Source organism: Paenarthrobacter aurescens (assembly GCF_025421775.1).
GTDB lineage: Bacteria > Actinomycetota > Actinomycetes > Actinomycetales > Micrococcaceae > Arthrobacter > Arthrobacter aurescens_B.
Genome location: NZ_JAOEFX010000003.1, coordinates 57328 through 518700, shown reverse-complemented (window position 1 = coordinate 518700; position 461373 = coordinate 57328). Strand labels below are relative to the sequence as shown.

General features: G+C 62.3%; 410 protein-coding genes, 4 tRNA genes and 1 pseudogene (2 of these 415 cut by a window edge). 153 read left to right on the top strand and 262 right to left on the bottom strand.

Annotation, left to right across the window (positions count from 1 at the left end; genetic code table 11):
- On the bottom strand, nt 1-63 hold the 5' end (the start) of the coding sequence (rplM, locus tag N7568_RS08560) for a 50S ribosomal protein L13 (RefSeq protein ID WP_011775554.1). 381 nt of this gene lie to the left of the window's left edge; the window shows 63 of its 444 coding nt (coding positions 1-63); its start codon is at nt 61-63; its stop codon lies off the left edge, out of view.
- Between the two features lie 287 nt (nt 64-350).
- Here rplM and N7568_RS08555 point away from each other — a divergent pair, with 287 nt between their 5' ends.
- From N7568_RS08555 to N7568_RS08515, 9 genes are all read left to right on the top strand, one after another.
- On the top strand, nt 351-995 hold the full coding sequence (locus N7568_RS08555; RefSeq protein WP_261609420.1) for a prepilin peptidase: 645 nt from the start codon (nt 351-353) through the stop codon (nt 993-995).
- A 320-nt stretch (nt 996-1315) separates the two neighbouring features.
- On the top strand, nt 1316-1510 hold the full coding sequence (locus N7568_RS08550) for a Flp family type IVb pilin (protein ID WP_231339512.1): 195 nt from the start codon (nt 1316-1318) through the stop codon (nt 1508-1510).
- A gap of 111 nt (nt 1511-1621) precedes the next feature.
- Nucleotides 1622-2023, top strand: a complete 402-nt coding sequence (locus N7568_RS08545; protein WP_231339511.1) for a TadE/TadG family type IV pilus assembly protein — start codon at nt 1622-1624, stop codon at nt 2021-2023.
- Nucleotides 2011-3051 carry a Tad domain-containing protein gene (locus N7568_RS08540; protein WP_261609419.1) on the top strand — a complete coding sequence of 347 codons (1041 nt, stop codon included), beginning with the start codon at nt 2011-2013 and terminating at the stop codon, nt 3049-3051. The genes N7568_RS08545 and N7568_RS08540 overlap by 13 nt, the downstream gene beginning before the upstream one ends.
- 51 nt (nt 3052-3102) lie before the next feature.
- On the top strand, nt 3103-3870 hold the full coding sequence (cpaB, locus tag N7568_RS08535) for a Flp pilus assembly protein CpaB (protein WP_231339509.1): 768 nt from the start codon (nt 3103-3105) through the stop codon (nt 3868-3870).
- A complete protein-coding gene (locus N7568_RS08530; RefSeq protein WP_261609418.1) occupies nt 3867-5066 on the top strand; it encodes an AAA family ATPase in 1200 nt (399 codons plus the stop codon). Before cpaB ends, N7568_RS08530 begins: the two co-directional genes overlap by 4 nt.
- A 134-nt stretch (nt 5067-5200) precedes the next feature.
- Nucleotides 5201-6520: a CpaF family protein gene (locus N7568_RS08525; protein ID WP_261609515.1), complete on the top strand. Its 1320-nt coding sequence runs from the start codon at nt 5201-5203 to the stop codon at nt 6518-6520.
- A gap of 2 nt (nt 6521-6522) precedes the next feature.
- A complete protein-coding gene (locus tag N7568_RS08520) occupies nt 6523-7464 on the top strand; it encodes a type II secretion system F family protein (RefSeq protein ID WP_261609417.1) in 942 nt (313 codons plus the stop codon).
- Nucleotides 7465-7477: 13 nt separating this feature from the next.
- On the top strand, nt 7478-8356 hold the full coding sequence (locus N7568_RS08515) for a type II secretion system F family protein (protein ID WP_261609416.1): 879 nt from the start codon (nt 7478-7480) through the stop codon (nt 8354-8356).
- Between the two features lie 132 nt (nt 8357-8488).
- Here the strand turns inward: N7568_RS08515 and N7568_RS08510 are convergent, their stop codons facing one another.
- The 8 genes from N7568_RS08510 to N7568_RS08475 form a co-directional block, all read right to left on the bottom strand.
- On the bottom strand, nt 8489-9379 hold the full coding sequence (locus tag N7568_RS08510; RefSeq protein ID WP_261609415.1) for a tRNA pseudouridine synthase A: 891 nt from the start codon (nt 9377-9379) through the stop codon (nt 8489-8491).
- Between the two features lie 32 nt (nt 9380-9411).
- Nucleotides 9412-9972, bottom strand: coding sequence for a 50S ribosomal protein L17 (gene rplQ, locus N7568_RS08505; RefSeq protein ID WP_261609414.1), 561 nt, complete (start codon nt 9970-9972; stop codon nt 9412-9414).
- A gap of 66 nt (nt 9973-10038) precedes the next feature.
- On the bottom strand, nt 10039-11049 hold the full coding sequence (locus N7568_RS08500; RefSeq protein WP_011775567.1) for a DNA-directed RNA polymerase subunit alpha: 1011 nt from the start codon (nt 11047-11049) through the stop codon (nt 10039-10041).
- A 149-nt stretch (nt 11050-11198) separates the two neighbouring features.
- On the bottom strand, nt 11199-11600 hold the full coding sequence (gene rpsK, locus N7568_RS08495) for a 30S ribosomal protein S11 (protein WP_014922380.1): 402 nt from the start codon (nt 11598-11600) through the stop codon (nt 11199-11201).
- Nucleotides 11601-11651: 51 nt separating this feature from the next.
- Nucleotides 11652-12029, bottom strand: a complete 378-nt coding sequence (gene rpsM, locus N7568_RS08490; protein WP_011775569.1) for a 30S ribosomal protein S13 — start codon at nt 12027-12029, stop codon at nt 11652-11654.
- A gap of 195 nt (nt 12030-12224) precedes the next feature.
- Entirely contained in the window at nt 12225-12338 is a 114-nt protein-coding gene (gene rpmJ / locus N7568_RS08485; protein ID WP_011775570.1) for a 50S ribosomal protein L36, read from the bottom strand.
- A 71-nt stretch (nt 12339-12409) separates the two neighbouring features.
- On the bottom strand, nt 12410-12631 hold the full coding sequence (infA, locus tag N7568_RS08480; protein ID WP_011775571.1) for a translation initiation factor IF-1: 222 nt from the start codon (nt 12629-12631) through the stop codon (nt 12410-12412).
- 195 nt (nt 12632-12826) lie between these two features.
- Complete coding sequence (locus N7568_RS08475) at nt 12827-13777, bottom strand: P1 family peptidase (RefSeq protein ID WP_261609413.1); 951 nt, start codon at nt 13775-13777, stop codon at nt 12827-12829.
- Between the two features lie 322 nt (nt 13778-14099).
- Here N7568_RS08475 and N7568_RS08470 point away from each other — a divergent pair, with 322 nt between their 5' ends.
- The 3 genes from N7568_RS08470 to N7568_RS08460 are packed head-to-tail and all read left to right on the top strand — an operon-like array spanning nt 14100 to nt 17389.
- The gene (locus N7568_RS08470) at nt 14100-15089 is read left to right on the top strand and encodes a carbohydrate ABC transporter permease (protein ID WP_261609412.1); all 990 of its coding nucleotides are present in this window, start codon (nt 14100-14102) and stop codon (nt 15087-15089) included.
- The gene (locus N7568_RS08465; RefSeq protein ID WP_261609411.1) at nt 15086-15991 is read left to right on the top strand and encodes a carbohydrate ABC transporter permease; all 906 of its coding nucleotides are present in this window, start codon (nt 15086-15088) and stop codon (nt 15989-15991) included. Before N7568_RS08470 ends, N7568_RS08465 begins: the two co-directional genes overlap by 4 nt.
- A 51-nt stretch (nt 15992-16042) precedes the next feature.
- A complete protein-coding gene (locus tag N7568_RS08460; protein WP_261609410.1) occupies nt 16043-17389 on the top strand; it encodes an ABC transporter substrate-binding protein in 1347 nt (448 codons plus the stop codon).
- 63 nt (nt 17390-17452) lie between these two features.
- Here the strand turns inward: N7568_RS08460 and map are convergent, their stop codons facing one another.
- The 23 genes from map to rpsJ form a co-directional block, all read right to left on the bottom strand.
- The gene (gene map / locus N7568_RS08455) at nt 17453-18280 is read right to left on the bottom strand and encodes a type I methionyl aminopeptidase (RefSeq protein ID WP_261609409.1); all 828 of its coding nucleotides are present in this window, start codon (nt 18278-18280) and stop codon (nt 17453-17455) included.
- A 180-nt stretch (nt 18281-18460) separates the two neighbouring features.
- Entirely contained in the window at nt 18461-19030 is a 570-nt protein-coding gene (locus N7568_RS08450; RefSeq protein ID WP_261609514.1) for an adenylate kinase, read from the bottom strand.
- Nucleotides 19031-19035: 5 nt separating this feature from the next.
- Nucleotides 19036-20346: a preprotein translocase subunit SecY gene (gene secY, locus N7568_RS08445; RefSeq protein WP_261609408.1), complete on the bottom strand. Its 1311-nt coding sequence runs from the start codon at nt 20344-20346 to the stop codon at nt 19036-19038.
- 185 nt (nt 20347-20531) lie between these two features.
- Nucleotides 20532-21014: a 50S ribosomal protein L15 gene (gene rplO / locus N7568_RS08440; protein WP_261609407.1), complete on the bottom strand. Its 483-nt coding sequence runs from the start codon at nt 21012-21014 to the stop codon at nt 20532-20534.
- Nucleotides 21014-21220 carry a 50S ribosomal protein L30 gene (gene rpmD / locus N7568_RS08435; RefSeq protein ID WP_090817772.1) on the bottom strand — a complete coding sequence of 69 codons (207 nt, stop codon included), beginning with the start codon at nt 21218-21220 and terminating at the stop codon, nt 21014-21016. Before rpmD ends, rplO begins: the two co-directional genes overlap by 1 nt.
- A gap of 2 nt (nt 21221-21222) precedes the next feature.
- Nucleotides 21223-21894, bottom strand: a complete 672-nt coding sequence (gene rpsE, locus N7568_RS08430) for a 30S ribosomal protein S5 (RefSeq protein WP_011775581.1) — start codon at nt 21892-21894, stop codon at nt 21223-21225.
- Between the two features lie 29 nt (nt 21895-21923).
- Nucleotides 21924-22307 (bottom strand): 50S ribosomal protein L18, encoded by a 384-nt coding sequence (gene rplR / locus N7568_RS08425; protein WP_024817584.1) that lies wholly within the window; start codon nt 22305-22307, stop codon nt 21924-21926.
- Nucleotides 22308-22310: 3 nt separating this feature from the next.
- Nucleotides 22311-22847, bottom strand: a complete 537-nt coding sequence (gene rplF / locus N7568_RS08420; protein ID WP_011775583.1) for a 50S ribosomal protein L6 — start codon at nt 22845-22847, stop codon at nt 22311-22313.
- A gap of 18 nt (nt 22848-22865) precedes the next feature.
- Nucleotides 22866-23264 (bottom strand): 30S ribosomal protein S8, encoded by a 399-nt coding sequence (gene rpsH / locus N7568_RS08415; protein ID WP_024817585.1) that lies wholly within the window; start codon nt 23262-23264, stop codon nt 22866-22868.
- A 78-nt stretch (nt 23265-23342) separates the two neighbouring features.
- Nucleotides 23343-23930 carry a 50S ribosomal protein L5 gene (gene rplE / locus N7568_RS08410; protein WP_223933975.1) on the bottom strand — a complete coding sequence of 196 codons (588 nt, stop codon included), beginning with the start codon at nt 23928-23930 and terminating at the stop codon, nt 23343-23345.
- Nucleotides 23930-24289 (bottom strand): 50S ribosomal protein L24, encoded by a 360-nt coding sequence (rplX, locus tag N7568_RS08405; protein ID WP_062073171.1) that lies wholly within the window; start codon nt 24287-24289, stop codon nt 23930-23932. The genes rplE and rplX overlap by 1 nt, the downstream gene beginning before the upstream one ends.
- 3 nt (nt 24290-24292) lie before the next feature.
- Nucleotides 24293-24661: a 50S ribosomal protein L14 gene (gene rplN / locus N7568_RS08400; protein WP_003803789.1), complete on the bottom strand. Its 369-nt coding sequence runs from the start codon at nt 24659-24661 to the stop codon at nt 24293-24295.
- Nucleotides 24662-25013: 352 nt separating this feature from the next.
- Entirely contained in the window at nt 25014-25310 is a 297-nt protein-coding gene (gene rpsQ, locus N7568_RS08395; RefSeq protein ID WP_011775587.1) for a 30S ribosomal protein S17, read from the bottom strand.
- Entirely contained in the window at nt 25307-25627 is a 321-nt protein-coding gene (rpmC, locus tag N7568_RS08390; RefSeq protein WP_014922387.1) for a 50S ribosomal protein L29, read from the bottom strand. Before rpmC ends, rpsQ begins: the two co-directional genes overlap by 4 nt.
- Before the next feature lie 2 nt (nt 25628-25629).
- Nucleotides 25630-26046, bottom strand: a complete 417-nt coding sequence (gene rplP / locus N7568_RS08385; protein WP_003803795.1) for a 50S ribosomal protein L16 — start codon at nt 26044-26046, stop codon at nt 25630-25632.
- On the bottom strand, nt 26047-26868 hold the full coding sequence (gene rpsC, locus N7568_RS08380; protein WP_011775589.1) for a 30S ribosomal protein S3: 822 nt from the start codon (nt 26866-26868) through the stop codon (nt 26047-26049). It lies immediately after the preceding gene.
- On the bottom strand, nt 26869-27234 hold the full coding sequence (gene rplV, locus N7568_RS08375; protein WP_011775590.1) for a 50S ribosomal protein L22: 366 nt from the start codon (nt 27232-27234) through the stop codon (nt 26869-26871).
- Between the two features lie 38 nt (nt 27235-27272).
- Nucleotides 27273-27554 carry a 30S ribosomal protein S19 gene (gene rpsS / locus N7568_RS08370; RefSeq protein WP_011775591.1) on the bottom strand — a complete coding sequence of 94 codons (282 nt, stop codon included), beginning with the start codon at nt 27552-27554 and terminating at the stop codon, nt 27273-27275.
- 12 nt (nt 27555-27566) lie between these two features.
- Nucleotides 27567-28406: a 50S ribosomal protein L2 gene (gene rplB / locus N7568_RS08365; protein ID WP_011775592.1), complete on the bottom strand. Its 840-nt coding sequence runs from the start codon at nt 28404-28406 to the stop codon at nt 27567-27569.
- Nucleotides 28407-28435: 29 nt separating this feature from the next.
- Nucleotides 28436-28741 carry a 50S ribosomal protein L23 gene (rplW, locus tag N7568_RS08360; RefSeq protein WP_011775593.1) on the bottom strand — a complete coding sequence of 102 codons (306 nt, stop codon included), beginning with the start codon at nt 28739-28741 and terminating at the stop codon, nt 28436-28438.
- Entirely contained in the window at nt 28738-29355 is a 618-nt protein-coding gene (gene rplD / locus N7568_RS08355) for a 50S ribosomal protein L4 (RefSeq protein WP_018776684.1), read from the bottom strand. Before rplD ends, rplW begins: the two co-directional genes overlap by 4 nt.
- 4 nt (nt 29356-29359) lie before the next feature.
- Nucleotides 29360-30010 (bottom strand): 50S ribosomal protein L3, encoded by a 651-nt coding sequence (gene rplC / locus N7568_RS08350; RefSeq protein WP_018776685.1) that lies wholly within the window; start codon nt 30008-30010, stop codon nt 29360-29362.
- Between the two features lie 17 nt (nt 30011-30027).
- The gene (gene rpsJ, locus N7568_RS08345) at nt 30028-30336 is read right to left on the bottom strand and encodes a 30S ribosomal protein S10 (protein ID WP_003803825.1); all 309 of its coding nucleotides are present in this window, start codon (nt 30334-30336) and stop codon (nt 30028-30030) included.
- A 393-nt stretch (nt 30337-30729) separates the two neighbouring features.
- Here rpsJ and N7568_RS08340 point away from each other — a divergent pair, with 393 nt between their 5' ends.
- Complete coding sequence (locus tag N7568_RS08340; RefSeq protein ID WP_261609406.1) at nt 30730-32163, top strand: GH1 family beta-glucosidase; 1434 nt, start codon at nt 30730-30732, stop codon at nt 32161-32163.
- Nucleotides 32164-32201: 38 nt separating this feature from the next.
- Here the strand turns inward: N7568_RS08340 and N7568_RS08335 are convergent, their stop codons facing one another.
- From N7568_RS08335 to rpoB, 8 genes are all read right to left on the bottom strand, one after another.
- On the bottom strand, nt 32202-32327 hold the full coding sequence (locus tag N7568_RS08335) for a hypothetical protein (RefSeq protein ID WP_261609405.1): 126 nt from the start codon (nt 32325-32327) through the stop codon (nt 32202-32204).
- A 28-nt stretch (nt 32328-32355) separates the two neighbouring features.
- Nucleotides 32356-36573: a hypothetical protein gene (locus N7568_RS08330; RefSeq protein WP_261609404.1), complete on the bottom strand. Its 4218-nt coding sequence runs from the start codon at nt 36571-36573 to the stop codon at nt 32356-32358.
- A 154-nt stretch (nt 36574-36727) separates the two neighbouring features.
- The gene (tuf, locus tag N7568_RS08325; RefSeq protein ID WP_011775598.1) at nt 36728-37918 is read right to left on the bottom strand and encodes an elongation factor Tu; all 1191 of its coding nucleotides are present in this window, start codon (nt 37916-37918) and stop codon (nt 36728-36730) included.
- A 231-nt stretch (nt 37919-38149) separates the two neighbouring features.
- The gene (gene fusA, locus N7568_RS08320; RefSeq protein ID WP_261609403.1) at nt 38150-40264 is read right to left on the bottom strand and encodes an elongation factor G; all 2115 of its coding nucleotides are present in this window, start codon (nt 40262-40264) and stop codon (nt 38150-38152) included.
- A gap of 69 nt (nt 40265-40333) precedes the next feature.
- Complete coding sequence (rpsG, locus tag N7568_RS08315; RefSeq protein ID WP_003803829.1) at nt 40334-40804, bottom strand: 30S ribosomal protein S7; 471 nt, start codon at nt 40802-40804, stop codon at nt 40334-40336.
- A 1-nt stretch (nt 40805) separates the two neighbouring features.
- Complete coding sequence (rpsL, locus tag N7568_RS08310) at nt 40806-41180, bottom strand: 30S ribosomal protein S12 (RefSeq protein WP_009358312.1); 375 nt, start codon at nt 41178-41180, stop codon at nt 40806-40808.
- Between the two features lie 412 nt (nt 41181-41592).
- Nucleotides 41593-45492, bottom strand: a complete 3900-nt coding sequence (locus tag N7568_RS08305) for a DNA-directed RNA polymerase subunit beta' (RefSeq protein ID WP_261609402.1) — start codon at nt 45490-45492, stop codon at nt 41593-41595.
- A 104-nt stretch (nt 45493-45596) separates the two neighbouring features.
- Nucleotides 45597-49103, bottom strand: a complete 3507-nt coding sequence (gene rpoB / locus N7568_RS08300) for a DNA-directed RNA polymerase subunit beta (RefSeq protein ID WP_261609401.1) — start codon at nt 49101-49103, stop codon at nt 45597-45599.
- Between the two features lie 439 nt (nt 49104-49542).
- On the opposite strand from rpoB, the gene N7568_RS08295 reads away from it, so the two are divergent.
- Both N7568_RS08295 and N7568_RS08290 read left to right on the top strand, forming a co-directional pair.
- Nucleotides 49543-50742, top strand: a complete 1200-nt coding sequence (locus tag N7568_RS08295) for an acetyl-CoA C-acetyltransferase (RefSeq protein WP_261609400.1) — start codon at nt 49543-49545, stop codon at nt 50740-50742.
- Nucleotides 50742-51236, top strand: coding sequence for an aminoacyl-tRNA deacylase (locus N7568_RS08290; protein WP_261609399.1), 495 nt, complete (start codon nt 50742-50744; stop codon nt 51234-51236). Before N7568_RS08295 ends, N7568_RS08290 begins: the two co-directional genes overlap by 1 nt.
- 131 nt (nt 51237-51367) lie before the next feature.
- Here the strand turns inward: N7568_RS08290 and rplL are convergent, their stop codons facing one another.
- The 9 genes from rplL to N7568_RS08245 form a co-directional block, all read right to left on the bottom strand.
- Nucleotides 51368-51745: a 50S ribosomal protein L7/L12 gene (gene rplL / locus N7568_RS08285; protein WP_090817745.1), complete on the bottom strand. Its 378-nt coding sequence runs from the start codon at nt 51743-51745 to the stop codon at nt 51368-51370.
- Between the two features lie 76 nt (nt 51746-51821).
- Nucleotides 51822-52424: a 50S ribosomal protein L10 gene (rplJ, locus tag N7568_RS08280; protein WP_089595808.1), complete on the bottom strand. Its 603-nt coding sequence runs from the start codon at nt 52422-52424 to the stop codon at nt 51822-51824.
- A gap of 300 nt (nt 52425-52724) precedes the next feature.
- Nucleotides 52725-53894, bottom strand: a complete 1170-nt coding sequence (locus N7568_RS08275; protein ID WP_439898969.1) for a GNAT family N-acetyltransferase — start codon at nt 53892-53894, stop codon at nt 52725-52727.
- Nucleotides 53873-54982, bottom strand: a complete 1110-nt coding sequence (locus tag N7568_RS08270) for a GNAT family N-acetyltransferase (protein ID WP_261609397.1) — start codon at nt 54980-54982, stop codon at nt 53873-53875. Before N7568_RS08270 ends, N7568_RS08275 begins: the two co-directional genes overlap by 22 nt.
- A 109-nt stretch (nt 54983-55091) precedes the next feature.
- Nucleotides 55092-55799 (bottom strand): 50S ribosomal protein L1, encoded by a 708-nt coding sequence (rplA, locus tag N7568_RS08265; protein WP_090817733.1) that lies wholly within the window; start codon nt 55797-55799, stop codon nt 55092-55094.
- A 130-nt stretch (nt 55800-55929) separates the two neighbouring features.
- The gene (gene rplK / locus N7568_RS08260) at nt 55930-56361 is read right to left on the bottom strand and encodes a 50S ribosomal protein L11 (RefSeq protein ID WP_011775609.1); all 432 of its coding nucleotides are present in this window, start codon (nt 56359-56361) and stop codon (nt 55930-55932) included.
- 130 nt (nt 56362-56491) lie between these two features.
- Complete coding sequence (nusG, locus tag N7568_RS08255; RefSeq protein ID WP_261609396.1) at nt 56492-57364, bottom strand: transcription termination/antitermination protein NusG; 873 nt, start codon at nt 57362-57364, stop codon at nt 56492-56494.
- 114 nt (nt 57365-57478) lie between these two features.
- The gene (gene secE, locus N7568_RS08250) at nt 57479-57760 is read right to left on the bottom strand and encodes a preprotein translocase subunit SecE (protein WP_261609395.1); all 282 of its coding nucleotides are present in this window, start codon (nt 57758-57760) and stop codon (nt 57479-57481) included.
- Nucleotides 57761-57840: 80 nt separating this feature from the next.
- Nucleotides 57841-57913: transfer RNA gene (locus tag N7568_RS08245), tRNA-Trp, on the bottom strand.
- A gap of 252 nt (nt 57914-58165) precedes the next feature.
- On the opposite strand from N7568_RS08245, the gene N7568_RS08240 reads away from it, so the two are divergent.
- Nucleotides 58166-59395, top strand: a complete 1230-nt coding sequence (locus N7568_RS08240; protein WP_261609394.1) for a pyridoxal phosphate-dependent aminotransferase — start codon at nt 58166-58168, stop codon at nt 59393-59395.
- Between the two features lie 78 nt (nt 59396-59473).
- Here the strand turns inward: N7568_RS08240 and N7568_RS08235 are convergent, their stop codons facing one another.
- Both N7568_RS08235 and N7568_RS08230 read right to left on the bottom strand, forming a co-directional pair.
- Nucleotides 59474-60148: a LuxR C-terminal-related transcriptional regulator gene (locus tag N7568_RS08235; RefSeq protein ID WP_261609393.1), complete on the bottom strand. Its 675-nt coding sequence runs from the start codon at nt 60146-60148 to the stop codon at nt 59474-59476.
- Nucleotides 60145-61638, bottom strand: coding sequence for an ATP-binding protein (locus N7568_RS08230; RefSeq protein WP_261609392.1), 1494 nt, complete (start codon nt 61636-61638; stop codon nt 60145-60147). The genes N7568_RS08235 and N7568_RS08230 overlap by 4 nt, the downstream gene beginning before the upstream one ends.
- 124 nt (nt 61639-61762) lie before the next feature.
- Between N7568_RS08230 and N7568_RS08225 the strand changes: the two genes are divergently transcribed.
- From N7568_RS08225 to N7568_RS08205, 5 genes are all read left to right on the top strand, one after another.
- Nucleotides 61763-63319, top strand: coding sequence for a PspC domain-containing protein (locus tag N7568_RS08225; RefSeq protein WP_261609391.1), 1557 nt, complete (start codon nt 61763-61765; stop codon nt 63317-63319).
- A 1-nt stretch (nt 63320) separates the two neighbouring features.
- Nucleotides 63321-63692, top strand: a complete 372-nt coding sequence (locus N7568_RS08220) for a hypothetical protein (RefSeq protein WP_261609390.1) — start codon at nt 63321-63323, stop codon at nt 63690-63692.
- Between the two features lie 31 nt (nt 63693-63723).
- Nucleotides 63724-63972, top strand: a complete 249-nt coding sequence (locus N7568_RS08215) for a PspC domain-containing protein (protein WP_142938347.1) — start codon at nt 63724-63726, stop codon at nt 63970-63972.
- Nucleotides 63973-64176: 204 nt separating this feature from the next.
- Entirely contained in the window at nt 64177-65202 is a 1026-nt protein-coding gene (locus tag N7568_RS08210; RefSeq protein WP_261609389.1) for an ATP-dependent 6-phosphofructokinase, read from the top strand.
- 17 nt (nt 65203-65219) lie between these two features.
- A complete protein-coding gene (locus N7568_RS08205; protein WP_261609388.1) occupies nt 65220-65969 on the top strand; it encodes a GNAT family N-acetyltransferase in 750 nt (249 codons plus the stop codon).
- A 70-nt stretch (nt 65970-66039) separates the two neighbouring features.
- Here the strand turns inward: N7568_RS08205 and N7568_RS08200 are convergent, their stop codons facing one another.
- The 7 genes from N7568_RS08200 to N7568_RS08170 form a co-directional block, all read right to left on the bottom strand.
- A complete protein-coding gene (locus N7568_RS08200; RefSeq protein WP_261609387.1) occupies nt 66040-67560 on the bottom strand; it encodes a DHA2 family efflux MFS transporter permease subunit in 1521 nt (506 codons plus the stop codon).
- Complete coding sequence (locus tag N7568_RS08195; protein WP_261609386.1) at nt 67544-68173, bottom strand: PadR family transcriptional regulator; 630 nt, start codon at nt 68171-68173, stop codon at nt 67544-67546. Before N7568_RS08195 ends, N7568_RS08200 begins: the two co-directional genes overlap by 17 nt.
- A 109-nt stretch (nt 68174-68282) precedes the next feature.
- Entirely contained in the window at nt 68283-68711 is a 429-nt protein-coding gene (locus N7568_RS08190; protein WP_261609385.1) for an ankyrin repeat domain-containing protein, read from the bottom strand.
- Entirely contained in the window at nt 68708-69793 is a 1086-nt protein-coding gene (gene ygfZ, locus N7568_RS08185) for a CAF17-like 4Fe-4S cluster assembly/insertion protein YgfZ (protein ID WP_261609384.1), read from the bottom strand. Before ygfZ ends, N7568_RS08190 begins: the two co-directional genes overlap by 4 nt.
- A 22-nt stretch (nt 69794-69815) precedes the next feature.
- Nucleotides 69816-70538 (bottom strand): flavodoxin family protein, encoded by a 723-nt coding sequence (locus N7568_RS08180; protein ID WP_261609383.1) that lies wholly within the window; start codon nt 70536-70538, stop codon nt 69816-69818.
- A gap of 50 nt (nt 70539-70588) precedes the next feature.
- Nucleotides 70589-71188, bottom strand: coding sequence for an FABP family protein (locus tag N7568_RS08175; RefSeq protein WP_261609382.1), 600 nt, complete (start codon nt 71186-71188; stop codon nt 70589-70591).
- 166 nt (nt 71189-71354) lie between these two features.
- Entirely contained in the window at nt 71355-72089 is a 735-nt protein-coding gene (locus N7568_RS08170; RefSeq protein ID WP_261609381.1) for a permease, read from the bottom strand.
- Nucleotides 72090-72351: 262 nt separating this feature from the next.
- Here N7568_RS08170 and N7568_RS08165 point away from each other — a divergent pair, with 262 nt between their 5' ends.
- The 10 genes from N7568_RS08165 (at nt 72352) to asd (ending at nt 82585) form a co-directional block, all read left to right on the top strand.
- Nucleotides 72352-73050 (top strand): winged helix-turn-helix transcriptional regulator, encoded by a 699-nt coding sequence (locus tag N7568_RS08165; RefSeq protein WP_090817688.1) that lies wholly within the window; start codon nt 72352-72354, stop codon nt 73048-73050.
- Nucleotides 73051-73300: 250 nt separating this feature from the next.
- A complete protein-coding gene (gene mshD / locus N7568_RS08160) occupies nt 73301-74272 on the top strand; it encodes a mycothiol synthase (RefSeq protein WP_261609380.1) in 972 nt (323 codons plus the stop codon).
- Between the two features lie 103 nt (nt 74273-74375).
- A complete protein-coding gene (locus N7568_RS08155; protein ID WP_261609379.1) occupies nt 74376-76625 on the top strand; it encodes an RNA degradosome polyphosphate kinase in 2250 nt (749 codons plus the stop codon).
- Between the two features lie 9 nt (nt 76626-76634).
- Nucleotides 76635-77603: an NUDIX hydrolase gene (locus tag N7568_RS08150; RefSeq protein WP_261609378.1), complete on the top strand. Its 969-nt coding sequence runs from the start codon at nt 76635-76637 to the stop codon at nt 77601-77603.
- Between the two features lie 69 nt (nt 77604-77672).
- A complete protein-coding gene (locus tag N7568_RS08145) occupies nt 77673-79319 on the top strand; it encodes a hypothetical protein (RefSeq protein ID WP_261609377.1) in 1647 nt (548 codons plus the stop codon).
- Nucleotides 79316-79708 (top strand): GntR family transcriptional regulator, encoded by a 393-nt coding sequence (locus tag N7568_RS08140; protein ID WP_261609376.1) that lies wholly within the window; start codon nt 79316-79318, stop codon nt 79706-79708. Before N7568_RS08145 ends, N7568_RS08140 begins: the two co-directional genes overlap by 4 nt.
- Entirely contained in the window at nt 79705-80508 is an 804-nt protein-coding gene (locus N7568_RS08135) for a thymidylate synthase (RefSeq protein ID WP_261609375.1), read from the top strand. Before N7568_RS08140 ends, N7568_RS08135 begins: the two co-directional genes overlap by 4 nt.
- The gene (locus N7568_RS08130; RefSeq protein ID WP_261609374.1) at nt 80505-81104 is read left to right on the top strand and encodes a dihydrofolate reductase; all 600 of its coding nucleotides are present in this window, start codon (nt 80505-80507) and stop codon (nt 81102-81104) included. The genes N7568_RS08135 and N7568_RS08130 overlap by 4 nt, the downstream gene beginning before the upstream one ends.
- A 10-nt stretch (nt 81105-81114) precedes the next feature.
- Complete coding sequence (locus tag N7568_RS08125; RefSeq protein ID WP_261609373.1) at nt 81115-81336, top strand: NF038396 family protein; 222 nt, start codon at nt 81115-81117, stop codon at nt 81334-81336.
- A gap of 106 nt (nt 81337-81442) precedes the next feature.
- Nucleotides 81443-82585: an aspartate-semialdehyde dehydrogenase gene (asd, locus tag N7568_RS08120; RefSeq protein WP_261609372.1), complete on the top strand. Its 1143-nt coding sequence runs from the start codon at nt 81443-81445 to the stop codon at nt 82583-82585.
- 82 nt (nt 82586-82667) lie between these two features.
- On the opposite strand, the gene N7568_RS08115 is transcribed toward asd, so the two are convergent.
- Nucleotides 82668-83801 (bottom strand): winged helix DNA-binding domain-containing protein, encoded by a 1134-nt coding sequence (locus N7568_RS08115; protein WP_261609371.1) that lies wholly within the window; start codon nt 83799-83801, stop codon nt 82668-82670.
- An 85-nt stretch (nt 83802-83886) separates the two neighbouring features.
- Between N7568_RS08115 and N7568_RS08110 the strand changes: the two genes are divergently transcribed.
- A complete protein-coding gene (locus N7568_RS08110; RefSeq protein ID WP_261609370.1) occupies nt 83887-84366 on the top strand; it encodes a hypothetical protein in 480 nt (159 codons plus the stop codon).
- Here the strand turns inward: N7568_RS08110 and N7568_RS08105 are convergent.
- The 7 genes from N7568_RS08105 to N7568_RS08075 all read right to left on the bottom strand — a co-directional run bounded on the left by N7568_RS08105 (nt 84363) and on the right by N7568_RS08075 (nt 89792).
- Nucleotides 84363-85430: a UDP-N-acetylmuramate dehydrogenase gene (locus N7568_RS08105; RefSeq protein ID WP_261609369.1), complete on the bottom strand. Its 1068-nt coding sequence runs from the start codon at nt 85428-85430 to the stop codon at nt 84363-84365. The genes N7568_RS08110 and N7568_RS08105 overlap by 4 nt on opposite strands.
- Before the next feature lie 9 nt (nt 85431-85439).
- The gene (locus tag N7568_RS08100) at nt 85440-86777 is read right to left on the bottom strand and encodes an MFS transporter (protein ID WP_261609368.1); all 1338 of its coding nucleotides are present in this window, start codon (nt 86775-86777) and stop codon (nt 85440-85442) included.
- A complete protein-coding gene (locus N7568_RS08095) occupies nt 86774-87211 on the bottom strand; it encodes a MaoC family dehydratase (protein WP_261609367.1) in 438 nt (145 codons plus the stop codon). Before N7568_RS08095 ends, N7568_RS08100 begins: the two co-directional genes overlap by 4 nt.
- Before the next feature lie 2 nt (nt 87212-87213).
- Nucleotides 87214-87663 (bottom strand): MaoC family dehydratase N-terminal domain-containing protein, encoded by a 450-nt coding sequence (locus N7568_RS08090; protein WP_261609366.1) that lies wholly within the window; start codon nt 87661-87663, stop codon nt 87214-87216.
- A gap of 56 nt (nt 87664-87719) precedes the next feature.
- The gene (locus N7568_RS08085; protein WP_261609365.1) at nt 87720-87944 is read right to left on the bottom strand and encodes a DUF3188 domain-containing protein; all 225 of its coding nucleotides are present in this window, start codon (nt 87942-87944) and stop codon (nt 87720-87722) included.
- A gap of 64 nt (nt 87945-88008) precedes the next feature.
- Entirely contained in the window at nt 88009-88926 is a 918-nt protein-coding gene (locus tag N7568_RS08080; RefSeq protein WP_261609364.1) for a DUF2797 domain-containing protein, read from the bottom strand.
- Nucleotides 88927-88928: 2 nt separating this feature from the next.
- Nucleotides 88929-89792, bottom strand: coding sequence for an HpcH/HpaI aldolase/citrate lyase family protein (locus N7568_RS08075; RefSeq protein ID WP_261609363.1), 864 nt, complete (start codon nt 89790-89792; stop codon nt 88929-88931).
- A gap of 378 nt (nt 89793-90170) precedes the next feature.
- Here N7568_RS08075 and N7568_RS08070 point away from each other — a divergent pair, with 378 nt between their 5' ends.
- From N7568_RS08070 to N7568_RS08055, 4 genes are read left to right on the top strand one after another with little or no spacing between them, the layout of a single operon-like run.
- Nucleotides 90171-91196, top strand: a complete 1026-nt coding sequence (locus N7568_RS08070) for an ABC transporter substrate-binding protein (protein ID WP_261609362.1) — start codon at nt 90171-90173, stop codon at nt 91194-91196.
- 2 nt (nt 91197-91198) lie between these two features.
- A complete protein-coding gene (locus N7568_RS08065) occupies nt 91199-92089 on the top strand; it encodes an ABC transporter ATP-binding protein (RefSeq protein ID WP_261609361.1) in 891 nt (296 codons plus the stop codon).
- A complete protein-coding gene (locus N7568_RS08060; protein ID WP_261609360.1) occupies nt 92089-93003 on the top strand; it encodes an ABC transporter permease in 915 nt (304 codons plus the stop codon). The genes N7568_RS08065 and N7568_RS08060 overlap by 1 nt, the downstream gene beginning before the upstream one ends.
- 51 nt (nt 93004-93054) lie before the next feature.
- On the top strand, nt 93055-93987 hold the full coding sequence (locus tag N7568_RS08055) for a TauD/TfdA dioxygenase family protein (protein ID WP_261609359.1): 933 nt from the start codon (nt 93055-93057) through the stop codon (nt 93985-93987).
- Between the two features lie 103 nt (nt 93988-94090).
- On the opposite strand, the gene N7568_RS08050 is transcribed toward N7568_RS08055, so the two are convergent.
- From N7568_RS08050 to N7568_RS08030, 5 genes are all read right to left on the bottom strand, one after another.
- On the bottom strand, nt 94091-95050 hold the full coding sequence (locus N7568_RS08050) for an aldo/keto reductase (RefSeq protein WP_261609358.1): 960 nt from the start codon (nt 95048-95050) through the stop codon (nt 94091-94093).
- A 23-nt stretch (nt 95051-95073) separates the two neighbouring features.
- Nucleotides 95074-96825, bottom strand: a complete 1752-nt coding sequence (locus N7568_RS08045) for a glycoside hydrolase family 13 protein (protein ID WP_261609357.1) — start codon at nt 96823-96825, stop codon at nt 95074-95076.
- Between the two features lie 78 nt (nt 96826-96903).
- Nucleotides 96904-97764: a carbohydrate ABC transporter permease gene (locus N7568_RS08040; protein ID WP_261609356.1), complete on the bottom strand. Its 861-nt coding sequence runs from the start codon at nt 97762-97764 to the stop codon at nt 96904-96906.
- Nucleotides 97764-98693 carry a carbohydrate ABC transporter permease gene (locus tag N7568_RS08035; RefSeq protein WP_261609355.1) on the bottom strand — a complete coding sequence of 310 codons (930 nt, stop codon included), beginning with the start codon at nt 98691-98693 and terminating at the stop codon, nt 97764-97766. The genes N7568_RS08040 and N7568_RS08035 overlap by 1 nt, the downstream gene beginning before the upstream one ends.
- 23 nt (nt 98694-98716) lie before the next feature.
- Nucleotides 98717-99976: an ABC transporter substrate-binding protein gene (locus N7568_RS08030; protein ID WP_261609354.1), complete on the bottom strand. Its 1260-nt coding sequence runs from the start codon at nt 99974-99976 to the stop codon at nt 98717-98719.
- Between the two features lie 250 nt (nt 99977-100226).
- Between N7568_RS08030 and N7568_RS08025 the strand changes: the two genes are divergently transcribed.
- Nucleotides 100227-101450 carry an ROK family protein gene (locus N7568_RS08025; RefSeq protein WP_261609353.1) on the top strand — a complete coding sequence of 408 codons (1224 nt, stop codon included), beginning with the start codon at nt 100227-100229 and terminating at the stop codon, nt 101448-101450.
- A 58-nt stretch (nt 101451-101508) separates the two neighbouring features.
- On the opposite strand, the gene N7568_RS08020 is transcribed toward N7568_RS08025, so the two are convergent.
- From N7568_RS08020 to N7568_RS07980, 9 genes are all read right to left on the bottom strand, one after another.
- Entirely contained in the window at nt 101509-103080 is a 1572-nt protein-coding gene (locus N7568_RS08020; protein ID WP_261609352.1) for a Na+/H+ antiporter, read from the bottom strand.
- A 114-nt stretch (nt 103081-103194) separates the two neighbouring features.
- Nucleotides 103195-103851, bottom strand: a complete 657-nt coding sequence (locus N7568_RS08015) for an NAD(P)-binding oxidoreductase (RefSeq protein ID WP_261609351.1) — start codon at nt 103849-103851, stop codon at nt 103195-103197.
- A gap of 62 nt (nt 103852-103913) precedes the next feature.
- Nucleotides 103914-103987, bottom strand: a tRNA-Met gene (locus tag N7568_RS08010).
- 61 nt (nt 103988-104048) lie between these two features.
- Nucleotides 104049-104120, bottom strand: a tRNA-Thr gene (locus N7568_RS08005).
- 130 nt (nt 104121-104250) lie between these two features.
- Nucleotides 104251-104784: a LysM peptidoglycan-binding domain-containing protein gene (locus tag N7568_RS08000; RefSeq protein ID WP_261609350.1), complete on the bottom strand. Its 534-nt coding sequence runs from the start codon at nt 104782-104784 to the stop codon at nt 104251-104253.
- Nucleotides 104785-105016: 232 nt separating this feature from the next.
- On the bottom strand, nt 105017-107197 hold the full coding sequence (locus N7568_RS07995) for a DEAD/DEAH box helicase (protein ID WP_261609349.1): 2181 nt from the start codon (nt 107195-107197) through the stop codon (nt 105017-105019).
- Between the two features lie 389 nt (nt 107198-107586).
- The gene (locus N7568_RS07990) at nt 107587-108243 is read right to left on the bottom strand and encodes an MOSC domain-containing protein (protein ID WP_261609348.1); all 657 of its coding nucleotides are present in this window, start codon (nt 108241-108243) and stop codon (nt 107587-107589) included.
- Nucleotides 108244-108275: 32 nt separating this feature from the next.
- Nucleotides 108276-108950, bottom strand: a complete 675-nt coding sequence (locus N7568_RS07985; RefSeq protein ID WP_261609347.1) for a response regulator — start codon at nt 108948-108950, stop codon at nt 108276-108278.
- Nucleotides 108947-110473, bottom strand: a complete 1527-nt coding sequence (locus N7568_RS07980) for a sensor histidine kinase (protein WP_261609346.1) — start codon at nt 110471-110473, stop codon at nt 108947-108949. Before N7568_RS07980 ends, N7568_RS07985 begins: the two co-directional genes overlap by 4 nt.
- Nucleotides 110474-110625: 152 nt before the next feature.
- Between N7568_RS07980 and N7568_RS07975 the strand changes: the two genes are divergently transcribed.
- Genes N7568_RS07975 through N7568_RS07965 form a run of 3 tightly spaced genes read left to right on the top strand, consistent with a single transcriptional unit; the run spans nt 110626 to nt 114058 of the window.
- A complete protein-coding gene (locus N7568_RS07975) occupies nt 110626-111327 on the top strand; it encodes a Tat pathway signal protein (RefSeq protein ID WP_261609345.1) in 702 nt (233 codons plus the stop codon).
- Nucleotides 111328-111329: 2 nt separating this feature from the next.
- Nucleotides 111330-112535, top strand: a complete 1206-nt coding sequence (locus N7568_RS07970; RefSeq protein WP_261609344.1) for a glutathionylspermidine synthase family protein — start codon at nt 111330-111332, stop codon at nt 112533-112535.
- Nucleotides 112532-114058 carry an APC family permease gene (locus N7568_RS07965; protein WP_261609343.1) on the top strand — a complete coding sequence of 509 codons (1527 nt, stop codon included), beginning with the start codon at nt 112532-112534 and terminating at the stop codon, nt 114056-114058. The genes N7568_RS07970 and N7568_RS07965 overlap by 4 nt, the downstream gene beginning before the upstream one ends.
- A 40-nt stretch (nt 114059-114098) precedes the next feature.
- Here the strand turns inward: N7568_RS07965 and N7568_RS07960 are convergent, their stop codons facing one another.
- Nucleotides 114099-115448 (bottom strand): glycosyltransferase 87 family protein, encoded by a 1350-nt coding sequence (locus N7568_RS07960; protein ID WP_261609342.1) that lies wholly within the window; start codon nt 115446-115448, stop codon nt 114099-114101.
- 133 nt (nt 115449-115581) lie between these two features.
- On the opposite strand from N7568_RS07960, the gene N7568_RS07955 reads away from it, so the two are divergent.
- Entirely contained in the window at nt 115582-116757 is a 1176-nt protein-coding gene (locus N7568_RS07955) for an acyl-CoA dehydrogenase family protein (RefSeq protein WP_261609341.1), read from the top strand.
- 61 nt (nt 116758-116818) lie between these two features.
- On the opposite strand, the gene N7568_RS07950 is transcribed toward N7568_RS07955, so the two are convergent.
- A complete protein-coding gene (locus N7568_RS07950; RefSeq protein ID WP_261609340.1) occupies nt 116819-117439 on the bottom strand; it encodes a TetR/AcrR family transcriptional regulator in 621 nt (206 codons plus the stop codon).
- A 150-nt stretch (nt 117440-117589) separates the two neighbouring features.
- Between N7568_RS07950 and N7568_RS07945 the strand changes: the two genes are divergently transcribed.
- The 4 genes from N7568_RS07945 to N7568_RS07930 are packed head-to-tail and all read left to right on the top strand — an operon-like array spanning nt 117590 to nt 123877.
- Nucleotides 117590-118924 (top strand): ABC transporter substrate-binding protein, encoded by a 1335-nt coding sequence (locus N7568_RS07945; protein WP_261609339.1) that lies wholly within the window; start codon nt 117590-117592, stop codon nt 118922-118924.
- Nucleotides 118921-119868, top strand: a complete 948-nt coding sequence (locus tag N7568_RS07940) for a carbohydrate ABC transporter permease (protein ID WP_261609338.1) — start codon at nt 118921-118923, stop codon at nt 119866-119868. The genes N7568_RS07945 and N7568_RS07940 overlap by 4 nt, the downstream gene beginning before the upstream one ends.
- Complete coding sequence (locus N7568_RS07935; RefSeq protein ID WP_261609337.1) at nt 119865-120779, top strand: carbohydrate ABC transporter permease; 915 nt, start codon at nt 119865-119867, stop codon at nt 120777-120779. The genes N7568_RS07940 and N7568_RS07935 overlap by 4 nt, the downstream gene beginning before the upstream one ends.
- Nucleotides 120779-123877 carry a glycoside hydrolase family 2 TIM barrel-domain containing protein gene (locus N7568_RS07930; protein WP_261609336.1) on the top strand — a complete coding sequence of 1033 codons (3099 nt, stop codon included), beginning with the start codon at nt 120779-120781 and terminating at the stop codon, nt 123875-123877. The genes N7568_RS07935 and N7568_RS07930 overlap by 1 nt, the downstream gene beginning before the upstream one ends.
- Nucleotides 123878-123962: 85 nt before the next feature.
- Here the strand turns inward: N7568_RS07930 and N7568_RS07925 are convergent, their stop codons facing one another.
- Together N7568_RS07925 and N7568_RS07920 are read right to left on the bottom strand one after the other, a co-directional pair.
- Nucleotides 123963-125339, bottom strand: a complete 1377-nt coding sequence (locus N7568_RS07925; RefSeq protein ID WP_261609335.1) for an MFS transporter — start codon at nt 125337-125339, stop codon at nt 123963-123965.
- On the bottom strand, nt 125336-125875 hold the full coding sequence (locus tag N7568_RS07920; protein WP_261609334.1) for a winged helix-turn-helix transcriptional regulator: 540 nt from the start codon (nt 125873-125875) through the stop codon (nt 125336-125338). The genes N7568_RS07925 and N7568_RS07920 overlap by 4 nt, the downstream gene beginning before the upstream one ends.
- 213 nt (nt 125876-126088) lie before the next feature.
- On the opposite strand from N7568_RS07920, the gene N7568_RS07915 reads away from it, so the two are divergent.
- Both N7568_RS07915 and N7568_RS07910 read left to right on the top strand, forming a co-directional pair.
- On the top strand, nt 126089-126850 hold the full coding sequence (locus N7568_RS07915) for a peptidoglycan-binding protein (RefSeq protein WP_261609333.1): 762 nt from the start codon (nt 126089-126091) through the stop codon (nt 126848-126850).
- A gap of 141 nt (nt 126851-126991) precedes the next feature.
- Nucleotides 126992-129109 (top strand): phosphocholine-specific phospholipase C, encoded by a 2118-nt coding sequence (locus N7568_RS07910; RefSeq protein ID WP_261609332.1) that lies wholly within the window; start codon nt 126992-126994, stop codon nt 129107-129109.
- Nucleotides 129110-129209: 100 nt separating this feature from the next.
- Here the strand turns inward: N7568_RS07910 and N7568_RS07905 are convergent, their stop codons facing one another.
- The 4 genes from N7568_RS07905 to N7568_RS07890 all read right to left on the bottom strand — a co-directional run bounded on the left by N7568_RS07905 (nt 129210) and on the right by N7568_RS07890 (nt 133558).
- The gene (locus tag N7568_RS07905; protein WP_261609331.1) at nt 129210-130463 is read right to left on the bottom strand and encodes a glycosyltransferase 87 family protein; all 1254 of its coding nucleotides are present in this window, start codon (nt 130461-130463) and stop codon (nt 129210-129212) included.
- Between the two features lie 4 nt (nt 130464-130467).
- Nucleotides 130468-131637 carry a cystathionine gamma-synthase gene (locus N7568_RS07900; RefSeq protein WP_261609330.1) on the bottom strand — a complete coding sequence of 390 codons (1170 nt, stop codon included), beginning with the start codon at nt 131635-131637 and terminating at the stop codon, nt 130468-130470.
- 95 nt (nt 131638-131732) lie between these two features.
- Nucleotides 131733-133118: a cystathionine beta-synthase gene (locus N7568_RS07895; protein WP_261609329.1), complete on the bottom strand. Its 1386-nt coding sequence runs from the start codon at nt 133116-133118 to the stop codon at nt 131733-131735.
- Between the two features lie 47 nt (nt 133119-133165).
- Complete coding sequence (locus tag N7568_RS07890; RefSeq protein WP_261609328.1) at nt 133166-133558, bottom strand: VOC family protein; 393 nt, start codon at nt 133556-133558, stop codon at nt 133166-133168.
- Between the two features lie 142 nt (nt 133559-133700).
- Here N7568_RS07890 and N7568_RS07885 point away from each other — a divergent pair, with 142 nt between their 5' ends.
- The 3 genes from N7568_RS07885 (at nt 133701) to N7568_RS07875 (ending at nt 136556) form a co-directional block, all read left to right on the top strand.
- The gene (locus N7568_RS07885; RefSeq protein WP_261609327.1) at nt 133701-134672 is read left to right on the top strand and encodes a DNA-3-methyladenine glycosylase family protein; all 972 of its coding nucleotides are present in this window, start codon (nt 133701-133703) and stop codon (nt 134670-134672) included.
- A 103-nt stretch (nt 134673-134775) separates the two neighbouring features.
- Entirely contained in the window at nt 134776-135744 is a 969-nt protein-coding gene (locus tag N7568_RS07880; protein WP_261609326.1) for an ATP-binding cassette domain-containing protein, read from the top strand.
- A complete protein-coding gene (locus N7568_RS07875; protein WP_261609325.1) occupies nt 135744-136556 on the top strand; it encodes an ABC transporter permease in 813 nt (270 codons plus the stop codon). The genes N7568_RS07880 and N7568_RS07875 overlap by 1 nt, the downstream gene beginning before the upstream one ends.
- Before the next feature lie 12 nt (nt 136557-136568).
- Here N7568_RS07875 and N7568_RS07870 read toward each other — a convergent pair whose 3' ends face one another.
- Entirely contained in the window at nt 136569-138248 is a 1680-nt protein-coding gene (locus N7568_RS07870) for an AMP-binding protein (protein WP_261609324.1), read from the bottom strand.
- 83 nt (nt 138249-138331) lie between these two features.
- On the opposite strand from N7568_RS07870, the gene N7568_RS07865 reads away from it, so the two are divergent.
- Nucleotides 138332-138610: a putative quinol monooxygenase gene (locus tag N7568_RS07865; protein ID WP_024817673.1), complete on the top strand. Its 279-nt coding sequence runs from the start codon at nt 138332-138334 to the stop codon at nt 138608-138610.
- A gap of 132 nt (nt 138611-138742) precedes the next feature.
- Here the strand turns inward: N7568_RS07865 and N7568_RS07860 are convergent, their stop codons facing one another.
- Together N7568_RS07860 and N7568_RS07855 are read right to left on the bottom strand one after the other, a co-directional pair.
- Nucleotides 138743-139120 carry a thioredoxin family protein gene (locus N7568_RS07860; RefSeq protein ID WP_011775683.1) on the bottom strand — a complete coding sequence of 126 codons (378 nt, stop codon included), beginning with the start codon at nt 139118-139120 and terminating at the stop codon, nt 138743-138745.
- An 81-nt stretch (nt 139121-139201) separates the two neighbouring features.
- A complete protein-coding gene (locus N7568_RS07855) occupies nt 139202-141058 on the bottom strand; it encodes a GDSL-type esterase/lipase family protein (protein ID WP_261609323.1) in 1857 nt (618 codons plus the stop codon).
- 139 nt (nt 141059-141197) lie between these two features.
- Here N7568_RS07855 and N7568_RS07850 point away from each other — a divergent pair, with 139 nt between their 5' ends.
- The 3 genes from N7568_RS07850 to N7568_RS07840 are packed head-to-tail and all read left to right on the top strand — an operon-like array spanning nt 141198 to nt 143702.
- Nucleotides 141198-141875 carry a TetR/AcrR family transcriptional regulator gene (locus tag N7568_RS07850; RefSeq protein WP_261609322.1) on the top strand — a complete coding sequence of 226 codons (678 nt, stop codon included), beginning with the start codon at nt 141198-141200 and terminating at the stop codon, nt 141873-141875.
- Nucleotides 141872-142909: an ABC transporter ATP-binding protein gene (locus tag N7568_RS07845; RefSeq protein ID WP_261609321.1), complete on the top strand. Its 1038-nt coding sequence runs from the start codon at nt 141872-141874 to the stop codon at nt 142907-142909. Before N7568_RS07850 ends, N7568_RS07845 begins: the two co-directional genes overlap by 4 nt.
- Nucleotides 142902-143702, top strand: coding sequence for an ABC transporter permease (locus tag N7568_RS07840; RefSeq protein ID WP_261609320.1), 801 nt, complete (start codon nt 142902-142904; stop codon nt 143700-143702). The genes N7568_RS07845 and N7568_RS07840 overlap by 8 nt, the downstream gene beginning before the upstream one ends.
- On the opposite strand, the gene N7568_RS07835 is transcribed toward N7568_RS07840, so the two are convergent.
- On the bottom strand, nt 143699-144244 hold the full coding sequence (locus N7568_RS07835) for an acyl-CoA thioesterase (RefSeq protein ID WP_261609319.1): 546 nt from the start codon (nt 144242-144244) through the stop codon (nt 143699-143701). The two genes, N7568_RS07840 and N7568_RS07835, sit on opposite strands and share 4 nt — an antisense overlap.
- Before the next feature lie 177 nt (nt 144245-144421).
- Between N7568_RS07835 and N7568_RS07830 the strand changes: the two genes are divergently transcribed.
- On the top strand, nt 144422-144643 hold the full coding sequence (locus N7568_RS07830) for a hypothetical protein (RefSeq protein WP_253468770.1): 222 nt from the start codon (nt 144422-144424) through the stop codon (nt 144641-144643).
- A gap of 47 nt (nt 144644-144690) precedes the next feature.
- Nucleotides 144691-145482, top strand: a complete 792-nt coding sequence (locus tag N7568_RS07825) for a potassium channel family protein (protein ID WP_231340720.1) — start codon at nt 144691-144693, stop codon at nt 145480-145482.
- Nucleotides 145483-145742: 260 nt separating this feature from the next.
- On the opposite strand, the gene N7568_RS07820 is transcribed toward N7568_RS07825, so the two are convergent.
- Both N7568_RS07820 and N7568_RS07815 read right to left on the bottom strand, forming a co-directional pair.
- Nucleotides 145743-145824, bottom strand: a tRNA-Tyr gene (locus tag N7568_RS07820).
- A gap of 127 nt (nt 145825-145951) precedes the next feature.
- Nucleotides 145952-146218 carry a hypothetical protein gene (locus N7568_RS07815; protein ID WP_211712039.1) on the bottom strand — a complete coding sequence of 89 codons (267 nt, stop codon included), beginning with the start codon at nt 146216-146218 and terminating at the stop codon, nt 145952-145954.
- A gap of 182 nt (nt 146219-146400) precedes the next feature.
- Here N7568_RS07815 and N7568_RS07810 point away from each other — a divergent pair, with 182 nt between their 5' ends.
- The 4 genes from N7568_RS07810 to efeB all read left to right on the top strand — a co-directional run bounded on the left by N7568_RS07810 (nt 146401) and on the right by efeB (nt 150606).
- A complete protein-coding gene (locus tag N7568_RS07810; protein ID WP_017200185.1) occupies nt 146401-146892 on the top strand; it encodes a YajQ family cyclic di-GMP-binding protein in 492 nt (163 codons plus the stop codon).
- 195 nt (nt 146893-147087) lie between these two features.
- A complete protein-coding gene (efeU, locus tag N7568_RS07805) occupies nt 147088-147939 on the top strand; it encodes an iron uptake transporter permease EfeU (RefSeq protein WP_261609318.1) in 852 nt (283 codons plus the stop codon).
- A 64-nt stretch (nt 147940-148003) separates the two neighbouring features.
- Entirely contained in the window at nt 148004-149176 is a 1173-nt protein-coding gene (gene efeO / locus N7568_RS07800; RefSeq protein WP_261609317.1) for an iron uptake system protein EfeO, read from the top strand.
- Complete coding sequence (efeB, locus tag N7568_RS07795; protein ID WP_261609316.1) at nt 149173-150606, top strand: iron uptake transporter deferrochelatase/peroxidase subunit; 1434 nt, start codon at nt 149173-149175, stop codon at nt 150604-150606. Before efeO ends, efeB begins: the two co-directional genes overlap by 4 nt.
- A gap of 18 nt (nt 150607-150624) precedes the next feature.
- On the opposite strand, the gene htpX is transcribed toward efeB, so the two are convergent.
- Both htpX and N7568_RS07785 read right to left on the bottom strand, forming a co-directional pair.
- Entirely contained in the window at nt 150625-151494 is an 870-nt protein-coding gene (gene htpX / locus N7568_RS07790; protein WP_090819055.1) for a zinc metalloprotease HtpX, read from the bottom strand.
- A 109-nt stretch (nt 151495-151603) separates the two neighbouring features.
- On the bottom strand, nt 151604-152875 hold the full coding sequence (locus N7568_RS07785; RefSeq protein WP_261609315.1) for an MFS transporter: 1272 nt from the start codon (nt 152873-152875) through the stop codon (nt 151604-151606).
- Between the two features lie 92 nt (nt 152876-152967).
- On the opposite strand from N7568_RS07785, the gene N7568_RS07780 reads away from it, so the two are divergent.
- The 4 genes from N7568_RS07780 (at nt 152968) to N7568_RS07765 (ending at nt 156511) form a co-directional block, all read left to right on the top strand.
- Nucleotides 152968-153744 carry a hypothetical protein gene (locus N7568_RS07780; protein WP_261609314.1) on the top strand — a complete coding sequence of 259 codons (777 nt, stop codon included), beginning with the start codon at nt 152968-152970 and terminating at the stop codon, nt 153742-153744.
- A 30-nt stretch (nt 153745-153774) separates the two neighbouring features.
- Nucleotides 153775-154251: a Fur family transcriptional regulator gene (locus tag N7568_RS07775; RefSeq protein ID WP_017199873.1), complete on the top strand. Its 477-nt coding sequence runs from the start codon at nt 153775-153777 to the stop codon at nt 154249-154251.
- Nucleotides 154252-154265: 14 nt separating this feature from the next.
- On the top strand, nt 154266-155747 hold the full coding sequence (locus tag N7568_RS07770) for a catalase (RefSeq protein ID WP_261609313.1): 1482 nt from the start codon (nt 154266-154268) through the stop codon (nt 155745-155747).
- A 128-nt stretch (nt 155748-155875) separates the two neighbouring features.
- Nucleotides 155876-156511, top strand: coding sequence for a DUF2461 domain-containing protein (locus N7568_RS07765; RefSeq protein WP_261609312.1), 636 nt, complete (start codon nt 155876-155878; stop codon nt 156509-156511).
- A gap of 83 nt (nt 156512-156594) precedes the next feature.
- On the opposite strand, the gene N7568_RS07760 is transcribed toward N7568_RS07765, so the two are convergent.
- From N7568_RS07760 to N7568_RS07735, 6 genes are all read right to left on the bottom strand, one after another.
- Nucleotides 156595-158142 carry an amino acid permease gene (locus N7568_RS07760; RefSeq protein ID WP_261609311.1) on the bottom strand — a complete coding sequence of 516 codons (1548 nt, stop codon included), beginning with the start codon at nt 158140-158142 and terminating at the stop codon, nt 156595-156597.
- Between the two features lie 166 nt (nt 158143-158308).
- Entirely contained in the window at nt 158309-158725 is a 417-nt protein-coding gene (locus N7568_RS07755) for a DUF779 domain-containing protein (protein WP_261609310.1), read from the bottom strand.
- Entirely contained in the window at nt 158725-159735 is a 1011-nt protein-coding gene (gene adhP / locus N7568_RS07750; RefSeq protein WP_261609513.1) for an alcohol dehydrogenase AdhP, read from the bottom strand. The genes N7568_RS07755 and adhP overlap by 1 nt, the downstream gene beginning before the upstream one ends.
- 104 nt (nt 159736-159839) lie before the next feature.
- The gene (exaC, locus tag N7568_RS07745; protein ID WP_261609309.1) at nt 159840-161363 is read right to left on the bottom strand and encodes an acetaldehyde dehydrogenase ExaC; all 1524 of its coding nucleotides are present in this window, start codon (nt 161361-161363) and stop codon (nt 159840-159842) included.
- A 96-nt stretch (nt 161364-161459) separates the two neighbouring features.
- Nucleotides 161460-162803, bottom strand: a complete 1344-nt coding sequence (locus N7568_RS07740; RefSeq protein ID WP_261609308.1) for a GAF domain-containing protein — start codon at nt 162801-162803, stop codon at nt 161460-161462.
- 87 nt (nt 162804-162890) lie between these two features.
- Nucleotides 162891-164330: an FAD-dependent oxidoreductase gene (locus tag N7568_RS07735; protein ID WP_261609307.1), complete on the bottom strand. Its 1440-nt coding sequence runs from the start codon at nt 164328-164330 to the stop codon at nt 162891-162893.
- 117 nt (nt 164331-164447) lie between these two features.
- Between N7568_RS07735 and rarD the strand changes: the two genes are divergently transcribed.
- Nucleotides 164448-165548: an EamA family transporter RarD gene (gene rarD / locus N7568_RS07730; protein ID WP_261609306.1), complete on the top strand. Its 1101-nt coding sequence runs from the start codon at nt 164448-164450 to the stop codon at nt 165546-165548.
- A 117-nt stretch (nt 165549-165665) separates the two neighbouring features.
- Here rarD and N7568_RS07725 read toward each other — a convergent pair whose 3' ends face one another.
- From N7568_RS07725 to N7568_RS07705, 5 genes are read right to left on the bottom strand one after another with little or no spacing between them, the layout of a single operon-like run.
- Nucleotides 165666-167024 (bottom strand): alpha-L-fucosidase, encoded by a 1359-nt coding sequence (locus N7568_RS07725; RefSeq protein WP_261609512.1) that lies wholly within the window; start codon nt 167022-167024, stop codon nt 165666-165668.
- Nucleotides 167024-168970: a DUF2264 domain-containing protein gene (locus N7568_RS07720; RefSeq protein WP_261609305.1), complete on the bottom strand. Its 1947-nt coding sequence runs from the start codon at nt 168968-168970 to the stop codon at nt 167024-167026. The genes N7568_RS07725 and N7568_RS07720 overlap by 1 nt, the downstream gene beginning before the upstream one ends.
- Nucleotides 168971-169016: 46 nt before the next feature.
- The gene (locus N7568_RS07715; RefSeq protein WP_261609304.1) at nt 169017-170666 is read right to left on the bottom strand and encodes an extracellular solute-binding protein; all 1650 of its coding nucleotides are present in this window, start codon (nt 170664-170666) and stop codon (nt 169017-169019) included.
- Between the two features lie 37 nt (nt 170667-170703).
- On the bottom strand, nt 170704-171672 hold the full coding sequence (locus N7568_RS07710; RefSeq protein ID WP_261609303.1) for a carbohydrate ABC transporter permease: 969 nt from the start codon (nt 171670-171672) through the stop codon (nt 170704-170706).
- On the bottom strand, nt 171656-172699 hold the full coding sequence (locus tag N7568_RS07705) for an ABC transporter permease (protein ID WP_261609302.1): 1044 nt from the start codon (nt 172697-172699) through the stop codon (nt 171656-171658). The genes N7568_RS07710 and N7568_RS07705 overlap by 17 nt, the downstream gene beginning before the upstream one ends.
- Before the next feature lie 256 nt (nt 172700-172955).
- Between N7568_RS07705 and N7568_RS07700 the strand changes: the two genes are divergently transcribed.
- The 3 genes from N7568_RS07700 to N7568_RS07690 all read left to right on the top strand — a co-directional run bounded on the left by N7568_RS07700 (nt 172956) and on the right by N7568_RS07690 (nt 177628).
- Nucleotides 172956-173981 (top strand): hydroxyacid dehydrogenase, encoded by a 1026-nt coding sequence (locus N7568_RS07700; protein WP_261609301.1) that lies wholly within the window; start codon nt 172956-172958, stop codon nt 173979-173981.
- Nucleotides 173981-175075: a LacI family DNA-binding transcriptional regulator gene (locus N7568_RS07695; protein WP_261609300.1), complete on the top strand. Its 1095-nt coding sequence runs from the start codon at nt 173981-173983 to the stop codon at nt 175073-175075. Before N7568_RS07700 ends, N7568_RS07695 begins: the two co-directional genes overlap by 1 nt.
- A gap of 132 nt (nt 175076-175207) precedes the next feature.
- The gene (locus N7568_RS07690; protein WP_261609299.1) at nt 175208-177628 is read left to right on the top strand and encodes a polysaccharide lyase 8 family protein; all 2421 of its coding nucleotides are present in this window, start codon (nt 175208-175210) and stop codon (nt 177626-177628) included.
- Nucleotides 177629-177717: 89 nt separating this feature from the next.
- Here the strand turns inward: N7568_RS07690 and gabT are convergent, their stop codons facing one another.
- Together gabT and N7568_RS07680 are read right to left on the bottom strand one after the other, a co-directional pair.
- The gene (gabT, locus tag N7568_RS07685) at nt 177718-179073 is read right to left on the bottom strand and encodes a 4-aminobutyrate--2-oxoglutarate transaminase (RefSeq protein ID WP_261609298.1); all 1356 of its coding nucleotides are present in this window, start codon (nt 179071-179073) and stop codon (nt 177718-177720) included.
- Nucleotides 179074-179103: 30 nt separating this feature from the next.
- Nucleotides 179104-180534 carry a gamma-aminobutyraldehyde dehydrogenase gene (locus tag N7568_RS07680; RefSeq protein WP_261609297.1) on the bottom strand — a complete coding sequence of 477 codons (1431 nt, stop codon included), beginning with the start codon at nt 180532-180534 and terminating at the stop codon, nt 179104-179106.
- A 144-nt stretch (nt 180535-180678) separates the two neighbouring features.
- Between N7568_RS07680 and N7568_RS07675 the strand changes: the two genes are divergently transcribed.
- From N7568_RS07675 to N7568_RS07665, 3 genes are all read left to right on the top strand, one after another.
- Entirely contained in the window at nt 180679-182121 is a 1443-nt protein-coding gene (locus N7568_RS07675) for a PucR family transcriptional regulator (protein ID WP_261609296.1), read from the top strand.
- A 78-nt stretch (nt 182122-182199) separates the two neighbouring features.
- Nucleotides 182200-183486: an MFS transporter gene (locus N7568_RS07670; protein WP_261609295.1), complete on the top strand. Its 1287-nt coding sequence runs from the start codon at nt 182200-182202 to the stop codon at nt 183484-183486.
- Entirely contained in the window at nt 183483-184163 is a 681-nt protein-coding gene (locus tag N7568_RS07665) for a FadR/GntR family transcriptional regulator (RefSeq protein ID WP_261609294.1), read from the top strand. The genes N7568_RS07670 and N7568_RS07665 overlap by 4 nt, the downstream gene beginning before the upstream one ends.
- A 10-nt stretch (nt 184164-184173) precedes the next feature.
- Here the strand turns inward: N7568_RS07665 and N7568_RS07660 are convergent, their stop codons facing one another.
- The 6 genes from N7568_RS07660 to N7568_RS07635 form a co-directional block, all read right to left on the bottom strand.
- Nucleotides 184174-185538, bottom strand: a complete 1365-nt coding sequence (locus N7568_RS07660; RefSeq protein WP_261609293.1) for an MBL fold metallo-hydrolase — start codon at nt 185536-185538, stop codon at nt 184174-184176.
- A 105-nt stretch (nt 185539-185643) separates the two neighbouring features.
- Nucleotides 185644-187110, bottom strand: a complete 1467-nt coding sequence (locus N7568_RS07655) for an FAD-dependent oxidoreductase (protein ID WP_261609292.1) — start codon at nt 187108-187110, stop codon at nt 185644-185646.
- A 20-nt stretch (nt 187111-187130) separates the two neighbouring features.
- On the bottom strand, nt 187131-188408 hold the full coding sequence (gene cobA, locus N7568_RS07650; protein ID WP_261609291.1) for a uroporphyrinogen-III C-methyltransferase: 1278 nt from the start codon (nt 188406-188408) through the stop codon (nt 187131-187133).
- A 90-nt stretch (nt 188409-188498) separates the two neighbouring features.
- Nucleotides 188499-189308, bottom strand: coding sequence for a DNA alkylation repair protein (locus N7568_RS07645; protein WP_261609290.1), 810 nt, complete (start codon nt 189306-189308; stop codon nt 188499-188501).
- A 15-nt stretch (nt 189309-189323) separates the two neighbouring features.
- The gene (locus N7568_RS07640; protein WP_261609289.1) at nt 189324-190235 is read right to left on the bottom strand and encodes a glutaminase; all 912 of its coding nucleotides are present in this window, start codon (nt 190233-190235) and stop codon (nt 189324-189326) included.
- A gap of 5 nt (nt 190236-190240) precedes the next feature.
- Nucleotides 190241-191857 (bottom strand): PucR family transcriptional regulator, encoded by a 1617-nt coding sequence (locus tag N7568_RS07635; RefSeq protein WP_261609288.1) that lies wholly within the window; start codon nt 191855-191857, stop codon nt 190241-190243.
- 339 nt (nt 191858-192196) lie between these two features.
- Between N7568_RS07635 and N7568_RS07630 the strand changes: the two genes are divergently transcribed.
- Nucleotides 192197-193675, top strand: a complete 1479-nt coding sequence (locus tag N7568_RS07630) for an amino acid permease (protein ID WP_439898968.1) — start codon at nt 192197-192199, stop codon at nt 193673-193675.
- A 28-nt stretch (nt 193676-193703) separates the two neighbouring features.
- On the top strand, nt 193704-196421 hold the full coding sequence (locus N7568_RS07625; RefSeq protein ID WP_261609287.1) for an aminotransferase class I/II-fold pyridoxal phosphate-dependent enzyme: 2718 nt from the start codon (nt 193704-193706) through the stop codon (nt 196419-196421).
- Here the strand turns inward: N7568_RS07625 and N7568_RS07620 are convergent.
- Nucleotides 196418-197455, bottom strand: coding sequence for an LLM class flavin-dependent oxidoreductase (locus N7568_RS07620; protein ID WP_261609286.1), 1038 nt, complete (start codon nt 197453-197455; stop codon nt 196418-196420). The two genes, N7568_RS07625 and N7568_RS07620, sit on opposite strands and share 4 nt — an antisense overlap.
- Before the next feature lie 143 nt (nt 197456-197598).
- Between N7568_RS07620 and N7568_RS07615 the strand changes: the two genes are divergently transcribed.
- From N7568_RS07615 to N7568_RS07595, 5 genes are all read left to right on the top strand, one after another.
- Nucleotides 197599-199518, top strand: a complete 1920-nt coding sequence (locus tag N7568_RS07615) for a hypothetical protein (RefSeq protein ID WP_261609285.1) — start codon at nt 197599-197601, stop codon at nt 199516-199518.
- 17 nt (nt 199519-199535) lie between these two features.
- Nucleotides 199536-200066, top strand: a complete 531-nt coding sequence (locus N7568_RS07610; RefSeq protein WP_155854051.1) for a hypothetical protein — start codon at nt 199536-199538, stop codon at nt 200064-200066.
- A 107-nt stretch (nt 200067-200173) separates the two neighbouring features.
- Complete coding sequence (locus N7568_RS07605) at nt 200174-200710, top strand: hypothetical protein (RefSeq protein ID WP_261609284.1); 537 nt, start codon at nt 200174-200176, stop codon at nt 200708-200710.
- Nucleotides 200711-200716: 6 nt separating this feature from the next.
- A complete protein-coding gene (locus N7568_RS07600; protein ID WP_231340061.1) occupies nt 200717-201346 on the top strand; it encodes a hypothetical protein in 630 nt (209 codons plus the stop codon).
- An 86-nt stretch (nt 201347-201432) separates the two neighbouring features.
- On the top strand, nt 201433-201987 hold the full coding sequence (locus N7568_RS07595) for a hypothetical protein (RefSeq protein WP_261609283.1): 555 nt from the start codon (nt 201433-201435) through the stop codon (nt 201985-201987).
- Nucleotides 201988-202044: 57 nt separating this feature from the next.
- Here N7568_RS07595 and N7568_RS07590 read toward each other — a convergent pair whose 3' ends face one another.
- The gene (locus N7568_RS07590; protein WP_261609282.1) at nt 202045-202602 is read right to left on the bottom strand and encodes a dihydrofolate reductase family protein; all 558 of its coding nucleotides are present in this window, start codon (nt 202600-202602) and stop codon (nt 202045-202047) included.
- Nucleotides 202603-203294: 692 nt separating this feature from the next.
- On the opposite strand from N7568_RS07590, the gene N7568_RS07585 reads away from it, so the two are divergent.
- Complete coding sequence (locus N7568_RS07585) at nt 203295-203912, top strand: DUF305 domain-containing protein (RefSeq protein ID WP_026546381.1); 618 nt, start codon at nt 203295-203297, stop codon at nt 203910-203912.
- 110 nt (nt 203913-204022) lie between these two features.
- Here the strand turns inward: N7568_RS07585 and N7568_RS07580 are convergent, their stop codons facing one another.
- The 10 genes from N7568_RS07580 to N7568_RS07535 all read right to left on the bottom strand — a co-directional run bounded on the left by N7568_RS07580 (nt 204023) and on the right by N7568_RS07535 (nt 214698).
- On the bottom strand, nt 204023-204562 hold the full coding sequence (locus tag N7568_RS07580; protein ID WP_261609281.1) for a hypothetical protein: 540 nt from the start codon (nt 204560-204562) through the stop codon (nt 204023-204025).
- Nucleotides 204563-204739: 177 nt separating this feature from the next.
- On the bottom strand, nt 204740-205684 hold the full coding sequence (locus tag N7568_RS07575; RefSeq protein ID WP_261609280.1) for an ABC transporter permease: 945 nt from the start codon (nt 205682-205684) through the stop codon (nt 204740-204742).
- Nucleotides 205674-206405, bottom strand: a complete 732-nt coding sequence (locus N7568_RS07570; RefSeq protein ID WP_261609279.1) for an ABC transporter ATP-binding protein — start codon at nt 206403-206405, stop codon at nt 205674-205676. The genes N7568_RS07575 and N7568_RS07570 overlap by 11 nt, the downstream gene beginning before the upstream one ends.
- A gap of 95 nt (nt 206406-206500) precedes the next feature.
- Entirely contained in the window at nt 206501-207652 is a 1152-nt protein-coding gene (locus N7568_RS07565) for an ABC transporter substrate-binding protein (RefSeq protein WP_261609278.1), read from the bottom strand.
- Between the two features lie 155 nt (nt 207653-207807).
- Complete coding sequence (mmuM, locus tag N7568_RS07560; RefSeq protein ID WP_261609277.1) at nt 207808-208761, bottom strand: homocysteine S-methyltransferase; 954 nt, start codon at nt 208759-208761, stop codon at nt 207808-207810.
- A gap of 107 nt (nt 208762-208868) precedes the next feature.
- On the bottom strand, nt 208869-210281 hold the full coding sequence (locus N7568_RS07555; RefSeq protein WP_261609276.1) for a sulfate adenylyltransferase subunit 1: 1413 nt from the start codon (nt 210279-210281) through the stop codon (nt 208869-208871).
- Nucleotides 210282-211289 carry a sulfate adenylyltransferase subunit CysD gene (cysD, locus tag N7568_RS07550; RefSeq protein WP_261609275.1) on the bottom strand — a complete coding sequence of 336 codons (1008 nt, stop codon included), beginning with the start codon at nt 211287-211289 and terminating at the stop codon, nt 210282-210284.
- Entirely contained in the window at nt 211286-212038 is a 753-nt protein-coding gene (locus N7568_RS07545) for a phosphoadenylyl-sulfate reductase (RefSeq protein ID WP_231340071.1), read from the bottom strand. Before N7568_RS07545 ends, cysD begins: the two co-directional genes overlap by 4 nt.
- Nucleotides 212035-213777 (bottom strand): nitrite/sulfite reductase, encoded by a 1743-nt coding sequence (locus N7568_RS07540; RefSeq protein ID WP_261609274.1) that lies wholly within the window; start codon nt 213775-213777, stop codon nt 212035-212037. Before N7568_RS07540 ends, N7568_RS07545 begins: the two co-directional genes overlap by 4 nt.
- A 153-nt stretch (nt 213778-213930) precedes the next feature.
- The gene (locus N7568_RS07535; protein WP_261609273.1) at nt 213931-214698 is read right to left on the bottom strand and encodes a sirohydrochlorin chelatase; all 768 of its coding nucleotides are present in this window, start codon (nt 214696-214698) and stop codon (nt 213931-213933) included.
- Here N7568_RS07535 and N7568_RS07530 point away from each other — a divergent pair, their 5' ends adjacent.
- Together N7568_RS07530 and N7568_RS07525 are read left to right on the top strand one after the other, a co-directional pair.
- Nucleotides 214699-215370: a trimeric intracellular cation channel family protein gene (locus N7568_RS07530; RefSeq protein ID WP_261609272.1), complete on the top strand. Its 672-nt coding sequence runs from the start codon at nt 214699-214701 to the stop codon at nt 215368-215370.
- A 13-nt stretch (nt 215371-215383) separates the two neighbouring features.
- Complete coding sequence (locus N7568_RS07525; RefSeq protein ID WP_261609271.1) at nt 215384-215806, top strand: hypothetical protein; 423 nt, start codon at nt 215384-215386, stop codon at nt 215804-215806.
- 180 nt (nt 215807-215986) lie between these two features.
- On the opposite strand, the gene N7568_RS07520 is transcribed toward N7568_RS07525, so the two are convergent.
- The 4 genes from N7568_RS07520 to N7568_RS07505 all read right to left on the bottom strand — a co-directional run bounded on the left by N7568_RS07520 (nt 215987) and on the right by N7568_RS07505 (nt 220692).
- Nucleotides 215987-216859 carry a type IV toxin-antitoxin system AbiEi family antitoxin domain-containing protein gene (locus tag N7568_RS07520; protein ID WP_261609270.1) on the bottom strand — a complete coding sequence of 291 codons (873 nt, stop codon included), beginning with the start codon at nt 216857-216859 and terminating at the stop codon, nt 215987-215989.
- A gap of 585 nt (nt 216860-217444) precedes the next feature.
- The gene (locus N7568_RS07515) at nt 217445-218548 is read right to left on the bottom strand and encodes a polyprenyl synthetase family protein (RefSeq protein ID WP_261609269.1); all 1104 of its coding nucleotides are present in this window, start codon (nt 218546-218548) and stop codon (nt 217445-217447) included.
- 9 nt (nt 218549-218557) lie between these two features.
- Nucleotides 218558-219901 carry a geranylgeranyl reductase family protein gene (locus tag N7568_RS07510; RefSeq protein WP_261609268.1) on the bottom strand — a complete coding sequence of 448 codons (1344 nt, stop codon included), beginning with the start codon at nt 219899-219901 and terminating at the stop codon, nt 218558-218560.
- Between the two features lie 29 nt (nt 219902-219930).
- Nucleotides 219931-220692, bottom strand: coding sequence for a demethylmenaquinone methyltransferase (locus N7568_RS07505; RefSeq protein WP_090817170.1), 762 nt, complete (start codon nt 220690-220692; stop codon nt 219931-219933).
- A gap of 91 nt (nt 220693-220783) precedes the next feature.
- Between N7568_RS07505 and N7568_RS07500 the strand changes: the two genes are divergently transcribed.
- The 4 genes from N7568_RS07500 to N7568_RS07485 all read left to right on the top strand — a co-directional run bounded on the left by N7568_RS07500 (nt 220784) and on the right by N7568_RS07485 (nt 224787).
- Nucleotides 220784-222139: an isochorismate synthase gene (locus N7568_RS07500; protein WP_261609267.1), complete on the top strand. Its 1356-nt coding sequence runs from the start codon at nt 220784-220786 to the stop codon at nt 222137-222139.
- Between the two features lie 158 nt (nt 222140-222297).
- Complete coding sequence (locus N7568_RS07495) at nt 222298-223095, top strand: ABC transporter substrate-binding protein (protein ID WP_089595936.1); 798 nt, start codon at nt 222298-222300, stop codon at nt 223093-223095.
- A gap of 94 nt (nt 223096-223189) precedes the next feature.
- Entirely contained in the window at nt 223190-223981 is a 792-nt protein-coding gene (locus N7568_RS07490) for an amino acid ABC transporter permease (protein ID WP_261609266.1), read from the top strand.
- Between the two features lie 11 nt (nt 223982-223992).
- Complete coding sequence (locus N7568_RS07485; RefSeq protein ID WP_261609265.1) at nt 223993-224787, top strand: amino acid ABC transporter ATP-binding protein; 795 nt, start codon at nt 223993-223995, stop codon at nt 224785-224787.
- 76 nt (nt 224788-224863) lie between these two features.
- On the opposite strand, the gene menD is transcribed toward N7568_RS07485, so the two are convergent.
- Nucleotides 224864-226591, bottom strand: coding sequence for a 2-succinyl-5-enolpyruvyl-6-hydroxy-3-cyclohexene-1-carboxylic-acid synthase (gene menD / locus N7568_RS07480; protein ID WP_261609264.1), 1728 nt, complete (start codon nt 226589-226591; stop codon nt 224864-224866).
- Between the two features lie 51 nt (nt 226592-226642).
- A complete protein-coding gene (locus tag N7568_RS07475) occupies nt 226643-226900 on the bottom strand; it encodes a metal-sensitive transcriptional regulator (RefSeq protein ID WP_231340082.1) in 258 nt (85 codons plus the stop codon).
- A 122-nt stretch (nt 226901-227022) separates the two neighbouring features.
- Between N7568_RS07475 and N7568_RS07470 the strand changes: the two genes are divergently transcribed.
- The 5 genes from N7568_RS07470 to N7568_RS07450 all read left to right on the top strand — a co-directional run bounded on the left by N7568_RS07470 (nt 227023) and on the right by N7568_RS07450 (nt 230634).
- Nucleotides 227023-227634, top strand: coding sequence for a rhodanese-like domain-containing protein (locus tag N7568_RS07470; RefSeq protein ID WP_261609263.1), 612 nt, complete (start codon nt 227023-227025; stop codon nt 227632-227634).
- On the top strand, nt 227631-228389 hold the full coding sequence (locus N7568_RS07465; RefSeq protein WP_261609262.1) for a sulfite exporter TauE/SafE family protein: 759 nt from the start codon (nt 227631-227633) through the stop codon (nt 228387-228389). Before N7568_RS07470 ends, N7568_RS07465 begins: the two co-directional genes overlap by 4 nt.
- Nucleotides 228390-228410: 21 nt before the next feature.
- The gene (locus tag N7568_RS07460) at nt 228411-228752 is read left to right on the top strand and encodes a rhodanese-like domain-containing protein (protein ID WP_261609261.1); all 342 of its coding nucleotides are present in this window, start codon (nt 228411-228413) and stop codon (nt 228750-228752) included.
- Nucleotides 228753-228783: 31 nt separating this feature from the next.
- Entirely contained in the window at nt 228784-229080 is a 297-nt protein-coding gene (locus N7568_RS07455; RefSeq protein ID WP_261609260.1) for a rhodanese-like domain-containing protein, read from the top strand.
- A 153-nt stretch (nt 229081-229233) separates the two neighbouring features.
- Nucleotides 229234-230634 (top strand): MBL fold metallo-hydrolase, encoded by a 1401-nt coding sequence (locus N7568_RS07450; protein WP_261609259.1) that lies wholly within the window; start codon nt 229234-229236, stop codon nt 230632-230634.
- A gap of 72 nt (nt 230635-230706) precedes the next feature.
- Here the strand turns inward: N7568_RS07450 and N7568_RS07445 are convergent, their stop codons facing one another.
- The 3 genes from N7568_RS07445 to N7568_RS07435 all read right to left on the bottom strand — a co-directional run bounded on the left by N7568_RS07445 (nt 230707) and on the right by N7568_RS07435 (nt 234543).
- A complete protein-coding gene (locus tag N7568_RS07445) occupies nt 230707-232794 on the bottom strand; it encodes a PhoX family protein (RefSeq protein ID WP_261609258.1) in 2088 nt (695 codons plus the stop codon).
- 78 nt (nt 232795-232872) lie between these two features.
- Nucleotides 232873-233889, bottom strand: a complete 1017-nt coding sequence (locus N7568_RS07440; RefSeq protein WP_261609257.1) for an o-succinylbenzoate synthase — start codon at nt 233887-233889, stop codon at nt 232873-232875.
- Between the two features lie 60 nt (nt 233890-233949).
- Nucleotides 233950-234543 (bottom strand): hypothetical protein, encoded by a 594-nt coding sequence (locus N7568_RS07435; protein ID WP_261609256.1) that lies wholly within the window; start codon nt 234541-234543, stop codon nt 233950-233952.
- A gap of 103 nt (nt 234544-234646) precedes the next feature.
- Here N7568_RS07435 and N7568_RS07430 point away from each other — a divergent pair, with 103 nt between their 5' ends.
- The 3 genes from N7568_RS07430 to N7568_RS07420 are packed head-to-tail and all read left to right on the top strand — an operon-like array spanning nt 234647 to nt 236907.
- Complete coding sequence (locus tag N7568_RS07430) at nt 234647-235288, top strand: DUF2510 domain-containing protein (RefSeq protein ID WP_261609255.1); 642 nt, start codon at nt 234647-234649, stop codon at nt 235286-235288.
- Nucleotides 235285-235794, top strand: coding sequence for a DUF2510 domain-containing protein (locus N7568_RS07425; RefSeq protein WP_261609254.1), 510 nt, complete (start codon nt 235285-235287; stop codon nt 235792-235794). The genes N7568_RS07430 and N7568_RS07425 overlap by 4 nt, the downstream gene beginning before the upstream one ends.
- A 60-nt stretch (nt 235795-235854) precedes the next feature.
- Nucleotides 235855-236907 (top strand): LacI family DNA-binding transcriptional regulator, encoded by a 1053-nt coding sequence (locus tag N7568_RS07420; protein ID WP_261609253.1) that lies wholly within the window; start codon nt 235855-235857, stop codon nt 236905-236907.
- Nucleotides 236908-236973: 66 nt separating this feature from the next.
- On the opposite strand, the gene N7568_RS07415 is transcribed toward N7568_RS07420, so the two are convergent.
- The 4 genes from N7568_RS07415 to N7568_RS07400 are packed head-to-tail and all read right to left on the bottom strand — an operon-like array spanning nt 236974 to nt 241664.
- Nucleotides 236974-238374, bottom strand: a complete 1401-nt coding sequence (locus N7568_RS07415) for a glycoside hydrolase family 32 protein (RefSeq protein WP_261609252.1) — start codon at nt 238372-238374, stop codon at nt 236974-236976.
- A 28-nt stretch (nt 238375-238402) separates the two neighbouring features.
- Nucleotides 238403-239275 (bottom strand): carbohydrate ABC transporter permease, encoded by an 873-nt coding sequence (locus N7568_RS07410; protein WP_261609251.1) that lies wholly within the window; start codon nt 239273-239275, stop codon nt 238403-238405.
- 8 nt (nt 239276-239283) lie between these two features.
- Nucleotides 239284-240249 carry a carbohydrate ABC transporter permease gene (locus N7568_RS07405; RefSeq protein WP_261609250.1) on the bottom strand — a complete coding sequence of 322 codons (966 nt, stop codon included), beginning with the start codon at nt 240247-240249 and terminating at the stop codon, nt 239284-239286.
- Nucleotides 240246-241664: an ABC transporter substrate-binding protein gene (locus tag N7568_RS07400; RefSeq protein ID WP_261609249.1), complete on the bottom strand. Its 1419-nt coding sequence runs from the start codon at nt 241662-241664 to the stop codon at nt 240246-240248. The genes N7568_RS07405 and N7568_RS07400 overlap by 4 nt, the downstream gene beginning before the upstream one ends.
- Before the next feature lie 155 nt (nt 241665-241819).
- Between N7568_RS07400 and N7568_RS07395 the strand changes: the two genes are divergently transcribed.
- The 4 genes from N7568_RS07395 to N7568_RS07380 all read left to right on the top strand — a co-directional run bounded on the left by N7568_RS07395 (nt 241820) and on the right by N7568_RS07380 (nt 246254).
- A complete protein-coding gene (locus N7568_RS07395) occupies nt 241820-242731 on the top strand; it encodes a phosphatase PAP2 family protein (protein WP_261609248.1) in 912 nt (303 codons plus the stop codon).
- Between the two features lie 111 nt (nt 242732-242842).
- On the top strand, nt 242843-243205 hold the full coding sequence (locus N7568_RS07390) for a hypothetical protein (protein WP_261609247.1): 363 nt from the start codon (nt 242843-242845) through the stop codon (nt 243203-243205).
- A gap of 55 nt (nt 243206-243260) precedes the next feature.
- Nucleotides 243261-244601, top strand: a complete 1341-nt coding sequence (locus N7568_RS07385; RefSeq protein WP_261609246.1) for an acyltransferase family protein — start codon at nt 243261-243263, stop codon at nt 244599-244601.
- A gap of 111 nt (nt 244602-244712) precedes the next feature.
- Nucleotides 244713-246254, top strand: coding sequence for a M28 family peptidase (locus tag N7568_RS07380; protein ID WP_261609245.1), 1542 nt, complete (start codon nt 244713-244715; stop codon nt 246252-246254).
- Nucleotides 246255-246359: 105 nt separating this feature from the next.
- On the opposite strand, the gene N7568_RS07375 is transcribed toward N7568_RS07380, so the two are convergent.
- From N7568_RS07375 to pdhA, 11 genes are all read right to left on the bottom strand, one after another.
- The gene (locus N7568_RS07375; RefSeq protein WP_261609244.1) at nt 246360-249119 is read right to left on the bottom strand and encodes a S8 family peptidase; all 2760 of its coding nucleotides are present in this window, start codon (nt 249117-249119) and stop codon (nt 246360-246362) included.
- Between the two features lie 257 nt (nt 249120-249376).
- On the bottom strand, nt 249377-252196 hold the full coding sequence (locus N7568_RS07370; protein WP_261609243.1) for a S8 family serine peptidase: 2820 nt from the start codon (nt 252194-252196) through the stop codon (nt 249377-249379).
- Between the two features lie 171 nt (nt 252197-252367).
- The gene (locus N7568_RS07365) at nt 252368-253291 is read right to left on the bottom strand and encodes a hypothetical protein (protein WP_261609242.1); all 924 of its coding nucleotides are present in this window, start codon (nt 253289-253291) and stop codon (nt 252368-252370) included.
- A gap of 58 nt (nt 253292-253349) precedes the next feature.
- Entirely contained in the window at nt 253350-254567 is a 1218-nt protein-coding gene (locus N7568_RS07360) for an MFS transporter (RefSeq protein WP_261609241.1), read from the bottom strand.
- A gap of 150 nt (nt 254568-254717) precedes the next feature.
- Nucleotides 254718-256310, bottom strand: a complete 1593-nt coding sequence (locus tag N7568_RS07355; RefSeq protein ID WP_261609240.1) for a cell wall anchor protein — start codon at nt 256308-256310, stop codon at nt 254718-254720.
- Between the two features lie 98 nt (nt 256311-256408).
- Nucleotides 256409-257515: a hypothetical protein gene (locus N7568_RS07350; protein WP_261609239.1), complete on the bottom strand. Its 1107-nt coding sequence runs from the start codon at nt 257513-257515 to the stop codon at nt 256409-256411.
- Nucleotides 257516-257628: 113 nt separating this feature from the next.
- Nucleotides 257629-258501, bottom strand: coding sequence for an MBL fold metallo-hydrolase (locus tag N7568_RS07345; RefSeq protein ID WP_261609238.1), 873 nt, complete (start codon nt 258499-258501; stop codon nt 257629-257631).
- Nucleotides 258502-258588: 87 nt separating this feature from the next.
- Complete coding sequence (locus tag N7568_RS07340; RefSeq protein ID WP_261609237.1) at nt 258589-260142, bottom strand: polysaccharide pyruvyl transferase family protein; 1554 nt, start codon at nt 260140-260142, stop codon at nt 258589-258591.
- Nucleotides 260143-260337: 195 nt separating this feature from the next.
- Nucleotides 260338-261795: a dihydrolipoamide acetyltransferase family protein gene (locus tag N7568_RS07335; protein ID WP_261609236.1), complete on the bottom strand. Its 1458-nt coding sequence runs from the start codon at nt 261793-261795 to the stop codon at nt 260338-260340.
- A gap of 2 nt (nt 261796-261797) precedes the next feature.
- Nucleotides 261798-262898 carry an alpha-ketoacid dehydrogenase subunit beta gene (locus N7568_RS07330; protein WP_261609235.1) on the bottom strand — a complete coding sequence of 367 codons (1101 nt, stop codon included), beginning with the start codon at nt 262896-262898 and terminating at the stop codon, nt 261798-261800.
- Nucleotides 262895-264088: a pyruvate dehydrogenase (acetyl-transferring) E1 component subunit alpha gene (gene pdhA / locus N7568_RS07325; RefSeq protein WP_261609234.1), complete on the bottom strand. Its 1194-nt coding sequence runs from the start codon at nt 264086-264088 to the stop codon at nt 262895-262897. The genes N7568_RS07330 and pdhA overlap by 4 nt, the downstream gene beginning before the upstream one ends.
- Before the next feature lie 170 nt (nt 264089-264258).
- Between pdhA and N7568_RS07320 the strand changes: the two genes are divergently transcribed.
- The 3 genes from N7568_RS07320 to N7568_RS07310 all read left to right on the top strand — a co-directional run bounded on the left by N7568_RS07320 (nt 264259) and on the right by N7568_RS07310 (nt 267207).
- Nucleotides 264259-264723 carry an Lrp/AsnC family transcriptional regulator gene (locus N7568_RS07320; RefSeq protein ID WP_261609233.1) on the top strand — a complete coding sequence of 155 codons (465 nt, stop codon included), beginning with the start codon at nt 264259-264261 and terminating at the stop codon, nt 264721-264723.
- A 59-nt stretch (nt 264724-264782) separates the two neighbouring features.
- Nucleotides 264783-265355 carry a YdcF family protein gene (locus N7568_RS07315; RefSeq protein WP_261609232.1) on the top strand — a complete coding sequence of 191 codons (573 nt, stop codon included), beginning with the start codon at nt 264783-264785 and terminating at the stop codon, nt 265353-265355.
- 274 nt (nt 265356-265629) lie between these two features.
- Nucleotides 265630-267207 carry a hypothetical protein gene (locus N7568_RS07310; RefSeq protein ID WP_261609231.1) on the top strand — a complete coding sequence of 526 codons (1578 nt, stop codon included), beginning with the start codon at nt 265630-265632 and terminating at the stop codon, nt 267205-267207.
- Between the two features lie 287 nt (nt 267208-267494).
- Here the strand turns inward: N7568_RS07310 and N7568_RS07305 are convergent, their stop codons facing one another.
- Nucleotides 267495-267659 carry a hypothetical protein gene (locus N7568_RS07305; RefSeq protein WP_261609230.1) on the bottom strand — a complete coding sequence of 55 codons (165 nt, stop codon included), beginning with the start codon at nt 267657-267659 and terminating at the stop codon, nt 267495-267497.
- 151 nt (nt 267660-267810) lie between these two features.
- Here N7568_RS07305 and wecB point away from each other — a divergent pair, with 151 nt between their 5' ends.
- The 4 genes from wecB (at nt 267811) to N7568_RS07285 (ending at nt 275967) form a co-directional block, all read left to right on the top strand.
- On the top strand, nt 267811-268953 hold the full coding sequence (gene wecB, locus N7568_RS07300; protein ID WP_261609229.1) for a non-hydrolyzing UDP-N-acetylglucosamine 2-epimerase: 1143 nt from the start codon (nt 267811-267813) through the stop codon (nt 268951-268953).
- Nucleotides 268954-269149: 196 nt separating this feature from the next.
- Entirely contained in the window at nt 269150-272095 is a 2946-nt protein-coding gene (locus N7568_RS07295) for a heparinase II/III family protein (RefSeq protein WP_261609228.1), read from the top strand.
- A gap of 196 nt (nt 272096-272291) precedes the next feature.
- A complete protein-coding gene (locus tag N7568_RS07290) occupies nt 272292-274214 on the top strand; it encodes a glycosyltransferase (protein WP_261609227.1) in 1923 nt (640 codons plus the stop codon).
- Nucleotides 274198-275967, top strand: a complete 1770-nt coding sequence (locus N7568_RS07285; protein WP_261609226.1) for a heparinase II/III family protein — start codon at nt 274198-274200, stop codon at nt 275965-275967. Before N7568_RS07290 ends, N7568_RS07285 begins: the two co-directional genes overlap by 17 nt.
- Here the strand turns inward: N7568_RS07285 and N7568_RS07280 are convergent.
- The 9 genes from N7568_RS07280 to N7568_RS07240 all read right to left on the bottom strand — a co-directional run bounded on the left by N7568_RS07280 (nt 275964) and on the right by N7568_RS07240 (nt 287822).
- Entirely contained in the window at nt 275964-278615 is a 2652-nt protein-coding gene (locus N7568_RS07280) for a glycosyltransferase (RefSeq protein WP_261609225.1), read from the bottom strand. The two genes, N7568_RS07285 and N7568_RS07280, sit on opposite strands and share 4 nt — an antisense overlap.
- Nucleotides 278615-278995 (bottom strand): hypothetical protein, encoded by a 381-nt coding sequence (locus tag N7568_RS07275; RefSeq protein ID WP_261609224.1) that lies wholly within the window; start codon nt 278993-278995, stop codon nt 278615-278617. Before N7568_RS07275 ends, N7568_RS07280 begins: the two co-directional genes overlap by 1 nt.
- 38 nt (nt 278996-279033) lie before the next feature.
- A complete protein-coding gene (gene wecC, locus N7568_RS07270; protein ID WP_261609223.1) occupies nt 279034-280332 on the bottom strand; it encodes a UDP-N-acetyl-D-mannosamine dehydrogenase in 1299 nt (432 codons plus the stop codon).
- 17 nt (nt 280333-280349) lie between these two features.
- Entirely contained in the window at nt 280350-282254 is a 1905-nt protein-coding gene (locus tag N7568_RS07265) for a glycosyltransferase family protein (RefSeq protein ID WP_261609222.1), read from the bottom strand.
- Between the two features lies 1 nt (nt 282255).
- Nucleotides 282256-283149, bottom strand: a complete 894-nt coding sequence (locus N7568_RS07260; protein WP_261609221.1) for an ABC transporter ATP-binding protein — start codon at nt 283147-283149, stop codon at nt 282256-282258.
- Nucleotides 283136-284023, bottom strand: coding sequence for an ABC transporter permease (locus N7568_RS07255; protein WP_261609220.1), 888 nt, complete (start codon nt 284021-284023; stop codon nt 283136-283138). The genes N7568_RS07260 and N7568_RS07255 overlap by 14 nt, the downstream gene beginning before the upstream one ends.
- A 118-nt stretch (nt 284024-284141) precedes the next feature.
- A complete protein-coding gene (locus N7568_RS07250; RefSeq protein WP_261609219.1) occupies nt 284142-285341 on the bottom strand; it encodes a glycosyltransferase family 4 protein in 1200 nt (399 codons plus the stop codon).
- 530 nt (nt 285342-285871) lie between these two features.
- Nucleotides 285872-287089 (bottom strand): glycosyltransferase family 4 protein, encoded by a 1218-nt coding sequence (locus tag N7568_RS07245; protein WP_261609510.1) that lies wholly within the window; start codon nt 287087-287089, stop codon nt 285872-285874.
- 64 nt (nt 287090-287153) lie between these two features.
- Nucleotides 287154-287822, bottom strand: coding sequence for a hypothetical protein (locus tag N7568_RS07240; RefSeq protein WP_261609218.1), 669 nt, complete (start codon nt 287820-287822; stop codon nt 287154-287156).
- A 301-nt stretch (nt 287823-288123) separates the two neighbouring features.
- On the opposite strand from N7568_RS07240, the gene N7568_RS07235 reads away from it, so the two are divergent.
- Nucleotides 288124-289740 carry a hypothetical protein gene (locus tag N7568_RS07235; RefSeq protein ID WP_261609217.1) on the top strand — a complete coding sequence of 539 codons (1617 nt, stop codon included), beginning with the start codon at nt 288124-288126 and terminating at the stop codon, nt 289738-289740.
- A 37-nt stretch (nt 289741-289777) separates the two neighbouring features.
- Nucleotides 289778-290851 carry an LCP family protein gene (locus tag N7568_RS07230; protein ID WP_261609216.1) on the top strand — a complete coding sequence of 358 codons (1074 nt, stop codon included), beginning with the start codon at nt 289778-289780 and terminating at the stop codon, nt 290849-290851.
- Between the two features lie 285 nt (nt 290852-291136).
- Here N7568_RS07230 and N7568_RS07225 read toward each other — a convergent pair whose 3' ends face one another.
- Complete coding sequence (locus N7568_RS07225; protein WP_261609215.1) at nt 291137-291505, bottom strand: lipoprotein; 369 nt, start codon at nt 291503-291505, stop codon at nt 291137-291139.
- Nucleotides 291506-291759: 254 nt separating this feature from the next.
- Nucleotides 291760-293031: a choice-of-anchor P family protein gene (locus N7568_RS07220; protein WP_261609214.1), complete on the bottom strand. Its 1272-nt coding sequence runs from the start codon at nt 293029-293031 to the stop codon at nt 291760-291762.
- Nucleotides 293032-293338: 307 nt separating this feature from the next.
- On the opposite strand from N7568_RS07220, the gene N7568_RS07215 reads away from it, so the two are divergent.
- Both N7568_RS07215 and N7568_RS07210 read left to right on the top strand, forming a co-directional pair.
- Complete coding sequence (locus tag N7568_RS07215) at nt 293339-295219, top strand: FG-GAP-like repeat-containing protein (protein WP_261609213.1); 1881 nt, start codon at nt 293339-293341, stop codon at nt 295217-295219.
- Nucleotides 295220-295685: 466 nt separating this feature from the next.
- On the top strand, nt 295686-297221 hold the full coding sequence (locus tag N7568_RS07210) for an FG-GAP-like repeat-containing protein (protein ID WP_261609212.1): 1536 nt from the start codon (nt 295686-295688) through the stop codon (nt 297219-297221).
- Between the two features lie 51 nt (nt 297222-297272).
- On the opposite strand, the gene N7568_RS07205 is transcribed toward N7568_RS07210, so the two are convergent.
- A complete protein-coding gene (locus tag N7568_RS07205; RefSeq protein ID WP_261609211.1) occupies nt 297273-298091 on the bottom strand; it encodes an alpha/beta fold hydrolase in 819 nt (272 codons plus the stop codon).
- Between the two features lie 128 nt (nt 298092-298219).
- On the opposite strand from N7568_RS07205, the gene N7568_RS07200 reads away from it, so the two are divergent.
- On the top strand, nt 298220-299722 hold the full coding sequence (locus N7568_RS07200) for an S-layer homology domain-containing protein (RefSeq protein WP_306422694.1): 1503 nt from the start codon (nt 298220-298222) through the stop codon (nt 299720-299722).
- 159 nt (nt 299723-299881) lie between these two features.
- Here the strand turns inward: N7568_RS07200 and N7568_RS07195 are convergent, their stop codons facing one another.
- Nucleotides 299882-300094, bottom strand: a complete 213-nt coding sequence (locus N7568_RS07195) for a hypothetical protein (protein ID WP_261609209.1) — start codon at nt 300092-300094, stop codon at nt 299882-299884.
- Between the two features lie 911 nt (nt 300095-301005).
- Nucleotides 301006-301938, bottom strand: coding sequence for an alpha/beta hydrolase (locus N7568_RS07190; RefSeq protein WP_261609208.1), 933 nt, complete (start codon nt 301936-301938; stop codon nt 301006-301008).
- 235 nt (nt 301939-302173) lie between these two features.
- Between N7568_RS07190 and N7568_RS07185 the strand changes: the two genes are divergently transcribed.
- Together N7568_RS07185 and N7568_RS07180 are read left to right on the top strand one after the other, a co-directional pair.
- Nucleotides 302174-302755, top strand: a complete 582-nt coding sequence (locus N7568_RS07185) for a DUF1349 domain-containing protein (RefSeq protein WP_261609207.1) — start codon at nt 302174-302176, stop codon at nt 302753-302755.
- Nucleotides 302756-302928: 173 nt separating this feature from the next.
- A complete protein-coding gene (locus N7568_RS07180) occupies nt 302929-303390 on the top strand; it encodes a hypothetical protein (RefSeq protein ID WP_261609206.1) in 462 nt (153 codons plus the stop codon).
- 90 nt (nt 303391-303480) lie between these two features.
- On the opposite strand, the gene N7568_RS07175 is transcribed toward N7568_RS07180, so the two are convergent.
- Nucleotides 303481-304806 carry a D-glucuronyl C5-epimerase family protein gene (locus tag N7568_RS07175; protein WP_261609205.1) on the bottom strand — a complete coding sequence of 442 codons (1326 nt, stop codon included), beginning with the start codon at nt 304804-304806 and terminating at the stop codon, nt 303481-303483.
- 300 nt (nt 304807-305106) lie between these two features.
- Between N7568_RS07175 and N7568_RS07170 the strand changes: the two genes are divergently transcribed.
- Entirely contained in the window at nt 305107-305514 is a 408-nt protein-coding gene (locus N7568_RS07170) for a MarR family transcriptional regulator (RefSeq protein WP_261609204.1), read from the top strand.
- On the opposite strand, the gene N7568_RS07165 is transcribed toward N7568_RS07170, so the two are convergent.
- Complete coding sequence (locus N7568_RS07165) at nt 305511-306974, bottom strand: protein adenylyltransferase SelO (RefSeq protein WP_261609203.1); 1464 nt, start codon at nt 306972-306974, stop codon at nt 305511-305513. The two genes, N7568_RS07170 and N7568_RS07165, sit on opposite strands and share 4 nt — an antisense overlap.
- A 126-nt stretch (nt 306975-307100) precedes the next feature.
- Between N7568_RS07165 and N7568_RS07160 the strand changes: the two genes are divergently transcribed.
- On the top strand, nt 307101-308273 hold the full coding sequence (locus N7568_RS07160) for a hypothetical protein (RefSeq protein WP_261609202.1): 1173 nt from the start codon (nt 307101-307103) through the stop codon (nt 308271-308273).
- 16 nt (nt 308274-308289) lie between these two features.
- Here N7568_RS07160 and N7568_RS07155 read toward each other — a convergent pair whose 3' ends face one another.
- From N7568_RS07155 to paaA, 7 genes are read right to left on the bottom strand one after another with little or no spacing between them, the layout of a single operon-like run.
- Entirely contained in the window at nt 308290-309234 is a 945-nt protein-coding gene (locus N7568_RS07155; RefSeq protein ID WP_261609201.1) for a lipid kinase, read from the bottom strand.
- A 41-nt stretch (nt 309235-309275) separates the two neighbouring features.
- Complete coding sequence (locus tag N7568_RS07150; protein WP_261609200.1) at nt 309276-310055, bottom strand: enoyl-CoA hydratase/isomerase family protein; 780 nt, start codon at nt 310053-310055, stop codon at nt 309276-309278.
- Nucleotides 310056-310063: 8 nt separating this feature from the next.
- Complete coding sequence (gene paaE / locus N7568_RS07145; RefSeq protein WP_261609199.1) at nt 310064-311269, bottom strand: 1,2-phenylacetyl-CoA epoxidase subunit PaaE; 1206 nt, start codon at nt 311267-311269, stop codon at nt 310064-310066.
- Between the two features lie 8 nt (nt 311270-311277).
- Nucleotides 311278-311835, bottom strand: a complete 558-nt coding sequence (paaD, locus tag N7568_RS07140; RefSeq protein ID WP_261609198.1) for a 1,2-phenylacetyl-CoA epoxidase subunit PaaD — start codon at nt 311833-311835, stop codon at nt 311278-311280.
- Nucleotides 311836-311840: 5 nt separating this feature from the next.
- Nucleotides 311841-312758, bottom strand: a complete 918-nt coding sequence (gene paaC / locus N7568_RS07135) for a 1,2-phenylacetyl-CoA epoxidase subunit PaaC (RefSeq protein WP_261609197.1) — start codon at nt 312756-312758, stop codon at nt 311841-311843.
- Entirely contained in the window at nt 312755-313132 is a 378-nt protein-coding gene (gene paaB / locus N7568_RS07130; RefSeq protein WP_144650647.1) for a 1,2-phenylacetyl-CoA epoxidase subunit PaaB, read from the bottom strand. The genes paaC and paaB overlap by 4 nt, the downstream gene beginning before the upstream one ends.
- Nucleotides 313132-314127: a 1,2-phenylacetyl-CoA epoxidase subunit PaaA gene (gene paaA, locus N7568_RS07125; RefSeq protein ID WP_261609196.1), complete on the bottom strand. Its 996-nt coding sequence runs from the start codon at nt 314125-314127 to the stop codon at nt 313132-313134. Before paaA ends, paaB begins: the two co-directional genes overlap by 1 nt.
- Nucleotides 314128-314351: 224 nt before the next feature.
- Between paaA and N7568_RS07120 the strand changes: the two genes are divergently transcribed.
- From N7568_RS07120 to N7568_RS07110, 3 genes are all read left to right on the top strand, one after another.
- Nucleotides 314352-316010 (top strand): alkaline phosphatase D family protein, encoded by a 1659-nt coding sequence (locus tag N7568_RS07120; protein WP_261609195.1) that lies wholly within the window; start codon nt 314352-314354, stop codon nt 316008-316010.
- Nucleotides 316011-316157: 147 nt separating this feature from the next.
- On the top strand, nt 316158-319586 hold the full coding sequence (locus N7568_RS07115) for a response regulator (RefSeq protein WP_439898967.1): 3429 nt from the start codon (nt 316158-316160) through the stop codon (nt 319584-319586).
- Nucleotides 319583-320497: a GGDEF domain-containing response regulator gene (locus N7568_RS07110; RefSeq protein ID WP_261609193.1), complete on the top strand. Its 915-nt coding sequence runs from the start codon at nt 319583-319585 to the stop codon at nt 320495-320497. Before N7568_RS07115 ends, N7568_RS07110 begins: the two co-directional genes overlap by 4 nt.
- Nucleotides 320498-320604: 107 nt before the next feature.
- Here N7568_RS07110 and N7568_RS07105 read toward each other — a convergent pair whose 3' ends face one another.
- From N7568_RS07105 to N7568_RS07080, 6 genes are all read right to left on the bottom strand, one after another.
- Nucleotides 320605-321795, bottom strand: coding sequence for a glycoside hydrolase family 55 protein (locus tag N7568_RS07105; protein ID WP_261609192.1), 1191 nt, complete (start codon nt 321793-321795; stop codon nt 320605-320607).
- A 194-nt stretch (nt 321796-321989) separates the two neighbouring features.
- A complete protein-coding gene (locus tag N7568_RS07100; RefSeq protein ID WP_261609191.1) occupies nt 321990-322769 on the bottom strand; it encodes a PIG-L deacetylase family protein in 780 nt (259 codons plus the stop codon).
- A 30-nt stretch (nt 322770-322799) separates the two neighbouring features.
- Nucleotides 322800-323885 carry a glycosyltransferase family 4 protein gene (locus N7568_RS07095; RefSeq protein WP_368736510.1) on the bottom strand — a complete coding sequence of 362 codons (1086 nt, stop codon included), beginning with the start codon at nt 323883-323885 and terminating at the stop codon, nt 322800-322802.
- Between the two features lie 62 nt (nt 323886-323947).
- Nucleotides 323948-326950, bottom strand: coding sequence for an oligosaccharide flippase family protein (locus tag N7568_RS07090; protein WP_261609190.1), 3003 nt, complete (start codon nt 326948-326950; stop codon nt 323948-323950).
- A 73-nt stretch (nt 326951-327023) separates the two neighbouring features.
- Nucleotides 327024-328466, bottom strand: coding sequence for a glycosyltransferase family 4 protein (locus tag N7568_RS07085; RefSeq protein WP_261609189.1), 1443 nt, complete (start codon nt 328464-328466; stop codon nt 327024-327026).
- The gene (locus tag N7568_RS07080; RefSeq protein WP_261609188.1) at nt 328463-329251 is read right to left on the bottom strand and encodes a glycosyltransferase; all 789 of its coding nucleotides are present in this window, start codon (nt 329249-329251) and stop codon (nt 328463-328465) included. Before N7568_RS07080 ends, N7568_RS07085 begins: the two co-directional genes overlap by 4 nt.
- A gap of 222 nt (nt 329252-329473) precedes the next feature.
- Here N7568_RS07080 and N7568_RS07075 point away from each other — a divergent pair, with 222 nt between their 5' ends.
- On the top strand, nt 329474-331693 hold the full coding sequence (locus N7568_RS07075; protein ID WP_261609187.1) for a S9 family peptidase: 2220 nt from the start codon (nt 329474-329476) through the stop codon (nt 331691-331693).
- A 63-nt stretch (nt 331694-331756) separates the two neighbouring features.
- Here N7568_RS07075 and N7568_RS07070 read toward each other — a convergent pair whose 3' ends face one another.
- A complete protein-coding gene (locus tag N7568_RS07070) occupies nt 331757-332566 on the bottom strand; it encodes a class I SAM-dependent methyltransferase (RefSeq protein WP_261609186.1) in 810 nt (269 codons plus the stop codon).
- Between the two features lie 19 nt (nt 332567-332585).
- Nucleotides 332586-332969, bottom strand: coding sequence for a DUF7793 family protein (locus N7568_RS07065; protein WP_261609185.1), 384 nt, complete (start codon nt 332967-332969; stop codon nt 332586-332588).
- A 216-nt stretch (nt 332970-333185) separates the two neighbouring features.
- Here N7568_RS07065 and N7568_RS07060 point away from each other — a divergent pair, with 216 nt between their 5' ends.
- A complete protein-coding gene (locus N7568_RS07060; RefSeq protein WP_261609184.1) occupies nt 333186-334823 on the top strand; it encodes a GAF domain-containing sensor histidine kinase in 1638 nt (545 codons plus the stop codon).
- 156 nt (nt 334824-334979) lie between these two features.
- On the opposite strand, the gene N7568_RS07055 is transcribed toward N7568_RS07060, so the two are convergent.
- Entirely contained in the window at nt 334980-335150 is a 171-nt protein-coding gene (locus N7568_RS07055; protein WP_261609183.1) for a hypothetical protein, read from the bottom strand.
- Nucleotides 335151-335258: 108 nt separating this feature from the next.
- Between N7568_RS07055 and N7568_RS07050 the strand changes: the two genes are divergently transcribed.
- Nucleotides 335259-336311 carry a hypothetical protein gene (locus N7568_RS07050; RefSeq protein WP_261609182.1) on the top strand — a complete coding sequence of 351 codons (1053 nt, stop codon included), beginning with the start codon at nt 335259-335261 and terminating at the stop codon, nt 336309-336311.
- Nucleotides 336312-336313: 2 nt separating this feature from the next.
- Complete coding sequence (locus tag N7568_RS07045; protein WP_261609181.1) at nt 336314-337867, top strand: putative bifunctional diguanylate cyclase/phosphodiesterase; 1554 nt, start codon at nt 336314-336316, stop codon at nt 337865-337867.
- Here the strand turns inward: N7568_RS07045 and N7568_RS07040 are convergent.
- A complete protein-coding gene (locus N7568_RS07040) occupies nt 337860-338438 on the bottom strand; it encodes a GNAT family N-acetyltransferase (protein WP_261609180.1) in 579 nt (192 codons plus the stop codon). The two genes, N7568_RS07045 and N7568_RS07040, sit on opposite strands and share 8 nt — an antisense overlap.
- 108 nt (nt 338439-338546) lie before the next feature.
- Between N7568_RS07040 and N7568_RS07035 the strand changes: the two genes are divergently transcribed.
- Genes N7568_RS07035 through N7568_RS07025 form a run of 3 tightly spaced genes read left to right on the top strand, consistent with a single transcriptional unit; the run spans nt 338547 to nt 341008 of the window.
- Nucleotides 338547-339011 carry a hotdog fold thioesterase gene (locus N7568_RS07035; protein ID WP_261609179.1) on the top strand — a complete coding sequence of 155 codons (465 nt, stop codon included), beginning with the start codon at nt 338547-338549 and terminating at the stop codon, nt 339009-339011.
- Nucleotides 339012-339018: 7 nt separating this feature from the next.
- Nucleotides 339019-340368: a phenylacetate--CoA ligase PaaK gene (gene paaK, locus N7568_RS07030; protein ID WP_261609178.1), complete on the top strand. Its 1350-nt coding sequence runs from the start codon at nt 339019-339021 to the stop codon at nt 340366-340368.
- A gap of 37 nt (nt 340369-340405) precedes the next feature.
- Nucleotides 340406-341008: a TetR/AcrR family transcriptional regulator gene (locus N7568_RS07025; RefSeq protein WP_261609177.1), complete on the top strand. Its 603-nt coding sequence runs from the start codon at nt 340406-340408 to the stop codon at nt 341006-341008.
- Between the two features lie 325 nt (nt 341009-341333).
- Here N7568_RS07025 and paaZ read toward each other — a convergent pair whose 3' ends face one another.
- The 14 genes from paaZ to N7568_RS06955 all read right to left on the bottom strand — a co-directional run bounded on the left by paaZ (nt 341334) and on the right by N7568_RS06955 (nt 357687).
- Nucleotides 341334-343433, bottom strand: a complete 2100-nt coding sequence (paaZ, locus tag N7568_RS07020; protein ID WP_261609176.1) for a phenylacetic acid degradation bifunctional protein PaaZ — start codon at nt 343431-343433, stop codon at nt 341334-341336.
- Nucleotides 343434-343631: 198 nt separating this feature from the next.
- Nucleotides 343632-345809: a carboxypeptidase regulatory-like domain-containing protein gene (locus N7568_RS07015; protein ID WP_439898966.1), complete on the bottom strand. Its 2178-nt coding sequence runs from the start codon at nt 345807-345809 to the stop codon at nt 343632-343634.
- A 161-nt stretch (nt 345810-345970) separates the two neighbouring features.
- Nucleotides 345971-348157, bottom strand: a complete 2187-nt coding sequence (locus N7568_RS07010) for an MSCRAMM family protein (protein WP_261609174.1) — start codon at nt 348155-348157, stop codon at nt 345971-345973.
- Nucleotides 348158-348282: 125 nt separating this feature from the next.
- Nucleotides 348283-349299: a glycosyltransferase family 2 protein gene (locus tag N7568_RS07005; RefSeq protein WP_261609173.1), complete on the bottom strand. Its 1017-nt coding sequence runs from the start codon at nt 349297-349299 to the stop codon at nt 348283-348285.
- On the bottom strand, nt 349296-350036 hold the full coding sequence (locus N7568_RS07000; protein WP_261609172.1) for a tyrosine-protein phosphatase: 741 nt from the start codon (nt 350034-350036) through the stop codon (nt 349296-349298). Before N7568_RS07000 ends, N7568_RS07005 begins: the two co-directional genes overlap by 4 nt.
- Before the next feature lie 115 nt (nt 350037-350151).
- Nucleotides 350152-350748, bottom strand: coding sequence for a GNAT family N-acetyltransferase (locus N7568_RS06995; RefSeq protein ID WP_261609171.1), 597 nt, complete (start codon nt 350746-350748; stop codon nt 350152-350154).
- 26 nt (nt 350749-350774) lie between these two features.
- On the bottom strand, nt 350775-351638 hold the full coding sequence (locus N7568_RS06990; protein WP_261609170.1) for a 3-hydroxyacyl-CoA dehydrogenase family protein: 864 nt from the start codon (nt 351636-351638) through the stop codon (nt 350775-350777).
- On the bottom strand, nt 351635-352444 hold the full coding sequence (locus tag N7568_RS06985) for an enoyl-CoA hydratase/isomerase family protein (RefSeq protein ID WP_261609169.1): 810 nt from the start codon (nt 352442-352444) through the stop codon (nt 351635-351637). Before N7568_RS06985 ends, N7568_RS06990 begins: the two co-directional genes overlap by 4 nt.
- Nucleotides 352444-353670, bottom strand: a complete 1227-nt coding sequence (locus tag N7568_RS06980) for a thiolase family protein (RefSeq protein WP_261609168.1) — start codon at nt 353668-353670, stop codon at nt 352444-352446. Before N7568_RS06980 ends, N7568_RS06985 begins: the two co-directional genes overlap by 1 nt.
- Nucleotides 353671-353802: 132 nt before the next feature.
- Nucleotides 353803-354459, bottom strand: coding sequence for a pentapeptide repeat-containing protein (locus tag N7568_RS06975; protein WP_261609167.1), 657 nt, complete (start codon nt 354457-354459; stop codon nt 353803-353805).
- Nucleotides 354459-354917, bottom strand: a complete 459-nt coding sequence (locus tag N7568_RS06970) for an SRPBCC family protein (RefSeq protein ID WP_261609166.1) — start codon at nt 354915-354917, stop codon at nt 354459-354461. Before N7568_RS06970 ends, N7568_RS06975 begins: the two co-directional genes overlap by 1 nt.
- Before the next feature lie 9 nt (nt 354918-354926).
- Nucleotides 354927-355346 (bottom strand): DUF2177 family protein, encoded by a 420-nt coding sequence (locus N7568_RS06965; RefSeq protein WP_261609165.1) that lies wholly within the window; start codon nt 355344-355346, stop codon nt 354927-354929.
- Entirely contained in the window at nt 355343-357211 is a 1869-nt protein-coding gene (locus N7568_RS06960; RefSeq protein ID WP_261609164.1) for an AMP-dependent synthetase/ligase, read from the bottom strand. The genes N7568_RS06965 and N7568_RS06960 overlap by 4 nt, the downstream gene beginning before the upstream one ends.
- Nucleotides 357208-357687 carry a MarR family winged helix-turn-helix transcriptional regulator gene (locus N7568_RS06955; protein ID WP_261609163.1) on the bottom strand — a complete coding sequence of 160 codons (480 nt, stop codon included), beginning with the start codon at nt 357685-357687 and terminating at the stop codon, nt 357208-357210. The genes N7568_RS06960 and N7568_RS06955 overlap by 4 nt, the downstream gene beginning before the upstream one ends.
- A 97-nt stretch (nt 357688-357784) precedes the next feature.
- Between N7568_RS06955 and N7568_RS06950 the strand changes: the two genes are divergently transcribed.
- Nucleotides 357785-358654 (top strand): DUF1295 domain-containing protein, encoded by an 870-nt coding sequence (locus N7568_RS06950; RefSeq protein ID WP_261609162.1) that lies wholly within the window; start codon nt 357785-357787, stop codon nt 358652-358654.
- A gap of 118 nt (nt 358655-358772) precedes the next feature.
- On the opposite strand, the gene N7568_RS06945 is transcribed toward N7568_RS06950, so the two are convergent.
- The 4 genes from N7568_RS06945 to N7568_RS06930 all read right to left on the bottom strand — a co-directional run bounded on the left by N7568_RS06945 (nt 358773) and on the right by N7568_RS06930 (nt 363510).
- Nucleotides 358773-360236 (bottom strand): amino acid permease, encoded by a 1464-nt coding sequence (locus N7568_RS06945; protein WP_261609161.1) that lies wholly within the window; start codon nt 360234-360236, stop codon nt 358773-358775.
- 219 nt (nt 360237-360455) lie between these two features.
- Nucleotides 360456-361349 carry an NAD(P)/FAD-dependent oxidoreductase gene (locus tag N7568_RS06940; protein ID WP_261609160.1) on the bottom strand — a complete coding sequence of 298 codons (894 nt, stop codon included), beginning with the start codon at nt 361347-361349 and terminating at the stop codon, nt 360456-360458.
- Nucleotides 361350-361365: 16 nt separating this feature from the next.
- Nucleotides 361366-361713 (bottom strand): molybdopterin oxidoreductase, encoded by a 348-nt coding sequence (locus N7568_RS06935; protein WP_261609159.1) that lies wholly within the window; start codon nt 361711-361713, stop codon nt 361366-361368.
- A gap of 138 nt (nt 361714-361851) precedes the next feature.
- Nucleotides 361852-363510, bottom strand: a complete 1659-nt coding sequence (locus N7568_RS06930; RefSeq protein ID WP_261609158.1) for an ABC-F family ATP-binding cassette domain-containing protein — start codon at nt 363508-363510, stop codon at nt 361852-361854.
- Nucleotides 363511-363712: 202 nt separating this feature from the next.
- On the opposite strand from N7568_RS06930, the gene N7568_RS06925 reads away from it, so the two are divergent.
- A complete protein-coding gene (locus N7568_RS06925) occupies nt 363713-364219 on the top strand; it encodes a histidine kinase (RefSeq protein WP_261609157.1) in 507 nt (168 codons plus the stop codon).
- On the top strand, nt 364219-365067 hold the full coding sequence (locus N7568_RS06920) for a DUF4097 family beta strand repeat-containing protein (protein WP_261609156.1): 849 nt from the start codon (nt 364219-364221) through the stop codon (nt 365065-365067). Before N7568_RS06925 ends, N7568_RS06920 begins: the two co-directional genes overlap by 1 nt.
- On the opposite strand, the gene N7568_RS06915 is transcribed toward N7568_RS06920, so the two are convergent.
- From N7568_RS06915 to N7568_RS06905, 3 genes are read right to left on the bottom strand one after another with little or no spacing between them, the layout of a single operon-like run.
- Nucleotides 365064-365927, bottom strand: a complete 864-nt coding sequence (locus N7568_RS06915; RefSeq protein WP_261609155.1) for a metal ABC transporter permease — start codon at nt 365925-365927, stop codon at nt 365064-365066. The two genes, N7568_RS06920 and N7568_RS06915, sit on opposite strands and share 4 nt — an antisense overlap.
- A 3-nt stretch (nt 365928-365930) precedes the next feature.
- On the bottom strand, nt 365931-366665 hold the full coding sequence (locus N7568_RS06910) for a metal ABC transporter ATP-binding protein (RefSeq protein WP_261609154.1): 735 nt from the start codon (nt 366663-366665) through the stop codon (nt 365931-365933).
- A complete protein-coding gene (locus N7568_RS06905; RefSeq protein ID WP_261609153.1) occupies nt 366662-367606 on the bottom strand; it encodes a metal ABC transporter substrate-binding protein in 945 nt (314 codons plus the stop codon). Before N7568_RS06905 ends, N7568_RS06910 begins: the two co-directional genes overlap by 4 nt.
- Nucleotides 367607-367657: 51 nt before the next feature.
- Here N7568_RS06905 and N7568_RS06900 point away from each other — a divergent pair, with 51 nt between their 5' ends.
- The 5 genes from N7568_RS06900 to N7568_RS06880 all read left to right on the top strand — a co-directional run bounded on the left by N7568_RS06900 (nt 367658) and on the right by N7568_RS06880 (nt 372001).
- Entirely contained in the window at nt 367658-368386 is a 729-nt protein-coding gene (locus tag N7568_RS06900; protein ID WP_261609152.1) for a CPBP family intramembrane glutamic endopeptidase, read from the top strand.
- A 123-nt stretch (nt 368387-368509) separates the two neighbouring features.
- Complete coding sequence (locus N7568_RS06895; protein ID WP_261609151.1) at nt 368510-368947, top strand: VOC family protein; 438 nt, start codon at nt 368510-368512, stop codon at nt 368945-368947.
- Nucleotides 368948-368968: 21 nt separating this feature from the next.
- Nucleotides 368969-369919: a 1,4-dihydroxy-2-naphthoyl-CoA synthase gene (locus tag N7568_RS06890; protein ID WP_261609150.1), complete on the top strand. Its 951-nt coding sequence runs from the start codon at nt 368969-368971 to the stop codon at nt 369917-369919.
- Nucleotides 369920-369928: 9 nt separating this feature from the next.
- Nucleotides 369929-371068 carry an AMP-binding protein gene (locus tag N7568_RS06885; protein ID WP_261609149.1) on the top strand — a complete coding sequence of 380 codons (1140 nt, stop codon included), beginning with the start codon at nt 369929-369931 and terminating at the stop codon, nt 371066-371068.
- A gap of 51 nt (nt 371069-371119) precedes the next feature.
- The gene (locus tag N7568_RS06880) at nt 371120-372001 is read left to right on the top strand and encodes a 1,4-dihydroxy-2-naphthoate polyprenyltransferase (protein WP_261609148.1); all 882 of its coding nucleotides are present in this window, start codon (nt 371120-371122) and stop codon (nt 371999-372001) included.
- A 61-nt stretch (nt 372002-372062) separates the two neighbouring features.
- Here N7568_RS06880 and N7568_RS06875 read toward each other — a convergent pair whose 3' ends face one another.
- Nucleotides 372063-372374, bottom strand: coding sequence for a DUF4229 domain-containing protein (locus tag N7568_RS06875; protein ID WP_261609147.1), 312 nt, complete (start codon nt 372372-372374; stop codon nt 372063-372065).
- Nucleotides 372375-372461: 87 nt separating this feature from the next.
- Between N7568_RS06875 and N7568_RS06870 the strand changes: the two genes are divergently transcribed.
- Nucleotides 372462-372896 carry a PLD nuclease N-terminal domain-containing protein gene (locus N7568_RS06870; protein ID WP_261609146.1) on the top strand — a complete coding sequence of 145 codons (435 nt, stop codon included), beginning with the start codon at nt 372462-372464 and terminating at the stop codon, nt 372894-372896.
- 6 nt (nt 372897-372902) lie between these two features.
- Nucleotides 372903-373505: a hypothetical protein gene (locus tag N7568_RS06865; protein ID WP_261609145.1), complete on the top strand. Its 603-nt coding sequence runs from the start codon at nt 372903-372905 to the stop codon at nt 373503-373505.
- Here N7568_RS06865 and N7568_RS06860 read toward each other — a convergent pair.
- The 10 genes from N7568_RS06860 to N7568_RS06815 form a co-directional block, all read right to left on the bottom strand.
- The gene (locus N7568_RS06860; RefSeq protein WP_261609144.1) at nt 373486-374961 is read right to left on the bottom strand and encodes a dynamin family protein; all 1476 of its coding nucleotides are present in this window, start codon (nt 374959-374961) and stop codon (nt 373486-373488) included. The two genes, N7568_RS06865 and N7568_RS06860, sit on opposite strands and share 20 nt — an antisense overlap.
- Nucleotides 374958-376847: a dynamin family protein gene (locus tag N7568_RS06855; protein ID WP_261609143.1), complete on the bottom strand. Its 1890-nt coding sequence runs from the start codon at nt 376845-376847 to the stop codon at nt 374958-374960. The genes N7568_RS06860 and N7568_RS06855 overlap by 4 nt, the downstream gene beginning before the upstream one ends.
- Before the next feature lie 128 nt (nt 376848-376975).
- Complete coding sequence (locus N7568_RS06850; protein ID WP_261609142.1) at nt 376976-378283, bottom strand: IniB N-terminal domain-containing protein; 1308 nt, start codon at nt 378281-378283, stop codon at nt 376976-376978.
- A 175-nt stretch (nt 378284-378458) separates the two neighbouring features.
- The gene (locus N7568_RS06845) at nt 378459-380528 is read right to left on the bottom strand and encodes a helix-turn-helix transcriptional regulator (RefSeq protein WP_261609141.1); all 2070 of its coding nucleotides are present in this window, start codon (nt 380526-380528) and stop codon (nt 378459-378461) included.
- Nucleotides 380529-380531: 3 nt separating this feature from the next.
- The gene (locus N7568_RS06840) at nt 380532-382538 is read right to left on the bottom strand and encodes an Hsp70 family protein (RefSeq protein WP_261609140.1); all 2007 of its coding nucleotides are present in this window, start codon (nt 382536-382538) and stop codon (nt 380532-380534) included.
- A 198-nt stretch (nt 382539-382736) separates the two neighbouring features.
- Nucleotides 382737-383804, bottom strand: coding sequence for a c-type cytochrome biogenesis protein CcsB (gene ccsB / locus N7568_RS06835; RefSeq protein WP_261609139.1), 1068 nt, complete (start codon nt 383802-383804; stop codon nt 382737-382739).
- Nucleotides 383804-385504, bottom strand: coding sequence for a cytochrome c biogenesis protein ResB (resB, locus tag N7568_RS06830; RefSeq protein ID WP_261609138.1), 1701 nt, complete (start codon nt 385502-385504; stop codon nt 383804-383806). Before resB ends, ccsB begins: the two co-directional genes overlap by 1 nt.
- Nucleotides 385504-386259 carry a cytochrome c biogenesis CcdA family protein gene (locus N7568_RS06825; RefSeq protein WP_261609137.1) on the bottom strand — a complete coding sequence of 252 codons (756 nt, stop codon included), beginning with the start codon at nt 386257-386259 and terminating at the stop codon, nt 385504-385506. Before N7568_RS06825 ends, resB begins: the two co-directional genes overlap by 1 nt.
- A gap of 4 nt (nt 386260-386263) precedes the next feature.
- Nucleotides 386264-386869, bottom strand: coding sequence for a TlpA family protein disulfide reductase (locus N7568_RS06820; RefSeq protein ID WP_261609136.1), 606 nt, complete (start codon nt 386867-386869; stop codon nt 386264-386266).
- A 4-nt stretch (nt 386870-386873) separates the two neighbouring features.
- The gene (locus tag N7568_RS06815; protein WP_261609135.1) at nt 386874-387539 is read right to left on the bottom strand and encodes a histidine phosphatase family protein; all 666 of its coding nucleotides are present in this window, start codon (nt 387537-387539) and stop codon (nt 386874-386876) included.
- A 207-nt stretch (nt 387540-387746) separates the two neighbouring features.
- Between N7568_RS06815 and N7568_RS06810 the strand changes: the two genes are divergently transcribed.
- The 3 genes from N7568_RS06810 (at nt 387747) to N7568_RS06800 (ending at nt 390207) form a co-directional block, all read left to right on the top strand.
- On the top strand, nt 387747-388298 hold the full coding sequence (locus N7568_RS06810; protein ID WP_261609508.1) for a YceI family protein: 552 nt from the start codon (nt 387747-387749) through the stop codon (nt 388296-388298).
- Nucleotides 388299-388472: 174 nt separating this feature from the next.
- Nucleotides 388473-389192 (top strand): hypothetical protein, encoded by a 720-nt coding sequence (locus N7568_RS06805; protein WP_261609134.1) that lies wholly within the window; start codon nt 388473-388475, stop codon nt 389190-389192.
- A gap of 256 nt (nt 389193-389448) precedes the next feature.
- Nucleotides 389449-390207 (top strand): hypothetical protein, encoded by a 759-nt coding sequence (locus N7568_RS06800; RefSeq protein ID WP_261609133.1) that lies wholly within the window; start codon nt 389449-389451, stop codon nt 390205-390207.
- Nucleotides 390208-390254: 47 nt separating this feature from the next.
- Here N7568_RS06800 and N7568_RS06795 read toward each other — a convergent pair whose 3' ends face one another.
- Both N7568_RS06795 and N7568_RS06790 read right to left on the bottom strand, forming a co-directional pair.
- Entirely contained in the window at nt 390255-390962 is a 708-nt protein-coding gene (locus N7568_RS06795; protein ID WP_306422690.1) for a redox-sensing transcriptional repressor Rex, read from the bottom strand.
- A 77-nt stretch (nt 390963-391039) separates the two neighbouring features.
- A complete protein-coding gene (locus N7568_RS06790; protein ID WP_261609131.1) occupies nt 391040-391294 on the bottom strand; it encodes a glutaredoxin family protein in 255 nt (84 codons plus the stop codon).
- A gap of 132 nt (nt 391295-391426) precedes the next feature.
- On the opposite strand from N7568_RS06790, the gene N7568_RS06785 reads away from it, so the two are divergent.
- Nucleotides 391427-392242, top strand: coding sequence for an HAD family hydrolase (locus N7568_RS06785; protein WP_261609130.1), 816 nt, complete (start codon nt 391427-391429; stop codon nt 392240-392242).
- Nucleotides 392243-392391: 149 nt separating this feature from the next.
- Nucleotides 392392-393354 carry an endonuclease domain-containing protein gene (locus tag N7568_RS06780; RefSeq protein WP_261609129.1) on the top strand — a complete coding sequence of 321 codons (963 nt, stop codon included), beginning with the start codon at nt 392392-392394 and terminating at the stop codon, nt 393352-393354.
- A gap of 154 nt (nt 393355-393508) precedes the next feature.
- Here the strand turns inward: N7568_RS06780 and N7568_RS06775 are convergent, their stop codons facing one another.
- The 10 genes from N7568_RS06775 to N7568_RS06730 form a co-directional block, all read right to left on the bottom strand.
- Entirely contained in the window at nt 393509-393607 is a 99-nt protein-coding gene (locus N7568_RS06775; RefSeq protein WP_003792170.1) for a 30S ribosomal protein bS22, read from the bottom strand.
- Nucleotides 393608-393770: 163 nt separating this feature from the next.
- Complete coding sequence (locus tag N7568_RS06770) at nt 393771-393983, bottom strand: helix-turn-helix domain-containing protein (RefSeq protein WP_017199160.1); 213 nt, start codon at nt 393981-393983, stop codon at nt 393771-393773.
- 139 nt (nt 393984-394122) lie between these two features.
- Nucleotides 394123-395271: a 3-deoxy-7-phosphoheptulonate synthase gene (locus N7568_RS06765; protein WP_261609128.1), complete on the bottom strand. Its 1149-nt coding sequence runs from the start codon at nt 395269-395271 to the stop codon at nt 394123-394125.
- Nucleotides 395272-395490: 219 nt separating this feature from the next.
- Complete coding sequence (locus tag N7568_RS06760) at nt 395491-396510, bottom strand: acetylxylan esterase (RefSeq protein WP_261609127.1); 1020 nt, start codon at nt 396508-396510, stop codon at nt 395491-395493.
- Between the two features lie 51 nt (nt 396511-396561).
- Nucleotides 396562-397236, bottom strand: coding sequence for a YesU family protein (locus N7568_RS06755; RefSeq protein ID WP_261609126.1), 675 nt, complete (start codon nt 397234-397236; stop codon nt 396562-396564).
- A complete protein-coding gene (locus tag N7568_RS06750; protein WP_261609125.1) occupies nt 397233-397904 on the bottom strand; it encodes a rhamnogalacturonan acetylesterase in 672 nt (223 codons plus the stop codon). Before N7568_RS06750 ends, N7568_RS06755 begins: the two co-directional genes overlap by 4 nt.
- A gap of 27 nt (nt 397905-397931) precedes the next feature.
- On the bottom strand, nt 397932-398804 hold the full coding sequence (locus N7568_RS06745; protein ID WP_261609124.1) for a carbohydrate ABC transporter permease: 873 nt from the start codon (nt 398802-398804) through the stop codon (nt 397932-397934).
- Nucleotides 398805-399779 (bottom strand): ABC transporter permease, encoded by a 975-nt coding sequence (locus tag N7568_RS06740; protein ID WP_261609123.1) that lies wholly within the window; start codon nt 399777-399779, stop codon nt 398805-398807.
- Nucleotides 399776-401305, bottom strand: coding sequence for an extracellular solute-binding protein (locus N7568_RS06735; RefSeq protein ID WP_261609122.1), 1530 nt, complete (start codon nt 401303-401305; stop codon nt 399776-399778). The genes N7568_RS06740 and N7568_RS06735 overlap by 4 nt, the downstream gene beginning before the upstream one ends.
- Nucleotides 401306-401529: 224 nt before the next feature.
- On the bottom strand, nt 401530-402219 hold the full coding sequence (locus tag N7568_RS06730; protein WP_261609121.1) for a YesL family protein: 690 nt from the start codon (nt 402217-402219) through the stop codon (nt 401530-401532).
- A 337-nt stretch (nt 402220-402556) separates the two neighbouring features.
- Here N7568_RS06730 and N7568_RS06725 point away from each other — a divergent pair, with 337 nt between their 5' ends.
- Nucleotides 402557-404632: a DUF6807 family protein gene (locus N7568_RS06725; RefSeq protein WP_261609120.1), complete on the top strand. Its 2076-nt coding sequence runs from the start codon at nt 402557-402559 to the stop codon at nt 404630-404632.
- The gene (locus tag N7568_RS06720) at nt 404629-407808 is read left to right on the top strand and encodes a glycoside hydrolase family 78 protein (protein WP_261609119.1); all 3180 of its coding nucleotides are present in this window, start codon (nt 404629-404631) and stop codon (nt 407806-407808) included. The genes N7568_RS06725 and N7568_RS06720 overlap by 4 nt, the downstream gene beginning before the upstream one ends.
- Nucleotides 407809-407857: 49 nt before the next feature.
- On the opposite strand, the gene N7568_RS06715 is transcribed toward N7568_RS06720, so the two are convergent.
- The 6 genes from N7568_RS06715 to N7568_RS06690 form a co-directional block, all read right to left on the bottom strand.
- A complete protein-coding gene (locus tag N7568_RS06715; RefSeq protein ID WP_261609118.1) occupies nt 407858-409150 on the bottom strand; it encodes an ABC transporter substrate-binding protein in 1293 nt (430 codons plus the stop codon).
- A 121-nt stretch (nt 409151-409271) separates the two neighbouring features.
- Nucleotides 409272-410555 carry an MFS transporter gene (locus tag N7568_RS06710; protein WP_261609117.1) on the bottom strand — a complete coding sequence of 428 codons (1284 nt, stop codon included), beginning with the start codon at nt 410553-410555 and terminating at the stop codon, nt 409272-409274.
- 105 nt (nt 410556-410660) lie between these two features.
- Nucleotides 410661-411311, bottom strand: a complete 651-nt coding sequence (locus N7568_RS06705; RefSeq protein WP_439898965.1) for a Poxvirus protein I5 — start codon at nt 411309-411311, stop codon at nt 410661-410663.
- 25 nt (nt 411312-411336) lie between these two features.
- Nucleotides 411337-412263: a carbohydrate ABC transporter permease gene (locus N7568_RS06700; protein ID WP_261609116.1), complete on the bottom strand. Its 927-nt coding sequence runs from the start codon at nt 412261-412263 to the stop codon at nt 411337-411339.
- Nucleotides 412260-413210 carry a carbohydrate ABC transporter permease gene (locus tag N7568_RS06695; RefSeq protein WP_261609115.1) on the bottom strand — a complete coding sequence of 317 codons (951 nt, stop codon included), beginning with the start codon at nt 413208-413210 and terminating at the stop codon, nt 412260-412262. The genes N7568_RS06700 and N7568_RS06695 overlap by 4 nt, the downstream gene beginning before the upstream one ends.
- Before the next feature lie 49 nt (nt 413211-413259).
- A complete protein-coding gene (locus N7568_RS06690) occupies nt 413260-414546 on the bottom strand; it encodes an ABC transporter substrate-binding protein (RefSeq protein ID WP_261609114.1) in 1287 nt (428 codons plus the stop codon).
- A gap of 207 nt (nt 414547-414753) precedes the next feature.
- Between N7568_RS06690 and N7568_RS06685 the strand changes: the two genes are divergently transcribed.
- On the top strand, nt 414754-416772 hold the full coding sequence (locus tag N7568_RS06685; RefSeq protein WP_261609113.1) for a beta-galactosidase: 2019 nt from the start codon (nt 414754-414756) through the stop codon (nt 416770-416772).
- A 98-nt stretch (nt 416773-416870) separates the two neighbouring features.
- Here the strand turns inward: N7568_RS06685 and N7568_RS06680 are convergent, their stop codons facing one another.
- From N7568_RS06680 to N7568_RS06670, 3 genes are all read right to left on the bottom strand, one after another.
- The gene (locus N7568_RS06680) at nt 416871-418247 is read right to left on the bottom strand and encodes an ABC transporter substrate-binding protein (protein ID WP_261609112.1); all 1377 of its coding nucleotides are present in this window, start codon (nt 418245-418247) and stop codon (nt 416871-416873) included.
- A 202-nt stretch (nt 418248-418449) separates the two neighbouring features.
- The gene (locus N7568_RS06675; RefSeq protein WP_261609111.1) at nt 418450-419379 is read right to left on the bottom strand and encodes a carbohydrate ABC transporter permease; all 930 of its coding nucleotides are present in this window, start codon (nt 419377-419379) and stop codon (nt 418450-418452) included.
- On the bottom strand, nt 419372-420316 hold the full coding sequence (locus N7568_RS06670; RefSeq protein WP_261609110.1) for a carbohydrate ABC transporter permease: 945 nt from the start codon (nt 420314-420316) through the stop codon (nt 419372-419374). Before N7568_RS06670 ends, N7568_RS06675 begins: the two co-directional genes overlap by 8 nt.
- Before the next feature lie 374 nt (nt 420317-420690).
- On the opposite strand from N7568_RS06670, the gene N7568_RS06665 reads away from it, so the two are divergent.
- From N7568_RS06665 to N7568_RS06655, 3 genes are read left to right on the top strand one after another with little or no spacing between them, the layout of a single operon-like run.
- Complete coding sequence (locus N7568_RS06665; protein ID WP_261609109.1) at nt 420691-421905, top strand: acetylesterase; 1215 nt, start codon at nt 420691-420693, stop codon at nt 421903-421905.
- Complete coding sequence (locus N7568_RS06660; protein WP_261609108.1) at nt 421902-423950, top strand: DUF6807 family protein; 2049 nt, start codon at nt 421902-421904, stop codon at nt 423948-423950. The genes N7568_RS06665 and N7568_RS06660 overlap by 4 nt, the downstream gene beginning before the upstream one ends.
- Nucleotides 423947-425077 carry a M24 family metallopeptidase gene (locus N7568_RS06655; protein ID WP_261609107.1) on the top strand — a complete coding sequence of 377 codons (1131 nt, stop codon included), beginning with the start codon at nt 423947-423949 and terminating at the stop codon, nt 425075-425077. Before N7568_RS06660 ends, N7568_RS06655 begins: the two co-directional genes overlap by 4 nt.
- Nucleotides 425078-425179: 102 nt before the next feature.
- On the opposite strand, the gene N7568_RS06650 is transcribed toward N7568_RS06655, so the two are convergent.
- Genes N7568_RS06650 through N7568_RS06630 form a run of 5 tightly spaced genes read right to left on the bottom strand, consistent with a single transcriptional unit; the run spans nt 425180 to nt 431126 of the window.
- Nucleotides 425180-426631, bottom strand: coding sequence for an aldehyde dehydrogenase (NADP(+)) (locus N7568_RS06650; RefSeq protein WP_261609106.1), 1452 nt, complete (start codon nt 426629-426631; stop codon nt 425180-425182).
- On the bottom strand, nt 426612-427760 hold the full coding sequence (locus N7568_RS06645; RefSeq protein ID WP_261609105.1) for a mandelate racemase/muconate lactonizing enzyme family protein: 1149 nt from the start codon (nt 427758-427760) through the stop codon (nt 426612-426614). The genes N7568_RS06650 and N7568_RS06645 overlap by 20 nt, the downstream gene beginning before the upstream one ends.
- Nucleotides 427760-428665, bottom strand: a complete 906-nt coding sequence (locus tag N7568_RS06640; RefSeq protein WP_261609104.1) for a 5-dehydro-4-deoxyglucarate dehydratase — start codon at nt 428663-428665, stop codon at nt 427760-427762. The genes N7568_RS06645 and N7568_RS06640 overlap by 1 nt, the downstream gene beginning before the upstream one ends.
- The gene (locus N7568_RS06635; protein ID WP_261609103.1) at nt 428662-429684 is read right to left on the bottom strand and encodes an NAD-dependent epimerase/dehydratase family protein; all 1023 of its coding nucleotides are present in this window, start codon (nt 429682-429684) and stop codon (nt 428662-428664) included. Before N7568_RS06635 ends, N7568_RS06640 begins: the two co-directional genes overlap by 4 nt.
- 29 nt (nt 429685-429713) lie before the next feature.
- Entirely contained in the window at nt 429714-431126 is a 1413-nt protein-coding gene (locus N7568_RS06630) for a Gfo/Idh/MocA family protein (protein WP_261609506.1), read from the bottom strand.
- 189 nt (nt 431127-431315) lie between these two features.
- On the opposite strand from N7568_RS06630, the gene N7568_RS06625 reads away from it, so the two are divergent.
- Nucleotides 431316-432347, top strand: coding sequence for a LacI family DNA-binding transcriptional regulator (locus tag N7568_RS06625; protein ID WP_261609102.1), 1032 nt, complete (start codon nt 431316-431318; stop codon nt 432345-432347).
- Between the two features lie 41 nt (nt 432348-432388).
- Here N7568_RS06625 and N7568_RS06620 read toward each other — a convergent pair whose 3' ends face one another.
- Nucleotides 432389-433087, bottom strand: coding sequence for a FadR/GntR family transcriptional regulator (locus N7568_RS06620; RefSeq protein WP_261609101.1), 699 nt, complete (start codon nt 433085-433087; stop codon nt 432389-432391).
- 90 nt (nt 433088-433177) lie between these two features.
- Here N7568_RS06620 and N7568_RS06615 point away from each other — a divergent pair, with 90 nt between their 5' ends.
- Nucleotides 433178-434509 carry an alpha-hydroxy acid oxidase gene (locus N7568_RS06615; protein WP_306422688.1) on the top strand — a complete coding sequence of 444 codons (1332 nt, stop codon included), beginning with the start codon at nt 433178-433180 and terminating at the stop codon, nt 434507-434509.
- Nucleotides 434510-434596: 87 nt separating this feature from the next.
- On the opposite strand, the pseudogene gdhA reads toward N7568_RS06615, so the two are convergent.
- From gdhA to N7568_RS06600, 3 genes and pseudogenes are all read right to left on the bottom strand, one after another.
- A pseudogene (gdhA, locus tag N7568_RS06610) lies at nt 434597-435928 on the bottom strand (NADP-specific glutamate dehydrogenase); the annotation flags it as partial.
- A 207-nt stretch (nt 435929-436135) separates the two neighbouring features.
- On the bottom strand, nt 436136-436705 hold the full coding sequence (locus tag N7568_RS06605) for an ArsR/SmtB family transcription factor (RefSeq protein WP_261609100.1): 570 nt from the start codon (nt 436703-436705) through the stop codon (nt 436136-436138).
- A 105-nt stretch (nt 436706-436810) separates the two neighbouring features.
- Complete coding sequence (locus tag N7568_RS06600) at nt 436811-438037, bottom strand: acetoin utilization protein AcuC (protein ID WP_261609099.1); 1227 nt, start codon at nt 438035-438037, stop codon at nt 436811-436813.
- Nucleotides 438038-438140: 103 nt separating this feature from the next.
- Here N7568_RS06600 and N7568_RS06595 point away from each other — a divergent pair, with 103 nt between their 5' ends.
- Together N7568_RS06595 and N7568_RS06590 are read left to right on the top strand one after the other, a co-directional pair.
- Entirely contained in the window at nt 438141-439574 is a 1434-nt protein-coding gene (locus tag N7568_RS06595; RefSeq protein ID WP_261609098.1) for a TrkH family potassium uptake protein, read from the top strand.
- A gap of 40 nt (nt 439575-439614) precedes the next feature.
- Nucleotides 439615-440253: a potassium channel family protein gene (locus N7568_RS06590; protein WP_011775951.1), complete on the top strand. Its 639-nt coding sequence runs from the start codon at nt 439615-439617 to the stop codon at nt 440251-440253.
- Nucleotides 440254-440329: 76 nt separating this feature from the next.
- Here N7568_RS06590 and proC read toward each other — a convergent pair whose 3' ends face one another.
- The 7 genes from proC to N7568_RS06555 form a co-directional block, all read right to left on the bottom strand.
- A complete protein-coding gene (proC, locus tag N7568_RS06585; RefSeq protein ID WP_261609097.1) occupies nt 440330-441160 on the bottom strand; it encodes a pyrroline-5-carboxylate reductase in 831 nt (276 codons plus the stop codon).
- 328 nt (nt 441161-441488) lie between these two features.
- Nucleotides 441489-442322 carry a sugar phosphate isomerase/epimerase family protein gene (locus N7568_RS06580; protein WP_261609096.1) on the bottom strand — a complete coding sequence of 278 codons (834 nt, stop codon included), beginning with the start codon at nt 442320-442322 and terminating at the stop codon, nt 441489-441491.
- 1 nt (nt 442323) lies between these two features.
- The gene (locus tag N7568_RS06575) at nt 442324-443445 is read right to left on the bottom strand and encodes a Ppx/GppA phosphatase family protein (RefSeq protein WP_261609095.1); all 1122 of its coding nucleotides are present in this window, start codon (nt 443443-443445) and stop codon (nt 442324-442326) included.
- 89 nt (nt 443446-443534) lie between these two features.
- Complete coding sequence (locus N7568_RS06570) at nt 443535-443969, bottom strand: SseB family protein (RefSeq protein WP_141281152.1); 435 nt, start codon at nt 443967-443969, stop codon at nt 443535-443537.
- Nucleotides 443970-444035: 66 nt separating this feature from the next.
- Nucleotides 444036-446759 carry a type I DNA topoisomerase gene (topA, locus tag N7568_RS06565; protein WP_261609094.1) on the bottom strand — a complete coding sequence of 908 codons (2724 nt, stop codon included), beginning with the start codon at nt 446757-446759 and terminating at the stop codon, nt 444036-444038.
- 124 nt (nt 446760-446883) lie between these two features.
- On the bottom strand, nt 446884-447594 hold the full coding sequence (locus N7568_RS06560) for an ArsR/SmtB family transcription factor (RefSeq protein ID WP_261609093.1): 711 nt from the start codon (nt 447592-447594) through the stop codon (nt 446884-446886).
- Entirely contained in the window at nt 447591-449264 is a 1674-nt protein-coding gene (locus N7568_RS06555; RefSeq protein ID WP_261609092.1) for a DUF7059 domain-containing protein, read from the bottom strand. Before N7568_RS06555 ends, N7568_RS06560 begins: the two co-directional genes overlap by 4 nt.
- A gap of 68 nt (nt 449265-449332) precedes the next feature.
- Here N7568_RS06555 and N7568_RS06550 point away from each other — a divergent pair, with 68 nt between their 5' ends.
- Both N7568_RS06550 and N7568_RS06545 read left to right on the top strand, forming a co-directional pair.
- The gene (locus N7568_RS06550) at nt 449333-449776 is read left to right on the top strand and encodes a hypothetical protein (RefSeq protein WP_261609091.1); all 444 of its coding nucleotides are present in this window, start codon (nt 449333-449335) and stop codon (nt 449774-449776) included.
- A gap of 65 nt (nt 449777-449841) precedes the next feature.
- A complete protein-coding gene (locus N7568_RS06545) occupies nt 449842-450372 on the top strand; it encodes a hypothetical protein (RefSeq protein ID WP_261609090.1) in 531 nt (176 codons plus the stop codon).
- 8 nt (nt 450373-450380) lie between these two features.
- Here N7568_RS06545 and trhO read toward each other — a convergent pair whose 3' ends face one another.
- Entirely contained in the window at nt 450381-451277 is an 897-nt protein-coding gene (gene trhO, locus N7568_RS06540; protein WP_261609089.1) for an oxygen-dependent tRNA uridine(34) hydroxylase TrhO, read from the bottom strand.
- 148 nt (nt 451278-451425) lie between these two features.
- Between trhO and N7568_RS06535 the strand changes: the two genes are divergently transcribed.
- Together N7568_RS06535 and N7568_RS06530 are read left to right on the top strand one after the other, a co-directional pair.
- Entirely contained in the window at nt 451426-452121 is a 696-nt protein-coding gene (locus N7568_RS06535; RefSeq protein WP_261609088.1) for a GNAT family N-acetyltransferase, read from the top strand.
- Between the two features lie 83 nt (nt 452122-452204).
- Entirely contained in the window at nt 452205-454547 is a 2343-nt protein-coding gene (locus N7568_RS06530; protein ID WP_261609087.1) for a DEAD/DEAH box helicase, read from the top strand.
- Nucleotides 454548-454642: 95 nt separating this feature from the next.
- Here the strand turns inward: N7568_RS06530 and N7568_RS06525 are convergent, their stop codons facing one another.
- The 7 genes from N7568_RS06525 to ssd form a co-directional block, all read right to left on the bottom strand.
- Nucleotides 454643-455002 (bottom strand): Rv3654c family TadE-like protein, encoded by a 360-nt coding sequence (locus N7568_RS06525; RefSeq protein ID WP_261609086.1) that lies wholly within the window; start codon nt 455000-455002, stop codon nt 454643-454645.
- A complete protein-coding gene (locus tag N7568_RS06520; RefSeq protein WP_261609085.1) occupies nt 455002-455430 on the bottom strand; it encodes a TadE family type IV pilus minor pilin in 429 nt (142 codons plus the stop codon). The genes N7568_RS06525 and N7568_RS06520 overlap by 1 nt, the downstream gene beginning before the upstream one ends.
- Nucleotides 455427-455846: a DUF4244 domain-containing protein gene (locus N7568_RS06515; RefSeq protein ID WP_261609084.1), complete on the bottom strand. Its 420-nt coding sequence runs from the start codon at nt 455844-455846 to the stop codon at nt 455427-455429. Before N7568_RS06515 ends, N7568_RS06520 begins: the two co-directional genes overlap by 4 nt.
- Before the next feature lie 150 nt (nt 455847-455996).
- Nucleotides 455997-456629: a type II secretion system F family protein gene (locus N7568_RS06510; protein ID WP_261609083.1), complete on the bottom strand. Its 633-nt coding sequence runs from the start codon at nt 456627-456629 to the stop codon at nt 455997-455999.
- Nucleotides 456629-457426, bottom strand: coding sequence for a type II secretion system F family protein (locus tag N7568_RS06505; RefSeq protein WP_261609082.1), 798 nt, complete (start codon nt 457424-457426; stop codon nt 456629-456631). Before N7568_RS06505 ends, N7568_RS06510 begins: the two co-directional genes overlap by 1 nt.
- Complete coding sequence (locus N7568_RS06500) at nt 457423-458760, bottom strand: TadA family conjugal transfer-associated ATPase (protein WP_261609081.1); 1338 nt, start codon at nt 458758-458760, stop codon at nt 457423-457425. The genes N7568_RS06505 and N7568_RS06500 overlap by 4 nt, the downstream gene beginning before the upstream one ends.
- Nucleotides 458757-459875, bottom strand: coding sequence for a septum site-determining protein Ssd (gene ssd, locus N7568_RS06495; protein ID WP_306422686.1), 1119 nt, complete (start codon nt 459873-459875; stop codon nt 458757-458759). Before ssd ends, N7568_RS06500 begins: the two co-directional genes overlap by 4 nt.
- Before the next feature lie 181 nt (nt 459876-460056).
- Between ssd and N7568_RS06490 the strand changes: the two genes are divergently transcribed.
- Nucleotides 460057-461373, top strand: the 5' portion of a protein-coding gene (locus N7568_RS06490) for a bifunctional 3'-5' exonuclease/DNA polymerase (protein ID WP_261609080.1). It continues 375 nt past the right edge of the window; 1317 of the gene's 1692 nt are visible here — the first part of the coding sequence; its start codon is at nt 460057-460059; its stop codon lies off the right edge, out of view.

Here is a 461373-nt window from a genome sequence, read left to right as displayed (position 1 = left end):
GGTGGCGTCAATGACGTGCCACTGGCGGTTGATATCGCCGGGCTTCGGGGTGTACGTACGCACGGTTTTGCCTCGTTCTTGTTCTGGCGTTCATGTTTTAGGCGACACGCAATAAGGCGTGTACCTACTATGTATGCGCTACCGGAGCAGAGGTGAGGGCTCTATGTACCAGTCATCCCAGGATCTCGAAATACCTCAGGAGTTAGCGATCCTGCAACTGGATCCCCCGGGAGGCATGTGTCATCGAGATAGGACACGCACAACGACTCTAAACAATACCTTCAACGGGGCGCCCGGGTCAAAATGGGGTGACCGGCCCTGGGGGTCTGGCACTGACTGAGGGAGAGCATATGACCGACGGGCCCGCCTTTCCACTCATTATCGCCCTCGCCGGCTTCCTGCTGTGCCCGGCCGCCGAGTGGCTCATCTCCTTGCGCCTGCCGCGCCTGGATGGACTCCCTTCCCTGAAGGTCCGGATCACGACGGCGGCTGTCACCTCGCTGCTGTTTGGCTTGCTCGCGTGGCGGTTCGGCGCCTCATGGGAATTGCCGGCATTTCTTTTGTTGGCTTTACTTGGCGTGCAGCTTTCACGGATCGATTTCGCCCTTCATCTGTTGCCCAATGCCCTCATTGTGATCCTCCTTGGGGGCGGCTTGTTGCTCCTGGCGGCATCCGCGGCGCTTGCTCCGGGGTGGCCGGAGCTGTTCCGAGCCCTCGCCGGCGGTGCCATTTTGTTCGCCGGCTACCTCATTCTCGGACTTATTTCGCCGGGAAGCATCGGAATGGGCGACGTGAAGCTCGCAGCACCCCTGGGGTTGTACTTGGGGTACTTGGGTTGGCAGCAAGTACTGTTCGGGGGACTGCTGGGATTTGTGGTGGGCGGGGTGCTCACGGTGCTGATGTTGCGCCTGCGACGCGCGGAAAAACCCACAGAAACGGCTCATGGCCCGGCAATGGTCATCGCCGCCCTTGGCGTGGCCTTGGTCATGAGCTAGCCCTGCCTGGTACGCATTTACCTCCCCGCGAAGGGTCGCTCAATTAATAAGGCAGCTTTCGAAACCAAGTAGTTTTGACCCCTTTTTCTTCCAAAACTGAGTACTTCCTAACCTCAGTGCGTGCCGGCGAGTAGCGCCCCTCCCCCAAGTCAAGTACGGCTACGCATTGTCGCAGCTGCTTCCCAGGGTGAATTCTTATCTCATCGAATTCCGGACCGCTAAAGGCACCATGGGGGTAGTTCGGGAGTCGAAGCAAATTCCGATAATTTGCTGGACCTATAACCCAATTCGCAAATGCTTTTTCTGGGAAGGATTTTTCAATGTCTGCTTTTATTTTCACCATTACCTCGTACATTGCCGGCGTCAAGGACCGCTTCACCAAGGACGAGAAGGGAGCGACGATGGTTGAATACGGCATCATGGTCGCCTTCATCGCCCTCCTGGTGCTTGCGGCCGTTACCCTTCTTGGGCCGCAGATCGCAAACCTCTTCACTCGTGTGGACGCCGCCATCTAGGCATCACCACCCCAAACGCAGTTTGGCTCTGGTGGCGTCGTTCCACCGGAGCCAAACTGCTTTCCGAATAGTTCCACTTTCAGCCCTATCTGGGAAAGTCGGGGAATCGACATGGATCGGAAAGAACGAGGCGCGGTTGCAATCGAAATGGCGATCCTTTTGCCACTGTTGCTTCTCGTCCTCATTGGAATCATCGAGTTTGGTCGAGTCCTCAACGTCCAAGTATCACTGACGCAAGCGGCTCGGGAGGGCGCACGCTACGCCGCAGTTCACTATCAAGATGGTGGTTTGGACGTGGCCGGCACAGCGTTGTCCGCAGCGCCTTCATTGGAGGGCCTGGGTGTAAGTGTTAGCGACAACGCTTCCAGTTGCGCTCCTGGCTCCAATGTCGAAGTCACCACCAGCGTTTCGCTGCCGTCCATGTCAGGCTTCCTGGATGCCGGCTTCTTCGGAGCACCGGGCATCTTCCCACTCAGCATGACCGGGGTTGGGGTGATGAGATGCGGCGGCTGAAGCAACTCTGGGTCAGGCGCCAAGTCAATCGCGTCGAGTCCCACGAACGAGGGGCGGCAACCATAGTCGTCGCAGGGCTGATGGTCGTGCTTTTGGGCTTTGCGGCCCTTGCCGTCGATGTCGGAGCCCTGTATGCCGAGAAGGCCCAGCTGCAGAACGGCGCCGACGCCGCAGCCCTGGCGATCGCCACCGATTGCGCCAATGGTAACTGCGGAGACAGCACCGCAACGGCAAACAACTTCGCCAATAGCAACGCGAATGATGGTTCCAGCGGATCTGCAGTGTCTTTTCCAGCTTCCACTACCGTCCGTGTTGTTACGAATGCACGCGATGGGGGTTCAGGGGCGAACAGCTTTTCCCTGTACTTCGCGAGGGTTCTGGGTATGGATACCGCGACCGTGGAAGCGGCCGCAGAAGCACAATGGGGTGCCCCGGCGGCGGCGACAACCTTGCCTTGGACGGTGAGTGAGTGCGTTTTCAGAAAGTACCTTTCACCTACGCAGCTGGCATCGCTTAACTCCACCGGCAACTTCTCAGGCGACCCGACTCCGACCCACATCCTGCTGCGCTACGACGAGAATGCTCCCACCGTTCCGGGTTGCGCTGCACAAAACGGCTACCAGCCTGGTGGTTTTGGATGGCTCGTCACCAACACAGGTTGCTCCACGAACATCTCGCTCGATGCGACTGTCAAAGGGCAACCCGGCAACCATTTTCCCAACGCAGCGGCTTGTGACGCTGTTCTTGCCACCATCATGGATGAGCCCGCTCTCATACCACTTTTCAAGACCGCTGCCGGCAACGGAAGCAATGCAAAGTACACGCTGATTGGCTTCGCAGCCTTTCAGGTCACCGGCTATAAGTTCAGCGGGTCAGGAGCGGTCCTCGACCCTCTTGCCCCTAGCTGCAATGGAAACTGCCGGGGACTTCAGGGGTACTTCTCCCGCTTCGTATCACTCGAAGAGGGTTCGCAGATAAGCGGCACAGTTCCCAACTACGGAGCGTCCGTGGTCACACTGACCGATTAACTGCGCACAGCATCACACAAAGAATCACCAAAAACTCGAAAGGAGTTAAAAGTGAAGACACGCCTACTGGGAGGCATTGCAGCACTGCTTTTGGCAGTCATTGGCACCGTTCTACTGGTCACCTACGTTCAGGGAGCAGATAAGCGGGCGCAGCAAGGGCTTGATCCCATAAACGTTCTGGTCATCAAAGAACGTGTTCCAGCCGGTACCAAGGTAGAGGAGCTTGAATCAAAGGTTCGGGTGGAAACCCTTCCGCAGACAGCAGTAGCGCCTGGCACCATCAAGGCGCTCAATGACCAGAAGGGGAAGGTCACTTCGGCCGACCTTCAGCCCGGCGAGCAGTTGCTGGGCGTCAAGCTCGTGGATCCGAAGGAGTTGGCGCCTGGGACCGTGCCCGTGCCTGAAGGTCTGCAGGAAGCTACCTTTGTCCTTGCCCCCGAGAGAATCCTCGGCGGAAGAATTGAAGCCGGCGACACTGTCACAGTTTTCGCATCGTTCAAGTTGGATGAGGCCGTGCCGGCAGGAGCCAACCTCCCGGCCGGTATGACAGGGTGGAAAGACTTCACGGAGCTCCTTTATCACGATGTCTTGGTGACAGCAGTCCAACAGGCCGCACCTGATGCCGAGAAGTCGGCGGGATCAGACAAAGGCGTAGCGCTGCCGAATGGTTCCGCCTATGTCACCGTCGCCCTCAGCGATGCGAACGCCGCAAAGATGGTCTTTGGCGCTGAGTTCGGCACGCTCTGGCTCTCCAAGCAGACCGACAAGACCGTGAAGACTGATCCTCCCACTACCAATTTTGGAGGGCTGGTCCAATGAGCCGCTTCGTAGCCATCACGGCAGTCCGGGACTTTGAGGGCCGTGTGCGTCAAGCCGTAACCGGGGCCCTCCACGGCGACCTGCAAACCCTGTCCCCCGACGTACTGAAGGGCGGAACAGATGACGTTTTCAAACAGCTGACCGGGGCACCGCCGGAAGTCATGATTTTAGGGCCGGGCGTGAATCCGGACGACGCCCTGAAACTGGCTACCGTCTTCGACCTCCAATACCCGGAAATCAGCCTCCTGCTGGTGTCGGAACCCAGCCCGGACATCATCCTCCGCGCCATGCATGCTGGCATTCGAGATGTCCTGACGCCTGAGATCGACGTCAACGAGCTGCGGGTTCTCCTGGAAAGGGCCTGCTTGGCAGCGGCCAGTAGGCGCCGTGGAATGCAGTCGGTTTCCGAATCCGGACAGGAAAGGGGCCGAGTCATAGCTGTCATGTCGCCGAAAGGTGGCGTTGGCAAGACGACCGTCGCGACGAACCTTGCCGTCGGACTAGGTGCCGTCGCCCCTATGAGCGTCGTGATTGTGGATCTGGATCTCCAATTTGGAGATGTAGCATCCGGGCTATTGCTTGAGCCGGAACATTCCATCACTGAAGCTGTACACGGCTCAGCTTCACAGGACTCCATGGTCCTCAAGGCATTCCTCACAGTGCACCCGTCAGGCATTTACGCTCTCTGCGCGCCAAAGAAGCCGTCCGAGTCGGATTACATCACCGCAGAACACGTCACTAGGCTGATCAACCAGCTGGCCACAGAGTTCCGGTACGTTGTGGTGGATACTGCCCCCGGACTGGGTGAGCATTGCCTCGCAACCTTGGAGCTTGCAACGGATGGCGTCTGGGTATGTGGAATGGATGTCCCCAGCATCCGCGGCCTGCGGAAGTGCTTCAGTGTTCTGCGGGAACTCCAACTGCTGCCACAGGGCCGGCATACTGTGCTGAACTTCGCGGACAGGAAGAGCGGCATCTCCGTCCAGGACGTGGAAGCCACCATTGGAGTGCCAATCGACGCAGTGATTCCACGATCGCGGAACCTCCCCTATTCGACCAACCGTGGGGTGCCTGTACTCCAAGGGACCACTCGGGATTCGGCCGCAAAGGGCCTGAAGAAACTCGTCGAACGCTTCGATCCACGACTGGAAGCAGCCCCTCAGGGCAAACTTCACCGAAGGGTTGTGGTGTCATGAAACTCTCCGAACGGCTCTCGAAAAAGAACCCAGATGTTGTAGCCGAAGCCCAAGCCCGCGACAACGAAGGCCAGGACGCCCGACACGAGATTGACTTGATGGGCGCTCAAACCCTGCTGCCGGCTAACGGCCCGATGTTGGGCGGATCGCCTTCCGCGCCAGCAGTGGACGCCCTTGCCGGTCTGAAGCAACGGGCCGCATCGGCGCTTTTTGAGCGCATGGGCAGCAGAATCGGGGACGCATCATCTTCCGAGGAGGAATTGCGTTCCTTCGCCGTTGAAGAACTGTCTGCTGTCATTGACGAAGAACAAGTGCCACTTACTCCCGAAGAGCGGCGTCGGCTGATTCGTGAGATCTCAGACGAAGTGATGGGGTTTGGTCCCCTGCAGCGTCTATTGGAGGACCCTTCCGTCACGGAAGTGATGGTGAATCGCTTCGACCAGATCTACGTCGAGCGGCAGGGACACTTGGCATTCACGGATCTGCAGTTCAGTTCAGATGCCCACCTTAGAAAGGTCATTGAGCGAATTGTTTCCAAGGTCGGGCGCCGCATTGATGAGTCTTCACCGCTCGTGGATGCCCGGCTGGAAGACGGTTCCCGTGTCAATGCCATCATTCCTCCGCTGGCCGTGAACGGTCCGTCGCTCACCATCAGGAAATTCAGTCATGTTCCCTTGACGGTTCGAAATCTCATCGAATGGGGATCAATGAGCCATGAAATGGCTGAACTGCTCAGTGCCTGTGTGCGCGCCCGGTTGAACGTCATCGTCTCTGGTGGAACAGGAACCGGCAAGACGACACTCTTGAACGTACTGTCCTCTTTCATCCCGGAATCCGACCGCATCGTCACCATCGAGGACGCTGTGGAACTCCAACTGCAGCAACGCCATGTGGTCAGGTTGGAGAGTCGCCCGCCGAACATCGAGGGTAAGGGTGCCGTCACCATTAGGGACTTGGTGCGCAACTCACTCCGTATGCGGCCCGATCGGATCATTGTCGGAGAAGTACGTGGTGGCGAGTCACTCGACATGCTCCAGGCGATGAATACAGGGCACGACGGGTCTTTGTCGACGGTGCACGCGAACTCTCCCCGCGATGCCATCGCACGGCTGGAGACGCTTGTCCTGATGGCAGGCATGGACCTACCGCTCCGTGCAGTCCGCGAGCAAGTATCGTCCGCAGTGGACTTGATCGTCCAAGTGACGCGTTTACGCGATGGGAGCCGGCGGATTACCCATGTCACCGAGGTACAGGGGATGGAAGGCGAGGTTGTGACCCTCCAGGATGCATTCCTCTTCGACTATGCAGCAGGACTCGATTCCGGGGGCCGTTTCTTGGGCAGAGCGCTCCCGACGGGTATCCGCCCACGTTTCTTGGACCGCTTCACGGAACTTGGGATCTCCGTTTCACCTTCCGTTTTCGGAGCCGCACCAATCACGACCGGGAGGCGTTAACAGTGGACAATCCGGTTCTGTTCTTTTTCGCCATTGGCACCTGTGCAGCCGCCCTCCTGATTCTGATCGTTGTGGTCTGCAGGCCCCGCAATGGAAGCATCCCCATGGAGCGACGCCGTCTGGGATTCACCCCGGACGAGTCCACTTTAGGGCGCGTATCCCAGTCTGCAGTCCGAGTGGTTGACACTGCCCTTGGCCGTTCCGGCGGACCATACAATCGAGAGGTTCTTTACAACGCAGGTGTTAAGCAAGCTCCTGCCGATTTCACTGTTCTGGTAGCCATTGCCACCGTAATACTGGGGATCCTCACCATGCTGTTGACCAATCCCCTTATTGGTATATTGGCCGCGTTGATAACCCCCTTCGCGGCGAAGTTGCTTCTGGTCTACAGAACCGAAAAACGTCGATCCACCTTTGAAACGCAGCTGACAGACACTATTCAGATACTCATTGGCGGGCTTCGCGTTGGACACAGCATCATGCGGTCGATTGAGGCCGCAGCACAGGAATCCCAAGCTCCGACATCTGAAGAGCTCGCCCGAATTGTCAACGAAGTGAGAATCGGCAAGGACGCCCGACAATCAATAGAAGATTGCGCGTCCCGCATGGACAGCGAAGATTTCCGTTGGATCGGCCAAGCCATACAGATCAACCGTGAAGTCGGTGGCGACTTGGCAGAAGTCCTGGAACAAGTGGCGGGCACCATTCGCGAACGCAGCGAGATCAAGGGCCACGTACGGTCCCTGAGTGCTGAAGGCAGAATGTCCGCCGTCATCCTGATGGCGTTACCCGTTGGTGTGGGAGCAGTTCTTGGCGTCATCAACCCGGGTTACCTGCGGGTTTTCGTCCACCATCCCGTGGGAATTGCCTTGACGGTCCTTAGCTGTGTGCTCTTCATTGTCGGCGGCTTCTGGATGAACCGCACCGTCAAGATCAGGTTCTAGGAGGTTAAGTGTCATGACTGCCCATGCGTGGTTGATCATCGCCGCAATTATTCTGCCGCTCGCCTACTTTGTCTGGTCTTTGGCCACCGCTGACCGCAAGGGGATAGTGGCCATCCATTCCAACCTCGGTTCAGGTTTCGCCCAGGGCGCTGGGGTCAACATCCAACGCCCACCGCTGCTGCTTGGCGTTGCACGAAAGCTAACGCCAGGAAGTTACGAAGCCAAACTCGACCATTGGCTGGCACTTGCTGGGCGCCCCAAGTCCCTGCCCCTCACTAAGCTCATTGCCATCAAGCCAATGTTGGCGGCGGTAGGCGCCCTGTTCAGCATCCTGCTGTTTGCCGCAAACCCAGGGCCCACCGTTATTGGCTTCGGTCTTTTCCTCATGCTGTTTCTCTACTTCATCCCCGACCTTCTGGTTTACAACCAAGGCGCCAAACGGCAGGAAGCCATAAAGATAGAGTTCCCCAATACCCTCGATCAGATGTTGATCTCGGTTGAGGCAGGTCTCGGATTCGAGTCGGCCATGGAACGGGCATCCGCGCAAGGGACGGGTCCCTTGGCACAAGAACTCATCCGGACCCTCCAGGACATCCAGGTAGGAAGGCCCAGGCAGGAGGCCTACGAGGCGTTGGCTGAGCGTTCTACAGTGACGGACGTACGGAGTTTCGTTCTCGCCGTGATCCAAGCCGATAAGTACGGGATCGGCATCGCCAACGTCCTGCGCGCGCAGGCAAAACAAGCTCGCGTCAAACGTCGTCAGCATGCAGAAGAGAAAGCCATGAAGTTGCCTGTGAAGGTTCTCTTCCCCCTGCTGTTCTGTATCTTCCCGGTGCTCTTCATCATCCTTCTGGGTCCCGCAGGTATCAGAATCATGGAGGCGTTCAGCTGATCTTGCCCCACGGGAAATAGACCGGCACTTCACGGATCCCAGACCGCGGAGTGCCACAACGGCCCCCTTCCGGTACCCAGAGCCGGGAGGGGGTCCTCCAACGTTCCGGGAAAGCGCAAAGCAAGAAAGAAGCTACGCCCGCCGCGCCCGTGTCAGCTCAGCCCGGGCCAGCATCTCGGCGTCCGACGGATAAGCAACTTCCTCCAGCACCAAGGGATGCGGCGCGGCGAGCACTGACTTGGCATCCCGCTTCCGCTCCAGGAGGCGCGAGTGCAACCACTCTGGAGACTCAAGCCCCTCCCCCACACGCAGCGCAGATCCCACCAAGGAGCGCACCATGTTGTGGCAGAAAGCATCAGCCTGAACGGTGGCAACAATGACACCGTCGCTGCCGCGTACAAACGAGAACTTCTGCAGCTCACGAATGGTGGTGGCACCTTCCCGCGGCTTGCAGTAGGAACGGAAATCCTGGAGTCCAAGCAAAGCCAGGACACCGTGGTTCATGAGCGACACATCCAGAGGCGCTTTGTGCCATAAAGTGATCCCCCGCAGAACCGGATCCCAGCGCTCCGGACCGTCGGCAATCCGGTAACTGTACCTGCGCCACAACGCTGAAAAGCGGGCGTCGAATCCTTCCGGCGCAAGACCGGCGTCGTGCACCTCCACGGCACCGGTAAGGTCACCGAGGATGCGGCTCAAAGCGCCGCGGAGCCGCCGCAATAGCGCGACGGCGGGATCGAGCTCGTGCCCGCGCGGCAGTGACAGCCACTCGGCTTCGGTCAGGTCCAGGTGAACCACTTGGCCGCGGGCGTGGACGCCGGCGTCAGTCCTGCCAGCCACCGTGACACGGATCGGCCGTTGCAGCAGGAGGGCCAGTGCTTCCTCCAGAGAGCCCTGGACAGTACGCAGCCCGGGCTGCAGGGCCCACCCGTTGAAGGGTCCGCCGTCGTAGGAGAGATCAAGCCTGACACGCAAAAACCCGCCGCCCCCCAAAACGGGGGCAGCGGGTTTTCGTTCGTTCATAGACTTAAGTCTACTGCGAAGAATTCAGTGAATTACTTCTTGTCCTCAGCGGCCGGAGCCTCTTCGGTTTCAGCAGCTTCAGCTTCAGTAGCTTCTGCCTCAGCGGCCGGAGCCTCTTCGGTCTCAGCAGCTTCTGCTTCTACAGCTTCGGTCTCAACGACCTCTTCCTCGGCAGCCGGAGCAGCCTTGGCAGCGGCAGCAGTTGCTTCAGCAACAACGGCCTGCTTCGGGGAAACCGGCTCGAGAACGAGCTCGATGACAGCCATGGGAGCGTTGTCGCCCTTACGGTTGCCGATCTTGGTGATGCGGGTGTAGCCACCATCGCGGTTGGCAACGGCGCCGGCGATGTCGGTGAACAGCTCGTGGACAACGCCCTTGTCGCTGATCAGGCCGAGAACGCGGCGGCGGGAAGCGAGGTCGCCACGCTTGGCGAAGGTGACCAGACGCTCTGCGTACGGCTTAAGGCGCTTGGCCTTGGTAACCGTGGTGGTGATGCGCTTGTGCTCAAACAGAGCAGCTGCCAGGTTCGCGAGCATCAGGCGCTCGTGAGCCGGGCCGCCTCCGAGGCGCGGACCCTTAGTGGGGGTAGGCATAGTTATTTCTCCTGTTATGTAAGCCGGTCAGGTCCATTGCTGGACCTGGCGGCCAAGATCTGCTGTTTAGAGCTCGTCGTCGCTGAAAGCGGCGTCGTCCTCTTCGATGGCTGCGGCGCGGGCTGCGAGATCGAAACCGGGAGGGGAGTCCTTGAGGGACAGGCCCAGTTCCACGAGCTTTGCCTTGACCTCGTCAATGGACTTCGCACCGAAGTTACGAATGTCCATCAGGTCAGCCTCGGAGCGGGCAACGAGTTCACCCACGGTGTGGATGCCCTCACGCTTGAGGCAGTTGTAGGAACGGACGGTGAGGTCCAGATCCTCGATCGGCAGAGCCATGTCGGCTGCCAGGGCAGCGTCCGTCGGCGACGGGCCAATCTCGATACCTTCAGCTGCGGTGTTCAGCTCACGAGCCAGACCGAACAGTTCCACCAAGGTGGTGCCTGCGGAAGCAACAGCATCACGCGGGGCGATAGCCTGCTTGGTCTCGACGTCGACAATGAGCTTGTCGAAGTCGGTGCGCTGCTCAACACGGGTAGCTTCCACGCGGAAAGTTACCTTCATGACCGGCGAGTAGATCGAGTCAACCGGAATACGGCCGATCTCGGAGTCGCCGGACTTGTTCTGAGCTGCCGAAACGTAGCCACGGCCGCGCTCGATGGTCAGTTCGAGTTCGAACTTGCCCTTCGAGTTCAGCGTGGCAATGTGCAGATCCGGGTTGTGGAATTCGACGCCGGCCGGCGGAGCGATGTCCGCGGCGGTGACGACTCCGGGGCCCTGCTTGCGCAGGTAAGCAACAACCGGCTCATCGTGCTCGGAGGAAACCGAAAGGTTCTTGATGTTCAGGATGATCTCGGTGACATCTTCCTTGACACCCGGAACCGTGGTGAACTCGTGCAGCACGCCATCGATCCGGATGCTGGTTACAGCGGCACCGGGGATGGAGGAGAGCAGGGTACGGCGGAGGGAGTTTCCGAGGGTGTAGCCGAAGCCCGGCTCCAGCGGTTCAATGATGAAACGGGAGCGGTTCTCGGATACAACTTCTTCAGACAGGGTGGGGCGCTGTGCAATGAGCACTTAGGTTTCCTTTCGGCGAGCATCCGCTATATGACGCAACACAGGTGGTGGAAATCGGCTTCGGTTTCCAGCCTGACCAGCCGGGCCATGCTTATGGAGGGTCGAAACTCTCCACAGCAGGCCCGGCCGGTCAGGCAGGGAAGACCTAATTAGACGCGGCGGCGCTTCGGCGGGCGGCAACCGTTGTGGGCGCTGGGGGTGACGTCCTGGATGGAGCCAACCTCGAGGCCAGCGGCCTGAAGCGAACGGATTGCGGTTTCGCGTCCGGATCCCGGGCCCTTGACGAATACGTCAACCTTGCGCAGACCGTGCTCCTGAGCGCGCTTTGCAGCAGCTTCAGCAGCCATCTGGGCGGCGAACGGAGTGGACTTACGGGAGCCCTTGAAGCCAACCTCACCGGCGGAAGCCCATGAGATTACAGCACCGTTCGGGTCCGTGATGGACACGATGGTGTTGTTAAAGGTGCTCTTGATGTGCGCCTGGCCAAGCGCAATATTCTTCTTATCCTTGCGACGCGGCTTACGAACCGCTCCACGAGTCTTCGGGGGCATTGTTTCTCCTACAGAAAGTTATCGGGGGAAAACCGGATCAATCCCGAGGGATTAACGTCCGGCCTTCTTCTTGCCGGCGACGGTGCGCTTCGGGCCCTTGCGGGTACGAGCGTTGGTCTTCGTACGCTGTCCGCGTACGGGCAGGCCCTTGCGGTGGCGCAGGCCTTCGTAGCTGCCGATCTCTACCTTGCGGCGGATGTCAGCGGCTACCTCGCGGCGAAGGTCACCCTCAACCTTGTAGTTGCCTTCAATGTAGTCACGCAGCTGGACCAACTCGGCGTCAGTCAGGTCCTTGACGCGAACGTCGGCGCTGATGCCGGTGGCAGCCAGGGTTTCGTGTGCACGGGTCTTGCCCACGCCGTAGATGTAAGTAAGCGCAATTTCCAACCGCTTTTCGCGGGGAATGTCTACGCCAGCGAGACGAGCCATAGTGGCAGTACTCCTTGAATAAACCGGAGGTCGTAGGCAGTACACCCACACGTTCAGTGTGGCCCCAGCCTCCGACCGGGGGTTCGCTGACCAGGCTCTGTAATGCAGTCCTGGCACAGCTTGTGCTGCCTTTATTTACTTGCGTGGGCTAGCAGCCCAGGTTTGCCCTTGCGGGCGCTGATTCCCGAGAGGGAATTAGCCCTGGCGCTGCTTGTGGCGCGGGTTCTCGCAGATCACCATGACCCGGCCGTTACGGCGGATCACTTTGCACTTGTCGCAGATCTGCTTGACGCTCGGCTTGACCTTCATGGCGTTCCTTTGCGTGTTTTGCAGTTGATCTGCTGGAGCGGCTTAGGCACTATTGCCTGCCGCCCAGCAATTTACTTGTAGCGGTAGACGATACGACCACGTGTGAGGTCGTATGGGCTCAGCTCCACCACTACCCGGTCCTCGGGGAGGATTCGAATGTAGTGCTGTCGCATCTTCCCAGAGATGTGTGCGAGAACGACGTGCTTATTGGTGAGCTCAACACGAAACATCGCATTGGGCAGCGCCTCAGTCACAACGCCCTCGATCTCAATGACCCCGTCCTTCTTGGCCATATCCTCCGCTAACTGTTGTTTGCCACCGTCCTTCAGTTAGGCACCGAAGATCCAGCGGACGTTTTTTGTTTGCTTGGCCCTCTTGGAACCACGACACCAAAAAGGGCGTGGCTGCACAGACAACCAACAAATAACTCTACGCCAATCAGGCCGGAAAGTTAAATCCGTCCATGGTAGCGCAAGCTTCGGCCGCCGTCACTCTCCCGCCGGACGAAATGCAAGGAAATCGCCTGCCGTTGTGCTCACGCCGTCGGCCGAGGCCACGCCATCCAGAATCGCCAGCCGGACCGCTTCCGCCGCGGCACTTTGGAGCGTTATCAGCGACACTTGCCGCGCCTGTTCAGTAGTGCGATCAAGCACGACGGCGCCAGTCGCCAAGGTGAACACGGTATCGCCGTCCGCAAGGGTGTGGGACGGATCCAACGCCCGGGCCAACCCGGCATGCCCGGCACTGGCGGTCCGCTTGCATTCGGCCACATCAAGGGCAGCATTCGTAGCGACCACCACCAGCGTCGTGTTGAGTCCCTGCGGCGGAACCGCCGAGCCTGCCGGGGGTTGCGGCCCCGCCGCGCCGAACACTGGCGCACCAAGGGCATTTACTACGGCAATGGCCCCCACAATCACCCCGCCGTCGAGAGTGATGGACGACGTCCCGATCCCGCCCTTGTACTGCCCCCGCGCTATGAGCGCACCGGTCCCCGCACCCACGTTTCCACGTTCGACGGCGGCATGGTCACCTGAGGCGAAGGCCGCCGCGGCCGCCTGGTAGCCCATGTCGATGCCGGGCCGAGCCTTCACGTCACCACCCCGACCGAGATCAAAGATTGCGGCCGCAGGCACAATCGGAACCACGGTCCCTGGAACAGCGAATCCCCTGCCCTGCTCCTCACACCACTGTTGGGCACCACCTGCCGATGCCAACCCAAAGGCGCTGCCGCCGGTCAACACCACCGCATCCACAGTGGACACCAACGTGGTGGGATCCAGTGCGTCGGTCTCATGAGTCCCGGGACCCCCACCGCGAACATCCACGGACCCCACGGTTCCGGCAGGGGGAAGCACCACAGTGACCCCGGACAGCCACCCCTCCCCCACCCTCTGCACATGCCCAACCCGTATCCCGGCAACATCGGTGATCGAATTCATGGCTCCATTCTCCACCTGCCGGGGGCCGGACGAACTGGCGGTGCGCCGGGATCCGGCAGCGCGCGTCTAAGGGAGGCACGACCGAGCGCGCCGAGGGTCGCGGCGTTCCGACAGGCGCAGAACCCCCGAAAGTGGGAGCCCGGCCTCGAATACGAACAAGCGAGTAACGCCGAGTAAACGGGCTGGGAAGTGTCAGACAACTATCGCTACGGACCGCGAATTCCGCCGATTCAGCCGCTGTGCATGTGGTGAGCTAGGCCTGTCTCCGCCGCCCCGATCCGGGAGCTGGCGCCCCACTTTCTCCCGAAACCGATAGTGACCCATGACTACCCGACAAATTCACAGCAGCAGCACCGCGCCTGCAGTCAGGCCGGGATCCACGCCGCCTGCCCCGCCGGCGCCTGCCGCCCAGCCCGGCCTGGAAAGACGGCGCTGGTCCGGACGCAGCCGTAAGGACTTCCTGGTCTTTCTGGCCATGGCCCTGCCGAATCTGGTGCTGATCGGCACCTTCACGTACTGGCCACTGATCAACAACATCTACTACTCCACGTTGGACTGGACCTTGGGCTCGGCGTCGGCCACGGTGGTGGGGTTGCAAAACTACATCACGTTCTTCACCAGCGAGGACGCGGCCAAGGTCCTGGGGACCACGGCAGTCTTCACGCTGGTGACCGTCGGCGGTTCGATGGTTCTGGGCCTGCTCGTTGCCCTCGCCTTGAACTCGAAGGTCCCGGGGACCACGTTTGCCAGGTCCGCGGTATTCGCACCCTATGTGCTGTCCGGCGTGGGTGTCGGCTTGGTGTGGCTGTTCATCTTCGATCCCGGCTACGGCGTTCTTGCATGGATCCTGAGAGGGCTCGGGCAGCAGAGCCCGCAATGGATCAACGATCCACAGCTCTCTTTGGTCATGGTCATCATTGTGTACGTCTGGAAGAACCTGGGGTATTGCGCAGTGGTGTACCTTGCGGGTTTGCAGTCCCTTCCCCGGGACGTGATGGAAGCGGCTGCCCTGGATGGGGCGAACAGCGTGCGGAGGTTCTTCAACGTCTCCCTGCCGCTGCTCTCCCCCACCACGTTCTTCCTGCTCATCACCACCATGCTCAGCTCGTTGCAGGCTTTCGACCTGATCCGCATCATGACTCCCCTCGGCAATGGCACCAGCACCCTGATCTATGAGGCGTACCTCCAAGCCTTCGGGGCCTATAACAGGGCAGGTTACTCGGCGGCAATTTCGGTGATTCTTTTCGCCATCCTGCTGATCATCACGGTCCTGCAGCTGCGGTTCGTTGAGCGAAAGGTCCACTACTCATGAGCGCACCGCTACCAGTCGCCGTCGTTTCCCCAGACGTGGACGCACCGCAGGGGCGGCCCCGCCCGCTCTCACGGGCGAACCTGCTCCAGACAGTTGCAACCGGTTATGTTCCTTTGATCCTCGCCACGCTGGCAGTGTTCCTGCCGCTGCTGTGGATGCTGCTGAGCTCCTTCAAGCAGCCGGGCGAGATCGTCACCATGGACCTCCGGATCCTGCCGGAATCCCTGAATCTGCAGAACTACGTCACGGCGATGACCACAGTGCCCTTCGCACAGTTCTTTGCCAACAGCCTGATCGTCACCGTGGTTGGCTCGTCCATCAAGGTCATCCTGGCCATTCTGACCGCCTACGCGCTGGTCTTCGTCCGATTCCCGTTCAAGAACGTGATCTTCGTGTTGATCCTGGTCGCGCTCATGGTCCCGGCGCAGGTGTCCATCCTCCCCAACTACATCCTGATCGCGGGCATGGGTGGCAAGAACACCCTGTGGGGCATCATCCTCCCGGGCCTCGGCACAGCGTTTGGGACGTTCCTGCTGCGGCAACACTTCCTGACCCTGCCGCCGTCGATCCTTGAAGCAGCCGAAATCGACGGAGCGGGACACTGGCGACGGCTGTGGCAGATCATCGTGCCGGTGTCGGTCCCATCCATCGCCACGGTGGCTTTGGTGACCGTGGTCAGTGAATGGAACGACTACATCTGGCCACTCATCATCACCGACCGCCCCGAGACCATGACGCTCCCCGTGGGGCTGACGTTGTTGCAGAACTCCGAAGGAAATGGCGCCGGGTGGGGAATTCTCATGGCCGGGGCCGTCCTGGTAATCGTTCCCATCCTGCTGGTGTTCGCCGCACTCCAGCGCTACATCGTTGCCGGGCTCACCCAAGGCAGTGTCACCGGCTGATTTTCTCCACCGCACCATTCGCATCGAAATAAGTTATTGAGAGGAAGCACCATGCGCACCAATCTTGACCGCCGGCATTTCCTGGGCCTGGCAGGCCTCGGAGCCGGAGCTGCGGCCCTCGCCGCATGCGGCGGACCGTCGACGGCGGGCACGGCAGACGCCGTCGACACCGCCACGATCGACTTCACGGGCGTAAAGCCCGCCGCCTCCATCGACTTGTGGACCAACCACCCGGGTAAGTCCCAGGATGTTGAGAAGGCGATCATTGAGAAGTTTCATGCCAAGTTCCCCGATATCAAGGTCAACCTTGTAACGGCAGGCGCCAACTACGAAGAGATCGCTCAGAAATTCCAGACGTCGCAGGCAGCCAAGACCGGGCTCCCGGGCTTGGTGGTGCTCTCTGATGTGTGGTGGTTCCGCTACTTCTCCAACGGCAGCATCATCCCTATCGATGGCCTGGTGAAGCAGTTGGACATCAAGATCGACGACTTCCAGAAGTCCTTGGTTGATGACTACAAGTACGACGACAAGCAGTGGGCGCTCCCATATGGGCGCTCAACGCCGCTGTTCTACTACAACAAGGACCATTTCAAGGCAGCTGGCCTCCCGGACCGTGCTCCCGCAACCTGGCAGGAATTCGCCGAGTGGGCTCCCAAGCTCAAGGCCACGTCCGGTGCACAGTACGCGTACATCTACCCTGCCCTTGCGGGCTACGCCGGCTGGACCCTGCAGAACAACCTGTGGGGTTGGGGCGGCAGCTGGTCCAAGGACTGGGACATCACCTGTGATTCGAAGGAATCCGTTGCCGCCCTTCAGTGGGCACAGGATTCCATCTACAAGGACGGCTGGGCTGGCGTTTCGTCGAAGGAAGCCGCTGACGACTTCGCCGCCGGCATCACCTCGTCCACCATTTCCTCCACTGGCTCCCTGCTGGGCGTCCTGAAGGCCGCCACGTTCAACGTAGGCGTGGGGTTCCTTCCGGGCGGACCTGAGGTCCCCAGCGGCGTGTGCCCCACCGGCGGTGCGGGGCTGGGCATTCCGAGCGGCATCAGCAAAGAAGAACAACTGGCTGCCGCTACCTTCCTCAAATTCATGACCGAGCCGGAGAACACTGCAGCGTTCTCCGCCGCCACGGGGTACATGCCTACTCGGCTCTCAGCTGACATGTCCGCCGTCCTCGCGGCAACTCCACAAATCAAGACCGCCATGGATCAGCTTGCTGCTACCAAAGTCCAGGACAACGCACGGGTGTTCCTGCCAGGCGCAGATCAGGAAATGGCGAAGGCTGCGGCCAAGATCCTCACGCAGCAGGGCGATGTCCAGGCAACCATGACCGAGCTGAAGAAGACGCTTGAGGGCATCTACACCAAGGATGTAAAGCCCAAACTGAAGGCCTGATCGCCTTCGCGGATACGGGAAGAGCCGGGCTACTTCAGTAGCCCGGCTCTTCTTTTGCAGGTGTTACGGGATGGGAACAGGCACGACGCCGAGCGGCGCCAATTGCCCGGCACCTCCATCTACGGCGGACAGGACCCAGATGCCCTTTTCGTGCACGGCCACCGAATGCTCCCACTGGCAGGAACGCTTGCCGTCGGTGGTGACGACTGTCCAGTCGTCGTCGAGGGTGGCGGTCTCGATGCCGCCACGGACCAGCATGGGTTCAATCGCCAGGCACAGGCCGGGGCGTATCTTGGGACCGCGGTGGCCGGTCCTGTAGTTCAGGACATCCGGCGCCATATGCATTTCGGAACCAATGCCGTGGCCTACATAGTCTTCCAGGATGCCTAACGGCTTGCCTTGGACGGACGACACGTAGTCATCGATCGCGTTTCCGATGTCTCCGACGAACTTACCTTGGGCAAGGGCGGCGATGCCCCGCCACATGGCCGCCTCCGTGACGTCGGAGAGGCGCTGGTCTTCCGGATCAGCGGTACCGACGATGACCGTCCGTGCCGAGTCTGAATGCCAGCCGTCAACGATGCAGCCGCCGTCAATGGAGATAATGTCGCCGTCATTGAGGACCTTGCCTCCCGGGATGCCGTGGACCACTTCCTCGTTGACTGATGTGCAAATCGTGGCAGGGAAGCCGTGATAGCCGAGGAAGTTCGACTTGGCTCCCGCATCGTTGAGGACTGCGGCGAAGACGTCGTCAAGATCCTTGGTGGTGACGCCCGGCTTTGCCGCCGCAACGGCAGCGTCCAGTGCACGGCTCAGGACAACCCCGGCCTCCTGCATCTTGCGCATCTGCTCGTTGGTCTTGTATTCAATGCGGGGCTGACCGAACGCCATGTTCTCCTCTGGAAGGTTTGTTGGGGCCGATCGGGCCCCGTACTTCAACCATTTTCCCGGAATCGGGACTGCGGTTGAAATCAGTGCGATTACGTCAATGAAGAAGGGTGTGCCCCGCACCTACGGTACGGGGCACACCCTTCGCTCCACCACCGGATTACCGGCTATGTGGAGAACGCGCTAGACGGCCTTGGCCGACTCGATTGCCGTGAGGACACGGTCGGTAACTTCATCGATACCGCCGATGCCATCAACCTGCGTGAGGATGCCACGCTCGGCATACTTGGCCACCACTGCTTCGGTCTGCTCGTGGTAGAGATCCAGACGGTGGCGGATGACAGTCTCGTTGTCATCCGACCGGCCTGTTTCCTTGGCACGGCCCAAGAGGCGGGCAACCAGCTCTTCGTCGTCAGCGGTCAGCTGGAGCACGACGTCGAGCTCCTGCTCACCTTCGGCGAGGATCTGGTCCAGGTAGTCAACCTGCGCGGTGGTGCGCGGGTAACCGTCCAGGAGGAAGCCGTTCTCGACGTCGTCCTGGCTCAGGCGATCGCGAACCATGTTGTTTGTGACACTGTCCGGAACGAAATCGCCCGCGTCCATGTACTTCTTGGCTTCGATGCCCAAGGGGGTTTCGCCCTTGACGTTGGCACGGAAGATGTCGCCGGTGGAGATGGCGACTACGCCGAGGCGCTCGGAAATCCGCTCAGCCTGCGTACCCTTGCCCGAACCGGGAGGTCCAATGATCAGCATTCTCGTCATCGCAAAAGCCCTTCGTAGTGACGTTGTTGTAGCTGCGCATCAATCTGCTTGACGGTTTCCAGGCCGACACCCACCATGATCAGGATTGACGTGCCACCGAACGGGAAGTTCTGGTTGGCGTTGATCAGGACGAGTGCAACCAGCGGAATCAACGCCACGAAGCCCAGGTAGAGGGCTCCAGGCAGGGTGATCCTGGAAAGCACGTACTGCAGGTAGTCCGCGGTCGGTTTACCCGCCCGGATGCCCGGAATGAACCCGCCGTACTTCTTCATGTTGTCCGACACTTCTTCAGGGTTGAAGGTGATGGCTACATAGAAGTACGTAAAGAACACGATCATGGCGAAGTAAAGCGCCATGTAGATGGGGTGGTCGCCACGGGTGAGGTTGTTGTTGATCCACTCAACCCACGGTGCCATTTGCTCACCGGGTGCCGGCTGGTTGAACTGCGCAATCAGGCCGGGGAGGTAGAGCATGGAGGACGCGAAGATGACAGGCACGACGCCGGCCATGTTCACCTTGATGGGGATATAGGTGCTGGTTCCACCCACGGTGCGTCGCCCGATCATACGTTTGGCGTACTGAACCGGAACGCGGCGCTGCGATTGCTCCACGAAGACCACCAATGCCACCGTCAGCAGGCCTACGGCAAGGACGGTGAAGAAGGTTCCGGGGCCCTTGGACTCCCAGATGGAACCCAGGGAACCCGGGAAGCTTGCAGCGATGGAGGTGAAGATCAGCAACGACATGCCGTTGCCCACACCCTTTTCCGTGACCAGTTCGCCCATCCACATGATGAGGCCGGTACCGGCGGTCAACGTGATGATGATGAGGATGGTGGTGATGATGCTCTCGTCAGGAATGATGGGCAGGTTGCAGCCCGGCAGCAATTGCCCGGAGCGTGCCAGCGACACCAGCGTGGTGGCGTTGAGCAAGCCGAGGGCGATAGTCAGGTACCGGGTGTATTGCGTCAACTTTGACTGACCCGAGGAACCTTCCTCGTAGAGCTGCTGGAATCGGGGAATGACCACCCGGAGCAGCTGCACGATGATGCTCGCCGTGATGTAGGGCATGATGCCCAGGGCAAAGACTGAAACCTGCAGCAACGCGCCGCCGCTGAACAAGTTCACCAGCTGGTAGATGCCCTGCGAGGTGTCACCGGTGTTCAAGCATTGCTGGACATTCTGGTAGTTCACACCAGGCGAGGGGATGAAAGCTCCCAAGCGGAAGATTGTGATGATTCCCAGCGTGAACAACAACTTGCGTCGCAAATCAGGCGTCCGAAACGCCCGGCCGAATGCGCTTAGCAAGCGTCCTCCTGAGTAGAAAGTACAAGGATGTGGATGGGATCAATGAAACCCAACAACCGAGTCTAACTGCTTGTGACGCCGTCGTAATAATCGAGAGTCCACAACCACGCAAAAAATCCCGGTATGCGGGGCCGAAGCCCCGCATACCGGGATTCTTTTACAACGGGCATCTGCCCCACGGACTCTTAGAGAGCGGTGGTGCTTCCGCCTGCTGCGGCAATCTTTTCCGAAGCGCTGGAAGAGAATGCGTGGACCGTGACGTCAACCTTGACGGTGATGTCACCGGTGCCCAGCACCTTGACGGGCTGGTTCTTGCGAACGGCACCCTTCTCAACCAGAGACTCGACGGTGACAACGCCACCTTCCGGGAACAGCTCGTTGAGCTTTTCCAGGTTTACAACCTGGAACTCAACCCGGAACGGGTTCTTGAAGCCGCGCAGCTTCGGCAGGCGCATGTGCAGCGGCAGCTGGCCGCCGGCAAAGCCAGCCTTTACCTGGTAGCGGGCCTTCGTACCCTTGGTACCGCGACCAGCGGTCTTACCCTTGGAGCCTTCACCACGACCAACACGGGTCTTGGCGGTCTTGGCACCCGGGGCGGGACGCAGGTGGTGGACCTTCAGAGTGTTCTGCTTCTCAGCAGTCTCTGCGGCGGTCTTGTTCTCTGCCATTACTTCGCCTCCTCTACATTCACGAGGTGCGGAACCGTGTTCAGCATGCCCACGGTCACGGCGTCAGCGTTACGGACAACAGTGTGTCCGATGCGCTTCAGGCCGAGGGACCGAAGGGTGGCGATCTGGTTCTGCTTGGCGCCAATGACGCCCTTGATCTGGGTGATCTCCAACTTGGCGTCGGAGGGAGTCAGGTTCTTAGCCATGACTAAACACCTGCCTTCTGGTTCTGGAGCGCGCGCACCAGAGCAGCAGGAGCAACCTCGTCCAGCGGCAGGCCACGGCGGGCAGCCACGGAAGCGGGCTCTTCGAGCTGCTTCAGAGCGGCAACGGTCGCGTGAACGATGTTGATCGCGTTGGAAGAACCGAGCGACTTGGAGAGGATGTCGTGGATACCCACGCACTCCAATACAGCGCGGACCGGACCACCGGCGATAACACCGGTACCGGCGGAAGCCGGACGCAGCAGGACAACGCCTGCAGCAGCCTCACCCTGCACACGGTGCGGGATGGTGCTGCCGACGCGGGGAACGCGGAAGAAGGACTTCTTAGCCTCTTCAACGCCCTTTGCGATAGCAGCGGGAACTTCCTTGGCCTTGCCGTAGCCGACGCCGACCATACCGTTACCGTCACCGACGACGACGAGAGCGGTGAAGCTGAAGCGACGACCACCCTTGACGACCTTGGCAACGCGGTTGATGGTGACAACGCGCTCTACGAACTGGCTCTTCTCGGCTTCACGACCGCCGTCGCGGCCACCACGGCCACCACGGTCGCCGCGGCCCTGGCCACGATCGCCGCGCTCGCCACGACGTCCGCCGCGGCGGTCATCGGTAGCGGGTGCGGTCTCAGTTGCTTCAGCAGCTACAGCTTCAGTCACCTGAACGTCCTTTTCGTTATTTTCAGCGGTCACAGAGCCAGCCCACCTTCGCGAGCACCGTCAGCGACGGCGGCGATGCGGCCGTGGTACTTGTTACCGCCACGGTCGAAGACAACAGCCTCGACGCCTGCAGCCTTGGCACGCTCGGCAACGAGCTCGCCAACGCGCTTGGCCTTGGCAGTCTTGTCACCGTCGAATGCACGCAGGTCCGCTTCCAAAGTGGAAGCGAAAGCCACGGTTACACCCTTGCTGTCATCGACAACCTGGACGAACATGTGACGTGCAGAGCGGTTGACGACCATACGGGGACGTACGGCCGTGCCGGTGATGCGCTTGCGGATACGAAGCTGGCGACGGCTGCGTGCAGCAGACTTGCTCTTGTTCGTACGCTTCTTGTTAATTGCGATGGCCATGGTTTACTTACCAGCCTTTCCGACCTTGCGGCGGATGACTTCGCCGGCGTAACGGACACCCTTGCCCTTGTAGGGGTCAGGCTTGCGCAGCTTGCGAATGTTGGCAGCAACCTCGCCGACCTGCTGCTTGTTGATACCCGCAACAGAGAGCTTGGTCGGACCCTCTACTACGAAGGTGATGCCTTCGGGTGCAGAGACGTTGACCGGGTGGCTGTAGCCCAGAGCGAACTCCAGGTCAGAACCCTTGGCCTGAACGCGGTAACCAGTACCAACGATTTCAAGCTTCTTCTCGTAGCCCTCGGTAACGCCCTGGATCATGTTGGCGATCAGGGTGCGGGTCAGGCCGTGCAGCGAACGCGAGTTGCGCTCGTCGTTCGGGCGGGTGACCGTGAGAGTGTTTTCTTCCTGGGTAACCTCGATCGGGCTGGCCACAGTGTGGCTCAGCTCGCCCTTGGCACCTTTGACGCTGATGACGGAGCCATCGAGCTTGACCTCAACTCCGGCAGGAACGGTGATGGGGAGACGTCCAATACGTGACATTATTCTCTTCCTTTCCCGTTACCAGACGTACGCGAGGACTTCGCCGCCCACGCCCTTCTTGCCGGCCTGCTTGTCAGTCAGGAGGCCGGAAGAGGTGGACAGGATTGCGATACCCAGGCCACCCAGCACGTGCGGCAGGTTGGTGGACTTCGCGTAAACGCGGAGACCCGGCTTGGAGATGCGGCGGACGCCAGCGATGGAACGCTCGCGGTTCGGACCGAACTTCAGGTCGAGGGTCAGCTTCTTGCCAACCTCGGCGTCTTCTTCCTTCCAGCCGGCAATGTAGCCTTCTGCCTTCAGGATGTCAGCAACGCGTGCCTTCAGTTTGCTGTACGGCATGGACACGGTGTCGTGGTATGCCGAGTTTGCATTGCGCAGACGCGTGAGCATGTCTGCGACAGGATCTGTCATAGTCATTTGGGCTATAGCCCTTCCTCGTACCGGTTTCCGCTGCGCCTGCTCCTAGGAGCCTGCGCGGACGGACCTGTCACGTAGTTAGTTTTCGGTCTTGAACGGGAAACCAAGCGCCTTGAGCAGCGCGCGGCCTTCGTCATCGGTCTTGGCGGTGGTGACGACCGTGATGTCCATACCGCGAACGCGGTCGATGGAGTCCTGGTCGATTTCGTGGAACATAACCTGCTCGGTCAGACCGAAGGTGTAGTTGCCGTTGCCATCGAACTGCTTGCCGTTGAGGCCGCGGAAGTCACGGATACGCGGCAGTGCCAGCGAAACCAGACGATCCACGAATTCCCACATGCGGTCTCCACGCAGAGTTGCGTGTGCACCGATCGGCATGCCTTCGCGCAGCTTGAACTGTGCGATTGACTTGCGGGCCTTGGTTACCTGCGGCTTCTGGCCGGTGATCAGGGTGAGGTCGCGGACAGCGCCGTCGATCAGCTTGGAGTCCTTGGCGGCATCTCCAACACCCATGTTCACTACAACCTTCACCAGGCGGGGAACCTGGTTGACGTTCGCGTAGCTGAATTCGTCCTGCAGTGACTTCTTGATGGTCTCTGCGTACTTCGTCTTCAGACGCGGAACGATCTTGGTTTCAACGGTGGTCTCAGACAGTGTTTCACTCATCAGATGTCCTTCCCGGTGGCCTTGGACACGCGGATACGGACGGTCTTGGTAGCGCCATCCTTCTCAACGGTGTCGAGACGGAAACCAACACGGGTCGGCTTCTTGGTGGACGGGTCAACCAAAGCAACGTTGGAAACGTGGATCGGGGCCTCAACGACCTCGATGCCACCGGTCTTGGTGCCGCGCTGCGACTGACCGACCTTGGTGTGCTTGGTGACGCGGTTGATTCCCTCTACCAGCACGCGGTTGGTGTCCGGGAATACGCGCAGGACCTTGCCCTGCTTGCCGCGGTCGCCGCCGCGTTCCTGCTTGGCGCCGGTGATGACCTGAACGAGGTCACCCTTCTTGATCTTAGCCATGGACTAAAGCACCTCCGGGGCCAGCGAAACGATCTTCATGAACTTCTTGTCGCGAAGTTCACGACCAACCGGGCCGAAGATACGGGTACCGCGGGGGTCACCGTCGTTCTTCAGGATCACAGCTGCGTTTTCGTCAAACTTGATGTAGGAACCATCCGCACGGCGGCGTTCCTTCTTGGTACGAACGATGACAGCCTTGACGACGTCACCCTTCTTTACGTTGCCGCCAGGGATAGCGTCCTTGACGGTAGCGACGATGACGTCGCCAATGCCTGCGTAGCGACGACCGGATCCACCGAGAACGCGAATGGTAAGGATTTCCTTAGCACCCGTGTTGTCGGCGACCTTGAGTCGCGACTCCTGCTGAATCAATTTTTACTCCTTGCGTCGCGCCGGTTCTCAGACCGAAATCATGCATACGGAATGAGCCTTGCGGAACGGTTGATCGGGGTGTCTCTTGACCTGCCTGGATTTTGCCAGTACAGGCCTAAACGCCCGTGCCACAAGCATCAGCTTCCCTTGCAGAAAACTCTGCGCGGGGCAGTATGCAGCGGCACGATTGTTTACGAGGTAGTTGATGACGCACAAGTGGCGCCATACAAACTCAATATCCTAGCACGTTTACGGACTTTATCCGAACCGCCCAGGTACGCGGAAAGGCCCGCATTCCCAAAGGAACGCGGGCCTCTCCAGTGAACCCTGCCAGGCAAGCCTGGCGTCGGATTTACTTGGCCTTTTCGAGGATCTCCACCAGACGCCACCGCTTGGTAGCGGAGAGCGGGCGGGTCTCAGAGATGAGAACGAGGTCGCCGATGCCGGCGGTGTTCTCTTCGTCGTGAGCCTTGATCTTCGAGGTGCGGCGAATAACCTTGCCGTAAAGAGCGTGCTTCACGCGGTCTTCAACCTGAACAACGATGGTCTTTTCCATCTTGTCAGAGACAACGTAGCCGCGACGCGTCTTACGGTAACCGCGCTGTTCAGCGCTGGCTGCTGCTTCCGTCACAGTTTCCTTCTCGCTCACTTGGCGTCCTCTCCAGCTTCAACTTCGGCCTTTTCAGCCTTGGCAGCCTTCTTGGACTTCTTTTCTTCCTTGGCTTCCACAACCGGTGCGGCAACCTCGGCACGAATGCCCAGCTCGCGCTCACGGAGAACGGTGTAGATGCGTGCGATGTCCTTCTTTACCGCGCGCAGGCGACCGTGGTTCTCCAGCTGTCCGGTGGCGGACTGGAAACGCAGGTTGAACAGCTCTTCCTTGGACTTGCGGAGTTCTTCAACGAGACGCTCGTTGTCGAAACCGTCCAGCTGTGCGGGTGCGAGATCCTTCGACCCTACTGCCATTTCTATTCACCACCTTCGCGACGCACAATGCGTGCCTTCAACGGGAGCTTGTGGATTGCCAGGCGCAGGGCCTCGCGAGCTACCTCTTCATTGACACCGGAGAGTTCGAAGAGAACCCGGCCCGGCTTGACGTTTGCGACCCACCATTCCGGAGAACCCTTACCGGAACCCATACGGGTTTCAGCAGGCTTCTTCGTCAGCGGACGGTCCGGATAGATGTTGATCCAGACCTTGCCGCCACGCTTGATGTGGCGGGTCATCGCGATACGAGCGGACTCGATCTGACGGTTCGTAACGTATGCCGGGCTCAGGGCCTGGATACCGTACTCACCGAAGCTGACCTTGGTGCCGCCCGTAGCAGCGCCGGAACGACCCGGGTGGTGCTGCTTACGGTGCTTGACTCGACGTGGGATAAGCATTTAAGCCTGTCCTCCTTCTGCTGCAGGAGCAGCAGCTTCAGCGGCCGGTGCTTCAACGGCAGCGGGTGCTGCCTCAGCTGCCGGACGGTCGTTACGACGACGGCGGTCGCCACCCGGGCGGCCCGGACGGTCTCCTGCACGGCCACGGGACGGAGCAGCAGCTGCCTGCTGAGCCAGTTCCTTGGCAGTTACGTCACCCTTGTAGATCCAAACCTTCACGCCGATACGGCCGAAGGTGGTCTTGGCTTCGTAGAAGCCGTAATCGATGTTCGCGCGGAGGGTGTGCAGGGGCACACGGCCTTCACGGTAGAACTCCGAGCGGGACATTTCTGCGCCACCCAGACGACCCGAGCAAGCAACACGGATGCCCTTGGCACCCGCACGCTGTGCGGACTGCATTGCCTTCTTCATCGCACGGCGGAAAGCCACGCGGGAAGTCAGCTGCTCAGCGATGCCCTGGGCAACAAGCTGTGCTTCCATCTCGGGGTTCTTGACCTCGAGGATGTTCAGCTGAACCTGCTTGCCCGTGAGCTTTTCGAGCTCGCCGCGGATGCGGTCTGCTTCAGCGCCGCGGCGGCCGATAACGATACCCGGGCGTGCCGTGTGGATATCCACGCGGACACGGTCACGGGTGCGCTCGATCTCGACCTTGGCGATGCCGGCGCGCTCCATGCCGGTGGACATGAGCTGACGGATCTTGATGTCCTCGCGGACGAAGTCCTTGTAGCGCTGTCCGGGCTTGGTGCTGTCAGCGAACCAGTGCGAAACGTGGTCGGTGGTGATGCCGAGTCGGAACCCGTGCGGGTTTACTTTCTGTCCCACTTAGCGAGCCTCCTCTTTCTCCGGGGTTGCGACAACCAGCGTGATGTGGCTGGTCCGCTTCCTAATGCGGTAGGCGCGGCCCTGGGCACGCGGCTGGAACCGCTTCATGGTCGGGCCTTCATCAACAAATGCTTCGGTGATGAAGAGGTCGCTGTCGTCGAATGCAACGCCGTCACGGTCCGCGAGGACACGTGCGTTGGCCATTGCCGACTGAAGTACCTTGAATACCGGCTCCGAAGCTGCCTGGGGGGCAAACTTCAGAATTGCCAGAGCCTCATTCGCTTGCTTACCACGAACAAGGTTGACGACGCGCCGGGCCTTCATAGGCGTTACGCGGATGTGACGCGCAATAGCCTTGGCTTCCATTGCTTTCCTTCTCTCGTCTAAGACGTAAAGTCAGGCGCCTAGCGGCGCTTGCCCTTACGGTCGTCCTTAACATGGCCGCGGAATGTCCGCGTGGGAGCGAATTCGCCGAGCTTGTGCCCGACCATCGACTCTGTGACAAACACCGGGATGTGCTTGCGTCCGTCGTGTACGGCGATCGTGTGCCCGAGCATGTCGGGGATGATCATCGAACGGCGGGACCAGGTCTTGATGACGTTCTTGGTGCCCTTATCGTTTTCCCGTGCGACCTTCACAAAGAGGTGCTGGTCAACGAAAGGACCTTTTTTCAGGCTGCGTGGCATGTGTCCAGGCTCCTATCGCTTGTTCTTGCCAGTACGGCGGCGACGAACAATAAGCTTGTCGCTCTCTTTGTTCGGACGGCGGGTACGGCCCTCGGGCTTGCCGTTCGGGTTAACCGGGTGACGTCCACCGGAAGTCTTACCTTCACCACCACCGTGCGGGTGGTCAACCGGGTTCATGGCTACACCACGGACGGTCGGGCGAACGCCCTTCCAGCGCATACGGCCGGCCTTGCCCCAGTTGATGTTCGACTGCTCGGCGTTGCCGACCTCGCCGACGGTTGCGCGGCAGCGCACGTCAACGTTGCGGATTTCGCCGGAGGGCAGACGCAACTGTGCGAAACGGCCTTCCTTGGCAACGAGCTGTACCGAAGCACCTGCGGAACGTGCCATCTTGGCGCCGCCACCCGGACGCAGTTCAACTGCGTGGATTACGGTACCAACCGGGATGTTGCGCAGCGGCAGGTTGTTGCCCGGCTTGATGTCAGCGTCAGGACCAGCCTCGACGAAGTCACCTTGGGACAGCTTGTTAGGAGCGATGATGTAACGCTTGGTGCCATCAACGTAGTGCAGGAGTGCGATGCGAGCCGTACGGTTCGGGTCGTACTCGATTTCGGCAACGCGGGCGTTGATGCCGTCCTTGTCGTGACGACGGAAGTCGATCAGACGGTACTGGCGCTTGTGCCCACCACCCTTGTGACGGGTGGTGATCTTACCGGAGTTGTTACGACCGCCAGTTTTGTGCAGCGGACGCAGCAACGACTTTTCCGGAGTCGATCGCGTGATTTCAGCAAAGTCGGCTACGCTCGAGCCACGACGGCCCGGGGTAGTCGGCTTGTATTTACGGATTCCCATAATTTATTTCCTCGTTAAAGTGGTCTCCGCTACGCGAGCGGACCGCCGAAGATGTCGATTGTGCCTTCTTTGAGGGTGACAATTGCACGCTTGGTGCTCTTGCGCTGTCCCCAGCCGAATTTGGTGCGCTTGCGCTTACCGGCACGGTTGATGGTGTTGATCGAGTCAACCTTGACCGAGAAGATCTTCTCTACGGCCAATTTGATCTCGGTCTTGTTCGAGCGAGGGTCCACCAGGAAGGTGTACTTGCCTTCGTCGATCAGACCGTAGCTCTTTTCCGAAACGACGGGTGCAAGCACAACGTCGCGCGGGTCCTTGATGGTGGTTACGCTCACTTGGAGGCCTCCTCGTTCTTTGCCTTGTCAGCGACGAACGCCTCGAAAGCAGCCTTGGTGAAGACCACGTCGTCGGAGATGAGCACGTCGTAGGTGTTCAGCTGATCTGCGTACAGAACGTGAACATCCTGGAGGTTGCGCACGGAAAGTGCAGCAACATCGTTGGCGCGCTCGATAACGACGAGCAGGTTCTTGCGCTCAGTAACGGAGCGCAGCGAAGCCAGTGCGTCCTTGGCGGACGGCTTGGTGCCGGCTACCAGTTCAGCGATGACGTGGATGCGGCCATTGCGGGCGCGGTCAGACAGGGCGCCGCGGAGTGCAGCAGCCTTCATCTTCTTGGGGGTGCGCTGGCTGTAGTCACGAGGGGTCGGACCGTGGACAACGCCACCGCCGGTCATGTGAGGAGCACGGATGGAACCCTGACGGGCGCGGCCGGTACCCTTCTGCTTGAACGGCTTGCGACCTGCACCGGAAACCTCGGCGCGGGTCTTCGTCTTGTGGGTACCCTGGCGTGCAGCAGCGAGCTGTGCGACGACGACCTGGTGCAGCAGCGGCACGTTGGTCTGGACGTCGAAGATCTCTGCAGGCAGGTCTACCTTGACAGTGCTAGTCATTGAACTAGGCTCCCTTCACGGCGGTGCGTACGAGTACGACCTGGCCGCGGGCACCGGGAACGGCACCCTTGATAAGGAGCAGCGACTTCTCAACGTCAACAGCGTGAACCGTGAGGTTCAGCGTGGTGTGACGCTCGGCGCCCATGCGGCCGGCCATTTTCAGGCCCTTGAAGACGCGGCTCGGGGTGGATGCGCCACCGATGGAGCCAGGCTTACGGTGGTTCTTGTGGGCACCGTGGGAAGCGCCAACGCCGTGGAAGCCGTGACGCTTCATAACACCGGCGAAGCCCTTACCCTTTGAGGTGCCGACGACGTCGATCTTCTGGCCGGCTTCGAAGATCTCAACAGAGAGCTCCTGGCCCAGCTCGTAGGATGCGGCGTCTGCGGTACGCAGTTCGACGACGTGGCGGCGAGGGGTGACGCCAGCCTTTTCAAAGTGACCAGCCAGCGGCTTGGTGACCTTGCGGGGGTCGATCTGGCCGTAGCCGATCTGGACGGCGACGTAGCCATCTACGTCTGCGTTGCGCAGCTGCGTGATGACGTTGGAGTCAGCCTGGACGACAGTTACCGGGATGAGCTTGTTGTTCTCGTCCCAGACCTGGGTCATGCCGAGCTTCGTGCCCAGCAGGCCCTTTACATTACGGGTTGCGGTCATAGTCTCTCAGCACCTCCCTAGAGCTTGATTTCGATGTTCACGTCTGCAGGCAGGTCGAGACGCATAAGCGAGTCAACAGCCTTCGGCGTGGGGTCGATGATGTCGATCAGACGCTTGTGAGTACGCATTTCGAAGTGCTCACGGCTGTCCTTGTACTTGTGAGGAGAGCGAATAACGCAGTAAACGTTCTTCTCCGTGGGCAGCGGCACCGGGCCGACTACCGTTGCGCCTGCGCGCGTGACCGTCTCAACGATCTTCCGCGCTGAAACATCAATGACCTCGTGGTCATATGACTTCAGCCGGATGCGGATTTTTTGTCCCGCCATGTCGCCTGACTCTCTTTCAGCTAGTGCTGCTCTAGTTAGGGCTGCTCTGTTTACTTACCTGTTGATGTGGCCGCCGAAGCGTTTGAGGTTGTACCACCACACGCCGCACAAGCTGAATCCGGATATTCCGGGTTCCTCAACCTGCCGGCGCACCGACCCCCGCGGTCGGGCGTGTCGCGATTTCCACGCAGACTCGACCGCATTCCATGGGGTTCAGGGTTATGTTTGGGCTTCAACCTGGACCCTGACACCCGGCATTATCCGGATCGGGACACGAAGAAGCGCTTGAACAACTCATCCAGTATGGCGGAAATATGGGGCAAAGGCCAATCGGCGGTATAAGGGCCCCGCAGGACCATTGCCCGGGCGCCTGCGCCTGAGGAAGATGGGTGCATGACCGTCCAGGATTCAGGCTCCGTGGAAGATCTTGCCGCGCGCCTGCGTCCAGGTTTCACTTTGGGGGTGGCGTCGGCAGCTTTCCAGATTGAAGGATCCCTGACGGCTGATGGCCGCGGTCCTTCGGGCTGGGATGCCTTCGCGGAAAAGCCAGGAGCAATAGTCGACGGCGACTCCCCCACCGTAGCGTGCGACCACTACAACCGCTCCGATGAAGACATCGCCTTGATGCAGGAGCTTGGCGTGGACTCCTACCGCTTCTCGTTGTCCTGGCCGCGGATTCAACCCGGCGGCAAGGGCTCCATCAACCAACGCGGACTGGACTTCTACGACCGGCTGATCGACAAACTCCTGGCCGCCGGCATCTCGCCCATGGCCACCTTGTTCCACTGGGACACCCCGCTGGAGTTGGAGCACGCGGGGGGCTGGATGAACCGGGACACCGCGGAACGTTTCGCAGTCTACTGTGAAGCCGCAGCGGAGCGCTTCGGTGACCGCGTTGAACACTGGGTCACCATGAACGAGCCCGTGTCCGTTACCGTGCAGGGATACGCGCTGGGAGTGCACGCTCCCGGCAGGCAACTGCTGTTCGACTCCCTGCCTGCCGCACATCATCAATTGCTGGGGCATGGGATGGCCGTCCGGGCTCTCAGGAGCGCGGGCGTTAAGGGGAAGATCGGGGTGTCCAATATGCACAGCCCCGTCGAGCCGGCCAGCAACAGTCTTGGGGATCGGCTGATGACGCAGGCGCTGGACCTGATCCTCAACCGCATCTACGCCGACGCGATACTGCTTGGCCAATACCCCAAACCGCCCTTGCCCATGAAGCCGTGGTTCCGCTCACTGGGTACCGTTCACGACGGTGATCTTGAACTGATCAGCCAACCCTTGGACTTCTACGGGCTCAACTACTACTACCCCATAAAAGTCGCTGCAGGTCCTGGCCCGGCTGAGATCCCCACCGGCGCCTCAACTGAGATGACCAAGGTACCGTTCCACCTTGCCGCCTACCAGGAATACGAGACAACTGGATTCGGCTGGCCCGTGGCCCCGGACTATCTGGGCATGGTGCTCCGGGAGTTGAAGGACCGCTATGGGGAGGCTCTTCCTCCCGTCTACATCACCGAAGGTGGCGCCAGCTTCCCCGAGCCTGCCCACGTTGATGGACCTGTCCAGGACACCAACCGCATCACCTATCTGGCTGAACACCTGGGCCATGCTCTGACAGCAACCGGGCCTGGTGGCATCGCCGAGGATGTGGATCTACGCGGTTATTACGTTTGGACGCTGCTGGATAATTTCGAGTGGGCGGCAGGCTACTCACAACGATTCGGCCTGATCCACGTGGACTTCGAGACCTTGGAACGGACTCCCAAGGATTCGTATTACTGGCTGCGTGCGCTGGAACGGGCCCGCAACCATCTTTTGTAGCCCGAATGAGTTAACTCGTGCCAGCCAGGACCTGAGCCCTACTTGCTCTTGTTGGCGCGACGAATGCGCTTGGCGCGTTCGATCTCGCTCTTAAAGTTCTTTCGACCCCACAACACGCCGCCGCCGATAGCGGCAATGACCGCCAGGAAAATCAGGAATTCCATGGTGCGCTCCTCTCCGTAGACTGCAACATTATCGGATTCCGTCACCGGTGCGCACAGGGGGGACATCGCTCGAATCTCCGCCTTGGCCAGGCCCGCCGGTATTGCTGGGCGGCTTCCTGTTCAATCGCCATACCGCCAGCACGATCAGGCCCAAGGCAACGAGGGCGAGCATGGCAAAGGCGTAGGACCGCAGCGCCCACATGATGCTTAGCGCTACAGCGATGGCACCCCACCACACCAGTACCCGCTCAGCGAGCACCAGGCCTGCAGCCAGAAGCAGAACATGTGCCACGAGTACGTACAGCTGCTGCGAAGACGTACCACCGAAGACGATTGCCAAGGACGTAAGAGACAGCAAACCGGCTGTAATGCACAGCCGAAGGAGGCCCTCTGTTCGCTGCCCCCTTGCATAGCGCAGCCCTGCTATAACGGCCCCGGCCACCACATACCATTGCGCAGTCCAGAACACATCAGGACTGGACCCGTCCATGAACAGCACCGCCCGCTGGAGGGCTGCAACAGAGATAATTCCGGCAACCTCGCCTGCCAGCCATTTGCCGCGCGGCACCTCAACCACCACAACCACCCCGGTTGCGACCACCAAGACAAATCCCAGCATGGATGTTTGGTCACGGCCCAGTCCCACCGCTGCCGATGAAGCCAGCGCCAGGGCCACAGTGGCAGTAAGCGAGTTCCGCCGCCAGTCATTCCCTGCGATGGCCGGCCCGCCGAAGATCTTCAAGGAATAGAGGAGCAGCGCAGTGCCAACTCCGCCAATAAGCCAGGCAGCGTAGTCGCTCCAGATGCCCGCAGGCAGTCCCTGCAGCAAACCGTCGACGGCGGGAACCGCCCCTGCCAGCACTGCCGGAGCAGCCCCCGCATAGAGAACCGGCAGTCGTTCAAAGTGCGAGGCAGCGAACAAGACGCCAGCCAGGACCAACACGGAGAGTCCGGTAAGGGAGTACGAGACACCCAAGGTCAGGAGGCCGCCCGTAAGGGTGAACGCCATGGCTGAGGTGAGCCAGAACCACCGCTCCGTGGCGCCGGCAGCTGTGCCATCGGCCGCCTTCCCAGGCCGGGACACCGCCCTGCCGGCAATCATGGCCACTGCCAGGGCAAGGAGGACAACAGGGACTTGGGACTTGTCCAGCAGCGGCTGATACAGCCATGTTGACGCAGGGAACCCAAGTGCCGGTCCAGCAGCGATGACTCCCGCCACTATTGCCGCGGTACCGAAGTATTGGGATCCGCGGGCTGCAAGGCTACGCCAGGCGATTGCAGCAAACGCCGCGACCAGAGCCAACTCAAGCATCACCACCCAGCGGCCTCCGCCGTCGTAATCACCTGCGAGCAGGTACGCGAACGGCAGCAGGAGCTGGGCCCCCAAAGTGGCGTGGACTGTTGCCTGCTGGAAGGCGACATCAACCCCGCGCCCGCGTAGGACCAGAGTCAGCACGTGCTGCAACGCGAGCACCAGCGCCAGGCTGATGGATACCGCCGCCGGTGAGTCCGATATATCGGCCACGACCACCGTGATGAAGGCGCCTGTAAGCCCCCGGACCCCCAGCAAGTAGCAACCGCGGATCAAGCGGTGGCGAACCGAACCCATCATGAAGCCGCTGTAGGCAGCAAAGATGCCCAGCAAGATTTCGACGTCCCGGATATTTCCGACGCGAAGTGCCAGGAGGATGACAAAAGCGACGGGAGCAAAGATCCAACCAACGGAGTGACGCCGTAGAACCGCACCGACCAGGACGGCGGCAAGGGCAGTTGTTACCGCGGCAAATCCGGGCTGCCAGCTGTCCCCAACGGTCCACCCGGACAACGCAGTGGTGACGGTAAGGGTCGCCGTGGCCACGGCCATGACGGTAACAACAGCGCCGGCATCGACTACGGAAGCTCGAGGGTAACGGCGTCGGCTTCCGGGAAGGAGGGGAAGGACCAACTGGAACGCAGCAGCCATAACCACCACAAGTCCTGTAGCCGGAATTTCACCGGCGAGGCGAATGCTCCAGCCATCACGTGTCGCATCCCCGTACGCAGACGCCGCCAGGACCGTGCCGGCTGCCCTGGCCAGCCACCAATAGGACTGCCTGTGGAACGACGGGGAGATCCTTAGGGCCGTGACCACAAAGTAGGCAAGCAATGCCAAAAGGACGCCGTTTCCCAACGTCCAGGATACGAATGCAGCTGCCATGCCACCCGCGATGACCGCAGTTGACGGCGCAATGACTTCGGCCACTGTGGCCCGCCACGCAACTCCGGCACCTGATTCCGGACGAACTGGCGGAAACATCAGGAGGCCCGCGGCCAAGCCTGCCGCCAGGACAAGGAGTACAGCTGCCGCAACCACCGGGCGCCCGGTGGCCTCGTCAAATATCGGCAGAACAAGGAGTCCTGCGGCTGCGGCGGCGCCGAAACCAGCCACCGACGCCTGCGGGGCCAACAGCCGGACTCCCCCACGTGCCATTGCGGCGCTCAGCAGTTGTTGCGCGGCTGCCGCGGCAACGAGCGTCATCAAGGAGTAAGAGGTCCGGTCAGGATGTCCTGTCAGCACACCAGCCACCCCCACGGGCACAGCCAGTGTGAGCGCGATCCGGCCCGCAAGAATCAAGTATTGGCGGGAAGCGGTGGGCGTGATCAACGCCAGCAGGAACCAGTAGAGGGCTGCTGTTGCCAGGAGCGCCGAGACGGGCCATGCACCAAGCAGCCCACCCAACGCACCACCCACCCCCAGCACGGCGGCGGGAGCAAACTCCATGCCCTTGCCCAGTTTCCAGCCAATCACCATGGCCGTCAGCATCGTCACTGCGAGAGGAACAAAGTTGGGAAGGTCGAACGGCCTGAACTCAAGAACCACGGTCAGGATGGCAGAGGTGATCAGCTGCAACGCCAGACAGGAAACGGCGTCGCTCCACCAGAAGCGGGTCAGCAGCTTCTTTCCACCGAAGGCAACACCCAGGGACTGTACTCCAAGGCAGATTACCGCTGCCAGCAACACCGTGCTCACATTGGCGGTGACATCCCACACCACCCCAAGCAAAGCCAGCGTCAGGGCAGCCCGCGCAGCATAGAGATGCTGCATTCGGTACCGGGCCTGCGGAACAAAGAACATCACAGCGAAGTAGACGCCGCACATCAACATGACCCAGGCGTACTCCCCCTTGGACAAAAGGTGCGGCGTGAAAGTGACGGCCACGGCCACGAGCGGCACCAGAGCTGGATGCAGCACCATCAGGGGACGGACGTAAAGCGGTGGAAGCCACTTGGGACGCAGCAAGGCAACAACAGTGAGGAGAACTGCCACTCCAATGAGAGCCGTAAAGTACCAAACCAGAGCGCCCCCAAGAACGGAAACGCCGGACCACGCCGTTGAAACGACGAAGCTAAGGGACAGGAAGGCCAGGACTTTGTTATCCAACCTCACGGCGGTGTAAGCATAAACGGCTGTACCCAGCAAAGAAGTGACGAGCCAAGCCGCCGGGCCGTTGTGAAGCACAAAGTTGTACATGGCCAACCCTGTGACCGGAACGAGCGCGAGCCCTGTTCCGACGAAGGCAACGGCGGCGGGTCGCAGCCGCGGCACACGCGAGTGGATAACCATGCCGGAAACGTAGAACAGAGCAGTGATGAACCAAATTCCCACGAAACGGAAGAGGGCCGGAAGGCTCGTGCCCACGAACAATGCACCGGCAGCAACCAAGAGGAGGCTGGCGACGTACAGCGTGACGTTGATGTTCTGCTGGTCGCGCTTCGCCTTGCGGGCAGCGGCGGCCTCGGGAGTCTCCCGTGCAACTGGGGGCTGAGGCACCCGGAAGGCGGGTTGTTGGTGCGGGACCGGCCGTTGGCCTGGGGGCTGCTGGACGGCTGCCTGCGTCGCGTGATGCTGCGAAGGAGGCTGAGCAGACTGGGCTTGTTGTGGCATGGGGTTGTAGACAGCCGGCGGAGGCGTCATTGGCTGTGCCGGCCTCTGAGGGGTCGACTGAATGTACGCCGGAGTCGATGGCGGGCTCACAGGGGCAGGAACGACATTCCCGGCCGGGGCCCCGGTCCGGATCTGTCCTTTGGCCTCAGCGTCCCGCCAACCGGCCAAGTGGCCGGCGAGAAAACCCTCGTGGTAAGAGGCAGCCTGGTTCGGGGCCGCAGAAGGATCAGGGGCAGTCCCGCGGCGCCCCCTTGCCAACCCGACCGCAAAGCCCGCCCCGCCTACGATGACGAGGAGCAGCAGTATAAGAAATGCAGTCATGGAAGCTCCTAGGTTGGGCCGGCGCAACAACTGCACGAGCCTTTATCCATTCGATTGACTAATCGTAGCAAAAAGAACCCCACCGCCGTAGCGGTGGGGTTCTTTCTAGCTAACTACCGGCTGGGCCGGAGTATCACCGATCTACAAGTAGAGACTACTTGATGATGCTGGTGACACGTCCCGAACCAACGGTGCGGCCGCCTTCGCGGATAGCGAAGCCGAGGCCCTCTTCCATAGCGATCGGCTGGATGAGCGCAACGGTCATCTCAGTGTTGTCGCCAGGCATAACCATTTCCGTGCCTTCCGGCAGGGTGATAACGCCGGTTACGTCCGTCGTACGGAAGTAGAACTGCGGGCGGTAGTTGGAGTAGAACGGGTTGTGACGTCCGCCTTCATCCTTGGAAAGGATGTAGACGTTGGCCTCGAAGTCGGTGTGCGGGGTGATGGAACCCGGCTTGACGACAACCTGGCCACGCTCGACATCGTCGCGCTTCAGACCGCGGAGCAGGAGGCCACAGTTCTCGCCGGCCCATGCTTCGTCGAGCTGCTTGTGGAACATCTCGATACCGGTAACCGTGGTCTTCTGGATCGGGCGGATGCCAACGATCTCAACCTCGGAGTTGATGGCGAGGGTTCCACGCTCGGCGCGGCCCGTAACAACGGTGCCACGACCGGTGATCGTGAAGACGTCTTCGATCGGCATCAGGAACGGCTTGTCGCGGTCACGTACGGGGTCCGGAACGGACTCGTCGACAGCTGCCATCAGGTCCTGGACGGACTTGACCCAAACCGGGTCGCCTTCCAGAGCCTTGAGGCCGGAAACGCGAACAACCGGAGCCTCATCGCCATCGAAGCCCTGCGAGCTCAGGAGCTCACGAACTTCCATTTCGACGAGGTCGAGGAGTTCTTCGTCATCAACCATGTCGGACTTGTTCAGTGCGACCAGCAGGTAGGGAACACCAACCTGGCGGGCGAGCAGAACGTGCTCACGGGTCTGAGCCATCGGACCATCGGTTGCAGCAACCACGAGGATTGCGCCGTCCATCTGGGCAGCACCGGTGATCATGTTCTTGATGTAGTCAGCGTGACCCGGGGCGTCTACGTGTGCGTAGTGGCGCTTCTCGGTCTGGTACTCCACGTGGGAGATGTTGATGGTAATACCGCGCTGGCGCTCTTCCGGAGCAGAGTCGATCGACGCGAAGTCGCGCTGCTCGTTGAGATCCGGGTACTGGTCGTACAGCACCTTGGAAATGGCGGCAGTCAGCGTCGTCTTACCGTGGTCAACGTGACCAATGGTGCCGATGTTGACGTGCGGCTTAGTCCGCTCGAACTTTGCCTTTGCCACAGGTTCCTCCTAGAACGATTTCAAGTGAAGTGCTCCTCGGCCGCGCTTTTCGCGGCAGAAACTTTAGCAAGTCTACTTGGGGGCTTGGTTTTGGTGAAATTGCAGATTCAGGAACCAATGGTAGTTCCTCGAGCCTGTTTGCGCTGGGGCCGGGCCGCGGCTGTCGCCGCAGCCCCGCCTCAAGCGCTTAGATGCCTTCCCGATACCGGAATTGCATCCGTTACCGGGAGATTACTCGCCGCGGGTTTTCTGGATGATCTCGTCGGCAACTGCCTTCGGGACCTCCGCGTAGCTGTTGAACGTCATGGAGTACACAGCGCGACCCTGGGTCTTGGACCGGAGGTCACCGATGTAGCCGAACATGCCGGACAGCGGAACGTGTGCACGGATAACCTTCACACCTGCTGCGTCCTCCATGGACTGCATCTGGCCACGGCGGGCGTTCAGGTCACCAATAACATCACCCATGTATTCCTCAGGTGTGCGGACCTCAACATCCATCAGCGGTTCGAGCAGAACAGGGTTCGCCTTGCGTGCAGCTTCCTTGAAAGCCATACGGCCGGCGATCTTGAACGCCATTTCCGAGGAGTCAACATCGTGGGACGCGCCATCAATGAGCGTGGCCTTGATGCCGACAACCGGGTAACCGGCCAGGACGCCGTCGTTCAGTGCATCCTGGATACCAGCGTCAACGGACGGAATGTATTCACGCGGAACGCGGCCACCAGTGACCTTGTTCTCGAATGCGTACAGCTCGCCGGAGGCGGTGTCCATGGGCTCGATCGCGATCTGGATCTTTGCGAACTGACCCGAACCACCGGTCTGCTTCTTGTGCGTGTAGTCATGACGCTCGACTGCCCGCTTGATGGTTTCGCGGTAAGCAACCTGCGGCTTGCCGACGTTTGCCTCGACCTTGAATTCGCGGCGCATGCGGTCCACCAGGATGTCCAGGTGGAGCTCGCCCATGCCGGCGATGATGGTCTGGCCCGTGTCTTCGTTGAGGGAGACCTGGAAGGTCGGGTCCTCAGCGGAGAGCTTCTGGATGGCCGTGGAGAGCTTCTCCTGGTCACCCTTGGTGTTCGGCTCGATGGCAACCGAGATCACGGGCTCCGGGAAGCTCATGGACTCGAGGACGATCTGGTTGTTGGCATCACACAGGGTGTCACCCGTGGTGGTGTCCTTCAGACCGATGGCTGCGTAGATGTGGCCGGCGGTAGCGCCCTCAACGGGCATTTCCTTGTTGGCGTGCATCTGGAACAGCTTGCCGATACGTTCCTTCTTGCCCTTGGTGGAGTTAACCACCTGGGCGCCGGCCTCAACGTGACCGGAGTACACGCGGACGAAGGTCAGCTGACCGAAGAACGGGTGCGCAGCAATCTTGAAGGCGAGGGCCGAGAACGGCTCGTCAGCAGAGGGCTTGCGGGTGAGTTCCTTCTCTTCGTCGCGGGGATCGTGACCGATCATCGGCGGGACGTCGAGCGGGTTCGGCAGGAAGTCAACAACAGCGTCAAGCATCGGCTGGACACCGCGGTTCTTGAAGGCAGAACCACAGAACACCGGGTAGAGCTCGGAGTTGATGGTCATCTTGCGGATGCCGGCCTTCAGTTCCTCAAGGGTGAGTTCTTCACCTTCGAGGTACTTCTCCATGAGCTCTTCGGAAGCCTCGGCCACAGTCTCTACGAGCTGTGCACGGTACTCTTCAGCCTTGGCCTGGAGGTCCGCCGGGATTTCCTGCACTACGTAGGAAGCGCCCATGGTGACGTCACCCTTTGCGTCGCCAGGCCAAACCAGGGCGCGCATTTCGAGGAGGTCAACAACACCAATGAAGTCGTTCTCAGCGCCGATGGGCAGCTGCATGACCAGCGGCTTGGCACCAAGGCGGGAGATGATGGTGTCTACGGTGAAGTAGAAGTCAGCGCCCAGCTTGTCCATCTTGTTGACGAAGCAGATACGCGGAACGTTGTACTTGTCAGCCTGGCGCCAAACAGTCTCGGACTGCGGCTCCACGCCTTCCTTGCCGTCGAACACTGCAACTGCACCGTCGAGGACGCGCAGGGAGCGCTCAACCTCAACCGTGAAGTCAACGTGGCCCGGGGTGTCGATGATGTTGATCTGGTTCTTGTCCCAGAAGCAAGTCACGGCGGCAGACGTGATGGTGATGCCGCGTTCCTTTTCCTGTTCCATCCAGTCAGTCGTCGAAGCGCCGTCGTGCGTCTCGCCGATCTTGTGGTTCACACCCGTGTAGAACAGGATGCGCTCGGTAGTGGTGGTCTTGCCGGCATCGATGTGGGCCATGATGCCGATGTTGCGGACCTTATTAAGGTCGGTAAGCACGTCCTGTGCCACGGGGTCTCCCTTTCGGATGGACTACACGTTCGCCGCCGGCTCAGTGAGCCGGCGGCGTCCGGAAAGTTTTTACCAGCGGTAGTGTGCGAAGGCCTTGTTCGACTCGGCCATCTTGTGGGTGTCTTCGCGACGCTTCACAGCGGCACCAAGACCATTGGAGGCATCCAGGATTTCGTTCTGGAGGCGCTCGGTCATGGTCTTCTCGCGGCGGGCCTTGGAGTAGCCCACGAGCCAACGCAAAGCGAGGGCGGTGGAGCGACCCGGCTTGACCTCAACCGGAACCTGGTAGGTGGCGCCACCAACACGGCGTGAACGCACCTCGAGGGAAGGCTTGACGTTGTCCATGGCCTTCTTGAGAGCGGCAACGGGGTCGCCGCCGGACTTGGCACGTGCACCTTCGAGTGCACCGTAAACGATGCGCTCTGCGGTGGACTTCTTGCCGTCAACAAGAACCTTGTTGATCAGCTGCGTGACCAACGGGGAGCCGTAAACGGGATCGGAAACTAGCGGCCGCTTCGGGGCCGGACCCTTGCGAGGCATATTACTTCTTCTCCATCTTTGCGCCGTAACGGCTGCGGGCCTGCTTGCGGTTCTTGACACCCTGGGTGTCGAGTGCGCCGCGGACGATCTTGTAGCGGACACCCGGAAGGTCCTTCACACGACCACCACGGACGAGCACGATGGAGTGCTCCTGGAGGTTGTGGCCAACACCCGGGATGTAGGCGGTAACTTCTACGCCACCGTTGAGACGCACACGTGCCACCTTACGGAGAGCCGAGTTCGGCTTCTTGGGGGTGGTGGTGTAGACGCGGGTGCAAACACCGCGGCGCATCGGGCTGCCCTTCAGCGCGGGAGCCTTGGTCTTGGAGACCTTCGGCGTGCGGCCCTTGCGGACCAGCTGGTTAATCGTAGGCACTTTCGTGTTCTCCGTTGTTTGATCTCTGCCCCCACACACAGGCGCCAGCCGGTGTAAACGTGGGAACTTTGGCGTTGCTCGTGCAGCCGGCCGAAACTCCGGTAGGCGTGCAAAAGTGCGGCATTCGTTGCGCATGTTGCCCGCAACCCGGAAACAGGCTCCACCCAGCACCATGAGAACAAAACCAAAATGATGCTGCGGCGGCCTTCATCCACTGCCACACAGAACAATTACCAAAAGTCTAGCACGGCTTGATCTCGCGCCTTAATCGGGTGTATGGAGGGCGACGGCGGCAGCCGGGTGCCGGCGTCGGCCTCCACTCCCCCGGGTCGCCCCGCAAAAGTGCGTTAACGGGTCAGGCCCCGCACTCAAGAGTGCGGGGCCTGACCGTCAAAGCGCTGACAACCGTTTTTTAGCGGAAGTCGTTGCCGAGATCGTAGTCATCCAACGGGATGGCGTGGAACTCGGGAGCGCCGTCGCCACCCAGGGCGTCATAGGAGAAGTCGGTGAAAGCGCTGGGGCCGGTGAACAGGCTTGCCTTTGCTTCCTCCGTCGGCTCCACAGTGACCTCTGTGTAGCGGGGCAGACCCGTACCAGCCGGGATGAGCTTACCGATGATGACATTTTCCTTCAGGCCGAGCAGAGGATCGCTCTTGCCTTCCATGGCCGCCTGCGTAAGAACGCGGGTGGTCTCCTGGAAGGAAGCTGCCGACAGCCAGGACTCGGTAGCCAAGGAAGCCTTGGTGATACCCATGAGTTCCGGACGGCCCGAAGCCGGGGACTTGCCCTCGGATACGACGCGGCGGTTCTCGTCTTCGAAGCGGGCACGCTCTGCAAGCTCACCGGGGAGCAGGTCGGAGTCGCCGGATTCGATGACGGTCACGCGGCGCAGCATCTGGCGGACGATAACCTCGACGTGCTTGTCGTGGATACCAATACCCTGGCTGCGGTAAACGCCCTGAACTTCGTCCACAAGGAACTTCTGTGCAGCACGCGGACCCATGATGCGCAGAACCTGCTTCGGGTCCACAGGACCGTTGATCAGTTTCTGGCCGACGCTGACGTGCTCGCCATCCTCAATGAGGAGACGTGAACGGCGCAGCACCGGGTAGGCAATCTCTTCGGAACCATCGTCCGGAGTGATGACCAGGCGCATCTGGCGCTCGGACTCTTCGATGGTGATGCGGCCGGCTGCTTCAGCAATCGGTGCGACACCCTTCGGAGTACGGGCTTCGAAGAGCTCCTGGATACGGGGCAGACCCTGGGTGATGTCGTCGCCACCACCGGCGGATACAGCACCACCGGTGTGGAACGTACGCATGGTCAGCTGGGTACCGGGCTCACCGATGGACTGTGCGGCAATGATGCCCACGGCCTCGCCGATGTCAACGGTCTTGCCAGTGGCCAACGAACGGCCGTAGCACAGTGCACAGGTACCGACCTTGGACTCACAGGTGAGCACGGAGCGGACCTTGACCTCGGTGATGCCTGCAGCCAGCAGCTGGTCGATAACGACGTCGCCGCAGTCGGTGCCGCCGGCAGCCAGGACGTTGCCCTGGGCATCGACGACGTCGACAGCCAGCGTACGTGCGTAGGCGCTGTTCTCGACGTTCTCGTCCAGGACGAGCTCACCGTTGGAGTCCGGCACGGCGATCGGCGTCAGCAGACCGCGCTCGGTACCACAGTCCTCTTCGCGGACGATGACGTCCTGCGAAACGTCCACCAGACGACGGGTCAAGTAACCCGAGTTGGCGGTACGGAGAGCGGTATCGGCCAGGCCCTTACGGGCACCGTGCGTGGCGATGAAGTATTCCAGCACCGACAGGCCCTCGCGGTAGGAGGACTTGATCGGGCGAGGAATGATCTCACCCTTCGGGTTGGCCACAAGACCACGGATACCCGCGATCTGGCGGACCTGCATCCAGTTACCACGTGCACCGGAGGACACCATGCGGTTGATGGTGTTCATCGGGGACAGGCTGTCGCGCATCGCCTGGGCGATTTCGTTGGTTGCCTTGTTCCAGATCTCGATCAGTTCCTGGCGACGCTCGTCGTCGTCAATCAGGCCCTTGTCGTACTGTCCCTGGATCTTGGCTGCCATGTTCTCGTAACCGGCCAGGATGGCAGGCTTGGAAGTAGGCACCTCGATGTCGGAGATAGCAACCGTGACACCCGAACGGGTGGCCCAGTAGAAACCGGCATCCTTCAGGTTGTCCAGCGTTGCCGCGGTAACAACCTTCGGGTAACGCTCGGCGAGGTCGTTGACGATCCGGGACAGTTCGCCCTTGTCGGCAACAGCCTCAACCCACGGGTAATCCTCAGGCAGCGTCTGGTTGAAGATGACCTGGCCCAGGGAGGTCTGGACGAGAGCCGGCTGACCGGGCTCCCAACCTTCCGGAGCTTCCCAACCTGCGTAAGGCACAAAGTCGTCCAGACGGATCTTGACCTGGGAGTTCAGGTGCAGATCACGGGCGTCGTACGCCATGATGGCTTCCGAAACCGAGGAGAAGATGCGGCCTTCGCCGGCAGAGCCGACGCGCTTGGTGGTCAGGTGGTACAGGCCGATGATCATATCCTGCGAAGGCAAGGTCACCGGACGGCCATCGGACGGCTTCAGGATGTTGTTCGAGGACAGCATCAGGATGCGGGCTTCGGCCTGGGCTTCCGGGCTCAGCGGCAGGTGGACTGCCATCTGGTCGCCGTCGAAGTCAGCGTTGAAGGCGCCACAAACCAGCGGGTGAAGCTGGATTGCCTTGCCTTCCACAAGCTGGGGTTCGAAGGCCTGGATGCCGAGACGGTGCAGGGTAGGTGCACGGTTGAGCAGCACCGGGTGTTCGGTGATGATCTCTTCCAGCACGTCCCAAACCTGCGGACGGTAACGCTCAACCATGCGCTTTGCCGACTTGATGTTCTGGGCGTGGTTGAGGTCAACCAGGCGCTTCATCACGAACGGCTTGAAGAGCTCCAGGGCCATCTGCTTGGGCAGACCACACTGGTGCAGCTTCAGCTGCGGGCCGACGACGATAACCGAACGGCCGGAGTAGTCAACGCGCTTACCGAGGAGGTTCTGGCGGAAACGACCCTGCTTGCCCTTGAGCATGTCGCTCAGGGACTTCAGCGGACGGTTGCCCGGACCCGTGACCGGACGGCCACGACGACCGTTGTCGAAGAGGCTGTCAACAGCTTCCTGAAGCATGCGCTTCTCGTTGTTGACGATGATCTCCGGAGCACCGAGGTCAAGCAGGCGCTTGAGTCGGTTGTTGCGGTTGATCACACGGCGGTAGAGGTCGTTGAGGTCGGAGGTCGCGAAGCGGCCACCGTCCAGCTGGACCATCGGGCGCAGTTCCGGCGGGATCACCGGTACGGCGTCGAGAACCATGCCGAGCGGGCTGTTGTTGGTGGTCAGGAACGCGTTGACAACCTTCAGGCGCTTCAGGGCACGCGTCTTGCGCTGGCCCTTGCCGTTCTGGATGGTGTCGCGCAGGGACTCAGCCTCAGCCTGCATGTCGAAGGTTTCAAGGCGCTTCTTGATGGCCTCGGCACCCATGGAGCCTTCGAAGTACAGGCCGTAACGGTCGCGCAGCTCACGGTAAAGGCCTTCGTCGCCTTCAAGGTCAGCGACCTTGAGGTTCTTGAAGCGGTCCCAAACCTGCTCAAGGCGCTCGATGTCGGCGTCCGCACGCTTGCGGACGTTCGCCATCTGGCGGTCAGCAGAGTCGCGGGCCTTCTTCTTGTCGGCAGCCTTGGCACCTTCACCCTCAAGACGGGCAAGCTCGTCTTCAAGGTCGCGGGCGATCGTGGCGATGTCGCTGTCGCGGTTGTCCACCATCTGCTTCTTCTCGAGGTCGTGCTCGACCTGGAGGTTCGGCAGTTCGGCGTGACGGCTTTCCGTGTCAACGCTGGTGATCATGTAGGCAGCGAAGTAGATGACCTTCTCAAGGTCCTTCGGTGCCAGGTCCAAAAGGTAGCCCAAGCGCGAAGGAACGCCCTTGAAGTACCAGATGTGGGTTACAGGCGCGGCCAGCTCGATGTGGCCCATGCGCTCGCGACGCACCTTGGCGCGCGTGACTTCAACGCCACAACGCTCGCAAATGATGCCCTTGAAGCGGACGCGCTTGTACTTGCCGCAGTAGCATTCCCAGTCGCGGGACGGGCCGAAGATCTTCTCGCAGAAGAGGCCGTCCTTCTCGGGCTTGAGCGTGCGGTAGTTGATGGTTTCCGGCTTCTTGACCTCACCGTAAGACCATCCGCGGATGTCTTCCGCGGTGGCGAGGCCGATCTGCATGAGGCCGAAGGAGGATTCGCTGGACATATGGTCCCTGTTCTCTCTTGTTCTCTAAATTCTGAAGTCTTGGTTACGGGAAGAGGGAGCTGCTCCGGCGGACGGTGCCTTAACACCGTCCGCCGGAACCGCTGCTAAACCTCTTCTACGGAACTGGGCTCTGCACGAGACAGATCGATGCCCAGTTCTTCCGCAGCCGTGAAGACTGCGTCATCAGAGTCACGCATTTCGATCGTGGTTCCGTCGGTGGAAAGAACTTCCACGTTCAGGCACAACGACTGCATTTCCTTGATCAAGACCTTGAAGGACTCGGGAACGCCAGGCTCAGGGATGTTCTCGCCCTTGACGATGGCTTCGTAGACCTTCACACGACCATGGATGTCATCCGACTTGATCGTGAGGAGTTCCTGAAGCGTGTAGGCGGCACCGTAAGCTTCGAGCGCCCACACTTCCATTTCACCGAAGCGCTGGCCACCGAACTGAGCCTTACCACCCAGCGGCTGCTGCGTGATCATGGAGTACGGGCCGGTGGAGCGCGCGTGGATCTTGTCGTCCACCAAGTGGTGGAGCTTCAGGATGTACATGTAACCGACAGAGATCGGGTCCGGGAACGGCTCGCCGGAGCGGCCGTCGAACAGACGGGTCTTGCCGGAGGAATCGATCAGGCGGTCGCCGTCACGGGTCACGTTGGTGGAGTCAAGCAGGCCCGTGATTTCTTCTTCGCGGGCGCCATCGAACACCGGGGTGGCAACGGTGGTCTGGCCGGTTTCACGGGGCAGGTTCGGGAGGTTCTTGACCCACTCCGGCTCGCCTTCGATCTTCCAACCAGTCTTGGCTACCCAACCGAGGTGGGTTTCCAGGACCTGGCCAACGTTCATTCGACCCGGAACACCAAGCGGGTTCAGGACGATGTCCACCGGGGTACCGTCTGCAAGGAAGGGCATGTCCTCGATCGGAAGGATCTTGGAGATAACACCCTTGTTGCCGTGACGGCCGGCGAGCTTGTCACCGTCGGTGATCTTGCGCTTGGCTGCAACGTAGACGCGGACCAGCTGGTTCACGCCCGGGGGCAGTTCGTCGTCGTTGTCGCGGTCGAAGACGCGCACGCCGATGACCGTACCGGACTCACCGTGGGGCACCTTCAGGGAGGTGTCGCGGACTTCGCGGGACTTCTCACCGAAGATAGCGCGGAGAAGTCGCTCTTCCGGGGTCAGTTCGGTTTCACCCTTAGGGGTGACCTTTCCGACCAGGATGTCGCCGGCTTCAACCTCGGCACCGATGTGGATGATGCCGCGTTCGTCCAGGCCTGCCAGGACTTCCTCGGACACGTTGGGGATGTCACGTGTGATTTCCTCGGCACCAAGCTTGGTGTCGCGGGCATCAATTTCGTGCTCCTCGATGTGGATGGAGGAAAGAACATCCTCAGCAACAATGCGCTGGGACAGGATGATGGCGTCCTCGAAGTTGTGGCCTTCCCATGACATGAATGCCACGAGCAGGTTCTTACCGAGGGCGAGTTCACCCTGGTCCGTTGCAGGACCGTCAGCGATGATGCCGCCGACTTCCAGGCGCTGGCCTTCGTTGACCAGGACACGGTGGTTGTAGCAGTTGCCCTGGTTGGAACGGGCAAACTTGTTGATGCGGTAGTTGGTCTCAGTACCGTCGTCGTTGATCATCACAACGAGCTCGGCGGAAACCTCGGTGACCACACCTGCCTTCTTCGCGATGACAACGTCACCGGCGTCGACGGCTGCTGCGCGCTCCATGCCGGTGCCCACGAAAGGAGCCTCGGAACGGACCAGCGGCACGGCCTGGCGCTGCATGTTGGCACCCATGAGTGCGCGGTTTGCATCGTCATGCTCAAGGAACGGGATCAAAGCCGTTGCCACGGAAACCATCTGGCGCGGGGAAACGTCCATGAACTGAACTTCGCCGGCGGGAACCAGAACGGGCTCGCCTCCACCACCACGGGCACGGACGAGGACAGTCTCTTCGGCGAACTTCTTGTCAGCATCCAGCGGAGCGTTGGCCTGTGCGATCAGGACCTCTGCTTCGTCGTCTGCCGTCAGATACTGGACCTCATCGGAAACGACACCTTCGGACACCAGGCGGTACGGCGTCTCGATGAAGCCGAACGGGTTGATGCGGCCGTAGGATGCCAGCGAACCGATCAGACCAATGTTCGGGCCTTCAGGAGTTTCGATGGGGCACATACGTCCGTAGTGGGACGGGTGAACGTCTCGAACTTCCATGCCTGCGCGGTCACGGGACAGACCACCCGGGCCAAGGGCCGACAGGCGGCGCTTGTGGGTCAGACCCGACAACGGGTTGTTCTGGTCCATGAACTGTGACAGCTGGGACGTTCCGAAGAACTCCTTGATGGCTGCCACAACAGGGCGGATGTTGATCAGTGTCTGCGGCGTGATGGCCTCGACGTCCTGCGTGGTCATGCGTTCGCGGACGACGCGTTCCATGCGGGAAAGACCGGTGCGGACCTGGTTTTCGATCAGTTCGCCCACGGCGCGGATGCGACGGTTGCCGAAGTGGTCGATGTCATCGACGTCGACGCGAAGCTCGTGGTCTTCGCCGTCGCGCTTGCCCATGAGGGTCTTCTCGCCGGCGTGAAGCGCAACGAGGAACTTGATCATGGCAACGATGTCTTCAACGTGCAGGACCGAAGCTTCCTTGTCACCAAGGGAGCGGTCGATGCCGAGCTTGCGGTTGATCTTGTAACGGCCAACCTTGGCAAGGTCGTAACGCTTGGCGTTGAAGTACAGGTTGTCCAGCAGGGACTGGGCAGCCTCGACTGTGGGCGGCTCGCCCGGACGCAGCTTGCGGTAGATGTCCAGAAGCGCGTCTTCGCGGGTCTCGGTGGCGTCCTTCTCCAGCGTTGCACGCATGGAGTCGTACTGGCCGAACTCTTCCAGGATCTGGCCTTCGGTCCAGCCGAGGGCCTTCAGGAGAACCGTGACCGACTGCTTGCGCTTGCGGTCGAGGCGAACGCCGACCTGGTCGCGCTTGTCGATTTCGAGTTCGAACCATGCACCACGGGACGGGATGATCTTCGCAGTGAAGATGTCCTTGTCACTGGTCTTGTCAGCGGTGCGCTCAAAGTAGGCGCCCGGCGAACGGACCAACTGGGAGACAACAACACGCTCGGTGCCGTTGACGACGAACGTTCCCTTTTCAGTCATGAGGGGGAAGTCGCCCATGAACACGGTCTGCTGCTTGATTTCGCCCGTGTTGTTGTTCATGAACTCGGCCTTGACATACAGCGGTGCCGAGTAAGTGGCGTCACGGTCTTTGCATTCGGCCATGGTGTACTTCGGGTCAGCGAACTCCGGCTCGGAGAAGCTCAGGGACATGGTGCCCTGGAAGTCCTCGATTGGGGAGATCTCTTCGAAGATGTCGGCAAGTCCGGAGGTGGTGGCGACGCTGAGGTCGCCCTCCTCGACAGCCTTCGCTACCCGCGCCTGCCAGCGTTCGTTTCCGACGAGCCAGTCAAAGCTGTCCGTCTGCAGGGCGAGAAGATTCGGAACATCAAGGGGTTCGTGAATCTTTGCGAATGAGAGGCGGCGGGTGGCACCATCGGTGCTTGCCGTGTTAGCGGTTTCGTTATTAGAGGTGCTCGAGGCGACCAAGAGGGATCCTTCCACAGACCTTCAGGCGTTTTCAGATCTCCCCCGTTTGCATCCCGCAGAGTGCTCCGCAGGATACTTATTCCGGTTCCGCTATATGACCCGGACCCAGTCTGCCCATGACCATGCACGTTGTAGGAACGGCACGTCAATGACGCAGCTGAGAGGTAAAGCCCACCGCTATATGAAGGCTGAAGGTTAACAGGGAAGACGCAAATATCTACGATACGGCAAAGCAGCCTTCCTGTCTACCCCAGATTGTCCGTGATTGCAAGCACCGTTGCTGCAGGCACCTAAGCCGGCACCATGGCGGGCACACTGGCAGTCCTCCGGCGCGGAATCGCCCCATGGAATGCTGGAGTGGGCACAGCCGTTGAAGGAGTAGGCTGGCGCACGCCCCGCGATAGCCTTGCTACACCACTCCCGGATCGGAAGAGAGACCATGACCAACTCCGCTGACGACAATGACGTTGTCATCCTTGCCGCTTCCCGTACCCCGCAGGGGCGGCTCAACGGACAATTGGCGGGCTTCACCGCCGTCGACCTTGGCGCTCACGCGATAACCGCAGCACTGGCAGCCAGTGGCGTGAAAGCCGAACAGGTGGACGCCGTCATCATGGGCCAGGTCCTCCAGGCAGGCGCAGGCCAGAATCCGGCCCGTCAGAGTGCCATAGCCGCGGGCGTCGGCTGGAACATCCCGGCAGTGACCATCAACAAAGTTTGCCTGTCCGGCCTGACCGCCGTCATTGATGCTGCGCGAATGATCCGCAGCGGTGACGCCACCGTAGTTGTTGCCGGCGGCCAGGAATCCATGACCCGGGCTCCCCACCTCCTTCCCGGATCCCGGCAGGGCTGGACCTACGGAACCATCCAGGCCCTGGATGTCGCCGCCCACGATGGACTGACCGACGCATTCGACGGACAGTCCATGGGCTTGTCCACGGAAACCAAGAACGTCACGCTGGGCATCGACCGCAAAGCCCAGGATGAGGTGGCCGCCGCTTCACACCAGCGTGCGGCTGCCGCCATTGCGAACGGGACCTTCGACGTCGAAATCGCTCCGGTGAGCGTCAAGCAGCGCAAGGGCGACCCGCTGGTCCTCACCACGGATGAAGGCGTCCGCCCCAACACGTCAGTTGAAACCCTGGCGCCGCTCAAGGCCGCTTTCGCAACTGACGGCACCATTACCGCCGGCAACTCCTCTCCCCTGTCCGACGGCGCCTCCGCACTGGTGCTCACCAGTCGCCGCTTCGCCAAGGACAACGGTCTGGACTACCTTGCCGTGGTGGGCAAACCCGGCCAGGTTGCCGGGCCGGACAACTCCCTGCACTCACAGCCGTCGAACGCCATCGCGCAAGCGTTGAAGCGCGCCGGCTGGACGGCCGAAGACCTCGATTTTATCGAGATCAATGAGGCGTTCGGTTCCGTGGCGGTACAGTCCCTCAAGGACCTGCGCTATCCGTTGGAGAAGTGCAACATCCACGGCGGGGCGATTGCCTTGGGCCATCCCATCGGGGCATCCGGCGCGCGGCTCGCGCTGCACGCCGCCCACGAACTCAAACGCAGGGGAACAGGCAAGGCGGCTGTCTCCCTGTGTGGCGGCGGTGGCCAGGGTGAAGCCCTCCTCCTGTACCGCGACTGATGGCCGGCGCAGTGGTTGAGCCGGGCATGGACGGCGCACAACGATTCCTCTCCGACGCCGCTGCCCGCGGACTGGAGGTGGACGTCGTCGAGCGTCCTGCCGCCCGCAGCCTTGAAGAGGCCGCTGGGATCCTGGGCATCAGCCCGGGGGACATCGTGAAGTCGCTGGTGGTCAAACACCGCGATGGCAGCTTCCTGTTCGCTTTGATTCCCGGGGACCGGCAGATATCCTGGCCCAAGCTGCGCGCTCTGGTGGGTGTCAACAAGCTCTCGTTGCCCCACGCGGACGTGGCCCTGGCCGCTACCGGCTATGAGCGCGGAACCATCACCCCATTGGGCAGCACCACGCCATGGCCCGTCTACGCCGATGCCACCATCACCGGGCGCCGCATCTCGATGGGCGCGGGCGCTCACGGCCGCAGCGCTTTCGTGGACGCCGATGCCCTCACCGCCGCTCTCGGCGCCGTCGTGGCAGACATCAGCGAACCCAACTAAGCAGCAGCTGAGCGCGTTTTGAGCCCTCAATACGCGCTCAACTGCTACCTACTTGGGGGTGCCGTTAAACGCAGGAAGCCCCGCCCGGTTCCTTTGTCGGAACGGGGCGGGGCTTCCACAAGCAAGACGAGTTACTTGAGGGTAACCGTTGCGCCAGCTTCTTCGAGCTGAGCCTTTGCCTTCTCTGCGGCTTCCTTGGTGGCGCCTTCGAGAACAGCCTTCGGTGCACCGTCAACCAGGTCCTTGGCTTCCTTGAGGCCGAGGGAGGTGATGGCGCGAACTTCCTTGATCACTGCGATCTTCTTGTCGCCAGCAGCTTCGAGAACGACGTCGAATTCGGTCTTCTCTTCAGCAGCTTCAGCAGCACCGCCGGCAGCGGGGCCAGCAACTGCAACAGCAGCAGCCGTAACTTCGAAGGTCTCTTCGAAGAGCTTGACGAACTCGGAGAGCTCGATGATGGTCAGTTCCTTGAAAGCTTCAATGAGCTCTTCGTTGCTGAGCTTCGCCATGGTGGCGTCCTTCCATTAGTTGGTGCAGATGCGGACCAGGCCGCTCCGTGCACCAGAGTTTGATTGGGGGGAGAACTTAGTTCTCTTCGGTTGCAGCTTCAGCGGCTTCGGCCGGAGCCGCAACCTCTTCAGCAGCAGCCTCAACAGCAGCTTCTTCGGCCGGAGCTTCTTCAGCGGCCGGTGCAGATGCGCCGCCCTCTTCTTCAAGCTTGAGGCGCAGAGCGTCGATGATGCGTGCAGCAGCGGATGCGGGAGCCTTGAGGACACCAGCAACACGTGCAAGCTGCAGCTCGCGGGACTCGAGGGCTGCCAGTGCGGCAACTCCTGCTGCGTCCAATGCCTTGCCTTCGAAGACGCCGGTCTTGATAACCAGCTGCTTGTTGGCCTTGGCAAAGTCCGTCAGGCTCTTTGCAGCAGCAACAGCGTCACCCTTGATGAAGGCGATTGCAGTGGGGCCGGCAAGCTGATCGTTGAATGCTTCAACACCAGCTTCCTTGGCTGCAATGGCACTCAGGGTGTTCTTGACGACCGAGAACTTGGTGTCCTGGCCGAGCGCAACACGCAGTTCCTTGAGCTGTGCAACAGTGAGCCCGCGGTATTCGGTCAGGACAGCCGCGTTCGATTCCTTGAAATCGTTGGTGATCTCTGCAACTGCGGAGATCTTGCTAGGCGTTGTCATAACCCTCCTTCCGGGGAATAAAGCCGGTCTTCCGGGTCCCCGCTCACGAGAGCTAAAACTAAAAACGCCCCGCGCAGATGCACGGGGCTTGGCTCAACACGGTTTGATCCGTGGAGACTTGCTTCGTTCACCTGCGCCGGCCGCCCTATGTTCAGGGTCCTTCGTCAAGGAATTCACTGTAGTCTCAGGGGCGTGGCTGCAGAATTGAGCTGTGCTCGAAAGAGTGGATTCCCATCAACCGACGGTCTTTGGTACTTCAAGGTTACGGGAGAGTGTTCGGCAAACCAAATCGGCCCGTGATCAGTCCGATGACGTTGTCCCCTTGTCCCGGCCTGGAAGTTCCTTTTGCCAGAGACCGGTGACACCCGCCGTCGTGAATCCCAACTGCTTGTTCACCGTGAGGAGGTAACGGTTTTCGGGCGCGTTCCACGTATAGATGACCCGGGCGTCCGGAAACTGCTCACTGAGCCTTTCCATGTTGGACACCTTGATAAGCAGGCCGAGCTTGTTGCCCCGGTGCTCCTGCAGGACCAGCGTGTCGTCCTGGAAAACCACGTCCTGGCGGTGTGCGAGGACACTGATGGTGGTCAGGCCAACCAGCCGTCCGCTCTCAACATGCTCGACGGCGGTGACCACGGTGCGGCGGCCCTGCGCCAAGGCGGCGTCTTCGGTATCGCGAAGAACAGCGGGATCGAACACCATGCCGCTCGCCTGCACCTCAGCAGCCTCTTCTTCCCCTTCATCACGGACAACCTCACCGGCGGCGTTCTCCAATGCGGCCACGGCCTCCAGCCAGGGTTCAGGGCAGCGGTCAGTCCAGTGGTGCAGGGCGTAACGTCCACCGTTGGCTTCCTCGGCCTCGAGCTGCAGGTCACCAACGAGCTTGGAATCAAGCGGCAGCGCGCAGGAACTGAACTGCTCAATGTGCTGAAGGGTGTAGCCGGCGCGCTTGGCGAAGTCCACTTCCCTGCTGCTGACGGGAACAAAGCCCGCGCCGCTTCCGGGAATGAGCTGGTCCTCGGGTACCTCGGTCAGCGATGTTGCCGGATGGTTCGTGTCGACGAGGATCATGGTGCGCCCCTCGGCCCGGGCCAGTTGTTCTGCCGCCTCCAGTAGCTGGCGGCCAACGCCCTTGCTTTGATACTCGGGCAGGATATCCAGCGTGAACTCTGCCAGATCCATGTTGTCCGCCAAGGGCAAGGCGATATCAACTGTGCCCACAATCGACCCGTCCACTTTGGCTACCAAGATGATCTGGCGCTCATAGGGATCGGAAAATTCCAGCAACTTTTCCAAGGGAGTGTAGGCGAGGTCGTCGCTCCCCCAGGTCTCCATGCGGACCCGGCGCCCTACTTCTACGGCATCCATGAAATCAGCAGCGTCCGGGCTGTCCAGGGTGTCAGGCACCCACAGCTGCTCGACTTGAACGGTCTTCGCCTCGTCTACAGTCATTCCAGCCGTTTCTGCCATTCGCCGTCAAAGCCGGAAGGCTTGAACCCCAAGGCGATATTTATGGCCAGCATATGCCGGTTTTCATTGGCGTTCCATGTCATCACGGACGTGGCGGCCGGCCAGATCTTTTGAATACGGCGAAGATTGGCTATTTTGACCAGCATCCCAAGGCCATGCCCCCGGTGCCCTGGGGCAACAAGCGTGTCCTCCTGGTAGACCATGCCCGGGGTAGCCTCGCGGTGGGTGAGGATGGTGTACGCCGCCAACTCCGCCGTGGCGTCGTGGCGGGCAACAGCCGCCGTGGAAGCGACCCCGCCCGCCAGCCAGGTGGATTCCTCAACACGGACGCGGTTGGCATCCCATTCCTCGCTTTCCCAGCCCAGTCCCGCGATGGGAACCTCGGTACTCATGAGGCTTTTGAGCTTGGCGAACACGTCCACGAGCTCATCAGGGCAGCGGTCCTGCCACCCGATGAAGCTGTAGCCAGCCGCCCGCTTGCTTGCCTGCTCCTCGAGGTCCTGCAAGAGGGCTTCCCCGACCGGAAGGGCCAGCGTGCTATTGGTTTCGACCTGTTCCAGGGAATACCCGTGATGGAGGGCGAAGCCGGTGGAGGCCGAATCCAGCGGGACGCCACCCGTGCCGGACTTTGCCTCCAACAACCCGCCACCCGGAGTGAGCAGCCTCATTGGCTCCGCGCAAAACGCGTCAAAGGACACACGCTCCCGCTCGCGGGCCAGCTGCTCCAGCACCGCCAGGATCCTTGTCCCAATGCCGCGCCGACGATAACCGGCGTCCACCAGGACGTCCACACCCGCCGTCGTCGTGTTTTCGCTCAGCGGCAATGTCAGCGTGCCCCTGCCGACCACGGTTCCATGAAGGCGGGCAAGGAAGACGTGCCGCTCTTCGTATTCATTGCCCTGCCAGAACAGGACAGCTTCAGCCAGAGTGGAGCACCGGTCCAGGTTTCCCCAGAGATCCAGGTGGTAGGCAACGTCCAAATCATGGAAAGCGCGGAAATCGGGCGCCCCGCTCGCGTCGGGGCTGTTCGGCACCGGGATCCGTTCTACGGACAACCCGGCATGGGCGGCAGAGTTCGACGACGACACGCACCACAGCCTACGGCGCACCACTGCCGGTGAACAGGGAACAAGCCAAGAAAAAGGACCGCCCGGCATAGCCGGACGGTCCTTCTATCAGAGCCAGTGCTCGCGAAGCTTACGCGTCGGTGAGAACCTTGGTGACGTTCGGGTCAACGGTGATGCCCGGACCGAACGTGGTGGCAACGGTAGCCTTCTGGATGTAGCGGCCCTTGGAAGCGGACGGCTTCAAACGAAGCACCTCTTCCAGTGCAGCTGCGTAGTTCTCGGCCAGCTTGTTGGCGTCGAAGGAAACCTTGCCAATGATGAAGTGCAGGTTCGAGTGCTTGTCGACGCGGAAGTCGATCTTGCCGCCCTTGATGTCGTTGACAGCCTTGGTGACATCCGGGGTAACCGTACCGGTCTTCGGGTTCGGCATGAGGTTACGCGGGCCGAGGACCTTACCGAGGCGGCCAACCTTGCCCATGAGGTCAGGGGTTGCCACTGCGGCGTCGAAGTCGGTCCAGCCGGCTGCGATCTTTTCGATCAGGTCATCGGAACCAACGAAGTCGGCGCCGGCAGCGATTGCTGCTTCGGCCTTGTCGCCGGTTGCGAAAACGAGGACGCGGGCGGTCTTACCGGTGCCGTGCGGCAGGTTGACGGTGCCACGAACCATCTGGTCAGCCTTACGCGGGTCAACGCCCAGACGGAAAGCTACCTCAACGGTTGCGTCGAACTTGGAAGGGTTGGTGTCCTTCGCGAGGGTGATGGCTTCGATCGGGGCGTAGACCTTGTCTGCCTCGATCTTGGCTACGGCTGCCTCATATGCTTTACTGCGCTTTGCCATGCTGCTGTTTCTCCTTGTGCAGTTGTGGTCTGCGGACCGCGCTGGGCCCTGCCACAGTCGTGGATCCGGCAAGGATCCTGCGACATTTCAATGTTTCAGGTGCCGGTTGCCCGGCGGTAGAAAGCTGGAATTAGCCTTCTACGGTGATGCCCATGGAGCGGGCGGTGCCTGCGATGATCAGGGCAGCTGCCTTAATGTCGTTGGCGTTGAGGTCTTCCATCTTGGTGGAAGCAATCTCCTCGACCTGGGCCTGGGTCAGCTTGGCAACCTTGACGGTGTGCGGGGTAGCCGAACCCTTGGCGACGCCTGCAGCCTTCTTGATGAGCTCTGCAGCCGGCGGGGTCTTGGTGATGAAGGTGAAGGAACGGTCTTCGTAGACCGTGATTTCCACCGGGATAACGTTTCCGCGCTGGGATTCCGTTGCAGCGTTGTACGCCTTGCAGAATTCCATGATGTTGACACCGTGCTGGCCAAGCGCAGGACCGATCGGCGGAGCCGGGTTAGCGGCACCTGCCTGGATCTGCAGCTTGATGAGGCCGGTGACCTTCTTCTTGGGAGCCAATGTAGGGTCCTTCTCTCAATATCTTCCTGGGGCGCAGGAGCGCGTCCCAGGTTTTTGGCCGCCATGGCGAGGCGGCCGGCCGCTCCCGAACTGCTAAGCAGGCAGGACTGGAGCGAAATTTTGGAATCAGCTAGATCTTGGTGACCTGGTTGAATGCGAGCGTCACCGGGGTTTCGCGCTCGAAGATCGAGACCAGCACCACGAGGGTCTGGGACTCGGGCTTGATCTCGGAGATCGTTGCCGGGAGGGTCTCGAACGGACCTTCCTTGACGATGACCGACTCGCCGACCTCGAAGTCGACGGCCACGGGAGCCTGGTTCTGCTTGTTGACCGGCTTGCCCTGCTCTGCCTGCTCTTCTTCGAAGACCGGGGCAAGCATGGAGAAGACCTCGTCGAGGCGCAGCGGGACAGGGTTGTGGGCGTTGCCCACGAAGCCAGTGACGCCGGGAGTGTGGCGAACGGCGCCCCAGGAGGCGTCGGTCAGGTCCATGCGGACCAAGACGTAACCGGGAATGCGAACGCGGTTGATGACCTTGCGCTGCGCATTCTTGATCTCGACGACCTCTTCCATGGGGACCTGGATTTCGAAGATGTAATCTTCCATGTCCAAAGTCTGGATGCGGGTCTCGAGGTTGGCCTTCACACGGTTTTCGTAACCGGCGTAGGAGTGGATGACGTACCAGTCACCTTCCTGGCGGCGCAGCTTGGCCTTGAATTCTTCGGCCGGATCGGCCGGCGCTGCAGCAGCGGCAGCTGCCAGGTGGTCGCCGTCGGACTCTACTGAAGCATCTTCTTCGTCGGCAGATTCGCCGGACGCGTCGTCAGACTCCCCGTCTACGTCAGCTTCGAAGTCTTCTTCGGAATCGTCGGCGTCGACGTCGGCAGATTCGGGCGCAGCGGAATCAACCTCGGACTCTTCCGCGACAATTGCCGTGGCGTCGGCTGAGTCCTCGGCGGATCCGCCCAGCTCAGTCTCGTTTACCTCGAGCTCCTGCTCAGACACTTGGTCTCCTGCTTCCTCATTGCCTAACATGCCTATTTAAATGGCTCAATTCCGCAAACCCCGCAAAATCCTTGAACTACCAAGGAATTTCACACAGTTTGCGGACAGATCCGCTTAGCGGTCCGTAGCGCCTGACCCGCCAAATACCCAGCTGGCTCCCGTCCCGAAGGCGATGTCCAGCAGGCTGACGATGAGCATCATGATGGCCACGAACACCAGCACCACGAGCGTGTAATTGATCAGTTCCTTGCGGGTGGGCGCAACGACCTTCTTCAGTTCACCAATAACTTGGCGGACGAAGAGTGCAATACGGGCGAAGAAGCCACGATCGGCTTTCTTGGCGGGACGGCCCTTCGAGCTGCTGGCAGCTGTTTCGGTCACCTGGTCCTCACTCACCTTGCAAAGTCGTTGACCCGACTCTGATCAGAGCCATGGTTGCTGCGCGTGCCCCGGCGTTTCCGCCGGGACAGCTTGCGCAGGGCAGACAGGACTCGAACCTGCAACCTGCGGTTTTGGAGACCGCTGCGCTACCAATTGCGCCACTACCCTATGGATCGAATCCATGTTTCAGGCCGCACTTCAGCCTGTGGTGCTTTTCAACACCGGTGAACCAGTCTACGCAAGAATTTCTCGATAGTCGAACCGGCTCGATTCCGGCTCTCCCAGCTGCAAAAGCCTGTGACCAGCAATATCAGTCACAAAGCCCGGCAAGCGCCCGGGAGGTCCGCAGAACAGCATAAGGTAGTTTACGTCGAATCCCATCATCCAGCCCACGAGCTGCCTGCGAAGAACGGTACATAGATGTCTGCCGGAACAACTACCGCCCGCATTTCACAGCGAATCTCCGCCATCGCCGAGTCCGCCACCCTTGCCGTTGACGCCAAGGCCAAGGCACTGAAGGCCGCGGGTCGTCCCGTGATTGGTTTCGGTGCCGGCGAGCCCGATTTTCCCACCCCGGATTACATCGTTCAGGCCGCCATTGAAGCCGCGAGCCAGCCGAAGTACCACCGCTACTCCCCCGCAGGTGGACTCCCGGAACTCAAGAAGGCCATCGCCGAGAAGACCCTGCGGGACTCCGGCTACAAAGTTGACCCTTCCCAGGTCCTGGTGACCAACGGCGGCAAACAGGCTGTGTACAACACCTTCGCTACCTTGGTTGACCCGGGCGACGAGGTCATCATTCCTACCCCGTTCTGGACCACATATCCGGAGGCCATCCGCCTTGCCGGTGGCGTGCCAGTTGAGGTCTTCGCCGGACCGGAGCAGGGCTACCTCGTGACGGTCGAGCAGCTTGAAGCCGCCGTGACGGACAAGACCAAGATCCTGCTGTTCGTTTCCCCCTCCAACCCCACCGGCGCCGTCTACAGCCCGGAACAGGTTGCCGAGATCGGCAAATGGGCCGCAGCCAAGGGCCTCTGGGTCGTCACCGATGAAATCTACGAGCACCTCACGTACGACGGCGTTGAGTTCACCTCCATCGCTACCGCGGCACCCGAGTTGGGCGACAAAGTTGTCATCCTCAACGGCGTGGCCAAGACCTATGCCATGACCGGTTGGCGCGTGGGCTGGATGATCGGCCCGGCAGACGTCATCAAAGCTGCCACCAACCTTCAGTCCCACGCGACGTCCAACGTCTCCAACATCATGCAGATCGCGGCCGCCGCTGCCCTCACGGGCCCGCTGACCGCCGTCGACGAAATGAAGGTAGCCTTCGACCGCCGCCGCAAGGCGATTGTCGCGGGGTTGAATGCGATCGAAGGCGTTGAATGCCCGACGCCGACCGGCGCCTTCTACGTCTACGCTGACGTCCGCGGCCTGCTGGGTAAGGAATTCGAGACCTCCAACGGTCCCGTCCGCCCGGCCACCTCGGCTGAACTCGCCACGCTCATCCTCGACGAGGTTGAGGTTGCCGTGGTTCCGGGCGAGGCCTTTGGCCCCTCCGGCTATGTCCGCCTGAGCTACGCGCTCGGCGACGAGGACCTGGCAGAGGGCGTCCGCCGGATCCAGGAATTCCTGGGCAAAGCCAAGTAACAACGGGCCGACGGAAACGCTCTTCCACCATGACGGGTGGAAGAGCGTTTCCGTTTAAGGGTGGGAAGTGAGGGAACGTCAAAGGAGGCGGCGCTCAGCTGCCCATTTGGTGAGTTCGTGGCGGCTGGAGAGCTGGAGCTTCCTCAGGACCGCAGAAACGTGCGTTTCCACGGTCTTGATGGAAATGAAGAGCTCCTTGGCCACCTCCTTGTAGCTGTACCCACGCGCGATCAGCCTCATGACTTCGAGTTCACGGGCGGAGAGACGGTCCAGTTCGTCGTCCGCGATGTCTGCTGGAGCGGTCCCGAAGGCATCCAGCACGAAGCCTGCGAGGCGCGGTGAGAACACGGCGTCGCCATCGGCCACCCGGATCACGGCGTCGGAAATTTCCTTGCCGGATATGGTCTTGGTGACATAACCCCTGGCGCCCGCGCGAATCACTGACACCACGTCCTCGGCAGCGTCGGAAACACTCAGGGCCAGGAAGCTGGTGGTCCCCAACAAAGCGGCCGATCCGGCAATGACTTCCCGGCCGCCACCGCCCAGCCCACCGGGAAGGTGCACGTCCAGGAGCACCACCTCCGGGCGGGTCCCAGCAATGACGGCTATGGCTTCTTCCACAGTTCCGGCCTCACCCACAACATGCATGCGGGCATCGAGGTCGGCTTTCAAACCGGAGCGGAATATCGTGTGGTCATCCACGATGACCACACGCACCGTGCGTCCTGCACCAGTGTCAGGATTGATAGTCATTGCTTCGCTTCTCCATTTCGCGCTTCGTTGTTCCGCTGCTCTCCGGCGTCGGCGTTTACTGACGGAAGTCCCAACCGGACTTCTGTTCCGTCGCTGCTGCTGGTGATGGTTGCGGTGCCACCGTGCCGCTTCATGCGGCCAATGATCGATTCCTTGACGCCCAGCCTGTCCTCCGGGACAGCATCAAGGTCGAAGCCGGGGCCCCGATCCTTAATGAAGATCTCGGTGCTGCCCGCGGTGCTCTCCAGATACACCGATACTGTTCCACCACCATGCCGGGCTGCGTTGAGCATGGCTTCCCGTGCCGCCTGGACCAAAGCCTCGTGCCGGTCCGTCATGTCGGTATCCCCCACGGTCACCACCTCTACCGCGTGGCCGTGGGAGTCTTCCACTTCGGCCGCAACGGATTTGATCCGATCAGCCAGAAGGCCCGATTCCTTGGCGGCATCGCTGAAGAGCCAGGCCCGGAGTTCGCGTTCCTGCGCCCTCGCCAGCCGGATCACGTCCTGTTCGGAACCGGCCCGTCGCTGGATGAGGGCCAGTGTCTGGAGGACGGAGTCGTGCAAATGGGCGGCTATCTCAGCGCGCTCTGTCTCACGGACGCGGCCCGCCCGCTCCGTTTCCAGGTCCTTCCAAAACTTCAGCCCCCATGGCAGCAGGACCAAGGCAACACCGCCAAGGACGGCGACGGATGCCAGCAATGCCAACCAGGTCTGTTCCCACGATCCCGAACCCGACACCATCACAAGGACACCGGCTACCACCAGGGCCAAGCCGGCTGCCAGGCGGACCCATCCACCCGCTTGGTCGGCCTTGGTCTTGTCCAGCAGACCTGCCCTGCGGGTTTCGTCCAGCTGCATCCACGCTATTGCCGCACCACCCAGGATGGCTGCGGCCGGTATCAGGGTTCCCAGGGGAACGTCCACGCCGAACTGGCGTGCGATCAGGATGGCGGCCACCAGGAGCAGTGCCGCGCCGAGCAGGATTTCCTTGCCGTACTGGATCCGGCGGAAGGAGAACCATGACGCCAAAGCGCTGCCACCCCACCAGTCATCAACGGAAGCAGCACCGTAACCGGACGAGGCACCCGCCTGGGCGGAGGATCCCCCGCCCGCCGGGCCGGCAGCGGCCGGGGCGACACCCCCCGACGGTCCGCCAGGCACCGCAGGCGCCGGACCGGCGTCGTACGCCTTTGATACCCAGGCGCCACCAACGCCGGCGGCCGGAACAGGCGGCAGGCTCACTGCGGGGGCAATGGGAGACGCCGGCCGGCGGGCATTGCGCTTGGCGCTCTCGTCCGCGGTGGGGACCATGGTCCACAGCCACGCGTAGAAGGCCACCCCTGCTCCACCGGCGAAACAGGCGAGGATCATGCCAAGCCGGACGAACTTGACGGGCCACCCCAAATGATCGGCCAGTCCACTGCAGACGCCCGCGATCATGCGGTCGCTGCTGCGGACCAGCGTGGGGCGTTGCACAGCGGTTGTCATGTACCAATCCAAACACGGATCAGGGTGACCCGGACCGGAAACCAGCGTTGTTCGGGGGTCCCTCAGGGATCATTCAGGGTATCCCCCAGTAGAGGGAAAGGGCGCCGGACGGCAGGATCGAAGTATGAACGCGAACAGCATGAACCCAGAAGAACCCGGGACGCCAGTCAACGCCGGCCCATCCGGCTCCAGCGCCCCCAGCGGCGCTTCCACCGGTGCCGCCGGTTCCGCTTCCGGGGCAACAGGAGAGCCTTCTGCCGGCGCATCTGCGGGGACGGGTCCCGGCGCCGGCAACTACACGCCAACCACCGACGTCCCCGGAACGTCCCAGCAGAACTTCTTCGACTGGATCCGCAGCCAAGGGATCCGCCGTGGACCGGACCGTTGGATCGGGGGCGTAGCAAGTGGAGTGGCCCACCGGTTCGGCATCGACCCGCTGATCGTCAGGGGCATCTTCATTGTCCTGGCACTCTTCGCCGGCGTGGGTGTCCTGCTGTACGGCATCGCGTGGGCACTCCTGCCCGAACCGGACGGCCGTATCCACGTGCAGGAAGCCGCTGCGGGCCGTTGGTCCGGGGGCATGACCGGTGCGTTGATCACAACCATCATTGGACTGCCGGGCCTGGGCCGCGGATTCTGGGGCTGGGGCTGGGACGGGCTTCCAGGCCTGTTCTGGACACTCTTTTGGATGGGCGGCGTCTTCTACCTCATCTACTTCCTGGTCCAACGCAATAAAGCTTCGAAGGGAACCCCGCCCATGGGGCAGCAGCAACACTACGCACCGACTCACGGCAGCAATACTGCCTACGGGACGCCTGCTTCCTATGCAGCCACGACTGCACCCACGACCACTGCCGGCACCAACACCGGCGTGCCTGTCTACGGTGCGGCAACACCTGGGACCAAACACCAAGGACGGCCCAATCCCGCCGGCGGCTACGGCTCCGGCCCTGTTCCGCCTTCGGGACCGTTCGACCCCACCGGCCCGCGCCCACCGTATGGTCCCACGCCCCCGCAAGGTTGGCAGCCCAAGCCCGCCACCCCCAAGCGCAAGGGCCCCGGTCCTGCGATCGTGGCCGTCTCTGCCGGCGCAGCGTTGCTGGCCGGCGGCACCTTGAAAGCGCTCGACGCCGGCAACGTCATTGAGTTGGGCAACTCCGCCAATGCCGTGGTCTGGGCCACTGGTGCAGCGGTGCTCGGCCTTGGCATCCTCGTGGCGGGACTGCGCGGCCGGACGTCGGGGTTCCTTGGCTTCCTCGCCGTGGTTGCCCTGATCATCGGCGGAATCTTCAACGTGGTCCCGAGGGGCGGAGACCGCTTCGCCTTCCACGACGTGAACTGGGCGCCCACCAGCCTGGAGCAAGCGCGGCAAGGCATCGATGTCACCGGGGCCAAGGGACTGGTGGACCTGAGCGAAATCACCATGACACCCCCGCTGGTTTCAGAGGTCCTGATTCCCGTGGATGCAACCGCCAGCAACGTCACAGTCATCATTCCCGACGACGTCCCCGTGGAGGTAAGGGCGGACATGACCTTCGGCAACCTCAACGAACGTGGCTCGGACCGCGGTGGCCGCCTCCAGGATGACAGGACGCTTTACAACACAGAAAAGCCCGGAGCCAACCTCGTGGTGGAAATCGATGGCACGTTCAGCAACGTCACCATCCAGGAAGGAAACTGACATGAGCACGAACGAACCAGGCAAGGCACGCGAGGCCCAACCCACAGAGGCGCTGCCCAAGGAAACACGCCCCACGGAGGCCCTCCCCAAGCCGAACCTCCAGCAGATCCCGCTGACGCCCAACCTGGAGCCCAGCTTCAAAGTGGAACACCCGGCCGACGAGGAACCCCAGCAAGCCCGGATCGGCACCGTGGTGTGGGGACTGATCGTCATCGCCTTGGCCGCCCTGATCGTCATCTCGACATTGGGCTGGGTGACGCTGAACGGCACCTATGTGCTGATCGGACTCATGATCGGCGCTGGCGCCGCCCTGGTGGTTGGCGGACTCCTGTCGGCCCGCAAGGGTTCCAAGAAAGTGACCACCACGAAGTGACAAAGCAACCACAACAGGGGAGTCTGTAGCCATGGACAAGTTCTTCAGCATCGTCAGGGGCTTCGGCCTGAAGCGTGGACCGCAACGCTGGCTGGGCGGCGTTTGCGGAGGAATCGCCGCAAAGCTCAGGGTAGACGTGGCATATGTCCGGGTCGCGTTCCTGCTGTTCTGCCTGCTGCCCGGCCCGGCATTCGTGGTCTACATTTTGGGCTGGCTCCTCCTGCCGGACCAGAACAACAAGATCGCGCTTGAGTCGTTCATCAGCCAGCGTTCCCGGTAGTTCACTCCAGTTCCCCGTAACGCATTGATGCGAAGCGCCCCGCCTGCTGGCGGGGCGCTTCCGTTGTTTTCGGCCAGGTTTCCAATACCGCACGGCATGGTTCAAAAGTAACCGTTTGTGTCCCACCCCACATGCCCGTCTACAATCATGGGGAGCTCAGCGTGGCGCTCTGCACGTATTCCTCCAAGCCATGAGTGAGCAAACATGAAAATTGGCATTCTTACCAGCGGCGGCGACTGCCCCGGCCTCAACGCAGTGATCCGCGGAGCAGTCCTCAAGGGCATTGCCATCCACGGCCAGGAGTTTGTTGGCTTCCGTGACGGTTGGCGTGGTGTGGTTGAAGGTGATGTCATCGACATCCCCCGCACCATGGTCCGTGGTATCGCCAAGCAGGGTGGCACCATTTTGGGCACCTCCCGCACCAACCCCTTCGAAAACGGCGGCGGCCCGGACGTCATCAAAGCCCACATGGAGCGCCTGGGCATTGACGCCATCATTGCCATCGGGGGCGAAGGCACCCTGGCCGCAGCCAAGCGCCTTACCGACGCCGGCCTGAAAATCGTTGGCGTCCCCAAGACCGTGGACAACGACCTCGACGCCACCGACTACACGTTCGGGTTCGACACTGCCGTCCAGATCGCCACTGAAGCGATCGACCGCCTTCGCACCACCGGCGAGTCCCACCACCGCTGCATGATCGCCGAAGTCATGGGCCGCCATGTCGGCTGGATCGCGCTGCACGCGGGCATGGCTGCCGGCGCCCACGCAATCCTGATCCCCGAGCAGAAGGTCAGCATCGAGGAAATCACCGAGTGGGTCCAGGAAGCCCACGACCGTGGCCGTGCCCCGCTGGTGGTTGTCGCCGAAGGCTTCGTGCCGGATCATATGGGATCCCCGCACTCCGAGCGCGGACTGGATACCTTTGGCCGACCCCGCCTGGGCGGGATCGCCGACCAGCTTGCACCTGAAATTGAGGCTCGCACGGGAATCGAAACCCGTGCCACCATCCTTGGACACATCCAGCGCGGCGGCGTCCCCACCGCGTATGACCGCGTGTTGGCAACGCGTCTGGGCATGGCCGCGATTGACTCGGTAGTTGCCGGCCGTTGGGGCACCATGGTGGCCCTGAAGGGAACTGACATCTCCCACGTAGGCTTCGAAGAAGCACTGGGAAAGCTCAAGACCGTTCCGCAGCACCGTTACGACGAAGCGTCGGTGCTGTTCGGCTAGTCGGCTAGGCTGAATTCATGACTCTCGAGCCCACGTCCGCTGCCATCATCCAGCTGGCGTGGGCTCGCCATTTGGGACTCGACGACGACGCTTTCGCCACCGCTGCGGACCGGCTTACGGGTTCGTCAACGGACCTGGGCGACCCCGCGCACCGCATCACCCGCGTTGACGAATCGGCGCGGGCGTTGGTCTTCCTGAGGCTCTTCGGGGTCTCGGCGTTGGTGGGGCCACAGTGGGCCCTGGACGCAGCAGCCGGGCTTCCCGACACAGAGCTCGCCCAGCACGTCACGTTGCTGACCCTGACGCGCTCACACGGCGGGCACGGGCTCGGGTCAACTGCATTGTTCTTTGCCGACGACTTGCCGCTGCAGCAGCCCGCCGAGGACCTCACGGTTTCACGGGGCAACCCTGAAGCCATCACTCTTGAAGGGTTATGCCCTCCGGATGACGTCAATGAGGTGGGCCTGCAAGGACTTGAGCACCGCTTCACCATCATGCACCCGGATGAGGAGCAGCCCACTCCGGTGGCCTGCGGCGCGTACTCAGAGTGGGAAGGCATCCTGGCCAACATGGGCGTGCTGGTTGGACCTCCGTGGCGTCGGCGCGGACTGGGTACGCTGGCTGCCTCCATCGCCGCCCACGAAGCCCTCGCAGCCGGGCTGACCCTCCAATGGAAGGCAGACGTCAGCAACACCGGGGCACTCGCGATGGCCCGCAGCCTTGGCTTTGCCACGGGCGGGCTCCACGCGAGCGTGCTCCTCGGCTGACTCCCCCGGAGTTTTTGTACAGATAACGCCCTTTTGGAGCCTTCTTAAGGGCATCAGGTGTACAAAAACTCTAGGTGTTGAGATCAGCCTTGGCGGTTTCCGCAGCGGAGCCGGCATTACCGCCCCACCCACTGACGGCCTTCGGCTTGCCAAAGAACAATGCCACGACGGCGCCCAGCAGAATCGCACAGGCGGGCAACAGGATGGACTGGCTCATCGCCGTCGAGAATCCTGCATGAAGGGCTTCCGGCAGTACGCCGCCCATGGAGACTTCGCCAACCGGTGCGCCAGCGGGGGCTGCGGGCAATTCCGCCGAGAGTCGCGACTGGATCAGGGCAGCGATGGCCGCTGAACCCAGGACAGCACCGATTTGGCGGGTGGTGTTGAAGACACCGGACCCAGCACCGGCTTGGCGTGGTTCAAGGTTGCGGGTGGTGGCGTTGGACACCGGTCCCCAGATGAAAGCGTTGGCAACACCCTGCAGCGCGCTGGGCAGCAGGAACATCCAGATAGGAGTATCCGGTCCCAGCAGGGCAGCAGTCCAGAACAGGGCTCCTGCCATGCACAGCAGGCCAAACGAGGCAAAGTACCGCGGGTTGGCGCGATCGATGAGCTTGCCTACGAACGGCGCCAGCGCACCGGAAATAACGGCCATGGGGATCATGAGCAGCGCCGACTGCGTTGGCGTCAGCCCGCGGACCGTCTGGTAATAGAAGATGGTGGGCAGCGGGAACGCGGTCACCGTGAATCCAACGGCCATGATGGTGCTGTTGCCCAAGGAGAAATTGCGGTCCTTGAACAGGCCAAGCGGCAACAGCGGTTCACCGCCACGACGTTCAAGCTGCCACTGCCAGACCACGAAGAGCACCAGGACGACCAGTCCCGTGATAATCAGGCCCCAGACTGTGACGAAGCCAGTGACCGTTCCCCACTTGTAGGTCTGGCCCTCTTGGATACCGAAGACCAGCAGGAACATGCCGACGGCGGACAGCACCACGCCGAGGACGTCGAATGAGTGCGTGTGGGTGGTCAATTTCGGTACGAAACGCATCACCAGGATGAAGGCCACGATCCCAATGGGGACGTTGACGAAGAAGATCCATTCCCACCCTAGGCTGTCAACCAGCACGCCGCCCAGGATAGGGCCAACCAGCACGGCCATGCCGGCGGTGGCGCCCCAAAGCCCCATGGCGGCACCGCGGCGATCCGGCGGGAAGATGCGCGTGATCACGGCCATGGTCTGGGGAGTCATCATGGCGGCACCCAGGCCTTGGACAGCGCGGGCTGCGATCAGCATGGTGACGTCACCGGACAGGCCGCACCACAACGATGCGAGGGTGAAGACCACAAGGCCGATCAGGTAGAGGTTCTTGGGACCGAACCGGTCCCCCAGCCTGCCGGTGATGAGCAGGGGCACGGCATAGGCCAGCAAGTAGGCACTGGTGACCCAGATGACGGCGTTGATGTCTGTGTTGAGGCCTTCCATGATTCGCGGATTCGCGACAGACACAATGGTGGTGTCGATGAGGATCATGAAGAAGCCCACCACGAGTGACCACAGCGCGGGCCACGGCTTAGCTACGTTTTCCAAGGGATTCCTTTGGCTTGTTTGAAAGTTCGGAGGGAGTTGCCAGGGGTTCGTCCCAGGGCAGCTGCCCGCTGCGCAACTCCTCGAGGAGGCCGCGGATCCACGCGATCTCCGTTCGGCGCATGGCTTGTTGGTAGGTGATGTCGATCCAGTATTTGCGGGCCAGCCCCTTGGCCGACACAGTTGCCTCTGCATGGACCAGGAACTCGAGGTCAGCGCTGAGTGCCAGCAGGCGTTCTTCCAGCAGCCCCATCACCACCGTTGCAGGCAGATGATGCGCCTCGGCAATGGCGTGCGGAAAGAGCGGGTACTCGTTGACGGGCGTGGACAGCATGGCTTGGAGCCGGGCGTCGAGAGCCTGGTGCCCGGCGGCGGTGATCCGGTATGTGGTCCGCTCGGGCCGGTTGCCTTCACGTTCGGTTCCTGTTGCCTCCACGAGCCCGTTATCCTCAAGGCGACCGACCGCGTGGTACAGCGTTCCAGGGCGCACTTTGACGAGCCGGTCTTCATGGCGGGCCATCAGCAATTGGTACATCTCGTACGGATGCATGGGCTCCTCTGACAGGAGCGCCAAGGATGCGACACCCAAAGGCGTCAGCTCTGCAGTTTTGGGCACAGCAGACCCCCTTCCACGAATCATATTCCACTACAACTATTCCACGTGGAATATATGGGTGCAAGTAAGCCCGGTCGCCACAGCGACCGGGCTACCCTCAATGCTCGTTTTAGTCCAGGAGGGCCATAATTTCAGACCGGGCAAACATGGCTGCAGCCTCGCGGGCGGTGGGCGTTCCGGCGTCGGGGTCTGCTCCCGCGTCCAGCAACGCTCTGGCGACACCCGTGTATCCCTTGAAGACGGCTCCTGCCAAGGGCGTCTGGCCTCGGTCATTGGTGGCATTGACGTCCGCTCCGTGGTGGACGATCAACTGCACAGCTTCCTCATGCCCATGGTAGGCAGCCAACATCAGCAAGGAATCACCGGCGGCATTGGTCAGTGTGGCCGGGGCTCCGGCATGCAAGTAGCCACGCAGCAATTCGGTGTTCCCCTCACGGGCGGCATCGAACAGGGCGTGGGCGAGGGCCAACGTTTCGTCGTCCGCACCCGTGGCAGGGCTGGCGGCCTCGTGACCGTTGGGCTGATTCTGTTGGCTCATCGGTGGGGTCCCTTCAGGAATCCGGTCTGGCGCCCGACAACCTGGCCGGCGTCGGGGGCGACGATCACTTCCTGGGCAGCGACATAAGGCTCCTCGCCGTCCATCACCGTCAGGGTGTCATCCGCTGAAACGGAGCGCTTGACCACGGCCAAAGCGACGGGTCCCATTTCGAAGTGCTGCGCCACCGATGTCAGAGTACCTACCTTGCGTTCTCCGGCAAATACAACACTGCCAACGGCGGGCAAGGTGTGCTGCGAACCGTCCAGCTGCAGGAAGACGAGGCGACGCGGCGGGTGGCCGAGGTTGTGGACACGCGCAATGGTCTCCTGGCCCTTGTAGCAACCCTTGTTCAGGTGGACCGAAGTCCTGAGGAGATCCAGCTCGTGCGGAATTGTCTTCTCGTCCGTCTCGGCACCGAGGCGGGGCCGCCACGCCGCAATCCGCAGGGCATCGGCCGCCAAGGCACCTGCCAAAGGCAAACCTTCCACTGCGTTTTCAAGCTCTGAAACCGGGACAAGGTACTCGAACCAAGGGCGCTCAAGGCCTGGGTGCGACTCTTCCGGGACAATGCTGTACGCGTAGCCGCCCGGGCTCACACGCGGCCACGGATCCTCCCACACCAAGCGGGACGACAACTGCTCCACAGGTTTGGTGGAACCCAGCACGGCCCACTGCCCGGAGACGTCCGTAATCTCGACACGAAGCATGAACTTCATCTTGTTCAGCCACTCGGCCAAAGGCACCGCTTCGGCGGTCTCCACTATCAGCCATGTGGTCTCGCCGTCGTCAATCACCCGGGCATCAAACTCAATGCGGCCCTGGACACTCAACAGCAACAGCTCGCTGGCGACGCCGGGCTGCAGGTTGGTGAGCTGCTGTGAGGACAAGGTGTTGAGCCAGCTTAGCCGGTCCGGTCCGGACACGGTCACCACTCCGCGGTGCGAAAGATCGACGACGGCGGTACCGGCTGCCAAGGCGCGTTGCTCACGCAAGGGCTCGCCGTAATGGGCCGCGACACCGGCATCCAGGCCGGTGTCCTCGACGGCGCCGGGGCGCGACAACAGAAGGCTCTTGTAAGTCATATGTAGTAGAAGTCCTTGAGGCTCAGCGGTATTCCGGGTTTTCGAAATCAAAACGGGTGCCCGCTTTCCATTCCTCCGGCAGGTTGCCGTAGGCAGGAATGCCCCCGGCATCGCGAAGGAGCTTGGCCATGTGGAGCAGGTTCCACGTCATGAAGGTGGTGTTCCTGTTAGTAAAATCACTTTCCGGACCACCTGACCCTTCGTCCAGATAGCTCGGTCCTGGGCCCACCGGACCGATCCATCCGGCGTCGGCCTGGGGTGGGATGGTGAAGCCGATGTGTTGGAGGCTGTACAGCACATTCATGGAACAGTGCTTGATGCCGTCCTCATTGCCTGTGATGAGGCAGCCGCCCACCTTCGGGTAGAACGCCCACTGGCCCTGGCTGTTCAGCTCACCGGAATGGGCATACAGCCGCTCGATGAGCTTCTTGGTCTGGGACGAGTTATCGCCCAGCCAGATGGGACCGGCAACCACCACGATGTCGGCATCCCGGACATCCGGATAGATCTCCGGCCACTCGTCCGTCGCCCAACCGTGCTCGCGCATATCCGGATAGACACCACTGGCGATGTCATGGTCCACGGTGCGGACAAGCTTGGTAGCGACGCCCTGCTTCTCCATGATGTCCCGGCTGATCCTGATCAGGCCATCGGTATTGCTGAGCTGCGGCGACGGTTTGAGAGTGCCATTGAAGAAAACGGCTTTGAGGCCCTCGTATCCGCCTGGCTTGAGGTCGGTGTTCACTTTCTGCTCCTTCTGCTGGTTGCTTATGGAACGTACGGTGAGGCCTCGGGTCAGGACACCTTGTGAAGGAACGCCGAGGCGTGCGCTTCCAGTGCTTTGCCGCTGGCAGCAACATCCCAGCGCCACAGGAGGTTCCCGTCAACCAAACCGAAAATCCGGGTGGCTGCGGTGTATTCCTTGGAGTGGCTGCCGCGCATCACCATGTCGGTGCTCAGCTGGATCTGGGGACCCTTGATCTGGCCATAGTAGAGCTCGGTGATACCGCCTGGGTGGGCGATCGACACGGAGATGTCAAAACCGCCGTCCTTGTTGCGGCGTTCCTCAACTTCATCGGCTGTCTTGAGGACGGGGACGATGTCGGCAGGAATGAGTCCCGGGCCGCCGTCGCCTTCCTGAAGTTTCCGCTCCAGAGCCCAGAACCCGGTCTCCACTGTCAACGGGCGCAACTTGGCGCCAGCGTCGTCGCTGAGCCAGGTCTCGGCCCTGTACTGCAAGTACGGAAGTCCGTTATGCGTGAAGGAGACATGCTGGACGAAATGCTCGGAATCCTCGTCACCACTACCTAGCCGGCCGCGACCTTCCCACTCACCAATGAGCCAGGAAAGGGGGACGAGTTCAGGCGTCAGATCTGTTGGGATCTCAATAGGCACAACGACTACCTCTGTTGGGCTGCAGGACCAAAAGGCTTACTTCTGACCCTTGAAAAGGCGGTAAACGACAAAACCCGCAAACCATGCCATGGCAACGCTGGCCAGGCCAAGGAGAACGAGGAAGAAAATTTCAAATGCGAGTACAGACATGATGCCATCCTAACCGTTAGTAGATGAGTAGTTTGTCTATGAAGTACGCCAGGGCACCCACTGCCCAGACGGGGGCCACGCCCATGCCTACTGCTGCTGGAATGTTAAGCCGTCCCCTCCGGAGAGTGGTCATCCGACGGAAGCACACCAGGACGGAACCAACCACAACGCCCACCAAGGCAGCGGGAAGGACTGCGATATCCGAAAATACCAGGCCCGCAAGCGGACCCATGAGTCCTGCCATCACAACACCGAGCGGAGCCACTATGCGGTCCGGCCAGCGGATGATTCCCACCAACAGGGCCACCGCAGCGCTCAGGCCGGCCACCAGGACCATTTCCCTGACGCCATTGAAACGGGCGCTGGCTATCCAGCCTGCGCCAAGGCAGTTCAACAGCACACCGGCGGAGCATCCAAGAGTGGATTCCAGGCGTTGGGCTTGCCCGGTGCCCCGGACGAGCTGGACGACAAACACTGCCATCACGCCGAGGGCGATGAAGGCGGGTGTTCCGTCCAGGAACCCCGGCGCAGGCATGTAGGCAGCAGTCACAGCCGAGCCTGCACCGGCCAGCCCAATGACTGACGCCAACGTTTTTTTGGCCGGGACGCCAAGGAAATGCGGCCAGCCGATCCCCACAGCCGCGGACGCCGCGATGCCTACGCCCACCATGGCTTCCCGGGAAACGAAGGTGCTGGCCACGATGGCTGCGAGCGCCACGAGTCCGAATACCCCGATGCTCCAAGACTTCACTGTGTGCCCGACCTCTATCCGATGCGCCTTACGACCTCTCGACAATCCTGCCTTAAGCTGGCCCAATATGTCGTAATTCCCGTGCCAGCCCGTCACGAATCCATGTGTCGCAGGGCACTGATGGGTATACTCAGACTTCAACGGCGCACTGTCTTGGCCTGAATCCCGTTACAACGGGCAGAGGCTGCCAATGCGCTGTGACCGACCGGTGAGACTCCGGTTTCGACGCCCGATGATGCGCGTAAAGCCCATTGGAGGAACTATGTCGCACATCCTGCTCCTGACGAACAGCACCGGCTCTTCGGTGGACATTTTGCCTGCCTTGGAGTTGCTGAACCACCGCGTGCACATCCTCCCGGCAGAGCCCACTGCACTGCTCGAAACCGATCCCACGGATATCGTCTTCCTGGACGCACGCAAGGATCTGGTGGGTGCCCGCTCACTGACGCAGCTGTTGAAGGCCACTGGCCTGAGCGCACCCCTCATGCTGATCCTCACGGAGGGTGGCATGGCTGCCGTCTCCTCCGCGTGGGCAGTCGATGACATCGTTCTGGACTCTGCAGGCCCGGCCGAAGTGGAAGCACGCATCCGCCTCGCGATGGCGCGGGCTGTCACCGGGGAAGAAGAGACCCAGACCGAAATCCGGGCCGCCGGCGTCGTCATTGACGAGGCCAGCTACACCGCACGCGTCAATGGCCAGCCGCTGAACCTCACATTCAAGGAGTTTGAGCTCCTGAAGTACCTGGCACAGCACCCGGGCCGGGTATTCACCCGCCAGCAGTTGCTGACCGAAGTCTGGGGCTATGACTACTACGGAGGCACCCGGACCGTGGACGTGCACATCCGGCGGCTCCGCGCCAAGCTGGGCGTTGACCACGAGAACCTGATCAGCACGGTCCGCAACGTGGGCTACAGGCTGACGCTTGTCCGGTTGCCGGACGACGAACTTTCCGAGGCCTGAACGTGCGCTGAGCCCACGTATCCGAACACACACAAAACATCCGAATACACAAAGAAGAGGCCAGGATCCCCACGGATCCTGGCCTCTTCTTTTGTTTCTTGGTGGAGGACATACGGGTCGAACGTATCGAGGCCACCCCACTGGTGGATCCCCCCTGTATCCAGCCGAAGCCGAATGAGATATTGAGACTACCGCCGTTGGGCCGGGACATCAAATCACAGGGCTTGCCCGGGGCGTATAGCCTTACATCATGAGTCACGCGCACCCGGAGAACTGGCCCGTACTGATCATCAACGGCGCGTTGGACGCCGAGCTCCTCAAGGACTTCAAGACCCTGGCCTCCGCCGCGGAGGAGTCCGACGGGAACCCTCCCCTGTCTGAACAGACGCTGGTAATGCTGCGGGGAGTCGATTCGGGCGATCACTCAGTGTTGTCTTTGGCTCTTTACGCCCCGGACGAGGATTCGGACCCGGCGACTGCCGAAGATCTGGCGGGGATCGCCGTCGTGGTCGAAGGGCCCGACGCTACTGGCGTGCTGGAGCTGGCCGTACACCCCAGCTACCGCAACCAAGGCGTGGCTGGAAGGCTCCTGGGCGCGCTGCAGGGCAAGCGAAGCCTCGACGGACTAAGCGCCTGGTCCCACGGCAACCATGAGGCCGCTGCCGAGCTGGCCACCCGCTTTGGTTACGGGCCGGTGCGGGAACTGTGGAAGATGCGGCTGATGTCTTCGGCCGCGTCGCTGCCCGACGCCGGGCTTCCGGACGGCGTCTCGCTCCGCGCCTTCGTGCCTGGCCAGGATGAGCAAGCATGGCTGGCGGCCAACCGGGCCGCCTTCGCCCACCATCCCGAACAGGGTGCCATGACCCTCGCGGACCTTGAGGCACGCGAAGCTGAAGACTGGTTCGATCCCGAAGGTTTTCTGTTGGCGGTCAACGCCGAAGGGGACCTGCTGGGATTCCACTGGACCAAGATCCATCCCCGCCAGGGCCCGCACCCGGCCATTGGCGAAGTGTACGTAGTAGGTGTGTCTCCGGCCGCGCAGGGTTTGGGCCTGGGCAAGGCTTTGACGGTTGCGGGAATTGAGCACCTTCAGAACCAAGGCCTGCACGCCGTGATGCTCTATGTGGACGCCGACAACGAGCCAGCAGCAGCCCTTTATCAGAAACTTGGCTTTGTCCGTTGGGACACCGATGTGATGTATGGGCCTTTAACCAAAAATTAACCTGGCAGGATCACCGGATGGAAAGCCGGGGACATCTTGGATTCGCGCACCGATTTTGCTTGTAATGTGGGAGGAAACCCCGTCCTGAGCTTAGGAGAACCCCATGCAGCCGGACCCCGTCGGCACCGCCGGATCCACCTCGAAGGGCGCAACATTGCCCCCGCGCTTCGGGTCCTCGGAAGTGCCGGCCTCGCGAGCCACCCAGGACCGCATCGATATACCCGAGTTCGCGCCGAGCCTGGAGCCTGAAGGGGACATCTCACCGGACCGTTTCCTGGACCGCGAGCTGAGCTGGCTGGCGTTTAACTCCCGAGTGCTGGAGCTTGCTGAGGATCCGGACCTTTTCCTGCTGGAACGCGTCAGCTTCCTGTCGATCTTCGCCTCAAACCTGGACGAGTTCTTCATGGTTCGGGTGGCTGGCCTCAAGCGCCGCATCGCGACGGGCCTGGCCGTGCCCTCCCCCGCAGGGCTGAGTCCCATCGAAGTACTGGAGCAGATCAGCGAAGAGGCCCACAGGCTTCAGGAACGCCATGCCAGGGTCTTCGCCGAGCAGATTCGCCCGGCACTGGCCTACGAGCACATCCACATCATGCACTGGCATGAACTGGATGATGATGCCCGCCACCGGATCAGCATCATGTTCCAGGAGAAAGTCTTCCCCATCCTGACCCCACTTGCAGTGGACCCGGCACACCCGTTCCCGTACATCTCCGGCCTCTCCCTGAACCTCGCCGTCATCGTGAGCAATCCCATCAGCGACAAGGAGCTTTTCGCCCGTGTCAAGGTGCCGGACCAGCTCCCCCGCCTCATTTCCGTGGACGGTCCCCGCGCTGGCGCCATTCCCGGCCGGGTGGCCCGGTTCATCGCTTTGGAAGAAGTCATCGCGGTCCACCTGGACAAGCTTTTCCCGGGCATGGAAGTCCTGGAGCACCACACCTTCCGGGTGACCCGCAACGAGGATCTGGAAGTAGAAGAGGACGACGCCGAGAACCTTCTTCAGGCTTTGGAGAAGGAACTGCTGCGTCGGCGCTTTGGCCCGCCGGTGCGACTGGAAGTCACCACGGACATCAACCCGAACATCAAGGCTCTGCTGATCCGTGAGCTCGGGGTTGAAGAGTCCGAGGTCTACTCGGTTCCCGCGCCCTTGGATCTCCGTGGACTGTCAGCCATCAGTGCCATTGACCGCGCTGATCTGCACTACCCCAAGCACGTCCCGCACACGTCGCGGTACCTCAACGAGTCCGAGACATCGAAGGCCGCCAACGTCTTTGCCGCGATGCGCCGCCGGGATATCCTGCTCCACCACCCGTATGACTCGTTCTCCACCTCCGTCCAGGCCTTCCTGGAGCAGGCGGCCGCGGACCCCAAGGTGCAGGCCATCAAGCAGACCCTGTACCGGACCTCAGGTGACTCCCCCATTGTTGATGCCCTGATTGATGCCGCCGAGGCAGGCAAGCAGGTCCTGGCCCTCGTGGAGATCAAGGCCCGCTTTGATGAGCAGGCGAACATCTCCTGGGCGCGCAAGCTGGAGCAAGCCGGCGTTCACGTGGTGTACGGCATCGTGGGCCTGAAAACTCACTGTAAGTTGTCTTTGGTTGTTCGACAGGAAGTGGATGGCCTCCGCCGCTACTGCCACATCGGCACCGGCAACTATCACCCGCGGACGGCCCGCTACTACGAAGACCTTGGCCTCCTGACGGCCAACGAGCAAGTGGGCGAGGACCTGTCCAAACTGTTCAACCAGCTCTCCGGTTACGCCCCGAAGTCCACGTTCAAGAGGTTGCTAGTTGCGCCGCGATCGGTGCGGGCAGGTTTGATGGACAGGATTGAAGCCGAAATCCGCCATGCCCAGGCCGGTGCTCCCGGATTGGTGCAGATCAAGGTCAACTCCATGGTGGACGAAGCCATCATCGATGCCCTTTACCGGGCTTCGCAGGCCGGCGTGAAGGTTGACGTCGTGGTGCGCGGCATCTGCTCCTTGCGCCCCGGCGTCCCGGGACTCAGCGAAAACATCAGGGTCCGTTCCGTTCTGGGCCGCTTCCTTGAACACTCACGCGTCTTTGCCTTTGGAAACGGTGGCGAGCCCGTGGTGTACATCGGCTCCGCCGACATGATGCACCGCAACCTGGACCGTCGCGTGGAGGCACTGGTTCAGTTGGCCAGCAAGGAAGACACAGCTACTGTCATGGACCTGCTGCGCCGCTACGTTGACGACGGGACCGCCAGTTGGCACCTGGACAACAGCGGACACTGGACCAGGTTCCACTTGGACGAGGATGGCAAGCCGCTCCTGGACATGCAGTCCTGGCTCTTGGAGTCGCGTTCACGGCAGCGCGCATCGGCCCGGCGGTAGAGGAACCACTTGAACAGCGATACCCCCGTGGCGGATCAATCAGACCACCCCGGCGAGCCGGTGGCCGTTATAGCCGCCGGCGCCATTCCCTGGCGGATCAACAAGGGTGCCCTTGAGGTTCTCCTGATCCACCGTCCGCGTTACGACGATTGGTCGTGGCCCAAAGGAAAACTCGACGCCGGCGAAACGGTTCCCGAGTGCGGGGCCCGTGAAGTGTGGGAAGAGATTGGCCTCCAGGCTCCGCTGGGCATACCGCTCCCGGCGATTCACTACCATGTAGCCGCCGGTTTGAAGGTGGTCCGGTACTGGGCCGTCAAGGTCAACGGAGCACAGCTGAAGCCGGACGGCAAAGAGGTAGACAGTGTCATGTGGTGCAGCCCTGACCGTGCGGCCTCTTTCCTGAGCAACCCTACGGATGTGGAGCCACTCGAATACCTCGGGAAGGCCCACGTCCGCGGCGAGTTGGACACCTGGCCGCTGGTGCTGATCCGCCACGCCAAGGCGAAGCCCCGGTCCTCGTGGACCAAGGCCGAGGGCGACCGGCCCCTGGCAGCCACGGGCCAGCGCCAGGCGGTTGCTGTCCAGCGTCTTCTGGAAGTGTGGAAGCCGCAACGCGTGGTCACCAGCCCCTGGACGCGTTGTGTTGCCACTATCGCGCCATACGCCAAGGCCAGCGGGGCCAAGGTGAAACTGGTGGAGGCCCTCACGGAGCACAACCACCAACGCTCTCCCAAGAAGACCGCTGCAGCCGTTGAGGCCTTGTTCGACAAGCAGGTGGCCATCGCGGTGTGCACCCATCGACCGGCGTTGCCCACGGCGTTGAAGCAGTTGGGCCAGCATATGTCCCAGGCCCTGCGTGCCCTGCTTCCTGTTGCCGACCCGTATCTCTCGCCCGGCGAAGTGATCGTTTGCCAGGTGGCACGGGGATCCGAACGCAAGATTGTGTCCGTGGAACAGGTCAAGCCTTTCGACGACTGATGCCATAAGCGGCTTGACCCTCACAGCTTTGTATCAGTAGTTTGATACAAAAGATGTGGGGGTCTTGCCGTGGTCGTTCTGCCAACAATGTATTTCCTGGGACCGGTAGTCGGTGCCATCATCGTGTACTTGTTCCTCCGGATGCAGGTCTGGTCCAAGCCGGATGCCCAATCCGTAGCCTCACACGGACTCTGGGTGGGCATCATTGGTTGGATGGCCAGTTCCCTGCAGGGTGCCATGAGCGCCGGAATCATCCGGGCGAATCCCCTGGGATCAAGCGCTCCTGCAACTCCGGACCAGATCGCCAACGCACTCGCCTGGCCGATCGTTGCCAGCCTGGCCGTCCACGCGCTCGGTCAGCTGAGTTACCCCGCGCCGAAGGCACCACGCCGTTACGCAGAACTGAAGGTCCGGAGGATCGGGGACTTCCTTCCCCGCAAACTTGCTTGGACCACGGCTGCCATCTTCGGCTACGCAGCTTTGGCCATCGCTTGGATCGCAGCCTTGCCGGCACACGCCCCGGTCCCGCCTACGCCACCGGGCCTGGAGCCCCCTGTGGACAACGGCTATATGGGCCAAGGGCAGGACGGCCGGATTCCGGGCCTGGAACTGGCCCTATGGCTCGGCGGGTCCTTGCTGGTCCTGGCCATGGGAACGTGGCTGGTGCTCCTCCTTATTGCCCGGCGTCGCCAATTGGAAACGCTTGACGGCGATGACAACCGAACGCTCCGGACAATAGCCACTAACCGGCTGCTACGGACAGTGGCAACCATCGCTGCCGGGCTTGCCACCGTCGCCGGCAACTTCGCATCACAGCCGGCACCCGGCGTGATGTGGCAGTCGTCCTGGTTCAACGTGCTGGGACTCATCAACATGGTGCTGCTCCTCATGATGTGGTGGTGGCGGGTTCCCGAACTGCCGTCGCTGCTCAAGGCCACCAAGACCACGAGTGCCGCCACGCTCCGCGCCGATCCCCGAACCCACCGGGCTGCGCGGCTCAGCATTTCGATCGGAGCAGCACTGGGCATGCTGGGCGGGCTGGCGCTGGTGGCGGGTTTCGCCGCGATCCTCCTCCCGGGGAGACCCCCTGAAACCTGGGCTTTTCCATCCATGGTCGGCTTGGTGGCAGTGGTTCTCTTGGCCGCCATCGCTGCGGGCGAGCTCCTGACCGCCAAAAACTACGGGTCGTCCGACGCTCCCAAAGAGTGGCCGCGGCAACCCGTCTCCAAGGGTCTGCTTTCCTTTGCGATCGGCAGCAGCCTGGTACTGGCCGTGGCCGTTGCCTTCGCTGTGGCCGGCGAGGTGCAGCCATTTGGGCCCAAGGTCTGGCCGGCAGCGGTTCTCGTCTCCGTGGTGGTCGCGCTGGCCGGCGCCGGAGCAATCCTTGCCGTGCGCCGCCGTCGTGGTATCCGCGAAACGGGCGGCAACGCAGGGCTGGACACCGCGCTCCGGGCCATCAGCATGTACAGGATCGTCCGGACCTTGGCAGCGTATTGCCTGGGGCAGGCCGCCGTGCTGCTGATCAGTACCGGCAACGCCTGGTACGGAGTGTTCCCGTCCGCGTCTGGACCGGATCCGATCGGCCCCAGCCCACTCCCCACGATCGGCATGGTCCTGGCCGTCATCGCGGTCATCGTCGCCGTGACGCCGGTGCGGAGCCTGTTCCGGACCATCCCCCGTGGCCAGCCTGCCAAGCAAGGAGAGCACGCACAATGACTGCCGGGATCACGGTGGACCTATCGGATCCCGTCCCGCCGTATGAGCAGATCCGCCGGCAGCTCAGTTCTCTGATATCCGTCGGCCTGCTGGAACCCGGAAGCCGACTGCCCACAGTCCGCAGTTTGGCCGCGGACCTGGGCATCGCCGCCGGCACCGTGGCCCGCGCCTACAAAGAACTCGAGCAGCAGGGATTGATCGAATCACGACGGCGGAACGGGACCATCGTCGTCGGCCCGCCTCAGGCGCCGGACGGCACTGTTCGCGCGGACGCGGCGGTGATATCCGCCGTCGACGGCTTGATTCGGACCGCACGCGACGCGAGGGTGAGTGACGAAACGCTCATTGATCTCCTTCGAGGAAGGTTGGCAAGTAAGCTGGACTCGTGAGCATCCCCACCCCTTATGAAGACCTCCTGCGCGACGTCATGGCCAACGGCACGCACAAGTCGGACCGCACCGGAACCGGAACGCGCAGCGTTTTTGGCCGTCAGTTGAGGTTCGACCTTGCCGGGAGTTTCCCGCTGATCACCACCAAGCGGGTCCACTTCAAGTCCGTTGCAGTAGAGCTCCTGTGGTTCCTGCGCGGCGACTCGAACGTGAAATGGATGCAGGACCAAGGGGTCTCCATCTGGGACGAATGGGCGGATGCCGACGGCGAACTCGGTCCCGTGTATGGCGTCCAGTGGCGCAGTTGGCCCACCCCCGACGGCGGCCACATCGACCAGATCTCCGAGGTCATGACCAGCCTGGCAGCCAACCCCGATTCGCGCCGGCACATTGTGTCCGCATGGAACGTGTCCGAGCTTAAGGACATGGCGCTTCCCCCGTGCCACGCGTTCTTCCAGTTTTACGTTGCGGACGGCAAACTGTCCTGCCAGCTGTACCAGCGCTCCGCGGACACGTTCCTGGGCGTCCCCTTCAACATTGCCTCGTACGCCCTGCTCACCCGCATGGTTGCCCAGCAGCTGGGACTCGAGCCCGGCGAATTCGTCTGGACCGGCGGCGACGTCCACGTCTACGACAACCACGTGGAGCAGGTTGCCGAGCAGCTCAGCCGCGAACCGTACGAGTACCCGCAGCTGAAGATCCTCAGGAAGCCGGACTCGATCTTCGACTACACACTGGACGACTTCGAGGTTGTGGACTACCGCCACCACCCCACCATCAAGGCCCCGATCGCGGTATGAGCACTTCGTCTTCCGACGTTCCGGCCCAGCTCCCCGGCGTCCTTTTCACCCAGGAAACCGCTGCCAAAATGACGGGCATCGGCATGATCTGGGCTCAGACCAGATCCGGCGTGATCGGCAAGGATGGCGCCATGCCGTGGCACCTGCCTGAAGACATGAAGCACTTCAGCCAGATCACCACGGGACACCCCGTGATCATGGGCCGCAGGACGTGGGAGTCATTCCCGGAAAAGTACCGTCCGCTCCCGGGCCGCACCAACATTGTGGTGACCCGCAACGAAGAGTGGGCGTCCACGCCCGAGGCGGAAGGCGCCGTCGTGGTTTCCTCCCTGGATGCCGCACTGCTGGAGTCGCAATTCGCCCCTGGCGGCCAGAAGGTGTGGATCGTTGGCGGCGGCGAAATTTATCGCCAGTCCATGGGTATCGCCAACCTGGCGGTCATCACCATCATTGACACCGATGTGGAGGGCGACACCTATGCTCCCGAGCTTGGTGATGAGTGGACCTTTGACACAGTGGCGCCGGCCGAGGGCTGGCTGACCGCCAAGAACGGCACAAACTACCGGTTCACCACGTGGCGCCGGTCAGAAAGCTAGGAAAGCCTGCATGCTGAAGAAACCTGAAACCCTGTTCGTGCTGGGCTATATGCTGCTGCCGCTGTTCGCGCTGATTTCGGCCATTGTGGGACTGACCATGATTCTGGGCGGCAACCGCATTGCGGGGATTGTCGTCCTGATCGTTGTTACGCAGGTGTTCACGTTTGGCGCGTTCTTCGCCTTGCGCAAGCGCAAAGCACTTTTGCTGCAAGAGCCCGACGCCGGCCAGTAGCCTCTGCGGTCGGATGACGGAGCGCTGTGGCGAATGCCGCCGTCGTACGTTCCGGTCGTGACGTAACCAACAGCGGCTCTGCGTCCCGAAAGTTTAGACTTGGGGAATGACTACAGCAGCTAATCCGTCCGTAGGACTGGTCGGTTGGCGTGGCATGGTCGGCTCCGTCCTGATGCAGCGCATGCAGGACGAAAACGACTTCGCCAACATCAACCCGGTATTTTTCTCCACCTCGAACGCAGGAGGTGCCGCCCCGTCCTTCGCTGATGGGGCAGGCAAGCTCGAGGATGCGTTCGATATTGAGACGCTTGCCAAGCTGCCAATTATTGTCACCGCCCAGGGCGGCGACTACACCAAGCAGGTCCACGGCGAACTTCGCAGCCGCGGCTGGGACGGCCTCTGGATCGATGCTGCGTCCACATTGCGCATGAACGACGACTCCATCATTGTGCTGGACCCCATCAACCGCGACGTCATCGATGCCGGCCTGTCCGGCGGCGTGAAGGACTTCATCGGCGGCAACTGTACGGTTTCCTGCATGTTGATGGGCCTCGGTGGCCTGTTCAAGAACAACTTGGTCGAATGGGGTACGTCCATGACGTACCAGGCGGCTTCCGGTGGCGGCGCGCGGCATATGCGCGAGCTCCTGAACCAGTTCGGCACCCTCAACAACGAGGTCAGCAGCGAACTGGACGATCCTGCGTCGGCCATCCTCGAAATCGACCACAAGGTCCTCGCAGCCCAACGCACCGGCGTGGACGCCACCCAGTTCGGCGTGCCGCTGGCCGGTTCCCTCATCCCTTGGATCGATGCCGATCTGGGCAACGGCCAGTCCAAGGAAGAGTGGAAGGCCGGCGTGGAGACCAACAAGATCCTCGGCACCGGAAACGGCACTGCCGGCAAGGACCACATCGCCATGGACGGCCTGTGTATCCGCATCGGCGCCATGCGTTCGCACTCCCAGGCCCTCACGCTCAAACTGCGCGAAGACCTGTCTGTGACTGAAATCGAGAGCCTCCTGGCCAAGGACAACGAGTGGGCCAAGGTTGTTCCCAACACCAAGGAAGCCTCCATGGCGGACCTGACCCCTGTGGCAGCATCCGGCACCCTGGACATCCCCGTGGGCCGTATCCGGAAGCTCGAAATGGGTCCTGAGTACATCAGCGCCTTCACTGTGGGCGACCAACTCCTCTGGGGTGCAGCCGAGCCGCTGCGCCGCATGCTCAACATCGTGACGGGCAAGCTCTAAGCTCTGCCCTTGGAACGTCGCTGACCCGCTGTCCCGTTGCTGAACTGCGACGGAACAGCGGGTCAGCCACGTTGAGGGCCGCCTAGCCAGCCATGAACTTCAGGTAGGCGCGCCCTTGGGCTTGGAACGAGCGCTCAGCAGCCGGACCAAGCTGACCCGTGAAGGGCTCGGCCGCGACGCCTGCCGTCTTGCCGTTGGCAGTCCGTGCCCACGTTCCCACGACTTCTCCACCGGACACCATGATGCGCTTGAAGACACCGTTCTTGCCCGGCACTACCAACTCTGCGTGCCCGGGGGCGAGGACCAGGCTCCTGTCCTGGTAACCGAGCAGGTATTCGTCGAACCCGGGGAGTGCCAGCAGCGAGCGGGAACCGGGGACCCCGTCGTCGAGCATTGCTGCTGTTTCGGGCGAGAGCCAGTAGCTGGCGCCGCCAAACTGCAGCTCAACCAGGCGATCCTGGATGCCCTTGAGGGCTGTCCTCGCCTCCGTGAGCGGGACCTGGGACCACCACGAAAAATCCTTGATGGTGGCCGGGCCGTGGCTCCGAAGGTAGCGGAACAGGAGCTCTGCAATCCCCTCCTCGCGGCCAAGGTTCCTCGAGTCCGGAATCCACTCGTCGAACGGCACGAACAATTGCTGCACGCCCACTTTTCCGTCGGTCACCGCCATGGGTCCTTGGACAAGCAACGCACGCTGGCACAGGCTCCCCAGCAAGTGGATTCCCCGCTGGGCCTTGGTGATCTGGCCGGCCTCCTCAAACGCCTGGAACAGCTGCTCCCGGGTTGCGCCGGGTGCGCCCTCGGATTCTTTGAGGACCTCCGTGGTTTTGAAGGCGATGTCCCGGCAATGGTTGATGTCGTCCGGAGTGATGGCGAGCTCGCGGTGCCGGCCCGCCACCAAATTCATCAGGCGCTCACTGGTGATGCCCAGAATCCAGCGGAGGTCTTCCGGCGCGAGCAGGTGCAGCGTCCCGCGCATGGGCCACGAACGGACCACTGTACCGGCGTCGAGGGCTGCCCGGACATCCGAGGCGGCCGTTCCCGGCACGCGCTGCCCCACCGCCCAGAGGGCCGAGCCGAGATCCTGGGCCTGCATGGCAGTCATCCAACGGACTGCGTCCGGCACTGTGGGAAAGCCGCCGCCCAACAACCCCTGGCTGGCGAGCCGCAATCGGCCCATGACGCGCGGACTGAGACTCATCTGGGCTGCAGGCATGCTTCATCCTAAAAGGGCCGACGAGCACAGGGAACCTTGCCGCGCCTCCCAGCCGTCACCCAGCAGCAGATCCTAGGATGAGTTCATGCTTTTTGGTGATCTTGCTCCGTTTGTGCGGCCGATGAGCCGGTGGTTGGCTACCGCCGGCTGGTTCTGCACGCTCGTCGGGCTTGGCGCGGGGCTGATAGTGGCGGTGGGGACTGGGGTGAGCCTCTCCCCCTCAATGCAGGCCATCCAAACGGTCAGCCTTGTGGCAACCGCCGCAGCCGCGCTGCTCATCGGAACCGCTGCAGCCACCCAGACCGTGGCCGATCGCGACGACGACGCCCCCGAACCTTGGTTTTATCCGGCTGCCGCGGCCCAGGTCCGCAGCTTCCTGCTCGGAGCCATCGTCATGCTCCTGGGCTTGGTCGGTTTCGCTGCTGCCGGGCTGTTCATGCCCAGCGGTCCGTCGCCGCAAAGCATCGCCTTCAGCCAGATCTTCCTGTTGGGATCCGTCAGCTGTGGGCTCACGTTCCTGCTGCTCAACAAGGTCCTGCCCATCGCCGAACGGCGCACGCGTTAGAGGCTGACGCCAATCAGCAACGGTTCCGGGTGCAGCTCAATGCCAAAGCGTTCGACGACGCCGGCCCTCACCTCCCGCGCGATGGCCACCATGTCCGAGGCCGAGGCTGAGCCCCGGTTGGTGATGGCGAGAGTGTGCTTGGTGGACAGGGATGCCCTGCCGCCCGAGACACTGGATTCCTCAAGGCCGAAGCCCTTGCCGAATCCAGCCTGGTCGATCAGCCAGGCCGCGGAGAGCTTCACCAGTCCGTCGGTGCCGGCGGGATACCGGGGTGCGTTCTCCGGAAGCCCAGCGGCACGATCGGCGGGCACTATCGGGTTGGTGAAGAAGGATCCTGTGGAATAGGTGTCGCGATCATGCGCGTCCAGGACCATCCCTTTGGACGCACGGAGCTTGAGTACTTCCCTGCGGACATCGTTGGAGTAGGCGCGTTTCCCGGCCTCAACACCCAACACCCGGGCAAGCTCTCCGTAGCGGATGGGTGCGCTCATCCGTCCCAATGGCAGCTGGAACTCGACGGTCAGCACCACATAACGGGGCGAACCCTCAACTGTGGTCTGCTTGAGGATCGAATCGCGGTACCCGAACTTGAGTTCAGAATTGGTGAAGGTCTGCACCGCATTGCGTTCGCGGTCCCAGGTGCGCACCGCGGCGATGGTTTGTGAAACGTCTGAGCCATAGGCGCCCACGTTCTGCACGGGTGTGGCTCCGGTGGCTCCCGGGATTCCGGACAATGCCTCCAGCCCGGACCAGGCGTGCAGTACGGAATGTTCAACCAATGCGTCCCAGTTGTGGCCCGCCTGTACCACCACGGACACGCCTCCGCAGCTGTCCTCCGAATTAACCGTGAAGCCTTCGGAAGCGATCTTCAGGACTGTCCCGGGGTAGCCTTCGTCCGAGATCAGGAGGTTCGAACCACCTCCGATAATCAGGAGTTTCCCGCCCGCAGCGTCGGCCGAGCTGACGGCGTCGATGATCTCAGCCTCGGTGCGGGCCTCCACATAGTTCCCTGCGGGGCCGCCGACAGCGGCCGTGGTCAATTCGGAAAGCAGCGTCTGGGTCACCAATCAAGCCTAGCGGGCATCGTCGGGCTGGATCGACCCAGCCTTTTGCTGACCGGCGAGCGGCGCCAGGAAGAAGCTGACCACCAGCAGTACCAGCGGTGCCAGCAGGGAGTGCAGGATGCCAAAGTGTTCAGCCAGCAACCCGAGAAGTGGAGGACCACACAGGAAGGCTCCATAGCCGATCGTCGACACCACTGAGACCCGGGCAGCCGCATGGACAGGGTCGTCAGCCGCCGCGGACATCCCCACCGGGAACCCCAGCGAGGCACCCAGGCCCCACACAGCCAGCGCCACAAAGGCAAGCCACGGAACCGGCGAGAAGACAAAGAGCGCAAGCCCCACCACGGCGGTTGCCGAGCACCAGCGCATCACCAACACCCGCCCAAAACGGTCAAGGATGGCCGTGCCGGCAAAGCGTCCAATGGTCATGAAGGTGACGAACAATCCGTAACCCACAGCACCTGCGGCATCGGACTGACCGTGGCCGTCGGCAAGCGCCAACGCCACCCAGTCCCCCGCGGCTCCTTCAGCCAATGCCAGGCCGAGGACCAGGACACCGATCAGCAAGGTCCGGCGGTCACGCCACGCCAGAGCCACGAGCCGCTTGTTGTCGAGTGGGGCAGCGGCCTTGCCGGGTTCGGGATGCGTCTCCGGGGACCCGGTGATGATGGGCAGCGGACCGGTGGACGGGTCCTGGAAAGTGTCTGTCTCATCCGGCCGGTAAGTGTGCGTAGCAGCAGCTGTCTTTTCCGCGCGGAACCAGAACCCGGCAGTCACCACGGAGGCAGTCACCACGACCCCCGAGATCAGGAAATGCCAGAACACTGGCATGTGCACGGCAGCTGCCCAGGCACCGAACCCGGCTGCAGCCACAGTGCCGAGGCTGAAGGCTCCATGGAGGTGGGGCATGATATGCCGCTCCATGGCACGTTCCAGCGAGGCACCTTCCACGTTGGACGCGGTGTTCCAACTGGCCGTACCGAGTCCGAGCACCACCAGTCCGGCCGCCACCACCAGCGGACTCAAAGCAATGGAAGCGCCAAAGCCCACAGTCACCAAGCCGGCACCCACCATGCAACTGCCGATCCGTGTGGTGAGCTTGGGACCCAGCCTGAGTACGATCAGCCCCGAAGCCGAGATCGAGATGAATGAGGCCACAGTCATGCACATCAGCAGGAGGCCGATACCACCCGGGGTGAGATTGAGTCCGTCACGGATAGCGGGCAGGCGGGACACCCACGTTGCGAAGGCGATGCCACTGGCCGCGTAGGAGGCAAGAACAGCGGCACGCCACCGCGACATTTCAGTCGCAGTGGCGCGCGGTGGAGTGGTGTTCAGTTGGTTCAAGAGACCTTCACGACCGCCTGCGACTTCATGAGGACCTTAAGTCCAGCGGCCACTACGGTGAGGTCGATGCGCGCGGTGCGGGCATCGGCGTCGAGCGCTCCCACCACACCGGTGACGTCGATGACAGCGCCGGCCTCACCGGTCCCAGTGGTGTCGGTGACGAGGACGGGCTTGGTGAAGCGCGTCTGGTAATCGACGACGGCGGCGGGGTCGCCTGCCCAGTCGCTCACCAGTTGCACTGCGGCACCCATGGTGAACATGCCGTGGGCGATGACGCCGGGCAGCTCAACGGAGGTTGCGAATGCTTCGTTCCAGTGGATCGGGTTGAAGTCCCCGGAGGCTCCTGCGTACTTGACCAGGTCCTGGCGGGTGACATCAATGCTGCGGGTACCGATTTCCTGGCCGACCGTCAATTCTTCGAATGCAGGGCTCATGGTTACTGTCCCTCTCCGCGGACCAGGATGGACGAGGTGGTGGTGGCGACCTTTTCGCCGGCCACTGTGGAAATCTCGGAACGTGTGGTGATCATTGCTCCGCCACCCATGGCCCTGACACCGTCGACGTGCAGCTCTGCAACAAGCTGGTCGCCTGCGACGATGGGACGGTGGTGCGTGAAGCGCTGGTCGGCGTGGACCACGCGGGAGAAGTCGATACCGGACTCGGGGTCCTGTACCAGCTGGGCGTCAGCGCGCTGGGCAACGATGATGGCAAACGTTGGCGGTGCTACGAGGTCGCTGTGGCCAAGGGCCTTGGCTGCCTCCACATCGAAATGTGCGGGGTTGTTGGCTTTCACAGCCTTGGCAAACTCGCGGATCTTTTCGCGGCCGACGTCATATACCTCTGCGGCAGGGTAGCTACGGCCCTGCAGGTCCGGATTGATACTCATGTTCCAACCCTATCGGGCTGCGAGGGCTTGGAGGCAGCGCCTTCTTTGGGTGGCCGTTACTTCTTGTAGCTCTTACGGATCTTCTGGCCGCGGATGACGAGACCTGTGACGTGGAGGAGCAGTCCCACTCCGATGACGGGCAGCGACGCCATGGCCAGCCCTTGGTTGCCGGACGTGTTCCCCACGATGGACAGGATGAGCCCGACGGCGATCAACCCCATGGCGCCGAAAACCAGCGCTTTGTAGGAGGTGGAGGCGGTGGCCCAGAATTCGTTCAGCACCGTCCAAGTCTACCGGGGCGTGCTGGTGGGCGTTGCCGGGGTTAGCGCTCGCGGTGAATGAACCCTAGAAGAGGGAGTCCTGCAGCGCCGGGATTTCCGTGAGGTGCGGGCCGAACTCGATCTTGCGGCCCTTCAACGCGCCCAGGTCTGCCACGAAGCTGCCCTCGACCTCTGCACCCGAAGCGTCGGGGAGGCCTGCCAAGGCAATCGCCCCGGACAGTGAGTGCACCCGCAAACCGTGCCCGCCGGCGTCGAACGTCACGGGGTATTGGTGGCGACGCCCATCGTCGGCAGCATCACAAAGCCGGTCCGCCAGCGCGGGCCGGTCCCACTCTTCCTCAACAACGGAATAGCCGGTCATCGCGAGCCCGCCCAGCAGCTCACGCACCCGAGTGGCATGCTGGCGGTTCACCGCAGAAAGCTCGACGGCGGCACGCGGCTCTACCAGCCCCGCCACCTTGGAAGCGGAGCGGACTTGCTGGACGAGACCGAGTTCGCGGGTCACCAGGTCCTCAAGCACTCGGACAATCCGACCGTCCTCGGCGTGGGCCACATACGAAGCATGTACGGCACCCTGCTCGGCAAGACGGTTCCACTTGCGCTGCGCGGAGGCAGTGCCGATCTTCGTTGCACCGTTAGCGAAGGTAGCCACATAGAGCCAGTGCGGCTGCATCAGGTAGGCGCGGAGTCCGGTGGGCACCGAACCGCCCCGGTGGAAGTCATGCATCAACCGGGAGTCGTCGCGGGCAAAACACGTCCCGCACTGTTTGCCCCGCTCGGCCATGGATCCGCTGCGGCACGGAACATGCGTGCGGTCTCCCGGCCCGTGGACCTTGGTATGGCCGAGGCACCACAGACCGGGGATAACGCGCAGGCCCAGGGATGAGCCCTGGGCCAACGCAATATCAGTGAACTCCGCGTCCGGCGGGAATACCCTCAAAGCCGGGGAGGAAGAGTCCCAAACGACTCCATGAACCAGCATGCCTACAGGGAAGGCTGGACCCCGAAAGCCACTGCGAGCTTCATGATCTTCTCGGCGCGGCCCAAACGCGGGAGGTCGGACCCGTCGCGGATCACGCGGCCGTTGGCTTCAAAGTCGTTCATGAAGTCGGTGGCCCAGGCAACGTCAGACGGCGTGGGGCTGATGACCTCGTTGATCACGGTGGTCTGGTCGATGGCCAGGCAGAGCTTGCCAGTCATGCCCATGGTCACGGTGATGCCGGTCTGCTCACGCAGGATGGGGTGGTTGGTGCCGACAGTGGGGCCGTCGATGGGGCCCGGGAGGTTGCCGACACGGCTGGCGACAACGAGCTTGGCACGCGGGTAGGCCATGGCTTCCGGCGTGGCGGCCATGCCGGTGTCGCGGCGGAAGTCGCCGGAGCCGAACGCAAGGCGGAAGGCACCCTGCGCGCGTGCGATGTGGTTGGCTTCCTCGATGCCGAGGGCGGACTCGACCAGTGCGATGACGGGGGTCTTGCCGTCCATGCGGTGATAAGACTCGGTGACCTGGTCAGCGGACTCGGTCTTGGCGAGCATCACGCCCAGCAGTCCGGGTGTCCCGCGCAGGCCGGCGAGGTCGTCGGCCCAGAACGGGCTGGTGGCGTCGTTGACGCGAACCCACGCCTGGCCACCGGCGGTCAGCCAGTTAACGACGTTCTCGCGGGCCAGGTCCTTCTGGGAAGGGTCCACAGCGTCTTCGATATCAAGGATGATGGCGTCTGCCCGCGAACCCGCAGATTCGTCAAAAAGCTCCGTCTTCATGGCATTCACAAGGAGCCAGGAACGGGCGATATCGGCGGGTATGTTGCGGGTAGGCCGAATGGACTCGGCGGCGATGCTAGACGTCATGTATCTACCGTATCCGTCCTGCGGGCCGCAAGGCGAAGAAATCCGGCTGGTTGTGAGGATCAATACGAACTAAACCCCATATGACTGTGGGGTTCGGCAGTATGAATGCCCGACGTCGGTACGCGCCAGTCATGACCGGCCCGGCAGTCGCTGTTGTTCACAAGGCTCAACGCGGCGTCTTGTGTCCCCCGGTTGCCGGGAATTGCCCAGGATTTCGTCCCGTGTCGGGCTGTTTCGCAGCGTTTCCAGGCGTTACCCCAGCGCTTCCCAGCCGCTGTCGAAATGGGCTTTCATCGTTCCCAAGCCGTTGCGCAGGTTCTCAAGCATTTGTGTAAGCCGGCCCACCCAACACATCCCCACTCATCGAAAGTAGCTCCCATGAAACTGCACCTGCCCCTGCTGAGCGTCGCGGCCGCCGTCGTACTAGCGCTGACGGTGTCCGGCTGCGGCGGTGCAGCCGAAGCCGGACAGGCCAATCAGCCCGGTAACGAGGTCAAGGAGCTCCGGTACCAGGGCTCGGCCAACAACGTGACTTTCCCTGAACTGGCTGCGGACCTTGGATACCTGGGCGACCTGAAGCTGAACTGGGTTGGCAACACCACCAGCGGACCCCAGGACATCCAGTCGGCGGCGACCAATCAGACTGATTTCGGCGGCGCATTCTCCGGGGCGGTGGTCAAGCTCATTGAAGCCGGGGCACCCGTCAAGGCTGTGACCAACTACTACGGCTCCGATGAAAAAACCTTCAGCGGGTACTACGTCAAAGCGGACAGCACCATCAAGGAACCGCGTGACCTGATCGGCAAGAAGATCGCCGTCAACACGCTGGGCGCGCACCACGAAGCCGTCATCAACACCTGGCTGACCAAGAACGGACTCAGCCAGGACGAGATCAAACAGGTTCAGCTGGTCCCGCTGGCACCGAACGACACCGAGGAAGCGATTCGTCGTGGACAGGTGGACGCCGGAACGCTCGGCGGCGTCCTGCAGGACCGGGCCATCGAAGCCGGCGGACTGCGCTCGCTTTTTAGTGACGTGGAGCTGTTTGGTACCTTCGCCGGCGGCCAGATCGTGCTCCGGAACGACTTCATCGAAAAGAACCCGAACACCACCCGCACCTTCACCACAGGAGTTGCCATGGCGATCAAATGGGCAGCGGAAACGCCTCGCGACGAGATCATTGCCCGCTTCACCAAGATCATCGAGAGCCGCGGCCGCAACGAGAGCACGGCCAACCTGAAGTTCTGGAAGAGCCCCGGGGTTCCGGACTCAGGGGTGATCAAGGACGAGGACTTCACCCGCTGGGAGGCCTGGCTTAACGCGTCGGGAATCGTCAAGGACAAGCTCACGCCGTCCAAGTACTACACCAACGGGTTCAACGAGCTCGCGTCGAAGAAGGGATAGCCATGACCGCGAAAATCAGTCTCCGGAATGTCACCAAGGAGTTCACGGTCCGGGCCACCAAAACAACGAGCGCCACGCGCCTCACCGCCATCGACTCCCTGAGCCTGGACGTCCGCGACGGCGAGTTCCTCACCTTGGTGGGGCCCAGCGGTTCGGGCAAGACCACGCTGCTGGATCTGCTGGCCGGACTTTCCACGCCGACGTCCGGCGAAGTCCTCGTGGATGGTAAAGCCGTCACCGGGCCGGGCAAGGACCGTGCCGTGGTGTTCCAGCAGTACGCGTTGTTCCCGTGGCGGACGGCCTCGGCCAACGTCTCCATCGGGCTTGAAGGAGTGGGCCCGGACGGCAGTAAGCTGAACCGCCGCGAGCGGGCAGCGAAGGCCAGCGAGTACTTGGCGTTGGTGGGGCTGGCGGGCTTCGAGGACCGCTATCCGCATGAGCTCTCCGGCGGCATGAAGCAGCGCGTGGCCATTGCCCGAAGCCTGGCCTACGAACCTGACGTGTTGCTGATGGACGAGCCCTTCGCCGCCTTGGACGCCCAGACCCGCGAGCAGCTGCAGGACGAGCTCCTCAGGATCTGGAAGGCCACCGGCAAGACGATCGTCTTCATCACGCACGGTATTGACGAGGCCGTGTACCTCGGCGAGCGCGTCGCTGTGCTGAGCGCCCGCCCCGGCCGCCTCAAGGAAATCGTGGACATCACCATTCCGGACCGCGACGGCGACGAGGACATCCGTTCCAACCCTGCCTTCGTGGAACACCGACACCAGGTCTGGACGCTCCTGCACGATGAAGTCCGTCGTGCCCAGGACGCCGGCCACCGCAAGATCCTGCCGGACGGCAGCGCACCGGACGAACCCGCAACCATCACCAAGGAAAGGAGCGCGGCCTGATGACCACCACGCTCATTCATACAGAAGCCGCACCCGCGGCGGGCGCCGCGGCCAACCCAACTGCCGCCGTCGAGCGTTCCCCGCATGCTCCTGCAGAAGGCACGACGCCGGCACCCGGTAAAGCGCGCCGCGTCGCCGCTGTCGTTGGTTCAGCCGTGTGGAAGTCCGCAGCAATTCTGGCGTTCCTGGCGCTGTGGGAGCTGGGGCCGACGTACCTGGCCAGCCCCTCCACGCGGGTGTTCCTGCCGCCGCTGCACGAAGTGCTCCTGGCGTGGGGCAAACTCTTCGAGGCCGGAACCATCCAAGGCCATATCGCGGCAAGCCTCACGCGCTCCGTCGCCGGCTTCGGTGCGGCCTTGGTGGCCGGTGTTTCGCTGGGCCTGCTCATTGCCTGGTACGGACGCCTGAACTCGGTGCTGAATCCCCTGCTGGAACTGTTCCGCAACACCGCCGCACTGGCCCTGCTGCCCGTGTTCACCCTGCTGCTGGGCATTGGCGAGGAATCCAAGATCAGCATCGTTGCGTACGCCGCGTTCTTCCCGGTCCTGCTGAATACCATTGCAGGCGTCAAGACCGTCGATCCGCTCCTGATCCGGGCCGCGCGCTCCTTGGGTCTCAACAGCTTCCGGCTCTTCCAGAAAGTCATTCTCCCGTCCGCCGTGCCCACCATTTTCACGGGCATCCGCATGGCCGGGACGGCCTCGATCCTGGTGCTGATCGCCGCTGAAATGGTGGGCGCGAAAGCCGGCTTGGGCTACCTGATCGTGAACGCGCAGAGCAGCTTCCTCATCCCGGACATGTATGCGGGAATCCTCACGGTGTCCCTGCTGGGGCTGGGCGTGAACTTCCTGTTGGTAGCCCTTGAGCGGCACTTTTCCCGCTGGCGGACCGCTGTTGGCGCTGCTGCTTCCTAGACCAACCCCGCGGCACCCGCCGCAACCATCACAACAAGTAAGGAAAGAACAATGACCGTCATTACCGAAACCAAACTCGAGTTCGCCAAACTCGGCTCCCGCATCGGTGCCGAAATCCGCGGCCTGGATATCAGCGGAGACCTCAGCCAGGACACTGTTGCCCAAATCAGGGCAGCACTCAACGAGCACAAAGCACTGGTCTTCCGCGAGGCCAACATTTTCACCGACGAGGCCCAGGTGAAGTTCGCTTCGCACTTTGGACCACTGACCAAGGCGCACCCCACGGTTGCCTCAGTGGAAGGTGAAGAGAACGTCTTGCCGGTGGACAGTGAGAACGGCTCGGCCAACAACTGGCACACGGACGTCACCTTTGTGGTCAACCCGCCGCAGGCTTCCACGCTGCGCAGCATCGATCTTCCGGCCTACGGCGGCGAGACCCTCATTGCGTCCTCGGCCGGCGCGTATCAGGACCTCCCGGAAGAGCTGAGCAGCTTCGCGGACAACCTGTGGGCCATCCACACCAATGACTACGACTACTCGGTGCCCAAGAACCTCGAGCACTCCAACGCCGAGGAGCGCCGGAAGGAGTTCACCCGGCTGAAGTTCGAAACCGCACACCCCGTCGTGCGGGTCCATCCCCTGACCGGCGAGCGCGGATTGTTCATTGGGGGCTTCGCGCAGCGGCTTCGGATTGTGGGGTTGTCCAACACCGAGTCCAAGGACATCATCCGTCTGCTGCAGGCGTACGTGACGCGTCCGGAGAACGTGGTCCGGGTGAACTGGGAGCCCAACCAAGTGGTCCTGTTCGACAACCGCATCACCCAGCACTACGCCCCGGACAACTACGATGGCCAGCCGCGCAAACTCAACCGGGTGACCATCGCCGGCGATATTCCGGTGGGCATCGAGGGAAAGCCCAGCCAGGCAATCCAGGGTGATTCGAGCACCTACTCGGTGGTGGCCCCGATCAGCCAAGCATCGTAGGCGGACTCCATGTGTTGCTGTTCCCACCCAGCTGAGTCGCAGTTGAGCGCGTTTTGAGAGGTCGTGACGCGCACAACTGCGACTCAGTTGGGTTAAAACGGGTTTAGGGGATGTTGCTGCCCCGGGCCGCCACCCACAATCCGTACCATTCAGCACGGGTCATCCTGGCAGCAACGGAGGCGGCATCAGCGCAAGCTTCTATCCGGGCAGCGTTGGTGGTTCCCACAACCGGAGAAATCCTTGCGGGATGCCTCATGAGCCAGCCCAGCAGCACCGATTCAGGCGTGGTGTCTTTCTCCCCCGCCAACGCTTCCAGCATCGACGCGGCAGCAGACTCAGCCGGTGACAGCTCCCCGGACTTCCCTCCCGTATAGCGGCCCTGGGCCAGGGAACCATACGCCTGCAGTTCAATCCCCTTGGTCATGCACTGCTCCACGGTCCCGTGCGGGAAGCTGTATCCCAGCCCATCAGTATGGTTGACCAGCACTGTACTCTCCAACCAGTCCCGGCGGAGCAGGCTCATTTCCAGTTGGTTCGCCACGATGGGCGTCTCCAACTCATCCTGCAAGAACGCGATCTGCGCGCCGGACATGTTGGACACACCCAGCTGCCGCACTTTGCCTTCCGACATCAAGTGTCCGACGGCGTCCGCCACCTCGCGCGGGTCCAGCAGCGGATCGGGGCGGTGCAGAAGCAGCACGTCCACATAGTCGGTTTGGAGCCGCTTCAGGCTCCCATTGACGCGCTCGAGGATGGCTTCACGGCTAAGGTCGTAGTGCGTATCCAGCCCGCGCTCCCCCAGCCTGATCCCGCATTTGGTTTGCAGCTGGATCTTCTCGCGCAAACCCTGCGAACGGGCGAGGACTTCCCCGAATACGGCTTCGGACTTTCCACTGCGGTAAATGTCAGCATGGTCGAACAGCTCAATGCCGACGTTCCGTGCGGCGTCAATGACCGCAGCTGCCTGATCGATCTCTGCAGCACCGTAAGACGTACCGTCCCAGGGGCCACCTAGTCCCATGCAGCCGTAGATGAGGCGTCCCCGCCTGTTCGCAATAGTCATGCTTTTAGTTTTACCCGCTGCCCTTAGGCGCTGCGGACAACCCACGCAGTGGTGTCGGAAGGCAGCTTGCCGTCCTCCAGCGGTCCACTGGCAGCCACGACGTTCCCCTCCGGAAGCTCCACCGGATTGCTGCCGAAGTTGGTCACCGTGTGCCAGCCACCAGGGCGGCTGAAATGCAACACGTCCTGGTTGCCAGTCTCCACCCACTCCAGTTCCTCATCGGTCTGGAGTTCGCTGCGCAGACGGAGGGCTTCGCGGTAAAGCTCCAAGGTGGAACCCTCCACGCCGTCCTGCCTGGCTACTGCATAGTCCGCAAACCAGTCCGGCTGCGGGAGGTGTGCCGCGCCGGCGCCAAAGCCGAAGGAAGGACCTTCCGCTGTCCACGGCAACGGCACACGGCAACCGTCGCGGCCTATCTCCACACCCGGGTTGCGGAAGAAGGACGGGTCCTGACGCTCGGCGTCGGGAATTTCCGACACTTCACGCAAGCCGAGCTCTTCACCCTGGTACAGGTAAGCGGAGCCAGGAAGGGCAAGCAGAAGAAGCGTTGCGGCGCGGGCCCGACGCAAGCCAAGTTCGACGTCGAGCTCTTCAGCCGGTGCGCCGGCCAGCAACCAGCCCTTGCCGTCCTGGCCTTTGGTGCCGCCAGTGACATCCTGGGCAGCGTTGGTCCCCTGGGCTTTGGATCCACCCTTGGGAAGGCCGTAGCGGGTGGCGTGACGGACGACGTCGTGGTTGGAGAATACCCAGGTGGAAGAAGCACCCGATTCCTTGGCCGCAACGAGGTTGTCCGTGATGATCTTCTTGAAGGATGCGGCATCGAAATCGGACTGCAGGAGGTCGAAGTTGAACGCCTGGCCGAGTCCTTCAGGGCTGGCATAGCGGGCACGGCGGGACTCGTGGACCCACGCCTCGGCAACAGCGGTGCGGGGCGGGTTGTACTCGTTGAAGAGCTTGCGCCACTCAGCGTAGACCTCGTGGACTTCGTCGCGGTCCCAGAACGGGTGCGAGCCATCCGTGAAGCCATCAGTGCCGTGGGCCTTGGCTTCGAGATCCGCCTTCATCGGCAACGGCTCGGAAAGGTCCTTGGCCATGCCGTGGGCAACATCGATGCGGAAACCATCCACGCCGCGGTCCGACCAGAAGCGCAGGGTCTTCAGGAAGTCCTCGCGGATCTCCGGGTTCTCCCAGTTAAAGTCCGGCTGTTCCTTGGCGAAGATGTGCAAGTACCACTGGCCGGGTGTGCCGTCCGGCTCGGTGATGCGGTCCCAGATGGGTCCGCCGAAAACAGAGTCCCAGTCGGACGGCGGCAGTTCGCCATTCTCTCCCCGGCCATCACGGAAGATGTAGCGCTCGCGTGCTGCAGATCCCCTGGGGGACGCCAACGCTTCCTTGAACCACTCGTGGCGGTCGGAGGAGTGGTTGGGGACGATGTCCACCACGATCTTGATGCCTGCCTCGTGCAGGGCCGCGGCCATCTCGTCGAAGTCCTCCAGCGTTCCCAGCTTCGGGTCCACATTGCGGTAGTCGTCAACGTCGTAGCCGCCATCGGCGAGCGCCGAGGGGTAGAACGGGCTTAGCCAGACGGCGTCGATCCCCAGTTCCTTCAGGTACGGGACTTTGGCAGTGATGCCCTTGATGTCGCCCAGTCCGTCACCGTTCGCATCGTGGAAGCTGCGGGGATAGATCTGGTAGACAGCAGCCTGGCGCCACCAGTTCGGATCGGACATGCGGTCGGCGTCGGTACGGTGTGCCTGTGCGGCGGAGGTGCTCACGAAACTCCTTTGATTTAGATTCTAAATTTATGTCTCTGACCAGTATGAAACGCCCGGACATTGAAGGTCAACCAACGCCTAGCCTTTAACAGCACCCTGGGTAACGCCTGCCATGACCCACCGCTGCGTAAACAGGTAGGCAACAATCGCTGGCGCCATGGCCATCAGGTAGGACGCGAAGGACACGTGGTAATTGTTGCTGAATTGCGTTTGGAACAGGTTCTGCCTCACCGGCAGCGTCTGCAGTGCCGGATCGGAAATAATCAGCGACGGCATCATGAAGTCATTCCACGCATAGAGGAAAGCGAAGATTCCCACGGTCGCGCTCATCGGCGCCAGCAGAGGGAAGATCAGCTTCCAGAATGTCTGCCACGTCGTAGCACCGTCGATCCTGGCACTCTCTTCCAGTTCCATGGGGATGGAACGGAGGAACGCGGTGAAGAGCAGCACGCTGAAGCTCAGCTGGAACATGGTGGCCAGCAGGATGACGCCCAGCGGGTTGTCCAGGCCCAGGCGGCCCGTGAGCTGGATCTGCGGGAGCGCTACCACCGGGAACGGAATGAACATGGCCCCCAGAAGGTAGAAGAACGAGTACCTGAAAAGCCGGCGTTCCCAGTTGCGCACGATCGCGTACGAGGCAAAGGCGGCCAGGACGATAGTGGCCAGAACGGTCCCGGCGGTCACCAACAGTGACATCGCGGCACCGACTGGGAAGTTCGTCAGCGTCCACGCTTGGACAAAACCGTCCAGGCTGAAAGGGGCCGGGAAGGAGAAGGCGTTGCCGTCCACGGCCTGGCCCTGGGTCTTGAACGCCATGGAGACGGTGACATACAGGGGAAGGAGCACCGTTACCGCGCACAACACGAGGATGGTGGTCGTGGACCAGTTGACGCGCTCGACTTTGAAGCTGGATTTGTTGGTCATCGATCCGTTGGTCATCAGAGTGCATTCCGTCCGCGAGTCAGCGAAAGCTGTACGAGAGAGATAACGATGGCCACCACGAAGAAAATCGTCGCATTGGCCATCTGGTAGGCGTAGTCGCCGCCATTGAAGCCTGCGATGACGGTCATCGCGATGCTTCTGGTTGAAGTCCCCGGACCACCGTTGGTGAGCCCCACAATGATGTCGTAGGCATTGAGGAAGCCCTTGAACCCGAGAATGATGTTGATCACCACGTAGCCGGACACCAGCGGAAGAGTGATCTTCAGGAGCTGCTGGAACTTGCTCGCGCCGTCGATCTCCGCAGCCTCATACACGTCCGCGGGCACCGCCACCAGGCCGGCAATGTAGATAAGCAGCGCCCCCGGCACAGCCTGCCAGGCCGTGACCAGCACGATGGCCACCCACGCGAAGTCGGGATTGGCCAGCAGGCTGCTCTCCAGCCATGGGATCCCTGCGGCAGCACCGAGAGACGGCAGCGAGTTCGAAAACAGGAAGTTGAAGACGTACGCAATGATGATGCCGGAAACCACCATGGGAATAACGAAGACGGTCCGCAGTGCAGACTTCATTCGAATGCGCGAGGTCAGCCCGACGGCGAGGAGAAACGCGGTCACGTTGACCGCGATCACCGTGACGATGGAGAACCCGAAGGTAAACAGATAGCTCTGCAGGATGGCTGGATCACTGAAGATCGCGATGTAGTTGGTCAGCCCGACGAATTCCCAGTCGCCGATGCCAATGGAGTCCGTAAAGCTGAAGAAGATACCGATGATGCCGGGAACCGTGATGGCCAGGGTGAACAGGACGAGGCTGGGCACAAGGAAGAGGTAAAAGATCGGTTCAACCCGCCGCCTGCTGCGTTGTTGAGGAGGGTCCTGCTTGTGGCTGCCACGCGGGGTCGTGGTGGGGGTGGTGATGATGGACATGGTGTTGACTCCCTGGTTCTGCACTACTGGCGGAACGCCAGGCGCGCCCAATCTGCGTCGAGTGTGCTGAGGGTGGATGCTGGGTTTGCGCCGAACACGAGCGCCTGCGTGTAGTTCATGATCGGAATCGTGCGCGGCACGAGCACCGACGGGCCCTGGTAGACCTGGCCCTTCTCGTAGTACTCCACCATCCCTTGAATCCGCGGGTCGGGGACGCCTGCAGCGTCCTTGGTGGGCGTGAAGCCCAGCTGGGAAGCGTTGTATGCGTCGATCACCTCGGGCCGGTACAGGTATTCAAGGAAATCGCGCGCAGCTTCCTTATGCTTGGACGCCTCCGGTATCCAAGCCGCGAGGTCGACGTTGACGCGGACACGCAAGTCCTTGGGATCATCCGTCATCGGCAGCGGGAAGGTCCCCAGCTGCAGATCGGGGGCGGTCTTGGCAATCTCGCTGAATGCCCACGGTCCCTGCAGGTACATCGCCGCCTTGCCCTGGGAAAACGCCAGGTTGCCGTCGCCGTACGCCCGGCTTGCCGCGTCCTTGTTGACGAAGTTCTTTGTCAGCGTCAACATCTTCTCGACGGGCTGGTCAAAGTCCTTCTGGAACGAAACCGACGAATCCGGCCCAACGTCCACACCTTCCCCATCCAGCTTCTTGAAGAAGTCGAGGGTGTCCACCTGGCCGCCAACGGAGTAGTCAAACCATCCCTGGGCGATGGTCCAGTCGTCCTTCCACGTGGCATAGAACGGCGTCACGCCAGCTGCCTTCAGCTTTTCGCACGCTGCGACCAACCCGCTCCAAGTGGTGGGAACGGTGATGTTGTGCTGGGCGAAGACCTCCTTGTTGTAGATGACGGAGGACGCCATGACCGAGTACGGCAGCGCACTGGTCCGGTCCGGATATGAGCCGTACTGGTCCATGAGCGGCTGGAGGTCCTCCCGGATGCGGGACGCGGCGTCCGTACCGGACAAATCGCTCAACGCCCCACGCTGTACGAAGCGGGCAGTCTCCATGTTGTAGTTTGCCAGCGCGATATCCGGCGGATTGCCGCGAACGAAACTCGCGGAAACGACGTCGACACCCGAGGTGTCCAGGACAACCTCGGTTTCGTCCTGCGATGCGTTGTAGTCGGCGACAAGCTTGGTCATGAAGCCGATTGCTTCCCGCTTGCTGAAGGTAAACCGGATTGTCTCTTTGCCCGACTCCCCGGTGCAGCCTGAGAGGAGGCCGGCAAGCAGTGCCAGTCCCAGACCCATAGCTGCGAAGCGTTTCCCGCGTGTCATTTTCACAGACACCGTAACCCTTTCGTCTTGCGGACCTCAGTGGCCGCATTGCCATCGTGCGGCAGCAGATGCCGTCACCGCCCGAAGTTTAGATAGGAGGTAAATTTATGACCTATCGCTAACCATGGTGAGTGATGGGCGCCACACGGTCAAGCTTTGGGAGAAATGCGACGTCATTTAAATTTATGCACTAAATTTAGAGAGATTGTTCTATCGTTCCGATGGACTACTGGAGAACTGGGAGCACCGAATGCTGATCGGGACCGCGCCGTCCACACAGCTGGTACGCAGGGTCAACGCCAGCGCCATGCTCAAAGCCATGCGCGGCGCCGGCGTCGTCACCGGCACCGAACTGATGGCATCCACAGGTCTCTCGCGTGCCACCGTCATTTCGATCTGCGATGAACTCGTCCGGCTTGGATGGCTCCAGGAGCTGGAGAACCAACGAGGTACCGGGGACTACGTGAAGGGCAGGCCGGCACGCCGCTTCATTTTCGACGACAGTGCGGCAAGCGTGATCGGGATCGACATCGGCGCCAACAAGATCACCGCAATCGTGGCTGACATGGCTGGGACGTCCCTGTCCCAGGTCACGATGCCTTTCCGGGCGTACAACGTTCCAGCCGACGAGCGCGCCGACGTGCTGGACAGGATCGCGGCCGAAGCCCTGGAGAAAGCCGGCGTATCGGCCGACTCCGTCCTTGCGGTGTCCGTCGGAGTAGCCGCCCCGGTCAGCCGTGACGGAGAGGTCCTCACCGCCCAGGAATTCTGGAAGTCCTTTGATGTCCGCCGCATTGTGGCCGAGCGGCACGGTTGGCAGGTGCTCCTTGAAAACGACGCCAACCTCGCAGCCCTCGCCGAACGATGGCAGGGCACTGCACAGGGAGTAGACAACCTCGTTGTCATGCTGGCAGGCGACCGTCTTGGGTCCGGCATCCTCGAGTCCGGCCGCCTGCTCCATGGGCAGCTTGGCGGCTTTGGCGAACTGGGATATCTGGACCACGTGGACGGTGTGGGCGACACGTACGGAATCGCCCACTACGCTGCGCTGTGGGGGCGGGAAGCTCTTGACGACGACGCCGGGTCGACGCTGCACGCGCTCTGCGGCGGCGAGCCTGCTGCCCTGACGGCGGAGATGGTCTTCAAGGCCTCCGCTGATGGTGACCGCGCCGCCCGGACTGTCCTCGACCGCCTGGCGCACCGCATGGCCCGGGCCATCGGCTCGATCAGCACGTTGGTCAATCCCGAGCTGGTGGTTATTGCAGGAGCCGTGGCAGCGTCGGCGCACGCCCTGATCCCCGCCATGGAAGAGCAGATGCCTGAATTCACGTTCACTCCCCCACGCCTGGCAACCTCCACGCTGGGCGACGGCATCGTCTCGCTAGGCGCGGTCCGGCACGCGCTGGACTATGTCGAAGAGCACGCACTGGACCTTTACCCCGCATCCCAGCCGAATCAGACTGCGGCAGGTTAGTCCGGCAAGGGCCGGTTCGACGACCAGCCCCACCGGTAGCGACCTAGTCGATAGTGACCTAGTCCGGCATTGACATCGTCCGCAGGTCCAGCTGCCGGAGGACGCGATCGGCTACTTCCGGGTCGGTTCCGAGCTCGTTGCGGGCAGCAACCACTTCCTGGCGTGCGGCGTCGAGGGCGATGGTCTGTACGGCGATGGACAGCTCCCGCCCACGCTTCCGCTTCTCAGCAACAGACTCATTCTGCAGGGTGCCATCCAGCAATTCCGCGTGCAGGCGGCGCATCTTCTCCTTGACCAGCGCCACCTTCTCTGCCGGAAGTTCCTTCATCAGATCATGATCCTTCAATGCCGCCACAGCGGCCGTCTGGGCGCGCTTGGCCAAGACCTTGGCGGCGTCTTGCTCGTGTGACCCGTCCTCGGTGGCGTTCAGTACGCGCATGAGCCACGGCAAGGTGAGGCCGGGAAGCACAAGCGTGGCCAGGAGGACGGCGCAGGCGATCACCAGGATCTCGTGCCGGGCCGGGAAGTCACTGCCATCAGGCAAAGTCATGGGGAGTGCCAGGGCCAGGGCCAAGGTGGCCAGTCCACGCATGCCACACCACGTCAGGATCAGCACTTCCTTGGGTGACGTGGGTTGCAACAGATTCCGGCGCCTGCGGGCAGTCAACGCAAGCAAGCCCAGCCACAGGAAGCGCACCACAAACACCAGGATGCATATCACCACGGCCATGCCGATCATCCCGAAGATCGCCGTTCCCTCGTCCCGGATAACGTGCCGGATCTCCAGCCCCACCAGCCCAAAGGCCAAGCCGGTGGCAAGTAACTCCACCACGTCCCAGAACGCGGTCCGGGTAACGCGCTCAGCGGCGTCTTGCGGCCGTGTATGGCGCTGCAGTTCCAAGGCGGTGACGACGACGGCGACCACGCCTGAGGCGTGCAGCTCTTCGGCGAGGATATAGGCCGCGAAGGGGACCACCAAGGTGACTGCGCTGCGGGCCACCATGGAGGTGACCAGTTTGGTGATGAACTTGGTGAGCCAGCCCATGCCGATACCGATCAGGATGGCCAGGGCGGCACCGATGACAAACTGGGGGATAACCTCCGGGCCCACCTCCTTGCCGGACAATGTAGCTGCCACGGCCGCCTGGAAGATCACAATGGCGGCAGCGTCGTTGAAGAGTCCTTCACTCTGAAGGACCGTGATGAGCCTGCGCGGCATGTGGACACGGCCGGCTACGGACTCAACGGCCACGGGGTCAGGCGGGGCAACCATCGCGCCAAGGGCAATTGCGGCCGGGATTCCGATGCCTGGGATCATGAGCCAGGCAGCGCCGGCTACCACTGCAGTGGAAACCACAACCAGGGCCACGGCCAGGAGAAGCAGGGTCCTCCACCGCACACGGAAGACCGCCCAGGAACTCTTCTGTGCTGTGGCGAACAGCAATGGCGGAAGGAAGATCGGCAGGATCAGTTCAGGTGAGATCTCAAATTCAGGAAAGCCCGGAATGAACGTGAGCGCAACAGCCAGGAGGAGCATCAATACCGGATACGGCAGTCGGAGCCGGTCCCCCAAGCCCACTGCCACCACCGTCGCAAGCAGCAACCCGATAATGAGTGCCAACTGATCCATGTTCCTGCTTCCCCAGATGTTGTAAGTCTCTTCCCCGGGCGAAACCGAAAAAGTTCCCTACCAACATATCCCGGAGCCCGGGCAGCCCGGATCCAGGGGCAGGCGGATCCGGGGTCAGTCCACAGTGAGGGCGTCCACCACGTCCACTGTTCCATCCTTGAAAGCTATGGTCCGTCCGATGGTCCCAGGCAGCTCAAGTACGGCCGCGGCCACCAGTGCAACGTTCCCCCTCGACGTTTGGGTGCCGTCTCCTGGGTTGTCGGGATCAGTTTGGATCAGGCCGGTGGCTGGCTCATCCGTGAGGGTTCCCGGGCCGAGGACGGTCCAGTCGAGTTCAGTGCCGCGCAAGTGGTCGTCGGCAGCAGCCTTGGCGTCGGCGTAGGCGAAAAAGGGGTTGTCTTCCGGGACTCCATGGTCTTTCGCCGCTCCGATATAGGACACCATCACGTATCTTTTGACGTCGGCTTCGGCAGCTGCATCCATGGAGCGGATGGCCGCATCCCGATCCACAGCATAGGTCCTGGCGGGGTTGCCCCCGCCGGCCCCAGCTGACCAGACCACGGCGTCGTGGCCCCTCAGCGCGTGGGCGAGTTCCGCCGTCGTCGAGTTTTCTACGTCCAACACCTCAGCAGAGGCGCCTGTATCCGTGACATCTGCCACATGATCGGGATTTCGAATGAATGAGGTGACGTCGTGACCTTCGCCACTGAGAATGCGGGACAGATGCAGGGCCACTTTGCCGTGGCCGCCAATGATTGCGATTCGGCTCATGGACCCATTCTGTCCCATGAAACGAAAAACCCCGCAGACGGAATCTGCGGGGTCTTGCTCTGTAGCGGTGGGGAGGCTCGATCTCCCGACCTCACGATTATGAGTCGTGCGCTCTAACCAACTGAGCTACACCGCCACGAATGAGAAAAACCTGTGTCAAGCCGGTCAAAACCGCCTTGACACAGGCCCTCATCCAGAGCCCCCCACCGGAATCGATCCGGTGACCTCGTTCTTACCAAGAACGCGCTCTACCACTGAGCTAGGGGGGCAACGAGTAAATACTCTACCGGACGTTTTCAGAAGCTACAAATCGGCGAAAGAACGCGGAAAAACGGCGCCGACACAATTTGCGAAGGCACTGTTCTCCTGATCTATTTTTGACTCCTCTGCCGGCCTGGATCAGGGCAGGCGAAGTACCTGTCCGGGGTAGATCTGATCTGGATTGGGGACGGTATCTGCGTTGGCCGCGATCAAAGCACCAAGGTCCACGCCGAACTGCGCAGCGATCCCGCTCATGGTGTCCCCCTGTTCCACTACAACCTCCGTGACCCGCGGCGCCACTGGTCCCGGCTGTCCTGCCCCTGCTGCGGCTTCAGCGGCCGCCTCCTGAGCTTGTGGCTGGACTTCCGGAGCATCGGGTTCCAATCCCTCCTGCACAGCCTCCTGAGCCGCTGCTGCGTCCGCAGCCGCCTGCTGTTGGGCCGCCTGGGCTGCCGCGGCTTCGGCCGCGGCTCCATCCTCTGCTGTGACCTCGACGGCGGCAGCATCCTCCGCGGCTTGGGTTACGGCTGTCTGCCTTAACGGATCTGCTGGAGCTGTTTCGGGAGCAGAGGGGGCGGCGTGATCCCTGTGATCCTTTTCACCGTGGTCTGTTTCGCCGTGGTCTTTTGCGCCGAGACCCAGGTTCTTCTTCAAGTTGTCCAGCAATCCCATGGAGGACCCTCCTGTGTTCTGCTTACACGTTCCGGCCGGCACTATCCGGCCGGCACCTCGATCGTACGGCGGGGCCGTGGCGCAGGGAACCCGGTCTTGTTCGATATCCCCGCCGCACAAGGCGGGATCCCGCCAACAAGACCGCGGGGCGACCCCTTAAACGCCTCAGGGGGCCGGCTCGAAAGCCGACCCCCTGATGGGAACTACTTAGTGTTTACCACCGGGCAGTTTTTTACCACTTGCCCTTGCGGTTGAAGTCGCGGTTGCTGCCTTCGCCGCCGGTGCGGGGCTTGCGTGCGCCGTCACCGTGGCCACCGAAGCGGGAGCCGCTGGCCTGGCCGCGATCGCGGTCGCCGTAGCTGCCTGCGGTGCGCTCGGAGCGGTCGCTGTAGGAGCGGCCGCCACGGTCAGCAGATGTACGCTCTCCGTCGGACTTGCGGAAGTCCTTCTTGAAGCCGCCGCTGCCCTTGAAGTTTCCGCCACCACGGTTTTCGCGGTCGCCATAGCCACCACGTCCGCCGGCGCCACCACCGGAGTAACCGCCACGGTCGCCACTGGGCTTGCGGCCGTTGTCCAGCTCAAGGTGGATCAGCTCGCCCCCGATGCGGGTGCGGGACAATGCGCGCAACTGCTCCGGGCTCAGGTCTGCCGGAAGCTCCACGAGGGAGTGGTCCGAGCGGATGTCGATGCCACCGATCTGTGCGGAAGAAATGCCACCTTCGTTGGCAATGGCGCCAACAATGGAGCCCGGCATGACACGCTGGCGGCGTCCGACGGCGATCCGGTAGGTGGCGTTGCCCTCGGTGAGTGCACGGGTCGGGCCACGTGAACCGAAGCCGTCCTTGGAGCGCTCGCGCTTCTGGTACTCAGGAGCTGCAGGCAGTTCCTTGACCAGCAAGGGCTGACCACCCTGGGCCATGACGGCCAAGGCTGCAGCGATCTCCGAAGCCGGAACGTTGTGCTCTTCCTCGTAGGAGGAGATGAGGTCGCGGAATGCTGCAACATCCTCGGACGCGAGGGTCTCCGTGATGCGCTCGGCGAACTTGCCCAAACGCAGCGTGTTGACGGTCTCGGCAGTCGGGAGGTGCATCTGCTCCACCGGCTGGCGCGTGGCCTTTTCGATGGAACGCAGCAGGTACTTCTCACGCGGCGTCATGAAGAGGATCGCGTCACCGGAACGGCCTGCACGGCCCGTACGGCCAATGCGGTGCACGTAGGACTCGGTGTCATGCGGGATGTCGTAGTTGATGACGTGGCTGATGCGCTCAACGTCAAGGCCACGGGCGGCGACGTCGGTGGCCACGAGGATATCGATGCGGCCTTCCTTCAGCGCGTCGACAGTGCGCTCGCGCTGCTGCTGCGGAATGTCACCGTTGATGGCGGCAGCCTGGAAACCGCGGGACTTCAGCTTGTCGGCGAGGTCCTCGGTAGCCATCTTGGTGCGCACGAAGGCGATAACGCCGTCGAACTCTTCAACCTCGAGGATGCGGGTCAGGGCGTCCAGCTTGTGCGGGCCCATGACCTGAAGGTAACGCTGCTTGGTGTTGGCACCGGTGGTGGTCTTGGACTTCACCGAAATTTCAGCAGGGTTGTTCAGGTACTGCTTGGACATGCGGCGGATCTGGCCCGGCATGGTGGCCGAGAACAGCGCAACCTGGCGGGTCTCCGGAGTCTGCTGGAAGATCTGCTCCACGTCATCGGCGAAGCCCATGCGCAGCATCTCGTCAGCTTCATCCAACACGAGGTACTGGAGCTCGGAGAGGTCCAGGGAACCCTTGGCGATGTGGTCGATCACGCGGCCGGGGGTACCGACAACAACCTGCGCACCGCGGCGAAGACCGGCAAGCTGCGGGCCGTATGCCGAACCACCGTAAACGGGGAGGACGGTGAAGTCATCGATGTGCTTGGCGTAGGAGGTGAAAGCCTCAGCTACCTGGAGTGCCAGTTCACGCGTCGGCGCCAGGACCAGGGCCTGGGTCTTGCGGGACGGGCCGTTGAGGTCGTGGAGTTCAGCCAGGCGGGACAGGGCAGGAACAGCGAAAGCTGCAGTCTTGCCGGTACCTGTCTGGGCGAGGCCTACGACGTCGCGGCCTTCAAGAAGCAGCGGGATGGTGGCTGCCTGGATGGGAGACGGCTTTTCGTAGCCGACATCCTGCAGGGCGGCCAGAACACGGCCATCGATACCAAGATCGACGAAGCGGACGCCTTCTTCTTCCTCTTCTTCTGCCTTGGGGGCAGGAGCTTCGGTGAAGGCGGGGGCTGCAGACACGGCTGCAACAGTCTCGACGGGGGCAGCGGCAGCAGCCGGTGCTTCAGCTTCGGCGGGCGCGGTGGTCTCTGCTGCATCAGCGGACTCAGTGGCAGCGGCATCAGCGGCCTGGGCGTCGAAGTTTTCGTTGAGATTTTCGGTCATAGGGGGAAATTCCTCATCCATAGGGCAGTCGGCGCGGCCCGGTTGGGCTTGGCCGCAGTACTCGTCGCGAAGGCAGGCAAAGTGCCCTGCTCTCGCAAGAAGTCCGGCGCTATCGCAATCCCATGGCAGGACTTCCCGCTGCATCTCTTGGCTGCTATCCCAGCAGTCTGTACAGCGTTTTCTTTAGCCGGCTCTCCCTATGAAAATGCCCGCACACAATTGCGGGCCCCAACACTTACCAGTCCTGCCTCAAGAATTGGGCAGGATAAAGGGATTTCCGGAGTGGGGGATATTTCAAGTGTAGGGCAAGGGGCGGCGTCACCGCGACTTAAGTCCCGATGATGGCCGGTGAGCTTGTTCACACTTGGTTTTCAGTGTGGCATTGGAGGCTACTGGAGGCCGTTGCGCCGCAGCACCTTTTCGAAGGAGGAGTGGTATTCCTCCTGCAGCCTGATCTCTCCGTCGGCCTCCGCGTCGAGCAGAATCTGGACCAGTTCGGGGGTGGGTTCGCTGAACCACTGGCCAACGGAAATGCCGTGCTTCGGAACGAACGTGCGGTGGATGTGGTCACCTGCGGAGATGGTGCCCGTCTTGATCACGCGGAGGTACGTGCCAACCCGTCCGGCCCCGGTGAACCGCTTGACCCACTGGGGCTCCCCTGTTGCCCGTTGGAAAGTAGCGCACGGAACACGAGGGGACGTGACTTCCAGCTCCACATCCAGGCCGATCTTCCACCGTTCACCAATCACCGCACCCGTGGTCTCAATTCCGGCCACACGCAGGTTCTCACCGAAGAAACCAGCAGGCAAGTCCCGCTGCAGTTCGTTTGTCCAGTACTCGGCATCAGCTTGGGAATATGCGTAGAGGGCCTGGTCCTCCCCGCCGTGGTCCAGCCGGTTTGCCTGCACATCCCCGTGGAGACCCAACCTATGAACCTTGACGGGCCCCTCGACTGGGCGCTTGTCAATGGCCGTGACTCCCACATTGCCGGGGTCCGGCAGCAGTTGGTGGACACGGCAGACGGCAAGGAGGGATGCGGTGTTCATGGACACCAGTCTACGGACGGCCACAACCAGGTTTAAGGATCAAAACGGTAGCCCATGCCGGCTTCGGTGTGCAGGTGGCGCGGCTCAGCCGGATCACGCTCCAACTTCCTGCGCAGCTGGGCGATATACACCCGCAGGTACTGGGTTTCCTTGGCGTAGGCCTGCCCCCAGACTTGTGTGAGGATCTGCTGCTGGCTCACCAGCTTCCCCTTGTTGCGGACCAACAGCTCCAGGATGTTCCATTCCGTAGGGGTCAACCTGACTTCCGAGCCGTCCTTCACGATCTTCTTCCCGGCCAGGTCCACCATGAAATCGGTGGTGGCGAGTGTTGGTTCCTCATGCTCGGTGACCACACGGCGCGAGGCGACCCGAAGCCGGGCAAGCAGCTCATCCAAACCGAAGGGCTTGGTGACGTAGTCGTCCGCGCCGGCGTCGAGCGCTTCCACCTTGTCTTCCGAAGCGTGCCGGGCCGACAGCACAATGATGGGCATGCTGCTCCAGCCTCGGATGCGGCGGATGATCTCCACACCGTCCATGTCCGGCAGCCCAAGGTCCAGGACCACGATCTCCACCGGCTGCTTGGCAGCGGCTTGGAGGGCCTCGGCGCCTGTGCCCACCGAGAGGGCCTGGTAACCGTGGGCCTGAAGGGTGATTTGCATGGCCCGGGCGATCCGGGCTTCGTCTTCAACAATCAGCACCAGTGTCATTGCGGGCCTCCGGTCCACAGCGGCAGGGTGACCACCATGGTCAGGCCGCCACCTGGCGTCGGCTCCGCTGCGAGACTGCCGCCCATGGCCTCGCTGAATCCTTTGGCCACGGCCAGTCCCAGGCCGATGCCACCGCTGGTACTGTGTGCGCCGCCGGGCGCGGGCGCCGTCGAGTCACCGAAGCGCTGGAACGGCTGGAACATGGTGAGCACTTCCTCCTGGCCCATTCCCCTGCCGTGATCGACGATCCGCAGTTCGCTGGCCGGCCGGTCCCCCACGGTGATACCGGCTCCTGCCCTGGCTGTCAGGACAACGTCCGAGTCAGGCGCGTACTTCACGGCATTCTCCACGATGTTGGCCACCACCCGTTCGAGCATGCCGGCATCGGCCTGCACCGGAGGGAGGTTGGCCGGAAGTTCATTGCGGAGGTGCTCCGGCGGAACACCCCGCAACGCTTGGGGCAGCACTTCAGCCCACACGATGCCAGTCAGCAACGGGTTGACCGCGTCTGCCGTGATGCGGGACATATCCAGGAGATTGTCCACCAAGTGATCCAAGCGGTCTGCATACTCCTCAATGGTCTCCAGCAGTTCCCGCTCAACATCCGGCGGGAATTCCACGTCCTCCTGGCGCAGACTGCTGACAGCAAGTTTGATGCCGGCCAAGGGTGTCCGTAGGTCATGCGACACAGCGCGCAGGATGGACGTCCGCATTTTGTTGCCCTCGGACAGCCGGACGTTGTCCCGCCGGCTCTTCACCAACTGCTGCCGTTCCCGCACGGCCACGACGAAGGCCCCGAAGGCGGCCAGCAGCCGCTGACGTTGAGGCGATAAAGGCCCACCGCGCAGCAACAGCGTGTAATGGGGATCGACGACGGCGGCATGGTCGGCGGCGGCATGGGTTACCGGCGGATTGGGGCCGGCGCTCGCCAGGACCTGCCATGCGGGAGCCGCTCCGGGTAAGGCTGACGCACCCGGCGCTACGGAGCCCAGCAAAGTCACCGCTTCCATGCCAAGGTTTCCGCGGACTTTCTCAAGGAACGTCTCCAGGCTTCCATCGGAACTCAGGATACGCAGCGCCAACTCGCTGAGGGCCGTCGCTTCGGCTCCGGACCGGGCTGCTTCCTGCGCCCGCCGGCTGGCCAGGCCCACCGCGAGCGCCACGCCGCAGGCCACGGCAAGGAATACCACAAGGGTGAACAACGTGGTGGGGTCGGCAATGGAAAGCGAACCGACGGGATCCGCCGAGAAATAGTTCAGGAGGAAGCTTCCCAGCACGGCGGCTACCACCGCCGGCCACAAACCGCCGATCGCGGCAACGGCCACAGCCACAGCCAGCTGCAGGAGCATGATCATGGCGAAGTTGCGGAAGTCGAGGACCGTCACCAGAAGTTCGACGGCGGGGGGCAGCAAGAGCGCCAGGACCAAACCGGTGACCACCCGGCCCTGGCCGATGCCGCGGACCGGCGGGAGCCGCAGCAGCACACCGTCGTCTCCATTGCCATGTGCCTCTGGTACCGCCATGGCTACATCCTTACACGGTTCCATCGGTGGGTAGTTGTCCCCATATACGGCTGTCATCCGTGCCGGCACGGCGCACAGGGACTAGGCTTGCTCTCAGCATTCTGGTCCGGCGTGGCGCCGGACATTTCAACGGTCTATCCAGGGGGATACACATGGGCCCGAAAGACAGCCCTGACGCAGCCGCCAACAACGGCAGCGGCAGGGACAACAACGGCGACTTTGGAGCGGGCAATAATCCGCCCAAGCCCCCTCCCTGGCAGGTACCCAAACCCGAACTCCACCCTGAGCTGTCCGCTCCTGTTGAAGACAAACCGGATCAGGGCAAGGGCGCGGGAAAGCGAAAGAAGGCGCCCTCCGGCGCATCCCAGGCCGGGGCCGGAGCACCGCAGCCAGGACAACCTCTGCCAGTTATTGACCCTTTCGCCAAGGAACGCGAACGGGGCGCGGCCGAGGCTGCAAAGAAGAAGAAGCGCTCGCAGCGCCGCACAGTCGTGGTGGGCCTGGGCGTGACAGCGCTGCTGGCCGGAACCATCACCGCGATCGTGGCCAGCAACGAGCAGGAAGCTGACTACGCCCAGGTCTGTTTCAACGAGGAAACCGGCGAGCGCGTTGACGATAACGAGTGCAACAACAGCAGCTCCGCGGGCCGCAGCTCGGCAATTTACGCCTGGTACTTCTACTCGCGGGGCGCAAGCGTGCCGGCGGTGGGACAGAACCGCAACGCCTACCCGAGCTACACCAAGAACGTACCTACGGGAGCAAAATCCTCTACCGGCTACAGCACCAAGGGCGGCACTGTCAGCCGCGGCGGCTTCGGCAGCAGCTCCAAAAGCGGCGGAAGCTCGGGAGGCTAGGCGTGCGTCGACTGCCCTCGGACCCCAGGCCGGACTGGAAGCAAAAGATCGAAGAACAGGGCCTGGTATTTTCCACCACCACCATGCCCGATGGCCGCCACATCGAATACTGGAACGAGTCGGCGTACTACGAATTCACCATGGACGAGGTGGAAACCCTCGAGAAGACCGCCGAAGACATGCACATCATGTGCCTTGAGGCTGCAAAGTACCTGGCAACAGGTGCCATGGGCGATATCGGCATCGGGCAGCAGGCCTTGGAACTTGCCGGCGAGTCCCTGCTGGCTGCGGACATGGATATCTACGGCCGCTTCGACTTCATCTATGACGGCAAGGGCGGTCCGGCGAAAATGCTGGAGTACAACGCCGATACTCCCACCGGGCTCATCGAAGCCTCCGTTGCCCAGTGGTTCTGGCTCCAGGACGTTTTCCCGGACAAGGACCAGTGGAACGGGATCCACGAGGCCCTGATCCGGCAGTGGAAGAAGCTGCAGTTCCGGACCGGCATGAGCACGTTGCACGTGGCCCACTCCGAAGCGGAGGAATCCGGCGAGGACTGGATGACAGCCGCCTACATGCGGGACGTAGCGAGCCAGGGTGGGTGGACCACCATCGGCATCAACATGTCCGACATCGGTTGGGACCCCAACCTGAACCGGTTCGTGGACCTGGACAACTTCATGATCAGCACCATGTTCAAGCTGTACCCGTGGGAACTGATGATGAAGGAACCGTTCGGGCATCGCCTCTTGCAGCGCGCCCACAACCCGCGTTGGGTGGAGCCGGCCTGGAAGATGCTCCTGTCCAACAAAGCCTTGCTGGCGGCGTTGTGGCACCTCTACCCCAACCACGAGAATCTGCTGCCCGCCTACCTGGGCGACCCCGGTCCGCTCAAGGAATGGGTGGCCAAGCCCTTGCACGGACGCGAAGGCGACAACATCCGCATCCACGCCCCCGGCATTGAGATCCAGCAGCCCGGCGGCTACGGCCGTGAAGGCTGGTGCTTCCAGCAGTACCACTCCCTCCCGGACTTCGACGGGAACCATCCCGTCCTGGGACTTTGGGTGGTGGATGGCGAATCCGTCGGCTGTGGAATCCGCGAATCCGATGGGCCCATCACGGACTACTTCTGCCGCTTTGTTCCCAACACCATTGACTCCCCCGCGCCGGTGGCGCCCCCTGCTACTTCCTACGGAGCCGCACTATGAGCACTGAAACCTCGACGCCGGGTGGCGGTTCAGCGGGCGGCGACCGTACCGCCGTCGTACCTTCCAAAGGCCTGCACGCCGGAATCCTGGACCTCGGCGACTCCGTCATGCTGGGTCTCGCTTCCACTGCACCCGTTTATTCGCTGGCCGCGACGCTGGGACTCATTGTTGCCGTCAACGGCAACTACACACCGTTGATCCTGGTCCTTGGCTTCATCCCGGTACTGTTCATCGCCTACGCATTCCGTGAACTCAACAGCGCCATGCCGGACTGCGGCACCACGTTCTTTTGGGCCCGCAAAGCCTTCGGTCCGTGGGCGGGTTGGCTGGGCGGCTGGGGTGTGGCCCTTGCCGGAATCGTTGTGTTGGCCAACCTGGCACAGATTGCAGGCAAGTATCTTTGGCTGCTGATCGGCGATGGTTCCCTGGCTGACAACACATGGCTGGTGACGGCGACCGGCGTGCTGTTCATCGTGTTCATGACCTATGTGAACCACCGCGGCATCCGGCTGGGCGAGCATGTCCAGCGCACCCTGACTTACATCCAGTACATTTCCCTGGGCATCTTCGCGGTGGCCATCGTCTTCCGGATCGCCGGCGGAGCCCCTGAAGGCCAGGCCTTCGACTTTGAATGGTTCAACCCTGCAGGCGCGTTTGCGGACCCGGGCGCCGTTGTTCATGGCGTGCTGCTGGCCCTGTTCATTTACTGGGGCTGGGACACGTGCTTGGCGCTCAACGAGGAAACCGAGAACCCCACCAAGACCCCCGGCCGCGGCGCCGTCATCTCAGCATCAGTCCTGGTGGCGATCTATGTTTCCGTGGCACTGCTGGTGATGATGTATGCCACCATCGGGACCGACGGCATCGGCCTGGGCAATGAAGCCAACCAGGACGACGTGTTCCTGGCCATGAAGGACGTCGTGCTGGGTCCTTGGGGCTGGCTGATCATTGTGGCTGTGCTGGCATCTGTCTTGTCATCCACCCAAACCACCATCCTGCCCACCGCCCGCGGAACCCTGTCCATGGGTGTCCATGGTGCGCTGCCTCCCCGTTTCGGCAAGGTTCACGAACGTTTCATGACCCCGGGATTCTCCACCCAGGTCATGGGTGCTGCAGCCGTTGTGTACTACGTGGCCATGAGCTTCCTCAGCGAAAACCTGCTGTCCGATTCCATCAGCGCCATCAGCCTGTTCATCGCGTTCTACTACGCACTGACCGGCTTCTCCTGCGTCTGGTTCTTCCGCTCCACGCTCCGGGACTCCGCCCGCAACCTGTGGTTCCGCGGCATCCTGCCCCTCCTGGGCGCGCTGTCCCTGACCGCGGCGTTCTTCATCTCAGCCGTCCAGATGTGGGATCCGGCCTATGGGGACACACAGATCTTCGGCATTGGCGGAGCGTTCGTCAGTGGCGTGCTTCTGCTGGTGTTGGGTGTGGTCCTGGCCGTTGTGTGCCGCTTCGCCCCGTCCACGCGGGCGTACTTCACGGGTGAGCGGGCTGACGTTGGGGTGGTTCGCGGCGGGTAGGGCTGGGCAGGGACGCAGTCCTACTCTGGGTTGCAATCCGTTAAGCTGCGGCCCGCTGACGCAACCGCGTGGGCGGGTCCAGCAAGTCCTCGGTTCTGACGGAGTTCCTGCGAAGGACCACGAACCAACAGACGAGGATGGCGACGGCACAGAACACACCAGCGCTGGATACCATGATCCAGAGCCCGGGAGTCTGGACATTCAGGTCAACGGACCCCAGCGCCAGGCCGATGGTCTTGGGCGAATAGAAGAACACCAAAGTTGAAACAGCAAGGACAGCACCCATCACCACCCGTTGTGCCTTGAACCGGCGGGGTGTTTCCTTGATGGTCCAGGCGAACGCCGGCAGGACCACGGCCATCCAGACCCAGTGATGCGACCATGACACCGGACTGACGAGCAACATGGCGAGTGCCGTCGTCGAAATTGCCATCACCCGTGCGCCCTGGGCGCTGGCGGCTCTGATGAGGAAAGCCGCCAAGACTACCGTTGCCACGCTCAAGGCGAGCCACGGCAAGGTCACAGCTTCCTGCGGAACACCGAAGTGCAGCAGTGCACCCTTGATGGAGAGGTTGTCCACGTAACCGGCGCCGCCAATCCGGGACGTGTCGGGGAGGATTTCCAGCCAGAACTGCAGGGATTCGGTGGGTCGCAGCAGCCAGCCAAGCAACACTGTGCCAGCGAATCCGATGGACATGTTCACCAGCCCACGCCAGTCCTTGCGCATCAGGAAGTACAGGCCAAACACCAGCGGCGTCAGCTTGATGCCGGCGGCGACACCCACCAGGAAGCCGCTGCCCCGGAAGCCACGGCGCTTCGAGAAACTGCCCAGCAAGTCAATGACCATCAGGCCCATGAGCAGGATGTTGATCTGTCCGAACGCCAGGGTTTCACGCCATGGCCCCATGAGCAGGACAGCGAGGAACAAGCCTGCTGCTATCCAACAGCTTTTGGTGGAGGCGAGCGCGCTGCGCAGATCGGGCTTGGACGACCAGTACCTGACGATCGTGACAGCTACCCAGGCAGCAAGGGCCACACCGGCAACGTTGAACAGCGTGAGCGCCGCAGCTTGGGGCAACCGCGCCAGCAACCCAAAGACAAGGGCCGCGAAGGGCGGATACGTGAAGGGGAGCTGCGGCCCGCCGGCCGAAGCGACGCTGGGACCGTAGAGGTCGGAGGGCGCGGAACCAGCTTGGTTCAGGATGCTCCCGCCAAACCAGTAGACGCTGAAGTCCAGGCCTTGCTTGGACCAGTCCGCCAGCATCATCCACGCGGGAAGCACCACCACAGCCAGCGGCAGTAAGCGAAGTGCTGCAGAGGACCGCGATCCCGCTTTGCGCGGTGCTGCGGCATCCGCCTTGGCCCTTAAATCGACGTCAGGCAGTGCCATGCAAAATCCCCCAAGTTAACCAAACAGCAACGGGGGAAGTGTGCGACCCCCGCTTCCATACTACTGAAAGGGCTCCCCCGCTCCGCCGGCCGCGGACCGCCTGCAGTTCTGCCAGCGGCCATAGGATGCTGGGATGAGCGATTCAACGACGAACACCTCCGATGTCCTGGCCCTGGATTCCCTGCTGACCCCTGACGAAGTGGCCCTCCGCCAGAAGATCCGCGACTACACTGCCCAGCGGATCCGGCCAAACATCGCCCGCTGGTACGAGGACGCCCTTTTTCCGCGGGAGATCGCTCCCGAATTGGGCGAACTCGGCGTCCTGGGCATGCATCTGGAGGGTTATGGCTGTCCCGGCCGGACCGCCGTCGAATATGGTTTGGCAGCGATGGAACTGGAGGCTGGCGACTCCGGGATCCGCACTTTCGTCTCGGTGCAAGGTTCACTCGCCATGACAGCGATTCATCGATGGGGCTCGGAGGCGCAGAAGGAACAGTGGCTTCCACGGATGGCCGCCGGAGAGCTGATCGGGTGCTTCGCCCTGACGGAGCCGACGGCGGGCTCGGATCCGTCGTCCATGACCACGTTCGCGCGTGAAACGGCCGACGGCTGGGTGCTGGACGGCGCCAAGCGCTGGATTGGGTTGGCCTCGATTGCCGATGTCATGGTGGTCTGGGCGGACACCGCGGACGGTATCCGCGGCTTCCTGGTTCCCAGCGGGACGGAAGGCGTCACCACCTCACCCATCGAGCCGAAACTCTCCATGCGCGCGTCTATCCAATGCGATGTGACGTTCGACGCCGTGGGGCTGGGTCCCGATGCCATCCTCCCGGGTGCCATGGGACTCAGGGGACCATTCACCTGCTTGAACGAGGCCCGTTACGGCATCGCGTGGGGTGCCATGGGAGCGGCCCGCGACTCCTACGAAGCTGCGCTGGAATACGCCGGCAACCGGCTCCAGTTCGGCCGCCCGCTGGCCGGTTACCAGCTCACGCAGGAAAAGCTGGTGAACATGCTGGTTGAGATTCAGAAGGGCACCATGCTGGCCCTCCACCTGGGACGGTTGAAGGACGCCGGTCATCTTCAGCCACAGCAGATCTCCCTCGGAAAGCTCAACAACGTCCGTGAGGCCATAAAGATCGCCCGGGAGGCCCGGACCATTCTGGGCGGGAACGGCGTCACGCTGGACCACTCTCCGCTGCGGCATGCCAACAACCTGGAATCCGTGCGGACGTACGAAGGCACAGACGAGGTCCATACGCTGATTCTGGGCCAACACATCACGGGCATCGGGGCCTTCCGCGGCTAACCCGCCCAAGTAAGTCGCAGTTGAGCGCGTTTTAACAGCTCAAAATGCGATCAGCTGCGACTCAGTTGGGGTCCGGTTCGGGGCGGACCAAGAGGTTGAAGTAGCCCCGGAGGCCCTTGGCTACGTCTACGTTGTCCGGGGCGAGCAGCCATTGGGTTTGAAGACCGTCCCACAAGGCAACAAGGGACATGGCAGCCTCGTCCGGATCGACGCCCGGACGCAGCCTGCCCTCTGCGGCCAGTTCCTCAAAGCGCCGCGCGTAGCTGGCCCGCAACCGTTCATAGCGTTCTGTGAAGTAGGGCCGTCCGGGGTGCCCGTCAGTGACGGACTCGGCGCACAGAACGGTGTACAGCTCGATCACCCCGGGGATGTCCTCGTTGAAGAGCGCCGTGCGGATCACCGAGTCCACCAGGCCTTCCTCCATGTCATCCGGGAAAGCGCCACTGGTGATCTCATCGCGGCGTTTCAGCACAGCCAGCAGAAGGTCGCTCTTGGAAGGGAAGTAGTGCAGCAGGCTCGTCTGGCTCATGCCCACCCGGTCAGCGACATCCTGGAGTGATCCGCCGCGATAGCCACGGGCAGCAAATACCGCATGCGCAGCATCCAGAATGCTCTGCCGCCGTTCTTGAGACTTTGCGTAGGGGCCTCGCCGCGCTGAGCGGCCCACGTCCTTTGTGGTCATGGCAAGTCAGTGTACATGCGGACAACTACACCAATCTAAAATTCGAGTACTCACTCGAATTTTCTGTTACCGTGGTCACACCCGGCAGCGATTGGATGTAAACACCAGCGCCCCCGGCATCGTCAACCTGACACATAGAGGTGAAGGCTCATGACCCGATTCACGCGAAGACAACTCCTTGGAGCAGGCCTGGGCACAGCAGCCATGGGCCTGCTGTCCAGCTGCGCAACCCCCGGCACCCAGTCCGTCAACGTCGCGCCCACCATCCCTGCCGCCGGCGGGCCCGTGAGGCTCACTTACTGGGCCTGGCTCAAGGACTTCCAGAACGTGGCCGACATCTGGAATGCAGTCAACCCGAACATCCAGGTGGACGTGGTGTGGATTCCGGGTGGCAATGCCGGCGGATACCAGAAGCTGTACTCGGCGCTCGCAGCCGGCGGCGGACCGGACCTGGCCCAGGTGGAGCTGCGCTCCATCCCCGAGTTCATGCTGGTCAACGGACTGGTGGATCTCTCCCGTTACGGCGCCAACGATCACGCGCACCTGTACGACCCCACGTTGTGGAAGCAAGTCAGCTACACGGGCGGAATCTACGGCATCCCCCAGGACTCCGGTCCAATGGGCATGTTCTACCAGCCCGCCATCATGGACAAAGTGGGCGCAAGCACCCCGAAAACCTGGGATGAATGGGCAGGTGTTGCCGCGGAGCTAAGGGCGGTTGACACCTATCTGGACTGCTTCCCCATCAGCGATGCCTCGCCCTTCGCTTCGTTCGCCGCACAGGCCGGGGCCGTTTGGTTCCGTCCCGAAGAAGACGGCTGGGTCATCAACATGACCGACGACGCCACGCTGAACACCGCGCGTTTCTTCGACAAAGCGATCGACGACGACCTCGTCACCACCGCGTACGGCGCCTTTTCGCCGGGCTGGTTCGCGGCCGCCGGCAAGGGTGGCATCGCGTCCACCATCACCGGCAGCTGGGGTGACGCCCTGATCCAGGGCGTCAGCGGCTCCGAGGGCAAGTGGCGGGTTGCCGCCATGCCGGTTTGGGGCAGCAACGGGTTTGGCTCTACCTATCTGGGCGGCTCCACCGCAGCGGTGCTTGCCAACAGCAAGCACCCTAAGGAGGCGCTGGAATTCGCCATCTGGCTGACGACGTCCAAGGAAGGAATCGACGCCGAGATCAAGAACAGCGGCATCGGGTGGTCACCGAATCCCGACTTCATCGGCAGCGAACGGCAGCAACCATCTGCGTTCTTCGGTGGCCAACGCTACAACGAGGAAGTCTTTGTCCCGGCCACGCAGCAACAGAACCCCGACTGGTCCTGGTGGCCCGTGACCCAGCAGTCCTTCAACATCCTCAGCGACGGTTTCCGGAAGAAGGCCTTCGGCACCACGCTGGTGGATTCCATCGTGGCCTCGGAGCAGCAAATCATCACCGTCTTCAAGAACAAAGGCCTCACCATCCGGAAGGAAACGGCATGATGACAAGCAGCACCGCATCCACCGTGCAGCGCTCCGCCAGACCACCCCGCCGCACCAAGCGGGCCGGCGCAACAACACGTGCACCCTGGCTCTTGCTGGCGCCCTTCCTGGCGCTCTTTGTCCTGACGTTCCTGCTCCCCATTGTTGTGGCCATCATGTCCAGCTTCACCAAGGTGACGCGCAGCGGCCTGTTCGGCGAAGCCGGCGTGACCAGCGGGTTCGCCGGTTTCAGCAACTACGCCCAAGCATTGGCAGACGGCAGCTTCGTCGCCTCGATTGGCCGCATGCTGCTGTTCGGCATCGTCCAGGTGCCCGTGATGATCGTCCTGTGCACCGCGTTGGCACTCATGCTGGAATCTGCCTCGGCAAAGTGGCCGGGTTTCTTCCGCGCCGCCTATTTCCTGCCCTACGGTGTGCCCGGTGTCATCGCCACCATCCTGTGGTCCTTCCTGTATGTACCCGGACTCAGCCCACTGTTTGACGTTGCCAAGGTTGTGGGCCTGACCCCTGACTTCCTGGGTGCCAACAGCGTGCTGTGGTCCATCGCCAACATTGTCACGTGGAGCTACACGGGCTACAACATGCTGATCATCGTGGCGCAGCTCAAAGCCATCCCGGTGGAACTCTACGAAGCAGCCAAGGTGGACGGCGCGTCCACCTGGCGCGTGGCCCGGAGCATCCAACTCCCCCTGATCCGCCCGGCCCTCATGCTCACTACGGTGTTTTCCATCATCGGAACATTGCAACTTTTCGCCGAAGCACAAGTGCTTAAGACCGTGGCTCCGGCCATCGACAGCCAATACACGCCGAACCTCAGCGCCTACACCACGGCCTTCGCCTATAACGACTACAACGTCGCAGCAGCCCAGTCGGTCATCATCGCCGTGGCCGCGTTCGCCCTGTCCTTCGCCTTCCTCGCACTGACGAACAGGAAGTCATCATGACCACCACAGCCACGAAGCCAACCACCGAACCGGTACCCAGCAAGCCTTCTTCCGGTCCGGACCGTTCAGCCGGACGACGACGGTCGTCCACCATCATCGTCACCGCACTTTTGGTGGTGGTGGCCCTGTACTTCCTCATTCCCGTGTACTGGGTCTTCGTTGCCTCCACCAAGTCCACGGCCGACCTCTTCTCCACCAACGGCTTCTGGTTCGCAGAGACGTTCTCCCTGTGGGACAACATTTCGCGGGTCCTCAGCTACGACAATGGAATCTTCGGCCGTTGGTTCCTGAACTCCGCGATCTATGCCGGCGTTGGTGCGCTCCTGGCCACGTACTTCGCTGCAGCAGGCGGTTATGCACTGGCCAAGTACGAATTCCGTGGCCGGAATCTTGTCTTCGGCACCATCCTGGGTGGCGTGCTGGTTCCCGGCACGGCCACGGCGTTGCCCCTCTTCCTGCTGTTCAGCCAGATGGGCCTGGCCAACACATACTGGAGCGTGCTCTTGCCGTCGCTGGTCTCGCCGTTCGGCCTGTTCCTGTGCAGGATCTATGCCCAGGCCACGGTGGACACCTCGCTGATCGAGGCTGCCAGGATCGACGGCGCCGGAGAGCTGCGCATCTTCCACACCATCGGCCTGAAGGTACTGACGCCCGCTCTGGTCACCGTGTTCCTTTTCCAGCTGGTGGGTATCTGGAACAACTACTTCCTGCCGCTGGTCATGCTCTCCGACTCAGAGCTCTACCCCATCACCCTTGGCCTGAATAACTGGCTGAGCCAGGTTGACCGCTTGCCCGAATTCTATGAACTGACCACCGGTGGGGTGTTGCTTTCCATCATCCCGCTCAGCATCGCCATGGTTGTCCTGCAGCGCTTCTGGCGCGGTGGGCTGACAGAAGGAGCCGTCAAGTAATGACCACGTCCCACGACGCCAGCTACATCACAGACCGCGGGCCCGGCTCAGGCAAGAGGGTTCCCGCCCGTTCGTGGCTGCACACCGATGCTCCCACCCTCTCCCTGAATGGGCAGTGGCGCTTCCGTTTCCTGACGGGCGCACCGGGAACGCCGGGCGGCCGCGGTGTCCTCCCTGCGGGCGAGGCAATCGAAGGCATCGCTGAGGAGACCCTGGACGATTCCAGCTGGGACCAGATCCCGGTTCCCGCCCACTGGGTCCTGGAGGGCGACGGTAACTACGGACGCCCCATCTACACCAATGTCCAGTTCCCCTTCCCTACGGATGCGCCCCACGTCCCGGATGAAAACCCTACCGGCGATTACCGCCGATCATTCGAGTTACCGGAACACTGGAGCGCTGCGGGGAAGACAATCCTGCGGTTCGACGGCGTCGAATCCCGGTACAAGGTATGGCTCAACGGCGTCGAAATCGGCGTGGGGTCCGGTAGCCGGTTGGCCCAGGAATTTGATGTCACCGAGGCAATCCGCCCAGGACACAATGTGCTGGCTGTCCGCGTCCATCAATGGTCAGCCTCAAGCTATATCGAAGACCAGGACCAGTGGTGGATGCCAGGCATCTTCCGCGACGTTACGCTGCAGGCCCGTCCCAGGAAGGGTATCGACGACGCCTGGTTGCGGACGTCCTTCGCCAACGGCGCGGGCACCATCGACCCTGAAATCACGGCCGATGCAGCCGCCTACCCCATCCGGTTGTCCGTCCCTGAGCTGGACGTCGACGTCGTCTGGACTTCCCCTGGCGGCGTCGCCCCGGTGGCGATCACCGCCGTCGAACCCTGGTCTGCGGAGGTTCCGCGGCTGTACAACGCGACGGTGGCAAGCGAAGACGAGACCATTTCGCTGCGCCTCGGTTTCCGAACGGTGGAGATCCAGGGCGACCAGTTCCTGGTGAACGGCCGGCGCGTGGTGTTTCACGGCGTGAACCGCCATGAAACCCATCCGGACCGCGGCAGGGTCTTCGATGAGGACTTCGCCCGCGCCGACCTTGCCCTGATGAAACAGTTCAACGTCAACGCCATCCGCACCAGCCACTACCCGCCGCACCCGCGTTTGCTTGATATCGCCGACGAGATGGGCTTCTGGGTGATCCTTGAGTGCGATCTTGAGACGCACGGCTTCGAGCGGCATGGTTGGGTGGGCAACCCCAGCGACGACCCCGCGTGGCGTGAGGCGTACGTGGATCGCATGGAGCGCACAGTGGAACGCGACAAGAACCACCCGTCCATCGTCATGTGGTCCCTCGGCAACGAGTCCGGCACCGGTTCCAACCTTGCTGCCATGTCCGCGTGGACGCACGCCCGCGACACTGGCAGGCCCGTCCATTACGAAGGCGATTACACCGGCGCTTACACGGACGTCTACTCGCGGATGTACTCCTCCGTTCCTGAGACCGAGGCAATCGGCCGCGACGATACCGGCTCGCTCCTGCTGGGCTGCTCAGCTGCGGAGTCCGCACGGCAGCGCACCAAACCGTTCATCCTGTGCGAATACGTGCACGCCATGGGCAACGGCCCGGGCGCGATCGACCAGTATGAGGACTTGGTGGATCGCTTCCCACGGCTGCACGGCGGGTTTGTCTGGGAGTGGCGGGACCACGGCATCCGCACCACCACCGCCGATGGCACGGAGTTCTTCGCCTATGGCGGCGACTTCGGCGAGGTTGTCCACGACGGTAACTTCGTGATGGACGGCATGGTCCTCTCCGACTCCACGCCCAGCCCGGGGCTCTTCGAGTACAAGCAGATCGTCGCTTCCCTGCGTCTGCGCTTCAGTACGGAAACCCACGACGGCGGCACTCGCCGCTTCGTCTCTGTCGCCAACCTGCGGCACACGGCTGATGCCTCCGACGTCGTGCTGCGCTGGCGTACCGAGCTGGACGGCCTTTTGCAGGTCTCAGGAGAGCTCGACGTCGTAACGTCAGCGGGCACGCCCCTGGCCGCCGGTGACGCAACCCTGATCGAACTGCCCAAGTTCGCGGGCGCGGCATCCGGTGAGTACTGGCTCACGGTGGAAGCCGTCCTCCGCAAGGACACCTCGTGGGCTGAGGCCGGGCATGTGATCTCCGCGGCGCAGCTGGAACTGACCGAAGCCCGTCCCCGGCTTAGCGTGCCGCGTCCCCTGGCGTCGGCCAAGCGAGCGTCCGACCCCACGGCCGAACCCGTGGAGGGTACCGTTTCGCTGGGCCCGGCCCGCTTCGAGGATGGCCGGCTGGTCTCCTTGGCCGGGCTGCCGGTGTCAGGGCCTCGCCTGGAGCTGTGGCGGGCGCCAACGGACAACGACGCCGGTGCGGGTCGCGGCAGTTACGACCTCGCCGATCCATGGCTCAACAACGGAAATGGAACGCCCGCCCCGTCCATGGAATCAGTGTGGCGTGCTGCCGGCCTGGACCGGATCACCGCCCGGGTTGAGAAGGTTTCCGCCGACGAAACCGGCGTGGTGGTCGGCACCCGCTACGCGGCCGCCGACGCTGCCCGTTGGGTCTCTGTGGAGGAGAACTGGCAACTGTCCGACGGCGAGTTATGGCTTCGTGTGGAGATTGTTCCCAGTACCGGCTGGGACATCGTCTGGCCACGCATCGGCGTCCGATTCGACCTGCCGGGCTCCGTTGACGGAGTTTCATGGTTCGGCGCCGGGCCGCGGGAATCGTACCCGGACAGCATGCACGCGACGGTGGTGGGACGGTATTCGTCAGGCATCAACGAGCTCACTGTGCCCTACGCCAAACCACAGGAATCGGGTCACCGGAGTGCTGTGCGGTCGCTGGACCTGCAGCACTCCGGAAGGCCGTGGCTGCAGTTCAACGCCGCTCCTGACTCCAGGGGCCGTTTGCCGGGCTTCACACTCTCGCGGCACACAGCTCAGGAGATCTCGAAGGCGGCCCACCCGCACGAACTGCCTGCAAGCCAGGGCAGCTACCTGTATCTCGACGCCGCCCAGCACGGCCTCGGGTCCAGGGCTTGCGGGCCGGATGTGTGGCCGGAGTACGCGTTGCGCCCCGAAGCCCGGACGCTGACGTTCCGGATCACCGAAGCCGGCTAGTCCAGCCGTTGTGGGGCCTGATCTGCGTGCTTCCCGGCCGGGATAACGTGCAGAGCGGGCCCCACAACTTTCAGGAACCGCGGTCTCAGGCAACCGCCGCAGGCTCTTTCTTCACGGCATCCTTACGGATAGTGGCGCTGATGACCGCGGCCACCGTGCACATGGCGGCTGCGCCGAGCCAGGCATAGTTGTAATGTCCGGTGGCGTCACGAATGAACCCTGCTGCGAGGGCAGCCGCAGCGGCTCCAAGCTGGTGGGCAGCAAACACCCAGCCGAACACCACGGAGCCGTCAGCGCCGAACACCGAGCGGCAGATCGCGGCGGTGGGCGGCACGGTTGCCACCCAGTCGAGCCCATAGACCACCACGAAGATGATCATGCTTGGCTCCACGGATGAGCCCAGCAGCAGCGGCAGCAGGCCGATCCCACGGAATTGGTAGTACACGGCCAGCAGCACTTTGGGGTTGAAACGGTCGGTCAACCAACCCGATGCGATGGTCCCCACGATGTCGAAGATCCCGACGACGGCCAGCAACCCTGCCGCCGTGGTTTCGGGCATCCCGTGATCGTGCGCCGACGGAATGAAGTGTGTGCCGATAAGTCCATTAGTGGTGGCCCCACAGATCGCGAAGCCCGCGGCCAACGCCCAGAACGTACGGATCTTGGCTGCCCGCTTGAGGACCTGCAGGGCACGGATCGCGGCATTGGCGGAGTCCTTCGGAGCAGACGACGCAACCGCAGCGTCAGGCTTGCCTGCCGACGTCGCGGGTGATCCGGCGTCGGCGGCTTCCACCTCAGGTTTCTCGGCCCCGTACGGCAGGACCCCGACGTCGGCCGGTGAGTTCCGCAGCCAACGCAACACCAGAGGTACCACGGCGAGCGCACCGGCAGCGATGAGCAGCGAGGCGCCCCGCCATCCCGGGTTCTGGGCCAGCGCGGCGATAAGGGGCAGGAACACCAACTGGCCGGCTGCACTCCCGGCGGTCAGGATGCCTATGACAAGGCCCCGGCTTTTGGAGAACCAGGTGTTGGCGATGGTCGCTGCGAAGACCAACGCCATGGAGCCTGTACCCAGGCCGATCAGCAAACCCCACGTGAGCAGTATCTGCCAGGACTGGTTCACGAAGACGGTGAGCGCAGAACCCAACCCAATCAGGCACAAAGCGAGCGAAGTAACTTTTCGGATGCCGAAACGTTCCATGAGGGCCGCGGCGAAGGGCGCCGTCAGGCCGAACAGGACCAGGTTGATGCTGACGGCCAACGACAACACCGTGGTCGACCAGCCAAACTCCTCCTGCAGCGGGACCATGAGCACGCCGGGGGCAGCGCGGAATCCGGCCGCTCCCACCAGCGCCAGGAAGGCCACCGCCGCCACAATCCAGGCAGGATGGAGTCGTCGTTTCCTGCCTGTGGGAGCACCCGTTGTTCCGGGCGGGGTCCCTGTGACGTCGGGAGCGGTCATGCGGAGATCTCCGTTTCGGGCGTGCGGGTTTCGGGCGTGCAGATTTGCGTGGGTGAGACGGCCAGGGGCAGCGGATGGTCGCTGCGCTTGAAGCTATGCCAGCTGGTGTTGGCCGCTGTCAGGCGCGTGCCGCAGTGGGAGCAGGTGTCCGCCGACATCGTGGCCTGCCCGCAATCCGTGTGGATGACCCGCATATGGGCCACCTCGTTGGGTGCGTCCAGGTGCTTTTCGGCCCAGATGATAATGGCGTTGAGGACAGGCAGCGCATCCTCGCCTTTGGGGGTGAGGACGTACTCCTGGCGGGTGCGGGTTCCGTCCTGGTACGGGCGCTGGGCCAGCAGGCCAGCTTCGACAAGCCAGCCCAGGCGCTTGCTGAGGACGTTGTCCGCTACCTCAAGCCGCTGCTTGATGGCATCGAAGCGGCCGTTGCCGAAGAAGATTTCCCGCAGGACCAGGCTCCCCCACGGATCGCCGAGGACATCAAGGCCACGGGCAAGGCTGCACGTGCGGGCAGACCAGTCGGATCGCAAAGGCATGCGCTCAAGCTACCTGACTTTTCTAAAGAAAGCCACGTGCCGGTCTCAAGAAGGCCAACTATTGGGCCAAGTAGTACCTTCGGAGGACCATCCAAAAGACGAGTAGCCACCACGGGTGCGCGCAGGGGCACCTGGTTCCTAGAATCGAAGTGTCTGGGGATTCTGAATATCCGCTCCGGCTTCCATAGCGGACCACTCCCGCTTGGAGTTCCCATGACTCTGCAGGGCGATCCACAACCGCACAACCCGCTGGCAACCGAGTTGCCCCTGCGACTCCGACGGTCGGCACCGGCCAACTTCAAGGCCCTTGTGGTGGCTGGAATCATGATCGCGGCCATCGCCATGACACCGCCGCTCCCGGACCCTGGCCCGCCTCAGCCTTCCAACTCATCCATCGCCCTCGAATCCAGGCCCTTCGAGCGCCGGGCCGCGCCCGCTGTCGTGAGCCCGCCTGCGGAACCACCCGTACCCGCCGACGCAGCCACGGCCCAAGAACCCGAAGTGGACCCGGCGGAAGCAGCCGTGCCAGCTGAGGCGCCAGCCGAACAGCCTCCAGCCGCAGCGCCCGAGCCGCCAGCCGCCGTCGTGGTTCCGCCCGCAGAGGCCGCCCCACGCCCCGCGATTAACGAGCCCCAGCCTGCACAGCCCGGCTGGACCATCTACGTTGCCGGCACGGGTGGCCAGGATGTGGTTGATGCCTGCATCGGACCGGTCCACTACACGCCGACCGACGCCTTCTCGCTGTTCATCACCGAGCACGATTACTGCGGCGGGTGGGCCCGGTTCTCGAGCATCAACGTGGGCCAGACTGTCACGCTGGCCGGCTACGGAAGCTATACGGTGACAGCGCGTGGCCAGGTTCCCCTGGGCGGCACCACAAGTCACGTCTCGGCAGTCTTCGGTGGCTTCCCCCGGGCTGTGCTGCAAACGTGCATCCCGGGAACCAGCCAGATGCTCGTGATAGCCCTGAACTAAGGGCCAGTGACTGCTGTGATCTGCGCGACACACCCCTCCGGTTTGCGCCAGTTTCATCAGGGGTTCACCCGGCGTACTTAGGCTTGCCCGGTCAACCCTGACCACGAAAGGCTCCATTGAATGTCCTCGAATACTCCTGAAATGGTTAATCGTTCAACCGATTCGACCGGACTCTCGCGCCGCGGTTTTCTCGGCACCGCCGCTGCAGCGACGGCGCTTGCAGCCACCGGGTCCCTGCTCCCACCCTCCGTGCAGGCCGCGATGGCCAAGCCGGTTCCACCGGGAAGCCTGAAGTCCATCAAGCACGTGATCGTCCTGATGCAGGAAAACCGCTCGTTCGATCACTACTTCGGATCGCTGCGTGGCGTCCGCGGTTACGGTGACAAGGCCGTAACCCGATTGCCCAACGGCAAGTCCATGTTCGAGCAACCGCGTGCCACGGGTGAGACGGTCCTGCCGTTCTCCCTGCGCAAGGCGGCGGAACTTGCCGGCAGGCCCGGTTCCGATATCCAGTACCTGGGCGATCTGGACCATTCCTTCAACGGCACCACCACGGCCTGGAACAACGGCTGGTGCGACAAGTGGATTCCTGCCAAGAGCGCATCCACCATGACGTTCTACGAGCGCCAGGACATCCCGCTGCAGTACGAACTCGCGGACACCTTCACTATTTGCGATGCCTACCACTGCTCGGTCAACGGATCCACGAATCCCAACCGCAACTACCTCTGGAGCGGAACCACGGGCAATGAGCCCGCCAGCACCAAACGAGCCGTGACCAATGCGGCCTACGGCTACGACCACGGTGGCTACGACTGGACCACCTACCCTGAGCGCCTGGAACGGTCGGGCGTCACGTGGAAGATCTACCAGGACTGGGACAACTTCACGGACAATGCCGTGGAATACTTCACCACGTTCAAGGCCATCGGTCGCAAGATGCTCGCCTCGGTGGAAGGAAAGCTGCGCACCACCGAGGAGTTCTACGACACGATCAAGGGCAAGGCGCCCGCTGAGCAGGACCGCCTCATTGCCCAATTGGAGCAGGGCCGCGCCGCCCTGACGGACGCTGAGCGATCACTTTTCGACAAGGCGATGTGGCGAGGACGGCCCAACACGCTCCTGCAACGCCTCAGCGCCGACATCGCCGGCGGCACCCTGCCGCAGGTGAGCTGGCTGGTGCCGTCCGCAGCTGATTCCGAGCACCCCGGCGCTTCCACGCCCGTGGGCAGTGCGAACTTCGTCTACCGCCTGCTGGACACGGTGGCCAGCAACCCGGAGACGTGGGACAGCACTGCAATCTTCCTGAACTTCGACGAGAACGATGGCTACTTTGACCACGTTCCGCCGCCCGTCCAGCCGCGTCCGGCATCAGGTGAGTCCAGTGACTGGACCACGGCGAGGCCCATTGGCCTCGGCCCGCGGGTTCCCATGACGGTGGTCTCGCCGTGGACAGTCGGCGGCTACGTCAGCTCCGAAGTCTTCGACCACACGTCCGTGCTCCGCTTCCTGGAAACCTGGACCGGCGTGGAGGAACCGAACATCTCCCCGTGGCGCCGCGAAGTCTGCGGTGATCTGACCGGCGTGTTCAACTTCAATTCCCCGGGTACGCCACCGGTACTCGACCAGCCGGCCGCGGTGCCCGCCAAAATCAGCCGCTGGCGCCCGAATCCCCCGGCAGTCCAAGTGGCCCCGATCCAGGAACCCGGCAGCCGCCCAGCACGCCCGCTCCCCTACCGGCCGCGGGTTTCGGCCGCAGTCCAGCCCGGCAGGATTGTCGTGGCACTGACAAACGAAGGGACCAGTTCCACCCATTTCACCGTGTACGGCTACGCCGGCGAGGTCACTGAACCCAGGCACGTGGATGTCCGCGGGAACCAGAACGTGGAACTCCCGCTTGCCTCCGGCACCTTCGACGTCGTCGTCACCGGACCCAACCGTTACCAATACGAACTGAAGGGCACGACGGCGGGCGCAGCGTCCGGCGTTGACGTCACCGTGACTGGACGCCGTGGCAAGAAGGCCGTGGAACTGGAGCTGAGAAACAATGGCAGCGCGACTGTGAACGTGAAGCTGGAATCACTGCAGTACGCGGAGAACAACCAAACCGTGAAGCTCAAGGCGGGGCATACCAAGAAGATCGGCTGGGACACTGTTGAGGGTTGGTACGACCTTCAGCTCACGTCGGCCGATGACACGTCGTTCAGGAGGCGCTTGACCGGCCGTGAGGAAGACGGCCGGGAGGGCATCTCAGGCTAGGCGCCGTAACGGATACGGCCCTTGTCCGCACCACGCACCGTTTAGCGGTTAGGTGTGCGGACAAGGGCCGGATTGGTTGGCATGATTCGATGCGTAGGGCTTATTTCCTGGTTCGCGAAGGATGATATGCCAGGGCCCAATAGACCAGCATGGCGAGCCCGCACACCACTCCGAGGCTGGAAATGATGAGCTGCCACTGGGTTTGCGGGTCCTTGCCCCACTCTGCAGCACCGGCCCACACGGCAAGGTTCTTGGGGGTCATGTAGAAGGCCACGGTCGAGCAGGCCACAATCGCCCAACCGGCAGCGCGCATCCGGCCGCTGCGCGAGGGAACCCTGTGCATGGCGAACGCCATGCTGGGCAGTGCGACAGCAACCCACACCCAGTGGTGCGACCACGAAACGGGGCTTATCAGGAGCATCAGCAGGGCGGTGGCGGATACGGCAATGAAGTTCTCGTCCACATCCACGGCCCATTTGATGACCAAACCCGCAAGGACCACCAGCCCCAGGGACAGGGCCAACCACACCACATTGGTGAGGGAGGAGTCCGGCATGCCAAAGTGCAACAGCAGCCCTTTGACAGAAAGGTTGTCAACGTAGGCCGGTCCGCCGATCCGGCCGGTGTCAGGCAGGATCTTGGTCCAGAAGGCCAGCGAAGCCTGGGGCAACACAGCCCAAGCCAGAGCAATGGAGCCAAAGAAGCCGACAGCCATCCAGCCGAGTGCTTTGAAGTCGCGGCGGACAAGGAAGTACAAACCAAACGCCAGCGGCGTGAGCTTCACGCCTGCGGCCAAGCCGATCAGGAGGCCTGCGGGCCACCGGATAGCACCGGCCCGAGCCTTACCGTACAGGGCGAAATCCGCAAGAATCACGCCCATCAGGATGATGTTGATCTGCCCAAAAACGAACGTATCCCGCCAGGGTCCCAGCAGCAGAATTGCCCCTGTTCCCACCAAAGCCGTTGTCCGGAAGCGGTAGTCGGCAAATGCCTCCCGCCAGGTCGTCAGACCGAAATAGTGCCTGGCCAGCCAGGCGGCCACCACTGCGGCACCCACCAAGGCAACGACGATGAACACCAAGCTGCTGGCGAAGAAGCCCATGGCCGCCAGGGCAGTGAAGAGCAACGCAGCAAAGGGCGGATAAGTGAACGGCAAGCCCTCCCGGACGGCGTAGAGATCGCCGCCTTCCAGGACCTTGCCGCCGCCGTAGAAGTAGACCTCGAAGTCGTTCAAGGCCGGCTGGTAATCGGTGTAGAGGAACCACACAGCCACGGCGAGGGTCAGCGCGCCGGCTACCGTGAGGATCCAGCCGCGCTGGGTGGTGGGAGCCACCAGATGTGAAGGAGAAGCCACAGTGTTAGCCGTTGCTGATCTTCGCGAAGGCCTGCTCAAGGTCGGCGATCAGGTCTTCAGCTTCCTCGATACCGCAGGACAGGCGCAGGAGGTTCACCGGGACAGCCAGCTCGGTGCCCTTCACGGAAGCGTGGGTCATCTCGGACGGGTAGTTCATGAGGGATTCAATGCCGCCCAGGGATTCCGCCAGGGTGAAGACCGAGGTGGACTCTGCAACCGTGCGCGCTGCGGCCTCGCCGCCCTTGAACTGCACGGACACCATGCCGCCGAACTTCTTCATTTGCTTGGCAGCGAGCTCGTGGCCCGGGTGGTCAGGGAGGCCCGGGTAGAGCACTGCTTCCACCTCGGGACGCTGCAGCAGCCATTCAGCCACTGCCTGGCCGTTGTCGCTGTGACGGTCCATGCGAACGCCGAGTGTCTTCAGTCCGCGGGTGGTGAGGAAAGCATCCATGGGACCGGAAACCGCGCCGACCGCGAACTGGATGAAGCCGATCTTCTCCGCGAGCTCAGCGTCCTTCACCACAATGGCGCCACCCACAACGTCGGAGTGTCCGCCGATGTACTTGGTGGTGGAGTGGACCACAACGTCGGCACCCAAGGCCAGCGGGGTCTGCAAGTAGGGAGAAGCGAAGGTGTTGTCAACGACGAGGAGGGCACCGGCGTCGTGCGCCACAGCGGCGAGTGCCGCGATGTCCGTGATCTTCATCATCGGGTTGGACGGTGTTTCGACCCACACAATGCGGGTCTTGTTCGCAGCCACCGCGGCAGCCACGGCGTCGAGATCGGACATGTCCACAGGAGTGTTGCCGATGCCCCAATCACCCAGAACACGGTTGATGAGGCGGTAGGTGCCACCATAGGCGTCGTTGCCCAGGACAATGTGGTCCCCGGGGCGGGCGATTGCGCGGATGAGCGAGTCTTCGGCAGCGAGGCCTGAGCCGAAGGAGAACGCTGCCGTGCCACCCTCAAGGGCGGCAAGTTGCTCCTGGAGGGCGTCGCGCGTCGGGTTGCCGCCACGTCCGTACTCGTAACCGGAACGCAGGTTGCCGATGCCGTCCTGGGCGTACGTGGAGCTGAAGTGCAGCGGAGGCACCACAGCGCCGGTCCGCGGTTCGAAGGCCTGTCCGGCGTGGACGGCACGTGTGTTGAACCCGGCGTTGTGGGTGGCAGACATGGATGCTCCTCTTGGTTCATTCAAAGTGGGATCGGTCAACGGTTGGATCGGGCGCCGGCTGGATCGGGCGCCGGCTTGAATGGGGCGCAGGGCGCCTAGTTGCTCAGGTATGCCAGAAGGTCGTGGCGCGTCAGGATGCCCACGGGGGCGCCGGCGAAGGTCACCATGACGGTATCGACGTCGGACAGCAGCTCGCGCGCGGCGGAAATGGTTTCCAGTGAGCCGATTACGGGCAGCCGCTCGCCCATGTGTTCGGAGATTTTGTCCATCAGCTTCGCTTCGCCGCGGAACAGCTTGCTGGTGAGGCTACGCTCGTCCACGGCACCCACGACCTCGCCCATCACGACCGGCGGCTCCTGGGAGAGCACCGGGATGTGGGAGACGCCGAATTCGTTCATGATGTTGATGACGTCACGGACAGACTCGTTCGGGTGGATGTGGACCAGGTCCGGCATCTCCCCCGTCTTGGACTTGAGGACCTCGCCCACCGAAGACTCTTCGCCGCCGGAGAGGAAGCCGTAGGAGCGCATCCACTGGTCATTGAAGATCTTGGCCAGGTAGCCGCGACCGGAATCCGGGAGGATCACCACCATCACAGCGGACTCGTCCAGGTCCTTGGCCGCCTGCAGGGCAGCAACAACAGCCATGCCGGACGAGCCGCCCACCAGGAGGCCCTCTTCCCGGGCAAGGCGTCGGGTCATGGAGAAGGAGTCGGCATCGGACACGGCGATAACGTCGTCAGGCACGGAAGGATCGTAGTTGTCGGGCCACATGTCCTCACCCACGCCCTCCACGAAGTAGGGCCGGCCGCTTCCGCCTGAGTAGACCGAACCTTCCGGGTCCGCACCGATGATCTTGACCCGGCCGCCGTCGGACTCCGCACGGTCCGCGGAAACTTCCTTGAGGAAGCGGCCGGTGCCCGTAATGGTGCCGCCTGTTCCGGCGCCGATGACCACGTGCGTGACCCGGCCGTCGGTGTCCTTCCAGATTTCCGGGCCCGTGGACTCGTAGTGGCTGCCGGGGGCGGCGGGGTTTGAGAACTGGTCCGGTTTGAACGCGCCCGGGATCTCGCTGACGAGGCGGTCGGAAACGCCGTAGTAGCTTTGCGGGCTGTCCGGAGCCACAGACGTGGGTGTGACCACTACCTCGGCACCGTATGCCTTCAGGACGGCGCGCTTGTCCTCGCCCACTTTGTCCGGAACTACGAAGACGCACTTGTAGCCCTTTTGCTGGGCCACCAGCGCCAATCCCACTCCAGTGTTGCCCGACGTCGGCTCAACGATGGTTCCGCCCGGCTTGAGCCGACCGTCCTTTTCCGCATCCTCGATCATCTTCACGGCGATCCTGTCCTTGATGGATCCGCCGGGATTGACGTATTCGAGCTTCACCAGAACGGTGGCTTTGATCCCGTCCGTTACGTGGTTGAGCTTGATGAGCGGCGTATTGCCGATGAGGTCCAACACGGACTGGGCGTACTTCATAGGTACAAAGTTACCGCCTGCCCGCCTTGGGGCTTGCTTCGTCCCCGCTAGGTTCCCGCGGAGGTATCGGTCTGCCACACACCCAGGACATTCCCCTCGGTGTCCTTGAAGTAGGCGTACCAGCCCATGGTGGGTATTGCGTCTTTGGCTTGGATCACGCTGCCCCCGGCCGATTCCACCTGCCCCAGTGCGGCATCGATGTCGTCCACATCAATGGTGATAATGGGAGTCTTGAGGTTGTCCGTCCGCGGGAACAGTGCACCGTTGATGGCCCCCGGTTCCTTGGGAGTCCCTGTCTGTTCGTCGGAGGGGGCGGTGATGGCGATGGTGTAGTCCATCCCCTGCATGGGGCTCAGGTTCCAGCCGAAGGCACTCTCGTAGAAGGTGTTGGCCCGCTCTTTATCGTCCGTTGGAATCTCGAAATGCACTATTGCGGCCATGGCTCGTGCTCCTTGTTCCTGGATATTTTCCTGGTTTATGGCGCGGCCCACCCACGCCACATCAGGGAGTCTAGCCTCGGCCGACTGCCGCCGTAAGGGGTTCATTGAACTGATTGTCAGCCGGGCGTGGGACGATAAAAACATGACCATCGCAGACGCCCCGCCACTTGTTGCGGCCGCGGCAGATGCGGCCGTTCGATGGCATCCGGGATGCTCTTTCCGCCTGGACCAGACCATGTTTCCGCTCATGCGGGGCAACGCGGACCCGTCCTTCGCGGCGCACTCCAGCGGTTACTGGATGGCTTTCACATCCCCGGCCGGGCCTGTCACCGTGAGGCTTTCCGCAGGCGGTTTGGGCCCGGATTCGTTTGTGGACGCCCAAGCCTGGGGGCCTGGGGCGGAGGACGCCGTCGCCGGAGTCCCAAGGTTGTTGGGCGCCGACGACGATTGGTCGGCCTTCGACGAGCCCGCTTTCCATGCCACGCTCCCGCGCCGTGTCACAGAAGCACGACGCCGGAACCTGGCCGTGCGGCTGCCTTCCACCGGGCGGGTGGTTGATTCACTGGTGCCCACCATTTTGGAGCAAAAGGTCACCACTTTGGAGGCAAGGCGCGGCTACCGGTATCTGATGTACCGCTACGGAACGCCAGGGCCGGGCAGGGCCCCTGCTGGGCTCCTCGTTCCTCCCACCGCCAGGCAGTGGCTGGCCATTCCGTCCTGGGAATGGCACAAGGCCGGGGTTGGACCACAGCGCTCGGCAACGGTCATGCGGGCGCTGCAGTCCGCCGTCGCTCTTGAACGGCTGGCCGGGGTGGACTCAGCCCAGGCCGGTGCCAAGCTGCAGACCATTCCTGGAATCGGCATCTGGACAGCTGCCGAAGTTGTCCAGCGGACCCACGGCTGCCCGGACTCGATTTCCGTGGGCGACTACCATTTGGCTTCGTACGTGGGCTATGCCTTGACCGGTCAAAAGACCGACGACGCCGGCATGCTCCAACTCCTCGAGCCGTGGCGCGGGCAGAGGCAGCGGCTGGTGAGGATGCTGTACCTGAGCGGCTTCCGGAAACCCACGTTCGGCCCACGAATGACTGTTCAGGATCATCGCCGGCACTGACTTTTTATTGCGGACGGGAGCTGTCCGCAAAGCCGTGGACTGGCCGAAGGCACGGGTATAGCGTGACGTCTACGAGCCATCACCAGCCCTCCTTGGAGCCACCGTGATCCACACCAGGAAACTCACCAAGACGTTCACCGCGAAAAAGGAAACCGTAGAGGCCGTCAAGGGCGTGGACATTGACGTCGGGCCGGGAGAACTGGTCGCCTTCCTTGGGCCGAACGGTGCGGGCAAGTCCACGACGTTGCGGATGCTCACCACACTGCTGAAACCCACGTCCGGCTCAGCCACCGTCGCGGGGGTGGACGTCGCCAAAGACCCCGCAGGCGTGCGTGCCCGGATCGGATACATCGGGCAAGGCAATGGGGGCGGCCATAGCTATCGGGTGATCGACGAACTCATCATGCAGGGCCGCTTTTACGGAATGAACACCACCGACGCCAAAGCACGCGCCGAGACACTTATGGCGTCCCTGGACCTGGCCGACCTCGCCAAGCGCACGGTCATCAAGCTATCGGGCGGGCAACGCCGGCGCATGGACGTGGCCCTCGGTTTGATGCACTCCCCTGGCCTGCTGTTCCTGGATGAACCGTCCACCGGCATGGATCCGCAGAACCGCGCCAACCTCTGGGAGCACATCATGAGGATGCGCGAGGAACACGGGACCACCATAGTGCTCACCACGCATTACATGGACGAGGCCGACTCCATGTCCGAGCGCGTGATCGTGATCGACCACGGCACCATCATCGCGGACGACACCGCGTCCCGGCTCAAAGCCAACCTCGCCGGTGATTTGCTGGCCGTTGAGGTTGCGGCGGGATCCGCGTCCGAGGTGCGCGGCCTGTTGGGCCGGGCAGCCGCCGAAGGCGACATCCAGGAAAACGCATACGACGGCGTGGTCCGCTTCCGTCTTCGGCTGGCTCACGGTTCCCGGCTGGCGCCCGGGTTGTTGAAGGACATGCACGACGCCGGCGCCCCCGCCCAGTCGCTGGAATTGAAACCCCCAACGCTGGACGACGTATTCCTGGAACTCACTGGCCGCAGCCTGCGGGAAGGAGCTGAAGTCTGATGATTGAACAAGCCGTGGCGCCAGGAGTTGCCGTGCAAAAACGAGGTGCCGGAAGCATCGTGACGGACACCTGGTTCGTGTTCTGGCGGGAGATGCTGCTGCCCCTGAGGGACCCGTTCTCGCTGATTTTCTCCCTCATCCAACCGCTGGTTTTTCTCGGCCTGTTCGGGCCTTTGCTGGGCTCTGCGGTGGGTGCCCCGGCCTTCGGCGGCCAGTCAACTTTGCAGTGGTTCCTGCCTGGCGTGGTGGTGATGATCGCACTGTTCGGCACGTCGATGACCGGTTCCAACCTGCAGTACGAGCTCATGACGGGTTCCTATGAGCGGATTCTTGCCACCCCGCTGTCCCGGTCCTCGCTCATGATCGGCCGGGCACTGAAGGAGTGGGCTCCCCTGGTGGTCCAGGGGCTGTTGATTTCCGTAGTGTGCATCCCGTTCGGCTTTGTGTTCCACCCGTTGCACGTATTGCTGGGGTTGGTCATCCTTGGCATCTTCGGCATCGGCTTGGGCGCCCTGTCTTACGCGCTGGCCTTGGTCTCTCAGAACAAGGAGTGGATCTTCTGGGGTGTGCAGCAAACCCTGCTGTTCCCGCTCATGATCCTGTCCGGGATCATGCTACCCATCGAGGCGGGCCCCGGGTGGATGAAGGTGGCCAGTCTCTTCAACCCCTTGACCTACCTCGTTAACGCCGAACGCGAACTCTTCTCCGGGACCATTGGCATGGACACGTTCTGGGGGCTGGTTGCCGCTGTGGTGACTGCCGCCGTCGGACTTGTCGTTGGAATCCGGACCATCAGCCGGAACACCAACTAACCAGCCGCCCTTCTACTGCAAGTGCAGGCGGGACACCGCTTCCTGCCTCATGTCCACCTTCCGAACCTTGCCCGAGACCGTCATGGGGAAGCTCTCGCGGACGTCCACATAGCGGGGAATCTTGTAGTGGGCCAGCTTCCCGCGGCAGTATTCGGCCACGTCCACGGCGGTCAGCGGCTCTGCACCGGGTTTGAGGATGATGCACGCCATCAGTTCTTCACCGTATTTTTCGTCCGGAACGCCAATCACCTGGACATCCTGGATGGACGGGTGCAGATACAGGAACTCCTCAATCTCGCGAGGGTAGATGTTCTCCCCTCCCCGGATCACCATGTCCTTGATCCGGCCCTCGATCACCAAGTAGCCGTCCTGGTCCATGCGGGCCAGGTCGCCGGTGTGCATCCAGCCCTCAGCGTCGATCGCTTCTGCCGTCTTGTCCGGCTGGCCCCAATAGCCTTGCATTACTGCGTAGCCACGGGTGCAGAGCTCGCCGATCACGCCCCGCTCCACGACTTCCCCTGACCCGGGGTCCACGATCCTGCTCTCCAGGTGCGGCATGGTCCGGCCCACCGTGCTGGTCCGCTGCTCCAGAGTGTCCCCGGCACGTGTCATGGTGGACACGGGCGACGTCTCGGTCATGCCATAGCAAATAGCCACATCCACCATGTGCATCTCCTCGATGACACGGCGCATCACTTCAATGGGACACAGGGAACCGGCCATGACTCCGGTCCGCAGCGTCGAAAGGTCGTAGGACCCGAAATCCTCCAGCGCCAACTCTGCGATGAACATGGTGGGTACGCCGTACAGCGACGTTCCTCCGAAGTCCTGCACCGCTTCCAACGCGGCCGAGGGGTTGAAGCCGCGGCCTGGAATGATGGTGGCCGCTCCGAAGCTCAGCGCATTCAGATTGCCGATCACCATGCCGAAGCAGTGATAAAAAGGCACGGGAATCACCACGCGGTCGTGCTCGGTGTACTTAAGGAGCCGTCCGATCGAGTTCCCGTTGTTCAGGATGTTGTGGTGTGTCAGTGTGGCACCCTTCGGGAAGCCCGTGGTTCCCGAGGTGTATTGCAGGTTGATGGGGTCATGAGGGTCAAGTTCGGCCATGCGGTCCCGTAGCGCTGAAGGCCCGACGCCGTCCGCCCGGGTCAGGAGTTCCCCGTAGGTGAGTTCGTGGTTGGCTTCCGGGACGCCCCCGGTGAGTCCCTGTTCCGGCGCCCCCGGAAGGAAGACGATCTCCCGGAGATCTGGACAGCTGCGGGCGGCATCCCGGGCCATACCAACGTAGTCGCTGTTCTTATCCGAGGGCGCCGTCACCAGCATCCGCATGCCGTTCTGTTTCACCACGAACTCCAGCTCGTGACTCCGGTAGGCCGGGTTCACGTTCACGAGCACCGCACCGATCTTGGCTGTGGCGTATTGCAGGATGGTCCACTCGGCGCAGTTCGGACTCCAAATGCCGATCCGCTCGCCCTTTTCCACGCCCAAGGCGAGCAATGCACGGGCGACGCGATCGACGTCGTCGTTCAGTTTCCCGTAGCTCCAGCGGCGGGCATCGCCGCCAGGAGTGGCAGCCGCTTCTATCAACGCATCCCGCAGGGGGAACTGGGCGGCGATGCGCTCAAAATGGGCGCCAATGGTCTCTTCGAGCAGCGGGACATCAGTGTCTCCGGCAGTGTAGGACAACATGACGGAACGCTACCAAGGGACGGTGCGCAACAGAACCGTAACCACCTCCAGCGGTGCCGTGTCCTGCCGGTAGGGTTGAAGCCATGAGTGAACCCATTGACCTGCAGGCCACGTTCATCCCCAACGAAGGCGAGTTCTTCCGCGTGAAGCTCGCTTTGGAAATCGCGATCGATGAGGTGGTCAACGAGCCCGGCTGCATCCGCTACGAGCTGACTGAAGCCACCGAAGAGAAGCTCGTCCTCACGGAGCGTTGGGAGTCCGAGGAACTTCTCGAGAAGCACTCCAAGGGCATCGCAGTCCAGGACCTGAACGAGTCCCTCAGCGCCCTGCTTGCCGAGCCCGTCAAGCTTGAACGGCTCTAGTCTCTCTCCGCTTTCGGCTCTGCGAAATCGCCGCAAGACTGCAAGAACGCCTTAAACGCATCGAGGTCGCCGGAATTTTCCGGCGACCTCGATGCGTTCCGGCGACTTGGAGTTTCAAGCAGCCGGTGTGGTCTAGTTTTCCTGGGCCTCGGCTCGGGCCTTGGCAACGTGGGCGTGGACCTCTTCCATATCCAGTCCCTTCACGGCCTCGATGACCTGCTCAAGCTGCGGGCCGTTGAGGGCGCCCGGCTGTGAGAAAACGAGGACCTTTTCGCGGAAGGCCATGAGCGTGGGAATGGACGTGATCCCGGCTTCGGCGGCGAGTTGCTGCTCGGCTTCGGTGTCCACCTTCGCGAAAACGACGTCGGTGTGCTTCTCCGAGGCTGCCCCGTAGGTGGGGGCGAACTGGCGGCACGGGCTGCACCAGGCAGCCCAGAAATCCACCAGGACAATATCGTTGTCCTCGATGGTCGATGCGAACTGTTCTCCAGTGATGTCAACTGTAGCCATGCTTCCACGGTACGCGACCCTGCCTGCTAAGTCCCGCGGAGGGGTGGCCTGTTCGCTTCCCGCGTTACCGGGAATAAACAGCTACTTGCCCAGGACGTACTTAATCGCGGACGCGTAGAGAGGCGCCACCTTGTTGTGCCCGGTCTGGTTCATGTGGGCGTCATCGAGGTAGTTGCCTGTGGCTCCGGCGATGGTTGCGGTGCCGGCCATCGAGATGCGTGGCCAGCCACGAAGTGCTGCTTCGCGGGTCACTAGCCCGTCAACCCAACGCCGTTGGGCATGGTTGGCGTCGTACCGGGACAGCACTCCGTTGATGAGGATCGTGCTGCGGGGGTATTTGCGGCGCAGTTCGTCCCACAACCGGTTGGCCTGCGACAGGATGGCTGCGTCCGTTGCGCCGATCCTGGCGTCGTTGCCGCCCAGGGTGACCACTACCAATCCGGGGTTACCTTGCGGCAAGAGGATCCGGTCCTGTGCAACAGCATCCGTTGCGGAGCCTCCCCCGACTGCTGGGCTTCCCGAAACGTAGCCGATTCCGCCGATGCTGCGGACCACTTGGCGCGGGTATCCGGCAGCGCGGGCACCTTGCTCGCCCCATGAGTCCATGTCCAGCTGCGAGTCGCCAAGGAAGACCACCGTGGACGCATCCACGGCTTCAGCGGAGTAGAGCTCCTCTGTCGCGTCGTTCCAGATGGTTTCCAACTTCTGGAAGGCCACATGCGTGCCCCTGCTATCAGACCAGGTGTCGCGCACGGGCCAACCGAACTCGCCCGGATTATTGGACCAGACCTTGTACGTTGGGTGGCCAACAATCCGGGTTCCGGTGGCCGGCCCCCAGACCAACCAGCCGTTGGCGAACTGCTGCACAAGTCCACCCGCCCGCGGAAGCTTATCCGTGAGGGGCAGGCCCAATTGTCCGGCGGCTCCGCCCAGCGATACGTATCGGTTATGGACGTCGCCGTGAGTGGTGGAGTGCGCCCCTGTTGCCGCGGACCAGTAGACAGTGCCGCCTTGGAACAGCTGGTAGACGAAGTTGTTTTGGCGGACTTCCTCTCCCACCGGATACCCCAGGGCACCGTTTTGGCCACCTGTCGCCGACCAGTAACTGCGGATGGCTCCTGTCAGGGCCCGTGCGCCGGTGGCTGGTGACCAGATGATGGTTCCGCGCTGGTACTGCTGGGATGAGCCGCCATTCTTCAGGCCCAGGGCTTCATCCGTGGCGGGGTAACCCAGCTCGCCTTCTTCCATGCCGGCTCGCCGCCAGCGTTCACGGATGGCCCCCATCGATGGATGGGCACCAGTGCCCGGTGACCACACCACAAAGCCTCGTTCGAAGGCCTGCCAGGCGCCGCCGTCGCGCAGTCCAGAGCTCTCCCCGGTGGCTGGGTAGCCGAGGAAACCGGCCTCAAATCCGGCACGGCCCCAGGCCAGATGGATGGATCCGCTGGTCCGCTGGGCGCCTGTGGCCGGCGAATAGATGATTGACCCGCGTTCAAACGACTGCTTGGAGCCGCCACTGCGGAGCCCGCTTGCCGTATCGCTTGTGGGATAGCCGTGGAAGCCGGCCGGGCCGTCGGCACCCCACCAGGATGTGCGGACAGGTCCGTTGACAACCACGCGCGCTCCGGTACGCGCCGACCACGCGATGTCGCCGCCGGCGAACCGCTGTACGCAACCCGTGCTGGAGCACTCCTCGGTGCTCGTCGGTCCAAGCAGCACGCTTCTCGCCCATGCGCTGGTGTTGTAGAGATGGCCGATGGCCCCCGTGAGGGGCGGCGTTGAAGCCCGAACCGTCGCGGGGAACGCCGGCGGGCCAGAAACGGCTTTGGCCGGGAACGCTGCGCCCAAAGCCGCGGGAACCAACAGCGCAATTGCCATCGAGCTTAGGAACCAGCGTCCCGCCGCCGTCTTGCCAAGACCCACTTCGTTAACCCCCAACTTACCGCTCCCCATCAAAAACAATGAGGCAAGTATCTTCGACGCCAACGGTCCGAACACCGGCGACGCGGCCAATGGTGTCACATCGTTATGACCCAGCCACTTGATCGGCATTGAACAGGTGTTTAGTGTTTGAAACATGCGTTCAAGCGCAGAGGATTTGACCACCCGGGCCCGCATCCGCGATGCCGCCATCGGACTGTTCGGCCGCGACGGATTCTCCCGTGCCACGGTCCGCGCAGTCGCTTCAGCCGCAGGTGTCAGTCCGGGCCTGGTCATCCACCATTTCGGCAGTAAAACAGGACTCCGCGAGGCCTGTGACCAGCACGTCCTCGCCCAGACAGCCACACAAGGCCGCGAAAAAACCAACCCCGGTTCCGCCCGCCAGCTGATCCAGGACTACCTGAATCATCCAGACCAATATTCCGACGAGATCGCCTACATCCGCCGATCCCTGGGCGATGAATCAGAGGCCGGCGATGCCTTCTTCGACGCCGTGGTCAAACAGACGCAAGACATCATCCAAGACGGGATCGCGACCGGCGCCATCCGAACGTTCGACGACATCCGGTCCACCGCCGTCGTGATCGCTTCCAACAGTCTTTCGATCCTGATGCTGGGCAGGCACCTCTCGCGGACGCTGGGGGTTCCCACACCTGAACCGCTCGGAATCGGGCCCGAACTTCTGCGCCAGCTCACGTTGCCGGCTTTGGAGATCTACACGCACGGTTTCTACACGGATTCGCGGTTCCTGGATGCGGCCCGCGACGCACTGCAGCAAAACACCACCACCCACGGAAGGGAGCATGCCCCGTGACCCAGGCAATCGTCGTCGAGGGGTTGCGCAAGAGGTTCGGACACCGGGAGGTGCTGCACGGACTTGATTTCGCTGTGGAGCGCGGCACGGTGTTCGGCGTCATTGGACCAAACGGTGCGGGCAAGACCACCACCATGCGCTGCCTGCTGGACATTATCCGGCCCAGCGCGGGGTCCATTTCAGTTCTCGGACAGGACCCGCGGCGGGCAGGCACGGCGCTCCGCCGAAGGATCGGCTATCTTCCCGGTGAGCTGCACCTGGAGCACCGCACTACGGGTCGCCGTATGCTGGAGCACTTCGAGGCGATCAGCGGCACTGTGGAGCCCGGCTACGTCAACGACCTCGCTGATCGCCTGAACCTGGACCTGGACCGCCAAACCCGGAAACTCTCCAAGGGCAACAAACAGAAGCTGGGTTTGCTGCAGGCCTTCATGCACCAACCCGAACTCCTGGTGCTGGACGAACCAACCAGCGGCCTTGACCCCCTGGTTCAACAGGTCTTCCACGCAATGGTCCGCGAGGCCGTGGACAGTGGCACTACCGTATTCCTGAGCTCGCACGTCCTGAGCGAAGTACAGCAGGCCGCCGACGCAGTTGCGATCCTCCGCGACGGAGAAATCGTCACCGTGTCCACGGTGGAGGCGCTCAGGACTGCTGCGGTGCGGCAGCTTCGCTTCACCAGCACAGGAACGGAAGCGCACGACGTCGGGGCGCTGCTGGCCCGGGTGCCTGGCGTCGGAAACGTAGCGGTGAGGGAGCTGCCTGCCGATGGCCACGCTGCCGGAGCGGTGGAGGCGACCGCGACACTTTCGGGCCACGTCCAGCCCCTGGTCCAGGAGCTGGCCCGTCTTAGCTTGACGGACCTGGTCCTGGAGGAACCTGACCTGGAAGAGGCCGTGCTGACCTTGTACACGGGAGGCCCTGAGAACAAACCCGCTGCTGACACGGGCGATGCCGGTTCGACCGGTTCCACTGGTGCCTCGATCAACGCGGGCTCCTCTCCCCCTCGTGCAGAAGGAGCCCACCGTGCCTAGGATCCTGCCCCTCTTCACCAAGGCCCTGACCGACTCCTGGCGCTCCACGCTTGCCTGGGCGTTGGGCCTGACGGCGGCCTGCATGCTCTACCTGCCGCTCTACCCCTCGATCGGCGGCAGCGCGCAGATGCAGGATCTGATCAACGCGCTTCCCGCCGAAATGACCAAAGCCCTGAATTACGATCAGATCGCGTCAGGCCCCGGCTACACCCAGGCCACCATGTTCGGCCTGATTGGCTTTCTGCTGATGTCCATGGCATCCATTGGCTGGGGCGCGGCGGCGGTGGGAGGAGACGAAGAAACGGGGTTGCTGGAGCTGACTCTCGCTCATAGTGTGACCCGCGTACAGGTGGTGCTGGAACGCTCCCTCGCCGTCCTGGTTCGGATCGCGTTCCTTTCCGTTCTCGTCTTCCTGTTGGTGCTGGGACTGAACGGGCCATCGCAACTGGGGATCGACGTCGGGCATCTCTTCGGTGCGGTGGTGCTGTTCGCGGCGCTGGCGCTGCTGAGCGGAACGGCAGCACTCTGCGCCGGGGCGTTGACCGGACGGAAGATTTACGGGATCGCGGCAGGCGCCGCTGTCGCTGTCCTCGGGTATGTGTTCAACGCCGTGGGGAGACAGAGCCCGGACGTCGAGTGGCTGCTGAGCCTCTCGCCCTATCACTGGGCGTATGGCAACTCCCCGGTGACAAACGGTGCTGATTGGGGAACAGTGGCAGGTCTGCTGGGTATCTCTGCGGCCCTTATCGCGCTGGGTGCGGTGGCACTGCAACGTCGTGATGTGGGCGTTTAGCTCCAGACGTGCGGGGCGGGCCGGCGTGCTCCGGGCAGTGCATTGTTTTCACGCCATTCATGGATCCATTCGGGCAGTTCCAGATCTGCGGGAGGTGCTCCGAACTCGGCGATGATTTCTTCCTGCGTGACCGGCCTGCCCTTGGTCACCAAGCGTGTGGCAATGTGAGCGCGGGCGTATATTTCGCCTTTCACCACCATCCGCTGTTCAAAGTAGATGGCCTTGGTGTCCAGGCCGATGATGCGGGTTTCGATGGTGTAGCGCTGCCAGAGCTGGAGGGACTTGCGAAAGGCGATGGTTTCGCCGGCAGCAACCGGACTCCACCCTTTCTTACGCATCTTGTTCCAGATGCCGCTACGGACCATGAGATCGAAACGGCCAAGATCCATCAGCGAGAAATACATGCCGTTGTTGACATGCATTGCGATGTCGATATCCGTGGGGAGCACCTTCAATGGCAGTGAGGATTCTTCCCAGACACCCAGCGGCGACCGCTTGGATGAAGTGAACAGCAGCATGAGGGTACGAAGAAGCAGGTGCATGCCAGACATGTTACCCGCCGGTAACTTTCAGGGAAAGACGGCGACCCCGTTGCGGACTGGACCCACGGCACAGCTCCTGTTTATGTCCAACGATTGCACTAACGTTTACCGCTGGTTCATCAAAGCCGTGCACAATATCTGAAACTCATCTTCACGGAATACACAAGGGGGACCCCTTTGAGCACGCTTCAGACCACCAGGCCGCAAGGCGACGTTTGGCCGGAACTCTCCCGCCACCAGAACGTGGTCCTCCAGGACGCCCGCGGCAACCGCATCGAGGGAACCATCGATGGCATGACGAATGACCGCAGCACGCTGTGGATCCAGCTCAAAGGTGGCCTGGGCCGCCAACTGATCCACCACCTGGATGGGTACTGGCTGGAGACGCCCGCCGCCTGATGGGGTTCATCCCGGGCGCAGGAGTCCCAGGTGGCTAGTATTCCCGTATGACTCAAGCGCGATACCGGGACCTGGTGGAATGGCCCCTCATGGCCACGGCACTGATTTTCCTCACTGCCTATGCATGGCAGGTCATCGGCCGGGTGAACGGCGCCGATGCGGTGCCATTCGAGATTGTCCTCTGGATTACGTGGGGCATCTTCGCGCTGGACTACTTCGTCAACCTCTGGCTCGCCGAAGACAGGATGCGGTGGTTCCTCTGGAACCTGCACGAACTCCTGATCGTGATACTCCCCTTCTTCCGGCCCCTGCGGCTGCTGCGCCTGGTCACTTTGCTGTCCGTTCTTCAGCGCACCGTAGGCGAAACCCTGCGCGGGCGGGTTGCCACCTACGTGGCAGGTGCAGCCGCGATGCTCATCCTCATCGGCGCACTGGCCGTCCTGGATGTCGAACAGAATGACCCCGGCGCCAAGATCGTCAATTTCGGCGACGCCGCCTGGTGGGCCGTCACCACCATCACCACCGTTGGCTACGGAGACCTGTATCCCGTGACTCCCATCGGGAGGATCGTGGCCGCGGCCCTCATGATGAGCGGCATCGCGGTGCTCGGTATTGTCACAGCATCCATCGCTTCCTGGCTGGTTCAACGGATTGAGGAGAACGCTGAGGGTGTGGCAGCGGCAGCCGAAGTGAAAGCCGCCGCAGCCGAAGAACCCGTTCGGGCAGAAATGGCTGACCTGGTGACCGAGATCGCGGCCCTGAGGATGGAGATCGCCGAGCTCCGGGAAGCCACGACGGTCAGGCAAACCACGGAATTCGGGCGGGAGCGTGAAGTCTAGGCTCGGCGTCCCGCTCGATCCCGTACCGTCACCACCTACATTGAGAGCCCAGATGGCATGACACGCCCTGGATTGCGGCGATTCGCCGGGTAAGTGCGATCAAAGTGGGTGGTGGCGGCACGGCTGGACCCAGGCTCGTTCGATTCCCGCGCCGCGCACGGGCGAACAACTGCGGGATCCTCCGGCAGGACCCGGCGCCGGAAACTCGCTGGACACACAAAAAATCCCCGGAACCAGTGGTTCCGGGGATTTTCTTTGGGTGGCAGATGAGGGATTCGAACCCCCGTAGGCGTTGCCAGCTGATTTACAGTCAGCCCCCTTTGGCCGCTCGGGTAATCTGCCGAACTTCAAAAGAAGATCACTTCCGGAGACCATTTCTTTCGATCCGGTAACCGAAGGCAGAGACAACCTTACAGAACTTTCCGCGAAGAATCTAATCGAGGATCAACACCCCGGATTTCGCGGTATTTCAGGCTTCCCCGAGGATCCGGCCAGCCAGTTTCGCTTCGAACTTTTCGGCTTGCTCGGGAGTGATCTGGTTCAGCTGGACAGCCCGCAGCAGATCAGCATGCACTCCATCCATGCGCGAAGTGGCATCAGGGACCGGGCTCAGGACGATCGAGGCTGCCACAGCTGCGGCCGCTACTGCACTCGCTGCAGCAACCGCTGCCGTACCAATGGAGCCTGCTGCTGCAGAAGCGGATTTGCTGATGGACTGGACGGCCTTGCTGCTCATGCTGATCCTCCGACGATGCGTTCTTACAACTGGTACAACTCTCAACCTGCAGCCTCAGTTCCAACCCTGCATGTGCTGTGAGCGAACTGTGAAAGGACTCCACGGCCCCAAGCCTCGCCTTCCGTACTAGGCTGGATGCCAGACCAACCCGCCCTCACAGGGCCCCCAACCTAAGGAGAGTCATGGCAGGCGAATCCACATTCGACGTCGTCAGCAAGGTAGACAAGCAAGAGGTCGCCAATGCGCTCAACCAGTCCCAGAAGGAAATCGCACAGCGATACGACTTCAAGGGCGTTGGCGCGGAGATCGACTTCAGCGGCGAAAAGATCCTCATGAAGGCCAACTCCGAGGACCGCGTCCTTGCTGTCCTGGATGTTTTCCAGTCCAAGCTGATCAAGCGCGGCATCTCGCTGAAGTCCCTGGACCAGGGCGAGCCCTTCCCCTCGGGCAAGGAATTCCGCTTGGAGTGCACCATCAAGGAAGGCATTGCCCAGGACATCGCCAAGAAGATCAACAAGATCATCCGCGATGAAGCCCCCAAGTCCGTCAAGTCCCAGATCCAGGGCGACGAACTCCGAGTGACCTCCAAGTCCCGTGACGACCTTCAGGAGACCATGAACATCCTCAAGAAGTTCGAAGAAGCCGATCTCCAGTTTGTGAACTTCCGCAGCTAGTCCCAGCACCGTCCGAAAAGCCGGGGTGCAGCCCAGCCAGGGGCCTGCACACCGGCTTTTTGCTGCCCAAAAATACACCGACTGTCGTAATGAGTTGGCGCATTAGCGCATGATTTCTTTGCGTAATAGTCAAGTCACAGTATTCTTCATCCTTAGGTGAGCCTAAGTACGGCTCCCCTTAGCGAAAGAAAATCCATGACCGCCAATTACCTGATCGGCCTGCGTGAAGGCCTTGAGGCATCACTGATCGTGGTGCTCCTGATGGCCTACCTCATCAAGACAGGCAGGCGGCATCTGATCTCCCGGGTGTGGATGGGCGTGGGCCTCGCCATTGCCATTTCGCTTGGCTTCGGCGCGCTGCTGACCTTCGGCCCCCGCGGACTCACGTTCGAGGCCCAGGAAGCGATCGGCGGTGGCTTGTCCATCGTGGCCGTCGCCTTGGTGACCTGGATGGTTTTCTGGATGGCCCGGACCGCTCGCAGCCTCGGCGGTGAACTCCGCTCGCAGGTAGACAAAGCGGCCGACGGCGCCGCCTGGGGCCTTGTGGTGGTCGCGGCACTGGCCGTGGGCCGGGAAGGCCTCGAAACAGCGTTGTTCATCTGGGCTGCAGCCCAGGCCACCGGCGAAACCACTTTGCCCCTGCTCGGCGCACTGCTGGGCCTGATCACGGCAGCCGGCTTGGGGTACCTCCTGCATCGGGGTGTCCTGAAGGTGAACCTCGGCCGCTTCTTCACCTGGACCGGCGTCGGCCTGATCATCATTGCCGGCGGCGTCCTGGCCTATGGAATCCATGATCTCCAGGAAGCCGGCATCCTACCCGGGTTGAACAACCTGGCCTTCGACGTCTCGGCCGCCATCCCGCCGTCGTCCTGGTACGGGACCCTGCTCAAAGGCACCCTGAACTTCTCCCCTGCCACCACCTGGCTGGAAGCGGCGGCCTGGGTGCTCTACGTAGTCCCGGTCCTGTTCCTCTACCTCAGGGCCAACCGTTCGTCGCCGCCCAAGGCCGCCAGCACGGCAGCCCCGGCTGTCGCAACGCAGGCCTGAAACAGCCCCAGTCTTTCCTGCTCACTCCGGCAGCGCGCTTACCCCCAACATAAAGGACCCACCCATGCTCGGATCACCCACACTTCGCCGGACGCTCGCCGTGATCGGCGCGGCCGCAGCTGTGCCCTTGGTACTTGCCGGCTGCACAGACAACACCAAGACCACGGGCGCCACCGATGGGCCCATCCAGGTCAGCAGCACCGCCAACGAGTGCAAGGTGTCCACGGGAACCGCGCCCAGCGGCAACCTCACCTTTGCCGTGAAGAACGAGGGCACGGAGGTCACCGAGTTCTATCTGCTGGCCGAGGACGGTCTGCGGATCCTGGGCGAGGTGGAGAACATCGGCCCCGGTATCACCCGCAACCTGGTGGTCACGGCGCCAGCCGGCAAGTACAACACGGCGTGCAAGCCCGGAATGCAGGGCGAGGGTATCCGTGCCTCCTTCGAGGTCACCGAATCCGGCACCAAGCCCAGCGTGGATGCCGACTTCCAGAAGCTCCTGGACAACGGGTCCCAGCAGTACGCCGCCTACGTCAAGGACCAGACCGAGCAGCTGATCGTGGGCACCAAGGCCTTCGCCGAGGCTTTCGCCTCCGGTGACGCAGCCAAGGCACGCGACCTCTACGCTTCAACCCGCATGCACTGGGAGAGAATCGAACCGGTAGCTGAATCCTTCGGCGACCTGGACCCCAAGCTTGATGCCCGCGAGGCAGACCTTGAGCCCGGTCAGGAATGGACCGGCTGGCACCGCGCCGAGAAGGACCTCTTCCCGCCGGCTGAGTACACCGCCATGACCCCTGCAGAGCGCACCGCCATTTCCACGCAACTGGTAGCGGACACCGAGGACCTGGTCACCCGCACCCGCACGGTGGAACTGACCCCGGACAAGCTGGGCAACGGCGCCAAGGAACTCCTGGATGAGGTTGCTACCGGCAAGGTCACCGGCGAAGAAGAGATCTGGTCCCACACCGATCTCTGGGACTTCCAGGCCAACGTTGACGGCGCCCGCATCGCTTTCGAGAACTTGAGGCCGGCTCTGGAGCAGAAGGACGCAGAGCTCGCCAAGTCCTTGGACGAGAAGTTCACGGCCCTGCAAACCGAGCTCAAGAAGCACGCCAAGGGCGACGGCTTTGTTTACTACAACGAGCTGAGCCAGGAGCAGGTCCAGCAGCTCGCGGCCTTGGTCGATTCGCTGGGTGAGCCCCTCTCCAAGCTCACCGCAGCCGTGGTGCTGTGAGCGGCTGCCCTTTCGGGCACACCGGCGAAAGCGCCGACGCCAACCGCCCAGGTGAGAGTAACGGCGTCGGGCACTCCGGCGAGTCGACCGCCGTCGTAACTTCCCGGGAAGCGTCCGACGGCGGTTCGGCAGCGTCCGCTGCTGCGGCAAGTTCCCGGATGTCGCGTCGCGGCCTGCTCTCGCTGGCTGGAGTGGGCGGCGCAGGAGCAGTGGCTGGATTGGCCGCTGGATTCCTGGGGCATGACGCTTTGACGGCAGGTGCCGCGGCTGCGGATACCGGTGCCGGCGAGGCCGTGGTGCCGTTCTTCGGCGATCACCAGGCCGGTATCACTACCCCGGCCCAAGACCGCCTGCACATGGCGGCCTTCGATGTCACCACTGAGGACCGCAAGGAACTCATCAAGCTCCTCAAGGACTGGACGGCCGCGGCTGAAGCCATGACCACCGGCAACCCCACGGGCAAGACAGGCGCCGTCGACGGACCGTACGATGCCCCTCCGGAAGACACCGGCGAGGCGTTGGACCTTCCCGCGGCGAAGCTGACCCTGACGTTCGGTTTTGGTGCGGGGCTGTTCGAAAAGGATGGCAAGGCCCGGTTCGGTCTGGATGGCCGGCGTCCGGAGGCTTTGATCGACCTCCCGCATTTTCCCGGCGACGACCTCCAACCCGGGCGTACTGGTGGCGACATCGTGATCCAGGCGTGCGCGGACGATCCCCAAGTTGCCGTCCATGCCATCCGCAACCTTGCCAGGATCGGTTTCGGCAAGGTGCGGGTTCGGTGGTCGCAACTGGGCTTTGGACGCACTTCTTCCACGTCCCGCGCGCAAGTGACACCCCGGAACCTCTTTGGCTTCAAGGACGGCACCAACAATCTCAAGGTGGAGGACAACACCCTGCTGGACGAGCATGTGTGGGTTGGCGCGGGTGCCCGTTCAAGCGAGCAGTGGATGACCGGCGGCAGCTACCTGGTGGCCCGCCGGATCCAGATGCACATTGAGATCTGGGACCGGACGTCGCTGCGGGAACAGGAAGGCCTGATCGGCAGGACCAAGGGCGTGGGCGCTCCCCTGTCAGGCGGGGATGAATTCACCACGCCCGACTTCTCATTGGCGGGGCGGGCCGGGGACCCCTTGATTCCCATGGATTCCCACATGAGGCTGGCCCACCCTGACCAGAATGCCGGCGTGAGGATGCTGCGGCGCGGCTACAACTTTACGGACGGCTCAGACGGGCTGGGCCATTTGGACGCCGGGTTGTTCTTCATCGCGTTCGTGAAGGACCCGCGGACCCACTACGTCCCTATGCAGCTGGCCCTGGCCAAGAGCGACACTCTCTCCGTGGAGTACCTGAAGCACACAGGCTCCGGGCTCTTTGCTGTGCCTCCAGGCGTCCGGGCCGGCGGCTTCATCGGAGAAGGTCTGTTCGCCTAGCCCTGGTTCAACGGGAACCTAGGAAAGTGGCCGTCCGGCCATCCGTTCCAAGCGGCTGATCCGTTCCTTCATGGGCGGGTGCGTTGAGAACATACGCCGCATTCCTCCGCCACGGAACGGGTTGGCGATCATCAGGTGCGAGGCATTGACGAGCTTCTGGTCCTGCGGCAGGGGCAGTTGGCTGACGCCGGATTCGATCTTGCGCAGGGCTGAGGCGAGCGCCAACGGGTCTCCGGTCAGCTCGGCACCGTCCTCATCGGCGTCGTACTCCCGCGTGCGGGAAATGGCCATCTGAATCAGTGAAGCCGCGAACGGCGCGAGCAGGGCCATGGCAATGGTGGCCAGCGGATTGGCGTTTCGTCGGTCCCCGCTGCCAAAGATCAGCAGCATCTGCCCCACGGACGTGATGACACCGGCCACGGCGGCTGCGACGGATGAGGTCAGGATGTCGCGGTTGTACACGTGCATCAGCTCATGTCCCAGCACACCCCTGAGCTCGCGGGCGTCGAGGAGGTGCAGGATTCCCTCGGTGCAGCACACGGCAGCGTTCTTGGGGTTGCGGCCAGTGGCGAAGGCGTTGGGCGTCATGGTGGGCGAGAGGTAGATCCGCGGCATCGGCTTGTTGGCCCGGACGGAGAGCTCCCGGACTATCTGGTACAGCTGCGGTGCCTGCGCCTCGGTGACCGGGTAGGCCGCCATGGAACGGATGGCGATCTTGTCGCTGTTCCAGTACCCGTACGCAGTGGTGCCTACGCCGATCAACGCCATGATCCAGATGGGCGTGGTACTGCGCGTGCCCGCCGCGATGATGGCGCCCAAACCCAACAACACCGCCCACAGCACACCGAAGAGCGCCGCGGTCTTGAGTCCATTGTTGTGTTTATGCACGGTCTCTCTTGTCACTTTCGTCGGCTCTTGCGGGGGTTCCCTACGGGTTAACGCCGACGCCGGTCGTCGTGTTCCGTTCTCAGCCTACGTTGGGTGGCGCCCGGCCAGGTCAGGGCACCGGATGCTTCGCGTCGTAGGCAACGAACCCGGGCTGGAAGCGGGTCGCTAGCCACGCCAGGACTATGCAGAGGAGTCCGCCGATGAGCAGCACGCCGCCTTCGCTGAGGAACTGGGTGACACCGCCGGCCAGCATGTCCCCCACCCTGGGTCCGCCAGCCACCACCACGATGAACACCCCTTGCAGCCGTCCACGCAAGTGATCCGGTGTGGCCGACTGGAGGATGGTGGTGCGGAAGACGGCGCTGACAGAGTCGGAAATCCCCGCAAGGGCACAGCAGAGGGCGGCCGGGATCAACCACGGCGTGACGCCATCGCGTCCTGCGTCCCCGGCCAGCAGGACCACCAAACCAAAGCCGGCAATCGAGGCTCCCCACCCAACCACGGACCACACCACGGCGCTGCCCTGCATGCGGACCCGGCCCAGCGGTCCGGAAAAGAGACCGGCGAGGAAAGCGCCCACAGCTGTCGATGCAAGCAGTACACCCACCGTGGTTTCTCCGCCGCCGATCATGACCGCCCCGATGGCAGGCATCAAAGCCCGGGGCTGGGCGCAGATCATGGCGATGAGGTCGATGATGAAGGTCATGCGGACATTGGGTCGGGTGCCCAGGAAACGGAAGCCTTCCACCACCGACCGGAGCCCTGGCCGCACCGCATCCTTGGAGGGCGGCAACGGCGGCAGCTTGAAGAGCCCCCAGAGCGCAAACGTGAAGCTGATGACATCGATGGTGTAGGTCCAGCCGAAGCCAATGGTTGCCACGAGGACGCCCGCCAGGAGCGGTCCGGCGGTCATGGACAATCCGAAGGTCAGCATGCTCAGGGCGTTCGCTGCGGGGAGCAGGTCTTTGCGGACCAGCAACGGAATAATGGCGCTTCGGGCGGGACCGTTGATGCCCTGCGCACCACTTTGGATGGCCACCAGTGCGTAGAGGATCCAAATGTTGCCGATCTCCAGCCATGCCTGCAAGGCGAGCCCCGCGGTGGTTGCCCAGAGGACAAGGGAAGCGATGATGGCCACTTTGCGGCGGTCATAGGCGTCCGAGATGGACCCGCCGTAGAGTCCTGCGATCACCAACGGGACCAGTGCGAAGATGCCCAGGAGTCCCACGTAGAAGCTCTCCTGGGTCAGCCGGTAGACCTCCAGGCTGACAGCCACCAAGGTCAGCTGGGTGCCAATGGCAGCTACCGAAGCGCCCATCCAAAGCCGCCGAAAAGCCGGGCTCTCCTTCAAGGGGGTGATGTCTGCCAGTAGTTTTGCCACTGTCCTACCTTAACGATCGTGGCAGTTGCCTCCCGCCGCCCTCCCATCCGCCATGGATTGATTGGTAGGCTCACGCGGGGGAAGGAGTTGACATGGGCATGGAGCGACGCTTGCTGTACCGTTCGGGCTTTTGGGAGATTGCCCGGCCTCGCCATCCACTCACCGCCGGGCATGTCCTCATCAGGCTCTCGGATCCCTCCACGGACTTCGCCCACGCCTCCGCCGCCGACTGGCTTTTCTGCCATTACCTGGTCCGCGCTGCCCTTCATGACGTTTTAGGCGTCACCCGATCCGCCGTCATGTTTGCCCACCAATGGCACCCGCTGGGCACGGCAATCGGAGAACCGGTTGCTGAATCATCAACGCCCACGTTCCACCTCTTCGGGCGCTGGGATGGAGAAAGCACGACGCCGGGGAGCCAGCTTTCCCTGCCCGCACACCGTCGGGTTGGGGAGCCGGAGCACGAACTCGACGCCACCGATGACGCGCTCCGTGAGGCTTTGCGGCGAGGCCTGCCCGAAGCGCAGGCGGGATCCGGGTCCTGGCCGGGTGCCGACGTCGGCCCTGTTGCTGATGCCGGGCGGCTGGTACGTACGGTTGACGCCGGACACCGCCATACGGTGATCGAACCGGTCAGGGAAGTGGCGTCAATAAGTGACATCTTGCCAACGGAGCTGCTGGCAATGGGTGCGGCCCTGGCAGCGCTTCCCCTGTCCGGCGGACTCAGCGGATTCAGCTGCCTTGCCTTGGAACCGGGTGGCTCAGGCATCCCGTTGCGGGTCCATGCGCTGGGGCGATCGGCGGCCGAAGAAGTAAATCCCTTGGAAGAACTGATGCGTTCACCAGAAGTTAGCCTTGCCTTATTGTGAACTCCTCAAAATAAGTGTTTCAATGAATGCATGACAGATCACACAGCCGAGCAAGCAGAATGGGCCGCCGCCCTGCATGCCCACGGCCGGCGTGTGACCAAACAGCGGCTGGCAGTGCTCGCCGCAGTCCAGCACCATCCGCACTCCCCGGCAGAAGGCATCCTTGCCGCTGCCCGCAAAGAGCTTCCTGAACTGACGGCGCAGTCCGTTTACGTAGTGCTCAGCGACCTCACGGACCTGCAGATGCTGCGCCGCTTTGAGCCACCGCACTCCCCGGCGCTCTACGAAACCCGGGTGGGTGACAACCACCACCATGCCGTCTGCATCAGCTGCGGCAAGGTGGAGGACGTGGATTGCGCCGTGGGACACGCGCCGTGCCTCACTCCGCACTGGGATGAGAATTCCAAGCCCATGACCATCCAGATCGCCGATGTCCTGTACCAAGGCATCTGCCAGGACTGCCAGTCCAAACAACAGCTTCCCGTAACTTCCGTAACTCAGAAATAAGAAAAAGGAGAACAATGACTGCCATTTCAACAACTCAGTCAGGTGCCCCCGTTACGTCCGACGCGCACTCGAAGTCCGTCGGCGCTGACGGTGCCATCATCCTCACCGACCACTACCTGGTGGAGAAGCTCGCACAGTTCAACCGCGAGCGGGTCCCGGAGCGTGTAGTGCACGCCAAGGGTGGCGGCGCATTCGGTACGTTCAAGACCACCTCGGACGTCTCGGCCTACACCAAGGCAGCTTTCCTCCAGCCGGGTACCGAGACGGACATGCTGATCCGTTTCTCCTCCGTCGCTGGCGAGAACGGTTCTCCTGACACTTGGCGCGATCCCCGCGGTTTCGCCGTGAAGTTCTACACCTCCGAGGGCAACTACGACCTCGTTGGCAACAACACCCCCGTCTTCTTCATCCGCGACGGCATCAAGTTCCCGGACTTCATCCACTCCCAGAAGCGCCTCCCGGGTACCCACCTGCGTGACGCTGACATGCAGTGGGACTTCTGGACCCTCTCCCCCGAGTCCGCACACCAGGTCACCTGGCTCATGGGCGACCGTGGCCTCCCGGCTTCCTGGCGTGAAATGCAGGGCTACGGCTCGCACACCTACCAGTGGATCAACGCCGCTGGCGAGCGTTTCTGGGTCAAGTACCACTTCAAGTCCAACCAGGGCGTCAAGACCATCACCGGCGACCAGGCTGAGCAGCTGGCCGGCTCGGATGCAGATTTCTACATCCGCGACCTCCAGGAAAACATCGCCGACGGCAACTTCCCCTCTTGGGAACTGCACGTCCAGGTCATGCCTTACGAGGATGCCAAGACGTACCGCTTCAACCCGTTCGACCTCACCAAGGTGTGGCCGCACTCTGACTACCCGCTGATCCACGTGGGCACCATGGAGCTGAACAAGAACCCGGAGAACTACTTCGCGCAGATCGAGCAGGCCACCTTCGCGCCGTCGAACTTCGTACCGGGCATCGCCGCTTCCCCGGACAAGATGCTGCAGGCCCGCATCTTCTCCTACGCAGATGCACACCGTTACCGCGTTGGCACCAACCACGCACAGATCCCGGTGAACCAGCCCAAGAACCAGGTCAACAACTACAGCCAGGATGGCCAGGGTCGTTTCCTGTTCAACTCCCCCTCCACCCCGGTGTACGCACCGAACTCTGTTGGTGGCCCGGCTGCTGTTGAGCCCACTTCCCCGGCCGGTGGCTGGGAGAATGACGGCGAGCTCACCCTCTCCGCCCACACCCTCCACGCTGAGGACGACGACTTCGGCCAGGCCGGTACCCTGTACCGCGAGGTTTACGACGACGCCGCCAAGGCCCGTCTCCTGGACACCATCACCGGTGCCGTTGGCGGCGTGAAGAACGCCGACATCAAGGAACGCGCAATCCAGTACTGGACCAACGTTGACTCCGAGCTCGGCGCCAAGCTCCGCGCCAACCTTGGTGCAGGCCAGACCGAGTCCGACGCCGAAGCAGCCAACAAGCTCTAAGCGTCTTTGCTCTACTGCATTTCCTGATCACCCCGCTGCGGATCTCCGCGGCGGGGTGATCTTTTTGTTTTCCACATAGCCTCCGTTGGCTATGGCTGGGCCGGTAGTGACGTCCCTAGGATCCTTCCATGAGCACATTCGAAGGCATCCCTACTGCCGCATTCCGCTTTTACGCCGAGCTTGAAGAAAACAACAACCGTGAATGGTGGCTGGAGCATAAAAGAACGTACGACGTCGAGGTCAGGGAGCCGCTGACAGCTCTCCTTTCAGAGTTGGAGCCGCAGTTCGGGCCAGCAAAGATCTTTCGTCCCAACCGGGATGTCAGGTTCTCCCAGGACAAGTCGCCGTACAAGACTGCCCAGGGGGCCTTTGCTGCCACCCAGGAGGGCGTCGGCTACTACGTCCAGATCAGCGCGGATGGCCTGCTGATCGGCGGGGGCTACCACTCCCACACGCCGGCGCAGCTGGCGCGTTTCCGGGCTGCCGTGGATGCTCCGGACAGTGGATTGGAGCTGCAGGGGATCGTTGATTCGATCGCGACGGCCGGGTTTGCCATCGAGGGCGAGAAGCTCAAGACCGTTCCGCGGGGTTTCGACAAAGACCATCCACGCGCTGAGCTGCTCAAGCACAAGTCGTTGTCGGCAGGCGTGGAGGTTGGGCAACCGGACTGGCTTTCGACTCCCGCTGCCAAAGATGAGATCGCTGCCCGTTGGGAGGTACTGAGGCCTTTGGTGGAGTGGGTCAGCGAGCATGCTGCGCCGTAACGCGAAGGCGCCCGGAAACCGATGTTTCCGGGCGCCTTGTAGAGCAAGAGGTGGCAGCTGTCTGACAAGCTGCCGTGATTGGTTTAGACCTTCGTGTAGCTGTCTTCGTCGCCGTCGGCCCGGCGGACTTCGGGAGCACCGTTGACCGAGGCCCTGGCAGATGCGAACTTCTCGTTGAGCCGCGAGTGACGCTGTCCGTAGGAGAAGTAGATGACCATTCCGATGACCAGCCAGATCGCGAAGAAGATCCAGGTTTCAACGGCGAGGTTGGTCATGAGGTAGAGGCAGAGAACTGCGGAGACCCACGGAAGGACCTTGCCGAACGGTACGCGGAACGCAGGCTTGAGGTCCGGACGCTTCTTGCGGAGCACCAGGATGCCCAGGCTCACCATCACGAACGCGGACAGCGTGCCGATGTTGATCATTTCCTCAAGGAGATCCACGTTGGTCAGGCCGGCCACCAAGGCCACCGCTGCACCACAGATGATCTGGAGTCGCGCCGGCGTGGAACGCTTCTCGCTGGTCTTGGAAAGAGAGCGTGGCAGCAGTCCGTCGCGACTCATGGCCAGCACTACACGGGACAGGCCCATCAGCAGGACCATGATCACGGTGGTCAGGCCCACCAGGGAACCGAACGCAATGATCTTGGCAGCGTCAGTGTTGCCCACGGCCTCAAAAGCTGTGGTCAGGGTGGGGTTCTTTACCTCGGCCAACTGGGTGTACGAGACCATACCGGTCAGCGCGAGGGAGACCAGGATGTAGAGCAGAGTAACCACGGCAAGGCCACCGAAGATGCCGCGGGGAAGGGTCTTCTGCGGGTTCTTGACCTCTTCTGCGGAGGTTGCCACTACGTCGAAGCCGATGAAGGCGAAGAAGACCAGGGCTGCGCCGGCGAAGACGCCCAGCGTTCCGTACTGGGCCGGAGCGGCGCCGGTGAGGAAGCCGAAGAAGGACTGCTTCATGACGTCCGCGGCACCGGAATCGGTGGGCTCAGAGGCCGGGACGAAGGGGGTGTAGTTGGAGAACTTCACATAGCTGAAGCCAACCACAATCACGAACAGCACCACTGCGATCTTGATCAGCGTGAACACGTTGCCGACGCGGGCGGACAACTTTGTCCCCAGCACCAGCAGCACGGTGAAGATCGCCACGATGAGGAAGGCACCCCAATAGAGGTCAACGCCGCCCACCTTGATTGACGGCGGCATGTCCACGCCCATCAGGCCAAAGACCGTGCTGAGGTAGATGCCCCAGTACTTGGCGATCACCGCCGCAGCGGTGAATAGTTCGAGGATGAGGTTCCAGCCAATAATCCACGCAAGGACCTCGCCCATGGTCGCGTAGGTGAAGACGTAGGCGGAGCCGGCTACGGGAATTGCCGTGGCGAATTCTGCGTAGCACATGATGGCCAGCGCGCACGTGACGGCAGCGATGGCGAAAGAGATGGTGACGGCGGGGCCGGCAAAGTTTGCAGCAGCCTTGGCGCCTACCGAGAAGATCCCGGCGCCGACAGCAACGGCGACACCCATGATCATGAGGTCCCAGGTGCTCAGGCTGCGCTTGAGCTTGCGACCGGGTTCGTCGGCATCGGCGATCGACTGTTCAATCGATTTGGTCCTGAAAATGTTCATAAAAATGCCACATTCTGGATGGGAGTGGTATAGGACTCATCAAGAATAGTGTCCGGCCAATGGACGGCCATATTTATCCCAGATAGTGAGACGAGTCCCGTACTCCCGTGACAGGTGTGACTGGTGTGATGAAGGCACGTTGCGCCGATCACACCAGCCAATCACCCTAGATGCTGGCCACGTCCCAGTCCATGAGCGTCGATCGGATCAGGAATCGTTTACCTTCGGGAGACTCCACCGAGAACCCACTGCCGCGGCCGGGGACCACATCCACAGTGAGGTGGGTGTGCGACCAGTAATTGAACTGTTCCTTGGACATCCAGAACTCCAGAGGCTGTGCCCCGTCATCGGACCCGATGTCGAACCGGCCGAGGAGGACATCGGAGTCCCCTGTCAGGAACTCCCCCGCCGGGTAGCACATGGGTGCCGAGCCGTCGCAGCAGCCGCCCGACTGATGGAACATCAGCGGTCCGTGCTGGTCCCAGAGCTTGCGGAGAAGCTCTACGGAAACCGCGGTGAGCGCCACCCGGGAAAAGTCCTCCCCGGGCAGTGTCACCGCAGCTTCCAAGCTGGTGGAATCCATCAGAACTTCAGAACCACTCGGCCGTCGATCTTTGCGTGCTTCATCTCGTCAAAGACCGCATTGACCTCCGAGAGCTCCCGGGTAGACACCGTCGGCTTGATCTTTCCCTGCGCGTAGAACTCCAGTGCCTCTTCAAGATCCTGCCTCGTGCCCACGATCGACCCCCTGACCGTGAGACCTTTGAGCACGATCTCGAAGATGGGCGCCGGGAAGTCTCCCGGAGGCAGCCCGTTGAAGACGATCGTCCCACCGCGCCGCGCCATGCCTATCGCCTGGCCGAACGCTGAGGGGTGCACCGCCGTGACCAGGACACCGTGGCACCCGCCCGTTTCGCGCTGGATGACCTCGGCCGGGTCCTCATGCAGGGCATTCACTGTCAGTTCCGCGCCGTGCTCGCGGGCAAGGGCCAGCTTGTCATCAGCAATGTCCACCGCTGCCACGCGAAGACCCATGGCCACCGCGTACTGCACTGCGATGTGTCCCAGCCCGCCGATGCCGGAGATGGTGACCCACTGTCCCGGCCTGGCCTCCGTCATCTTCAAGCCCTTGTAGACGGTGACGCCGGCGCACAGCACAGGCGCAACTTCCACAGGGTCCGAGCCTGCAGGGATGCGTGCAGCGAAGCGGGTGTCCACCAACATGTACTCGCCGAACGAGCCGTCCACGCTGTAGCCACCGTTCTGCTGGGACTCGCACAGGGTTTCCCAGCCGGTACGGCAATACTGGCAATCACCACAAGCCGACCACAACCAGGCGTTCCCGACGAGGTCGCCCACGGCAACATCCGTGACGCCGTCTCCGAGGGCCACCACTTCACCCACCCCTTCATGGCCGGGGATGAAGGGCGGTGTCGGTTTGACCGGCCAGTCACCCTCGGCGGCGTGCAGGTCGGTATGACATACCCCCGAGGTGATGAGGCGCACCAGCGCCTGGCCGGGACCCGGCGTCGGGCGTTCCACTTCCATGATCTCGAGGTCGGTTCCAAATTTCGTGACGACTGCAGCGTGCATGGTGGTCATTGACGATCTCCTTTGATCTGTACGAATGATGGGAGTTTTTGTACAGCTGATGCCCCTAAAACCGCTCCATAAGGGCATCTGCTGTACAAAAACTCTTAGAAGAAGCCCAGCTTGTTCTCGTTGTAGCTGACCAGGAGGTTCTTGGTCTGCTGGTAGTGGTCCAGCATCATGGCGTGGTTCTCACGGCCAATGCCTGAGGACTTGTAGCCGCCGAAGGCGGCACCTGCCGGGTAGGCGTGGTAGTTGTTGACCCACACGCGACCGGCCTGGATTTCCCGGCCGGCGCGGTAGGCGACATTTCCGTTGCGCGACCAGACTCCGGCGCCCAGACCGTACAGCGTGTCGTTGGCGAGGCCGATTGCGTCGTTGTAGTCGCTGAACTTGGTCACGGACACTACCGGGCCGAAGATCTCCTCCTGGAAGATGCGCATCCGGTTGTGGCCTTCGAAAATGGTGGGCTGCACGTAGTAGCCGCCTGCCAGGTCACCGGACAGCTCGGCGCGGGCACCACCGGTGAGCACCTTGGCGCCCTCCTGCTTTCCAATGTCGATGTAGGACAGTATCTTCTCCAACTGGTCATTCGATGCCTGCGCGCCAACCTGGGTGTCGGTATCCAGGGGGTTGCCCTGGATGATCTTGTTGGTGCGGGCCACGACGTCCGTCATGAAAGAGTCATAGATGCCCTCCTGGACCAACGCACGGGACGGGCAGGTGCAGACTTCGCCTTGGTTGAAGGCAAAGAGCGTGAAGCCTTCCTGGGCTTTGTCGTAGAAGGCGTCGTTCTGGGCGGCGACGTCGTCGAAGAAGATGTTGGGGCTCTTGCCGCCAAGTTCCAACGTGACCGGGATCAGGTTGTTGGACGCGTACTGGCTGATGAGTCGCCCCGTGGTGGTCTCGCCCGTGAAGGCGATCTTCCGGATGCGGGAGCTGGATGCGAGCGGCTTGCCGGCTTCAACACCGAAACCGTTAACCACATTCACCACGCCTGCCGGCAGAAGGTCACCGATGAGTTCCATGAGGACCAGGATGGACGTCGGCGTCTGCTCAGCGGGCTTGAGCACCACGGCGTTGCCGGCGGCGAGCGCCGGTGCCAGCTTCCAGACGGCCATGAGGATGGGGAAGTTCCACGGGATGATCTGGCCAACAACCCCCAGCGGTTCCTTGAAGTGGTAGGCGGTGGTGTCCTCATCCAGCTGCGAGAGATGGCCCTCCTGGGCACGGACAGCGGAGGCGAAGTAGCGGAAGTGGTCGGCTGCCAACGGGATGTCGGCGTTCAGGGTTTCACGGACGGGCTTGCCGTTGTCCCACGTCTCTGCGACCGCGAGGAGCTCCACATTCTCGTCAATGCGATCGGCGATCTTGTTCAGGATCGCTGCACGCTCGGTGGCCGAGGTCTTGCCCCATGAGGGTGCGACCTTGTGGGCGGCGTCCAGTGCCAATTCGATGTCCTCGGAGGTACCACGGGCAACTTCGCAGAAAGCATTGCCCGTCACCGGTGTGATGTTTTCGAAGTAGGCGCCCTTGACCGGGGCAACCCACTCGCCGCCGATCCAATTCTCGTAGCGGTCCTTGAATGTGACCTTCGAACCCTCGGCACCCGGCTGTGCGTAAACAGTCATTGCTAGCTCCTTTGCTGCGAATCACGGTGGCTGTCGCCATTGATCCGAGCCTAGGAGGCAGGAGGTTGCAGCTACGTTGCAACCTTGTGATTCAGCTCACGCAGAGAGTTCCGAGTCGATCCTTTCAAGATCGGCTACGACGGCGACCCGCTTGGGTGAGCGCGGCGGCAGCTGCTTCAGGACGGCAAGGCGGAGGTCGACGTCGTACTTCGCCTCGGGCAGCTCCGCGTACTTGAGGAGCGAATCGACGCTGCCGTCAGTGAGCAGCGCCTCGCGCAGCAGGTGCGAGACCCGTTCACGCAACTGCACGACGCCGGGCGCCTCCGAACGTGGCAACAGCGCACCTTTGTAGATTTCCAAGGCGATACGGTGGGCGCCACGTTGCAAGCAGCTAAGAACCTGCCCGGAGTCGGGAAGCAACTCAACGGGGAGGCGGTAGGGCCGGGATTGGGGAACCGCTTCCGGGCTGAGTTCCTGGATCACTTTGCGGAGCCGCACCATCTCGGCCCGCAGCGTCACTGAGGATCCGTCCCCGGGGTACAGCTGCGTACACAGGTCCTCAGCACTGAGACCGTCAGGGTGGCTGCCGAGGATGGCCAGGATTTCGCTGTGCCGCGCGGACAAGGACACGGTCCGGCCGTCGATGCTGAGGAGGGCTTGGTCACGGCCCAACAGCTGCAAGCTGTTGCGGTACAGCGCGTGGGTGGAGGTGGCAGCCGTGCTCCGGCGTCGTGGTTTCTCACGGACGGCGGCAGCGAGCTGAAGTCTCTCGATACGCAGTTGTGCCTGCGCAGCAGCAACCGTTGCCTCCACCAGGGAAAGCGTGTGCGCGGCCACGGCTGTTTCGGTGCCGGTGATGTCCACGACGCCCAGCACCGCCCCGGAGTCGGGGTCATGGAAGGGAACCGCCGTGCAACTCCACGGGTGGACGGAGCGTTTGAAGTGCTCGGCGCCGGAGATCTGGATGCTGCGGTCAAGGGCCAGTGCAGTGCCGGGTGCGCTGGTACCCACGGAGGCTTCGGACCAGTCCGCTCCGGCAACAAACATCATGCCTTCAGCGCGGCGCTGCATCACAGGATCGCCGTCAACCCACAGGAGGCGGCCGACGTCGTCGCCCACCGCCACCAACAGGCCGCTGTCATGGCTGGGTTGGACCAGCAGCTTCTTGATCACGGGCATGATGGTGGCCAGCGGATGCTGCCTGCGGTACTCCTCCAGTTCGTCCTGGTCCATCGCGAGGGGCGCCTCGGCGACGTCGGGGTTGGCCTGCAGGCTGGCGGAGCGTTGCCAGGATTCACGCACCAAGCGGCGGAGGCCGACGATATCCTCGGGCGCGCCCAGACGCAGGGAGTCCAGGCGTTCGTGGCCAACCAAGGCATGCTTCTGGACCAACTCCGCGGCATCGCTGCCTGGAACCGGCGGATGAATGGGTTTCCTCATCGAACTCCCTGGTAGTCCGCAATGACCGTGCGCTGCGTGTAGTGGGCGGCACAGTACCGTGAAGTCTAGTTCGGGTGGAGGAGATTGTCAGCCGCGGGAGATCTGGATCATTTCCTCACGCGGAACAACCTTGATGCGCTCACGGACCATTCCGTTTCCGTTTTCTTCGCCCGCGGACCACGCAGCACCCAGGGCGGCCTCGTGCTCATCAAGGCGGTTCCAGCCCTCCCAGGTGGTGTATTCGATCCCGCGTTCCTCCAGGAGATCGATGATGGCTTGCGGATCCGGGTTCTCGGCCGGGGGCAGATTGAGCCTGTCCTCGAGGAGGAAGCCGATGGTCTCCAGCGCATCGCCCTTCGTGTGGCCGATCAAGCCGACCGGTCCGCGCTTGATCCAGCCCGTTGCGTAGATTCCCGGTACGGGCTTGCCGTCGGCGTCCAGGACGCGACCGCCGTCGTTCGGTATGACGCCGCGGCGGGCGTCGTACTCAAGTTCCTCCAGCGGGGAACCGTGGTAGCCGATGGCGCGATAGACGGACTGGACCGGGTATTCGATGAACTCGCCGGTGCCTTTGGCATTGCCTGTTCCGTCCAACTGCATGCGCTCGAACTTGATCCCCGAGACCTTTCCCGGTGTCTCCGCTGAGTCCAGAATTTCCACCGGACTGTGCAGGAAGTGCAGGTGCAGGCGGCGTGAGGAGGGCTGCTCGGATTCCGCATGCTCCTCCACCAGCCAGTTGGTCATGGTGTTGACCATGGTCTTGATCTGGTTGTTTGTCTTGATGGCTTCATCGGATGCTTCGTCGAACTCGAAGTCCTCCGGGTACAGCACGATGTCCACGTCCTTGCAGTGGGACAGTTCGCGAAGCTCCAACGGGGTGAACTTCACCTGGGCGGGACCGCGTCGGCCGAAGACGTGGACGTCGGTGACCGGGGACTTCTTGAGCCCTGCGTAGACGTTGTCCGGGATCTCGGTGACCAGGAGTTCCTCGGGGTGCTTGACCAGCATCCGGGCGACATCCAGGGCCACGTTGCCATTGCCAATGACCGCTATCTCCTTGGCATCCAAGGGCCAGTCACGGGGTACGTCGGGGTGTCCGTCGTACCAGGACACGAAGTCTGCACCGCCGAACGAACCGTCCAGATCCACTCCCGGGATCTTCAGGTCAGCGTCTTTGATGGCACCGGTGGAGAAGATCACGGCGTCGTAGAAGGCACGGAAATCGTGGAGCGTCAGGTCCCGGCCGTAGGTCACGTTGCCGAGGAAGCGGATGTCCCCGCGGTCCAGTACCTTGTGCAAAGCGTTGACGATGCCCTTGATGCGGGGGTGATCGGGTGCCACGCCGTAACGAATCAGGCCGTACGGCGCCGGATGTGCCTCGAAGAGATCAATGCTGACCTCCACCTCGCCGTCCTTGACCTCGTTCGATTTGGTCAGGATATCCGCGGCGTAAACGCCTGCGGGCCCTGCGCCAACGATCGCAACGCGAAGTGGACGTTTGGGGGTGGTTGCGGCTGAGTTGGACACCGTTAGCCCTTCCGAAGCAGTGAGCCACGCCGTTGTTGGGGCGCGCAGATTCCAATTCTAGATGTCCACCCTGCGCCCGGCCGCTTATATGGCAGGAGTCACAGAAAATCATAAAGATTGCGGAATATTGCGCTGGTGGATGGTGTTGCCGACAATGTGTCGACACCGGATCAGATAGCTGCCAACTCCTCCTTTACTACCAAGCCAACGACGACGGCAGTCGCGGGCGGTGGAGGTACCGGCGGTGGAGGTACCGGCGGTGGGGCCCGCCAGCCAGGTGGCAAGCCGGTGAGGAGCGAGTCGACGGCGGGAATCCTGTTCGGCATCGGCGCTTATGGCCTGTGGGGCCTGCTTCCGCTGTACTTCTTTGTCCTGATGCCGGCCACTGCGATCGAGATCGTGGCCAACCGGATCGTGTGGTCCTTGCTCTTCTGTGCGCTGCTGATCACCATCACCCGGGCCTGGAAGACGTTCTGGGCTGCGGTGAAAGATCGTTCCGTGTTCGGTCCCCTCGCCCTGGCAGCGGGCTTGATCGCCATCAACTGGCTCACCTACACGTTCGGCGTCACCACCGGCCACGCGGTGGAAACCTCCTTGGGCTACTTCATCAACCCCCTGGTATCTGTCCTCCTGGGTGTTTTCGTGCTCAAGGAAAAGTTGCGCCCCTTGCAGTGGGCAGCAGTGGGAATTGGTTTCGTCGCGGTTGGCGTCCTGACCTTCTCCTATGGGCAGCTTCCCTGGATCGCGCTGATCCTGGCTTTCAGCTTCGGCCTGTACGGCTTCGTGAAGAAGCGCGTCGGTCCCAGGGTTGATGCCCTCACCAGCCTCAGTGTCGAGACCGTGGTGTTGGCCCCGCTCGCTGCCATCACCATGGTGGTCCTTGGTGTGACAGGGGCCCAGACCCTCACCACTCTGGGAGCTGGCCACTTCTGGCTCCTGGTGGCATCCGGCGTGATCACCGCCGTGCCCCTGCTGTTCTTCGGTGCCTCAGCCCGCCGCTTGCCCATGACCACCATCGGCCTGCTCCAATACTTCGCCCCGGTCCTTCAGTTCATCGTGGCCCTGACGGTGTTCCACGAGACTATGACCACGGCCCGCTGGATAGGGTTCTGCGTGGTGTGGCTGGCGCTGGTCTTGCTGACCATCGACATGCTCAGGACCACCCGGAAGAACTCGGTGTTGAAGAAGAAGGCCCGGTTGGCAGCTGCCGGGGCCTGACTCGGGCCGCCGAAGTCGCCGGAGTTGCCGGAGTTGCGCGAGGTCGCCGGAAGCGTGCCAGATCGCCGGAGCTATCGGGCGACCTCGCAGCGTTCCAGCGACCTCCAACCCAGCCAGCTAGTCCACCACGTCAGGGTTTGGCTCCGTCTCAGGCGGTGCCCCTGTGATGGCACCGGTTTCCACGGCGAAAACAAGCGGTCCCACGTTTGAGGCAGCCCCCAATTCCACCTCGAACTCGGAGTTGGCCAGCCTCTTGAACGGATGCACACCGGAGCCCAGCAACCGCACGCCCGTGAGTTCCAAGCCTGCGGGCAAATCCAACCGGACCCGCCCCGATACCGGCGCCCGGGTCACTACGGCGTAGACGTCGCCCGTGGCAGAACGGGTAAAGTACCCCCACCCCGGATAGTCCCAGCCCTCAGCGAATCCGCACCCGTAGATTGCCTCCCCGTTGACGGCGAGCCACTCCCCCACACTGCGGGCAATTTCCACCTCGGCGGGTGCCATGGACCCGTCTCCACGGGGTCCGAAGTTCAGCAGGAAGTTGCCGCCCAAGGACGTGCAGTGGGCGATCATGTCCACCAGATCCCAAGGGTGCTTAAGTGTCGATTGCGCCCACGGCCCTTGATGGTGTCCCCAGCTTGCCTGCGGGATGGTCATGCACGCTTCCCAGTCGCGGGCTGCCACGCCGCGGTCCCACGGTTCCGGCAGCCTGCGTTCGTAGCCGCTTTCATAGTCGCCCATGAGCAATCCATTCGAGTCCACATGCCGTGACCCAAGGTCGTCCGCCCGTAAACGGCTGTTGACCACCACGCCAGGAAGACGTTCCTTCAGCATGCGTTCGACTTCCCAGGTCCACCACCCGTTGGCCTTCACCGATTCGTCCCAGGTGCCGTCGAACCAGAAGCCCTTCACACTCGGATAACGTTCGGCCAGTTCTTCCAACTGTTTCATCGCAAAGTCGAGGTAGCGCGCGAAGGCCAGGTTGTCGGCGTCGTTCTCCAGCGTGAAGCGCCAGTCCGGGTGCCGCCAGTCAAGCACCGAGTAGTAGAAGTTGACGTCTATCCCCCGGGCCTCATACGCCTGCACCAGCTCGCCCAGGACATCCCGTCCCGATGGAGTGTTACCCATGTGGAAGTCCGTGTGGGCGCTGGGCCACAGGCAGAAGCCGTCATGATGTTTGGTGGTGATGGTCATGTAGCGGGCACCCAGCGCCACCGCCGTGTCGGCCCACCGCTCGGCGTTGAAATCCGCCAGCGTGAAATCGTTGGCGAGCGCCTCCCACCGTTGCCGGGGAATCTTTGCGACACGAGGCAGGAACTCAGCCGCGAATTCGACGTCCTTCCCTTCCCATCGGCCGGCCGGCAACGCGTAAAGGCCCCAGTGGATAAACTGCCCCACCCGATGGCCGCGGAACCGCTGCATTGCTGCATCCTCGCGGGGTTCTTCGCGGGACGCACCGTACTTGAGGTCCATCACTTTCCCACCTGCCCGTCCCACGGCACAAACGTCCGCAGGTCAAAAGTCTGCGAATTGCCGCTCGCCCACGTGACTGACACTTCCGTACCGGAAACCACGACGGCGGCAGACGCCTTGAGCGCTTCGGGGGCCGGAGCCTCGTCCCGGGTCAGGGTGTGGAGGGCGATGTGGACCGTCTCCTCGGCGCTGCGCTTCGCGCTGAGGCTCGGGACAGCTGAGTGCTCGCCCATGGCGTTGGCTCCCATATAGCGTGTGCTGTCCGGCTCCTGCCACCCGTGGAGAGCTGTGACTGCCGCGAACACGTCGCCGTTGCTGACCCATGCCGTGTCTTCGGACCGGCCCGCTTGCACGGGTTGGGCTCCGGCGACGGCATGACCGCCTTCGCGGACGGAATACTCCACCGGTCCACGGACCAAGTGGCAGCGAAGCTCATGGATCCCGTCCACTGCAGAGACGGTGGTCACGGCGGTGCCTGACAGGGCTTTCCCGTACAGCTGCGGAATGTGGACGGATCCGCTGACAGGTCCCTCCGTGCGTGTGGCACGAAGGGCACACCGCCGGCTTGCCACGCCGTCGGACCCCAACAACGCAAGGTGACCATCCACGTTGTCCTCCCATGCAGCTCCCGTGCCCGGGGCCGTATGCGTGGAATAGGAGAACTTGGCGTAGTGCGGATCGTCAGGGTCCGTGCCGCCTCCAACTGGCAGGCCACAGTGATCGCTTCCGTGGTTGGTGAGCCGGACCAAGCTGCCGTGGGTGTTCAACGTCCAGCCGGCATCGGGCAAGGACCGCAGCTGGGCCGGACCGTCCGTGGGCTGCGGCTCTTCCACGTCCTGCCACACCCGGTGCTCCGGCGGGAGGGCCAATCCCAGGAAGCCAATCCCCGCCAAGTACGGGGAACCGAAACCGCTGTATGCCTGGCAGGATCCCAGGTGTTCGTCGTACCAACCAAGGTTCGGCGGCCCGTCAACGCCAACACCCTTCGCGGTGAAGTTCGCCAGCACCCCGGACGCCAAACGTCGGGTTGCGCCCGGGGTCAGCGGGTTCACGCCCGAGATTTCCGCACACCACAGGGCAGCAAGGACTGCCGTTCGGTAGGCCAGGGAACGCCCAAAGTGCAGCACCGCGCCATCACTGGCGAACATAAGACTCTGTGTTCCCACAAATTCGCGCAACCGGTCCAGATGACGGCGGCCCTCAGGAGTGTCCTCCCGGCCGGTCATCTTGTACCAAGCCCACAGATACGGGTGAATGGCCCACGCGTTGTAGTAGTCGATCGCGTGCTCCGGCCCATCCGTGTACCAGCCATCGCCCAGGTACCAGGACTCCACCCGCGCCACGTTCCGCGCACCGGTGCAGCCCGACACGTCCTCGCCCACAGAACGCAGGAAACCCTCAGCCATGGCGGGGAACAACTGCCAGTTGTTGCCCCACACCTCAAGCCGGGCATGGTGCCGCAACCAATCCGCAACCTGCTTCTTCTCCCCCGCCGACAAGGGTTCCCACAGCCACTCGCGGCCTACGAACAAGGAGAAGGCAATGTTCGCTGCCTCCACGATCGAGTTGGTCACTCCCAACAAAGGAGACTTGCAGGTGACCCCCAACGGCCATCGTTCCGCGCCTTCAGGGTCGGTTCCAGCCAGCAGCGCCTCCCGGTACCACGCCGCCAGCCCCAGTTTGTCCTGGCCGCGGGCTCCCGCAATCCGCGGCGCCGCCATCAGCAGACTCCGGCCGATGGTCTCCATGCCTTCCCGGCGCTCGCCGTCGCGCGTCACCGGGCCGGGCAGGCGCGGACTGGCTTTGAGCGGGCTGGAGTAGTTACGGATGTGTTCAAGCCAGTGGTCAGCCGTGGCCTCCCAGTGGCTGCGGGTCCAGCCCGTGGACGGGGACTGGGCTTTGTTGGTTTCGGGTAGCCACGGCAAGTTGGGCAGGGACTGTGTCACGGTGTTGGGTCCTTGGGTTCAGGCAAACTGGGGTTGTGCGGACTGGCTACTTGGCCAGGGCTGATTCGTATTCGCCGCGGATGGTGTCGCCGCCGTTCTTCTTCCAGTCCGCCACGGCACTCTTGAGTGCGTCCATGGTGCCACGGCCCGCAATGACTGCAGTGGCGGCGTCGGATACGGGCTGGCCCAGTTTGGCGCCCTTGCTGGCGTTCGTCGGGCTGAACAGCGTGCCGCAGGGATCTTCAACACCCAGCGGAATGAGCTTGGAATACGCGTTGTGCATGACGTCCACAATGTCCTTGTTGCTGGGGTCGTAGACAACCTGCTGCGGCGCGGCGAGATACTTCCACGGCACGGCGTTGTCCAGCAAGGCGCGCTCGGTGACCACGGGATTGCCGTTGGAATCCAGGGTGTAGTCCGCTCCTTCTGCTCCGTAGTTGAGCAGCAGGTACTCTTCGCTGCCGAACGGGGCCGCCAGGAAGTTTGCAACCGCCAGAACTTCCTTGAGCTTGGATTCGTCGGCCTTCTTCAGCATGACAGTGGCGAAGGTGATGTTATCCAGCCAGGTCTGTGCCTTGCCACCGTCGTGGCCCACGGGGATGAATGGCACGGCTTTGTTGGCCTTGTTGGCGGCGGGGATGCTGCGGCCGTAGCCGGTGGGGCCAATGTAGGCGGGGAGTCCGTCGTAGATCATGGCCACCTTGCCGGAGATGAAGGAGTTCACCATCTGCGATTTGGTCCACCCCTCGGAACCCGGCACGTACAGGCCGTCCTTGTAGAGCTTGGCCGCGAACTCGATGGCGGCCAGGTATTCGTCCGTCTCGAACGCCCTGGTGAGTTTGCCGCCGTCGTTCTTCCAGACGTTCGGCGTGCGGAACATGTGGTGGAGCATCGTGAGCCCGAACTTGGTGCTGCCCAAAGCCCACTGGTTCCTGGACGGATTGGTGAGCTCCTTGGCCACCCGGTAGAAATCGTCTTTGTCCTTGATGTCCTCAGTGAACTTGACGCCAACGTTTTCCAGCAGGGTCTGGTTCACGAAGCCGGAGCCACCGGTGAGGTTGCGCGGGATGGGCAACGAGTAGAGCTTGCCGGCCTGGACTGTTTGCTTCCAGAACACCTCCGGGATGGCCGCCAGGTTGGGGTAATCCTTGATCTTGTCGCCGCCCAGCAACGGCGTCAGGTCCGCGCACTTGGCCTGGAGAAACTCCACGATGTTGGGCACCGCGGCGCCGTCGTTGAGCATGAGGTCGGGCAGCTCGCCGCCGGCAATGATCGTGTTGAACTTCGTGGCGTAGTCATCCGAGGAAACCGAGGTGATCTCCACCTGGCCGCCCAGGCGTGCTTCGATGGCCTGCCAAGCAGGGTTGTCCGCCCGCGCATTGGGCGCCGTGCCGAAAAGGTTGGTGATGGCAGTAATTTTGCTGCCCTTGAGTGGCGCGGTTTCTACGCTGCGGAACGGTGCGGGGTACTTATAGAACGCCGCCGGGACGCCCTCTGCCGTGCCGGCAATATCTGCAGCTGCCGCCTTGAGGGGCATGTGCGTGGGCAGCAACGCCTCGCTCGCGTTCGAGGCAACGCTGGTGGTTCGCTGGCCACAGCCAACCAAGGCACCGCCACTGAACAACGCCAGGGCACCGATGCCCGTAACGGAAAGGAAGTTCCGGCGGCTGGGGCCGGAAGTCGGGACTGAATGCATGGGATTCCCTTTCTAAAAAAATGGGTAGTTGAGTCGACTAGCCTTTGATGGCGCCGGTGAGGACGCCCTTGGTGAAGTACCGCTGCAGGAACGGGAAAACGATCACAATGGGGATCAGCGAAATCACGACGACGGCCATCTGGATCGCTTGGGACGGCACCGCGATCTCGGCTACTGCGGAGTCACCCATGGGTTGGCCGAGGAGAACGTATTGGCGAAGGATCATGGACAGCGGCCACTTGTCGTCGTTCAGGTAGAGCATGGCGTTGAAGAACGCGTTCCAGTAGCCCACTGCGTAGAAAAGTCCGACGACGGCCAACACACCGCGTGAGAGTGGCAGCACCATCTGGACCAGGATGCGGAAGTCGCCCGCACCGTCGATCTTCGCGGCTTCGAACAGTTCCTGTGGGAGGTTCATGAAGAAGGACCGCACCACTACCAGGTTGAAGGCGCTCATCAGCGTGGGAAGGACCAAGGCCGCGTAGCTGTCCAGCAATCCGAGTTCCTTGACCATGAGGAAGCTGGGAATGATGCCCGGGCTGAACAGCATGGTGAACAGCGCCGTCATGAGGAAGAAGCGGCCGCCCACGAGGTCCCGGCGGGTCAGTCCGTACGCCATGGCCACCGTGACCACCAGGGACAGGGCCGTGCCCACGGTGGTGATCACCAGGGACCGGATCAGCGCATCAGTGACAACGCCACCGGCGAAGATGGTCTGGTACGCGGCGAACGTGGGCTCCTTGGGGAAGAGCACCAGACCGTTGTTGTTGGCGATCTCGCTCTGGCTGGAAAGGCTCGTGGCCAGCACTGCCAGCAGCGGATACAGCGCCAGGAAGCAGATCACCACCAATGCGATGGCCTTGGAAACCTGCATGGCGGGTTTCGGCTTTTCCATCCAGATGGGCCGGGTGTCCTTTGTTTTCGGGCGGTTCCTTGGGCTGTTCTTCGGACCGTTCTTGGGGCGGCGGCCGAGGCCAGCCACCATCGTGCTACTTGGATTTGCCATTGGAATAGACACCTTCCTGTCCAAAGAAATGCGCGAGCTTGTTGGCGCCGAGGACCAGGATCAGGCCGACGATCCCCTTGACGAGCCCGACAGCGGCCGCTGGCCCCCACTGCCCGTCCTGGATGCCATGGAAGTAGACATATGTATCCAGCACTTCGCCGGCACCGGGACCCACGTTGTCCCGTTGCAGGACGATCTGTTCGAAACCGACGGACAGGATGCTGCCGAGGTTGAGGATGAGCAGCAGGACGATCACCGGCATGATTCCCGGGAGCGTGATGTGCCAGAGCCGGTGCCGGGCGTTTGCCCCATCCACGGCGGCGGCCTCGTACAGTTCCTGGTCCACGTTCATGAGCGCTGCCAGGAAGATGATGGTGCCCCATCCTGCGTCCTTCCAGATGGACTGGATGGTGACCAGGAATGGGAAGAACTCGGGAGTGGTCATGGCGTCGAAGCGCGGAAGGCCGAGGCTCTCCAGCAGGTGCGGAACTGCCCCGGTGGCTCCGAGGACTTCGGAGAAGACGGCCACGATGATCACCCAGCCGATGAAGTGCGGCAGGTAGACCACGCTCTGTACAAATTTCCGGATCTTGTTGGACACGATGCTGTTGAGCAGCAGGGCCAGGCAGATGGGAACCGGGAAGAAGAGGGCCAGTTGAAGACCAGTGATCACCAGAGTATTGCGAAGGGCCTCCCAGAAAGCGCCGTCCTGGAACATGGCCGCGAAGTTGTCCAGGCCAACCCAGACGCTGTCCACGAAGCCGAGGTAGGGCTTGTAGTCGAGGAATGCGATCACGTTTCCGGCGAGAGGCACGTAGTGGAACACCACGAAGTACAGGAAGCCCGGGGCGATCAGGAGCAACATCACTTTGTCGCGTCGGATCCGGGCCATGAGGCTCTTCTTGCGGGCCTGCCGTGCGGCAGGTTCCGCCGGTGGGCGACCACGACGGCGGCCTTCCGCCACCGGCGCCAGCCCGGCGGCGTCGGGGGTCGCCTGGGGCGTGAGTGTCTGGCTGTTGCTGCTCATGTATTTCCTCTGTCTGCGCCGTCAGGGCGGATGTGGAGTGGCCCGGCGCCTGGGGAGCGCTCAGTGGCTAGAAATAGTAAGCGTTTACTATGGAGAAGAAGCTACCCAGTTCCATAGTGTGATGTCAATAACATGCACAGAACCATACATTCATTGAAACTTGCGGGATTGACAGGATTTCGAACGCCAGCCTAGTCTGACTGCAAATAGCAAGCGCTTTCTATGAACTTTCATCAACGAACCGGACGGAACCGCAGTGACCACCAACCTCCAGCACGCCGGCACCATTCAGGCTGCGTTCGTGATGGGCCGCAACAACCTGCCCACACTGTTCAGCTCCGAAGACCTCGCCCGGCTCCATGGAATGGTCACCCTCCTGGACCCGGAGCCCATTCCGGACTTCTCCGCCCCGGGCGCCTTGGAGCTACTTGCGGGCGCGGAGCTGCTGATCACAGGGTGGGGTGCACCCACCATCGACGCCTTTGTGTTGGACCGGCTGCCGAGGCTGCGCTGCATCGTCCATGCCGCGGGTACCGTCAAGACGTTCCTGTCCCCAGAGGTCTATGCACGCGGAATCAAAGTGTCATCGTCTGCTGCAGCCAACGCCGTGCCGGTGGCGGAGTTTACGTTTGCCGCGATTGTCATGGGCCTCAAGCGGGCCCGGCGGTTCAGTGAACAACTACGCGCCACAGGAGCCTCGCGCAATGCTTACGGTTTCCCCACCATCGGAACCAACGGCGTCACCATAGGCCTTGTCGGTGCCTCTCGAGTGGGCCGCCTGGTGATCGGTCTGCTCAAGAACCTGGACGCAAGGGTGCTGGTCTACGATCCCTACCTCACCGCCGTCGAGGCTTCAGCGCTGGGCGTGGAAACCGTCGGGCTGGACCAGCTCTGTGCGCTGTCCGACGTCGTCAGCGTCCATGCCCCCGACATCGCAGAAACCCGGGGCATCATCGGGGCCCGGCAGCTTGCCCTCATGAAGGACGGAACGCTGGTCATCAACACCGCCCGAGGTGCCCTCATCGATGCCGCAGCCCTCACGGCCGAACTCGTTTCCGGACGGCTCGACGCGTATCTTGACGTCACAGACCCCGAGCCGCTCCCTGCCGGATCGGTGCTGCATACACTGCCCAATGTTGTACTGACGCCCCATATCGCGGGGGCCATGGGCAACGAAATCCACCGACTGGGCAGCCACGCGGTCATGGAAATCCGGCGATTGAGTGAGGGCTTGCCCTTGGCTTATCCGGTATTGGCCGCGGATCTTGCGAGAATCGCCTAGTGACTGAGAAAAGCTCCCCCACAGATCCACTCCATGCCCGCGGCGGCAGCGGCGCCACCATTGCCGATGTCGCGCAGGCGGCAGGCGTGTCAGTGGCCACCGTTTCCAGGGCCCTGAGCGGCAACTACCCGGTGGCCAAAGCCACGCGTGAACGCATTTTCCGATCCGTGACCGACCTCGGGTATGTGGCAAATGCGCATGCCCGTGCCCTTGCCGGCGCTACCACGCGCACCGTGGGAATCATCATCAACGACGTCGCCGACCCCTTCTTCGCTTACATCGCCCGCGGCGTTGAACGGCAGGCGAGCGCCGAAGGGCGCATGTGCCTTATCACCGCCACTCACGGCGACAAGGATCGTGAACTCGCGCTGGTGGACCTCATGCGCGAGCAACGCACCGATGCCGTGATCCTGGTGGGCGGCGCTTCGGACGACCCCCGGTACCGAAAGCAAATGGCCGACCGGGCCCGTGCGCTTGCTGCGGCCGGGTCCACCCTGGTCCTCTGCGGCAGGCCGTCCCTGGGAACGGGAGTGCCCACCAAGATGGTCACCTACGACAACGAAGGAGGCGCCTTCGCGATTACCGACTACCTCATCTCCCAAGGGCACCGCAGGATCCTTTACGTCGGAGGCCCGCGCGATTTTTCAACAACGGCGTCCCGTCTGGCCGGCTTCTACCGCGCTTTGGACGCCCGAGGGATTGAACGGGATCCTTCGCTGGTCCACGAGGGCGCATTTGGCCGCGGCTTCGGATACAGCCGCATGCGCGAAATCTTGGACCAGGGCATGGACTTCACGGCAGTTTTCGGTGCCAACGATCTCGTGGCAGCCGGCATCCTCGAGGCGCTCGAGGAGCGCGGCATTCGCGTTCCGCAGGACATCTCCGTGGTTGGTTACGACGACGTCCCGGTGGCCAGCGAACTGCGGCCCCGCCTCACCACGGTTCGGGTTCCGCTCGAAGAACTGGGGCGCGAGGCTGTCCGTTTGGCCCTGTCCCAGTCACCGCACGACGCCGGCGCCTCCTCGGACAACACCCTCACCGTCGGCACGCACATAGTCATCCGGGACTCGGTTTCGCCTCCCAAAAAGCCCTGAGCAGTTTTGTTCATGTCTGTTGAGGTGACCGGGAACCGGACATAAAGTTGCGGAAACTTTCGCAACCAAGTCCACCCCATCACGCCTGGAACAGTTTTGAACGGAGCAGTTTTGAACGTCAATGGACCCACAGTGAACCGCAGGACCCTCTTCCGTACCGCCGGCGCAGCCGCCCTCGCAGGAGCTCTGCTCTCCCACGCCGGGCCGTCTTTTGCGGCCTCCGACGCCGGCCTGCTGGAACTGATCGATCGACGGCGGCTTGTCCTCACCGGCAGCCGGAGTGCAGCGGGTGTCCCCGAACTCGCATCGCAGCTTGAAGGCATGGGCAAGACCACCGAAAAGTGCTGGACTTCCATGGACAAAGCCCCTGGTAGGACATCGTTGTGGAGTGACATTCCGCTGACCGGCATCGGCCAGGCCGCGGCCGCCACCGGCAACATGGGCCTGCACTTCAACCGGCTTTACGACATGGCGCTCGGATACGCCGTTCCAGGGACCCCCTATGCCGGAAATCCGGAGCTGGCCGCTGACATTGTGGGTGGACTCAAGCTGCTGAATGACACCGCATACAAGCCGACCATCAAGGCGGCGGGCAACTGGTGGTTCTGGGAGATCGGCGTCCCCCGAAAGACCGTGGACATCCTGACACTCCTTCACGCTGAAGTCCCCGAAGCCTTGCGGACCTCTTTGTTGGCAGCCGTCCGGTGGTTCGCTCCCAACCCGAATTGGCGAGGCCGTGCTACATCCCTGGCGGAGACCGGCGCCAACCGCGTGGACAAGTCACTGGCCTGCTGCATGCGGGGCATCCTGGACAACAAGCCCGACGAGATCGCCCTGGGCAGGGACGCTTTGAGTGACACCGTCCGCGGTGGGATCAACAGCGTGTTCACCTATGTGACCAGTGGCGACGGCTTCTACTCCGACGGCTCCTATGTCCAGCACTCCTATTTGCCCTATGCGGGAACCTACGGCGTGGTGGCCCTGGCCGGCATTGCCGAGATCATCGCGATGCTGGGTGGAAGCACGTGGGCAGTGAACGACCCCAAGCGGTCCGTCCTCCTTGACGCCATCGAGGACACCTACGCGCCGTTCGTCTGGGACGGCCGGATCATGGACACCGTTCGCGGCCGGGCCGTCTCCCGCCAGCGCGAACCCGACTACGTCAGCGGCTTTGGACTGATCTCGGCTGTCCTGCTGCTGGCGCCCGGCTGCGATGAGCCTTATCGGTCAAGGTTCCTCGCATTGGCCAAGGGTTGGTTGGAGCGCTGTGCGGACCAGAAACTCGTGGGGCACCCAACGCAGAGCCTGGCCAAGTCACTGCTGTCCCTGGGTGTCCTGTCCGATTCCGCCGTGGTGGCTGCGCCGGCACCGGTCTACAGCAGGATGTTCGCCGACCAGGACCGGCTGGTCCACCATCGGCCGCAGTGGGGGTGCACGGTCAATCTGTCCTCCAAGCGCATTGGCCGCTACGAGTGGGGCAACAGCGAAAACAACCTGGGCTGGTACCAAGGCGACGGCATGACCTTCCTTTACACACGGCAGGACCCGTCCCAGTTCAGCGCCGACTTTTGGCCGACCGTTGACCCTTATGCCCTTCCCGGGACCACGGTCAACGATCAAGCACGGGCGAGCGGCGCTGGCGGGGCAGGGACCGGCATCCCCCGCGCCTTCCAGGCCTTCGCCGGTGGCCTGACCGTGGACGGGCGTTGGGGTGTCATCGGCATGGACCACCTGAACCACAACAAGACCCTGTCCGGCCGCAAGTCGTGGTTCTTCGTGGACGACGCTGTGGTCTGCCTCGGCTCAGCCATCACCGGCACTGGTGGATCGGCTGTGCAGACGACCATCGAGAACAGGTCCTTCGCTGCCGGTTCCGTGCCCGCTGTTCGCACCGATTCCCGGAATCGTCGTATGGCACCCGGTGACGCACCCGTGGTTTTGCAACGGTCCTTGCACCTTGAAGGCCACGCGGGCTATGTCTTCCTTGATGCCCCCGGCGTATCCGGGGCTCCTGAAGTTGCGGTGGTCCGCCGGACAGGCAGTTGGTTCGACATCAATTCAGGAGCGGACACCGGCGGTACCGCGGATCCCGTCACCCGGGACTACGTGAGCATTACGCACCGCCACGGCAAGGACCCCGTGAGTTCCGGCTATGCCTATATGGTCCTGCCGGCGGCTGGCCATTCCACCACGTTCTCCCAGTCCGCCAACCCCGATGTGAAGGTCCTGGCCAACTCTGCGGAGGTCCAAATGGTGGAGGTGGCCAAGGACAAGCTGGTTATGGCCAACTTCTTCGCGGCCGGAGCTGGCGGGAGCTACTCGGCTTCAGGGCCGTGTACCTTGGCGGCGCACCAGACCGGGGACAAGCTCACCCTCTCCGTAGCTGACCCGTCACGGACACAGGCTGCTGTGAGGATCACGCTCGCCGGGTCCGATTGGAGCACGCTTATGGATTCCGAGCCCGGTGTGGTCTTGGTCAGCGCCAACCCGCTGGTGATCGAGGTCCAGCTCGACGGGCATGGCCACCAGAAGAACCTGACGCTGGGCACCTAGGCACGTTCCGCCGTCGTTAAATCCGCCGTTGTTAAACACAAAAGGAGGGCCGGGATTCCCGGCCCTCCTCCTGCTTGAAACGGTGTGAGTTACGCGTGGGCCTTGATGGCAGCAGCGAGGACCTCGAGGCCGTCGATCAGCAGTTCGTCGCTGATGACCAGCGGCGGGAGCAAGCGGATGACGTTGCCGTAGGTGCCACAGGTCAGGATGATGACGCCTTCCTTGAGGCAAGCGGCTGCAACGGCCTTGGTGAGCTCGGCGTTCGGTTCCTTGGAGCCGGACTGAACGAGTTCGATAGCCAGCATGGCGCCACGGCCACGGATGTCGCCAACCACGGAAACTTCTTCAGCCAGTTCGCGGAGCTTGCCCAAGGCGAGCTCTTCGATGTGGCGTGCGCGGCCGTTGAGGTCGTGCTGCTCCATGGTGTCGATGGCTGCCAGTGCTGCTGCACAAGCAACCGGGTTGCCACCGTAAGTGCCGCCGAGGCCGCCCGGGTGGACGGCGTCGAGCAGGTCGGCGCGGCCGGTGATCGCGGACAGCGGGAGGCCGCCGGCGATGCCCTTGGCCATGGTGATGATGTCCGGAACAACACCTTCGTGGTCAACGGCGAACCACTCGCCCGTGCGGCAGAAGCCGGACTGGACCTCGTCAGCGATGAAGACGATGCCCTTTTCCTTGGCCCAAGCGGACAGCGCCGGAAGGAAGCCCTCTGCGGGGACAATGAAGCCGCCCTCGCCCTGGATGGGTTCGATGATGATGGCGGCAACCTGGTCGCCACCGATCTGCTTCTCGATCATGGTGATGGCGCGCTTGGCGGCCTCGGCACCGGTGATCTCCGGGTTCTCTTCACGGAACGGGTAGCTCATGGGCATGCGGTAGACCTCGGGCGCGAACGGGCCGAAGTTGGTCTTGTACGGCATGGCCTTGGCGGTGAGTGCCATGGTCAGGTTGGTGCGGCCGTGGTAGGCGTGGTCGAAAGCTACGACGGCGTCGCGGCCGGTGGCCAGGCGTGCAACCTTGACAGCGTTCTCAACGGCTTCAGCACCGGAGTTGAACAACACGGTGCGCTTGGCGTGGTCGCCAGGGGTGAGGCGGTTGAGCTGCTCGGCAACTGCAACGTAGCCCTCGTACGGAGTCACCATGAAGCAGGTGTGCGTGAAGTGCGCGGCAGCTTCCTGGACAGCGGCGACGACGGCGGGGTCGGACGCGCCGACGCTGGTCACGGCGATGCCGGAGCCGAGGTCGATGAAGGAGTTGCCGTCGACGTCGCGGATGATGCCGCCGTCGGCGTCTTCAACGTAGACGGGGACGCCCGAGGCGACGCCGGCTGCGACGACGGCGGCGCGGCGCTCAGCCAGTGCCTGCGACTTGGGGCCGGGGAAGGCGCCGTTGATGTTGCGCTTCTGCTCGATGCGGTACGAGAGTTCGTTCGCGGTAGTAGTCATGGGGTGGTTGCCTTTCTGGGAACAGGGGAACTAAGCGTCAAGTGCTGACATCACGTGCTTGATGCGCGTGTAGTCCTCGACGCCGTACATGGAGAGGTCCTTGCCGTAGCCGGACTGCTTGAAGCCGCCGTGCGGCATCTCTGCCGTCAGGAGGATGTGGGTGTTGATCCAGACCGCACCGAAGTCCAGGTCGCGGCTCATACGCATGGCCGTGCCGTGGTCGGTGGTCCAGACGCTGGACGCCAGGGCGTATTCGACGTCGTTGGCCAGCTCAAGCGCTTCTTCTTCCGTGCTGAACTTCTGCACGGTGATGACCGGACCGAAGGTTTCCTTCTGCACGATGTCATCACTCTGCTTGGCGCCGGAGATGATGGTGGGCTCGAAGAAGAACCCCTTCTCGCCTGCGCGGTGGCCGCCGGTTTCGATCTTGCAGTTCGCCGGAAGGTTCTCCACTACGGAGGTCACAGCATTGAAGTGGTTCACGTTGTTCAGCGGGCCGAAGTAGTTGTCTTCGTCATTCTGGGAACCGGTCTGCAGGGTCTTGGTGTGCTCCACCATGGCTGCCACAACGTCATCGTGGACCGAGTCTTCGATCAGCACGCGGGTGATCGCCGTGCAGTCCTGGCCGGCGTTGAAGAAGGCGAACTCGGCGATGGCCGCCGCGCTCTTCTTGATGTCGGCGTCCTTGAAGACGATGGCCGGAGCCTTGCCGCCAAGTTCCAGGTGTGCACGCTTGAGGCCCTTGGCTGCGCCGCTGGCGACGGCGATGCCTGCGCGGACGGAGCCCGTGATGGACACCAGGCCGGGGACCTTGTGGTCAACCATCATTGCGCCGGTTTCGCCGGTGCCGAGGACAACGTTGAGGACGCCGGCCGGGAAGATCCCACCAGCAAGGCGCGCCAGCACCAAGGTTGATTCCGGAGTGGTGTCCGAAGGCTTGAGAACGATGGTGTTGCCGGCGGCCAGGGCGGGGCCGATCTTCCAGATGGCCATGAGGAACGGGTAGTTCCACGGCGCAACCTGGGCTACGACGCCGATCGGTTCGCGACGTACGTAGGAGGTGTGGCCCTCGAAGTATTCGCCTGCGGACTTGCCTTCCATGATGCGTGCAGCACCGGCGAAGAAGCGGAGCTGGTCGGCGCCTGCGGCCACTTCCTCGGAAGCGATGAGCGAGCGGACCTGGCCGGTGTTGCGGTGCTGGGCTTCGACGAGTTCGTCGCTGTTGGCCTCAACGGCGTCGGCAAGCTTGAGGAGCATCAGCTGGCGCTGGCCCGGGGTGGCCTTCTTCCACGACTTGAAAGCCTCGTTGGCCGCGGTCATGGCTGCGTCCACGTCGGCCTGCACCGAAATGGGCGACTTGGCAACGATTTCCCCGGTGGCGGGGTTCACGATGTCCAGGAGACCCGTACCTGCCGGTGTGACGAATTCGCCATTGATGAAGTTCTGCAAGGTTTGAACCACGGCGTGCAACCCTCTTTCGGTGTCTGAGCATGGATTTAGCTGATCAGAGCCTATGCCAGGGAGGGAGTGCAAGGAATAGTCAGCTGCACACAGACGAGGCCCCGCCTTAGTGCGCTTGACCAGCGTCGGGTTACGCTTTTAACCATGGCAATGTCCCTCGCTTCACTCGTCGCTGTCCCCTCCCTGAAACTCCGCCAGGCCGGCCTTGCGGAAACCACGTTGAACCAGGACATCAGCTGGGTTGCGGTGACGGAGCTTGAAGACCCGCAACGTTTCCTGAGCGGCGGAGAATTGGTCCTCACCACGGGCTTGCGCCTCAAGAGCGCTGCCGATCAGCGCCGCTTCGTCCGCCAAGCCCAGCGCGCCGGAGCCGTGGGCATCGGCTTCGGCATCGGCCTTACCCACGAGTCCGTGCCGGATGCCCTCATCGCGGAGGCCAACCGCTGGGGACTGCCACTGGTGGAAGTGCCCTACGAGATCCCGTTTATCGCGATCGGAAAGCTCGTGGCCGAGTCGCACTCCGCGGACCATTACTCCAATCTGGAAAGGCTCCTTGCCGGGCACCAGATCCTGGCCCGCTCACTCCTCACTGGTGGTGGCCTAAACGAACTCCTCAAACAACTGGGCAGCATGCTCCGCACTGACGTGGTGCTGACCCAGTTCAGCGCCCAGCTCTACAACAGTGTGGCCGGGAAGCCGGCCCCGACGGCGGATGGCTGGGCGTCGTATCCGATTCCCACCGGCCGCAGGGACGCCTGCACGCTCTGGCTCCGGCAGCCGTTCGTGGACTCCGGAATTGTCAGTTACGCGCAAAACCTCATCAGCGTTGAACTCAACAACATGGTCAAGCAGCGTCAGTCCCAGCGGGCCATGGCCGGTCAGGTGCTGGACGACGTCATTCACGGCACCCTGGAAACCATTGAGGCCGCCCGCCGTTTGGCAGGCGTCGGCATCAACAGCACCCGGAAGAACGTGGTGCTCATTGCGGAATCCGCGGCACACCATAAGCAACTGGTCAGCATTTCGCTGCCCCAAGCGCTGGAAGCCGGCGTCAGCGCCGTCGTCGGAAAGGACCTGGTCACCGTAGTCAGCGACGACGGCAGTTCGGCCACGGCTTTGGCCAAGAGCCTCAGTGACCACCTGCAGGAGGCCGGCATCCACGCCGTGATCGGGATCGGCGGCGCCTACACGAAGCCGAACGGCCTGCGCTGGAGCTACTTTGAAGCGCGCGACGCCGTGGCGCACGGCTTGCCGGTGAACGAGCCGGAACGCCTGAGCCTGACGTCCCTGCTGCTCGCCAGCGAGGACGTTCCCCTGGCGGATATGGCCAGCGAGTCACTGACGCCTCTCCGGAAGTTCGACGCCGCCCACGGGGCCGAGTTGGTGGCCACCCTGGAAAGCTACTTGAACCACAACGGGTCAGTTGCCGCCGTCGCCGAAGCCCTGACCCTGCATCGCAATACCGTGCGATACCGTCTGGCGCAGATCACCGAACTGACCGGCTACGACCCTTCGCAGACGCAGGACCGGGTGCAGCTCTGGCTGGCGTTGGCGGTACAGCGGCTGGGTTCACGCAACCCCCGCTAGGCGTCCCCATCCGCGCACAGCCGGAGAGGTTCGCCACAAAACTCTAGACATTAGACGTCAAACGTCTAACCTTTAGATATGGCCGCGACGACTCCTCTTACCCCCAGCACCGGAAACATCCCTACGATTCCCACCGCCCAGGCTGCTCCTGCCCTTTCGGTCAACGCAGCCGTCCCGAAGACCCGCGTCGTCGCCGTCGTCGGCATTATTGCCGTTGTACTTATCGGCCTGAACCTGCGGGCGGGCATCACCAGCGCCGCTGCCCTGTTCCACGAACTGCAACAGGTGCTGGGCTACGGCGCTTTGGTGGCGTCCATCCTGCCGTCCATCCCCCTGCTGTGCTTTGCTGTCGCAGGCATGGGAACGTCGTGGTTGACCCGTCGCGTGGGTGTCGAGAAAGCCATTGCCATAGCCCTGGCGCTGCTGGCCGGCGGCTTGTTGGTGCGTGGCGTTCCGGTGACGGGCGCCCTCCTCGGTGGCACCGTCCTGGCCATGTCCGGACTGGCAGTATGCAACGTGGCCATGCCCTCATTCATCCGCGAGCACTACTCCGAGCGCACCTCAATGATGACCGGCCTTTACACGTTCACCATGTCCGGCGGCGCCACCTTCGCCGCAGTCGTCAGCGTTCCCTTGGCGCAGGAACTCGGCTCACCCTCCATGGGTCTGGCTGCCTGGGGAATGCTGGGTGTCGCGGCCCTCCTCGGCTTCCTGCCGATAGTCCTGCACACCCACCGGAACTCCACCAAGACTGATCGGCCGCGGGTCTCCATGTGGCCGCTGCTGCGCACCCGGCTGGGCATTCTGATCACCGCGATCTTTACGTTCCAGGCCTTCCTCGCCTACGCCGTGATGAGCTGGTTCGCGTACATCCTCACGTCGCAGGGCCTCAGTGCTTCCGAAAGCGGCTTGCAGTTCGGCGTGATGCAGTTGGTCTCCGTGGCCGCCGGCATGATCCTGCTCGCCTTCGGCTCCCGGCCCGGCATGCTCCGCCCCGCCCTTTACCTCGCCAGCAGCTCCACCCTCCTTGCCATCGCCGCCATGGTCTGGCTGCCGACGTCGTTGGCGGTAGTTCCCGCCGTCCTGTTCGGATTCGGCTTGGGCATCTTCCCGCTGGTTCTGGTGATCATCAGCCGCAGCGGGCGGTCGACGGCGGAAACCACCGCGCTTTCCACCATCGCCCAATCGCTGGGATACTTGATTGCGGCCATTGGCCCCTTTGGCATGGGCCTGCTCCACAGCGCTACCGGCGGCTGGGTGCTGCCCCTGAGCCTGCTGTCCATCGTGGCTGTGGCGCTCATGGTTACCTGCCACCTGCTCACCAGCAAGCGCACAGCCACAAAGACCGGACCGAGGACAGCATGACCCTTACTCCTTCGCATCGCCCGGCCTTGGCCGAGGAGATCACCGCCAAGCTGCGGGACATGATCAAGTCCGGTGAATGGCCGCTTCAGGAACGCATTCCCGCTGAGCCGGAACTCATGTCCAGCCTCGGCGTTTCGCGGGGCACCCTGCGCGAAGCCATTAAGGCGCTGGCGCACTCGGGCATGCTGGAGGTACGACGCGGCGACGGCACGTATGTCCGGGCCAACAGCGAGATGTCCGGCGCAGCCCAACGCATGTACCTGGAGCACACGCAGGAACACATTGTGGAAGTCCGGCTGGGCCTGGATACGCAGGCAGCACGCCTGGCCACCAAGCACGCAACGGCGGAGGACCTGGCGGAGATGCGCCGGCTCCTTGCCCTCCGACATGACGCCTGGCAGGCCGAGGACTACCCCACGTGGGCCGGCGCCGACTGGGAGTTCCATGAACGCGTTGCCTTGGCTTCCGGCAATCCGCTGCTGCACCAGCTGTATGTTTCGTTCGGTGGCGTCTTCCACAACGACCTCCTCCGGCAGCAGCGCAAGGGCGGCTTCAACGGCATCCCCCGTGAAGGCCATGACGAACTGGTGGACGCGATTGAGGCCCAGGATCCCGACGCCGCCATCCGCAGCGTGTACAGGAACCTGGACTACTGTTCGGACCAGGGCCCGCGGTAGTTTCTCCTCTCTACGGCTCCGTTTCGATGCCGGCCCCTGCAGCGTCCTTGAACCTGGCGTTGATGAGCACCACATCACGCCCGGCCCGGTCCAGCAAGCTGGCGGCAACACTTGCCCGGTAGCCCGTGGCACAGTGCACCCAAATCCTCGCATCCGGCAGCTCCGTGATCCTGCCGGGGAGCTCATACACGGGCACGTTCAGCGCACCCACAACGTGCGCGGCCCCGAATTCCTCCCGGCGACGAACATCCAGCACCACGTCCTCCGGCTCCCGGTTTTTGAGGAGCGCTGTCCAGTCCCCATGCGGGTAGCTCGCACGTGGAGACTCCGGTGCCCAGTCACCAGGTTGAGGCCCGACGGCGGCATCCGGACTGTCGATGCCGATCCTCGCCAGGTCTCGGATCGCCTTTTTCACCTCGCCCACGGGGCCCAGCAATGTGAGTGGCTGTTTCCATGGGATCACCCAGCCGAGGTAGCTGGTGAAATTATCGCCCTTCCCGTACTCGAAGCTCACACTTCCGTGCAGGTGGCTGTCCGCGAAGGCCACGCGATGACGCAGATCCACCACCCATTCCCCAGCTGTGAGACGCCGGTCCAGCTCCTCCGGATCAACGGAGTCCGGCACGTCCAAGACCGCAGGGCCAACGCCGGCCGCATTCAGCGGACTCATATGGGCGTAATACGCCGGGTAAGCCGTGATGTTGGCCAACAACTCTGAAACAAAGTGGTCCTCGTTGGGATCCGTCAGGGCGTGGTTGGACCCGGATTGCTCGCCGATCGTTGAAGCTTCCTGGTGGCTCGCTGGGCCGCTGGAACAGAACGATCCAAAACCGTGGGTCGGGTAGAGCTCCGCTTCAGGATCCGCTGAATCCACCAAACGACGGACTGACGAGTACTGATCGTGGGCCAACTTGGCGGTGTCATGGGGCGAGACCAGGTCCGTCCGTCCAACCGAACCGTAGAGCAAGCTGCCCCCGGAAAACACGGCCTCAGGGCCGCCGTCGTGCGCGTCCTCCCGGACCACGTACGAAAGGTGCGTGTGCGTATGACCTGGCGTGGCCACGACTTTTACCAAAAGGCGGCCAACGCGGAGAACCTGGCCGTCCCTGACGGGGACGCGCGCGAATGCGACCACATCCGAGGCATTGACCCAGTACTCGGCGCCATGCGTGGCCGCAAGGGCTAGCCCGCCGGTGACGTAGTCGTTGTGGAGGTGGGTTTCCGCGACGTGCGTGATCCGGACGCCGGCTTCAAGGGCAGCAGCTTCAACACGATCGATGTCCCGTTGGGGATCGATCACCAACGCCACGGCGCCGTCGTGCACCAAGTAGCTGCGGTCCCCCAGCTGGGGCGTTTCAATGACGACGACGTCCATGACTCAGGGTAACGCTGGGGGTAAAGCTCCAGGGCTAACCACCCAGGATTAAAGCAAGGCGGGGCCACTCCAATGAGCAACCCCGCCTGCCGTGAAACGGAAGAACTAGACCTGTGCGGCCACGCCATCACGGGAGATGTTGACCATGTCCTCGCGCGGCACAACCTTGATGCGCTCGCGCTTGACCTCAACACCGTGGGAGGTTCCGGCCTCAGTGGCTGCTGCGCCGAGTGCGAGCTCGTGGGCGTCCAGTGCCAGCCAACCTTCCCAGCTGGTGAACTTCACGCCGCGGGCGTCAAGGAGTTCCACCACTGCGTCAGCTCCGGGAACCTCGGCCAGCGGCAGGTTTTCGCGGTCTTCCAGCAGGTACGTGACGGTTTCCAGAGCGTCGCCCTTGGTGTGGCCGATGAGGCCAACCGGACCACGCTTGATCCAGCCCGTTGCGTAGAGACCCGGCACGTGCTGGCCGTCGGCGTCCAGGACGCGACCGCCGTCGTTGGTGACGACGCCCTTCTTGTGGTCGAACTCGACGTCCGGCAGGGCCGAACCGAAGTAGCCGATGGCGCGGTAGACGGCCTGGACCGGGTAGTCGATGAACTCGCCGGTGCCGCGGGCGTTGCCCGTGCCATCCAGTTCGGTGCGCTCGAACTTGATGCCCGCAACCTTGCCCGGGGTTTCGGCGGAGTCCACGATCTCCACCGGGCTGTGCAGGAAGTGCAGGTGCAGGCGACGGGAAGCCTTGAGCTCGGAGAGGTCCTCAGGCTGCTCGGCAATCCAGTTGGTGAGCGTGCCAACCATGGTCTTGATCTGGTTGTTCGTCTGGACCTGGCGGTCGGACTCTTCGTCGAATTCGAAGTCCTCGGCGTAGAGGATGATGTCCACGTCCTTGGAGTGCGAGAGTTCGCGCAATTCCAACGGGGTGAACTTCACCTGTGCGGGGCCACGGCGGCCGAAGACGTGCACGTCCGTGACCGGCGAGCTCTTGAGGCCGGCGTAAACGTTGTCCGGGATTTCGGTGACCAGCAGGTCATCGGCGTGCTTGGAGAGGACGCGGGCCACGTCCAGGGCCACGTTGCCGTTGCCGAGGACAGCGATCTCGGTGGCCTCCAGCGGCCATTCACGGGAGACGTCCGGGTGGCCGTCGAACCAGGAGACGAAGTCGGCGCCGCCGAAGGAACCCTCGAGTTCGATGCCCGGGATGTTCAGGTCCGCGTCCTTGATGGCGCCGGTGGCGAAGATGATGGCGTCGTAGTGCTTGCGGAGGTCCTCGATGGAGATGTCCGTGCCGTAGTCCACGTTGCCGAAGAAGCGGATGTCGCCGCGGTCCAGCACCTTGTGCAGCGCGTTCACGATGCCCTTGATGCGGGGGTGGTCCGGAGCAACACCGTAACGGATGAGGCCGTAGGGAGCCGGGTAACGATCAAAGAGGTCGATGCTGACGGTGAGCTCGCCGCTCTTGACGGCCTCGCTCTTTGTCAGGATGTCCGCTGCGTACACGCCTGCCGGGCCGGAGCCGATGACGGCGACGCGAAGTGGACGGTCCGCAGAACCTACGGGGGTGCTAATTGACACGGCTGTGTTCCTTCTTCTTCTCAGTTACTGCGGACGCGGGGACGATTGGGGGTAATAGTGCTGTAGTCAGCGGTCTTGAAATGTTGCGGTGCAAACGGGCTGACACGGACCACATCGCCGATCACAATGACTGCCGGGTTGGCCACGCCGACGGCTTCCGCCTGGTCCGCGATGGTACCCAGAGTGCCGATGGTGACGCGCTGTTCCGGCAAATACCCGTTCTCTACGATACCTACTGGTGTGTCCAAAGGCAGACCCGAGCCTGCCAGCTCAGCCGCGGAATCACGCAACTGCGCCACTCCCATGAGCAACACCACAGTGTGATCGGGGCGTGCGGGGACCTCGGACAACTCTTCGTGTCCGGTCACCACGCTGAAGCCCTTGGCCAGGCCACGGTGCGTCACCGGGATGCCAGCTGCGGCGGGAACCGAGATTGCCGACGTCACGCCGGACACCACTTCAACCTCGACGCCGTTCTGCCGGCAGAACTCTGCTTCCTCGCCTCCGCGGCCCAGGACGTAGGGGTCGCCGCCTTTGAGGCGGACCACCCGGTTGCCCTTCAGTGCTTCGTCCACCAGGATGCGGTTGATCTCCAGCTGCGGAACCGGGTGGTGGCCGGGCGTCTTGCCGACCTTGATCACGCGGACATCCGGGGCAAGCTCTTTGAGCAGCTCCCGCGGGCCAAGACGGTCCGCAACCACGACGTCGGCCTGGCCCAGCAGGCGCCTGCCGCGGACCGTGATGAGACCCGAGTCACCAGGACCACCACCGACGAGGGCTACGGAGCCGGCGGGCGTCTTACCGGCGGCGTCCGGCTTGCGGTGCCGGCGGAGCGGAAGGTCACCGGTTTCCAGGGCGGTGGCAACGGCGTTGCGGAGGGCCATGGCTCGGCGCGGGTCTCCCCCGGCATTGATGGCGATCTTGACGTCGTCCACCACGGCCACGGCGGGTGTCCACGCGGCCGATGCTTCATGGTCCGAGGCGTTGACGCACCAGATGCGCTGCGCTTCGGCGTCGGCCGCTACCTGGGTGTCCACGGCGGATGCGCCAGTGGCGGTCTGAACGAACCAGACGCCGTCGAGGTCTGACGTTCGGTACTCCCGCGGCTCCCAGGTGAGGAGTCCGGATGCGGCGAGTTCGCGAAGGTTCCCGGTGGCAACGGGAGCGACGACGGTGACTTTGGCCCCGGCGTCGAACAGCCCCTTGGCGCGGCGCTCCGCGACGGGTCCGCCGCCCACAACCAGCACCGGTCGGCCGAGCAGCCGCAGCGCGGTGGGGTAAATGTCCTGTATTGCCATGAAAAAACTGTAGGGCGGCTCCGTAACATGCTTCAAAGGCTCGGAAACACCCGGTAACGCTGGGTAATCCGGCGTCACATATCTCCGCGGTCAGCCCGGAGAAACCCTGTCTTTAAGCGTCAGGTAGTGGGCCCGCTGCTCTTTGCCAAGATGCTCGATGGCGTAACGAAGGGTGGTTCTGGGCATGGTGGCGGCGTGCTCGTCCAGGAACGCCAGCAGGCGTTCGCGGCTGCTGCGCCCTGCGTCGCGGACCCAGCCGCCCACTGCTTTGTGGATCAGGTCCTCTTTGTCGCCGAGCAGGATTTCGGCGATGGCAAAGGTGTCATCCAATTGGCCTTCACGGATAAATGCCGACGTCGCCACGATGGACGTCCGGCGCTCCCACATGTCTTCCGAACGGGCCAGTTCATAGAGGGGGTCCCGTGGCTTATCCATGAGCCAGCCACCCACTACCCTGCCGGCTCCGAGGTCCACCAGGTCCCAGTTGTTGATGCGGTCATGCCGCCGCAGGTACAGCTCGTAAAGCGTGTGGCGTCGCTCTTCCGTGGTTTTCTTCTTCTGGGCTTGGAGCGACATGATCTTCACGGCACCTGCGCGTGCCTCGTGGATGTCTTCCTCCAGCAGCTGCTCTATCTCGTCCAGCGGCATGACCGCGAACTCTTTGGCAAGCGTGAATACCTCACCCATGCGCACGCCCATGAAGAAGTCGCCCTCGGCATAGTCACCTTGGCCGGTCTTGAAGTACCGCTGGTATTTGGCTTGCTCGACATCCGACTGGCGGATTTTCAAGCGCTCCAAGAACGCGACGGCGGTGGGCTCGGTTCCCGGCGCCGGCGCGGCAGGCTTGCGGTCTTTGGGGGCCTTCCCGCCCTTGGGCCCTCTTCCGTCCTTGGGGGTCATCCCTCCATCATGCGCCTAAAACACCGACCAGCCAGTACGTGTGGTGAATTCGTCCAGCGCTGCGACACCCGCCACCGAATTCCCGGACCTTCCCAGACCAGGGCTCCACACGCTGATGGAGCACTTGTTCGGAACTACCGCCACGATGCCGCCGCCCACACCGCTCTTGCCCGGAAGACCCACGCGGTACGCGAATTCGCCCGCGGCGTCATACGTTCCACACGTGAGCATGACGGCGTTGATCCTCTTGGTCTGCGCCGGTGAGAGCAACAGCGTCCCGTCTGCACCCAGGCCGTTGGAGGCAAGGAAGCGGGTTGCGAGCGCCAGGTCTTCGCACGTCATGGCCAATGCGCATTGCTTCGCATAGGAGTCCAGGACGTCGTCCACCGGGTTTTCCAGGTTGCCGCAGCTTGCCAGGAAGTGGGCCAAAGAAGCATTGCGGTGGCTGTTGGCCAATTCCGAACCGGCAACGTGGTGATCGGTATCGATGCTGTCCTTGGTGGTCTCCTGGCGCATCAAGTCCCGCACGGCGTGGGCGGCGTTTCCTGTCAGGCTTAAGAGCCGGTCTGTCACAACTATTGCGCCGGCGTTGATGAATGGATTCCGGGGAATGCCGTCTTCGCTTTCCAACTGGACCAACGAATTGAACGGGTTGCCGGAGGGCTCCCGGAACACCCGCTTCCAAATACTGTCTCCATCGAAGGCCAGCACCAAGGCAAGCGCAAAGACCTTGGAGATGCTTTGGATGGAAAAGTCCACGTGGGCGTCTCCGGCCGAGAACACTTCGCCGTCACGGGTGGAGACGGATATGCCGAATTGTTGGGCATCCACGGCTCCCAGTTGGGGGATGTAGTCAGCTACGTTGCCTTGGCCGACATGCGGCTGCACGGCCCCGACGATGTCGTCGAGGAGATTCTGGATATCCATGGTTCCTAGCCCTTGGTCCCTGCGTAGGTCCAGAGCCTGATCTGGAGGTGTGCCAGCAGGCGTTCATCCGCTGATTGCAGATCCAGCCCAGCCACTTCGCAGGCGCGGCGGAGCCTGTAATGAACAGTGTTGCGGTGGACGGCCAATTCCTCGGCGCACCGGTTCACGTCGCCAAAGAACTCCAGGTAAGTCAGGAGGGTCAGTGCGAATTCCGGGTAGCGGCCGCACAGCCGGGTGATTCCTGCATGACGCAGGGTGGTCCGGGATTCCAGCAACTCCAGCAGCTCCCTGGTGAGGACCGTTGTTTCCACGTCGCTGTACGAGGCCACGCGAACGTCCGGTGTTGCTTCCATGACTTTGAGGACGCTGCGCACGTGATCAAGGGTGGCGTGCAAGGCGTCCAGGCGCGGAACGATGGGACCAACTGCTGCCTGCACCTGGAAGTGAAGGTGGGTGGTGGCATCACGAACAATGGTGTTGACCAGGCGGTTGATGGCGGGGACTGATTTCAGCGGGTCCACATCGGGCAGGATGATGGCCGTTTCCATCCCCAACGCCCCCACTACGGCGCCAGGCCGGTACGCTGCCGCGTGGATTGATGCCACTTTGGAGAGCTCTCCCCTGCGGAGCTGAAGCCCCGCCGCGCTCTGGCTGAGCCCGCCCGCCGAGATCAGGACCAAAGCCGCTGGCTTCGAAGGGTCGATGCCTGCCGATTGGGCCTGCGAATGGACCTGTGCCGTGCCACTGAGCAGGCTGGACACCCGGTCCTCGCGCATCGACTGGGACTGCTCATTGCGGTGGCGTACCAACTCGATGGCCGCGTGCCGGGCCGCACCCACCATGATGCGGTCCGTGTTGGCCGCCAAGGGTTCAGCACCTTCCTGCAACCAGATGTATCCCATGACCCGGCTACCCGCGTGGATGCCGATCGCCACGCGTTCACGAAGACCCGCATCAAGGTTGGCTTCCACATGGACAGGCGCTTCAGTGGCCTGCAGGTGCTTGTAGACCCCTGATTCCTTCAGGAGTTTTTGGTACTTTTCAGGACCACGCCTCGCCAGGATGGACAGCCGGCGGAGCTCGTCAACGTCATTGGATGCCGGGGAGTAGGCAAGGACCCGGTTGCCCGGATCTTCGATCACCACGTGCCCGTTGGTCAGTGTGGCCGTAGTTTGGGCGATCGCGAACAGATCGCGGTGAACTGACGTGGGGGTCTCCCCTGGCACATCGTTCTCACGGACCCGGTCCAGCGCTATGCTCTCGAACTTATCCCAGCGGAGCCCCGGGGCAACAGCCACCAGTCCAATGCCGGTCGGTTGGAGCAACTCGGCCGCGGATTCCAACTCGGGCTCGCTGCCCTTGACCGCAACTGCTGTGGGACGCCCCGCCATGATGCGGCGGAGTGCAGGGAGCGCCGCACGCCCGCGAACGCCGATCAACATGACCAGGGCGCCTGGGCGGATCTCGTCGTCGTCTTCAGCATCAACAATGACAGTTTCGCGGACGGTTCTGTTGTCCTCTGCCGGGGCCAGCAGCAACCGGGCGTTGCCGACACCCAGGTCTTCCAGGACATCGCTCAATAAGGTGACGACTCCGTCGTCGTCAATTTCCAGGGCTTTCAACGAAGCTATCGCTTCCTCTCCACATCAGTTTCTTCAGCAGTACGCTTCCTCGCCATTGAGGGCGCCGCCGGTACATGTGCGCAGGCACGCACAGCGAGAAACATTACCGGCCCTTCAGAACAGCAGTGTTGTCCCCCCGGCACAAGAGCCGGGCCCTGAATTTGGTTCGCCAGCCAATTTGTTGGCGACGGCAGCGACCTAGAGTTGGTGACTGTCCCACACACCACAAAGACTGACTGCAGCGCGGCCATTTTCAGGCGCAACTGCGAGGCAGTCAGCCCCACGTTGTGGAGTATTGAGCCACCTGAGGTGGCAACGGAGTCAAAGGAGACCCCCGAAGTGATACCCACCCCTGCGTCCACACAAACCCTTCCTTCCCCAACTGACCTGGCTGCCAGTCCGCCGTCGAACGCTTTCGCCCAAGAGGAAGCCGGCTACCGCAAGACCCTCAAGCCCCGGCAGATCCAGATGATAGCCATCGGCGGCGCAATCGGCACCGGGTTGTTCATGGGCGCCGGAGGCCGCTTGAACGGATCCGGACCAGCGCTGGTCCTGGTCTATGCCGTCTGCGGATTCTTCGCGTTCCTGATCCTCCGCGCACTGGGCGAATTGGTGCTGTACCGCCCCACGTCGGGCTCTTTTGTTTCTTATGCCCGCGAGTTTTACGGCGAGAAAATGGCCTACACCGCCGGCTGGCTCTACTTCCTGAACTGGGCCATGACCTCCATTGTGGACGTCACCGCCGTAGCCCTGTATGTGAAGTTCTGGGGCCAATATTGGGCACCCATCAACGACATCCCGCAGTGGTTGATCGCGTTGATCGCTTTGGTAGTGGTGCTCTCCCTGAACCTGGTGTCCGTGAAGATCTTTGGCGAGATGGAGTTTTGGTTTGCCATGATCAAGGTAGGCGCCTTGGTGACGTTCCTCGTGGTGGGAATCTGCTTCATTGTTTTCGGCGGCCGAACGGATGTTGGCGTTCCGGGCTTCAACGTCATCGCTGAGAACGGTGGCATGTTCCCCATGGGCTCCGTGGCGCCGCTCCTGGCGATCAGCGGTGTGGTGTTTGCCTACGCTGCGGTGGAACTGGTGGGCACCGCGGCCGGCGAAACGGCCGAACCCCACAAAGTGATGCCAAAAGCGGTAAACACCGTAGTAATCCGCATCGGGGTCTTCTACGTGGGCTCCGTCCTGCTGCTCTCGCTCCTGCTTCCCTTCACGTCCTACAAGGCCGGCGAATCCCCGTTTGTTACCTTCTTCTCGCACCTCGGCGATCCGCAGGCCGGAGCCATCTCTGCGTCCGTGATGAACTTCGTGGTCCTCACCGCCGCGCTCTCGAGCCTCAACGCCGGCCTCTATTCCACCGGTCGTATCCTCCGCTCCATGGCGGTCAATGGCTCGGCTCCGCAATTCACCGGTCGGATCAGTAAGTCCGGGGTGCCCTACGGCGGCATCCTGCTGACAGCGGTCATCACCTTGGTGGGTGTTGGATTGAACGCCATCGTTCCATCCCAGGTCTTCGAAATCGTGCTGGAAGTCTCGGCGGTGGGCATCATCGGCGGCTGGGCCACCATCATGCTCTGCCACATCAAGCTGCAGCGATGGGTGCGCATCGGCAGGGTTGACCGGCCAGCGTTCCGGCTGTTCGGTGCACCCTTGACCTCTTACATCACGCTCGGTTTCCTGGCCTTTGTCCTGGTCACCATGGGGTTCTCGGAAACGGGCCGCTGGGTGCTGGCCTCGCTGCTGGTCCTGGTGCCGCTGCTGATCGCCGGCTGGTACGCGTATCGCGGCCGCATCCGTACAGCCCTGACGTCCTAGACCCCTTTTCAGTTTGAAAGTGAAACACATGAGCACCCCTTCCCCGTCCCCGAAAATCGGCACCCCCAGCAGGGCCTGGCGGTCCCGTGCCGACGCTTGGGAGTTTTTGGGATACGCCCTCAGGCAGCTCGCCTCGGCCCGACACCAGGAGTCCGGTTTGCTGTCCCAGATCGACCGGACTTTTGCCCTCCTGGCTGCGGTGGAACCGTATTGGGCAGAACCTGGCGTCAACGCCGTGGCCCAGTTGCGCCAGTTAATCGACGACGGCGAACCCCAGGCCGCGCTCCAGCTTCTAGGCGGTTTGTCCCACCTCCCGCTCGCTTCGTCCGGGGAAACAGCTGCGGTGCCGCGCGCTGAGCTCCCGGACGAGGAAGCTGTTGACCAGCCCGAGCCGGCGGAGCGGCCACGCTTTGAGGTCCTGGTGGTGGACACCATGGAGCCCGAAGAAGCCGAGGCGCTCAAGAACACCATGGCTGCGCAGCGCCGCCCTTCGGATGCATTCACCTACACGGTCAACGTGGTTCCCAGCTATGAGGATGCCTTGGTGGCCATCATGCTGAACCCCGATATCCAGTCCGTTGTTCTTCGCCCGGGCTTCTCCCTCCGCAGCTCCCATCTGTTGGGCAGCGACCTCCGGAGGTTCCTGGCCCGGCATACTTCCGCAGACTTGCAGGACTCACGGCCCATCGAGCGAATCCTTGCCCTGGCCGAGGCTGTCTCCGGGCTTCGGCCGGAGCTTGATGTCTACCTGGTGGCAGGGGTTTCCATCGAGTCCCTGGCGGGATCCCTCACCAGGAAGTTCCGGCGGATTTTCCGGCGACAGGATCATCTGGACTTGCATCTGTCACTGCTGTCCGGGGTGGCCGAACGCTTCGAAACACCGTTCTTCACGGCATTGCAGGACTACAGCCGCCGCCCGGCCAGCGTCTTCCACGCCCTGCCGATTTCCCGGGGTGCGTCTGTAGGGACTTCACCGTGGATCCGGGACATGGCCGATTTCTACGGGACAAACCTGCTGTTGGCCGAAACGTCCGCCACCTCGGGTGGTCTGGACTCTTTGCTGGATCCCCACGGCTCCATCAAACGCGCACAGGAACTCGCCGCCCGGGCCTTCGGGGCGCAACGAACCTACTTTGTCACCAACGGCACATCCACGGCCAACAAGATCGTGCACCAGTCACTGCTTGCCCCGGGCGATGTTGTGCTGGTGGACCGCAACTGCCACAAATCGCACCACTACGCCTTTGTGCTTGCCGGTGCCCGTGTGTCCTACTTGGATGCCTATCCCCTGGACAAGTACGCGTTTTATGGTGCTGTCCCGCTGGCCAGCCTGAAGCGCAGGCTCCTGGAGTACCGGCGGGCAGGCCGGCTTCACGAGGTGAAAATGGTGACCCTCACCAACTGCACCTTTGACGGCGTTGTGTACGACGTCGAAAGGGTCATGGAGGAATGCCTGGCCATCAAACCGGATCTGGTTTTCCTGTGGGATGAGGCGTGGTTTGCCTTCGCCCGCTCCCATCCGGTGTACCGCCGTCGAACCGGCATGGCGGCAGCAGCCGCTTTGGAAGCTTCCTTCGGCGATCCTGCCTACGCCGCCCGGTACGCGGAACAGGCCGCCGCCCTACATGACCCGGCCACGGGCGAACCCGTTGATGACGAAGCCTGGCTCACCACCAGGCTGATTCCGGATCCTGCCAAGGCACGCCTGCGGGTCTACGCAACGCAGTCAACCCACAAAACGTTGACCTCGCTGCGGCAGGGTTCCATGATCCACGTGTATGACCAAGACTTCGCCGGCTCCAACCGGGAGTCCTTCCGCGAGGCATACATGACCCACACGTCCACCTCCCCCAACTACCAAATTCTGGCTTCCCTGGACATTGGCAGACGACAGGTGGAACTGGAAGGCTTCGGCCTGGTGCAACGGCAATCGGACCTTGCCGTATCCGTGGCCCAAGCCGTGGCCCGGCATCCCCTGCTGAAGAAGTACTTCCGTGTGCTGACCTCGCGGGACCTCATCGGTCCGCGCTATAGGGAAACCGGCTCCAGCATGCCGCTGCGGGATGGGCTGGCCGAGCTGGAGGATGCCTGGCAGCGGGACGAGTTCGTCATCGATCCCAGCCGCCTGACGCTGGACATCAGCAAGACAGGGATCGACGGCGACACTTTCCGCCACAGCTACCTCATGGACGATCACGGCATCCAAGTGAACAAGACGTCACGGAACACTGTGCTGTTCATGACCAACATCGGCACGTCCCGCAGCTCCGTCGCGTACCTGATCGAGGTCCTGGTGAAACTCGCTGAGGGCTTTGAGAATCCACATCCATCGTCGCGGGCTCGGACGCTACCTGCCTCATCCGATGCTCCGCGTCCCACTCCCCCGCTCCCGGACTTCAGCACCTTTGCCGCGCGCTTCCGTACGGATGATTCCTGCGAGGACGGGGACATCCGGGCCGCCTACTTTGAGAGTTACAAGCCCGATTCCACGGTGTACCTGTCCGCGGCTGAGGTGGCTGCGGCGGTGGCCGCGGGACAGGAAGTAATCTCGGCAGGGTTCGTTACGCCCTATCCGCCCGGGTTCCCCATCCTGGTCCCTGGCCAGGTGGTCACCCGGCAGACCCTCGAATTCATGGCTGCTTTGGATACGCGTGAAATCCATGGGTTCGATCACGAACGGGGGTACCGGGTGTTCGCGGAGCCTGCTTCGTCTTCTGTTCTCGAGCTGGTGGCGGTGGCGTCCTAGGCTTTCGCGCTCCAACCGAAGGCAGGGGCGACGTGCTTGGCGACGTTGCCCAGCAGCTTGGCGTTGTAGTCGACGCCAAGCTGGTTGGGCACTGTGAGCAAGACCGTATCGGCTGCCTGCACGGCTGAATCCTTCGCCAGTTCGTCCGCCAGTTGATCCGGCTCGCCGATGTAGCTTTTCCCGAAGCGGGACAACGCGCCGTCGAGAATTCCCACTTGGTCTTGGCTGTCCGCTTGGGCGCGCAGACCGAAGTAGTGGTTGTCGACGTCGTCGACGATGGGGATCACGCTGCGGCTGACGGAGATCCTCGGTTCAAAGCCGTGCCCTGCGGCGGCCCAGGCTTCGCGGAACATCCGGATCTGCTCTGCCTGTAACTCATCGAAGGGCACGCCCGTGTCCTCGGTGAGGAGAGTGGAGCTCATCAGGTTCATCCCCTGCTCAGCAGCCCACACGGCCGTTTTGCGGGTTCCGGCGCCCCACCAGATCCGCTGCGGGAGGCCGGGTGACTGGGGTTGGATGGGCAGCAGACCTGTGGCCCCACCGGCGTAATGGGGGTCCGCTTCGGCCACCCCGTGCCCGGCGATGGCTTTGCGGAACAATGCAGTGTGGCGGCGGGCCATGTCGCCACCGTCCTCACCGTCGTCGGGGACGTAGCCGAAGTTGGATGCTCCGTTCCGTGCGGGTTCGGGTGAACCACGGCTCACTCCGAGCTGCAGCCGCCCATCACTGATGAGGTCCGTGGCTGCTGCTTCCTCGGCCATGTAGAGGCTGTTTTCGTACCTCATGTCGATGACGCCGGTCCCCATTTCGATCCGGCTGGTCCGTGCCGCAATAGCGCTCAGCAGTGGAAAGGGCGATGCTTGCTGCCGGGCGAAGTGGTGCACCCGGAAGAAGGCCCCGTCGATGCCCAGTTCCTCAGCGGCCACAGCGAGTTCGATGCCCTGTTTCAGGGCCTCCCCAGCCGTTGGCACGAGGGAACCCGGGACGCGGGCCCAGTGACCGAAGGAGAGGAAACCGATCCGTTTGTTGTGCATGTTCGGGACAACTCCGCGGGGGCCCGGAGAATTCCACGGACTCCCTCGTCCACCGCTCAGCGCTTTGCGAAAGCGATTCAGAATCCGTCGAGCGCGTTAGGTATAGTGGAGCCGCCGGGGGTTTATCTATTTGATGGAGTAAAATGAATTTCGACACGGGGGTTGCCGATCGTCTGATCGGTGCATGTCGAGACGCAGCGCGTACGGTGCAGGATCAACGCGGCGGGCGGGAAGCGATCTCGACTGCTGCTCTTACGGAATTCCGGGGCGTGTTCGCTGACTGTTTCCGGGAGAACGTTGCCGCTGAACGGGCGGCCCGTACGGAGCTGGTCCATATGTTGGAAGACGTTGCCCGTCGGGTACAGCAAGCGAAGAGCGCCGCGGAGGTTGAGCAGCGTCGCTTGGATCAGGTGACGGAGTGGGCGCTTGCCTCCGGTTGGGCGCGTGCTGGCGGCGGATTTGCAGTGGATGTGGGACCGCGCCCGTCGATGGAGGCGACTGACCGTCCGGTGGTGAGCGTGGAGACTGCACGGCAGGGGTTTCGTGTCTGGGCGAGTGGAAGCACTGGTGGGGCGAGTTCCGCTGATCCGGACACCTTGGACTCCGCAGTGTCAACCTTCAGGATCCAGGACGGCTCAGACCGAGGCGCGGCCAACAGAGTCAGTGCAGCTGTGTCCGAGTTCGAGGACAAGTGCTCCTGGGCGCACTCTGATCTCGACGCTGTCCGTGGCGGGCTGCGACGGTTCCTGGAAGACAACCATCAGGACGCGACCCGGCTTTCCGACATCGCGTCCACGTTCCGCGCTGCCGGTGGGAGCGGTGACCTCGGGCAGATAACGGTATCGAACGGCGTTCTTGTGCTTGCAACGGCGCCGATGACCTTATCGGGCTCGGCGCTGCTGGGCTACTTGTCCACTGCATCCGAGGCTGACGTGAAGGCATTGGCCACAATACCCGGATGGCAGCAGACCCTGCGAGGCTTGGACCCATCGAAGATCGGGACTTGGTGGGCGGGCATGAACGCGGGAGCCCACCCTGCAGCGAACGAGTCCGGGCTCACGCAGGTGCAGGAGCTCCTGCTGGCTGCGGCTCCGGCCATGTTCGGCGCTTTGGACGGGATGCCCGCACTGGCTAGGGTCCGGGCTAACCAGTTGAACGCGCCAGGCCTGCTCCGCGCGGCGGAGAAAGACCTGGAAACAGCCCGGAAGTTGTCGGGGATCGGGCAAGCACACCACGACCCGAACCGAACAAAGATGCTGGAAAATGAGGTGGCCTACCTGAAGCAGGTGGAAGCCGGGGACGTACGGCTTTACCTCTATGACCGGGACCAGTCCCGGATTGTGCAAATGATCGGCACCCCAGACCCCAACACACGGCATGTGATCACCTACGTCCCGGGAACGTTCACCGGACTGAACATCTTCTACGAAGGCGGCGTACAGCAGGTCTCGAAATACCTCAATAACAACGTGCCGGGGACGGTGGCTTTCGTCTATAAGGATGGGCGGTTCCCCGGAGAGGCGGACACCGCAGGAGGTCCCAACCTGGCGAGAATTGGTGAGGCGAACGACGAGAACCTTGCACGCACCTCGGGGCAGCAACTGGCAGGTTTCGAGACCGGGATGCGCACTGACCCCTACCTGAACGGTGCCGAACAAACTGGCATCGGGCACAGCTGGGGCCTGGCGAACCTCACCAGTTCCGAAGTCGCCGGAGCCCGATATGACAAAGTAATATCCCTCGCCGGGGCCGGAATGCTCCCGGACTGGAAACCACAGCCAACCACGGAATACTCGAACCTGTACTACTATGATCTGCTCGTCCATGGTCAGGGAGTTCCCAACCTCATCACGAAAAGAGGGGCTGTGTGGGAGGGAAACAACCCCATCCATCGCGATGAGTTCGAACAGCATTACTACCGCGGCCCCGACGACGACCAACTTAGAGCGATCAACACCGTCGAAGAAGGGAACATCCTCATGGAAAACCACAACCTCATCGCCTCCGACAGCAAAGACAACAAGAAAGCGCTCAAAGACATGCTTGGAATTGTGACTCGATGATAGGGCGACGCGGCACCATGGCGTTGTTGCTGGCGGGCCTCATGGGGCTTACGGGTTGCGCCGGAACCCCAAATACGAGTTCGACAGAGTCAACTGTGCCAAGCGCCACCAAAACACAGGAGGAACCGGTGAAAGTTGAACTGACATGGCAGGATGCCAAAGCTCATACCCAAGCTCTGGAACTGGAGATCGCCGCCCAAGTCCCTGAAGACGCCGTCATCTCGATCGATCAGAAGACGAAGGGCATGCTTCTGTCCTGCAACCGAACCAAACACAGCTGGAATGGTTCAACGACAATCACGGTCACCGAAGGAACCAAAATCGAGCCGATCCTGAAAGAAATCAAAACCCACTATCAGAGTGGACAATACGTCGTCGAGGACAGGCTTGATATCAGAGGATCATACGAAGTCCAGATAAGCCCTCACAATACGAGCGATGAAAACTACATTGTCGCCGAAGGGTTAGCCCCAAACCAGATCCGCATTGATTCGGGCTCTGAGTGTTTCACGTTGCCAGAAGGTATTTACCCGGGCGGGAATTTTTAGATCCTCATGAAAAACCAGAACCTCCTCGCCTCGTACAGCGAGGACAACGTGCACGTGCCCAAGTGCATGCTGGGAAGTGCAATTCGGTGAGGATTCGGAGCGGCGCCGTGGCGTTGATGCTGGTCGTTTCAATCGGGCTTGCCGGCTGCGCCGGAAACCCAAGCGCGAGTTCGACGGAGTCAACCGTGCCAACTGCCAGTGATACACAGGAGGAACCGTTGATAGCCGAACTGACCTGGCAGGAAGCTAAAGCAAGCACGGAAAAGGAAGCGCTGGAGATCGCGGCCTTGATCCCAAAGGACAAGATTACTTCCATAGTCCAGAAAGAGACGGGCGTTCTCCTATCCTGCAGCAATACCGAACACAACTGGAACGGTTCGACTTCGATCACGCTGACTGAGGGAAGCGAAGCTGAATCTGTCGTGAAAGAACTTGAGACGGCTGCTCGGGCACACTACACGGATCATCGTTTTGAGGTCTCAAGCGACCGGACCATACAAGGCACCTTTCGTGTTGAGATAAGCGATCCGGCCACCTCGGAAATGTATCTCATCAGGGAGGACGATCCCGGCGTCATTCGCATTGCATCAGGTTCGCCTTGCTTCACTTTGCCCGAGGGCATCTACCCGGGTGGGGATTTCTAGATCCTCATGAGCAACCAGAACCTCATCGCCTCCACAAGCGAAGACAAGCAAGCAAGTACTCAAAGACAGGCTTGGCATTGTGGCTCGATGAGGGCGCGTCGCGGTGCCATGGCGTTGTTGCTCGCGGCAGGTTCGATCGGGCTTGCCGGTTGCGCCGGGCCACCCACCGGGAGTTCGACGGAGTCGACTGTGCCAACTGCGGCCAAAACACAGGAGGCAACGATGAATGCTGAGCTGACATGGCAGCAAGCGAAAGCTCATACACAAGCAATGGAACTGGAGATTGCCGCCCTGATCCCAAAAAATGCTGATTACTCCATTGATCAGAAAAAGAAGGGCATGCTTCTGTCCTGCAACAGCACCCAACACAAATGGAAAGGTTCCACTACCATCACGGTCGTTGGAGGAACCAACATCGAGCCGATCGTGAAGGACATCGAAGCCCACTACCGGGCGAAAGGAACGAAAGTATCCGCCGACAGGAATGTCGACGAAGACTATCGAATCCAAATCGATCTGGGAGGCGGGGAGAACTACATCGTCGCAGAAGGCTTGGCCCCAAATGAAATCCGTATCGCCTCGGGATCTGAGTGTTTCATTTTGCCCGAGGGCATCTACCCGGGCGGGGATTTTTAGGTCCTCATGAACAACCACAACCTCATCGACTCAAACAACGAAAACAACGAGCAAGTACTCAAAGACATGCTTGGAATTGTGGCTAGATGAGGGCGCGTCGCCGTGCCATGGCGTTGTGGCTGGTGGCAGGTTCGATCGGGCTCGCCGCTTGTGCTGGAAACCCCAACACGGGTTCAATCCAGTCGACCGTGCCAACGCCTGTTAAAACACAAGAGGAACCGATGAAAGCTGAACTGACCTGGCAGGAAGCAAAGACCCAGGCCCAAGCCATGGAAGTGAAGCTCGCCGCCCTAATCCCAAAAGACGCTGTTATCTCGATCGATCAGAAGAAGAAGGGCATGCTTCTGTCTTGCAACAAAACCCAACACAAATGGAAGAGTTCAACCACCATCACGATTGCCGCAGGAACGAACATTGAGCCGGTGGTGAAGGACATCGAAGCCCAATATCAGAGCGGCCTCTTTGGAGTCAGGAACAGGCTTGACATCAGGGGTTCCTATGAAGTTCAAATGATCGCTCTCAGCGGAAGCGGGGAGAACTATATTGTCGCCGAAGGCCTGGCCCCAAACCAGATTGACATCGATTCGGGCTCGCCGTGCTTCACCTTACCCGAGGGCATCTACCCGGGTGGGGACTTCTAAAGCGCAGTTCCGCGTGGAGTGGTACAAACTCCACGTCGTCCGGTGCCTGCTCCTTCCTCATTCAGCCCGGCGATAATGCATCGCCACCGCTCCGTTGCTGAGCGGCTCGGCTGAGATCAGCTCAAGATGCCGGGTGCTGGGCAGTCCGCCTTGGTAAAGGGTGGGTCCGTGGCCTGTGATCATGGGGTGGATGAGGAATTTGTACTCGTCGATCAGGCCCAATCGGTCCAGCTCTGTTGCTAGTTTCCCGCTGCCGACAAGCACCCCCTTGGGAGTCCTGTCCTTGAGTTCCTGAACGGCCGTACCCAGTTCGCCGACCAGCCGGTGGCTGTTCGTCCAGGGGAAGTCGCTCCGCGTTGTGGAAACGACGTACTTGGGTTTTCCCTCCAAGGTGATCGCCCACTCGCGTAGGGCTGGCGGCGCTTCTACTTCGCCGCGGGCAACCAAGGGCCAGTAGACCTCCATCATTTCGTAGGTAGTCCGGCCCCAGAGCATTGCGCCGCTCTGATCCAGGAGACGCGTGAAGTGGGCGTGCGTCTCGTCGTCGGCGATGCCCTCCTGATGGTCCACGCAACCATCAAGCGTGACGTTGATGCTGAACGTTAGAAGGCCCATTCGACGATTCTAGGCCTCGAATCGCAATAGCGCACCGGAAATCGGAGGAATGCATAGGGCCAGGAGTGCCAACAATAACGCATCGCTCTCAGATACCCTACGGGGGTATACTGTCACCACTGGAAGTGGACGAAGGTGGTGAAGCATCATGAGCAAGCAGCTGTCCCCTCAACCTCGTGCCGCCCTCCTCGGGCGGGCGTTGCTTCTACTTCTGGTAACGGCCGTCATTGCAGGCATATTCGGAATGCACATCATCAGCGGTTCCCATGGGGCAGGTGGATCGCATGGGACTCATGCGGCATCACCTGTAGTGGGCACCTCATTGTCCCACCATGCGCACGGCTCTTCTCTTGAGGTGAGCGGTGCCTCGGCTGGCGACGATCACGGCACGGAATTTGGAACCTGCTCCTGCACTCAGGCTGCCAGTTGCATCCCATCCCTCACAACAGCTTCCCTGAGCGCTCCCCCACCCGGCACGACAGGCGAAGTCACCCCTGCAGCGTGGGAACTGCCCACCATTTTTCCGTCCTGGTCCTACCAACCCCACGGTCCTACACCCGGGCAACTCTGCATCAGCCGTACGTGAGCACTGGATGGTCCGGTAACAGCCGGGACCGCACATCCATTCACCATCTGCTGACTACCGGGCGGCTGACTATCACCGCCGCCCGAAATGCAAAGGACTTTTACTCATGAACAGAACTCACTTCACTGTGACCGGAGCGGCTCTCGCAGCTCTGCTTGCCCTGGCTGGTTGCGCTTCCAACCCCGGCTCCGGTTCCATGCCGGGCATGGACCATGGAAGTTCCGGCACCTCCATCAGCCCCTCTGCGAACAGCAGCGACGCCGGGCACAACGCCGCAGACACCATGTTCGCCCAGATGATGATCCCCCATCACTCCCAAGCGGTGGAGATGTCCGATGCCATGCTGGCGAAGGCTGACATCCCGGCCTCGATTACCAACTTGGCCGTGAAGATCAAAGACGCGCAGGCACCCGAAATAGAGAAGATGACGGGGTGGCTGAACAGCTGGAACGTGCCTGTCATGGGATCCTCGGGTCATGGCGGCCACGGCATGGACGGCATGCTGAGCGAGGCGGACCTGCAGAAGCTTAGGGATGCCCAGGGTGTGGACGCGGCCAAGCTCTTCCTCACGCAGATGATCGCGCATCACGAAGGTGCTGTGACCATGGCCAAAACCGAGATAGCCCAGGGCAAGAACCCGGAGGCTGTCCAGCTAGGCAAGGACATCGTCACGGCGCAGGAAGCAGAGATTCGGGAAATGCGGGATCTGCTGACCGGACTCTAACCTCACCGTCTGGTGACGCAAGGGCTCGACGGCGGGAGGTCGCCGTCGAGCCTTTGCGCGCCGTCCGGAAGTCGACTGTTATGCAGCGGCCGACGCGAAGTGCCGAGCGCCTAAAGCGTGTCTGGATCAACAATTGTCGTCGGGTAAGGCTTGCCCGGCCTGAGAGGGGAGATGCTGACGATCTTCCAGCCTTCCCCGGATTTTGCCAGTTCAACTTTTTGGTCGTAGATGTAGCCTTCGCTGGGGCCTTGCACGCCGTTCACCGGACCGTGTTCCAGCTGTGTCTGCTCCGAAATCTCTATGTTGGCGCCGGCATCGGTGATGGTGAATTTCTTGATGGTGATCTCCGAGCCGCTGTCCGTCAAAAGGACGCCATGGGGAGCAATCGCGTCCCTGCGTTGGTGGAGCTGTCCGTACTCCAGCTCAATACGCTCAACTGCGTCCGGCACGAAATCCTGACTGATCTCCTCCTGATTGGAGGAGAAACCGGGGACAACTTGATGATTCCTACGGTCGATTGCCCGCTCGATGAGGGTCTGAACAGCGGCCTTCGCTTCCGCGTCGGGCTGCGGGGGCGGCGCTGCACACGACGTCACGGAAAGCAGTGCAGCTACAGCAACCGACACCAGTGTTCTTTGCTGCATGGTCATGACCTGCCACCCTTCACACGACTCCCGGGAATCGCCTCCCCCAAATGCAAAGGCTGGTGGCAACGTAGCATGTGGTCCGGGTCGAAACCAGATCCGGCCGGGAAGGGCGAGTTTTTGTACACGTAATGCCCCTAAGAAGCACTCTTAAGGGCATTACGTGTACAAAAACTCCAATGGTTAGCGGCTGCTGCCGGCCAGCAAGCCCCGGCGCTGCAGCAGTCGCTTTTCGATCGGTCCGAACACCAGGAGTTCGATCAGGATGCCGACGAACAGGATGAGCAGGATCGCGGACATCACAATGGTCATATCGGAGAGCAAACGGCCCTGATCCAGCAGCGAGCCCAAGCCGAAGCCGATCGTGCCGCCCACTGCGATGATTTCCGCGGCCATGAGGGAGCGCCAGGAGAAAGCCCAGCCCTGCTTCAGGCCACCGATGTAGCCGGGAAGCGCGGCCGGCAGGACGATCTGCAGCGCCATCTGGAGCCGGTTCGCGCCAAGGACTGTGCCCACGCTGCGGTAATGCGGCGGGATCTGGTCCACGCCGGAGATGAGCCCGTTGATGATCGACGGAATAGCGCCCATGAACACCACGAAGTAAACGGTGGCATCGGTCAGGCCGAACCAGATGATCGCGGCAGGAACCCACGCCACGGAAGGAAGCACCTGCAGCCCGGAAATCAGCGGCCCGAACGCACGGCGCAAGGGAGCTACCTGAGCCAGAATCAGACCCACGGGCGTCGCGATGACCACCGAGATCAGGAACCCGATCACACCACGCTGCAGCGAAGTCCACACCGCTTCCTGGACTTTGCCTTCGCCCCACATGGTCACGAACTGGGTGAGCACGTCAAGGGGCCCGGGAACGAGGTCGCGCCGTTTGAATCCAAGCGAGACGTAGAACTGCCACGCGAGGATAAGCACCACAAGCGCAGCGACGGGCAGCAGTACCCGCTTCCACTCGATACCGTGTTTGCGGCCCGTGTCCGACTGGAGGTTATCCAGACCGGCTTCAAGGTCCCGGAGTTCCGAGGCGTTGCCCTTCAACGACGGCGAGGTGATGTGCTCTTTGGATTCAGTCACGGGAAGGGTCCGCTCTTCGGTGGTGATGGGGTTACTTGGCATGGCGGCGGATCTCCTCGCGAAGACGGCGGGTAATGACACCGGTCAGCTCCCCGGCACGGCCGGCATCGGTACGGTGTTCCTCGGTGACATCCCACTCGGCAACCACCCGACCAGGACGCGAGGACAACAGCAGCACGCGCTGACCCAGACGAACAGCCTCGCGCACGTTATGCGTCACGAACACGATGGTCCGGCCCGTTTCCTTCCAGATCCGCTCCAGCTCGTCATGCAGAAGATCGCGGGTAATCGCATCCAGGGCAGCAAACGGCTCATCCATCAACAGCAACTGCCGGTCCTGCGCCAGCGAACGGGCCAACGCAACACGCTGCCGCATACCGCCGGACAGCTCGTGCGGACGCTTATCCCCCGCGCCGCCCAAATGCACCAGTTCCAACAGTTCGGTGGCGCGTTCACGCCGGCTCGCCTTGGTGCTGGTCTTGTCAGCCAGCTGCAACGCCAACTCGATGTTGCCGCGCGCGGTCAGCCACGGGAACAGGGCCGCGTCCTGGAACATGAAGGCAGCGCCGTCGCTGGGTACTTCAAGAGCGCCCGACGTCGGCGGTTCCAATCCCGCCATGATGTTCAGCAAAGTGGACTTACCGCAGCCGGACGCACCGAGGAGGGCGACGAACTCGCCTTGCGCGATGGTGGCGTTGACGTCGTCCAGCACCGGGGCACCATCGCCGAAGCGCTTGCCCAGATTCTCGAGTACGACTGGCATGGTCCCATCCTTCATGTTGATTGGTAAAGCTGATCCGGCCAAAAGCCGGCCCACTCCCCCACCAATAAAGGGGAAGCGGACCAGCCCGTTACTGCTTAGTCCTGGCCAAGACCTGCGGCCGAGGTCTTCTTGCCTTCAACCTCGTTCAAGGTGCGGAGATCGAAAATGCCGTTGATATCGGCCTGCTGGGTCGTCCCGGCTTTCACACCGTCTTCCAGCAGCTTGTTGTACGTCCCGGCCAGCGGGTCGGTAGCGAACTTGATGTTCTGAAGCGCACGCTCAATCACGTTGGCCGGAAGCGGCTTGCCTGCCGTGTCCTTGAGGACCGCGTTGATGGTGGTCGCCTTCTCCTCAGCGGAAGCGGAGTTGAGCCAGTTCACCGATTCCACGTGGCCCTTCAGGAGAGCCTTCACGGTTTCCGGGTGCTCGGCTGCGAACTTCTTGTTCACAATGAGGATGGTGGTGGTGAAGTCACCGTTCTCCCACAGGTCCTTCTCATCGACCAGAACCTTCGCGCCGGCTTCGAGCACCAGGCGGGAGGCCCACGGCTCCGGCAACCACGCGCCGTCGAGCTTTCCATCCTGGAAGAGCTTCAGCGACTGGGCGTTCTCGGTGGGGTTGATGTTCACGTCGCCGCTGCCATCAGTGTTGGTCTTAAAACCCTGGCCACCAAGCCAGGCCCGGAGTGCCACGTCCTGGGTTCCACCGAGCTGCGGGGAACTGAGGATCTTGCCCTTGAGATCGGCCGCGGAGTTGATCTCCGGCTTCACCACCAACTGCGCACCACCGGACGCTGCACCGGCGATGATGCTGATGGACTCGCCCTTGCTCTTGACGAAGGAGTTGATGGCCGGGTTCGGGCCAATATACGTGGCGTCGATGGCGCCGGCGTTCAAGGCCTCAATCGCGGCGGGGCCGGCATTGAAGACCTGCGTGCTCAGCTTGGTATCGCCGAGCTCCTTCGCGATCAGGCCCTTGCTGGTGCCTACCAGCGCCGGGCCGTGCGTGACGTTGCTGAAATAACCGAGCTTCAACTCAGCAGCCGGCGACGTGGTCGGAACCGGCGCGGCCTGGTTGTTCTGCGAAACAGCGGAAGCAACCGCGGCACCCGCACCGATCAGCAGCACCAAGCCGACGGCCAGGCCGATTTCCAGGGTGCGGCGGCGCTTGGGCTTGGATGCGGTCTCACCAGCGACGATGCGGGTGGTACCGGAATCGGGTTTCTGTGACTCGGGAGTGTTCGACATGAGGGTGGGTCCTTAGAAGATGTGGGATGCGAAGGGGGCGAAGATCAGGCCCCGTGACATCGCCCGTTGAGGGCAAGCAAGGACCATTCCGGAGAGGTCATGCCTTCACAGTAGGGACTGTCATATTTCGGCTTCAATCCCGTAGAAATCAAGGTTCACGCGGGTTCACGTGGCGTCATATTCGCTGCCAGGCCTTCTATGTCGCGCGGTGTTGTGCGGCAGCAGCCACCTATGAGATGGGCGCCCCGGTCAAGCCAAACAGCGGCATTGCCCGCCAACGTTCCGTTACCTTGAACGCCCTCCGACGGACCCCACGTCTTGGTCACGGCGTCGTAGGTCTCGCCCGAATTCGGGTAAGCCACCAGCGGCTTGTCGGAGGCCCGCTGCAGAGTGCCCAGCGCGTCCGTCACCAGTTCCAGCGGTACACAATTGACCCCGACGGCGGCCACGCGCGGTTCCGCGCGCAGCAGCGCAGCGACTTCCTCAAGGGGCGTTCCATCACTGATCTGGCTGCTGTCCCGCAGCGTAAACGTAAACCAGGATTCGACGTCGAACTCCGCCACGAGCGCCAACAGCGCCTCCGCTTCGGCAAACGACGGCAGCGTCTCGCACGCCAGGAAATCCGCGCCGGCCTCTACAAGCGCCGCAATGCGCGGGCGGTGGAAGTCCCGGGATTCCGCGGCGGAAAGCGTGTAATCACCCCGGTACTCGGAGCCATCGGCAAGGTAGGCCCCGTAGGGCCCAACGGATCCAGCAACCAAAAGCGGCCCTCTCGCGGAACCCTCCGCCAAGGCTTCCTGCCGTGCTTCGTCCGCCAATCGGACGCTCAAAGCCACCAGCTCCAACGATTCTTCAACGGACAATCCGCGCCGCGCAAAACCCTGCGGCGTCGCCTGGTAGCTGGCCGTGATGGCCACGGAGGCACCGGCGTCGAAATAGTCGCGATGGACCTGCTTGATCAGGTGTGGCTGCTCCAGCAGGACCTTGGCCGACCACAACGGATCTTCAAGGTCGCAGCCGAGGGCCTCCAATTCCGTGGCCAGGGCGCCGTCCAGGACCAAGTCCGTGCCGGCTTCCAGGAGCGTGCTGAGGGTGGTGTTCTGTGCCATGCGACCTTCCAAAGACTCCAAAAAAGAAAACCGCAGCCTGTTCGAAATTCCCGCCGTACAACGTGAGGGGTCGCGAACAAGCTGCGGTTTTGTGACTACGTGTGACCCTAGATGACGTAACGTTCGTCTTCGTGGTCGCCTGGGTGGTCCTTCACCAGACCGGCAGCAAGGGTGTTGCCGTCGATGGGGTCGATCACCAGGAAAGCGCCGGTGCGGCGGTGGTGCAGGTAGTTCTCCAACGGCAACGGAGCAGAGAGTCGGAGCTGTGCGTGTCCGATGTCGTTGAGCTCCAGGTTGGACGCGGGCTCCACGTTGAACGTGGCGAGGTCCAGCTTGCCGGTGACGTTCCGGACCAGTGCCTGGACCGTGCGCGTACCGTGCTTCACCAAGACCTTCTGGCCTTCGCGGAGCGGCTTCGGCGAGAGCCAAGCCAACGACGCATACAGGTCAGCAGTGCTCTCGCGGACCGTGCCGGCGGCGGCGATGGTGTCGCCACGGGCGATGTCGATCTCGTCAGCCAAACGGACAGCCACCGACTGCGGAGCGGCAGCTTCTTCCAGCGACTGGCCGGCAAAATCGATGCCCACAACGGTGGTGGTGCGCGGCTCGTGACCCGGGCTGATAACGGAAACTTCGTCACCAACCTTCACCGAGCCCTCAGTGATCTGGCCTGCATAGGCACGGTAATCGCGGTACGCCTCCACATCGAGCCCGCCAGCAACAGCATCCGGTGCCAGGGCACCCTGAGGACGGATCACCAGCTGGACCGGGAAACGGAAGCTCTCCAGGTCTGCCTCGAGCTCGTCAGCCGCCGGGAGGGTTTCGAGGACCTCCAGCAGCGCCGGACCCGTGTACCAAGGGGTGCGCTCGGAGCGGTCCACCACGTTGTCGCCGTCCAGCGCCGAAACGGGAACCACCAGCAAGTCGGCCACACCATCAGACCCAAGGCCAAGCTCGCGGGCAACCTTCTGCACGTCCGCTTCGATGTCGCGGAACACCTGCTCGCTGAAGTCCACCAGGTCGATCTTGTTCACGGCCACAATCACGTGGGCAACGCGCAGCAGTTGCAGCACGGACAGGTGCCGTCGGGTCTGCTCCAGGACACCCTTACGGGCGTCGATGAGTACGACGACGGCATCCGCAGTGGACGCGCCGGTCACCGTGTTCTTGGTGTACTGAACGTGGCCGGGGCAGTCCGCCAGGATGAAGCTGCGGCGGTCCGTTGCGAAGTAGCGGTAGGCCACATCGATGGTGATTCCCTGCTCGCGCTCGGCACGCAGGCCATCGGTCAGGAGGGCGAGGTCGATCCCGCCCTTTTCCCCGCCGAAGCCGCGGTCCGCAGAGGTGCGGGCAACGGCGTCGAGCGTGTCAGCAAGAATCGCCTTCGAATCGTGAAGGAGGCGGCCCACCAAAGTGGACTTGCCGTCGTCCACCGAACCGGCAGTCGCGAAACGGAAGAGCGTGGACGGAAGCGCCTCGGAGTTGAGTCCGGCGTCCAGGAGTGCGGTATCGGTGCTCATTTAGAAGTAGCCGTCCTTCTTGCGGTCTTCCATGGCGGCCTCGGAGATGCGGTCATCTGCTCGGGTGGCGCCACGTTCGGTCAGGGTGGAGGCAGCGACTTCAACAACGACGTCGGCCACGGTGCGTGCATCAGACTCAACAGCACCGGTGCAGGACATGTCGCCTACCGTGCGGTACCGGACCAGCTTGGTGATGACGTCCTCGTGCGGCAGCGGCTGGGAAACCTCGCCCACTGCGCGCCACATTCCGTCGCGGGCAAAAACTTCACGCTCGTGGGCGTAGTAGAGGCCGGGGAGCTCGATGTTCTCGCGCTCGATGTAGCGCCAGATGTCCAGCTCGGTCCAGTTGCTGATGGGGAACGCACGGACGTGCTGGCCCACCGTGTGGCGGCCGTTGTACAGGTTCCACAACTCGGGGCGCTGGTTGCGCGGATCCCACTGGCCGAATTCGTCACGGAGGCTCAAGATGCGCTCTTTGGCGCGGGCCTTGTCCTCGTCACGGCGGCCGCCGCCGAAGACGGCGTCGAACTTGTTGCGCTGGATGGCGTCCAACAGCGGCACGGTCTGCAACGGGTTGCGGGTGCCGTCGGCACGCTCGGCCAGCTCGCCGCGGTCGATGAACTCCTGGACGGAGCCGACAACCAGCTTCAAGCCCAGGCGCTCAACGGTACGGTCCCGGAAATCGATGACCTCAGGGAAATTGTGGCCAGTGTCCACGTGCAGGACGGGAAACGGAACCTTGCCAGGCCAAAACGCCTTGGTGGCCAGGTGCAGCATGACCACGGAGTCCTTGCCGCCGGAGAACAGCAGCGCAGGCTTCTCGAACTCGGCAACAACCTCGCGGATGATATGGATGGCCTCGGACTCGAGGGTGTCCAGGCTGGAGAGTCGCTCGGCTGAGGGTCCGCCGTGCCCGCTTCGCGATGCCCGCCACGCCGCGGCGGACCCCTCAGCCTCGCTCTGCAACTGGTTCAACTCGAGGTCCTCGCTGGTTGTTTGGGTGCTCATGTGTGTAGTCCGCATTCTGTCTTGTCGGATCCTGCCCAGCGGCCGGCACGGGGGTCTTCGCCCGGGGCCACTTTACGGGTGCAGGGCTGGCAGCCGATGGACGGGTAGCCCTGGCTCAAGAGGGGGTTGACCGGAAGGATGTTGTCCTCGGAGTACTCGATCAGCTGATCGAAGGTCCAATCGACCATCGGGTTCACCTTGACCAGGCCGAAGCCTTCATCCCAGGTGACCACGGGAGTGTTCGTGCGGGTGGGGCCCTCGTCGCGTCGGACACCGGTGAACCACACTTCGTAACCCGCCAGTGAACGGCGCAGGGGCTGGACCTTGCGGAGGGCGCAGCACTGGGCAGGGTCGCGGGCGAACAGGTCTTTGCCCAGCAAACGGTCCTGCTGTTCCACGGTGCTCTCCGGAAGGACGTCCACCACGTTCACGCGCAGGTTGGCCGCAACTTCATCGCGGGTCTCGTACGTTTCCTTGAAGTGGTAGCCGGTCTCCAGGAACAGGACGTCGACGCCGGGAAGCTGGTCCGCGACCAGGGCCGGCAGGACTGCGTCAGCCATGGAGCAGGCCACCGTCACAGTGGGCAGTTCGAAATTGCGGGCCACCCAGGCGATAACGTCCCGGGCGGGGGCATTCCAGCCGAGCTCAGCGGCGCCGGCTTCAGCCAGGGCCTTGAGCTCTTCGTGGGAACGCAGCGCCGGCCGGGCTGCTGCACTGGCGAGGTTGGTAATAGTGACGGGATCTGTCATTGGAGATCTCCTTCATCTGCGGAGTGTGCCCACTCTGCGAAGGTCTGGCCCTCGGCGCCAACGGCGACGAACTTACGGACCACGCGCTCCACGTAATCGGGCAGGTCTTCCACCGTGACCTTGAGGCCACGGACGGTACGTCCCAAACCGGCTTCCTCGCGCTCGTTGTTAGCCAGCCCGCCACCAAGGTGGACCTGGAAACCCGGGGTGGGGTCGCCGTCGGGTGTTGGCAGCATCATGCCCTTCAGGCCGATATCGGCCGTCTGGATACGTGCGCAGGAGTTCGGGCAGCCGTTGATGTGGAGGGACAGTGCCGAGGGCAGCTGCTTGGTCTCCACGAGGTCGGCCAGGCGGCGTTCCAATTCGGCGATGGCCGTTGCTGCAGTGACCTTGGTTTCCACGATGGCCAGCTTGCAGAACTCGATGCCCGTGCAGGCAATGGTGCCGCGGCGGAACACGGACGGACGGGCGGAGAGGCCCAACGTGTCCAGTTCAGCGATCAGGGGCTCCACCTGCTCCTTGGCAACGTCCAGGATGACGAGCTTCTGGTGCGGCGTAGTGCGCAGGCGGTAGCTGCCGTGCTTCTCAAGCGTGTCGGCCAGCGTCACCAGTGCCTCACCGGAGGTGCGCCCAACAGTGGGGGTCACACCGATGAAGAACTTGCCGTCCTTCTGCTCGTGGACGCCGATGTGGTCGCCGGGCGAGGTGGGCTTCGGAGCGGCGGGGCCGTCCGGAAGCTTGAAGCCGAGGTATTCGTCTTCAAGGATCTGGCGGAACTTGGCCGGACCCCAGTCGTTCATGAGGAACTTCAGGCGGGCTTTGGTGCGCATGCGGCGGTAACCGTAGTCGCGGAAGATGCTGGTGACGCCAAGCCATACTTCAGCTGCAACATCGGCGGAGACGAACACACCGAGACGTTCGGCCAGGCGCGGGTTGGTGGACAATCCGCCGCCAACCCAGAGGTCGTAGCCGGCACCGAGCTCAGGGTGGACCACGCCTACCAGGGCGAAGTCGTTGATCTCGTGCACCACGTCCTGGGACGGGTGGCCCGTGATGGCGGTCTTGTATTTGCGGGGCAGGTTGGCCAGCTCCGGGTCACCGATGAAACGCTCGGCGAGCTCGTGGATGAGCGGCGTCGGATCAATGATCTCGTCCTTGGCAATGCCCGCAACCGGGGAACCGAGAATGACACGCGGAACATCGCCGCAGGCCTCAGTGGTGGACAGCCCGATGGACTCAAGGCGGCGCCAGATTTCCGGCACGTCCTCAACGCGGATCCAGTGCAGCTGGATGTTCTGGCGGTCCGTGAGGTCGGCCGAGCCACGGGCGAAGTCCACGGAGATCTGTCCGATGACGCGCAACTGCTCAGTGGAGAGCGCACCGCCGTCGATACGCACGCGCAGCATGAAGTACTTGTCCTCGAGCTCGTGCGGTTCAAGCGTTGCGGTCTTGCCGCCGTCGATGCCGGGCTTGCGCTGGGTGTACAGGCCCCACCAGCGGAAGCGGCCGTGAAGGTCCGTGCCGTCGATCGAGTCGAAGCCTTCTTTGGAGTAGACAGACTCAATGCGCTCACGGACGTTGAGTCCGCTGTCTTCCTGCTTCCAGGTCTCATTGGCGTTGAGGGGCGCAGTGCCGTCAACCTTCCACTGGCCATGGGGCTTGGCGGCAGGGCGGGTGCGTGCTGGGCGCGAAGGGACGGCGGTGTCCGCGGACGCACCGGCTACAGCTGTATCTGTCATAACTCGACTGTAGGTCTGGCCAGTTTTCGCCAGCAAAGGTCCGGAAACGCTAAGTCACCTAGGGAAACATTTCGTCACGAACACGCCAGCGGCCTTGTCCAAAGCACCCGTTTTGTGCAGGTCCTTTTGCGCACTTTTCCGCGTGAATAAAGGTTAGGAGAGCCTTTCCAATACTGCGTCGTAACGTTCCAGCGCGATCTCGGCCAACACCTTCGATGGCAGCAAAGGAGCCGACACAATGTCCGCGCCGGCCTTGGCCAGTTGGTCGTGGAAGTAGCCGGTAGCCAAGAGGTAAGAAGAGATGAAGACCCTGCCTGTCCCGCCATCCGCGGCGAGCTCCGCACGCAAGGAGGCAACGCCGTCGGGCACTGTTGGCTGGGCGCTGGCGCCATAGGCGACCCGCACCTTATTCGGCAGCAGTTCCCCGAGCAGTCGGGCCTGCTCCTCCGAATCAACTGAACCGTCCGGAAGCGAGGATCCGGCGGCAGCCAGCAGGACGCCGTCGTTCCCGGTCAGTCCCGCCGCGTGCAAGTGAGTGGCCAACAACTCAGCGAGCCGCGGGTCCGGCCCCAACGGCCTGGCGGCCACTACCTCGGGGCGGGTCTTGATGGCCTTGGGCACGTCCACTTTGACGTGGAAGCCGGTGGAGAGCAAAAGCGGTACGACGACGGCGGCAGTCCCCTCGGGCATGTTTTCCACCACACCGGACAATTCGGGTTCCTGCACGTCCACATACGCCTCAAGAACCTGCAGGCCCGGACGGAGGGCTTCGATGTCGGCCATGACCTGGCGGATGGCAGCTTGGCCTTCGGCGTTGCGGGTTCCGTGGGCGCACGCGATCAAAACGGGGCTGTTCATGGGAGCTAGCGTAACGTTGAGCCAGCATCTGTTGAGAGCCGTACCCAGAAAGAACCCGTCCACTTGATTTCCATCGACATCGTCCTTCTGTGGCTTGACCTGGTCGGCGTGTTCTTCTTCGCGGTCTCGGGGTCCCTGCTGGCCGCCCGTAAACAGTTCGACATCGTGGGCTCCGTGCTTCTGGGTTCCATTGTTGCCCTGGGGGGCGGCGTGATCCGCGACATCGTGATCAACGCCGGTCCGCCCATCGCCTTCACAAACCCCGCCTATCTTGCTCCCCCGCTCCTTGCGGCATTGCTGGTCTACTTCCTGTTCTCATCGGTCCAGCGCTTCACGTCCCTCCTAACGCTGTTCGACGCCGGCGGGCTGGCCTTGTTCTGCATCACCGGCACGTTGAAGGCGCTGACCGCCGGCATGAACCCCGTTGCCGCCATCCTGCTGGGAGTCACAACCGCAGTAGGTGGGGGCCTTCTACGCGACATCACGGCGAACGAAATCCCCACACTGTTCAATGCCCGCGACCTCTACGCTTTGCCGGCCTTTGTTGGGGCGGGACTCACCACATTGTTATGGCACCTGGGCACCTTTACCGGGCTCTCTGCGTGCATCGTTGCCGCGGTTGTTTTCGCCTTCCGGGTCACCGCATGGCGGCGCAGCTGGCACGTGCCGCTTGCTGTCCGTGGATGGCACCGCCCCGGCCGCGGAACAGGCGCAATTTCGAGTGCCCGGGATTAGCTAGGATAAGAGCATGACTGACATGTTCCTCGAGAAGTTTCGCGCGCTGGTCCCAAAGTATCTCGAGGATGAATGGCAGGAAGAAGATGGCCTGACGCCCGACGAACTGGACGACGCCCTCTCCGATCACTCCTTCACCATCCCGCTGGTCCTGCGCGAGTTCTACCTCGCGATCGGCGGCTGCGAGGACCTCATGGAGGCCTACCACTACTTCTGGGACCCCGAGGAACTCGAGGTCGACGACGAAGGCTTCCTCATGTTCCTTGAGGACGAGGACGAACAGTTCACCTGGGGCTTCCGCACGGCCGACCTCGGCATCCCGGATCCCATCGTCTGGCGCCGCAACAATGCCCGCGGCCAGTGGAAGAGCGAAGAAGGCACGTTCTCCGAGTTCGTCTTCGACATGTTCGAGTGGGCATTCAACGACGAAGACTAAGTTTCCGCATAAAACAGCCCCTTTCCTGACTTCCTGGTCGGGAAAGGGGCTGTTTTGTTGTGATCCGTGTGCCTCCAGCACCCACTTTGATTTTGAAACTGCTCTGACGCGCCGTTCAGGTGGTGTGTCGCTGGAGCTTGCGGTCAAAGTGGGTGATGGCGGTACATGGGAGACACAAACTCACGACGACGGCGGAACCCACCCAGGTGCGTACCGTGCCGGTGCATAGCGGCCAACTTCCCTGTTGCGCAGGACTGCCTTGACCTCGGCAACCATCCTCTCCGGGTGATGAACGACGTCCGCGTAGTAGTAGCGAAGGCTCAATAGCCCCATCCGCATGGCTGCGTTGTTCCTGTATTGGTCCTTCTTGACCTGTTTCCCCTCAAGGTGTGTGCCGCCGTCGAGTTCAACGATCAGGCATTCGTTAACCAAGCAGTCCACTTCGCCTACTTCCGGGACGTCCGCGTGCATCTGGACCCCAAGTCCAGCCCTGGTGAAGTGGGTGTGCGCCAACACCTCCAACAATGAGTCGGACCTGGGGAGAACCGCATCCAAGGTTGCACGAACCCTGCCGTTCCTGTTGCCCGGAAGCCTTGACTTCAAGAAGTCCGTCGAGAGGAGCGCCAGGCTGACCGCACTCTGCACCAAGACGAGTGCATCCAATTCAGGCAAACATCGGAGCGCGTGGATCAGGACATCGGCCACCCCGGCAACCGGCAGGTACGGATGGTCAGGGTGCTGGCGGGCCCCGTGGTGCGCAACACGGCGCCTCGCCAGGCCGGTGCTGCAGCTCAAATGGAGTTCCTCTACACTCTCAAGAGTCCACAGACCATAGAACCGGGCAGCCGAGATACAGGTAAGTACGCCATCGGCCCGGAAGGCGGCAACGACGTCGGGATCGGCGTCGCCCGAGGTATAGACGCCACGGTGTAAGCGAGCAGCTGTCCCATCACTGACAGCCTTCGCCAGTGCCCGCTGAGTAAAGCCGGCCTTCCTGAGGGTTTCCGTTCTGGCTGCTCCGTGCCGGCTGCGGAGGAATTCGTTGATATCCATGCAGCCATGCTGGGTTCGGCGACGACCCTGCGGCGGCCGGGAAGTTCCCTATGTGGACAACTACGTGTTCCTCCACCACCTGGTTTGCGGGCCTGCAATGTAGCGACACACCCCATGCGCGGCGAGTCCCCCGCTCCGTGATTCAAAGTAGGTGATGGAGGCTCGGCGCTTCGCTGTAAATCGCGCGGCATAGAAGAAAAAATCGTTGACCCAAAAAGTTGCATATGTGACAGGGTTGTCATAAACTTTTCACGGATCCACTAAATGCCTCCGGTGGTTCTGATGCGAACGGAGATTGTGGTCCCGGTTCGGTGCAGCGTATGACTCGTAACGTTGCAGCGAGCCGGGGCCATTCCGTTTTTCCGGAACTTCAAGTTTGGCCGCGTACGGCCACCACCCACTTTGATTCCACCAGCAGCCCAACACACCGTAACCACAGGCGGGTCGCCACGCTCGAACACTCAAAGCAGGTGCTGACGGTACGGGTTTCACGACGACGAAGGGCTTGCATCCGAAATCCGGACAACAAAAAAACAGGCGCCCGGCCTACAAAAGACCGGACGCCTGCGAAAGCAAAGGAAAAAATTAGCTGCTGCGGTCCACCACAGCATGCGCGAAGTTGGTCAGCGACGCCTTCACCACACCCTCGGGCAACGGGGCGAGGGCAGCAACTGCCTCAGCGGACCATTGGCGGGCGATCTTCCACGACTCATTGGTGACGGGGTGCTCGCGCAAGCCGGCTACGGCCTCGGCCAGGGCCGAGTCGGAGGACAGGTCGCCGTCAATCAATTCCAGGAGCGCAGCAGCAGAGGCATCCCCGGCGGCAGCGTCGCGGCGCAGCAGAAGAACGGGCAAGGTAGGAACACCTTCGCGAAGGTCGGTGCCCGGGGACTTACCGGACTTGACCTTCACACCGGTGACATCGATGACGTCGTCGGCAAGCTGGAACGCGACGCCAACCTTCTCGCCGTACTCCACCAACAAGTCCTCGAAAGATTCGTCGGCGCCTGCGAAAATCGCACCGAGCTGGCCGGACGCTGCGACCAACGAGCCGGTCTTGTCGGCGATGACGGAGAGGTAGTGCTCCACGGGGTCTTCGTCTTCGCGCGGTCCCACGGTTTCGTGCAGCTGGCCGAGGCACAGTCGTTCGAATGTCCGGGCTTGGATGCCCAAGGCGCGGGAGCCGAGCTCGGAAACGAGGATGGAGGCACGGGCGAAGATGAGGTCACCGGTGAGGATGGCTACCGAGTTGCCCCACACTTCGTGGGCCGTGGGTGCACCGCGGCGGAAGGGAGCCGAGTCCATCACGTCGTCGTGGTACAGGGTGGCGAGGTGCGTGAGCTCAACAACAACAGCCGCCTGGACTACCTCCGGGCGGGACGCGTCGCCAAGGTGGGCGCACAACAGAGTGAGCAGCGGACGGATGCGCTTGCCGCCGGCTTCCACCAGGTGGCGCGACGTCGCGTCAGCCAGCGGGTCCGAGTTGGAGATGGCTTCGCGGAGCTTCTTCTCCACCCGGGCAAGGTTGGTGGTGATGGCAGGGCCGAGCTCGGCATCGCCTGCAATGGCGGCAAAACCGGCGGGCAGCTGGAGCCCAGTAGCGATCGCGGTGGTGTTGGGAGCAGGCTCAACAGTCTGCGGCAAGCCATGCCCGGCATGCGTCCAGCTGTGTTCGGCAGAGTTCGTCACGGGTTAACCCTAACTAGTTGTTGCGGAAACCGCGGTGTCGGTGCCTGCCGGCGTAAGGGCGCGGGCAGAGGAAGTGTTGGACGTGGCCGGAACCAGCATCTCGAGGACGCGGATCACGCGGTCTTCGAAACCCTTCGCGGCAGGGTCCGTGAGGTTGGCGAGCATGCGGACCACGAAGCGCATCAGCACCGGAATGGGCATGCCCGTGCGCAGTGCGAGTTTCATGACCGCGGGCTTGCCAATCAATGCAGCAAAAGCACGTCCCAGCGTGAAGTGCGATCCCCACTGGTCGCGCACGTAGTCCGCATACCGCGAAAGGTGGGTATCGGCGTCGTGCGTGGTCCAGCCAGCCGAGGCCGAACGCGAGGAGGCGTCCACGATGAACTCTGCCGCGAACCGGGCTGATTCCATCGCATAGGAGATGCCCTCGCCGTTGAACGGAGACACCATTCCACCGGCGTCGCCCAGCAGGAGCAGGCCGGGTGAGTAGTGCGGCGTGCGGTTGAAGCCCATGGGCAGTGCGGCGCCACGGATCTCACCCACCTGGTTCTCAGGCGTAAAGCCCCACTCAGGAGGCATACCGGCCGTCCATTCACGCAGGACCTGTTTGTAGTCGAGCTTGCCGAATTCCTTGGAGGAGTTCAGGATGCCGAGGCCCACGTTGGATGTGCCGTCGCCGACACCAAATACCCAGCCGTAGCCGGGAAGCGGTTTGCCTGACTTGCCGGGAAGTTCCAGCCAGCCTTCCATCCAGTCGTCTTCGTGCCGCGGCGAGGTGAAATAAGTGCGCACGGCGACACCCAGCGGTCGGTCGTCGCGCTTGTGCATACCCAGCGACACGGCGGTTCGCGTCGAGTTTCCGTCGGCGGCGAGTACGACGTCGGCATGGAAGTCGCGCGTTTCGCCCGTCTTGCGTCCGGACTCGTCGAGGATCGAAGCCCGCACACCGATGACGCGGCCGTCCTCGGCCGTCAATGCGGTGGTGACGCTGTGCCGCTCGAGTACCACTGCGCCTGCAGACTGGGCATGCCGTGCCAGGTCCTCGTCGAAACCCAGACGGGTGCGGATCAGGCCGTACGTGGGAAAGTCGGAAACCTCGGGCCAGGGCAGCTCGATGGTGCGGCCGCCGGCAATGAGGCGGAGGCCCTTGTTCCGGCGCCACCCTTCCTCAACTGCGTGAGGCAGGCCGAGCTTCTGGATCTCGCGGACCGCGCGCGGTGTGAGGCCATCGCCACACACCTTTTCACGCGGGAAGGAAGTCTTTTCCAGCACCGTGACATCGATGCCCGCCTGGGCGAGGTAATACGCGGCGGTGGACCCGGCCGGGCCCGCGCCAACAATCAGTACTTTCACGTCGTCCTAAGTCAGCAGGCAGTACGAGGTTAGCCGGCCTGGTGGCGCGGCTTGATCTGGCGGCGAAGCTTGGCCACGGGAACACTTTCGCGGTGCTCGGCGGGCTTCTGCGCACGGTGCACGGCAACGATGCCGCCGCTGAGGTTGCGGTAGGTGATGTCCGTCCAGCCGGCATCGCTGAGCCACTGGGCCAAGTGGTCCTGGTCCGGCCAGGCGCGGATGGACTCAGCGAGGTATACGTAGGCATCCGGGTTGGAGGACACCTTGGTGGCGATGGCCGGGAGTGCGCGCATCAGGTACTCGGTGTAGAGGTTGCGCCACAGCGGAACCACGGGGTGGGAGAACTCGGCGATGACCAGGCGGCCGCCGGGCTTGGTGACGCGCAGCATCTCCTCGAGGGCCTTGCGGGGCTCCACTACGTTGCGGAGTCCGAAGGAGATGGTGGATGCGTCGAAGCTGTTGTCAGCAAACGGCAGGTTGGTGGCGTCACCGGCAATGAAATCGATGTCCGGGCGGCGGCGCTTGCCAACTTTGAGCATGCCCAGCGAGAAGTCGCAGGCCACAACGTCTACGCCCGCATCCGCGTATGGCTCGCTGGAGGTACCCGTTCCGGCGGCGAGGTCCAGGACCTTCTGCCCCACCTTCACGTCCATGGCATCAACAACAATCCGGCGCCAGCGCCGCGTCTGCCCCATGGACAGGACATCATTCACGACGTCGTATTTGGGGGCGACATCGTCAAACATCGTCGCAACTTCGTCCGGACGCTTTTCCAAGGATGCTCGGTTCACCCTGTAATTGTCTCAGACATTCAACCGACTTTGCTGCGCTGTAGAAGTCGGCTCAGATTCTGGTTGCCCGCCGGAGTACTGTTGTTCCATCATGACGAGCACGCTCCGTACCTTGACAGTCCCCCTCGATGTTGAAACGTCCTCCGGGGGGCTGCCGTCGTTTCTGGTGCGGGACGACGTCCTCTGCTGGTCCCGCCGCGAGGCCGGCCTGGTGGGTTACGGAGAGCTGACCCGCTTCAATGCCACAGGCCCGGAGCGTTTCCTGGAAGCCGATATCTGGTGGCGGCACCTTATTCTTGAGGCGGAAATCACGGATCTGGTGGACCTTCCCGGCACCGGCCCGGTAGCTTTTGGCTCCTTTGCCTTCTCCAAAACGTCCCCGCACGTGTCCCGCCTGATCCTCCCCGAGCTGGTGGTTGGCATCCGCGATGGCCGCGCCTGGGCTACCCAGTTGACGTTCGACGACGACCCCCTCACCGAGGCGGGCGTCCTCGCCTCAGTGAACCGCTGGCTGACTGAACCGGAGCCGAACGGCGAGGATTCAACGGCAGGGGGTTCCGGCGTCGTGCCCTCAACTGAGGTTGTTGCCGCGGACGGTTCCGCCGGTCACCTCAGCCACGGTTCCCTCAGCGAGGCCGACTGGATGAAGGCTGTTGCCGATGGTGTGGAGGAAATCCGCGCGGGCAAGTTGGAGAAGCTGGTTTTGGCTCGCGACGTCGTCGCGAACCTTCCGGAGGGCGTCAACGCCGCGGAGGTGCTTCGCCAGCTGGCCGCCCGATACCGTGAGTGCTGGACGTATGGCGTGGACGGACTGGTTGGCGCAACCCCCGAGATGCTCATTCAGGTGGAGGGCCGCACTGCTCAGGCCCGTGTCTTGGCTGGAACCTTGGACCGCCGGGACGCCGACGGCATGGACGGCTCCCCCATGGAATACGCGGAACGGGTACTGGCTGGGTCCGAGAAGCAGCGGCATGAACACGAGATCGCCATTGATTCGTTGACGCGGCAGTTGGCCCCTTTCTCGGAGGCGATGAACTCCCACAGCGAGCCCTTCATTCTTGAGCTGCCGAACGTGTGGCACCTGGCCTCGGACGTGAAGGCGGAGTTGGCGGATATTGAGGGACACGTGCCCACCTGCCTGGCCCTTATTAATGCTCTGCACCCCACGGCGGCAGTGTGCGGAACGCCCACGCTGGTGGCTGGTGCCCTGATCCGTAAACTCGAGCATTTGGACCGCGGCCCGTATGCCGGACCCGTTGGCTGGCTTGACGCCGCCGGCAACGGTGAATGGGGCATCGCGCTCCGCGGCGCGGTCATCGAAGACGCCAACACCGTTCGCCTGTACGCAGGCTGCGGCATAGTGGAGGGCTCGCAGCCGGAGGCCGAACTGGCCGAGACGTGGGCCAAGTTCCGGCCGATGCTTGAGGCGTTGGGCATTCGCCGCTGAATCTGGGATTCCAGACAGAGCCTCTCCGGGAGTGGTTGATAAATGCGTACACTTGTTATCCAATAGTGAAACTTCGTTTCCTGTGATGCACATCTCACGTTCGGCGCTACACTAAAACCGACTCAGTTCAGCATCCACCGCAACAAAAGGTAAACAACATGCAGATCTCCCGTTCGGTTCTGTCCGGCACCAAGATTGCCGCCGTGCTCGCAGCCGGCGCACTGGCCCTCACCGCCTGCGGTGGCTCGTCCACCCCGGCTGCCACGGACGCCTCCGGCCTCAAGCTCATCAACGCCGGCAAGCTCACGGTGTGCTCGGACGTTCCTTACGAGCCCTTCGAGTTCCAGAAGGACGGCAAGATCGTCGGCTTCGACATGGACATCGCCGCCGAGCTCGCCAAGGACGTCAAAGCCGAACTCAACGTGGTGGACAGCTCCTTCGAAGCAATCGAGACCGGCACCGCCCTGACCGGCTGCGACGTGTCCATCTCCTCGATCTCCATCACCGACGTCCGCAAGAGCGTCATGGACTTCTCCACCCCTTACCTGGATGACGACCTGACGCTCGTGGCCACCTCGTCCTCCGGCATCAGCAACATCGACGGCGCCAAGGGCAAGAAGGTCGGCGTCCAGCAGGCCACCACCGGCGCCCAGTACGCCAAGGACAAGGGAATCGACGCCCAGCAGTTCGAGGACTCCGGCCTCCTGGTCCAGGCTCTCAAGGCCGGCACCATCGACGCCGCAATCGGCAACCAGTCCGTCCTGGGCTACGCCATCAAGGACGACTCCAACCTCAAGCGCGTTGAAGACTACGCAACGGGCGAGAAGCTGGGTATCTCCATCAAGAAGGGCAACACTGCCATGACGGATGCCGTGAACGCCACCCTGAAGCGCATCACCGACGACGGCTCCCTCAAGAAGTTCGAGACCACCTGGTTCGGCGAAGCCACCAAGTAGTCCGAGCCCCGGCTCCCCCAGATCCACGCAGGCGGGCCCCGAAACGACACGTTGTTTCGGGGCCCCACCTGCGCAACATGAATGTGAGAACCCCATGGCAATGACTGCACGTCAACGAGCCAAAGTCAGTCTGTACGTCCAGGCCGGAATTTTCGTCGTGGCCGTGGCCGCAGTGATCCTCGCTGTGGACTGGAAGACAATTGGCACCAGCGTCTTCAACTTCTCCAAAATCGGGCCGATGTTCCCGGACATCTTCCTGGTGGGCCTCAAGAACACCCTGATTTACACGTTCCTCGGCTTCGTGGTGGGCTTGTCCGGAGGCCTTCTGCTGGCCCTCATGAAACTCTCCACCTTCCCGCTGTACCGCTGGCTCGCAACGGGATATATCGAGTTCTTCCGGGGTGTTCCCGCACTGCTGGTCTTCATCGCCTTCGGCTACGGCGTTCCACTGGCCTTCGGTATCCAATGGGACGTGAACATCATCGTGATGGTCTCGCTGGGTATGGTCGCAGCCGCGTACATCGCTGAAACCCTTCGTGCAGGCCTCCAGGCCGTGCCCAAAGGCCAAATGGAAGCAGCCCGTTCGCTGGGCATGCCCCAGTGGCGGGCCATGGTTTCGATCGTCATCCCGCAGGCTTTCAAGATCGTCCTGCCGCCGCTCACCAACGAGATCATCCTGCTCACCAAGGACTCCTCGCTGATCTACGTCCTGGGCCTCACCGCGTCCCAGTACGAGCTCACCAAGTTCGGGCGCGACGGCATCTCCAGCCTCGGAGCCGGCCTGACGCCGCTGCTCGTGGCCGGCGCCTTCTACCTGGTCATCACCATCCCCTTGAGCCTCCTGGCACGGAAGTTCGAAAGCCGCTCCGCGCGGACGAAGCGATAGGCAGGACAGTCATGAATAACTCCACTGGGAGCACGTCCGGCGTTCGCGCTGCGGGCGTCGACATCAAGGACCTTCGCAAGTCCTATGGCAGCAACGAGGTCCTCAAAGGTATCTCCCTGACCGTTGAACCTGGTCAGGTGGTTTGCCTGATCGGGCCCTCGGGTTCCGGCAAGTCCACCCTCCTGCGTTGCGTCAACCTGCTCGAGCAGCCCAACGCCGGCACCATCAACGTGGGCAAGTTCGAGGCCACCGACCCCGACGTAGACCTCAACAAGATGCGCCAAAGCGTTGGCATGGTGTTCCAGCACTTCAACCTGTTCCCACACCTCAGCGTCCTGGACAACTGCACCATCTCGCAGACGAAGGTCCTCAAGCGCTCCAAGTCCGAGGCAGCCGAAGTGGCGCGCCACAACCTCGAGCGCGTTGGCCTGGGACACCTCGCCGACCGGTTCCCGGACCAGCTCTCGGGTGGCCAGCAGCAGCGCGTGGCCATCGCACGTGCCCTGTCCATGGACCCGCAGCTCATGCTCTTCGACGAGCCCACGTCAGCTTTGGACCCTGAGACCGTAGGCGACGTCCTTGCCGTCATGCGCAAGCTGGCCCAGGAAGGCATGACCATGCTGGTGGTTACCCACGAGATGGGCTTCGCCCGTGAAGTCGCCGACCGCGTGGTCTTCATGGATGCCGGGGTCGTGGTCGAAGAAGGGCCAGCGGAAAACGTCATCAGCGCCCCAAGCCAGCCTCGCACCAAGGAATTCCTGCGCCGCGTTCTGGATCCCACGCACATTGGTGTGGAGGAGAACTAACGCCGCACATATTCGCTGGCGCCACAGAAACGGGAGGGCGACACCCCTGGTTGGGTGTCGCCCGCCCGTTTGCAAGTCACCCGCCCCCCACGGGGTTGCCCGCCCGGGGGGCCGGGCGCCCGGCGGGGGGGATGGGGTCCGTGTGACGAGCATGGAGTACCCGCAGGCCTGCCCGGTCGACACGCACCTCCACAATGGTGCGCCCCTTGAGCGGCGCCTTGAGCGCTGAGGCAAGTTCCGCCGTCGTACTTACCGCTTGATGTCCGACGCCGTACGCGGCCGCGAGTGCCGCAATGTCCACTGAGTGCGGGGTACCGAAGAGGCGTTCGACGGCGGTGCCGTAGGCGCCTGAGTCCTCGACGGCGCCGTGCTCGAGCAGGCTGAAGATGGCACCGCCGGCGTCGTTGAGCACTACGATGCGCAGGTCCGGCACAGGTTCACCGTGGCCGAGAAGCAACCCCCCAGCGTCGTGGAGGAAGGTGACATCGCCCAGGAGAACCGTGGTTTCGCGTCCGCTGCCCAGGGCGATGCCGGTGGCTGTAGCGATGGTGCCGTCGATGCCGGCGAGGCCACGGTTGGCGTAAACACTGGCAATCGGTTCGGTGTGGGGTGGTCCGGCGAGGTCGACGTCGCGGATGCCGTTGGAGGACCCAAGCACCAGCTGACCGCGGGAGTGTTCCCAAACGGTTGCACCAACGGACGGACCGTTGGCGAGCGTCTCCCCCGCGAGTACTTCATCAAGGCTGTGTTGGGCTGCTGCGCCTGCGAGGAGCCAGGAATCGAGCCATTCAGCGGAACCGCGGCCGGCGAAACCGGCCAGTTCGGGGAGGGTTTCGATGGGTGTTTCGCGGCGTCGGCCCGTCTCATACCAAGCGACTGGAACAGGCTCATAAATCGCAGAATCCACGGACTCGCGGGCCAGCAAGGATGCCACGGGACGGGACAGGGTAGCCCGGCCAAACAGGACCACCCTTTCGATCGGAGATGGCGAGCCCGGCCCGAAGTGCTCCAGCAACAATCGATATGGACCAACGGCGTTAGGCCCGAAACGTGCGTTGGAGGACGGTTCCGCGAGCAACGGAAGGCCGTGGGCTCGCGCAAATGCTTCAGCCACGGGGCCTGCGTCGTGGCCTGCGAGGACCACGGTGCGTCGCTCGGCGAGTTCGCTGGATGCTGCCGGGAGATCCAAAACCTGGGGGCCGGCGTCGTAATGGAACACTCCGTGTCCTGTGGTCTCGGGCAGGGCGTCGCCGGCCGCGGGAACCAGCGGATCGCGGAACGCGAGGTTCACTTGGACAGGGCCCGGCGGGGTGTCTTCGAGGGCGCCGGTTGCTGCGTACAACGCGGTGGCAACAGCCTTTTGTGGATGGTCACCGGCGGGAACGTCGACGGCGAATCGTACGTGGTCGCCGAAGAGGTCCAGTTGGATGGTTGTCTGGTTGGCCCCGGTTCCGTGGAGTTCCTCCGGCCGGTCCGCGGAAATGACCACCAAAGGCACGGCTGAGTGGTTGGCCTCCATGACGGACGGAAGAAGGTTGCCAACCGCCGTGCCTGAAGTGGTTACCACAGCCACCGGCGCCTCGGTGGAAAGTGCCAGGCCCAGGGCTGTGAACCCCGCATCGCGTTCGTCAATGCGGACGTGCAGCCGGACGCGGCCCGCAGCTTCCGCTTCCGCGAGGGCGTAGGCCATGGGTGCGGAGCGCGAACCCGGCGCCACCACCACGTGCCGCACACCGCCGTCGAGCAGTGCCGTAACGGCGATCCGGGCGGCACCGATGGATGTCAGAGAGTCCTGGGAAGTCACCGTTCCAGTCTATTGGCGCAGGCGAACCCTCAACGCTCTCTCACATCCCAATCAGGCGAGCGAGAGGAAGAGCTTTTCCAGTTCTTTGCGGTCCATCGTTTCGTCTTTTTGCGTGATGCACTGCTCAAGGCCAGTGGCGATGATGGCGAACCCGGCGCGATCGAGAGCTTTCGACACCGCGGCAAGCTGGGTGACCACATCCTTGCAGTCCCGCCCCTCTTCAAGCATTCGCGTGACGGCCGCGAGCTGGCCTTGGGCGCGCTTGAGCCGGTTGATAACGGGTGTGAGTTCTGCCGGGTTGAGTTCCATGAGCTTCTCCAAGGTGTCGGGAATCTCCCACTACTATATACCCCCTGGGGTGTTTGACTACCCCCGGGGGTATCTGGAATACTCGGCGGGGTATCCGCTACTGCCTATTTGAGAGGCTTTCCATGACGTCCCCCACCAAGGCATCCGCCATCACCACGCTCGCCCCGGAAACGCTGCACAACTGGATTGCAGAACACCGCGATCTGATAGTGATCGATGTGCGCTCAGCTGCCGAGTTCGAATCCATGCACATCCGCGGGTCCTATAACGTGCCCCTGCCTTTGCTTTCGGAACATACCGATGAACTGGCTGCCAGACTGGGCTCCCGAGTGGTTCTGGTGTGCCAGTCAGGCGCACGCGCCGAGCAGGCCCGTCAGCGGCTTGGCGCGTCTGGCATTGAAGGTGCGCACGTTCTGACCGGAGGGGTCCCCGGGTTCGTCGCCGCCGGTGGCGACGTTGTGAGGGGCAAGGACCGCTGGGACCTGGAGCGCCAGGTCCGACTCGCTGCCGGCTCCTTGGTGGTGCTGGGCATGGTGGGCGGTAAGTTCATCTCACCCAAAATCCGCGTGCTAACCGGGGCCATCGGCGTGGGGCTGACGTTCTCGGCCGCCACCGACACCTGTGCAATGGGGAAAGCCCTCTCAGCCATGCCGTGGAACAAGGCCACCAAGGAGCCCACCCGCGAAAGCGCCATCCTCCAGCTTCCGGCACCAGAAGCGGGCATCGCGGCATGATCCCAGCCCTGGGCCTGGGACTCATTGTCGGGATTGTCCTGGGAGTGGTGGGTGGCGGTGGGTCAATCATCGCCGTCCCCGCCCTTGTCTACGGGGTGGGCATGAGTCCTGCCCAGGCCATCCCGACGTCCCTGCTGGTGGTAGGAGTATCGTCCTTGGCGGCACTGCTTCCGAGGCTCCGGGACGGCCTGAACTGGCCGGTCGTCGCGTTGATCGGTCTTGCGGGCATCCCGGCAGCCTGGGGCGGTGCAACCGTGGGCCGACTGCTGGATCCAAACATCCTGATGCTGGCATTTGCCGTGATCATGGTGGTCGCAGGGATCCGAATGCTCGCCAAGCCCCGTGAGTCCGATGGGTCCTGCAGCACGGGCCCCAACAGGGCCTTCCGATCCTGCGCCCCAAAGGCAGTGGGGGTAGGGCTGCTGGTGGGATTTCTGACCGGACTGCTGGGGGTTGGCGGCGGCTTCTTCATCACCCCCGCTTTGACAATCCTTCTGGGCCTGCGCCTGAAGCAGGCTGTCGGAACGTCCTTGGCCATCATCGTGATCAACTCCGCTGCAGGCTTCAGCGCGCACGCTGCCGGGTACACCATCGACTGGGCAACCACACTGGCATTCGCCGTCCCAGCCATCCTGGGTTCGCTGGTCGCCGCCCGGCTTGCCCGCCGCCTGAAGGACAAGTACGTCCGCATCTCGTTCGCAGTACTCATCTTCGCCGTCGCGGCGTGGGTGACCACCGGGACCGTAACTGCCTAACCAAGGAAGAAGGAAAACACCATGGGACTCATGGATACCGTCAGAAAGGCCTTCGGTAAGCCCTATAAAACCATCGACGTCGCCAGGGCCAAGGAACTCCTGGGCTCCGGTGCCACACTGATCGATGTCCGATCAGCGCAGGAGTGGCGAACCGGCCGCGCCCCGCAGGCCAAGCATGTTCCTTTGGACCGACTGCAGACCAGCACCTCCGGCATCCAAAAATCCCGGCCCGTCATCGCCGTGTGCGCTTCAGGGGTACGGTCCGCTTCGGCGGCCCGACTGCTAGCCGCGAACGGCTATGACGCTTACTCGCTACGCGGCGGCATGGCAGCCTGGCGTCGCGCCGGCGAACCTGTCCGTTAACAACTGTCACTATTTTTGGAAGGAGAATCCAATGGCCGAAATCACTGTCACCGAAACAGAGCAGCGGCGCTCCACCGTCCGCATCCTCGACGTCCGCGAGGACTTCGAGGTCGCCGAAGGCATGATTCCCGGAGCCCTCCACATTCCCATGGGTCAGTTGCAGGCACGCCTGTCCGAACTGGACCACAAAGTCCCGGTCATTGCCGTCTGTCGAAGCGGCAACCGTTCAGCCCGCGTAGCTGACGCCCTCAATGGCGCCGGCTTTTCAGCGGACACGATGGCCGGGGGCATGATCGCCTGGATCCGGGCCGGTCTTCCCACCACCTGAACGTAAACGCGGCAGAGCGGCACCCTGACATCACTTTAACCAAAGTGGACACCGCACGTACGCACCAAAACTGCTGGCCGAACTCCCTTTGGAATATACCCCCACGGGTATTCGTTCCAGCTATGTCATTTACTCCACGAAGGAGAGCACACCATGCTTATCGAGCGCATTTATGATGAAGACCTCGCCCACGCCAGCTACCTGATCGGCTGCCAAGCCAAGGGAGAAGCCATTGTTGTCGATGGCCGGCGCGACATCGCCGTCTATCAGGATCTCGCCGCGAAGAACGGCATGAAGATCGTGGCCGTGACCGAGACACATATCCATGCCGACTACCTTTCCGGCACACGTGAACTTGCCGCCGCCACCGGAGCAAAAATATACGTTTCCGGCGAGGGCGGCCCCGAATGGCAGTACGAATTCGACGGCGAGCGGTTGTATGAGGGTGACAAGATCGCCTTGGGCAACATCAGCATCCAAGCAGTGCATACCCCGGGCCACACTCCTGAACACCTTTCCTTCCTGGTCACCGACGGCGCGTTCAGCGACCAGCCGGGCTACTTGCTCTCCGGGGACTTCGTTTTCTCCGGCGACTTGGGGCGACCGGACTTGCTCGATGAGGCAGCGGGCGGAATTGACACCCGTTTCGAGGGCGCCAGGCAACTCTTTGCCAGCCTCCGGGACAAATTCCTTACCCTTCCCGACTACGTGCAGGTCCACCCTGCCCACGGTGCCGGCAGCGCCTGCGGCAAAGCCCTCGGGGCCATCCCCTCCTCAACCGTGGGCTATGAACGCTTGTACGCCTGGTGGGGACCCTACCTGGCAGCGAACGACGAGCAGGGATTCGTTGACGAACTTCTGGACGGGCAACCCGACGCCCATGCTTACTTCGGACGGATGAAGCGGGAAAACCGTGAAGGACCCGCAGTCTTGGGCACACGCCTGCCCCTTCAGGAGCTGGACGCCGCAAAGGTGTCCCAGGACCTGGCGTTGGACAAGGTCACGTTCATCGACACCCGCCCGCACACTGAGGTCCACCACGGCACGGTAATCCGGTCGCTCAACGTTCCCGCGGGCAAGTCGGTAGCCAGTTACGGAGCTTGGGTGATCAATCCGGAAACGGACAAAAACCCGCTGGTTCTCTTGGCACCGGACCAGGGCGCTGCCCAGGACATGTGGGATCACTTGGTACGTGTCGGCATCGACAACATCGCCGGATTCCTCACCAGCATCGACCGTCTGCCAACGTTCACACCGAAGCTCATCCAGCCGGAGGAACTCGACGGCTTCAACGCTGCCATGGTCCTGGATGTCCGCAACAAGACAGAGCACAATTCCGGCCATATCCCTGGTTCCCACCAGCTCAGCGGTGGCCGCGTCATGTGGCATCTTGACGAACTACCCGCCGAAGGCACCATCGTGAGCTATTGCCAGTCCGGCGTTCGGAACTCAGTCGCGGCCAGCGCCCTTCGCCGGGCCGGATACGACGTCGTCGAACTCGACGGCAGCTACGCAGCATGGTTCGCCCAACAGAATTCGCTGGCACCGGCTTAAGGCCACCAAGGCCCTCCCGCCCGTCAGTTACGGCGGGTGAGAGGGCCTTCGTTCAACGATCAGGGGCAGGCGTTACTTGCGGAAGACCTGCACAACCGAGGGGCGGGGAGCCCGCGCCGCACCCGCAGCGGGCGTAGCTCCGGCCGGCACGTAGTCCGGGAAGAAGGAGTTCTGCGCCGCGAACGAGCCATCTTCTCCGGGGTGCTGGACGGCGACGAACACCGTGCGCTCATCGTCGTGGATGATCGGACCACAGGTTTCAGCGTCGCGGGGAACAGCAAGGAACTGCTCAACCTTGCCGCGCTCCGGTCCTTCGAGGGTGACCTTGAACAGGCCGTCGGCGTAACCAATGGTGCCGGGGGCGCCGTCGGTGGAGATCCAGAGGTTGCCCACGGAGTCGAAGGCTACGTTGTCCGGGCAGGAGATCGGCGAGACTTTATCGGCAGGGAAGCCGGAGAAGTACGTGGAGGTGTTCTTGGCGGGGTCACCGGCCACCAGCAGGAGGTTCCAGTTGAACTTGGTGCCTGTCTGCTCGCGGCCTTCGGTGATTTCCACGACGTGCCCATCACGGTTGAGGGTGCGCGGGTTGACCTCGGTAGCGCCTTCCTTGCCCGGCTTGCCGCGGTCCGTGTTGTTGGTGCAGGCCACGTAGACCTTGCCGGTGCGCGGGTTGGGCTCAACATCTTCGCAGCGGTCCATCTTGGTAGGCCCAACCTTGTCGGCGGCCAGGCGGGTGTAGACCAGGACCTCCGGGACGGTCATGCCGGCGACTGCGGAGGTGCCGTTGACTACCAGAGGCAGCCATTCGCCGGTGCCGTCGAAGGCGCCGTCGGCAGGAAGCTTGCCGGTGCCGTCGATGTCGGCAGGCGAATCGCCCGTGAACTTGGCAACGTAGAGGTCACCTTCGGAGAGCAGGTTCATATTGTTCTTGCGGGCCTCGCGGGAGTCCCCGGCCTGGTACTTGCCCTTGGAGACGAACTTGTAGAGGTAGTCGAAGCGCTCGTCGTCGCCCATGTACGCCACGACCTTGCCGGACGGGGCAACAATGACGTTGGCGCCTTCGTGCTTGAATCGGCCCATGGCGGAGTGCTTCTTGGGAGTCGAAGTGGGGTCGAACGGATCGACTTCCACGATCCAGCCGAAGCGGTTGGTCTCGTTGGCGTAGCCCGGGTTGCGGGTGTCGAAGCGCGGCTCGTCGAGTTCCCACTGGCGGGTGGTCGGCTTCGCCGAAATTCCATAGCGCTTGTCGCCATCGCTGGTACCCGGGGCAGCGAAGTAGCCGTTGAAGTTCTCTTCGCCGGAGAGGATGGTTCCCCAAGGGGTGGTTCCACCGGCGCAGTTGCCCAGCGTGCCCTTGATCCAGCGGCCTGCCGGGTCATCGATCGTCTTGACCAGGTTGGTACCTGCTGCGGCGCCCGTCAGTTCGTAGACAGTGTCCGTGAGGAAGCGACGGTTCAGGGGCGCTCCCTGGACGTAGTTCCACGGCTTGTTCTTGTTCTTGCGCTCGAGCTCCACCACGGCGAGGCCATGCCCGGCACGGCCGATGGCACGTGCCTCTGCGGGGTCGAAGCCTTCGGGCAGCATGATGTTCTCGTTGGTGTACTCGTGGTTGCTGAAGAGTACGGCACGGCGATCCTTGGAACCCGGGATGGGCAGGATGTCCGTGTAGTCGTTGTTGTACCCGAACTGGCGCGCCTGGGCTGCGGCAGTCTGCGCGTTGAGGTCAAAGGCAGGCGAGTCGGCAAAGAGGGGGTCGCCCCAGCGGATGACCGGCTTCCAGTCGAAGCCCTCGGGCACGGTGAATGCATCCACCGCTGCGTCTACCGGCTTGATGGCGGTGAACTTGAGCTTGGACTTGCCGAAGCCCTTCCTGGCGGCATCGGAGAGCCCGTTTCCCGGGTCGGCCACTGCGGTGTCGCCACCGGTCACAGCACCACCAAGCACGATGGCGAGCGCTCCTGCGGCCCCGAGGCCCAGGGCGGCACGGCGGGACATGGCTGTTGAAGCGATGTCGCGGAAGTAGCCGTTGGCGCTGGTGTTGCAGACATCGCCAGAGCAGGCGTTGTCGCACTTCAAAGCACAAGTAACCGCGCTGCGCTTGCCCTTGGTGTGGCCGAGCATGGGGAGCAGCGGAAACGTGCGTCCGGTGGTTTCAGACATGGGGGGAAGACCTTCCAGAGGTGTACGAGGTTCCCGCTGAGCTTTTCAGCGGAAACCGAATCTGAGAGGTCTCTCCGGTTAAGAAACGGTGAACAAAGGATGCTGCTTTCCCGCCAGGACTGCATGCACCCTTCGAAGCCGTTCCAGCCACCAGTCCCTGCGTTCCGCCGAGGCCGCATACTCCTCAAGCAGCCCGGGATCGGCCACAGCATCGCGGACCTGGATGGCGCCGTCGTCGGCCACCAAGGGGTCCAGCGTAATGTCCGAGGCAAACAGCGAAACGGTGCCAAGTCCGCAAGCGTAGGGCAGCGAGGGCAGCGCAGCTGCGAGCGCGAGTCCGGCGCGGATGCCCACGGAGGTATCCAGCGCAGAACTGACGACGGCGGGCAGCCCGGCTTGGTGCACGATGTCCAATGCCCGCCGGACTCCCCCGAGTGGCGCGACCTTGACCACGATGAGATCTGCGGCGCCGGCCCTGGCCACGCGAAGGGGATCCTCTTCCTTGCGTACGCTCTCGTCGGCGGCGATGAGGACAGGTGTCCCCGCGGCAGCGAGCCGACGGCGGACCTCGGCCAAGCCGTCGATGGTGGGGACGGGTTGTTCGGCGTACTCAAGCCCAACAGCGGACAGCTTGCCCAGGGCTTCCACTGCCTGATGAACGTCCCATCCCCCATTGGCATCTACCCGGATGGCGGCGTCGGGGAGGGTCGAACGCACCGCTTCTACCCTGGCAACGTCGTCCGCCAGCTCCTGACCGTGCTCGGCAACTTTGACCTTGACTGCATCTACCCGGCCAAAGCGGGCAAGGATCTCGGGAACCCGTTCTGCAGGGACCGCAGGTACGGTCGCATTGACCGGGACCGCATCCCGCAGTGGCGCCGGGAAACCCATCCAGCCCGCTTCCAAGGCCGCTGCCAACCAACGGGAGGATTCGTCGTCGTCGTATTCCGGAAAGGGGCAGAATTCACCCCATCCGAGTGGCCCGCGCAGAAGGAGTGTCTCGCGCTCCATGATGCCGCGGAACTTCACGCGCATCGGCAGCGAGACTACGTGGGCGGATTCGAGGAGTTCCTCGAGTGAGGGAAGAGCAGGCATATTGCCACTGTACCGGCGGCCCCACGCATCAAGAGAAGGCGACTTGGGCTATGTGGAAACCTACTCCGACCAGTAGTTCCGCACCCGCCCCAAAGCGTCGCCGAACTGCTCACCGGACAGGACAAGCGAACTTTCCGGCATTCCCAGCTCATCCCAGCGAGCCACCAACTGTGGGTCACCTTCTACCGGCAGAGGCCACAACCAGTACCGCGCGGAGCCATCCACCTGCTCGTCACTCCCCCCGGCGCCGCTGCCGCCTTGATGGGTCATAACCGGGCCTGTCACGTCCTCGGATCCTTCAAACATGGACGGGGTGGGATGCGCGGCGACGGCCTTCCTGCCGTCGGGGAACGCCACGCCCATCATGATGCCGGGCAAGCCCGGCCGGCTGAAGCTCTGCTCCATGACGTCGCGCCATTCCTGGTCTGATTCGTTTTCGCGCCGGACACACCACACCGTGTCCAGCAGGCACCCTGTGGAGTAAACCTCTACCGACTTCAATGCCACCACCATCCTGGGGCTGCTGTAGAGAAACCCACCAACAGGGACGATGCCCGGCAGCTCATCCGTCGGCGGACCGAACCACCCTGGCCGCACCGGCTGCGGTTGTCGTGGCCGCGCAGGGGGTTCGGGGAGGTCGTCGAAGAAGCTCATGATCCACTCTTACACCACCACACAGGCACTGGGGAGGGGCATGTGACAACCGAGAGACCCCAATCGCGATATTCTCGAAATTACGACTCAATGTGGGGGAGATATGACGCAAGCAACGCCAGGTTCTACGACGCCTCCCGGCTGGTACCCGGACCCTTCGGACCCGAGGTTCGTCCGCTGGTGGGACGGACACGCTTGGACTGCAAACCAGGCGCCAGCCCAATTCCAGGCGCCGGCCCAGTTCCAGGCGCCCGTCCAGCTGCCACGTCCTGAGCTCAGCCCGGACACGCCGGTGTACAACCCGTTCATCTGGGCAATAACCTTGCTGCCGCTGCTCTCCGTCCTGCTCCTGCTCACCTGGCAGCCGGAGTTCAGGATGATCACCACGCGGCAGGGCGTTACCACCATGGACCCTTTCTCCATGTACACCCCCGGCTATTTCCTGCTGATGGGCGCAAGCTTCCTGTCCTACGGGCTTTCAGTGCTTTTCGCTTTCCTGGACCGTCAACGCCTGCTCAAGTCCGGCGTCGTCCGTCCCTTCCACTGGGCTTGGGCGTTCCTCAGCGCGCTCGTGTACGTGATCGGCCGCTCTGTGATCGTCAACAAAGTGGCGCCCAAACGGGGGCTGTGGCCGGTGTGGGCCAGCATCGCCGTGATTGTGATCAGCCTGGTGATTGCCGGCATTTGGATGTCCAACTTCATGCAGTCGATGTACTCCCAGTTGGGGTACTCGGTCAACGCATGACAGCAGCGCCCGGCTGGTATCCCCCGCCGGAAACACCACGTCCTTTGCTGCCCACAGATCAGGCAGTTGGCAACCCGTTCATCTGGCTACTCGCATGCCTGCCCTTTGGCGTGGGTACCCTGATGCTGTCCTGGAACCCAGAGGTTCACGCCTACATCGCAAGCAGCGGATACCTTTCCATCGATCCCACTTACATCTTCACAGCAGCCTATTTCGCGATCATGATCGGCTTGATTCTCACGTACGGCGCAACAGTGGTCCTCGCTGTGTTCGACTACAGGTGGCTAGTCCACCGCGGCGTCGTGCGGCCTTTCAATTGGGCATGGTCGTTTCTTGGCGGTGTGCCCTACGTGATCGGGCGAGCCGTGGTGATTCATAAGGTGGCACCACGAAGAGGGCTCTGGCCAATTGCAGTCATCGTTGCAGCGTGGGGCCTCTACATCGTCGCAGGGTTCGCCAAAGCGCTGCCCTTCATGCAGTCGGTGTTCTACGAACTAGGGTACTGAAAGCCCGGCGCCCTCACACGCGTTAGGTAGACTGCTGAAAACGAAGGAAGGGCTCTCCCCATGAACCGCAAGGCCACTGCACTGGACGTCGCCAAAAGAGCGGGCGTGTCCAGGAGCGCGGTCTCGCTGGTACTGAACGGCCGCGGCGATGGGAATGTGGCCAAGGAGAGCCAGGACCGGATCCGCGCTGCAGCGCTGGAGCTGAACTACTCCCCCAACGCGATCGCCCTCAGCCTGCGGAACCAGCGTTCCCGGGTGATCGGCATCCTTTCCGACGAAGTGGTGGTCAGCCCGTTCGATGGCAACATCATCGGCGGTGCGGATGACATCGCGCGGAGCCGCGGATTCGTCACCGTTGTCATGGACACCGAGCGTGACACTGCCCGGGATGCGAGCGCCATCGAGACCCTCCTGGACCGGCAGGTGGACGGTCTCATGTATGTGACAGTGGGCTTGAAACCCATTGAGGTTCCGCAGGGCATGCTCCGTGTGCCGTCCGTCCTGGCCAATTGCTACGACGCCCACCCCGAACCGCAACTGCACCATGTCATCCCTGATGAGCTAACCGGCGGGCGTGAAGCTACCGAGCACCTGTTGCAGCTGGGTCACCGGGACATCGCGCTGCTGGCCGGATCCGAGGACTCTCCGGCAGCGCCACTCCGTGTCCAGGGTTACCGGGATGCGCACGCAGCGGCCAACGTTCCGCTACGGAGCGACAGGATCTTCATGGCCGGATGGGATATTGATGCCGGCTACCGCGGCGCCATGAAACTGCTCGACGGCGTGTCCGCGGCCGAACGTCCGACGGCCATCATGTGCGCGAACGACCGGCTGGCCGTCGGCGTGACCCTCGCGGCCGCACGACTGGGCCTCCGCGTCCCCGAGGACCTCTCCATCATGGGCTACGACGACGAAACCCGGATCGCCGACACCATGGTCCCGGCGCTCACCAGCATGGCCCTGCCACTGCGGGAGATCGGCCGCGCCGCCATGACCAAGCTGCTGGACGCCATCGAGGGCACTGACACCGCAGGCAAGGGAACCACTGTTGAGACGATGGTCCCCTGCCGCCTTGTCACCCGGGATTCGACTGGCCCCGCGCCCACCCGCTGAACCATTCACCTGGCCAGCAAGCATGCACACCAGGCCTCGCAACAGCGCACGACGCCGGCCTGCCGCCTACGCGGGCAGGGTCAACTTCCACACGTCGGCAGTCGCGCCAGCGGGCAACGTAAGCTGCCAGTCCTCTCCCGGAGCCGGGTAGGCCCGAAGGGTGGTGGCGACGGAACCGGAACGGTAGACCTCCACGAGGGATGCGTCGATGAAAATCCGCAACTCCTCCCCCTCGGCCACGGATCCCGAGTAAACCACCTGCGCGTCGGCCCCCGAACCAAGCACCAGCTCCACAGAGCCTGAACCAGAACCGGAAGAACCACCCCCAACCAGAACCTCGGCAAACCCAGGAACAACCACGGGACCAGCAGCACCCGAAGCCACCGCAGCACCCCGGTACGCGTCTACTTCCGGCGCAGGAGAAATGGCCAACGACCCGTCAACCACCGACAAGATGCGGGGATGCGTCAGCACACCCGCCCACCCGGCGTCGTCGATTTCTTCCTGGGTGCGGCCCCGTCGGCCGTCACGTCCGGGACCTTCATTGGCCCACCCCCACAACAACGCCGCAGGCCCAGTATCAGCCGAACCATAGGAGAGCTGCATAACCTGCGGGGCATAGAAGTCGCGACCAAGATCGGATTTCCCGCCGGCGGAAGCCACAAAAACCGGCAACCCGGAATCAGGGTCCTCGGTCAAAGACCCGATCAAATGCCCCACCCCATTGGCGTGCTCGTGGTCGTCGCCTGAGAGCCACAGGGAGAACATCATGACCCAGGCGGAGCCACCGGAAGAGACGGGCACCTGAACCAACTGCGGGCACTCCCAGATCTCGGCAGGGGTGTGGACAGCAGCCACCGGATCAGCAGTGGTCAGCCAGATGCCTTGGTACTCCCAGACGTCAAGGGAGTCCACTGTGTACAACAGCAACGCGGCACGACCATCAGCCAGGCCGGCACCCTGCATGGCGTATCGAGCACCGTTGAAGCGGAAGATAAAGGGGTCGCGTACGGCGGTTACCAGCGGATCATTGGGCATGGATGCTGCAACGTGTCCGTTCTGCTCCCACGTCACCAGGTCAGAGGAACCCCGGGCAATGACAACCTGTGAATGGCCGCCGTGGTCCTGGATACCCGAATAGCAAGCAGTCGGCACGCCGTCATCCGAGGTCACCACACCGGTCCAGCAACCGGCGGAGTCGGGCCCGCCCGGCTGTGGCGAAAGCGCCACAGGGTGCTCTTCCCACCGCACCAGATCCACAGAGCTCACGTGCCCCCATTGAATCTGCGAGTGCCGCGCGGACAAGGGGTTGTACTGGAAGAACACGTGGTACCGGCCGTTGATGTAGCTGACGCCGTTGGGGTCGTTGATCCAGCCTTGCGCCGGACGCGGATGGAAGCGCGGGAACGCGGGATCCTGGTGCGTCGACGCAGACAACAGGGAATCAAAGAGTGCAAGGTCCGTCAACGGAACCCCTTTCAGAACGAATGAGAAACTACTTGCCCGTGCCTGCGGTGAGTCCGTCCTGCAGCGCGCGCTGGCCGAACATGAACACCACCAGCGCGGGAATCATGGAGAGGACAACACCGGCCAGGACCACGGAGATGCTTCCGGTGCCGAGGTTGCCTTGGAGTGAGACCAGGCCCAGGGGCAGCGTGAAGTTCTGCTCAGAGATGGTCATGATCAGTGGCCTGAAGAACTCGTTCCAGTGGAAGTTGAATGCCAGGATGCCCACGATCGCCAGGCCGGGCATGGCCAGCGGCGCGTACACGGAACGGAAGGTCCGCCACGGCGAGGCACCGTCGATCGCAGCCGCTTCGGCGAGCTCACCCGGCAACCCCATGAAGTACTGACGCATCAGGAAGGTGCCGAACGCCGTCGGGATGGCCGGAATGATCAGCGCGAGCAGGGTGTCCGAGAGTCCGACGCCGCGGATCAGCATGAACACGGGAACGATCGTGACCTGCGCGGGCACCATCATGGTGGCCAGCACGATCGAGAACAGCGCACCCCGCCCCCTGAAACGAAGGTGGGCGAAGGCGTAGCCGGCAAGGGCTGCAGTGAGCATCTGCCCGACGGCGATCAGCCCCGTCACCAGTGCACTGTTCACTACCAGTGCCACGATGTTGAGCTGCTTGAACACTTGCTCGTAGGAGGTCAGGTCCGGGTTCAGCGGCAGGAAAGCGGGTGGCAGCTGGAAGGATTCCGACGGCGGACGCAGCGATGTGGACAGCGTCCACAACACAGGGCCCAGGACAAAGACGGACGCGATCAGCAAGACGATGACACGGACGGCCACCGACCAGTCGCGCTTCTTCCTCGTCACTACTGGCGCCGTGGTGGTGACACGTTCTTGAATGGTGGTCATGGCGGGCCTTACTGGTAGAAGACGAATCGTTTGCTGAGCCGGAACTGCGCGGCGGTGATGGCCATGATGATGAGCGTCAAGATCACGCCGATCGCCGAGGCCTGGCCAAACTCGAGGCGTTGGAACGCGGACTCGAAGATCACCATCACCGCTGTACGTGTTGAGTCGCCGGGCCCGCCGCGGGTGAGGACGTAGGGCTGGTCGAACACTTGGAGCGCGTTGATGATCGCCATGACCGAGGCCACCAGGGTGGTGGGGCTGAGCAGCGGCAAGGTGACGAACCAGTGCTTCCGCCAACCCGTCGCACCGTCAATAGACGCGGCCTCGTACGTCTCCACCGGGATGGAGGCCAGGCCACCAATGAACAGCAGGAACGAGAACCCGAAGTTCTGCCACACATAAACAAGAATCACGACGGCGGCCGAACCGCCTGGCGTCGTCAGCCAAGGGACCGCTGGGATGCCCACCAGGGACAGCATCCAGTTCACGACGCCGAACTGCTCGTTGAAGAGGTAGCGCATGAAGATCGACACTGATGCCGCGGACAGGATCAGCGGGAAGAAGAACGCGGAGCGGAAGAAGACCCTCAGCCACGCGGGAAGCTTCTCCTGCACCATGATCGCCAAGCCCAGGGCCAGCCCTAGCTGGAGCGCCACGGCCACCACAACAAACACGATGGTGTTCAGGAAGGAGACCCTGACGGTCGGGTCCTGGACTACCTCGGCGAAGTTATCGAAGCCAACAAATGTTGGTGCCGAGATGATGTCCCAGCGGAAGAACGCGAGCGCGATTGATGCCACGATCGGCAGCAGGGTGAAGATGCCCATGCCCGCGATGGTCGGTGCCAGGAAGGCCCACGGCAGCCAACGCTGCTGTACGCGGCCGCGCTTGGATGCCTGGGCGTGCTTGTGGGCGCGCTGGCGACGGCCAGGTTCGCTCCCCGTGCCCGTAGGCGTACTGGTTGCGGTGCTCATGGCTGCCTCCTCAGGGCAATCTCAAGGTCGCGCTGCATGGAAGTAAGGGCGTCTTTGAGTTGACGCTCGTCTCCACTGACAGCCAGGCTGACGTTTTTCATGAGGGCGGTTTCGACGGCGGCCTGCTGGGGTGGCGCTGGAATGGGGCCTGTGGTGGGGAAACGGTCCAAGGTGTCGTAGAAGACTTTCCAGTTCCGTGGGCCAGTTCCCGCGTAGAGCTGCTCGTTGACCATGGAGCGGCGGGCAGGCGTGGTGTTTGGGGTGGGGAACACGATCTGCATGGCTTCAAGGCTGGAGCTGAACTTGACCCATTCCCAGGCGGCGTCTTTGTCCTTGGCGGTCTTCATGATCGCGTAGCCGGCCGTACCGAACTGGTGGCGCTGGGTCCGCCATTTCGGGAAGAACTGGACGTCGAAGTCGTTTTCTGTCATCCCCGCCTCGTGGAGGCCTTGCACCCAATAGCCGCCTGCCGGCGTCGTACCTATCCTGTTGGAGGCGAAGAGGCCGATCAGCGCGCTGCCGCCGCCTTCCTCCGGCCGGACACCCAGTCCGTCCTTCACCAGTCCGCGGAGGTAGTCGAAGGATTCGAAGACGCGGGGGTCGTCGGCGTTGGGTTCCAGCCACTGGTAGCCGCCGGAGCGGAGGCTGCGTGAGGGGTCGTTGGCGTAGAAGCCGTCCCACAACCATTCGCCGCCCGTGGACTTGGTTTCCTTGAGGAAGCTGGTGTCGTTGGCGTAGAGCCACGGCACCACTCCGCCGAAGAGGCGGTTGGTCCAGTAGTACGGCGTGAAGTCCTTGGGGTTGGCCTTCTTCATGGCAGCGAGGGTGCTGCGGAAGTCTGTGTGCGTCCAGTCATCGGCCGGGCGTTCAAGCCCTGCCGCACGGAGCGACGCTGTGTTGTAGTACATGTTGGCGGCGTTCCAGTCGATGGGGAGCTGGAACAGGCTGCCCTTGTACATAAACGCTTCCACCAGGCTGGGGTGGACGTCCTCGAAGTACTCCCGCATGTGGTCGGCGTCGCGGCGCAGGTATTCATCCAGCGGGTGGGCCAGTTTCTCGGCGAAGAGTTGGGCGCCTTCCGTGGCCACGTACACCACGTCCGGCGGGGTGCCTGCTGCAACCATGGTGAGGATCTTGGTGAAGAAGTCCTTCCAGTCCACTGCTTGGATGGCTTGGACCTTGACCTTGATCTCGGGGTGGACCTTGGCGAAAGCGTCGATGACCTTCTGGCGGGCGGCCGCGTCTGCCGCAGTGCCCATGATGGCAATGCTGAGGCTGTTGTCTCCCCGGCCCGGAATGTCTGCTCCGGTCAGGCGCGGCCACGACGCCGCGGTTACTCCAACAATCCCGGCGCCGAGGGCTGTGAGGGCACTTCTGCGTGTGAATTGACGCAAAGCCCCATTGGTTCCCGACATGTAGATATTCCTTCCCTAACACGTGTTAGGTAGCCTAAACCCGTCACCTAACACGTGTCAATCGTCACAGGAATGTTGCATGGACCTCACAGGGGCTGACACGCGAAGGCAGCACTCACACGGGCCTTCCAGAGAACTGTGGCACCCTAGACAGAATGAGTTCCCAGCAATTCCGCACCAGCGGGAGGTCGAGCAAACGGCCGCTTCAACAACGCGACGCCGGCGTCGGAACAGGTTTCCTTTTCATACTGGCCACGCTCGCCAGCGTCGTAGGCCTGGCCGCAACGTACTACTTCTTTGTTCGGACCACCATGGGGCAGTTCATCGACGAGTCGGCACTTGTTGAGGCAACCGTGTTGGGCGGAACAGCGGGCAGGGCCTCCACCGACTTCCTGGACATGCTTCCCATGCTTTCGCTCGCGATCGCCGCCATTATGGTGCTCTTCGTGACCGTCGCCCGCCGACGCTGGAAGGCTGCCGGAATCGCGGTTGCGGCATGCATCGCAGCCAATGCAGCCACGCAGATCCTCAAGTTCTTCATCCCCGACAGGCCCGACCGCGGTGTCCAGACCCTGGAACTGAACTCACTTCCCTCCGGGCACACCACACTGGCCGCCTCGGCTGCCGCCGCGGTGTTCCTCATGGTCTCACCCCGCTGGCGGCCTTTGGCAGGCTTCCTCGGCAGCACGTTCGCCGTTGCCACGGGCGTCTCCACGCTCATCAACCAATGGCACCGCCCGGCCGACGTGGTGGCGGCATTCCTGGTTGTCGGCGCCGTCATGCTCCCTGCGGGGTGGCTCATCCTCCGCACAGGCAGCACCTGGAACGTCTGGAAGGGATACGGCGAACACTGGGCGGCGTCCCGGCTATGGGTGTGGCTCACGGTTTCCGCACTGGTGGTGGCGATTGCAGTGGCTGGCTATTCGCTGCTGCAGGTCATGCCGGGCTTGAGCACCGACAGCACCATCGACTACTTCTGGGCGGGCACAGCCTTCATTGTGATCGCAGGCTACCTCTCAGCCCTTGGCGGCACGTGGCTCTTCGGGCTGGCTGCCCGCAGGCGGTAGCCCGCTCCACCCCGCGGCAGCGCGTGACCTAGTCCTCGGGTTTACCGAGTCGAAGAACCTGGGCCCCTCCGCAGCTCGCTCTGCACTCTCCCGGGCCTGCTCCTGAATGAAGTGCTGATCATCCTCAGTGAGCAGGGTTCCGCCATGGATATCCACGGCTCCATGCTCGCCTGTTTCTTCATTGAAGATGGCCGTCATGGTACGGGGCACGATCCTGCTTCCCGGATTGTCGATGAGCCATTGTTGCGTGTCCGGAGAAAGCTGACTCCAAAATTCCCTGATGTGCATAGTGATCAGCGCTGCCATTCATTGGTGGGGTGGGTTCATGGGACCTGGATGCGCTGGGGCAGCACTCTGGGCACTGCAGCGGGTCCTCCGTCTTCAGGCTACGCCCGGCCAGCCATTTCTGACCCGGAAAACGTGACCTTTCTGAACAAGTCATCGACGCGACACGGTTGGGTGCGCTACAGTTAATCCACTCGATGGATAAACAATGGAAAATCCACAATGGAAAATCCCAGGAGCACCCATGTCTTCCACCCTCAGGTCCGGCTCGGCCCGAACCACTGCACCACTCGGCGTACCAGCTTCGCGTGACCTGGTAGTCGACCTTATTCGCGTCGCCTGCATGTTTGCCGTGGTGGCCGTGCACTTGCTCATGATGGGCATCAGTGTTGACGAGTCCGGCATCGGAGTAGGGAATCCGCTGACTTCCCTTAGCTGGTTTGCGCAGGGCACATGGTTCGGCCAGGTCATGCCGCTCTTCTTCGTGGTTGGCGGCTTCGCTTCGCTCACCTCATGGCGGAGCCTGCAACGCAAGGGCGGCGACGCCGGAGACTATCTCCGTAACCGGGTGCTGCGTCTGGTTCGTCCCACGGTCGCGCTGTATGCGTTCCTCGCCATTGCGCTGTGGATCGCGACGGCGGCTGGCGTCCCGGGTGATTTGCTCACCGTTATCGCTGCGGGCGCCGGAGTACAGCTATGGTTCCTCGCCGCGTACCTGATCTGCCAGGCAATGGTGCCCACGATGGCGAAGCTCCACCACCGGGCACCGTACTGGACCGTCGCAGCGCTGGCCGCGGGCGCCGTCGTCGTTGACATCCTCCGCCTGGGTTTGGAGCGCAACCCGTGGGGCTTCGACTCGAACCCGATTGGCCTGCTCAACATGGTGTTCGTGTGGGGCTTGCTGCAACAGCTCGGTTTCTTCTACGCCGACGGATTCTTTGACCGGTTTGCCCGCTGGAAGCTGGTACTGGCCGCGGTTGCTTGCTACGTCTTGCTGGTTCCGCTGACCCACGCTGGCCCCTACCCCGTGGACATGCTGACCAACCAGAACCCGCCCATGTTCCCGCTGGTCCTGGTGGGCTTGGCACATGTGCTGCTGGTGAAGGCCGTGTACCCGGTACTGCAGCGGTGCGTGCACGTTGGCTGGGTGCAGAAGGTGATGTTCGTGGTGGGCAGCCGGGCGATGACCATCTACCTGTGGCACTTGCCGTTGATCATTGCCATGTTCGGGATCGCGCTTGTCCTGAGACTGCCGTTCCCTGAGCCGGCAAGCGCCGAATGGTGGCTGAGCAGGCCGCTGTTCTACGTGGCGGCTTGGGCGTTGGTATTGCTGGTCTCAACCCCGCTGGTCCGGTTGGAGCTCGCCAGCACCGCCTTGACGCCGGGTGCTGCACGACCTGCCATGTGGCGCATCGCCGTCGGGACCGTCCTGGCGATCATCCCGCCGTTCGTGGTGATGAGGTCGGCCCTGGATGTTGCCAACGCAACGTGGGGCTTGGTGCTGTTGGTGGTCGCGGTGGCCCTCGTCACCGGCAAGGTACCGGACCGGGCGTGGAAGACACCGCGGTTGGTGGATCGCACCTAGACCTGAGCCACTCAAAAAAGCAAGGCTTCACCAGCGGACTCCTGCAGGGTAGATTCTGCGCTACCGCACCCGGCCACCCAATTACCGGGTCCCCACAGGGAGATGCATGAGATGCATACAAAGCACAAACCACGCATTGGAAACCGAACCTCTGCTCTCGCGGCAGGAGTGGCAACAGTCGCCATTCTTGCCGTTGCAATAACGCCACCCGCCCTGGCTGCGAAGGCGACGGACACCCAGGCCCTCCGCGATGCAGTGACCGCGGGCGCCATCATCGACCACCTCGAAGAACTCCAAGCGATCGCAGATGCCAACGGCGGCACCCGATCAGCCGGCACCACGGGTCACGTGGCATCCGCGGAGTATATCGAGAACCAGCTTGAAGCCGCAGGCTTCGTCACCCAACGCCAGTACTTCGAGTACCTCAAGTTCAACCTGGCCAGTGAAGCCTTCGAGCGGCTCACGCCAACGCCGCGAACGTACACCGAAGACGATTTCGGCGCGATGTCCTACTCCGGTTTCGGTGACGTCTCGGCCACTGTGACGCCGGTGGATATCAACCTCACCGGCGACCGGGCCTCAACGAGTGGCTGTGAGGCTGCCGACTTCACCGGCTTCGTGGCAGGCAACATCGCGCTCATCCAGCGCGGCACCTGCCCCTTCAACACCAAGGCCGTGAACGCTCAGGCTGCCGGCGCAGCGGGTGTGATCATCTTCAACCAGGGTGACGCCGATGACAGGCTGGCCAGGGTGGACGGAACCCTCGGAGCCCCCACCGCCGACAACCCAGCAGTGACCGTACCGACCGTTGGCGCAAGCTTTGCCGTGGGCGAGGAGCTGGCCGGCCTCCCTGGAGCCACTGTTCGCATCGAGGTGGAGGGCGATACCCAACCGATTGAAACCTTCAACGTCCTGGCGGATACTGCGGGACGTGCAGACCGCACGGTGGTAGTGGGCGCGCATCTTGACTCCGTAGCCGAAGGCCCGGGCATCAACGACAACGGTTCCGGCTCCGCAGCCATCCTTGAAACCGCCCTGCAGTTCGCGGCTCTCGGTATTTCTCCGGAAAACCGCGTCCGGTTCGCGTGGTGGAGCGGTGAGGAGGACGGCCTGATCGGCTCGGACTACTACGTCTCCCAGCTGAGCAAGAGTGACGTGAAGGGCCATGCCCTCAATCTCAACTTCGACATGGTGGCCTCTCCCAACCCGGTCCGGTTCGTCTACGACGGTGATGGCAAACCGCTCGGAACCGCTGGGCCCAATGGTTCGGCCGCGATCGAGAAGGTCTTCCTTGACTACTTCGCCTCGCAGGGCCTGGCCACAGAGCCCACAGAGTTCGATGGGCGCTCCGATTACTTCGGATTCATCGAAAACGGTATTCCCGCAGGAGGCCTGTTCACCGGCGCCGAAGAGATCAAGACGGCGGAGCAGGCGGCAGTCTACGGCGGCACGGCAGGCGTTGCCTACGATCCCTGCTACCACCAAGCCTGCGATGACATCGACAACATCGATGCAGCGGTCCTGGAACAGATGGCCGACGCGATTGCCCACTCCACGCTGGTCTTCGCGGAAACCCTGTCCGCGGTGAACGGCACCGCGAAGGGCTCGGGCAACCTGAAGCTTGAGTTCAAGGGCAACCACGCAGTCCGCTAGCAGTACAGATCAGTGAAGGCAGAACGGCCGCAGGACAACCTGATCGAGTTGCTCTGCGGCCGTTCGTGGTCCAAACAGGGTCAGGAAGCAGCAGCTCCCAAAGCCTTATGGCATGCGGTAGAGGAAGGCTGCCATCGCGTCGCGGTTGATGGGAGACAAAGCCCGGTAGGTGTAGAAGCCGTCAGCCTCCAGCCAGCCCGAGGAGATCTTCTTGTCGGCCATCCACGCCATCTCTTTGTAGAACTGCTGATAGGTGTACACGTCCTGGAACGGCGACGTCGCAGGAGCCTCGAAGTCCGGGCTGTTGGCCAGGCGGTAGAGGAACGCCGCCATGGCATCGCGGTTGATCGGCGTCAGCGGCTTGTAGGTGCGTGAACCGTCACTTTCCGTCCAACCGGACGAAATGCCCGTGTCAGCAAGCCAGGACATCTCCTTGTAGAACTGCTGGGTGGTCAGCACGTCCTTGAACGGGGACTTTGCCGGAGGCGTGTAATCCGGCGAGCCCGCCATGCGATAGAGGAAAGCGGCCATGGCATCACGGTTGATGGGTGTCACAGGCCGGTAAGTCACTGATTTGTCCGCCTCAACCCAGCCCGTGGAAATCTTCCGGTCAGCCAACCAGGACATCTCCTTGTAGAACTGCTGGGAAGTCAGCACATCCTTGAAAGGCGACGTGGTGGGTGCGGTGAAATCAGGTCCCTTGGTGCTGAAGTACGCCGACCACGCGGCTGTGGCGCCTGCCTTCAGGAGGTACCCGGACTTAGCTATGGCCGAAACCTTCACCTGCCCTCTGGCCGGGTAGGTACCCGCCGCAACGGTTTTTCCGCCCAGCTGATACTCCACGCCCGTGGACTCGGGAATGGTGTACGTGTCGTCCCCCATGTAGGACTCATCCTTGAAAACCACTGGTGCGGGTGTCGCCGCCTTGTCGGCGCCAAGCACGTTGATGGTCGGGGCGCTGGTGGTCGACGCCGGCGCGTAGGCAGTCTTGGTCCCGGACACGGTTACCCGCAGCGGCTTGCCCGCGTCTGCTTCCGTTACCTCGTAGTCGGCGGCGGTGGCACCTTCGATCGGGTTATCGGCACGGCTCCATTGGTAGGTTAACTCAACCGGAGCCGGCTCCCACGTCCCTGCCTGTGCTTTCAGCACGCTTCCCACGTAGGCGGGACCATCGATGACGGGAACACTGGCACTTATGGTCCCCGGTCCCACTTTGGCCGTGGGCGCCGAGGTCGCAGATACTTCGTCAAAGTGGATTTTGCTTGCCGAGACTTTCACCGTCATGCCGGCGTTCAGGTCTTCCGGGACCAATGTGTAGGAAGCGCTCCAAGCGTCTGCAATGGGTACGCCGTCCCGATACCACTGGTACCCCCAGCGGACAACGTCAGAAGCGTCGGGTCCCCAGTTGCCTGGGAGCGCATACAAGGCCGAGCCCACCCTCGGATCACCACTGATGATGGGAGGGACAGCAACCAAAGGAGTTGCATCCCACGCGGTTTCCCTCAGAGCCAATCTGGCGTCAACCACGTTCACCCGGCAGCTGAAGTAGGTGCATCCGAGGTCTTGGGCGGTCTTGATGAGTCGTCGTTCAATATCTGCGGGGGTGGAGGCCGGCATCCGCGCCAGCATGAGGGCAGCGACGCCCGCGACGTGCGGAGCGGCCATGGATGTGCCTTCTTTGAGGTAATAATCCTCGGTGCCGGGTCGGTCCGTTCCGTTGTTCAGCGTGGACACGATGCCATCTACCGCTGCCTTGCTCATCTCCCCACCGGGAGCATAGAGATCCACGGATCCGAAGTTCGAGTAATCGGCTTTGGCATGCGTTCGGGTGCTGGCGGCTACGGTGATCACGTTTTGGCAGTTAGCCGGGCTGACCTGGGCGGCGTCCACATTCTCGTTGCCGGCGGCAGCAACCACTACCGCTCCCTTGCTGCGGGCAAAGTTCACAGCGTTCTGGTAGGTAGTGGAGCACGAGGCTCTTCCGCCCAGGCTCAAGTTGACTACCCGGGCGGGGTTGGCGTTCGCCGGCACACCGGTCACGGTTCCACCGACAGCCCATCGGATGCCGTCCGCAATGTCAGAGGTGTATCCGCCGCATGTTCCAATGGCCCGGATAGGGACTACCTTCGCTTTGGGCGCGACGCCGGCAACGCCCTTCGCGTTGTCAGCAACAGCGGCGATGATGCCTGCGACGTGCGTTCCGTGCCATGAGGACTTTGTCCCTGGCTCCCCCGCAGCACATTGGCCGTCAAAGGTTGTGTCACCTTCGTCCTGGGGGTTTGAGTCCCGGCCATCGCCGTCACGGGAAGTGTCGAGGTCCGCGATCATGTCGTAACCCGGAAGGATGTTGGCATCGAGATCGGTGTGCTTGAGGATGCCGCTATCAATGACAGCAACTACACTGCCTTCACCTTCGCTGTAGTCCCAGGCACCAAGGACGTCGATTCCAGCGGTCCCGTCGCCGAGTGCCCACTGCATGTCGTAGTAGGTGTCGTCCGGCGCGTTGGCGAATGGCCTCATGATGACGTCTGGTTCGGCGTACTCCACGCTGGGATCCGCGTCCAGGGTTTCAATGACGTCATCAACTTCGTCAGCAGTCAGCTTCCGGTCAGCCTTGATGACCTGCTCGCCCGCGGCCGTGGTTCGAACACTTTCAACCTGTCCGCCCAGGTCATCGGCGATACGGTCCAAGGAATTGCGGCGATCAGCAGATTGAATTCCTGCACGCTCGTTGAACTTAACGATGAACTGATCGGTAGGCGCTGGCGCCGCGGTGACAGCATCCGTCAACGGTGCCGCGCTGGGAGCCGGCCGAGGAGTGTCGTCTGCGGAGGCCGGCAAGGCGGGCAGAGCTGTGCCCACCATAGCTACAACGCTTAGAAGGATTAAACGAGAACTAACCACGGCTTTCCGTTGGTTACGCATGTACTTTCGCCCTTTTACTCAAAACGCCCCCCAAAGAGCGCTGAAAAATGGCCGCGATGCGCAGCCAGACTGAGTTTAGCCAGTGAGTTGAGATTCCTGCGAATTACCTGTGAGTGGTGACCCAGCTGCTCGTTAAAGCCGTGGGCCGGCCGCAGAAAGTCTGCAACCGGCCCCGGTTGATATGTGCCCTGGCAGTGCTACGGCATCCTGTAGAGGAAGGCGGCCATGGCATCGCGGTTGATGGGCGACAAAGGCTGATAGGTGCGGCCCCCGTATGCGTCCGTCCAGCCGGAGGAGATTTTCATTTCCGACAACCAGGCCATCTCCTTGTAGAACAGCTGGTAGGTCTGAACGTCCTGGAAGGGTGACACTGGTGGCGCAGCGTAGTCGGGTTGGTTCGCCAGCCGGTACAGGAAGGCGGCCATGGCATCACGGTTAATCGGAGTCAAGGGTCGGTAGGTCCGGGAACCATCCGATTCTGTCCATCCGGACGAGATGCCTGTTTGTGCCAACCAAGACATTTCCTTGTAGAACTGCTGGGTGGTTGTCACGTCCTTGAATGGCGACTTGGCCGGAGGCGTGTATGCGGGTGATCCAGCCATCCGGTAGAGGAATGCCGCCATTGCGTCGCGGTTGATGGGCGCCAGCGGCCGGTACGTCACGGATTTGTCCGCTTCTACCCAACCCGTGGAGATCTTCCGGTCCGCCATCCACGCCATTTCCTTGTAGAACTGCTGCTTGGTCAGCACATCCTTGAAGGGTGATACCGCCGGAGCCGTAAACGCCGCGCCCTTAAAGCTGAAGTAAGCCGCCCATTCGGTCACGGCGCCGTTGGCCGACACGTAACCGTCCTTGATCTTGGCCGTTACCCTTGTCTGCCCCCGTGCGGGGTAGGTTCCCGCGGGGACCGTACTGCCTCCGACCTGGTATTCAGTGCCGAGGGACTGGGGAATGGTGTACTTGTCGTCAGCCACGTTGAGAGCGTCCGCGAAGACAACTGCAGCCGGGGTCACTGCCTTGTCAGCGGTCACCACGGGTTGAGTAGCAGCACTGGTTTTGAACGAGTTGGTGTAACCCTGCTTTGCTCCGGTCACCTGCACCGTCAAGGGCTTGGCAGCATCTGCATCCACGACTGAATAGCTGGTCCCCGTAGCACCCTGGATCATGCTTCCTGACCTGTACCACTGGTAGGACAGTGACACCGGCTCAGGTCCCCAGTTGCCTGGGTCCACCGTCAACACATTCCCAACGTAGGTTGAACCCTTGATCGTGGGAACGCTCGAGGACAGGGTCCCGGGCTTAATTGCAGCAGTGGGAGCCGAAGTGGCCGAGACCGCGGGGACAAACTTCTTGCTGGCCTTCACTGTGAAGGTGAGCGCGGCACCCAGATCTTCCGGTACGAGCAAGTACTCATAGCCGGTTGCCTCGGGAATGGCGACACCATTGCGGTGCCACTGGAGTTCCCAATTAGTCGCGGCTGCTATACCCCAGGATCCGGGATCTCCCCAGATCGGGTTGCCTACTGACAGCTCCCCATAAATGGTCGGTGTGCCAGCCACGATGGGGGCGGCCTCCGCCTGGATGTCCCGCAATGCCCGGTCCGCATTGAGAAGGCCGTTACCGCAGTCGACGCAAGTAAGCGGCCCTGCGGTGCCCTTCAGCTTCTGTTCCACATCTGCCGGTGTCATGGCGGGGAGTATCGACAACATCATCGCGGCCACACCAGCTACGTGGGGCGCTGCCATGGATGTTCCGGCTTTGAGATAGTAATCCTCTGTGGTGGCACGGTCGGTGCCGTTGTTGAGTGTGGAGACAATCCCGTCAAACACGTCAACGCTCATGTCGCCGCCTGGCGCCATGAGGTCCACGGCCGCGCCAAAGTTTGAGTAGTACGCCTTGCGATTGGCCTTGGTGCTGGCTCCTACGGCAACGACGCCGCGGCAGTTGGCAGGACTCACCAGTGAGGCGTCCACGTTCTGATTGCCGGCCGAAACCACTACGGAGGCTCCCAGTTCCGTGGCGAAGTCCACTGCGTTTTGGAAAGCTCTGGGGCACGTACCCTGGGCGCCAATACTGACATTGATGACCCTGGCCGGGTTCTGGTTATCCGGGATGCCGTTCACTGTTCCTCCCGCTGCCCAAGCAATCCCTTCAGCGATGTCGGAGAGGTATCCGCCACATGTGCCTATGCTGCGTACGGGCACCACCTTGGCTTTGGGCGCTACGCCCGCAATGCCTTTTCCATTGCCGGCTACGGCAGCAATAATGCCTGCAACGTGCGTTCCGTGCCATGACGACCGCTCGGCCGGCTCCCCGGCCGCGCACTGTCCTGCGGTTGTGGCGTCGCCCTCGTCCCGGGGGTTCGAGTCCCTGCCGTCCCCGTCCCGGGAAACAGCGGGATCGCCGATCATGTCATAGCCCGGAAGGACGTTGGCATTGAGGTCTGTGTGGCTGAGAATGCCACTGTCAACGACAGCAACCACACTGCCCTCACCCTGATTGATATCCCAGGCTGTCGGCGTGTGAATGCCCCCAGCGTAGGAATCACCCAGGCCCCATTGAATGCCGAAGTACGTATCGTTGGGTCTGACTTCCTGAACCCGCATGATCACGTCCGGTTCGGCGTACTCCACGTTGGGGTCCGCAGCCAGGGCGGCCACAAACTCGTTGGCTTCGTCAGCTCCCAGCTTTCTGTCGGCTTTAACAACGTCTGCACCGGATGCTGTGGCCCGCAGGTTCTCCACTGATACGCCTGCAGCACCGGCCACCCGGTTGAGCGAGGACTGCCTGTCTGCAGACTGGATGCCGGCTCGTTCCTTGAACTTCACAATGAACTGGTCCGTCGGTACGGCAGTTCCTGCAGTGGTAGCTGCGGGCCCGGCTGCTGCCTTTGGCGTTGGTGGCGTAGGTTCATCAGCTGCCGCAGCGGGAAGGGCCGGCAGACCGGCTCCAACCATCGCGATGACGCCCACAAGGAATAGTTGAGAGCGCACGCTGGCTCTCCGTCGGTTCTGCATAGACAGCGCCCTCTGCTCAAACGCCCCCAAGAGCGCGGAAAAATGGCCGCGAGTCTACGGCCAGCATGAGTTTAGCCACTCTCTGGAGTTTCCTGCGAATTTCCTGTGAGTGCGACGCGGGGGAGGCAGAGATACACCCTTTTTCGGTTGCTTATGCGCGCGGGCGTTATCCTACTCGGCGGGCCCTGGAGCGGTATCCAATACCCGGCGCTTCACATCCCTGCGTGTGGTTTCGGCTTGAAAGCCACACTCCGCGAGTCCTGTCGGCCAGTCTCCCCCGCACGTCGCCAAGGCTTCAAAACATGCCCTTAGCAGCTCTTTTGGTGGTGGGATATGGCCGTCCCCAGTGTCAGGTCCCCAGCGGTCCATCAGCATGTACAAGTTCTCAGAGCCACCAACGGCGTCCACAAAGGGGAGCTGATGCTTCTGGACATGAAACCAATCCTTGGCGTTCTGAATAAGTGCAACCGTATGGCTGAAACTGGCCGAGTAGGCCGGAATCAAGTCATGAGCCACACTCGCAGGCAACTCGGACATGTCTTTGCCTTCCATATCCCACGCGTAAGTCATGTAGCGCTCCACCGCCCCGGGGTAGAAGCGGGATATCGAGGTCTGAGGATTGACCGCGAGCGCCAGCGAAGTAGGGAAAAAGCGCGACACAGCAAGGCTGGCGTATCCGCCGGCAGAGCTACCGAAGAACACTACGTTGTACCCTCCGGTTTCCCGGATGATACGTCGGACAACGTCTGCCAGCGTCGCTTGCAGGTCAGGTTGCTCGCTGGACCCCGCGTACCAAGCGAGGTTGAATTCCGAAGATTTACGGAGGCTTGGATCGGAGATAAAGACCCGGTTGACTGGCAGTCCAGCCGTCACACCTTGCCCGAGGAACCAAGGGAGTCGGACGTCCTTTTCGGCCGCACCATGGAAACAAACGAGCGTAGTATCCGAGTCGGCGGGGATGTTCAGTATCTCGAGCGGCAAGCCTTGATACTGGATCTCAATCAGCCCCGCGGGAACCTCTTCAGCGGACAGGAACTCCCCAAGATCATCAAAGGTGGATGGCGTGGGGATATCAGCGGATTGGTTTTCTGGCACCACGGTAGTCTAGCCGTGGCGGCCAATGACCCCTTAATTGGTGCCGCGAAACGTCCACCTAGTAGTTACGCCGGTGCTTCAGCCTGGGAATTGCGACGGCGAACACCACCGCGGCCGCGAACCCCAGCACGCCTGTGGCCCAGATGCCTGCGGACAGTGAAATGGCGGCCGTCAGTCCCGAGAGGAGCACCGGTCCCCCGGTAGCGCCGGAGTCGGCGATGAAGCGCCAGATCCCGAGGAAGTGACTCCGCCCGTTGTCCGGTGAAAAGTCGGCGCCGAGCGTCATGATGAGTCCGGAGCTGATACCGTTGCCGAAGCCGATCAGCAGGGCAACCAGGAGCAACGGCACGAACCCGCCAGTGAACGGGATCAGGATCAGGGCGCTCCCCATGATCACCGTGGACGGGATGGCCACCCACTGCCGCCCCTTCCTGTCCATGAGTTTTCCGGCAGGGTAGAACACCAGCATGTCGATCGCTCCGGAGAGGCCGAAGAGCAGGGAAGCATGTGTGGCGTCGAGGCCCAGGTGATCCGCCCACAGCGGTATGACCACCTGTCGCGAGGCACGCAAAGCACTGAGGAGCAGGATCCCGAAACCAACGGACAGGAATACTCCCGCGTGGGATACCGCGACGCTCCGCAACGTGGAAGCCGGAGGGCGCGGACCGCCGTCGGACGTGTCAGGGGCCACCAGGTCCGGGATGGTGAGCGACAACGCCGCGGCCGCCATCATGCCCGCAAAGCCCACCCAGTACGCGCCGCTGATTCCGGCGAACTGCATGACGCCAGCACCAACGAACGGCCCAATGAAGATGCCGATCCTGGTCACGCCTCCCAGCGTGGACAGCGCCCGTGCGCGGTATAGAACGGGGACAGCTTCGGTGAGGAACTTTTGCCGGGCGAGGTTGAAGACGCTGGCGGACATTCCCACGAAAGTCATGGAGGCCGCCAGTAACCAGAGACCGTGCTCCATTTGCGGCGCGAACGCCGCCGCACCCAGGGCAATTGCTCCCAGTGCGCCGGCGCCGACTATCGACCATCGTTCGCCGAACTTCTCCGTGATGATCGACGCCGGAATGTTGAAGATCCAGGAGCCCAGTCCGATCAGGGTCACGATCAACGCCGAAACGGCCACAGATGCCCCGAGGTCACGCGCCGAGAGGGCAATGACTGGAAGGACCGCCCCTTCGCCGATGCAGAACAGCAGTGCTGGCCCGAAGGCCGGCAATGCAACGCTGCGGAGGCTAAACGCTTGATTCGTCTGGGTCTTGGTCATCCCTTTCATCCTAGGACTGCTGGTGTTGGGGGCGGGCCCAGCATTACGTTGTGCAATGCGCACTCGCGCACTAGTGGAGTCCGCAGTTGTTGCGGCTCCGGGATCCGGAGCCGCAACAACTACATGCGAAGCGGGATTGCTTGCCGCGGACTACCGACGGTTGGCGGTTGCCTTACGGCGGCTACCTGCGGCCAGGAGCAGGCCTATCAAGAGCATGGCTCCTGCCCAGAGGACGAAGGTGCCGTTCAGTCCCGTGTTGGCCAGCTCGCTTGAACTCCCGACGGCGGTGGAAGCTGCCGCGGTCATCGCACCCTGAGTGGAACCCAGGGTTACAACGGCGCCGGTTTGGGTGCCGGCTCCTGCACTGATGCCTGTAGCGGGGGTGTTGCCGTCAGCAGGTGGGTTAGCTGTCGGCGGGTTTACCACGGGAGGGGTGACGACAGGAGGGTTCACGACCGGCGGGTTCACAACCGGAGGATTCACCACAGGCGGGTTCACAACCGGCGGGTTCACAACCGGAGGATTCACAACCGGAGGCGTGACGGTGCCAACCGAGCCGCCTCCGACGCCCACTGACGTGGACCCGACGGTTACAGGAGCCGTAATCGGAATGACTAACTGGGTGCCGGAGAGCAGCCCATTGCTGCCGGATGTGGTGCTGCCACCGGTGGTGCCCGAAGGGGCCGTCCCGCCGGAAGTGCCGGAGCTTGTCGCGGACGAATCACCCAACACACCAGCGGACGTGGCACCCAGGTTCACCGGAGCCGTAATCGGAGCAACAACCTGAGTGCCGGAACCAATCCCGTCAGAACCACTCGTCGAAGCACCCGAAGTCGTGCCAGAAGGAGCAGTCCCACCCGCAGTACCGGTGCTTGTCGCGGACGAATCACCCAACACACCAGCGGACGTGGCACCCAGGTTCACCGGAGCCGTAATCGGAGCAACAACCTGAGTCCCCGAACCAATCCCGTCAGAACCACTCGTCGAAGCACCCGAAGTGCTGCCAGCAGGGGCCGTCCCGCCAGCAGACCCGGCGGTGCCGGACGTGGCCGAGGAATCCCCAGCCACACCCACAGCAGTGGCTCCGATGTTAACAGGGACCGATATCGGAGCCACTACCTGAGCGCCGGATGCAATTGACTCTCCCCCCGACGTTGTTGCCTGCGCCGGCGCTTGAGCCGGTGCAGGAGCTGATGTTGCTGGTGTTGAGGTGGCAGATGAGTCCCCCAGAACGCCCGCCGACGTCGACCCCACCGTGACGGGAACGGTCACCGGAGCGACCACCTGGGTTCCCGAGGCGATGCCGCCGGAACCGCTGGTTCCGGCGGCCGGCGTCGAACTTGTTGCCGCTGCTGGTGCGGCAGGTGTGGCTGGGCTCGCCACAGTGGAGCCCCCCAGCAGACCCACTGACGACGAGCCCAGGTTTATGGGCACCGTGACCGGGGCGACTACTTGCGTCCCGGAGCCGATGCTGTTGGAGCCGTTGGTGGTGGCAGCAGGCACTGCGCCTGAACCTCCAGCAGTTGCCGGCGCGGACGTCGTAGCTGCTGAGTCCCCCAACAGTCCAAGCGAGGTGGCGCCGGCGGTGATCGGCGCTGTAACAGGCGCTACCACCTGGGTTCCGGATAGGAGCCCGTCCTTGCCGTTGGTGGTATCCGCGGCATTTGCCGCGGTTGCGCTGAGGACAATCATGCCCCCGGCAAAGCATGTGCCGATGAGGCACTTGCGAATGGTCGTGTTCATTGTGATCTTCTCCTGAAGGTCTTGTTCCCAGAGACGTCCGTTGACGGATCGCCCTCGTAACCGTCTGCTGCGGGTTGCTGCGCAGCTGGGTGCGGGAACTAATCAGGAGAAGAGCCGGGATCAAAACAGACCGGCTTTGGATGTTGTTCATCGCTGACCGTCACAAGGTCAGTAAGGGAGCTTGCAGGAATGATCAGTGCGCCGTGGAGGAAGGCTGCGGCGGGGCTTGGCGGGCCGTTTTGGGAATTACCGGAGCCAGCACCAGCGAGTCCAGCGGGCACTGAGTCGGGACCCGCTGGAATGTCCGAGGGAGCTTTGGGGGCCGCCGTCGACTGGACCCCAACGGCCGGTACTGGGCTTACAGAACCGAGCACGCGTGAAATGGAGGGCACCGGTGAAACGTCAATAGCGGCGCTTGGAGTTGTTGTGGATGTAGACAGTTCCGATGGCGCGGATGGCGGCTCGTTGAGCGCTGACACCACCGCTGTTGCCCCCTGCTGCGAACTGACGACGCCGGAACTTGGGATAGTGCCGACGTCAGGGGCAGCGTCACCACCAGGGGCTGCGGGAAGGCCCGGCACGCCGGGTGGAGTAACGGAGGGAACCTGCGGAAGGACGGCATCAACCACATCGACGATCGGTTGAAGAATGGGGCTGGTCACATCGGTGACGGGTGCCAAGGCGACGGGTGCCAGGGCTTCGTTGACCGGAGGAACCACGGCCTCGACCGACTGGTCGACAGCCCCCGTCGCTGGTGCCACCACTGTGTCCACAACAGTTTCGACAGTGCCGCCGGGAACTACGTGGTTGACGACTGGAACGGTCTCTACGATTGTGTCGACCGATCCCCCAACTTGCTCCACGATGGGCGTCACCACCGGAACGTGGACAGTTATCGGCTTCGTGGGCACTACCGCTTTAACGGGGGCAGGCAGCGGCACGTTCGGGACAGGGATGCTGATGCCGGGAGCCGTCGCAGGTGGAACAGCAGCCTTTGCAACAGATCCGACGGCGTCTGTTGCCGAGGAAACAGCAGAGGATACGTAGGACGTTGCTCCGCCAAGTATTGAGTGGTTATCCGCGGCTCCGGTGTCAGCACTCGCAGCTGTTGCGGAGAGTGCCATCCAGATTGCCGTGCCGGCTCCAGCGATCATGACGGAGCGGAGAATGTTGGTAGCACGCGGGAATGCGCGTGTGCCCTTCATCTCGACACCCCCAGGTAGTCGCGAACCGAATGGTCGCCTTCATCCTAGGACGGCTGTCACCAATTAGTCCATGGCTGGGAGTAAACGAAATGGAAATTTATAAGGACCCTTGTTTATGACGGATAGAAACCGGCCTTGCCCGGCCCGGCGTCCGGAGTCGCCAACGAGGTCCGTCCTTGGGCGTTGGTTTCCTGGAGCCTCTTGATGAACCAGCGGGACTGCTCCGGGCCGTAAGGCAGCACCGGAATCGCTTTGGTTGCGTCGGAAGGCATGTCCCGAATGCTCTGGGTGGCCTGACGGACGGCGGTGCTCATCGTGTCGGCCATGGTTTTGACGAACTCGTCGCTTGCAGGTTTTCCATGCCCGGGGACCAGGAACTCGTAACGGTGGCGCAGTGCGGAGATGTGCCGCAGGGCGTCTGCCCACTCCTCCGGATATGAATCCTCGAACGATGGATGCGCGCCCTGCTCCACCAGGTCCCCCACGTACAACGTGGAGCTGGTGCCTACCAGGAGGTCGCCGTCAGTATGCGCACGTCCCAGATAGAAGAGTGTTGCTGTGATTCCGCCCAGGTCCACAAGGACCGGCTGGTCATGGACCAGCGCGTTGGGAACAACGATGTCGACGGCGTCGCCCTCCCCTGCTGCCATCTCAGGTTCGTTCGTAGCTACAAAGCGTCGCTGGTTATCGGCGTCGCGCTCGATGGCCGCCGCACAGTTGGCGTGCGCCCAAAACTCCGTGACGCCGTCGTCGGCAAAAACTGCATTGCCGAAGAAGTGGTCATAGTGCGCGTGGGTGTTCACCACCACCAGCGGGATCTGGGTTTTTTCGCGGACTGCAGCGAGAATCTCCCGGCCTTGGCGGGGGCCGCAGCCGGTGTCGATGACCATGGCAAGCTCAGAGCCCACCACGAGCCCGGTGTTCAGTAACGATCCCTCGGTTTCCAAGACGTAGTTGTTGGGTCCGAGTTCTAGCCAAGCTGACAATTCGTGCTCCGTATCCACTGCAATCCGGCGATGTTCAGGCCTCTACTCTACCCACCAAAACCGAGGGGATGCTGGAAGACTGGCGGGTCAGGCCCGGAGCAACTTCAAGCGTCGTGCCACCCGCACAACAAGGGAGGTCTCGAGAGTCCGGAGCTGGTTCTGGAGCTCGTTGGATTCTGTCTCCACTGCCGTTAATTTCCCTGCCGAGTCTTCCAACGCAAGCCGCAACTTCTCGTGCTCAGCTTCCACCGCGGCGAGAGTGCCGGTGGTGTCCTCCAGGGCATGGGTCAGCCGATAAAGCTCCACAGACTGGTGACCAATGTGCGACTCGTTGTTGGCCGTAAGTTTGGCAGCGGCAGGATGCTCCCCCGAGTGCAGTTCAGGGAAGACCGGTTCCGGCAGGCTGAGAACCGGGCCGTCCAGGGTGGCGCCTTTGAGAGTCTCAACGACGGCGTCCCACCATGCGCTTTGGAAGGAGCTTTGCGCGATCCTGAGGTCCTGCAGGTACGCCCGGATGTCATTCCGGCGTTTCCAGAGAAGGTCCACATAGTCGTCAAACCCGGGGGTCACCATGTGCCGCAATGACCGCAGGGTGTGGCCGAGGCCCCAGTTCGCGAGGGCCCCGCCCAGACGGACTTCTCCGTAGTAGTCCACGGCGATACCAAGGCAAGGCACCCCTGCTGCCAACGCGAAAACAATGGGGTGGTACCTGCTGGCGACGACGAATTCTGCCCGCATCGTCAGGGATGCAGCGTCTTCCGCAGTGAACTGCCCGCAGACGGTGACGTTCTTGGAACGCATCCGGCGGCGGATATCCTCGTGCGTCTCCATGTCCATGTCGCGGTTCCCCGGACGGGACATGTGCGGAATCATCACGACGTCCACTTGGCCGGCGTCGGCGATCCTGTCCAGCAGGTCAGCTACACCCTGGTTGAAGTCGTCCCTGTCCATCGCTCCCGTGCCAGGCGCGAAACTGGCCACAATGTATGGCCGGTTGGGGTTGGGCTGGTACGTCGGAACGGCCGACGAATAGATTGCGTCGGCAGGACCCTCTTTGAGGAAGCTGGCGTCGTCCAAGGTCAATCCGGCCGGGACGCCGGCTTCCCGCATCAGCTCGAAGGACGTTTGCTCGCGGACACTGGAAAGCGAAGCCGAGCGGAAGAGCTCCACAGCGGCGTCGTAGTCGGGCCCCGTGAGTACGGGTCCCACAGTCTGTCCGGAGATGACCAGCGGCTTGTCGAGTGCCTTGGCGATGGCGCCCACGGCTGCCCGTTCGTACAGCAACCAGCCATACGGGGAATTCATGTTGCCGCCGCCTGCAATGACCACACCGTCGGAAGACTTGATGGTCTCGATAAGTGCGTAGACCTGATCGTCGGAAGGAAGGGCATCCGTTTCACCCGCGAGGACGGCCTGAATTTCCTGCAGGTACGTCTCGCGGCGGTTGGGGGGCCAAGGGAACTTCAAGGTCTTGACCGCGGCCGTGCCATACAGTTTGCTGCTCTGTTCAGGGTTCCGGGACAGAAGCACAATGTCCGTGATTCCGCGGGCGTGGAGTTCGTCCACTACGGCATGGGTCATCGCTTCGTCACCCACGTGATAAATGGATTGACCAATGTCTCCAAGAACTACGACTCGCACGGTACCTCGGTTTTAGAGCGTCAAAAAGCAGCTTCCAGCCTACCGGGTCGGGCTGTGGGAACCGGACGGCCGACGATTGACACCCAAACGAACGACGCGGGCGTCAGGATCGGACGACCCGGATCCCCGAGACGGCAAAGGACCCCGATCTCCAAAATCAGGGTCCCTTCCCTCACCACATAGGGCAGCGTAAACCTACATATCCGCGAGTGCGCCACCCGGGTTCTCGATTGCATCAGCAACGTACCTCAGGAAGCCTGCAGCCGTCTCTCCGTCGCACACGCGGTGGTCGAAGGCGAGGGTGAGTTCGGTGACCTTGCGGACGGCCAGCTCACCGTTGACCACCCAGGGCTTGTCGATGATGCGGCCCACGCCGAGCATCGCAACCTCCGGGTAGTTGATGATCGCGGCCGAGCCGTCCACGCCGAACACACCGTAGTTGTTGAGCGTGAAGGTGCCCGAGCCCAGTTCGGTTGGAGTCGCTTTCCCCTCACGGGCGACGGCGGTCAGCCGCCGAATCTCAGCGTCCAGCTCACGGGCACTCAACGCATGGGCATTGCGGACGGACGGGACAACGAGTCCACGATCGGTCTGGGCCGCGAAGCCGAGGTTGATGCCGTCGAATCCGACGATCTCCTGCGAACCATCCGGGGCCGTTTCGAAGCGCGTATTCAGGGCGGGGTACTTTTTTAACCCGGCCGTGACAAAACGAGCGATAAAGGCCAGCAGTCCGGGGGTATCGTGCGGAGCGCGCTTCTTGAGCTCTGCCCGCATGTCCAACAAAGCCGTGGCGTCGACATCTACCCAAACAGTCGCTTCGGGGATTTCCGAACGGCTGCGGGTCATGTTCGCGGCAACGGCCTTGCGAACACCACGGACCGTCGTCCTGGCCGATACGGCCAAGCCCGTCCGGCCGTCAACAGTGCCCTCAGCAGCGGCGGGCACCTCTGCCTTGGACGGAGCAACCGCAGGAGCGGCAGGAGCCTCCGGCGCCGAAATGGCGGCCTCCACATCCCGGCGCATGATCAGCCCGCTGGAACCCGAACCCTCAATCGCGTCGAGGGAAACACCATGGTCGCGCGCCATCTTCCGCACCAGCGGCGAGATGACTGCACTGAGCTTGCCAGGAATGCGAGTCCCGGCAACCGCCGGCTCCATGACCTGTTCAGCAGCGGGCTCAGCAACGCGATCCACGACGGCGACACTCGCCTTGCGCGGCCGGGTTCGTCCACCGGTCGCCCCACCAGGGGTGCCATAGCCGATCAGAACGTTGCCGGAACCGGCCTTCTCCTCCGTGCGATACGTCTCCGCGGCAGCATCAGCGGCGGGCGAAGCCTCGATCCCCGAGGATACGGCGGCAGGAGCGACAGACTCCGCGACGGCAGCGGGCGCAGCCGCGTCGGAACCGATCCGAGCGATCGAGATGAGCGGCTTGCCGACGTCGAGCGTTTGGCCGGGTTCCCCGTGCAGCTCGGCGACTGTGCCGGCGTAAGGCGAGGGCACCTCAACCATGGATTTGGCGGTCTCGACTTCGGCGATGGGCTGGTCAACCCTGACCTCGTCACCCACGGCGACGAGCCAGTTCACCAGTTCAGCCTCGGTGAGGCCCTCCCCCAGGTCGGGCAGTTTGAAGACCTGCATATCTGAGCTCATGGTCAGTCCTCCCATTGCAGTTCGTCGACGGCGTCGAGGATGCGGTCGACGCTCGGCAGGTAGTAGTGCTCCAATTTGGGAGACGGGAAGGGGACGTCGAAGCCGGTCACTCGGAGAATCGGTGCGGCGAGGTAGTGGAACGCACGTTCCTGGACGCGGGCCACGATCTCGGAGGACACGGACGCGAAGCCATGGGCTTCGGCAATCACGACGGCGCGTCCCGTCTTGCGCACGGACGCGCAGACGGTCTCGTCATCGAAAGGGACGAGGGTGCGGACATCGATGACCTCGAGCGAGCGGCCTTCCTCAGCAGCCGCCGCAGCCGCGGCGAGTGCGGTGGGAACGGACGGACCGTAAGCGATGAGCGTCGCGTCAGTGCCGGGACGGGCAACAGCTGCGCGGCCCTCGGTGGAGGTGCCGGCGTCATGCTCTGCCCGCAAGGCGCCCAAGTCCACCTGGTCCTTGGACCAGTAGAGCTTCTTGGGCTCCATGAACATCACGGGGTCGTCCGAATCTATGGCTTCGCGCAGCATGCGATAGCCGTCGGCCACGGTGGCCGGTGTGTAGACCTTGAGGCCAGCGGTGTGGGCGTAGTAGGACTCGGAGGAGTCGCAGTGGTGCTCCACTCCCCCGATGCCGCCGGCGTACGGAACACGGATGACCATGGGCATTTTGAGCTTGCCCTTGGTGCGGTTGTGCATCTTGGCTACGTGACTGACGATCTGCTCGAAGGCCGGGTAGGCGAAGGCGTCGAACTGCATTTCGATGACGGGTCGCATGCCGTTGATGGCCATGCCCACTGCCATCCCGACGATGCCGGATTCCGCCAGCGGAGTGTCGAAGCAGCGCTGTTCGCCGAATTCGGCCATGAGTCCGTCGGTGATGCGGAAGACGCCGCCCAGCATGCCGACATCCTCGCCGAAGACCAGGACCGACGGGTCATTGCGCATGGCATCAGCCATGGCGGTGTTGAGCGCTTTGGCCATGGTGAGGCTCTGCGGGCCGGTTGCCTCGGCTGTTGCTGCGGCAGAGGCGGCGGCGTTTGCGGTGGCGGCGCTGACATTGGCTGTGGTGGTGCCGTTGGCAGTGGTGGTGACGGTCATTTTGCGCTCTCCTCTCGTGCGAGTTCGCTGGCGAGCAGTTCGGATTGCTCCTTCAGCTGCGGGGTGGGCTTGGCGAAGACGTACTTGAAGAGGTCCAGCGGCTGAACCGGAACATCCTCGCCCAGACCCTCACGGAGCTGGGTGGCGACGGCTTCGGCGTGCTCAGCGATCCTGTTGGTGGCCTCGTCGTCAAGGAGACCCTTGTCTGTGAGGTACGACTTCATGCGAGCCAGCGGATCCTTGGCCTGCCATTCGGCGACTTCGCTGTCCGGACGGTAGCGGGTGGCGTCGTCGGCGTTGGTGTGGGCCTGCATGCGGTAGGTGTGGGCCTCGATCAGCAGCGGCCCGGAGCCTTCGCGGGCCAGCTTCACGGCCCGGTCCATCACGGCGAGCAGTGCGACCAGGTCGTTGCCGTCCACGCGCTCACCGGCCATGCCGTAGCCAACAGCCTTGTGGGCCAGCGACGGCGCCACGGACTGGTGGCTGAGCGGTACGGAAATGGCGTACTTGTTGTTCTGCACGAAGAAGATGACAGGCAGGTGGAAAACGGCAGCGAAGTTCAGGGCCTCGTGGAAGTCGCCTTCGCTGGTAGCGCCGTCGCCACACATGGCCATCACTACGGTGTCTTCGCCGCGCAGCTTGGCCGCATGGGCCACACCGACGGCGTGAAGCAGCTGCGTGGTCAGCGGGGTGCACTGGATGCCGACGTTGTGCTCTTTGGGGTCATACCCGCCGTGCCAATCACCGCGGAAGATGGTCATCACCTCAACAGGGTCCACGCCTCGGGTCATGACAGCGACGGCGTCACGGTAGGTGGGGAACAGCCAGTCACCTTCGCTGAGACACATGGCAGCCGCAACCTGGCAGGCTTCCTGGCCGTGGCTTGAGGGATAGACGGCCATACGGCCCTGCCGGACGAGCGCGGAGTTCTGGTCGTTGACCCGGCGGCCGACGACGAGCTGCTCATAAGCGGCCATCAGCTCAGCATCGCTGGGCGTGGGGTACTCGTGGCCGGGTTCGGTGCCTTGCTCGTCATGGGATCGGAGGCTGCCGTCAGGATTCACCATCTGGATTTGGTGCCGGGCGGGGAGCATGTAGTCCTCAACGCTGATGCCGAATTTTGTCCGAACGTCAGCAGCATGGTCCTCTACAGCCGTCTCCGGCGCAGAGTGGTCTGCATGGATCGTCATTGGTCCGTCCTTCTCTAGCCACTATGTGCTTCCAGTATGTTCCTCGGCGATGTTTCGTATCCAGCTTTCCGCCGAATCATGGAAGAGCTTGCAAGAAGTGGCTATTCTGAAAGACAAATTGTAATTGTGAGCTGGGTAACGTGCCCGTGCTGTAGACGATTTGGAGTGCCATGAGTGAGACCGAAGCGGAACTGACCGCCGTTCCCCTGGACAGCGTGGACCGGGACATCATCCGCGAGCTGACCACCGACGGGCGCATGTCCATCACCCAGGTGGCCGAGAACGTCCACATCAGTCGCGCTCACGCCTACTCACGGATCGCCCGGCTCACCGGCGAGGGGGTGCTGACGAAGTTCACAGCCCTGGTTGACCCCATCAAGGCGGGCCTACGGTCATCTGCCTATGTGACCTTGAAAGTTCAGCAGCACTCCTGGCGCGAACTGAAGGAACAGTTGCGGGCGATCCCGGAGGTCCACCACATCGCACTGGTGGGCGGGGACTTCGACGTCATCCTGCTGGTCCGCGCAACCGACAACATCCACCTCCGCCGTGTGATCTTCGACCAATTGCAGTCCATGGATGGCGTGCTGGATACCCAGACTTTCCTTGTATTTGAGGATGTTGATACCCGATAGGCAGTTCCGGCGCTTTTGACTGGGAGGGAACACCCATTTCCGGACCTTAGACTGTCCCCGTGCCCCTCAAAACTGCCTCCGCCATGCGTGTCATTGGCGTTGTTGTGGGGGCATGTCTGCTGGCAGCTCTGCTCTGGGTGCTAGCGGCAGTCCAGTTCTTCTATAACCCTCCTCAAGTGACGCCCCACCGTACGGACGCGATCGTAGTACTGGGCGGCATGAGCAAGGAACGGCTGCCGGTGGCCCAGAAGCTGCAGCAAGAGCTGGATATCCCCGTCCTCGTGGTCTCAACGACTGGCCTGGCCGGCAACGTGGAAGGCGACGCGCTGTGCGATGAGGACCAGGCTGATCCTGATCTGGTCTGCTTCCGTCCTTCGCCTCTAAATACGAGGGGTGAGGCCGAGGCTCTTCGCGCCTTGATTGCTGAACATGGGTGGAAGTCTGTGACCGTGGTGACATCGGAATATCACTTGATGCGCGCCGGCACCCTGATTGGCCAATGTACGTCCGCCGAGGTGCAGATGGTCGGGTCCCAGCCGGACCTTTCTGCGATTGCTTGGCTGGACCGTTTCGTGGTGGAAACGGGCGGGTTGATGGACACGTGGGTTAGACCGGAGTGTTTGTCCAACTAGTGGGGCTCATAAAGGCTGCCGTAATATGACAAGTCTCGTAATCCCATGCAGTTTGCAGCCGACGTTGTTGTCAAAGCTCTACAGGACATTTGCCACTTTTTTGGACACGTGAAGATTCCAGTCAAGCTATTGAGTTTTGAGGAGTAAGCGCGCCATCCTTTTGCCATAGGTCCAAGGTCTCACCCTACGAGCCCAAGGATCCTCCGTGGCCACTTTCAGAGCAGAGCCGACAACCTATCTACCCCGCAAGACACGTCACCTAATAGCAGGCCTAATGGCAGCTATGGTTCTGGTGCTCGGTGTCCTGCACGGGTCCCCGGCCCAAGCTGCAAATTCGCCCGTTTACCCCATCAGTGGATACTTCATCTATGGCAGTACCAGCGACGCAACCAATCTCAAAAAGCTGACAGATATAAAGTCAGTAGGTGGTGACACTGTGATCACCTTCGGCTCCCTGCTCAAGCCTGCAACGCTCTCCACCATCCCCACGGCGTGCACACTATCAGGGGTCAACTGCGCGAAAGCTGCCGCTTCCGGCGTTAGCGTAAACCGCTACTTCACCTACTCAGACAACAGCTCATGGGGATCACCGGCCCTACTGTGCGCGCGTGATAAGACACTCACCAGCGGCACCGCAAGATACACCATTCTGCTGCTGCCCGTTCAAGGAAGCGGTTGCACATCGCCTACAAATACCTATGACGTGGTGGTGATAACCGGCGGCCAATCTTCTATTTCCATTTCACTGGGCAAGACAGCTACCGATTTGGGCATGAAGTACTACGCAGGCCTGCCTGCGCCGGTCAAAAGGACTGACCTGACGTATCTGCCGGATCTCTCCTACCAATCGACATTTTCGCTTTTCACTGCGAGGTTTCTGCTGTATCAGGCGAAAGTCAACAACGTTCCCGGCTTGGCAGGTTTCTATCACCACACCGAAATGCCGCTCAGCAATGGGGCCGTCTGGGATGCCGTTCTGACGGTGTACGAAATCCAAAACTCAAGAATCGCCCAATACCAGCCAACCCGCTCAGCAATTGTCAGCCCGTACATCGACTCTCGTAGCGCTTTCTCCGGCAGAGTCACAGTTGATCAGGCGCGCCAAGCAGTAGAGAACATTGCCAACACTGCAAACGGGGTGGATCTCGCGATCGCAGTCCAAGACGGCATGGGCACCGGCAAAGGTGCTTCATTCTTCGGAAGTGAATCCGGAAACAGCGTGGACCAGTATGCCGCCGCGATAGTGGGTAGCGGAACATGGGGTGGCAAGTATTTGGCGCCAACGCGTGACTACTTCGCAGCCCTGGCTGAAGGTGTGGAGGGTACCGGGGCGGAGCTGTGGGCGAACCTGGAAGGCATGGCGCCAGCGACTTCGCAGAATCCTTGCGACAACAGCCTTCGCGGTCAAACAACGAAGGCGAGAATTGATAGGCAGCTCCAGCAGCTGGGCAACACCCCCGGAAAGGTAATTTCGTTCATGTGGGATCCCTACTTCACATGTTCCGGGACGTATGCCCCGATGCTGAATCGGCTCAAGACCAGCAGCACAACCCCCGTCATTACCGACTCCATATTCTACGGAAATGGTGACGTGCTGGTCACTGGTCACAGCCTGAGCGGCGGAACGGTACAGATCAAATGGACGGATGCTTACGGGAGGGTGTTTGATAAGACCGTCCCAGCCACCGGCTACAACTCAACGTACGGGAAGCAACTGGGCATCAATCCACTTCTGGAGTCGGTAACAGCCAAGCTTGGCAGCACTTCGCTTGGATCGGGCAAGAACTACTTCATAAATGTGACTAACGGCTCGGGAGTAAAGAATGACGCGCTTTACTCCGATCGCGGTTGACACACGCTGACGGTGGCCGGCCCACCAAGGCGGGCCGGCCACCGTCGCCATGACGCTCCTCTCCACCCGCCCGAACGGCAGCAGAGATGCTCTTTCAGGGTGGTTGGATGTGTCACCGGAGTCCCTGGATGCAAGAATTGGACGTGACCCCGTTCCGTTTCAACGCACCCGAGGAGTGATGAAGTGACGAACTCTGTTCCCCGAGCGGGGACCCTTTCGCCCTCTCCGCGTCACATGCGAAGGCGGCGTTTCAGGGGCGATGTTCCGCCGACCCTCCTTTCTGGGCATCAGCCCAGGAAGATGAAGACCGGGCGGGCTGGGCCAGCCGCTGCCAACCGAACACCGCCTGGATCGCGGCCAATTGCCAAGCCGTCAGTACCAGAGGTCCCAGCGGCTTGCGCAACACCGTCCAAGGACACCAGCCTCCGACGCAAACGTTTGGTAGCCCTCATGGTTGTGACGCTTGTCTCTCTGAGCATTCCGGTTCTGGCTCTGACCTTGATGTTTGCGCCCTGAGCCTTCTTCGCGTCATACGTAATTGAGGACCTCGACGGACGGTGCGATAACATCGGCAGGTCAGCCACTGCCTTTCTGGGGGAATCCATGCCCATCGTCATGCCTATTTTCGGTACACGTCCGGAAGCCATCAAAATGGCTCCGATCGTCACCGCCTTTCAAGAGTCCGCGGACTTCGAGTGCGTGGTGACCGTCACCGGTCAGCACCGTGAGATGTTGGACCAAGTCAACGAGTTGTTCGGAATCGTCCCTGACCACGATTTGAACATCCTGCAGCAACGTCAATCGTTGTCTGCCATCATGACGCGCACGATTGATGGCTTGGACAAGCTGTTTGCGTCCAACAAGCCAGACGCAGTCATTGTCCAGGGCGACACGACTACGTCCACCGCCGGTGCCATCGCTGCCTTCTATCACGGCATCCCTGTGGTTCACGTAGAGGCCGGTCTCCGCAGTGGTGACTTGTTCTCCCCGTTCCCCGAAGAAGCAAACCGCAAGATAACGAGCCAGATCTCCAGCCTCCACCTGGCCCCGACCAGCGTAAGCCGGGCCAACCTCCTGGCCGAGGGAGTCTCCGAACACGATATTGTCGTCACCGGCAACTCGGTCATTGATGCGCTCCTGACCACCGTGGACAAGCACATCCCGTTCTCCGATCCGCAACTGGAGGAGCTTGCTGCCAGCGGGCGTCGGATCCTTTTGGTGACGACACACCGCCGCGAGAACCAGGGCGATGCCATGCGTGGTGTTGGCCGCGCACTGGCCCGCATTGCCGAAGCAGAGCCGGAGCTCGTGATCGTGTTGCCGGCCCACAAAAACCCTGTTGTTCGCGAAGCGGTTCTGCCTGCGCTGGAAGGCAAAGAGAACGTCATCGTCACTGAGCCATTGGCCTACGGCGAATTCACCCGGATGCTCTCCTTGGCCCACATCGTTCTCACGGATTCCGGCGGAGTCCAGGAAGAAGCGCCCAGTCTCGGCAAGCCGGTTCTGGTCATGCGTGATAACACTGAACGGCCGGAAGCGGTCGATGCCGGAACAGTCACACTTATCGGCACGGACGAAGAGAAGATCGTCAAGGAAGTCGACCGCCTTCTGAATCAGCAGGACGCATTTGACGCAATGGCAAACGCCGTAAATCCCTACGGTGACGGCAAGGCTGCCGAGCGAACTGTTGCAGCTGTAGCCCAACTCCTCGGTACCGGTTCACGCATTCCGGAATTCCTAAGCTGATTTGAACCTGCCCTGGCTGGACGTCCAGCCGGGGCAGATGCCTATCCCCCGCGGGTAGGCACACTTGCCTCCGAACAGCCGTTACGCATTGTCCCCGCTCTGCATGTGACAGTTGCTCCGAGTGGCGCTCACCTAAGATAGTGCTCGAATGTGGCCGTTCAGGGGCAGATAGCCCGATTACGGCGTAAGGAATCGCATGACCACCCACGCAGTAGATCTCGACGTTGTTCGTCGCCAGACGTTCGGAGAGATGTTCAGGAAGAGGTCAACGGACCGCACACTGACTGACGAACTCCTCGCCGGCCAACTCAGCATGCGTCCGCACCCGACGTGGAATTTCCAAGACGACATCGACTGGAAGGCTGATCCGTTCGGGCAACGGAACTGGCAGGCGCAACTTCACATGCTGCGCTGGCTGGAGCCCGTCCGCAGGGTAGCCATGGAGGGAGACCGGGACGCACAAGAGTTTTGGCTGCAAACGTGCAAGTCGTGGATTGCAGCCAATCCTCAGTCGGATCCGAAGGAGAAGGACCAGCAAGGCAATCTTGTCAGCTATGCATGGGCTGACATGGTGGAAGCCCTACGTGCAATGGTCCTGACATTCGGCCTCCCGATGGTTCAGGAAGGCGAAGATCAATGGCTGGTGAATTCCATCCATGCACACGGCTTGTGGCTTGCCGACTCCAAACATCTCGGTCATTCAAATCATGCACTGCATCAGCATCAGGCTCTTTTCGTCATCGGCTCAGCCCTGGGCAACAATGAATGGACCAAACTGGCTGTTCAGCGCCTCACGAGCTTGTTCGAGGAAAACTACGACGAACAGGGCGTAAATATCGAAGGCGCCATCGGCTATCACAAGAACAACCTTGTCTGGTGGGAGGAGGCCTTCAAACGTCTTGACGTGGAAGGGGTGCCCCGTCCGGCCTCTGCAGACAGGCTGAATCTCGCCTACTTGGAACTTGCCCATGCCACAAAGCCCGACGGCACCTTCGAATTGATTGGTGACACGGAAGCAACGACCCCGGGCGCATTGTCTTCCCCCGAATTGGACTACGTGAAGTCTCAAGGAGCTACCGGACAACCGCCCGCCGAGCTCACAAAGATCTATCAAAAGGGGTACGTCTTCGGGCGCAGCGGCTGGGGCGATCACGAACGCGATTTCAAGAAGGAAACCTTCTTCTCCCTCTCGTACGGCAAGGCAAACCGCGTTCATGGCCACCAAGATGGCGCTTCCCTGACCCTTCATTCAAACGGGCACCCATGGCTGGTTGACGCAGGTAAGTACGCATACAAAAAAGATGCTATGCGCGACTACTGCTTGTCGCGGCTTGGACACAATGTGGTGGAAGTCGAGGGCAGGGTATACAACCCCAAGACCGAAGTGGCCCTCCTAAGGTCATTCACCAGCGATGAAGTTGACGACTTCACTTTTGCGGACTCTGGTTACAAAGGTGTCGAATTGAAGAGGCGTGTCGTCTACTGCCGTGGCGGCGAATTCTTCCTCATAATTGACAACGTATTCAGTGCTGATGAGGTCTCCGCAAGGCAGCGCTGGCACCTTGACACCGACACGGCGGTGGAGAGTATCCCGGGTGGCCTGCGATTGGACCGCGACGACACGTCCTCCTTCCTCCTTTGGAAAGGCAACGCGCCTGCAATCTCGACCGTGAAGGGTTCAGAAGAACCCTTTGACGGCTGGATGTCCAGGAAGTGGATGGAGAAACTGCCAACCCAGGTCGTGTCCGCGACACAGAGCGGGAGGCGCTTCAGGTTCATCACCATCATCGCTGCACCGCAATCGGGGAACTTCTCGGTTAAGAAAATGGACGCCACGGGCGGACGAATAGCGTTGAGTGCGCTCTCCGGGCGCTACCAATTCAATTTGACTGTGGAGGAGGATCGCGTTTCGGTAACCCTCGGCGAGGAAGGAACTATATCCTCCGAGCTTGACGACGTGAGGTCAGCCTGGCTGAAGACTATGGACCTCTGCCGGGACGCAGCGGTCGCGTGGGAAGCACCAAAACCAGATGACGGCCTGTTCACCACGAGGTACTGGGGTCAGTTGAAGGCATGGGTTGCCCAACAGGACGACACCCGAAGTGCACGATTGGAGGCTTTGAGCATCCTTCTCAACCTTCTTCTCGACGCAACAAATGACTCGAGCGACGATCAAGGCCTGCGTACGGGCATCGTCGATGTCCTGGGGAACGACCTCACCGAGGAAATCGAGCTGAACAACAGCGCTCTGGGTGTGATGCGTGAACCGCTGATTGCCTGGACCGGCGTTGATCTTCGCTCAAAGACTTATGGCCGTCAGATCCAGACCATCAAATCCCCGAATGAGGTCGGTTTCGAGGATGGCGAAAAGTCCAAGATTTACTCCGCCAACCTGGGAGGCTTGGTTCTGCCTTTCGCGGTAGGACGCGGGCCGTCTGACCTCTTGTCAGTCAGGTTCCATGGGGCGATCAATAGAACGAAAACAACGTTGCCTTTCTTCCAGGGGCTTACCTCCGAGCTCATGGAGGGGGGAAACCATGCCGTCTTCCAGGATCCCTCGCTGGACCTCAACAAGAACATGACCCTCTCCTGGTATCTCGGAGATGGCAGCGTCAATGTCCATCGGTTCATGGCGGAGTGCATCCGCAAGCTTCAGCTCGAAACGAATTCCACGCGTATTCTCCTATCCGGCAGCTCGGGTGGCGGATTCACTGCACTTCAGGTTGCCGCATACCTGCCGGATTCTGTCGCATTGGTCTTCAACCCCCAAACAGACGTAAGGGAATACTTCCGGACAAGCGCCGATGTTGCCCTATCCACCTGTTTGAAGTCTGATGTCGATGTGGATGAAGCACGAGCCTTTAGGCTTTCCACGTCGGTGGTCGAAACGTATGCGATGCTGGAAAAACTCCCCCGCATCCTCTACGTCCAGAACACAGGCGACACTCACCACGTCACAAAACACCGTGATCCGTTCCGTTTAATGCTGGAATCTGAACACAACAACCACGAAGACCTGATCGAATTCATTGATGTTGAGTGGGGTCCGGGACACGTGGCCGCAAACGCTGAGCTCTATGCCCATTTCCGCTCCGCCGCTCTGGAGCGCTTTCCGACGAGTGCCAGTTCATTAATCAACTGATGCAACACTTTTGCACCGACCAGATTTCATTGACTTAGGAAACACGTTGCACAATAACAGAAGACTCAGTTCTGACAGGACCATCGGCCTTTCCGCGGTTGCGGGTTTAGGCTTCATATTCATTGGCACATTGCTGGCACTCCTACCGCAGGCGGTTTCGACGGCAAGCGCAACCACCATAATCGTTTTGTTTGCTGTGGCTATTTTCGCCTTCAGCCTTGCCAGCACTGGCTTAATTGCGAGGCTGAGGGAAAACCGCCGCTTGCAGCGCGAGTCCCAAGCCTCGATCAAGAAGTACCTACTAAGTCTGCAACGGCAGCTCACGGAAGTGCAGGAATCCCAAAATGCTTCCGCGGGACAGCAACTCGAGCTCCTCCAAAGTGCCTCAGCCCTGGAATCGGTCGCCAGTCCTGAACTTGAAGCAGAGCAAGAACGACTGCTCAAAGTCGTCGAAGACCTCAAATCCGAGCATGACGAGAACATCAAGAAGCTCGAAAAGCGTCATCTTGCGCGGCAATTCGACCTTGTAGCATCGGATGGCAGCAACTGGCGATCCTTTTCCGCCAACGAGGTTAAGAAACTTGCCGAGGCGCAGTACAACACCAAGCCGTTGGCAGTGTATGAAATGCTCGAAGCACATTCGTTCTTTGAAAAGATCAACACAGCTGCGCTCCGTGGCCTCGCCAACGAATTACGCAAGCTTGGTTACACGGCCAAGAGCCAAAGCGTGCTGCGAGTGGTTCTTGCCCGAAACCCCAATGAAAAGCTCGCCAGCGCTATCGAGCTGCGGGATGAAGAAGTTAAGATCTTCTCCGGCGCCTTCAAACCGATAGTCCAGGGTCCATACGAACTCTTTGAGCCCAAACCAAACTGCATCCTTCACGTAGTGGGCAAGGTACTTCCAACCACCCAATCCGGCTACACGCTTCGTACGCATTACACGGCTACCGCCCAAATTAATTCGGGCCTCGAAGTCCATGTGTGCAACCAAGTGGGCGATGCCGTGAACAATGATGCTCCCGCGCAGGTGGAGCTGGACAAAGTCAGTTACCACCTCCCCTCTGGTCCAATCCGACTGAACACAGCAATGACTGTCTGGCTAAGTGCCAATGTCGAGGAACTTGCACGTGTGGTTTCGGACGTACGTCCCGCTGTCCTCCACGCACATTCGGACTTCTTCAATGCCCTTTCAGCGCGGGCAGTCGGTGACTATTTCGGGATTCCTGTGATCTATGAATCCCGTGGCTTTTGGGAAGAGTCCTGGCTTTCCCGCATGGCTCAAGCCAACGGCATTGAAGACATCGAGGCTTTCAGCGAACGTTGGGGGAGCCCGGACACCTACGCCTGGCGCCGGGAACGCGAGCACGACTGCAGAGATGCTGCGGACCACGTCTTCACCCTCGCAGAAGTCATGAAGCGCCGTATTACCGCCGAAGGTTGCCCAGCGGAAAAGACTTCGGTGGTGCCAAACGCAGTCAGTGGCGACCAGTTCCCTGTTCAGACTCGCAACCCCGAATTGGCGGCCAAGCTGGGCATCCGGAGCGACGAGCTCGTCATTGGCTACATTTCATCGCTGGTCGAGTATGAGGGCGTACCTGTCCTTATCGAGGCCTTCAGCCAGTTGCGTGAACGCCTCAACATCCCGGTTCGGCTCTTGGTGGTGGGCGATGGACCAGTCCTCGACTCTCTCAAGGCCACGGCTGAGTCTTTGGGTCTTGACGATGCGCTCTTCACTGGCCGTGTACCTCACGAGGACATCCTGGACTACTACGGTCTCATTGATATCTTCGTCGTCCCACGTACAGCAGCAGCTGTATGCCAGCTCGTCACGCCGCTCAAACCCTTTGAGGCCTTTGCGACGGGACGAACGATTGTTATGTCCGACGTCGATGCGCTCAAGGAAATTGCGGAGGCAAGCGGCTCGGCTGCTCTGTTCCAAGCTGGAAACAGTGGCTCACTCGCAGACGTTCTCTCCGACCTCGTTTCAAGTCCGGAGACACGGAGTCACATGGCGGCAGCAGGCGCGGCGTGGGTACGGGAAAGCCGCTCGTGGGAGGCCAACGCGGCCGTCTATAACACCCAGTATGCGAATCTGGCAGCGAATGCAATCCGCGTCTGAGTTGCTTTTCCAGCAATTATCGGACACTGATGTTGAAGCTCTTCGGCAACGTGTCGCTTCAAGCGACCGCCCCGATCTGTCGAACGCAGTCTGGTTCGACAGCTTGCTCAGTGACTCGGATTCCGAGGTCGTCAACAATGGCTGGAAGGCCGGAGACTACGACCGGCTGGATCTCTCGCTGCCCCTTGCATGGGACACTCTCTGCTCGGACGACAGAAGCTGGGGTTCCCAACTGCACGGCTGGAAGTTCATGGACAGGCCAATCCAGGAGTTTATCCGCACGGGTCAAAGGGAATACCTTCAATGGTGTCTGGATCGCGCAGTCTCTTGGTCGGAAAGGTATTCCGACCAAGAGACTGACAACGCAATTGTCTGGTACAACATGGCTCTCGGACAGCGCGCTCTCCGCCTTGCCGGCCTCATCTACCTAGGCGCAAGAAACGGTGTCACTGTCCATGAAATGCGGTCCCTGCTCGATGCTGTTGACCGGCACAGGATCGAATTCGCCCTGGAAAGTTCGTTCAATCCACGCACCAACCACGGCTACTTTGTAGCTATCGGTCAAACAGTACTGGGCGCAGCTCTTGAAGCTGTGCCCGAAATGAGCGGACTGGCTGAGGAAGGCCGCGAACGGCTGTCCGTCATGATCCGAACACAATTCCTTCCGGACGGCGGCCACAGCGAGCACTCCCCCGAATACCATCGGATGCTCATGCAATCCTTCCAGATTGCCGTGGACAATGGCCTCATCGAGGACTCCGAATTGACGGGCCGACTCCGGAAGGCTGCCGACTTGTTGGGCTGGATGATCCAGCCCAATGGCTCGCTGGTCCCTCTTGGGGATACACCGTTCGTCAACATGGTAGACGGGAGCCATCCTCTAACTTTGAGCCCCCAAACCAACTTCCTCATGTCAAGAGGGTCGTTCGGACAAGCTGGTACAACAGAGTTGGGGGTATTTCCTGACTCAGGCTACGCCTTTGTCCGTTCGCCACAGCCGCAAGCGGAAACAGAACAGCCAGCTTCGTCGTATCTCGCTTTTACAGCTGCCTTCCACGGCAGGGCTCACAAACACGCGGACGATCTCAACTTCGTCTGGTATGACAGGGGACAGGAGATCTTGGTCGAAGGCGGCCGTTACGGCTACGGAGCCCAACTGCCCGTTGACTCGCCCCTTCGTGCGGACGGCTTCTACTATGCCGATCCTTTCCGACGGTTTGTCGAGTCTACGATGGCTCACAATACAGTGACCGCCAATGGCAGGAACCACGATCGGCGTCGAGCCCCTGCAGGCTCGGGACTTGGACTGTGCGAGCAAGTGGGAGAGGTGTTTGTCCTGAATGGCCGTATGGACCATGGGGGATGGACCCACCGGAGGATGATTGAGCTGAAGCCTGGCAAGAGTCTCACCGTCACGGACGATGTACAGTCCACGGATGCGGTCAAGCGCGACTACCAGGTCTGGTTTAATCTCTCCGGAGCACTGGAACTGGATACACCCACCTCTCCAGGGCTCTCTTGGTCCTTAGACGGCGCGATGGGGCAGCTGTCGTTACAAACGGGACCCGGCAGTACGGTCCAAGGCCCAGTCCGCGAATCTGAGACCCCCCTCCGGGGCTGGCGGTCAGTCGAAGACGGAACACGCGAGGGTGTTTGGTCCATCTGCCTGGAGGCCGCGAAAACCCGCCACCACGTCTTCAGGAGCACGTTCAGCTTCAGCAAGAACGCCTTAGACGCTGCGTTCAACAACTAAGCCTCGTAGACCGCCGAGGTGTCGCCTTTCATAAGGTCCGACACCTCGGCGTCGTCCCATGTAATTGGTTCGTAGATCCGTCCCAACTGTTGAATTATCTCCACACATTCAGCTAGGTCCTGCTTTGCCACCTGCTTGAGCTTGCCAACAAACCAGTGCTTCATAAAGGTCTGGGCACGGGTTGCTTTGTAGTCCTCCAGCGCCCCGATCTCTTCAAGCCACCCTGCTCGTGCCATTTCCAGGGGCAGGTACTTCCGAAAAAATCCAGGGCCAATCGTGTTCACCACAGACTGCTCCACGGCACCGTAATAAATGTGGACCGGTACTTCCAGGACATTGGCCCTACGGGCGTAGTGAATCAGTTGTTGGAAGAAAAAGGAGTCTTGGCCGAGGGCACCCACTGGCTGCTCAAGCCGCAGTCCTTTGAGCCAGGCAGAGTTGAGTACAGCGGCTTGAATGCTCATCGGGTAAAAGTCCAGGCGCCGCAAAAGGTTGTCTCCGCATTCGGATCCATCATCCAGTTGACGACCCAGTTGATGAGCATTGTGGAACGTCTTGACTTCGTCCGCAAGCATGAGCACGTCCCCCATCGCTATGTCCAAGGATCCTTCGACTGCAATCTCCACCAGCTTTGCGTAACCATCGTGGATCGCTTCATTGTCTGGATCCAGATAGGTCACCCACGGCGCTGTTGCCAACTCCAATCCCTTATTTCGAGGCCTGGACGCGCTGCCGGAGCCAGTATCCCCGAACTTGAAGACAGAAATTTGGGTGTGACGCTCCGCCAGTTCGTCCAAGATTTGGTGGGTACGCAAATCGGTTGACCCATCGTCAACCAAGATGATCTCCATCTTGTCGAAGATGGACGATCGTTCGAGGGACCTGACGCATTTATGGAGGAGGAACGGGCCATTGTTGTGGACGGGCACGATGACGGAAAGAATCGCTTCGGAGGGAGCCGGTGCCGGATCCGACAGCGATAATGAATTTGTATGCCGGGCGATGCCCAGCGGATCGAGTACGTAGCCGTTGCCGTGAACCCGACCACCTTGGCGAAACGCTTCGCCGGCAGCTGAGTCGAGCCACAGAGCACCCGCTGAAGGTTCTGACAAGGTGGGAAAGGACTCATGCTCTGGCATTATGTCTGTGTCCGTAACGTCGCCCGGAACGGACTTCATGACGAAATCAACATCGGCGTACTTGAACGCATTGACCAGATCCTCAACGTACGTCGGTGCGTACCTGAACCGATCCGATACGGGTACGGCGATATCGAACTCTTCGTACCTTTGGCGCAATTGCTCGTGGGTCAGGGTTTCGATGCCCTTGACAGTTTGCTCTTGCACGGCGCGGCGCGGTTCCTGGGAGGGTGACTCCATGACCGCGCACACCCTTGCCGGTGACGCCCCTACTGCCAGGCCTGCGGCCTCCAAGATCTCTGCCATGCGATCGTGGGCTAGGTGATCCTTGTACACCCGCCTGAGGCCTTCCATCTGGACCTCGTAAAGGGTGGTCTTGGAGATTCCGTCCAACACCTCACGAACATCCGACGCAGTTTGCGCCGTCAGCACATTAGGGAATCTGTTGTTGACGCCCACGTTGTAGTTCGACAACACCATCGACCCCATGGCTTGGAGTTCAACAACCCGGTTAGCGTACATCGAAGGACTGGATATTACAGAATTCAGGTTGATATTGAAATCGGAGATCCGCTGGAGCTTGAGAAGCAGATCATGCTCCACGGTGGGGACGACATGCTGAAGGTACTCCTCCGGGAAAAAGTAACGGCTGTTTTCCAGTGACCAGTTGCGATCAATGATCACGAGGTTCCGTGACGATTCGAGGACGCCGTCGAAGATGGCCTTCCCACCAGACCGGCGTTCGGGATACCGCTGCGTATGCCATGAGCCAGCGAACAACACATCCGGGAGGCGGTGTCTGCGTGAGTACACCGGCGAGTGGTGATAGGGATTGACCCCAAAGCTCAATACACCGATGGAAGCTGCGTCAGGGCAATCTCGGGCATAATCCGGAACGCTTTCTTCGGCGCAAGTGAAAACATGGTCGGCTGCCTTGGCGATGCTGAGGAATTCGCTATAGTTTGGCGGATCTTCTTTTGAGTAGAAGGCAACTGGCGTCCCTTTGCCCCTGAAGTATGGGACAACCTCTTCGAGAAGAAATTTCCGCTTCTTCGACGTCGGGGTCGCAAGCCCTTTCCATTCACCGTTGAGTCCACGCCAAGTACTCGCAATGAGCAACAGTCCCGCATTGTCGGCGATGTCCCGATAGTTTTCCGGAGTGACGGAGCTCAGTCGGGCAGTTGAATCGAAGCTCTTGTACAGAAACTCATCGGCAATGATGGCAACGTCAACCGGATGGGGGCGGAGGCTTCTCGAGCCCAAGGTTTCGGGGATGTCGTCCAAGATAGGACGGAGGTCCTCAATGTAGCCTTGGGGGTACGACGCGTTGCGCCGCGTCAGATATGTCCGTTGGGTGGTCGACGGCGAAACAGGCTCGCCCGCGAGTACGGAATCCACATATAGCTTTGAGCTATAGAAACCCTGCCGTGAGTCTGACATCGTTTGGCAATATTCCAGTTCTTCCAAACGCTTCTTCGCACGCCACCGGCGATTCTCGGAATCGACCATCAAGCTTTCCCTTGTCTTTTGCGCCTGCGTAGGCGCCAGTACTTCAGTTGCAGCGCTCCCAGCGCTGACTTGGACAAGGCTGCAAGTTTGCTTTCCGTATCTGCGTATGCGCGAGACAGGTCGTTCAGTTGCCTCTCGCGCTCGGCCAGCTCGGCCTCGCTGGCAGCAAGTTTCTCACGGTACATGTTCAGCTCTATGCGGGCCGTGTAAAGCTCTTGGCTGAACTGTCGCCTTTCGGCTACCACAGAGGCCATCCCTACTTCCCGCTGGTATGCATCGCGCAATTCAGCCTGCAGCTTCTCGATCTGGACATTGTGGGCAAGCGCCGCACGGCTGATGCCCTGCCGGATCTGCTCAACCCCCACGGTCTTACGGTCCATGAAGTAGTGAATCTTCCTCTGTGGCAGCCGAAACGCCGTTAGTTGACGGCCTGGACTACGGTGGCAGCTGCTTCCGCATTGGCGTCCGGTCCCCAGATGCCGCGGGAGTCAATGACCGTCTTGCCTGCGTAAGCCGCAGGAGAGACGGACTTGAATTCGTCATGGTCCACCAAGACCACGATGACGTCGGCTTTGGAGATGGCTTCCTCCGTGCTCACGAGCTCAACGTTGGAGCGGTCCCGAAGGGCAGCGGGAAGGGCCTCGACGTGCGGTTCAACGACCAGGAGCTGCGCTGCCGGAAGCTGTTCAGCCAAGTCAGCTGCGATGCCGATGGAAGGGGACTCCCGTAGGTCATCGATGTTTGCCTTGAATGCCAGGCCGAGAGTGGCAATAACGGGTGCGGCTCCCACTGCTTCAGCAGCTTTGCGCGCCTTGCCCACGACCCATTCCGGCTTGGAGTCATTGGTAATACGGGCCTGGCGGATGAGCTGAGCTTCTTCCGGGGCCGCGGCCACAATGAACCATGGGTCTACAGCGATGCAGTGACCGCCGACACCCGGACCGGGCTGGAGGATGTTAACCCGCGGGTGGTGGTTGGCCAAGCGGATCAGCTCCCACACGTCGATTCCGAGCTTATCGCTGATAATTGAGAGTTCATTGGCAAAAGCAATGTTCACATCGCGATAAGAGTTCTCAACGAGCTTCGCCATTTCAGCCGTCACATCATCGGTGACCAGAATTTCGCCTTGGCAGAACACAGCGTAGAGGTCTTTTGCCAACTCCGCAGCAGCAGGGGTAATGCCACCCACAATGCGGTCATTGGTGACAAGTTCGATCATTACGCGGCCGGGCAGAACCCGCTCGGGGCAATGCGCAAAGTGGATAACGGGCGCGCCATTGGCTCCGTCCAGCGACAGATCCGGCCTCAGCGCGAGAATATAATCAGCCATGTGTCGCGTGGCGCGGGGAGGCGAAGTCGACTCGAGAATAACAAGCTCGTCGCCCTTGAGCTGAGGTGCAATTCCGCGAGCGGCAGCCTCGATATAGCTCAAATCGGCGGAGTGATCGTCGCGGAACGGAGTCGGAACGGCCACGATATAGGCTTCGGCAGAGGGAGTTTCCGTAGTCGCTTTGAGGTGTCCTTGGCTCACGGCACCAGCCACGTGGACGCCAAGATCGGGTTCCACAAACGGGACCTCGCCCCGATTCACTGCATCCACCGTGTTTTGGTTTACGTCAATACCTACGACATTGATCCCATTGGTGGCGAGGATGGCGGCAGTCGGAAGCCCGATATATCCAAGGCCCACAACAGCTACAGTTTTGATGTTCGTCATTTACTACCCCTTTTTTGTTAAACAGTGATGTGTTCTTTGGGATCCCCAAAGAACTTGATTTCGCCGGACGCAGCCAGTTCCTCATCTGAGACATCCCAGGTATGGCCGTCGCCCTGCCGGATCTGGCAGAAGTTAAATCTGTCGGCAGAATAGATGGAGCCTCCCGCGGTGGTGACGGCTTTCAGGAAGCCAGTATCTTCTCCACGATTAACAGCTTCAAAAGGATGCGATTCGAAGACCTCACGCCGCGCAGTGATAGTTGGTCCCACCACGAATCGGGTTGGCCGGTGTTCCATATGAGCTATCCGCAGCACATTCGCTTTAGTAGACACAAAGTGCATGTAATGCGCTTGCTTACCGACCACGTCTGCCTTCGAGTAGTCAAGTGCGTGCAGGAGGTCCACGAGATATTGAGGACCGTAGTAGTCATCGTCGTCCATCTTCGTGAGCACTTCACTTGAAGACGCGGCGACGCACCGGTTCAGGCATTCACCAAGGGTCAAGTCCCTGGACGCAGTCAGTACCCTGAATCGCTGAACCCCGTATTTCACGGCCAGATCCTCGACATGGTCCTGTCGTACCTCGAAGCCGTGCGTAAGTAGAATCAGCTCAACGTCGACATCAGATTGGCTACCGACGGTAGAGAACACGTGCTCCAGCTGATGTGGCCGAATGGTCGGCACAAGTGCGCTGACCGTTGGCAGCTCAACAGGTCGCAGAAGATCTGGGAGAACTGATGCGACTACCGTTTCCGCCCTGTGGGCATATGTGTGCTCGTTCCAGATTCGTCGTTGGGCCCTGTGAACTACCCGATCATTCACTTCGGAGCTGCGCGCCAACATTCTGATCTGGTGTTCACCTTGCTCTCGCGAGCCCGCCACGAAAACCTCATCTGGCTCAAAGAAGTGACCAATCGCTGCGCTCGACGTCGAAACGATTGGAGTCCCCGAAGCGGTGATCTCGAAAATCCGTCTCGCGCACATGCTCGGAGAGCCGACAACGGAATTGACATTCAGAAACACCTTGTACGCCCTGTAAGCGGTAAGCATTTTCGCATAATCCAGGCTCCCGACCACATTTTCGTTGAATGGTACTGGGAACTGGTAGCTAGAATCGCCACCCAGCTGACGCGAAAAAATGTCGAGTCTCGGCCCGGACTTGGACGATGCATCCCTGGCCGCATTGAGGAGCAGGTCCATCTGCTGCCGGCGTTCAGGGTACTTATGCGCAAAATACATCCCAGCGAAGGCCACTCCTCGCGAGTGACGCCCCTCTCCGATTCGAACCGGATTATGGATTGCCGGCTGCGCCGCAAATGGCAGAGCCGCTATGCGGTTATGGCCCAGGTCATTTTGGTAGGACGGAATCCGATCTGAATCACTCGTAAAGACCATGTCGAACTCACGAGCAGCAGGGAGGAAGTCATCATAGTGAGGCGGATCCTCCTTGTTCCAAAAGACCGTTGGGATCTGACGTGCCCGACACCAGGCCATCAACTCCAAGAACTCGGGTTTTGGTCCGGATTTGCCCATGAGCTGGTACTTCCACGAGCCTTGGTTTCCGTTCCAAGCAGACTCGACGAATAAGAACTCGATCGATGTAGCTGCCAACTGCTCCCTCCACGAATCCTTCCGAAGATGTAGCAGGTTCCATTCGAAGGAATAGGCGGCACTGGAAAAGTCATCCAGAATCACGCCGACCGTCAGGTCCTGACGCCGGGGATCACGATCGGGGACGCGGTACGGTCCAAACGAGGCCAGGTTACCCGTCTCGGATGCCGAACCGGCCCGCGTTTTGTTTTTGCCGCGTGAACTGTCAATGCGCCTCTCGACCTTCTGTCTCCTACGCCACTCCAGGAGCTGGTTCAAGCCTCCTTGTCGGAGATGCCAGGCAGCTTTGCGAATGTCCTCAATAAGCAGCATGTCAGCGTCCTTCGATCCGGCGCCCGCTGGCACGCTCCAGCACACGTGTGGCGACTAGATTTGCACGAGCCTCATCCTTGATGTTCGCGGCCGTGAGATTGTTCCCACGGGACAGGTTGGATGAAAAGTCCTTATAAGTTGAAGTCGTTTCTTCAGCAGACCCATCCATGATGAGCTCTCCTTTATCCAGCCAAATCACTCTGCTACACATGTCCCGGATGGTGTCCAGGCCATGACTGACGATGAAAACGCAACCCGCTTGTGCGCGTAGTTCATCCATGCGCGCTTTACTGCGGTTGTTGAATTGAGCATCTCCAGTGTTCAGTGCTTCATCGACCAGGAGTATTTCCGGGTTGACGGACGCTGCAATGGCAAACCGCAAACGCGAGGCCATGCCTGAGGAGTACGTCTTCATCGGCAGGAAGATGGCCGAATCCAACCCCGAAACTTCGACGATACTGTCAAAACGTGCGTCGATCTGCTCCCTGGTCATACCCATGGCTAGACATCCCAATACAACATTCTGATCCCCGGATAGCTCCGGGACCAGTGCGGCGTTTACGCCCAGCAGAACGGGGGTACTTGAAGCGTAGACAGCACCTTGAGTAGGCGCAACCTGGCCGCTGATCAACTTCATCATGGTGCTCTTACCAGAACCGTTTCGGCCAATGATGCCCACAGATTCACCCCTCTCCACGACCAGAGAGATCTCTTTGAGAGCAGAGACGGTAACCAAGTTTGGCCGTTCCAGGAGGCTCGTAATTCTGCCTCTGATGCCCCGTCTGCTTGACGTGCTGCGTCCGTCAGAAGACGGCACCCGATAGGTCATTCGCACCTTGTCGATGACGACGCAGGGAGGACCGTCCAGAAATGCAGTTGAATCAATCGCGCCCATAGGACTCCTCCCCTTGCCAGAAGAAGACGAAGCCAACCAGGAGCGCTCCCAGCGCAACCACGCCCAGAGTCGCCCACGACTCCCAAGCCGGTACACGGTCGTAGAGGACACAGCTACGAACGATGTCAATGACGTTGAAGAGGGGATTGAACTTCATCACTGCGAGAATCGTCGGATCCGAAACAAACCGTTCGTAAGAGTAGAAGACAGCCGAGCCGTACATCCATGCTCGAATAGCGAACGGAAGAAGATGCGTGACGTCATGAATCTTCGAAATAACGCGCGCGAGTATCAGTCCAATCCCAAGATTGAAGATCCCTTGAAGAATCACCGCGGGGATAGTGAGAAGCCAAAGGAGGCTGACCTTCTCGGCGGGCGGCACGATGACTATGAGAAGAAGCATGCCCAAGATTAAGGGCACAGCTGAGAGCATCTCACGCATGTTCGCGCCTAAAGGCAGTGCTGCCCGCGGAAAGTTGAAAGCTTGGACTACAGCCTTGCCGTTCCTTATGGATCGCGCACCTGATGTGATCGCACCAGCACTGAATTGGAAAAGGAAGATTCCAACCACCAAGTATCCGACAAAATTATCGATGCCATGGCTTGTCTGCAGCAGCAGTCCAAACACGAAGTAATAGGTCAGTCCGTTGAAGACTGGATTCAGCAGGAGCCACGCGCTACCCAGTCGGTCTTTCCGCGTTCCACTCTGCACGCGAGCCCGGGCGTCGTAGAAAATGAACTGACGGTAGTCCCACAATTGGACCAGATAGTCCAGAAACCTTGGGCGGGACCCAACCCGGGAAAGCTTCCTGATATCCACCGACAACGGCTGTATAGCCGCCGGCGGTGGGAGCTTAGCCTTCTTTGCCGACACTAAATGGGTCTCCTTGATCGTTTCGTACACATTGTGTCGCAAGCTTCAAGCAACTGAACCAGTACGCCATGGTGGGTGCACTCAGCCACCGCACGTGCTGCCGTGTTGTCCCCTGGCATCAGTTACCCCTTAATGTCTCGTAAGCCTTGCCATATGAATCTGCGTTTGCCTTCCACGTCCGTGTGGCCAAGACTTGCTGACGACCGGCAGCGCCTAATCGCAGACGCAGACCTGCGTCGTCAAGCAATTCGAACAGTGCATCAGCAAGCGCTTGAGGTTGCTGCGCCGGTGCCAGCCGGCCGTTAACCCCCTCTTGCACGATCTCCCGTAAAGCGTCAAGATCGCTTGCCACCACTGGTCTTCCCGATGCCAATGCCTCGACGGGCTTCAACGGCGTGACAGCCCTTGTTACGGCTAGGTCCTTGCGAGGCACTACGAACACGTCCAGCGCTTGGTGGAAGAGTTGCGCTTGCGCTGGTGGCACGCGGCCCGCGAAATGGGTTCGCTCCCATAAACCCAACCGCCGAACCTGATCCTGAAGAGCAGGAGCAGCCGCCCCATCTCCCACCACGATCAACTTCAACTTTGACAGCCGAGGTGCAAGCAGCGCAAATGCTCTTACGAGATCCTCAATCCCTTCATAGTCGACGAGGCTGCTGACAGTTCCTATGTAGAGTCCTTCTGTGTCGAGACCCAAGGCCAGGCGGGCCTCTCTATGCTGCAGGGGTTCGTTCAAGTATGACCCGCCTACAGCGTTCGGACAGATAAGCACCTTGCTGGCTGGCACCCCCGACCCCACGATATTTCTCTTCATGGCCTCGCCAAGTGTTACCACTAAGTCAGCGCTGCGCATGACTTCAGCCTCGCGCTCCACAAACAATTGGTAGCGTTCGCTGCGCCGTGCATCGTCTCCGCGGGTCGATGCCCAGGTGTCGGCCAACTGCCCGCGAACTTCGTAAACCCAAGGTACGTCCAAAGCGCCAGCTACTTCGCGAGCGACCACGCCATTAACAAAGTGAGTTGTCGTGTGAAGGATTTCGGGTTTGAAACTCCGGGCTACTTTGAGAAGTTCATCGGCCTGTTGCTGCAAGCGGCCATCCATGGATTTGGCCATACTGCCCGGCAGTAAGCGCGTGTAGTGGACCCCATCCACCACGTCATCCGTTCGCGCAGTGAGAACACCGATCTGTACGGGATATCCCAGACGAGTGACGGCCAACGTCTCCCACCCGGAGTCCTGTTGCGACCTAAGGATCGAGTGTGATCGCCGGGCGTAGCCACTGCCCGTATGGGGCACTGAATTTGTCAAGAGGTGCATGACGCGGCGGGTCTGTGGCTCAGAACTGATTCTAGATAGTGTAGGACGCCAACCTTGGAAGACCCTTAGCTCGGATTCGAGTCTATTTCGCTGTCTGGCCATGCCCGCGGACTGACCTGCCAGAGCCTCTACGGCTCCAGTCATATCTCCGTCATACCACTTGCGTCGGGCCGAAGTCGCGGGAGCCTGACGTGATCCGACAGCCTTCCGCAAGAATACGTCCGCCCATTCAGGTTGTCCTGCCGCGAGGGCAACTTCACTCGCCCTCCGAGCCTGGGGAGCTGTGATGTTCTGAGCCGTGGCATTCTCGAACCGCTTCAGCAATCCGCCAATATCACCAGCGGCGTGGCTTGCCAGCAAGAAAAGCGGCTTAGCGGATCTTGGCGCTGCCTTGGAGATAACGGTCGCAGCAGGGCCAACCACGGACGATGGCAGTCGCCTAAGCATCAGGAGCACCAGTACGAACGGCGCTTCAGTCATGTGTTCAATGACTGTGCTAGCTGCCAACTTGAAGTTATTCATGACGTGGATCATCTTGCCTCGCGGCGACCGGAGGCATGGGAATTCTTACTTACTACTGTTGCGATCTCCTGCATATATTGGAGGGCGAGGTGCGCATAGTCCGCGTGCTCGCGTACCCAATCCCGCCCACTTCTGCCCGCTGCGAGCCTTCGGCGATCCTGAGCAAGCTCGCGCCATAGCTGAGCAACAGCTTCAGGATTGGCATGAACCACGTCACCTGCGTTGGCCTCGCGGATAATTCGTTCAGCCTCACCTCGAACGATTGCGGTCACGTGCCTGCCGATCGCCAGAACCTCATAGGTCTTCGACGGAACGGTTGTTTCAAACGACTTCCAGTCATCGCGAAGAGACACGATACATGTGTCCGTTTCCCGGTATTTCTCGAGAACAGCTGGGCCGTGGAGCGACGGATAAAACGTCACTGGGGCATTCAGCTCCCGGGCCAACTTGACCAGTTGAGGCCTGGTTGTTCCCTGACCGACCAGGGTTAGATGAAAGCCCTCCCCCAACAAAGCGCTGGCTCGGATAAGGATGTCCAACTTCTGACTTTTGCCATGATTGCCAAGATAAAGAGCACGAAACTCCTGGCGATCAAGAACAGGGGGCTCCAAGAATGGAACAGTATGGAGATCCAGGCCATTACTGACCGTCACTACGTGCTTGATACCCCTGGCTTGAAGCGTGTCAGCGAATCCTTCTGTCACCGTCACTACCAGGTCGGCCCGTTGCTGCAAAAAATCCACAGCGTGCTCTACTATGCTCTTGACGCTGCCCTGAACGATCCGGGCGTCACGCGCCAGATCCGGCCAAGCATCACGCATCTCCACAATAAAAGGGACTCTTCTGAGCTTGGAGAGGACGTATCCAGTAGCCAAGGTGGGGAGGCTGGGTGCTGTGGCCAGGATTGCGTCGGGCTTCTTGCCACCCAGCCCTACAGGGACAGACATCATGGCAGAAAAAAGCTGGTCCGCGAATCGGGCTAAGGACGAAGTGCCCATATGTCGCAGATATGGGACTCGCCGAATAGTCTCTCCATGGAGACCTCGCTGATGTGAGAAAGCAATTCCTGCTTGCCTGCGGGGCAGATTGCGCCGACCGTTCGGGTAGTGCGCTACGGGCGCTACAACGTCAACGTCCCAGCCAGCCCTACGAAATTCTCGGGTAAGGGACGCCCATCTGCGTTGAGGTGGGCTGTGTTCGGGCCAATAAGAGTGGGTGAGGAGCATGAGGCGCATTGGTGATGCAGGATTTTCCGCAACCTTTTCCCCGGTGAGGGAGTTTCCCATGGGCCTACTTGCCGTTGAGGCGGGGGCGCGGGCTCCCCTTGGAACGCAGAGCCCGGAAGTATACAACACCCAACAGAATCAACACGAGTACAGTCACGCCCTGGATGATGGGGTTATTCTCGGCAACGGGTGCCAGGGCGACCTTAAGCGGACCCGCGATGTCTGCGCTGGCAACAGGCGGTGCGGCCGTCTTGGTTGCCACTGTTGTCGGCGTTGGAGACGGCGCGGGCTCTGTTGTGGTTTCCGCAGGAACCAGAGGCTCCTCAACGTAGCCTTGAACCCCGGCGTCCGTAGGCAGGACCGGCAAAACCGTTTCTTGCGTGGGAAGGGCGGGAACGATTGGCTCGCCGGCCGGCGGAATGACGACGGGCTCCGTTACGGGCGGAACGACAGGGGCTGGGTCTACTGCGGGCGGGACGGGTTCCGGACTGCTCTCAGGTTCCGGTGGCGTAAGCGTCGGAACCGGCTCCAGTATCGGAGGCACAACGACAGGCGGCACCGCTGGTTCGGTGGGTGTTCCCGGGTCGGTTGGTTGCCCGGTTTCGCTCCCGGGCCCCGGCTCCAGATCGGTTGCGAGGGCGGGCTGGATTCCTACGAACCCGAGAGCGGCCAGCAAAATGACCACGAGCACGGCTTGAACACGTCTGATTCCTGTGCCCAACTTTCCCCCCATTGTATTTGTTTCGGAACACCGTCGGCGATCCATCTATCGCACCCACCTGAGACATGACGGCGCGCGGACGTCCCCCTCCGCGGAGGGGCACCCGCCTTAGTTTATCGTATGGATTAGATCAGCCTCCTCAGCCGCAAGGCCCCTTGAGAGTCCGCCCCGCCGGGCTTTGGATTGCGACGTCCCTTGGTAGAGTCCTGTCTGCGATGTCGATTCAGAGGAATACATGACACCCCTAAGCCTCTCCAGGCGATCATGGCCGCAGAGGTCATCTTCCAGAGGAGTAGGGCGATGGTCTCTCGCCATGCTCATAACCCTCTTTTTGATTGCAGGTGTGACCCTCGTCCCCTTGGACGATCAGTCTGCTGCCCCGAATGGCCCAACCCCTCCGCAGACTTATCCGATCAGCGGATACTTCATCACAGCCAACACGGAAGCCTCCGCCAATCGGCAGAAGATGGCAGATATCAAAGCCCTGGGCGGTGACACGGCAATCACTTTTGGCACTCTCTTGAGACCGTCCACGGAAGACTCGCTTCCCGCCGACTGTCTGATCGAGGGAATCGCTTGTGGCAAATTCATGAGTGCCGACGTGAACGTTCATCGTTATTTCACTTACTCCGACGGAAGCCACTGGGGTGGTTCCACGCTGAAATGCCCCAAGGACAGGAGCGTCTCGTCGAATGGCAAGTCCTACACAGTGCTGGTTTTACCCAGCGATGGCAGCGGCTGCAGTTCCTCAGATGGAACCTATGACGTAGTTATTGTGGGCGGAAGCAAAGAGTCTACCGAAGATCCAGCCACCGCTTTGGCCTCGGCGGCGACAGAGCTGAACATGAAGTTCTACGCGGGCCTCCCGGCACCAGTCAAGCGCGCCGACGTGGAATACCTTCCGGATCTTTCATATGCCGGCACCCTTAGCCTCTTCACGGACCGCTTCCTTGGTTATCAGGCTGCTAATAACGACGTGCCTGGTCTTGCCGGTTTCTACCACCACTTCGAGATGCCTATCAGTTCCAATGCGTTCTTTGACCCCGTCTTGTCTCTCTACAGGATGCAAAACGAGGCTATACAGCGAGCACTTCCGAGCCGCTCAGCAATCATTAGTCCATACATCGAGTCCAGAGCATCAGCATCAAGCGTCAGCCCACAGGACGCGCGACTCGGCGTCCGCCGGATTGCGCAAACCGCCAGCGGCCTCCCACTGAACATCGCGATACAAGACGGTATGGGAACTGGCAAGGGTGCAGCCTATCTCGGCAGCGAGGCCGCCGCACCTGTGGATGGCTTTGCAGCAAGCATCGTGGGAAAGGGAAGGTGGGGGGAAAAGTACCTGGCACCCAATAGGGACTACTTCCGGGCAGCGGCGGAAGGGATCTCAGGAACCGGGGCCGTCCTTTGGGCCAATTTGGAGGGCATGGCCCCCGTTACCAAGACCAACACATGTAGCAACAGCCTTCGGGGGCAAACAACATTGGAAAGAATGAATCGCCAACTTCAGCAGATGGCGGAGACTGCCAAGATCATTTCTTTCATGTGGGATCCGTACTTCACTTGCAAAGGCACCGGCACTCCTCTGAAGGAGCAATTGAAGTCCGGGCAACCGTCGCCCGTAGTCGTTGATGCTGTCGTCAACCAAGACGCAGGCTCGGTCAAAGTCATCGGATTTAACTTTTCCGGAGCTAAAGCAACTCTGAAGTGGACCTCCGTCGACGGCGCGTCTCATGAGCGGGAGTCCAAGTCCTCAAGTGTGAGGGAAAAACAAGACGGGAACAGCGACCTTAACCCGAGACTGGAATCGATCGTCATAAGTTTGGACGGCTCGACTTTGCCCCCGGGGACCTCCTACATCGTGAACGTCAGCAACGAGCAGAATGCCGGCCCGGACGTGCAGTTTGCGGACGGCGTATTTGCGCCTTGATAGAATCATCACTGCTGATGCCGACACCAAGGAACATATGACGCTCCCGAACGATACCGAAACCACTGAAGAGTCCCGTCCCCGACGGCAGAAGAGTGGTAAAAAAACCGTACGGAACGTACTCCTTGGGTTTGCTGCCGCCGTGCTCGTAGCTGGTCTTATCGGGGGGGCCTACGTTTACAACCTCGCACAGACGTTCAATTCCGGCAGCACGAAGATCGAAACAGCTTTCCCTGAAGAGTCGACACGGCCGCAGAAGACGGAGCCAGTGAACGGCACTTCTGCAATGAACATCCTCGTTATGGGTAGTGACACCCGAGGGTCTGCAGAACTCGACGTTGATACCCCGGCGTCCACTGACCAACGCGCTGACACGTTGATGCTGGTGCACATTCCGGCGGACCGCAAGAATGTTTACGCAGTTTCCCTTATGCGCGACCTGTGGGTAGATATTCCAGGAAAGGGAGAGTCAAAAATCAACTCTGCCTTGGCCCTCGGCGGCGTGCCATTGATGGTCCAGACCGTGGAGTCCCTTTTCCAACAGCGCATTGATCACGTGGCCATGGTCGACTTCGAGGGCTTCAAGGGCCTCACCGATGCTCTGGGTGGAGTCGAAGTTGATGTGAAGATTCCCTTCGCACCCGCAAAGGGCCCGATGAAGGGCCACTACTACGAAGCCGGAAAGCAAACACTGAACGGCGACGAGGCTCTGGCCTTTGTGCGTGAACGTATGTCGTTCAGCGACGGAGACTACCAGCGGGTTCGGAATCAGCAGGCGTATATGAAGGCGATCATCAGTAAAACGATTGCCCGTGAAACGCTGACCAACCCTGTGACCGTCAACAGCATGGTCAGCGCAGTTTCCCCTTTCATCAGTGTCGACAAGAGCTTCGACGCCGCAGCCATCGGTAGCCTTGCACTAGGGATGAGGGACCTTCGGGCCAACGACACAGTGATGTTCACGCTGCCCACTCTCGGCACTGGTACGTCGTCTGACGGCCAGTCCATCGTGGTCGCAGATACAACGGCGATTTCAGAGATAGCAGCAGCCCTTTCGAAGGACCAGTTGGGTGCCTATGTCACCGCCCACGCGCTGGAAAAAGGAAACTAGCGCCGGAATCCGCTAACTTCCCTTGCCCTACCCCTGTGCATGCTAATTGGCGTGCACAGGGGTTTCTTGCTGGGGCGGTGAGAGGCTGACCACTTCCTCCTCCGATCGTCGAATCGCTTTGGGTAAGTCCGTTGGCAGGCACTGCTTACCAGGGGCCACAATCCGGAGCCGCCCCGTCGCAGCGGGGTGAGGCCACTCTCCGACGTTCCAACCGGGTGTTAAGCAGCCGTGCGCTCACGGTGGACGGACTGTGACAGGGCCGGGAGCCTCTTCACGTTCTTGTCATCATGGCGCGGCGTTCACTTGGCAGAACCCGTTGGCTCGGATTGCTTCCACCACTCCGACGGCCTCGGCATCTGCGATGGGATCGTCTGCACGGTTAAAGTGCTTGACCACTGTTGCGACCAGGGCTTTGTCGCTGCCACCCTGCAGAATTGCGGCGCAGACATAACGCGAGTTCATCGCAATCTCTTCCTGCGTGAATTTCGGAGCCACTGGAGAGATCCGCTTCATGAGGTCCGCGCTTTGCTCGTCTGTCACCTTAGGGACTGCTGGTTTCGACTGCGTGGTCGTGGGCTGCGGCTCGGACGGGCTCGGGGCGGAACATCCGGCCAGGGCGAGTGTGATCAGTGCAGCGGAGAGTGCGCGTCTCATAACAGTGGGATTCTCCTGAGAGGTAGCCGAAAAGGTCGTGGACACTTGGCCCGCAGACGACACTATCCGATGCGACCGCACGCGCCCAGCCGTCACCCTTGTTCATGAATGTCGACCAGTACTGCTGATGCGCCAAAGTTAAAACGAACCATCCGGTATGGCGCCGGTATCACCGTAAAGTCCCGCCAACATGATGTTGGCGGGACTTCATGGGTTTTGTGTAGGTGATAGGGATTTGCAGGGCAACAGAGCGGCTAGGCTCCGACGCTTGAGTTCGAGTAGCCTATTTGGATCTTCGATCCTGTCGGAAGAGTGCCCAAAGCTTGGCTAAGGACGATCTCGATCATTGTGACGATTATTGTGGTAGACGACTTGCTGACCTTATGCAAGGTGACTTGACCCAGCCCCGGCACTTGAATGACTGTGTTCGGAGCAACAGATGCATTGATCGCGGGCAATCCAGCAATTCTGAGGTTCGTGAATGTAGACGTGTCTGTTAGTTTAACTGCGCCTCCACTCGGTGTACGGCTGGCGCTGGTTTCGGCCTTGATCGCGTCAACTTGTATGACGCCATTGAGAACGTTAACTCCGCCGATGGTGTTGACCACCGCGCTCTTGGCCTCGGGTGTCAGTACGCCCGTGGCCGTTGTAACCGAAGCTCCAGCTGATGCGACACCAGGGATGTTTACTGCAGCCACGTTAGCCGTTGTCGTTCCTCCAGCACATTTGACTGAGGCAACCGCTGTTGGACCGGAACCGATGAGGCCGGACGCCAAGGTAGCTCTCGTGCCATAGCCTGTCCCGGCAAGGTAACCGGTCTGCGGAGGCGTCAACTTGACGTTACTTACACCCAGGCGGATGTCGGTACCTACTTTCAAACCAAGCAGCCCAGCCTTCAGGATCTCCACCCGCAGTGCTGTGGTGGACACTTGGTAGGTAGTGCCCCCAACCAGCCGCTTCTCTTGGCCGTTGAGTGTAACTTTTCCAACCGATCCCAAAAGTGGCACCTTGAGATCTATGACGGTGTTGGCTGCCGGGTTGGCGTTGACCGCAATGCCCAGGACTTTCAGATCTGCGATAGTAGTTTGATTAGTTCCGGCGTAGGCGCCAGCCGTGTTCTTCTCCGCGGTGCTTTCGGAGGTGATTGCGCCAGCGGTGATGAGGCCGCCCAGCAGGTTCGCGCCGGCAACGGTCGATTTACCCTCAATCCGCTTACTGGTTGTGGTCAGCAATGTCTTGACAGTAGTGGTTGCATTGCCGACGGTTCCAACAGCAGGGACATTAAGTCCACTAACGTTATTGGACGCCGTCTTACCGGTAGCGCCAGTACAGGCAATACTCGCGCTAGCTGTAGGTCCGGAAGTCAATGTTTTGTCGGTGTTGAAAATGTAGGAACCGTATGCGGAGCCCGTAAATCCAGTGGTGATTTGTGCCGGTGTGACGGTTGTCGTAGCAAAGGCCGGCGACGCGGCGCCCGTAAGCGCCAACGCAAGAGCGCCCGCTAAAGCGACCATAGAACGTTTCATGTAATGCCCCCAGTAGTAGTACACGATGCAGCGATGGTGATCACACCGTAACGTTCAAGACCCCCACAGGCAATAGATCGAAAGACCAAGCAGTTCTTCTCGATAATTTTTTAGTATTTCACGACCTTCTTCCTTATCGCGGAAATGGTCCCACACTTGCTTTTCGTCCCTGGAACCCTCGAATCCCGAACGTTCCCAGCCGCCTCCGACACCCAAGTCCGTGTCCAGTTGATTTCGCTCACGCTGGCCGCCACGCTATAGAATCCCCTGAAGACGCGCTTCCGCGTTACGACTTCCGGGGGATTCCATGAGTACTTATTTGGGTGGTTCGCGCGCGTTCTGGACAATGAACATGCAACGACGGCACCGGGCAGCAGCCGGGTCAATTTCGGTCGGCCTGGCCTTGGCACTGTCGTTGGGAACCGCTGCCTTGCCTGCAACCGCGGACGTGGTACATGATGTCGTCCCAGTGGGCGACCGGCCTGAGTCAATCGCCGTGAACACTACAACCGATATTGCTTACGTGGCAACGTGGGAGGGCATTTTCAGCGTCGGGGGAAGCGGCGGCGGTGGGAGGATATACCTGCCATCTGACTACCCCTCGGACCTCGCCGTAAACTCCAAGACCAACAGGGTCTACGTTAGTGATTCAAACTCGGTCACTGTGATTGATGGACTAACCCATACAGCCACCAACATCCCGGTCGGCGCCAAAGCGGGCGTCCTTGCGGTGAACGAAAAGACCAACAAGGTCTACGTCAGCACACCAAGTGGCCTTATGATCATCGATGGCGCCACAAATACGGTCACGCCTATCCCGAACTCCACGGGAGCCCAAGATATGGCGGTCAATTCCGCCACCAGCAAGGTCTACGCACTTTCCGGTGGGACCGTTAAAGTCATCGATGCCAGCGGCAAGATCACATCAACGGTATCCGTGGGTGCGGACGGGATCAGCGCTATCGCGATCAATCCCTCGAATAACAAAATCTACTTCACGACGACTCCGAAATATGGATCCAGCGTCAAGGTCATCGACGGCGCCAGCGACACGATCACAGGATCCATGACGTCCGAAGGCCCTCTGGGAACGTTGGCCGTGAACCCTGCCACGGACAAAATCTACGTCGAATCCGGCACATGGAGTAGCGACGGATCCATCAAGGTAGTCGACGGTGCGACCCTCGCGGAGACCGCCCACATCGTCACGGCTACCCGGGTTCGGAACATCGTGGTTAACCCTTCGAATAACAAGATCTACGCAACAATGACTGGCCGTGGAACCACCATTATTGATGGCCGGAACGACACCAGCACTGCACTATACACGGGCCAGGAACCCACTGCGGCAGTTGTTAACACGTCCAATGACAAGGTTTACGTGGTCAACGCCGAGAGTGATTCCGTGGGTGTCATTGACGGAAATACGGAACAACCCGTCAAGTCCGATTTCAATGGGGATCGTAAAGCCGACATACTCGCACGAGACACCACCGGCGTGCTTTGGCTCTACCCGGGCGATGGCTCCGGCGGCTGGCTGCCGCGCGTCCAAGTGGGACAAGGCTGGAATGTCATGAACGCCCTTGTGGCTCCCGGCGACTTCAATGGAGACGGCTTCGCCGATGTCTTGGCTCGAGACGGAGGCGGAGTGTTGTGGCTTTACCCTGGCGATGGCTCCGGCGGCTGGCTCGCACGTGTGCAGGTCGGCAGCGGCTGGGAAAGCATGAGCGCAATTGAGGCAGTTGACTTCCACGGTGACGGATTCGTCGATGTCGTGGCTCGAGCCCGCGATGGTGCGATCTGGGTATATCGCGGAGATGGCAAGGGCGGCTGGTTGCCCCGGACGTGGGCCGGTTCCGGCTGGAGCGGGATGTCCGAGATCACTGGCGTGGCTGACTTCAACGGCGACGGGGTCTCTGACCTTGTTGCCCGTGACGGCGACGGTACCCTGTGGCTCTATCCGCCCAACGGCTATGGCAGCTGGCTCTCCAAACAGACCATTGGGCAAGGCTGGAACGTCATGAACTCACTCGTTGGTCCTGGTGACTTCAACGGCGACGGCAGGGCAGACATCCTGGCACGCAACGCCGCAGGCGAGTTGTGGCTTTACGCAGGCAACGGTGGCACCTCCTGGCCTGCAGCGAGCAAAGTCGGCTCAGGCTGGAACGGCATGACCGTCATTCTGTAGGCAGCTCCACACGGAGTTGTCATCAACGGCCAATCCTGATCGGATCAGGATTGGCCGTTGGTGTATCAGCTATAGAATTCGAACATCGACGCTGTTGAGCGTCACGACTTATGGGGGCTCTATGTCTGTAGCTTTGGGTAAACCGCGCGCGTTGAAGAAAGAAATAGTTCTACGACGGCGGCTGGTTGCGGCTACGTCAGTCGCCGCGGCGTTTGCATTGTTACTGGGAACTACGGCGGCGCCAGCGACGGCCGACGATATTGGGGATGTAGTTCAGATCGAGGGTGAGGCCTCATCCATCGCAGTGAACTCCACAACAGACACAGTGTATTTGACATCGATGGGCGCCGTGCTGAAGGTCAAAGCCGGCGGCTCGAGTTATGTGACTTGGCCGGGTGACCATCCTGGGCGGTTGGTCGTTAATTCAGCGACGAACAGACTCTACGTCGCAAGTTCTGACAAAACCATGACCGAGAATAATTCCCTTGTAGTCATTGATGAGACGACTCAGAAATCAACGCTGATTCCGCTCGATTCATACGTTGCCGATATCGCTGTAAACGAGAAGGCCAATAAGGTTTACGTGAGCACAGACGCAGGGATCACCGTGGTCGATGGAGCCACCAATATCGCCACTCTCGTGGCTGATTCACCAGGGCTTGGCCACATCGCCGTCAATCCCAAATCCAACAAGGCCTATGTTCTCTCCGGCGGCAGAGTGCTGGTCATCGACGCATCCGGACAGATCACCTCTACAGTGGACCTCGGTGGGGATACAGTCCTCGACTCAACAGTGAATCCGACGAAAAACAAGATCTACGTCACAACCAAAACGACGTCCGGTTCCAGCATCAAGGTGATCGACGGTGTCAGCGACACCATCACGGCCACGCTGCCTTGGGACGGCCCTCTGGAGACTTGGGCCTTCAATGCGGCGACAGACAAGCTCTATATCGGCTCGGCTGCTGCCTCCAATGTTGGATCCGTCCGTGTTGTGGACGGGGCCACCATGAGGGAGACAGCGAAAATCCCCACGCCCACACAGGTGAAGAAGATTGCGGTAAATCCGGCGAATAACAAGATCTACGTCTCGATGGCTGACCGCGGCACGACAGTCATAGATGGTCGGAACAACAGCACAACGACGCTCAGGGTTCACCCTTGGCTCATGGCCGCCGTGAATCCATCGAACAACAAGGTCTACACGGCCGTCTGGGACCAAGTGTCCGTCATTGATGGGAATGCGCAACCACCCATCAAGAATGACTACAACAGCGATCGCGCGGCTGACGTCATCGCCAGGGACTCGGCCGGATTGCTGTGGCTCTACCCTGGAGACGGCAGAGGTGGTTGGCTGACCCGAAAACAGGTCGGGCAAGGCTGGAACGTCATGACGGCCATCACCGCACCAGGCGATTTCAATGGTGACGGCAATGCGGATGTTTTAGCCCGTGACGGAAGTGGGCTTCTGTGGCTTTATCCCGGAAACGGATCCAGTGGTTGGCTTCCACGCGTCCAGGTCGGCAGTGGATGGGAGAGCATGTCTGCAATTGGGGGCATCGGAAAGTTCGACGATGACAGGTTCGTCGACGTAGTTGCGCGATCCCGCGAAGGTTGGTTATTTGTTTATCGCGGCGACGGAAAGGGCGGCTGGCTGCCTCGGTCTTACGTAGGTTTTGGCTGGAACGGAATGTCCGAAATTACAGGCGTTGGAGACTTTAATATGGACAGCACTCCTGACGTTGTTGCTCGCGACGCTTCCGGCGCACTCCAGCTTTACCGCAACGGAGGGGGCTGGCTCCCGACGCAACAGATCGGCCAGGGATGGAACTCCATGAACTCCTTGGTCGGGCCCGGCGACTTCAACGGCGACGGTAGGGCTGACATCCTGGCGCGCAACGCGGCGGGCGAGTTGTGGCTCTACGCTGGCAGCGGGGGCGCAGCCTGGCCTACGGCTACCAAGGTGGGCACGGGTTGGAACGTCATGACGGCCATTCTCTGAGCCATTCGCTCTGCGGAGCAAGCAATGCGGCTAGCCCTTGAACCATCAGGGCTAGCCGCCCCGCACATCACCCAAGAACCCCACCACATCCCCCGCCACCCGCTCCGGGCACTCCCACAGCGCCAAGTGCCCCGTCTCCTCGTAGACCTTGAGCCGGGACCCCGGTATGCGCCGCGCCAGGGTCTCTTCATGGTTCCGCGGCACCAGGTGGTCGTGCGCGCCCCAGAGAATCAAAGTGGGGGCCGAAATGGTGCCGGCTTCCGTGGGTGGAACGGCTTCGTAATAGCCACGCAGCGACTCCTTCCAAACGGACGCCGGCATGGCCATACCGTCCTGCACGCGGTCCTCGATATAAGTGGCCGGAACCGTGTGCAGCAGCCGATACCAAGACAACGACCCGCGCACCCACTCCTCTGAAATCGGATCAGTGAGGGAATCCACTTCGGCGGCGAACGCCGGCTTCCCATGGAGGCTCAAAGGCGCACCCACCTGTATCAGAGATGCCACAAGATCTGGGCGCATCACCGCAAGTTGCTGCGCTACATATCCCCCGCTGGAAGAACCCAGCACGTGCGCACGGACAAGACCCAGGGCAGCAAACAGGGCGATGACATCTTCGGCCACCTCCACCAGCGAATAACCGCCGGAAGGTTTGTCAGCAAGACCGTGCCCACGCAGATCAGGTGCCACAACAACCACGTCCGGAAGTGCGGCAATCAGCCGCTCAAAACTCCGCCAGGATTCACCCCAGGCGTGCAACAGGACCAACGGCGTGCCGCCGTCGTCGACCGTTTGCTCAAGGTGACCCTGGACAAAACAGGGAACAGTGATGCCGGTTCGCAGGGCGACAGTCCTGACCTCGGACTCCATGGACCTAGGGTACGCCCGCCACGCCGGAGCCACGAGGTAACAAGGTTCCTGACGGAGGCTGTCCCGCCTGTAGCATCCCATGATGTATGCGCTGCTCAGAGCGCTCTAATCGAATATGGGGAACCCAGATGCCCAAGGCTCTTTCGTGGTTGGCGATCCTATCGCTGACCGCGTCGGCGGCTGTTTTTCTGCCGCAACAGGCGACCGCTTCAGACACAGCAAGCGTCGCCACTCTACTCTCATCATTGACGGTCACCCCGGAATCTAACACCGGCTACAACCGCGACCTGTTCCAGCATTGGGTGGACGCCGACAGCGACAGCTGCGATACCCGGTCCGAAGTCCTTCAGCAGGAATCACTAACGCCCGTGACGTTCAGCTCCGGCTGCACAGTCGCCACAGGTAAGTGGACGTCCTGGTACGACGGCGGGACGTGGACAAATGCGTCCGACGTCGACATTGACCACCTCGTCCCGCTCGCCGAAGCGTGGGGTTCCGGCGCAAGCGCCTGGACGGCCGAACAGCGCCGCGACTACGCCAACGACCTCACCTTGGACGTGGCCCTCGAAGCTGTCACCGACAACGTGAACCAGTCCAAAAGCGACCGCGACCCGGCCGAATGGATGCCGCCGCTGGCAGGAACCGCGTGCCGGTACGCAACAGACTGGGTACTGGTGAAATACCGTTGGCAGCTCGCCATCGACCAGGCAGAGTCGGCGGCCATCTCATCGGCTATTAACGGCTCCTGTGGAAGCACGCAGGTCGCTGTGCCGACGATCGCCGTGGACGCTACTCCCACCGAACCGATCACGTTCAGCGACGTCAACAGCTCCACGCAGTTCAACGCAGAGATCTCCTGGCTCGCATCGCAAGGCATCTCCACGGGCTGGGTTGAAGCGAACGGGACGCGCACCTACCGTCCGCTCAGCCCCGTAAACCGTGACGCTATGGCAGCTTTCCTTTACCGGCTGGCCGGCAAACCTGCGTTCACTCCCCCGGCGACGTCGCCGTTTACTGATGTGACGCCGTCGAGCCAGTTCTACAAGGAAATCACCTGGCTGGCCGCAAAGGGCATCTCAACGGGTTGGACCGAAGCGAACGGTTCCAAGACCTTCCGTCCGCTCACGCCCGTCAACCGCGACGCCATGGCAGCCTTCCTGTACCGCTTCGGCGGCAACCCGGAATTCTCCGAGCCGGGCACTTCGCCGTTCGAGGATGTCCCGGTGGGAACCCAGTTCTACAAGCAGATCACCTGGCTTGCATCGCAGGGCATCTCCACCGGTTGGGACATCGGCTACGGCTGCCGCGCCTACAACCCACTCCAGCCCGTGGCACGTGATGCCATGGCAGCGTTCATGTACCGGTTCGTCAACGGCGGCACTGGCGGAATCACGGGCAACACCTGCTCGCCTCCCCCGCCGCCTGTGACGCCTGAACCGCCGACGCCGCAGCCACCGGTTACGCCACAGCCGCCGGCGAACCCGGGCAACAGCAAGAACTGCACGGACTTTGCCACATGGCGTCAGGCCCAGGACTGGTTCGACTACTACTTCCCGTGGTACGGCGATGTAGCCGGTCTGGACAGCGACGGTGACCGCATCGCCTGCGAGACCCGCCCGGGCCACCCCTAGCGGAAAGCACGACGGCGGACCCTGGCTTTGAGAGCAGGGCCCGCCGTTGCAGGGCCCGACACAAGCAACAGAACCGACACCCGGTCAATTACCAGCCAGCACCATTAGAGTTGAAGTGTCCCGCCTGATCCCCCATCAGGCGGGACACTTTCGTCCCAGCTACATGGTCGGCACGTCAGTCGCGCAAGGGGACGCCTTGCGCGTCCCTCCGGAGTACTCCGCGCCGGCGAGGATCATCATGCCCTCGATCAGGCCCCACAGCCCTATCAGTCCGATCAGTCCGATCAGTCCGATCAGTCGGAACGTACACACGCCCACCAGGATGGTCGCATTGCCGGGCCGCAACCCAGTGGCAGGTGGTCGGTCAGCCACACAGGTAGGGCTCCTGAGCAACTCAGGAGCCTCCCCCATCTAATTACACGTTGCTGCTCAATCTACGCTTACGCCGTGTGGACGCATACTGGCTCAAAACGGATCCAACTATGATGACCACCGCCATTATGAGACTAACTTCGAGGTTGTAGGGACCAGCCAAAACAACGTGATAGATGAACTGCGCTATCAAGAATAGTCCGCCAGCAATTAGGCCGGCTTTAAGCTTGGTATGCTTCATCAGATTCCCTTCAGACCGCAATCAACTATTAGCGGGCCAAAGTAGGGCTTCAACTATTGCAACCCCATTGCTGGTTAGGATCCCGCAGGTTAGCGAGTTGCTCGAGCACCAACTCTGAGCACCAGCATAGCCTTCCTGTAAGACGTTCCATGCGGTATTGCTATCTGAGGTCGGGTAGATCTTGAGTACTACGTTCCAGTTTTGAAGAACAGCGTAGGTCCCGGGTTGCATGCACTCCTGCGGATTCTTGCCCGCCCAATCGGCAATGGAGGTCCCGAAGATGCATTGCGCCTGGTTCCCATGTGCCGGGCTGGCTTGGGCTGGAGAGGCCGCCAAGCTCAGGCCAAAAACATAGCAAAAACAGCAAGAGCAGAAATTACAGCTTTCCTCATTCTCATGATTTCGCAGCTCCCTGGATACCCCAGTCAACTATTAACGGGGACAAAAAAGCAGTTCCCATTGCGTGCAAATGCATAGTTCTGTCCGCAACATATAGCACCTCAGAAGAATTTATCTAAATCCTTATGGTCTACCAATACGATCTTCTCGGACGCAGCGGATGGATTTGAGGATCCGCTAAAGCACACGCTGCATAAGCGCGCATGACGCTGTTAGTCCCCCCATAACTACAATTGGAGCGGCTCCGGCGAAGTAGTGCGTCTTTGTTGGCTTACCGGAAGCGGGCCGCCACCCAGCCCCGGAACCCGCCGGCGATCTCAGCCGCGTGGGTGTGATGGAGGTAGTGCTCGCCCGGGAGGGGCACCACGGTACCGTCCGTAACGCTCGCTGCTTGCCTCTGATGCAGCCCCAGCCATTCCGGATTCTTCGCATTCTCGGAGACCACAAAGAGAAGCAAGGGCAGATCTTTGGGGAACCCGGTCCCGAGTGCGCGCTCGAAGTTGGTGCGAATGTAGGTCATCTCGTTGAGATAGGTCTGGCTGATGGAGTTCCGGTTGGTCAGCATCTTCATCTGCTCCTGTGCGTGATCGGAGTACGCGTCGCTGTAGCCGTCACCGCCAATAGCCGCGAGGCGGAGAAGGCCCAGGCGTTTTGCCACGGACAGGAGTCCTGTGGGGAACTGCGTGTCCATGCCAGGTTGTCCGGGAACGCTCGAGTCGATGCCCACGAAGGCCGTCATCTCTTCCCGATAGCGGGCGGCGTACTCAATCCCATAGATACCGGCGATGGAGTGCCCCATCAGGGTGTATCGGTTTATGCGCAGTGCCTCAAGCGCCCCATGGACCTCCTGCACGATGTTCTCCGTGGTCCGCTCCCGATCCGTGCCATCGCTCAGACCGTATCCAAACGGTTCCACCACAATCACGCGATGATCCGTGGCGAGGTCCCGGACCAGTGGCGCAAAATCTAGGACGGGGGAAGAGGTACCAAATCCCGGCAAGAGCACGATGTTCTCCCCGGCTCCGCTTACGAAGACGTTCATCTGACCGCCGTCAACGTCCACCCGCTGGCCGTAGGATTCAATCCGGTGACTCTCGGACTCACTCGCGACCACATCCACCACAGTGGTGGTAGCCAGTCCTACCGCGAGCACGGCTCCGACGGCGGTCACCGCCACGAGCAATTTCTTAACTGACCTCTTCAACCATGCCTCTCCAGAGCACACGGTGTACTCTCCATCCAGCCTCGCCTTTTGCAGCGCCGGACGCGTCACCCCCAGGTGTTCACTTGCGTACTACTTGCGTACTACTTTCGTAGTACGTGGGTATCGTGTCCTAGGCAGCGGGGAAGAACTTGGCGTGTTGAACTGTGGGAGCCAGCGCCGAGGACGCTGGAGCCCCATGCACCAGGACCCTATCCATCCAAACTCGAGGAGCCCTGTGATCACTGACATTCCCTGGAACCGAGGCGAATGGACCAACCAGCCAGCCGCCGTCGTGGAGCACGCAGGTGACCTGCTGGTGACTGCAGCCGAAAGCAGCGACGCTTGGCGCATCACGTCCTACGGCTTCATTCACGACACCGAACATGCGCTGCTTGCCCCCTTTACCCAGGACAGCGCCATGGAGGTTGAGTTCACTGCCGCGTTCTCCCAACAGTTCGACCAAGCGGGCATCTTCGTCCGCGTCAGCGCCGAGCATTGGATCAAAGCGGGCGTCGAATTCGTCGACGGCGCCGCTCAACTGGGCGCGGTGGTCACGGACCGCTTCTCTGACTGGTCCTTGGCGCCTGTCCCTGAATGGACCGGCGGACGGGTCCGGATGCGGGTAAGCCGCTCGGGCGACGCCCTCACCATCCGGGCCGCTTCAGGCGACGACCAACTCCAGCTGGTCCGAGTTGTGCCTTTGGCCGCTGGGTTGGCCGCAGTCGCCGGACCGTTCACGTGCGCGCCAACACGCGCAGGGTTGACCGTACCCTTTCACTCCTGGCGGGCTACGCCAGCGGACAGCCAACTCCACTGATTCCGTAGAGGGAACAGCCCGTGAGTCCCCGCCGTTCATGAGAATATTGAGTTTTCTGCGGCCTGCCATTGCAGTGCTGCAACTCAGTCGGCTCCGTAACAAGCCTTTGGGGGCACATCACGGTGGAAGATACTGCGAGTCTTTGGCGCACTGACCCAACGACGTTCCGCGACGTGGCGATCAATCGCCAAGCCGTGGAAGCTGCATTGGGAGGCGAGTGTCCTCCCGTGGAGCGCATCCGGTACTTGGCGCTTCCGGGCCGGGTCACTGAAGCCCTCGACGAAGGCTACAAACTGCTACCCACGGCGCCTGACCGTCGGGAGCTGTTACTGATACTTGCGCAGGTCCATCAACGTCAGCACCGATGGCACGATGCCGCCGTACTCCACGAAAAGGCCATCCGAACAGTCCGGTCACCGGACGAGGAGGCCTACGTTCGCCACCACATTGGCCGGCGGCTTTTCGACGAAGCCCGTTTCCGTGCCGCTGCCGATGAATTTCAGTGGGCAGCGGACCTCTACCGGGTCGCCGGCCACCCTGGACTTGCCGAAGAGAACCGCCAAGCCATGAGGCACGCCCTGCAGGTGCACGGTAACGAGCGAGGCTTGGGACGTTTGGCGTTCGAGCCTTCCTGAGGCCTGTCCCTCATCTGCGGCCCGGTAGTCACTACCGGGGACCGGACCAGCCGATAAAGCAATGTAGCGGGGAACTTCAGTCTCCTCTCGCTACTTGTGTTTATGCATATCGAAGCGCTCCAGCATCAGACGTTCATCTTGGTACGCCGGGTGTTCAGCCCAAAGTGACGGCGCATGCCGCCATTTATCGAGGTAGTAACTCAGCAATTCGCTGCGCGACTGCTCCACGATCTTAGTGAGCGTGTCGATGTGAATGTAGTGGTAGACGTTGAACTGCCGCCCGGTAAGTTTCTTGGAGAAATTGGTTGGGTGGGCAACCATCTCCGCAGCAATCCAGGGCACAGTGACCTCAAGAAGGTTTTCACCGGGCAGCAGGTCGAACTCTTGAAGGTGCTTCTGGCCAGTCACTTTCGGAACACTCCCGAACGGGTTGTACGACGTCTCCCCGATAGCAACCCTGACTTGCGCTGCACGTTCAGCCCTGACCTTCAGCAATAGCCTGTTGGGTGATGGCCACGAGAACCTGCTTAAACGAACCTTGACTCGCCCCGACTTGCCGTCTCGAATGGCCAAAGGGCCAGCCTTCAGCGCCTCTCCTGCCTGGTCGCCCTCCACGTTTGCAGAAAAAACGCCGGCCGATGGAACGACTACCTGGCAGTCCGTAACTTCCAGGGCTGAGCCTGCAGGCGTGAGCAGGAACGTTGCGTCGCCTTCGAGTTTGTAGCGGGAGTTGGCGAGCTCAGGCACGTCGTACAGCCCGATAATGCCCTCCAGTCCCCGAACGGACTTGTTGAAGACGTCCCAGTCGCTGTCATCATTCGTGGCCTTTGCGACGTCCAACAAGATGCACGTTGCGGTGGTCCAACCGTTCAGGGTGCAGTTAGGGAAGGTCGCCGGGTACTCTTCAATAATGAGTCCGCCGTCACTGGTGTAACGCGCCACGCCCCCATCCTCTACAGGGATGGTCAAGCTTGTCAGGACAGCCTTCAGTGGCCCGCGGAACCGTTCGGTATCCGGGTGGGCGAGGAGCTTACTAAGAACGTCCACGTAACGGGACTGTGTGAGGCCGCTATACCATGTGCCCTTCTTGCTGGAGACCTTTGCCCGGTCCTCGTCGTAGTTAAAGACCAACCCGTCGTGCAAGGGCTCCATCATGGCAATTGATACGTCAGCGACCCGCATGGCAGCTTCGAGGAATATGGGGTCCTCGGTGAGCCCATACTGGATCAGGTAGTCAGTGATGACGTACGGGCCATAGATCGGGTGCGCCATGAGCACACCGTCAGTCCTGCGGCCGGGGTATCCGTTGGGAAGGAACTCTATTCGGTAGTAGTCCCAGATCGCTTTGCGCTCCTTGCGGAGCGAGGGCAAACCAACTTCTTGTTCGTTGGTTACGTAGGTATCCACTGTGCTCATGCCATCCCCAATTCGGCTAATTACCAGTGGCCCACTTTACCTCCTCGGGCGAGAAGCGCCGTCCCTATACAGCCGGTCACCATCACCACAACCACCAGCGTGATAACAAGCCACGCACGCCTGTGCGGTCGCGGGCTTCCAATCCCCCCTCCGGAGGGCGCCCAACACGAGTTCCGGCCGTCGCACGTGTACCGCAAAGGGGGGTGCCGAGTCGCGGCCAGCTCCAGCCCCGGTTGCACTCATGTAACCTAGTAAGCAAGCTGACTATTTGGGGAAAGCCTGGGTGCCTGAATGCCTGACATGGACCGATGGCCAACCAGCCGGCTGCTGTCCGCGGCGGCGCGGCTCGTGGAGCTGGCTTGGAACGAGAAGCTGCGACCCCTTGGGCTGACGTATCCGGCAGTCCTCACCCTTGATACCGTGGCAACGGCAGGGCCCATCACGCCAGGGAAGCTCGCCCAGAGCGTCCGTGTCCAAGCCCAAACCATGGGCGCCCTTCTGGCCCGGCTTGAATCCCGGGGCTACATTCTCCGTCAGCCCAATCGCTTCGACCGCGGCAGCCAACTGGTATCGATTACCGACCCAGGCATGGCGCTGCTGGAACAATCGCACCTCCAGGAGAACCTTGTGCTGTCGGCAATCAAGCTGGACTCCGGGGACCTGCGCGATGAACTTCTGGCGATCGTGCGTCACACACCTTTCGTCTAGGTGCCGCAGAAGGTCCGGTAAGGACCGAAACTCTCCGGCGCGGGCTCGGCGTACCTTTCCAGGCCCGGGCGTTCGCTGAACGGGTCCGACACCGCTGCCAGCAACCGCTCGGCCGGGCCGATGTCGCCCTCTGTTGCGGCAGAAAGGGCCTCTTCCACCAGATGGTTGCGTGGGATATAAATCGGGTTGACCCTGTCCATCGCATCGGCATCCGGTTCCAGCGAGCGCCAACGTTCCAGCCACGCGTCGAACGCTGCCAGGTCAAGAATCGTGCCGCGGGCGGGTTCGACCCGCCCACGGGCCGCTTTGCCAAGGCTGCGGAAAAACGAGGTGTAGTCTGCCCGCGACTCCTGGACCATCTCAAGCAGGTCATCCACCACAGGTGAGGCAACGCCGTCGTCAATCCCCTCAGACAGCCCAAGCTTGGCTTTCATACCGCTGAACCAAGTGGCGCTGTACTGCTGGCGGAACCCGCTCAGCGCCTCAACTGCAAGGGCTACTGCCTGCTCCTCATCCTGGTGGATAAGCGGGGCAAGGGACTCGGCGAAGCGGGCAAGGTTCCACTCGGCCACCAGCGGCTGGTTTCGGTAGGCATAGCGTCCTTGTTCATCAATGGAGCTGTAGACCGCACCGGGATCGAATCCGTCCATAAAGGCGCATGGGCCATAGTCGATGGTTTCGCCAGAGACGGTCATGTTGTCCGTATTCATGACCCCGTGCACGAATCCGACCAGCATCCATTGGGCCACAAGTGTCGCTTGGACTGATATGACGCTCTTGAGAAGTGCGAGGTAGCGATTGGCTTCCCCGGCCGCCGACGCGTGGTGACGTTCGATTGCGTGATCAGCAAGTCGGCGCAGGAGATCCATGTCATTAGTGGCCCTGGCATATTGGAAACTGCCCACGCGCAAGTGGCTGCTGGCCACCCTGGTCAGGACAGCTCCCGGCAGGAGGGTCTCCCGTTGAACCTGAAGCCCTGTGCCGACCACCGCAAGGCTCCTGGTGGTGGGAATGCCCAGGGCATGCATCGATTCACTCACAAGGTACTCGCGCAGCATCGGTCCAACCGCTGCCTGGCCGTCACCGTTCCGGGCAAACGGGGTGCGTCCTGAGCCTTTGAGGTGGATGTCGCGCAGCGTCCCGTCATCGCTGGCGATCTCACCCAACAAGAGGGCCCGCCCATCGCCTAATCGGGGTGAGTACCAGCCAAACTGGTGACCTGAGTATGCCTGCGCCACCGGAGTGGCTTCCTCCGGGAGGGCATTACCGATCAGCATCCGGATGCCCTCCGGGCTCCGAAGAAAATCAGGATCAAAGCCAAGCTCGACGGCGAGTGGCTGGTTAAGTGCCAGAAGCTGCGGATCTGCCGCCTCCTCCGCCCGCCAAGGAATGGCCAACTCCGGGAAGTCCCGGGCGAAAACCCTCTCAAACGCGATGGTGGAACGCGCTACGTCACTCATCATCCAAGGATACCGATGCGGTCCAAGCGCTGCCCGAACCCGGTGGGCTAGCATGTGAAGCACTGCCTGCGGGCGGGGATCCATTGGGGGCGGTTTCCGCCAAGAAATCTTAAGAGGCACTACTTCGTGAGTTCGTTGGCGCAAGCACGTCCATTTTCAGCCAAGCCCGGCTGGGCCGTCGGATGCGCAGCCGTGTCCGTTGCGGCCTTCATCGGTGCCCTTGCACTCCTTTTCAGCAACGCGTACTACCTGCCCTGGGCTGGACCTACGCACCTCATACTCTCGGGATTCGTCGGCCCGCTGGCAGCGACCATTTCCGCCGTCGTGCTTTTGCGTCGCGCCGGGCGGCTACCTGCGCGAGTCGCCCTCTTCACATCGGCCGGTGCTGTGCCTGCATGGGCCTTGGCGGTGACGACGGCGGCAAGCTGGTCTGTGCGTTTTGACGAGGCCGACACTGGCCAGGGCTTTGGCTGGTTCGGCTCATCGATGCTTGTGTTCATGATCCTGGGTTGGATTGCCGGGACAGTGTGCTTGGCGGTTCCGTTCGGCTCCTTGCTGGCCAGCCAACGTTCGCTTCCGATCCGCGTTCTGCAAGCCGTTCTCTTGGCCGCACCCACGGCGCTCATTCTCGGAGCCCTCATGCTGATGCCCCCGATGGTTGGCGCTTTGGGATCCGTTGTGCTGCTCATCGTTGCCCTTCGACAGGAAGGTCCGGCCCCTTCGCAGGCCACAGCAGTGGTGGCCGGTGGTCCAGCTGTGCAGCTGAAACTTCGTACTGTTGCCGTAGCGGCGTTTGCCTTGCTAATAGTTGGCCTCGCCTGCGCCGCTTTTGCGCTGACGGGAAGTAGCTGGGCGCCCGCAGTCACCGATGCCACCCATGCCATGAACCTGGGTCTGGCCTTCGGCGCCTTCGCAGGCATCCCCGTGCTGATGCTCGCCGGACGGGTCCTTGCCTCACGCCTCGGAACCACCACCCCGTGGGCCATCCTTCTGGGATGTGCAGGTCTTGCCACGGAAGGCGCCGCGCAGCTCCTCGGAGCTGGACACCCATCGCAGTGGCCGGTTGTGGTTGCAGCGGCAGCACTTATGGGTTTCGCGATCGCACTGCCGTTCGGCCGACTGGTAGCCGGTGGGGTCTATGCCCGGATTGGCGTCATCATGGTGGTGGGTTTGGCAGCATCATCAGTGGGGCTCCCGTTGGTGGCCGTGTCAGCCTTCCTGGCGCCACTCGGCTCGGGCATTCTCCTGGTATGGGCCTGGCGGTCCGGCCGGGCGGAGCGCCAGCCTCGGCACAGGTAGCCTGTGCAGCGTTGGGTTACTGCCGCATCGGTCCATCGAGCGAGGCGCTGTTGCTGCTCTGGGGCACCATGACGTGGACGGCGTTGCGCTGAACACTGAATTCGGTGGGAGTTACCGCCGCGATTTCGCCATCGAGGTTCACGGACATCGGCGGTTCCGTGACCAAACGGACTCTTCGGGTCGCCAGGTGGTGCACCCGATCGTGATCGATAAAGCTGCCGTCCTTGAGTAACCGTGCAATCTTGAAATGCTCTTTAAGCGGTGCCGCCAGGATCGCGTAGATGTCCAAGGTGTGATCGTCGATCCCCGCCATCGGAGCAACCATGTTGCCGCCGCCGTAGTGCTTGCCGTTGCCCACTGCCACCTGAAGCACGTGATCAAGGTCCATCGGCTCATGATCGCCGTCCGGGAATTCCAGCCGTGCCCGGAAAGGTCGATGCCGGGCGTAAGCCCGCACCGTGGCAATGCCGTAGGCCAAAGGCCCAATGTGTCGCTTCAGGCGGGGACTAAGAGCCTCCGTGACGCCCACCGAAAGCCCCACCGACGCGACGTTGAGGAAGGGCTCGCCATTGGCCCGCCCGAGGTCGATGTCCACCACCTTCCCGTCCGCGATAACGGCACAGGCCTCAGGGAGCCCGCTCGGTATCTCAAGCGTTCGGGCCAGATCATTGGCGGTACCCAACGGAAGGACGCCGAGTATGACGTCAGTCCCGGCAAGGAGTCCGGCGGCAGAGGTCACGGTGCCGTCACCGCCACCCACAACTACCAGGTCATGCCCCTCGGAAATCACTTGGCGCAGCGCCTGGAACAATCCCTCGCCCGACGTCACCGGATGAACGGAACGGACCGGCACGCCTGACTTCTTCATTGCGTCCACGGCCAGTTGGCTCGCTGCGGCCCCTCGACGTGATGCCGCATTAATCACCACGGCAGCTGAGCGCACTTGTTGGGGAGCCATCATGTGACCAATGCTAGGCCCAACTACCTTGGAGGAACCTGCGGCTACCCCTTGAAAACCGGCGCCCGCTTCTCCTGGAACGCCCGGAAGCCCTCCGCGTAGTCGTCCGTCTTGCACAACCGGGCCTGCTCGGCGTTCTCCTCGGCCATGGAGGCCCACAAGCCCAACCGCTGGTCGCGGATGTGGGCCACCAGCTCCTTCGAAGTGTTGAAAGCTTCGGTCGCCCCGACAGCCACACGGGAAACGATGGCCCGCGTCTCATCCACCAAAACATCTGCAGGCATCGCGCGGCTGAACATTCCCTGCGCCACGGCCTCCGCCCCGGAAATGAGGTCGGCCGTGTAGATCAGGTCCAACGTGCGGTGCATGCCGAGCCGTTCCGTGAAGTACCAGTGCCCACCGGAATCCAGCGTTGCGCCAAGCTTGGCGAAAGGAGAACCGAACTTGGCGTTCTCCGCCACGTACACAACGTCGGTGGCCAGCAGCAGCCCCAGCCCAACGCCCAAACACGCGCCATGTGCGGCAGCGAAAGTGGGAGCCGGGAACGCAGCCATCTTCTTCAGCAGCGGCTCCACCAACCCACCGAGGTACGCCTGTGCATCGTCGGTTTCAGGTGTCACTGCGGCGATGTCCCGGCCGGCGCAGAAGGCACGTCCCTCACCGCGAAGCAGCAGCGCCCGCACCTCACCGCGTGCGGCGGCGGCAGCAGCGTCGTCGTACGCCTGATCCAGTTCGGCAAGCGCGTCCTCGTTGAGCGAGTTCAGCTTTTCGGGGCCATTGAGGACAATTTCGGCAATGCCGTTGGCAATGGAGAGCTCGATCATGGGACTCCTTAGACGTCGAAGTCGACGGTAACTTCTTCGCTGGTGGGGTGGGACTGGCAGGTGAGGACGTAGCCCTTGTCCAGCTCGTCCTGTTCAAGGGCGTAGTTCTCATCCATGGTCACCGTACCGGTGATCAACTTGGCGCGGCAGGTGCCGCAGACGCCACCGGCGCACGCGAACGGAACGTCCGGGCGAACGCGCAATGCCGCGTTGAGGATGGATTCGCGGGCATGGGTGGGGCTGGCGACGTCGCCGGTCAGCCCGTCCAGCGTAAAGGTGATCTTGTACGTATCCTGCGACTCGTCCGCCACCACGGGACGGCCGGCGTTGCCCTCGGGACGGTCCGGACGGCCAGTGGTGAAAAGCTCGAAGCGGACATGCTCGGGTTCCACGCCGCGGGCTGCGAGAGTGTCGCGGCACAGCTGGACCAGTTCGAACGGTCCGCACAGGAACCACTCGTCCACATCCTCGGCACGGATGGCACTGCTGAGCAGCGCCTGCAGCTTCTCGGAATCAATACGCCCGGTCATCAGCGGCGCAATGCGCTGTTCGCGGGACAGCACATGGTGCAGCGCCAGGCGCGATGGATACTTGTCTTTCAGGTCCGCCAACTCTTCCAGGAACATGACGTCCATGGCTGCTTTGTTGGCGTAAACGAGGTCGAACGTGGTTTCCGGGTTGGCGGCCAGCAGCGTTCGCGCAATCGCGATCACCGGGGTGATGCCCGAACCAGCGGCGATCGCCACGAAATTGCCGGGCTCCCCCGCCAATTCCTCAGGGTGGTTCATGGAGTTCATGACGTTGTGCTGGACGGACAAACCGTCTTTGCCGTGCCGCGAAATGAACGCGCCCTGCGGGCTCATGACATCCAGGACGTCGCCGGCTTTCAGCTCGGCATTGGCCCACGTGGAGAAGAGTCCGCCCAGGTCCTTTTTGATGGCCACCCGGATCTCGCTGCTGCCGTCCTCGAAACTGCGCGGCTCTGCGCAAATCGAGTAACTGCGGCGGACCTCGTGCGGCTCACCGTTCTCGTCCGGCAGCGAGGTGCGCAAGGCCACGTACTGACCGGGAAGGTAGTCGTACTGCCCGGCCAGCTCGGCGGGAACACCGAACGTGACCTCGATGGCATCGTCCGTCAGGCGCCGGACTTCCGAGACGGTCAGGTTATGGAAAGACGCACGACGGCGGCTGGCCGTCTGGGTTTCGGTGGTCATGGAATTCCTTAGAGGACTTTGAAGTAGTCGAACGGTTCCTTGCAGTCCTGGCAGACGAACAGCGCCTTGCAGGATGTGGAACCAAAGCGGGTGAGTTCCTTGGTGTTCAACGACGAACACTGCGGGCATTTCACGGCCAGGCTCAAGCGGACAGGACCCGAGTGGCCACCTGCGGCAGCCATGCCACTGGGCGGAGCGATCCCGTATTCCTCCAGCTTGGCCTTGCCGGATTCGGTCATCCAGTCAGTGGTCCACGCCGGCGACAACACCAGGTTGATGTGCACGCTCGCGTAGCCCTCCTTTTCGAACGCCGTCCGCAGGTCGTCGCCAATGGCGTCCATCGCCGGGCAGCCCGAGTAGGTGGGCGTGATGGTGACCTCGACGGCGGTACTTGAGGCACCGTCGTCGTGCGTGTCTGCCACTTGGGACGGGAAGACGCGCACGCCGCGCAGGATCCCCAAGTCCTCGATGGTGAGCACCGGGATCTCCGGATCGCAGACTGTGGACGCGATGTCCCAGGCCCGCTGCTCTTCAGTCGGTGCCTGCGTCCGTGACAGGGCCGTCATGATGGTCACCAGCTCGCGCCGGGATGTTCGCGGGCCAAAACCTGCATTTCAGCGAGGATGTACCCCAGGAATTCCGAGTGCTTGCCGCGGCGACCGCCACCCAATGACTGCGGGACACCGGGGATGTCCAGTTCCGCCTGCGCCATGATCCCGCCGGTGAGGTGGTCGAACTCCTCGCGAAGGCTGGAGGGCTGGACTGTCACGCCGGCCTCGGCCAGGCGGGTGGTCAGCTCGTCGTCTTCAAAGAGTTCATCGACATACGGCCACACAAGCTTGAAGCCCTGGATGATGCGGTCCCGGGACTCGTCCGTTCCGCCGGCCAGGCGAAGTACCCACTGGGCGCTGTGGTCGCGGTGGTAATCCACTTCCTTGACGGCCTTCGCGGAGATGGCGGCCAAGGTGGCGTCGGTGGACTCCATGAGCTTCGTGTAGAGCTCGAACTGGTAGAAGCTCACGATGAACTGCCGGGCGATGGTCACTGCGAAGTCGCCGTTGGGCTGCTCAAAGAGGTGCGCTGAGCGGAACTCGTGCTCGCGGCGGAAGTACGCGAGGTCGTCCTCGGACTTGCCCCAAGCAGCACCGGCGTAGGTCAGGAAGGAACGCGCGTGGCCCAGCTGGTCCAGCGCGATGTTGCCGAGGGCGATGTCTTCCTCAAGCTCGGGAGCACGGGAAATCCAGTGGCCCAGGCGCTGGGCGAGGATCAGGCCGTCGTCGCCGATGCGCAGGGCGAACTCCGCAACATCCTCGCTGGGCTTGACCTGTCCGCGGCTGATTTCCAGCGCGATGTCCTCGGGACGCAACGCGTTGCCCGGCGTGATGCGGGTGGCACTGGCCGAACCGTCGCCGGAAGCTCCCGCGCCGTGGACTCCAACGGAAATGTCGCCGTGGCCGTCAATGGCGAAGTCAGTGTCTTTGGTAGTCACAGGTGCTTCACGCCTTCGCTCTTGGTGTAATACGTGGCATGGCGGTAATCCTTGCCCTGCGGGGACTCAAAGAAGGAACCCTTGGAATCGGGATCGCTGGAGGAAATCGCCTCGGCAGGGACCACCCAGATGGAGACGCCTTCATTGCGGCGCGTGTACAGGTCGCGGGCATTCCGGAGGGCCATGGCGGCGTCCGGTGCGTGCAATGAACCGGCATGCACGTGGGAGAGGCCGCGGCTGGACCGGACGAAAACCTCCCAAAGGGACCAAGGGGATTCCTGGTGCTCTTCAGTGGTGGCCGCTACCTTGGGGGCTTCGCGGTTGATCTCGCTGGCGGCGCTGCCAGGTGCTTCCGGGTTTCCGTGGGGAGCCATTATGCTGCGTTCTCTTTCTGTGCTTGCTTGCGGGCGTAGGCCACTGCTGCTTCGCGAACCCAGGCACCGTTTTCGTGTGCTTCACGGCGGCGCTCAACGCGCTGCGAGTTACAGGGACCGCGACCGGCCAGGACTTCCTTGAACTCATTCCAGTCCAGGGGTCCGTGCTCCCACTTCTTGGTTTCTTCGTTGAAACGGACGTCCTTGTCCGGCAAGGTCAGGCCGAGGACCCGGACCTGCTCAACCATCATGCCGACGAACCTGCTGCGCAGCTCGTCGTTGCTGAAGCGCTTGATGTTCCATGCCATGGACTGCTTGGAGTTGGGTGAATCGTCATCCGGCGGGCCGAACATCATCAGCGACGGCGCGTACCAGCGGTTCACTGCATCCTGGGCCATCTGCTTCTGCGCAGGCGTGCCGTTGGAGAGCTCCAGCAGGATCTCGAAACCCTGACGCTGGTGGAACGACTCTTCCTTGCAGATGCGCACCATTGCGCGGCCGTAAGGACCATATGAGGCACGGCATAGGGGCACCTGGTTGCAGATGGCAGCACCATCAACAAGCCAGCCAATGGCTCCCATGTCCGCCCAGGAAATCGTGGGGTAGTTGAAGATGGACGAGTACCGGGCCTTGCCGGCAATGAGGTCTTCCATCATCTGGTCCCGGGACTGGCCCAGGGTCTCGGCGGCCGAGTACAGGTACAGGCCATGGCCGGCCTCGTCCTGAACCTTGGCCATGAGGATGGATTTGCGCTTCAGGCTCGGCGCCCTGGTGATCCAGTTGGCTTCCGGCTGCATGCCGATGATTTCCGAGTGGGCGTGCTGCGAGATCTGGCGCAGCAGAGTCTTGCGGTATGCCGCCGGCATCCAGTCGCGCGGCTCGATGCGTGAGTCCTCCGAAATGATGCGATCAAAATACGCCTGTCCGGCTGCCTCCCGCTCCTGCTCCTCCGGGGACAGCTCAGCGGGCACTGACTGCAGATTCTGCGATGCCATGGTTGCTCCTAATAAATTACCGACCGTTCGTTCAGAATATGCGGAGCGGACGTTTTCAGTCAAGCTTTTGGGCCGTCACGCAGATTCTGCTGGATCATTCCTCGCTGCCCGCCGGCAACCCCCGGCACCATGCGCCCGAGGAGGACGGCTCAACCGAATGATCCAGCAGAATCCTTCACCTCAGCCTCACTTTCCGTTCACGGTGGCCCATAAGAGTGGACTGCATGACTGACCTTTCGCGCCGCACTCTCGTCACGACATCCCTTGCCGGCATGGCCCTGACCGGCCTCGCCACCAGCGCCGCCCCCGCATCGGCCGCCCCCTCCGCCATCCCCCTGGTCCGAAAGCGACTCACTCTCTCCACCGGGATCGCGACCGGCGACGTCACCACCGACTCCGCCGTCCTCTGGTCCCGAGCCTCCGGACCCGGCCGACTCACGGCTTTGTTGCAGGCAGTGGACGACTCAGGCGAAATCCTCCGCGGACGTTACGGTTTCAGCCGCACCATCCGCGGCCCCTTGGCAACCGAGGCGAGTGACTTCACCGCGAAAATCCATGCCAAAGACCTCCCGGCCGGCACCCGTTTTGCGTTGGAACTGAACTTCGAAGACGAGAACGGCCCCGGCGAAGCAGTTCGCGGCACCTTCCGCACTGCGCCCGGTACCGGAAAGCACGACGGCGGGACTGAGGACGCGCTCGGAGGCGGCAGGCCGTCGTCGTCCTCGCAGTCCTTCGTCTGGACCGGCGATACCGCCGGTCAAGGCTGGGGCATCAACGAGGACCTCGGCGGCATGCGCGGCTACAAAGCCATGCACGCCACCAGGCCAGACTTCTTTATCCACTCCGGCGACACCATCTACGCCGACGGCCCCATCGCCGCAACCGTCACGGAGAAAGACGGCCAGGTGTGGCGGAACATCGTCACCGAAGAAGTGTCCAAAGTGGCCGAAACCCTCAAGGAATACCGGGGCCGCCACCGCTACAACTCCCTGGACGCCAACATGCGCGCCATGTTCGCCGACGTCCCGGTGATCGCGCAGTGGGACGACCACGAAACCACCAACAACTGGTACCCCGGCGAAATCCTGGACGACGCCCGCTACACCGAACGGAACGTCAACGTGCTGGCTGCGCGCGGCCGCCAGGCGTGGCAGGAAAACATGCCAATCGCCGACGCCGCGGCGCTGTGGCGCCCCGGAACGTTCGACGCCGGCCAGTACCAGCCCGCGCGCATCTACCGAAAGATCTCACGCGGCCCGCAACTGGACATCTTCTGCCTGGATATGAGGACCTTCAAGTCCCCCAACACCGACGGCAAGGAACCATACGCCACCAACATCCTGGGCCAGGAACAGGTGGACTGGCTGATCAAGGAAGTACGGAAATCCAAGGCGACGTGGAAAGTGATTGCCGCCGACCTGCCACTGGGGATCATCGTGCCTGACGGCGCCGTGAACCAGGAAAGCCTGGCCAACCGCGACCACGGAGCTCCCCTGGGCCGTGAACTGGAAATCGCCGGGGTGCTGAGCGCATTCAAGAAGTTCAGGGTTAAGAACACGGTGTGGCTGACCGCAGACGTGCACTACTGCGCCGCCCACCACTACTCCCCCGACCGGGCCTCGTTCACTGACTTTGATCCCTTCCATGAGTTCGTGGCCGGACCCATCAACGCCGGGTCGTTTGGGCCGAGTGAGATGGATGGGACGTTTGGTCCGGAGGTTCTCTTCGCAAAGGCCGGACGCTTCCCGGGTGAGTCACCCCGGGACGGCGAGAACCAGTACTTCGGGCACGTGGACCTGGCTGCCGACGGTTTGTTGACTGTGAGCCTCCGCAACGCTTTGGGCGCCGTGATCTACTCAAAAGAACTCCTCCCGGAGCGCTGACCCGACGAAATAGCAGATCAGGCCGGTACGAATCGTCAAAACACCCTGATCTGCTACACAGGTGGGGTTTTCGGCGTATGCTCTCCTCAGCGCAGGCAAGACGCGTTGTTCGCTTTTGGTGGGGCCACTTTTGAAGGCAGGGGTTCAGTGGCAGGAGTGAAGCACGGGGTTCTTCCGGTGCGCTCGTCGGCTCGGCATGGTTGGCCACTTTTTCTGGTGCCTGTTGGGGTCTGTTTGGTGCTGCTGGCCTTCGGTCTCGCCAGCGGAACAGGAACGACGACGGCGCAACTCGCGGGTGACTTGGCGATCCTTCTCGCTGCACTCACCGCGCTGACCACCCACACCCTCGCTGCCCGGCGACAACGGGACAACAGCGCTGGCCGGTGGTTCATCGTGGCGGGCTTGGCCGTATGGTGCGCCGGGCAAATCGTGTGGACCATCAACGGCATCACGCTCGACCACCATTACCCCTTCCCTTCCTTCGCTGACATCGGTTTCGTCTGGTATGCGCTGCCCACATCCATTGGACTTGTGCTGCTGTTGAGGGGCCAGGGGCTGCGCACTTCACTGCGCCGCACCATCCTGGACGCCGGCGTGGTGGCAAGCTCCATGTTCTTCATCGCATGGAGCTCCGTCCTCGGATCCTTGGCAGCAACCACCGACCAAGACGCTTTTGCCCAGGCAACACAAATGGCCTATCCCATTGCTGATGTGTTCATGGTCTCCGTGGTGATCGTCCTGACAATGCGCGCGGCCCGCGGCCGCCGGCTTCCCTGGCTGAGCCTGGGAATTGGCTTCTGGATCCTTGCCATAACAGACCTGGCCTATATGAACTTCACGCTCCAGGGCATCACGGGTGTCACGGGCTCCCCGCTGGCGCTGGGGTGGGTGTTCGCCTTCCTGCTGGTGGGGCTCAGCCCGTTGCTCCCGGAAGCGGACAGCACGCGCAATGATGGACGGGCCTACGCTGCCGCCCTTGAACTGCTCCCCTACCTCCCTGTGTTCAGCGCCGTGTTCTTCTCGCGCAGCCGTCCCATCGGGGAGGACCGCATCCTGCTGGTCACCGGACTGGTGGTGATTGTCTTCGTCATCGTCCGGCAGGTTCTGATCGTCGTCGAAAATGTGACGCTGACCCGCGACCTCGAGTCCAAGGTGGCCGAACGCACTGCCGAGCTGGAGGGGCTCGGGGCAATCGTCAACTCCTCCGGCGACGCCATCATCGGCGAAACACCCGACGGCGTGATCACCAGTTGGAACCCAGGGGCGGAGCGCATCTTCGGGTACCCGGCGTCGGAGGCAATCGGCAGGAAGGGCGACTTCTTCGTCCCCGCCGAGTTGATGGAGAAGGAACGAGGGGCGTTGGAAGCCACTGCCCAAAGTGGTGATGTTCAGAATTACGAGACACTGCGTAAGCGCGGAGACGGCGCCATCATTCCCGTGTCCGTCACCCTCTCCCCCGTCCGTGGCGAAACGGGTATCCGCGGTGTGGCTACGATCTCCCGGGACATCACCGAACGCAGGGCCGCAGAAACCGAACTCCTTGCGGCACGTGAAGCCGCTCTCGAAGCGAGCAGGCTCAAATCCGAGTTCCTCGCCACCATGAGCCACGAGATCAGGACCCCGCTCAACGCGGTGATCGGGTTGACGTCGCTCATGATGGATACGCCCTTGAGCGAGGGCCAGCGGCAGTACGCACAAGGCGTCAAGGGCGCCGGCGAAGTCCTCCTGACGTTGATCAACGACATCCTGGACTTCTCCAAACTCGAAGCCGGGAAAGTGGACCTGGACATCAACGCCTTCGATCCCCGGGCTTTGGTGGACGAGGTGGCGGGATTGGTTGCTGAAACCGCCCAAGGCAAGAACCTGGAACTCATCTCCTACTGCCACCCCGACGTTCCGGAACGCCTCATGGGCGACGCCGGCAGGATCCGCCAGATCCTGCTGAACCTGTCCTCCAACGCAGTCAAGTTCACTCCGGCGGGCGAAGTGGAAATCCAGGTCTCAATGCTCCGGCAAGATTCAGGCACTGCCTCCCTGCGGTTTGAAGTCCGGGATACCGGCATCGGCATCAGCGCGGAAGACCATCACCGGCTGTTCGAATCCTTCGCGCAGGCCGATGCGTCCACCACGCGCCGGTATGGAGGCACTGGACTCGGCCTGGCTATCTCGCGGCGCCTCACGGAGGTCATGGGCGGCAGGATCGGCCTGGAAAGCGACCCCGGAGTCGGCAGCAAGTTCTGGTTCGTCCTTGAACTGCCCATTGGCCCGGCCGCGTCGGACACGGGGATTCTGCCTGCCACGCTTGCCGGCCGCAGGGTGCTGGTGGTGGATGACAACGCAACCAACCGTTTGGTCCTGGAATCACAGCTGAGCAGTTGGGGCATGCAGCCGGTTGCTGTCGCCGACGCAGCATCGGCCATGGATGAATACCGCACCGCCGCCCTGGAGAGCCGCCCCTTTGACATCGCCGTGGTGGACATGTGCATGCCAGACATCGACGGGCTGGAACTGGCACGCCAAATCAATGGTGAGAACGATGGCTCCGGGGCACCGGGAATCATCCTGCTGACCTCGACCATGCAAGTGGAAAAGTGCGATCTCACCTCCGCAGGCATCCGCGAATACCTCACCAAACCCGTGCGCAGCTCCGAGTTCTACAACCGTCTCCTGCGGCTCATGGCCACGCGGACAATCGGCGCCGCTGTACACCCCGCACAACCGGACGCCCATACACCGGTGGATCCCATCCAGCGGTTGGGGAAGCTCTTGGTCGCCGAAGACAACGAGGTCAACCAACTTGTGGCCCGTGGCATGGCCAACCGTCTGGGTTACGCCGTGGATATTGTGGACGACGGCGCCAAAGCCGTTGCAGCAGCCCTTTCCGGGACGTACGCAGCGGTGCTCATGGACTGCCACATGCCAGTGATGGACGGGTTCGACGCTACCCGGGCCATCCGCGCCCGCAACGGCCACGCTGCACGGATTCCCATCATTGCCATGACTGCCGGGGCACTCAACGAGGACCGCGAACGCTGCTTCGCCGCGGGCATGGACGACTACATCAGCAAGCCCGTGGATCTGGCCAAGCTCGGGGAGGTCCTCGCGCGATGGGTACCGGAACAAGAAGAGCCGACGACGGCGGGAGGCGGCTCTGCGTCCGTCGCTGTAGTGAGCGCACTGCCGGAGATGGCGGCAGCACCGCCGTCGGACGCTGTGGTCCTGGACGTCGCGAGGCTGCAGATACTGCGCGAACTTGGACCTGCCGACGGTTTGGGCCTCCTGCCTGAGGCTATCCGGGCCTTCCGGCAGGATGCGCAGATGGCCGTGGAAACGCTGCGGTCTGCGCTGGTTGGCGAACAAGCCAGCGCCTTGGAAGCAGCCGCACACAAACTCGCCGGCGCAGCGTCCAACATCGGTGCGGTGGGCGCCGCAGCCCTGTGCAAGGATCTGGAACGGTTCGGCCGTGAAGCAGGGCCAGACCTGGCTACCCGCGGCACGCCGGTATTGGGGCAGTTGCAGGCTGAACTCTCACGGGTGGACCTTGCCCTCGAACGCACTCTCCAAGGAGCTTCATGAAAGTCCTGATCGCCGACGACGACCAGATCTCCCGGATGATCACCAAGGCCGCCGTCGAGCAGTCCGGCCACGAGTGCATCGTGGCAGTGGACGGCGACTCGGCATGGCAGCTCTACCAGGAGCACAGCCCCGAGGCAGTGGTGACCGATCTGATGATGCCCGGACTCAATGGGCTGGACCTTTGCCGCGCCATCCGGGCAGCAGAGGAAGATACCTACACATACATCATCCTGGTGACTTCCCATGGATCGCGGAAAGACGTCCTGGCAGGCATGGAAGCCGGAGCAGACGACTATGTCACCAAACCCCTTGACCCCTTCAGCCTGCACATCCGGCTCCTCGCTGCCCAACGGATCACTTCATTGCACGCGGACCTGGCCCGTTACCGATCAGCGCTCACTGAGCAAGCCCGCACGGATCCCCTGACAAAGCTGAACAACCGGCTGAAACTCACTGAAGACCTGGGCCAGTTGCACAGCCGCGAAGACCACGACTACTGCCTGGCCATGGTGGATGTGGACAACTTCAAGAGCTATAACGACATCTACGGCCACCAGGCCGGGGACGCCGCGCTGGTCGCGATCGCAACAACCCTGGCCCGCGAAGTCCGGAAGGCCGACGCCGTGTACCGGTTCGGTGGCGAAGAGTTCCTGTTGGTGCTTCAGGACCAGTCAGCAGCCACCGCCGGACTTGTCATGGAACGCGTCCGATCCGCGGTGCACGACTTACGCATCGAGCACTCCGGAGACCCCGATGGCGTCCTGACCATCAGCGCAGGCGTCTCCGCCTTCACGGATGGGCACCGAGCCGGTACCGAGCAACTCCTGCGGGAAGCCGATCTTGCCCTCTATGCAGCCAAGGCCTCAGGCAGGAACCGGGTGACCTTGGCCAGCGCCCTCAGCCCGGAGTGAGCCGGGCCAGCGGAACTGCCGGACACAGTCGCTCGGTCCCCGATGAAGGTTTCGCCGGGCAGGAATGTGAAGCGTCACCACCGAGGCAGTTGGTCCGGCGTCCAAAATCAGCATGTTCCTGTCTGTATGACGTTGTTCTGGTTGATGTTGCCGGTGCCGGGTGCGACGTAAATACTCCCGGCTGCACACGCCCTGTTGTTGGTGGCAACCACGTTCGTGATCGGGCCTTGGGCGCCGAAGTCACCGACGTGTATGGCGTCATAGCTGCCGTCTGGGAACGCGTGGCCGGCTTTCAAGTCGTGGATGTAGTTACCGGTCAGGGTCACCCCGTTGACCGCCCCGGTGCCGTTGTCGTAGTAGCCGGTGCGGATACCGTACGGCGCCCCATAGAACTCGTTATCGGCGATTTTCAGGTTGTAGATGGAGTGGTTACCGACGGCCAGTTGCATGCTGTTGCCCCGGTGTCCGCCCCGGACCTTATTCCCAATGTAATTAATGTCGTGGGTGGTTCCGTTGATGGTGTGGGCTACGAGCCCGTCGTCGCCGTCGGTTCCTACGCGCTGGTCGATGGTATTGCTGATGACATCGCCGAAAGATGAGTCCAGGACGTGTATGCCGTCGAGCTGGTCGTATTTGCCGCTCGTCGCGACGATGGTGGTGCTGCTCTTCACGCAAAATTTTGTGGTGGCGACGGCGACGATGGAGTAAGTGAAGGGGTTCCTTACGTGTACCCCATCCACGACATTGTTGGAGCCGCCCCGGATGTCAACGACGTACTCGTCCAGACGCCCGCTCATGTTGACGCTCGCTGCGAGGGTGTTGCCCGAATGGTCCGCTGTGAGGTTCGTGATCGTCGTGTTCGTCGCGCCGTTGGTGGTGACGATTGGGTAGCCACCCGACGGTCCTTTTGTGGCCAGGAAGTTGGGGCCCGCTTTGAGAATCGTACCGGGGCCGGTGCCCTGCAGTTTGACGTTGTTCGCCATCCGGAGTTTGCCGTTGATGATGTAGGTCCCGGCGACGAGTTTGACCACGCCGCCCCCGGCTGCACCCGCGGTGTTGATGCGTTTCTGTATGGCGCTCGTGTCGTCTCCGGCGTCATTGACGGTGGTGGTGACGGTGTAGGCCGTGGTTGCGTTGCTGCCAGTCGCGCCGCTCTTCGTGCACACTGCTGACGCATTGGTGGGTGTGGACGTTACTAATGCCGAAGGTGCCTGGATGGCGGTTGCTGTCGGCGTCGCCGTAGCGGGAGCAGCAGGGACCCCGGCCAATGCGAGTGACGCGACTGCGGCAGCAACCACGAAAGCTGAGCACCGCCGTCGTGATTGCGCCCAAGTGCGGCGAATCGGCTGTCCCGAATCAATGTCAACAGTTCCCACTGCAATCCCCCAAAGTGCCAAAACGCTCAGCCAGCGCCGTCGGCTGGAGTCTACATTTGGACACGCGGGCCGGGAAAACCCCGCGCGTGGACTTGTGGATAACGTCCGCGAAGTCATCATGCGGCCTCGTTGGTATGTCCAGGCACAAAGTAGGTTTCCGGTTTCTGTGGAATCTCCCCGCCAGGGAACAGGGCGTCCGCCTGCGTTGCGTACTGCCTGATCCGCCCTGGTTTGGCGTCCAGTCCCGTGTCCCAGGTCCACGGCACAAACCCCATTTTCGAGATCTGCGGTTGATTCGGAGCCACCGCCAAGTCATAGGGGAAGTCTGAGTACATCACCACGTTGTCCGGGTGCCCCTTTCCCACCTCCCGGGTGATCAGGTGGTCCACATGTCTTCCCACTCCCGCAGGGCAGAAGAGCAGCTCGGCTTTGGTCTGCGCCATGAGACCGGCAACATCTCCCCGGAGCTGGCGGATGAGCGCATGATCGCCCCTGGCGATCCGGCCCAAGGCGATGTCGAACCGGTAGGTAGCGTAACGGTGGTTGAGTTCCGGAAGAAGCCGGTCCCAAACGCTGCTCCCCAGCAGAGCTGGCTTGCGCCGACGTCGAAACAGCGCATCCACTTCACCCAAATGAACGGACTGAACTCCCATGTCTGCCAGCACAGCGCGGTCCTCCGACTGCCTGGCCTCGAAGAGTTCCCCAGCGTCCGGCACGGTACATTGGCGCATAAAGGACTGTGCCGCCCGTGTGTGGGGTGCCGGCCCTGACTCTGTGAAAAGAGTAGCGACGATGATCTCGCGTCCCTGGGCTTGGGCTTCGATGAGAGCGCCGCAGGACAACACCGCGTCGTCCAGGTGGGGTGACAGGAACAGCCAGGGTGCATCGCCTGCCATGGAACGTTCAACTCTGGATTGCAGCGGCATTCAAGCCCTTTCAGCGTGGCGGGATTTCGTCAACCGGGTTGGAGGAGTCATTAGTTCCGTGAGTGCGCTGTTGTAAGCCTGTGCTTGCATGTCAGCGAGCGCATCCCAGCTGTAAGCGGCGGCGAACGACCGTCCTTGCGCGGCCACTTCCTCCAGGCCGGCCTGCGGGTACCGGCGGGCGATCTCGTCTCCCAGCGCCTGAACGTCGAAGGCGTCAACCACCCATCCTGTACCGGGCGGAATGATTTCCCTCAGGCAGGGGATATCGAAGGCGATAACGGGAGTACCCGCTGCCAGTGCGTCAATGGCCACCAAGCCGAACGTCTCGCGCCGGGAAGGCACCACCAGAAGCCGGGCATCGCTGAGCGCTTGGACCTTCTTGTCCCCGGACAGCCACCCGAGCATCTGCACGCGCTCGGAAAGACCGGCGTCCCGGATGGCCTTGCGCAGCCGCTCCTCATCCGGGCCGGTGCCGGCGATCAGCAGGTTCCCGTCGATCCTGTTACAGGCGTGCGCCCAGGCTTCCAAGAGGAGATCCAAGCCCTTGTGCCCGTACTCCAGACGCCCCAGGTAGAGGATATCCTTCCCCAATCGGGGTTCGCTGGTCCAGACGGCGGGATCCACTCCGTTGCCGATCACGTCCACATGAAGGTCCGGGTTGAGCTCCTTCAAGCGGTCGCCGATGCCCTGCGAAACCGAAATGAGCCTTCGGTGCTTTCGGACGCCCAGCCGCTCAATCCAATGCAACGGCAATTTATACTGCCGTGCCTTATCCCTGGCATGAAGCCACTGCACAACGCCGATGGTGGGGCGCTTGGTCCAGAGCGGTGCGGCCATGGTGGAAAACGGCGCGAAAAAATCCTCCACCACCAACTCAGCAGTTGACCGGCGCTTGCGTACCTCCAGAGGCAGCCTGACAACATACGCCACCAACCTGGTCAAACGGTTCCGGCCCGTTCCGAAGCCGATGGGTACATAGTGCACACCGTCCTCCACCCGTTCCTGCCAGCCCGGATACCGTGCAGTCAGTACCGTCACAAGGAAGCCTTTGGCGGCCAACCGGCTGTTGATCTCATGGGTCCTCACTGAACCCCCGCCCGCCCCGGGCATGCGTGGATCTTCAAACCCCAAATGTAGAACTCTCATTGCTACCGTTCCGTCCCGTAGTCCTTGTGGGGCACCCCAACGTTGGCCGCGGCCGCTGCATCGAGAGCAGCGGGATCCACGTACCAAATGGTGGTTTCGCCGTTAGTGGGGCCAAGTGCTGTGACCATGGGAGATGCATGGTCCTTCAACCACGCCAGCATGCTGGGGTTAGCGTAGCCATAGCCTTGGCTGGTGGGCTTCGACTGGGTGAGGATGTAACTCACCCCTTGCTCTTTCATCAGCGGCGCCGACGGCCAAATACCAAACCGGGGATCATGCATATAGGCGAAGTGACCCGTGCTGTTGGTGACACTGATCCGCGCACCGGCAGGCAGATTGGCCTGCACCCAGTCATTGGCCTGGACAAAGCCGTTGTCCACCGTCAGTGCGGTGCGGATTCCCAGCACCATGGTCAACGCCACGTAGATCACACTGACGACGGCAAGTGCTTTGCGGCCCTTGGGGTACCTCTCCCGGAGTTCCACCACCACCAGGACCGAACAAATCACACCGAACACCATGACGCCGTATCCGTACTGTTCCTCAAACGTACCGAACACGGCGCTGTAAGCACCGGCAGCTCCGAGTGCCAAGCCTCCCAGCCCGATGAGACGCCGCCCGGCGTGGTAGCTGAAACACAGCAGTAAGCCCACCACTGGGCACAAACCCAGGAGGATATAGCTGGTACCGAAGTGTCCGCTCTGCTCGATCAGCCGGGAAACGATGCTCGGTGAGCCCTCGGACGTGAAGCCAGTGGTCTTCTCTACACCCGACATGCGCAGCAGCCCGTTGCTCTTGGCCCACACCCAGCTGGGGAAGTGACCATGGGCGGCCACCACAATCAGGTAGATCACGTAGGGCACGAAGCCGGAGGCTGCTACTACGAGTCCCTTACGCCAAGGGACTGTTCTCTTCCACACGATGGCCGCAAGTACCGGTGCAACGGTGCTGATGAAAAAGAAGTCCTTGCAGAGGATGGAGTAGCCAAGCAGTAGTCCGGCTGTTGCCAGCCGCAGGAACGAACGCAGTTTGCTCTGTGGCTGCCGGTGGTCCACCAGAAGCAACAATCCTGCCAGCCCCGGCACCATGGCCGAGGTTTCAAGGAACGCATGGCTGTTGTTCCTCAGGATGAATGGTTCGAAGGCCAAGAGCACGGCAGCGAGCCACGCGGCAGTGGGAGTGGCCAGCTTGCGCACCAGCAGGAAACCAAGTCCTACGGTCAGGGCACCCATCACGCCGTTGAGCCAGCGCAGTTGGAGCGTCACCTCGATGATCTCGCCGGTGATTCCGAAAATCTTGATGACCCCGGCTTCCAGCAGAAAGTACCCCGGCGGGTGGAGGAAGAACGGCCCATCAGGCAAGGTTGGGAATTCTCCGGCGCTGACGGATTCACCGAGTCGGACATACAACAATTCGTCCACCCACAGTTCGAAGCCCCGCTCAAGCCCAAGCGCGCGGACGCCGAAGGCGCCGGCAACCACCACGATAAATGCGGTCAAGTTGCCCGATAGCGCCCGCGCGACCCAACTGGCCCGTGGGCTCGTTGAAGGTGCTTCGAACCTGACCCGGCGGCGGGTAGTTTCGCCGGAGGTGCCAGCCTGCCGTCGTCGTCGTCGAATTCTGAAGTCGTTTCTGTGCGGCAGCAGGCCGCGTTGATGGGCGAGGACCGCCAGACCACTGACAGCGGCCAAGGTTAGCCAGGCGAGGGGCTGCAGGTGGGCGGCCACCGCCAATGCCACTATCAGGACGCAGGCCAGAACCAGGAACGGGCCGGCTCCCCTGCCTGGGTGTGCTGCCACCAGGACGGGTCGCGCCAGCACCGCCAGAACCAAGCCCGCCAGGACGGCGCCTGCTGCGGAGCCCACAGCCATGCCGGTGACGGCATTCAGCTGCCAACCGAGCCACAGGCCGCCCACCACCAGGACGCAGGCGCAGGCGAGGCCGATCTGGCACCGGCGATAGGCCCGCAAGGCAAGGAGAACGGTGGAAAGGGCCATCAGGACCGCGTAGCCCAGGCCCGAGGCAGCCAACCACGGCAGGAGCCCCAGGGAGCCGTGATACTTCTGCGGAACGATCAGTCCAGCCATGAGCGGTGGCGCAGTGGCGATGATGGCGAAGGCCACCACGGCAAGCTGGCCAAAGGCAGCAAAGGCAGCGCCAAGAACCTCCCCTGCCTTGGCACCGGGTGTGCGCAGCAAGGGAAAAGCCACCAATGCTGTGCCGGCCGCCACGTAGACAGGCCCCTTGGCGATGGTGGCAAGCGCCTGGAAACCTGCAGCCGCAGGAGAACCATTGTCCAGGAATCCCACTACCACCACGTCGATGCCCACCAGCACTGAGACAACACAGAGAACGGAGGCGATATCGCTGGTCTCGGCCCATCGCCATTTCTCCAGCAAAACCCGCGGCCGCCATCGTAGGTCCTGATAGAAGGACCACGGCACTACCAACGGCGCAAGGCACCCCACCACGAAACCGAAGACCGCACCCCCGGCACCCCAGGCCATCACAATCACCAGCAGACTGAAGACGAGCCTGAGGAGAACCTCGCCGATGGTGGAAATGGCGTACCAGGTGAAGCGGAGTTCGCCCTGCAACCAGCCGGCAGGTGCATTGGCCACGAAGATGACAAAGGCTGCCAGCGCCACCACTCCGGCCAAGGCTGGGTTGGCGAGCGCCAGGGTCACGCTGCCTGCAATGATCGCCGCGGCAATTCCCGCAAGGCAGGACACAAAAACGGCGAAGGCAACACCGTTCCGCCGCTCGTCAGATCCTTCCGGGTGTGCGGCTACGACATGTGAGAGGGGAAGCGGAACCAGAGCGTTGGCAACGATTCCCACGACTCCCAGGATCATCGCCGCGGCGGCGAACATCGTGTAGTCCGCCGTACCCAGCATGTTGGCCATGAGGAGAGTGCAGGCGTAGCTCATCACTCCGACTACTCCTGCGGACACGGCGAGGAAGCCGCTGTTTTTGGCGATTTTTGCGTCGTGTTCCGGAGCCATGCGCTTAACCCGGGGTCTTTCCCTCACGGCCAAGGTCATTGTTTCCTGGGATGGATTCACCGTTGAACTACCGCTACGGGCCGTCAAGGGCGTCGGCTGGAGCGAAGGCGCTGCCGGGACCAGCCAGCAACACGGTGCGTCCGGCGGAACGGAGTTCCGCGGCCGGCACGCCGATCTTCTGCATGGCAGCGAAGGCCTCGAATTCGTCACGACCCTTCATCAATACCGAGACGTATCCATCATCAGTGCCGGCAACTTCATCCGTGCGGCGCAGGATGGACGGCAGATCGGCGCCTTCCGGCAACTCGAAGCGCACCAGGGTGGACAGATCTGAGTGGCGGGAACGCGGATCCCCGCCCTCCCGACGTATCCTCTCTTCCTCCATCAGCACTCCAGTGAGCAGCCTGGTGCTACGGTCCCAGCTGAAGTGGCCGGCCCACTCCCGGCACTCCACCGAGACATTCCTTGCAGCGTCCGGTTCACTCATTGCGGTGAGGGCCTCAACCATGGCGGTGCCCAATTCCGCGGGTGTGTCCACGAGCCAGCCGGTCCTGCCATCGACCACGGAGTCCCGAATGCCCGGAACACGCAAGGCCAGGCAAGGCACGCCCCACGCCGCGGCTTCGATCACCGAGCAGCCCCAGCCCTCCGAGGCTGAGGTGGAAGCCGTCAACCAAGCCCGGCTCAGCAACTCGTCGCGGACCTCGTTGGGCTGGTAGCCATGGAATGTCACTGCGTGGTCCAGTCCGAGGTCCATGGCGAGCTGCTGCAGGCGGACCCCTTCCGGGCCGTCGCCCACGATGTCCATCCGCAGTCTTGGAACAGTGCGCGCAGCCACAGCGAACTGTCCCAGCAGCAGGTCCAGCCTTTTGTGGGGTACCAACCGGCTGACGACGGCGATGGTCGGCTGCACCGCGCGGGGATTCACCACCGGGGGAATGGCCGAGGTTCCGTTGGGCACAACATGGATAGGACCCGAGAAGCCGAGCCTTCGAAGTTCCAAGCGCGTGGAAGGTGACACGGCCACCAAGGAGCGTTGCCCGTAGACCGTTTTGGCTCCCGAGCTTTCCAGGAACCGCCCTATAGCGGCCAATGGGGGCGAGAACCTGGTACGGAACTGCTCCTGGTGGACGTGGTGTACCAATTGAACGATCGGGATGTCCCGGGGCAGGAACAAAGGCGAGAAGAACGGAATCCCGTTCTGGCAATCCACCACGGCATCAAACTGCCCGCTTGTCCTCAAGAGACGGAGCGCAGAATGTCCGTAGATTGACAGCGCGCCACCAGCACGCAGGATGCGGACGCCGTCGATGACGTCCTCGGCCGGCTGGCCGGCGTCACGGCCTGTGAACCACGTGACCTGAACCCCGCTTTGGACCCACCTTTTGGAGATCTCATGCATGTACTGCTCCGCTCCGCCAGCATTAGAGTGCTTGACGTCGCGCCAGTTCAGGACCAGCACGTGCTTTCCAGCGAGGTGGTTCGGGGAATTCAGGTCAGGCAGGGCATAAGTCATGGGGTTGCTTTCTGAAGTTGGATCACCGAAGCGAAGCTGGCGACTCCGTCCTGAAAGGGGCGGAACGTCGACTTGGCTCCGTCCGTCCATGCCACTGGCAGTTCGATAATGCTGGCGTCGTTGTCCTGAAGCCGAAGAAGCAGCTCAACGTCGAAGGCGAACCCTGTGCTGCGGCACTGCACCATGGCAGCAGTGAGGGCATCGCGTTCGAAGAACTTGAAGCCGCACTGGGTGTCCTGGATGCCTTTGACTTTGGATCTGGTGAGCACCCGGAAAGCCTTGCCACCCACGCGCCGTCCGAGTTGTTGGGGCCGGACGAACCTGGAACCGGGAGCGTGACGGGATGCGATGACCGCTGCTGCTCCGTCGGAAAGGTAGGTCATGGCCTCCGTGAGCGTTTCCACAGGCGTGGCGAGGTCTGCATCGAAGAAGCCAGTGAACCGGGACGTGCCGCTCAGGAGGCCGCGCCGAACTGCCGCTCCCTTCCCGCGGAGGGAGCACCCCACCACGGAAATTGGTACGTCGTCCCCTTTCTCCCGGGAGATCCGGCGGACCACCGCTGCGGTCTCGTCCACGCTGCCGTTGTCTACCACCACAATGCGGGATGACCAGGGCTGGCCGGCCAGGAAATCGACAGTCTGCGTCAAGGTGCCCGCAATCCTGGTGGCCTCGTTGTAGGCCGGAATAACAACCTCAAGATCCACCGTGGAACGGCGCATGGAGTCCAGATGTCCGCGTGCCTGAAGACTCCCTCTCCTACCTATGTCCACGCTGCTTTTACTCATGTGCTCACTCTGCGATGCAAGCGGAACCATCTGAGCCTCCAAATATCCGGGAACGGTACGAAATTGTGCTCGCTTATAAGCAGTGCGGGTAACGCGCAAGTCATGACGCCAATCCCGACGCTCCGCTTCAAGTCATGCGGAGCTATCACTACGGCGGACTGTTCCCGGCGCTCTGAGCGAAATTGCTGGTTCGGTGTCTGGACGCGTCGATAGAGTGACCACATGAGCCACATTTCCTCCCCGCCCGCCACTGCCACGGAATCAGCAGTCAAGCCTCCCGTCGCCAAACTGGTACCCACCCGCCGCGAACACCACGGCGATGTCTTTGTGGACAACTACGAGTGGCTAAGGAACAAGGAATCGGCCGAGGTTGTGGACCACCTCAAAGCAGAGAATGCCTACCAGGAGGCAGTCACCGCGCATCAGGAACCATTGAGGGAGGCGATGTTCCAGGAGATCAAGGGCCGCACGCAGGAAACGGATTTGTCCGTGCCTGGCCGCAAAGATGGCTGGTGGTATTACAGCCGTTCCGTGGAGGGCAAGGAGTACAGCATCCAGTGCCGTGTCCTGGCCCAGGACACCGGCGATCCTGTGGCGGACTGGACTCCCCCATCGGTGGAAGCAGGCGTTGGGCTTCCCGGCGAAGAAGTGCTGCTGGACGGCAATGTTGAAGCCGAAGGCCAGCCCTTCTTCAGTGTGGGTGGCGTTGCGGTGACCGTGGACGGCAACCTCTACGCCTACGCAGTAGACAACTCCGGCGACGAACGATTCACCCTCCGGATCAAGGACTTGCGCACCGGCCAGCTCCTCCCGGACGTCATCGAGGACATCTTCTATGGGGTGGCATTCTCCCCGGACGGCAGCCGCCTCTTCTACACCGTGGTGGACGATTCATGGCGGCCCTACCAGGTGAAAGCCCACGTCCTGGGCACGCCGGTCAGCGAGGATGAGGTCCTTTACCAGGAGGACGACGTCGCCATGTGGCTGGGCTTCGATCTCTCCGCCGACCGCCGTCATCTGGTGCTCAGCATCGGTTGCTCCGAGTTCAGTGAAACCAGGCTGCTCCGCTTCGACGACTACGACGCCGGCCTCAGCACCGTCATTTCCCGCGACCACCACGTCCTCTACGAGGCTGAGCCCTTCCTCCTGGACGGCAAGGAGACCCTTCTCCTGACCCATAACAAGGACGCCATCAACTCGATGGTGAGCCTGGTGGACCCGGCCGAAATCGCTAAGCCGCTGGCAGAGCAGGACTGGCGGACCGTCGTCGGGCATTCCGATGACGTGCGCGTCAACGGCGCTGGCGTGACGTCCACGCACCTGGTGCTGTCCGTCCGCAAGGACACCATCGAGCGGGTGCAGGTGCTGCCACTGGCGGGCATGGGCACTGCGGCCCAGGGCGTTCCCGTTGAGCCTGCCTTCGACGAGGAGCTCTATACCGCCGGCGTATCCGGTTCCGACTACGAGGCCCCCGTCATCCGCATGGGCTACACCTCTTACTTCACTCCGTCGCGCGTCTACGACTTCGTATTGCCCACCGCGGAACTTCCGGCCGGCCAGCTGCTGCTGCGCAAGGAGAGCCCGGTCCTTGGCGGCTACTCCGCGGCGGACTACGTCGCCACCCGTGAATGGGCAACGGCCGACGACGGCACCCGGGTCCCGCTGTCAGTGCTGCGCCACGCGTCGGTGCAGCAGGACGGCACGGGCGCAGGGCTGGTGTACGGCTATGGCTCGTACGAGATGAGCATGGATCCGGGGTTCGGCGTGGCCCGCTTGTCCCTCCTGGACCGCGGCATCGTCATGGTGATCGCCCACATCCGGGGCGGCGGCGAATTGGGCCGCCAGTGGTACGAGGACGGCAAGAAACTCACCAAGAAAAACACGTTCACGGACTTCATTGCGGCCACGGATTGGCTGGCTGGATCGGGATGGACAGACCCCGCCCGTATCGCTGCGATGGGTGGTTCCGCCGGCGGCCTGCTCATGGGTGCCATCACCAACATGGCCCCGGAGAAGTATGCTGCCGTGGTGGCACAGGTGCCCTTCGTGGACGCACTGACCACCATCCTGGATCCCGAGCTGCCCCTGTCCGCATTGGAATGGGAGGAATGGGGCAACCCGATCACGGACCCCGAGGTCTACGCCTACATGAAGTCCTACACCCCGTACGAGAATGTGGAGGCAGTGGCCTACCCCAAGATCGCTGCGGTGACGTCCTTCAACGACACCCGTGTGCTGTACGTCGAGCCGGCCAAGTGGGTCCAGGCGCTGCGCTCCGTATCCACAGGGGCAGAGCCCATCGTCATGAAGATCGAAATGGACGGCGGCCACGGCGGCGCGTCGGGCCGGTACGTTCAGTGGCGGGAGCGGGCATGGGACTACGCGTTCGTGGCCGACTCCGTTGGTGCCACGGAACTCCTGCCGGGAGCCGGCCTGAAGTAGGAGTTTTTGTACAGCAGATGACCTCATGAAGGCCTTTTGAGGGCATTAGCTGTACAAAAACTCTCAGCGCTGGCGGGCCCGGAGCAGCGCGTAGTAGCCCGGTATCACATCGGGGGCAGAGGGGTTGCTGAGCGGGCGCGTCTCAATGCTCGCCGCGCCTTCCTCCATGAGGTTCCAGGCCGCCGTCGGGAAGGCCTTGGCCCGTTGCCCGGCCCCGAAACGGCCCGGCATGGGCAGCCCCCGGATGGCCCACTCAAGCGGGCCGGGGATGGAATCACGTGTGGCGCCGAGGTGGCTGACGTAGTCCACTGGTGTCCCGGGGAAGTTGGTTTCGGCCAGGAACACGCTTCCTCGGGACCCGACGACGGGCAGCAGGTTCGCAGCCAATGCTGAGCGGCCGCTACGGTCCAGCACGTGCAAAACACCGCGGATGAAAACGTTCGCGTCCCCTGTCCAACCGGCCGCTTCGAGTGCCGTCGCGACGGTCCGGGCAGCGTCGGGTCCCGTCATGTCACACACGGCAAATGACGCGTTTGTGATCTCTGATGACTCCAGCCGGGCACGCTCCACGGCGTTTGCCGAGTAATCGAGCCCCAGCGCGTGGGGGAAGCGCTGCGCCAGCAGGCGGGTAAAGCTGCCGTTGCCGCAGCCCACGTCCACCACCGGCAACCCCGGGTCCAACTGCGCCAATTTGGGCAGGTAGCCGTTCAGTTCGTGGTCACTGCCCGAGTCCCACAGGACGTCGCCCGTAGCCCCGGTTGAGCGGATGTTGCCCCAGAACTGGTCCCACGCCGTGCGAGGGTCCTTCGGGGCGGCGGAAGAAAGCCTGATGAGCCGTGGAATCAGCAGGTACTTCCTCAATGCGGAGAACATTCTCCAAATATAGGTGGCGCTATGCCTCCGCCAGCCACTCCAACGCTTCTGTTTCGGATGTGAAGAATTTGGTGGGGCACGGCGGTTTCATGATCCCCAGGAAAAAGTTGGCGATGACCCTGTCTACTGGGGAAGAGCCCCATAGTGCGATGCGGTTGGCCTGGCAGGGTTTGGCGAACACAGAGCGGGCACCGCGGGTGACGTCGTCCGTAGTGGCCATGTCCACAATCATCGGGTGGCGCTCGTCGCCACAGATCTCATTGACCCGGTCCATGGCTCTCTGGGCGTCCGGTTCCTTGATCCTGGCGCCACGCGGCCACGTGAGGCGGAGGATTCCCGGCTCTTCGAGCTCCAGCTCGAACGTCACCTCTTGGGGGTCCTGCGGTGTTGCTGGGCGGTCCACATTGCTCCTAGCAGTTTGGTGCTGCTGCAGGAGAGGCGGGCATGACTCTCTTGCTGACTCCCTCAAGGCTGTCGAATCGCGGGGCCAAAGTAAAGGCGTGTCCCACGACTCATCGGACCCATTTGATCTGCGGCCACGTTTGTCCCCAACGCCGCTGATAGGGTGTTGCCACATCACGAAATACCGTGAATGAAACGTTGGAACGGAAGGGGCTCAGTGGGCGAGACCGTTGCCGACGTACAGCATGCCCGCACCGCCGTAGTGGCGGATTCAGACAGGGACCGTTTGGCCGCGACCACGGCTGCCCTTGCCTCCGCGGGATTCAACGTTTTCCCTGCGCCGGACGGCGCGACGTTGGCCTCCCACCTCCAGCGCCACTCCCCCACGGTGGTAGTGGCCGCGGGGGCCCTCGCCCATGGACTCCGGAGCCCGGGAGTTCCGGTGCTGCTGATCCTCGATGCGCAAGAGACCATGGATTTTGAGGAAGTGGTGTCCTGGCGGGTAGCCGATTACGTGATCAGCCCCGTGCGTCCCGGGGAACTGGTGCACCGGGTTGAAACCTTGATTGGCCGGGCCAAGGAACGCGCACGTTCCCGTGGTGAAATCGAAGCTCTAAGGGAAAGCCTCCGGAATGTCTCTTCGGCCATCCGGGAGACCAATGACCCCCAACTGATCGCGGACCATGTGGTCCGCGGATTCGGCGAAGCCCTGGGCCTGGATCACGTGTGGTTCGCAACGTTCCGGGATGAACGTGTTCCGAGTATCCGCGCCCAGTGGAACCGTCCTGGCCTCCCGTTGCTGCCCGCGAGGCTCGGCGAGAGTGAGAACCTCATCACTGAAACGGCCAACAGGCTGTGGGCGGAGGCGGACGTCCTCGCCGTTGCGGACCACCGGGAGGACCCGGACTCAAACGTTGCCAAGGCGCTGCGCGAGTGGTCCGGCAATCTCAGCCCTGTGTCCACCGTGCTTCTCCCTGTGGGCGAGGGTGCTTCCGCGATGGGCATCATCCTGCTGTCCACTGTGCAGGAGCGGCATGAGTGGACACGCCCCGAGATCGCGTTGATGCAGCACGTGGCGGGGAATGTGGCGCACGGCCTCATCCAAGGCCACCTCATCAGCGCCCAGCAGCGAGTCCTGCACCAGCTAAGGCAGTTGGATAAGGCCAAGACCGACTTCCTGGCCACCGTAAACCACGAGCTGAGGACGCCCCTGACCTCCATCACCGCTTACCTGGACATGATCCAGGACGGTTCCGGCGGCCCGGTTCCCGAGGGCATCAGCAAGATGCTGGATGTCATCGCCCGGAACTCCAACCGCCTCCGCAGGCTCATCGAGGACATGCTGACTGTGTCCATGCAGGATGGCAGCAACCTGGACCTCAAACCGGTGGACATCGCCAAACTCCTCCAAGTGGTGGTGGCAACGCTCCGTCCGCTGGCGGAGTCCCGTCATGTTTCCTTGTCCTTTACCGAGGGGACCGAGGACATCGAGGTCACCGCCGACGAAGCGAAGCTGGAACAGGTATTCACGAATATCGTGGCCAATGCCATCAAGTTCACCCCTGAGGGTGGTCGGGTCGGTATCACCAGCTCGGTTTCAGCCTCCGAGCATGGTGGACTCGCCCTGGTGCGGATCGCCGACAACGGCCTGGGAATCCCTGAGCACGATCTCCCCCACATCTTCACCCGGTTCTACCGCGCTTCCAATGCCACCTCCGCTGCGGTTCCGGGCAGCGGACTCGGGCTGGCAATCGCCCACGACATCATCAGCCGCCATATGGGACGCCTTCTTTTGGACTCCACCTTGGGGGCTGGGACCACGGTGTCAGTGGAGTTGCCGGTGGGCGGGCCGTAGTCCCCATCGGCTGTGACAGTTCTGTCAACGTACTGTCCGGAGATATGCCTTGCCGTCACTAATGATCGACATGCGGAGAAACAAAAACTGATGCCCCGGGCAGCAGCCCGGGGCATCAATTTACGTCATATGGCCTCGAGAGGCGCTCCCCAATGTTTAGTTCGGCCACCAACCGATGCTGGTGGTGTTCGTCTTCGTGGTGGTGGTGCTGTTTGGCCACCAGCCGATTGCCGTGCTGTCCTGCGTAGGCTCGGCATTAGCCGGGGCAGCGAAACCCGTTACTGCCAGAACCGCCGCCATGAGCAGGGTTGCCGCAAATTTTTTCATCCGCTATGCCCTTTCGTACTGATGCGAATTTGTTGACTTGTGACTTGAATAAAGTCACGGTGCAAACTATACGAGCTTTTCTTCCGCAATGACATGGATAATGAGCATATGCAAAGTCCCCATCTCGCCTCCCACCTCGTTGCCGGTCTCACGGCACGCGCCAAATGGAAGGAACGGGACTTCGACGAGGCCTTTCGCTTGGCAGACGAAGCGGCCGGGTTGGCCACGATTGCCGGGGATGACGAATCGTGGTGGAACATGCGCTACCTGCAGGCTGAATGCCTCCGGGACCAAGGCCGCATTGAGGAGTACCTCAGCCTGGCCATGGAGCTCAACGATCACACCCTGACTGCATCTTCCCCCGAGCTTGGTGCCAAAGCAGGAACCATGGTTGCCGTGGCCCTCCAGGGCCTGGGACGGCTTCCCGAAGCTGCAACGATGGCGGCCGACGCGGCGAAACTCGCCGCCGGGGACCCGGACCTGGTGTATGTCCAGATCCTTGCCCAGCGGGCCTTGATCGCCGCCTTGGCAGAGAGCCGTCTGCTGGACGACGCCTGGCGGGAGTGCCTGGCATTGGAAACCCTGCTGACTGATGACGTAGATGAAGACACTGCGGGCAAAGGCTACTGGGTCATCGGAAACGTTGCTTTCCTGGCCGATCGCGTTGCCGACGGGGGTCTGTATCACGATCTCGCGGCCGAGAGGCTGTCACCGTCAAAGGACGTCGATTTGTGGGCGCGCTTCAACAGGGCTTCCGCGGAAATGCGGCTTCAAGCAAAACTCAGTGACGCAGCAACCCTCCGCTGCATAGAAAGGGCCGAGCTCGCCACGGACATTGTGGGTGGATCGGAACGGGACCACTTGGAAATGTCCTTGGTCCGCGCCCATTGGTATTTCCTCAGCGGCGATTTGCAGCAGGCTGCCGGCATCCTTGAACCCCTGTGCGCCAGGTCCTCCATTCTGGCCACGCAAACCTCCGCCGAGGCACATTTCCTTTTCGCCCGGACTTTGCTTGAATCCGACAGGCGTGACGATGCGCTTGCTACGTTCGAAGAAGCTGCCATGCTGTTCGAACAAGCAGCGTTGCCCGAACGCAGCGCAGCTGTTCGGGAGTATCTTCGCCATACCGATGAGCAACGAGGCGGGCCACACGGGGGTTGAGCATGTCCGAAGAGCAAATGTACTCCGCCAACGACCCCCGCTTGGGGTTGCTCTTGGAGGGCATCGTCCGGCTGGCAGCCGGGGACCTCAACACCAGGATCGAAGTCTCGGACGCACGCGATGAAATCGACGCCGTGATCATGGGCACCAACCTCTTGGCCGAGGACCTGCAGATCGTTTACGAAGAACTGGAGCAAAGGGTGCAGGCCCGGACGCAACAGCTCAATGAGGCTCACCTGGCCATGCAGCACATGGCCATGACCGACCCCCTGACAGGCCTGAACAACCGCTCTGCTTTTGCGGCCGCCCTCAATAAAGCCCAGGCAAGCGGGACGGAAAATGGCAAACGAGCGGCCATCCTCTTGCTGGACATGGACGGTTTCAAGGCGATCAACGACTCCTTGGGGCACACCATCGGAGATAAGGTCCTGGAAACGGTGGCCAACCGCATCAGCGGTGCGGTTCGTGAGCAGGACATGGTTGCCCGCATGGGCGGGGACGAATTCGCAGTACTGATCCCGGATGTGACGCCCGCTGTGGCTGCCTCCATTGGAAACCGCATACTCGCTGCAGTGGTGGGTGTGATGGAGATCGAGGGACAGCACCTGCGGTGCGGCGCCAGCATGGGCCTCCGGATGGCTGACCCCGGCCAGCGCGCGGAGGAACTGATGATGCAGGCGGACATCGCCATGTACGAGTCCAAGGCTGACGGACGTGGCAAGCTCAAGGTGTTCGAGCCGGCAATGCTGCATGCCCGACAGATGCGGAACCAACTGGTGGGCGAGCTCAAAGAGGCAATCGCCGCTTCCCAACTGGTGCTGTACTACCAGCCCATCATCCGGCTGGACACCCGGGAAATCGAAGGCGTGGAGGCGCTGGTCCGCTGGAACCACCCCACACGCGGCATCATCATGCCGGATGACTTCATCCCCATCGCCGAGGAAACGGGAATGATCTCCGATCTGGGCGGCTGGGTGCTCCGCACCGCCGTCGAGCAGTTGAAGCAATGGCGCACGGACCCACTGACCTCGGGCCACAACTTCACCATGCGCATCAACGTTTCCGCGGCGGACCTCCAGCGGCTGGAGTTCATCGAAGACGTCCGGGAGGCTTTGGCCTCGGCCGGACTGGACCCCTCGCTCCTGGTCCTGGAGCTGACCGAGAGTGCTGTCATCCAAGGCAATGACCTGGACCGTTACACGCTCAACAGCCTGCGCCGGTTGGGGGTGGGCCTGGAGATCGACGACTTCGGCACCGGCTACTCTTCCATCAGCTATCTGCGCCAGCTCCCCGTTGACACCGTCAAAGTGGACCGGACACTGCTCTCCGCCCTTGGCAGCGACCCCTCCCAACCCGCCCTCCTGGCTGCTGTTCTGCAGCTCATCCGGGCGTGCGGGTTGGCTGCCGTGTGGGAGGGGATCGAAAACGCTGACCAAGCCGAATATCTGCTCGGCATCGGGTGCACCAGCGGCCAGGGGTACTACTTCAGCCGGCCGCTGCCCGAAGCGGAACTGACGGAACAGCTGAAGCACCACAAGACGTGGCCCGTCAGCTGATGGTCCGCGTCCACGGATGGTGCCGTGTGCGCCACTCCGAGTCCAGGATTGCGTAAATGTTCTCAGTGGCCCATTGGCCCTTGTAATGCCAGTTGTCCACCAGGCTCGCTTCGAGCCGCATGCCCAGGCGCTTGCAGATACCCGCCGACCCGGCGTTGAGTGCGTCCAGCTTGGCATCGATGCGATGGAAGGACAGTTGCTCGAAGGCCAACTTCATGACGGCCTCCGCGGCCTCAGTGGCAATCCCCTGGCCGCGTCCCTCGGGATGGAGTATCCAGCCCAGCTCACCCTGCCCTGTGCCCTCCAGCCACTTGAGCACCACTTCGCCCATCAAACCAGGCTGGTCCTTGCGCTCGATGGCGAGGCAGATCCAGTCTCCTTCGTTGTTGAATTCGAAGTTGGCGTAGCGGCCCAGGACTTCCATGGACCTGGTTTTGGTCAGTTCGTTGCGCAAAAGGAACCGGGCAGTTTCGGGGAGTGACTGGTATCCGTGGAAGCGATCAAGGTCCTCGGCTTCAAAGCGTCGCAGGATGAGTCGTTCGGTGATGATGGGAAGCTCAATTTCGGGCATGTGTCCGAGGCTACTAGGTGCAGGCGAATAGTGGCCCAGTCTTGACACGTGACGCGATCTGGGATTACCTAATGAACATTCGGTAAATAAAGCTGGAGGCAATGACGCATGGTTGAAACAACCCTCTCCGGTGCATCGCACCACATCCTGACGAACGACTACGCGTCCGAATGGATGGGCATCGAGGTCCTTAAGGTCGACGACGGCCACGCCACCATCCGCATGCACCTCCGCCAGGAGATGCTCAACGGATTTGGCATGGCGCACGGCGGAATGATCTTCGCTTTCGGCGACACAGCCTTCGCACTGGCCTGCAACCCAGCCAACCCAACGCCCAAGCAAGCCGCCAACATTACGGTGGCATCCGGCGTCGATATCAACTTCATCAAGCCGGCTTTCAAGGGCCAGGTGATCACCGCCGTCGCAAACCGCCGCGCGAGTACCGGCCGAAGCGGCCTGTACGACATCCAGATCTATGCCGCTACCCCGGACGACAAAGCCGCCCCCGACACCGAGCCCGGGGAACTCATTGCCGAGTTCCGCGGCCGCAGCCGCACCATCTCCAAGAAGTAGGAACCTGATGACCCAGAACACCGTGGCCGCACCAGCATCAACCACCTCAAAGTCACCAGCCCCCGTGCTGGACCGTGAAGAGACCATCTCCCGCGACGAACTCGAGGCACTGCAGCTCACCCGCCTCCAGCACACTGTTGCCTATGCCTACGATCGCGTGCCGCTGTACAAGCGCAAGTTCGATGAAACCGGCGTGCACCCGTCGGACCTGAAGGAACTCAGCGACCTCGGCAAGTTCCCGTACACCACCAAAGAGGACCTCCGCCTGGAATACCCGTTCGGCATGTTCGCGGTCCCGCAGGACCAGGTAGCGCGCATCCACGCAAGCTCCGGCACCACCGGCCGCCCCACCGTGGTTGGCTACACCAAGAACGACCTCGCCAACTGGGCAACCCTGGTGGCCCGCTCCTTCCGCGCCTCCGGCGTCCGCCCCGGCATGAAGGTCCACAACGCCTACGGTTACGGCCTCTTCACCGGCGGCCTCGGGGCGCACGCAGGCGCTGAAGCGCTCGGCTGCACGGTCATCCCGATCTCCGGAGGACAGACCGAACGCCAGATCCAGCTCATCCAGGACTTCAAGCCGGATGCCATCCTGGCCACGCCCACGTACCTGCTCACCATCGCCGATGCCATGCAACACCAAGGCATCGACCCCACGTCCACCTCCCTGAAGTACGCCGTTTTGGGTGCGGAACCGTGGACCGAAGAGATGCGCCACGAGCTTGAAACCACCATGAACATCAAGGCCTCGGACATCTACGGCCTCTCCGAAGTCATGGGCCCGGGCGTCGCCGGCGAAGCAGTGGAAACGCAGGACGGCTGCCATATCTGGGAAGACCACTTCCGCCCTGAAATCATCGACCCCTTCGACCACTCCACGGTCCTGGGCGATGGCGAACCGGGCGAGCTCGTCTTCACATCCCTGACCAAGGAAGCGCTGCCGATCATCCGGTACCGCACCAAGGACCTCACCCGCCTGCTCCCTGGCACTGCCCGCCCCGCACACCGCCGGATGGGCCGTATCACCGGCCGCAGCGACGACATGATCATCCTGCGCGGCGTCAACCTGTTCCCGTCGCAGATCGAGGAAATCGCGCTGCGCATCCCCGAACTCAGCCCGCACTTCCAGCTCGAAATCACCCGCCCCGAGGGCAAGCGCATGGACTCACTGACCGTGAAGATCGAGCGCCGCGAGAACGTTCCTTCCGAGGCAGGCACGACGGCGGCACACACCTTGCGGGAGCAGATCAAGATTCACGTCGGGTCATCTTGCGTGGTTGACGTTGTGGAGCCAGGTTCCCTTGAGCGATCCAACGGGAAGCTCCGCCGGATCTACGACATGCGCCCCAAGGGCTGATCGCCGTCCCCCGCTGAGATCGTGAGAAAATGCCAGCATGCCTTCTGAGACCACTACCAAGCGCGGACGGCCGGGTTACGACCAGCAGTCGGTGCTCCGCATCGCCGTCGACGTCTTCAACCGCCACGGTTACGACGCAACGTCCATGGGCATCCTGGCTGAAAATCTCGGCATATCGAAGTCCGCCATTTACCACCACGTGCCGTCCAAGGGCGATCTGCTGAAGCTCGCCCTTGACCACGCGTTGGGCGGCCTTGAAGCCATCCTCGAGGAGCCCGCGGCTACGTCCGGGCCCGCAGATGAGCGGCTGGAGTTCGTATTGCGCCAGACCATCGCGGTACTGGTGGACAGGCTTCCGTTCGTAACCCTGCTGCTTCGCCTGCGCGGCAACACGGAAATTGAGCGCGACGCTTTGGAGCGCCGCCGCGCTTTCGACCACAAGGTAGCTGCCCTGATTTCCGCTGCCCGGGACGATGGGTCCCTTCGCCAGGATATCGATCCCCGCACGGTCACACGCCTGCTGTTCGGCACCATCAACTCGATTGTGGAGTGGTACAAGCCCGGCGGCTCACTCTCTCCCGAGAAGCTCGCCGATGACGTCATCACCATGGCCTTCGACGGGCTCCACACGGCCGCCTGACCACCTCCGCGGCCCAACGCCCGCTCACCTCCCGCGCCCTTGGGTGGATCCCTCTCTCACCTCTCGTCGGCTTTTTGGCGATCCTCTCTCACCTCCCGCGCCCTTGGGTGGATCCCTCTCTCACCCTTGGTGGTGTCGGTACGGGTAGCCAGGTGCGCCGTCATAAGCCGAAACGCCGAAGCGCTTCCCCACAGGAGTGGGGAAGCGCGTAGGCGATAGGGGCTGAGCATCCGCCCACACACCCCCTTAGGTGGGAGGGCATCCGCCCAAACACCCAATTAGGTGAGAGAGCATCCGCCCAAACACCCAATTAGGTGAGAGAGCGCTACTTCTCCACGAGGGTCAGAACATCGTACGTGGCTACGATTTCGTCGTTCTGGTTGGTCAGGACGGCGTCCCAGGCAACCTCGCCGTATTCGTCGGTCTCCCGGGGAGTGATCTTCTTCGCGGTCAACGTAACGCGGATGGAGTCTCCGGCCGCGACGGGGGTGATGAAGCGCAGGTTCTCCAGGCCGTAGTTGGCCAGGACGGGACCCGGTGCGGGCTCGACAAAGAGTCCGGCAGCCCAGCTCAGGAGCAAGTAGCCGTGGGCCACGATGCCGGGGAAGAACGGGTTGGCTTCGGCGGCTTCCTGATTGGTGTGCGCGTAGAAGGTGTCGCCCGTGGAGTTCGCGAAGGCAGTGATGTCCTCGAGCTTGACCTCACGGAGTTCCGAGCGGACGGCGTCGCCGATGCGGAGCGTCGAGAGGTGCTTCCGGAACGGGTGCTCCCCCTCGGTCTCCACCGTGAAGTTGCGGTCGGCGCCGGTGTGCCACTGGCCCGTAACAGCGGTGAGCATGTTCGGGGAGCCCTGGATGGCGGTGCGCTGCATGTGGTGCAGAACGGAGCGGATACCGCCCAGTTCCTCGCCACCGCCTGCGCGGCCGGGACCACCGTGCACCAGGTGCGGGACTGGCGAGCCGTGACCGGTGGACGAGCGGGCGTCTTCCCGGTTGAGCATATGGACGCGGCCGTGGTGGGCTGCGATGCCGGTGACCAGCTCGCGGGCTACAGCAGGATCGTTGGTGCACACGGATGCCACCAATGAGCCGGAGCCACGGGCTGCCAGACGGATAGCGTCGGCAAGGTCCGTATAGCCAATGACGGACGATACGGGTCCGAATGCTTCCAGCGAGTGGACTTCTTCGGTCTCAGCATCGGCCCAGCTCAGGAGAACCGGAGACATGAAGGCACCGTCCGCCACGACGCCTACGGCGCCTCCAACCGAGGTGACCGACGGCGTATCCAGAGATCCGTACGCAAGTTCACCGCCGGCGTCGAGCATTGATTGAACAGCCGCGCGGACGTCGGCGAGCTGCTCCAGCGAAGCCAGGGCGCCCATGGTGACGCCGTCTGCACGGGGGTCACCGACGACGACGCGCTCGTTGATGCGGGCGCCGACGGCGGCAGCAACCTCAGCGGTGAGCTGCTGCGGCACGATGATGCGGCGGATGGCGGTGCACTTCTGGCCCGCCTTGACAGTCATTTCGGTGACCACTGCCTTGACGAAGGCGTCGAACTCTGGCGTGCCCGGAACGGCATCAGGGCCCAGGATTGCGGCGTTCAGGGAGTCGGTTTCAGACGTAAAGCGGACGCCGCCCTGAACAACATTGCTGTGGCTCTTCAGCGAGTTGGCGGTTGATGCCGAGCCCGTGAAGGATACGAGGTCGCGGTAGTCGAGCTCGTCCAGGATGGTCCGGGCCGAACCGGAGATGAGCTGCAGGGAACCGGCCGGGAGGATACCGGACTCAACGATTGCCTTGACCGCAGCAGCCGCGACGTAGCCTGTGGGCGTGGCCGGCTTCACGATGGTGGGAACGCCGGCCAGGAACGCAGGAGCGAACTTCTCCAGCATGCCCCACACCGGGAAGTTGAACGCATTGATCTGCACTGCGACGCCGGGAATTCGGGTGTAGATGTGCTCGCCGGCGAAGGAGCCGTCCTTGGAAAGAACCTCCATGGGGCCGTCCACCACAACCTGCGAATTGGGCAGTTCACGGCGGCCCTTGGAGCCGAACGTGAAGAGCACGCCGATGCCGCCGTCGATGTCGATCATGTTGTCGATCTTGGTGGCACCGCTCTGCGAAGAGGACTCGTACAGCTCCTGGCGCCGGCCGTTGAGGTACTGGGCAAGCTCCTTGAGCTTGAGGGCGCGCTGGTGGAACGTCAGATTCCCCAGTTCAGCCTGGCCTGTGGTGCGGGCGTAATTTACGACGGCGGCAAGGTCCAGTCCGTCGGTGCTCACGTTGGCCAGGACTTCTCCGGTGCTGGCATCGCGAACCGGGACCTTTTTGGCATCAGGTGCCGGTGTCCACCAAGCATCCTGAACGTAGCTGGGAACGGTTGCAACGGCTGTGGTTTCCGGGGCGACTGCGGGAGTGGTCATCGTCGACGGGTCCTTCCAAGGCACGTGAAATCGGCACGGTCAGTGCTGACTGAAGCCAACATTACTGACCGGCCGTTCGGTAATATATACAGGGTACATGAATGGCTGGAGGAGTACAGCAGTAATTTGTGAGGACGCCGAAGGGCCGGCCCCTTTGTGGGGAGCCGACCCTTCGTTTCGTTTGTTTGGACGCCGAGTCTAGTTGGCGCCGAATTTGGTGTTGTAGCGGAACATGAACGCTGCCATCGCGTCACGGTTCACCGGCTGCAACGGACGGAACGACTTAGTGTTTCCCGCCTCGGCCCAGCCCGTGGAAATCCCCTGCGCCGCGAGCCAGGTGATCTCCTTGTAGAACTGCGCACCCACCGGAACATCAACAAACGGCGAAACCTTCGGCGCCGTGAACTCAGGCTCCCCCGCCAGCCGGTACATGAACGCCGCCATCGCATCACGATTCACCGCCTGCAACGGCCGATACGTCGTGGACTTGTCAGCCTCGACCCACCCCGTCGAGATCCCCTTATCCGCAAGCCAGGTGATCTCTTTATAGAACTGCGTACCAACAGGCAGATCCTTGAACGGAGTCACCGCAGGAGCCGTGAAAGCAGGCTTGCCAGCCAACCGGTACATGAACGCAGCCATCGCATCACGGTTCACCGGAGACAACGGCTGATACGTCCTGGACCCGTTCGCCTCCCAACCCGTGGAAATACCCTTGTCCGCCAACCACTGGATCTCATCCTGGAACTGCGCCCCCAACGGGACGTCATCAAAACCACGAGAACCCTGGGTAGCCGTGGCATAACTCAACGTCCCAATATCCGTGTTCTTACCCACCGCGGCAGCAACCGACCTGGCATTGGCCTCAGCAAGAACATTGCCCGAGAAAATCGGACCCAGGCCTTCAGCGTCAGCCGACACAAAGTACAAACCCGTACTCAGACCCGTGACCTTGAACGTGCCATCCCCAGCGGTCCTTGCGTGGCGGGCAGTGAGCACGGCGTTCTTGGAGTAAATGCGAATGGGCACATCGCTCAACGGTGAACCGTTGGATCCCACGACCTTGCCCGTAAGGGTCCCACCCACACGGTTGGTCGCATTGATGTTCGAAGCTGACTGCCCCGGCGCCAAGGTGATATTCGTGGCGCTTCCTACCCCCGAGCTTTCAGGCACATTGTTATAGAACTGCCCTTCTTGAGCCGTTCGATAGGTGTCGTAGTCCTCTCGGTTGAACTGGACCTTGTATGCCCCCGGAAAGAGGCCACTGACCGTATATTCCTTGCCCGAGTAGTACTGGGCATGTTTTATCACGGAACCATCCACAGCCAGGACCTGCACGCTGTTGCCGGCGTCCAGGGTAGGAAAGGAGCCAGAGATGGCGGCGGCCCTCACGGGGGCGTCCGCAATGCCACTGACAGTCTGGGCTGCGGCCACAGTAATACTGGGCGATGAAGCCGAGGTTGGCACGCTGCCATGCCACATGGAGACGAGGTCGTAATTATCTGATTGGAACTCGAGCTTGTACGCCCCTGCTTCGAGCCCACCGATCGTGTACGCACCCGCCTTGACGGCAGTTTGGATTGTCACCTTCGTCAAGTCGTTGGCGGGTCGGGCTACTACCGACCCGTGGAAATTTCCTCCCGAAATGGAGCCCGAAATGACTGCGGATTTCTTCAAGAGCTGATCGATGCCCGTGACTACAGACCCATCGGCAACCTTGATCTTTGTCGCCTGGGCGGGGTCGGAAACGCCGGGGTAATTGGTCTTGAGGAATGGAGATCTTCCCTCATGGGAGGAAAACGAAACGATGTAAGCGCCGGGCATCAGCGGCCCGAGATCGAAGGACTTGTCCTCACTCCTGATCATCTGCCACGCAGTGTGGTCCCCGTCCGAAGCCGTGACAACGATGTCTCCCCATTCCGTGCCTTCGGGAGCAGTGACTTTACCCTTGATCCGTCCGCCGGGAGAAAGGATTTGATTGATCCCGGCGACGGCGGCTCCGGCAGCGACGTCGACACGGGTGGCCTCCGCTTGCGTATACCCGCCGTAATAGGTGGCGAGCACGTTGCGAGGTTCGGAACTTTCCCTGAAGTAGATTACGTACTGTCCGGGTTCGAGGCCGGTCAGGGAGAACTGTCCACTGGCGTTCGGCTTAGCTTGTTCAAAGGCGGAGTTGGACCAGGCCTGAACAGAGATCGTGGTCGCATCCACACCAGCAGGGACCGTGACCTTGCCTGAAATACTCCCGGTGGGTGCTGCGATGGCCGGGGATGCGATCCCGCCTGGCAACGCGCCCAGGAAAAGTGCTGTCAATACTGCGAGAGCGACGCGAAAGCGGCCGCGCGAAAAACCCCTCACGGGTCCCCCATGTTCCATGCGAGCGAAAGGGCCGCTCCAATGGCGGCCCCACGCGATCTTAGTGCATGTACGGCGGTACTCGAAAACGCAGCAAAGCAGCGAACGGGTTAGGACAAAAAAGGGGTTGGCTCCACCGATCTGGAACCAACCCCTTCTGGTTGATAAGTCGAGCTAGGCGTCTAGTTGACGCCGAATTTGGTGTTGTAGCGGAACATGAACGCTGCCATCGCGTCACGGTTCACCGGCTGCAACGGACGGAACGACTTAGTGTTGCCCGCCTCGGCCCAGCCCGTGGAAATCCCCTGAGCCGCGAGCCAGGTGATCTCCTTGTAGAACTGCGCACCCACCGGAACATCAACAAACGGCGAAACCTTCGGCGCCGTGAACTCAGGCTCCCCCGCCAGCCGGTACATGAACGCCGCCATCGCATCACGATTCACCGCCTGCAACGGACGATACGTCGTGGACTTGTCAGCCTCGACCCACCCCGTCGAGATCCCCTTATCGGCAAGCCAGGTGATCTCTTTATAGAACTGCGTACCAACAGGCAGATCCTTGAACGGAGTCACCAAAGGAGCCGTGAAAGCAGGCTTGCCAGCCAACCGGTACATGAACGCAGCCATCGCATCACGATTCACCGGAGACAACGGCTGATACGTCCTGGACCCATTCGCCTCCCAACCCGTGGAGATACCCTTGTCCGCCAACCACTGGATCTCATCCTGGAACTGCGCCCCCAACGGAACGTCATCAAAACCACGAGAACCCTGGGTAGCCGTGGCATAACTCAACGTCCCAATATCCATGTTCTGACCCACCGCGGCAGCAACCGACCTGGCATTGGCCTCAGCAAGAACATTGCCCGAGAAAATCGGACCCAGGCCTTCAGGCTCAGCAACTACGAAGTAGAACCCCGTGGTCAGGCCGGTAACCTTGAAAGTTCCGTCAGCTGCTGTCCTTCCCGGACGAGTAGTGAAGGACCCATCCTTGGTGTAGACCCGGATCGGCACCTCACTCAACGGAGCTCCATTGGCGCCGAGGACCTTGCCCGTCAGTGTTCCGCCCACGCGAACGGTTGCATTGATGTTCGACGCGGTCTGCCCGGCAGCAACCGTCACTGGCGTGGCATTGGTGGCGCCCCCGGATTCCGGGAGGTCCTTGTACAGCTGGCCTTCGTAGGTGGTCCAGTACCCCTTGGTGCGGTTGAATTCGACCTTGTACGAACCGGGCAGCAGGTTCTTGAGGGAGTAGGTCGTCTGCGACGTTTCCATGACTGTGGAAGAAGCCACTGTACCGTCCGCAGTTACCGCTGTGATGCCCATCCCCGGGCCACTCATCGACGGGCCCGGCGCGGGTGCCCCGGCGATGGAACCGGAAATAGTGGCAGCTGCAACAGCGGTGTCTTGGATTCCAGTGAGCTTTTGGCCGTCGGTCACCGTGATCCACGGTGAACTGCCTGCGGCCGTAACGCCGTTGTGCCACATGTTGGCCCATTGATCGTCATTGGCCCGGTAGTGGAGTTTGTACGTTCCAGCCTTAAGGCCGCCAATGGCGAACGTTCCCAAGTCGCTTGGGTTGATGATGTCTGAACCGGCATAATCGTGCCGGGTGAAGTCCGGTCCGGTTTCCACCATGACCTGGCCGTTGAAAGCGGGAGCTCCAGCGGGAACGGAGATCTTCCCGGAAATGACAACGGCAGGCTTCAGCGTTTGATTTATGCCGCTTGTGATGGCCCCTTCGGTAACGCTGACGGGTGTCGCCGCTCCATCCGGAGAAGTCGAATAAGAGGCCCCCAACACTGGCGCCGACTCGAATGTGTAACTGAACGCCACGTCATAGGTGCCCGTGGGCAACCCGGCTATCGTGTAGCTGCCGTCTGCGGCTGGGTAGGCCGTCGCTCCAGCTTTTGCGTTGACGCTGACCTTTGTAACATCGACTCCGGCGGGTACGGTGACCTTTCCTGAGATCTTGCCGCCGATGTTCAAGGTCTGGTTGATCCCGGTCACCGCCGCACCGGCCGCAACGGGAATGACCGTTGCTTGGCTTTCCTTATAAGCTCCATACCACGTGGAGATCAGCTCGGGCGCGGCAAAGGTACTAAAGCTGACTTTGTACTGCCCGGCTTCGAGCCCGGTGAGAGCAAAGGTGCCGTTGGCTTGCACCTGGGCATAACTGTACGACGGGCTGAGTGTTTGTACCGCAATTTTTGTCACGTCAAAGCCCTCGGGCACAGTGACCGTTCCTGAAATACTTCCCGTGGCCGCTGCAAACGCCGGGGACGCAAACCCAGCGGGCAATGCGCCCAAGACAAGTGCTGCCAATAGTGTGAGAGCGAGCCGAAAACGGCCGCGAGAAATACCCTTCATGGGTCCCCCAATTTCATGCGAATGAAGGGGCCGCTGCATTGGCGACCCCTCGCGATCCTAGTGCACGAATAGTGTTACTTGAAACACAGCCACTCTGTTGAAGTGAGAGAAGGCTCCGGGCCGATCTAGCCCTTGCCACCCAGCTTTTTCGCAAGTAGGAGCGGCTTTTTGAGGAACTCCCCTACGCTGGTCCGGACAATGATGGTCTCGTTCAGTGCGTCCAGTCGCTCCAGCACACGGTCCAGTTTGGCAGCGGCATCGTCCAAGCGGCGTTGCTGGGCGTGAATGAGCTCCTCCTGCTCGGCCAGGACGCTGGTCAGGTAGAGCATGGTGCCGAGCCCTCCCTGCGCAACGCCTTCCCGGAGATGTTCATCCCGTACCAGGGCATCGTAGCGGGCATGCTCCGCGGCTTTGGCGAAAATGCTGTTCCCGTCATGGCCCGCGGACTCAGGGCGCTGCGACCAGAACGCGAGGGGTTCGCCGTCCAGGAATCCCACCCGCGAGTGGCTGAGGACGCGCAGGTGGAATTCCCAGTCGCCCACCACTGGAAGGTCCTCGTTGTAGTAACCCACGGCGTCGTGGAGGCTACGACGGTACAGGAAGGAAATGGGGACAGCACGATTGATCTTCAGCATGTCTGCGAGCGTGATCTGCCGCATGTCGGCCCAGAAGATCTCGCGGCGGACCGGCTCAATCCGGTCTCCCACGAGCTCTTCGATGACGATCTCGGTGCGGACCATGACGCCGCCTTCGGCAGCGTTGGCGGGATTATCCAGGTATGCCACCGTATTGTCGAGGAAATTCGGTGCCCAGAAATCGTCGTCATCGTGGATCACGATAAACTCGCCGCTGCCGGCTTTGATGCCTGCATTGGACGCAGCCTCCATGCCCACGGATTCGGCATGGTGGAGAGTGGTGATGCGTTCGCGCTCCGCTTCCGACCGCTGGGAGATGAGATGCTCGACGTCGGCCGGGTCTCCGCCGTCGTTCACGATCACCAACTCGAAGTCCTGGAAAGTCTGGCTGAAGATGTCGTCCAGGGCCCGGGCCAGGAAAATCGGGCGGTTCTTGGTTCGGGTCACGATAGTGACGCGGGCACCGGCATTCATGGCTGGTCCATTCCGTTCGGGAAGTGTGATCAATCCTGCATGTTAGCAGCGCCCGGAAGCGCGGAGCTCAGCTTTGCCCGGATCGCCGCGATCTCCGACTTCGAGACATCATGAGCCGCGAGGAAACCGGCCGCGTCGAACGAAGCAAGGAACTCCCGCAGGCTGGTCCGCCGCTGCGCCAGCATCGCTTCGAGGTCGTGGTCTGAAAGGTACGGATCATGGGCATGCGGCGCCCCGTGCGTACGATGCCGCTCGTTGATCCCTCGGGCAGCGAGCTCGTACCCGCCAACGATCTGGTCATCGTCGGCCCCTGCCAATTTCTGCAGCATCAGCGCGATCACGCCGCTTCGGTCCCGGCCAGCCGAACAATGGACCACCACCTTGCCCGGAGACGCGGCTATGGCTTTGAAGACGGCAGCAATCTTGTCTGCAAACAGCCGCAGATAGTCGCCGTACTGCGCGGGATCTTTCAGGTATGGGCCGAACAACTCGTTGAATTCGCTATGGTCCGGATCTTCCGTTGGGCAATGGACGACGTCGATACGCGCCTTCACATCGTCGGGCACTTGGGGATCGGTGTCGCGTTGCCGACGCTCCCGGGAGGCGCGAAGATCGATCACAGTGCGGACGCCGTCGTCGTACATCTGCTGCCAACCGGCCTCGGTGACCCACTCGTGGCGGCCCATCCGGTAGACGTCTCCGGCAATGTGCCAGGCGTTGACGGCGCCATCCCACCGAACAGCTTGGTGAGCTGAAGTTGTCCCATCCATAGGAGCCAGCTAAGCACATTGGACGGCCTGGATGTGAGTGTTCGCTGAGGGTTGGCTCGCGCGGTCATCAAGCACGCCTACTGCCGAAAGCCCACCCCTCGACGGCCTGTGAAAGCTACGCGCCGTATTTGGCCAGCCGGAACTCCAAGCCGTTCCGTACTGCGGGCCACTCGTGCTCCAGGATGGAGAACACCACGGTGTCGCGGAGGGCTCCATCAGCGCTGCGGGAATGGTTCCGCAACACGCCGTCCTGCCTGGCACCAAGACGGGCGATGGCCTCCCGGGACTGCTGGTTCATCCAGTGCGTGCGGAACTCCACGGCCGGGCAGCCCAGCGTTTCGAACGCGTGCCGCAGGAGCAACAGCTTGGAATCCGGGTTTGTTCCGGTGCCGTGCGCCGAGGCCGCGTTCCAGGTGGAGCCGATCTCCACCCGGGGCAACACGGCATCAATGTTCATGTACGTCGTCATGCCAATGAGCTTGCCCGTGGCGTTCGATCGCGTGGCGAACGGCAGCATGGAACCTTCGGCTTGCAGGTCCAGGCGCCGCTCGATCTCGGCGGCCATCCCTTCCGGCGTGGGAACGGAGGTGTACCAAAGCTTCCAGAGATCGCCGTCGCGGGCCGCATCCACCAGACCATCGTGGTGGTCCTGGCTCAACGGTTCCAGCGTCACGAACTTACCGGTCAGGGTGATGGGTTCGATAGAAGTCACCCGGTTAGCCTAACTGCCAACTGGCGTCAGTCCGTCCAGTCGAAAAAGCCCTTGCCCGTCTTACGCCCGAGTTCACCCCGCGCAACTTTGTCCCGCAGGATCTGCGGTGGAGCAAAGCGGTCACCCAACGTCGAGTGCAGGTATTCGGCAATGCCAAGCCGGACGTCCAGGCCAACAATATCGGTGGTCTTCAGCGGCCCCGTGGGGTGCTTGTAGCCGAGGACCATGGCTGCATCGATGTCCTCCGCGGAAGCCACGCCTTCCTCCACCATCCGCATCGCTTCCAGGGCAATGGCGACGCCGAGTCTTGACGACGCAAAGCCTGGAGCGTCATTGACGACGACGGCGGTCTTGCCGAGTGCCTCAGTCCAGCTTTTCGCCGCTTCAGCGAGTTCGGGAGACGTCTTCCCGGCGAGCACCACCTCAATGAGGGTGGACGCGGGCACCGGGTTGAAGAAGTGCAGGCCCACGAAATTGGCCGGACGGCGAAGTTCGTTGGCCAGTCCCGTCACGGACAACGAGGACGTGTTCGAGGCCAGGTAAGCATCTGCGGACAAATGGTCCTCCACAGCCTTCAGGGCGGTGACCTTGAGATCGTAATCCTCCGGCACGGCTTCCACCACGAGGCCGCAGTGGATGAAGGATTCGTAGTCCGTGGAGGTGCTGAAACGAGCCATGGCTTCTTCAGGGGTTTCGCTCAGGGTGCCGCGGGCGGCGGACTTGGCCACAGCGTCAGCAACGCGTCCTTGGGCTCCGGCGGCTGCCTCGTGGTCGCGTTCGACCACGATCACCGTGGCGCCCTTGGTCAGGAAGGCGTGCGCGATGCCGGCACCCATCCGGCCACCACCGAGGACTCCAACGACGTGCGGGATGGCGGGAACTTCGGTCATTTCTGGGTCCTGTCTTCATTGGCAGTCGCGGGAGCCGCAGCGTCTGCGGTCTTCGCCGTCTTCTTGTCGAGGAACGCCTGCATACGGTCAAACTTGGCCTGGGACTCGAAAAGGATTCCCTGCGCAAGTGTGTCGATCAGCGGGTGCGCTTCAGCCGGGGCGTGGAACACCGATTTGGTGATGCGTACGGCCAACGGGTCCTGGCGTGCAATCCTGTCGGCCAGCTTGTGCGCTGCATCCATGAGTTCGGGAGCCTCGTGGATTTCAGTGATGAGGCTGATGCGCAGGGCTTCCTCTGCACGGAGCACGGCGCCGGCCAGGAGGATCTCCTTGGCCTTCGGCTCCCCCACCAACTCCTTCAGGCGCCAACTGGCACCGGCCGCGGCAAGAATACCCAAACCCGTTTCCGGGTTTCCGATGCGGACGCTCGGAGTGCCAATCCGGAAGTCTGCCGCGTAGGCGAGTTCAGCACCCCCGCCCAGGCAGTACCCATCCAAGGCTGCGATGACAGGCATGGGCAGCTTGGCGATACGGACAAAGATCGTGGAGTTGATGCCCTGCAAGGCGTCATCCCTGCGCCGTTCACGCAGCTGTCCAATATCGGCACCGGAAGCGAACACGCCATCGGTTCCAGCAATGATGAGTATCTTCGGGTTGCGCTCCAGCTCAGCACACACCAGGTGGAGTTCGTCCACCATGGTCTGGTCGATCGCGTTGCGGACCTCGGGGCGGTTCAAGAGCACCGTGAGGCGGTCCTCGCGCTCCTCAAGGAGAAGCGTGGTGAAGTCTTTCGGATCCAACGCCATTACACGCCTTCCAGCAGCAATGCGGTGCCCTGCCCGACGCCAATGCACATCGTCGCCAGTCCAAGCTTGGGTCCGGTGGCGGAGGCGAGTTCTCGCTCCATGCGGCCCAACAGCGTGATGGCAATGCGTGACCCGCTGGAACCGAGGGGATGCCCCAAACTGATGGCGCCGCCGTCGTTGTTCACAATGTCCGGGTTCAGTCCAAGGCGGCGCATGCTCGCCAGTGACTGCGTAGCGAAGGCCTCATTGAGCTCCACGGCGCCAAGCTGATCCACAGTGAGGCCCGTACGGGCCAGAATTTTCTGCGTGGCGGGGACCGGGCCGATGCCCATGATTTCCGGCTCGCAACCGGCCGAAGCGCCGTCGATGATCCGCGCACGGGGTGTCAGGCCGAACTTCCTGATGGCTGCCTCGGACGCCACGATGATGGCCGAGGCGCCGTCGTTGAGCGTAGATGAGTTACCGGCCGTGACCACCGATCCGCCCGGGACTACGGGCCGCAACTTGGCCAGGACGTCCATGGTGGTGCCTTCGCGGGGACCTTCATCGGTGTCTACGACGGTCTCCGACTTCCGGGTCTTCACAGTGACCGGGACTATTTCATCCTTGAAGCGACCGCCGGCAATGGCGGCCAGCGCGAGTTCGTGGGAGCGGACGGCGAAGGCGTCAGCGTCCTCGCGGGAGATGTTGTCCACGCGGCCAACTTCCTCGGCCGTCTCCGGCATGGAGTAGGTCATCTTGCCGTCGCGGGAAAGCTCGCCCTTGGTGAAGAGCGGGTTGGCGAAGCGCCAGCCGATGGAGGTATCGAAGATCTGGCCGGGCTTGGCAAATGCTGTGGTGGGCTTCTCCTGGACCCAGGGCGCACGGCTCATGGATTCGACGCCGCCAGCCACCACGATGTCCGCAGCGCCGGACTTGATCATCTGGCTGGCCATGATGATCGCGCTGAGGCCCGAGGCGCACAGGCGATTCACGGTGATGCCGGGGATGTGGAGGGGAAGTCCGGCCAGAATGGTGGCCATGCGGGCAACGTTCCGGTTTTCCTCACCGGCGCCGTTGGCGTTGCCGAGGATGACCTCATCAATGGCGTCGGGGTCGACGCCGGCACGCGCCACCGCTTCCCGGACCACCAATGCTGCGAGATCGTCCGGACGGACGGAGGACAGTGCCCCACCGTAGCGACCTACAGGCGTACGTGCGCCGCCAACAAGAAAAGCCTCGACCATGAGAACATCCTTCGCGAAGTGAAAGGGACCGGCGCGGGAATAATATACCGACCGTTCGTTCTATAAAGATTACACGGCGCAGCGGGCCGGTCAACAGAAGAAGCTCTCCGTTAAGCCGGCCCGACCGCCGCATCACACCACCCGGATCCCCAGATGGCCCGCCAACAAAGGTGCCATCAGGCTGAGTTGGTAGTCGTCGATAACAACCCCCGCCAGCCCAGCCAATCCGTTGACGCCACGGAACTCGGACGTCCGCAGATCAACATCCTTCAGCTTGGCCCCAGTAACGTCCAAGGTGCCGATGGTGCAGTTCTTCAGGGCGATCCGGGTCCCGGCGCAACCACCGAGATCGAGCTCGTTGATGATGCAGTCGGAGATCTGGAGGTCCATGAGCTTGGAGCCGCGCAGGTTCACATAGTCCAGCTTGCCGCCGTCGATCCGGACGGAGCGCCAGTTTCCCTCGTAGAGTTCAGCTGAGCCCCACCGGGGGTTGCTGATTTCCACGTCCTGCCAGGAACTTCGCGCAGCAGTGAAGACCGGCGCATACGGCTCGGCGAGAATGCATTCCCGGAACGTGGCTCCACGCAATTGGGTCTCGTTGAAGGAGACACCGTTCAACTCGCATTCGATGAAGTCGGAGCCGCTCAGTTCCTCCCCGTCAGCGGAAACCTTGGTCCACCTGACTCCGTCATACCGTTCGCCACGCTGGAAGTCCGGAGTTTCGTCGTCGCGCAGTTCTTCCAAACGGACCGGTGAAATCTTAGGGGCCGCAACCTTCGCAGCCGCCATCAGAGGGATTCCGCCTTGGCTGCGATCTCCATCAGGTCCTTGGCGAGGGCCTTGCGCGTCATGCTCATGCCGATTTTCCCGAAGAGAGCCATGCCCACCTTGCTGAGGAACGACGGCTTGAGGACCTCGGCGCCGAACGTCAACGTAAGGTCCGTACCGCCGTCGCGCCCGGACAGGGTGAAGCGCGAGGTGTAGTCAGCGCCGCCCTGAAGCGCCTTTACGGTAGTGCTCCGCGGTGGGTCAACCTGGGAAACCCACATTTCGACAGTTTCCTGCCTGCCCATCATGGTACGGGTCTCTTTCCAGCGGGTGCCCTCGCCGTAGGGGCCCTCGCTGAGCATCTGGATGGCGTTGACGCCCGATAGCGTGCCGGCCGAGCCTGGAATGTCCGAGATGACAGCCCAGACCTTCTCCGGGCTGGCGTTAATATGCTGCGTCAGGGTGGTGGTGTGTTCCATACATCGAGCCTAGACCCGACCCCTGACAGTCCCAATTAAGGCGGTCAGCCAGGTGACCACAGCGCACACACCAATACCCCAGGCGATGTCCGTCACCGCCACTATCGGCGGGAAATCCTTCAGGACCGCGAGCGCTGTTAACGCCCAGGTGGAGTAGGTGAAAAAGCCAAACAAAGCTCCTCCCGCGACCCGCCGACCCAGCGTGAGGTCCGCCTTCCCTGGCCGTACGCCATAGTGAACAATCCCGGCAACGAAGACGACGTAGAACAGCACGGCCCCGATCGGTTGCGGACTGGACGCCAGAAGGTGTCCAATCTGGCTTTCGTACTGCCGCTGCGCCACGGTGAGGATCCATACGACGTCGATGACGGCAAAGATCACTGCTGCCAGCGCGTAGGACAGAAGCCAACGCTTCAGGCCGCGGCTCATCCTTGGCGCCGGGTGTCAGCGTAAAGGCTGTCCACAATGTGCCGTGCGCGTTCGGTGAAAGCGCCACGCTTGAGTTTCATGGTGGGTGTCACGATTCCGTTGGCCTCCGTAAGGTCGGTCAAGAGCAGGACGAACCGGCGGACCTGCTCGGATCGTGCGATTTTCGCATTCGCAGCGCTGACGGCCTGGCCAATTACGGCGAGGAGCCGGACGTCATCGATTTGGACCGCGCCACCGTCGTCCGGGATCTGGAGTCCTTTGAGATCCGCGATGCCCTCGCGCTCCGCCCACGCCGCCAAGGATTCGGGATCCAGCAGCACCAGCCCGCCGAGATACGGCTTGCCCTCCCCCACCATCACGGCGTGGGCAACCAGGGGGTCGCCTTCAACGTAGCCTTCCCAAATGGCCGGGGAGATGGTCTTCCCACCGGCGGTGACGATCACGTCCTTGATCCGGCCCTTCAAGATGAGCCGGCCCAGGTGGTCCAGTTCACCGAGGTCGCCGGTCCGGAAATAGCCGTCGACGAACGCTTCTGCGTTGTCCGACTCCCGACGGTAGCCGGCAAAGACGCCCACACCGCGGGCCAGGACTTCACCTTGGTCCGAGAGACGCACGGTGGTACCAGGCATGGGGACGCCCACGGACCCCGAGTTGATGGACCCCGGCAGGTTCCCCGTCAGTGGGGCTGTAGTTTCCGTGAGGCCGTAGCCTTCGATCACGGGAAGTCCCAGTCCTCGGAAGAAAAGGGATAGGTCTGCGTCGAGCGCGCCGGCGCCGGACAGCAGGTAATCGAGGCGTCCGCCCACCACCTTCCGCAGCCGGGCGTAGAAAAGGCGGTCGAACAGGGCCCGCCGGATGCGGAGGCCGGCGGAGGCCCGGACAGCAGGGTCGGCGTCGCGCGCTTCCGCAAACCGGCCCCACTCCACTGCCGTGCGTTGCGCCGAAGCCCACACGCGTCCCAGCCGTTTCTGTGTTGCTGCGGCCGCGGCCGATGCCTGGATTTTCTGCAGCACACGCGGAACCACCACCAAGAACGTGGGCTTCAAGGCGCCCAGTGCGGGAACCACGTCCCGCGGATCGGAGAGGTGGGCAATCCGCATGCCGTTGGCCAGGCAGATCAGCTGCAGCCCGCGCGCCAGGACATGGGCCATGGGCAGGAAGATGATGGTGTTTCCGCCCTCCCGGACCACCTCTGTGTAGGCTCCGGCAACGTTCAGGACCTGCCCCACGAAGTTGCCGTGGGTGATGAGTGCACCCTTGGGCGCCGCCGTGGTGCCGGAGGTGTAAACGATGGTGGCAACGGAGTCGAGGTCGGCCAACAAGCGACGTTCTTCCACGGTGCTGTCCGGGATCCCGACGCCGCGGGCCACCAAATCTGCCAGGTCCGCCCCGGGCACGGCATCAATGGTCCAGATCCCCAGGGGTTGGATTCCTGCGGTGCTGAAACCTTGCTCCAGCAAAGCGGCGTGCTCCGCGGTGCCGCCCACGGCAAGCCGGACATCGGCATCGGCCAGGATCGCCGTCACCTGCGGTGCCGCTGAGGTTTCGTAGACGGGAACCACGACGGCGCCGGCGAACCAGGCAGCCATATCGGCAAGTGCCCACTCATAACGGGTTGGGGACATGATGGCCAGGGACTCCCCCGGTTGGATACCCGCCGCGATGAAACCCTTGGCCAGCGCCCGGACCTCGTCCACGAACTGCTCCGTGGTGACTTGCCGCCATGTATCAGCCATGGCCGCCTCTGGCGCACGGACTTCGAAGGCAATATGCCCGGGGTTCGTCCGGACGCGCTGCATGAGCAACTCGGTTGCGTTGCGGTGGTTGGCCGCGTCAACCAGCGGAGGGGAGGTGAATTCCCTCAACGGACACCCCCAGCGGACAGGGATTGGAGGTGCTCCTGCATCAGGCCCAGGACGGCGTCGAGAAAGTCCCCGACGACGGCTTGGTGTTCAGTAGGCAGCGCGTCCACGTGCGCAGTGGCAGCAGACAGGAGCGGCTGCATCAGGTCCTTGACACGGAGGGATGCCGAGCGGGTGACATTGACGTGCACTTGTCGCCGGTCTTCGGCGCTGCGCAGGCGTTCAACGTACCCATGCGACTCCAAACGGCTGACCAGCGCAGTAGTGGTGGCCGCTGTAGCGCCCAAGTCCGAGGCGAGGGCACCCACAGTGACGGGTCCCGACTCCGCCAGTACGGTGAGCGCCCTGTAGTCAGTGAGGTTGAGGCCGAGGGCCCGGGCTACCTCGCGTTCGGTCTCATTGGCCAGGCCAAACAGACCCTGCAAGGTCCGGGAGGTCGGGTGGGCCGACTCTCCGGTAGCCTTTTCATGATTTTGCATGGTTATATAGTAATCAAATTAGTTTGAACATAAAACAGGCTAGGAAACCGCGGATGCACAGGCACCCGCAGGGAGTCGCCGTGAAAGGAACGCCGTCGTGAGGGATTCAGACAGGAAGGGCCTCATTGCCCTTCCCGTGGTGGTGCTGCTGGGCGGGCTCATCGCCGCGGCCGGAAGCCACCACGGAGCAAGCCTGGCCGGGATTCCGGTCTTCGCCGCCGCAGTCGCCGCCGCGTTCATCATTCAGTGGCTTGTCTTCATCCCGTCCTTCAAAGCACAGACGGAGAAGTACTTCGATCTCACCGGCGCACTGACCTATGTAGCCATCACCGTCGTGTTGGTGCTTGCCACGCCCGGAATTGATGCCCGTTCGCTGCTCCTTGCGGCCATGGTTGCCGCGTGGGCCCTCCGCCTGGGAACCTTCCTGTCCCGGCGGATCCACAAGTCCGGCAAGGACGACCGCTTCGACGAGATCAAGCCATCATTCGTCCGCTTCCTCAACGTCTGGACCATGCAAGGACTCTGGGTGGTCTTCACTGCGGCAGCGGCATGGGTGGCCATCACCAGCACCAACCGGGTGGCTTTGGACTGGCTGGCCGTCCTCGGATTCGTGGTGTGGGCCGCAGGATTCGTCATCGAGATCGTGGCCGACCTGCAGAAGAGCCGGTTCAAGGCCAACCCCGCCAACAAGGGAAAGTTCATCTCCTCCGGGCTCTGGTCAAAGTCCAGGCACCCCAACTACTTCGGCGAGATCCTCCTGTGGACCGGGGTGGCCATCATCGCCATCCCGGTGCTCCAAGGCTGGCAGTGGGTTGCGCTGATCTCCCCGGTCTTCGTGGCCCTCCTGCTCACCAAGGTCAGCGGCATCCCCTTGCTGGAGAAGAAGGCCGACAAGACCTGGGGTGGCGAGGCCGGGTACGAGGCCTACAAGAAGAGCACCCCGGTGTTGATCCCGAAGCTCGGTTAGGCCGCGGGCCTCCCAACGCGGGTTCCCCACAACGCGAGGCCCAACACGAAAACGGCGCGTGCCCCCGGAAGGAGGGCACGCGCCGTCGTACGTTTGAAACGCAGGGACCAGACGAGTCTTAGCTGAACAGCTCGCTCTTGGGCTCGTTGTTCTTGACCTTCTGCCAGCCGAGCCACAGGACCAGGGCGAAGAACGGGATGGTCGCGAGGGTCCACAGGCCGAGCAGGAAGACCTCACCGGTGGCCTTGTCCGTCATGGTGTCGAATCCGATCAGGACGGTGATGGCCAGCAGTGCGATGAGGCCCACCCAGCTGGTCCACGGGGAACCGGGCATCGGCAGGCTGGAGACGTTGCCGCGCTTCTTCCGAAGCGCGATCTGGCTCGCGAAGATGGAACCCCACGTGAAGATGACGCCGATGGATGCGGTGTTCAGTGCAAGGTCGAAGGCGTGTGAGCCACCCAGCCAGATGTTCAGGAGGATGCCTACGAGGTAGACGCCGCCGATCGCGAGGATGGCCGCGTAGGGCACATGGCGGGTGGACATCTTGGTGAGCCACTGCGGGGCGTGGCCGTTGTTGGCCATGGTGCGGAAGATACGGCCGATCGAGTACAGGCCCGAGTTGCAGGAGGACAGCGCAGCGGTGATGACGATCATGTTCATGACGTCGCCCATCCAGCCGAGGCCCATCTGACCGAACACGGTAACGAACGGCGAAGTGCCGGCCACATACTGGTCGGACGGCAGCAGCATTGCCAGCAGCGTCACCGAACCGACGTAGAAGACCACAATACGGATGACGACGGCGCGGATCGCCTTGGGAACTTCGCGTTCGGGGTTCTCCATCTCACCGGCGGTAATGCCGACGAGTTCGATGGCGTTGTAGGCAAAGATCACGGCGTTCAGGACCAGGATCATCACCAGGCCGCCCTTGGGGAACATGCCGCCGTCTTCGTGGAAGAGGTTGGCAACGGACGCGTTGCCGTCACCCACCTTGGCGTTGGTGACAACCATGAAAGTGCCGACCGCCAGGAAGATCACGATGGCCGCGACCTTGAGGCAGGAAGCCCAGAACTCGAATTCGCCGAACGCCTTGACGCTGAACAGGTTCACGGCCACCAGCAGCACCAGCGCTGCGATGGCGGACAGTTCAATGGGCACGTTCGGGAAGAAGAACTGGAAGTACAGGCCGATCGCGATTAGTTCGGCGATACCTGTCATGGCCCAGTTGATGAAATACATCCAGCCGGAAAGGAAGGCGCCCTTCTTGCCGAACATTTCGCCGGCGTAGCTCACGAAGGAGCCGGACGTCTGGCGGTACATGATGAGTTCACCGAGGGCGCGCATCAGCAGGTAAGCGATGACGCCGGCGATTGCGTAGGAGAAGATCAGGGCCGGGCCGGTAGAGGCCAGGCGGCCGCCGGCACCCATGAAGAGGCCGACGCCGATGGCGCCGCCCATGGCGATCATGGTGACGTGGCGGCGACTCAGGGTCTTCTGGTATCCCTCAGCGCTGAGGGTTGAGCCCGCGGTTGCGGATGACGCCTTGGAGCTCTGGAGATCTGTGGGAGTACTTTGCGGCACAGCTGTTCCTTGTGGGTTGGGGTATTGCTGTAGGTGTCACGCCCATGCCGGAACACAGGCGTCTTTGGCACACAAAATTCGAGCTTTTCCTCCTTTGAGGACCCGAAGTGTGACAAAGAACGCAGAACGCCGAAGCTTCGCGCAACCCGTCTATCTTACGGGATTAACGCGAATGCCCGTGACGCAGGCAACAAGGGGCTGTGGAAAGGGCGGTCGCGGCTAGGGGCCGGCCCTGGTCCCCAGATACATCGACGAGCGGTCGGCGCCCGTGATGTGGTCGGCCAGCACGGCAGCCTGGTCCCACAAGGGCGCCACCGTCCCGTAAACCTCACCGCGGTGCTGGACGCACTCGCCCACGGCGTAAATGCCCTCCTCGTCCATCACCTTCAGATGGTCGTCCACCACGATTCCGCGCTCTACCGCCATACCACTCACGACGGCGACGTCAACGTTCGGTCTGATACCGGCGGAAACCACCACCATGTCGCAGTCGATGTCGGGTTGGTTGCGTACGCTCAGTCCCGTGATGGAGTCTGCCCCGAGGATCGCGGTGACCCGGCTTCCGGAAAGAACGTCCACCTCCAGACCGCAGGACTGCAGGCCGTGGACTGCTTCCAGACCGAACGAGTACCCGCCGATCACTGCGGCGCGGAGATGGTCCTTGTGCCGGGCGAACTGGATCATCCTGCGGGCGTCGTCCAGGGTTCGGAAGGTAAAAACTCCGGGGCGGAGGGTTCCGCTGGGCGTGTAGAGCCCTGCCATTGGTGGCAGGAACGGGCGGCTGCCGGTTGCGATGATCAGACGGTCGTACTGGACCACTCGCCCGTCGGCAGCGAAGACATGCTTGCTGAACTTGTCGATGCGATCCACCCGGACGCCGGCATGGAGCGTGATGTTGTTCTCCTGGTACCAGGGCAGGGCATTGAGGAAAATGTCCGCATCGCTTTCCTCCCCGGACAGCACGCGCCCAAGCCTGGTCCGGTGGTAATTCCCGTAAGGCTCATCGCCGAACACGGTGATGTCGAAAAGGTCCACACCACCCCTGGCGAGGATCTCTTCCACTGCCCGGGCACCGGCCATGCCGTTGCCGATGACAACCAGCCTTCTCTTCATCAGCGCGCCACCTGCATCAGTGCTCCACCATCCCCAGATCCACCACCACGTATCCCCTGATGCCGGCCGGCGCCACAATGAAGAGCTCAATCACCGATCCCCCCTCGGTGTCTTCCACTACCCTGAGCGGGATGTGGACATCGCTCTTGGCTCCGATGGGGAAATAGCGCATGGGAATGCGGTCCCGCATCAACACCACGGTGATCAGTTCCGCGCCCGAATTGCCTCCGCGGAAGTAGAGGGTTTGGTTAATAACGCCGTCGGGCACGAAGTGCGAGAGCTCGGCATGGATGGGCACCGGTTTATCCAGCCCTGCGCCTTCAAAGTGGTAGATGCCCTGCAGGAAGAGGTTCTGAATGATCACCGGAAAGTCCTTTCGGCCGCTCCCTTCCCATGGTGCTCTGCCGTTGTTTCAGGACGCTCGATGCCGTGTTTCCACCCACAACACAGGGGGTTACGATCCGTTTGCGGGCGCCTCACCACGGTGGGAACCGCGTAACCGCTACAGCAGTTCGCCGTCCTGCATCCCGTACCGAACCCACATCCCGGCCGCACCCCGTGCACCGGCCTCCGCACAGTGATCGAACCACTCCCCCAGCGCCCGGTCATGGCTCACGATCACCAGAGTCCCGGCAAAGGATGCGAGCGCAGCCTCCAGTTGTTCCACCAGCACGGGTGCCAGATGGTTGGTGGGTTCGTCCACGATCATGGTGTCGTACCCGCCCAGCAGCAACCGGGCCAGGGCGAGTCGGCGTTGCTGCCCGGCGGAGAGGCCGCCGACGGGGACGTGGAATTCGGAGGGGCGGAAGAGGCCAAGACGGAGCAGACCTTCGGCGTGTTCGTCGATGTTTCCGCCCAGTCCTGCGGCGAAGGCGGGAAGCAACCGCAAACCCGGCCTTAAGGGAACCTCGAGCTCCTGCTGGAGGTATCCCACCTTGCCGTTGACTGTCACGCTCCCGGCGTCGGGCCGGAGGTTTCCCGTCAAGACGGAGAGCAAGGTGGACTTGCCAGCTCCGTTGGGACCGGTGATGAGCACTTTTTGTCCGGCTTCCACCCTGAGGTCACTGGGTTGCAGACGGCCCGCCACGCTGACGCCGTGGACTTCGAGCGCGGGTTCGGAGGCAGCCACAGCCACAGCCCCCGTTGGCACCGCCAAGGTCAGGGGCACCGGAGGCCGGTCCACTGGGTTCTCCTCGAGCCTCCGCAGCCGTTCCTGGGCGTTGCGGACTTTGCTGGTGGCCGCACGCTGCCAGGTTCCGGTCTTGAACCCGAACGCCATCTTGTCATTGTCGCGTTTGCGGCCGTAGCCCATGCCATCCGCCACCGTTGCGGCTTGGAGGCGTTCGGCTGCCATGGCGTCGAGCCATTCGTCGTATTGCTGGATCCACCGTGCGCGTTCGGCGGCTTTCTCGCGGAGGTAGCCCTCGTAGCCGTTCCCATAGCGGTTCACCGACCGCCGGTCAGCGTCCACTTCGATGATGGTGGTAGCGACCTTCCTCAGCAGGACACGGTCGTGCGACACCACCACTACTGTCCCTTTGTGGGCCGCCAACCGCGATTCAAGCCAGGCGGTCCCGTTGGCGTCCAAGTGGTTGGTGGGCTCGTCCAAAAGCAGCGCTTCGGCCGGATCGGCAAGGAGACAGGCGAGCGCTACCCGCTCCTGCTCGCCGCCGGACAAGGATCCAAGCGTTCGACGGCGGTCCAAGCCTCCCAGCCCCAGCTTGTCCAGCGCCGCTTCCACCCGGGGTTCGGCGGCGTAGCCCTCCCGGAGCTGGTATTCCGTTTGCAGGCTTCCATAGAGCTCGAGGTCCTCCTCGTCGGCATCCGCCAGCCCGGCTTCGAGGTCCTGGATGCGCGCTTCCAGGGAGCGCAGGGATGCCAGGGAGGAGTCAATGGCATCTCCTACCGTCAATGACTCGGCCAGCCCGTGGGTCTGCGCGAGGTAGCCGACGCGGTAGCCGGGGTTACCGGACAAACCCGCAGTGCCGTCGTCGGGCGCTTCAACTCCGGCCATGAGCCGGAGCAGGGTGGATTTGCCGGCGCCGTTCTCGCCAACAATGGCAACGTGCTCGCCGTGGTGTATGACGAGGTCAACGGCGTGCAGGAGTTCGCGGTCCCCGTAGCCGTGGGAAACGCCGGAAAGGTGAAGGTGGTCAGTCAAGAGGAATCCTCGCAAGTCCGCAGTGGGTGGCAGAAAGCCGTGTGGGTACTGGGGATGCAGCCGCAGAAAGGGGCTGCGCTCAAGACTTCATCGCTCCAGCCTGCCCGGCGAAAGGAGTCGCGTCAAGCCGGGACACCACCGGTGGCGCCAATTCTTTAAGAAGGGCATTGAAATGACACCATCATGGCGTCACACTGGTGTCATGCAACTGAACCAGTATGTCACCTCGGTCCAACACCAGCTGGATACGGCCGCAGAGGCTGGAGGACCGGAAGCGCGCGCACTCAGCGAACGCCTCACCGCCGGCCTCGAATCCACGGTCAGGCTGGTCCTCCTTGAGGCGCTCTCGGATGCCGCCAGCGAGATCACGTTGGAACTGGCCCCGGGCTCGGTGGAACTCAGGCTTCGCGGCCGCGACCCCGAGTTCGTGGTGAGCAACCCGCACAGCGGGGACTTCGAGGCAGTCAACCAGCGGCCGGCGTCTGCAATAGCGGCCGAAGACCTCGACGGCGCCAGCACCTCCCGCACCACACTCCGCCTTCCGGACCATCTCAAGCAGCAAGTCGAAGAGGCCGCAGGCAGGGACGGGCTGTCCGTGAACTCATGGCTGGTCCGGACCGTGGCCGAGGCACTCAACGCCGGCGGTTCCAGGCAACGAAAAGAACGTCGCGAACCCGGAGAGCAGAACTTCACAGGATGGGCACGCTGATGGCAACGTTCCAGACCCCCCAACCAATCGCCGTCGTGGTTGATGTCTCCGTCCGCGGCGATATTTGGATCGTAGCCAGCGACCGCTCCGATACCGAGGTGACGGTCCAGCCCCGCAAGGCCAAGCGAAGCCTGGACGTCAGAATGGCTGAACAAACCACAGTGGACTACGCGGACGGCCGCCTGCAGGTCAGGCTTCACCCCGCATTCCGCCACACCTGGTTCAGCGACGGCGGCGCGGTGGAGATCACTGTGGACGTTCCCATCGGCAGCAGCCTGGAGCTGAAATCCGCCATGGGAGACCTGCGCTGTGAAGGCGAATTCGCCAGTGCCGACCTAAGGACCGACCTGGGCCATATCCGCATCGACAGCTGCGGCGAGCTACGGGCCCATACGGACATGGGCGACGTCACTGTTGAACGCGCCTCAGGCAGGTCCCGGATCAAGACCGGCTCAGGCAAGATCCGCATCCGGGACATCGACGGCGTTGCCACCGTAAAGAACGGCAACGGCAGCACCTGGATCTCGCACGCTTCCGGCGAGCTCAGCGTCAGCGCAGCCAACGGTGATGTGTCCCTGGAACGGGCTGGCCTGTCGACCACCGTCAAATCGTCCAACGGTGACATCTCCGTAGGCGAAGTGGCCGCGGGGAGCCTCACCCTCCAGACCGCCGCGGGAACTCTCGCCGTCGGCGTGCGTGAAGGCACCGCCGCGTGGCTGGACCTCAACACCAAGTACGGACGCGTGCTCAATGCCCTCGTGGCCACCAACGGACCTGGCGAGGGCACGGACACAGTGGAGATCCGCGCCCGCAACGCCTATGGCGACATCACCGTGGAGCGTTCTTAGACCGTTGCGACGGCCCGCTTCCGGCGGGCCTTCGCGAGCCGGGTACCGATGAGTCCCTGCCGTGGACTGAACAAGTACACGACGGCGAACACCACACCTTGGGTGAGGACCACCATGGCCCCCGACGCCGTATCGAGGTAGTAGCTGAGGTAAATCCCGGCCACGGAACACACCACTGAGATGACGGGAGCGATGACCAGCATCCGGGAGAACCGGTCCGTCAGCAAATAGGCGGTGGCGCCCGGAATGATCAGCATGGCGACCACCAGCACCACGCCCACAGTCTGCAGGGCCACCACGGAGGTCAGCGCCAGCAGGCCCAGGAGCAGGGCGCCGAGCCGTTTGGGTGACAGGCCGATGGCGTGGGCATGGGTGGGATCGAACGCATAGAGCGTGAGGTCGCGGCGTTTGAGGATCAAAATGGCGAAAGCCACTACACCCAGGACCACCACCTGGATGAGGTCAGGGACGCTGACGCCCAGCAGGTTGCCGAAGATGATGTGGTTCAGGTCGGTCTGGCTTGGCGTTACGGAGATCAGCACCAGTCCAAGAGCAAACAGGGAGGTGAAGACGATGCCAATCGCAGCGTCCTCTTTCACCCGGCTGGTATTGCGGACCACTCCGATCAGCGTCACCGCGATCAGCGCGAACACCAGCGCACCCAGCGCGAAGGGCGCACCCACGATGTACGCGAGGACCACGCCGGGGAGCACCGCATGCGAGACGGCGTCGCCCATGAGGGACCAGCCAATGAGCACGAGCCAGCAGCTGAGGACGGCGCAGACCACGGCGGCGATGGCCGTGGTTGCGAGGGCCCGGACCATGAAGTCGTAGGTGAGGGGTTCCAGCAGGAATTCCATGGCTTAGCCCCTGTTCATGACGTCGAGGCCGAAGGCCATGGCCAGGTTCTCCGGTTGCAGTACGGTGTCCGGGCTTCCGTGCATCAACACCTTACGCATCAGCAGCACAGCCTCGTCGCAGAGTTGGGGCAGGGCGTGGAGGTCGTGCGTGGAGATCAGGATGGTGGCGCCGTCTGCCGCAAGCTCGCGAAGGAGCCTGGTGATGGTGGCCTCGGACCGCTTGTCCACGCCCGCGAACGGCTCATCCAGCAGCATCATGGTGGCGCCTTGCGCAATGCCGCGAGCAACGAAAGCCCGCTTTTTCTGCCCGCCGGACAGCTGACCGATCTGCCGGTCGGCGTACTCGCCCAGCTCCACGCGTTCCAAAGCATGCTCGACGGCGTCCCGGTCGGCTTTGCGGGGCCGGCGGGTGAATCCCAAGTGCCCGTAGCGGCCCATCATCACCACGTCCCGGACGGACAAGGGGAACGCCCAGTCCACGTCCTCGCTTTGGGGAACGTAGCCGATCCCCGCATCCTTGCGCATCTTCACCGGCGGCTCCCCGTTGATGAGCACCCGGCCCGAATCCGGTTTCACCATTCCCATGATGACCTTGAACAGCGTGGACTTGCCCGAGCCGTTCATGCCTACCAGGCCACAGATCCTGGAATGCTCCAAGGTCAGGGAAGCAGAGTCCAGCGCCAGGACCTCACCGTAATGGACCGTGACGTTCTCAACAGCGATCGCGGGGGTGCTCATGTGGTTCCTCCTGTGAGTGCCGTGGTGATGACCTTGGCGTCATGGCGCATGAGGTCCAGGTACGTGGGAACGGGGCCGTCCGCTTCGGAAAGGGAATCGACGTAGAGCACACCGCCGAACTTGGCATCCGTGGCACCCACCACTTGTTGCATGGGGGCGTCCGAAACTGTGGATTCGCAGAACACGGCCGGCACCTTGTTGTCCTTCACGAATTCGATGGCCCGCGTGATTTGTTGCGGCGTGGCCTGCTGTTCAGCATTCACCGCCCAGATGTAGACCTCCTTGAGGCCGGCATCGCGTGCCAGGTAGGAAAACGCGCCTTCGCAGGTGACCAACGCCCGCTGCTTCTCAGACAGGACGGACAGCTTGGACACCATCTCGTCCTGCACGGTTTGGAGCTGGGCGTTGTAAGCCTTGGCATTGGCCTCGAATTCCGAAGCGTGCGATGGGTCCAGCTTGGCGAACGCCCTGGCCATGTTGTCGGCGTAGATCTGGACGTTCTTGGGCGACATCCAAGCATGCGGGTTCGGCTTGCCCTGATAGGTGTCCTCGGCGATGGGCATGACCTCCACGCCATCGCTGACTACTGCGTGCGGCACGTCCAGGTCTTCGACGAACTGCGCGAACCAGGCTTCGAGGTTCAGTCCGTTGTCCAGGATGAGGTCAGCTTGCGCGGCTTTGCGGATGTCACCCGGCGTCGGCTCGTAACCGTGGATTTCGGCCCCGGGCTTGGTGATGGACTCGACACGGAGCTTGTCACCGGCAACATTCTTGGCCACGTCTGCCAACACTGTGAATGTTGTGAGCACCACCGGCTTGTCATCACCTCCCGCAGAGGAGTTTCCACCACAGGCGGATGCCCCCAGGGCAAGTGAAATCGCGATCAGGACCGAGGCGAAACGGCGGACATCTTTGGCGCGCCGAAACGAAAAGTTAGGCATACCGAAAAGTGTAGCCAAGCATGGGCCACCCAGCAAAGCTAGGCTGGTCACATGGGCACACTCTCCACCCGGGCATCTCTGTACAGATTCACTGCCCTCGATGCCATCGCGGTAACCGTCTACCTGGGCTTCACTGCCTATTTCACTCTGGCGGGCGAAAGCGTGGAACGGCTGATGCTTCAGCTGTTTCCCGAGCCTGCCACCGCGTCCTATGCCGTCAACGCCCTCTTCTATGCCGGCGTCGGAATTTTTGCGGTGGCGTCAGCCTGGCGCGTAGTGGGCCGGGACGTGAAGATCCTGGGCACACGGCCGTGGTTCACGCTGGGCATGATCCCCTTGGCCATTGTGGTGATGTTGATCCTCACAGCCATTTTGGTGGCGGCTTTTGGTACTGCGCAAAGCTCAGAGAACCAACTCGGCATCCAGGGACTGTTGCAACAGGTGCCTGCCTGGCTGATGGTGCCGCTGCTGGTGGTCCTGGGCCCGTTCGTTGAGGAGTACCTGTTCCGGCATCTGCTGATCGGGAAGTTGTCGCAGTACCTGAACATCTGGATCTGCTGTGTGATCTCCGTGGTGGTCTTCGCCTCAATCCACGTGGTGGGACGCGAAGGATTGGTCCTGTCCGCTTTGGCACCCTACCTGGGGATGGCCGTGGTGCTGGTGGCGGTGTATGTGTGGACGGGGAAGAACCTGATGTTCTCCTACTTCGTCCACGCCGCCAAGAACCTGATGGCCGTGGTCCTCATCTACGCCATCCCGCCCGAACTCCTACCCAACTGAGTCGCATTTAAGGCACGTTTTTAGCGCCCAAACGCGCTTAAACGCGACCCAGCTGGGAAACCCGGACGAAAGGTGACCGCATCACCCTACCCAGCCACCGCCGTCGGGAATAGCGTGAAACGCATGACACTCAACATCCAGATCGCAGTGGACTGCAAGAACCCGCATGACCTCGCCGACTGGTGGGCTGAAACCCTCGAGTGGAGCGTGGAGCCACAGGACGAGGCGTTCATCCGCTCCATGATCGAGCAGGGGTTCGCAACAGAGGACCAAACCATCACCCACAACGGCAAGCTGGTATGGGCCGAGGGGTGCGCGATCGTGCCCGCCGAAGACAGAGACCCCAAGACCGGCCGCAGGATCCTTTTCCAAACAGACCCCAACGACAAGTCCGTCAAGAACCGGGTGCACTGGGACGTACGTCTGGACGGCCGGGACAAGGATGACGTGCGGAAACAGCTCGAGACCCGCGGTGCCAAGCACCTGTGGACCGCAAACCAAGGACCCCACGAATGGCACACCATGGCCGACCCGGAGGGCAACGAGTTCTGCATCAGCTGAGGCCATTACTAGACTCGGACTGTGAACAACCAACTCCCTGCCAAGGTTTCCGACATCTTTGACCCTTCGCGCTGGCGCACCGTTTCCGGCTTCGATGACTTCAAGGACATGACATACCACCGGCAGGTTGAGCGGTCTGCGGACGGAACAGTCAAAGACCTCCCCACGGTACGGATCGCGTTCGACCGCCCCGAAGTCCGCAACGCCTTCCGCCCGGGCACGGTTGACGAGCTCTACCGTGCCATGGACCACGCCCGCATGACCCCGGACGTCGCCACGGTGTTGCTCACGGGCAACGGTCCATCGGAGAAGGACGGCGGGCACTCGTTCTGCTCTGGTGGCGACCAGAGGATCCGTGGGCGCGACGGTTACAGGTACGCAGAAGGTGACACCCAGGAGACCATCGACCCCGCCCGCGCCGGTCGCCTCCACATCCTGGAAGTCCAGCGGCTCATGCGGACCATGCCCAAGGTGGTCATCGCCGTCGTCAATGGCTGGGCGGCAGGCGGCGGCCACTCCTTGCACGTGGTCAGCGACCTCACCATCGCCTCGCGCGAGCACGGCAAGTTCAAGCAGACGGATGCCACGGTGGGAAGTTTCGACGCCGGATACGGCTCTGCTCTGCTGGCCCGCCAGATCGGGCAGAAAGCCGCACGGGAAATCTTCTTTCTGGCACGCGAATACTCCGCCGAAGACATGGTCAGGATGGGGGCTGTCAACGAGGCCGTGGACCACGAGCGCCTCGAGGAAGTCGCACTGGAGTACGCGGCCGACATCGCCCGCCAGTCCCCGCAAGCCATCCGCATGCTCAAGTTCGCCTTCAACCTGGCCGATGATGGATTGGCCGGGCAGCAGGTCTTTGCCGGCGAAGCCACCCGTCTTGCGTACATGACGGACGAGGCCGTGGAAGGCAAGGAAGCATTCCTTCAGAAGCGCGACCCCGACTGGTCCGCCTTCCCCTACTACTTCTAGGACTCCCCCGTGGACATCGATCCCGTACTGAAAGCCCTGATGGCTGCCCTCCACGGTGAGGGCCCCGCCGTCGAAATCGTCCCGGGCGAAAACGGCGAGCCGCAGGCTGTCCCGGTGGAGACCGGCGTCGAGGATGCCGCAGTGGTGGTCCGCACCTCCGGCTCGACTGGTACGCCGAAGGCAACCGTCCTGACTGTTGACGCCCTGGCCGCCTCGTCCGTGTCAACCGCCATGGCCCTGCGCGGCGAAGGCCAGTGGCTGCTGGCGCTCCCGCTGCAATACGTGGCAGGTGTGCAGGTCCTGGTCCGCTCGCTCTACGCCGGCACGCGTCCGTGGGTGATGGACCAGTCGAACGGCTTCACTCCGGAGGCCTTCACCGCTGCCGCTGAGGAACTGACGGACAAGATCCGCTTCACGTCCCTGGTGCCCACGCAACTGCAGCGGCTCCTGGACTCCCCCACTCCCGAAACGCTCGCTGTGCTGCGCCGCTTCAACGCGATCCTGCTGGGCGGGGCGCCCGCTTCACCCGATCTCCTCGCGACCGCCCACGCCGAAGGGCTCAAGGTAGTCACCACCTACGGCTCAGCCGAAACCTGTGGCGGGTGCGTCTACGACGGCGAGCCGCTGGACGGCGTCGAGGTCCGCATCGGTGAGGGCGAACTGGAAGGCCGCATCCTGCTGGGCGGCGACACCGTGGCGGCAGGCTACGTAGACGCCGCGCGCGCCTCAAAGGCTGCATTCTTCGAGGAAGAGGGTGTCCGCTGGTACGTCACCGGCGACCTTGGCGAGCTCTCCGGCGAAGGCAAACTCACCGTACTGGGCCGCGCCGACGACGTCATCATCACCGGCGGCGTCAAAGCCTCAGCCGCGTACATCCAACGCAAGCTGGAAGAGCTCGACGGCGTCAACGCGGCTTTCGTCGCCGGCGTTCCCTCGCGCGAGTGGGGCCAAGCCGTTGTGGCGTACGTGGCCATGACCGATCCCAGCCCCGAAGGAATCAACGGATTCACATCCCGCCGCGAAGCTGCCCTGGGGGTCCTGGCCCCCAAGACGGTGCTCGCGGACAAGGAACTACTCATGCTGCCCAATGGAAAACCGGACCGACTGGCCATGATTGAACAGCTTTCCAACCTGCATCAGGGACAATAGACACGTTCTTCTCCGCTAAAGATCAACCGCGAAACACACGAGGTACTACACGTGGCGACAGCTGCACAATGGATTCAAGGAGCCCGGCTCCGTACACTGCCCGCGGCCATCGCGCCCGTCCTGATCGGTTCGGCAGCGGCGTACGAGCTCCAAGCGTTCCGGCTGCCGAACGCAATCCTGGCGGCGCTCGTCGCGCTCCTTCTCCAAATCGGCGTCAACTACGCCAATGACTACTCTGATGGCATTCGTGGCACGGACGAGGAACGCGTTGGCCCTCTGCGTCTTGTCGGCTCCGGTGCTGCGTTGCCGGAGCAGGTGAAGTGGGCCGCGTTCGGGCTGTTCGGCGCCGCGATGATCTGCGGCCTGATCCTGGTGATCATCACCCAAACGTGGTGGCTGATCCTGGTGGGTATCGGCTGCGTCCTGGCAGCCTGGGGTTATACGGGCGGCAAGAATCCCTATGGCTACATGGGCCTGGGCGATATCTTTGTGTTCGTCTTCTTCGGGCTCGTTGCCACCCTCGGCACCACCTACACGCAGGCCGGACAAGTCAGCCTGGCCGCCGTGGTCGGCGCGATCGGTACGGGACTCATCGCGTGTGCCTTGTTGATGGCCAACAATGTCAGGGACATCCCCACGGATACAGCCGCCGGAAAGCGGACCTTGGCAGTGCGGCTTGGGGACCGGCACGCCCGTGAAAGCTACGTGCTGATGCTGGCCGTCGCCATCCTGCTGGTGATCGTGCTGGCACCCACCAAGCCATGGATGCTGATCGTCCTGCTGCTGATCCCCGCGTGCTTGATGCCCGCCTGGCTGATGGTCAACGGAAAGAAGCGCAAGAGCCTCATTCCGGTGCTTAAGCAGACCGGCCTGATCAACCTCGGATACAGCCTGCTCTTCTCGCTGGGCCTGATCCTGAGCCGCGGCTTCTAAGTTTTTGTACAGCTAACGCCCTCAAGAAGGCTTCTTGGGGGCGTTAGCTGTACAAAAACTCCTAGACGGAACCCGGGCGCTTGTCGTTATTGACTGCGATGTCCGGGTTCTTCTCTACCAAGCCGTCCTCCGCGGCGGCGTCTTCAACCTCGCCGGCGGTGCGGATGGGCTTGGCCCGCCCGGAGAACCGTTCGCGCATTGCGGCAGTGGCGGCGTCGCGCTGTTTCTGGAAAAAGAGGTAGCTGATGGCGAAAGCCATGAGCCCTGCGAAGACGGCCGCCGGCAGCAGGCCCACCTGCAAAAGAGCGAAGACAATGAACAACGGCACGAACAGCGCCAGACGGATGAGGGAATACTTCAGGAAAGCCACCATCCAAGTTTAGCCGCCCTGATGGTTGCACTCTGATCACAGCCGGAACAGGGCGTCCAGTGATTGGCTTCCGGCGACTAGACTTGGTGCATGCTCCGGGTTGTAGGCGTCGTCATAGTACTTGTCATCTTTGTCTACGCCCTCGTGGATGTTATCCGTACCGATGGGCGGCTGACGCGCGGCATTTCCAAGCCTGCATGGATCATTGTGCAGATCGTCCTGCCGCTGCTGGGCGCCATCCTTTGGTTTATCTTCGGCCGTCCTTACAACAAGCCCACGGCCAAGCCCGTCCGCCGCCAGCCCACGGCCCCGGACGACGACCCCGAATTCCTCCGAAACCTCGAAACCCGCCGCCGTAAGCAGGCTGAGGATGATCGCTTGAAGAAGCTCAAGGCTGAACACGATGCCAAGCAACGCGGCGACAAGCCGTCCGATGCTGACGGTGACGCCAAAGGCAACGGTTTCAAACCCGGCGATGCCAAGCGGAGCGAGCCGGACCCCCATGACACCGACGAACTGAAGTAGGTAAACATGGCCCAGCAAGCTGATGGTTCACGGCAGTCACCTTCCACCACACCATCAGCCAGCGGGCCGGCAACACCCCCCGCACCACCACCCCGCCCGGGCATTTCCCTGTCCACGCCGCCGCCCATAGAGGCGGTTGTCAGGCCGCCGGGTCCCGCGCGGCTCTCCCGTTCGTTGTGGGTGGCGAGCTTCGTGGCGGGAATCGCCGTCGTGGTGACGGGCTTCCTCGGCCGTGATTCCCACTTTGAACGCCTGAAGGCCGTCATCGGAGGCCTGGTTCCCGACGGCGACGCTCAGGCAGTAGAGGGGGCAACCGCCGTCGTATTCCTGGGAAGCCTCGCCATGCTTGCCTTGGTTGCAGCCATGGAAGCGGTCCTGTTGGCCGTGCTTTTCAAGCGCCGCCTCTGGGCGCGGTGGGCATTGGCACCGTTGGTCCTCCTGCACGCGGTGGTCACGGTGATTACCGCCGACTTTGTGGTGGCGCCCGGGGCGGACGGAACCATGGCCACAGCGCTGTTGGCTGCTCAGTTCATCCTCGCCGCAGCCGGCCTGATCCTGCTGTTCTTCCCATCGACTACTGCCTGGTTGCTCAGCGAACGGCGGGCATAGCAGCCAGCATTCCTTCGCAGCTGCGGATGACAACACGGCAGGCCTCCAGGCCCGATGGGTCTGTCAGTGGATTTTCCGCGATCAGCCGCCACCGGTTCAAACAGTCCCGGGCAGCCTCGCTGATGTGCCCGGCACTTGCGTCCGGTTCCAGTCCCAGCCGCAGGGCAACTGTGCTGCCGCGCCCGCCCACCAACCGCTCGGCTTCTGCCGTCTGCTCAGGACCGATGCCGATGCCACCGGTCCGCAACGCTGCCAAAAGTTTCAGCTCCCGGAACTCGTGGGCGCCGGTTTGAAGCCTCTCCAGGGCAGCTTCCAGCGATGCTGTGCGGCCGGTGGGAGCAACGCCCAGTAAGGACTGCAAACCTACGACGGCGGCACGCGCCTTGAGTGCGTCAGCGCGTGTCTGGAAGAGGTACTCGATGGTGTCGAGCAGTCTGCCGAGACCGCTGCGGCGAGCCAATTCGTGTGCCAACTCCGTGGGATCGGTGGTCCCGCCGCGGATCAGGGCGACGGCCAACCGGATCCCAAACAGACCGAACCTTTGCACCAAGGAGGCTTTCATGTCCTGGTCAAGGCCCTCCGGCCCAGCGACGCGAACAAAGCGGTCCGCGGACAGCATCAGCCGCTCCCGGTGGTTCTTATCCATCTGGGCCAGTTGTTTCATGGCTTCGACATCCGATTGGCGCATTGTGCGTGAGCTTTGGGCCAGCAATCCTGCAACCGGAACAACGCCCAAGGCAAGGGGCCTCAGGCTTTGGTCGCGGCTGTACCTGTCGGCGATGACTGCCGCGGAGATGAGGGAATCGATCCTCCCGGCCCCGATCTCGTCAGCCCGGGACAGGACCGCCAGGGCATTGACGGTACCGGATTGGCCGGCGGCGGTGTCCTTGAAGGATTCCAGGAAGCGGACGTCGGAGGCGTGCAGATGCCGCATGAGATAGATGACGGCGTCCGCCGCCATGGGGGCGTCTTCCGGCAACAGGAAGGCGGTGGATCGGCCGGAAACGTCCTGCGACAACGAGGCTATGCCGGGCGTATCGATCAGTGTAAGGTCCCGCAGGCTGGCTGCTGGCCAGTCCACGACCAAACGCTCCACGACCCCGGCCTGAACATCGCCCAAGGAAAAGACCAGGCGCCCATCCTCACGGGTGACAGGGAGGGTCCGGGGTCCGCCCGTGAACGGGTAGAGCGTGATTTTCGGAGTGTGCCCATACCGGTACCACGTGACTACGCGGGTGCATTCCCCGGCGTCGGTGGGCGCTATTTCCTCGCCAATGATGGCGTTGAGGAGCGTTGATTTCCCGGCTTTGACCATTCCGGCAACAGCTATCCGCAATGGCCCTTCCAACCGGTCCTGAAGATCTGCCACCACGGCGAGCGCTGCCGCGTCATCATGGAAGACGTCCCTGGCTTGCCGCAGCAGTTCCCAGGCTCCGGCAATTCCCGGTTCCATCATCCCGCCGGGACTGCCGAAGGTGCTTGGTTGGGTTGATTCTCCAAGGACTGGTCTTCCTGCACCTGCTGCGCGGCCTTGCTGAGTGCGTCCACGCCCTTGAGTTGGTTCCGTATGTCCTTGATTCTCATATCCCGCTCCACCGCGTACGTGGCTGCTGCCTTCTGCGCCGCAGCCACGGATTCGGCCAGGGAACGGTGGTGCTCTTCGGCAATTTCCGTGAAATGGTCCCTGGTAGCGCGCTGGACCAGCCGCAGCCTGTCCTTGAGCTGTTTCCCCACCTGGAAGACCACGTCGTCAACGTGCTTCCTCACCAGGATCTTGGCTTCCGACTGCCGCTGCTTGAGCCGTGCTGCTTTGTCCTCCCTGAACGCTTTCCGGCCCAGCAGGAGCCCCGCTCCCACGGACAGCGGATTGATGAGCGCCATCCCGAAGATGCCCGTCAGCAGACCAAACATCAGGACGCCGCCGTAGGACCCGCGCATCCCGATCAGCACCTTTTGCAGAGGACCCAACCGCCCGTCTTCCATCATCTGAATGTCAGCCACCGGGTCCAGCACGCCGCCCGTATCGGATACCTTCAGCGCAGGCAGCGCCACTTCGTCTTCGGAAAAGTGATCCGCTACCTGGGTGGCCAACCACTGGGCACGTTCACTGGTCCAGACAAACGTATCCGAGACTGCAGCAGCAGTACTCTGTTCCAACCACTGGGTGAACTGCTCCCATGCGGGTCCAGGGTCGCCGTGGTCAATGGCCGTTTCGGCTTCGCGTTGGATACGGCGGAGCCTGTCCTTCAGGTCATACTCCATGTCCGCGATGAGGTCCCCGATGCCATCGTTGAGGGTGATCTGCCAGCGGGCGGATCGTTTGCGCAGCTGGTCTGCGTCCTCCTTGGCAGCCTTCAACCCGGCGATCATCTGCGGAGTTCCCTCGGGGTTCTCCAAGGCTCCGAGTTCGGACTGCAAGGCCAGCCTGAGGTTCTCCGTGACGGATAACAGGTCATGGCCAACGGATCGCCGTTGAATTCTGGCGGCCTCCCCCACGATGTTGTTTCTCAGGTGTGCGATCAATGCGGGAAATCCTGATTCGGCGTTCAGTTCTGTGTCCTGCAGCCGGGCTGCCTGGAGGCGCAGCTCGGAGGAGACCGGGAACAGGGGAATACCGGGTCCCACATCGGCGAGGTGTTTCCGGTCCAACTCCGCAATCTGGCGCCAACTCGGATAGAGATCGGTCTTGGACAGCACGCACACCACGTTGGGGCTGATGCGCATGGCCTGGCGCAGGAACCGCATCTCCGGTTCGGTGTATTCCTGGGACGCATCTGAAACGAACACCACGGCGTGCGCAGAGGGCAAGGCAGTCAACGTGGTCAGCGTGTGGGTGGAACCCAGCCCGCCAACCCCGGGCGAATCCACTACCGTAAGCCCGCCAGCCAGCAGTTTCCGCGGCAGTAAAACCTCGGCGGCAACGATCTTCTTTGCATTGCCCGGATTGCCCTTCTCGGATACGTATTCCGCGAGCTGGTCAAGATGTACTGGTTGGCGCTCCAGCCCGCCTTCCGGGCCCCCGGAGTCTCCCTCAAGGCCTGCGTCTGGTGTGGGCCCGTCCGCGCTTGGAACAAGGACAACGGCCGACGCCGGATCCCCCTGCCGTATGACGGTTGGCACTGTGGTGGCAATGTCGTCGTCCACAGGGCAGACGGGTGCATTCACCAAAGCATTGACGAGTTGGCTCTTGCCTTGCTTGAACTCGCCCACGACGATCACGCGGACGCTCGGATCCTGCAGGCGGTTGCGGGTGTTTTCCAACCGCCGCCTCAGATCATTCCGTTCCCCCACCAGCGCCATGCCCTGCTCCACCAACGTGGTCATGCGTACTGTTTCCGCCACAGCCTGTCCTTTGCTCTGCCTGCCTCGTCGGGGCCACGAAGTGCCCGGCAGACGACGATCCGCCTGCCGGGCACTGCTGGGGTACTTCGCGTCGCAGCTTTCGCTACGCCTTTCGGATCTCCTTGGTGCTAATCGATTTCAACATCGTTGTCGGCCACGACGATCGAATCGTCGATGTCGTTGTACTCGACATCCACGTCTTCGACGTCCAGGTTGGTGGAGTTGTCGAATTCCAGTTCGTTGTCCGCCACCACCACGTTGTCTTCGATGTTGGTGTACTCCACCTCGTTGTCCGCCACCACGATGGAATCGTTGATGACATTGACGTCGTCTACTTCGACGTTGGTGGAATTGTCCGGCGAGTACTCCAGATCGAGCTCGTTGTCCTGGACCACCACGGAGTCGTGGATGAGCTGGACGTCCTCAACGTCCACATCGGTGGAGTTGTCGTTGAACGAATCGGAGACATTGACGGAGTTGTTCGAATTGTCCGTATGGCTGGAGTTGTCCTCGTTGAAGGAGTCCTCAATATCGACGTCAACATCAACATCGGTGTTGTAGGAGTCCTTGGTCACCGAGTGGTCGGAGTTGTCGTTGAACGAGTCCTTGACCTCGATGTCCGTATTGCCAACCTCAACGTCACCAGGGCCCGACTCGCTGATGTTGAAGGAGTGGTCGTCGGTATTGGTGGTGGTGGTCGAAGTGCTCGTCGTCGTGTTGCCGGAGTCCTTCACGTCGTCGCCGGCAGCAATGGCACCGTCACCCGAGGCAACCACTGCGTCCTGGTTGAAGAGCTGCGTCACGTCCCCGTCAGCCCAGATGTTCTGGTTCACCGACTGGTCGGTGATGGTGTCGCGGTCGTCGATGTTGGTGGTGTACGAGTAGTTGTTCACCACGTGGACCAGTTGCTGAACGGCGTGCGCGTGATCATCGTGGTCATCGCCACCACCCCAGCCACCGCCGCCGCCATGTCCGCCGCCGTCGTGGTCATCATCGTCGTCATGGCCGCCCCAGCCACCACCACCGCCGCCATGTCCGCCGCCGTCGTGGTCATCGTCATGGTCATGGTCATGGTCGTCGTCATGGCCATCCCAGCCACCACCAGCGCCGCCGCCACCGCCGTGGTCGTCGTCATGATCGGGGCGTCCGCCGCCGTTGGGGCGGTCATCGTCGTTGTCTCCACCCCATGTGGCGCCGCCGCCAGTGGAGCCGTGATTTCCGCCGGTGTTGTATTCACGGTCAAACGACGAGCGCGCGTTGATGGGCGCATAGTCCAGGACCACGGGGCGAACTGCGTCGACGTCCGCTGAGGAAACGTCCCTGAGGCCGGCTGCGGCAAGGGCCGCTTCCGGATCCCTGACGAAATCTTCAGCGGCGTCGGGATCGTTGAACAGGCTCATCAGGAACTGCACGAGCTGTTGTGCGAGTGTAGGCATTGGAGTGCTCCCTCAAATTCTGTGGTGGGTGGTAATTGGCCCGGCGCCTTTGCCGGGCTCCCATTCAACGTATTGCCGTGCCCATGGACCGGGCATCGGGGGTGGTCCCCCTACCGCGTGCCCCGGCGTTAGGGGATGACCCGGTTCTTGGTTAGGGGGTGGTGGGGGTCCCCGCTCAGGGAGGTGGGTACCCCTCCCCCAACGCGAGGCGCAGGCGGACCAGGAGTTCCGAGCGGCTTTCGGCCCCTAAGCGCCGCCGCATCCGTGCTACATGGTGTTCCGCGGTGCGTGGCGAAATGTAGATCGCCTCGCCGATCTCGCGGTAGGTCTTACCCTCCAGGAGCAGCCGGCCTACCTCGCGCTCCCTGGCGCTTAGCCCTGACGGGTCTGCGGCACCGGTCATGCCGCCCTCCGCAACAACATGGGCCGGTACGTCATTGTGTGAATCTTCTGCCCGCTCCGAACCCCCGCCCGGCGAGGGGCTTTGGGGGTGGATGTCCCGCGCGCAGGCCAGCAACCTCACCATGTCCCGTCGCTCCTCCGCGTGCGCGGCGGCGTGGCCCGCCAGGCGCGCCCCTTCCCAGGGCATCCCGACGGCGGCCAACCCACGGGCCGCTGTTTCGACGTCGGACGCTTCAAACCGGCTTGCCAGCACGGAGACCCAGGCCTTACCGCCAGCGGCGAGGACGGAAGCCAGATGGCTATGTTCAGAGGCGCGCACCAGCGCAGCCGCGTGCGGGGCAAGCTCCGTGGGGCTTTCACTCAGCAAAGCTGCCTGCACCGCGGCCCAGTGCAGGGGTACGGACCAGAGAGGCGGGTTTCGCAGCCTTCCCAGCAGCTCCCAGGCAGCGTCCAAGTAGTGCGACACCCGACGTGTCTCCCGCAGCCGCGCGGCGGCGATCATCAATTCGCCCCACGGCAAAAGGCTGTAGAGGTCCACCGAGACGTGCATCATGGCCTCCCGCGCCCGGTCCCACGCCAAAACCAGTTCGTGCACATCGCTGCCACGCCGGGCCAACCCGACGTCCAGTGCCGCCAACAGGAGTTCATCCCGCGGTGCCAGGGGCCAGTGGTTCGCCTTGACGGCCTCATTGATGGACAAACGTGCTTCATCGGCGTTGTCCTGCTGCATCGAGGACCATGCTTGCAGGAGGAAGAGCCTGGGCCGGGCAGCGTCGCCACCCTGTCCTGCCGCCAGCGCAGCTTTGAGCACGTGGTCTGCTACTGCGGGTTCCCCGCTGTGGATGGCACACAGCGCGGCCAAGGCACCAGGGGTCTCAGGCAAGGGAATCGAGGCCCCGGAGGCGTTCATCATGTCAGATGCCCTGATGAGCTCCGGCAGCGCCAGTTGAGGTGCGGGTCCGAGGGTCTGCCGCAGTCCTTCCTGGGTGAGCGATAAGGCCACGGCCAGCAGGGTTGGCGAGCCTGTGGGCGGGCTGGCTGCCAGGAGTTCTTCCGCTGCCACCGCGTTGCCCGAGCCAATCATGGCCACGGCCGCCAGTGGTGCCGACCCCGCCATCCTGTCCGGCCCCAGCCATCCGTACGTGTCGGCGCTGCGGGCGAGCATGCCCCGCTGTGCCCACACCGCGGCCGCCACATCCACTCCCAGGCGAAGGTCCGGCGGTTCGGGCAAGGCGAGGAGTCGGTCCACCAGCCTGCCGGCCGCGTCCATGTCTCCAATTGCCGCGGCAGCCTGGGCCCTCCTGGCTGCATTGTCGAGTTCACCGTTTCCGGCCAGGAGTGCTTCGGAGTAGAGATCTACGGCCAGCCGCGGATCCGTATCCAGGACCTTGTTTGCTGCCTCCTCGAGTTCCATGGCAACGCGGGAATCCTGCAGGCCACTCCTGGCAAGTTCGCGGGCCAGATCTCCCAGGGGGCGCCCCTCTTCCAGGACCTTGTCCACCAGTTCCCTTTGAAGCGCCCGGATGCGGCCGGTCGGAGTGCCCTTCAACAGGGCATATTGGGCGGTCCCCACTACAGTCCCGTCCGGCAACAACAGACCTGTGTCCTTGGCTGCGGCGATGATCGCGTCCAGCCCGTCACGGCCTTCAAGTCCTCGCGGCAGGGGCGAAGGAAGTGTGAACCCGATGGAAAGGGCAAGCAGCAGCTCACGGACGGCGGCGGAACCGCCCGTCAGATCCGGAAGGCCGGGTGAACCTGCCTCGTGAATGACGGCAGGTTCCGTCAGGGAGTGATCGTCCGCCCCGGGACGAAAGTGCCCGGGCATATGGTCAGGTCCCGTCATGGGCTAAACCGCCGAAAGCAGCGCTGGATCCGGGACCGGACTGGTTTCCGTGGGCAGGGGCGTGGGGTCGAGGGTAGCTGGCGGCGGTGTGGGCTCTTGGGGCACGGTTGGTTCCGGCGAAGGCGGAGGATCCTGCGTGACCGTGGGCTCGGGCTGCGGCACCGTTGGCTCGGGCGACGGCGGTGGAGTGACTGGATCCGACGGAGTGCTTGGCGGTGTGGTTGGTTCGGTTACCGGCGGTGTTGTGGGTGGAGGAGTCGTCGGTCCACTGGCAGCACCCCCTGTCGGGTCAGGGGTTGGAGTGGGCTGCGTAGTGGTGGGAGTGCCCGGAGTCGTGGGGGTCCCGGGCGCAGCAGGAGTGCCCGTGCTGCCGGTCCCGCCAGAACCCGGAGTGGTGCCGCCGGATGGCCCTGCGACCGCCCCAGCGGCCGCTCCCGATCCCGTGGTTGTGCTGCCCTTCCCCGCGTTGGCAGTTCCTGGACGTGCCGGGCTCCTTCCGGTTCCTGTCCCGGCCCTCGTGACCCCGGCCCCAACGCTGGCCTCAAGTCCCGTTGCCGGGTCGTCGCTGGCGGCGCCGCCACCAGCGCCACTCCCCTGGGATTTGGCGGCTTGGGCCCCCGCGCCTTGCGCACCGCCGTCGCGCATGACATCAGCCGCTTGGTTGCCGAACATCGAGGCCAGCAGTCCGGTGCCATCCGGACTCTGTGCCGCCGTTGCAGTAGCAATGGTCAATACGGTGGCGGCTACCGCAGCGGCGGCTGCCATCCGTACACGGGGCCGGGGGGTGTGCTTGCCCGGTTTGGCGGACGCGGCGTTCAGCGGGGTGAGGGCCAGCGCAGGCCGTGCGACGTGAGGCCGCTCCCGCACTGCACCAGCCGACTCCGTGCCTACCTCCATGGCTTCCGATTCGACAGCGTCCGCGGTACCCGCCCCGCTGGAGCGCAACCCGGCGAGGGCAGCACCGAGGCAGATGGAAGACTTGGGATCGGCGTCCACGGCGATTGGCCGGCCCAGTTCCACCGAGATCATCTCTGCCACGAGGGGAATGCGCGAGGACCCTCCGATGAGCAGCACGGCACTCAAATCCTGGGCGTCAACGTTGATGCTCCGAAGGCTGCGTTCAAGGGCTTCCACGGTGTCCCGGATGGGTGCTTCGATCATCGATTCAAATTCGGCCCGGACCAGCCGCACGGACTGCTGCGTGCCAGGCAATGACACGGCCACGCTGGATTCGCTGTCCATGGAGAGTGCTTCCTTGGCCTCCCGGCATTCGCGACGCAGCCGGGAAAGGGCTGCCAGGGTGTCCGGTGCCGTCGGATCGAAGTCCGCTGAAGCGCAGATATGGTCCATCACGTGACGCAGGACGGCGGCGTCGAAATCGGCGCCGCCAAGGGTTTCAATGCCGTCGGGACGGCCCAGTAGTTCAAAGTTTCCGGCTCCGGCTTTGCGGAGGATGGCGGTGTCGAACGTACCCCCGCCGAGGTCGTACACCGCGATGGTGCTGCCGTCCTCCACACGCGTTTGGGAGGCGTAGTGGAGGGCTGCCGCTTCCGGCTCGGTGATCAGGGTGAGGTCGTGCAAACCCGCCACGGTGAGCGCTGCAAGGACCAGCGAGGTTCGGTGCTGTCCCCATGCAGCCGGGTGCGTCATGATGATCGACGACGGCGAACTTCCCTCGCGCTCTTCGGCCCTCTCCACCACCCAGCGTGCCATGGTGGCGTAGACGTCCTCTGGAGCCAGCCAGGTCGCCCCGACTGCGATGGGCACGGAGTCACCGATGCGGCGTTTGAACTCCCGCACCATGCGCTGGGGATCGTCCAATCCGCGGCGTTCGGCGGCTTCGCCTACCAGGACCCGGCCGTCGTCGGCGTAGTACAGCACGGAGGGCACAGCGCTGCCGTGCAATCCCAGCGGCAGGATTTCAGGAGCTGGATTGGGGCCTTGGTGGGGTCTGGCAAGGGCTGCGGCGGTAAAACTCGTCCCGACGTCAATGGCGAGAACATAGCTCATAGTTACCTCAAAAGAACACGGCGCGTCGCTAGCGGGCTGCATCACAAGCGGGTTCTGAACAAGTTAGCACCTGCCCCGGAAGGGTAAAAGGCTTAGGAGCTACACCAAATTGTCATGGTTGATACACCGAATTGTCATTTTCCAGGAGCATTCTCCGCCTGGACCCGTAAAGCCCCTGCTCAGACGGGGGTACCGCGTCTAGAGCCCGGAGTAGGAATGCAGGCCGTTGAAGACCGTGTTCACCAGCGTGAAGTTAATGATGACGCAGGCATACCCGACGATCGACAACCATGCCGCACGGGTTCCGGTCCAGCCTCGTGTTGCCCGCGCGTGCAGGTACCCCGCGTAGACCACCCAGATCACGAAGGTCCAGACTTCCTTGGGGTCCCAGCCCCAGAAACGGCCCCACGCCTTTTCGGCCCAAATGGCGCCGAACATGAGAGTGAACGTCCAGCCGATGAAGGCAATGGCGTTGATGCGGTAGGACAGGTTTTCCAGGCTCAGTGCATTCGGAACCAGGCGCATGAAGCCGAGCTTGTCCGCGCGGCCGGCGGCAAGATTCTTCTGCCGGTGCGACTGAACCAGCTGCAACGCGGACATGGCGAAAGTCAGCGTGAACAGCGCCGAAGAGAGCACTGCGATGGAAACGTGGATGATCAGCCAGTAGCTCTGGAGTGCCGGCACCAGGTGGCCCACCGGGGTCCAGAAGGCAGCCGAGGCAGCCACCAGCATGATGATGGCCAGGCCGATCACGAACGTGCCCAGGAACCGAAGGTCGCGGCGGATGAGGACGATCAGGAAAACAGCAACCGCCACGAAGGCACCGGTGGTGAGGAACTCGTACATGTTGCCCCACGGCACGCGACCGGCACCGAAGGCACGGGTTACCACGCCTGCGCCGTGGATGAGGACGCCCAACACCGTCAGCGCTACTGCCACGCGGGCAGGCGCGCGGCGCTCACCGGCATACTTCATGTCACCGGCGGCCGTGCCGCCCTCAACGGTGAGGCCCGACGTCGGGCGCTCAGCACGGCCAACCGGCCCACCGGCGTCGGGGCCTCCCAAACCACCGCCGACGCGTCCCGCGGCAACCGCCACTCTCTCGCCAGTGGTGCTGGCCGCGGCCTTCAGGTCCACTGCACGGAGCGTCTTGCTGCTCTTGGCGAGGTCCCAGGCGAAGGCGATGAACGCCACGGTGTACGTTCCGGCGGCCAACAGCATGAACAGCTCGCTGTACTGGCCCAGGGTTTCGTTGATGACGGGCATTACTGGTCCTTCGAGGTTGAGGAAGAGACTGCTGTTGTTGTCGCGGGGTCCGTATCCGGGAGGTTCCATTCCCGGGCAAAAATCTCGCGGAGGGCTGCGGCTTCGCCAGCCAGGCGGTGATCTTCACCGCGTGCCAGCAGACCGTATTCCACCATGGTCCGGCCGTCCGCATGGGTTCCGGTGCGGACCCAGACACGGCGACGGTTGATGTAGAGGGACATCACCAGACCGGCGACAGCCAGGAAACCGAAGATCAGTGCGTACAACTGGCCGGGGTTGTGGTGGATGTCCACGCCGATGTACTTCTTGACGCCGTCGAACGTGATGCTGCCCTTGCCCTCGGGCAAGTCGACGGTTGCGCCAGGAGACAAGGTGATGCCGCCTGCGGCGAGGTCACGGCCGTTGAGCTGTTTAAGGTCCTTGACGTCCAGTTCAAACACGTTCTGCGGCACGCCCTTATCCAGGCCAAGGTCACCGTAGAACGAGTTCAGGCTCAGCTGGGGGTTGATGAGTTCCGGAGCACCACTGAAGGAAATTCCATCCTCGCTGACAAACGCAGTCGGAAGGAAGAAGCCAACAAAACCCAGCTGTTCGGGTTTGGCATCCGGGACCTTGATGACCACCGAAGAGTAATAGTTGTCGCCTTGAACCTTGGCCGTGACTGGCCCTTGGAAAGAAACGTTGCCTTCGCCATCACGGACCGTCACCATGGGGGCGTAGCCGTTGCCGGTCAAGTAGAGGCTGGTGCCGCCGAGCGACACGGGGTCGTTGACCTTGAGGGTTTCCTTCTTGGCCGGCGAGTCCGGGGTTTCCTTGGTGGTGACCTCTGCCGTGTAGTCGATCGGCTGGCCGGCCTTGCCCGGCGATTCGCGATCGAACTTGGCTTCGAACTTGTCCAGTTGGACGGAGTACGGCTGCAGCGAGCTGCTCTGGAAGTTGGTGCCCGGCGTGAATTGGTCATAGCCAACCAGGGTGTTGACGAACGTGTCGCCCTCCACCAGGATCCGCTGGCCGCTGTACCCGTACAGGCCGCCAATGGCCACGGACACCAGCACGCCGATCAACGAAGTGTGGAATACCAGGTTTCCGACTTCCTTCAGGAAGCCGCGCTCGGCACCCAAGGAGGGCAGGGCGCCGTCGACGTCCCTGACCTCAACGCGGTAACCGCGCTTCTTGAGCAGTCCGGCGGCATCGTTGATGGCTTTCGACGCCGGGATCCCGGCGTCGGCGGGCAGCTCCAGCGTGCCGTACTCCGGCAGGCGCGAAAGGCGCTTGGGGGTGCGCGGCGGCTGCGACTTCATGGCCTTGTAATGGGCGATGGCGCGCGGCGTGACGCAGCCGATCAGGGAGATAAAGAGCAGGATGTAGATGGCCGAGAACCAGGCCGACGAGTAGACGTCGTAAAGCTGCAACGCGTCGAGGAGCTCGCCGTAGGACGGGTTGTCCTTGATGTACTGCGTGACCACCGAAGGATTCGCGGGCCGCTGCGGGAACAGGGAACCCGGTACCGCACCAACGGCGAGCAGGAGCAGCAGGAACAGCGCCGTGCGCATGCTGGTCAGCTGGGTCCAGGCCCACCGGAGCATGCCTTTGAACCCGAGCGCGGGAAGCGCGGCCTCGGACTTGGCCTGCTCGAGTTTTCCTTCCGCTGCACTTTCAGCGGCTGGTGACTTCTTCTTGGCTTTCACGGATTCGCTCATCAGATTGGCAACTTCACGTCGTTTTGGAACCAGTACTGCAACTCGGTCACCCAGGTTCCCCACACACCGGTGGCCATCAGGATGCCGAGCAAAATCAGGATGCCTCCGCCGATCCGCTGGATGGCCAGCCGATGCTTGCGGAAGAAGGACATGACGCCCATGCCCCGGCGGACGGCCAGGGCGATCAGGAGGAACGGAATACCCAGGCCGAGGCTATAGACGAACGCCAGGAGCGCTCCCTTGGCGGCCGAGGAACCGCCGGACAAGCTCAGCAACTGTACCGCGGAGTATGTCGGTCCAATGCAAGGTGCCCAGCCAAGGCCAAACGTCAGTCCGAGGAGCGGCGCACCCCAGAGGCCGGCAGGCGGCTTGGCATGAATTTTCGCATCGCGCTGCAGCCAGCCGAAACCGCCCATGAACACCACGCCCATGATGATCACCAGGATGCCGAGCACTTGCGTGATCCAAGCGTTCTGTGGACCCGTCAGTAACGTTCCCAGTTGGCCGAACGCTCCACCAAGGAGGACGAAAATCACCGAGAACCCCAGGACAAACAGCCCGATGCCGGCCAGCATGCGGCCCCGCCGCTGCTTTTGGAGGTCGACGCCGGTCAGTCCTGTGACGTAGCCAAGGTAACCGGGCACGAGCGGCAGCACGCACGGCGAAAGGAACGAGACCAGCCCGGCCAGTAATGCCACTGGTACAGCCAGCAACAGCGATCCGTTGAGGATCGTCTCGGCGAAGGGACTGTTCATGGTGCTACTCGGCCACTGCTGAGGTGATGAGGGCTTTCAGGGTGCTCTTCTCGATCTCACCGAGCACGCGGGAAGCAACCTTGCCATCCTTGTCCAGGACCAACGTTGTGGGCACCGCACCCGGCGGCACGATGCCGGACACGGACAGGAGCACGGCACCGTCTTTGTCGTTGAAGCTCGGGTAGGTGATGTTGAAGGTCTTGTCGAAGGCGTCAGCGGTGGCCTTCTCGTCGCGCAGGTTGACCCCGAAGAACTGGACACCCTGATCCTTGAAGTCCTGGTGCAGGGCCTCGAGCTGGGGGGCTTCGATGCGGCAGGGAGCACAGGCAGCGAACCAGAAGTTCAGGACGGTGACTTTGCCCTTGAGGTCCTCCGGCTTGACCGTTTCGCCGTTGAACAGAGTGCCTTTGAGGGCAACGGGGGCTGCACGATCGGCTTTGGCGAACTCCGTCACCGAACCATCGCCGGCAACGTAGTTCTTGTTGTCGCCTGCCTTGGCCTGCTTGGCCAGGGAGTCTTCCTGGGCGCACGCGGACAGGCCCATGGTCAGGCCTGCCAGGAGGACGCCCCCGGCGGTCAGCACGCCGCGGCGTGAAAGATTGTTATCCATGCTTCTATGCCCCTGGGGTGCTCGCCGCGCCGGGGAGCAGGACGGCAGCAGGCTCGGTGTATTCGACGCGCACAATCTTGCCGTTGTCGTCGAGGGTCAGCGAAGTCAGTGAGGTGAGCGTGCACTCGCGCTTGCGGGGGTCATGCGCCAGGCGACGACCTTCCGCGGTCAAACGGGTTGACCAAATGGGCAACTGGTGGCTGACCAGAATGGCTTCTGCACCGTCGCCGCCCAGTTCGATCGCCTTGACCCGGGCGTCTTCAACCGCAGCCAGAACGCGCGCCGCTTGCTCCTTGTACGGCTCGCCCCACGAAGGCCGCAAGGGATTACGGAAGTAGATCCAGTGCTTGGGCTTGAGGAACTCACTCTTGGTGGGGTGGAGTCCCTCAAAGTGGTTCTCAGCTTCGATAATGCGCGGATCCGTGGTGATTTCCAGGTTCAACGCCTCGGAGGTAGGCATGGCTGTTTCCTGGGCACGGGTCAGCGGCGACGCCACCAAGTGCACAATCTTGGCACCCTGGCTGACACGGGCCGTGAAGTGGTCCGCCAACATCCGGGCCATCTCCCGGCCACGTTCGGAGAGGTGGAATTCCGGCAGCCGACCGTACAGGACGCCGTCAGGATTGTGGACCTCGCCATGGCGAAGCAGATGGACAGTTGCTTGGGGCATGTTTACCAGTTTCTCAAAGAAGCGGGGCGATCCGAAATCTTCTACCGCTAGTAGAACTCAAAGTTTTCCCGAAATGTTCCGTGGAGTTGGAATAAAAGATGCATATGCATGTTTATACTAGACACGAAGCTCGGTTGACGCTTCAAGCAATTGGTTTCAGCCGGGCAAGCACGCAGTACATCCACCAGACATAGGAGCAACACCATGATGACCCTCCCCGCTAACGTCACCACCGGCACCTGGACCCTCGACGCTTCCCACAGCGAGATCGGCTTCACCGTCCGCCACGCAGGCATCAGCAAGGTCCGCGGCCAGTTCAAGGACGCCTCGGCCACCCTGGAAGTTGGCGAAGCCCTGACCGACTCCAAGGTCACCGCCACCATCCAGACCGCCAGCTTCGACTCCGGCGACGTCAACCGCGACGGCCACGTCAAGGGCGAAGACTTCTTCGATGTGGAGAAGTTCCCGGAAATCACCTTCGTGTCCCGCCACGTCAAGGCCAACGGCAACAGCTTCGACCTCGTGGGCGATCTCACAATCAAGGGCGTGACCAAGGAAGTTGCCATCGAGACAGAATTCAACGGCGTGGCCGTGGACCCGTTCGGCAACACCCGCGCCGGCGTCTCCGGCGAAACCACCATCAGCCGTAAGGAATTCGGCCTGACGTGGAACGCCGTCCTCGAAGCAGGTGGCGTACTGGTCAGCGACAAGGTGGTTATCAACCTGGAACTCGCCTTCATCGCACCGGCTGCCGCATAGTCACAGCCCCGCCAGGAACGCCGAACGGCGCCCTCCACAGTTTCGCGCTGTGGAGGGCGCCGTTTCGTATCTACTGAAGTCACCCAGCGATTGTTCGGCAAACAGCCTGTATTTAGCTGCGAGTTGGCTGCGAATTTCCTATGCATCCTTCAACCTGCGGTCTAAAGTGATGCCATGAGTACCCCAGACGAAACACCTCAGCCACAGCAGCCCGGCGCCCAGCCACCGCAGCCCGGCAATGTTCCTCCTGCGGGTTACCAGCCTCCGCAGGGCTACCAACCACCCCAGGGTTACCAGCCGCCCTCACAACCGGGTCAGTATCAGCAGCCCGGCCCGGCCCAGCCCGTGCCGCCTCAGGCCGGTCCCGGACAACCCGCCCCCGGGCAGCCTGGTTTCCACTTCGAAATGCCTACTGACGGACCCCGCAACTTCAACGACGTCATGCCGCAAGGCGGCTTCTCGGGAATGTTCAAAACCCAGGGCCTGCCCACGGAGCTGAAAGTTTCCTACTTCATCTGGGTGATCTCGGGGCTCCTGGGTTTGCTCTTCGGACTCATTGGGTTCTTCGCCGTCATCGCTGCGTTTGCCTTCGCTCCAGGCATCGCAGCCCTCGCTCTGGTCCTCCTCTTGATCGCCTTGGCCGTGGCCGCCGCCCAGGTGGTCCTGGCCATGAAGATGAAGGAAGGCAAGGAGTGGGCTCGACTGGCTTTGACCATCGTGGCCGCGGTTTCCCTGCTGCTGGCTATCTTTGGAGCGGCCAGTGGCGGCGGTTCCGGTATGGGCCTGGGCGGTAACTGGTTCGGCTTCCTGGTCAGCGCCGTTGCTGTGGTGTTGATGTGGCTCCCGAATTCACAGCTCTGGTTCAAGGCAGTCAAGGGCCACGCACAGCCCTGACATGCGTGCCGCCGTCGTGCGTTGAACGACGGATATGAGTGCAGAAGGCCGCGGTCGAATCCCTTGGATTCCCGCGGCCTTCATCATGAAGGCGTAAGCCCACATGATGATTTTTCCCGTAAGCCTGAAATACCTGCGTGTGATCGTCTGCAGCGTCAGACCCGGAGGGTACGGTGGAAGCAGAACCACGCTGGGGGCAGGGTCATTTTGCTGATCCCGGCGGCCGCACCAGCAGTCGAACAAGCAAAGGAATGCCATGAGCAACCCTCCGTACCCGCCGTCAAACCCGGGTGACGCCAACCAGCCCGAGCAGCCGGGCACCCAACCCGCCGCTCCCCAATACGGGCAGCAGTCACCGCCGCCAGCTGCTCCGCAGTACGGTCAGCAGAGCCCCGCCGCCCCTCAGTATGGCCAGCAGTCCCCTGCTGCTCCGCAGTACGGTCAGCCAGCCGCGCCGCAGTATGGCCAGCAGGGCCCCGCTGCGCCGCAGTACGGCCAGGACACCAACTGGCCCAGCCAGCAGCCTGGTCCCACCGCTGTGCCGCCCATGGTCAACTACGCCTTCTGGATGATCGTTGCAGCCGGCGTTCTTTCCGCCATCAGCTCACTCCTGTTGGCTACCACCGGTGCTGACGCCTTCATCAACGCCATGAACCAGCAGGCAAGCCAGCAGGGTACCGACCTCCCCGAAGGGTCCATGGAAGGCATGCGCGGTGTGATCGGCATCAGCGCCGTCATCGGCGCGGTTGTGGCCCTCGGCCTCTACGCCCTGGTCGCTTTCCCGGTCCGCAAGGGCAAGAACTGGGCACGGATCCTGGGTACCGTGTTCGCCGCCATCTCCGTCCTGGGCCTCACCGGCCTGTTCCAGTTCGGTGCCACCTACGGCATCCTGCAGCTCATCGTGATCCTGTTGGGAGTCGCGGCGATCGTCATGCTGTACCTTCCGGCGTCGGCTCCGTATTTCCGCAAGGCGCAGCCTTTCGGCAACGCGTACCAGAACCCTTACGGCCGCTAAAGACGCGGGAATCCAAGCACTAAACGCGGGCGCGGACCCGGCGAAGGCTAAACAGCCTGGCCCGGTGTCTGCGCCCGTTGTGCGTGGTAGGCCAGAATCTGGAGCTCGGTAGCCATGTCCACCTTGCGGAGGTTGACGTGCGGTGGGACCTGCAACAGCACCGGCGCGAAGCTGAGGATGCTCCGGATTCCGGCGGCGATCACACGGTCGCAGACAGCCTGGGCCACCGTGGCCGGCAGCGCAAGCACCACCATGTTGGTGTGGGTGCGTTCCAGGACCCGCTCAAGTTCTGCTGAATCGCTGACCCGCAACCAGCCCACTTCGTTTCCGATCACCATGGGATCGGCGTCGAAGATGGCTACGACGTCGAAGCCCCTGGATTCAAAGCCGCCATACCGGGCCAGGGCCTTGCCGAGGTTACCGGCGCCGACGATGGCTACCTTCCAGTCGTGGGTCAGCCCGAGCGCGGCCGCTATATGACGGCTCAGGTACTGGACTTCGTAGCCTACGCCGCGGGTTCCATAGGAGCCGACGTAGGAAAGGTCCTTACGGAGCGTGGACGAACTGACACCCGAGGCTTCGGCCAACGCTTCCGACGAAACGCGTTCCACTCCTTCGGCCAAGAGGGAATTGAGCGCGCGTAAGTAGAGAGTCATCCGGGCCACAGCCGCGGGCGGGATCTGCTTGGTGGCAGGTTCGTTGTCCCCGGTTATCGCACCCGGGGACGGTTCCAGCGCAGTCACGGTATTCTCCATTGCGTCGCTTTGTTGTTCCACTCTATGACCCCCCGGCCGGACTCAACAAAAGCCATTACTTACGGGTAACCCCATGCTCAGTCCTCCAGGACTTTCTTCAAAGTACGGGTCAGCCGCTCCTCGTCGATCTTCCAAAAATCCCGTTGAATGCCGTTGACCAGCACCACGGGGATCTCTTCGGCGAACCGCTCCTGCAGTTGGGCGTCGCCGTCGATTCTTTGCTCCGTCCACTGCACGCCCAGGCTTTTGGTCACGCGCTCGACGGCGGCACGCGCCTCCGTGCAGAGGTGGCAGTCAGCTTTGGTGAGGAGAACGACGTCGGGAATAGCCATGGGATAACGGTAACCGCACCATCCCCCTCTCACATCCCACCCCCAACTCCCATCCCTCGTTCACGACCCATCGGGGCGGACCTTCCCGTGCGCCCTCAGCGCGGGGCACCGCCGATTGACTAGACTCGAGACATGCCCGAGGAGAAGAACGCCGCCGTGGTCGCAGATGCCCAAGTGCATAAGCGCACAGGCGAAGCCGCATTCTTCGACGTCGACAACACGTTGATGAAGGGCGCAAGCCTCTTCCATGTGGCACGCAAAATGTACGAACGCAAAGCGTTCACGCTCACCCAGGCCGCTGGTTTTGCCTGGAAGCAGTTCAAGTTCGTCATGCGCGGCGAAAACATGGAAGACGTCCACTCGGTTCGTGACTCTGCTCTGACCCTCGCCGCCGGAATCTCCGTAGAAGACATCAAGGCGCTGGGCGAAGAGGTCTACGACGAAATGATTGAGTCGCGGATCTGGCCCGGAACCAAAGCCCTGGCAGAACAACACCTGAGGGTCGGTCGCAAGGTGTGGCTCGTGACAGCGACACCCATCGAAGTTGCGACGGTTATCTCCACGCGGCTTGGCCTGACGGGCGCCCTGGGCACCGTGGGGGAAGTGGAAGACGGAATGTACACGGGGAAGCTCGTCGGTGACATTCTGCACGGTCCGGCTAAGGCAATCGCAGTGCAGATCGTGGCCGACCGTGAAGGACTGGACCTGGACCATTGCTGGGCCTACAGCGATTCCGCCAACGACATCCCTTTGCTCACTATGGTGGGCCACCCGGTAGTCATCAACCCGGACGCGAAGTTGCGCAGGCACGCCCGTGAAAACAACTGGCCTGTGTACGACTTCCGCTCCGGCCGGCGCGCGGCAACGCTCGGGCTCAAAGCTGCCACGGTTGGCGGAGCGGTCTATGGTTTGTGGCGCGGCTTCTCACGGTTCCGCGGCCCCCGCTAGTAACCCTCTCTCACCAAACAGCCCCTCCCGGCCGATCCTCTCTCACCAAACAGCCCCTCCCGGCCGATCCTCTCTCACCGAATGAGTTCAGCCACCGCACCTGTGGATAACTTCTGCCCGTGATGGGCTTCATGGGCAACAATGCCCGTATGCAAAAACTGTCACCCGTTCCTGCCTTGCTTGCTTCTGCCCCCTTCACCATTGACGAGGCCAAGGCTGCGGGCTTGGAGCATGCGCAGCTCCAAAATCGAAACTCAGTCGAAAGTGTCAGCCAAGGAATCTATCGTCCCGCCAACTGGGAATTTGACCTCACGCAAGCTGCACGATCCCTCTCGGCGGCGAGCCCTGGCGCATGGATCTCCCATGTGACCGCCGCGAGGATACATGGCCTTTTCCTCCCGCCCTGGCTGGCCGATTCAAATGAACTGCACCTCAGTAAGCCAAGGAATCTCCCCTCAGCGCGGCGACGAGGCATCATCGGACACACTGTGATTGTGGACGAATCCGAAATCGAGTTCAACCAGGGCATGTGGATGAGCACCCGTGCCAGGACATGGCTGGATTTGGCACGCCGGCTACCGTTGAACGAGCTGGTCTGTATAGGCGACCAAATCATTCGCACCCCCCGGCAAGAGTTCGAAGGACGCGAAGCTCCGTTCAGTTCCATCGCGGCACTTCGGAAGATGCTTGACCGGCACAAGAACCTCCAAGGTGTGGTCCGGGCACGCGAAGCACGTGAACTGATGAGGGTCGGTGCTGACTCGGCGCCGGAGTCGATGCTTCGCTTGGCCATGCTCGACGCAGGCCTTGCAGAACCAGAGCTCCAGATACGACTACGCGCCGACGACCCGTACTCTCCATCCGCGGACCTCGGCTTCCGCGTTCGGCGCCTGGCCATTCAGTACGACGGCGAACATCACCTTGAGGAGGAACAGTTCTTCAGCGATCGGCGCCGCGACAAGGCTTTCGCAGCGGCGGGCTGGACAGTTCTTGTCTTCGGAAAAGACGATCTGGCAGACGGATTCGCCAAGGCGATATTGCACATCAAGAGGGTCCTACGGAACGGCTGGATTGACCCGGCCGTGGAGTCGGGTTTCGCGCTGGGACGGTGAGAGAGGCTTCCGCAGAAAGGCCCGAACCGTGAGAGAGCGTCAGCAGAAACCATTCGGGAGGTGAGAGAGGATCGGTAGTTGGGGGCGCGGTCCGGGACGCAAAAATGCCCGCCACCTCGAAAGGCAACGGGCATTCACGCTTGATGAAGTATCTCTACTTCTTATTGCGGCGCTGGTGGCGAGTCTTGCGAAGCAGCTTGCGGTGCTTCTTCTTTGCCATACGCTTGCGGCGCTTCTTAATAACTGAACCCACGAAAGTTCCTTACAAACTAGAAGTTCCTGTCTGTTGGAACACGTCCGCGGAAGCAGACAGTACAACTGACAGATTCTTACATTGACGTAAAACGTTCCTTAACAGAGTACCGCTTTCAAGGGGTACCCCGTGACCACGGTCCGCGGGACGGACCCCGGCAGCCTCAGGCGGTCTCGGATTGTCCGTCCACCACAGCACCCTTGAGGTACTGGGCAACGGCCTCTTCAGGTACCCGGAAGGAACGGCCGAACCTTACGGCGGGCATTTCCCCTGAGTGGACCAGGCGATACACAGTCATTTTGGAAACACGCAGGACGTCGGCCACTTCAGCCACCGTCATGAAACGCGCATTCGAGAAGTTAGTCTCTGCGGACATTTCCCATATTCCTTTGCTCTCAGACAGTAGGACACCCCCAGTAGAACGGTGTGCCGATGCTGAGCCATCCAACAACCATGTGCTAGATACTCTAGAGGCTGATGGGGCCTATGTGAAAGCACTTTCGGAAAGTGGGACCTTACTCCCCCGTCGCCACGCGGCGCTTACGGGCAGACGCAGCGAGCTGCTCCAGTACTGACGCCGTGACATCCCATTCCATGCAGGCATCCGTGACGCTCTGGCCGTAGACGAGTTCCTGCTCGCCGGCCAACTGCTTGGCGGTGTCCAAATTCTGCGCCCCGCCAACGAGGAAGCTCTCCAGCATGACCCCAGCAATAGGCGAGGTCTCGCCTGCTTCGAGCTGAGCGCCGATTTCCAGCGCAACCTCGGCCTGGCGGTGGTGGCTCTTCCCGCTGTTGGCGTGGCTGGCATCCACGATCAGGCGCGGGTTCAGCCCCTTCGCTGCCAGCTTCGAGGATGCCGCGGCAACGTCTTCCTGGGAGTAGTTGGGACCCTTGCGTCCGCCACGCAGGATCACGTGTGTGTCCGGGTTGCCGGACGTCGCTACGAGAGCCGCGCGGCCGTCGTCGTCGATTCCCAGGAAGGCCTGCTCCGCGGCAGAGGCGCCGCAAGCGTCGATGGCCACCTGAAGATCGCCGTCGGTGCCGTTCTTGAAGCCGATGGGCATGGACAGCCCGGAGGCGAGCTGGCGGTGGATCTGGCTTTCGGTGGTGCGCGCCCCGATGGCACCCCAGGAAACGAGGTCCGCCATGTACTGCGGGCTGATCGGCTCAAGGAACTCGGTCGCGGTGGGCAGGCCGAGTGCCGTGACCTGCTTCAGGAAGCCGCGGGCGGCCCGCAGTCCGGCCGCGATGTCGTGGCTGCCGTCCAGGTGGGGATCGTTGATGAGGCCCTTCCAGCCGACGGTGGTGCGGGGCTTCTCGAAGTAGGTCCGCATGACGATCAGCAGGTCTTCCTTGTGCTTCTCCGCCTGGCTCACCAGCCGGCGGGCGTATTCAAGCCCGGCCTTGGGGTCGTGGATGGAGCACGGTCCAACGATCACCAGCAGGCGGTCATCCACGCCGTCCATGATGGCGCGGACCTGGTCGCGGCCACGGTCGACGACGGCAGCTGAGCGGGCGTCCAGCGGCAACTCAGCGATGAGGTCCTGGGGCGCCGGAAGCGGCTCGAAGCGGGCGACCCGAAGGTTGGAGGTGCTGGGCTGGGCTGCGTCCCCGGAATCAGCGGAGTGAAGCGATTCGGTGGATTCTGCGGCGATGCTGGTCATTTCTGGGTCCTGTTCCGGGTGCGGAGCGGGCCCCTTTTCAGAACCCGCCGGATATGGCGAAGGGCAGAGAATGATCTCTGCCCTGTTGGCTCTGAAGGAAAGTTGGATGCGTGTCAGTTAGACGCGGGCCCCTCCAGAGCCAACGAAAAATACGCATACCAACGGTTTGTCATAGCCACACCATAACCGCGGTTCCTCAAACCCGGCAAATTGCGTCCGTCATGATGACAACAGTTTGCGGAGGAACTGCAGCTGCCTGATCCAGTGGTGTTCCTGGCCGCCCTCGTGGTTATTGAAGCGGTAGACCTCAATGTCCTTCTCCGGCGCAATGCCCTTTTCGGGAGAGCCACTTCCGTAGCTGTTGTAGCTGGCGAACACTGTGGACGGCGGGCAGATATCGTCCATCTGGGCTGCGGAGAACAGAGCAGGAACGGTGGCGGCGCGGCCCAGGTGGACGCCATCGAAGTAGTTCAGGACGGCCAGCATGGGCTCGTATTTGTCCCGGTGCCGACCCAGGAAGCCTGCAATCTCCGGGTACGGGCCGCGCGGGGTGATGTCGATCGCGCGGGGGAAGTCCTGCAGGAACGGGACGTCGGGCAGCGCGGCGATGACGCCGTCGAGCCTTCCGGCGGTCAGTCCGGCAGCAGCAACAGTGATGCCGCCGCCCTGGCTCACGCCGGCCAGCACCACTGTGGAAGGGTCGACGGCGGGATGGCTCTGTGCCGCTTCTACCGCACGAAAGGCGTCCACGTAGACCCGGCGGAAGTAGTAGTTGTCCTGGTGGTCGGCGCCCCGCGTCATGAGTCCCGCATAGTTCACCCCACCCGCGGATGGGTGCGGATCCGGGGTGTCGCCGGAAACGCCGCCATAGCCCTGGCCACGGGTGTCCATGATGAAGTGCGCATACCCGGCCTGCGCCCAACGGGTGTTCTGGTTGACCAGGCCGCGGCCGCCGGAATAGCCGATGTATTCCACCACCACAGGAAGCTGCTGCCCGGCTTCGAGGTGCGACGGCACATGCAGCCAGCCTTTGATGCGATCTTCCCCGTAACCGGAGAAGGTGACATCGAAGGTGTCAATCACGCTCAGGTAGTTATCCACCGGTTCGAAGACAGCGTCCAGCGGCAAGGCCCGGGCCTCGCTGATGGTGCGGTCCCAGAAGGCGTCGAGGTCTGCCGGTGGAACTGCGCTTGAGGTGTAGTCGCGAAGCTGCTCAAGGGGGAGGTCAAAGAGGGGCATGAGGACATCCTACGTCATGGTTTCGTGTGCCCCGTCACAGGGCTCAACAGGTCACAGATGGCTGATGTGGAGGTTGCGGTACGCGGCTTTCAGCGGGGCCATTTGGCGGATTCCGAAGTAGCCGCCACCAAGGGGTCCGGGGCTTGGGTCTGTCCAGTCGAACAAGGGCAGGTTGTTGATGGCGAAGGCCACTTTTGGGCCGTCCTTAATGACTTCCATCTGATAAAAACCGTTGGCATCTTCCGTGGGAGGCAGCGGGTCAGCTCCCTGCGCCACAAGCTCGAACCCCGCACTCTTGCGAAGATTGCAGGTGCGGAAAGCCCGCTCCGAGGCATATTTGTGCCGGAAGTAGGAGATGTGGAGGGCGTCCATGTCCCCCGAATGGTACTGCGGGTAGAAACCGGTGCGGGGAGCCAGGGATGCCGAGAACAGATCCTCGCCGCCATGGCCACGTGCAGCGAAAAACACCATGGCAAGTCCGGGTTCCTCGAGCGGCAGGAACTCCCAGGTAATCCGCACATGATCCGGGATTTCTTCCGGGCACCACAGAGTCCAGTGGGCGTGGTCGCCGTGCTCTTCCGCGTCCTTCGCGCCCGACAGGACCAGCGCGACGGTGTCATCGTCCGCGAACCCGGGCCCGCCGTCGTACGTTCCGAATTGGACCGGCCCTTCGGCCACCCAACCAGCCACATCCGAAGGACCCCGCAAGGCGTTGGAGTAGATCAATCGCGCACTCCCGCGCTGACCGTAGCCACCAGCCCGTAACCGAGGGATTCCAATTGCTCCGCCACAAACGCAGCGATCCGCCGGGCGCCCTTCTCGTGGAAATGGGTGTTGTCCTCCAGGCCACCGGCCCAGTGTGCGTGCTCGCCCGGGGCGAAATGGAAGAACAGCTCCTTGGACCCCTCCTCCCCCAGCTCCATATACAGCGCTCGGGTCCATTGGTTGAGGTCGATGACGTCCAGGCCGAGTTCGGCCCCGAGTTCGCGCACGACGGCGGGATACTCGCCGAGCGTGGTGTCCAGTTGACCGTGACTGAAGTGCCGGCGCTCAACCGAGGTACACAGGACGGGGATGCCGCCTTTGGCGCGAACCTCGGCGACCATCCGCCGGAGGTTGTCCGTGTAGCCAGTGCGCGCCGCGAGGTGCTCACGTTTCTGGTCGTTATGCCCAAACTGGATGACGACCAGGTCCCCCTGAACCGTCTGGTTGATGAGCTGGTACCAAAGACCCTCCTCGCGGAACGACTCCGTGGTGGCGCCGCCTTTGGCAAAGTTGTGGACGGCACCCCACCAGTAGGTCTCGGGCGCGAGATGGGCGCCCCAGCCGCTCATCGGGTATTCGTAGCTGGGGCAGACGGCAACAGTCGAGTCGCCCGCAAGGAGGATTTTCATGGTTGTCCTTTCATCGGGAAGCGGCGCCTAGCCCTTCACGGAACCGATCAGCATGCCCTTGGCAAAGTGCTTCTGCAGGAAGGGGTAGAAGATCAGGATGGGCAGCGTGGCCACCACGATCACGGCGAATTTGATGCCTTGCTCCGGCGGGATATAGGAGGGGTCCACGTTGCCGGTACCCAAGAGGTCCGAGGCAGCGGTGACTTGGCGCAGGTACATCTGCAGGGTCCACATGTTGTTATCGCTGAGGTAGAGCAGGGGTGACATGAAGTCGTTCCAGATCCCCACCGCGTAGAACAGCGCAAAAGTGGCCAGCACCGGCTTGGAGAGCGGCAGCAGGATCCGCCAGAGGATCCCGATTTCCGTGGCACCGTCCATCTTGGCCGACTCCTCCAACTCGGCCGGGAGCTCCTGGAAGAAGTTCTTGATGATGATCAGGCTGAACGGGTTGATGGCAGCCGGCAGGATCAAAGCCCAGTAGGAGTTCAGCAGGCCCAGGTCCTTGACCAGCAGGAACGTGGGAATCATGCCGCCGGAGAACACCATGGCGAAGACCACCAAGGACATGATCAGCTTGCGGCCACGCAGGTTCTTCTTCGCCAACGGGTAGGCCATGGTGACTGTCAGGATGAGCTGGATCAGGGTGCCCACCAGCGTGACCAGCACCGTGGTGATCAGGGCTCGGGTGAAGGCCGGCGTGGAGAAGATGTACTCGTAGGCTCCCAGCGTGAATTGCTCGGGCCAGACGAAGAACGCACGCCGGGTGATTTCCGCTTCGTTGGCGAAGGACCCTGCCACCACATAGACGAACGGCAGCAGGGTGATGATGCCAACCAGTGTGAGGAAGACGTAGTTGGCGGCGTCGAATATCCGTCCGCCACGGGTGTTGTGAATCTTCATTTAGAACAGTCCGCTCTGGTTGAACCGCTTGGACAGCCAGTTGGTGCCAAAGATCAGCACGATGCCCACCAAGGACTTGAAGAGTCCGACGGCGGTGCTGTAGCTGTAGGCGCCTTGGGTGATGCCCACGAAGTACACGTAGGTATCGAAGACGTCGGCCACGCTGCGGTTGAGGGCGTTGGTCATGAGGTAGATCTGCTCGAAGCCGGTGTTGAGCATCTGCCCGATGGCCAGGATGAGCATCACGATGATGGTGGACCGGATGCCTGGCAAGGTGATGTGCCAGACGCGGCGGAACCTGCCGGCGCCGTCGATAATCGCTGCCTCGTACTGGTCCTGGTCAACTGTGGCCAGCGCGGCGAGGAAGATGATGGTGCCCCAGCCGGTGTTCTTCCAGATTTCCTGCAACACGATCAGCGGCCGGAACCAGTTGGGATCGGACAGGATGTCCACATTGGTCCCAAAGAGCCCGTTGACGAACTGGAACAGCGGACCGATGTCCAGCGCAAACAGCAGGAAGCTCAACGAGGCCACGATGGTCCAGGACAGGAAGTGCGGGATGTACACCAGCGTCTGGACAGTGCGCTTGAGCACGGAAAGCCGGACTTCGTTGAGCAGCAGCGCCAACACGATGGTCAGCGGGAACGCTATCCCCAGGTTCAGGAACGCCAGGATGAGGGTGTTTCCCAAAAGCCGGGGAAAGTCGGGGTTGGCGAAGAAGTCCTGGAAGTGCTGGACACCCACCCACGGACTGCCGTTGACCCCCAGGAACGGAACGTAGTCCTTGAAGGCGATGGACACGCCGTACATGGGCCCGTACCGGAAGATCGCGAAGTACAGGACCCCGGGCAACAACAGCAGATACAGCCACTTGTAGTGCGCGAAGTGGACGGCGAAGCCGCGCCGCCGCGCCGGGGCGGGCGGCTTGGTTGCCGCCCGCCCCGGGGCTTTGGCTTCTACAACCGGGGCTGTCACTTCTTGTTTTCCTGCCAGAGCTTGTTAATTTCTTCCTTGACCTTGTCACCGCCGCTGGTGTTCCACAGCTTGATGGCGTCCTTCAGGCCCTGCTCGTCGGTTTGCCCTGCTAGGTACTTGATGCGGGCATCAGCAACGATGTTGTCCAGCTGCGCGCCCTTGGCAACGTAAGTGGGCGATACAAACGCGGCTGCCGGGTTGTACACGGCGCTCTTGAGGTCCTCGGCCATGACGGCGACCCGGTCGTCGAAGACCTTCTGCTCGTACTCCGAGGCCTGCTTGACGGGGTAGAAGTTATTGCCGGTGACGTTGGTGCCCAGCTGCGCGAAGCTCTTGATATCGGTGTTGACCACCTTGCCCTCAGGTGTCTCCGGTTTGATGGTGGCGGCGAGGCCCTCCTCCAGCGTGAAGTTCACGCCCTCAATGCCGTTGTTCATGAGCACGGCAACTTCCTTGCTGTTCAGTTTGTCCAGGAAGCTGAGCACGTTCTTCAGGTCAGCTTCGGTCTTGACGCTGGACTTGGGGATGGCCAGGAAGCCGGAGTATCCGTCCGTGGGGTGGGCGTGCAGTTCGCCGTCGGGTCCCTTGAGGCTGCCCACGAAGCCCACTTTGTTCTCGAAGTCGTTGGGGTTGGCCTGCTTGAACAGGTTGATCAGCACGCTGACGCGGGAGTCGACGTCTACGATGATGCCGCCCTTGCCGTTGAAGAATGGTTCGTTCCACTTGGTGCCGTCGAACGTGGCGAAATCGGGGTTGATGAGTTTCTCGTCCACCATCTTCTTGATGAATCGGTTGGCTTCGAGGAACTCGTCGGTTTCGAAGCTGGGGACCAGCTTGCCGTCGCGCTCGGTCCAGCGGTTGCCGGCTCCGTACCAGGTCTCGATCAGGTCATACGGGCTGTTGGTTCCGAGTGCGCCCCACTTGGGGATGGTGATGCCGTAGGTATCGTTCTGGCCGTTGCCGTCCGGATCCTGTTCAGTGAATGCCTTGGCCACTTTGTAGAGGTCTTCGGTGGTTTCGGGCGCCTTCAGGCCCAGCTTGTCCAGCCAATCCTGGCGGAACATGACCGCTGCACGGATCGGGTTTCGGCCACGGTAAACACCGTAAACCTTGCCGTTGACGCTGGCGTTCTGCTGGACCTCCGGGAAAGTGGTCTTCAGGTTCGGGTAGTCATTGAGCTTGTCCGTGAGGTCCCAGAAGGCGCCCGCTTCGGCGTTCTTCACGAAGCCCGGCGTTTTGCCCTGGACCACCAGGACGTGCGGGATCTCCGATGAGGCAAGGGTGATGTTCATCTTGTCCTCGTACGACGCGTTGGGCGTCCACGTGATGTTGACGTCCTTGCCCGTCAGCTCTTCGAGCTTCTTCTGCACGGCGCCGTCGGCTGTTGGCGGCTGCGCCTCCAGGAACGGCGCCATGATCTTGACGGATGAAAGGTCCGACGCCGGCGCTTCGCCACCACAGGCGGTCAGCGCCAGGGCAGCGGAAACGACGACGGCGGCAGCCAGCGTGTGTTTTCTACGGATCATTTTCTTACCTGCTCCACTTCATCGGGGTTGGTGTCTTTCGACTCTTGGTTTGACGGCACTCCGGGAACCTTTTAAGGCTCCACATGTGCTGGCCACTTGCGTCTTGATACGTTTCATTACTGCCCGCGCCAGAGGCTTTGGGGACAAGCTCTGAGTGCCCCTGAACATCAAGGGAGCGATGGAGAACGGACCGCCCATTCGATGACGGGCGGGCACGGTTGAGTTCAGGCAAGGCTGACCTCCTTGGTTGTCGCGGCGGGAACATTGGCGTCAGGCTCACTGACGACGACCTCCACACCGGCCATTGCCTCATCATTCGCGGTGAAGAAGCGGTCACACAGCCAGCCTGTGACATAAAGCCAGGCCCCGACGCCAAAAAACGGAATCAGCCCCGGAACCGACCGGCACACAAACAGGGCCGCCGCCGTGACGAACAGGAGGATCACAGTTCCCGCCAGATGCCGCATCGCAAAGCGTGAGGACATCAGGAAGTACTGCGGCAGGGAGAGCTCGTAGCGGGCAAACATCGGAAAGAGGTAGCAGGCCACTCCCGAGGCGAACAGTGCGGCCAAAAGCACACCTGCGGAGGCGATTTGGGATCCAAAGTCCCAGCCCGCGGAGAAGTAGCCCCAGTTGAGCGTCAGCGCCACTCCCACTGCCAGCAACGGCAGCCCCAACGCATTGCCCTTGGCAAAATTCCTGAGGTACTCCTTCGCGAAACGCCGTATCAGGGGCGTCGCACTTCCGCGCACCTTCTCCCGTACCAGGACATGGGCCGCAGCCGTGCTGGGCCCAACGCCCAGGACAACGCCGCCGAGAACCGTGAAGACCATCCAGAGCACATTCAGACAAGCAATCCACACCAGCGTGTCGAAGAGCGTGTATGCCCGGAAGCCGAATCCGCCAGACGCCATGGCACTCCCCTTTCTCCATCGTTGCAGAACAGGCCCAAACAGCTCGGACCAGTGATTGTTTTGAAGCCTCAGAACAACCACCATTGCCAGCCGGCCGGGGTCAGCCCGAGTGGGCCATGTCACTAAGGAAACGCTTTCCCGAAAACTTAGACGTTGGATGAGGGTGGAGTCAAGGCGTTTCTTGAATCGTTACATTCGGGCCGGACCCGCGCTACACTGGGCGAAGCCGGAACTGGGAAAGCGCTTGCTGGGTATAGCCTGAACCCGCCGGAAGACTTTAGTGAATACCTGACGACGGCGTCACCCGCCTTCGTTGCAGCGCCAACAGAGGAGATCCATGGACACCCCTTCCATCGAGTCCATTACCAACCCATCCCCCCGCCACATGGCGCCTGCAAACAGGGACTCATCGGCATCCAGGACCGCACCTGCCAGGATCGCCCTGGTCGGAGTCCATGGGTTCGGAACGCACCACCTCCGCAACCTCGAGCGCCTCAGCGCACAGGGCGTGGTAGAACTCGTCGCCGTGGCGGACCCTCATCCGCCGGCCCCTGGAGCCTTGCCCGAAACTACGGCTGTCCACGCAAACCTGGATGCCTTGTTGGCCGGCGACCACCGCCCGGACGTCATCATCGTGGCAACTCCCATCCAGACCCACGCCCCTCTGGCCCTTTCCGTGCTTGCTTCCAAGGCCGATCTCTACTTGGAGAAGCCTCCTGTTGCCTCCATGGCCGACTTCCTTCGGCTCCAGGAAGCAGCGGAAGCAGCCGGGCGCAGCGTCCAGATTGGTTTCCAAAGCCTCGGTTCCCTTGCACTCCCGGCACTGGAGAAGCTGGCCGGCGGTGCGGCTACAGGGGAGCTTCCCGGCATCGGCAGGCTCAAAGGCATCTCTGCCACGGGCCGATGGGTCCGCGACCGCGCCTACTACCAGCGTTCGCGGTGGGCGGGCAAGCGCAGCCTCGACGGCGTGGACGTAGTTGACGGCGTTGCAACCAACCCGCTGGCACACGCCATAGCTACTGCACTGCGCATCGCGGGAGCCCGCAAAGCAGAAGACCTTGCCTTCGTGGACACGGACCTTTACCGGGCGAACGACATCGAAGCGGACGACACCTCGGTGATCCGGATGCGTACCGTCAACGGGCTGCCCATCACGTGCGCCCTCACGCTCTGCGCCACTGAGCCGGTGGAACCGTACGTCACCCTTCATGGCACGGAAGGGACTGCGGTGTTCCATTACACGGAGGACAAAGTCACAGTTCGCGTGGAAGCCGGTGAAATCACCCATGTTTTCGGACGGGACGACCTCACCGAGAACCTGCTCCAGCACTTGTCCGGGGGCACGCCGCTGCTGAGCCCGCTCGATCACAGCGGTGCGTTCATGCGCGTCCTCGAGGCCATACGCACGGCTGCGGCACCTGCCCTCATCCCTGCCAAATACGTGGACTGGGTGGGCGCGGGCGATCAAGCGCACGCAGTGATCCCCAACATCGAGGACATCCTGGAACGTGCCACGCTCGCCCACGCCTCCTTCTCGGAACTCGGCCTCCCCTGGGCACGGCCAGCCACGGCAGGCGCCGAAGCTCTCTTTTCCCCTGAAGATGCGGAAGCCAACGCTCCAACAACGGTCATCCGCAGCGGAGACGGCCTCGAAACGGAGCTCGCACCGCGTCCGTACCTGCATCCGGTGTCCACGCGGGACGGGATTGTGGTGACAGACCATCTGGCGGCCGACCACGTTTGGCACCTCGGCGCCGGATTCGCGGTGCAGGACGTCAACGGGAGCAACTTCTGGGGCGGCCGCAGTTATCGACGCACCGCTGGAAAGTACATGGACCTGACGGATCACGGCAGGATTGAGATCGCTGAAATCACCCACGATCAGGACTGTACTGTCCTGGATCTCCGCTGGCTCGCGTCTGATGGCAGCCTCGTCCTGCAAGAGCGACGTACCTATCGCCGTGCGCTCATTGACCAGCACACGTGGCGCCTGGACATCCAGACCCGGCTCACCGCCGTCGTGGACGCCACGCTGGGGAGTCCGGGGTCGCATGGTGCCGCCGGCAGCGGCTACGGCGGATTCTTCTGGCGACTGCCTGTCAACGCCTCGCCGCGAGTCTTCTCCTCCACAGCCGAGGGCGAACCGTCCGTACATGGCTCCGTTTCGCCGTGGCTGGCTTGGACGGGAGAGTTCGACGGCGGCCCGGCCACCCTGGTGTTCGGCTCACCGTCCGAGTCTCCCGACCCATGGTTCGTGCGGTGCCAGGGGTACCCCGCTGTTGGTTCTGCACTGGCCTGGGACACGGCGGTGGAGCTGGCTGCGGATACAACCCTCACCCGCAGCAACACTGTGTGGATCAGTGACGGAACGCTGGGTATGCAGGAGATCGAGCGGCTGGTGGCTGGTCGATGAGTGCTGCGGCGGCGCCCCTCACCGCTAAGAACCTCGCCGCTAAGAACCTCACCGTCGACGGCATCACGGAATGCTTGATTGCATCGGCGGCACCACACTTCGGCTGGCTGCTGGATGCAGACCCATCAGCGGGCGCCGGTCAATCGTTCCAGGGCGCCTATCGCATCAGGGTGTTTGCCCGGGCTGGTACTGAGGTGTGGGACTCGGGCACTGTTGTCACGGAGCAGCAGCACCACCTTCCCTACACAGGCCCTGCGCTGAAGCAGGACAGTGACTACCAGTGGACTGTGCAGCTGACTGATGCCGACGGAAACACCGGCGAACCCAGCCCACCTGCATACTTCAGCACAGGCTTGCCGGAAGCGGGCGGCTGGAACGCTGAGTGGATTCACCGGAAACAGGGTGGACGTGCGCCGATGGAACTGGTGGATGGCTTCCTGCGGGTGAGCGGTTCGCCGTACCTTCCGTGGCCGGCCTCATCCAGCGGCAGCACCGTCATCACGGCCCGTTTCCGCCTCCGCCTTGGTACCGCCGGGATTCTCCTGCGCAGTGACGGGCCCGGGACTGGCCTGCTCGTGGAGATCAAGCCGAACCGGTCCGTCCTCCTGCGTCCTGCCCCCTGCTGGGCAATCGGCGCCATGTCGGCGCCGCCAACTGAACCACTCGCCGAGACTCCGGCTTTTGAAGCAACAGCCCCTTCGCGAGCCGGAGCCGTTCCCGAGGACGGCTGGCAGGACCTGGTCATCACGGACGACGGCGAGCACATCACGGTCAGCATCGACGACGTCATCGCCCTGGACGCCGTGGTCCCCGTGGTCCCCGTGGTCCCCGTGGTCTCCGGCAACACCGCGACGGGCATCGCGTTCCATCAAGGACCCCGCAGCCAGGCGGAGTACTCGTCAGTCGGCGTCCGGAGTGGTGGCAGTGCCCTCCTCACCAGTGACTTCACCGTCCCGGATGCGCTCAGCGGCTGGACCACCACCACTCCCTTCCGCCAGCCCGACGAGTGGACCCTCGTAAAAGCCACCTTCAAACTCACGGGCACCGTGGTCCGTGCCCGGCTCCATGCTGCGGCAAGCCACCACGCGAGCTTCACCGTCAACGGAAGCCCGTGCCTGGAAACCAGCAACTTTGGCTACCCGGGCGAGCACTTCTACAACGCCGCCGACGTCACAGACGCACTGCAGTCGAGCAACACCGCCAGCCTCACCGCCGTCGCCCATTGGTACGGGCCCGGACAAGGCCGCGCCGCCGGCCGCCCGGGCCTGCTGGCCCAGCTGACGGTGGAGTACGACGACGGAACCCGGGACGTGTTCGGATCCGGACCAGGGTGGATGGTGGCCGAAGGACCCTACCGCCAGAGTGGATACCGCAATGACGAGGGCGACCCCATCGAGCATTTCGATGCGACGGCCTGGCCGGAACCACACCAGTGGAGCCCCGCACTCTCACTCGGAACCCACCCCGTCCCCGACTTCCCCTTCCTGCGGCCCAACGATGCGGGCGTGGCACGTAACTACGCGTCCGCTGTCGAAATTTTCACTGCGGATGACGGAACTCCGGTGGCGGACTTCGGCGCAGTGATTCCCGGCCGGCCGGTGGTGGAGTTCCTCCGTGGCGAGCATGGGCGGACGGTGATGCTCCGGGCGGGGTACAACCTCCGGGCGGACGGCCGCGTTGATAGTGGAAAGACACCCAGCCAGAACACGGACATGTCCTTCCCCTACACCCAGGTAGACGGTCCGCAACGCTACGAGGCGGCAGTGCACCTGGGCTTCCGCTACCTCGAAATGCCTGGCGTGGAGCTCGCAGACCTCGGCGCTGTCGGCGCAACGGTGATCCATGCCGAGCACCCGGAGGAAGGCAGCTTCCACAGCTCCGACCACACGTTGAACCGGGTCTTCACGCTTCTGCGGGACTCGGCCCTGCTGGGCGTCCAGGAGCAGTTCGTGGACACACCAACCCGCGAGAAGGGCCAGTTCCTGGGCGATGCCGTGAACATCTCTTATGCCACCATGGCGTTGTTCTGCGAGCGTCAATTCACCGCCAAGGCGTTGCGCGAGTTCGCAGGATCGGCCCGACGATACTGGGATTCTCCTCACGAGCGCGGGCGATACAACGCCGTCTATCCCAATGGCGACGGCAAGCGCGACATTCCGGATTTCTCGCTCATGATGCCCGAGTGGGTTGAGGATTACTACCGGCTCAGCGGTGATGGCCCGTTGGTGGACGAGCTTCTCCCCCACCTCCAGGACACGGCCGAGTACGTGCTCCGACACATCCCCGGCGACGGCCCCACTGCCGGATTGGTCACTGACCTGGGCGGCGGCGCGGGTCCATATCTCCACGGCATCGTGGACTGGCCGGCTCCCGGCCGCTTCGGCTACGACATGGACTGCGCGGCGCGCACCACGGTGAACGCCCAGGGATGGTCGGTGCTCGACGCCGTCAGCCGGCTTTGCGGGGTTGCAGGCCTTCAGCGGGACGCAACCAGGTACGGCCAGGCGGCGGCTTCGCTTGCGGAGCGGATCAACTCCCGGCTGCGTGTGGACGGTGTCATGGTGGACGGTCTCTACGCCGATGGAAGGCCCAGCCTGAATGCGTCCCAGCATGCGACGTCTTTCCCGCTGTCATTGGGCATTACTCCCTCAGAGGACGCGGCGAAGGACGCCGAGCGAATCGCCGGGATGGGGATGCGCCAAGGTCCCATGACGGTGCATCGGCTGTTCCGGGCGCTGCTCTCCCAGAAACGGGTGGACGACGTCCTTGCCCTGCTCACGGATTCGGGCCAACCCGGGTGGGCTCGCCAGCTTGAGGCCGGGGCGTCCTTCACGTGGGAAGCCTGGGAGCTTGATGAGGGCACGGACTACAGCCAGTCCCACGCGTGGTCCGCCTCCGTGGTCCGGGAGATCATGGAGCACCTCCTCGGTGTCCGGGTGACCGCGCCGGGTGGGTCCGCCGTCGTGATTGAACCCCCGGCGTGCCGGCTGGAACATGCCCAAGGCAGCGTGCCCACCCAGCGCGGAGTGGTTGCCGTATCCTGGCGCCGGACGCCTGACGGGATGGAGCTCGGATGCACGATTCCTGCAGGGGTCACAGCCCAGCTGGTCCTCCCAACGGGCAGGCACCAGGTCGGGCCAGGATCGTGGCATTTCCCGCCGCGAGCTGACACTTAATACCAATGTTTGTACCCGGGATTGGCATCAAGTGTCAGCTCGCGGGTAACTAACCCAGCGCGCTCTTGGCTTCGTCCATGGCCTTCTTGGCAGCTTCTGCGGGTGACATCCGGTTGAAGTGCACTTCCAGGCCGTAACGGCCAAAGGCCTCGACGGCGGAGCTGGAACCCGCCGGCGGCACGGGCACTGCGTCTCCCAGTTCGGAGGAGATTTCATCGATGAACTTGGCAGTGGCGGCGTCCTCCGGCGTCAGCTTGGGAAGGACAGCGGCACGGACCTCCGAGTTGCCCGGAATACCCCGGTCTGCCAAGGCAATTTCGCCGGCCGCCACATTGTTGGCGAGGAAGTCGATGAACTTCTGCACCTCGGCAGGGTGCTTGGTCCGGGAACTCGCGGACCAGAATTGGGAGGACTTGTAGAACTGCTTGGCGCTGGCGGCATTGCCGTCCGTGCTCGGTGGGCGGTGGATCTCCAACGGCTGGCCCGAGGCTTTGGTGAGGGCACTGAGCTGATTGGACCAGTACCAGGCGAGTCCAAACCTGTTGGTTGCCAGACCTTGCTGGTCCACGGAGGCCGTGGCGTCCTCCGTCATCACCGAAGCGGGCGGCACTGCCTTGGAATCGCGGAGTTCTGCTTGGTATTCGTACCAGTCCGTCAAGTCACCCTCGTCGAAGCCGAACTTGCCGTCGGAGGTGAAGAGGGACTTGCCATGCTGGCGGAACCAGAGGTTCATGGGGGCGTCACCGCTGACGGCACCCGAACCGTAAACCCCGTCCTTGCTGCCCTCCGTGATGGAGGCAGCCGTTGCGTTGTATTCGTCCCACGTCCAGGTCTTGTCATCGGGCAAAGTGACGCCGCTGGCTGCGAGCAGCGATGGGTTGGCCAAAACAACCTGGGCGTTCACCCCGGCCGTGACGGCGTACTGCTTGCCTTCAACCTTGCCGGCATCAGCCACGGCTTGATCGAACTTGGCGAGGTCTACGTCCTTCAGTTCCAGCAGTGCACCACGTTCCGCGTATTCGCCCAGATAGGCGGCATCCATCTGGATGATGTCCGGTGCATCCTGTGAAGCTACCTGGGTGGCCAGCTTGTCCCAATAGCCGGACCAGTCGCCGTACTCACCCTTGACCTTGATGTTGGGATTTTCGGCTTCGAATGCCTCGATCAGCTTCTGTGTCATCTTGTGGCGGACATCCGAACCCCACCAGCTGAAGCGAAGGGTGACGGTTCCATCGGAGGCGGCTTGCTGGGAGCCGCCGCCACAACCGGTCAACGCGATGGCGACGGCGGCCGCAGCCGCTGCTACTTTCGCGGTTAATTTTCTGCGTGCTCGAGGAGACATCAAACGTCCTTATCTGAGTCGTGCGCTACGGGGAGAAAACGCTTTCTCAGCCTAAGTGTGCGCTACATCACTCGTCAAGGGAGTTTTTGTTTGTTTGAGCTATCACTTTTAACAAAAGCGCTCAGCTTGCTGTGCGGGTGCGCCGGGCTGAATACCTCCACAGCAGGAGCCCAATCACCACTGCAGACACCATGCCCAACCCTCCTGTGACCACCAGCCCGGTTCGTACGCCGAAGTCCTCCGTCAGCCAGCCGGCAAGCAGCCCACCCAAAGCGTGACCACCCAAAAGCAGCGGAAAGTAGAGGGCCAGGACCCGGCCGCGTACGCTTGCACCCGCTTCAAGCTGCACTGCGGTGGCTGCACTGGTGAGGAACACCAGCGTCATGAAGCCAACAACAATAAGCATCACCACGAACCACTCCTGCGTGGGCATCAGGGCAGCGAGCAACTGCGTCAGCCCGAACAGTCCAGCACTGGCAACGATCCCCTTACGGCCAAACCGCTTGATCCGTGTAGCCACCAGCGCACCAGCCAGGGCGCCCAACGCGCTGACCGTATTGAAGAGACCGAACCCGGCAGGACCGCTATGCCACACACCGTCCGCAAAAGCGGCGAGGACTACGGGGCCGTTCATTCCGAAGGCACCCAGCAAGCCCGCCAGGAGCATGGTCAACAGCAGGGGTGGACGTGCGCGAACGAAACGGAATCCGGCGAGTACCTGGCCCTTGCGGGCTGTTGGCCCGGGTGTCGCCGGAGAATGGTGGAGCTCGCCGGGCCTGATGGACGCGATCATCACAAGGACCGCCACACCAATCAAGGCATTGGCAGCGAACGCCGCTGCCGGACCCGCTTGGGCAATCACCACGCCGGCCAGGGCAGGTCCGGCCATTGCACCCAGTTGGCCAATGGCGCTGTTCAGGCCAATTGCTGCGGGCAAACCGGCGTCGCCCACCACTTCGTTAACGAAAACCTGGCGTGCCGGTCCATCAATGGCACTGGTGATCCCCAACGCGATGCAGGAAGCGTAAACCACCCAGACATCGCTGCCACCCATCGCATTCCAGACAGCCAGGCCGGCGGCCAGCAACGCGGCGACGGACTGGCAGACCAGGAGGATGCGGCGTTTGGGGAAAAGATCCACCAGTACACCGCTGATGGGACCCACCACCAACATCGGCAGGAATTGGAGCGCGACGGCAAGGCCCACTGCGGCCGGGCTTCCTGTCAACTGGAGAACCAACCAGTCCTGGGCCAACCGCTGCATCCACACCCCTCCGCTCCCCACCAGCGACAAGGTGACGAAGACCCGGTAGTTGTGGTGCCGCAGCGGATAGTGCCAGGTTTCGACGGAGCGCACACGTGGTGCGGTGGATTTGGGGCGCAGTGGGAACGGGCGCGGCGACACGGGGCGGTCTGCTCGATTCAGCGGGTTGGGGGCGGATTCTTATGGAGTTTTTGTACAGCTAATGCCCTTAAGGAGGCTCCTAAAGGGCATTAGCTGTACAAAAACTCAGCGATGGGAGCGGATTTTGATGGCCGCGGCGGCCAGGATCAGCGTCCCCGGGACGATGACGAACAACGCCTGCAACATCCAGACGAAGACAACGGTCATGAATACAGCCGCGAGCAGGAGCAGCGAACCACTCCAGTCGCGCAGCGAATCAGCCTTGGCGCTGGCGTAGGCGGCAGCCCACCTCTGGGGTCCTGGAGCATCCGCGGGCTGCTGGCTGGCGTCGCCCTCCCAGTTCACCCCGCCGCTCCAGTTGGCGGCGATCCGCAGGAAGAGCACCGCCCCAGCCGCGGCGAGAATCAGGGTGGCGGGAAGGATTGCTGCCCGGCCCGGCAGCTGCCCCACCAGTGCGAGCAACAGGTTCAGGACAATCACGACGGCGGCTGCCGCCGTCGTGATTCCCATCTTCCAACTGCCGGGCAGCGCGCGACGGAAATTTCCCCACAAGCTGCGGAGGGAATCGTCCCTGCCGCTGAGGTGCCTTTCCAGGTGCGCGACGCCGGCCGCATAGGCAGCCGGCGCCGTCACCAAGGGGACGGACAAGAGGAGCACGATGACCCCCGCCAGGATGGTCTCGGCGAAAAGGGCAAAGCGGTTGACCGGGATCCCGGGCTTCCCCGATGACGTGCCAGTGGCATTCATAGTGCTCATTCTTCAGTATTCTCTTCCGTGTCCGTCAGCCCTTGAGGCCTTGTGTCGAAACGCCTTCGACGATGTAGCGCTGGAAGACGAGGAAGAAGACCAGGACCGGGAGGAGTGCCAGGACGGACATGGCGATCATGGCTCCGTAGTCCGAGGACTGGGTTTGGTCCACAAAGAGCCGCAGCGCCAGCGGGAGCGGGTATTTCTCAGGGGTGTTGAGGTAGAGCAGCGGGCCCAGGAAGTCGTTCCAGCTCCAGATGAAGGAGAAGATCGAGGTGGAGATCAGGGCCGGTTTCATCAGCGGGAGCATGATGGACCCGAAGATCCGGATGTGTCCGGCGCCGTCGATGCGTGCTGCTTCGTCCAGCTCAGCAGGGAGGCCCCGCATGAACTGGACCATGAGGAACACGAAGAACGCGTCTGCGGCAAGGAACTTGCCGATCAGCAAGGGCACGTAGGTATCCACGAGGCCGAGCTGTTGGAACACGATGTACTGCGGGATGATCACCACGTGGAAGGGCAGCAGGAGCGTGGCGATCATCATGCCGAAGAACAGTCCGCGGCCGGGGAAGTTGATCCGGGCGAACGCGTAGGCCGAGATGGACGCTGAGAGGACAGTGCCCACCACGGCGCCGACGGCCAGGATCAACGAGTTGGTGAAGAACGTCAGCGTGGAGACGCCGCCGATCCCTTCCATGGCGGTTGCGAAGTTGTCGAAGCTGAAGTTGTTTGACCACAACGCGTTGTTCGCGCCGCCGATCTCGGAGTTCGGCTTGAAGGATGAGGTGATCATCCACAGGGCCGGGTAGAGGACCATCGCCACCAGGGCCAGGGCCACGATGTGGAAGATGGTGCTCTTGATCCGTTTGGCCGTGAGGGATTCGGACTTCGGGTTGTAGACCGGCGCCGGGGCGGCGGGCTTTGTTGGTTGGGGCTGGGTGGGGGTTGCCATGGTTGTCACTTTGCATCACCGCTGTAGTGGACCCAGGACTTGGAGGTCTTGAAGAAGATCAGCGTGATGATGCCGACCACGATCACCAGGAGCCAGGCCATCGCCGAGGCGTAGCCCATCCGGAAGTCGGAGAAACCGCGCAAGTACAGGTAGAGGGTGTAGAAGAGGGTGGACCCGGCCGGGCCGCCTTCACCGTTGGAGATGATGTAGGCCGAGGCGAAGATCTGGAACGCGTGGATGGTTTCCATCAGAAGGTTGAAGAAGATCACCGGGGAAAGCATCGGCCACGTGATATTCATGAACTTCCGCACGGGGCCGGCGCCGTCCATCGAGGCAGCCTCGTAAAGGTCCGCCGGGATTTGCTTGAGGCCGGCCAGGAAGATGACCATCGGAGCGCCGAACTGCCAGACGGTCAGGAGGATCATCATGCCCATGGTCATGTTGGGGTTGCCCACCCAGCCGCCGAGGTTGATCCCGAAGAAGGACAGGCCCTGATCCACGGGGCCGGAATCGCCGAACATGGCCTTCCACACAATGGCGATGGACACCGACGCGCCGATCAGGGACGGGGCGTAGAACGCGGACCGGTAGAAGCCCTGACCCTTGCGTTTGCTGTTGAGCAGCATCGCGATCGCCAACGCCGCCGCGAGCTTGAGCGGAGTACCGAAGACCACATACTGCATGGTCACCCCTACCGACTGCAGGAACCGTTCATCCTGGAAGAGGGTGGTGTAGTTATCGAAGCCAATCCATTTGGGGGCATCGAAAAGGTTGTAGTTGGTGAAGGAGAGGTACAGCGAGGAAATCATCGGGCCCACGGTCAGGGCGATGAATCCCAGCAGCCAGGGCAACAGGAACGTGTAGCCGGCGCGGGTGTCCGCCCCACGCCGCCGCGATTTACGCGGCGGCGTGGGAGCGGAAGCGGCACGCCTGCTCAGGGTTGGGCTTTGAGTCACAGGATCAGTCCGTCAGTTGTGAAGCGCGGATCAGACACAGAAGGTCTGCTCAGGCGTTCTGCTTGATAAGGTCTTCGGCTTCCTTGAACCACGCATCAACAGCGCCGTCCACGGTCAACTTGCCGTAGTTCAGGTCCTGGGTGACCCGCTTGAACGTGGACTCCAGCGTGCCGAAACCAACAATGGGCGGTTCCGGGGCGTCCTTGAGGTACTTCTCGATGGACTTCTCGTAGTCGACCACGAGCTTGTCCGTGCCTTCGAAGGTGGTGCCGTCGCGCTGGGTCTTCGACGCCGGGACACCGCGGGAGGTCTTGAAGATCTGGCCGACCTCAGGATCGTTGACCATGAAATCGATGAAGCGGGCAGCCGCATCCTTGTATTTGGTCTTGGCACTGGCCACCATCAGCATGGACGGCTTGAGGAACAGGCCAAGGTTGTCCGGGTCATCCGACGGAACCGGAACGAGTTTGAGCTCCTTCGCGCCGGAGTCTGCAAGGTAACCGGCCATGAAGTTGTCCCACGTAACTTCAGTAGCGGTCACGTTGGAGCCGAACGGGGACTTGGGCAGCAATTGGGTGGCCTTGTCTTCGCCCACAATCGCTTCGGTGCCGCGTAAGTCCGCGGTAAGGTTCCACCATTTCTTCAGATCGTCTTTGGAGAAGCCAAGCTTGCCTTCATCGGTGAAGGCCTGGATGTTGTTCTGCCGCAGCCAGATATTGAAGTTCCACCAAATGCCCGTGTAGTCGGTGCCACCGAACAACGTGCCGTTGCCCTTGGCTCCAACCTCGGCCAGGAAGGTGTTGAACTCTTTGTAGGTCCACTGGCCGTCCGGCTCTGCAATACCCAGGGAAGCGAGTTTGGCGGGGTCGTAATAGACAGCAAAAGCATTGGTGCTGGTGGGGATGCCGTAGGTCTTGCCCCTGATCTGGCCCGAGGGAAGGAGGGACTTCTCGAAAGCGTCCGTGTTGATCTTCACCGTGCCCAGATCCAGGAGCTGGTTCCGCTGGCCGTAATCACGCAGGTAGGACAAATCCCACTGCATGACGTCCGGCAAGCCGCCGCCGGCAGCTTCGGTGGCCCGCTTCTGCCAGTAGCCCGCGAAGTCGGAGAAGTTGCCATTGACCTTGACGTCCGGGTTCTTGGACTCAAACAGGGCAATGGCCTTGCGGGTACGTTCGGCCCGGTCGTCATTGCCCCACCAGGTGTAGGTAATGGTGACGGGGTTATCTGCGGAACCGGTCTGCCCGCTGGACGAGGACTGGCCGCACGCGGAGAGGAACGCGGCAGATGCAGTGCCGAGAGCCACCGTGGTGAGGAATTTCCTTCTATCGATCATGAGAGCCTCCTTGCTCAGTTGGTGCAAGCTTCCGAGTTCTCTACAACGTGGCAGTGATCTCGCTTACACTCGTTCTGAATCGATACAATATCCCTAATTAAGAATCTGGGCAAGCGTTTTCCAGAGAACGCGTTTTCCCGGATACGCTGCAGTCATGCCTTCCAGCACCACCAGCAACAGCACGGCCAACCTGACGAAGGAGTCCCCTTGACCTCCCCCGAAACATCCCACCGCCCATCGGTCTGGAACCGTCTCGACGGCATCGCTTACGGCGGTGACTACAACCCGGAGCAGTGGCCGGAAGATGTCCGCCGTGAAGACATCGAGCTCATGAAGGAAGCCGGGGTCAACTTCCTCAGCGTCGGCATTTTCTCCTGGGGCCTCTTGGAACCCACGGAAGGAAACTACGATTTCGGCTGGTTGGACGATGTCATGGACAACCTCCATGGCGCCGGAATCAAAGTGGCACTTGCAACGGCCACCGCTTCTCCCCCGGCCTGGCTGGCCCGCAAGCACCCCGACATCCTGCCCATCACCGCGGAAGGAATCACGCTTGAGCGTGGATCGCGACGCCACTACACGCCGTCGTCAGCTGTTTACCGCCGATACGCAACCGCCATGACGCGCGTCATCGCCGAACGCTACAAGAACCACCCGGCCTTGGCTCTCTGGCATGTGGACAACGAACTCGGCTGCCACGTTGGCGAGTTCCACGGCAAAGAGGACGCCGCCGCGTTCCGGGCCTGGCTGCAACGCCGCTACGGCTCAATCGACGCCCTCAATGAGGCGTGGGGAACGGCATTCTGGTCGCAGCACTACGCTTCCTTCGACGAAATCATTCCGCCGGGCGCCGCTCCCACCACACTCAACCCGGGTCAGCAACTGGACTTCGCACGGTTCAATTCCTGGGCGTTCATCGACTATTACCGCGAGCTGCTTGCTGTCATCCGCGAGGTCACGCCGGACGTCCCGGCAACCACCAACTTCATGGTCTCCAGCGCCACCAAGGCCTTGGACTACTTTGACTGGTCCAAGGACATGGACGTGGTGGCCAACGATCACTATCTGGTGGCGGCGGACCCGGAGCGCGAAATCGAGCTGGCTTTCAGTGCCGATCTCACCCGCGGCGTTGCGGGCGGGAAGCCGTGGATCCTGATGGAACACTCCACATCTGCCGTCAACTGGCAGCCGCATAACCAGCCCAAGATGCCGGGCGAAATGCTCCGCAACTCGCTCACGCATGTGGCCCGCGGCGCTGACGCCGTGATGTTCTTCCAGTGGCGGCAAAGCAAGGCCGGCTCGGAGAAGTTCCACTCGGCCATGGTTCCGCACGGCGGCCGCAACACGCAGGTGTGGCGGAACGTCGTGGACCTCGGCGGGGCGTTGTCCAGGCTGGAACCCGTCAAGGGCTCCCGGGTGGAATCGCGCGTTGCGATCGTCTTTGACTACGAGGCCTGGTGGGCTTCGGAACTGGACTCGCACCCGCACAATTCGCTGAAATACCTCGACACCATGCGCGCCTTCCACCGCGCCCTGTACCTTCGAGGAATCACGGCAGACTTCGTCCATCCATCAGCCGGCCTTTCCGGATACGACCTCATTCTGGTCTGCACCCTCTACGCCGTGACCGACGCTGCGGCTGCCTCGATCGCGGCTGCCGCAGAGGGTGGCGCAACGGTCCTCATCAGCTACTTCAGCGGCATCGTTGACGAGCGGGACCACGTCCGGCTCGGCGGCTACCCGGGCGCTTTCCGCGGGCTGCTGGGAATCAACAGTGAGGAATTCCACCCGCTCTTTCCTGGTACGTCGGTCACCTTGAGCGACGGAACAGTGGGTTATGTGTGGAGCGAGCATGTGCACGCGAGCGAGTCCACCGAGGTTCTGGCAACTTTCACCGAAGACCCACTCGGCGATGTGCCGGCACTCACGAGGCGCACCGTCGGAACGGGTTCGGCCTGGTACTTGGCCACACTTCCCGACGCCGATGGCATTGAAGCACTCACCGCCCGGCTCGTGGAGGAAGCAGGGGTGACGGCCGCAACCGAAGCTTCTGCCGGCGTCGAACTCACGCGTCGGCGCGCCGACGACGGGCGGACCTTCCTATTCGCCGTCAACCACAGCCGGGACGACGCAACAGTGAAGGCCGACGGCGCCGAGCTGCTCAGCGGATTGCGCTTCACTGGCGTTGTACCCGCCGGAGCCGTGGCCGTCATCGCGGAAGACTGACCCAGGCGCCGGCACACGTAGGCCGGCGAACGCAAAAACCGCGCCCCGGGCGGATCCTTTCGGACCAACCCGGGGCGCGGTTGTTTGCTGAGGAACAGCTAGCTGATGGCGGACTTCATTTCGTCCACGGCCTTCTTGCCGGCTTCCTCCGTGGAGAGCCTGTCGAACAGGACCTCCGAGGTGTAGCGCTTCACGATTTCCTGGATGGCGCCTGCACCTTTCGGGGGTGCGGCTGGAGCTTCACCAAGTTCTCCCTTGATCTGGTCGATGAAGTCCACCACCTTGACGTCAGCCTTGGCAAGCTTGGGCGCGATGGCCTCGCGGACCTCCGAGTTCGGGTAAACGCCGCGGTCTGCCAGGAGTGCTTCGCCGGCCTTGACGTTGTTGGTCAGGAAGTTGATGAACTTGGCCGTCTCTTCAGGGTGCTTGGTACGCGACGATGCAGACCAGAACTGGGAAGCCTTGTACCAGAGCTTCGCGTCAGCTGCTTTGCCCGTCTTGGAGGGGAAACGCAGGATCTGCAGTTCGCCTCCGGCTGCCTTTTCAAGGGCAGGAAGCTGGTTGGACCACCAGAAGGCCAGTCCGTTCTTGCCGGTTGCCAGGCCGCTCTGGTCGAGCGGTGCCGCCTCGGCTTCAACAACTTCCGATGCCGACGGGACTGCCTTCTTCTCGCTCAGTTCCTTCAGGAAGCTCCACCACTCGGCGATGTCCGAGGGCTCGAAGCCGAGCTTGCCGTCATCGGTGTAGAGGGACTTGCCGTTCTGGCGGAGCCACACTCCCAGGGATGCTTCGTCCGTGCCGTAGGCAGCAGCACCGTAGGTTCCCTTGGGCGACTTGGCGGTAACCTCGGCGGAGATCCGCTCGAAGTCTTCCCATGTCCAGGTCTTGTCGTCAGGGAGGGCAACCCCGGCGGCCTGGAACACGGCCGGGTTGGCCAGGATGGTGGCGGCGTTGATGCCTGCAGCGATGCCGGTCAGGCCCTTCTCGCCCTTGCCGGCATCCAAGGCGGCCTGGTCCAGCTTGGACGTGTCGATGTCGTACTTCGAGAGGTCAAGCAGCGCGCCGCGGGTGGAGTACTCAGTGATGTACTTTTCGTCCATCTGGATAATGTCCGGAGCATCGTTGGCAGCAACCTGGGTGGCAAGCTTGTCCCAGTAGCCGCTCCAGTCGCCATATTCGGGCTTGATCTTGATGTTGGGGTTCTCGGCTTCGAACGCCGCGATGGCCGCTTGCGTTACCTGTGCGCGCTTGTCGCCACCCCACCAGGCGAAGCGGAGCTCCACCTTGCCGTCGGCGCTCTTGGCTTCGGAACCGCCGCCACCGCAGGCAGTGAGTGCCAGGACGGCGGCAGCTGTGGCCGCAACGAGGGCGGAGGCGCGAAGCTTGCGCCTGGTGCGCCTGGCCTTGACCTGCGCGGCACCTGTTGTTGATGTTGCTACGGGGGCGACTGCTTCACCCTGTGGATTTACGGGCACTGATGTCTCCGATCTTCATTGATCCTGATGCGAATGAGAAAGCGTTTTCCGACGTGAAATTATGCTACAAGTCACATTCTTGTATTACAAGATGCTGACTTGTATTAGTTGTTGGGATTTCCGACGGCGGCACCCACCGGCTGGACGGCGCTCACCGAAAGGAGGTGGCAGGAGCCACCTCCTTTCGGCAGGAAGGGCCGGCCTACTTGATGCCGGTGGTGGCGATGCCCTTGATGAGGAATCGCTGGCCGAACAGGAAGACCAGGAAGACCGGGAGCAAGGACACGATGGACATTGCGAAGAGTGATCCCCAGCTGGTGGCGGACTGCGAGTCAACGAAAGCCCGCAGGGCTACCGGGACGGTGAACATGTCCGGGTCCGTCAGGTAGATGAGGGCGCCGAAGAAGTCGTTCCAGGTCCAGATGAACGTGAAGATGGTGGTGGTGGCCAAGGCAGGGACCATCAGGGGAAGGATCACGCGAAGGAAGATCCTGGGGTGGCCGGCGCCGTCGATGCGGGCAGCCTCGTCAAGGTCCTTCGGGATACCGCGGATGAACTGGACCATGAGGAACACGAAGAACGCGTCCGTGGCCAGGAGCTTGGGCACGATGAGCGGCCAGAAGGTGTTCACCCAGCCGATCTGCGAGAACAGGATGTACTGGGGCACGATCACCACGTGGAACGGGAGCATGATGGTCAAGAGCATGATGCCGAAGAACAGCTTCTTGCCGCTGAACTGCAAGCGGGCGAAAGCATAGGCGGCCATGGAGCAGGAGACCAGGTTGCCCACGATCGAGCCCAGGACCACAATCGCGGAGTTGATCATGTAGTGCCCGAACGGGTGGGTCAGCGCGGACCAGCCATCGGTGTAGTTGCTCATTTCCAGGTTCTCCAGCCAGAGGCCGGGTTCGCGGAAGATGAGGTCATTGGGGCGCAGGGACGAAACCACCATCCACAGCAGCGGGTAGATCATTACGCCGCCAACAAGGATCAGGATGGCGTGCTTGATCAGGCCTTTGATGCGGGCGCTGCGGCTGAAGGCCAGACTGCCCGGGGATTCACGTCGTCGCGGGCTCTTGCCGGTCTTGCGGGTCTCGGAGGAGGCGGCCGGGAGGGTCTGGAGTTTAGTCATCGTAGAACACCCAATACTTTGAAGCGATGAAGTTGATGGCAGTGAAGACACCGATGATGACCAGCAGGAACCAGGCCATCGCCGAGGCATAACCCATATCGAACTGGCCGAAGCCCTTTTGGTACAGGTACAGCGTGAAGAACATGGTGGAGTCGGATGGTCCACCATTGCCACCGGAGACGATGAACGCCTGGGTGAAGGACTGGAACGAGCCGATGATCTGCAGCACCAGGTTGAAGAAGATGATGGGGCTCAGCATCGGAAGCGTGATCCGCCAGAACTGCTGCAGCGTGGTCGCACCATCCACCTTGGCGGCCTCGTAGTACATCACCGGGATCTGGCGGAGGCCGGCCAGGAAGATGATCATGGGACTTCCGAAGGTCCAGACATGCAGCAGGATGATGGAGCCAAGGGCGGTGTTGGGGTCCGAGATCCAACCCGGCCCTTCGATGCCCACCATCGCCAGGACCTGGTTTACCAGGCCGGTGGTGCCGAAGATCTGCTTCCACAGGATGGCAACAGCAACAGAGCCGCCCAGCAGGGAGGGCAAGTAGAAGATGGAGCGGTAGAACGGAAGGCCGCGCAGACCCTTGTCCAGCACCAGGGCAATCACCAGGGCTACAGCCAACTGGAGCGGAACACCCACCAGGACGTAGGTGAAGGTGACGCGCAGCGAGTTGTGGAGGCGGGCGTCGCCGAACATGCGGACGAAGTTGTCCAGGCCCACCCATTCCGGGGGCTGCAGGAGGTTGTAGTCCGTGAAGGACAGGTACAAGGACATCAGCATGGGGCCCACGGTGATGACAGCCAGGCCCAGCAGCCAGGGAAGAAGGAAGACGTAGGCGGCTTTGTTGTCGCGGCCGTTGGCCTTCTTCTCTTCCTTGGTCATGGGGCCCTTGCGACGGGTGATCGTGGAGAGTTCGCCGATAGCGCTCATCGCTTCCCCCTCGCCGGAGCGCGAACGCCTTGCGGCGTCCCCGTGTGTGTAACAGCGGCCATGTGGTCTCCTTTGGTCATCGTGGCCATCCACGGAGTTCGAGTCTGGTTGGTGCTTGCCGTGCGGGGGCGCCACCATTCTTCTGGCGTTTCCCCGCGAATGGCCAGGATTCGGGTCCAGGCTTTCAGCGGCTCCGTACCAAAGTAAACGTTTTCTTGACCCATGTACAGCCTTTTGCTAATTTTTGAGAAAGCGTTTTCTTGCGAAGCCGCCCACATCGATTTCCCCACGCTGAAGCAGCCCGGCGTGCGCCACCGCACACCCTCACGCATCGATAAGGCAACACACTATGTTTCCCACCGACTCCACCTGCCATGACCGCGGTTGACGTGGCGCAATCACTTCCCCGCCCCAGCGCGCTGGGAGGATATGAGGACTGGCCCGGCTACGCAGCGCGCCACCACACCGCCGATTCCGCGGCGGCACAGCAACTGGCCGACACACTCGGAATTCCGGCCGTAACAACGGATCTTGCATACACAGTCCATTCAGAAACAGAACACGACGGCGTCATCACCTCACGTTTGTCCTGGCAGTTGGGCTTCGGTCCCCGGACGTCCGCATGGTTCGTGCGGCCTGCCGGCACCACCGGCCCCCTGCCCGGGGTACTCGCCCTGCACTGTCACGGCGGTATCAAGGCCTACGGTGCTGAGCGGCTCGTTGCGATTCCTTCGGGCATGGACCAGCACGACGGCGGTTCATCCAACGCGGGCGGCTTCGGCAGCCTGCCGCTCGGGTTGAGTGGAAAGCTCTACGGCGGACGTGCCCTCGCCACATGGATGGCGCAACAGGGCTTCGCTGTCCTCGCGCATGACACGTTCATGTGGGGCAGCCGCCGCTTCAGGCTCGACCCCCTGCCTTGGCGGACCGCCAACGCCGTCAACGGCCAGCAGGCGCTCTGGCGGGAGGCAGGCGTCGAGCCTTCCGCGGCGGAACAATACAACGCAGCCGCAGCTGCGCACGAGGAAACCGTAGCGAAAGCGGCAACGCTGCTCGGCACCAGTGTTGCCGGAACCGTTGCGCACGACGACCTCGCGGCACTGGGCGTCCTGGCGTCGTTGCCGGGAGTGGACGCGGATCGCCTCGGCTGCCTGGGATTCTCCGGCGGAGGTGGCCGGGCCCTGATGCTCGCTGCCATGAGCCCCCTGATCCGCAGCTACGTAGTGACATGCATGATGACCACGTTCGCCTCGCTACTGCCGGCATACCTGGACGCGCACTCCTGGTTGTTGCACTCCCCCGGCCTCGCCAAACTCGGGGACTGGCCTGATCTTGCCACCCGTTCCAACGCCGGCGTCCTGGTCCAGTACGCCATGGCTGACCAACTGTTCCCCGAACAGGGAATGCGCGATGCCCACAACCATCTCCTGGAGCAGCTTCCGGCCCGCTACACGGGCAGCTTCTGGCAGGAACCCCACGTTTTCACTCCGGCCATGCAGGACGAGGCCGCGGCCTTCCTCACCGCAGCCCTGCAGCCCACACACCCCGCCATTTCCACCGCACCTGATCCCGCTAGGACGGACTCATGACCCAGCCTTTGACCACCTCAGCTGCGGAAGTCCACGCCCGGCTCCCCCGCATCGCGCTGGTGGGCGTGCACGGCTTCGGCGAACGGCACTTGGACAACCTTGGCCGCCTGGCCGCTGCCGGCGTCCTCGAGCTGGCGGCCGTCGCAGACCCGCAACCTCCTGCACAAGGCACACTGGGTCCCGCTGTTGACGTCTTCGCTTCCCTTGATGAGCTCCTCGCGGCAGGAACCGCTCCGGACGTCGTCATCGTTTCCACCCCCATCCAGACCCACGCACCTCTTGCCCTTGCGGCCCTCAAAGCCGGCGCCAACGTGTATCTGGAAAAGCCACCGGTGGCGTCCATGGCGCACTACGAGGAAGTCCTGGCAGCTGCCGCGAGCGCGGACCGCCTGGTGCAGGTGGGCTTCCAGAGCCTGGGTTCAGATGCCCTGCCTGCGATCGAAGGCCTCGTGGTTGCTGGGGAAATCGGCGACATCCGTGGCATCAGCGCAACGGGACTGTGGCTGCGAAACAAGGCGTACTTCAAGCGGTCCCGGTGGGCCGGTAAACGCAGCCTGAACGGAACGGATGTGGTGGACGGAGTAGCCACCAACGCATTGGCCCATGCCGTAGCTACAGGGCTGCGGCTGGCCGGCGCCAGAACAGTAGCGGACGTCGAATCAGTGGACACCGATCTCTACCGGGCCAACGATACGGAGAGTGACGACACCTCCGTGGTGAGGGTCCGGACCGCACGTGGCACGGTGCTGACCTGCGCTTTGACGCTGTGCGCACCTGTGCAGGCCGCACCATCGGTCACGGTGTACGGGACGCTCGGTCAACTCACACTGTTCTACACGGAAGACCGCGTGGCGATCACCACGCCGGAAGGAACCCGGCACGAGACGTTCGGGCGGACCGATCTGTTGGAAAACCTGTTGGCGGCCCGCACGGAGAAAGATCTCCTCAGCCCCCTCAGTGGCGCGGGGGCTTACATGTCCGTGCTGGAGGCCATCCGCACGGCTGACTCGCCCCAGCCCATCCACCCGGACTTCATCACCTGGGAGGGCGACGGCGACGACGCCCACCCCGTGGTGCATGGCATCGAGGCGTTGATCCGCCGGGCAGCCCTCGGCCAAGCCACGTTCGCTGAGCTCGGAGCGCCATGGACTGCCTCCGCCGGGATGTCCCTGGACATCAATGGCATATCCGTCGCTACTCTCCAGGACGGAACCCACATCCGGCCCAGCTCCTCTCCGCGCCCGTACCTGCACCCCGTGCGAACAATTGCCGGCACGGTGGTCACCGATCACATCCCGGAAGACCACGTCTGGCACCTGGGCGCAGGTGTGGCCCTCCAGGATGTGGATGGCATCAACTTCTGGGGCGGCCGGACCTACACCCGGAATGCCGGGGCGTACGTCTGGCGCAAGGACCACGGCCGTATCGTCACCGAATCCGCGGAGCACAGTGATGGGCATCGACGCGAACAGCTGAGCTGGCTCGGGCCCGACGGAACACCCGTCCTCCGCGAACAGCGTCAGTGGCGCTGGGCCGCCGTCGGGAATTCAGCGTGGAAACTGACGCTGGACTTCACACTGGAGTCCGCCACCGGGCGTCCGGTACTGCTGGGCAGCCCCGGTTCCAATGGGCGGCCGCAGGGTGGTTACGGCGGCTTCTTCTGGCGGCTGCCCAGGGTTGGTGACGCCACCATCTGGACCCCGGATTCGCGCGGCGAGGACGCGGTGCACGGCAGCGTGGCGCCGTGGCTGGCGTGGTCGGGAACGTTCGACGCCGGAACAGCTGGCGCCGCGCACGTCACCGGCGACCCCGGGCTGGGCCACCCCGCAACACTCGTTTTTCTCGCCTCACCTCAAGCCCCTGACCCATGGTTCGTGCGGCACGCGGGCTATCCCGGCGTCGGCTTGTCGTTGGCGTGGGACGCCCCCGTCGCCACCGAACCGGGCCGCCCTGTCCACAGGTCGGTCACCGTGCTCATCACGGACGGCTTCCTGGCAACACAAGACATTGAACAACTCATCACTACTTTGGGGGAATCGGCATGACCACGCCTACTCAATCCACGCCAACATCCAGTCCGGCATCAGGGCCCGGCCGGGTTCGTACGCCAGCGGGCAACGCTGCTGACCGCGGCGTGAAACGTCGCCGGGTGCTGGACATCCTGGACGCTGCAGGACGCGACTCGCTCCTGCTCACTTCCAACACGGCGCTCACCTGGTACCTGGACGGCAGCCGCGTCCACATCAGCCTGGCGGGAGATCCCATCGCCGCACTTCTGGTGGACCGCTCCGGTGACCATCTGGTGACGTTCAACAACGAAGCCGAACGGATCGCCGCCGAGGAATTGCCGGACGGAGTCAGCCTGGACACTGTTCCGTGGCATGGTCAGCTGCACGCGGCAGCGGCGGCCTTGGCCATCGATGGCAACCCGCTGGTGGAAGCAGCCGTCACCGCCGAACTTCGCGCAGCCCGGCAGCAGCTCCTGCCCGCCGAAACTGCCCGCTACGCCGGGCTGTCCGCCGATGCCGCAGCCGCCATGACGGACGTCCTCACCGCTGCGACCCCGGAAACCACCGAGTTCCAGCTGGTTTCGGATCTGGCCGCCCGCATTGTGGCGGTGGGAGCCGAGCCGCTCGTACTCCTCTGCAACGGTGCGGGGAGGAGCGACTTCCGCCATCCGCTGGCCACCCACGCCCGTATCGGCCGCCGGGCCATGGCCGTGGTGTGCGCCCGGCGCAACGGGCTGGTTGCCAACGTCACCCGTTGGGTAGCGTTCGACGCCGGGACTCCCCAGGAGCTCGACGCCGAGGCCCGCATCGCCGCTGTTGAAGCCGACATTTTCCGGGCCACGGTTCCCGGTGCGAAGCTCAACGAGATCTTCGCCGAGATCCAGCGGGCATACAGGCGGCACGGCTTCGGCGACGATCAGTGGACGCGCCACCACCAGGGCGGGCCGGCCGGCTACGCAGGCCGCGACCCCCGGGTCACCGCGGACGTCACGGACACAGTGGTGCTCAACCAGCCCTTCACCTGGAACCCGTCCGGGCCCGGCGTGAAGATCGAGGACACTGTCCTGCTGACGGATTCCGGCCTGCGCATCCTGACCGTCGACGACCGTTGGCCGACCACCGACGTTGACGGCCGCCGTCGTCCGCTGACGCTGCGCCCCTAACTCCTGTACCCAAACACTCCTGTACCCAAACGCGAAAGGAGCGGGGTCACCGTGGTGACCCCGCCCCTTTCGTCTGCCCTTACCCAGCTGGTTGCGGGTGGGTCAGCGGAGTGTGAGTATGCCGTCCACGCGCCTCGGGATGCCCAGCGGGTTGGCGTCGTGCAGCGCAGGGTGCAGCACAGTCTCCGGAGCGTCCTGGTAGGCTACCGGGCGCTGGAAACGGCGGACTGCGGTGGCTCCCACCGAAGTGAACAGCGACGTCGTGGCCGGGTACGGACCGCCGTGCTGCTGGGCCCAGTTCACGGCAACACCTGTGGGCCAGCCGTCGAACAGGACCCTTCCGGCCAAGCCGCTGAGCTGCTCCACAAGTGCGGAGACGTCTTCACCCGGTTCCGCGTGCACCGTGCCTGTAAGGCTGCCCGGAACCTTGGCCAGGGCCGCGGACAGTTCCTCCTGGTTGGCGTACTCGATGAGGAGCGTGGTGGGGCCGAAGCACTCCTCCAACAGCTCCTCGGGACGTTCCAGGACGTTGGCCGCGCTGGTGGAGAACACCACAGGTGCGGCGCCGTCGGCCAGGCTGTCCTGCTGGACGGTGCCACTGACGACGGCGACACCCGGCTGGTCTGCGACGTTCCGGAGCCCGTCCGGGTAGGCCTCGGCGATGCGCTCGGTGAGCATGGCAGCGGTGGGCTTGTCCTTGCTGGCCTCAGCCAGGTGTGACGCAAAGTCCGTGCCGGCCGGAATGAACACGAGTCCCGGCTTGGTGCAGAACTGGCCGGCCCCCATCGTGAACGAGCCCGCCAGACCTGCGGCGAGCTGCTGGCCACGTTCGGCCAAGGCATCCGCAGTGATGACCACGGGGTTCAGGCTGCCGAGCTCACCGTAGAACGGGATCGGCTCCGGGCGGGAGGCCGCGAGGTCAAACAGCGCGCGTCCACCGGGAATGGAGCCGGTGAAGCCAACGGCCTTGATGGCGGGGTCCTGGACCAGGGCTGTGCCTGCTTCGCGGCCGCTGACCAGCGCGAAGATCCCTTCCGGGGCTCCGGCCTTGGCAAGGGCTTCGCTGACAATCTCAGCGGTGCGCTCGGAAAGGCGAAGGTGCCCTGAGTGCGCCTTGACGATCACCGGGCAACCCACTGCCAGCGCGGAGGCGGTGTCGCCACCGGCCACGGAGAAGGCGAACGGGAAGTTCGACGCCGAGAACACGGCTACCGGACCGATCGGACGCAGGATGCGGCGCAGGTCGGGCTTGGGCGGAGTAGCCGCAGGGTCAGCGTGATCGATCACGGCTTCCAGGTAGGAACCCTCGGTGATCACGTTGGCGAACAGCCTCAGCTGCCCACTGGTCCTGGCCACCTCCCCGGTGAGCCGGACGGTGCCAAGGCTTGTCTCGGAATCGGCAATGGCCACGAGTTCGGTGACGTTGGCGTCCAAGGCGTCGGCGACGGCGGTCAGCCAGGCCGCGCGCTCGGCGTCGGAAGCTGCTGCGGTCACCTTTGCGGCTTCGGTGGCTGCCGCCGTGATGGCGGTCAGGTCAAGAGTTGCTGTACTCAATGCGGTTTCCTTTACTCTCAGGGGCGGAGCTGTCTGGGGCCGGCACCTGTGGCTGTGGTGGTTTCCCGGTGAAGTCGAAACCAAGCCCGGGAAGGCCCGACGAAGTGAGCCTGCTGTTGGTGATCCGTACCGGCGAAGGTCCGGCCAGGATGCCGAGCTGTTCGAACGACGCATCTTCCACGTCCTCCACGCTCACGGCTTCGGCCAAGGTGAGCGCCAGCTGCCCGGAGAGCTCCGGAAGCAGGTGCGGCGCCACCCGGATGCTGTTGGCACGGGCAAGCTCAACGATCCTGCGGAACGGCGTAATACCGCCCACGCGGACAATATTGGGCTGGATGATGTCTACGGCTTCCGCTTCGATGAAGTCGCGGAAGCGGAAGATCGTGTGGACGTTCTCACCCAACGCAATGGGCACCGGCGACTGCTTGCGCAGACGCCGGTAAGCCCAGAGGTCGTCGGCGCGGATGGGTTCTTCCAACCACTCCAGTCCGTACTCCCCCAAAACGTCCAAAGCACGGAAGGTATGGGCCAGGTCCCAACGCTGGTTGGCGTCGATCATGAGCAACCGGTCCGGGCCGATCACTGCCCGCACTGCGGCAACGCGCTCTGCGTCTTCCCGGAGCTCGGTCTTGCCCACCTTGATCTTCACGGCGTTGTGCCCGGCAGCAACCCACCGCTGGGCTTGCTCCACCAGCTGCTCCAGGGAGTAATGCAGGTTCACGCCGGAACCGTAGACCTCCACGGACTCCTGGCGCTGGCCCAAAAGCCCGGTGACCGACGTGCCGGCCTGCCGTGCTTTCAGGTCCCAGAGGGCGAGGTCCACGCCGGCCATCGCAATGGTGGTGAGCCCGCCCCCGCCGGCCTCGTGCAGGCGCTTCCAGAGCTGGTCCCACACGATCTCCGGGTTGGCCTCCAAACCCACGATGAACGGTGCGATGTCGTGGTCCAGCAGGGCCTTGACCGCCTGGGGACCAATGGTAGGTGTCCACGAGAAACCGTGGCCCGTCCCGCCGTCGTCCGTGGTCAGTTCGGTGACGATCACATGGTTCTCGGGCGCTTCGGCACCCCAGCTGCGCAGCAGCGGGACCGTGATCAGCCGGGTGGTGAGGCCCGTGATGCGGGCCGGCATCAGCTGCCGGCCAGCTCGTGGCCCTTGGCCAGGATGGACTTGAGCTCCAGCAGTTGTTCCTCGCTGGGATCGACCAGCGGCGGACGGACCGGGCCAACGGGCAGCCCGGCGAGGCGCAGACCCGCCTTGATGAGGGAAACGCCAAAGCCCGGAGTCTGGTCGCGGAGCCGGACCAGCGGAGCGTAGAACCCTTCGAGCAGAGCATGGCGGCGCTCTTCATCACCGGAGACGTAAGCGTCGTAGTAGGCCTTGGCGATTTCGGGGGCCATGGCGAACGCTGCCGAGGAGTAGAGCGGGATGCCCAGGCCACGGTAGGCACCCTGGGTCAGCTCTGCGGTCAGCAGGCCGTTGAACAGGGCGAAGTCGGTGCGGCCGCTGGCATTGATCGCGGAGACGATTTCCTGGGCCAGGCCGACGTCGCCAATTCCATCCTTGAAGCCCACAACCTTCGGATTGGCGGTGAGGCGCGTGATGGCCTCTGCGGTGAACTTGGCCGTACCGCGGTGGTAAACAATCACCGGCAGGCTGCTCGCGGCGGCGATGGCCTCGACGTAGGCCACTACACCGTCCGTGGGACCGGTAACGAGGTAGGGCGGGAGCACCAGGAGGGCATCCGCGCCGGCTTCCTCGGCCACTTTGGCTGCCGCGATGGCGTGACCCAGCGGTCCACCGGCACCGGAGACCACGGGAACAGCTCCAGCAACAGCCTCGACGGCGGCGGTCACCACGGTGCGGATCTCATCGATGGAGAGTGCATGGAATTCACCGGTGCCGCAGGCGGCGAAGACGCCGCCCGGGCCGAACGGCAGGCGGGAGGTGATGTGCTCCTTCAACAACGCCACCTCGACGGTGCCGTCTTCAGCGAAGGGAGTGACGGGGAAAAACAGTACGCCGTCGAAGTTCATGGGGTCTCCTTGGTTGCTCCCGCCGGGACCAGGCCGGCGTGGTTCTCGTCATTGAGTGCTGCGGGGTTGGGTGCTGCTTGGTGGTTCTCTTGGTCAGATGCGGTGTCGACGCCTTCGTAGGCCGGGGTGAGCTCGGTGCGCCACGTGCGTTTCGGCTCCCAGCCGAGGAGCTCGCGGGCTTTGTCGATGGAGAACGCCGGGCTGGTGCCGGTCAGGTGTTCCGTGAGCGGTCCGCTGCCGGGAAGGAAACGCGGGTAGAGCTCCGCGAGGGGCGCCGTTGCCAGGGCATCCTTCGCGCCAACGAAGAAGACTTCGCCGTTGGGGATCGAGTCCATCTTGGCCAGGAGTACGTCCAGGAAGTCGGCCACGTCCCGGGCATCCACATAGTTGAACTGCGCGGGCGCCGAAAGGGCGGGATCGTCCAGCCGCTCACGGACAGTGTGCCCTTGTTGCGTCGGCGCACCTTCCCACTCCTCCGGGGAGATGACGTAGCACGGACGGAATGCTGCATACCTGATCTTGTGGCCCTGTGCGGCCGCGAACATCTGCACGGTCTGTTCGGCGATCAGTTTGGACAACGCATAGGCGTTCCACGGTTTGGGCGGCGTCTGCTCGTTCAAAGGGAACGACGGCGGCAGCCACCCGGCCGGTGAGCCATAGCCCAGGGCGGTGGGGCTGCTTGCCGTCACGATCTTTGGCACGCCGGCGTCGGTGGCCGCGCTGACCACCGCGTAGGCGAGCCGGGTGTTCGTGCTGAAAATGACGTCCTCGGGTGCGCTGAAAGGTACGGCAATAGCAGCGAGGTGGATGACGGCGTCGGGCGCTGTTTCGCGGATGAGCCGCTCCGCTTCCCCCGGTGCCAGCAGATCTGCGGTGTGCTGTTCGGCTCCGGCGGGGAGTTGATCCGCCGGGATGGCGTCCCGGTCAACCGAGATGACCTTGTGGCCCGCATCGGCGAGGCCGGCCACGACGCTTCGGCCGAGTCGCCCGGAGCCGCCGGTGACGAAAATCCTGCTCATGGTCTTTTCCTTGCTTGGTAGTGAACCGGTCAGGCCTGGCTGCGGCTGAGGTCTGCGCCGAGGCCGAGTTCGCTGATGCGGACGGGAAGGTCGGTGTCGAGGGACTGGTTGCCGGCGATGCCCACCGATACGGAACGGAGTCCGTCGATGTAGCCGGACGGGCGGCCCAGCGGGTCAACGCCGGGACCGTTGAAGAGGTCCGAGAGCAGCAGGTTGTCGCCGCCACCGTGGCCGCCTTCGCCGTTGACGATAGGGACTTCGTAGGCCGCCTCCCAGTGGCGCTGGACCACCAGCCGTTCGCCGTTGCGGCGTACCGCGTCTTCCTCCTCGATGGGCGTCGCGCTCGGGTCCACCACGGTCTTCTTGTCGGTGCTGGATTCGACGGCGGCGCGTTCCACCACTTCGAGTTCGGCCCGGCCCTCGGTGCCGTTGACAGTGACGCGGTAGCCTTCCCACGGACTGTGGGCGTTCAGCGAGTAGCTCAGCGTGGGGCCGCCTTGGTAGTCCACCACCAGTGCAAGGTTGTCCTCGATGGTGATGCCCTCGGTGAAAACGTCCTGGTCACGGATGTAGCCGTCAAACTTTTCGTTGTCGTAGTACAGGGCCTTCAGGCGCTCGTCCTCGCGCATGTCCAAGCGGAAGGGATCATGCTCCAGGCCGTCAACGGTGCCCCGCTCAGGACGGGCTCCCAGGCCACGTTCGGCAGCGTTCTTGTCGCCGTAAAAGCGCAGGCCACCGGAGGCGAACACGCGCTCCGGAACGTCGTTGATCCACCAGTTGACCAGGTCGAAGTGGTGCGATGCCTTGTGGATGAGCAGGCCGCCGGAGTTCTTCTTTTCGCGGTGCCAGCGACGGAAGTAATCTGCGCCGTGCACAGTGTCCAGCACCCAGCTGAAGTCGATGGACGTGACCTTGCCGATCACGCCGTTCTGGATGACTTCCTTCAGTGCCGTGTTGCGCGGCGAGTAGCGGTAGTTGAATGTGACCACTACGTTGCGGCCGGTGTTGGCTACCGCTTCGGTGATGCGGCGGCATCCGTCAACGTCAATCGTCAGCGGCTTTTCAACCACGACGTCGGCACCCGCCTCGAGCGCCTCAACGATGTAGTCCGCGTGGGTGTAGTCGGGCGTGGTGACGATGACGCGCTCGATACCGTTGGACTGGATGAAGCTGGTGAGTTCGCCGGGCTTGAAGGAAGCCACCGGTTCTGTTCCGCCGAGTTCCTTGATCAGCGCCTGGTAGAAGTCCACGCGGCCTTGGTTGACGTCGGAGAGCGCAATGAGTTCCGCGACGTCCGAGTGCTGTCCGTAGATGGCCCGGATATACATTTCCGAGCGACCCCCGGTTCCGATCAGGGCAATGCGCGTGCGCTTGCCGCCTTCGGCGTGGGCTGTGGGAGTGGCCGTTTCGTTCTGGGTCTTGGCTGAGTCGACGGTGACCATGTTGGCCATGAGAGATGCCCCTTTCAAAAGGCAGGAGTGAACCGCTTGACGGCCCGGCTTCGTATGGGAAGAATCATGAGAAAGCGTTTTCTCGGAGCGTTATAAGCTTTGTATCAAGACTCTGGTGGTCACGTCAACCACTGCTCCAACGACGGTGCATTCGGGAGACGACCAATGGGAAGGGGCCACATGGCACGCAGGAACACCAACAGGCGCGTCGGGATAGCTGATGTCGCGGAGAAGGCCGGCGTATCGCACGCCACCGTGTCCCGCGTCATGAACGGTAACGCCGCAGTGGATCCCGGGATCGCGGCGCGGGTTCGGGCAGCCGCAGCCGAATTGAAGTACCAGCCCAACCCGGTGGGTCGCAGCCTCGCACTGGGAAAGACTGACACCATAGGCATCGTTGTCCCGGACCTGGCCAACCCCACCTTCCAGGCGATCCTCCGCGGGCTCAGCATCGCAGCAGCCCAGGACGGGTACCGCGTCCTGATCGCCGACTCCTCGGAAGTCACCAGCGAGGAAGCGATCCTGGCTGGCGAAGCCCGGCGCCGCTGTGACGGCGTGGTGCTCTGCGCCCCGCGCATGGCTGACGCCGAACTAGAAGAGCTGGCGCCCACCCTGCATCCACTGGTGCTCATCAACCGCACCACCATTGCCACCAACACCCCGAGCCTGAGCGTGGACTACGGACAGGGCATTCAGGAATTGGCGCAGCACCTGGTGTCACTGGGGCACCGGCGGCTGGTGTTCCTCTCCGGACCCGAGCACAGCGCCTCCAACCGCCAACGCCTGGTGGGCCTGGACCAGTTCCGCGCAGAGCACCCGGAGATCGAACTGCAGATGCTCCACGGCGGCTCCAACTTCGATTCCGGCCATGAGTCCACCGAGGCCATCATTGCCAGTGGTGCCACCGGAATCCTGGCCTTCAACGACCTCGTGGCCATGGGGCTCCTCAGCGGCCTGCATGAGCGCGGAGTGCGGGTGCCGGAGGACATCTCGGTGACAGGCTTCGACGACATCCCGTTCGCCAAATACACCACTCCCCCTCTGACCACCGCCGCCGTACCAATCAACGAACTCGGAAGCCTGGCCTGGCGAAGGATGCGGGAACAGATCCAGCAGGCCGGCGAAACCACCACGCAGGCTCAGGACGAATTCTCGCCCAGGATGGAGATCCGCAAGAGCACCGCAGCGCCGGCCCTCAAGCCCGCGAGTTGACAGTTAGCGCCAATGTTCGGCGCGAACATTGGCATTTAGTGTCACTTGGGTGAGGGGTTTGCGCCCACTCCGGCCTCTTTGTAGAAGCCCTGGATGTGGGCGGCCACCAGCTCAGCGGCCTTCCCGCCGTCGTTGTTGTTCACCGCGGCGAGAATGGCACGATGCTCCGCCCGAAGCCGGGCTGAGGTTGCGTTCCAGTCAGGAAGGTTTCCGGTCAGCTCGCCTGCGTAATTCTCGATCGCGCCCCTCAGCGAGGCCATCATGGCGCTGACCACGGTGTTGCCGGCAGCCTGCGCGAGCGCCACATGGAAACGGGCGTCCAGGGCAAGGAAAGTATCGATATCCGGGGCAACGTCCATGTGATCCAGCAGCTCCGCGGCTTCCGCCAGCTCCGGCACGCCCACCTGCGCCCGTTCAGCCGCCCACGATTCCAGCAGGACGCGGGTCTCCACGATGTCCGCCACGGGAAGATGGCGCGTGGCCACGTGCAGCCTCAGCGTGGAACCCAGCGCAGAGCCAGGCTCGGCGATGACCACGGTCCCGGCATCCTTCCCCGAGCCCACGCCGGCGCGGACCACACCCATCGCCTCAAGGATGCGGACTGCTTCGCGCACGGACGTCCGGGAAACCTTGAGCTGTTCAGCCATGGTGCGTTCCCCGGGCAGCCGGCCACCAAGGGCGAGGTCTCCGTCAGACAACTGCTTCTCGATCCATTGCAGGACCAACTCATGGGTACGCATAACGGAATACTAGTTGATGTGGTCCAACCACATGGATTACAGTGTGGTTAGACCACAGTGGTAAGACCACAGAATTCAAGGGAGAACCGCATGACCGACACCCTCGATCCCAAGATCACAGCCGCGCCTGCCAACGCCGGGAGCGACAAAAACGTGACACGCCCGTCCCAGCCGCGTCCCGCCGTCGTGCAGCCCCCGGCACTGAAGCGCCGCGTCCCCAAGGTGGCCGACCTGGCGCCGCTGATGCAGTTCAAGAAGCCCGAATTCAGCAAGACAGCACGGCTCAAGCGCGCCAGCACCATTTGGGAACTGCGGGACATCGCCAAGCGCCGCACCCCGCAGGCCCCGTTCGACTACACCGATGGTGCGGCCGAAGAAGAGATCACCCTGCGCCGTGCGCGCCAGGCGTTCCAGGACATCGAGTTCCGCCCGGGCATCCTGCGCGACGTCTCGAAGATCGATCTCCGCACGGACATCCTGGGCAAGGAGTCACGCCTGCCGTTCGGTATTGCGCCCACGGGTTTCACGCGCATGATGCAGTCCGAAGGCGAGTACGCGGGCTCGCAGGCCGCTGAAGCTGCGGGCATTCCCTACACCCTGTCCACCATGGGCACTGCGTCGATCGAAGACGTGGCCACCGCCGCCCCGAACGGCCGCAACTGGTTCCAGCTGTACCTCTGGACGGACCGCGCCCGCTCCCTCGAACTGATCGAACGGGCCGCCAAGGCCGGCAACGACACCCTGATGGTCACCGTGGACACCGCAGTTGCCGGCGCCCGCCTTCGTGATGTCCGCAACGGCATGACCATCCCGCCGGCATTGACGATCAAAACCGTGCTGGACGCATCCTACCGCCCGGCCTGGTGGTTCAACTTCCTCACGCACGAGCCCTTGACCTTCGCTTCGCTCTCGCGTTACACCGGCACCGTGGCCGATCTCATCAACTCGATGTTCGACCCCACCCTGACTTACGAGGACCTGGACTGGCTGCGTGAAACGTGGAAGGGCAAGCTGGTGGTCAAGGGCATCCAGACCGTGGAGGACGCCCGCAAGGTAGTGGACCACGGCGCGGACGGCATCATCCTGTCCAACCACGGCGGCCGCCAACTGGACCGCGCACCCATCCCATTCCACCTGCTGCCGGAGGTCACCACGGCACTGAAGGCGGACAACAGCAAGGCCGCGGTCATGCTGGACACGGGCATCATGAGCGGCGCTGACATCGTTGCAGCTCTTGCCTTGGGCGCCGACTTTGCGCTCATCGGCCGCGCTTACCTCTACGGACTCATGGCCGGTGGACGCGAAGGCGTGGACCGCACCATCCAGATCCTCGAGAAGGACATGACCCGGACCATGGCGCTGCTGGGCGTCAGCAAAGTCTCAGACTTGAACCCGGACCACGTGCGGCTGCTCCAGCGCTGACCGCACCCGTGCAGGTCGCAGCAAACGCCCGTTTGAGCGCTCAAAAGGGCGTTTGCTGCGACCCAGGTGGGGTAAGGCGGGGTAGGTCAGGCCCGGGGCACGCCGGGCCACGGCACCCGTGACGAAGCCGCCGATGTTGGCGCCCACCACGTAGTTTCCGGACGCACCGTATTCGTCGGCAGTCGCAGCGCAGCGGTCGTGGATGCCCACCATGATCTCGGTGAGGCGCTGCTCGGTGTGCTCAAACGACCAGGAATCCCGACTGGCGTTCTGCTGCATTTCCAGCGCAGAGGTAGCTACACCACCGGCATTGGCAGCTTTGCCAGGCCCGAAGAGGATCCCGGCTTCCTGGAACACAGATACGGCTGAACGCGTGGAAGGCATGTTGGCCCCCTCGGCCACCGCGATCAGTCCGTTGCTGACCAGCTTGGCGGCAGCATCGCCGTCGAGCTCGTTCTGGGTGGCGCATGGCAGTGCAACAGTTCCATTGACGTCCCACACCGAACCGCCGGCAACATGGCTGGCACCGGACCGGCGCGCGGCATATTCGGTCAGTCGCCCGCGCTCCACTTCCTTGATTTGGCTCAGAAGCGCGACGTCGATCCCAGCCTCATCCACGATGTACCCGGCGGAATCGGAACAGGCCACCACCGTTGCCCCGAGGGCCTGGGCTTTGGCAATCGCATGGATGGCAACGTTGCCCGAACCCGAGACAACAACGCGCTGGCCATCAAAGGACTGGCCCCGGGTCTTGAGCATCTCCTGGGCGAAGATCACGGTGCCGTAGCCGGTGGCCTCAGGCCGCACCAAGGACCCGCCCCACGAAATGCCCTTGCCCGTCAGGACCCCGGATTCGTAGCGGTTGGTGATGCGCTTGTACTGGCCAAAGAGGTAGCCGATTTCGCGGCCGCCTACGCCAATGTCACCGGCGGGGACGTCAGTGTATTCGCCGATGTGGCGGTACAGCTCCGTCATGAAGGACTGGCAGAAACGCATGATTTCGGCGTCGGAACGCCCGCGGGGGTCGAAGTCCGAGCCACCCTTGCCGCCGCCAATGGGCATGCCGGTGAGGGCATTCTTGAAGATCTGCTCGAAGCCGAGGAACTTCACGATTCCCAAGTAGACCGAAGGGTGGAAGCGGAGCCCACCCTTGTACGGGCCAAGGGCTGAGTTGAATTCGACGCGGAAGCCGCGGTTGACGTGCACCCGGCCGGCGTCGTCGGTCCAGGGGACACGGAAGATGATCTGCCGCTCGGGTTCGCACAGGCGTTCCAGGACAGCGCCCTCAAGGAACTCGGGGTGACGATCGTGAACAGGGCCAAGGCTTTCGAAGACCTCAGTGACGGCCTGGTGGAATTCCTTCTCCCCCGGGTTCCGTGCCAACACGGTGTCGCGGACAGCTTCGAGCCTTGAATCCATGCGTGTTCCTATCCTCAGTGCGCCGACCCGCGGCGAGACGATTAGTCCCGCCCATGGTTGCACCGAGGGACATAGGATCTCCATCCGGAGCCAATGTGACCCTTCCAGCGGAGTTAACACAACTGTAGAAAATCGTTGAAAACACAAGGAAATGCAAGGTTAACAAAAACTCACAATGTGAGGAGGATCACGTTAGAGTGTTGCTGGCTACCGCTTACGCCCGAACTTGGGAAGGTTTGGCAGGTTCGGAAGATTAGCCAGAAGATCAGCGGCCTTAGTGGCAGCGCGGCCAACGGTGCGGCCGATCTGTTGGGGCACCGTATCGTCCGACGTCAGGTCCAGGGAAACCGGCGTTCCGCTGGCGTGAACCTTCACGGCCTGGCCAATGGCGTCGGCGCGCGTCGTGGCCGGTTCGGGTGCAGCGTCGGTGGCTGCCGCAGGAGCAACCACAGCCGCAGCCGGAACATCAGCCGAGGGCAGCTCTACAGAAGGCGCGACGACGGCGGCCGCCGCGGATCCGACGTCGAACGTTTCGAGCCAGCTCGCGACGCCGGCGAGCGGCTTGGGATTCAGCGCGTAGAAGCGCTTCTGGCCCTGCGCGCGCATGCTGACGAGGTCTGCCTCGCGGAGCACCTTAAGATGCTTGGAGATTGTGGGCTGGCTTGCGGCCAGTTCTTCCACCAATTCGCCTACTGCTTTATCCCCAGAGCGGAGGGAGACCAGGATATCGCGCCTGGTTGCCTCAGCTATGACGGCAAATACGTCGTCAGTCACCATGCCTCCCACCCTAGCGACATATACGCCAATTGGCATCCCTGTTTCGTGGCTGGAAGGGCCCATGGATCTCATCGGGGCGGCCGGAGCATTCCTGGCCCGCCGCCATCAGTCGAACCAGGGATCCAAACCGTACAGCGGGAAAATTTCCTTGCGCGTCGCAATGACCGTCCGGTCAACCTCGTCCGCAGGATCGTAGCCGACTTCCCACGAGCGCCACCAGATGTCCACGTCGTCGCCCATCGACTCCGGTGCCCGCACGCCGTACGTTTCCTTCACATATGTCCGCCAGGCCTCCGGCACTGGGGTACTGAGCTGCACCGGGCGTTGAGTCACCATTCCAATCAGATGGCTCCAGGCACGCGGCACAACACCGGTGACGTCGTAGCCGCCTCCCCCGGTAGCGATCCAACGGTTGTCACAGTAGCGTGCGGCAAGGCTCGCGACGGCGGAGGCCGCCTCACGCTGCCCGTCGACACTCAGTGTGAGGTGCGTCAGGGGATCGTCCCGGTGGGAGTCGCAGCCGTGCTGGCTGACAATCACTTCGGGTTGGAACGCGCCCACAAGTTGTGGAACCACAGCATGGAAGGCCCGCAGCCATGCAGCGTCTCCCGTGAAGGTGGGAAGCGCAACGTTGACCGCTGTCCCGGGCGCGTCCGGACCTCCGGTTTCATTGGCAAAGCCGGTTCCAGGAAAAAGGGTGAGGCCCGTTTCGTGGAGGCTGATGGTCATGACGCGGGGGTCGTTCCAGAAAATACTTTGCGTCCCGTCGCCGTGATGGGCGTCAACGTCGATACTGACGATCCGCTGCACACCGCCGTCGAGCAGCCGTTGGATCGCCAACGCAACATCGTTATAGACGCAAAAGCCGCTGGCCCGTTCCCGTGCGGCATGGTGCATCCCGCCGCTGAAGTTCACGGCCCGGACAGCCTGGCCGGAAAGGATCGCATCAGCCGCCAACAGTGATCCGCCGGCAAGGCGGGCGCTGGCCTCGTGCATTCCGGCAAACGCGGGGTCGTCCTCGGTTCCCAGCCCGCGGCCTTCCTCCGGGGTGGACGGATCCACACTGACGCGGCGAACAGCCTCCACATACCCGGCGCTGTGCACAGTAAGAAGTTCGACGTCGGTTGCCAGGCTTGGTGCCTCCACCGCCACGTGCGGGTGTTCGAACAGCCCCAAGGACTCAGCCAGACGCGCTGTAAGTTCCAGCCGCTGCGGAGCCATGGGATGGCCGGGACCAAAGTTGTAGGCAGTCATGGCTGGATCCCACACCACCGTCGTTGGCAGTGCGGACCGCGTAATGCTGGAAGCTGTTGTTCCAAGCCGTGAGTTCATCCAGAACAGGCTACCTGAGGCCGAAGGGGCCTACCGCCCGGTTACGCCGCGGGAATAGTGGTTTACTACTCAGGAAAGCTTGTTTCAACCGAGGAAGAGCGCCATGTCTCAAAGCCAGTCGCGGTCCACGAGCCCGACCAACTGGCAACCCAACCAGCAGGAGCGGGAAGGTCTCTGGATCTTCACCCGCGTGCGCGACTTCATCGACAACATTGCCAACACCTCACCTGCCCGTCTGGCGCTAACCGTCTTCGCGGTGGTGATCCTGGTGTTTACGGGGTTGTTGTCCCTGCCTGCCGCTTCCACGGCCGGCACAGTCACTCCCCTGCACCAGGCAATGTTCACGGCAGTTTCCAGTGTGTGCGTTACCGGACTGACGGTTGTTTCCACCGCCACGCACTGGACCTTCTTCGGCCAGCTTGTCATCCTGGTGGGCATCTTCGTGGGAGGTCTCGGCACCCTGACTCTCGCCTCCCTGCTGGCCCTCATGGTCAGCAAGCGGCTGGGTGTCCGCGGCAAGCTCATCGCCCAGGAAGCCATGAACAACGCCGGCAGGCTAGGCGAGGTGGGTACCTTGCTCCGGATCGTCATCGTGACGTCTGTGGTCATCGAGGCTGCCCTGGCCTTGGCACTGATTCCACGCTTCATCGTGCTCGGCGAAGACTTCTGGCAATCCGTATGGCACGGCGTCTTCTATGCGATTTCCTCGTTCAACAACGCCGGGTTCACCCCACACTCGGATGGAATCGTTCCCTACGAGACTGACCTCTGGATCCTGATCCCCCTGATGCTGGGTGTCTTCCTCGGCAGCCTGGGCTTCCCTGTAGTGATGGTGCTGCAGCAGAACGGGCTCAATTGGCGGAAGTGGAACCTTCACACCAAGCTCACTATCCAGGTCTCCTTCATCCTGCTCGCCGCGGGCACTCTCCTCTGGGGCCTGATGGAGTGGGACAACGTGCGGACCATCGGCCATATGGATTTCGGCGACAAGATCACGCATTCCCTGTTCGCCTCCGTCATGACCCGGTCCGGCGGCTTCAACCTTGTGGACCAAAACCATATGGAATCCACCACCATGCTCCTCACCGACGCCCTGATGTTCGCGGGCGGCGGCTCGGCTTCCACCGCCGGCGGCATCAAGGTGACCACCATCGCCGTCATGTTCCTGGCCATCATGGCCGAAGCCCGCGGCGACGCCGACGTGAAGGTTTACGGGCGCACCATTCCCCAAGGGACCATGCGCGTAGCCATCTCGGTGATCGTTGCCGGAGCCACCCTCGTCTCAGTGGCCGCCTTCCTGCTGCTGTCCATCAGCGGAGCTTCCTTGGATCGGGTGCTCTTCGAATCGATTTCCGCCTTTGCCACCGTGGGGCTCAGCACCAACCTCAGTGCCGAGCTGCCGCCGTCGGGCGTGTATGTCCTCACAGCGCTCATGTTCGCCGGCCGCGTCGGCACCGTCACCCTTGCTGCGGGACTCGCCCTGCGCCAACGCAGCCAGCTGTACCACTACCCGGAAGAGAGGCCAATCATTGGCTAGTACCACTGGGGCCGCCAATCGCCCCGCACACAACGCACCCGTGCTGGTCATTGGCCTTGGCCGTTTCGGATCCGCCACAGCTGAGCAGCTGGTCAAGCAGGGCCGGGAGGTCCTGGCCATCGAACGGGACCGCACGCTCGTCCAGAAATGGGCACCGGTGCTCACCCACGTGGTGGAGGCCGATGCCACCAACATCGATGCCCTGCGCCAGCTTGGTGCCCAGGAGTTCAGCTCAGCCGTAGTCGGCGTGGGCACGTCCATTGAATCTTCGGTGCTCATCACCGTGAACCTGGTGGACCTCGGCATCCAGCACCTGTGGGTTAAGGCCATCACGCCCTCCCACGGCAAGATCCTCACCCGCATCGGCGCCAACCACGTGATCTATCCCGAGGCAGACGCTGGCGTACGTGCCGCGCACCTGGTGTCCGGGCGCATGCTGGACTTCATCGAGTTCGACGACGACTACGCGATCGTCAAGATGTACCCGCCCAAGGAAACCGTGGGCTTCACCCTGGAGGAATCCAAGGTCCGTTCCAAGTACGGCGTGACGATTGTCGGCGTGAAGACCCCGGGCGAGGACTTCACCTACGCCCGGCCGGAAACCAAAGTGTCCGGCCACGACATGTTGATCGTGTCCGGACACGTGGACCTGCTGGAGCGCTTCGCAGCGCGCCCCTAACCGCATGGAGTTTTTGTACAGCTAACGCCCTTTAGACGCGCTCTTAGGGGCGTTAGCTGTACAAAAACTCCGGGGGTTAGCCGAGCTGCTTGGTGATTTCTGCTGCACGTGCGGCAGCCGCACGGGCGCCGTCCGCGATGATCTTGGGGATCCCGCCGTCGTCAAAAGCGGCGATGGCGCGCTCAGTGGTGCCATTGGGGCTGGTGACGCCGACGCGGAGGGCAGTGGGGTCTGCTCCCGGTTCGGCCAACATGAAGCCTGCGCCCGCCACGGTTTCGCGGGCAAGCATCACGGAAAGTTCGGCGTCCAAGCCGAGTTCCACGCCGGCAGCAGCCATGGCTTCAGCCAGGTAGAAAGCGTAGGCCGGGCCGGAACCGCTGATAGCGGACAGGGCATCCACCTGTTCCTCGGGAATCTCCACCACGGTACCGGCACCGGCCAGCGCCTTCTTGGCTCTTTCGAGCTGCTCGGGTGTGCAATGCGTCCCCGGGGAGACGGAGACGACGCCGCGGCCCAGCTTCGCCGGAGTGTTGGGCATGGTACGGATCACCGGCTGGCCTTCAGGGAGCGCCGCTTCCAGCTGGGCAATAGAGACCGCCGCCGCGACGCTGAGAACGATGGTGTCCTTCCCCAAAGCCGGGCTGATTTCCCGGGCCAACTCGAGGATGCCTACCGGTTTTACGCCGAGGATGACCATGCCGGAGCCCTTGGTGGCCAGCTTGTTGTTGTCCGGCTCCTCTTCGCCCGCTATGGCCATGACCCCGTGGCGCTGGGCCAGTTCGTCAGCCCGTTCGGCGCGACGGACGGTGGCGACGATGTCGGACGGGTCAGTCCCGGCGGCCAGCAGGCCTCCCAGGATTGCCTCGTTCATGGATCCACAGCCAAGGAATGCGATTCGGTTGCTCATTGCTCCATCATTGCAGTTGCCCTTGGACGGGGTCTAACGGATTCCGGATTCCCAGCTTGTTCCCAAGGTTATTGCAGGCAGCACTCATTGTTGGTCCGTAACTTAGTAGTTACCTCATTGAGGGTGCGAGTGATGAGGCGGGCATGGGGATGTCCGCCAGCAGCACCGGTGGCCGGGCGGGTTTTCCCCCATTTCCCGATTCGGCCGCCGGTGCTTTCGCTTTTAAGCGCTGCCAAGTCGCGCGGATCCCGCACTTGTTTGCCTGACACACCCTTGAAGGGCGGGTCAGGCGAACAAACCCGGGTACCGCGTGAAACGCTCGACGCCGTTAGTTGTCTACGCTGCGAAGCATCGGGACGCTGAGGTGCTGCCGGGCGAACCGCAGGGTTTCCGCGAGCATTTCCTCGCGCTCCCCCGCCACCTTCGCCTTGCGGGTGGAAATCTCGGCTACCACCACGCCATCGAATCCCGTCGCCGCCAGATGCTGCAGGGCGTCCGCGCACTGCTGCGTTCCGGTGCCGGGCACCAGGTGCTCGTCCTTGCCGGAACCCGAGCCGTCGGTGAGATGCACGTGCCGCAGCTTGCTTCCCAGGGCTTTGATGGCTTCCAAACTGTTGGCCCCGGCAGTGGCGGCGTGCGAGAAGTCCCAAGTGACGTCGTCGTAATCCTGTCCCAGCGGATCCCAGTGGGGCAGGTAAGCCACAGCTTCCCGTCCACGGACGCGCCACGGATACATGTTCTCCACAGCGATGCGCACCTGGTAGGTGGCTGCCATCTCCCGTACGCCCTCCACGAAGTTCTCCGCGTAATTGGACTGCCAGCGGAAGGGCGGGTGCACCACAACGGTGTCGCAGTCCACCTCTGCCGCCATCTGGCACGACTTCTCGATCTTGCTCCACGCCGTACCCCAAACCTGTTGCGTCAACAGCAAAGTTGGGGCGTGGATGGAAACGATCTTTTGGTGGTATCGGTGGCTCAGCTGGATGAGGGCATCAGGGTTCTGGCTCACCGCGTTATTGGTGACCATCACCTCCACGCCCTCATAGCCCAGGTCCTGCGCCACGGCAAAGGCGTCGTGGACGCTCAGGGGGTAGACGGACGCGCTGGACAGCGCTACGGGAATCTGGCGGTCATTCACTTCAGGTTCGACGTCGTTGCTCATCTCAGGAGGCCAGCCCGCCTGCCATGGGGGCTGGGATAGGTGCAGGGGCCGGGGTGTTGACAGGGACCGGGAAATCCTTGAAGCCAGGGTGGGGCTCATCATAGTCCGGCGACTTACCGCCGTCCTTGGTTGCCTTCTTTTTGCTCTTGTCTTTCTTCCGCTTGCCCACATGGGGAGCGGGGTCGAGCGCCTCTTCAAAGACCAACTGGTCCAGTCGCCGCAGGATCAGGCCCTCACGAAGGGCCCACGGACAAATTTCCATAGTTGGGAATTCAAAGAGTTCCAACGCGGCCTCCGCTACCAGTGCGCCCGCCAACAGTTGGCGGGCACGGGCATCCGAGACGCCCGGAAGATACAACCGGTCCTCCACCGTCATGGCGGAAATGCGCTGGGCCCAAAGGCCGAGGTCCGCCGCGTGGAGTTCGCGCTTCACGTATGGTCCTGCGGCGCTCGGAGCCGCACCGGCAATGCGAGCCAGTGAACGGAAAGTCTTGGACGTTCCTGCCACCAGATTGGCGCGGCCCAGTTCGTGGAAATTGCGGACAACGGGTTTCAGGGTGGAGCGGATATAGCGCCGCAATTCCTTGACGCTCTTGGCGGTGGGAGGATCGTCGTGGAGCCAGTCCCGCGTCAAACGGCTGGCACCAAGTGGTACGGACGTGGCGAATTCAGGGAGTTCATCGGTGCCGTAGGCCATTTCAAATGAGCCGCCGCCGATATCCAGGTCCAGAATGGGACCGGCGCCCCATCCGTACCAACGACGCACAGCGAAGAAGGTCATTGAGGCCTCTTCGCTGCCCGTGAGTTCCTGGAGGGTCACGGTGGTTTCATGTTTGACCCGCGCCAGCACTTCGGGACCGTTGGTTGCCTCGCGGATCGCCGAAGTACAGAAAGCCAGAAGATCCTCTGCCTTATGGCTGGCAGCGAACTCCCAGGCCTCCAGGACGAACTCAATGAGCTCGTGCTGGCCGGCGTCGTTGATGTTGCCGTCACCGTCGAGGTACTGCACCAGCGAGAGCGGACGCTTGTGTGAAGCGAAGGCTACCGGGCGCGCGCCGGGGTGAGCATCCACAAGCAGCAGATGGACGGTGTTGGAACCGATGTCTAGAACGCCAAGACGCATTCTGCCATTATTCACCGATTCGAAGCTTGTGAAGCAACTTGGCGGCGACGTTTCGCTGACGGGATGGTGGCCGGAAAGTTGGGCGACCCCTATTCCGCGGGCTCCCCTGCTTCGTCAGCGCGCTTGAAGTCGCGACGGATGTTTGCGATGCCTTCGGGATCTATTTCGAAGCCGAACTCGCTTCCCGGGTTGATGACCATGCCCAGTTCATCTCCGATGTTGCCAAGGATTGCTGAACCCATGGTGCCCAGGACGTGCGGGGCCGCTTCGAGGAAACGCTCATCCACCCGGCTCGGGTGGCTGAATACGGCCAGGACGGGCTGGCCGTCAGCGTTGGAGAGCACCAGCGGCTCTACCGACGAGTCCGGACCGTCCACGGCCTCGGAGCTGACGAGGTAGACCTCGTTGTTGAGGAAAGCGAGGATGACATCCACCGGGTTCGCGTCCGGCTGCTCGGCCGAGGCGAGCTTCGCCTCGAGGTCGTTCAAGGGTTCGTTGTCCGGTGAAACGGTCTGTTCAGTCATGGTTCTACTCGACCACGATGCCAGCCGGGACGCAATTCGCGAATGTTGCCCCGGCCGGCTTTGTGACTACTTTTTGGCTGCGGTCTTCCTCGCCGGGGCCTTGCGGGTAGTGGTCCGCTTGACCGGTCCCTTGGCCCGCTTTTCTGCCAAAAGCTCGACGGCACGTTCCCGGGTCAGTTCCTCAAGGGAGGTTGACCGCGGGACCGTGATGTTGGTGACCCCGTCGGTGATGTACGGGCCGAAACGGCCTTCCTTCACCACGATGTTCTTTTCCGAGACAGGGTCGGGACCGAACTCGGCCAGCGGCGGCACGGCTGCACGGGCCCCACGCTGCTTGGGCTGCGAGTAGATCTCCAGCGCCTGTTCCAGGGTGATCGTGAAGATTTCCTCTTCCGATCCGATGGAACGGGAGTCCGTACCCTTCTTCAGGTATGGTCCGAAGCGGCCGTTTTGCACCGTGATGGGGTTACCGTCTGCGTCCTCGCCGAGCACACGGGGCAAGCTCATGAGCGCGAGTGCTTCGTCCAGGGTGACCGTGTCCACAGTCATGGACTTGAACAAAGAACCGGTGCGCGGCTTGGCCTTCACGGGCTTCTTGGGAGGCTTGGGCTTGCCGTTTTTGTAATACTCGACCGGCTGGTTGGCCAGCTGTTCCTCCGTCATCTCAGGGATGATCTCAGTGACGTAGGCACCGTAGCGGCCATTCTTGGCAACAATGGTGTGGCCGGTGTGCGGATCGGTTCCCAGAACCCGTTCCTCGGGGGCTGCAGTCTCCATGAGCTCTTTGGCCTTGGCGGCCGTGAGCTCGTCCGGAGCCAACTCCTCGGGAACGTTGGCCCGTGCTGACTCAACCACCTCGCCGGTCTTCTCGTCCACTGTGGGAATTGAGCTTTCCAGGTACGGGCCGAACTTGCCCACACGCAAGGTGATGCCTTCAGCGATCGGCACGGAGTTGATCTCCCGGGCGTCGATCTCGCCAAGGTTGTTTACGATGCTCAGCAGGCCGGGATCTGCGTCTTCTCCGTAGTAGAAGTGCTTCAGCCAGGCAGCTCCCACAGCCTGGCCGTTGGCGATCTTGTCCAGGTCGCCTTCCATGTCGGCCGTGAACTCGTAGTCCACGTAATCCGTGAAGTGCTGCTCCAGCAAACGGATGACAGAGAACGCAATCCAACTCGGAACCAGGGCGGAACCCTGTTTCCGGACGTAGCCACGGTCCTGGATGGTGGAGATGGTGGATGCGTAGGTGGACGGTCGGCCGATGCCCCGCTTTTCCAGTTCAGCGGTGAGGGACGCTTCCGTGTAGCGCGGAGGCGGCGATGTCTCGTGGCCAACGGCCACGATGTCCGAAGCCGACAGGGCATCGCCCTTGGCGACATTCGGCAGACGACGGGCTTCGTCGGATTCCTCATCACCGCGACTCTCGTCCTTGCCCTCTTCGTAGGCGGCAAGGAAGCCCGGGAAGGTGATGACAGTACCGGAAGCCGAGAATTCGGCGTCGCGTCCGTCAGTGGCCACTGCACCGAGGCGGATGGTGGCGGTTGAACCCTTGGCGTCAGCCATCTGGGAGGCTACCGTGCGCTTCCAGATGAGTTCGTACAGCCGGAACTCATCGCCGCTCAGTTGCTTGGCAACCTGCGCCGGAGTGCGGAAGGAGTCTCCCGCGGGTCGGATGGCCTCGTGCGCTTCCTGCGCGTTGGCTGCCTTGTTGGCGTAGACGCGGGGGCTCTGCGGCACATACTCGGGACCGTACAGCTCGGCGGCCTGGCGGCGGGAGGCCGTGAGGGCTTCGTCGCTCAAGGCCGACGAGTCAGTACGCATATAAGTGATGTAGCCGTTTTCATACAGGCGCTGGGCTACCTGCATGGTGCTCTTGGAGGAGAAGCGGAGCTTGCGGCCGGCTTCCTGTTGCAGCGTTGACGTGGTGAACGGTGCGGCCGGGCGGCGGGTGTACGGCTTGGTATCCACCGAGCGGACACGGAATTCGGCGTTCTCCAGGCCGGTCGCCAAGGACGTGGCCAGTTCCTCGTTAAGGTGCACGACGCTGGACGAGGTGAGCTGCCCGTTGTCGTTGAAGTCACGGCCACTGGCAACCTTTGAACCGTCCACGGCGGCAAGCTTGGCTTTGAAGGAGCCGGAGTCGGAACCGAACTGGCCCGTGAGGTCCCAGTAGGACGCTGCCCGGAAGGCCATACGTTCGCGTTCGCGGTCCACCACCATGCGGGTCACCACGGACTGCACACGGCCTGCCGACAGTCCCCGGGCAACCTTGCGCCACAGGACCGGGGAGATCTCGTAGCCGTAAAGACGGTCAAGGATACGGCGGGTTTCCTGTGCGTCCACCAAGGCGGTGTCCACATCGCGCAGGTTGTCCATGGCGCGGTGGATGGCTTCCTTGGTGATTTCACCGAAGGTCATGCGGTAGACCGGGACCTTGGGCTTCAGGACCTCCAGGAGGTGCCACGCGATGGCCTCGCCTTCGCGGTCCCCATCGGTTGCGAGGTAAAGCGCATCAGCGTCTTTCAGCTGGGCCTTGAGCTCGGCGACCTTCTTCTTCTTGTCCGGGGAAACAACGTAGTACGGCTTGAAGTCGTTTTCGACGTCGACGGCGAACTTGCCCAGCGAGGTCTTCTTCAGTTCTGCAGGGAGGTCGGACGGCTGCGGGAGGTCCCGGATGTGGCCAATTGAAGCCTCGACGATGAAGCCTTCGCCGAGGTACTTGGCGATGGTCTTACTCTTGGCGGGAGACTCGACAATCACGAGTTTCTTGCCGGTTTTTGCCTTGCTGGGCACGGTGCTCCTACAGAAAAAATGTGTAATTGGGCTGGTGCCCATATTGGCCTAGTTCACCATAGTTTGCAGAATCCTGCGTTGTTGCAGGGAAACCACGGAGGTGCTTCCGGGGCTATGCGGGCCTTTACTGACCGGGTGCTACGCGGTCGTCCGGGATCATTGACCACAAGGTTGCCACACGTTCAGCGCCTTCCGGAATCCGGGTGGGATCCTCGAGTTCGTACTCCCGTACGACTTCACGGATCCGTTCGGCCAGTTCCTTGCGTTGCGGGTTGGTCAGGTAGAGCAGATTGCTGGACAGAACCACAGAGACCGGTTCGTCGCCGGTTTCACCCCTTTGCCTGCGTTGACCACGTGCCTTGGCGAAGGCGGAGGCCCTGCGCCGGAAGGCATCAAGCTCGAGGTCGACTACGGCAATCTCGGGGCTGGCCACGCTGCCTCCCGAGATAGTGAAGTCCGTTCCAGCAGCTTTCCAACGGCGTTCGCGGGCATCACCGGCATTTTCCGCCGGAGCCACGATCCCCCATTTCTGGAGGGCACGGAGGTGGTAGCTCATGGCACTGGGCGTCAGGCCAGTCCGGGCGGCGAGTTCGGTTGCTGTGTGGCTCACCTGGGTGGCATAGAGCTCGGAGATGACCTCAATGCGTGCAGCGTGCGCCAAGGCACGGATGGCCTTGGGATCGGTGATCTCAACCGTCTTCTCGGCCCGCTTCCGCCGCGGAACGTCGCCCGACGTTTGGGATGTCTCGTTGTTCGCAATCACTTCATCAGTGTAGTCAGGGTCACTTGCAGGAGGATCGGGGTTGCCCACCGAAGGCCTCGCGTCGCTGCTCATGCGCTGGTCCGCGCCGGGTCTGGAAGCAGGAACCCGTCCAGGACAAGATTGGTGACGTCGCGGAAAAGGGCCTCCCGGAAGCCGGCCTCATCGAAGTCCTCGTCGTTCCCCAGGAGCGATACCAAAGCCGATGCGATCTGTTTGACCGACAGCTGTCCGTCGCAGGCGGAAGCGAACCCGGCAAGCTCAGTGCTGAGCAGATTCGTCCGGCGGAGGCCCGCACCCTGCCTCAGCAGGATGACCCCGGGATGAAGGGCTCCAGGACGCTGGTGCCGTTCCTCGGTAACGTCCTCCGCTACCACTACGTGCGCTTCAGGCACCGGGTTGGCAGCCACCCAATCGGCCCGTTCCACGGCGGCACCCAAATGCGGGCCAATGGGTTGCTCGATGGGATAACTGATTTCCTCGAATCGGCTGATGATGGGCCCGTGGCCGTCCCCCGGTCGGCGCAACCAGATCATGCCGAACCCGATTCCTTCGGCGTTCCTCGACGCAAAGTCATCGAGGTAGGCGGCGTAGGAATCCTTGTAGTGCCCACCTTCCCTGTTCTGGGAGGCGTCCTGCAGCCAGGTTTCTGCGTATTGCTCCGGGCTCACTTGCTCCCGCTGAATGAACCAGACGTCCAGGCCTGAGTTCTGGAGCCACGCCATGGGACGGTCCTTCCAGTCCGCTCCAGCGGTGACCTCCCAATTCCCCAGCATCTGGGCAGTGCCCCCGGGTTCGAGGACTCCTGCGATGGACTGCACCAGGGAAGCCACGATCTCGTCACCCGGGAGTCCACCGTCGCGGTAGGTGAACTGGTCCGACGGCGATTCGCCCCCCATTCGAGGCGTGATAACAAAGGGCGGGTTGGACACCACCAGGCCGAATTGTTCTCCCGCCACCGGATCCAGGAGCGATCCCAGCCGAAGGCTCACGCGGTCCTCCAGATTGTTGGGATCCAGTTCAAGCTCCTTCGCGTTCAACAGCAGGTTGAAGCGAGTGAATGCGAGCGCCCGCGCAGAAATATCCGTGGCTGTGACGTGCTCGCAGTGGTGCAGGAGGTGGAAGGTTTGGATACCGCAGCCGGTCCCAAGGTCCAGAGCCCGCTTGGTGTGCTGCCTGAACGTGGTTTGGACCAGGGTTGTGGAAGCGCGCCCGATGCCCAGGACATGGTCGTGCCGAAGCACTCCCGGCTGCTGGTGGGCCGCAAGGTCGCTGGCTACCCACAGGTTGGCTCCGCCGGTGCCGTCCGCGTTGGCATCCCAACCGTACGGGCGCAGGTCTGCTTTGACCCGGACTATCCCTGACTCCACGGTGGCCAACCCCAGGTCCGTGAGTCCTTGCGCCCGGATCCCGGGGAGGGCTGCATCCACGTCGGCCACAGCCTGCGGAACGGCAAGCAGCCAGAGCCGGACAACCACAGCCAGCGCCCGAACGTCGGGTTCGTGGGACTCTGCAAGCTGCTCACTGGCCAGGAGCGCCGGGACCAGCTGGTCCCGGCTGAGCGCCGCGGAGGCGGACTCCCCCAGGAGGTCGGCCACCCCGTCCACTGTGTAGGAGATGGCTCGAAGGTCCGCGGCGAGCGCCGACAACAGATCGGGACGATCGCTGCGGGGAGCATCATCGGTGTTGCCGGCGGTAAACAAGAAAGCTGTGTCAGTCACCTTGCAAGTGTAGGGGCGGTACATCTGGGCGGACGGTCTTGCCTGGTGCTATGTGGACAAAGGCCCGGTTCGGAACCCGGTAGCGTGGAATCATGCTCAAACTCTCCTCCACAAGGCGCCGTGCGGGTCTTGTTGCCATAATCGCCGCTGCCCTGCTGGGAGCCAGCGCCTGCCAGGCACCCGTCAACATTGCCGATGCGGATGTTTCTGCCTGGAAGGAAAAGGTCCTTCCGGCGGCGACCGGTATGGTCTTGGAGGACTCCGGCAAAATTCTGAATCGGGACCCCCTGGTTAAGGAAACGCCCAGCGTCCCAGCCGGGACCTACACCCTCACCATGGCATGCGATGGTGGCGGCAAGACGTACTTCGCCGTCTCGTCTGGCGGCAACAAGATCACGGACGCAGCAGCGGCATGCAACGGCAGCCTCGATGTGGTGAAGATCAAAGTGCCCGGCACGGGTGCCCTCAGCATCTCCACAAGCAGCGTCGATGCACCGCTGATCTACGCCTACCATGTGGTTCCGGCAGCCAGCTAGACCGTCGCCGGAACGTCCAACAGACAACCTTTCAGCGAGCGGCTGCACGGGCGTAAAGTCAGTGCATGGGCAGCAAGGTAGCTCGCTCGGTGATGACACAGCGGCTGGCGAGGGCCGCCGTCGTACTTCTCGTTGTCCTGTGCGGCAGCGTGACGGGCTGTGAGTATACCTATGAGGACGGCGGACGTCCCGAGGCCAGCTCGCCCGCTACGGGTGGCAATATTGCTCTTCCGCCAGATCCTGCTCTGGAAGAAACGGTCACCGGTGAAGCCCTTGAAGAGTGGGCCAAGGCTGCGCTGCCAGAATCCCAGGGGCAGTCGTTCTACTCGAGCAGCGGCTACCTGAATCCCGGCGAGTCCAAATCCGAGCAAACGGTGCAGTTGCCCGGCGGAACCTATGCGGTGACGTTGGCGTGCCGTGGCACCCGCCGGGTGACGTTCGCCGTCGGGTTGGGCGAGGTAGCCCTGGTGGACCTGACGTTGGGGTGCGCAAACGCGAGGGTAAGCGTGGTTCAACTGGAAAAGGACGCCATACTGTCCATCACGGTGGGGTCCAGGTCGGACGCCAACTTTGCCTATCGCGTGAGCAGGCTCTGAAGCTGGCCTCAGGCAGCTTCGCAACCTCCAGGGCAGCGCAGCGTTTCCGGGCTGGAGGCGCACTCTGCACAGTAGAGGGTCAAGGTGCGGCAACTGAGGTTGGAGCAGTTCTCGAATTTGTTGGTAGGAGCGGCGCATCGGACGCACTCACCGATGGTCTTGGCATCTTCGCTGAACTCGACGTGCATTCGTTTGTCGAAGACGTACAGGGATCCCTCCCAGAGTCCTTTGTCCTTGAACGTTTCGCCGTAGCGGACGATCCCCCCATCCAACTGGTAAACCTCCTTGAATCCCCGGTTGACCATCAGGCTGGACAGGACTTCGCAGCGAATACCACCTGTGCAGTAGGTGACGATGGGTTTGTCCTTGAGGTCGTCGTACTTGCCCGAATCGAGTTCCTTGATGAAATCGTGGGTAGTGTCCACGTCCGGAACTATCGCATCCTTGAACTTGCCGATCTGGGCTTCAAACGCATTGCGGCCGTCGAAGAACACCACGTCTTCTCCGCTGGACTTCTTGGCGTCCACCAGCGCGTGGAGTTCCTCAGGCTGGAGGTGTTTGCCACCGCCAACCACGCCGTTGCCATCAACCCTGAGTTCACCGGGAGCACCGAATGACACGATCTCGTCGCGGACCTTGACGCTGAGGCGCGGGAAATCTGCGGCTCCTCCCTCGGACCACTTGAAGTCGATGCCGTGGAAGCCCTTGTATTCACGGGTGGTCTTCACATACTGCTTCATGTTGTTCAGCTCGCCGCCCACCGTGGCGTTGATGCCGTCCTTCGAAATGAGGATCCGACCCGTGAGGCCCAGTTTTTCGCACAGGGCGCGCTGCCACAGACGCACGGCGTCGGGGTCGGCGATTGGGGTAAAGCCATAGAAGAGCACAATTCGGTTCAAAGCCACTATTCAAGGGTACTTGGTGCAATAAAATCCTCCTTCGGCGGCAGCTTCTGCCCACCCGCCGGGGAGAAGAAGTCACAATTCCATAAGCAACGATTCCGGGGCTGACCGGAGACTGTTGCTTCATGGTGCGCTGGCATACTCTCTCTACATGAGTCCAGACGCCTTGGTTGAAGACATTGCGCACCTTTTGGAAGTCTGGGTGGCCGGCTGGTCCGGCTGCCGCGGCTACGAGTCACGCCAAGAGGGCCGCTTCCCTGCCGCACTTCGCACCGACAAGACCGGTGACTGGGAGTATTTCGCCCACGATCCTTCCGACGATGAATTCGCCGCGCTGGCGGCCAAGACCTCAGAAGCGCCGACGCGGATCCTGACGGTCCTTACCAACGATGTCCAACGGTACAAGTACCTCGCTGAACAGCACGGACTTACGGTGACGTCCGCTTCCCAAACCATGATGATCGTGGACATGGAAACCCAGGACTCCGAAGACCCGTGGCTCCCCGATGACGACCTCGAGCTCGCCACTTCGGAGGCCGATGGCGTCCACCACGCCGTGGTCCACTCCGGCGAGCAGGTAGCTGCCAGTGGACGGGTGTTCGTCGTTGACGGCACTGCCGTCTTCGACAAGATCGTCACCGAACCCGAATTCCAGCGCCGCGGGCTGGGCAGCTTCATCATGAAAGCCCTGGCAGCCCAGGCTTTCTCGCACGACGTTGAGAATGGGCTTCTCCTGGCGTCCTTGGACGGCCAAAAGCTCTACTCCCACCTGGGCTGGGATGTTGTCTGCCATGTCCTCATGATGTCCACCAGCGGCACTGAGGGATCGGACCTGTCGGGGGCCTAGCGGCAATCGTGTTAAGTCCGCGCTCGACGGCGGCGCTCTTGGGTGCCGCCGTCGGCATGCCTGCACAGTGACAGAATGATTCGGTGGCTGCACCAAATTCACTGATCTCCCTGCTGGGCCGGACGCCGGACCCTGAGCAGCTGCGCCATGTCCACACCATCCCCGCCCGAAAAGCCGTCAACGAGCCGTGGCCCGGGTGGGTGCACCCCGATATCGTGGCGGCATACGGAACTCTCGGAATCCACGAACCGTACCGGCACCAGATCCAGGCAGCGGATCTCGCACACTCCGGCCAGCATGTCGTCATCGCCACCGGAACGGCCTCGGGAAAATCGCTCGCCTACCAACTGCCTGCTTTGGATGCGATACACCGTTCCGAACTGCGCGTCCTCTCCGATCCCGGGAAGATCCACGACGACGGCGCGGTCACACTGTACCTGTCGCCCACCAAAGCACTTGCAGCGGACCAACTCGCGGCCATCCGCGCGCTGAAACTGCCTACAGTGCGGGCAGAAACATACGACGGCGACACCGACGTTGCGTCGCGCCGCTGGATCCGCGACCACGCCAACTTCATCTTGGCCAACCCGGACATGCTGCACTTCGGAATTCTTCCCAACCACACGTGGTGGGCGAGGTTTTTCCGGAGGCTGCGCTACGTCATCGTGGACGAGGCCCACAGCTACCGTGGCGTTTTCGGCTCGCATGTGGCCAATCTGATGCGACGCCTCCGCCGGATCTGCGCATACTACGGTGCTGGAAGCTCTTTCCCCGAGCCAGTGTTCATTGCAGCATCGGCCACGGCGTCCGATCCCGGGGTTTCCTTTGGACGTCTCATCGGTGCTCCCGTCAGGGAAGTTTCCCAGGACTGCTCTCCTCACGGGTCCACCACGGTGGCGTTTTGGGAACCCGCCCTGACTGATGTCAAAGGTGAGAATGGCGCCAAGCAACGGCGGACGGCAGTAGCCGAAACCGCTGACATCCTGGCCAACCTCGTTTCCTCGCGGGTGCGGACCATCGCGTTCATCAAATCCCGACGCGGAGCCGAATCCATCGCATCCATCACCAAGAGACTGCTGGATGAGGTGGATCCCAGCCTGCCTGGCCGGGTGGCTGCCTACAGATCCGGGTACTTGCCTGAAGAACGGCGTGCCTTGGAGCAAGCGTTGAGGTCGGGCCAGCTGCTGGGAGTTTCCAGTACGTCTGCTTTGGAGCTGGGCATCGACATTTCGGGGCTTGATGCCGTGCTCGTTGCTGGCTGGCCGGGCACCCGCGCTTCGCTTTTCCAGCAGATTGGGCGTGCCGGGCGGGCAGGGCAGGACGCCATTGCCGCTTTTGTGGCAAGCGACGACCCTCTCGACACGTATCTGGTGAACCATCCCGAGGCCATCTTTGACGTGTCCGTGGAAGCCACCGTGTTTGATCCCGGCAACCCTTACGTCCTCGGCCCGCACTTGTGCGCAGCGGCAGCGGAATTACCGATTGGGCCGGCCGAGCTTGAGCTCTTCGGCCCCACCGCAGAGGGTCTCCTGGAACGTCTTGTTGTTCAGGGATACCTTCGGAAGCGGCCTGCGGGCTGGTTCTGGACGCACCCGGAGAGCGCCGCAGGAATGGTAAACCTTCGCGCAGACGGCGGTGGACCCGTCAGCATCGTTGATGCCGAAACCGGATCCCTTCTGGGGACCATGGATTCGCCGCAAACCCACTACCAAGCCCACACGGGAGCCATCTATGTCCACCAAGGCGAGAGCTACCTGGTGGAGGACCTCAACGAAGCCGATCATTGCGTGATGGTGCGCCGGGTCAACCCGGACTTCTACACCACGGCAAGGGATGTGACCCAGATCGAGGTCCTTGAAACATCCCGCTCCGTCCAGTGGGGCGACGTGACGGTGCACTTCGGCGACGTCAAAGTAACCACCCAAGTTGTCTCCTTTCAGCGCAAGGCATTGATCTCGAATGAGATCCTCGGTGAGGAACCGCTCGAACTTGGAGCCCGGGACCTGTTTACCAAGGCCGTTTGGTTTGTGGTGGATAACCGGTCCCTTCACGGAGCCGGATTGGTGGAAGCGGAGTTCCCCGGGGCCCTGCATGCGGCCGAACATGCAGCTATTGGGCTTCTTCCCCTCGTGGCATCCAGCGACCGCTGGGACATCGGCGGGGTTTCCACCGCACTGCATGCTGACACGGGTGTCCCTACGATTTTCGTCTACGACGGCCATCCCGGCGGCGCCGGATTCGCTGAGCGGGGCTTCGAAAAGGCCAAGATTTGGCTTTCAGCCACACGCGACGCCATCAAGTCGTGCGAGTGCGAGGCAGGCTGCCCGTCCTGTGTTCAGTCCCCCAAATGTGGCAACAAGAACAACCCTCTGGACAAGGCAGCCGCCATCACGCTACTTGGCGTCTTGTTGAAGGACGCCGTCTAGGTTCACCAACCAACCGGGTTAGTACATCCAGGCGCCCTTCGCCGGCCCGCCCACAACCAAGCTCTTCCGGTCCTCACCTGTTCTGGTACGGCAACCTAAGGGGGTGGCCCAGCCCTGGCCCGACCGGTGGCAACCCCCCAGTCGAAGGGGTACGCCAACTCCGTAGCAACTTCCACCACCTCTCCTCCATCCACGGTGCAGGAAGCGAGCGTGGCATCGTGACGTCCGGCAACATGGGACGCTACCGCACACGGATCCCCCGACCTGAGGCCGCGAGCAGCATCCGCCGCGGCAAGAGCTGCGAGGTCAGCGGCCGACGCAGCCCGGGACGCCAGCACCTGTGCCTGCGCCAGTACGAGCAACCCAACCAGCAAAGCCATGACCACTGCACCCAACGTCAGGGCGAGAACCGTCCCCGCGCCGCGCTCATCATGGATACATGCTGTTGAGGTCATCACGGGACGCCCGACCCTGCGCTTGCTGATTCTGCGCTGGCTGATTCTGCGGGGGCGGAAGCCGACGCTGAGAGCTTCCAGGGAATCAAGTGCCCCAAGGCTCCTCCTACGGGCGAGGAGGCCGTCACGGTGAGCCAAGCGCCGTCGTCGATCAGCGACGAACTGACGCCTTCCCCTCCAAGCCTCCTGACAATTCCTTCCACCGAGGCTGCTGTCTCCCCTCGGGCCGATGCCCGCGCCCCCGCCCGCGCTGCTTCCTCCAACCGCAGTTGGGTAATCCCTGCAGCACCGCCTGCCAGCAGGAACGCCAGGAGCAACACCACAGCCGGTAACGCAATCGCGAACTCGGCGGTGACGGCACCCATTTCCTCCACCTGGTTCTCCTGGCTTCGCGATGGCCCCCCGCCGGCAGGCAGCACCTGCGTCATGGCAAGGACAGTGCGGTGCGGATCAGGTTCAGGAGGAAGCCACGAACCTCCTCGCTCCGAAGAATAACCACCAACAAGCCCGCAAGACCTACGGCGGCAAGGGTAGCGATGGCGTACTCGGCGGTAGCCATGCCGATCTCGGACCCCATCAGCCTTGCTCTTGCCCGGAAACCACCCTCCTCAAGTCGCCCGTCGTCGAACTCCTCAAGGTCATCGAACCCCAGTTCGAACTGCCCGGTTTCGTCCTCACCATCGAATCGCTCAAGGTCGTTGTGTTCAAGCTCGTACTCGGAGAGCTCGTACTGCTGGGTTGTCGCCGGTTCCCCGGTATGCGCCGCCGGGACTTCGTGGGGCGCCGGCCGCCCCCCGGGCAGGTCACCAATAAGGCCGGGAAGCGTAATTGACAGTGTTTTCACGATGGGTTCCTTTCAAGATGTGCCAGCGGGTCCGCCGACTGATTCGACTCTTCCGTGGCTGGATGTGGCCCGGAAGGAGGGGATCCCCCCAAGTGGATAAACCCACGCAGTGAGCTGGATGTGGAGGGACAGTGGTGCAGTACCCGCACCTCAACCTGACGGCAGCATCGCGATCAGGACGGGGACGATGCCCAGGCATATGAAGGCAGGCAGGGAGCACAGCCCCAAGGGAACGACGAGTTTCACGCCCAAGGCAGCCGCCCGCTTCTCAGCGGCCCGGAACTGCTCCCGCCGCTCCCTGGCGGCCTGTGCGTAAAGGATGGATGCCGATGGCGCACCTGTCAGCGCCGCGAAGGCCAGGGCTTCCTTGAGCCGGACCACTTCGGCAGTGTGCTTGATGGGAGTCCGCCAGGCAGTTTCCCAGTCGGCGCCCAAGGCAAGCGCGGCAACAACAGGTCTGAGGGATTGCCTGATGGGGGGTGAGGCGCACCTGCAAATGAGTTCCAGTGCACGCCCGATTCCGGCTCCAGCGTCGAGCATGGAGGCAACCAACTCCAGCATCATTGCCGTATCGCGCAGTCCCTCGGAGGATGCGTCATGCCCGGGCAGGGCATCGACGCCGGCCAAGGCGCTTGGACTGCCCGGGCTGAAGGATTCCGTCAATACCCTGGTGCCCATGTTTCGGGCCAACAACTGCGACCTCGTCCGCGTTGGCAAGGCGAAACAGACGAATGCTGCGATGGCCATGACCGCGATCAGCAACAGAACCGGGGCTCCAGGCATTACATGGCTCCGGCCGCAGATGCCACCAACTTTGAGGACCAGACGCGGCCAGCCACCGTCAGCAGGATCCCGGCGGCGAAGGTGGCAACACCCAGGAAGTTGCCCATCAAGATTCCCAGCGGGTCCACCCCCAATGCCATGCCCAACACAAGCCCAAAGACCGGCAGCCATGACAACAGTCGAACGGTGGCTTTTGGTCCGGCGAGCGCCGTCTGCCGCGCGGCTTCAGCGTCTTCTTCAGCTTCCAGTTGGGCTGCGAATCGGGTGAGAAGGTCGGCAAGCGGACAGCCGCTGATTTCCGCCACATCCAAGCAGGCCGCCATCTCCATCCATACTCGGCGCTCAGTACTTCCTCGCCGGGGATAGGCCTTTACAGCCGTAGCGCGTATAGCTTCAGCCGGTGAATTTCCGACCCTGGATGCCGCCCGGGCCGCGGCCAATACCAGCATCGACTCGACGGAAAGTCCCGTGGTCCCCGGTTCTGCTGCCCAGCCCGGGGCACCATCCACGCCAGACCTGGCAGCGTGAACAAGCCAAAGCTCTTCCCACAATCTGGCGGACCCCCGGCCACCGCGAAGGAGCGCCGCGAGCTGTTGCACCAGCACCACTAGCGTCAACGGTTCTGTCCGTCTTCGCCGAAGGCGGTGACCGAACCACAACCCCGCACGGGCAGCAGGGCTCCGAAGCCCGGCTGCCGGCTCTCCCAGGCTCCTCCGCAGTCGTCGGCCATCGGCGCGGTGGCCCCCGAGCTGCAGCCAGACCGCCAGCGCGGCCACGAAGACAAGGGCGCCGATCATGTACCGGCCCCTCTGCCTGGTGCCGCCACAGCTGGTGAGCCGATGTCTGTTGACCGTGTGCCACGTGACCGGAGGTCTTCCGGCCCGGCGACAAGTGTGGGGTCCATTCCCGGCAGCCCGTTCTGCTGGGGCCAGCCGTCCCCGGCAGAGCAAGGCAGGGATAGCCGCGCGGCGAGTTCGGGCCATGCCGGTCCTTGCGTCATTCCTGAAGGATGCCAGGTGAGGGCGGACACCACTTTCTGGCCTTCCCGGGTGTCGGCCAGCACGCCGACGGAAGCCACTTTCCGGCCGGACTGGGTGCGGTCCACGTGAATCACGACGTCCAGGGCGCTTGAAACCTGTAACCGTACGGCTTCAGCATTCAGACCCGCGAGCGCGCCGAGGGCCACCAACCGTGCTGGCACTGCCTCAGCTGTATTGGCGTGGATTGTCCCACCGCCTCCCGTGTGACCCGTATTGAGTGCAGTCAGCAATTCCCGGACTTCGGCGCCCCGGCATTCTCCGACAATCAGCCGGTCAGGCCGCATGCGCAATGCCTGACGAACCAATTCACCGAGGTCCAGTGCACCTCCGCCCTCCAGATTCCCGTGACGCGATTCGAGTGTGACCACGTGGGGGTGGACAGGGTTGAGCTCGGCGGCGTCCTCTATCAAGACCAATCGCTCCGTGGGGTGGCTCAGCCCCAGCATGGTGGACAGCAGGGTTGTCTTTCCCGAACCCGTTGCACCGCTGATCAGGAAACTCAGCTTTTGCGCCATGATGGACCGAAGGACCAACTCGACCTGCTCGGAAAACATGCCGCGTTCCCTCAATTCCCCCAGCGTAAACACGCTTTCGCGGCGGATTCGGATCGACAGCAAAGTCCCTGTTGTCGATATGGGTGCGAGGACCGCGTGTACCCGGTAGCCACCCTTGAGCCGGACGTCCACGCAGGGAGAGCCGTCATCCAATCGTCGGCCCCCGGCTGCAACCAACCGGGCAGCCAGGGACCTGATCTGTTGTTCAGTCTCGAAGTGAACCGATGATCGTTCCAAACCCCGCCCACGGTCCAACCAGACGGATTCCGGGCCGTTGACGAAGATGTCAGTCACGGCGGAATCCTGGGCGAGTTGCTGCAGCGGTCCCAGGCCGTTGAGCTCTGCGTTGATCGATTCGGCAGCCTCCAATGCTCCTGCGGTGCCCAAGAGCCTGCCACTTGCCTGTACTGCTGCTGCGACGGTTGACGGTGTTACGGGTCCGCTGCCCGCGAGCACTGACTCCCGCACTGTCTCAAGAAGCAGGGAGTCGAGTTTTCGGCCCTGCCTGCGTCTGGCGCCCTCGGCGAACGGGTTCATTGGATGGCCCCTTTGAGTTCCAGCACGGACATGGCAAAGCGGTTCACTGGCTTGCGACGGCCGAGCTCAAGTAAGCGCCCCAATTCAGTGCCGGCCGCCACACCCCGTACTTCAGGGAGAACGCCTAACAGCGGCAGTCCCAGTGACTCGGCAATCACCCCAGCGTCCACGGATGAGGCATTGCTCCCACGGACCACGAGTCCCGCGTCCATGGGTGGCAGCTCGTTCAAGATGCGCCCGGCCGCCACTGCGGCTTTGAGGTGGGCGGTGACAAGCAGCAAGATCCGGTCGCAATCCCAGGCAAGGGTCCTCGCAGCCTCTCCACTCCGCCCGATATCCACCAGGATGAGCTCAAAGCTCCGGCGTGCTGCGTCCATCACTGCAGCCATGGCCCCGGCATCGGGAGCCTGGAACGGTTCACGTGTTCCAGGCCATGACAGGTAGGCGAAGCCGCCGGCCACAGGCAGAGAGTCCCGGAACTGGGCGGGGTCCAAGCTGCCCCGCGTTTCTGTGAAGTCCGGCCATCGGAGGCCGGGGATGTCCTCAGCCGATACGGCCAGTTCAAGGCCGCCACCCAGAGGATCGCCATCAATGAGCATGGTGCTTACGCCGTGGTCAGCCGCTGCCTGTGCCAACCAGATCGCAGTGGTGGTAGCACCGGCCCCACCACAGCCACCGATAATCCCCACCACCACGCCTCCGGGCTCAGGAGAACCTGACATGCTGAGGTGTTCGGCCAACCACGCCGCCGCCTCCGGAAGAACGGCTACCCGTTCGGCTCCGTGGGCAGCGGCCAGCCTCCACAGCCCGTCCCCTTCGGAAGCCCTGCCCAGCAGCACCGTAGGCGCACGTCTCCGCGGCGGCAGTTCACGGACATCGCTTCCCACCAAGACAACGTCGGCGCTGTCCCATCCGTGAACGGCCTCGGCCACGTCCGCGACCGTTGAGAGCCTCCCTCCCGCAGCGGCGACGATCCGTTTGGCCTCTTCCTGAAGGTACGGGTCCCTTGAGACGAGCAGTATCCCGGCAACATCGTGTGGAACCCAGGACCGGTCCATCTCCGGTTCTACTGCTTGTCTGCTGGTCTGCCTGTGCCGACGATCTCGCTTGCTCATGGCACCAACAATGGTTGAGTCGTGGAACCGGGATAAGTGACGAAATCTCCTATGTGCATAACCGGACATAGTCGGAGCCTGTGGAGGACGGGTTGCGCCATCGCCGCGTCCAGCTCATCCGCAGCCACGCTACCGGCGGCTTGCGCACCGCAGCCCCCTCGCACAGGGCAGAATGGACACCATGTATTTGCTGCTCGCCGCCCACCCGGAAGGTGCAGCCATACAGCGGATCTCCCCCACTGGAAAGGCCACCGCCGACGCGCGCGTCGTGACGCGGGGTGAGTTGCCCGGCGTCGTGCGTGAATTCGAAGCCCAGCGGCCACGCTGGGTGTGGCATCGCGCTCAGGACTGGTACCCGGAATTGCTGACGCACGGCATAGAACTTGAGCGCTGCCATGACCTCGCTCTGTGCGGGGCCATCCTTGCACACTCGGAATTCACCGCGCACACAGACTATGCCAAGCACGCGGTCAAGCTCACCCAGGACGACGACTCAACACCACCCCGGTCCCTTCAGCCCCCGCCGCCTCCCGCGGACCAAGGCGCTCTCTTCGAGGACTTGGCCCCGTCAAATCCCAAAGCGGGACTGGCTGAGTTGAAGGAGGAGTTCGCGGCCCAACAGCATGCGGTGGTCCAGGTTTCCACGGATGGGCAGCGAAGGCAGCGCCTTCAACTGCTGCTGGCTGCAGAATCAGCCTGCGCGATCATCGCCGTCGAGATGCAACACGCCGGCGTCCCGTGGCGGGAAGAGCTGCACCAGCAGATCCTTGCCGATGTCCTGGGCCCGCGGCCGCCTCTGGGACACAGGCCCCCGGCGCTCGAAGCGCTCTGCACCGAGCTCCGTAACATCCTCAACTCGCCCGGCTTGAACCCGGACTCCCCGCAGGACCTCATGCGGGCCCTGCACCGGAACGGGATCGAGGTGAAGAGCACGCGGCAATGGGAGCTCCAGGAATCGAAGCATCCGGCCATCCAGCCGCTGCTCGCCTACAAGAAACTGTCCCGGCTGCACACCGCCAACGGCTGGGCCTGGCTGGATGCGTGGGTTCGGGACGGGCGATTCCACCCGGAGTACGTCGTGGGCGGCGTGGTGTCGGGTCGCTGGGCCTCACGTGGCGGCGGTGCCCTGCAGATCCCACGCAACATCCGGGCCGCGGTCCATGCCAACCCGGGCCACAAGCTCATCGTCGCCGATGCTTCGCAGCTGGAACCGCGGGTGCTGGTGGCCTTGGCCCAGGACACCAAGATGGCGGAGGCTGCGCGCGACAAGGACCTCTACGCAGGCATTGCGGCACAAGGTTTTGGTGGGGATCGGGCGAAGGCAAAGATCGCGCTGCTCGGCGCCATTTACGGTGCCACCACCGGCGAATCGGGCCGGCTCATGCCGCAGCTCACGCGCACATATCCACGCGCCGTCGGGTTCGTGGAGCAGGCAGCCCGGGAGGGCGAAGCGGGGCGAACCGTGACTACGCGGCTGGGCCGAAGCAGCCCGCCGCCG

Excerpts from the sequence above, each read along its gene's own strand:
- rplO (WP_261609407.1), bottom strand. The coding sequence starts at position 21,014 with ATGGCAGAGAACAAGACCGCCGCAGAGACTGCTGAGAAGCAGAACACT.
- N7568_RS07570 (WP_261609279.1), bottom strand. The coding sequence starts at position 206,405 with ATGCCAGTCGTACTCGAGAATCTGGGCAAGCGCTTCGGCGATGGTGCC.
- N7568_RS07225 (WP_261609215.1), bottom strand. The coding sequence starts at position 291,505 with ATGAGACGCGCACTCTCCGCTGCACTGATCACACTCGCCCTGGCCGGA.
- N7568_RS06820 (WP_261609136.1), bottom strand. The coding sequence starts at position 386,869 with ATGGATAACAATCTTTCACGCCGCGGCGTGCTGACCGCCGGGGGCGTC.
- N7568_RS07370 (WP_261609243.1), bottom strand. The coding sequence starts at position 252,196 with ATGCAGAACCGACGGAGAGCCAGCGTGCGCTCTCAACTATTCCTTGTG.
- N7568_RS07990 (WP_261609348.1), bottom strand. The coding sequence starts at position 108,243 with ATGAACACCGCATCCCTCCTTGCCGTCTGCCGTGTCCACCAACTGCTG.
- mshD (WP_261609380.1), top strand. The coding sequence starts at position 73,301 with ATGAGTCACGCGCACCCGGAGAACTGGCCCGTACTGATCATCAACGGC.
- N7568_RS07305 (WP_261609230.1), bottom strand. The coding sequence starts at position 267,659 with ATGAGGGCTACCAAACGTTTGCGTCGGAGGCTGGTGTCCTTGGACGGT.
- N7568_RS06825 (WP_261609137.1), bottom strand. The coding sequence starts at position 386,259 with ATGAACAGTCCCTTCGCCGAGACGATCCTCAACGGATCGCTGTTGCTG.
- N7568_RS06615 (WP_306422688.1), top strand. The coding sequence starts at position 433,178 with ATGACCGACACCCTCGATCCCAAGATCACAGCCGCGCCTGCCAACGCC.
- N7568_RS07950 (WP_261609340.1), bottom strand. The coding sequence starts at position 117,439 with ATGACCACAAAGGACGTGGGCCGCTCAGCGCGGCGAGGCCCCTACGCA.
- N7568_RS07490 (WP_261609266.1), top strand. The coding sequence starts at position 223,190 with ATGGCAATGACTGCACGTCAACGAGCCAAAGTCAGTCTGTACGTCCAG.
- wecC (WP_261609223.1), bottom strand. The coding sequence starts at position 280,332 with ATGACGAACATCAAAACTGTAGCTGTTGTGGGCCTTGGATATATCGGG.
- N7568_RS06580 (WP_261609096.1), bottom strand. The coding sequence starts at position 442,322 with ATGAGCAACGACGTCGAACCTGAAGTGAATGACCGCCAGATTCCCGTA.
- N7568_RS07100 (WP_261609191.1), bottom strand. The coding sequence starts at position 322,769 with ATGGCAGGCGATGCACCCTGGCTGTTCCTGTCACCCCACCTGGACGAC.
- N7568_RS06655 (WP_261609107.1), top strand. The coding sequence starts at position 423,947 with ATGACCACGCCTACTCAATCCACGCCAACATCCAGTCCGGCATCAGGG.
- N7568_RS07995 (WP_261609349.1), bottom strand. The coding sequence starts at position 107,197 with ATGACCGAAAATCTCAACGAAAACTTCGACGCCCAGGCCGCTGATGCC.
- N7568_RS06805 (WP_261609134.1), top strand. The coding sequence starts at position 388,473 with ATGAGTACCCCAGACGAAACACCTCAGCCACAGCAGCCCGGCGCCCAG.
- N7568_RS06800 (WP_261609133.1), top strand. The coding sequence starts at position 389,449 with ATGAGCAACCCTCCGTACCCGCCGTCAAACCCGGGTGACGCCAACCAG.
- N7568_RS07285 (WP_261609226.1), top strand. The coding sequence starts at position 274,198 with ATGCAATCCGCGTCTGAGTTGCTTTTCCAGCAATTATCGGACACTGAT.
- N7568_RS07825 (WP_231340720.1), top strand. The coding sequence starts at position 144,691 with ATGACTCAAGCGCGATACCGGGACCTGGTGGAATGGCCCCTCATGGCC.
- N7568_RS06510 (WP_261609083.1), bottom strand. The coding sequence starts at position 456,629 with ATGCCTGGAGCCCCGGTTCTGTTGCTGATCGCGGTCATGGCCATCGCA.
- N7568_RS08525 (WP_261609515.1), top strand. The coding sequence starts at position 5,201 with ATGTTGGGCGGATCGCCTTCCGCGCCAGCAGTGGACGCCCTTGCCGGT.
- N7568_RS07475 (WP_231340082.1), bottom strand. The coding sequence starts at position 226,900 with ATGGAACTCAACCCGGCAGAACTCACACCCGTTATCAACCGGCTCAAG.
- N7568_RS08235 (WP_261609393.1), bottom strand. The coding sequence starts at position 60,148 with ATGACTATCAATCCTGACACTGGTGCAGGACGCACGGTGCGTGTGGTC.
- N7568_RS07235 (WP_261609217.1), top strand. The coding sequence starts at position 288,124 with ATGCTCATAACCCTCTTTTTGATTGCAGGTGTGACCCTCGTCCCCTTG.
- N7568_RS07460 (WP_261609261.1), top strand. The coding sequence starts at position 228,411 with ATGGGACTCATGGATACCGTCAGAAAGGCCTTCGGTAAGCCCTATAAA.
- N7568_RS07070 (WP_261609186.1), bottom strand. The coding sequence starts at position 332,566 with ATGTTCTCCGCATTGAGGAAGTACCTGCTGATTCCACGGCTCATCAGG.
- asd (WP_261609372.1), top strand. The coding sequence starts at position 81,443 with ATGACTACAGCAGCTAATCCGTCCGTAGGACTGGTCGGTTGGCGTGGC.
- N7568_RS06845 (WP_261609141.1), bottom strand. The coding sequence starts at position 380,528 with ATGACGGGACCTGACCATATGCCCGGGCACTTTCGTCCCGGGGCGGAC.
- proC (WP_261609097.1), bottom strand. The coding sequence starts at position 441,160 with ATGAGCAACCGAATCGCATTCCTTGGCTGTGGATCCATGAACGAGGCA.
- rplX (WP_062073171.1), bottom strand. The coding sequence starts at position 24,289 with ATGGCTAAGATCAAGAAGGGTGACCTCGTTCAGGTCATCACCGGCGCC.
- rpsM (WP_011775569.1), bottom strand. The coding sequence starts at position 12,029 with ATGGCTCGTCTCGCTGGCGTAGACATTCCCCGCGAAAAGCGGTTGGAA.
- N7568_RS06600 (WP_261609099.1), bottom strand. The coding sequence starts at position 438,037 with ATGAACTCACGGCTTGGAACAACAGCTTCCAGCATTACGCGGTCCGCA.
- map (WP_261609409.1), bottom strand. The coding sequence starts at position 18,280 with ATGGCGTTCGGTCAGCCCCGCATTGAATACAAGACCAACGAGCAGATG.
- N7568_RS08230 (WP_261609392.1), bottom strand. The coding sequence starts at position 61,638 with ATGACAACCGCTGTGCAACGCCCCACGCTGGTCCGCAGCAGCGACCGC.
- N7568_RS07670 (WP_261609295.1), top strand. The coding sequence starts at position 182,200 with ATGGCCGCGACGACTCCTCTTACCCCCAGCACCGGAAACATCCCTACG.
- N7568_RS07815 (WP_211712039.1), bottom strand. The coding sequence starts at position 146,218 with ATGAGCAGCAAGGCCGTCCAGTCCATCAGCAAATCCGCTTCTGCAGCA.
- N7568_RS08335 (WP_261609405.1), bottom strand. The coding sequence starts at position 32,327 with ATGGAATTCCTGATTTTCCTGGCGGTCATTGCCGCTATCGGCGGCGGC.
- N7568_RS07455 (WP_261609260.1), top strand. The coding sequence starts at position 228,784 with ATGGCCGAAATCACTGTCACCGAAACAGAGCAGCGGCGCTCCACCGTC.
- ygfZ (WP_261609384.1), bottom strand. The coding sequence starts at position 69,793 with ATGACTTACAAGAGCCTTCTGTTGTCGCGCCCCGGCGCCGTCGAGGAC.
- N7568_RS07440 (WP_261609257.1), bottom strand. The coding sequence starts at position 233,889 with ATGCCTGCTCTTCCCTCACTCGAGGAACTCCTCGAATCCGCCCACGTA.
- N7568_RS07765 (WP_261609312.1), top strand. The coding sequence starts at position 155,876 with ATGAGCACATTCGAAGGCATCCCTACTGCCGCATTCCGCTTTTACGCC.
- N7568_RS06690 (WP_261609114.1), bottom strand. The coding sequence starts at position 414,546 with ATGATCGATAGAAGGAAATTCCTCACCACGGTGGCTCTCGGCACTGCA.
- rplB (WP_011775592.1), bottom strand. The coding sequence starts at position 28,406 with ATGGGAATCCGTAAATACAAGCCGACTACCCCGGGCCGTCGTGGCTCG.
- mmuM (WP_261609277.1), bottom strand. The coding sequence starts at position 208,761 with ATGGCACAGAACACCACCCTCAGCACGCTCCTGGAAGCCGGCACGGAC.
- N7568_RS06815 (WP_261609135.1), bottom strand. The coding sequence starts at position 387,539 with ATGCCCCAAGCAACTGTCCATCTGCTTCGCCATGGCGAGGTCCACAAT.
- N7568_RS07935 (WP_261609337.1), top strand. The coding sequence starts at position 119,865 with ATGACCACCACAGCCACGAAGCCAACCACCGAACCGGTACCCAGCAAG.
- N7568_RS08295 (WP_261609400.1), top strand. The coding sequence starts at position 49,543 with ATGACCAACTCCGCTGACGACAATGACGTTGTCATCCTTGCCGCTTCC.
- N7568_RS07710 (WP_261609303.1), bottom strand. The coding sequence starts at position 171,672 with ATGGCAAATCCAAGTAGCACGATGGTGGCTGGCCTCGGCCGCCGCCCC.
- N7568_RS08205 (WP_261609388.1), top strand. The coding sequence starts at position 65,220 with ATGACTCTCGAGCCCACGTCCGCTGCCATCATCCAGCTGGCGTGGGCT.
- N7568_RS08125 (WP_261609373.1), top strand. The coding sequence starts at position 81,115 with ATGCTGAAGAAACCTGAAACCCTGTTCGTGCTGGGCTATATGCTGCTG.
- N7568_RS07395 (WP_261609248.1), top strand. The coding sequence starts at position 241,820 with ATGAGTTCCCAGCAATTCCGCACCAGCGGGAGGTCGAGCAAACGGCCG.
- N7568_RS07350 (WP_261609239.1), bottom strand. The coding sequence starts at position 257,515 with ATGAAGGGCACACGCGCATTCCCGCGTGCTACCAACATTCTCCGCTCC.
- paaK (WP_261609178.1), top strand. The coding sequence starts at position 339,019 with ATGACCCAGAACACCGTGGCCGCACCAGCATCAACCACCTCAAAGTCA.
- N7568_RS07590 (WP_261609282.1), bottom strand. The coding sequence starts at position 202,602 with ATGGGCCTTCTAACGTTCAGCATCAACGTCACGCTTGATGGTTGCGTG.
- N7568_RS07200 (WP_306422694.1), top strand. The coding sequence starts at position 298,220 with ATGCCCAAGGCTCTTTCGTGGTTGGCGATCCTATCGCTGACCGCGTCG.
- N7568_RS06765 (WP_261609128.1), bottom strand. The coding sequence starts at position 395,271 with ATGACCAGCATCGCCGCAGAATCCACCGAATCGCTTCACTCCGCTGAT.
- N7568_RS08515 (WP_261609416.1), top strand. The coding sequence starts at position 7,478 with ATGACTGCCCATGCGTGGTTGATCATCGCCGCAATTATTCTGCCGCTC.
- N7568_RS07775 (WP_017199873.1), top strand. The coding sequence starts at position 153,775 with ATGACAGATCACACAGCCGAGCAAGCAGAATGGGCCGCCGCCCTGCAT.
- efeO (WP_261609317.1), top strand. The coding sequence starts at position 148,004 with ATGCTCGGATCACCCACACTTCGCCGGACGCTCGCCGTGATCGGCGCG.
- N7568_RS07015 (WP_439898966.1), bottom strand. The coding sequence starts at position 345,809 with ATGGAACATGGGGGACCCGTGAGGGGTTTTTCGCGCGGCCGCTTTCGC.
- N7568_RS06575 (WP_261609095.1), bottom strand. The coding sequence starts at position 443,445 with ATGCGTCTTGGCGTTCTAGACATCGGTTCCAACACCGTCCATCTGCTG.
- N7568_RS08555 (WP_261609420.1), top strand. The coding sequence starts at position 351 with ATGACCGACGGGCCCGCCTTTCCACTCATTATCGCCCTCGCCGGCTTC.
- N7568_RS08030 (WP_261609354.1), bottom strand. The coding sequence starts at position 99,976 with ATGACACGCGGGAAACGCTTCGCAGCTATGGGTCTGGGACTGGCACTG.
- N7568_RS08475 (WP_261609413.1), bottom strand. The coding sequence starts at position 13,777 with ATGAATTCGATCACCGATGTTGCCGGGATACGGGTTGGGCATGTGCAG.
- N7568_RS08290 (WP_261609399.1), top strand. The coding sequence starts at position 50,742 with ATGGCCGGCGCAGTGGTTGAGCCGGGCATGGACGGCGCACAACGATTC.
- paaE (WP_261609199.1), bottom strand. The coding sequence starts at position 311,269 with ATGACCACCGAAACCCAGACGGCCAGCCGCCGTCGTGCGTCTTTCCAT.
- cysD (WP_261609275.1), bottom strand. The coding sequence starts at position 211,289 with ATGAGCACCCAAACAACCAGCGAGGACCTCGAGTTGAACCAGTTGCAG.
- N7568_RS08210 (WP_261609389.1), top strand. The coding sequence starts at position 64,177 with ATGAAAATTGGCATTCTTACCAGCGGCGGCGACTGCCCCGGCCTCAAC.
- N7568_RS07240 (WP_261609218.1), bottom strand. The coding sequence starts at position 287,822 with ATGGGGGGAAAGTTGGGCACAGGAATCAGACGTGTTCAAGCCGTGCTC.
- N7568_RS06905 (WP_261609153.1), bottom strand. The coding sequence starts at position 367,606 with ATGCCTAACTTTTCGTTTCGGCGCGCCAAAGATGTCCGCCGTTTCGCC.
- N7568_RS08000 (WP_261609350.1), bottom strand. The coding sequence starts at position 104,784 with ATGGGATTGCTGGACAACTTGAAGAAGAACCTGGGTCTCGGCGCAAAA.
- N7568_RS08040 (WP_261609356.1), bottom strand. The coding sequence starts at position 97,764 with ATGACCAACGGATCGATGACCAACAAATCCAGCTTCAAAGTCGAGCGC.
- N7568_RS06795 (WP_306422690.1), bottom strand. The coding sequence starts at position 390,962 with ATGGAGAATACCGTGACTGCGCTGGAACCGTCCCCGGGTGCGATAACC.
- N7568_RS07485 (WP_261609265.1), top strand. The coding sequence starts at position 223,993 with ATGAATAACTCCACTGGGAGCACGTCCGGCGTTCGCGCTGCGGGCGTC.
- N7568_RS07665 (WP_261609294.1), top strand. The coding sequence starts at position 183,483 with ATGACCCTTACTCCTTCGCATCGCCCGGCCTTGGCCGAGGAGATCACC.
- N7568_RS07380 (WP_261609245.1), top strand. The coding sequence starts at position 244,713 with ATGCATACAAAGCACAAACCACGCATTGGAAACCGAACCTCTGCTCTC.
- N7568_RS07045 (WP_261609181.1), top strand. The coding sequence starts at position 336,314 with ATGTCCGAAGAGCAAATGTACTCCGCCAACGACCCCCGCTTGGGGTTG.
- N7568_RS07275 (WP_261609224.1), bottom strand. The coding sequence starts at position 278,995 with ATGGACCGTAAGACCGTGGGGGTTGAGCAGATCCGGCAGGGCATCAGC.
- N7568_RS06670 (WP_261609110.1), bottom strand. The coding sequence starts at position 420,316 with ATGAGCGCTATCGGCGAACTCTCCACGATCACCCGTCGCAAGGGCCCC.
- N7568_RS07265 (WP_261609222.1), bottom strand. The coding sequence starts at position 282,254 with ATGCTGCTTATTGAGGACATTCGCAAAGCTGCCTGGCATCTCCGACAA.
- N7568_RS07925 (WP_261609335.1), bottom strand. The coding sequence starts at position 125,339 with ATGACCGCTCCCGACGTCACAGGGACCCCGCCCGGAACAACGGGTGCT.
- N7568_RS06535 (WP_261609088.1), top strand. The coding sequence starts at position 451,426 with ATGAGTCCAGACGCCTTGGTTGAAGACATTGCGCACCTTTTGGAAGTC.
- paaB (WP_144650647.1), bottom strand. The coding sequence starts at position 313,132 with ATGGCTCCCCACGGAAACCCGGAAGCACCTGGCAGCGCCGCCAGCGAG.
- rpmD (WP_090817772.1), bottom strand. The coding sequence starts at position 21,220 with ATGGCTAAGAACCTGACTCCCTCCGACGCCAAGTTGGAGATCACCCAG.
- N7568_RS08215 (WP_142938347.1), top strand. The coding sequence starts at position 63,724 with ATGGACAAGTTCTTCAGCATCGTCAGGGGCTTCGGCCTGAAGCGTGGA.
- rplD (WP_018776684.1), bottom strand. The coding sequence starts at position 29,355 with ATGACTAGCACTGTCAAGGTAGACCTGCCTGCAGAGATCTTCGACGTC.
- N7568_RS07025 (WP_261609177.1), top strand. The coding sequence starts at position 340,406 with ATGCCTTCTGAGACCACTACCAAGCGCGGACGGCCGGGTTACGACCAG.
- N7568_RS07525 (WP_261609271.1), top strand. The coding sequence starts at position 215,384 with ATGACTGACATGTTCCTCGAGAAGTTTCGCGCGCTGGTCCCAAAGTAT.
- N7568_RS06750 (WP_261609125.1), bottom strand. The coding sequence starts at position 397,904 with ATGAAAATCCTCCTTGCGGGCGACTCGACTGTTGCCGTCTGCCCCAGC.
- N7568_RS07035 (WP_261609179.1), top strand. The coding sequence starts at position 338,547 with ATGGTTGAAACAACCCTCTCCGGTGCATCGCACCACATCCTGACGAAC.
- gabT (WP_261609298.1), bottom strand. The coding sequence starts at position 179,073 with ATGACTACTACCGCGAACGAACTCTCGTACCGCATCGAGCAGAAGCGC.
- N7568_RS06570 (WP_141281152.1), bottom strand. The coding sequence starts at position 443,969 with ATGACTGAACAGACCGTTTCACCGGACAACGAACCCTTGAACGACCTC.
- N7568_RS08110 (WP_261609370.1), top strand. The coding sequence starts at position 83,887 with ATGCTTTTTGGTGATCTTGCTCCGTTTGTGCGGCCGATGAGCCGGTGG.
- N7568_RS08075 (WP_261609363.1), bottom strand. The coding sequence starts at position 89,792 with ATGACGTCTAGCATCGCCGCCGAGTCCATTCGGCCTACCCGCAACATA.
- N7568_RS08155 (WP_261609379.1), top strand. The coding sequence starts at position 74,376 with ATGCAGCCGGACCCCGTCGGCACCGCCGGATCCACCTCGAAGGGCGCA.
- N7568_RS07335 (WP_261609236.1), bottom strand. The coding sequence starts at position 261,795 with ATGAGCTCAGATATGCAGGTCTTCAAACTGCCCGACCTGGGGGAGGGC.
- N7568_RS07425 (WP_261609254.1), top strand. The coding sequence starts at position 235,285 with ATGACAGCAGCGCCCGGCTGGTATCCCCCGCCGGAAACACCACGTCCT.
- cobA (WP_261609291.1), bottom strand. The coding sequence starts at position 188,408 with ATGGCAATACAGGACATTTACCCCACCGCGCTGCGGCTGCTCGGCCGA.
- N7568_RS06865 (WP_261609145.1), top strand. The coding sequence starts at position 372,903 with ATGGCCCAGCAAGCTGATGGTTCACGGCAGTCACCTTCCACCACACCA.
- N7568_RS07810 (WP_017200185.1), top strand. The coding sequence starts at position 146,401 with ATGGCAGGCGAATCCACATTCGACGTCGTCAGCAAGGTAGACAAGCAA.
- N7568_RS06790 (WP_261609131.1), bottom strand. The coding sequence starts at position 391,294 with ATGGCTATTCCCGACGTCGTTCTCCTCACCAAAGCTGACTGCCACCTC.
- N7568_RS06785 (WP_261609130.1), top strand. The coding sequence starts at position 391,427 with ATGCCCGAGGAGAAGAACGCCGCCGTGGTCGCAGATGCCCAAGTGCAT.
- N7568_RS08070 (WP_261609362.1), top strand. The coding sequence starts at position 90,171 with ATGAAACTGCACCTGCCCCTGCTGAGCGTCGCGGCCGCCGTCGTACTA.
- N7568_RS08050 (WP_261609358.1), bottom strand. The coding sequence starts at position 95,050 with ATGACTATTGCGAACAGGCGGGGACGCCTCATCTACGGCTGCATGGGA.
- N7568_RS07410 (WP_261609251.1), bottom strand. The coding sequence starts at position 239,275 with ATGACCACCATTCAAGAACGTGTCACCACCACGGCGCCAGTAGTGACG.
- N7568_RS07000 (WP_261609172.1), bottom strand. The coding sequence starts at position 350,036 with ATGGATGGGACAACTTCAGCTCACCAAGCTGTTCGGTGGGATGGCGCC.
- N7568_RS07205 (WP_261609211.1), bottom strand. The coding sequence starts at position 298,091 with ATGGAGTCCGAGGTCAGGACTGTCGCCCTGCGAACCGGCATCACTGTT.
- N7568_RS08530 (WP_261609418.1), top strand. The coding sequence starts at position 3,867 with ATGAGCCGCTTCGTAGCCATCACGGCAGTCCGGGACTTTGAGGGCCGT.
- N7568_RS07540 (WP_261609274.1), bottom strand. The coding sequence starts at position 213,777 with ATGACAGATACAGCTGTAGCCGGTGCGTCCGCGGACACCGCCGTCCCT.
- N7568_RS07500 (WP_261609267.1), top strand. The coding sequence starts at position 220,784 with ATGACGAGCACGCTCCGTACCTTGACAGTCCCCCTCGATGTTGAAACG.
- N7568_RS07860 (WP_011775683.1), bottom strand. The coding sequence starts at position 139,120 with ATGGCTACAGTTGACATCACTGGAGAACAGTTCGCATCGACCATCGAG.
- N7568_RS06980 (WP_261609168.1), bottom strand. The coding sequence starts at position 353,670 with ATGGTCGAGGCTTTTCTTGTTGGCGGCGCACGTACGCCTGTAGGTCGC.
- ssd (WP_306422686.1), bottom strand. The coding sequence starts at position 459,875 with ATGAGCAAGCGAGATCGTCGGCACAGGCAGACCAGCAGACAAGCAGTA.
- N7568_RS07615 (WP_261609285.1), top strand. The coding sequence starts at position 197,599 with ATGAATTTCGACACGGGGGTTGCCGATCGTCTGATCGGTGCATGTCGA.
- paaA (WP_261609196.1), bottom strand. The coding sequence starts at position 314,127 with ATGGCATCGCAGAATCTGCAGTCAGTGCCCGCTGAGCTGTCCCCGGAG.
- N7568_RS06870 (WP_261609146.1), top strand. The coding sequence starts at position 372,462 with ATGCTCCGGGTTGTAGGCGTCGTCATAGTACTTGTCATCTTTGTCTAC.
- N7568_RS06730 (WP_261609121.1), bottom strand. The coding sequence starts at position 402,219 with ATGGCGTCTGGCGGATTCGGCTTCCGGGCATACACGCTCTTCGACACG.
- wecB (WP_261609229.1), top strand. The coding sequence starts at position 267,811 with ATGCCCATCGTCATGCCTATTTTCGGTACACGTCCGGAAGCCATCAAA.
- rpsG (WP_003803829.1), bottom strand. The coding sequence starts at position 40,804 with ATGCCTCGCAAGGGTCCGGCCCCGAAGCGGCCGCTAGTTTCCGATCCC.
- N7568_RS06605 (WP_261609100.1), bottom strand. The coding sequence starts at position 436,705 with ATGGTGACTGACGACGTATTTGCCGTCATAGCTGAGGCAACCAGGCGC.
- N7568_RS06780 (WP_261609129.1), top strand. The coding sequence starts at position 392,392 with ATGCAAAAACTGTCACCCGTTCCTGCCTTGCTTGCTTCTGCCCCCTTC.
- N7568_RS06760 (WP_261609127.1), bottom strand. The coding sequence starts at position 396,510 with ATGCCCCTCTTTGACCTCCCCCTTGAGCAGCTTCGCGACTACACCTCA.
- N7568_RS07915 (WP_261609333.1), top strand. The coding sequence starts at position 126,089 with ATGACTCTGCAGGGCGATCCACAACCGCACAACCCGCTGGCAACCGAG.
- N7568_RS07875 (WP_261609325.1), top strand. The coding sequence starts at position 135,744 with ATGATTGAACAAGCCGTGGCGCCAGGAGTTGCCGTGCAAAAACGAGGT.
- N7568_RS07450 (WP_261609259.1), top strand. The coding sequence starts at position 229,234 with ATGCTTATCGAGCGCATTTATGATGAAGACCTCGCCCACGCCAGCTAC.
- N7568_RS07900 (WP_261609330.1), bottom strand. The coding sequence starts at position 131,637 with ATGTCTGCCACCCACAACGCCGGGTTCAACACACGTGCCGTCCACGCC.
- N7568_RS07320 (WP_261609233.1), top strand. The coding sequence starts at position 264,259 with ATGAGTGAGACCGAAGCGGAACTGACCGCCGTTCCCCTGGACAGCGTG.
- N7568_RS07705 (WP_261609302.1), bottom strand. The coding sequence starts at position 172,699 with ATGAGCAGCAACAGCCAGACACTCACGCCCCAGGCGACCCCCGACGCC.
- N7568_RS07050 (WP_261609182.1), top strand. The coding sequence starts at position 335,259 with ATGCAAAGTCCCCATCTCGCCTCCCACCTCGTTGCCGGTCTCACGGCA.
- N7568_RS07930 (WP_261609336.1), top strand. The coding sequence starts at position 120,779 with ATGACCACGTCCCACGACGCCAGCTACATCACAGACCGCGGGCCCGGC.
- N7568_RS08470 (WP_261609412.1), top strand. The coding sequence starts at position 14,100 with ATGACTACCCGACAAATTCACAGCAGCAGCACCGCGCCTGCAGTCAGG.
- N7568_RS06940 (WP_261609160.1), bottom strand. The coding sequence starts at position 361,349 with ATGAAGAGAAGGCTGGTTGTCATCGGCAACGGCATGGCCGGTGCCCGG.
- N7568_RS06900 (WP_261609152.1), top strand. The coding sequence starts at position 367,658 with ATGGGCACACTCTCCACCCGGGCATCTCTGTACAGATTCACTGCCCTC.
- N7568_RS07465 (WP_261609262.1), top strand. The coding sequence starts at position 227,631 with ATGATCCCAGCCCTGGGCCTGGGACTCATTGTCGGGATTGTCCTGGGA.
- N7568_RS07555 (WP_261609276.1), bottom strand. The coding sequence starts at position 210,281 with ATGAGCACCGATACCGCACTCCTGGACGCCGGACTCAACTCCGAGGCG.
- rplA (WP_090817733.1), bottom strand. The coding sequence starts at position 55,799 with ATGGCAAAGCGCAGTAAAGCATATGAGGCAGCCGTAGCCAAGATCGAG.
- N7568_RS08340 (WP_261609406.1), top strand. The coding sequence starts at position 30,730 with ATGACCGTCCAGGATTCAGGCTCCGTGGAAGATCTTGCCGCGCGCCTG.
- N7568_RS08540 (WP_261609419.1), top strand. The coding sequence starts at position 2,011 with ATGCGGCGGCTGAAGCAACTCTGGGTCAGGCGCCAAGTCAATCGCGTC.
- rplF (WP_011775583.1), bottom strand. The coding sequence starts at position 22,847 with ATGTCACGTATTGGACGTCTCCCCATCACCGTTCCTGCCGGAGTTGAG.
- N7568_RS07870 (WP_261609324.1), bottom strand. The coding sequence starts at position 138,248 with ATGTTGTCCTACACTGCCGGAGACACTGATGTCCCGCTGCTCGAAGAG.
- N7568_RS07625 (WP_261609287.1), top strand. The coding sequence starts at position 193,704 with ATGAGCACCCCTTCCCCGTCCCCGAAAATCGGCACCCCCAGCAGGGCC.
- N7568_RS07755 (WP_261609310.1), bottom strand. The coding sequence starts at position 158,725 with ATGGATTCCACCAGCTTGGAAGCTGCGGTGACACTGCCCGGGGAGGAC.
- N7568_RS06895 (WP_261609151.1), top strand. The coding sequence starts at position 368,510 with ATGACACTCAACATCCAGATCGCAGTGGACTGCAAGAACCCGCATGAC.
- N7568_RS07310 (WP_261609231.1), top strand. The coding sequence starts at position 265,630 with ATGGCAGCTATGGTTCTGGTGCTCGGTGTCCTGCACGGGTCCCCGGCC.
- rpsJ (WP_003803825.1), bottom strand. The coding sequence starts at position 30,336 with ATGGCGGGACAAAAAATCCGCATCCGGCTGAAGTCATATGACCACGAG.
- N7568_RS06875 (WP_261609147.1), bottom strand. The coding sequence starts at position 372,374 with ATGGTGGCTTTCCTGAAGTATTCCCTCATCCGTCTGGCGCTGTTCGTG.
- N7568_RS08220 (WP_261609390.1), top strand. The coding sequence starts at position 63,321 with ATGAGCACGAACGAACCAGGCAAGGCACGCGAGGCCCAACCCACAGAG.
- N7568_RS07295 (WP_261609228.1), top strand. The coding sequence starts at position 269,150 with ATGACCACCCACGCAGTAGATCTCGACGTTGTTCGTCGCCAGACGTTC.
- N7568_RS07600 (WP_231340061.1), top strand. The coding sequence starts at position 200,717 with ATGAGCAACCAGAACCTCATCGCCTCCACAAGCGAAGACAAGCAAGCA.
- N7568_RS08065 (WP_261609361.1), top strand. The coding sequence starts at position 91,199 with ATGACCGCGAAAATCAGTCTCCGGAATGTCACCAAGGAGTTCACGGTC.
- N7568_RS06910 (WP_261609154.1), bottom strand. The coding sequence starts at position 366,665 with ATGAGCACCCCCGCGATCGCTGTTGAGAACGTCACGGTCCATTACGGT.
- N7568_RS06630 (WP_261609506.1), bottom strand. The coding sequence starts at position 431,126 with ATGGTCACCGTCGACTCAGCCAAGACCCAGAACGAAACGGCCACTCCC.
- N7568_RS06665 (WP_261609109.1), top strand. The coding sequence starts at position 420,691 with ATGACCGCGGTTGACGTGGCGCAATCACTTCCCCGCCCCAGCGCGCTG.
- N7568_RS08080 (WP_261609364.1), bottom strand. The coding sequence starts at position 88,926 with ATGCTGGTTCATGGAGTCGTTTGGGACTCTTCCTCCCCGGCTTTGAGG.
- N7568_RS07610 (WP_155854051.1), top strand. The coding sequence starts at position 199,536 with ATGGCGTTGTTGCTGGCGGGCCTCATGGGGCTTACGGGTTGCGCCGGA.
- N7568_RS07230 (WP_261609216.1), top strand. The coding sequence starts at position 289,778 with ATGACGCTCCCGAACGATACCGAAACCACTGAAGAGTCCCGTCCCCGA.
- N7568_RS07075 (WP_261609187.1), top strand. The coding sequence starts at position 329,474 with ATGAGCCACATTTCCTCCCCGCCCGCCACTGCCACGGAATCAGCAGTC.
- N7568_RS06635 (WP_261609103.1), bottom strand. The coding sequence starts at position 429,684 with ATGAGCAGGATTTTCGTCACCGGCGGCTCCGGGCGACTCGGCCGAAGC.
- N7568_RS06505 (WP_261609082.1), bottom strand. The coding sequence starts at position 457,426 with ATGATCGGCGCCCTTGTCTTCGTGGCCGCGCTGGCGGTCTGGCTGCAG.
- N7568_RS08305 (WP_261609402.1), bottom strand. The coding sequence starts at position 45,492 with ATGTCCAGCGAATCCTCCTTCGGCCTCATGCAGATCGGCCTCGCCACC.
- N7568_RS07865 (WP_024817673.1), top strand. The coding sequence starts at position 138,332 with ATGAGTGAACCCATTGACCTGCAGGCCACGTTCATCCCCAACGAAGGC.
- N7568_RS06925 (WP_261609157.1), top strand. The coding sequence starts at position 363,713 with ATGCAACTGAACCAGTATGTCACCTCGGTCCAACACCAGCTGGATACG.
- paaD (WP_261609198.1), bottom strand. The coding sequence starts at position 311,835 with ATGACGGCCCTGTCACGGACGCAGGCACCGACTGAAGAGCAGCGGGCC.
- N7568_RS06725 (WP_261609120.1), top strand. The coding sequence starts at position 402,557 with ATGGACACCCCTTCCATCGAGTCCATTACCAACCCATCCCCCCGCCAC.
- N7568_RS08510 (WP_261609415.1), bottom strand. The coding sequence starts at position 9,379 with ATGAACGAACGAAAACCCGCTGCCCCCGTTTTGGGGGGCGGCGGGTTT.
- ccsB (WP_261609139.1), bottom strand. The coding sequence starts at position 383,804 with ATGCCCGTCATCAACGAAACCCTGGGCCAGTACAGCGAGCTGTTCATG.
- N7568_RS06640 (WP_261609104.1), bottom strand. The coding sequence starts at position 428,665 with ATGAACTTCGACGGCGTACTGTTTTTCCCCGTCACTCCCTTCGCTGAA.
- N7568_RS07980 (WP_261609346.1), bottom strand. The coding sequence starts at position 110,473 with ATGGCGGTACCAGAGGCACATGGCAATGGAGACGACGGTGTGCTGCTG.
- N7568_RS07985 (WP_261609347.1), bottom strand. The coding sequence starts at position 108,950 with ATGACACTGGTGCTGATTGTTGAAGACGAAGCCCGGATCGCCCGGGCC.
- exaC (WP_261609309.1), bottom strand. The coding sequence starts at position 161,363 with ATGACTGTTTACGCACAGCCGGGTGCCGAGGGTTCGAAGGTCACATTC.
- N7568_RS07955 (WP_261609341.1), top strand. The coding sequence starts at position 115,582 with ATGAGCGATTCAACGACGAACACCTCCGATGTCCTGGCCCTGGATTCC.
- N7568_RS07040 (WP_261609180.1), bottom strand. The coding sequence starts at position 338,438 with ATGCCCGAAATTGAGCTTCCCATCATCACCGAACGACTCATCCTGCGA.
- N7568_RS06550 (WP_261609091.1), top strand. The coding sequence starts at position 449,333 with ATGCTCAAACTCTCCTCCACAAGGCGCCGTGCGGGTCTTGTTGCCATA.
- N7568_RS07975 (WP_261609345.1), top strand. The coding sequence starts at position 110,626 with ATGGGCCCGAAAGACAGCCCTGACGCAGCCGCCAACAACGGCAGCGGC.
- N7568_RS06560 (WP_261609093.1), bottom strand. The coding sequence starts at position 447,594 with ATGAGCAGCGACGCGAGGCCTTCGGTGGGCAACCCCGATCCTCCTGCA.
- N7568_RS07175 (WP_261609205.1), bottom strand. The coding sequence starts at position 304,806 with ATGAGCACAGTGGATACCTACGTAACCAACGAACAAGAAGTTGGTTTG.
- N7568_RS07770 (WP_261609313.1), top strand. The coding sequence starts at position 154,266 with ATGACTGCCATTTCAACAACTCAGTCAGGTGCCCCCGTTACGTCCGAC.
- N7568_RS07090 (WP_261609190.1), bottom strand. The coding sequence starts at position 326,950 with ATGGCTCCGGAACACGACGCAAAAATCGCCAAAAACAGCGGCTTCCTC.
- N7568_RS08240 (WP_261609394.1), top strand. The coding sequence starts at position 58,166 with ATGTCTGCCGGAACAACTACCGCCCGCATTTCACAGCGAATCTCCGCC.
- N7568_RS06675 (WP_261609111.1), bottom strand. The coding sequence starts at position 419,379 with ATGACTAAACTCCAGACCCTCCCGGCCGCCTCCTCCGAGACCCGCAAG.
- N7568_RS08115 (WP_261609371.1), bottom strand. The coding sequence starts at position 83,801 with ATGCCTGCAGCCCAGATGAGTCTCAGTCCGCGCGTCATGGGCCGATTG.
- paaZ (WP_261609176.1), bottom strand. The coding sequence starts at position 343,433 with ATGACCACTCCCGCAGTCGCCCCGGAAACCACAGCCGTTGCAACCGTT.
- N7568_RS07640 (WP_261609289.1), bottom strand. The coding sequence starts at position 190,235 with ATGGATATCCAGAATCTCCTCGACGACATCGTCGGGGCCGTGCAGCCG.
- N7568_RS07595 (WP_261609283.1), top strand. The coding sequence starts at position 201,433 with ATGAGGGCGCGTCGCCGTGCCATGGCGTTGTGGCTGGTGGCAGGTTCG.
- N7568_RS07330 (WP_261609235.1), bottom strand. The coding sequence starts at position 262,898 with ATGACCGTCACCACCACTGCCAACGGCACCACCACAGCCAATGTCAGC.
- N7568_RS07055 (WP_261609183.1), bottom strand. The coding sequence starts at position 335,150 with ATGAAAAAATTTGCGGCAACCCTGCTCATGGCGGCGGTTCTGGCAGTA.
- N7568_RS06920 (WP_261609156.1), top strand. The coding sequence starts at position 364,219 with ATGGCAACGTTCCAGACCCCCCAACCAATCGCCGTCGTGGTTGATGTC.
- N7568_RS07080 (WP_261609188.1), bottom strand. The coding sequence starts at position 329,251 with ATGAGTAAAAGCAGCGTGGACATAGGTAGGAGAGGGAGTCTTCAGGCA.
- N7568_RS07435 (WP_261609256.1), bottom strand. The coding sequence starts at position 234,543 with ATGAGCTTCTTCGACGACCTCCCCGAACCCCCTGCGCGGCCACGACAA.
- N7568_RS08450 (WP_261609514.1), bottom strand. The coding sequence starts at position 19,030 with ATGCTGATCATTGGACCTCCCGGTTCGGGCAAGGGTACGCAGGCTGAG.
- N7568_RS07110 (WP_261609193.1), top strand. The coding sequence starts at position 319,583 with ATGAAAGTCCTGATCGCCGACGACGACCAGATCTCCCGGATGATCACC.
- N7568_RS06645 (WP_261609105.1), bottom strand. The coding sequence starts at position 427,760 with ATGCCGGCCCGCATCACGGGCCTCACCACCCGGCTGATCACGGTCCCG.
- N7568_RS07170 (WP_261609204.1), top strand. The coding sequence starts at position 305,107 with ATGGACCGATGGCCAACCAGCCGGCTGCTGTCCGCGGCGGCGCGGCTC.
- N7568_RS07675 (WP_261609296.1), top strand. The coding sequence starts at position 180,679 with ATGGCAATGTCCCTCGCTTCACTCGTCGCTGTCCCCTCCCTGAAACTC.
- rplE (WP_223933975.1), bottom strand. The coding sequence starts at position 23,930 with ATGAGTGAAACACTGTCTGAGACCACCGTTGAAACCAAGATCGTTCCG.
- N7568_RS08095 (WP_261609367.1), bottom strand. The coding sequence starts at position 87,211 with ATGAGCCCTGCATTCGAAGAATTGACGGTCGGCCAGGAAATCGGTACC.
- rplJ (WP_089595808.1), bottom strand. The coding sequence starts at position 52,424 with ATGACAACGCCTAGCAAGATCTCCGCAGTTGCAGAGATCACCAACGAT.
- N7568_RS08060 (WP_261609360.1), top strand. The coding sequence starts at position 92,089 with ATGACCACCACGCTCATTCATACAGAAGCCGCACCCGCGGCGGGCGCC.
- N7568_RS06955 (WP_261609163.1), bottom strand. The coding sequence starts at position 357,687 with ATGCAAAATCATGAAAAGGCTACCGGAGAGTCGGCCCACCCGACCTCC.
- rplR (WP_024817584.1), bottom strand. The coding sequence starts at position 22,307 with ATGGCCATCGCAATTAACAAGAAGCGTACGAACAAGAGCAAGTCTGCT.
- N7568_RS06595 (WP_261609098.1), top strand. The coding sequence starts at position 438,141 with ATGTCTCAAAGCCAGTCGCGGTCCACGAGCCCGACCAACTGGCAACCC.
- N7568_RS06860 (WP_261609144.1), bottom strand. The coding sequence starts at position 374,961 with ATGATGGAACCGGGAATTGCCGGAGCCTGGGAACTGCTGCGGCAAGCC.
- N7568_RS07620 (WP_261609286.1), bottom strand. The coding sequence starts at position 197,455 with ATGCACAACAAACGGATCGGTTTCCTCTCCTTCGGTCACTGGGCCCGC.
- N7568_RS07470 (WP_261609263.1), top strand. The coding sequence starts at position 227,023 with ATGACGTCCCCCACCAAGGCATCCGCCATCACCACGCTCGCCCCGGAA.
- N7568_RS08090 (WP_261609366.1), bottom strand. The coding sequence starts at position 87,663 with ATGAGTATCAATCCGGACCTGCAGGGCCGTAGCTACCCTGCCGCAGAG.
- N7568_RS08035 (WP_261609355.1), bottom strand. The coding sequence starts at position 98,693 with ATGTCCATCATCACCACCCCCACCACGACCCCGCGTGGCAGCCACAAG.
- N7568_RS07565 (WP_261609278.1), bottom strand. The coding sequence starts at position 207,652 with ATGTCGAACACTCCCGAGTCACAGAAACCCGATTCCGGTACCACCCGC.
- rpmJ (WP_011775570.1), bottom strand. The coding sequence starts at position 12,338 with ATGAAGGTCAAGCCGAGCGTCAAGCAGATCTGCGACAAGTGCAAAGTG.
- N7568_RS07960 (WP_261609342.1), bottom strand. The coding sequence starts at position 115,448 with ATGGCACTGCCTGACGTCGATTTAAGGGCCAAGGCGGATGCCGCAGCA.
- rpsH (WP_024817585.1), bottom strand. The coding sequence starts at position 23,264 with ATGACTATGACAGATCCTGTCGCAGACATGCTCACGCGTCTGCGCAAT.
- N7568_RS07575 (WP_261609280.1), bottom strand. The coding sequence starts at position 205,684 with ATGCCAAGTAACCCCATCACCACCGAAGAGCGGACCCTTCCCGTGACT.
- N7568_RS07375 (WP_261609244.1), bottom strand. The coding sequence starts at position 249,119 with ATGGTGGGCACAGCTCTGCCCGCCTTGCCGGCCTCCGCAGACGACACT.
- N7568_RS07965 (WP_261609343.1), top strand. The coding sequence starts at position 112,532 with ATGAGCACTGAAACCTCGACGCCGGGTGGCGGTTCAGCGGGCGGCGAC.
- N7568_RS06720 (WP_261609119.1), top strand. The coding sequence starts at position 404,629 with ATGAGTGCTGCGGCGGCGCCCCTCACCGCTAAGAACCTCGCCGCTAAG.
- N7568_RS07715 (WP_261609304.1), bottom strand. The coding sequence starts at position 170,666 with ATGCATTCAGTCCCGACTTCCGGCCCCAGCCGCCGGAACTTCCTTTCC.
- N7568_RS06770 (WP_017199160.1), bottom strand. The coding sequence starts at position 393,983 with ATGTCCGCAGAGACTAACTTCTCGAATGCGCGTTTCATGACGGTGGCT.
- N7568_RS07910 (WP_261609332.1), top strand. The coding sequence starts at position 126,992 with ATGGTTAATCGTTCAACCGATTCGACCGGACTCTCGCGCCGCGGTTTT.
- N7568_RS06715 (WP_261609118.1), bottom strand. The coding sequence starts at position 409,150 with ATGTCTCCTCGAGCACGCAGAAAATTAACCGCGAAAGTAGCAGCGGCT.
- N7568_RS06850 (WP_261609142.1), bottom strand. The coding sequence starts at position 378,283 with ATGCCTACACTCGCACAACAGCTCGTGCAGTTCCTGATGAGCCTGTTC.
- N7568_RS08460 (WP_261609410.1), top strand. The coding sequence starts at position 16,043 with ATGCGCACCAATCTTGACCGCCGGCATTTCCTGGGCCTGGCAGGCCTC.
- N7568_RS07445 (WP_261609258.1), bottom strand. The coding sequence starts at position 232,794 with ATGTCTGAAACCACCGGACGCACGTTTCCGCTGCTCCCCATGCTCGGC.
- N7568_RS07210 (WP_261609212.1), top strand. The coding sequence starts at position 295,686 with ATGACCGAGAATAATTCCCTTGTAGTCATTGATGAGACGACTCAGAAA.
- rplC (WP_018776685.1), bottom strand. The coding sequence starts at position 30,010 with ATGACCGCAACCCGTAATGTAAAGGGCCTGCTGGGCACGAAGCTCGGC.
- N7568_RS06555 (WP_261609092.1), bottom strand. The coding sequence starts at position 449,264 with ATGTACCGCCCCTACACTTGCAAGGTGACTGACACAGCTTTCTTGTTT.
- N7568_RS07150 (WP_261609200.1), bottom strand. The coding sequence starts at position 310,055 with ATGATCGAGCTCTCCATTGCCAACGGCATTGCCGAAATTGTCCTCAAT.
- N7568_RS07780 (WP_261609314.1), top strand. The coding sequence starts at position 152,968 with ATGGGCATGGAGCGACGCTTGCTGTACCGTTCGGGCTTTTGGGAGATT.
- N7568_RS07660 (WP_261609293.1), bottom strand. The coding sequence starts at position 185,538 with ATGGACGTCGTCGTCATTGAAACGCCCCAGCTGGGGGACCGCAGCTAC.
- efeU (WP_261609318.1), top strand. The coding sequence starts at position 147,088 with ATGACCGCCAATTACCTGATCGGCCTGCGTGAAGGCCTTGAGGCATCA.
- N7568_RS07155 (WP_261609201.1), bottom strand. The coding sequence starts at position 309,234 with ATGATGGCTCCCCAACAAGTGCGCTCAGCTGCCGTGGTGATTAATGCG.
- N7568_RS08465 (WP_261609411.1), top strand. The coding sequence starts at position 15,086 with ATGAGCGCACCGCTACCAGTCGCCGTCGTTTCCCCAGACGTGGACGCA.
- N7568_RS08020 (WP_261609352.1), bottom strand. The coding sequence starts at position 103,080 with ATGGATCAGTTGGCACTCATTATCGGGTTGCTGCTTGCGACGGTGGTG.
- N7568_RS07430 (WP_261609255.1), top strand. The coding sequence starts at position 234,647 with ATGACGCAAGCAACGCCAGGTTCTACGACGCCTCCCGGCTGGTACCCG.
- N7568_RS07850 (WP_261609322.1), top strand. The coding sequence starts at position 141,198 with ATGCGTTCAAGCGCAGAGGATTTGACCACCCGGGCCCGCATCCGCGAT.
- N7568_RS07945 (WP_261609339.1), top strand. The coding sequence starts at position 117,590 with ATGACCCGATTCACGCGAAGACAACTCCTTGGAGCAGGCCTGGGCACA.
- N7568_RS07520 (WP_261609270.1), bottom strand. The coding sequence starts at position 216,859 with ATGGATATCAACGAATTCCTCCGCAGCCGGCACGGAGCAGCCAGAACG.
- N7568_RS07085 (WP_261609189.1), bottom strand. The coding sequence starts at position 328,466 with ATGACTTATGCCCTGCCTGACCTGAATTCCCCGAACCACCTCGCTGGA.
- N7568_RS08130 (WP_261609374.1), top strand. The coding sequence starts at position 80,505 with ATGAGCACTTCGTCTTCCGACGTTCCGGCCCAGCTCCCCGGCGTCCTT.
- N7568_RS06810 (WP_261609508.1), top strand. The coding sequence starts at position 387,747 with ATGACCCTCCCCGCTAACGTCACCACCGGCACCTGGACCCTCGACGCT.
- rpsK (WP_014922380.1), bottom strand. The coding sequence starts at position 11,600 with ATGCCCCCGAAGACTCGTGGAGCGGTTCGTAAGCCGCGTCGCAAGGAT.
- N7568_RS06660 (WP_261609108.1), top strand. The coding sequence starts at position 421,902 with ATGACCCAGCCTTTGACCACCTCAGCTGCGGAAGTCCACGCCCGGCTC.
- N7568_RS06840 (WP_261609140.1), bottom strand. The coding sequence starts at position 382,538 with ATGAGCTATGTTCTCGCCATTGACGTCGGGACGAGTTTTACCGCCGCA.
- resB (WP_261609138.1), bottom strand. The coding sequence starts at position 385,504 with ATGAGCGAATCCGTGAAAGCCAAGAAGAAGTCACCAGCCGCTGAAAGT.
- rpmC (WP_014922387.1), bottom strand. The coding sequence starts at position 25,627 with ATGGCAGTAGGGTCGAAGGATCTCGCACCCGCACAGCTGGACGGTTTC.
- rplQ (WP_261609414.1), bottom strand. The coding sequence starts at position 9,972 with ATGCCTACCCCCACTAAGGGTCCGCGCCTCGGAGGCGGCCCGGCTCAC.
- N7568_RS07250 (WP_261609219.1), bottom strand. The coding sequence starts at position 285,341 with ATGCACCTCTTGACAAATTCAGTGCCCCATACGGGCAGTGGCTACGCC.
- N7568_RS07725 (WP_261609512.1), bottom strand. The coding sequence starts at position 167,024 with ATGGACCTCAAGTACGGTGCGTCCCGCGAAGAACCCCGCGAGGATGCA.
- rplL (WP_090817745.1), bottom strand. The coding sequence starts at position 51,745 with ATGGCGAAGCTCAGCAACGAAGAGCTCATTGAAGCTTTCAAGGAACTG.
- N7568_RS06970 (WP_261609166.1), bottom strand. The coding sequence starts at position 354,917 with ATGGAACACACCACCACCCTGACGCAGCATATTAACGCCAGCCCGGAG.
- N7568_RS07260 (WP_261609221.1), bottom strand. The coding sequence starts at position 283,149 with ATGGGCGCGATTGATTCAACTGCATTTCTGGACGGTCCTCCCTGCGTC.
- infA (WP_011775571.1), bottom strand. The coding sequence starts at position 12,631 with ATGGCCAAGAAGGACGGGGTCATTGAGATCGAGGGCGTTGTGACTGAG.
- N7568_RS07400 (WP_261609249.1), bottom strand. The coding sequence starts at position 241,664 with ATGTCGGGAACCAATGGGGCTTTGCGTCAATTCACACGCAGAAGTGCC.
- N7568_RS07760 (WP_261609311.1), bottom strand. The coding sequence starts at position 158,142 with ATGAACATTTTCAGGACCAAATCGATTGAACAGTCGATCGCCGATGCC.
- N7568_RS08275 (WP_439898969.1), bottom strand. The coding sequence starts at position 53,894 with ATGGCAGAAACGGCTGGAATGACTGTAGACGAGGCGAAGACCGTTCAA.
- rplP (WP_003803795.1), bottom strand. The coding sequence starts at position 26,046 with ATGCTTATCCCACGTCGAGTCAAGCACCGTAAGCAGCACCACCCGGGT.
- rplV (WP_011775590.1), bottom strand. The coding sequence starts at position 27,234 with ATGGAAGCCAAGGCTATTGCGCGTCACATCCGCGTAACGCCTATGAAG.
- N7568_RS06745 (WP_261609124.1), bottom strand. The coding sequence starts at position 398,804 with ATGAAGATTCACAACACCCGTGGCGGACGGATATTCGACGCCGCCAAC.
- adhP (WP_261609513.1), bottom strand. The coding sequence starts at position 159,735 with ATGCACGCTGCAGTCGTCACGAAATTTGGAACCGACCTCGAGATCATG.
- N7568_RS06520 (WP_261609085.1), bottom strand. The coding sequence starts at position 455,430 with ATGACGCAGGTGCTGCCTGCCGGCGGGGGGCCATCGCGAAGCCAGGAG.
- N7568_RS07885 (WP_261609327.1), top strand. The coding sequence starts at position 133,701 with ATGACCATCGCAGACGCCCCGCCACTTGTTGCGGCCGCGGCAGATGCG.
- N7568_RS07360 (WP_261609241.1), bottom strand. The coding sequence starts at position 254,567 with ATGACCAAGACCCAGACGAATCAAGCGTTTAGCCTCCGCAGCGTTGCA.
- N7568_RS06545 (WP_261609090.1), top strand. The coding sequence starts at position 449,842 with ATGGGCAGCAAGGTAGCTCGCTCGGTGATGACACAGCGGCTGGCGAGG.
- N7568_RS06625 (WP_261609102.1), top strand. The coding sequence starts at position 431,316 with ATGGCACGCAGGAACACCAACAGGCGCGTCGGGATAGCTGATGTCGCG.
- N7568_RS08330 (WP_261609404.1), bottom strand. The coding sequence starts at position 36,573 with ATGACTGCATTTCTTATACTGCTGCTCCTCGTCATCGTAGGCGGGGCG.
- N7568_RS07385 (WP_261609246.1), top strand. The coding sequence starts at position 243,261 with ATGTCTTCCACCCTCAGGTCCGGCTCGGCCCGAACCACTGCACCACTC.
- N7568_RS06965 (WP_261609165.1), bottom strand. The coding sequence starts at position 355,346 with ATGAGCCGCGGCCTGAAGCGTTGGCTTCTGTCCTACGCGCTGGCAGCA.
- N7568_RS07835 (WP_261609319.1), bottom strand. The coding sequence starts at position 144,244 with ATGCACCTGCTTCTTCGTACCCTCATGCTGCTGTTCACTTCATCCAAG.
- N7568_RS07420 (WP_261609253.1), top strand. The coding sequence starts at position 235,855 with ATGAACCGCAAGGCCACTGCACTGGACGTCGCCAAAAGAGCGGGCGTG.
- rpsS (WP_011775591.1), bottom strand. The coding sequence starts at position 27,554 with ATGCCACGCAGCCTGAAAAAAGGTCCTTTCGTTGACCAGCACCTCTTT.
- pdhA (WP_261609234.1), bottom strand. The coding sequence starts at position 264,088 with ATGACGATCCATGCAGACCACTCTGCGCCGGAGACGGCTGTAGAGGAC.
- N7568_RS07545 (WP_231340071.1), bottom strand. The coding sequence starts at position 212,038 with ATGACAGATCCCGTCACTATTACCAACCTCGCCAGTGCAGCAGCCCGG.
- N7568_RS08055 (WP_261609359.1), top strand. The coding sequence starts at position 93,055 with ATGACCGTCATTACCGAAACCAAACTCGAGTTCGCCAAACTCGGCTCC.
- N7568_RS08190 (WP_261609385.1), bottom strand. The coding sequence starts at position 68,711 with ATGAGCCAACAGAATCAGCCCAACGGTCACGAGGCCGCCAGCCCTGCC.
- N7568_RS08025 (WP_261609353.1), top strand. The coding sequence starts at position 100,227 with ATGCTGATCGGGACCGCGCCGTCCACACAGCTGGTACGCAGGGTCAAC.
- N7568_RS08225 (WP_261609391.1), top strand. The coding sequence starts at position 61,763 with ATGAACGCGAACAGCATGAACCCAGAAGAACCCGGGACGCCAGTCAAC.
- N7568_RS08550 (WP_231339512.1), top strand. The coding sequence starts at position 1,316 with ATGTCTGCTTTTATTTTCACCATTACCTCGTACATTGCCGGCGTCAAG.
- N7568_RS07120 (WP_261609195.1), top strand. The coding sequence starts at position 314,352 with ATGACTGACCTTTCGCGCCGCACTCTCGTCACGACATCCCTTGCCGGC.
- N7568_RS06990 (WP_261609170.1), bottom strand. The coding sequence starts at position 351,638 with ATGACCGAAGTTCCCGCCATCCCGCACGTCGTTGGAGTCCTCGGTGGT.
- N7568_RS07585 (WP_026546381.1), top strand. The coding sequence starts at position 203,295 with ATGAACAGAACTCACTTCACTGTGACCGGAGCGGCTCTCGCAGCTCTG.
- N7568_RS07165 (WP_261609203.1), bottom strand. The coding sequence starts at position 306,974 with ATGAGTGACGTAGCGCGTTCCACCATCGCGTTTGAGAGGGTTTTCGCC.
- N7568_RS07645 (WP_261609290.1), bottom strand. The coding sequence starts at position 189,308 with ATGACCCCCAAGGACGGAAGAGGGCCCAAGGGCGGGAAGGCCCCCAAA.
- N7568_RS07245 (WP_261609510.1), bottom strand. The coding sequence starts at position 287,089 with ATGCTCCTCACCCACTCTTATTGGCCCGAACACAGCCCACCTCAACGC.
- N7568_RS08165 (WP_090817688.1), top strand. The coding sequence starts at position 72,352 with ATGTCGCACATCCTGCTCCTGACGAACAGCACCGGCTCTTCGGTGGAC.
- N7568_RS07890 (WP_261609328.1), bottom strand. The coding sequence starts at position 133,558 with ATGGCCGCAATAGTGCATTTCGAGATTCCAACGGACGATAAAGAGCGG.
- N7568_RS07580 (WP_261609281.1), bottom strand. The coding sequence starts at position 204,562 with ATGACCATGCAGCAAAGAACACTGGTGTCGGTTGCTGTAGCTGCACTG.
- N7568_RS07495 (WP_089595936.1), top strand. The coding sequence starts at position 222,298 with ATGCAGATCTCCCGTTCGGTTCTGTCCGGCACCAAGATTGCCGCCGTG.
- N7568_RS06500 (WP_261609081.1), bottom strand. The coding sequence starts at position 458,760 with ATGAACCCGTTCGCCGAGGGCGCCAGACGCAGGCAGGGCCGAAAACTC.
- N7568_RS07010 (WP_261609174.1), bottom strand. The coding sequence starts at position 348,157 with ATGAAGGGTATTTCTCGCGGCCGTTTTCGGCTCGCTCTCACACTATTG.
- N7568_RS06620 (WP_261609101.1), bottom strand. The coding sequence starts at position 433,087 with ATGCGTACCCATGAGTTGGTCCTGCAATGGATCGAGAAGCAGTTGTCT.
- N7568_RS07940 (WP_261609338.1), top strand. The coding sequence starts at position 118,921 with ATGATGACAAGCAGCACCGCATCCACCGTGCAGCGCTCCGCCAGACCA.
- N7568_RS07740 (WP_261609308.1), bottom strand. The coding sequence starts at position 162,803 with ATGAGGAAACCCATTCATCCGCCGGTTCCAGGCAGCGATGCCGCGGAG.
- N7568_RS07405 (WP_261609250.1), bottom strand. The coding sequence starts at position 240,249 with ATGAGCACCGCAACCAGTACGCCTACGGGCACGGGGAGCGAACCTGGC.
- N7568_RS07215 (WP_261609213.1), top strand. The coding sequence starts at position 293,339 with ATGAGTACTTATTTGGGTGGTTCGCGCGCGTTCTGGACAATGAACATG.
- N7568_RS08140 (WP_261609376.1), top strand. The coding sequence starts at position 79,316 with ATGACTGCCGGGATCACGGTGGACCTATCGGATCCCGTCCCGCCGTAT.
- N7568_RS06525 (WP_261609086.1), bottom strand. The coding sequence starts at position 455,002 with ATGACCTCAACAGCATGTATCCATGATGAGCGCGGCGCGGGGACGGTT.
- N7568_RS08015 (WP_261609351.1), bottom strand. The coding sequence starts at position 103,851 with ATGAGCCGAATCGCAATCATTGGCGGCCACGGCAAAGTGGCCCTGCAT.
- N7568_RS06735 (WP_261609122.1), bottom strand. The coding sequence starts at position 401,305 with ATGATCCGTAGAAAACACACGCTGGCTGCCGCCGTCGTCGTTTCCGCT.
- N7568_RS08545 (WP_231339511.1), top strand. The coding sequence starts at position 1,622 with ATGGATCGGAAAGAACGAGGCGCGGTTGCAATCGAAATGGCGATCCTT.
- N7568_RS06915 (WP_261609155.1), bottom strand. The coding sequence starts at position 365,927 with ATGGAATTCCTGCTGGAACCCCTCACCTACGACTTCATGGTCCGGGCC.
- N7568_RS07920 (WP_261609334.1), bottom strand. The coding sequence starts at position 125,875 with ATGCCTTTGCGATCCGACTGGTCTGCCCGCACGTGCAGCCTTGCCCGT.
- N7568_RS07355 (WP_261609240.1), bottom strand. The coding sequence starts at position 256,310 with ATGAACACGACCATTCGCAAGTGCCTCATCGGCACATGCTTTGCCGGG.
- N7568_RS07220 (WP_261609214.1), bottom strand. The coding sequence starts at position 293,031 with ATGAAACGTTCTATGGTCGCTTTAGCGGGCGCTCTTGCGTTGGCGCTT.
- N7568_RS06705 (WP_439898965.1), bottom strand. The coding sequence starts at position 411,311 with ATGAGCACTATGAATGCCACTGGCACGTCATCGGGGAAGCCCGGGATC.
- N7568_RS07280 (WP_261609225.1), bottom strand. The coding sequence starts at position 278,615 with ATGGTCGATTCCGAGAATCGCCGGTGGCGTGCGAAGAAGCGTTTGGAA.
- N7568_RS06985 (WP_261609169.1), bottom strand. The coding sequence starts at position 352,444 with ATGGCGTTGGATCCGAAAGACTTCACCACGCTTCTCCTTGAGGAGCGC.
- N7568_RS06975 (WP_261609167.1), bottom strand. The coding sequence starts at position 354,459 with ATGGCGGCTGCGAAGGTTGCGGCCCCTAAGATTTCACCGGTCCGTTTG.
- N7568_RS07895 (WP_261609329.1), bottom strand. The coding sequence starts at position 133,118 with ATGAAGTACGCCCAGTCCGTGTTGGACCTCATCGGCAATACGCCGCTC.